The following is a 461,373-nucleotide window of genomic DNA, read 5'->3' on the forward strand; positions in this document are numbered from 1 at the left end:
TTAAAATCAACAATCAAAAAAATCAATACCCTAAACTCTCTTAGAATGACTCTGCTTAAAATTTTTAACCGTTAGATAAAGTCGCCTCTATCTAACTGTGCTGTTAACATTATGTCAATGAACTCTTAGTTTTCTATTCTCTAAACTTCCTCTCGAAAGCGGGTGCAAATATATAAACTCTTTTCTCTTCCCTCAAAATCTTTTTACGCTTTTTTTTGAGTTTTTTTTGAAGCGAAAATTAACCCGCTGATTTATAAAAAAATACTAATTGAATTTTTTTTCAAAAAGGACAACTAATGTAGTTATTTTTGACTTTCTGTGCAACTAATTTTTATCAACAGTTCTGGAAGACCACTTATTTGATAATGTCACATAATCAAAATCTAAAGCAGATACCTGTTTTTCGAGTCGGTCAACAGCAAATGCTCTTTGTAGAATATCTTCAATTAAATAATCTTCTTCCACCGATTCGGGATGGTATTCCCTCTTTAAAGAGATCTTAAAAGCTTTGGCTGTAGTGTTGTACCAGAAGGCACGCCAACCGCTCCTGAGTTCCTTTACCAATTTGAAAGCCGTTTTTCCGGTTTGCCTGTGAATGAGTTTTACAAGGATCTGACCTTCGGTACGTGTGAGTTTTTTAAGTTCGGCAGAAAATTCTTCTTCAATATATTTCTGGATGATCCGGGTATATTTTTTACGCCTGGATTTCTTTTCTATTTTTTCAAGCCTGTTGTTCAGTTCCGTAAGGCGTTCGGCCGCAAGCTTGGCATAAGGATATACCTTTAGTGTCTTCCTCTTTAGAATATAGTACTTGAGCCGCTCTTCCCTGGACTCGAATTTAAGTCGATCAAAAATAATCACCTCGTCCAGATCTATGGAAGTCCGGACAACAGAATCCCCTTTTATAATAATATAGTCGTACTCAAGAGAATCTTTAGATTTCTTGTTCTCCTGTGCACTTAAGGAAAATGCCATCAATATTATTACAAAAAAGCTTAATTTTTTCATCCGGTGTAAAATCTGATTTTACTGATTCAAAAATAACAATTATCATAGTGTTAACTATTAAATCTATGTGAATATTGCTATTTTAGCTGACAAAATTTTGAAAATGGCCAAAAAGAAAATTCTAAACAAAAAATCCATCGATTTCCTGGAGAAATACCTCAACAATGCAGCCCCGACCGGCTATGAATGGGAAGGACAGAAGATCTGGATGGAATACTTAAAACCCTATGTAGACACCTTTATAACCGATACTTACGGTACCGCCGTGGGAGTTATCAATCCCGAAGCAGAATACAAAGTTGTCATAGAAGGCCATTCTGATGAGATTTCCTGGTATGTTAATTATATAACCGACAACGGTCTGCTTTATGTGATACGGAACGGGGGAAGCGACCATCAGATAGCTCCTTCCAAATGGGTGAATATACATACCAAAAACGGAATTGTTAAAGGGGTATTCGGATGGCCCGCCATTCATACCAGGACTGCGGGGAAGGAAGAACCCCCGAAACTGGATAATATCTTTATAGATATAGGTGCCAAGGATAAGGAAGAAGTGGAGAAAATGGGAGTACATGTCGGATGTGTGATCACCTATCCCGATACTTTTCACGTGCTTAACAAAGATAAATTTGTCTGCAGGGCTATTGATAACAGGGCCGGTGGATTTATGATCGCGGAAGTAGCCCGTTTACTTCACGAAAATAAGGTGGAGCTTCCTTTCGGACTTTATGTTACCAATTCGGTACAGGAGGAGATCGGTTTAAGGGGTGCGGAAATGATCACTCAAACCATCAAACCCAATGTAGCTATCGTAACCGATGTATGTCACGATACTACCACTCCAATGATCAATAAGAAAAAGCAGGGAGAAACTAAAATCGGGGATGGTCCGGTTATTTCATATGCGCCTGCCGTACAGAATAAATTACGCGAACTCATTATCGATACTGCAGAAGAGAAGAAGATCCCTTTCCAGAGAATGGCTTCTTCCAGGTTTACCGGTACTGATACCGATGCCTTTGCATACAGTAACGGAGGTGTAGCTTCTGCTCTTATTTCCCTACCGCTGCGTTATATGCATACCACGGTGGAGACCGTTCATAAAGATGATGTTGAAAATGTGATCAGGTTGATCTACGAAACACTGCTCAAAATAAAAGCAGGAGATACTTTTAGTTATTTCGAATAAAACACAAAAAACCCCTGACGCTTGTCAGGGGTTTTTTATTTATTTCATTTCCTGTTCACCAGCCAGATAATCTCCGGCCTGGTTGTTTTAGTTCCGAAAACAATGGCATTTTGCTCCAGGCGTTTCCCGATATCCATTGCTCTTTCCCTGGAAATATTTCCTATAAACAAGCTTTTCTCCGCTTCCCAGTTATCATCGGCGGGAACTCCTTTTGCTTCAAAGACCCTGTATTCTTTCTTATCCAAAGCCGTAATGAAATTCAGATGCCTGTTTTCATTCTCTTTGTTGCTCAGCTCTCTCGAATAAGGATTGAAAGCCGATATAACCGACCAGGAATCAATATTCTCCTCTTCCAGAAACCGTAGAAATTCGGCATGACGCTCCCCTATCTTCAGTTTATAGACCTGTGATAAAGCCTTAACCTCATAGGTTGTCTCTTTATATGCCTTTTCCAGAAAAGCATAGGATTCTGCGGTAAGGTCCCGGCTCATGGATTCAGAATTAACAGGTTCTCTACTTCCGGCGACCAGTTATCCAGGTTTTTACCTTTTACTTCATTTCCATCCACATACAATTCAACCCCACTGATCTCGCTGGGCAGGATCCCTACCTTCTGATCTGCAAACGGCCTGTTCTGCGGTGGTACCCAACCGGGTTCGCTTTGCTTTAAAATGGCCCCGTTCGCTTTTCTCAGGTGCCTTCCGTAATTTACCCAGCAATTCTGCCCCCGGGTCTCTGTGGTAATAGCTGCTACTGCCAGAGGTGAGAACATCTTGGAATGTTCGAACCAGGCTCTGTCTTCTCCCAGCGGCCCGAAACCAAAACCTTTCATGGCATGACCAAAGATATCGTGGATGATCCTGAACATATCATTGATAAGCAGTTCCTCTCCTTTAACTTTTAAACCTGTTCCCTGTAGCATGGGATTGTCTTTATAAACAGTTCCTTCTCCGAAGGCTATTGTTGTCTTAAAAAAGTAAAGGTGGTGCCTGTCGAAGATATCCTTCAACATTTCCTTACTGTTTTTATAGGGTTCATGGTTCCCCTCGTAGGGCTCAATATCTATTTTTATTTCCCTTCGCACGTATTCGTACTGCTGGATCACTTCCTGTACCAGCTGATCATATGCTGCTTTTGTAAAGTAATCGTACGGAGAGTGTTCCATACTTTCGAATGCATCAGCAATAAATTTTCCTCTTTCCTCATTCATCCTCGATCTGTACTGGATAGGGTTTTCATCTATTCCGTAAATGGCTTTATACTTTTTTGATTCTGCATCCAGCAAAGGGCAGTTAATACCAAAAATATACTTCTTATAACAAAAATTAATAAGCTCTTTTAGATCTTTCATTTGTTTTGAATTTTGTTTTGTTAATGTTGAAGAAAGTAAAGTAATACGTTGTCAAAATGGCTTTACTTTCGTATAATAAAAGTTAAAATAATTCGCTCAAAGTCCGAGCGATTACTAACATATACGAACATTCCCAAAACCTGGTTTTGTTAAATCTTTCCTAATTAAATCCCTTTATATATGAGGGTTTTCGCCGAATATGCCGATCCAGTCCTGAACGATCTCTTCCGCCAGGTATGAAGGAAACGGATGTAGCTTTTTAGGAAGCTTATCATTGTAAAGAAGTATGTCTGCAACCGTGTTATGTGCGTAGAAAACAGGGTCCAGATATTTCATCAGGGTAGGTTTGTCGACAAAGAAGTTTATAGGGTATTTTTGACACATTACTTCTTCGGTATCGAAGGCATTTCCGAATTCGTCTTCTCCTCCCATATTAGCCAGATATTTTCCTTTAAAGGCACTGGCATCGTAATTGGCAGAAACCACATCTTTAATTCCGGTTGCGGTTGCTATGGCGAAAGAATTCCTCGCCTCCGATTCTATCGTAGCTTTTTCATCGGCCTGTATGGCTTTAAAACCGGCCTCTTTTGCCTGCTCAATAAAAGCGGGGTTCTTATCCACTACCACAATTTTATCCGTATAGGGTTTAAGCGCGTGGGCCATTCCCCTGCCTACCTTACCGTAGCCGAATATGAGGAATTGTTTGTTTTCGATCTCCTCTTTGCTCAATATCTTAAACGCCCGTACAAAAGCCTCTCCGGTTCCGAGTACACCTTCAAGGTTTTTAACCACACTACTGTCGACAGATATCACTGGATATTCCAGCTCGGATTCCCCGTATTTCAGGGTACCGGTCCTGGTGATCTCCGATACGCCTAACCGGGCTTTAGCCTTGCCGAAAAGCTCTCCGGCACAATCCATCAGGATATCGTATTCTTCGGTAAAATTGTGATCGAGCTGAATGTTCACTCCTGCTTCTTCCAGGATCTGTATCGCTCTCGGATCGGGATCCATAAAAGAAGGTGAAGTTACCGTAAGTTCGGCTCCGCCCAATAGTAAAACCTCTACTTTAAGTAGGGTTTCCATAGTTAGAGGGGTATTGTGAAGAATTTTAACCCCTTTGTAGGGTTTGCTCTTTGTAACCCTTTCTCTCTGTTTGATTAAAAATGGCAATTCAGATCTATCGTAAAATTCATAGACCTTGTCAAATGCTTTTAAGTTCATAGCTGATGATGTGTTAGAATGTTATTCTTAATTATGGTCGAAGAATTTGACCAAAAATTCATTTTTTAACACATATAATTTTCTTATCCTCAAATAAATAATACTTATCATTAGGATATTCGCAAAAAAAAGCCCTCATAAAAGAGAGCTTATCAGTATCATTTAAATGATTCTCAATCTTTTATAACATGGGTCATGATATGCTCCACCACTTCCGGGTTCAGCAGGGTTGAAGTATCTCCCAGATTAGAGGTATCTCCCGAAGCGATCTTTCTCAGAATACGCCTCATGATCTTACCCGAACGGGTCTTTGGCAAGCCCGGAACGAATTGTATCTTATTCAGTTTGGCTATAGGGCCAATCTTATCGGATATTTCCTGATTGATCTCTTTGCGGAGATTATCCCTGTCTCTCCCCTCCCCGGTTTCTTTTAGTATTACATAACCGTAAAGGGCATTTCCTTTAATATCGTGTGGAAAACCAACAATAGCCGATTCCGCCACCGCAGGATGCTCGTTAATGGCATCTTCAATAGGGGCTGTACCCAGGTTATGACCCGAAACGATAATTACATCGTCAACCCTTCCGGTGATCCTGTAGTATCCGACTTCATCCCTGAGCGCACCGTCTCCGGTAAAATAATTCCCCGGGAAAGCCGTAAAATAGGTTTCCTTATATCGCTGGTGATCGCCCCAGATCGTTCTTGCCATAGAAGGCCATGGGAATTTTATACAAAGCCTTCCTTCCGCCTGATTGCCTATGATCTCTTTTCCGGTCTCATCCATCAGTCCTGGCTGTATACCGGGTAATGGCAAAGTAGCATAGGTGGGCTTGGTTGGTGTTACATACGGAATGGGCGAGATCATGATCCCTCCTGTTTCCGTTTGCCACCAGGTATCTACAATAGGATTCTTTTTCTTTCCAACATGATCGTTGTACCAGTGCCAGGCTTCTTCATTAATGGGTTCTCCCACCGTACCAAGTACTTTTAAGGAGGACAGGTCATAGTTTTCAACAAAGTCCAGGTTCTCCTTTGCCAAAGCCCTTATCGCTGTAGGAGCCGTATAAAACTGATGTATTTTGTGTTTTTGTACCACCTCCCAGAAACGCCCGAAATCGGGATAGGAAGGAACTCCTTCAAACATTACTGTTGTTGCCCCATTGGCAAGGGGGCCATAGATTATATAGCTATGTCCGGTAATCCATCCTATGTCTGCAGTACACCAGTAGATGTCTTCCTCCTGGTACTGAAAAATATTTTTAAAGGTAAAAGAAGAATACACCATATAGCCCGCAGTGGTATGCAACATTCCCTTAGGTTTTCCGGTAGAACCGGAAGTATACAGAATGAACAGAGGATCTTCGGCATCCATGGTTTCAGCTTCACAACTGTCTGCTGCTTCATCCAGCAGGGGTTGCAGCCAGTGATCCCTGTTCTCTTTCAGCTCTATATCCGAATTAATTCGTTTTGCTACTAGCACATTCTCCACACAACTGCATTGCTCCAGGGCTTCATCTACGATCCCTTTTAGGTCGATGGTTTTGCCACCTCTGAAAGCTCCGTCTGAGGTAATGACCATTTTACATTCCGAATCGTTTATACGGGTGGCAAGTGCTGTGGCCGAAAAGCCGGCAAATACCACAGAATGTATAGCTCCGATACGAGCACATGCGAGAACGGCATAGGCCAACTCGGGGATCATAGGTAAATAAATGCATACCCTGTCTCCCTTACCAATGCCCTTACTCTTCAGAACATTGGCAAAGCGGTTAACCTGGTGGTAAAGTTCTTTATAAGTGATCTGTTTTGCTGCCTCATTAGGATCGTTAGGCTCCCAGAGGATAGCGGTCTTCTCCCCTCTTTCTGCAAGGTGCCGGTCGATGCAGTTTTCGGTAATATTGAGTTTGGCATTCAGGAACCACTTTACCTGTGCTTCATGAAGATCGTATTCCAGTACTTTATCCCATTTCTTCCTCCAGACAAAATTCTCTTCAGCTATATCTTCCCAGAACTTTTCGGGTTGATCTACAGACTCTCTGTAGGCTTTAAAATACTCTTCCAGACTATCGATCTTATACCAACTCATGAATAGCGATTTTTAATTATTTAGATATTGTCTGACATTTGCATCGATCCTTTCCAAAATATCTGAGGTATCTGCTTTTTTGAAGTCTTCTCCGGTAATATTCTCGTATAATTCAATGTAACGATCCGAAACGGAATTGACATATTCATCACTCATAAAAGGTATTTCCTGGCCTTCCAGTCCCTGAAAACCATTTTCTATAAGCCATCTGCGTACAAATTCTTTGGATAATTGCTTTTGAGGTTCTCCTTTTTCCTGACGCTCCTGATATCCTTCGCTGTAGAAATAACGGGAGGAATCCGGAGTATGGATCTCATCTATCAATACGATCCTTCCGTCCCTGGTCTTTCCGAATTCATATTTGGTATCTACCAGGATCAGGCCTCTTTCTGCAGCCAGTTCGGTACCTCTTTCAAAGAGTGCCCTTGTATATTTTTCGAGCTGGATATAATCTTCTTCGAAGACAATTCCCTTTGCCAGGATATCTTCCCGGGAAATATCTTCATCGTGATCTCCTTTTTCCGCCTTGGTGGCAGGAGTAATTATAGGTTCCGGGAATTTATCGTTTTCCTTCATTCCTTCCGGCATCGGAACCCCGCAGAGTAGCCTTCTACCGGCCTTGTATTCCCTGGCTGCATGACCGGACATATATCCTCTGATCACCATTTCCACCTTAAAAGGTTCACACAGGTGCCCTACCGCCACATTAGGATCGGGAGTAGCTATCAGCCAGTTGGGAACAATATCTTCGGTAGCTTCCATCATTTTGGTAGCTATCTGATTCAGGATCTGCCCCTTGTAGGGAATTCCCTTAGGCATAACTACATCAAAGGCCGAAAGCCTGTCTGTAGCTATCATTATTAAAAGATCGTCATTAATCGTATATACTTCTCTGACCTTTCCCCTGTATACATCTTTTTGTCCCGGGAAATGAAAATCGGTCGACGTGATTGCGTTACTCATTTTTAAAATTCAATAATTATTGAAATCTGATTGGAAAGTTTAGTTATCGTGTTCTATTTTTTTATAGGCATCTATAATAGATTTAACCAGTCTGTGTCTGATCACATCCTTATCATCCAGGTAAACTACACCTATGCCTTTAATATCCTTAAGTACAAGGAGTGCTTCTTTAAGACCGGAAATCACCCTTCTGGGCAGATCTATTTGTCCCGGATCGCCGGTAATGATAAACTTGGCGTTTTTTCCCATCCTGGTGAGGAACATTTTCATCTGGGCATGGGTAGTATTCTGAGCCTCATCTAAGATCACAAAGGCATTGTCCAAAGTCCTTCCCCTCATAAAAGCCATAGGAGCTATCTGGATGGTGCCATTCTCGATATAATTCTGAAGTTTTTCACTCGGGATCATATCCCTCAGTGCATCGTATAAGGGTTGCATATACGGATCCAGTTTTTCCTTGAGATCTCCGGGTAAGAAACCGAGGTTCTCTCCGGCTTCAACCGCCGGACGGGTTAAAATGATCCGTTTTACCTGTTTTTCCTTTAAGGCTTTTACAGCCAGAGCTACTCCCGTATAGGTTTTCCCCGTACCTGCAGGACCTATGGCAAAGACCATATCGTTCTTCTTCATCAACTCCACCAGTTTTCGCTGGTTGACCGTCTGTGCCTTGATATGTTTTCCGTTTACCCCGTGCAGCAGAACCTCTCCGCTCTCTGCTGTGGTGGCATACTCTGCTTCACTATCGCTGGTGAGTATCCGTTCTATGATGTTCTCGTCGAGTTTATTATACTTTCCGAAGTGAGTGATCAGCATGTCGAGGCGGCGATCAAACTCCTCCAGGAGGATCTCTTCTCCAAAAGCGGTAATCTTATTTCCTCTTGCGACAATTTTTAATTTGGGGAAGTATTTTTTAAGAAGTTGGATATTGGTATTTTGCTGTCCGAAAAATTCTCTCGGGCTAATCTCATTAAGTTCAACTATAAGTTCATTCAAAAGCTAATCGATTAAGTTATTTATCTCTTTTTACACTATTTAGGTCATCCTGTTTTTAACGGTTTTGCCTGGCATATTCACCTCACTGCACATCCTTCAGGAGCTAACTTCAAAAAATTTTATTCGCGTTTAAAAACTGCTTCCGTACCCGAATAAATTTTTACGTAAGTTTGCATAACAAACATACACAAAAAACACTCTTTAAATTTAAAAAAATATCAACAGATTTCAATGGCCATAATTACATTAACTACAGACTTTGGTGAAAAAGATCACTTTGTAGGAGCCATTAAAGGAGCTATTTATGGTGAACTGGAAGATGTAAGGATTGTTGATATCTCTCATAACGTTAGTCCTTTTAACATAACCGAGGCGGCATATATCATTCAAAACGCTTATAACAGCTTCCCGAAAGGCAGTATTCATATTATCGGGATCGATGCCGAACTCAACCCTGAGAATCGTCATATTGCATTAAAACTGGACGGGCATTATTTTATTTGTGCCGATAATGGGATCATGTGTATGATCACCTCCGAGTTTATTCCGGAGAAGGTAGTAGAGATCAATATCCACAATAAGATCGAGACCAGTTTTCCGGTACTTGACATCTTTGTAAAAGTAGCCGCTCATATCAGTCGCGGAGGTACGCTGGAAATTGTCGGGAAACCCATCGATGACATAAAACGTCTTACGGGTATTAAACCGGTGATCAACAATGAAGAGAATCAGATTATCGGGAGCGTGCTTTATATAGACAATTACGGAAATGTGGTGACCAATATAACCCGTAAGCTTTTCGAGACCATCGGAAAAGGACGTCCCTATGAGATCGAGGCCCGGAATTACAAATTCAAGAATATTTACGAGCGTTACAGCGATGCCATCAACTTTAACATAGAAAAAAACAAACGGGAGGAAGACGGAAAAAAACTGGCCATTTTTAATTCTGCAGATTACCTGGAACTGGCCATCTATAAGAGTAACCCTTTAACCGTGGGCGGTGCCAACAGCCTTTTCGGTTTGGATTTCAGGGATACGGTTACCGTAAATTTTAAATAAAGAACAGGAATGTTAGTAAGAATTGTAAAACTGACTTTTCAGGAAAATAAAGTTGAGGATTTCCTCGCTAATTTTAACAAAAACAAAGAACGGATACGAAATTTTGATGGGTGTCGTTTTTTAGAATTATACAGGGACAAGGAAAAACCCTCTGTTTTTTTCACATATAGTTATTGGGAAAGTGAGAATGACCTGGAAAATTACAGGCATTCCGAACTCTTTAAAAGTGTATGGAAAACAACAAAAGCCTGGTTTGCCGATAAGCCCGTTGCCTGGAGTGTTGATAAAATAGTAAGTCTGGAATAATATGTTTGCCATCCTTAAAAAAGAAATTAACAGTTTTTTTTCCTCAGCCATAGGATACCTGGTCATTGCCGTTTTCTTAATTTTTAACGGTCTTTTTCTGTGGATCTTTCCCGGCGAATTTAATGTGTTTGATTTTGGTGTTGCCGATCTTTCATCTTTCTTTCTCCTGGCCCCGTGGATACTCATTTTCCTGATCCCGGCCATTACAATGAAAAGTTTTTCAGATGAAAAAAAGATGGGAACCCTGGAACTCTTACTTACCAAACCGCTGGGGCACTGGCAGATCGTAGGAGGGAAATATCTGGGAGCTCTTATTCTTGTTTTCCTGGCACTTATTCCAACCATCCTGTATGTATTTACCGTGTATAAACTGGGCAATCCCGAAGGAAATATGGATATGGGAAGTACCATAGGTTCATATTTCGGTTTGTTTTTCCTGATATCTGCTTATTCTTCCGTAGGGGTATTTGCCTCTACTCTTTCTGAAAACCAGATTGTGGCATTTATTGCCGCCGTGCTTATTTGCTTTCTTCTTTACTACGGTTTTGAAGGGATCTCGGGCCTTTCATTTTTCGGGGACATCGACCTGTGGATCGCCAATCTGGGAATGAAAGCTCATTTCGACAGCATCGGACGAGGGGTGATCGATACACGGGACCTTATATATTTTATTTCGGTCTCCTTATTCTTTTTGTACCTCACGGTCTTTCAACTTAAAAAGAACGCATAAATGAAGAAGGGCACACTCATACAACAGCTGTTCACGATAATCATCGTCCTGATATTGATCAACGTTCTGGGGTCTTATGCATATCACAGGTTCGACCTGACCCAGGACAAAAGATATACCTTATCCGAAACGACCAAAGACATTATTTCCAGAGTAGATTCTCCTGTGATCATTGATGTTCTGCTGGAAGGAGATTTTCCCGCCGAATTTAAAAAGCTTCAGCTGGAGGTCCGGCAATTGCTGGAGGAATTCGCTTCCTACAACAGGAATATAAAATTCAGTTTTGTCAATCCGCTGGAAGACGAGAATCAGGCAGATCAGGTTATTGCACAACTTGGTAATCTGGGTTTAAAGCCGGCAAATATTACGGTTGAAGAAGGCGGAAAGGTTTCTCAGGAGATCGTATTCCCCTGGGCCATGGCTAATCTCGGAGATAACACGGTTAGAGTGCCTTTGTTAAAAAACAAACTCGGAACCAGCAGCGAACAACGAGTAAATAATTCGATCCAGCAACTGGAATACGCATTTGCAGATGCCCTGACCAAACTTACGATCCGGGAGAAAAAATCGGTAGCCGTCATTAAAGGGAACGGAGAGCTCAGCGATATCTATATCACCGATTTTATACGCTCGTTACAGGAGTATTATAATGTAGCACCTTTTACACTTGATTCCGTTGCCGGAAATCCGCAGGGTACACTGGATGCTATTAAAAATTACGACCTCGCTATCGTGGCCAAACCCACCGAAGCCTTTTCCGATGAGGAAAAATATATCATGGACCAGTATGTGATGAACGGGGGGAAATCGATGTGGCTCATAGATCAGGTAGCTATAGAGCTGGACAGCCTGTACAACGAAAGAGGAAGGTCTCTCGCATTTCCGATAGATCTGAACCTGAACGATATGTTCTTTAAATACGGACTAAGGATCAATCCGGTATTGGTAAACGATCTTTATTTTACCCAGATCGTACTGGCACAGGGAGAAGGGAACGAATCTCAATACAATCCGGTACCCTGGGTGTATAATCCTATGGTGTTTTCTGCTAATGATCATCCTATCAACAACAATATTGAAGCTTTGAGGTTTCAGTTCAGTAATGCCATCGATACCCTGTCTGTTAAAGGGGTAAAAAAATCTGTGCTTCTCACCTCCTCTCCTCTTTCCAAAACAGTGGGAACGCCTTCGGAAATAAGCCTTGATATCATAACCAAGGCTCCTGATCAGGAAAGTTATAAAGATGGTTTTAAGCCGTTGGCCGTTTTACTGGAAGGTAATTTTACCTCTGTTTTTAAGAACAGGGTAAAACCGGCAAAACTTTCCGGCGTAAAAGATGATGGAGAAAATTCTAAAATGATCGTAATTGCCGATGGCGATCTTATTAAAAACCAGATAAGACAGGGACAGCCTCTGGAGCTGGGTTATGACAAATGGACCAATAGCTTTTACGGGAATAAGGAGTTCCTGATGAATTCGGTAAACTATCTGCTGGACGATAACGGACTTATAAACATACGCTCCAAGGAAGTTTCCATTCCCTTTCTGGATCAGAAAAAAGTGGTTGCGCAAAAATCGACATGGCAATTGCTGAATACCGGTCTTCCCTTACTAATTTTAGGTCTTTTTGCATGGGGATTCAATTTCATAAGAAAAAAGAAATTCCGTGCATAAATGTTAATAAGTTATTTTCCAAAAGAACTTCAATTAAAATATATTTGTAGTATTCGTAAATAATTCTGTTAAATGAAATTTATAGTATCCAGTTCATACTTATTAAAACAACTGCAAATCCTGGGTGGAGTTATTAATAATAGTAACACTTTACCCATATTAGATAATTTTCTTTTTGAGCTTAGTCCGGGTAAATTAAATGTTTCCGCTTCCGACTTAGAAACCACCATGAGTGCGGTTCTGGATGTGGATACGGATTCTGACGGAAGTATTGCTGTTCCGGCAAGGCTTCTGCTCGATACGCTGAAGACATTTCCGGAGCAACCGCTCACCTTTGTTGTAGAAGATAACAATACCATAGAAATAAGTTCTAATCACGGGAAATACGCACTGGCCTATGCCGATGGAGCCGAATTCCCGAAAGCAGTGGAATTATCAGACCCGAGTTCAACCTCGATGATCGGAGATGTACTCGCTACCGCTATCGGCAAAACCATTTTTGCAACAGGAAATGACGATCTGAGACCTGTGATGAGCGGGGTATTCTTCCAGTTCTCTCAGGAAGGACTCACTTTTGTTTCTACGGATGCACACAAACTGGTAAAATATCAGAGAAATGATCTTGAGGCATCCCAGGTTGCAGAATTTATTATGCCTAAAAAGCCACTTAACCTTTTAAAAGGTATCCTGGCAGGCAGTGAGACCGAAGTTACGATCGAGTATAACGAAAGTAATGCCAAATTCTCTTTTGAGAATACGGAGCTTATATGCCGCCTGATAGACGGGAAGTACCCGAACTACGAAGCGGTGATCCCTAAAGAAAATCCAAATAAGTTAAGTATAGACCGCACACAGTTCCTTAATTCGGTAAGACGTGTGAGCATATTTTCCAACAAGACAACGCACCAGATACGTTTAAAGATTGCAGGTGCCGAGCTGAATATCTCTGCAGAGGATATCGATTACAGCAATAAGGCCGAAGAGCGTCTGAGCTGCGATTATCAGGGAGATGATATGCAGATCGGATTTAATTCCCGTTTCCTTACGGAGATGCTGAACAATCTTAATTCTGATGAAGTTTCCCTGGAAATGAGTTTACCAAACAGAGCAGGTATCCTGATGCCTGTTGACGGACTGGATGAAGGAGAACAGATTACCATGCTGGTAATGCCGGTGATGCTCAATAACTAATATACGATCTATTTTTAAGTGTTAAAGTACATTATATTGTACACCCTGAAAAAAGCCGCTGATCCAAAGCGGTTTTTTTTATGAGCCTAAGAGATAATTCTTTAAACGAAAGAATGGATTGATCAGCCTGAATAAAAGAAGGTACAGCTGTTGCCTGTTAAATACCCAGGTGATGCTTCCGTATACAAAACGATTATAACCTTCGGCCGGAAATGCATCTAAGGGATATGCATTGATCTTTTTCATTCTTTCAAAAGCATTTTTTACCTCTGTTATTGTCATTTCCGATTTTAAAATACGGACCAGCATAAAAAAGACAAAGGCCTGCTTTCTCTCAATAAGTTTTTCCCTGCATTTGTCACTGATCTCCGGATGATCCCTCAGAGCTTCATGTAATTTTAACGCTGTAAATTCAAAATCCTCTATCAGTTTTATATAACGCCGGGGATTTGTATTATTCATGATGGAACCCGGCCGCACAAAATAGCGATGTGCATCCATGGGAATAAAGGCAGTCCTCTCTGCCTTAAGCAATATCTGAGTAGTGAATATGGTATCATCCAGGCTCGTATTCTTAAAGAACTTTATCCCCGTTTCCATTAAAAAATCCTTTCGCACCACATACCACCAGATCTCATTCCTGAAATCTATGGTCTCGATAAACCTCTGTCCGTTCACCACTTCCAGAGAATTTAAGCAGACCTTCCCCGTATCGGAAGAATAATCAGTACCCGAAGAGGTTACTTTTGATTTAAATCCGAGGATATCGAGTTCATACCGGTCCAGGGAGTTAAGGATATACCCGAGAACTCCGGGAAGCAGATAATCATCTCCGTCAATAAAGTAAATATACTCTCCCGAAGCAAATTCCAGGCCTCTGTTACGGGCCTCAGCCACGCCGGCATTGGATTGATTGTGAATTTGAATATGAGAGTGTTTCTGAAGATAATTGTTTACCAGGCAGGGCCCGCTATCGGTAGAGCCGTCATTAATGATAACGATCTCATAATCTTCCTCGGGAATATTCTGGTTCAGTAGGCTATCCAGGCATCTGGAAATATATTCTTCCAGGTTATAAAGGGGGATAACAATACTTAGTTTCTTATGTGCTGTATCAATCAATAAGTTGGTAATGGTTAGGTTGTTTATTAATTTCAATATAAGAGACTTATCCGTTATTACGAAATTTCCCTCCAATTATTGTATTTACGTTTAATTCAGGGCAAATGGTTCTTTTTGATCAAAAGTCAATAAAAAAGCCACCCTTTCGGATGGCCTGAAAACTTACCGTTTTTCTATCTAAGTTTAAAAGATTTTAATGGATAGCGGGTAGTACGGTGATTCGCCATTACTCGCTTTAATTGCATTGATAATAGGGAATATAAAACAGATGATCCCTATCAGAATGAGTCCGAGTATCCCCAAACCGAACAAAAAGATAAGCGGGATACAGACGATCGCATAAATAAACATGCTGATCTGAAAATTAATGATCGATTTTCCATGCTCGTCCATCTGATGTATCCTGTCTTTCTGCGTTAACCAGAGGATAAGCGGTACAATAAACCCACCCAGTACAGTTATTACATCCAGTAACTGAGTTAAATGTGTTATTACTAAAAGTTGTTTATCCTGTCTCATGATTTTTGATTGATTAATTACAGTATATTAGACGCAATTTCGAAAGCTTTGTTACACTGCTTGCAACTTTAATGTATTTTTGCACAAAATTGAGTTTGAATGATCGTTGAAGACAATATAGTAGCATTGGCAACACCGTCGGGAGCAGGTGCTATTGCCGTAGTGAGAATTTCAGGAAATGATGCTATTTCCCTGGCCGCTCCTTTTTTTAAATCGGTTAGGAATAAGGACCTGGAAAAGCAAAAGAGCCATACTATTCACCTGGGGCATATTGTAGAAGGAGAAAGAACCCTGGACGAGGTACTGGTATCTGTCTTTAAAGCTCCCAATTCCTATACAGGTGAAAATGTGGTGGAGATCTCCTGCCATGGTTCCAGTTATATTCAACAGGAGATCATTCAGTTATTCCTCAGGAACGGATGCCGTACAGCTAATCCCGGAGAATTTACACTTCGCGCCTTCCTGAATGGTAAAATAGACCTGAGTCAGGCAGAAGCCGTTGCCGATCTTATTGCTTCAGATAATGAAGCATCCCATCAGCTGGCTATGCAGCAAATGAGAGGCGGTTTTAGTAACGAAATCAAACATCTGAGAGATGAACTGCTGAACTTTGCATCACTGATAGAACTGGAACTGGATTTTTCGGAGGAAGATGTGGAATTTGCAGATCGCAGCCAGTTTAAAGATCTTCTGAATCGTATACAGCATATCCTGAAAAGACTGATCGATTCTTTTGCCGTGGGAAATGTTATCAAGAACGGAATTCCCGTGGCTATTGTCGGGGAGCCTAATGTTGGGAAGTCTACCCTACTCAATGCACTTTTGAATGAGGAACGCGCCATCGTATCGGATATAGCCGGAACCACCAGGGATGCTATAGAAGATGAGATCAATATAGGAGGGATAGGTTTCCGTTTTATAGATACCGCCGGAATACGGGATACCACAGATGTGGTGGAAAGCATAGGGATTAAGAAAACTTTTGAAAAGATAGAACAGGCACAGGTAGTTATTTATCTGTTTGATGCTTCCTCAGTTGCCGGAGATACTGAAAAACAGCAGGCAGCTCTTGTGGAGATCAAAAAGCTTCAGAATAAATTCCCTCAGAAGCCCATCCTGATCATTGCCAATAAAACCGATAAGCTGGATCAGGCCCAATCGGAAGGTATGCAGGAGGTTTTTGGTACGATCGCAAGCGATGGAGAAACTTCCAGGCATCACTTCCTGATGCTGTCGGCCAAACAAAATACGGGAGTGGAAGAACTAAAAGCTCAACTACTGGATTTTGTCAATACCGGAGCACTAAGAAATAACGAAACCATCGTAACCAATGCCAGACATTACGATTCCCTGCTAAAAGCACTTGAGGAGATCGAAAAAGTACAATTCGGACTCGACTCAGGCCTTTCAGGCGATCTGTTAGCCATAGATATCCGGCAGGCACTCTACCATTTTGGAGAGATCACCGGAGAGATCAGTACCGACGATTTGCTGGGGAATATCTTTGCTAATTTTTGTATAGGGAAGTAGATCCCGATAGCTATCGGGATTAGTACTGAGTACAGAGTATTGAGTAGTGAGAGGTTGTTAGTTGTTAGTTGTTAGTTGAAGATACATTTTCAATATCCATCATTCAACGTTTCTACTCCTTCCTGTCTTTGCGAGCATACGCGAAGCAAACTGCTTGTCATGATTGTTGGTCTCGATAGCTATTGGGGTTAGTGTTGAGTAGTGAGAGAGCGGTCACCCTGCCTGCCAACAGGTAGGTTCGAGTATCTCGACTTGCGCTCGATACCGGCTCGTCGAGAAGTAAATTGACGCGATAACGTACATGGCTGCCGTTAGGCAAGTTCAGTGCCAGCTGGTAAAACAAGAATTCATGAAAATATTTAAAAAAGAATTCCTCGAAGGGTAAAGCCTCGAGGAATTCTTTTGATTAAAATACCTTTAATCGTTTTAGGGATTGCGCTTTGCAGTAAAAGCCTTTTGAATTATCTTCCATGACCCTTCATACTTTAATAAAAGAAGAAAATCCGTATATGTTACCTGATTAGGTATCACAATTTCAATTCTTGCCATGGCAGCATTAGTATCGTAATCTATTTGAGTTATACGTGCAGTTGCACCTTCTCTGGGCCTGGCATTTTTTATAAAGTTTTTACCTGTAATTACACGTAGTTTATCACCACCATTTCTGGTATCTGTAAAATGTAAATTAGAGTCGGGGTAAAATGCTTCTTTTAATAGCTCGCTCTTGCCTTTTGTAAACCCTTCAATATAGGTATTAAGAGTTTCTGTAATTTGTTCTTTTTCTGATTGACCCGATACTGTAAAGCCAATTAAAAAAAAGATTGTTAATACTGTAAGTTTCATGTTAATTTTTTAAATATTCATAACCGTTTTTAATAAGGGCCAAATTATATATTAACTTCTTAATCATTCCATAATTCAATGCCTTTAACAATTAATTATAATTAGGTCTTAAAATTATGTTATTTGATGTATTTTGTTCTATTTACACATTAATCGCACTTTTTGTGTCGGAAAATAGGTAATTTAGTATTGAATATAGAGTATTGAGAAGTGAGAGAACTGTCACTTCGAGCATCTCGACTACACTCGATACAGGCTCGTCGAGAAGTACGATATACGATTTTGGATTGACGATTGTTAAGTAGTTTTAGCTTGAGACTTTCTTCAGTTGTTTTAAGAAGAAAGAAGGATATATTCCTGCATATTTATGAAAGGCCTTAGAAAAAGATTCTCCACTGTTAAAGCCAACTTCCTGGGCAATACCTTTAATAGAATACAATCTTAATTGTGAGTTGATCTTTAATTGTTTTATAGCATATTCAATTCTTAGATCATTGATATAATTACTGAAATTTTTTTGCTTATGAAAATTAATGACTTTAGACAAATAATTGGAATTTGTATCGAGTTTTTTAGATAAGCTACCCAGAGTTATTGTGCTATCCAGGAATCCTTTTTTGTTCTCAAATTCCGCTAAACCATCTCTAATCTCAACAATCACCTCCGGAGAAATCCCTTTGATACCCTGTGAAGTTCCTACTCTTTCTTTTGCTCGATCAGAATTATCATTAAAAACTTCTGCAAAGCGTCTTTTATAGGATTTTTGTTTTTGAGCATAGTAATAGAGTACTCCTCCTAATAAAAGGGTAAACCCTCCCAGAATACCCAGGCCCAGTTTGGATTGATTCTTTTCGTCCTTAAGTTTTGATATGATATTTTCTTTCTCGGAAATAAGTTGAGGAATATCGTATTCTTTGATAATATTTTTATTTATGTAAATTTCATTTGAGTGCAGAATGCTATCTAAACCCATTAATTGTTTTATATACTTTAACTGTAACTCCAATTCATTATTTTTTTTGTAGTAATTAATGAGCATTTCGTACGCCTTTCTTATTTTAGGAAGAACATCATTGTTTTCTGTAAATACTTTATCTACATTTTCCAAACTGGCTATCATCTGTTCAGTATCACCTGTTTTCTCGTAAATAAGCGACATGTAAAAATATGCTACCGCCAAATTCGGTTTATCATCAAACTCTATTAATTTTGGAATAACCTGACCAATACTATCCAGGGCTTTAGTGTGTTTTTCTAAATAAAAATCTGTAATACCTTGATTAAGCTTAAAATGATTTATCTTAATTTCATTAAGATATTCTTTTGACTTCGCTGAGCCAAGCCGATTATAATAGGCTGCAGAGTCTAAAATTTTCAATTCATTATATAAAATTGCTATGGAAAAAATGGCTTCAAGTTCATCTGCATTAGGTACTGGATTTTCCTTACTATATTGATAATTTTCTCTAAGAAGCTCTAAAGCTTCCTCATATTCTCCCATTCTTGTTTTTAAAATACCTATGTGGTAGTTTGTTTTAAATAAGAATGACGGATTGTAATAATCTTTAGCATAATTTTGAGCAATAATAATATTATCAAGAGCCTTCTGAAAAGCTCTTATATTATAATAATGTATTCCTTTATTAATATATGATGCGGCGGGATAATATTTGTCCGGGTTATCTTTTGTTAATTGAATCACGCTATCTGAATATTTTAAAACCCTATCATCCTCATAGATATATGATTTTAAATAATAACCTGTTCGTAGATATCTAGTATCACCTTTTCTTCTTGAATTTTCAATTATCGCATCAATATAAATTTCCTTTTTATGGAGTTCATTCGAGTTCTCATATTTTTCAAAGAGATAATCAACGGATTTTGTTTTAAGAGAATCTAATCGGGATTGACCGGAAACTTTTCCTAAATATAGAATCGCCAATAAAATTAATACACTCCTCATTTCAAAGTCCTATTTAGTATGTTCGCTCAAAAGAAGTTCCGTTAAACTTATATACCCCACTTGGGTTTGCTCCACCGAACCACAGTTCTCCTTGTTTGCTTCTGTAAATTGTCCAGATCTGTTTACTTGGGAGTCCGTCCTTTTCGGTAAAATTTGTTAGAGAGTTGCCGTCATATCTCCACACACCGGATTTGACCGTTCCAAACCAAATATTCCCTGAAGCATCCTCTCCTACAGAAAAGACCCTTTCCAGAGAATTGCCGTTGGTGTCTTCTTTTTTCAGTTTTTGCTGTGCTGTAAAATAGATGATCTTTTCTCCATCGTATTTAAAAACGCCAATCCCGTTATTGGCAATCCAAAGATTTCCTTTGCTATCTTCCATTATACCACGGATATGCAGCAAACCCGTTTCTTTATTTAACCCGAGGTATTCATTATCAATGATCGTGAAGTCGGAACCGTCATATCTGATAGCCGCTCCGTAAGTTCCAAACCAAACGGAGCCGTTCTTACTTCTGACGAAAGGTGTTGTAATAGAATAGTAATTCTCCTCTCCTTCTTTTAACGTAATAGGAAATGTACGATATGAGAATTCTTTCCCGTCATATTGAAATACTCCAGGATGCCCTTCAAGCTCATTGTGACCGTTTATTTTATCTCCCTTAAACCAGAGATCTCCATCACCTATTTTCCAATCGTCTTTTGAATTGTAATTTCTTTCTGTGTGAGTAGATATTTTTTGCCCGTCATAACTGCTCAAGCCTCTCCCGGCTTCAAACCAGATCACACCGTCTTTAGCTTCATAGATCGATCGGACCTGTTTGTCACTAAGTCCGTTTTCTTTATCGTAATAAGTGATTGCTCCATCATTGATGGAAGCAGCACCTTCCTGATGACTTCCAAACCAGATATTACCCTTACTATCCTCTAAAATTGAGCGAATTCCACTGGTGAATTTTAATAATTGTGTAGAGTCGACTTGCTTCTTTACCGGTTGAATCTTATCCTCAACCTGTACGGTCAGGGTCTCCTGACTCGTATTACTTTTAGTATTACAGGAACTTATTAGTATAGCCAGAAATGTGAAGAAACGAATTAACCGGTGTTGATTATTTGGTTTTATTGTCATCTTGCGTGCTTGTTTCCAGACGCAATTTACTTATATCCGGAATCATTTCCTTCTTATTTAACCTATTTAAACATTTCAATTAGCAATGAGCAAATTCTAAATTTCACCTCTCGACTGCGCTCGAGATGACAAATCAAATAATCACTTAGGTGCTCCAAAGTGAACGAAGGAGTACCAAATTCCAGGTTTCAAGCTAATAACTAAAAGTTAATGGCTAATGGCTAAAAACCTATTCCTTATCAAGCTCTTCCAATACCTGTTCGTACTTTTCGATCCAGGTATAGATACGTCCGCCTATATTCAGGATAGGAGTATTTACAGAATCCAGCGCAGATTCCGGCTTTGCCAGTATTCTCTCCAGCTGCTTTTGGATCTCAGGGTTTTCCTTAAGTTTATGAGATGTAAAAATGTAGTTGGCAGCTGTAAGTTTGCCCACAATACTGTCGCAGCTGGCGCAATTGTTGGTTACATAAACAACAATTGGTTTCCTGGGCTTTATTTTTTTAGGAGGGACTTTTATCAGGGTAAAAGGCCGCTTCAAAGCCCTTTTTGAAAGACTGTCATTTATTTCAAGCTGATATTTATAGGAAGGTGTTTTCCCTCTCAGCAAAAATATATTCTTTATCAGTACCTTGGAGGTGGCGGGTACCCGTACAAATCTGGGCTTTGCCTGACTCTGCTTGATATTTGATCCGGTAATAACCAGCTTTACGTCATAATCCGTGTAACTTTCATTAAAGGCGTAAAAAGAAACTTTATTCGCTTTTTTTTCTTCAACAATACGGATGGGTTTTTCCTGCGCCTGTATTTTAAAAGCCAGGAAACAAAGAATAAGAAGTAGTTTTTTAAGCATATTTTTCGATTAAGTTTATTTGAGGATGTAAAAATACGTAAAATCCTACTAAGCGCATATAGAAAGCTTGTTTTTATAGGATCGCAATAAATGTCAAATACAAAAGAAAAATTCTGTTTAATATTGTTCCCGGAACTAAAACACAGACCATGAGCGATGTATTTATAGCAGACGAAGAATTTAACGGGATCAATTTTTTGGAAACACCGTTAAAAAAAGGAGATTACGACAATTGTATTTTTGAGAATTGTATTTTTTCACAAACCGATCTGTCCCATATCAACTTTATCAACTGCGAATTCAAGGATTGCGACCTCAGTAATTCGCCTATAAAAGATACCGCTTTCAGAGAGGTTGAATTCTACAATTGCAAGCTGCTGGGGCTTCGCTTTGAAGATTGTAACAAGATGCTTTTAGCTGTTAAGTTTAACGATTGTATCCTTAATATGGCTTCCTTTTATCAAATTAACTTAAAGAATACACCTTTTAAAAACTGTAGTTTACAGGATACCGATTTTACGGAAGCCAATCTTACGGGAGTCTTATTCGACAACTGCAATATGGAAAGAACTCTCTTCGAAAATACCGTTTTGGAAAAAGCTGACCTTCGTACCTCTTATAATTACACTCTGGACCCGGATATCAATCTTTTAAAGAAGACCCGTTTTTCCAAAGAAGGGATCATAGGTTTGTTAGGAAAATATGATATTCTTATTGACTGATCTATCCGATATACATCTTCTGTAAACGCACAGCATTAAGGATTGCCAGCAAGGCCACACCTACATCAGCAAATACCGCTTCCCACATGGTAGCAAGTCCGCCGGCTCCCAGAATCAGAACAATAAGTTTAATACCAAAAGCCAGGCCGATATTCTGCCATACGATATTCCGGGTAGATCTTCCTATGGTCATAGCTTTTGCGATCTTTGCCGGCTGTCCGTTCTGAAGGATCACATCGGCAGTCTCTATTGCCACATCGCTTCCCAGGTCCCCCATTGCAATTCCGATATCACTGACGGCCAAAACCGGTGCATCATTAATTCCATCACCTATAAATGCAACCACCCTGGAGCTGTCTTTTTTAATATCTTCAACATGCCTTAATTTGTCTTCCGGCATTAATCCGCCTATCGCACCTTCCAGGCCTAGCTCTTCTCCTACCCTTGTAGTAATAGCCTGTTTATCTCCCGACAACATAACTACTTCTTTGATCCCGGCTTTCCGGATATCGCGGATCCCTTCTTTTATATTGTCTTTCAATTCATCGGCTACAACAATATAACCGGCAAAATTATTCTCCACAGCAGCAAAAACTACCGTCTCTACAATAGCTTTGGTCGCTTCGGGAAGGGAAATACTATAACTCTCCATCAAAGCCCTGTTTCCCAGAAGTACTTCCTTTCCGTTAACCTGTCCCTTCAAACCTTTCCCTGCAATCTCAGAGACTCCCGTGGCCTCATAAATAGCTTCCTTAGTTTTATATTCAAGCAAAGCTTTGGCTATGGGGTGAGTGGATTGCTCCTCTATAGCCAGGACATATCGCATCAGTTCATCCTCTGTCATAGAAGTTGTTTGTATCTCCTTTATCTTAAAAACACCTTTTGTGATGGTTCCTGTCTTATCCAGCACCAGGGTATTTACTTTGGTGATCTTATCCAGAAAAGATGCTCCTTTAAACAGAAGTCCGTTTGCCGAAGCTGCTCCCAATCCACCGAAATATCCAAGAGGTATGGAAATAACCAGGGCACAGGGACAGGAAATAACCAGGAAGATAAGTGCCCTGTAAAACCACTGCTGAAAATTATAGTCCTCCACAAAGAAATACGGAAGGAATGTCAGGCCAATGGCGAGAAAAGTAACCACCGGGGTATAGATCCTCGCAAATTTCCTGATAAAAAGTTCGGTTTTGGACTTACGGGTTGTGGCGTGCTGTACCATATTAAGTATCCTGGCAATGGAACTGTCTTTGTATTCCCTGACAACCTCTAATTGGATTACCGCATCCAGGTTTATACTCCCCGCATAAACTTTTTCTGCCTGTTTTACCGTGTCGGGTTTACTTTCACCTGTTATAGCTGCCGTGTTCAGTACAGCTTTTTCCGATAAGAGTACACTGTCCAGAGGGATCTTTTCTCCAACCCTTACCTGTATCTTCTCTCCCACCAGAACGGTTTCAGGATGTACAGTTTGGTAATCTCCATCCCTGAGAACAGAAGCCGTCCTCGATTGCAGATCAAGTAGAGCAGTAATATTGCTTTTAGCCTTTTTGACAGCTGCGGATTGAAATAATTCTCCAACTGCATAAAAAAGCATCACCGCCACTCCTTCGGGGTATTCACCAAGGATAAAAGCTCCGATAGTAGCAATACTCATGAGGAAAAACTCTGTAAAGACATCCCCCTTCAGGATAAGTTTTAAACCCTGTTTAACTACCGGGAGACCTACGGGTATATAAGCCAGGCTATACCAGCCTAAACGCAGCCATCCTTCAAACCAGGTGAAGCTACCTGAATAATCTATGACAATTCCGATAAGCAGCATTATAAAACTGATTATCGCCGGGAAATAGGGCTTCAGATTAAAGCTGCTACTTCCTCTTTCTCCCGAATGATCATGCGTAAGTGAACCCATCTAATACTTTTTCTTCGAAATTAGCCGAAAATGAGATGCAACAGAAGTGCATTCTTTTTAGCTGCATTTCTCACAGACTCCTTTCACTACCAGATTGACATTTTCTGCCGAATAACCTGCCGGAAGGCTTATCTGCGGGATCTTATGATCGGTCAGACAAGTGGTTTCATTACAAGTGTTACAGTGAAAATGAAGATGAAGATCATTTTCTATCTCGCAATTACATTCCAGTGCGCAAACAGCGTATTTATTTACACCGGAGCCGTCATCGATCTGATGTACAATTCCCTTGTCTTCAAAAGTTTTTAATGTCCTGAACAAAGTGGTCCTGTCCGATCTGTCAAATTTGTTTTCCAGGTCCTTCAGGCTGAGTGCAACCCGCTTTTCCGACAGGAATTTATAGATCAGTAATCGCATAGTAGTGGGGCGTACCCCTCTTTCTTCCAGTATTTCTTCTATTTCTTCCATAGTATTAATGACTGTGTTCGGCATCTCCCTTTTTCATTTCCGCCATCAGATAGTATGCATTGTTATAAGCAAATTTCATTCCTTGCTTTGGAGGATCTACAAAGTTAACGCTTATCCATTTACCTTCCTGGGCACCTCTAATCACCTCTCTGGGTACAAAACTCCACTTATCTCCTTCCTTCTTTACGCTGAATGCATATAGTTTTCCGTTTTCCTCCACCAGAGCATCTTCAGGTAAGGCAATGTTCTCTTCCCCTGAAGTGGCTATTTTACCCTCAACATACATTCCGGGGATCAAACCTTCCTGTTTATTGGTGATCTCTGCATGAACATGTACTGCTTTGTTGGCCTCTTCAAAGGTTTTCCCTACCGATATTATTTTGGCGTTCAGTTCCATTCCCGGAACTGACTGAACCGAAAAACTCACGCTCTGCCCTTTCATTACCCGATGTACATCTTTTTCATATATCATAAGATCTGCATGGATATGATCGGTGTCAACAATCTCAAAAAGATCGGTTTGAGGCTCTACATATTGCCCTATCCTCACTTTCACTTTTTGTACAAAACCTTCTATAGGGCTGAAGATCGCTGCTCGCTGAAAAATCGTTCCCGCCTGTACTTTTGAAGGGTTTAAATTTATCAGCCTCAATTGTGCTTTTAATCCGTCGATCAATCCCCTGGATGCTTTATACTGCGCTTCTGCCTTCTGATAATTCATTCCGGAGCCCACGCCACCTTCAAACAGCTTTTTCTGCCTCCTGTACTCTTTTTCCAGAAAGATACCATTATTATACGCATTCAGGTAATCGGTTTGCAGTTTAATTATATCGGGATGAGAAATATACCCCAGTAATTGCTCTTTTTTTATTTCATCACCTTCAATTACCTCTATGGCAACCACATTTGCTCCCATGGAAGTTGTTACGGTAGCTTCGTTCTGCGGAGGTACTTCCAGTTGCCCGTTAGCTTCCACATAAAAGGTCATACTGCGTTTGGCCAGGGTATCAGCCTTGATATTCAAAGCCTCGAATTGCTGCGGGCTCAGAAGGGCTTCCTGGTTTGCATGAGCTTTCCCGGTTTTGTTTTCGGTATTTGCGACTACATTGGAACTCTCTTCTTTTTTCTCTGCCTTCGCCTTATCACAGGAATAAAATGTGATAGAGAAAAGAATGAATATAAATGTGCTATATATGGGTTTCATCTGATTTCTTTTAGATTTTAGGATTGTAAAATTGTAATTCGAACAAGGAAGCCGTATAACTGTTTAAAGCATCGATCGCATTTAACTCGGTTTGGACGGCATCCCGTAGTATCTGATTAAAAGTGGTGTAATTCACCGCACCTTCTCTATAAGCCAGTAAGGCGCCTTTTTGTTGTTCTCTCGATAAGGGCAAGGCTTCATTCTCATAGAACTGCCATGCCTTTTGCCACTTTAAATAACGTTGATATAACTGTTGGTATTCAGACCGGAATTGTATTCCGTTATACACTGCATTTTCCTTTGCTATATCTCTTTTCAGTTTGGCGGTTCGAGCTTTTCCTTTAACCGAACCCGAAAATAAAGGTACGGAAACCCCCAGTTGATAGGTGTACAAACTATTATTGCCGCTAACTCTTTGCAGCCCTCCCTGTAAATTAAGTTTTGGAAGAAGATTTGCCCTGGCAAGTTTATAATCGGCTTCTGCTTCGCTTATTTGCAACTGAGAAAGGGCCATGGCCGGATGATCTTCCGGTGCTATCGCATCTGAAGCTACCAAAGCTGCCGGATCAAGATTGTCTTCCACAGTATAAAACTCATCAGAAACCAACCAGGCATTGAGTTTCTGCAGGGCAATGATATAATCGCTGTTAGCCTGATCCAGACGGATCCTGTTCTTTATTACCTGGTTTTTTGCTGAAGAAAATTCCAGCCTTGAAATAGCTTCCGTCTCATAGTTGAGCTCAATAGCTCTTTCCAGTTTGAGATAAGTGGAATCCAGTTTCCGGTAAAGCAGGAGTTTTCGCTTTGCGCTAAATACGGCTATCCAGGCTTTCTTCACTTCTTTCTCCAGCTCCAGTCCGGAGAGTTCCAGGGCTTTTTCTGCCAGTCGTATCCGTTCTGCTTGCAATTTGAGTCTCGGGGAAACACTGAACACGGCAATATTTTGCTGTTGCAGGCCGATGGTCGTATAGACCTCATCGCCTCCTCCTATCTCCTCACCTCCGGTAAATATCCTTGTCTGCCCGAGGTCCCATGCCGATCTTTTTAGCGTCTTCTGCTGCTCAAGTTCCAGTTGCTTTGCTTTTAATAATGGGTAACTCTCTCTGGACAGCTCAACCATTTTTGACAGGCTTAATTTCGGAAGGCTATCCTGTTCCTGAGCCGTTGTTTTTAAAGGGAGTAATAAAAAGCATCCTGCTGCAGCGGTAACCACAGCTTTTTTATTTAGCTTAAAGCTGAAGTTACTTTGCTCTACCCATTTATACAGCATAGGCAAAATAAAAAGGGTTAGTAAAGTAGAAGTAATCAAACCACCTATAACTACTGTAGCCAGCGGACGCTGAACTTCTGCTCCGGCTGAAGCCGAAACGGCCATCGGAAGGAAGCCCAGGATATCGGTAAATGCCGTTAGCATAATAGGACGTATCCTTCTTTTGGTTCCCTGCATGATCCTTTCTTTCAGGTTGAGCTCCCCTTCTTCCTTTAATTCATTCAGGCCGCTGATCATAACCAGGCCATTGAGGACAGCAACCCCAAACAGCACTATAAACCCTACTCCTGCCGAGATGCTAAAGGGCATTCCTCTTAGCCAGAGGGCAAAAACCCCACCTATGGCCGCCAGGGGTATAGCCATATAGATCATCAGGGTTTGAGAAAACGACCGCAACGCAAAGAAGATCAGTATAAAGATCAGCACGAGGGCGATCGGAACTACCGTTTTTAACTTATTACCGGCCCGTTGCAGGTTTTCGAACGCCCCTCCGTACCTGATATAGTAACCGGGAGGAAGTTCTAACTGAGCATCCAGTTTCTCCTCTATTTCTTCCACCACGGATTTTACATCCCTTCCCCGGATATTGATCCCTACATAGGTTCTCCTGTTCGTATTATCCCGGCTTATCTGTATGGGCCCCGATTTATAACTGATATCTGCAAGCTCGCGCATAGGGATCTGTGCCCCGTTCGGAAGGTTAACAAAAAGGCTCCGGAGGTCATCTATATCGCTCCTGTAGTTCTTATCGAGACGAACGACCAGATCATAACGTTTCTCTCCTTCAAAGATCACTCCTGCTTTTCCTCCTGCAAATGCCGACTGGATAAGCATGTTTAAATTACTGATCTCCAAACCGTATTGTGCCAGTTTATTTCTGTCATAAGCCACGGTGATCTGTGGCAAACCCGCTAAGGCTTCCACCTTAAAGTCCGCAACCCCATCGACAGTAGAAATGATCTTTCCCATTTCCTCTGCTTTGGCAGCCAGGGTATCCAGATCTTCCCCAAAAAGCTTGACCGCTACATCTTCCCTCACACCGGTGAGCAATTCGTTAAACCTCATTTCTATAGGTTGGGTAAACTCATAATTTACTCCGGGAATAATACTTATGGTATTCTTCATCTTCTCAACCAATTCCTCTTTACTCCCAGCCGATGTCCATTCGGAAACCGGTTTGAGGATCACAAAAATGTCGGCAATGTCCATAGGCATAGGATCGGTAGGAACATCGGCAACACCAATACGGCTAACGACACTCTCTGCTTCCGGGAATTCGGCTTTTACCAGCTGCTCGATCTTTGTGGTGGTCTCTATGGTCTCGGAAAGTGAACTTCCCGGTTTTAAAATAGCATGGAAAGCCAGATCTCCTTCATCCAACTGAGGGATAAACTCTCCTCCCATCCTGCTAAAAGCAAAAGCTGCAATGGCCAGGATTGCAACGGTAGCACCCACTATCCACTTTGTTCTTTTAAGTGCTTTTTTCAGGGCTGACTCGTATTTGTTCTCTACCCAGCCGACAAAGCGGTCTCCCCAGCTATTCTTTTTATTTCTTGAAACTTTCAGGAATAAAGCCGATACCATCGGTACGTAAGTAAGACAAAGGATCATGGCGCCAAGCATGGCAAAAATAAAGGTGAGAGCCATAGGCTTGAACATCTTACCCTCTACCCCTTCCAAAGCCAGAATGGGCAGGAATACGATCAGGATGATCAACTGACCGAAAAATGCAGAGTTCATCATTTTTTTGGATGCAGTGGATGTAAGTTTGTCCCTTTCTCCGCGGGAGATCTCCGCATTCCTGTTCATTTTTGAATACAGAAGAAAGACCGTGCCTTCCACGATGATCACAGCGCCGTCTACAATGATCCCGAAATCGATAGCTCCGAGCGACATCAGATTGGCCCATACATCAAAGACATTCATCAGGATAAAGGCGAACAAAAGAGAAAGCGGAATGGTAGAAGCTACTATCAGGCCTCCTCTCCAGTTCCCCAACAGGAGTACAAGTACAAAAATAACGATCAGGCCTCCTTCCATTAGGTTTCCTTTTACTGTTCCTGTGGTACTGGCAATTAGCTGACTACGATCTAAAAAAGGTTTGATAACTATTCCTTCCGGCAGGGATTTCTGAATCTGCTCCATGCGCTCACTCACCTTTGCAATAACCGCATCGGAATTGGCGCCTTTAAGCATAAGGATCATACCTCCAACAGCTTCTCCCTTCCCGTCTTTGGTAAGTGCACCGTAGCGAACGGCAGTACCCGTTCCTACTTTGGCTATATCTTTTATTTTTACCGGAAGCCCGTTGATATTTTTAATCACTGTATTCTCAATATCTTCCAGGCTCCTCGCCAGACCTTCACTTCTTATAAAATTGGCCTGATGGTTTTTCTCAATATAGGCTCCACCCGTATTCTGATTGTTGTTCTCCAGGGCGGTAAAAACATCACTGATAGTGAGTCCCATGGTCTTTAACTGACCAGGGTTTACGGCAACCTCGTATTGTTTCATTCCCCCTCCAAAAGCATTTACTTCAACCACTCCGGGAACCATTGCCATTTGGCGGCGTATGATCCAGTCCTGAACAGATCGCAGATCGGTTATAGAGTATTTGCCTTTGTACTCTTCTGAAACTTCCAGGGTATACTGATAGATCTCTCCCAGTCCGGTAGAGATAGGTCCCATGGATGGCTCTCCGAAACCTTCGGGGATATCCGATCGGATCTCCGTAAGTTTTTCAGCTACAAGTTGTCTTGGCAGATAGGTCCCTACATCATCTTTAAAAACAATGGTAACCACAGACAGGCCGAAGCGTGAAATAGAGCGTATTTCCTGTACATCAGGCAGGTTGCTCATAGCGATCTCTACAGGATAGGTAACAAACTGTTCTATATCTTCTGTTCCCAGGTTAGGTGCTTGTGTAATTACCTGTACCTGGTTATTGGTAATATCGGGAACTGCATCTATGGGAACTTTGCCCACACTCCAGATGCCGGCCAGTATAAGTGCCAGTGTAAATAACCCGATAATAAATTTATTATTGATCGAGAAATCAATAAGCTTATTAATCATAGGAATAATTTTAATTCGGTTTAACAAACTGAAATATGACCGGCCAAAGAAAGTGCCGGTTCAGAAAACGTATATGACCGAATTAAAGGCGGGGAGGCTGAAAGAAAGAAGGTAAAAATTCTTTTCCGCCATTATCGAATTTCGAGATAATTACATTGGGAATAAGCGGATTGAAAATATCGTAAGTTTTTAAATCTGAAGTAACATGTGCGTGGCAGCAATGGCATTGACAAAAAGGAGAGCACAATTCTTCTGAATCTCCGTCATGATCATGATCATGATCTGCATCTGTCTGCGACACAAATTCTGTTGCATCCTTTTCGTTTTCCAACGCATCGGAACAGGGCATAAAATTCAGGCCCAGAAAATAAAAAGACAATATAACTGCCAGTATCTTCACCTTACAAAGGTAATTTATTTTTTGATGCAACAAGATTGCAAAACCCGCTTTGAATTGAATGATAAAAAAAAACACCCCCTTACGGAGGTGTCTTAAAAAAAGCATTTAACCCTAGATCCTCTGAATGGATCCGTCATTAAGGTTCAGCAAAAAGGAATCACCATTTTCAAAATCTATTCTGGCTTCATCTTCATTGAGGAAAGTAACTGTACCTCTGAAGGATGTGCTCTCATCCGTTTCGCTATAATCAACATCCAGGCTGAAATCAGATATCCCCGATGTGATGAAGTAGGTATCTTTGCTTACGTTAAGCTCATTAAAGTTTATGTTTAAAAGCACATCCAGGCTATCTTCAAAAACTTTGGAGAACCAATCGCCTTCTCTCTGATAATTCCCGTTAAAGAGTTCGCTGGGTGCACTCTCCTCTAGTCCCGTTACCACAAATCCGCCTTCTACATCCTGCCTGGAGGCAAAATAAAAAGCATCGATATCCTGAAGGGCAGTAAAATCGTAATTTACCTGTTCGGTATCCGTACATGTTCTTGAAAAAGTCTCGTCAAAAGTATATGTGTATTGAACGAAAGAGGACGAAAATGTATTTGTCCCGTTATTTTCTCCCTGCTCTCCACATTCCAGTTCCTGTGAGATCTCATTGCTAACATAATTAACAACCGAAGCAAGTCCGTAAGTGTTATACGCCAGAGAGGAAGCTATGATCTCTGCAGCTCTTTCTTCAGAAATAACCACCACAACCACTTCATCGTCGTTCGTATCACATGAAGTTGTTAATACACTTAAAATTGCTGTAAATAATAATCCTATTCTTTTCATTTGTCTTTAGTTTTAATTTTTTTTCATTTTGTTTAAGCACCCTCCCTGTTAATTTTGTTAAGCGGAAGGGTGCATCTGACTACCAATCAAATTAATTAAGTCTTTGTACTGTTCTATTCTGTTATTTCTGTTTTTTGAGCAGGACACACATGTTTATTTTGACATGAATTACTGCATACAGATCCGCTAATTTTTTCTTTGTTGCATTTGGTTTTTACTTTCATCTTTTTAAATTTTTAATTCTCTTCAAAAGTAGCTTCAATGCCACTGTTAATGGGAGAAAACAGAGTGAAACGTCCTTTTTTAAAAGTGAAACGCCTTCAGCTTTTACCATAAAAAAAGCCCCTCTGTTGAGGGGCCCAAAAACTCCAAGTCATAAACAAACCATCAATAAACACTTTTGTCAATATTTTTCTCTTCTTTCCCGTCTGTCATCCCTGCGTTCTCTCTTATCTTCTCTAAGTTCTCTTCTGTCTTCCTTGAGTTCTTCGCGGGTTTCTTTTACATCGGCTTCCATAGTAGCTATGAATTTTTTAATAAGCTCTTTATTCACATAGCGTATATCTATCTGATCGGCAGAGGCAAACGTTACTTTACTCATCTTTTCATAGAGTACTCTCTGATTCATCAACCTCAGCTCCAGTTCTTCCAGATCTGCAACATCATCTCTTCTGTCTCTCCTGTCATCCCGGGTATTGACCCTGTCGCGAACAATGTCTTTATTGTCATCAGAACTACCTGTATATTGTCTTCTGTTCCTTCTCTTTTCCCTTCTATCGGTCTTTACCTCTCTGGAACTCTGTGCCACTTCGGCTTTTGCCCGTGCAACCTTTACTTCGCCTTGTCCTATCTCCCTTTTCATACTGGCCAGCAGGATGTTTCTGTACTTTACTGCTGCTCCTAGGTCTTTAACCCCGACAGAGGTTTGCAGTGCCAGACTATTGGACTTAAATAATTCCAGTTCTTTTATATCTCTTTCGAGAACGTTTTCATTTATAGCGATCTGTTTTTTATCTGTTGCTATCTCTATATTATTCTGTGCTGCTCCGGAAAATCCGAAAACCAGAAGTATCAGGGTCTTAAAAATCAGTTGTATTTTTTTCATAATGCTTTTTTTGTCTTTTGTTTTGAAAATAATTGTTTGAAATAATCGATCATGGGTTTAAAAATGATCACCAGAGGATTATGTCCGATAAAGCCTGTTGTCACACCGTAATTCACCTTATCAGTTTCCGGTACATAGGTTTTGAAAATGCGATCCCAGAAAATCAGCATCCCCCCGTAATTTTTGTCCAGGTATTGCTTATTGGATGCGTGATGGACCCTGTGCGCTGAAGGCGTATTAAAGAACTTCCCTTCCAGGAATCCCAGCTTTCCGATAGCTTCGGTATGCAGCAGGAACTGATACAGCAAGCTTAAAGCCAGACAAAAAGTGATCAGGCCGGGTGAAAACCCAAGGATTACCATAGGGACATAGAAGAATACACTTGTAAATTTCCCTACCCAGTTCAATCTTCCGGCAGCGGTAAGGTTAAACCACATACTCGAATGATGGGTATGGTGTATGGTCCACAGGAAAGGGATCTCATGACTCAGACGATGGTACCAGTAATAAACCAGCTCTACTACCATAAAGGTGAGGAAAAAGGTAAAAAGGTTGATGGGGATATCAAATAATTTAATGGGTTCCACCAAGTTAAACAGGAATAAACCCCATGCCAGTGATAAAGGTTTGATCAGTTTACCAACCACAATTATTACAACATTGGATATAGAATCCTTAAAGTTGTAACTCCCTCGTTTTGTTAGCAGGGACCAGATGATCTCTACTGCGATAAGGGAAATAAAAATCAGAAAAAATATTTTACCATATGTTGTTTCCATAATAACTACTTATTAAAATTATACTTCAAAAGTAGTCCCGGAAACCCGGCTATAGGCAGAAAAGAAAGTGAAGCGTCTCAATTGCAGAGTGAAACAACCTCCTGCCGGTCTCAATTTTAGATGCTATTGATCCATTCCTTAAGCTGAGGGGCTTTTACCTTACTTATAACGATCTGCTCCTCGCTTTTCGGAATCGTATTTAAAATGAGTTTCCCGTTAAAGTAAAGCTGGACATTCTCTATGGCTTTACGCTGTACGATATACTGCCGGTTGGCACGGAAGAAGTTCCTCGGATCCAGTTCTTCTTCTATGTCCTCCAGTTTTTTATCGATCACATAGGAAGTATTTTGAAAACTGACCGCTTTTACCACCCCGGTATCTATGCAGAAATATGCAATTTCATCTACACTTACAGGAATAAGGGTATCCCGTTGCTGAACCAGGTAAGTGCTTTTATAATTTCTCTGTTGTGTATTTATAAAATTCAGAACGTTCTGCAACTGCTCATTTGCAGGAGTTAAAGACGATTGCCTCGATTTAAATTTATCGATACTTTCCTTTAGTTCTTCCTTGTCTATCGGTTTGAGCAGATAGTCAATACTGTTAACCTTAAATGCTTTAAGAGCGTATTCATCATAGGCCGTGGTAAAAATTATAGGTGTTTCAACCTTAGCTGTTTCAAATATCTCGAAGGAGATACCATCTGCCAGGTGAATATCCATAAACACCAGATCTGCTTCCGTTCCCCGATTAAAATAAGAGATGCTTCCGGCTACGGAATCGATAGTTGCCAGGATCTGGATATTTGGTTCCAGGTCTTTGAGCAGGTATATAAGGTTTTCTGCAGCTGCCTGTTCATCTTCTATAACAAGTACTTTCATATTCAGATCATCGGTAGTTTTACAATAAAATACTCAGAATTATTTTCTATTACGATCCCCCGCTTCAGCAGGAGGTTAAAACGCGCATTCAAATTACTCAATCCCGTTCTTGTGCTTGCTTCCGGATTCGTTCTTTGTTGTCTTTTATTTTTGACAACAATAAATTCGTCTTCTTCAAAAATACTGACTTTTAAAGGTCTTTTTTCAGAGATCTCATTGTGCTTCACCGCATTCTCCACCAGTAATTGAAGTGCCAGCGAAGGAAGTTCCCTGGTGTAATATTCTTCATCGATATCTATCTGAACTTCGAAACGGTTCCTGTATCGCTGTTTGATCAGGTAAATATAACTGTTGAGGAATTTTAATTCTTCCTTTATGCTAACCACATCGGTACTGCGGCTCTGTAGAATATACCGGTACAGAAAAGACAATTTGTTGATGAATTCACCGGCTGCCGCCTGGTCTTCCCTTACCAGTAAACTGAGGGAATTGAGGGAATTAAAAAGAAAATGCGGATTCACCTGGTTTTTTAGGGCTTCAAGCTTGTTTTCAAGACTTTGCTGCTTGAGCCGCTCCTTTTCGATCATGTCGTACTTTCTCTGATTATTTAATTCTATGGTCTTACTCACTATTAAAAGGAGGATCATAATAAAGAAATAGACGAAAAGGTTAAAACGGGGATTCATATCCGTAGAGTCTACCCCATTAATTATAAAATCGAATACCCTGAAAAATGTAAGCCAGAATATCAGCAACAGGATATTTAAAAATACAGCTTTCAGGATCCTGGCCTTTCCCGACCAGAACGTTTTCCAGTCTATATTCAGCTTAAGTACCAGGAAACTAAACCCGAATACGGAGAAAAGCCTGAAAACAGTGTCCTTAAGGGAAATGTCGAAAAGAGATGCAAAACCAATTTCGTCATTCCCGAATAAAAAGGCTATTCTCGGAATATTGACCAATAGGGAAATACTGATCGATACAATGATAATTAAACGTGTGTTTTTCATTGACGGGTATTAATAAAAGGCCTGCAAAAGCAGGCCCTTAAATTTAACTATTATTTGGACTTTCTGTTCTCTCTAACCTTCTTTTCTACTTCCTTTTGTATTTCCTTATAGGTTTTAAACTGATCGGCGGTTAGAAGCCTTTTCATTTCAGCGTCCTTGTTTTTGCGGATGGATTTAAATTCCTTGTATTTTCCGAAACGGGATTTTGAGCTGTTCTGTAAATTCCTCATCTGATCGGCGTATCTTTTGGAGATCTCAATAAACCTGGGTTTCTGAGCTTCCGAAAGGTTCAGTTTGCTGGTAAATTCTGCAAACTCCCCATTGCTGTTATCGATCAGGCTCTGTCTTTGCTTTTCCTGGAATTTTCTGTAAACTTCGTATTGAGTATCCGAAAGTACCGATTTCATTTCACCGTTCTTTGCTTCGCTGATCCTTCTGACCTCCTTGAGTTTTTCCTGGCGGGAAAGCTCTGAATTCCTGATAAATTTAAGCTGATCCGCATACTTCTTCGTGATATTCTCATAAGATATCTTCTGACTTTCCGAAAGCTTCAGATCCTGAAAATATTGCTCCAGTTGTACTTTTGCCTTTTCTTTTTGAGCTTCCGAAAGCTTCCTCTCCTGTGCCAGAGCTGTATTACTGCTCATTAAAACAGCACAGACAATCCCTAAAACTAATCTTATATTTTTCATATTCCTTTAAATTATTAATCTTCTAATTTTCCGGTTACTTTAAATGCTTTTCCCTCAGGGGTTGTCACTACCTTATACAGGATTCCGTTGTATTCGTAGAAGGTCTTACCATCTATCTCTACCTCTTCGGTATCTTCCGGAAGTGTATGGACCACAGCATCGGTAGGTGCTTCTACGGTTTCATACTCATCGGTACCTTGCACCTTAATATAATAACTTCCCTGATAATAATAATAAGCACGGGGGCCTACATAAATAAGCCTGTAACCAACGGGAAGTACCCTAACTCTCAAACCAATAGGAGCCGATACCACCACATATCTCCCGTTGTAATACCTGTAATATACACCCGCGCTGTAATGATATCTCAAGCCTCCGTAATTTACAACGACTGCTGTTCTGGGAACTGTACGAACCACTCTTACTGCAGGAGCAGGATTCCTGTAAACAACTTTGGCCCTTGGTGTTCTTACTACCGTTCTGTGAGGCGTTTTAACCACTACCCTTCTTTGAGCATTCATTTCATTTACAGCAAGGAAAATTGCCATAAAACTCAATAGTGTTGATATTCTTAATGTTTTCATTTTAATATTTTTAATATTCATAGGACAAATGTAGGTTTGAAAGAAAGGGAGAATGTTTTTAAGAAGGTGAAACCGCTAAAAGTGACAGTGAAACGACTTTTTAACAGGATGAAGTTCCGGTTCAACTTTATTTAATTAAATTGGCGGCAAACAAAAGCATTTGGATCCGTTTATAAATTACATAAAACTTTATATAGATCTCAGCCATGAAGCCGAAACGGAAATACAGCAACTGGCGCTTTACGAAGAAGTAGCTAAAGGGCATCAGTTACTGGAGGTTGGCAAAACCGCCAGACGCCTTTATTTTATAGTTAGCGGAACCATACGGACTTTTTTCTATCAGAAAGGAAAAGATGTTACCTATTGGATCTATCCCGAAAATTCAGTGATCACTTCCTGGCACAGTTATCTTTTAAAGAAGCCTTCGGCAGAATATATTGAGGTTATCGAAGATTCAATGCTCATATCGCTGAGCTATGACGAATGGCAGGATCTCTACTCAAAATATCCTGAACTGGAACGCTTCGGGCGCCTGCTTTTCCAGGAGCAGATTGCTTTACTCGACGATTTTTACAAGGGCTATTACTTTATGACGGCCAAAGAAAAATACGAATTACTGCTGCAGTTCTTCCCCGATATTACTTTAAGGGCAAACCTGGGTTATATTGCATCTATGCTTGGGATCTCACAGGAAACTTTAAGCCGGATACGAGGCAAATAACCAATCCGTTTTGCAGCCCGAATACACTTTTTGACCTATGTCAAAATTTGTGGTGTTTCAATTAGATAATTTTGACCAGAAATTAATTGAAGAGGTATGAAAAATTCTAAACTATTATTCATCAGTATTCTGATCATTGCGGTCCTGGCCGGAACTGCACATCTGTTTGCCGGAATAGAATCTACCGGGGATACGGAAACACCCGTTTTTGTTCCTTCTCCTGCCATCCAGGAAGAGGAAGAACAGGTACAACGACAACCGGAAACTCAACAACAGAAAACCAACTGGGAATTGTTGGAAGGTAAGTGGGAAGTAATGTATAAGAGTGATGATTTTACAGGCTCCATCGTTTACCGGATAAGTAAGGATAAGAATTCTATGAACGCTTACACCGTAAAATATATTGACGAGAACGGAGATTCTTTAAATTCCGAAAAGTTGGTTCTTATTGTAAAGTCCTTTTCCGGGAAGAGCGGTAAGGGTACTTACAAACTCGAATACGAGGGAAAGGCCTATGATATTCCATGTAAAGTCAAAATGACAGATCCCAACCATTTTGAGCTTAGCTACAGCTACTACGATTACAGCGATAAAGAAACCTGGACCAGGATAACCGAATAGAAAAGATTGTTATGATAGATTTTCTGATAAAAAAAATAGACTGGATAGATGTAGAATACTGGTTCTACCTGTTAAATGACCTGAGCTTTGTATACATCATCCTTCCGTTTTTCGTTGTGGAGTTGATCCGTTACGGATTTATAAAAAAACTCAATAAGGATGTAATTTTCGATTCCATTGCCAACGTCATAACCTTTGGGGCTTTTGTAATTATCGAATACATCCTGGGGATCCTGGCTATTACCAAAGTGTACTTCTGGATGCATTATAATTTTAGCCTTCCGCATCTTCCCCTGAATATGGTAACCATTATTTGTTGTGTGTTGCTTGCCGACTTTGCATATTACTGGGATCATCGTATGATGCACAGAATAGGACTTGGCTGGGCCACTCATACTGTTCATCACAGTTCGGAGCATTTTAATATGTCTGTGGCCTATCGTTTTGGTCCGATGGATGCCATCTTCCCTATCCTGTTTTCCCTGCCAATTGTTATGCTGGGCTTCGATCCTATCCTGGTCCTGCTTTCGGAAGTATTTGTACAGGTTTTTCAAACCCTTCTACATACCGAAATAATTGGTAAATTTCCAAAACCTATAGAATACATTTTTAATACACCCTCCCACCACCGGGTTCACCACGGGTCGAACAGGCAGTATTGGGATAAGAACTATGCGGGGATCCTGATCATATGGGACCGTATGCTGGGAACTTTTGAACCGGAAGTGGAAAAGGTAAAGTACGGGATCTCGGAGCCACTGAAATCCAATAACCCCATCAAGGTGTTTCTTCATGGAATCAGCAGGTTATTCCGGAAGATCAAAAGTGTAAAAGGGATAAAGAATAAAATGCTGGTTCTTGTCAAACCACCGGACTGGGAGCCAAAAGAATATTAATAAGATAGAATATGAGCGAGAAAAACAAGACCATGATGCATGAGCTCCCTGTAGAGGCCTATACCTCCCAGGAATGGCTGGACATGGAAATGAAGTATATTTTCAGCAAGACCTGGCAATTTGCGGGTTTTGTGGAAGATGTTGCAGAGCCGGGAGATTATATCAGCGTGCAGGCAGGCCTTAATAATATTTTTATTGTCAAGGGCAGGGATCACCGCTTAAGGGCCTTTCACAATATGTGTCGCCACAGAGGAACTCAGTTGTTAAGGGCTGTGGGGAAAGCAAAAAAAGCCATCAGTTGCCCGTATCACGACTGGACCTATGACCTGGAAGGAAAGCTGATCAGCATTCCGAAAAGAGAAGAGGAATTTCCTCAGCTAAAGGGAGAATTGCATAAATGCGGATTAAATCTGCATGAGGCTTCAGTAGATATTTTTAAGGGGATGCTTTTTGTTCATCCGGATAAGGATGCTCCTTCCATCATGGAATTTTTCGGAGAAGTTGAACCTTACCTGGGGCCTCATATTGTAGAAGATCTGGTAGAATATTCCGAAAATGATAATGAACCCTTCTATAGCAGGGAGATCAAGGCAAACTGGAAGATCGTTGTTGAAAATTATATAGATCATTATCACCTGGCACACCTGCATGAAGGAACCCTGAATATGTATGATCATGCCAGGGCCGAATTTGGCTGGGCCGGGCCTCATTACTGGTTTTATGAACCCCTGGTTCCGGATTATGCAAAAGATGTGAAGAATGCAGCTCCTTATCCTCTTATAGATTCTGTTCCCGAAGATAAGATCGGGGCTTATGTTCCCTGGTTGTTCCCCAATATCGGGATCACTGAGGGGGAAAGCAGCTGGAACAGCTTTCATGTAATTCCCCTGGCACCAGACAGGACACTGGTAAATATTCGAACCAAGGTGATGAATGTAAGTGAAAGGGAATTCACCAGGCAATACACAAAGTCGTCCATGCATAAGTTGTGGAGTCATTACGGGAATAAAGGAAAATACGAAGGAGATCCGGAAACAGATCCTATGGCCAGCGGAGATTTTATGGCAGAGGACGTTTACGCTTGTGAACAACAGCAGAAATCTCTTTATTCACCTAAGTTCCAGGTAGGTGCACAGGCACAGCGCGGAGAGTATGCCATCAGCAAATTTCAAAGCGTTATTAAGGAATGGATAGAAAAATATAAAGATCAATGAGCAAGTTCTATAAACTCCAGATAACAGATCTGAGAAAAGAAACGGCAGATTCCGTATCAGTAGCTTTCGATCTGCCTTACGAGCTTTACAATGAGTTTAATTATAAAGCAGGGCAATACCTGACTGTAAAATTCACTATCGGAGGAGAAGAAGTTCGAAGGTCCTATTCTCTTTGTAGCAGTCCGGTCATGGAAGAACCTTTGCGTATCGGAGTAAAAAAAGTAAAAGGAGGTTTGGTCTCCAATCATATCAATGACTCCTTAAAGGTTGGGGATACGGTAGAGGTAATGGTTCCGGAAGGGCGTTTTACAGCCGATATAAAAGAAGGGAATTACAAAACCTATTATCTGTTTTCCGCCGGAAGTGGTATTACTCCCATTCTTTCTATTCTTCGTACGGTATTGTTTAGAGAGCCAAGAAGCTATGTACATATGATCTACGGAAATTCCAATCAGGAATCCATCATGTTCCAAAATGAGCTGGAGCAACTTCAGGAACAATATTTTGATCGTTTTGTCCTGGTACATTCCTTAAGCCGGCCAAAGAGCAAATGGTCCGATCTGTGGAAAAGCAGCAAGGACAAACCTTATCTTAAGGGAAGGATCGATAAGAAAACAGTATCCCGTTTTATCGGTGAATACCCGCCTTATGCCCAGAATGCCGAATATTATATCTGTGGCCCGGGAACAATGATCCAAAATACAAAGGAAGCATTAAAGGATATGGATGTTCCGGGAGAACGCATTTTTACTGAAAGCTTCGGAGGGCAAACCGAAGGGGCAGATCAGGATGCCTGGGAAAATGCAACACTTATTGCGCATCTGGACGGGGAAAAAATTGAAGTAAATGTCCCCAAGGGGAAAACTCTTCTGAGAACACTGATATCCCAGGGAAAGAATCCGCCTTATTCTTGTGAGGGCGGCGTATGCTCTACCTGTATCTGTAAAGTAAAAAATGGAAAGGTACATATGAAAAACAACCTTGCCCTGACTGATGAGGAAGTGGCTGACGGCTATGCTTTAAGCTGCCAGAGCATTCCGTTAACGGAGAGCGTGGAAATCGTATATGAATAATAAAAGCATCCGGTTATGAAACTGTTTTATACACTTATTGCGTCGATAGTTGCCTATCTTTTTTTGAACTACCTCGGTTTGGGCAGTTGGGTCATCTGGGTCATACTCGTTGCCTTCTGGATACTTATCGACTATCTGTTTTATAAAAAGCCCTTTAGCTGGAAGGATTATATCGTTCTCGTTTTGCTGGTATCTGTAGTAGAGATCTCATCCTGGTATGGCTTCTTCGATTTTCTGTATTCCTGAGAGGCCTGAAGGAATTTATAGGTGTTATATCTTTTTCTTATCTGCTCCCGGTATTCAGATATATACCCTTTAAAACTTTTTGTATCCGCTGCGAAAAGCTTATCAAAACGTTTCTCCATCCGAAGGTAGGTCTCTATATCTATTTCGGGTTCTACAGAATCCAGTTGCAGAGGGCTTAAGCCTTTTTTTACTCTACGGGGATCATTTCTGTATAACAACCACTGGCCCGAATCTACAGCTGCTTTGTGATACTGCTGCGGATGTCTCATATCTATTCCGTGTGATGCACTGTGGCAATACGCAATGATCAGGGAAGGGCCGTCATAACTCTCCGCCTCTTTCAGTGCTTTTAAGGTTTGCTCCTGATCCGCTCCGATAGCCACAGAAGCTACATAAACATCTTCATAGGTCATTGCCAGCATTCCCAGGTCCTTTTTCTGTTTTTGCTTGCCGTTAACCGCAAATTTTGCACTGGCTCCGAGAGGTGTAGCCTTCGACATTTGTCCGCCGGTATTATCGTATACTTCATTATCCAGCACCAGGATATTGATGTTCTTTCCGGAAGCAATGGCATGATCCAGTCCGCCATAACCTATATCATAAGCCCATCCGTCTCCTCCAACGATCCATACACTTTGCTTTACCAAACTATCTGCAATAGTTATTAAACGCTGTGCGTCCGGGGAGTCATCATTTTTAAGTTGATCCTTAAGCACACTGATCTTATCTCTTTGTTCTGCGATCTCAGTTTCGTTTAGCTGCTCTGCCTTTAAAATTGCATTCACCAGATCTGAATCCAGTTTATGCTTTATTTTGATCAACAACTGACGTGCCTGTTCTTCCTGCTGATCCAGGGATAACCTGAATCCAAGGCCAAATTCAGCATTGTCTTCAAAAAGGGAATTAGACCAGGCAGGGCCTCTCCCCTTCTCATCCTTGGACCAGGGAGTGGTTGGCAGGGAACCACCAAAAATAGAGCTGGCACCCGTGGCATTTGCCACCAGCATCCTGTCTCCAAACAATTGAGATAAAAGTTTTAAATAGGGAGCTTCTCCGCAGGCATCTATACCGGGAGAGTATTTAAAGAGCGGTTGCTGTAATTGCTGCTGACTTACTTTTCCGGTATCGAGCTTCTTCCTGTCGAATTCGGGAATACGTTCAAAGTACTTCCAGTTTTGCTTCTCTGTTTCGAGAACCGAATCCCTATTGGTCATTTTTAAAGCTCCGGAAGGACAGGCATCTATACAATTGTTACAGGAAGTACACTGATCGGGATTGATCTGGATCGTATAATTCATCGGATCCCATTCAACTGCCTTTATCGATTTTAATGCAGGAGGGGTAGCATTCATTTTATCATCATCATACACCTTAATACGCAGGACTGCCTGCGGACAGGCCATACTGCAGGCTCCGCACTGTGTACAAAGATCAGGCTTCCATTCAGGCAATTCAGCCTTAGCTTCAATACTGTTAAAAACGGAAGTATCGGTGGGATAGGTCCCATCCACCGGAAAAACACTCAGCGGAAGTTCATCTCTCTTCCCGTTAAGCAGTTTTCCCAGAAGAGTTCCGGAGAAAAGTGCATCCTGATCGACAGTTTTTCCAATGATTGAAGTATCTACTCGTTGGAACAATTCTTCAATTCCCGGATCAGTTCCGTTTTTTATTGCTAAAAAGCACTTTTGGAGCCCTGAGATCTTTGCGTCTTCATTAAAATCAGAAATATCGAGAGTGTATAAAACGACTTCTTTTTTCTGTATTTGCTTCTGTTCGCTAACTGAAAGAGCTTCCCAGAATTCTTCAGGCTTAAGAGAAGTATTTATTAAAAGTGTTCCTCCTGTTTTTATTTTGTCGAGTACGTTATCATTTTTCAGGAAAGAAAGCCCGTCACAGGCTATAAAATCGGCTTCCCCGATCAGATAAGGTGCTTTTATGGGTTGTGTATCCAAACGCAAATGGGAAACCCTTCGCGAGCTGGATTTTTTATAATCACATTCAGAATATGCCTGAACATAGTGGCCGGTCTCCTCAGCAATATGCCGGACAAGTTCGTTAAAGCTGTTTATCGCCTTTTCCGATTTTTTTTCATAGAACACCGCCTGATAAGCAGATGTTTTTAAATGTGATCCTTTCTGATAATCCAGGCTCAAATGGGTAATATCGTCATTGATGCCTATGGTAAAATTATTTTTGGGGATGTCTTGTTTTAAATTTTCAAATACGGCCTTTATCATAGGCGGATCCAATTCTTTTGAAGACAGACCATACCGGCCTCCTGTTATTTTGGGAAACTGAATGAATTTCCGGCTGTTTACTTCTTCCATCAAAGAACTAACCACATCGAGATATAAAGGTTCTCCAGCAGATCCGGGCTCCTTGGTCCTATCCAGTACAGCTATAGCCTTACAGCTTTTCGGAATTGCATTTATCAGATGCTTTGTGCTAAACGGGCGAAATAACCTCACTTTTACAAGGCCTGTTTTTTCTCCCTGTGCATTGAGGTAATTAACCGTTTCTTCTATGGTCTCCGTAGAAGAAGCCATAGAAATGATGATCCTTTCCGCTTCCGGATGGCCAACATAATCAAAAAGACGATATTGCCTTCCTGTCAGGCTGGCAAATGCGTCCATTTGTTTTTGTACTATATCAGGGCACGCCTGATAAAAAGGGTTGATCGCTTCCCGGCTTTGAAAAAACACATCCGAAGCCTGGGCAGTTCCACGGATAACCGGGCTATTGGGATTTAAAGCTCTTTGACGATGCTTTTTGATCAGCTCCTCATTCATCATTTCGCGGATGGTTTCATCAGTAACCATTTCTATCGTATTGCATTCATGGGATGTCCTGAATCCGTCAAAAAAATGAACAAAAGGGATACGGGATTCCAAAGTCGCTGCCTGAGCGATCAGTGAAAAATCCATGGCCTCTTGCACGGAAGCAGCTCCGAGAAAAGCATAACCCGTATTTCTTACGGCCATAATATCGCTGTGGTCTCCAAAGACAGATAAAGCGTGTGTAGCCACCGTTCGCGTAGCCACATGAATAACATTGGGCGTCAGTTCGCCGGCAATCTTATACATATTCGGCATCATTAAAAGCAAGCCCTGTGAGGCGGTAAATGTTGCCGACAAGGAACCTTTTTGCAGGGCTCCGTGCATAGCTCCTGCCACTCCTCCTTCCGATTGCATTTCAAATGTCTGAGGGATATCACCGAAAATATTTTTTTGTTCCCCGGCGCTCCATTCTTCCACCAGTTCGGACATTCCTGAGGCGGGAGTAATAGGGTAAATGGCAAATAACTCATTCGTTTTGTACGCAATATGAGCTGCTGCCTGATTTCCGTTTAATACGATATGTTTTTGCGTTTTCATTTTTTAGAAGAAGGTGATGAGGATGAATAAGGAATGAAAAAAGACGCCTGATCATTAAAGTCTATGATGTGAAGTAGTTGTCACATCGAGCGCAGTCGAGATGTATTTAAAAAATTAAGAACCAAAAGTTCTCGACTGCGCTCGAACTGACATTTATCAGGCGTCTTTTTCTTTTTACTTTACGATTTCGATAGAAACCGGGGTCGGGTTTGTAAGCATATCGAATACCGGAGAGAATTTTGCAAGGTTTTCCAATTGCTCAGTAGTGGCATCGGATTTTACTTTTAGTCTCACCTTTATTCCTTCGAAACCTTTTCTGATATCTGCATCCAATCCAAGGAAACCGTGCAAGTCAACACCACCTTCCAAAGAAGATTCTGCGCTTTCAATATCAATTCCGTTTGCCGATGCGTGATAAACCATTGCTCCGGTTAAACAGGAACCTAAGGCGTGAAGTACGATTTCGGCAGGAGTTGGTGCCAGATCTTCTCCTAAAAGAACCTGAGGGTGATCTGCTTCCATAGTAAAGGTTTCTTTTCTTGTGGTATCTTCAGCCCCTACTCCATAAAAGCTTTTGGCACTGGTTACACAATGTCCACCGTCAATCCAGTTATTTTTAGTTCTGAATTCGAACTTTGCAAGAGAAGGATCTTTTTGAACCGCTCCGATAGTTTCTACTAACTGGTCTACGTTTACTCCATTTTTAATGTTTGCTTCTGTAATCATTTTAATTATTTTTTTAGTTAAACATTTGTTTGATGCCTAACTATCTGCATCTGACATGCCAAAAACATTAAAATACTGATTATCAGATATTTAAATCAAAAATAAGAATAGGAACGGTTAACGATATTTCGTGATTTAACGATATTTCGTGAATATTTTAACGGGATTTCGTGAATTATACCGGCCTGCTGATACCCAGAGCCTTGATCCGTGAAGCAAGGGTAGTAGGAGGTAATTTAAGCAGGGCCGCAGCTCCGTTCTTACCGGATACTTTCCAATTGGTCATCTTAAGAGCCTTAAGGATATTTTCCTTTTCCAGTTCTATAAGTTCTTCGGAAGTCAGGATGCGTTCAGGATCCTGTTTTGTGTCATTTGTTTTGCCTGCAGATGCATGCGGAACAATATCTGTCCAGTTTACTTTTCCGTTACGGGATACGATCACGGCCCGTTCTACCAGGTTCTGAAGTTCCCTTACATTTCCGGGCCAGTTATAAGACAAAAAGAGGGCCTTGTCTGCTTCGGAAAGATCTAAGGGTTTTTTATTGAGTTTGGTAGAAAACTGATCTATCATCTCCCGGGCAATCAGGCAAACATCATTTCCCCTCTCCCGGAGAGCTGGGATCTTAACCGGAAAAACATTCAAACGGTAATAAAGATCTTCCCTGAATTTCCCTTCCCTGGAAGATGAAAGTAGGTCCCGATGTGTAGCAGCAATGATCCTGACATCAACCTTTATGGTTTCTGAGCTGCCTACAGGATCGAATTCTCCTTCCTGGATCACCCTGAGTAATTTGGGTTGAAGTTCCAGCGGGAGTTCCCCTATTTCATCCAGAAAGATGGTTCCGCCATCCGCCAGAAGAAACCGCCCCTTCCTGCTGGAAACTGCTCCGGTAAAGGCGCCTTTCTCATGCCCGAACAATTCACTTTCTATAAGATTGGCGGGGATGGCTCCGCAATTGATCCGTATCAATGCTTTGTCATTTCTTTTACTCATCCTGTGAATAGCCCTGGCTACCAGCTCCTTTCCGGTACCTGTCTCTCCATTGATAAGCGTAGTAGCATCTGTTCCTGCTACCTGCTCTACAGCATTCAAAACTGCTTTCATAGCCGGATCTCCGGTAACGATCCCGTAATTACTGGTAAGTTCTTTGATCTCTTCTTCCAGGTAAGCTGCCTGGGTAGTAAGCAGATTTATCTTGTCTTCCGCAATTAAGCGGTCTTCTATATTTCTCAGGATAAGAGTATAAAAATGCTCTTTCTCATTTCCGTACATGCTGATCGTTCCCTCGTTCAGGACTTCCTTTCCTGCAGAGCCTATCACCCTGACCACCTGCGGCAGGTAATTATTTATTTTCTCTTTTTCATCTTCTGCTTCCGAACCTACCAGCTTTTCCAGCATCTCCGCTCCGGCATCATCCAGAAAGAAAAGGATATTCCTCCCGTGCACATCTTCATTCTCCAGGAGCAAATTGGCGGACGGATTAGTGAGTATGATCTTAAAACTGCTATCGAACATGATTATGGCATCCATCGCTCCGTTGATCAGGCCGCTCATTTTAGAATTTGCCAGTTGTAATGCTTCCCTGGAACTGGCAAGGTTTTCCTGAATGCTGTCTAATTCCCTGTGCCGCTTTATCATTACCGCCAGTATTCCCTGGGCAAAACCACTGTCGTTTAACATCAGGTCTACAAAATGCTGACGTTCTATCCTCAGTAATGTGGTTTCTTCGACTGCAGTAACAGATGCAGAACGTTCCTTATTATCGATAAGCGCATACTCTCCGAAACACTCTCCTTCCGACATATGTCCGTAAACGTGGGAATTCTCATGAACCCTGACCTTTCCGCCAAGGATCACGAACATAGCATCTCCCGGATCGCCCTTCTCAAATATTGATTCTTTCTTTCTAAAAACGGTAGTGTCGAGTTTTTCACACAGATGCTCCAAAGATGTTTTGGAAACTTCCGAAAAGAACGGGATCTGAGAGAGAAAAACGGCAGTTTGTTTTATTTCGGTTCCCTGCATAATTTGAACTATTCTTTCGTGTGAAAAGGATAAACTTACTAATAAACACGCATTTCCCTCATAATTAAACAATTAGCAAATGCGTCGATTATTTACAATAATTATCCTAAATTAGTAAAACTTTACCTTAAATTCTCGTTTAATGTCACAAAATAGGCAACTTTCAGCTATTATGTTTACTGATATTGAGGGTTATACAGCCTTGATGCAGCATGACGAGAAAAATGCGATCTCGCTAAGAAATAAGCACCGGGAGATCTTCGAAAATACTACTGAAAAATACAATGGAAAGATCATTCAGTATTTCGGAGACGGGACCCTGAGTGTCTTTAAAAGTTCTGTGGAAGCCGTGAACTGCGCTATTGAAATGCAGCGGGCTTTTCTTCAGGAACCTGAAATACCCGTAAGGATAGGAATGCATGTTGGGGATATTGTTTATTCTGAAGACGATATTATAGGAGATGCGGTGAATATCGCTTCCCGTATAGAGTCCTGCGCAGTCTCCGGCAGTATCCTGATCTCCGATAAGGTTCATGACCAGATCCGGAGCCACAGAGATATAATATCTAAATTCCTCGACGTTTACGAATTGAAGAATGTAGGAGAAGCAATGCCCATTTTTGCTATTGCCAATGAGGGCCTGGTTGTTCCCGATCCAAAGGACATCAAAGGAAAGCTACAGGAGAAGAGCTCACCTGAAGAAGGCCTGGGTAAAAGAAAGAAAATGGTGGCTGTTATTGGGGTTATCCTTTTTTTTATCGGCCTCGCCGTAGTTTATTCCCTCTATTTTTCGAAAGAAAAAGATAAAACGCTTGATTATTCCATAGCGGTACTTCCTTTCGATAATATGAGTACAGACAAGGATTTCAGCATTTTTACCGATGGTATTACCGAGGATATCCTCACTAATCTCTCCAAATTAAAGAATCTTCATGTAATATCGAGAACATCGGTAATGCAATATAAGGGCACGACAAAGACCATTCCCGAAATAGCCAAAGAACTAGGGGTAGCTTATATTCTGGAGGGAAGCATCAGGAAATACGGAGATGAGATAAGGGTAACCGCTCAGTTAATAGAAGCTGAAAGTGACGAACATATCTGGGCTGAAAATTACGATAAGACCCTAACCGATATTTTTGCCATTCAGACAGAGGTTTCCAAGGAGATCGTTCAGGCCCTCCACATAAATATAAGTTCCGATGAGCAGGAAAGCCTTGCCAGTATCCCTACCAATAATCTGGAGGCCTATCAGTTCTTTTTAAGAGGCAGACGGGAAGCCGATAAGAGAAATAAAGAGAGTATTAAAAAAAGTATAGAATTCTATCAGAAAGCAATAGATATCGATCCGAAATATGCGGAAGCCTATGCCGAGATCGCGAATTCTATCTATCTGGAAACTTATTATGCCGGCAGGGACCCAAATGAAGCTTCACGCCTGGCCAATCAGTACCTGGATAAAGCGGAAGCCATCAACAATAAAATATCGAGGATCTATTCGGTGCGGGGGCTTATCTACAATATTGAAGGGAAACATGACCTGGCCAACCTCGCCTTTGAAAAAGCGATAAAGCTATCACCAAACGACCTAACCGCAAGGCATCAATATGCCACTTTTTTCTACTATACGAAGCAGTCGGAAAAACAACTGGAACAAGCGGAGATTGCCTATCGTCTGGATCCATTGTCCTTTGCCACCGCCAACAGTTATTTTACAGCCCTTATTGCCAACTTTAAATACGATGAGGCTGAAAAGCTGATGAAAACCATAGAAGAAAACAGCAGCGACAACAACAAATTTGTCATCAACAGGTCCTACTTCCGTTTATACATGGATCAAAAAGATTATAAAAGTGCTATCGAGCCCTTAAAAAAAATGGTGGGCGAACAATCCGCTTATAATCGATTTTTGGCCTACTGTTACGGCACGATCGGAGATACTGAAAAAGTATATGCCCTTATCGATTCGATCAAAAGTAATTCCGAAGCGGAGGAGCGTAATCATCAGTTAGCAGTTGCCTTTGCCGGGATTAAAGAAACAGACAGTGTTCTTTATTATCTGGACACGATCCGTAACAATCAATCGAGAAGGTTAAGACGGGAACGCAACGATTTTTTTGATTTCCTGAAAGGAGATCCCCGTTTTGAGCAATTACTAAAGGCCCATGGCATTGAATAACAGCAATAAAAAATTGACAGTGAGTATCTTATCGCAAGCTTGATTTTCTTTCCTTCTACTCCCTTTATTTTTTGTAATTTTAATTGATCCGTTTTCTCGGTTGAAGATGATCCTGCGGATATGAATTAACCAGATCTGAAAGATATGAACACAAAAACAGGAAATACGATTGTTATTTGTTTTTTAATGCTCTTTGCGCTGGTATTCAGCCGCCCTTCTACTGGTTATTCCAAAAGGGTCTATGACATTCCCCTGGTAAAGAATGAAGATAAAAAGGAGAAGTCCCTGCGGGCCTTTCAAACGATCCTTGAGGTTTTAAAAGATCCGCGGTGTATCAATTGTCACCCTACCGGCGATCGTCCGAGACAGGGAGATGATCAGCATTTACATCTTTTTAATGTCAGCAGAGGCGAATCAAATAATGGCGGGCCGGTACAAAAGTGCAACACCTGCCATCACAAGGAGAATAATAATTATTCCAATGTCCCGGGAGCACCTCACTGGAGCCTGGCTCCAAAAAGCATGGGATGGTTCGGACTGACGGATGAAGAGATCGCAAAGCGATTGACAGATCCGGAACAGAACGGTGGAAGAAGCCCTGAAGACCTGGTGCATCATATGAAACACGATTCCCTTGTATTATGGGGATGGGATCCCGGTAAGGGACGCACACCTGTAAAAGTTTCCTTTAATGAATTTGAAAAGGCACTGGACGAGTGGCTGGAAAATGGCGCCCATATCCCAACGGAAAAGGCTGATAATTAAACTGAATACATATTGATGAATATTAGTTTTAAAATAAACGGAAAAGCGGTTACGGTAGATACAGACCCGATGACCCCATTATTGTGGGTGGTCAGGGATGAATTATCGCTAAAAGGTACTAAATACGGTTGCGGAAAAGCTTTATGCGGTGCTTGCAGTCTTCATGTAGATGGAGAATTATACCGTTCCTGTTCCCTTCCGGTAAAATATGCCGAGAATAAGAATGTAACTACGATTGAAGGTCTGTCGGAAAACGAAAATGAGTTACACCCTGTGCAGCAAGCCTGGATGGATATCAATGTTCCTCAATGCGGTTATTGTCAACCGGGTTTTATGATGGCTGCTGCCAAGCTTATTGAAGAGATCCCGGAGCCGACCGATCAGGATATTAAAGAAAATATTTCCAATATCTGCAGATGCGGAACCCACCCGAGGATCATAAAGGCAGTTAAAAAAGCCGCCCAATTAAAACAATCTCAAAAAGTACAATCCGATGAGTAAGGAAGAGACACCGGAAAAGAAGAAAAAAGGGTTTTCCAGGAGGAAATTCCTTAAAAATACTGGTATTGTCATAGGGGGCGGGAGTTTACTTCTGTATTTCGGAAGGCATAAACTAAGAACTTTTGCTGCCGGTTTTATAGCCGATATGGATCTTCCTTCAGGGGTATCGAATTTTGATCCGGACTTCTGGTTTGAAATCATGGAAGATAATACCATCCTCTTTAAATCGCCCAAAGTAGAAATGGGTCAGGGTATTTTTACCGGTTTTGCCATGCTGGCAGCCGAGGAGCTGGAAGTAGCCATAGAACAAATAAAAGTCGTTCCCGGGAGTTCCGTAAACAGTGCTAATGATATGGCCGGAACCGGAGGTAGCGGTTCTACACACTCCCTCTATGTTTCTATCAGGGAAGTAGCAGCTACTATGCGGGAAATGCTGAGAATGGCTGCTGCCGATTACTGGAAAGTTCCGTTGGAAGATATAAGAGCAGAGAACGGAATGCTTCTTAAAGGTTCCGAAAGTATGTCGTATGCCGATATCGTAAAAAATACGGAACAATGGAAAACGCCCAAGACCCCTGACCTCAAACTGGCTTCTTCTTTTAAGTATGTAGGTACGGAAAGAAAACGGATCGATCTGAAACCCAAGGTTATGGGGGATGCTATTTTTGCCATAGATACCGAAATCCCCGATATGCTTTATGCAGTGGTTCAGTACCCGGAATATATCGGAGGAAAATTGAAAAGTGTAGATAGCAGTGAAGCCGAAAGCACCAATGGAGTGATCCGTGTTATACGGGAAGATAATTGGGTAGCTGTGGTTGCTAAAAACAGGTATGCGGCCGAAATGGGAAAAAAAGCCCTGAAACTGGAATGGGATGTTGAAAAAACCTGGCAACAGCAGGATATAGATGAATTAGTTAAAGTAGGGAACGGAAGGACCGTTAAGCTTCAGGATAAAGGGAGTGCCTCTTCTGTAATTAAAGATGATGATATTGAAGTGATCCATCAGGAATACAGAACTTCATTAGGAGTGCATGCACAACTGGAACCCAATGGTGTCATTGCCGATGTAAAAGAAGATAAGGCAGTGATCATCATGGGAACTCAGGCCATATCTTTTGTCAAAAGAGCTGTTTCCAAAGCCATAAATATGAGTTCGGGCAAGATCGAGATCAGGAATTCCTTTCTGGGAGGTGGTTTTGGAAGACGATACTTTAAGTTTAACGCTCCCGAAGCAGCGCGGATCTCACAAATATTGGGAAAGCCTGTACAGGTCTTCCGGGACAGAGAAAGCGAGTTTACGGATGGGTATTTCCGTCCTTCGTCTCATCATGAACTCAAAGCGGTGTTGAATGATGACGGTACGGTTAAAGCTATTAGCCACACCCAGGCCACCGGCGATATGGGAATAAAACTGGCAGCCGGAAAGATGGGAATGAATATTATGGGTGCCGATTTTATATCAGCAGGTCACGGAGCCAAATTCCTCTACGACTTCCCAAACAAGAAAGCTTATGTTGAACATATAGATATGCCTATCCCTACCGGAATATGGAGAGGGGTTGGGATGTTTCCAAATGGCTTTGCAGTTGAAACATTTATTGATGAACTGGCCCGAAAAGCAAATACGGATCCGATCGAGTTTCGCCTGAAACACCTTTATTCGGACGATCCTATTGTAAAGCGAATGAAAAATATCATTGAGATCCTTCGAGACAGAAGCGGATGGAATACTCCTGCACCTGAGGGCGTCGGGAGAGGTTTTGCCTGTGGAGAAGATAGAAAAACTGTTGCAGCAGCTGCTGTAGAGGTACAGAAAATAGACGGGCAGATACGGGTTACAAAAGTTACTCATATTGTAGATCCGGGTCTGGTCATAAATCCCGATGGGGTTCGACAGCAGGTTGAAGGCTGCATCATGATGGGGATAAGTGCCTCTATGTATGAAGGAACTTATGTAAAAGACGGGCAAATGACGGCCACTAATTACCATCAGTATCCGATGGCTTCTCTGATGGATACTCCCGAAATTGAAGTGATCATGGTAGAAGGCAGTGCCAAACCCAGCGGGGTTGGAGAACCTCCGATTGCTCCTATGGCACCCGCTATCGGAAATGCCATTTTTGACCTGACCGGAGAGCGGCAAAGGAAGTTACCTTTTCAGTTAACCTAAAAGATGTTTTACTACTTAATAGGGTAAATAATAAATTTATCATGTATTTCCCGTGTAGGCTGGTCCCCCAGCCTTTCAAGGGCTTTATGTAGCTCTTCCAGGTCCTCAGGATAGAGCGGAAGTTTTTGTTCTTCGGGTTGATACAGTGTTCCTATGGGATAATCCTTTCCGGGTTCAAGAGACATTTCTATATGATTACCCAGGATATATGATATTTCGTGTTTTTTAGTGAAATCGTAAAGCTTTCGGATACTCTCTTTAAAAACAGACCAGTCCTCTACATAAAGACGTCCCGGGTAGAAGGTGTCTCCCGTTAGTAATATTCCGGACTGAGGGTCATAAACTGCAATTGAGGATTTCTGATGCCCCGGAATTGGAATGATTTCCAGTGCCCTGTCTCCCAGATCGTAAACCGCATTGTTTTCCGGCCAGTTCTCAATAGCAAAAAAACTTTTTATGTCCTCTACCTGCAAGCCAATTACCGATGTAGCGGGTTTGCCCTGAAATTGTGCATCCGCCGCATGATGGTCTCCATGAGCATGGGTATGGGCCACGACCAATTGCAGATCAGTAGCGTACTCTTTTTGCCTGGCATCGATCAGGCTTTTTACTGTTTGATACAAAGGGAATTTATCTTCCTCCCTGGTAGCTCCGGTATCCATCAGCAGGGCTTTATTCTTTCCGAAAAACAGGAACATAAAAGGAGCTTCATAATTCGTGCATTTGTTCTGTCTCAGGATCCAGGTGTCTTCGTCGTACTTTACCACCTGAATAAGAGGGTCCGAATTCTGTTCACAATCTTCCGAGCCATGTATCCAGGCCTGTTCTTCCAAATTAATGTGCTCTTTCGCAGGATAAGTACATGCCCCCATTAAAACCAGCAATAGTAAAGAGAATGTTATTTTTTTCTTTTGTAACATAGGGAATTATTTATTCGATGCATATAAAATCCAATCACCTAAAAACAAGTGATCCCCGGTATCGATTTTCATACTTATTCCTGAAAAATGCCCGGTAGATCACTCAGAATTCAGCTGTTCAAAAGCTCTCTACTCCACTTCTTTTAGTGGTTCACGCGGAAGTTTTTCATCCCGCTGAGCAGTATTGTAAACAAATGATGCAATAATTACAGACATTTGTTTAAGATCGTCTATAACCAAACGCTCATACGTATCCATATTGGTATGATGGGTTCTGGACCAGTATTCGATCGGATCCTGAATAAATTGAAATCCCGGGATCCCGATAGCATCAAATCCTAAATGATCCGTTCCACCTGTGTTGCGGATGGTAATTGTAGTATTATCAATAAGTTCATCAAAATGGCTGAACCACTTCTTAAAGATAGGTCCTACCTTTTCATTCCCCTGAAGGTAAATACCGCGGATCCTTCCCGTTCCGTTGTCTATATTATAATAGGCCGATACTTTTTCGTGATCCTTTTTTAACTTCATTGTTTCGGAATCGCCAAAATGGTTTTTCACATAATTACGGGAACCGTGCAATCCCTGCTCTTCTCCACCCCATAAGGCTATTCGGATGGTACGCTTTGGCTTTAGTCCGGTAGCCTGAAGAATCCGTACGGCTTCCATCATAACAATACAACCGGCAGCATTGTCTGTAGCTCCGGTAGCTCCATGCCAGGAATCCAAATGTCCGCCAAGCATTACCAGCTCGGGTTTTAATTTCTTATCTGTTCCTTCAATCTCAGCAATAACATTGTAACCCTGCAGGTCCTTTTCATTAAAGGTAGTTTTAACCTCTGCTTCAATTTCTACCTCCACTCCGTTCTCAATTAAACGGGTCATAAGATTTACATGCTCAGGTGCCATTTCAAGTTCACTTACACCCGGAGGAGTATCTTTTATATATCCCCTTGGGCTACTCGTGAAGAGTGTTCCGTGCCTTCCGTTGGTTCCGTTAATAATAAGTGCTGCCCCTTCTTCGGCCAGAAAGGTATTTAATTTTCTGCTGAGTGCCCTGCGCGCTCTGAAAGCGGCAATCTGTTCCGGGGTAAATCGCCTGGTATTAGTACTTGGCTTTTCCAGGTTCTCCAGTTCTTCCTCCGTAAGACGCAAAGCATCCGCTTCGAAAGTCGGGTTTTGCTGACCTCTGGGTTTTACCGCAATGATAGCTCCTTTTAGTTTTCCTTTGTATTTGGCGAAATCTTCTTCTTTTTCAATATCGACAAAGATCACTTTCCCGGAAATAGCACCATCAGTACTCTCTGTCCACGCCTTGGGAACAGCAATAAACGGCATATAGTAAGGTTTGGTCATGGCCACATAGCTCTTATTCATTTCCCAGCCTCTACCGAATTCTCCCCAGGCTTCTTTTTTGGCATTAACCAATCCCCATTCTGTCAATTGTTTTACAGCATAATCGGCAGCTCTTTCATAGCCTTCTGAGTTGGTAAGACGAGGGCCTGATTTATCAATCAGATTAAAAGCTATCTCCTCTACATGAGAGTTATTAAGGCCTTCATTCTTTATCTTTTTAATGGCCTCCGTATCTACATTTTCCTGCCCTATGCAAAATGCAGTAAAAAGCAGTGCAGGAATTAATAAAAATTTGGTTTTCATGGATGTGCAGTTATGATAATTAGTTATATCATCCCAAGATAAAAAATATGAGGCAATGAATAACTCAACCAGCCCTAAGTATATAGAAATCAAAAATATTTAGGGGATATTGTTTCAAATTTATGCTTACACCCAGTTTCTACAGCATATGGATCATTTGATTATTTTTCTCTTGCCGCTTTAAACTCACTTCCGTCATACCATTTCGGAAAGTAATCTTCATTCGAAAGCTTTAAACCTACCTCGAACATCAGCTGGGCATCGAATTGGATCCCGCTTAACTCAAAAGTTTCCGGATCGTATTCATCAAGAGGCTGATGATATTTGTTCTTCAGGTATTCGTCATTCATTTGTTTTACAAAATCAATTCCATGCTCAAAATCTTCATAACCTCCGCTTGCATAAAGAGCAGGGATACCGATCTTGGCAAAATTAAAGTGATCGGACCTGAAGAAATACCCTTTCTCCGCTTCAGGATCGGGAATTATATAACGTCCTTGTTTTTCAGCGATCTCCCTGGCATATTCATCCATTTCGGAATGACCATAACCGGTAATTGTCAGATCTTTCATAGGGCCAGGGTTTGAGATGGCATCCATATTAATGTTAGCTACCGTTTTCTTCGGATCGTAAATGGGGTTTTCTGCATAATAAGCCGACCCCAACAGACCTTGTTCTTCGGCAGTAACCGCTATAAATAAAATCGATCTTTTAGGTTGTTTTTCTTTTTTAAAGGCTTCGGCTATTGCCAGTAAACAAGCTGTTCCCGAAGCGTTGTCTACTGCTCCGTTATAAATAGAGTCGTTACCTACCGGCCTTCCAACACCTAAATGATCCCAGTGTGCAGAGTAAATAATGTATTCGTCTTTCCTTTCCGTACCCGGTAAAAGGGCAACAACATTTTTAGAAGCATCCCTTTTAATCTCATTGGTGATCTTTACCGATGCTTTTAATCCCAATGGAACAGGTTTAAAATCCTTATCCAGTGCCATCGATTTAAAGTCCTTATTTTCGAGGGAAGAAGCTTCAAACAGTTTTTTAGCAGCATCACTGGTAATCCATCCCTGTACATCTGCCACGGGCGCATCGCTTTCCAGGTTTAAACGTGCCCCACTCCAGCTGGATTGTACCACGTTCCATCCGTAAGATGCCGGTTTTGTTTCGTGAATAATGATCACTCCGGCTGCTCCCTGACGGCCTGCTTCCTCATATTTATAGGTCCATCTTCCGTAATAAGTCATATCTTTTCCCTTAAACACGGTCGAGTCTCCGGTTGCAAAGCCCGGGTCGTTTACAAGAACAACTGCTGTCTTTCCGGTCCAATCAATTCCCTCGTAATCATTCCATCCGTATTCGGGAGCCACAACTCCATAACCAGCAAAGACAAGTTCCGAATCTTCCAGACTTACTTCGCTATCCGTTTTTAAGGTCAGCGCAACAAAATCTTCAGAATATGTCAGGTCAAAATCTTCCTTACCTCCTGAAATTTCCATCTTTTCGGAGGGTGTCCCTGTAATTTCCACTAAAGGAACTTCCTGAAAATAACTATCGCCATTCCCCGGTGAAAGCCCGAGTTCTGAAAATTTCTCTTTTAAATAATTTACCGTCTTGGTCTCTCCTTCCGTAAACGGCATCCTTCCCTGGAAATCATCAGAAGCTAATTTTTCAATACCCTCTCCGATGGTAGATGCTTCAACCTGTACGGGTTCCTTAACTCCCTGCTGACAGGAGACTATAAAAAGTAATACTAATATTCCAATATAATTCTTCATACTATTAATTTTCTTATCCCATTATTTTATGCAATATCGCAATTAAAATATTCATTAATTGCATTTTAAAGATCATATTAAACCAAGCGGATCAGCTTTTGAAATGATCTTTATACAGTTCGTCATAATTCTCTTTGGTATCTATATCGGTTATCAGGGAATCTGCCCTGACTGTCAACAGATCCTTCGAATGTTTTCTGATAATGTCTCTGGCACCGTAATCATTCCCCAACGCTGAAAGCTCTTCAAAATACTCCCTGTCAAAAAGTGCCGGTACCCCTGCTTTTTCCCTGTAAGAGGTAGCGATGATCTGCCTTTTGCCTTTGTTAAACTTCCCTATAAGTGTATTCAGGTGGCCCGGGTTTATTAAGGGTTGATCTGCCAGCATGATCAAAAGACCATCCGTATCCGAAGAAGACTGTTTCAGGTAGTCCACGCAACAGGCAATAGAGCTTCCAAGTCCGGTTTCCCATTGTTCGTTTTTAAGGATACGAACCGAATCGGCTCGTATTCCCGCTTCGATAAGATCTGCATTAGCTCCCAAAACAACAAGGACTTCCAAGGCTTGTGAATTAAGTGCTGTTTCTATAGAATGTCCGAGCAAGGTGGTCTTTCCCCAGGCTAATAATTGCTTAGGTGTTCCCATCCTGCTGGAAGCGCCTGCTGCCAGGATGGTAATTGCTATTTTAGGTTTATCAGACACAACTGCCGATCATTATGAATGGATTCCTCCCATTTTTTTATGTAAAGGCATAGGTTCCTGTTCCCGGACTACGGATAGTATCTCGGCAATAATAGAAACCGCTATTTCCTGTGGCGTCTCTGCACCAATATTTATTCCTGCGGGGCCGTGGATCCTGTCCAAAAACTGATCACTTATTTCCGGGCAGTATTCCAGGAACTGATTCAGTAACTTTTCTCTTCTGTGTGCCGGCCCCAGTAACCCGATATATGCCGGATCGGTATCCTTGAAACGAAGCAGATATTTAAGGTCGTTGGCAAAATTATGGGTCATCAGAACAACGGCTGTCTGCCCGTCGATCAGAGATACATCCATCTCTTCTGCCGCCACAGAATATATTTTAGTCGCCCCCGGAAAATTTGCCAGGGTCTTGGGATCGGAAGGTGAGGAAATAACACTCACTTCCCATCCGCTGAAAGAAGCAAACAAACATAACTGAACCGCATCGTGTTCGGCGCCAACGATCACTAATTTAAAACAGGGTGGCATTTCCTGACTGAATACAGAGAGGGACCCTTCTGCTTCAGGCGTAACGGTTGTACCTGAAAAAGGGAAAGATTCCTTTTCGGAAAACCTGATCTCAGAACCCAGGCCGGGTTCAATTCCTTCTTTCTTTTTATATCTGGAGATCACTTCAAAGGACCTCCTTTCTTCAATACATTTATGAAATGCTTCTATCAATGCAGTTTCAGGCTGAAAGGGTTCAATCAAAATATAGAGAATACCTTCGCACCCCAGTCTGTACCGACCATCGTAGGTCATCAGCTTTGAGTGCCCGGTCTTAAAGACTTCCTGAGACTGGCGTAAAACTTCTTTCTCCACACAACCTCCGCTTACAGCCCCGATCATTTTCCCGTTTTCCTGTATAAGCATCCGAACTCCCGGCCTTCTGTAGGACGAACCGTCCAGGTCTACCACCGTAGCCAGAACAGCTTTGAGTTTATTCTTTTCGGCATGGATAAAAGCTTCGATTATTTTTTTCAGTTCGTGCGTCATAAATCAAATTAGAGAATAAAAATAATGAAGCTGTCCGAAAGGATCGCAAAAAGGTGTTTGTGCAGGTAATTTTCAAATCTTGGTAACCAATTCAAAAACCACCATCCTTTAAACGATGTGTTAAGGGCTTTTCAGACAGCCTCACAATTTTAGAATTTCAATATTATCCTATTACCTTTTTGGTAGCATCCATATGTTTAATAAATGGAAACTTGGTCAGCCTGGTACCGGTAGCCGAATGTATGGCATTGGCAATGGCTGCTCCAACCGGAGGTAATGTCGGTTCTCCTAATCCGGTAGGTGCGATATCACTTTCTACAAAATGAACTTCAACCTTCGGGGTTTCATTCATTCTGATAAGACGGTAGTTCTGGAAGTTATTCGCATCCGGTACTCCATCGGTAAACGTGAAATCACCGTACATGGCATGTCCTACTCCATCTATAACTCCACCTTGCGCCTGGTTTTTAGCTCCCATTGGATTTACCACAATTCCGCAGTCAACCACACAGGTTACTTTTTTCACCACAGGCAATCCCTTATCCATTTCAATATCCGCAACTTCCGCTACGTGAGTATTATGACAGTAGTAAGCTGAGAAGCCCTGGTATACACCATCCTGCTTTTTACCCCACCCCGACTTATCGACTGCCATTTTTATAACTCCCTCCATACGTTCGGGAGAATATTGAATGCGATCGTCTGTCGTTCCTTTTACATTCTGAAGCAGATCCAGACGTAATTGAATACGATCTACTCCCATAGTATCTGCCAGTTCGTCAAAGAAGCTTTGTTCTGCAAATGCCAGGAAGTTAGTATAAGGTGCCCTCCAGGCCCCAGTTGAAATGTTACTATCATAATTGGCTACATCAACCTGATAATTCTCCACAGCACCAGCCGGGAAGAAATTCGGGATCAAGCCATACATATTAGAATTAACGGAAGCTTCCTTTAGGTGGTATCCTGTTACTTTTCCGTCTTTAACAGAAGCGGCGATCCTGTATTTTATAGATGGCCTGTAAATTCCGGAAGACATATCATCCTCACGGGAGAAAACCACTTTTACAGGGCTTTTAGCCAAGTGAGAGACCTCAGCAGCTTCAAGAACAAAGTCGCCGTACAATCTTCTACCGAAACCACCTCCCATACGGGTCATTTCCAGGTGGATCTCACTTTCGTTCCTACCCAGCATCTGGGCAACTCTTCTGGCAGTACCTGCCGGAGTTTGTATAGGTCCAACCAATTCTATTTTATCGGTTCTGACATCTGCAAAGAAGTTCATTGGCTCCATACAGTTATGAGGAAGGAAAGGCGATTCATACGTACGCTCCAGCACCTGATCGGCCTGAGCAAAAGCTTTCTTTACATCTCCATCTTTTCTGAGGGTCTCAAATTCCTTTCCGTCCAGAAGTCCGGTTAGGATCTTATCGTGATCAGAAGAACTTTCTGCTTTTGTCCCTTCTTTCCAACTGGCTTTCAATGCCTTTTTCCCCTTCATTGCGGTCCAGGTATTATTGGCCAGAACAGCTATCTTATCTCCAAAACGGATTACATTGCTCACCCCTTCTACCGCACGGGCAGCACTGTCGTCATAAGCATCCAGTACCTGTCCGAATGCAGGGGGTCTGAGAACGGAAGCATAGAGCATACCTTCTCTTTTAAAATCCATTCCGTACAGAGGCTTCCCTGTAACGATCTCATCCAGGTCTACATTAAAAGCATCTTGTCCGACAATAGTAAAATCTTTAGGATCCTTTAATTTAACATCCTCAGGGATCTCCATTTTTGCGGCATCAATTACCACTTCACCATAACCGAGCTTATCTCCGCTGGCATTGGTAATTACGCCTTCGCTGGTGCTACATTCAGATGGGTCTACTCCCCATTTTGCCGCAGCGGCATTTACCAGCATTTGTCTTGCAGTAGCTCCGGTCTGACGCAGAGGGGTCCATCCCTGTCTCAAGGACTGACTTCCTCCTGCTACCTGACGGGTATAATTCTTGGTATCCAGGATCCCCTGAGCTACATGTACATCTTTCCAGGCCACATCCAGCTCTTCCGCTATGATCATTGGCATGGAAGTCTTTACTCCCTGCCCTATTTCAGGGTTGGGAGAAAATATCGTTACTTTTCCGTTATCTGCTATTTTAATAAAAGCATTAAAATCATTAAAGTCCAGTTCTGCAATATCTACCGGTGGTGCAGTATCTGCTTTACATGCTGTAAACAGGTTAAACCCTATAAGCATTCCACCACCCGCGAGAGAGGAGGTCTTTAAAAATGATCTTCTGCTAAAAGCTATTTGATTTGAAGGTGTCATGTTTTGTTTTTTATAGTTGGTTTAACTTATTTCTTAGATGCCGCCAATTCTACGGCTTCTTCTATCCTGTTATAAGATGAGCATCGGCATATATTACCGTGCATCGCTTCTCTGATCTCCTCTTTGGTCGGATTGGGATTAGTACTCAGAAAAGCAGAAGCAGTCATCATTTGCCCCGCCTGGCAATAACCACACTGTGGTACATCTTTCTCCTTCCAGGCTTGTTGAACCGGATGGCTTCCGTCTTCCGAAAGTCCTTCTATGGTGGTAACCGATAGGCCGTCCATCTGAGAAACCGGAAGCAGGCAGCTTCTTGTCGCACTTCCGTCAACATGAACAGTACAGGCACCGCATTGTCCGATCCCGCATCCGAATTTCGTCCCTACCATATCCAGATGATCGCGTAATACCCATAATAAAGGGGTGTCTTCAGCAGCCTCAACAGTATGAGACTTGCCGTTAATCTTTAAGTTGTACGTTGGCATAAAATATGTTTTTAATTAGCAATGGTGTTCTATTGAAAATATTAAGTGCAGAAGGTTTATTTAAACTAAATAAAAATTATATAACTTCCTGCTATTAAAGTTAGTAAAAAAAAGAAGCTCTGACCTTGTTTTAACAGAGTCTGAAATTAATTATAAATCCGTTAAGAGTAATTTTCTTACTTGTGGTTGGTTGTTGCTAGTTGGTGGTTGTTAGTTTTTAGTTGTTGGTTGATGGTTACTCGATTTGAAAATTTGAAGATTAGTTAATTGGTTGCTTGTTGGTGGTTCATGGTTGCTCGATTTTATAATTTGGAGATTAGTTGATTTAAAAATGTCACTTCTCGACTGCGCTCGAAGTGACATTTGGGTATTGATTGTCAGTTCGAGTTTTTTCCGCAGGAAAAAGTATCGAGAACAGTTATAAAGAAAACCACTTCTCGTTTTCGGAAGGCGGTTTTTTGTTGTCAATTATCGAAGATTTATAGTTGTAGATATGTCACGGATTGCAAATCCGCGACAACGAGAGAAAAGATTCCTGCATACGCAGGAATGACATTATACAGAATTGGTCATTGATTATTGCTCATTGTTCATTGCTCATTGTAACTTATTTCCATTCATATATGTAATAAGTTCTTTTATACGATCCGTCGGAGAAGAGGTCGATCATAGAAAACCCGCAATGTGTCTTCCTGAAAACAGAGGATCCCCACCATCTTCCGCAAACGGCACCCCCACCTAAATAATCAACTCCGAAAGAGGTGAGTTTATCCGTCATATGAATATGGCCACTTATACAAAGCCTGACTTTTCCGGCTCCCCATGTTTTAAATATCTCCTGTATTCTATCCGAATCCTGATGAAAATAATAAGGCGTGGGAAACTGTCTTACTTTTGCTGTTGGTGCCCAACTGGAAACTGAAGAAGATAAGATCGGGATATGGGATACTATCATTACCGGGGTATTCTGTGATATACCGGACAATTTATCTATCAGCCAATGTTCCTGTTCCAGATCGATACGGGCATCATATTTTTGTCCGTTTATATTTTGAGTACTGTCTAAAACAATAAAGTGCCAGCCGTCTCTTTGAAAGTCATAATAACGCCCTGGCATCTGCAGTTCATCTATCATCCATTGTTTTCCGAAAGAAGGACTCGACCTGTCTCCGGAGGCATTGCCGTGTATATCGTGATTCCCTATCGCGTACTTTGTCTCGATCGGAACAGCTTCCCATTTTCTGTTCCAAAGGTCCCATTGTCCTTTAATAGTGGCCTTACTTCCGGCAAGTGCTTCCATAATAACATCACCGGTATGGAATATCAGATCCGGCTGCGGGTTTATTTCCAACAACTTTTCTATAAACTGATCCATTTTTCCGGGGCAGTTACGGGCATTATACACATGAGTATCCGTAATATGGGCAATTCGCAACTTCTTTGTTCTTGAGCTGCCAAAAAGCGGAATAGGGTTTAACAAAGCTCCCACCGTTACCGCAGTTCCGGCAAATGTGAGTTTCTTTAAAAATTTTCTTCGTATCATACTATACTATTTACATATTGTTGAGCAGGCTATTTAATGACGATCTTCTTTAAGATTACCGGTATATCAGGTATATGGATCCCTAAAAAGTAGATGCCCGATTGTCTTCCCGACAGGTCAAGTCTATAGGTATTCTCATTAATTTTAAAAGGAAACAGAGTGGATATCCTGCCCGTTATATCGAATAATTGAAAATCTATCTTAGTTCCCGAAAAGCGTGGAGAACGAAGGGTTAGTATTTCTTCTGCAGGATTGGGATAGAATATTACTTCCCTTTCAATATCACCGCTTTCTATTGTTTCCGTATTTCTTATTGTAAGCCCTTCATTGTTTGTCATTCCTACGGTTGCGGTTACAGACAGGGCTCCTCCGTCGCTAATAGTCCAGTTATGATCGTTTATCAGCCTTGTTCTGGCTGTTTCGGCATCTCCGCCTGCCGTATACCTTGAACTACCTCCGTTAAAAATGATATTATTCTGTACATTTTGAGCTTCCCATCCTCTAATCAAAGCCTCGTAATTAGGTGTGGATAAAGTAACACCTTCAAACATAGATCGCATATCCATGACATTACTCACATCCCAATTCCCTATATCCCGGTTAAATGCAAATGCATTGTAGAACATGGCTCTCATATCGGTAACTCTGCTAACATTCCAATTCCCAATATTCTGATCAAAAACTGACGCCTCCGAAAACATACTCTTCATATTGTCTACACTGCTAACATTCCAGTTCCCGATATCACGGTTAAATGCGGATGCACGATTGAACATATATGCCATATCGGTGACATTACTTACGTTCCAGTTTTCTATATTTCCATTAAAGTTCAATGCCTGATGGAACATGCTCCTCATACTCCTGACATTACTTACATCCCAGTTCCTGATATTCTGATTGAAGTTTGTGGCATCTCCGAACATCCCGTTCATATCGGTAACACTACTCATATCCCATTCCTCCATACGAGGAACAATGGTAAGGGAAGAACAAGCCTGAAAACTTTTCCTGAAACTGGTAACTTCGGAAGTGTTTAAAAGATCAGGGGCAGTAATACGCAGGTTATTGCACCCATTAAAATGCATTGAAGTACGCGATCCTAAACGTAACGGTCCCCAGGAATTAATCTCGATTATTTCTGATCTGCTTTCCCCATCCGGAAAACCAAAACTCCATCCGTTTATCTCTCCGCTAATGCTGATGGTATAAGTCCCGGCTTCCGAATAGGTATGTGTTTTTTGGTCTGTCTGCTGAAAATCTGTAAGCCTGCCGGAAGAACCATCACCCCAATCGACAGTAAAGTCATAAACACCGGAACTTACCAGAGGCAAACGGATCTGCTGACCGGCTTCTGTGATTCGCCAGGTTGAAACAAAGGCGTTGGCAAGTACCCGAACGTTAAATTCTATATTCGCAGTTCCTCCATGACCGTCATCGGCACTAATCGTAATATCTGTATCACCGGTACCCATCTCGGTAAGGACAAGCTCATTGCCGGAGAGGCTTACGGATACTATCTCAGGATCAGCAGAAGCTGCAGTCAGGTTAAGATCATGTCCGTCTGCATCGCTGAAAATACCTTCCAGGTTGATCCTCAACGTACCAAAACCACTTCGCATTAACCGATCTTCGATCCTGTTCTCAACCACGGGAGGGTTATTTTCCGCCACTTGTACATTAAACACGTGGTTCGTACTGCCCTCATAGCCATCATCTGCGGTTACAGTAATTGTGGTGTTTCCTCTCCCCTGTTCGGTAAGAATAAGGGTGTTCCTTTCAATATCCGACAGGATCACTTTAGGATCATCCGAAACCGATGTCAGGGTCAGACGGTGTCCGTCCTCGTCACTAAAAACTTCGGTCAGGTCAATCCTGTAAACGCCAAAGCCACTTATCAGTTGTCGATCCTGTATAGGACGTACCACAACAGGTGCCCTGTTGGCCATAACCTCTACCTTAAAGGTATCACTTACAGTACCTCCGTGACCGTCACTGGCAGTTATCGTAATAGTTGTTAAGCCAGCTCCTCTTTCCGTAAGACTGAGGATATCATTTTCAATACTTAGGCTTACTATATTTTCATTTGATGCGATTGCATTTAGTTCAAGTTGATGCTCTTCCTTATCTGCAAAAACACTGCTTATATCAATAGTATGGATATTAAAGCCCCTTGTCAGTTGCTGATCCGGGATACTATCTGCCAGTTCCGGAGCGGTATTGGATATCAGGTCCCTTATTACAATATCATCCAGTCTGAGACTACCCGGTCCCCGGTGATGAAAGCGGAGCTGGAAAGTCCCTCCATATTGCTGTCCTCCTTCTTTCAACACCTGGCTTATATTAGTAAATTTCAGGTTTTCTATGGTATCGGTACTTTCATTATCACCCCAACTATAAAGGGATAACCAGGAAAGATCTGCATTGCCACGGATGTCAATACGGTCTTCCAATGAGCCGGCATGGGCTCTTAGTTCCAGTTCCAACTGATCCCCATTCACATCGTAAGCACTCAGGTCCATAGTAAAGACGAGGTTAGTGCTTTCCTCCGGGTCATTCGTTCTCATCCTGATTTGCCGGGTTTCGAATTCGCTTCCCGGTGAACCTGTAAGTTCCAATTGCCCTCCGGAGCCATTAGTGAGGAAAGTGGCAGCTTGCAGGCCGGGGATCACTGCAATGTTTTTTCCGCTTATGTCAATATTATCCACTGCCTGTTCAAAATCTTCCCGGAAAGGCAATCCTTCCGTATAGACATCGATCTTCCCGCACGAGATGGGTCCAACAAGATCATCTTCCGGATTTACATCATCAAATAAAGTCGTATAGAAGCTAAGCTCATAATTACCCGGGCGGTTGAAGTTGACCTTCTCCTTGAATTCGTGGACCACACGCTGTCCGGGAGCTAATTCAACAGATATTGTGTCCTGTATTTCAGGAAAAACAGGAATGGCTTCTCCCTCTTTTGGCGGTCCGTTAACATAGTTTATCTGAGCAAAGAGGGGAATATTCGATACCGGATGCCTTCCTTTATTTTCAATTTCCACAGACAGGGATTCGCTTTCACCGAGAAAAGGGCTGATCTCAGGTACTATTCCTGAAATTATTGCTACATCGGGCATATAATCGATAAGCACATTTCCCAATAGCAAAGAGCTAATATTGCTACCCGACTGCTCCAGGCCAAAGCGCAACTGGAAGGTTTTGCCATATTGCTGCCCTCCTTCCCGTAATATTCTACTTATGGTGGTGATCTTTAATCTCTGCAGATTGCTATTGCCCGTAGCTGAACCCCAATCGTATAAGGTTAACCAGGGAAGGTCTGCATTACCCCGGATAAATATCTTGTTATTAGGGCTATTATCTGCAAATCTGGCATTCAGGTTTACTTCCAGTTTTAAGCGATCTTTTTGTGCATCATAGGCAGAAAGATCCAGCGTAAAAAGCAAATCGGCGGTTCCTCCTTCGGATCTTGCCATCATCAGAGTTGATCTGTCCTGTATATCATAAGCATAATCGTAAAGATGGATAGATCCATTTTCCGAACCCGTTAAAAAAGTAGCCGATTGCATTCCCGGAACGTTTGCAATCTTCCCATTAAAGGTGGCCTCGGGGGTAGCCTTAACCCTTCCCCTGAAAGGTAATTTGCCGTTGTAGATATTAATATCATTAAAAGAGAGGCTGACCGGAGGGATTGTATCATACTGATGATTATCATCTTCGGGGTGAGAAACGTAAAAAGTGACTTCGTAATCATTCGATTCAATCGAACTAAAATCAGCCGGGATCGTCTTAAAGGTATGTGTGTGTGATTCTCCCGGCTGCTGACCATCGGGTGGTAAATCGACATCTTCCGAAAACTGCCATTGGGTACCATCTGAATATTTTACAATGGCCCCTACCTGATATTCCAGAGCGGACGAACGACCTGTATTTGCAGTTTGAACGGAAAGTTTATCTTTTAAAGGGAAGCCGCTGGAAATTAACAGAGGTCCTGTTTTCTCCACCTTTCCCGATAGTACTTTAAGATCCGGCTTGCTAATTTTGTTGTTGATGTGCCAGGCAATAAGTTTTCCGTCATCGCCAGGATAATCCTGATATCGGGTAGATCTGGTCGCAGCCGAGAGTACATCTATATCTTTATCACCATCCAGGTCGGCTGCATAGACCGAAACTGCTCCATCGGTATTGGTGCTGATGTTTTTCTGTTCTCCGAAATTCCCTCTCCCGTCATTTTCGTACCATGCAATTTTATCGTCATTATAGGAAGCTGAAAGTACATCCATATCGCCATCACCATCCATATCGGCAGCGTGGACCGATAAGGCCTTATCGGCCCCGGTAGTAATCTGATGTTTTGTCCAGGAATATTCCCTTTGCCCCAGGAGTGTCCTTCGTGTTTTGTTCTCGAACCAGTTAACTGCATCATCCCCGGCAGATGCTGCAAGTACATCCAGGTCGCCATCGCCATCTATATCGGTAGCATAAATAGAGCTGGCACCATCTACCTGCCCGTTAATGATATGATGTCCGGAGAAGTTTCCGTTTCCGTCATTTTCGTACCAGCTAAGGGTGTTATCATCAGGCAAAGTGGAAAGTATGTCTATGTCATTATCATTATCCAGATCTGTCGCATAAACGGAAGAGACCCCGTTTGCTTCTGTAGTAATAGTTTGTTCTTCCCATATCAAGAACCTGATCCCAAAGAAATCCATCCATTTCTTTTTGTACCAGACAATCTTATTTTCTGTGTTAAAAGCTGAGATTATATCGGTATGGCCATCATTGTCGAGGTCTGCCGCATAAACAGAAGCAATATTATTCGTACCTGTTTTTATTTCTTTGCGGTTAGTTTCCGGGTTTCCAAAATTCCCCCTCCCCAGGTTCTCATACCATGCCAATCTATCTGAAAAAGCAGAAACCACGTCCAGATCACCATCATTATCCAGGTCTACCAGATGGGTCTGTTGCGGGCATAACTGGCCTGAAGCGCTGATGGCATGCGATTTAAAACGCATATAGCCCAGGTTCTCGTGCCAGATGATCATACTATCATTGACCGAAGTGGAAAGAACATCCATATCTCCATCTCCGTCAATATCGGCTGCCCGGATGGTTGAAGCAGAAGTGCAGTCCTGAGAAAATCCTGTGAATGCAGAAAGCAATATGGTAAGATAAATGAGGGAGTGTAGTATTTTTTTCATGGTCCGTTGTTTTAGGCTGTAAAATTTGCATTGCCCCTTTGTTTAGAAAGCATTTTTGGTTTCTCCGGGGCTATGAAATCAGGAAATTTTAATGTTATTAAACGCAATAAAACCCCAATTTCCCATCGTTAAATTACTACGGAATGAAAGTGATTTTTGTTTTTTTCACCAATTGGGATTATTATTTCATTAAAATCAATTAATCAACTGTTAATCAATTGTTTATAAACAAAATGCATTATTCTTTTTTAATAAAATGGAGAAGGTTTTGTGGGTGGTTGTTAGTTGTTGGTTGGTGGTTATTAGTTGGTTGATGGTTGGTGGTTGTTAGTTGTTGGTTGATGGTTGGTGGTGGTTGCTCGATTTGATAATTTGGAGATTAGTTAATTTGAAAATCGTAATGATTGATATTAATTAATATTTGGAAAATGTCACTTCGAGCGCAGTCGAGAAGTTGAGAGTTGTAGTTTGGTTCTTGGTTGTTACACCTTCACTGAAGTTTCGGTGTATGTTGATGGTTGGTGGTTGGTGGTTGCTCGATTTGATAATTTGGAGATTAGTTAATTTAAAAATGTCACTTCTCGACTGCGCTCGAAGTGACATTTGGGTGTTGATTGTCAGTTCGAGTTTTTTCGGAAGGAAAAAGTATCGAGAACAGTTATGAAGGACAGGCACAAAATTTGATTCTCGATACAATCCCTTTGGGATCACTCGAATTGACAAATTTTGATTTCATTTATTCAATGATCATTGTTAACTGCTAATTGTTCATTGTTAATTGAATCAACCTCCAATGGTGATCATACTCCTGTTTCCGGAATGCAAATCATCACGGTTAAATTTATCCAAAGTATCCATTCCGCTACGAACCTTAAATTTTGCCCTAACTAACTTTTCTATTATCGGTTCTATAGGTTCTCCGTTGCGAAGTGGTGTCAGCAGGTCAGACTCCGAGGAAGAGAAAAGGCAATTTTTCAGTTGCCCGTTGGCGGTAAGCCTGATACGGTTACAGGAATCACAAAACGGATTGGTAACCGAGCTGATGACAGCAAAAGTTCCCTGGTAATTCTTTATCTGATAATTCCTGGAAGTATCATTCGGGCGATCTTCAATTCGCTCTATTTCGGAAGGATCATAAGCTTCCTTTACCGTATTCATGATCTCTTCATAAGAGACCATCTTATCGAGTTGCCATTTATTTCCGTCAAAAGGCATAAATTCAATAAATCGGACATGAAGGGGTAATTTTTCGGTAAGCCTTATAAAACTGACGATCTCATTTTCATTAAAATTCTTTATCAGCACGCAATTCAGTTTCAAATAAAAGCCTTCCTCAGCCAGCAGCTTGATATTGTTATAAACCCTGTCGAAATAATCCCTGCGGGTAATATCCCTGAATTTTTCCCTGTCCAGGGAATCCAGGCTTACATTAATGTTTTTAATATTCAGTCTTTTAAAGGTCTCCACAAAGCGATCTACAGTGATGGCATTGGTCGTAATGGCAAGTTCTACCGGTAGAGAAGCCAGTTTTTCCAGTATAACATCCACATCTTTCCTGATAAGGGGTTCTCCTCCCGTTAGCCTGATCTTTGTTACCCCATGATCCACGAACTTTTTAGCTATGGTATAGACCTCATCATAGGTCATTATATGCGACTTGGGGGAAAGTTGTATCCCCTCCGCAGGCATGCAATAAGTACATCTCAGATTACAGCGTTCCGTTAAAGAAATACGCAGGTAATTGTGATGCCTGCCAAAAGTATCGGTCAATATGTTTTGTTTCTGCTCCATTAATCGTGTCTCGCTCCTTTTAATATTCCAAATACGTGGAGTACGGCCGGAAAGATGGCATCCATCGATTCCCTTGCTCCATTGGTTGATCCCGGTAATGCCAGTACCAGGGAATTATTGATCGTTCCTGCAACGCTTCTGGAAAGCATTGCATAGGGCATTCTTTCCTGCCCGTATTTCCGGATGGCTTCTTCTATTCCCGGAATATTTCTTTCAATAAGGGGTTTTAAAGCTTCCGGGGTTACATCACGCCCCGACAGGCCTGTTCCTCCGGTGATAATAATAAGGTCTGCTCCTATTTTTTCATATGTACTCACCCTTTTCCTGATTTCATCTACTTCATCAGGGATGATCACATAATCACGGATCCCTACTTCACATTCTTTTAGTTTTGCAATAATGGCCTTACCTGCCCTGTCTTCCTTTTGCCCTGCCGAAATACTATCAGAACAAACAATGACAACTGCTTCAAGCTCTTTGTTGAATTTATCTTTAAAATCGGACTTTCCGCCTTTCTTTTTCAGGAGCCTGATCTGTCCTATCTCTATTTCTTTATCTATGGGCTTAAGCATGTCGTACATATTCAGGGCCACTACGCTGGCTCCATGCATGGCCTCAACCTCAACCCCTGTTTTGTAAATGGTCTTAACGGTAACCAAAACCGTTATCTCCAGGCCATTTATCTCATATTCCACACCCGTATATTCTATGGGTAAAGGGTGGCAATCAGGAAGCAGATCCGGGGTTTTCTTTACTCCCAGAAGCCCGGCAGCCTTACTCATAGCAAATACATTGCCTTTGGGCACCGTATCATTTTTTATAGCCTCAATAGTTTCTTCCTTACTGACTTTTACCACTGCCTGTGCCGTAGCAATCCTTAAACTCGTATTCTTATGGGTAATATCTACCATTATTCAATTATTCGTTTTACACCTTCACTAAAGTTTCGGTGTACGTTGGTGGTTGCTCGTTGTTCTATCAGGTGTTGACTTTCCACTGATGACTTTCATCTTCAAAGACTTCTTTTCCGAAAACCGGTACTTCCTTCTTTATAGCTTCTACGATATATTGAAGGGCCTTAAAGACTTCCTTCCTGTGAGGGGAAGATACAAACACAAAAAGGCACAGTTCTCCGGCTTTTACTTCTCCAAGGCTGTGATAAATATGCATACACGTAAGTTCGAATTTTTCGAAGGCTGCTTCTCTTATCTCGTGAAATTTACTTTCCGCCATTTCTTCATAAGCCGTATATTCGATAGCTTTTACCGTTCTTCCGTCAATAACATCTGCCCTTACCTGTCCCAGGAAAATATCATGTGCTCCGATAGAAGTCTTTGTTTGGTGTTTAGCGATAGAATCTCCGATAAATGCAGGAGATATGGGTCCGCTTACAAACACTTTCTTTGGTTTTTTCTTATCCATTTTTATATTGATCTTTTATTGCAAGCCTGCTGAGTTCTCCAGTCAGGGCAATTGCTCCTCCTTTCAGGCTCGCTGTATTTTTAAATCCGTTTTTATTCATAAGCTCTACGGCTTTCTTACTCCTCATCCCGGACTGGCAGAAAACTATCCACTCCTTTTCTTTATCTAGAGAATCCATTCTATTTTCCAACTCTCCCAGTGTGATATACACAGGAGATACATCGTCTATTTTGGGCTGTTCATGCGTTTCTCTCACATCCAGAAAAACTGCTTCCTCCTTTTCCAAAGCCATATGAGTGCTGATCTCTTCTATTTCTTCTGCTGTTTCAATTCCGCAAAAAAGATCGTAATCTATTGTTGTAAAACTTTCCTGCATCTCCACGGTTTTTGCTATTTCGGCTTCCACCCGTTTTACCTTAAGGATATTGGATTCTGCGGTGAGGGAATTATACAATAACAAGCTTCCTGACAAACTATCGCCATTTCCGAGAATGATCTTTAAAGCTTCATTGGCCTGCATACTTCCTATTATTCCCGGTAACACCCCCAGAACTCCTATTTCAGAGCAGGAAGGTACGCTTCCGGCCTTGGGTGGTTTGGGAAAAAGGCATCTATAGCTGGGGCCATTGTTATAGTTAAACACAGATACCTGCCCTTCAAACTTAAAAATAGATCCGTAAACCAGAGGTTTAGCAGTTATTACACAGGCATCGTTTACCAGATAGCGGGTTGAAAAATTATCGGTCCCGTCCACTACAATATCGTATTCACTGAAAAGTTGCAGGGCATTATTTACCGTTAGTTTTTCGGGGTATGCGTTTATGGTAATAAGGGGGTTCAGGTCTTCCAGGCGTTCTTTGGCAGCCAGGGCCTTATTCTTTCCGAGAGCGGAAGTCCCATACAATATCTGTCGCTGCAGGTTTGACTCTTCCACTACATCAAAATCTATAATCCCGATACGTCCTACACCGGCTGCTGCCAGGTATTGAAGTACAGGGCATCCCAATCCGCCTGCCCCAATAACAAGAACGCTGGCCGAAGAGATCTTCTGCTGGCCTTCATGTCCTATTTCCGGAAGCAGGATATGTCTGCTATATCTGTTTAAATTACTCATTTGTCTTTCTTAAAGATCATCCCCCTGCAAAAGGAGGTAAAAGTGCTATTTCCATATGATCGTTTACTCTTGCATCATCTTCCACCAATTCCTTATCCAGGGCCACTTTAAAATCCATGGCTCCCAAAGCACTGTGTTTTTGTTTTAGTAAACTTACCAGCTCACCGGCATTACAGGAAGCAATATCTATTTGTTCCTCTCTGCATTTAGTAGCCTCTGCGAGCATTCCAAAATATTTTATTGTTAACGGCATATAAAGCTTCTTTTAATTCTTCAGGGGCATTTATATTCTTTACCCAAATTTTTTCTTCTTCTTTTAACTGCAATTCCTTAATGTTCAGTTCATTTAACAATTTCCTCATACGTCTCTCTTCCTGATGGAGCAACTGCAGGCAAACTTCACTGCATTTTTTCCTGTACATACCTACCAGGGGCATTGGTCGGTTCCCATCTTTAAAATATACGGCATCATATTTTCCTTCCTTATATTCCATCAGCCTCTGCAATAAAACAGGGCGTATTAGAGGGACATCACAACTCAATACGATATTGCAATCTGTTTTTGAGTGTTCCAGCCCCGTATACAAACCCGCCAAAGGGCCTGCATTTCTGATCATATCTCCAACCCTTCTCTGCTTAAAAGCGTCATAAGCGGGGTGATCACTCACAATAATAATATCATCTACTACTGTTTCCAGAGCATCGATGATATGTTGTACAAAAGTTTTATCATTGAACAATACCAATCCCTTTTCCCTTCCCATTCGGGAACTCTTTCCTCCTGCCAGGATAATTCCGGTACAGTTCTCTTTTTTCATTTATTCCTTATAATTCCAGTTTTTTAAACTCGGAGTCCAGAAATTCCCAGCAGCTCTTATTTATATTTTCAAAAGCTGTTATCATCTTTTCTCCATAGGCTGTAATGGCAGCTCCTCCACCTCCTTTTCCTCCGGTAGATGCTACCACAAGAGGTTCTTTGGCCGACTTATTCATACTGTCCATTAAATTCCATGCCTTTTTATAGGACATACTCAGAGAGGCTGCAGCCTTGCTGAGAGATCCTTCACTCTTAATGGCTTTAAGAAGCTGAATGCGGCCCTCGCCTAAAAACATTCCGTCCTTATGCTCTACCCATATTCTGCTTTTGATCTTATAATCCATTTGACATCTTTTTATCTTAGGGCAGGCGTATTACCTCTACCGTATCGTTCTTTTCTACTTTCATTTGCGCTTCTCCCAAATACACCAGGGCATTTGCCACCGAGAAGGATTGCAGCATGGAAGAAGCCTGGCCATCCAGAATGCTTACCCTGCCATTTTTTATACTCGCCTTTAAAAACTGGGCTCTGTCACCTTTTTTAATATAAACCGTATCTGACGGTAGCTGCACCCGCTCAGGAAAATACTCCTGAAAGCCCGATATTTTCTGTAATGCCGGATAGACATATACATAAAAACAACTCAGGGAAGAAGCCGGATTGCCCGGTAATGCAAAAATGAAGGTCTCCTTCTTTCTTCCGAAAAAAAGTGGCTTTCCCGGTTTTTGTTTCACCTTATAAAAGATCTCCTCTACTCCCAGACTGTAAAGAGCTTTCCCGACAAAATCGTAATCGCCTACCGATATTCCTCCTGAGATCAGCACCACATCAAAAGAATCAATTGCTTCTGCCAGCTTTTCTGCGGTAGCATCAAATTCGTCTTTCACGCGTAAAACAACAGTGTCTCTGTATCCTGCCGATCTTAATGCTGCCAGTAACATACTTCCGTTACTCTCATAGATCTGTCCGAATTCAAGCGGATTCCCGGCCTGGATCAATTCATTTCCGGTAACCACAATTGCAATAGAAGGTCTTTTGTATACTTTAATTTCGGTAAGTCCGAGGGTAGCAATAAATCCAACAGTTGCAGGACGGATAAGCGTTCCTTTATTTACCGAAAGCTCTCCTTTCTGTACCTGCTCTCCAAGCGATCGGATATTTGTATTCTCATCAACTTCCGATTCCAGGAAAATGGTATCTCCATCTACAACCACTTTTTCCTGCATAACCACAGCATTAGCCGAATCGGGTACGGGAGCACCTGTAAAGATCCTGGCTGCCTGTCCCGGGATCATTCGAGGCTGCCTGGAATCTCCGGCTTTCACCTCATCAATAACTTCATAGCTATTGCCGTGGGTCAGGCAAAGTGCATAACCATCCATGGCCGACTGGCGGAAGGGTGGGATTGCAATGGGAGATATAATATCCTCAGCCAGAATATAACCAAGAGAATCTTCCAGGGATACGGTTATTACCTCTCCCCTTTTTGTGATGTTGGTGTCAATTAATTGAATAGCAGATTCGACAGAGATCATAGCACTCGTTATTTCTTTGTAAATATAACGATATTCTGTCTCTTATTTTCATGACTATTGTCATAAAATAATCTAAAAATGTTTATTTTTTTACCGCAATCCCTGCTGTGTAGGGCTGTGGGATCCCTTTCCTGCTATAGGCCTTAGCTATAATCCCTATTCGAAAATCTACATAAGAGTAAAATTGATAGGGATGCTATAAGGTACTTTCACTTCTTTTCCCCTTTGCTTACCCGGTGTCATTTTGGGTAACAAACCAATGATCCTCGCAGCTTCTTTTTCCAGGAGACGATCGGGTCCGCGAGTTTGAATGTTTGTAACCATTCCATTGCTGTTAATGACAAACAGCACATACACTTTTCCCTTGATTCCCATCTCGCGGGCAATATCGGGGTACTTGAAATGTTTTTTAATATGTGCCTGGATCTTAAGCTGAAAACAGGTTTTCAATTCTTCATTAGAATCTCCGGTACATCCGGGAAAAACAGGTACTTTCTCAATGACTGCAAAAGGGACGGAAATATCTTCCTCCTCTTCTGCAACTTCAATATCCTCTACCCGTACAACAGGGTCTTTAATAACTTCATTCTGATCAGTTTCCGTACTCTCTATAATAGTTTCCACTATTTCTTCGGTATCCTCGACAATCTGTATCACCTCGGGAGCTGCCGGAGGCGGAGGTGGTGGAGTATTTAATGTTTGCGTTATGGGAATGTCCTGTAGAACAGGTTTCTCCAGATTAACCAGTTGAACAGTATCACTTTCCCTATCATAAATTTTGATCTCCATAAATCTCCAGATAACGAATAGTACAAAAGCAAGCCCAATGACAAAATACAGGCTGCCATTGCGCTTTACGGCGATATTCGGATTCTTTTTAGGTTTCATGACAAATAAAGCTTATTACCTGAAGTTAGGAACAATAATTCTTAACTCCTATGATATTTGTCATGTTAATCGGTTGATTATTAAGTAAATGAAGTTTTAAATTAAAATGGTGGTTGATGGTTGATGGTTGATGGTTGATGGTTGGTGGTTGATGGTTGATGGTTGGTGGTTGATGGTTGATGGTTGGTGGTTGATGGTTGATGGTTGGTGGTTGATGGTTGATGGTTGGTGGTTGATGGTTGATGGTTGGTGGTTGATGGTTGATGGTTGATGGTTGGTGGTTGATGGTTGGTGGTTGATGGTTGATGGTTGGTGGTTGGTGGTTGGTGGTTGGTGGTTGGTGGTTGGTGGAATATAAATAAACTAATCGCTAATGGCTAATGGCTAATGGCTAAAAAGTATTGAGTATTGAGTATTGAGTATTGAGTATTGAGTATAAAGATAGTTTATTCACCCTTTTTTTCTTCAATCACTATCGAATTGGCAGCAAAGTCGTGAATGGCTTTTTTCTTTTCGTTTCCTGTAACAGTTAGCAGGGATATCCATCCTAAAGCAGCTTTTAAGATAAATCGAATCAGGGCAAAGTGAAATGGAAGATTCCTTTTACTATCTCCTTCTCTCTTTACTAAAATGTTACTGTATGAATGTCCGATGGTTCCACCAAAAGCACTCGTTAAAATCGGATCATACAAAACAAAAATTAAAACAAAAGCAATAATGCGGATAAATTGGGGAACATCATTAAATAAAGCCAGAACTTCCGTAGTTGCATACATTAAAGCTATTAAAACAATACCGTCTATAACTGCAGCTTTGACCCTGTCCGGTAACTGAGCATAATTTTCTTTCATAGTTGGTTAAAGTTATTTTATGAACAAACGATCATTAAATAAAACTAAACATTAATTCTGAAATAATACAAAAAATCTTTGTTTTTTATAAATATTTTCCTGCTAAAATTAAAATTATTCGATTTTGTCCGATTTGTCACTTCATATCAATGCTAATAGCTAGTAGCTAACAACTAACCACTAACAACCAACAACTAAACCATTCATTTTAAGATATTTATAACTATTTAATATTATTAGATTAATTATATTTGTATTATAATAATATACCAAAAAAATACAATTAGTTAATAAAACCACCTTAGAAATGGAAAATTCAAGCATTTATGGATTAACGTTACAGCAAATAAAGATTTTGCATGTCATAGAGACAGAAGAAAAGTACGGGTATCAGATCATGAAGGAGTTAGATAACAAAATACTCCTTGGCAGTTTATACAACAGTCTGAAGGCCATGGAAAAAAAGGGATATGTTGAATCCAAATGGGGAGAAGATGACAATAAGGGGGGAAGGAGGAAATATTACAGGATCACGCCCGGCGGGGTCCGGGTATTGGAGTACGTAAGGGCCGACTTAATCTCACAGTTTAATTTAGCCTGAAGAAGTTATGAAAAAGAGAGAATTCTTAGCATTCAAAAATGAGGTCATTACATGAAATAGAACAAAGGTTACTTGAACACAATTTTAAACTTACCCGAATCATTAACAGCACCACCTACGCAGTGAAAGAGACATCGCACGGGGTAACGGCCTATGCACGTTACGAAGTTATGGAAGATGCTATCTACCTGCATTTCGGAAAGACGAATGAAGGTATTATTAAGATCGATTTCAAGCAGACACCTCCGATCGTGGTATCCAATCTCACCTTAAAGGTACTGACGGAGATACAGGAAGATCTGCGTACCAAGCTGATCCTTCAGATAAAAAGCAGTAAACGCCGCACGGAAGAGCATCAAAAGGCCGAACGCAAAAAGGTTTTCGGGAGGCTTCGTTTTCTAATGAATATCCTTCCCAAGTCCAGCAGAGAAGAAGCCCTTATCGATCTCTATGAAATGATACGGGAAATGAAAAAGGACAACTGTCACAAGGCCTATATTGTCTTTATTGTAGTTATCAATATCGTTTCGGTTATCTACCACACGCTCATGTTTAAACTTAAAGATTATTTCTATCCGGAAAAGGCCAAATCCAGAAGAGAATAAACGTGTTAATATCTATAGGAATAAAGTTATCTTTTTCCATACAATTATTAGGTAGTGTATGCGTTCTTAGGTAAGCGAAATGCAATTCGCAACCTAACAACCACACAAACAAACCAAACCAATGAGAAACACTTTTTATCTCTTACTGGTCATTTTGGTATTGGCATGCTCAACACCAAAAAGTGATCAAGTATTCGTTCATTCTGATATTTCAAATTTCTGGAATGCGTACGACAGTATCCGTCTTACCAAAGACAGTTTAAAACAACTCGATCTTTTAAACCGGCTCTTTATCGACAAGGCTTCTGAAGGACAAAAGGCCATGATAGAAGTCAGGAATTACACGCCCGAAGAGTATCTAGAAGCCATTGAAAGCTATCCTGAGTTCTGGGAATCTATCCGTCCGAACACCCTTAAAGCAGAAACCCACAATAAAGAAATAGAAAAGGGTATTCTTAAACTAAAAGATATCTATCCCGATCTGCAAGCCGCCGATATTTATTATACCATGGGGGTTTTTAGATCGCCGGGTACAGGATTCGACAACTTTGTTCTTATAGGCAGTGAATTTGCCCTTGGGGATCTGCACACTCAGACCAAAGAGTTTACGGGGGCAAGATCACATATTAAGAACTACTATAAAATAGATCCCGAAAAGAACATCCAATTCCTTAGCGTACATGAATATGTGCATACCCAGCAAAAGGATGCAGTAAACAATATCCTGTCTCAATGCCTGAGAGAAGGGGTTGCCGATTTTGTAGCATCACTTGCATCCGGGCAGATCTCTCCTTTTCCCGCATTTGTATTCGGACCGGCACATAATGAAAGAGTAAGAGCAAAATTTGAAGATGAGATGTTTAATTTCAGAGCAGGCCGCAATTGGTTCTGGAATGACGATAACAATGAATTCGGGGCCAGCGATATGGGCTATTATGTCGGTTATGCAATTGCAAAGGGATATTACGAAAAAGCCTCAGATAAGGCCCTCGCCATCAAGGAAATGATAGAACTGGATTATACCGATGAACCACAGGTGGAAAAGATTGTTGATGGTTCAGCCTATTTTACTACCAGTCTGGAAGAATTGTTTCAGAAATACGAAGCAAAACGACCGCAGGTAGTAGGTGTTGAACCCATGGAGAATCACGGGCAGTCCATAGATCCAAAACTTTCCAGGATCACCATTGAATTCTCGGAACCCATGGATCAGCGCTTCCGCAATTTCGATTACGGCCCGCTGGGACAGGAGGCTTCGATCCAGATCAGTAATGTGATTGGTTTTTCCAAAGACCGGAAGTCGCTTACTTTCGAGATCCAGCCCCTGGAATCGGATAAGCAATATCAGCTTACCATCGGAAATGGATTCATGAACGACAAAGGCTTTCCATTAAAGCCGTATCTGATAGACTTTAAAACCGGTACAAAATAGAGGGAGTATTAGATATTTTTTTAATAAAAATCCTCGGCATTAATCGCTAATCGGCCGGAAAACCGAGTAGGACCGTAACTGTATGAGAAGGGTGCTTTTCATGTAGTAGAATACAGTGTGATGCCGAGGATTTCATAGAGTAACCAACATTTAAATAAAGAACCAACCTCCTCTCCTATCCTTCCTGAAACATTGTCTTAGGTTTAAAAGAGAAGCATACGATCGGAAGCCGGCTCCAACTGCACAAAAATTATAATTATAAGATCGTTTTCCATTCCCGATACCTGTTCATATCATATGGATATTTCACATCCGGACATAAAAGGACCGCAACAAATTAATTAACCTGGTTTTTGAAGGTGAAAAGGTTGTAAGTGAAGTATAAAAGTTTAGCAAAGTAAAAGTATAAAGAGATCCCGGAATCCGTTAATCAAATCTCCACATCTTTTGGTATAATATTAACCCGTTTACCCTCTAAAACCTATTTATCTGATTATCAGCAGTTATAATTTAGTTTTTAAATAAAAAAGCGAAGGAAATACCTTCGCTTTTCACCATTAAAATAAATGGGTTTTGAATTATTTGTGATAGACTATTGCTTAACGAATTTTACTGTTATTCTGCCATTTGATGTATTAACAACCATTAAGTAGACACCGCTACCCAAATTGGACACATCTACCCTGTTGGCGATCAGGTTTACATTTACCCGTCTGCCGGATAAAGTATATGCTTCAACAGAGGTTACAGGATCGGGACTTACGATGGTCATTTCATCTATTGCAGGATTAGGATAAACAATAAAATCTATAGGTCCTTCTGTCGTTCCCGGGATCTCCCTAAAAGTTGCGGTTATTTCCCTGTTGATGTCCATGATAACTGTTAACGGATTGGTATTTCCGGTAGCATCGCCACTCCAGCCGGCAAATTCCCAGCCCTCATCCGGAACCGCTGTCAGGGATACTGTTTCCCCGTCATCGAACGTTCTTTCGGCAGGGTCTACCCTTCCGTTTCCTTCTACATTTACAGTTAGTGTTCGTCGGATCCTGCTGAATGTTGCAGTTATTTCCTTATCCGAATCTATAGTGATAGTTAAGGGGTTATTGTTTCCGGAGGCATCGCCACTCCAGCCGGTAAATTCCCATCCTTCGTCCGGAGTTGCTGTTAAGGTTATTTCTTCCCCGTCATTAAAAATTCCTCCGGAAGGATCTACCTGTCCATTACCAATTATTGTTACAGTAAGTGTTCGCCGGATCCTGCTAAAAGTGGCAGTAATCTCTTTATCGGTATCCATAACGATCGTCAGTGGATTACTGTTCCCTGTTGCATCACCGCTCCAGCCGGCAAATTCCCAGCCCTCATCCGGAACCGCTGTCAGGGATACCGTTTCGCCATCATCAAACGTTCTTTCGGCGGGGTCAACCCTTCCGTTCCCTTCAATGTTAACGATAAGTGTGCGTTGTATCCTTCTGAAGGTAGCGGTTATTTCTTTATCAGCATCCATAGTGATGATCAGGGGATTCTCATTTCCAGTAGCATCACCACTCCAACCTTCAAATTCCCATCCCTCATCGGGAGTTGCTGTTAAGCTTACTATTTCCCCATCGCTGAACGTTCCGCCCGGGGGATCCACGCTTCCGTTTCCTTCAATTAACACCGTTAATATTCTGGGTACTATACGTTCATAGGCTCCCACATCAACCGTATTTCCCATAATACGGGATTGCCCTGTAATATCTGTGATCCGGTTTATCCTGTTATTATCACCTGCATCGATCAATACACTGCTAAGGTCAGGAAACAAACCGTCATCTGTTGTTCCGGGAATATTATCTTCCCCGTCGGCATCTGCGCTATTCAGAAAAGGATCTTCCGTAAGTTGGTTAAAGCCGGTTCCCAGCCCAAGGTCGGTAGGATCTCCGCTAATATAGTTATTGGACCCGGCCGGAGAACCATCTATTCCAACACTTATATCCCTGATCGTATTATCTGCCAGACTGGGATCCTGTACCGTATTGCCAAAGGAAACACTATTGTATATAGATAGTTCTGGTGAAACATTTCCAATAGCGCTACCAATGCTTAAAGCAGAATTATTGACAAAGGTTGAGTTCGATATAGTATTACTTCCAGACAATGATACATAATACAATCCGCCACCTACAGCTGCATTATTTCCAATTACAACTGTATTTGTTATTTCTGATGAAGATCTTTCAATATAAGCACCACCACCAAAAATTTCAGTGCGGTTATTTGTCAACACAACATTGTTCAGGCTCAAAAAGGAATTAATCATAAAAATTCCTGCGCCAAAATTCTGACTTACGGATATAATAGGGAAAGCTTCGTCTTCGATATTAAAAATTCCAAAAGAATCCTCGCCATTTCCTCCGCTAATGATAATATTATCTATTTTATTATCTGTATCCTCCGAATTTGTTACCAGCACCACATGGTGGGCATTATCGGATGCGTCATTCTCAATACCAATATCTCCACTCAGTATCGTTGGAGTTCCTCCCGGTACACGATCGTCGATGCTAGTTTCTCCTCCTGAGAATCCTCCGTAAAGAGCTACCCCATCAACCAAATGAAAAGTAACATCCCTATCCGTCAATATAGAATTTGCTAGTGTATTTCTTGGAGTAGCGCTTGGTTTGTAAACACCTCCGGCTACCCATATTTGCTCTACAACAGCACAATTGCTTGCGGCATCCAGGGCACTTTGAAGATCCGTAAAAGCATTATTCCAGTCCAGTCCAGTATTCTGCCCGGTGGCACTGGCATTTACATAAACAATACCATCGGTAAAGTTTGTGCAGATATCATAAGCAGAAACCTGAAAAAAAGTATCATTACTACTACTATCGTATTCAAAGAAACGCACATAGAGCGTTTCGCCCGGAGTCCTGTTCTCTAAGTTCAGGATCGTAACCAGGTCTGCTCCTTCCGAGCATGCAACCGGGCTTAAACCCGTTGCACAATCTCCGCTGTACACTTGTATATCTATAGCATCGGGAGTAGCATTTTCCAATCTGGTCTCTAAAGTTACATTCCCCGATGGAGGTACTGTAATGGTATACCAAAGACTTCCGTCCTCATCAAAATAATTACTGCATTCGGGATCGGGAATATTAGGATCTGCTATGTCCGGATCCCAATCGAAGCTGTGAAGAAGAACGCTCTCATCCTCAAAATTACTTCCTACAGTCAGGGGAAGCGCATCCTCGCACAATTGATTATCGGGTATTTGTATAGGTCGGGCCTCAATGCTAAAATAGCCCGTTTGCTCCGAACTTATTTGCAGGTATACGGTTGTTCCGCTTGCAAGTCCCAGTAATTCTATATTTCCTTCATCGGAACAAACCAGAGGGGTTAACTGATCACAACTTCCCGTATAGGCCGAAACAGTTGGTATAAAAGCATTTCCTCCTTCAATGGCATCGGTTACGGTAATTCTGGTGTCATTATAAAATTCGGGAATAGTTACTGCGTACCACAGATCCCTGGTGGTCTGTGACAGACATTCGGATTGAACGATATTTTCATCTACGGCATTTTCTCCGAAGAATACAGTATTGATATCTCTAAAAACCTCTAATACCTCAGCATTCTCACATATATTATTCGTGGAGGGCGGAACAGGAGTCCTGATAAAATTCGAACTAAAATTTGAGGTAGCACCGGTTAAGTCAAAGTTGCGCAACTCTCCATTGTTGTTATTTCCGGACAGATCCTGTACCTGATTGATTCCCGTATTATCTCCTCCCGGAACTCCTTCATTAAAATTATAATACAATAAAAGATTGGCTTGAGATGTTGGGTTTTCAATAGTTTGGTTTTGATAAAGATCCAATACTTCTGCTGCACTGAGTGCTCTTTGCCACACACTTACTTCATCAATACTTCCTGTATAAACATCATTCCCGAAAGCCCTGGCACTAATATAAAAGGGTCCGGTTACATCTAACTGAGCAATATTTACTCCTTCCTCAAAACGAATAGGAACTCCATTTTTATAGACTACGACCTCTGTTCCATCAAAAGTAATAACCAGGTGTTGCCAAACATTTAGTTCTGCGTTTATACCGGTCCTGACACTTGTATTCGAAACAATAGCCGTTATTTCATTGGTTCTTGTGTTCAGTCGGAAATCAAATCGATCCCCGCAACATTCGTTAAAACCAACAAGATGCTGAGATTGAATAGTACTGATAATGGCAGGATTCACCCAGACACTCATAGACAATTGATTGCCAGTGTTTATCTGATCTCTTATATCAGAATTTATGATCTGGTTTCTCTCAAAACCGCTCCCTCGCTCAAAATTGATTGAAGCTCCGTCTAGCTGTGCAGATAAATTTACGCAATACAGAGCTACTAAAAAGAGTAGTAGTCTTTTCATAGGTTTTTATAGTTAATGGATTGATAGTGTGCTTAGATTTAATCGGAAATAAAAATGAAAGCTTACAGTATTTCATCCATAACAAGCACTCTTTGATCGAAAAGAAAGCAGATGTGGGCATTTATGTTAAAGGAAGAAACAACAGCTACTCCATCTTGGAGCTTTGGATTTCACTCTGTATTTTTATAAAAGAAATTAAGCGATTGAACGATTTGAACTACGCGACAAACAACAGGTCCTTCCTTCAGTATTCCGGAATTTTAGGAGTGCTCCTCTTTATAGCTGCCACCTATATCGGAGGAATGCAAGCGGGCTACCATCAGAATTCACAATATATTAGTGAGTCCTATGCTAAGGGAATGGAATACGGGCCGTTACTTCGCTATCTGGGGTTTATTCCCAGCGGATTACTGATCGCTTTCTTTTATCTGAGGTCAGGCCTGAGAAAAAGTTCATCTTCACTCAACAGTTCGGTTAGATACGGATTGATAGGAGTTGGTGTTTTTTACGGTTTGTTTACTGCCCTGGCCGGAGTTTTTATCTGTGATGAAGATTGTGCCAGATATGCCGATACACAGAGTGTTTCGCAGCTTATACATAATTTTCTGGGTGGGATCACCTACCTTTTAACGCCTTTCTCCATTCTGTTAACCGGAATTGGTTTACTGAAAGAAAAAAGTAATATTCCTTTTGCCAGGTATACGGTAGTTTCCGGTTTATTGAGTATTGCACTGGTGGTTTTCTTCTTTCTTAATCTGGATAGCCCCATGACCGGAATATATCAGCGGCTTGCCGAAGCTTCGTTTTTGATGTGGATAGTCTTGTGTTCTGTAGGTTTTAGAAAAATATTAATTAGTAATTAGCCATTAGCTGTTAGCCATTAGCCATTGGTTATTTTTAAATATTACTTTATGATTCAGTGTTCGATATTCAATAATCGTAAATCTCAAATCGTACATCGTAACTCAAAAGGATTATTCACGAGGCTCATGATCCTTTGCAATTCGTAGTCTAAATGAAAAGCTACAGATCTTCGATCTGATCTTCTTTTTGTTTTCACCTGGATTTCCGAGCAAGCGCGAATCTTGTGAAAACAAAAAACCCTGACTCGTTAGTCAGGGCTTTTCATTCTTAAGTGATTGCGGCAGGATTCGAACCTGCGACCGTCTGCTTAGAAGGCAGATGCTCTATCCAGCTGAGCTACGCAACCATTAGGATATTCCTAAAATTTAAATAAAAGTCTAGCTTTCATTTGTCGGGGTGGCAGGATTCGAACCTGCGACCTCCTGCTCCCAAAGCAGGCGCGATAACCGGGCTACGCTACACCCCGAAGGTGTTAATATCAGAATAAAACCATCTGTTATCAAAGTTTTGATAATGCCCGCCGAAGCTTTAGCGAAGGCGGGCTATGGCGGAGAGACAGGGATTCGAACCCTGGCGACAGTTACCCGTCGACAGATTAGCAATCTGCTCCATTACCACTCTGGCACCTCTCCTTATTCTTAAAAGAACGTTCAGCAATTTTTCAATTGCGGATGCAAATGTAGTAGTTCGTCTCAAAGAACGCAACTATTTTGCTTCTTTTTTACTCTTTTTTTTCAAAAAATTATTCAGGATATTCAATTCTAAGGTGATAGATATTTGTTAATTTTCTTTTTAACACTTTTTTGATCGATTCTATCTCCTTAAATGTGATATCTGCATTTAAAAATTGCCCTTCTTCTACCTGCTTATTGATAATCTTTTCTACAAATCCGTCTATTATTGCATAAGAAGGGTTTTTAAGGCTTTTGGAAGCTGCCTCAACAGCATCAGACATCATCAATATGGCCGTCTCCTTAGAGAACGGAATGGGCCCCGGATATTGAAAATCCTCTATATTACACTCTTCCCCGGAATCCAATTGCATCTTATAAAAATAATACACAAGGCTGGTACCATGGTGCGTTCGTATAAAATCGATAATACGATCGGGAAGCTTTTCCTTTCTCGCCATCTCAATACCATCTATAACATGTCTGATAATGATCTGGGCACTCTCCCTGGCCTCCAGCTCACTATGCGGGTTTACACTGGTAATCTGATTCTCCGTAAAATACATAGGATCTGCCATTTTCCCAATATCGTGATACAAGGCCCCTACTCTTACCAACATGGCATTGGCCCCAATTTCATTGGCAGATGCTTCTGCCAGGTTCGCAACCTGCAGAGAGTGGTGAAAAGTACCGGGCGCTCTATCCGAAAGCTCCTTTAATAACTTGGAATTAGTATTGGAGAGCTCCAGAAGAGATACATCCGAAACAAGGCCGAATACCTTTTCGTAAATATAGATCAGCGGTTGCGCAAAAAGGGTAGCGAGTCCGTTCAGGATAAAAAGCCCGAAAGTTATCCAGCCGATATTCTGAAGATTCCCCTCATGGATGATATAAAATGCAAAATAAGCAATGATATAAATAAGGGTGATCTGACCTACGGAGATAAAAAGATTGGCTCTTTTATACAATTCCGTAATGGTCTGTATGGTTACGATCCCGGCTATGGTTTGCAGGAAAACATATTCAAAACTGTTAGGCACGATAAAGCCCAGGAGCAAAACGGTAAGTACATGGGTAAATAATCCCAGTCTGGCATCGAAAAAAGCCTTTAAAATAAGCGGCAGGATACACAAAGGAACCACATATACATATTCTACATTGTATTTTACCACGATGGTGGTCAGGAAGATCATGATCACCACATTAAAGAAGATGAATGTAACCTTGTTATTGTTGTCGAAGATCCTTCGCCTGTATTTTCTCAGGAACAAAAGAAGCATCAGTAATGCCAGGGCCACAAGAATGGTATATCCGAAAACGATCCAGTTGTAATTCTCATCGTTCCACAATTGCGACTGATATTCTTTTTTAAGTGAATTAAGGACATCGAATTTCTCTCCCTCAACTACTTCATTCTTTGCAATAATAAGTTTCTGTCTGGCAATCGTTCCCCTGGTGGAGGCTATATTATTAAGTTCTTCTTCCAGGGCTTTGGAAGTGAAGTTCTCATCAAAACTAACATTCACTTTTATAATATCGAAGAACAGGTTGTAATAGATATTCGCATACAAACGTTCATCCCTGTCGGAAAGGTTCCTGCGGATAAATGTCTGTAATTGGTTAAGCCTGAAGAAACTCCCGAAAGTATACGTTCTTACCTCATTTCCCTTGATCAGATTTACCAGTTCGTCATTATCGTATTCATCCTGGGAGGAAAGCACTCCCGTTTCATATATCTGGTCCAGAAACCCCTTCCCCATCTCCCGTAATATCCTCAATTGCCTCCTGGAAAGGGTATCTTTAAAGTATTCGCCAAAACTGGTTTCAAAATCTGCGGCTACCTCCTCGGCTATCTCCGAATCGAATGAGAAATACTTAATCTGATTGCGTTCAATAGCCGTGCGTTCTTCTTTTAATTCGGCTTCGGATTTGTAAATAGGGAAGTCGAAGGGTGCATAAAGGTTTTCATACTGCCATGGTTTCCCTTTCTGGAATTCGTATTTGAACTTCCCTCCCTTCGGAAACAGGTAAACTATAAGAATGCTGGCGGCGAGAAAAAGAAAGCCTTTATATATGAGAGATTGATTTTTATAAAGTGTGTTTAACTGGCTTTTCATCAAATGAGGATTGAATCCCAAAAATAGGAAAAAAATAGCTTGTTGGTCGGTATGAAGTTATCCGACTAAGATTTATGAATATCCTATTAAATTAATTATTTTCGCAAAACAAAAAACTAAACACATGGCAAATAAAGTTGTTATAGTATCGGCAGCAAGAACTCCCATCGGAAGTTTTATGGGGTCATTGTCCGGTATACCAGCACCTAAACTTGGCTCTATAGCTATTAAAGGTGCTTTAGAAAAGATAAATTTAGATCCCACCAAAGTAGATGAAGTATTGATGGGAAATGTTGTTCAGGCAGGTGAAGGTCAGGCTCCGGCCAGACAGGCAGCTATTTATGCCGGAATTCCGGATACGGTTCCCTGTACCACTGTAAACAAGGTTTGCGCCAGTGGGATGAAGGCAGTAACACAAGGAGCTCAGGCAATTGCTTTGGGCGATGCTGAGATCGTTGTTGCGGGAGGAATGGAAAATATGAGTTCTATCCCTCACTATGTACATCTTAGAAAAGGTACAAAATTTGGTCCCGGGAGTCTTATAGACGGAATGCAGAAAGACGGATTGGTAGATGCCTACGATCAGAATGCTATGGGTAACTGTGCAGACCTTTGTGCTACAGAGCACGAATTCTCAAGAGAAGATCAGGATGCTTATGCAATTCAGTCTTACCAAAGATCTGCTGAAGCCTGGGCTTCAGGAAAATTTGCAAATGAAGTGGTTCCTGTAGAGGTTCCTCAGCGTAAGGGAGATCCTGTTGTTATTTCGGAAGATGAAGAATACAAAAATGTGATCCTTGAAAAAGTTCCGAACCTTAGACCGGCATTCAACAAAGAAGGAACGGTAACTGCTGCAAATGCGTCTACCATTAATGATGGCGCGGGTGCGGTAGTACTAATGAGCGAAGCTAAGGCCAAAGAACTGGGATTAACTCCTATTGCTTCTATAAAGAGTTATGCTGATGCTGCTCAGGAGCCGAAATGGTTCACCACAGCACCGGCAAAAGCTTTACCGAAAGCACTTGATAAGGCAGGGATTACTATTGATGATGTTGATTATTTTGAGTTAAACGAAGCTTTTTCTGTAGTAGGACTGGCCAATATGAAATTATTAGGGCTGTCTGACGATAAGGTAAATGTAAACGGAGGAGCCGTATCTTTAGGGCACCCTCTGGGATGTTCCGGAGTAAGGATCATCATTACCCTTATTAACGTATTGGAGCAGAATAATGCAAAGATCGGAGCTGCCGGTATCTGTAACGGTGGTGGTGGTGCTTCGGCAATCGTTATTGAAAGAAACTAATTTAGAAACTATCGCAATTATTTAATGCGCTACGGTATTTGTAATCTTGGCATCGTTCCTTTAAGAGCAGAACCTTCGGATGCTTCCGAAATGGTATCTCAGCTCCTCTTTGGAGATCATTTTAAAGTTCTGGAACAACGCAAAAAATGGAGTCGGATCCGAATTGCTTTCGATAAATATGAAGGCTGGATAGACAACAAACAATTCCTTCTTATCTCTGAGGAGGAATATACAGATATTGATAACGCACCTCTTCAGTTATCAGGAGATCTTATAGAGTTCCTGGTGAGCGATGAGGATAAGCTTACTCCCGTTACCCTGGGAGCGAGTGTAGGGAATTGCGAAGCTATGGGCTATAATTTTGACGGGGCCAGGCGTGAAGGTCAGAAAACCCGTGAAGAGCTCATAGAAACAGCGTATTTATACCTCAATACCCCCTATTTATGGGGAGGGAAAACACCTTTTGGTATTGATTGTTCCGGTTTTACACAGATGGTCTACAAACTGAACGGTTATGAATTACTAAGAGATGCCTGTGAGCAGGCCACTCAGGGTGAGCCATTGAGCTTTATTGAAGAAAGTAAACCCGGAGACCTTGCTTTCTTTGACAATGACGAAGGCAAGATCATACACGTGGGAATTATAATGAAGGATAATTACATTATTCACTCCCACGGTAAAGTCAGGATAGACAGAATAGATCATACCGGGATATTCAACACGGATATCAGGAGCTATTCCCACAAACTAAGAGTTATTAAAAGTATACTTCCCGAAAAGTAAAATAAGATAGATCTGTTACAATAAAAAAGCCCCGACCAAATGGCCGGAGCTTTTTCTATATTGTATATATTCTATTGCTCTAAAGCAGCTAGTTTTTCTTTTAACTCTCTGAACTTGGCAGTATTACCAAGAGTACCGTGAATATTCATTAGGGTTTTCAGAGCATCTACATCATTTGCATCGATATCAAGGATCTTTTCAAGATAAGGAACCGCAGAAGTGTAAAGACCTTCTCTCTTCTTCTTTAACTCATCATAGCGAACGTTGTCAGCTCTTGAAGTTCCAAGACTGTTCATCTCATCTACAATAGGTCCTTCCTGAGTTAAGATAAGCGATGCAAGGTTCAGGTAGCTATCCTTGTAGTTAGGATCTATTTCGATAGATTTTTCATAGTATCCCTTTGCCTGATCGTAATTGTTCTGCTCGGCACTGATTACCCCAAGGTTAAAATAAAGAACAGGGTTATCAGGATCTTTCTGAACCGCTTCTTTCATCAGCTCTTCAAACTTCTCCTTATTGTCTAACTTTATGTAAAGGTTAGCTTCTGTCAACAGAAGGTTTACATCGCTAGGATTTGCTTCTCGCGCATCCTTCACCGCTGCTACTGCCTCTTCAATTTTACCTTGTTGAGCGTAAATAAGAGCGATATTCTTTACAATTTCAGGGAATCTTGATTCTGTTTGTTTTTCCGTAGGATTGCTGTGGGTCTTTGCTTTAACAAACAGATCTCTTTGTTGTTTGTTAGGCAGTTTCTCCTCTTCTCCTGTTTCCACATTAACCGCATAGTATTCTGTAATTACTCCCGTATGCTTTAATTCCTTAAGCTTCAGATAGTAGTCCAATGCAGTGTCGTAATCATTATCTGTTACTGCGTAGTTGGCAGCAAAATACAGATAATCCTCATTTGCAGGATCTAATTCGTAAGCCATATACAATTTTCTGGCTGCTTCCTTGTAATTCTTGGTTTGCTGAGCCGATTCTACTGCCGAATTAACCAATTCTGCAGAGATAGTATTCATAAGGGTCTTTGCCTCCTCTGTATACGTCTTTTTGCTTCCATCTTCAATACTTATCACTTCTTTAAAAGCAGCAACTGCTTCGGTGTAAGCATCACCCGTACCCTTTTTAGCCATGTCATGCTTTACCTTTCCTTTTAGTAAATAGAATTTGGCTTTTGTTTTGACATCAGCATTAGCTAGTAATGGTTCTGCTGCAGAAAGAGCAGTTTGAGCTTCTGCAGTATTTCCACCTTTCAGGGCTTTTTCAGCACTTTTTAATTCCTTCTTTTGAGCAAAAGAAATCGTGGATATCGCAAGTGCAGAAAAAATTAAAATCTGTTTTCTCATCGTTTTAATCATTTATTTTTTTCAAAAATAGTCATTTAGCACTACTTTAATCAACAGTTGTGCCATTATTTTCTTGTTCGTCCGTATTTTCCAGTTCGTCTTCCATTCCATCTTCCTCCTCATGCATCACTTTCGCAACAGCTGCAATAGAATCACTTCCTTTGATATTTATAAGTCTTACACCTTGAGTGGCGCGACCCATAACTCTCAGGTTTTCTACCGCAAGGCGGATAACGATTCCGGACTTATTAATGATCATCAGATCATCCTGGTCGGAAACGTGTTTGATAGCAACCAGTTTACCTGTTTTTTCGGTTATGGAAATGGTCTTAACTCCCTTTCCTCCCCTGTTGGTAATACGGTAATCTTCCAGATTGGATCTTTTTCCGTATCCGTTCTCGGAAACCACCATAATATTACTATCCATATCATTCAGGGAGATCATTCCGATTACTTCGTCCTGATCATCAGCCAGGGTAATTCCCCTAACTCCTGATGCATTTCTTCCCATCGGGCGGGTTTTCTCTTCCTCGAAACGAATAGCTTTCCCCGATTTAACCGCCAGCATTACATGGCTGTTCCCTGTGGTCAGTTTTGCTTCCAGCAGTTCATCATCTTCCCGGATAGTAATTGCATTAATACCGTTCTGACGCGGACGTGAATACTGCTCCAGGGATGTTTTCTTAACTACCCCTTTCTTGGTAGCCATGATCACATAATGATTATTGATGTATTCCTCATCCTTAAGATCCTGAGTACAGATAAAGGCTTTTACCTTATCATCAGATTCTATATTAATAAGGTTCTGAATGGCACGCCCTTTAGAGGTCTTGCTTCCTTCCGGGATCTCGTAAACCCTCATCCAGAAACACTTTCCTTTTTGAGTAAAGAAAAGCATGTACTGGTGGTTGGTTCCCACAAAGAGGTGTTCCAGGAAGTCTTCATTTCTGGTGGCAGATCCTTTCTGTCCAACTCCTCCCCTGTTCTGGGTCTTATATTCCGAAAGAGATGTTCTCTTAATATAACCTGCATGAGATATGGTGATCACCACCTGCTCATCCGGGATCATATCTTCAATACTAAGGTCTCCTCCTGCATATTCGATCACGGATCTTCTTTCATCTCCGTATTTTTCTCTTACTACCGCTAATTCATCCTTAATGATCTCCATTCTTCTTTCCTTTCTGGCAAGGATGTCTTTACAGTCTTCAATAAACTTCTTGATCTCCTCATATTCGGATCTCAGTTTATCCTGCTCCAGACCGGTAAGTTGTCTCAACCTCATTTCTACGATAGCCCTTGCCTGGATCTCGGTAAGGGAGAATCGTTCAATCAGTTTTTCTCTTGCTTCTTCGGCATTGCCGGATGATCTGATAAGTGCGATAACCTCATCAATATTATCCGATGCTATGATCAGACCTTCAAGGATATGCGCTCTTTCCTCTGCTTTCCTAAGCTCAAACTCCGTACGGCGAACCACCACTTCGTGACGGTGCTCTACAAAGTGATGTATCATCTCTTTTAGATTGAGCAGCTTTGGTCTTCCGTTTACCAATGCAATATTGTTAACACTGAAAGACGATTGCAGAGCAGTATATTTATATAAGGTATTCAGAACAATATTCGGAATAGCATCGCGCTTAAGCACGTAAACGATCCTCATTCCGTTCCTGTCGGATTCATCTCTTATGGTAGAGATCCCCTCAATTTTCTTGTCATTGATCAGATCTGCGGTCTTTTTGATCATATCGGCTTTATTCACCTGATACGGGATCTCAGTAACCACGATGCATTCTCTTCCCTGAACTTCTTCAAAGGAAGCTTTTGCTCTCATTACAATTCTTCCTTTTCCGGTCTTAAAGGCCTCACGAACTCCGTCATAACCATAAATAATACCTCCGGTAGGGAAATCGGGAGCTTTTATATGTTGAATAAGCTCATCAATTTCTATATCGTTATTATCTATATAAGCTATAGTACCGTCTACTACCTCCGCCAGGTTATGAGGAGGCATATTGGTAGCCATCCCTACTGCAATACCTGAAGCTCCGTTTATAAGTAAGTTCGGAACCCTTGTAGGTAATACGGTAGGTTCTTTAAGTGTATCGTCAAAGTTCAGTTGATGATCTACGGTTTCCTTATCGATATCCGCCAGCATATCCTCAGATATCTTTCGCATTCTCGCTTCCGTATAACGCATTGCCGCCGGACTATCGCCATCTACAGATCCGAAGTTCCCCTGCCCGTCAACGAGCATATACCGGAGACTCCATTCCTGGGCCATACGCACCATGGTATCGTAAACGGAAGTATCACCATGAGGGTGATATTTACCCAAAACCTCACCTACTATCCTAGCCGATTTTTTATAAGCCCGGTTGCTTAATACTCCAAGCTCATACATTCCATAAAGAACACGTCGGTGAACCGGCTTCAGACCATCTCGTACGTCCGGTAAGGCACGTGACACGATGACTGACATTGAGTAATCAATGTAGGCCGATTTCATCTCATCTTCTATATTAATAGGTATCAGTTTTTCTCCTTCTGCCATATATAAAAAATTTAATTTTTCGGTTTGTTTACAATCGGAGCAATATACACAAATTATCTGCTACTGAAAGCCTCTCAGGCTTCATTTTTTAAGGATTTTATCAACAAAAACAAAGGCTTGTAAGTTACTCAAAATCAAGGGGCAGAAAATTCCATTTGTAGAAATCAAAAGTGTTAATAATTGATAGTTTTGTAAGGATACTGTTAAAATAATACTAAATTTACAACGAAGTTCATCCTTTTTAGGGGAATTAAAAATTATTAACCAAAACATTAAAATTATGCAAAACGGAAATTTTTTAATCCGACTAGGATTCGCCCTGTTATTCATTTGGGGGGGTCTTGAAAAATTTATTGAAGGTTTTCTTGGCGGTGTTGGACTTAACAACATGGCAGAATTCCTAAAAGGAAGCGGTCTTGACTTCCTCGGAGACACAGGCGCTCTGGTTGTAGCTGCCATCTTAGCAGCTGTTGAATTATTGGCAGGTATTGCACTTCTGCTAAATAAAGAATTATTCAAGTCATATATTATTCTGGCCTTTATCATGCTCATGGCCCTGGTGCTCGTACATATTCCTTCAGGGAACTGGATGAATATTATGATCCATCTGGCCATATTCCTAGTACTCTTAGGTTTAGGCCTCAATAGCAAGCCCGCAAAGTAAAAAACACTTCCTAATCATTATATTGGAAACGCCCTGAAGCAACTGTCTCAGGGCGTTTTTTATTAACAAGTTCGCCCTGTTAAGTCGTTGATAAAATAACGACTATTACTTTTGAAGTTGAGGTTTTTTTTTGTCTCTTAGCACATGTCAGCTAAATTTGGGTACAATTTTTGACCTATTAAAGTTGTTTTTACTATTTTTAAATGATGAAAGAAGTTATATATGGATGATAATTTTTCCCCAAGAGTAAAAGATGTTATTGCCTATAGTAAGGAAGAGGCTTTACGCCTCGGACACGACTTTATAGGTACAGAGCATCTTATGCTGGGTTTGTTACGGGACGGAAGTGGAAAAGCCATAAATATTTTAAATGCCCTCGATGTAGATCTTGATCATCTAAGAAGGAAGGTTGAAATATTAAGCCCTGCAAACCCAAATATAGGTATAGGCCCTAACGATAAGAAAAACCTACACTTAACAAGGCAGGCAGAGCGTGCTTTAAAAACCACTTTTCTGGAAGCTAAACTCTTCCAGAGCTCTTCAATTAATACAGCACACCTGTTATTGTGCATCCTTAGAAACGAAAACGACCCTACCACCAAGCTTTTAAATAAGCTGAAGGTAGATTATGATAACGTAAAAGACCAATTTAAATACATGATTACAAGTGATGATGATTATGTAGATCCACCATCAGCCGAATCTTACCCGGATGACCAGGGTGGATCGGAAGAATCCAGAGAGAATCCGTTTAACAGCCCGGGATCCGGAAGCAAGTCGAGTAAAAAATCTAAGACTCCTGTTCTGGATAACTTCGGAAGGGATCTTACACAGCTCGCTGAAGAAGGAAAACTCGATCCTGTTGTCGGAAGAGGAAAAGAAATTGAAAGGGTTTCCCAGATATTGAGCAGAAGGAAGAAAAACAATCCGCTGCTTATCGGAGAACCCGGAGTAGGTAAATCTGCTATTGCGGAAGGACTTGCTTTAAGGATCATCAAGAAAAAGGTATCCCGTATTCTTTACAACAAAAGAGTAGTTACCCTTGACCTTGCCAGCCTTGTGGCCGGAACCAAATACCGCGGACAGTTCGAAGAGCGAATGAAAGCAGTAATGAATGAGCTGGAGAAAAACGACGATATTATCCTGTTCATTGATGAGATCCATACTATTGTAGGAGCTGGTGGAGCTACCGGTAGTCTGGATGCATCCAATATGTTCAAACCGGCACTGGCAAGAGGAGAGATCCAATGTATCGGTGCTACTACCCTGGATGAGTACAGGCAGTATATTGAGAAAGACGGAGCTCTGGAAAGACGATTCCAGAAAGTGATCGTTGAACCTACATCTGTAGAGGAAACCATAGAGATCCTTCAGAATATCAAAGAGAAATACGAGGAGCATCATAATGTAGATTATACGGATGATGCGATCGATGCCTGTGTGAAGCTTACCAACAGGTATATGACAGACCGTTTTTTACCGGACAAGGCTATCGATGCCCTGGATGAAGCGGGGTCTCGCGTACATATTACAAATATGCATGTTCCCAAGCAGATCCTGGAACTGGAGAAGCGACTGGAAGAAGTGCGTGAGTTGAAAAATTCGGTTGTTAAAAAGCAAAAATACGAGGAGGCTGCAAAGCTCCGTGACGACGAGAAACGTCTGGAAAAAGAATTAGCCACCGCCCAGGAAAAATGGGAAGAAGACAGCAAACAGCAACGGGAGATCGTTTCTGAAGAGAATGTGGCCGATGTAGTTTCTATGATGAGCGGGATCCCTGTAAACAGGATCGCTCAGACAGAAAGTAACAAACTTGCAGAACTTCCCGATCTTATTAAAGGTAAGGTTATCGGACAGGACGAAGCAGTTAAGAAAGTGGCCAGGGCCATTCAACGTAACCGCGCCGGTCTTAAAGATCCTAATAAGCCTATTGGTTCTTTTATATTCCTCGGACAAACAGGGGTTGGAAAAACTCAGTTAGCCAAGGTACTGGCCAGTGAACTTTTCGATTCGGAAGAAGCTCTTATCAGGATAGATATGAGTGAATATATGGAGAAGTTTGCAGTATCCAGATTAATCGGGGCACCTCCGGGTTATGTAGGTTATGAAGAAGGAGGGCAATTAACCGAAAAAGTAAGGAGAAAGCCTTATGCGGTAGTATTGCTTGACGAGGTTGAAAAAGCGCATCCCGATGTCTTTAATATGTTATTGCAGGTACTGGACGACGGTTATCTTACGGACAGTCTCGGAAGAAAGATCGATTTCAGGAATGCCATCATTATTATGACTTCCAATATCGGGGCACGTCAGCTAAAAGACTTCGGTCAGGGAGTTGGTTTCGGTACTTCTGCCAGAAAGGCACAGGCCGATGAACATCAGAAAAGCGTTATTGAAAGTGCCCTTAAAAAGGCATTTGCTCCTGAGTTCCTTAACAGGATAGATGATGTAGTGGTATTTAACTCTCTGGAAAGAGAAGACATTCACAAGATCATCGATATCGAGCTTGATAAACTATTCCTGCGTATTAAAGACCTGGGGTATGATCTTTCATTAAGTGAAAAAGCCAAAGATTATATAGCCGATAAAGGTTTTGACAAGCAGTACGGAGCACGTCCGTTAAAAAGAGCAATTCAGAAATATATTGAAGATGCATTAGCCGAAGAGATCATTACTTCCAAGATCGGAGATGGCGACAGCATTTTTATGGATCTCGATGAAGAAAAGGACGAGTTGACGATTACGATCAACAAAGCCGAGAAACCGACAGAATCATAACAAGTATATTATCAGTAAGTTATAAATACACTCGCGGGAATTTTAGTTAAAGTTCCCGCGTTTTTTTATTTTCCCTTCAGAAAAGAATAACTCCTTCCGAAAGAAATTCAAAGAATAAATATCATCTTTCATCTATTATTTTTCAAGCTTCTTTCTATTTAGATTAATTTTAATTTAGAAATTAATCCCGTATCTGTTGGAATGTAATAATTGCATAAAAACGTACAAGCTGGAGATCGGAGAAGTATGTGTTTATCAAAATTATATGGTCGCACAATTAAACGAAGGAATAACACTTACGCTGGAGCGTTCTCTTGAGCTTATCGGTATCTCTGAAGTACATTTCAGAAATACGGATTTCGCATATATTACGGTAAGGCGAAATTCATATGCAGTCGATCCAACAATATACACTCATATTAAGGAATTAAAACACCTTAAAGCATTTGCCATAGTATCGCAAAAGAAAATGGACAAACACAATTTTAAGATTGAAAAACATTTCTTCGGCAATAATAAACCTATGGGGATATTCAATGAGTTTGACAATGCGCTGGAATGGATAAATACGATTATGCGATGAGTAAAAGTTGTAAATTTTTGAATTTAAAAATAAATATTATTTTAGTCTCATAAACCCCCCACTAATGAGTAAAAAAGTTGACTTGGAGTTTGGCTCCGTCGAGTTTTACGACAGCTTTGCTGTTGGTGTAATTAACGAAGGTGTCGACCTTAAATCTTGTGAAAACAAATATTTGCTTAACACCTTCGAAAACGAATACAAAAACAAGCCGTTTGGCTTTATTTCCAACCGAATTCACTCCTATTCAGTAGACCCGACCGTTTATAAGGAAACCTCAGAATTAAAAAACCTGGTGGCCATTGCCGTAGTGATGTCCAACCCGGTACAACGCCTTAGTGTTGAGATCGAAAAGCTGTTTTTTGATAAACCTTTTGAGTATTTTATGGATCTTGAAGAAGCAAAAAATTGGATCAAAACAAGGGTTCAATAAAAATTACTTCTCTTTTTCAAAGTTTTTTCTTAAATTAATGGTACAAAATTGTTATATCTGTAAAATAGCGATGTAATACAACGACTTTTATATTCGTTTCATCGAGAATTATCTTTTTATATACTACAAAGGTAGTTTTATCAGTTCTTAACAAGAACTTTACCAAAAATTCGGTCCCTCACAGAATTTAGTAATTAACCACCATTACCAATTAAATAACACCGCATAAAAATGTTATTATGGAAAAGGTTTATTCACTTAATTTCGGGAACCTCATTTTTTATGAGAATTATGTAGTATCCATTGTCAACGAAGGTGTTGAGTTTAAGAAGGAGGAGAATGATGTATTGCTCCAGATCGCGAGAAAACACTTCGGAAATATCCCCTATGGTTTTATCTCCTACAGAATGTATTCGTATTCTGTAGATCCAATGGTATATAAAGAATCATCACAGGAAGAAAATATAAAGGCCATCGCCATAGTAAGTTCTAAAGAGGTCAATAACCTTTCTTTTGAAATAGAAAAGTTATTCTTCTCCAAAGAACTTCAGCACTTCGAACAACTGGATGAAGCCGTTAACTGGATTAAAAACATTCTGGATTCCTACAGACCCAAAAAGGCCATTTAATTAACCTGACATTCCTTCAGGAAACTAATTGCCTTGCTTATATCGTCGTGCAGAACCCTGTCCTGCTCAACGAAGGGCACCTTTTGTGTAAAGCTGTGAAGGAAATCTTCCAGGAATGGCGAACTCTTTAGCGGTCTTCTGAAATTTATTGCCTGAGAAGCATTCATAAGTTCAATAGCCAGGATACGCTCTACATTTTCCAGGACGCGATAACATTTAGTAGCCGCATTGGCTCCCATACTTACATGGTCTTCCTGTCCGTTAGAAGAAACAATAGAATCTATACTGGAAGGAGTAGCCAGCTGTTTATTAAGACTTACAATACTGGCAGCTGTATACTGAGGGATCATCAAACCTGAATTCAATCCCGGATCATTCACAAGGAAGGCCGGTAAATTACGTAGTCCGGATACCAGCTGAAAGATCCTGCGCTCTGAAATGTTCCCAAGCTCTGCCATGGCAATTGCCAGATAATCCAGTGTAAGTGCCAGAGGTTGCCCGTGGAAGTTACCTCCCGACAGGATCTCATCCTCTTCTACAAAAATATTGGGATTATCGGTTACGGCATTTATCTCTACCCTGAAAGTTTCATGAACAAAAGCAATAGTGTCTTTGGTAGCACCGTGAACCTGAGGGATACATCTGAAAGAATACGGATCCTGCACATGCTTTTTCTCCTGCTCAATGATCTCGCTCCCCTTCAGGAACTTTTTAATATTCTCTGCGGTCTGCAACTGCCCTTTATGAGGCCTTACCTGATGGATCTTATGATCAAAAGGCTCTATCCTGCCCATAAAGGCATCCAAAGAAATACTCCCTATCAGATCTGCCAGATAAGAAAGCCTTAAGGATTTATTCAGAAGATAAGTTCCGTATGCACTCATAAACTGGGTTCCGTTAAGAAGCGCCAGTCCTTCCTTGGCCTCAAGTTGGATAGCTTCCCATCCGAAGTGCTCCAGTATTTCATTACTCTGCCTGATCTTTCCTTCAAAATACACCTCTCCTCTTCCCAATAACGGAAGGGCCAGGTGGGCCAATGGAGCCAGGTCGCCCGATGCACCCAGGGATCCTTGTGTATAGACCACCGGCAAAATATCCTTATTAAAGAAATCTACCAGGCGCTGCACCGTTACAAGTTGTACTCCGCTATGTCCGTAGCTAAGCGACTGAATTTTCAGGAGAAGCATCAGTTTTACGATCTCCTGCGGTACTTTATCGCCCGTACCACATGCATGAGACATTACAAGGTTCTCCTGTAGCTGAGTTAAATGCTCTCTTGAGATCTTAACGTTACAAAGCGAACCAAATCCCGTATTGATCCCATAAACAGGTTCCTTCTGGCTTTTTAATTTTTCATCCAGATAGTTACGGCATTTTACAATATTGGAAATTGCTTCCTCAGATAAAGCAATTGTTTTTTTATTGGTGATGATATCGTCGATAAGATCGATATCAATTACTTCTTTATTTATATAATGTGTCTTATTCATTGGCTGTAAAAAACATTCGTCAAAATTCTGTTTTTCCCTTAAGATTTACAAGAAAATTATGAGTTGTTTTCATTCTGATCCTGGCTTTGAGCAGCTTGGGGTTCCTGCTGAAAGAGATCCAGGTATGCATCCCCTATAAAATCTCCGATCTCTGTTGCTGTAAGAGCCTGGTATCCCGTTTTAATAACTGCAAGATCTCCCGCCTTCCCATGAAGGTAAGTTCCAAAGATCGTTGCAACCAGCGGTTCATATCCCTGCGAGATAAGTCCGGTGATAATTCCGGTCAGTACATCTCCGCTTCCCGCCGTGGCCATTCCCGGATTCCCTGTATTATTGATATAAAGTTTATCTGCATCAACAACAATAGAATGAGCGCCTTTTATAAGGAGTATAAGCTTGTATTTCTTACTAAAAGCCTTCGCTTTCTTCAGTTTGTCAAAATCGTCTTTCCACTTTCCTATCAATCTTTCCAATTCTCCGGGATGTGGCGTTAAAACAGTTCTCCCGGGAAGCAGCTTTAAAAGCTCTTTATTTTTTGACAATATATTGAGTGCATCGGCATCTACCACCAAAGGGGTTTTATTCTCTTTGAGGAATTTCTCCAGTGCATCAGCGGTCTTCTCATGTGTTCCTATTCCCGGGCCGATACCAATAACGGTGGGCTCAATATCAAAACTGATATCCCCTATAAACTTTTCCTCTTCATCGGTAATGACCATGATCTCCGGTAAGGCAGTCTGTACGATCTCATATCCGCATTCCGGGATATAGGATGTTACCAGTCCGCCTCCCGATTTAAGACAGGCCTCCGAACTTAGAAGTGCTGCTCCTATCTTTCCATAACTCCCTCCTATCATCAGGCTGTGTCCGTAAGTTCCTTTATGAGAGAATTTATCTCTGGGGATATACATCGGCAATACCTCAAACTTATCGATAAGCTCGGCACCTGCTTCGGCCCTGAACATATATTCAGGATCGAGGCCAATATCCAGAGCTTCCCACTGATTGGCATAAACACCGGTCTCCGGCAAAAAGAAGATCAGTTTGGGAGCCTGAAAACTCAAAACATAATTCGCGCGGATGACCGTTTCCTTGTTTTCCGGCACTCCATCCATATACAATCCGGAAGGAACATCAACAGCCAGTGTAAAGGCTCTGCTGCTGTTAATATAAGTGATCAATTCTGCAGTGCATCCTTCCGGCGGACGGTTAAGGCCTATCCCAAAAATCGCATCCACCACAATATCTTCTTTTGCTATCTGCGGAAAGTCTTCAACACAATTGATGAATTTTGGCCAGTGCTTCACATCCTTGATCCTATCCAGATTTAACAGGAAATCCTTGGATCTGTCTTCGCTAAAATTAGCTATGTAGGCTTCCACATTGTAACCATGGGTAATTAAATGTCTGGCAATGACCAACCCGTCTCCTCCATTATTCCTTACCCCACAGAATACATGAATTTTAACCTGAGCCCCCTGTAAACGGGAATGCAACCAGTTAAAAACAGCCGTTCCTGCCCTTTCCATAAGCTCGTCACTTGAAATATTTTGTTTTTCTATTGTGAATTTATCAGCTGCGTATATCTGTTCTCTGGTAAAAATCTTCATTCTTCAAAAAAATTACATCTAAATTGTTAATTCGGTAAAAATGAGCAAAATGTTTTTTTAACTGGGTAAAAGTACTACTTTTGAACCGATATTCTTATCATAAATGCACGGCATTGTAAACATATCAGATATCCTTAAAAGTACCATTCTTACTATCGGTACAGGCTCTGCTATTTTAGGCGGTGTATTCACCATTACTTCCATTACCCCATCCGGGGTTTAGTTTGCACATATCATCTGTTCGTATAGTCCGTTTTTTCAAACGGCACATCACTCATATTAAATTCTAATTACATACTTATTTGTCATGAAAGTTTTAAAATTTGGAGGAACTTCAGTTGCAAATGCAGAAAATATCAAACTGGTAAAGGAAATTGCCAGAGAAGCATCGGAGAAAGAAAAAATAGTAGTCGTCGTTTCGGCTCTTGGAGGTGTAACCGACCTTCTTCTGCAAACGGCTCAGCTGGCCTCCGTTCAGGATGAAAATTACAGGGAGAAGCTTCAGCATATCGAAGACAGGCATATAGATACCATAAGAGATCTTATTCCTCCCGGAGCTCAGAGCAAAGTGCTTGCTCAGGTAAAAAAATCATTAAACGATCTGGAGACGCTTCTGGACGGAGCCTTTATGATCGGAGAAACTACTGCAAAACTCCTGGATAAGATCGTTAGCTACGGTGAGTTGCTTTCTTCTTTTATTATTAATGAATACTTTGTATCGGAAGCTCTGGATAGCATCCGCAAGGATTCGCGCTTCCTTATCAAAACCAATGAAGATTACGGAAAGGCAAGTGTGGATTTCCGCGCTACGGCCGAATTATGCGAAAATTATTTCGGGACGGTTACTTATCGTATTATCGTAGTTCCGGGCTTTGTAGCTTCTTCCGGAAACAGGAATACCACTACCCTGGGTCGCGGCGGATCCGATTATTCAGCAGCTATTATTGCTGCGGTTATCGAAGCCAGTTCCCTGGAGATATGGACAGATGTCAGCGGAATGTATACGGCCAATCCCAAATGGGTGAAGCAGGCTTTTGCCATTCCTAATATCTCCTATAAAGAAGCCCTGGAACTTTCTCATTTCGGAGCTAAGGTACTTTATCCTCCTACGGTGCAACCTGTACTGGACAAGGAGATCCCTATTCAAATTAAAAACACTTTTAAACCTTCCGAAGAAGGAACCCTCATTACCAAAAGTTCCAATGGGAAGAATAAACCGGTACGGGGGATCAGTCATATTAACAATGTCGGACTTTTATCACTGGAAGGTACCGGGATGATTGGAGTACCCGGAGTTTCCAAAAGGCTTTTCGAAGCTTTATCTCTTGCCGGTATTAGTGTGATCCTGATCACTCAGGCCTCTTCCGAACATTCTATTTGCCTCGGAATAAGCAATGATGAGATAGAGAACGCCAGAGACGTTATTGACGAAGTCTTTGCTTTCGAAATATCCCTGGGAAAGATCAGGCCCTGCACCATCGAGAAGAAGCTTGCCGTTATTGCCCTGGTTGGAGATAATATGAAAAGTCATCAGGGGCTTAGTGGAAAGATGTTCAGCGCCCTTGGGAAGAATAATGTCAATATAAGGGCCATTGCACAGGGTGCTTCCGAAAGGAATATTTCTGCAGTCATCAATGAGAATGATGTAAAGAAAGCATTGAACACCTTACACGAGCGTTTCTTTGAAGACCATGTAAAACAACTTAACCTGTTTGTCATGGGCGTTGGAAATGTGGGAGGTAAATTCCTCGGTCAGATCTCCAAGCAGTGTAAATACCTCAGGGAGCAGCTCCAACTGAACATCAGGGTGGTTGCGCTTTCCAATTCAAGAACCATGGTCTTTAACGAAGAAGGCCTCTCGCTGGAGAACTGGGAACAGGAACTTCAAAAAGGTGACAAGGCCAACAGAGAAGATTTCTTCAGTAAAGTAAAAGAGCTGAACCTCCGCAATAGTATTTTTGTGGATAATACCGCCAGCGATGAAGTTGCTGGGAGTTATTCTTCTTACCTAAAGAACAGCATCGCTGTAGTTACCTGTAATAAGATAGCCTGTTCTTCTGCTTTTGAAAGTTATATCGATCTTAAAAAACTGGCGCGTAAATACAGTGCCCCCTTTCTTTTCGAGACCAACGTGGGTGCAGGGCTGCCGATAATCGATACCCTGAAGAACCTGATCGCCTCCGGGGATCAAGTCAATAAGATCCAGGCCGTTCTGTCGGGTAGTCTGAACTTTATCTTCAATAATTTTAATGATAAAGCCTCCTTCTCCGATATCGTGGAACAGGCCCGGGATGAAGGGTATACGGAACCCGATCCGAAAATCGATCTCAGTGGGATTGATGTAATGAGAAAGATCCTTATCCTTGCCAGGGAAAGCGGTTATGAAATGGAAATAGATGATATAAAAAACGAGTCTTTCCTGCCGGAGGAATGTATTAAAACGGAAGCAGTAGAAGATTTTTTTGCTTCCCTGAATAAGCATTCGGGTCATTTTGAAAAACTCTATTCCAAAGCAGAAAGCAAAGGATGCAGGTTAAAATACGTTGCTCAATTTGAAAAAGGAAAAGCTAAAGTAGGTTTGCAGCATATTCCGGCAGACCACCCTTTTTACAATCTGGAAGGAAAAGACAATATAGTTCTCTTTCATACAGACAGGTATACAGATCAGCCACTGATCATCAAGGGAGCCGGAGCCGGCGCAGAAGTAACTGCATCTGGAATTTTTGCAGATATCATAAGAATCGGTAACTTTTAACGCATGGAACAAATTCGAATTTTCTGCCCGGCTACCGTGGCAAATATTTCCTGTGGATTTGATGTATTGGGGCTTTGCCTGGATACTATAGGAGATGAAATGATTATCAGAAAAACATCCCGGAAAGGAATACACATCAGTAAAATAAGCGGGCAATCCCTCCCGACGGATCCTCATAAAAACGTTGCGGGAGTAGCAGCAATGGCTATGCTGAAAAATTTAAATACCGATAACGGTTTTGAGATAGAAATACAGAAGAACATCAAAGCAGGAAGCGGAATCGGTAGCAGCGCAGCAAGCGCGGCCGGGGCGGTTTACGGGATCAATAAACTTATGGGATCTCCGTTCGGTACTTCCGAGATGGTAGCTTTTGCCATGGAAGGAGAGCAACTGGCCTCGGGAGCTTTACATGCAGATAATGTAGCTCCTGCCCTTTTTGGCGGATTTACTCTGGTGAGGAGTTATGACCCTCTCGATATTGTGAAGATCCACTGTCCGGGTGAGTTGGCAGTAGCTGTTATACACCCTCAGATTGAAGTAAAAACTTCAGATGCGAGAGCGGTACTCAAAAAGAATATCCCCCTTAAAAGTGCTATCCGGCAATGGGGAAATCTGGGCGGACTAATAAGTGGTCTGTATACGGAAGATTACGAATTGATCTCCCGTTCTTTGCACGATGAAATTGTGGAGCCTCACAGGAGTGTTCTTATTCCGGCTTTTAAAGAACTTAAGGAAGCTGCTGCATTGAACGGAGCACTCGGAAGTGGGATCTCCGGTTCGGGTCCTTCTGTCTTTGCCCTTTGTAAAGGAGAAAAAACTGCCCGTAAAGTAGCGGATGCGATGAAAAAAGTATATAGCAAAACCGGAGTGGCGCACGAATTACACATTTCAAAAATAAATCCCGAGGGAATAAAAATATTAGATCGATGAACTATTTCAGTTTAAACCACAACGCACCTGTGGCAAGCTTTAAACAAGCTGTAATACAAGGACTGGCACCAGACAAAGGACTTTATTTCCCTGAGTCCATCCAGCCTTTAGATAAGGAATTCTTTAGAAACATCGATACCTTTTCAGAGGAGGAGATCGCTTTCGAAGCTATAAAGCAATTTGCGCTTTCCGATATTCCGGAAGCAGATCTGAAGCAGATCATTAAGGATACACTTTCTTTTGATTTCCCTTTGGTGAACATAGAAAGTAACATCAGTAGTCTGGAGCTTTTTCACGGACCAACCATGGCATTTAAAGATGTAGGCGCCAGGTTTATGGCCAGATGCCTGGGATACTTTAACAGACATAACTCTTCTTCTACAGTAACCGTTTTGGTTGCTACTTCGGGAGATACAGGCGGAGCCGTAGCCAACGGCTTTCTCAATGTAAAAGGTGTAAATGTCGTTATTCTATATCCTTCGGGTAAGGTAAGTGATATACAGGAGAAACAGCTTACTACCCTGGGGGCCAATATAAGGGCACTGGAAGTAAACGGTACTTTTGACGATTGTCAGGATATGGTGAAGAATGCTTTTCTGGATGAAGACCTGAAGTCTGTTAAACTCACTTCTGCCAATTCCATCAATATTGCCCGTTGGTTACCACAGATGTTTTATTTCTTCTTTGCCTACAGAGCTTTAAAAAAACAGGGCAAAGAAGTGGTGTTTTCGGTTCCTAGCGGAAACTTCGGAAATATTTGTGCAGGGATGATGGCCCATAAACTAGGGCTTCCTATCAGACACTTTGTTGCTGCTACCAATATAAACGACATTGTTCCCAATTATCTGAAAAGCGGGCACTATGAACCCAGGGCATCAAGATCTACGATCTCCAATGCTATGGATGTCGGGAACCCCAGTAATTTCATACGTATACAGCAGCTTAGCGGAAATGATCTGAACAGCTTAAAAAGTATCTTTTCTTCCTATAGTTTTACGGATGAAGAAACCAGAACAGCTATGAAAAAAGTATACGATACCTGCGGTTATATTTGCGATCCGCACGGAGCGGTAGGCTACCTCGGGTTAAAAAGATTCCTGGATGAGCATCCCGGATATTCGGGTGTTTTCCTGGAAACCGCACATCCGGTAAAATTCCTGGATACGGTAGAAACTACCCTGAACACTAAAGTAAATATCCCTGAACAGATACAGAAGATCATGAACAGGGATAAAGTAAGTCTTAAAATTGATACCTATAAGGAACTGAAACAGTTTCTCAGTATTAATCCAGCTTAGGTAACACAAAATCATCCAGCGGACTCTTTTGTGCCATCATTTTTTCGATGTCCTCAACCTTTCTGGGAGCCATTTCGGAAAGGTTGACAGGGCCGTCTTTTGTAATAAGGATATCATCTTCAATCCTCACGGCAATGCCCCACCATTTTTTATCGCAATCACTTCCTTCCGGAATATAGATCCCCGGTTCTACAGTGATAACGGTATTCTCCTTAAAAGCCCCATAAGTTCCTTTATCGTGAACATCCAGCCCCAGGTAGTGCGATGTTCCATGAGGGAAATACTTTCTTACCTCACTCTCAGATTTAATGATCCCGAGTTCCAGAAGCCCTTCGGTAATTACTTTCTGAGCTGCTCTTCCGGGAGCAAAGAAAGGAGCTCCAACCACAGAGGCCTTTATTCCTGCTTCCTGTGCATTGTACACAATCTCGTAAATGGCCTTTTGTTCAGGATTGAACTTTCCATTAGCCGGAATGGTCCGGGTTACATCGGCGGTATAGCCGTGATACTCCGCTCCAAGATCCATAAGAACCAGGTCATCTCCCACTTTGGGCTTATTATTTTCAATATAGTGAAGGATACATCCGTTGTTCCCCCCTCCTACTATCGAAGGATATCCTTCATACTCTGCACCGTATTTCTTGTATACATACTCATGCACTCCCTGGATCTCTGTTTCCGACATATTTGGGTGCATCGCTTTCATTACTTCTATCTGTCCTACTGCAGAGATCTCAACTGCTTTTTTGAGCAATTTTAATTCCTCCTCTGTCTTGGTCTCCCTTAAGGTGTTCATGATCTGTCCCAACAAACCGGAATCCAGGTTATTAGACGTCAGTACCAGGCTGATACGTTCTCTGAGTTCCTTGCGCTTGGTATCGTCTGTGGAATTCATATAATCGGCCAGTAATTTATCAGATCTCAGTTCCGAATTAAAACTGAGGAATCTTCCGAGGTCGCGTCTTACATTCGCTTCGTCTGCAGGTTCAGCTTCGGAAATAAGCTGATACAATCTCTGCTTTGTCGGATTGTAATCTGAAGGGTAATTTGCCTTCTCCTTAAACACTTTGATCAGATCGAAAAGATCGGCACCATCTCTGGTGTTTCTTACATCATTTTGAAAGTTAAAGAACATCACCTTATCCATCGCTCTGAAATCGACATTGGTATCCTTAAAATCCTCTCCGTTAAATACCATGGAAAAATCCAGTTTTTCCTTTACTCCTTCCACACCAAGACGCCTTCCGTTCCACTGCTCTGCCCGTGGATCGCGCTTTTGCACATAGATCATTTCATTATAGCTTTCTCCGGACGCAGAAGACTGGTCATCAGAGAAAATAAGCAATACTGCATTGGGCTCATTATATCCGGTTAAATAGTAAAAATCAGGATCCTGATGATAGATATAATCCACGTCATTCGATCTGTTCCTCACCGGACTGGCAAAAAACACAGCTACACTGTTCTTAGGCATTTTGGCCCTCACTGCTTCCCTTCTCCCCTTGTGAAAATCTGAAGTCAGGTAATCGGTCGGAAGATCCTGGGCATTCAGGCCCGAAAAGATGAACAGGAAAGCAAAAACAAAGTGATATTTTAGTCTCATTAAAATTGGTTTTAAGGCCCAAATTAATAATTCTCTTTCAAAATGTGATCCATTTGTTATTCTATTAACAACTTTTTATTGAAATCATCTTATTTAAAGAAGACAGAAATTGTATTTTTTCAATAAATTAGCCCCGCTTTATAAGAAATCAATAAACAAATGAAAAACACTGCATTAACAGATGTACATATAGCGCTCGGAGCCAAGATGGTTCCTTTTGCAGGCTATAATATGCCCGTTCAGTATGAGGGGGTGAATATCGAACACGAAACAGTCCGTTCCGGGGTTGGGGTTTTCGACGTAAGTCATATGGGCGAGTTTCTTGTAAAAGGGCCAAATGCACTTGCTCTTATTCAGAAAGTTTGCAGTAATGACGCCAGTAAATTAACGGACGGGAAAGCTCAGTATAGCTGTTTTCCTAACGAAGAAGGAGGTATTGTAGACGATCTGATCGTATACAGGATCAAAGAAGAAGAATATCTTTTGGTCGTAAACGCTTCCAATATAGAAAAAGACTGGGAGTGGATCAGTAAACACAACGATGCCGGAGCAGAACTGGTTAATATTTCAGATGATTTTTCTCTTTTGGCTATTCAGGGACCAAAGACTTCTGAGGTGATACAGGAGCTTACATCCGTAGACCTGAATGCCATTAAATTCTACAATTTTGAAGTAGGGGATTTTGCCGGGATCGACAATGTGATCATCTCCGCAACCGGATATACTGGGAGTGGTGGATTTGAGATCTACTGCCACAACGAACATGCAAAGCAGATATGGGATAAATTAATGGAACTCGATATCAAACCTATTGGTCTTGCCGCCAGGGATACACTTCGCCTGGAAATGGGATATTGCCTGTACGGGAATGATATAGATGATACGACTTCCCCGCTTGAAGCCGGACTTGGGTGGATCACAAAATTCACCAAAGACTTCATCAACTCGGAAGCTCTTAAAAAACAGAAGGAACACGGACCTGAGCGAAAGCTTATTGCTTTCGAACTTACCGAAAGAGGTATTCCGCGTCAGGGATATGATATTGTAGACGGGAACGGAAAAAAACTGGGAGAAGTAACCAGTGGTACCATGTCTCCATCTCTCGGAAAAGGTATAGGTCTGGGCTATGTTCCGGTTATTTTTTCTGAAGAAGGAAGTAATATCAATATCCAGATCAGGAAAAATGCTGTTCCTGCAAAAGTGGTAAAACTTCCCTTTTACAAAAATAAATAGGTCATGGATTTTCAGAGTGTTTTAGACGAAATATACGAACAGGTAAAACAATCTGAAAACAGAGGCACAGTAGCATCATATATTCCCGAATTAGGTAAGGTAGATCCTTCCAAATTCGGGATATATCTTTTAGATCACGATAAAAAAGGCTATGAAGCGGGAGATGCGAATGAGCGTTTTTCCATTCAGAGTATCTCCAAGGTTCTGGCCCTAAGCCAGGCATTTGGTTTAGAAGGGCCCGATATCTGGAAGCGCGTGGATGTGGAACCTTCGGGAGATCCTTTTAATTTCCTGTCTCTTTTGGAGCTTGAAAAAGGAATTCCGCGTAACCCTCTGATCAATGCAGGGGCGCTGGTAATCTGCGATATACTGATCTCTCACCTGAAAGATCCCAAACAGGATTTTTTGAACTATGTAAGATCGCTGGCAAATGACGATTCGATCGATTATGATGAAAAGGTAGCTCAGTCGGAGAAAAAGACCGGTTTCCGGAATGTAGCTGCTGCCAATCTTCTGAAATCTTTCGGAAATATACATAACGATGTGTCTGATGTCCTAGACTTTTACTTTTATCAGTGTTCGCTTTCCATGTCCTGTAAACAACTGGCAAATACTTTTTTCTTCTTTGCCAACAGAGGTAAATGTATCAGGGGTCACGAGTTTCTCAATCTCAGTCAGATAAAGCGTATAAATGCCATTATGCTTAGTTGTGGTTTTTATGATGAAGCAGGAGAATTTGCGTTTCGGGTAGGTTTACCCGGAAAGAGTGGTGTTGGAGGTGGTATCGTTGCTGTCCATCCCGAAAAATATTGCATAGTAACCTGGGCTCCCGGCCTGAATGCCAAAGGAAATTCGGCAATGGGAATGCAGGCACTGGAGCAATTTACGAGCAGGACCGGCCTGTCAATCTTTTAAATCTCTCTTTTGGCTAGGATACTTATATTAGGAGGTAGTGGTTTTATAGGAAATGTACTCTACAAAGAGTTGTGTTCCTACTTCGATACCTATGCCACCTATTTTACCAATAAGTCCTTTTCGGAGAATCAGCATTTCTTCAATTTTGATTTTGAGCGGGAAGGACTGGAAAATATCCTTAAAGAGGTAAAACCCACACATATTATTTCCTGTATAAGAGGGAATTTTGAAGGACAGATAGAATTACATCACGAAATTGCTTCCTATATTCACAAAAGAAGGTGCAAAATTATTTTTCTCTCCTCTGCAAACGTCTTTGATGCCTTCAGTAATTATCCATCGTATGAATACGATAAAACATTATCTGAAAGTATTTACGGGAAATTAAAAATAAAGATCGAGAACACTTTTCTCAATCTGAGCACTTCTAATTATGTCATTGCCCGGCTTCCTATGGTCTTTGGCTATAATTCTCCCCGGATCAGAGAATTAAAAGATCATATCAAAAGAAAAGAAGCTTATGAGATCTTCCCTAATCTGGTCATGAATGTCACTACGGCAGATAAGCTTGCTCAGCAACTACACTATATTATCAACAGGAATAAAGGAGGTATTTTTCACCTCGGAAGTCACGATCTTATCCATCACGACGAATTCATAAAGGACATTGCTAAAAGCCTGGGGTATGAGCGACCGCTTTTTAAGAACGTGTACACCTCAAACTTCGATCGTTTCCTGGCGGTTTTACCCAAATACAATATTCTCCCAAAGCATTTACGCATAGAGAGCCATGAGGTAATTGAACACAGTTGTGCCAGGTTGAAAAAATAGGATTTTCTCTCTTATAAATTCATACATTTACAGGAACGCTATTTATATCTAAAACACAAACATTATGAAAAAGCTTAGCGAAAAGGAAATTGAACAACAACTTGCAGGGTTAGACGGATGGGAATTCAACGATGACGGTATTGAGACCTCATTTGAATTTGAGCATTTTAAGGATGCTTTTTCCGTGATGACCCGGATTGCTTTTGAAGCCGAACTGCAACAACATCATCCCGACTGGACCAATGTTTACAATAAACTTTTTATCAGGCTTTCCACCCATGATGCGGGAGGAGTTACCCAAAATGATTTTGACCTTGCAAAAATCATAGAAGGGATCGTAGAAAGTGAATGATTTATTTTTATAATTTTTGATTTTATTTAATTTTACCGCTTAAACACGTTTTATACTATGGGAAGAGCTTTTGAGTTCAGAAAGGCAAGAAAAATGAAGAGATGGTCTGCCATGGCCAAAACTTTTACTCGCATTGGTAAGGATATCGTAATGGCCGTTAAAGAAGGTGGCCCGAATCCGGATACTAACTCAAGGCTGAGAGCTGTGATCCAGAACGCGAAATCAGCTAACATGCCCAAAGACAATATAGAACGGGCAATTAAAAAAGCATCCGATAAAAGCACGGGCGACTTTAAAGAGGTACTCTTTGAAGGCTATGCTCCTCACGGTATCGCTATCCTTGTAGAAACTGCTACCGATAACAACAACAGAACGGTCGCTAATATCAGGAGTTATTTCAACAAATGTAACGGAAGCCTCGGAACCAGTGGTTCTGTAGAATTTATGTTCGATCACAGTTGTAATTTCAGGATCAACCCGGATGGCATAGATCCCGAAGAACTGGAACTGGAGTTCATCGATTTCGGAGTGGAAGAAGTCTTTGTTGATGATGATGGTATTCTATTATATGCGCCGTTTAACAGCTTTGGGGCCATTCAGAAGGAATTGGAAGGAAGGAGTATCGAGATCCTGTCCTCCGGTTTTGAAAGGATCCCTCAGGTTACCAAACCCCTGGGTGAAGATCAGGTTGCAGATGTGGAAAAACTACTCGAAATGATCGAGGAAGATGATGATGTACAGAACGTGTACCACACCATGAAGGAATAAAGCCGGAGATCTTTATTAAAATACACTTTCGCTTTCGGTTTAACATTCATCGACAGCTTGCTGAGGATATATGTTGATATTCCCTATTCCCGGGCTCCTGAAAATAATCCGTACATAGTTCTTTTTTCGTATGTAAAACATATTATCTGTTAAAATCGGTCACACTTCGAAAGTATTTTACGGATAGAAAGAAAAAGACGATATTAGTAACTATGATCCCCCCAATTAACCTATTTAATTAGAAACCTTATAATTATTAGGTAGATGAAAAAACTATTACTCTTTTTATTACTCCCGGTAATTAGCTTTTCGCAACAATATACAGATCTCGATACCCTCAGTTTTAAGCACCGTATTTCTTCGGAGAGCGTTGTTTATGAAAGTTCAACCATCTTATCAAAGCGCCTCGGTACAATAAACAGAAATGCCCTGGTTAGTGTTTTAGGTTACGATGATAAGTTCTGGTTTGTATCTCATCACAGGATCCAGGGGTTTGTTCACCTTTCCGAAATAAAGATCCCGGAGAATCTTATACCTTTCTTTGAACGTGAAGAGGAAAAAAAGAAGTTAGCAGCTCTAAAAAAAGAGAGAGAGCGGGATTCTCTGAGGCAGGTGGAGCGGCTGGAATACAGAAAAAAATGCTTTTACGAGATCAATGAAGTTAACGGCTTTGATAAAGTTAAAAGAATATATACCAAAGAAGCTCTCATATCTGACGGGACCGATTCGGAATATACACGGATATCCTGCCAGTTACGAAATAATAACGGGGCCAAAAGCGTCCTTATCTCCCTTAACCGCGACCTCGGTTGTGCAAGTTCATTAAAGGGTCAGAAGTCCTCCGTCAGGATCACCCTTAAGAACGGAAGTGTTATAAGTTTCTTTCATTACGGGCAGATAGAATGCGGGAATTTTAAGATCATCGGACGCCTTACCGGAGCAGAAATGGCAAAGCTGAAAAGGTCTCCTATAAAACAGATCCGGTTTTCCGGAACCCGCGAAAAGAAGACGGTCAGTTATATTTCCAATCCGACTTTCTTTATGGATAAGATACAGTGTATTCAGTAATCAGACAGCAAAGACTTAAGAAGATATAAGTAAAGAGCCCTGACAAAATTTGTCGGGGCCCTTTCATTCAAATCGATTAAATTATTTGAATCAGCAGAATTTCTTTCTACATATATCTGTCCTATCCCATTAGGGTAACAAAACAGAATACCGGTATTTTTTCCGGCTTGCTCATTTAGGTTGCTGATTAATTTTCCGGTTAAGGAATGGTAATCCTGAGTTTTTGTAGAAATCTATTGATCCACATCTTAAATATAAGAATTTACTTTGAATATTTATACTATTTTAACATTTCTACGGTCTTATTTAATTTACAGCAAAGCGGAATCCCACCGGAGGTCAATTTTAATAAAGCTTTTCACCGATCGTTTATCATAAACAGATGGTCCCTCTAAAGAATTTTAACTATCTTGTTAGGAATCCGGGCAATATCCCGACTACATTTTAAACAATTGCTATGAAAAAATTACTTCTATTACTTGTTCTTTTTATGTCCTTTAATATGCTACAGGCACAGGACATGACCGCTGCCAGGCTCGGTGATATTATCAGCAGGGTTTCCGATAGTATACAAACAAACGGCAATTCATGGCAATTCCTCTATAAAGACCGTTTAATAATTTGTATTACCGATGAGAACGCCAACAGAATGCGTATCATTTCACCGATCATAGAGCGCGAAAAACTGGACGAAGAGCTATTGCTGAATTCGCTGGTAGCAAATTTCCATACCGCCCTGGATGTAAAGTATGCCATTTCTGATGAGATACTCTGGTCTGTATTTGCGCATCCGCTAAAAGAGTTAACGGAGCATCAGGTAGAAGATGCTATTTCTCAGGTGTATTATGCCAATCTTACTTTTGGAGTTACTTTTTCGAGCACCACCCTGACATTTCCCGGGAATACCAGGAAAAAGGAACCTGAGAAACCCGAGATCAAAAAGAAAAAGATCAAGATCTAGATCAGGTGTATTCCGGTACTTTTCCGACCGCTCCTTTATAAAAAAGTTTCATATCCTTAATATCGGTATCGATATCCCCGCTGGGATATACGGGCTGTGAGATCTTTATCTGTTTTTTACCAAAGTCGAAAGCTACCATGATGATAGGGACTTTTGCTTCCTGTGCAATATAGTAGAAACCTGTTTTCCACTCCTCTACCTTTTTACGTGTTCCTTCGGGAGCCAGAGCCAGTCTGAATTCTTCTTTCTGATCAAAAATAGCAGCAATGGCCTGTACCTTGTTCTGCCCGGAAGTCCTGTCAAGGGGAGCTCCTCCCATCCATCGGAAATACCATCCGAACGGAGGTCTGAACAATTCTTTTTTAGCTACAAAATTTATTTTCAGGCCCGCAATACTTCTCACAAAAACCCCGACATAAAAATCGTGCCAGCTGGTATGCGGAACCACAATGATCACACATTTCCTGATATCCTCAAAGTCCCCGTTAAAGGTCCACCCCATCAATCTGAAAAATATGAATTTGGAAAGTCTTCGCATTAGTCGTGTAGTTTAATATCGGTATCGAGTAATTGCTGGAAATACTCCAGAAACCTTCCCAGATCATAAGCATCCATTAGTGCATGGTGTACATGAACCGAGACCGGCATCATTCGTTTTCCGTTTTCTTCAAAAACCTTTCCGAAAGAGATCTTCGGAATAGACTCTTTAAAAGCAAAACTCCTGGCATGAGATAAAGATGTGAATTTTATCCATGGGAGGGCAGAAAAATGAATAGTATTATCCATATCCGCAGAAGGTATTAAAGTATCTTCTCCCCTTACCTTCTCTATTTCCTTCTCCGCCTTTTTCCTGAATTTTTTCAGACTGCTGTTATGATCTATATAGGAAAACCCGAAAGTACCATCCGGTCTGTTTATTGTGGGGGATGCGCTGATACTGTCGTGAACGATCACTTTATCCTCCCTTATCCTGTATCTGAACGGTTCTATTCCGTTTGCCGCTTTGGTTGCGCAAAACAAGTAGTAAACAAAAAAGGAGATCCCGTATTCCTTACATTCCGTATAGGCCTTGCTTACATCTACATTGGCCGTGCATCCGAAAAAAGGTTCTTCGAAATCCTTAAAGAACAGGAAATGCTGCTTCCTGTTCCATTTGTCCATATCGAGTTCTTTATACACTATAAAAAGTTTAATACTTCTTTAATACTGCTAACGGTAGCATATGAATCGTTTTCTTCATGAGGTGCTACCTTTTCATGTGCCCAGGTGGTGTGAAAAGGAACGTGGATTGCCTGTGCTCCGATATTGACCAGGGGAAGTATATCCGATTTTAAGGAATTTCCGATCATCAAAAATTCCGACACCTCAATTTCCAGGTGCTCCAGCAGGTTGGAATAGTTACTTTCCTTTTTATCGCTGAGCACTTCAATATGATGGAAATACCTGGAGAGTCCCGATTTTTCCAGTTTTCTCTCCTGATCCAGCAGATCTCCTTTAGTAAGAAGGATCAGTCTGTATTTTCCATTCAGTGATTTCAAAACAGTTTCCACATGGTCGAGGAGCTCTACCGGCTTATCGATCATTTCCTTACCCAGGTTTATGATCTCCATAATAGCCTTATTTGAGATCTGGTGATTGGAAAGTTCCAGCGCACATTCTACCATAGATAAAACAAAACCTTTAACCCCATAACCGTAGATATCCAGGTTCTGCATTTCCTTTTTAAACAATTCCTGATCTATCTTGTTCTCTGTCTCATAAGCAGATAACAATTGTGCAAACTTATGTTCGGTTTCCCTGAAATAGGTTTCATTGACCCACAGTGTGTCATCGGCATCAAAACCTATAACTTTAATATTGCTGTACATTTTATTTCAGTTCTTTTTTTGCCTTTTCCAGGTCTTCGGGTGTATCGATCCCGATCCCGGATGCATTTGTTTCTACCATTTTAATCTTCTTCCCGTATTCCAGGTAACGGATAGCCTCAATCTTTTCGGTAGCTTCCAGCGGTTGCATAGGTAACCTGTGAAAATCCATCAGAGCCTCTTTTCGGAAAGCGTAGATCCCTTTGTGTTTGTAATATTGAATTGACGCTTCCTTATCTCTTCTGTACGGAATGGGAGAACGGGAAAAATAAAGTGCAAAATTCCTGACATCCACTATCACCTTTACGGCATTCGGATTCTCAATCTCCTCCTGATCATTTATAGGGATCATCAGAGAAGCCAGATCGATCTCCTTTGAAGGATCATCCTTAAAAACGTCAATAACGTTCTGCAGGCTCTTCCTGTCTATAAAGGGTTCATCTCCCTGCACATTAACAACGATATCCACATCCATATCGGCAACAGCTTCTGCTATACGGTCGCTCCCGCATTCGTGTTCCTCAATGCTCATTAGTGCCTTTCCTCCGTTCCTGCTTATCTCCTCATAGATAATATCGCTGTCGGTCACCACATAAACTTCATCAAAAAGACCGGTCTGCACTGCAGCTTCATAAGTCCTTAAAATAACTGTTTTTCCTCCCAGATCCTGCATTAACTTAGCTGGAAAACGGGATGCCGCGTAGCGGGCGGGGATCATTGAAATAATCTTCACGTACTAAAAATTTATTGTTTACCGGGTAAGAATCCATCATCAGAACAGGGAGAAGTAAAAACTGTTGTAACGATAAAATTCACCACAAAAATACTATTAAAAATGAAAATCACTTTTTCCGGGGTCGCAATCTTCTGTAAAATAAAAAGACAAAAGCCAGGATGATAATTACAAAGATCACAGCCAGTACCGGAGCAAAGATCGATGCTGTCGATACGGCTGCTGCAGTTCCGGTTTCCAGAGAAGAAACTACAGGATTAGCCATTCCGGCTGTTGTGGCAGTAGAAGCCAGTCTGGTGGAGGCCGAAGCTCCTTTAATGGCGGTAGCTGTTCCTCCCCCCGCAATAATGGCAAGCGTCCATGTATAGGCAGGATTGAGATCGGCGACGGTAGAAGCCATTACAGCAGTACCCGCAATAGTAGCCAGTGGTAAGGCTATACTATCCAGTAAATTATCTACCCAGGGAATATAGTAGGCAAAGATCTCTACAATTGTGGCAATTCCGAGAATGATCAGAGCCGTAATGCTCCCAATCCATTCCCAGCTGTCATTTAAATGCCAGATATCAAAATAGGCTGCCAGGCTCAATGCGAAGAGCGGGAGAAAGATCCTGAAGCCTGCAGATGCAGCAAGGCCAATTCCCAGGAAAATACTAATTATGGTTTCCGAAGTCATTTTAAATTCTTTGTTTCTAAGATAAGATATTAATTTTCGGCAAAAAAATCATTCTTAAAACCGATCAGATAAAGTTTATTTCTGGCCCGGGTAACCGCTGTATACAACCATCGGAGGTATTCCTTATCAATTCCATTAGGCGCGTAGGGCTGCTCTACAAAAACGTTGGTCCACTGCCCTCCCTGCGATTTATGACAGGTAATGGCATAGGAGAATTTAACCTGCAGGGCATTAAAATATTTATTGTTCTTTACTTTCAGGAACTTCCTGTAATTAGAACTTTCATCCTCATAATCTTTCATCACTTCCTGATAGAGGCGATTGGAATCTTCATAGGCCAGAGCCGGGGTAGTAGCATCTATGGTATCTAACAATAATACCGTTTCAAAAGCCTTCTGATTCGGATAATCCACCATCCTTACTTTTACCTCGGCAAAGCGGAAGCCGTACAATTCCTTAATGGCAAAGATCTCCATTACTTCAATAATATCACCATTGGCAATAAAACCTGCTTCCGATGTAGCTTTCAGCCAGAAATAGTTATTCCGGACTACCATCAGGTAATCCCCCGTGGCCAGTTCGTTATCGTGAAAAAGTATCCTGCTGCGTATCTGTTGATTGTACTGATTTGCCCGCTTATTGGATCTGACAATAATGGCAGTTTCTTCTTTTCCGTCGTTGGAATAAGCTTCATCAATAGCTTCCTGTATTTCGTGCCCGTCAATAAGCCGGACAATATCTGAAAAGCCGGACAGGTGGAATTTAAAATCGTCCGTATAGCTCGAAAACAATTGCTCCCTGAGGTTGGTAGCATTAAAGAGGATACCCGAATCTTCTTCCTGCCGTACCACTTCATCCAGCTCTATCAGACTAACCTTCTTATTGTAATTAAGGGATAAATTATCTTCATTCAGTGCAGGGCTTACATCGAGATTTACCGGTGGTAACTGAGCCGTATCTCCTATCAGCAGTAATTTACAGTTATGCCCCGAGTATACATATAACATAAGGTCGTCCAGAAGGGAGCCGTTCTCAAAAAGTTTGGAATCGCTCTGGGCATCCGAAATCATGGAAGCTTCATCTACAATAAATATGGTGTTCTTATACTTATTGGGTTGAAGGACAAAACGCACCCCTCCGTTCTTTTGCTTTCTGGGTACATAAATACTCTTGTGAATGGTGAGGGCCGTACGCCCCGAATAGTTGGTAATGACCTTGGCGGCCCTTCCCGTCGGGGCCAGTAAAACCGATTTAAGCAGGGTATTCCATAAATTATTTACCAGAGCCCCGATAATAGTGGTCTTTCCGGTACCTGCATATCCTTTCAGCAAAAAAAGGCGATCCCCGTCCTTATCATATAAAAAAGAAGAAAGCTGCTGCAAAACCATATCCTGTTTTAAAGTAGGTTCGTGAGGAAATTTATCGCGTAGTAATTTATGGAAAGTTGCTGCGTCCATGAAGTCTTTTTCTTGCTCAAAGTTAACAATGTTTTTTAAGGCAAAATACTTTCACGATTAAAAAAAAATTGTAGATTTGCTATACATCATTAATTAACCATTAATATAAAATAATGTTAACATTAATCCTTACTATTGTCGCTGTTGCAGTATTGACAATACTTATTGTTTTTGTGGTCGACAAATTCTTACCTCGTAAAGCGAAACCCTTTATCATTTTGCTTTTCTGGGGTCTTTCTGGTTTGTTCGCATACCAGATCTATCAATCGATCAATTTGCCGATAAAATTTGAAAAAGTTAAAAAGGAGCGATTCGCTGAAGCTATTAAAAAATTAAAAGATATCAGAGATGCTCAGGAAGCTTACAGATCTGTTACAGGCGGATTTGCAAATGATTTTGAAAGTCTTGTCAAATTTGTAGACACGGCAGAGTTTGTATTGACGCAACAAAGAGATTCATCGTATATGGAGTTTAGCCAGGTATATAAGATCGACCAGTTAAAAGAGGTGGTTATCATAGATACTTTAGGTTACAGATCGGTAAAAGATTCCTTATTCGGAACTTCTGACAGATACAGAACTATGATGGATGTACCTTTTGCTCAAAACAATGAGAAATTTGAATTAAAATCAGATATTCTTGACAAAAATGGTTATAGAGCAGCGGTTTTCGAAGCTAAAGTGAAGAAAGATATCATTCTTTGGGACCAGCCAAAAGATCTGTTGGCACAGGAAAACGAGCAGGTATCCGTAGATGAAGTAAATGGAACTGAGATCATCTTAGGATCTCTTACTGATGTGAGTACCAACGGAAACTGGCCTCCACTGTATGACACAAAAAAGGATAGATAATATACCTAATTTAAAGAATAAAGAATTGTCCATTCAGGTAAGCTTGAGTGGACTTTCTTTTTGCGTTTTAAACAGATTTGATAACGCTATAGAATCTGTCGGGTATTTCGAATTTGAGAACGTAACCAATCCCGAGCAATTGCTCCCGGAGATCGAAAGTCTGTTCGATAATAGCGACCTGTTCCTCAATCCCAGAAAAGTAACCGTTTTTTACGTGAACGAACTTTCTGCTTTCGTTCCCGGGTCTCTTTTCAGCGAGGAGAATATGTCCGATTATCTGAAGTTCAATGTCAAGATCCTCGAGAACGACTACCTGACACACGATGAGATCAGGAACGGAGATCTTGTAAATGTTTACGTTCCCTATACCAATATCAACAACTTCTTTTTTGATCTGTTCGGTGAGTTTGAGTTCAAGCACTATTCCACCATTCTGATGGAAACCCTGTTGAACAATTCCCCGAAAACGGAAGAGGCTGTTATGTATGTCCATACCGAAAAAGAACATTTCGAAATAGTTGTCCTTAAAAACAGAAAGCTTCTCTTTTACAATAGTTTTCAGTATGAAACCAAAGAGGACTTCCTCTATTATATCCTCTTTACAGCTGAGCAGTTAGATATGAATCCGGAGAACTTTGAGCTTCGCTTTCTCGGGAATATCAAAGAGGGAGATCCCTGCTATGATATTGCATATAATTACGTAAGGAATGTATCTGTAGACAGTTCTTTTGCCTCCTATGATCTGCCGGAGGAAAATACGGTAGGTGATCATTCTCTCTTTTTACTTCAAAATTCATTTTAATGCGAATCATTTCCGGAAAATATAAGGGCAAAAGACTAGTTGCTCCCAAAAAACTACCGGTCAGGCCAACAACCGATTTCTCCAAAGAATCGCTTTTTAATATCCTTAATAATCATTTTCATTTTGATGAAATAAGCGTTCTCGACCTCTTTGCAGGTACCGGAAACATCAGCTATGAATTCGCATCCAGAGGTTGTGAACAGATCTGTTGCGTAGACTCTAACGCTTCCTGTATACAGTTCATCAACAAAACCTCAGACCAGCTGGACCTCTCTATAAATACAGTTAAAAGCGATGTATTTAAGTTCCTGGAAAGAACCCACTTAAAAAGTACGATCGTCTTTGCCGATCCTCCATACGGAATGGAGCAGGAATCCTTCGAATCACTGGTACAGCTCGTAATCCAAAATGAACTTCTGGAAGAAGAAGGCTTTCTGATCGTAGAACACTCCAAGCATACTCTCCTGGAGCATTTGCCCAATTTCAGCTTTTCAAGAAAGTACGGGGGCAATGTCTTTAGTTTTTTTGAGATCTGATCCCTTTTAATTAGTAGCATCTTCTATTTTTCAGGAAGGTATTTTTGTGTTTAATATTTTTTTTGTTTAATTTTTTTACAAAATATTTAAACAAAATGATTAAATTTGAAAAAAGAAACATAATTATGCTCTATCGGATCCATACCAAACAAAAGCTCCCTATAGATGTTGAGGAAGCCTGGAGCTTCCTCTCCAACCCCGCCAACCTCGCCCTCATTACACCCGATTCTATGGGTTTTGATATTATTTCCGGGGCAGATCGCCCGATGTTTCCCGGACAGATCATTCAGTACTACGTCCGCCCCATGGCAGGGCTGAAGATCCGCTGGGTAACGGAGATCACCCATGTGGTAAAGCACCGGTACTTTGTAGATGAGCAACGGTTCGGCCCCTACACTCTCTGGCACCACAAGCATTTTATAAACCCGGTAGATGGCGGTGTTGAAATGGAAGATATTGTTGACTACAAATTACCTTTTGGAATTCTGGGCAGGTTGATGCACAATTTGATGGTGAAGAAAAAACTACAACAGATCTTCAAATACCGGGAAGAAAAACTGACGGAACTTTTCGGTAGATTTCCCAATACTTCCAAAGTTATTCAAATGAACTGAAACCCCGGGCACTATGAGCGATCAGGAAAAAGTAGTTGTTTTTTGGTTCAGACGGGATCTCCGGCTGGATGATAATACCGGGCTACTGCAGGCTTTAAAAAGCGGTTATAAAGTATTACCCGTTTTTATTTTTGATCCAAGCATCCTCGATTCCCTGGAGAAGGATGATTCCAGGGTAAGTTTTATCCATAGATCCCTGGAAAATCTGAACATACAACTAAAAGATCATCATAGCAGTATAGCTGTATATAAGGGTACGCCTCTTTCGGTATTTAAGTCCCTGCTACATGAGTATAACATCCAGGCGGTATATACGAACCGGGATTACGAACCCTATGCCATGAAAAGAGATGCTGAAATAAACGAATTCCTGAACTCAGCATCTGTAGAGTTCCACACCTTTAAAGATCAGGTGATCTTTGAAAAGAATGAAATAGTCAAAGAAGATGGTACTCCTTATATTGTTTACACTCCCTATATGAAAAGGTGGAAGGCGATCTTACATTCAGGGCGATATAATTACAGCCCTGTAGATGGTTCTTCTTTAAGAAGTTATTTTTACAAAGGGAAAGACCTTCCCTGGCTCTCGCTAAAGGAGATCGGATTTCAAACTTCCGATATAAAGGTACTGCCCTTTAATATTAGTCCGTCCCGGATCAACACTTATGAAGCCAGGCGGAATTTTCCCGGGATTGAAGGCACTTCCGGATTGAGTCCGCATCTACGTTTCGGAACGATAGGTATACGCACTGTACTTAAAAAAGCTTTGGAAGAAAAGAATGAAACATTCTTAAATGAATTGATATGGCGGGAGTTTTATATGCAGATCCTCTGGCATTTTCCGCATACGCTTACCCGGAGTTTTAAGGAAAAATACGATCATATCCAGTGGCGGAACGATGAGGATGAGTTCCGTAAATGGTGCAAGGGAGAAACCGGTTATCCCCTGGTAGACGCCGGGATGCGTCAGCTGAACAAAACCGGATATATGCACAATCGGGTGCGGATGCTGGTAGGGAGTTTTCTCTGCAAACATCTTCTGATCGATTGGAGATGGGGTGAAGCCTATTTTGCACAAAAGCTCCTGGATTATGAAATGGCCAGTAATATAGGTAACTGGCAATGGGTTGCCGGTTGCGGGGTAGATGCAGCACCTTATTTCAGGATATTTAACCCTGACACTCAGATAAAAAAATTTGATAAAGATCTGAAATACACCCGTACCTGGGTTGAAGATCTCGAAGAGTTTTCATACCCCTCTCCTATGGTAGATCATAAACTAGCCCGGGAGCGTTGTCTTGCAGCTTACAAGGAAGCTTTATTGTAAATTAACTTTTTCTTAAATACCCTTCCCCTTCCTTTTTTATAACTTGAAATGGTAACATTTAAACAGATTGAATTATGGGAACTCAGGAAGTAGCCAACCGTTTGGTATCCTTATGCCGGGAAGGGCAAAATGCCCAGGCCATTGAAGAACTCTATGCAGACAACGTAGTCAGCAAGGAAATGCCCGGTTTTCCGGGAGAATTAGCTTCCGGGAAAGCCGAAGTCCTCCAGAAAAACATGGACTGGTTTGCCAGTATAGCAGAATTTCACGGGAGTGAGATCTCCGAGCCTGTGGTGGCGGGGAATCATTTTACCTGCCGTATGAGTTTTGATGCCACTTTTAAAGACAGGGGCAGGCAGCAAATGGAAGAAGTATGTGTATTTGAGGTGAACGATGGAAAAATTGTAAACGAGCAGTTTTTCTATCAGTTTCCTTAAAATTCCTCAAAAATCAGGTAAGAAGGAGCATAAATATGCTCCTTTTCTTATTTAAACAGCTTTGCTTTTATAAAAAGTAAAAATGTAATATCTTGTAAACACTATTTATCACAAATAAAGCCAGTCTTATGTCTCAGAATAAAACCAGACCGACCGAATCATCGGTAGAGGCCTTTCTCAATACAGTTGAGGATGAAACCAAGCTCAAAGACAGTTTTGTGATCCTCGAATTAATGAAGAAGATTACCGGAGAAAAGCCGGTGCTTTGGGGAAATAGTCTTATCGGTTTCGGTGAAGTTCATTACAAATATGCCAGCGGACGCGAAGGCGACTGGTTTCATGTGGGGTTTTCGCCCAGGAAACAGAACCTCACCATTTATATCATGCCGGGTTTTAAACGTTATGATGAACTCATGCAGAAACTGGGAAAGTATAAAACCGGAAAATCCTGTCTCTATATCAAGAAACTGGCAGATGTAGATATGGATATACTTACCGAACTGATCACACAAAGTGCAGAACACACTAAATCTTTATACAATTAATCATGGACGCAACCATTGTTTCGGCCCTCTCCGCCCTGCTGGGTGCCCTGATCGGAGGGTTGATCTCTTTCCTGCTTCAATATCAGAGATTCAGGCATGAACTCCGGGTCATGCAGGAAGAATATAAGACCGAGTTTATGGCAGAAACCACTGCAAAACACTTCCTTAGCCATAAGAGTTATACCGACCGCTCTTTTGAGACCCTGAAAAAACACCTTGGCGGATTTGATGACGACGAACTGAGAAAAATACTGGTACGTGCAGGAGCAATACGGGATTTCAGGGATGACGGATCGGAATGGTGGAGATTACTAAGCAGAATGGATGAATATATAGAAAGCAAAAAGAAATAACTAATTGTCAAACATTTATCATTATGAGAATACCATTTAAGTTGATATGCCTCCTGCTTTGTTTCAGTATTGGAGTGCAGGCTCAAAAAATATCAAAAAACAAAAAAGCGGTCATTGCCTCTATTGAAAAGCATAAGGCAGAACTGATCGAGGTTAGTGATAAGGTATGGGCTGCCGCGGAAACCGCCTTCAATGAAGAGGTTTCTTCCAAAGTACTTGCAGACTATGCGGAGAAGAACGGCTTTAAAGTAGAACGCGGGGTTGCAGGAATGCCTACGGCTTTCGTGGCTACCTACGGTTCCGGGAGCCCTGTAATAGGGATCCTGGGCGAGTTTGATGCCCTTCCCGGACTATCGCAGAATACCACACCCACCAAAAATCCTGTAAATGAAGGAGCTCCGGGTCACGGTTGCGGGCATAACCTCTTCGGAACGGCCAGTCTTGGGGCTGCCATAGCCGTAAAGGAACTGATCGCTGCCGGAAAGTTAAAAGGTACGGTTAAGTTTTACGGAACACCTGCCGAAGAAAAATTCTTTGGAAAACTGTGGATGGTACGCGAAGGGCTTTTCGATGACCTGGACGTATGCCTGGACTGGCACCCGTCTGCGGAAACTAAGGCAGATGTACAGAGTTCACTGGCCCTGGTGGATTTTATTGTGGAGTTTAACGGGCAGGCAGCACACGCTTCGGGAGATCCTTGGAACGGAAGAAGTGCTTCCGATGCACTGGAATTATACACAACAGGGATCAACTATTACAGAGAGCATATTAAACCTACCGTAAGGATCCATTACCATATTCAGGACGGCGGACAAGTGGTAAATGTAGTTCCCGATTACTCCAAGCTTTGGGTAAGGGTAAGAGATACCAAAAGAGAAGGAATGTTACCGGTTTATGAGCAGGTACAGAGAATGGCAGAAGGTGCAGCCATTATGGCCAATGTAGATTATAAAATATCCCTGGTGTCCGGGATCTACGAATTACTGGTTAACAGAGCGGGTGGAAAAGCTATGCAGAAAAACCTGGAATATCTGGGTCCGATCACCTATACGGATGATGAAGTTGCTTTCGGAAAAAAGATACAGGAAGCAACAGGAAAACCTCAGGTGGGTATGGACAGTGAGATTCGTCCTCTTGAAGAGACCCTGGAACATCCGGGAGGAGGATCTACAGATGTAGGTGATGTCAGCTGGGTAGTTCCTACCATTCGTCTCGGAGTTACCACAGCTCCTAAAGATACTCCCTGGCACTCCTGGGCGGTGGTTGCCTGCGGAGGAATGTCTATCGGGCATAAAGGAATGGAACAGGCAGCAAAAGCCTTAAGTATGACCATGACCGATCTTTTTGAAGATCCAAAGCTGGTAGAAGCTGTAAAAAAGGAATTCAAAGAGCGTAAGGGCAATACGGTTTACAAAGGAATGGTGCCAGACGGACCACCACCGATCAACAGCAACAAATAAGCTATTGATATATAAAAACTTACCGGTATTTATCTAACAAAATAGATCAAATACCGGTTTTTTATTCCCCTAAAAACAAGAAAGTTCAAAAGAAAATTCCCTACTTTTAGTATTCTAAAATCCAAAGGAGATCCAAATTCTGATTTTGATGAATACTTCACATTTTAAATACATTTTCTTTAGTTTAATTATCGGTCTTTCTTCCTGTAAAAAAACAGAAGAAGCAGTTATTATCGATTTAAATGAACTTACTGTAAACAGTATTCACCGTGCTTTTGAAAACGGAGATTACAACAGCGAACAACTTGTAAATGCCTATCTGAAAAGGGTAGAAAGCTATAATCCGCAATTAAATGCGCTTACGGTTATAAATCCTGAAGCTCTGGAAACAGCCAGGCTTCTGGACAAAGAATACAAAGAAACTGGAGTGCTGCGCCCTTTACACGGTATTCCGCTTATTGTAAAAGACAATTTCAATACTAAAGGGCTTCCTACCACAGCAGGAGCTCTGGCATTAAAGGATTTTATTCCCGAAGAGGATGCCTTTATGGTAGCCCGGTTGTTGGAGGCGGGAGCTATAATCCTCGCTAAATCCAATATGGCCGAATGGGCCTTCAGTCCGATGCATTCCGAAAGTTCTACTGCAGGAACAACAAGAAACCCTTATAATCTGGCTCACGTACCTGCAGGCTCCAGCGGAGGCACCGGAGCTGCGGTGGCAGCCAACCTGGGAACCATAGGTTTGGGAACGGATACGGGTAACTCTATCCGGGGCCCTTCCTCTCATAACGCTCTGGTAGGTTTTCGTTCTACCCTCGGGCTTACAAGTCGCAGTGGCGTCGTACCCCTTTATCTAAGGAATGATGTGGCCGGCCCTATGTGCAGAACGGTTGAAGATGCCGTAAAGATGCTGGAGCTTATTGCAACTTATGACCCTAAGGATCCTGTTACCGCTAACTCGAAAGGTAAGATCCCTGAAAATTACAGTCAGTTTCTCCAAAAGGACGGACTCAAAGGTGCCAGAATAGGTGTCCTCAGAACCCTGAGCGAAAATGATCCTGATCCTGAGATCAGTAAGTTGTTTGAAAACGCTATTTCCGATATGAGAGAACTGGGTGCACAGCTGATCGATTCCGTAGAGATCCCCGATTTCGATAATTTAAGACAGAATCAGTGGTGCAACGATTTTCGAAAAGATATTGAAGCCTATCTGGCAGAATACGTTAAGAACGACACTATACGTACTCTTGAAGATATTGTCCGCATAGGAAGTACTTCGGAATATGCGGTAGACGGACTTAACTTCTTTCTGGAAAACTCGGGAAGGTCCCAAAACCCGGAGATCGAATGCCTGGATCCCTATTCTGATGAAAGGCGTATTGCCTTCAGGGAAGCCATAGAAAAGAAAATGGATGAACTGGAACTCGATGCCATCATTTATCCTTCATGGAACCATAAACCCGCTAAGATAGAAACCTTTGCCGAAGGCTATAAAGGAGATAACAGCCAGATCATCTCCCCTCATACAGGGCAGCCGGCTTTTACCGTTCCTATGGGTTTCACCTCAGGAAATTTACCTGCCGGATTGCAGTTCCTCGGAAGAATGTATGACGAGCCTACGTTAATTAAGCTCACCTATTCTTATGAACAGGGAACCAGACACAGGCACCCTCCTTTTACCGAAGAACTAACACAAGGCAAATGATCACGATAATCGGTGGTGGAATTGGCGGATTGACAACGGCCCTTGCTTTTGAAAAACTTCAAATAGAATATCAGCTTTTTGAACAGGCTCCTCAATTAAATGAGATCGGAGCAGGGATATGGCTGGCTCCTAACGCCCTGCAGGTAATGGAATGGCTGGGTTTGCTTGGAGAAGTACAAAAGAGAGGGAACGCAATAGATCGCATCATGATCACCGACCGGCATTTGCATCCTATTATCGATAACGATCAGAAAGTATTCAGGGAAACCTTCGGTTATACCAATACAGCCATACACAGGGCCAGTCTTCAGGCTTTATTGTTTGAACAGCTTCCGAAAGATATGGTGCATCTCGGAAAAGCATTTGAGCATTATGAATATTCAGAGAACAATAAGCTAAAATTATATTTCAAAAACTCAGATCCGGTAGAAACGGATTATCTGATCGGAGCCGACGGGATCCGTTCCGCAGTACGAAAACAGCTTTTCCCTAACAGCAGACTTCGGTATTCGGGACAGACCTGCTGGAGAGGGATATCACATTATGATGCAGGTCCGGAAATTCAAAAGAGCGGGATAGAAATGTGGGGAGATCAGATACGTTTCGGGATCTCTCAGGTAGCACCCGACAGAATATACTGGTTTGCTGTGAGCCTCAGCCCTCCGGGAATGGAAGATGATAAACAAACGCTTAAATCCGGGCTTTTAAAGATGTTCAGCGGTTTTACTTCCCTGGTCAAGGAGTTAATACAAAATACGCCTGAAGACAGTATTATTCGCAGCGATATCAACGACTTGAAACCCATGAAAAAATGGTATGAAGGGAATATTTGCCTGATCGGAGATGCAGGGCATAGTACCACCCCGAATATGGGACAGGGAGGAGCACAGGCCATAGAAGATGCTTATTATCTGGCTAGATGCATCAGCGAAGCCAGCAATCCTGAAACTGCTTTCTCCGGATTTCAGCAGAAACGCTTTAAAAAGGTAAATGACATTGTAAAACAGTCCTGGAGCACAGGAAAAATGGCTCACTGGAAATACGGTAAGGGAATACGGAATTTTATGCTAAAAAGTATTCCCGGGGCTTTAATGAAAAAGAAAATGTTAGAACTTTATAGTATAGAAAAAGAAAAGCAGGAGCAATATTAACTTATACAGTTATTTTCAAGTAAATATTCTACCGCTCTCTAAAAACTTAAAAAATGAAAAACCACTACAGAAGATCCTTTGTCAAATCGCTTTTTACCGGAGTGGCCGGTACCGTTTTACTTCCCTCCTACACCACGATGGACAATGATGCTCCGGTATATCCGGCAGATCTCAAAACCGATGAGGACACCGAAGCCTTCTGGGAAGCAATAAAAAAGCAATTTGTCTTTGCTCCCGGGCTTCATTATTTTAACAATGCTTCACTTGGTCCCTCACCCAAAATGGTACAGGAAGAATCCGAAAAATTCAGAAAAACCCTGGATGGCTTTCCGTCAAAATATATGTGGGGCGGATGGAATGAGGAAAAGGAGGAAGTACGGCAGAAAGTAGCTGATATGTTCTCGGTGTCTGCCGAAGAGATCGCGCTGATACACAACACTACAGAAGGGATGAACCTTATTGCCCGGAGTTTTGATCTTCAGCCGGGAGATGAAGTTATCCTGGCAGATCATGAACACGCAAGTGGTACTATTCCGTGGGAAGCATGGCAGGAAAGCAGAGGCATTAAACTGGTCAGGCCGGTACTTCCCGTTGTTCCTAAAACCGTTGAGGAAGTGGTTGCTGTTTATGAGAAAGCCATCACCCCTAAAACCAGGGTTATTTCTATGTGTCATATCGTAAATACCAACGGAATGATCCTTCCCGTAAAAGAGGTTTCGGAAATGGCACACCAAAAAGGGATATTCGTTGCTGTGGATGGAGCTCAATCGGCTGGAATGTTCACTATAGATCTTCACGACCTCAAATGCGATTTTTATACGGCAAGCGCCCATAAGTGGTTGTTTTCGCCCAAAGGAATAGGAGTGTTTTACGCCAAAAAAGAAAGTCAGGCCTACCTGAAGCCTTTAATGGTAGCCAGAGGTCATAAAGACACGAGTATCCGAAGGCTTGAAAATTACAATACACGAAATTTGCCTGAGGTTCTCGGATTGGGATCAGCCGTAGATTTTCATCAGAATATCGGAGCAGATAAGATACACAAAAGGTCTTATGAGCTGAAGGCGTACTTCAGATCGAAAGTAGAGAACAATCCAAAATTCAGGTTAAAAACACCGGCAGACGACAGACTTTCAGGTGCTATTCAGACACTGGAAGTCGTAGATAAGAATGTTTCTGACGTTAAGAGGCAACTCTCCGAAGTATACGGGATCGATACCCGGCCTATGTCTAATTTCGGACTCAATGGGGTTAGGATATCTTTTGCTATTTATATCACTAAAAAAGACATCGATCGGTTGGTTAACGCATTGGAAAAGATAGCTGGTTAAACCCTGACTATCTTAGCTCCTATTGCCTGTAACCTGGTATCGATATTTTCATATCCCCTGTCTATCTGTTCAATATTGTGAATGGTAGAAGTACCCTTGGCAGATAAAGCAGCAATTAAAAGTGATATTCCCGCCCTGATATCCGGGGAGGTCATCGTAGTAGCTTTTAACTGCGATTCAAAGTCATGTCCTATTACGGTTGCACGGTGAGGATCGCAAAGAATGATCTTCGCTCCCATATCGATAAGCTTATCCGTAAAGAACAACCTGCTTTCAAACATCTTCTGATGTATAAGTACGCTTCCTCTGGCCTGTGTAGCCACGGTAAGTACAATACTCAAAAGGTCCGGTGTAAATCCCGGCCATGGAGCATCCGCTACCGTCAGGATAGAACCGTCTATATAACTCTGTATCTCATACCCGTCTTTGTGTGATGGGATATAGATATCATCATTTCTTTTTTCGAGGGTGATCCCCAGTTTCTCAAAAACACTCGGGATCAGGCCTAAATTCTCCCAGCTTACGTTTTTAATAGTAAGTTCACTCTTTGTCATAGCCGCCAAACCGATCCAGCTACCTATTTCGATCATATCGGGCAGGATCCTGTGTTCGCATCCTCCAAGGCTTTCCACTCCGTCAATGATCAGCATATTAGAACCGACACCTTTTATTTTGGCTCCCATACTGTTGAGCATCTTACATAATTGCTGAAGATATGGCTCGCAGGCAGCGTTGTAAATAGTGGTCTTTCCTTTGGCAAGTACCGCAGCCATTAAAATATTGGCTGTCCCGGTTACCGAGGCCTCATCCAGAAGCATATAGGTACCTTTGAGTTCCTCTGCTTCCACCCCGTAGAAATATTCTTCTCTGTTATATCTGAAGTTTGCTCCTAATCTTATAAAACCGTCAAAATGGGTGTCCAGGCGTCTTCTCCCTATCTTATCTCCCCCCGGCTTAGGTATATACCCCTTACCAAAACGGGCAAGCAGTGGCCCGACTATCATAATGGACCCTCTCAGGCCTTTTCCGTCTTCTTTGAATTGTTCGGATTGAAGGTAATCCAGGTTCACTTCATCAGCCTGGAAGGAATAAGTTCCATTTCCGTTTTTCTGGATCTTCACTCCCAGATTTTCCAGTAAACCAATAAGTTTATTTACATCAACTATATCCGGAATATTTTGAATAGTTACCTTCTCAGGTGTCAGTAAAACTGCGCATAATACCTGTAATGCTTCGTTTTTGGCACCCTGCGGTGTAATCTCTCCTTTGAGTTGGTGTCCGCCCTCAATCTTAAAAGTTCCCATAATCAGTTAAAGCAGAAAATTTAATAACGTTTTTTATTGCGGTTGTTTCTGTAGTTCTTTTTCCCGTTGTTTCGATTGTTTGTTTTACTCTTAGCGCGCATAAGGTCGCTGCTGTTCGTAAGGTCTTCATCCAACTGGGCAAGGTTAATTCTACCGCCGCTAAGTTCATTCAGGTGTTGGAAAATAACATCATCTTCAACTGTATCCTTGTTCCAGTTGAGATAACTCTTTTTCATGTGATTGGCTATAGTGTATTTCAGCGCCTGTTTCAGATCGCCTTCTTCCCAGCTATTGGCCACATCGATCATTTTCTTGATATTATTTCCGTAAAAACGGTACTTGGGATGATTCTGAGGATAGTTCAGTCTGTCAGGGCGTTGTTCCAGCACTTCTCTGACAGGTCTGGGATAAGGAGAATCTACGTCCAGTTTAAAATCGGACATGATAAAGATCTGATCCCATAACTTATGCTGAAAATCAGGTACATCGCGCAGATGGGGATTCAGATTTCCCATCACACCAATGATGGCCTGTGCCACTTTATTTCTTTCTTCCTTGTTTTCAATGGAAACCGCATAATCTACCATTTTCTGAATATGACGACCATATTCGGGAATAATGAGCTTGGTACGTGCGGTATTGTATTCTATATTTTCTATCAAAATAATAAGAAATTATGTTTTGCTTATGAGGTTTAAATCGTGAAGCTAATTAATCGCAAAATACTAAAAAAAACGATTAACACTACAGTTATAACGAAATAACTCCTTCTATCTTGCTTACCTCCTTGTATTTCTCAATAACGGCATCGGGATCTTTAAGGTTTACCGTAATGGACAAACTGGTATACTTCCCGTTAGAGGATTGCTTGGTTTGAATAACGGCCCCGGTATTGTCGAAAATCTTCTCAATTTGTTTTGTTCCGTCGGTCTTTGTGGGGACTATAAATTTAAACAGATAGTCCGAAGGCCATAGGGTGCTGTTTGCAAGTTCTTCTTTAAGTCTGACGTAAAAAGCTTCCGCTTTTTCCGAATTCTCCATAGCATGCTGTTTAGTGATAACAAAGATACATATTTCCGTGATTTTCTTAAGGGCAAAATCGATAAGAATTCCACAAAGAAGGCTTTCCCTTAATATTTAGGCCAAGTCTTTTTAAGTTCCCCAAGTATTTTATTAATTTGTTTTTTTAATTAATGTAGTTTGAGTACGAAGAAAATAGTTATTACCGGAGGGCCGGGTACGGGAAAAACATCCCTGATCGATTCACTTGAAGAGTTGGGATATACATGTTTACCGGAAATTTCCAGGCAGGTAACCCTGCAGGCCCGCAATGAAGGAGTAGAACAGCTTTTCCTGACCGATCCGCTTTTATTTAGCAAAAAATTACTGGAAGGTCGTAAAGATCAGTTTTTTGAATCCCAGACATTCGACAGAGATATCATTTTTATAGATCGCGGTCTGCCCGATGTTCTTGCATACATGGATTTTATCGGGGATGAATACCCTCAGTATTTTATAGATATCTGCGAAGAACACAAATACGATCAGGTTTTTATCCTTCCTCCCTGGGAAGCCATATACACCTCCGATTCGGAGCGTTATGAAAACTTTGAACAGGCCGTCAGGATACACGATTATCTGGAAGCTTCCTACCGAAAATACGGATATGACCTGATTAGCGTACCTTTAGCAAGTATAAAAGACAGAGTAGAGTTTATATTGAGCCACTCAAAATAACAATGATGAGCACGCCTCTTGATATCTTAAAAAAGGTTTGGGGTTTCAGTTCCTTCCGGGATCCTCAGGAGGAAATTGTAAATACCCTTATGGAAGGCAGGGATACCCTAGCCCTTCTGCCTACAGGAGGTGGTAAATCTATTTGTTTTCAGGTTCCTGCTCTGGCTAAGGAAGGTATCTGTATTGTGGTCTCTCCCCTGATCGCACTGATGCGGGACCAGGTAGAGAACCTTAAAAAGAAAGGAATTAAAGCCATCGCCTTAAGCAGTGGTCTGAAATTCGAGGAAATAGATGCGCTCCTGGATAATTGTATTTACGGAAACTATAAATTCCTTTATTTATCGCCGGAACGGCTCCAGCAGGAGCTTGTGCTGGACAGGATCAGGCAGATGCCGCTGAATCTTATTGCGGTTGATGAAGCTCACTGTATTTCTCAATGGGGTAATGATTTCAGGCCGGCATACCGCAATTGTAATATTTTGAGGGAACTCTTTCCCCATGTACCCATAGCAGCATTGACCGCCTCTGCAACTCCCCGCGTGGCCGAAGATATCATGCTCAACCTGAAACTGGAATCCCCCTCCCTGATAAAAAAATCTTTTGCCAGGCCCAATATATCGTACAGAGTATGGGAAGTAGAAGATAAATTTTACCGCATTAAACAGATCCTTTCCAAATATAAGGGCAGTTCTATCGTATATGTCCGCAACAGAAGAGCAGCAGCCGATGTGGCGGCTTATCTGAATGCCAACTCGGTTTCGGCAAGTTATTACCACGGAGGTATCTCCACCGAAGAAAAGAACAAACGCCTGGAGCTCTGGCTGCAGAATAAGGTACAGGTTATGGTAGCTACGAACGCTTTTGGTATGGGGATAGACAAGGCTGATGTGCGTACGGTAATTCATATCCAGCTCCCGGAAAATCTGGAAAACTACTATCAGGAAGCAGGGAGAGCGGGAAGGGACGGAGAAATAGCTTATGCCGTTATCCTTAAGAACAAAGGAGATGAGGACAGGCTTAAAAAGCAGTTCTTAAGTGTCCTTCCGGATACACCCTTTATTAAATTACTCTACAATAAACTCAACAACTTTTTCCAGATCTCTTACGGAGAAGGGGCTTTCGAAAAACATATGCTCAGGTTTAACGAGTTTTGCGGGATTTATAAAATGAACCCTGTTCTGGCCTATAACGGCCTTAAATTACTCGACCGGCACAGTATCATACAACTATCTCAGAACTTTGAGAAAAAGACCACTGTAAAATTTATTGTCACCAATCATCAGTTGTTTGCCTATCTCGACAGGAATGCCGATCTGCAAAATATTACACAGGCTATTCTAAGGACCTACGGAGGCATCTTTGATAATGAGACCAAAATAAATACTCACCTGATCGCAACTAAGACCGGTAGTAAACAAGCCGATGTTGAAGCTGTACTGGAGCGACTGTTTACAGATGAGATCATTGATTACCAGGCTTCGGATACCGATACGGAGATCAGTTTCCTGGTACCCAGAGAGGATGACAAGACCATTAATATCATTGCTGCCGACATTGAACAGCAACGCAGGCTTAAAGAAGATCATATTGCAGCTGTCCTCAAATATGCCGAAAACAACACCAAATGCAGAAGCGTACAGTTGCTGGAATATTTCGGGGAAAGCAATACGGTAGCCTGTGGTATTTGTTCGGTCTGTACCGAGACCAAAGAAAAATTAACCCCTGAGATCATTGAAGTGGTACGCGCCGATATTTTAAAGCTTCTGAAAAAAGGAGCCTGTACCTCCAGGGAAATTGTTGAAAAACTTTCTTTTAAAGAACATATAATTATTTATGTATTGCGCTTACTTTTGGAGTTTAATTCCATTGAAGTGAATAGCAGGAATGAATATCTAATTGTAAAAAGCCAGAAAGACGCATGAGAGATTTACGGATCGTATTTATGGGAACCCCCGATTTTGCAGTAGAAACGCTTAAAGCGCTTATCGAGAACGGGTACAATATTGTTGGAGTGATCACCGCTCCCGACAAACCTGCCGGAAGAGGAAGGAAGCTTTCGCAATCGGCGGTAAAGGAATATGCCCTTTCTCAGGGACTTCATATCATGCAGCCTACCAATCTTAAAAACGAAAGCTTTACGGAAGAACTAAAAGCCCTGAATGCCAATTTACAGATAGTGGTTGCCTTTAGGATGCTTCCAAAAGTGGTATGGCAGATGCCCGAATACGGTACTTTTAACCTTCACGCTTCCCTCCTTCCCGATTACAGGGGTGCAGCTCCCATCAACTGGGCTATTATCCAGGGGGAGGAAAAAACAGGCGTTACTACTTTTTTTATTGATGAAAAGATCGACACCGGAGAGGTGATCCTTCAGGAGGAAGTGAGTATAGGAAAGGACGAATCGGCGGGAGAATTGCATGATAAGTTAATGGAAACGGGAAGTAAACTGGTGCTCCGTACCGTGGAGGATATTAAAACGGACAGGGTAACTACCCGGAAACAGCCCGAAAGCGGGGAGCTGAAAACGGCGTATAAAATTTACAAAGAGACCTGTAAAATAGATTGGACCAAGGATATCAATTCCATCTACAATCTGATCCGGGGTTTAAGCCCCTACCCTTCTGCCTGGAGTTATCTGGAGAACGGAGAAGAAGAATTAAGCGTTAAAATATATAAAACCTCAAAAGAAGAAGCTGAACATTCTCATAAAACAGGTGCGATTTTCACAGACAAAAAGAATATAAAAGTGGCCGTTAAGGAAGGTTATCTTTTTATTGAAGAAATGCAATTGCCCGGAAAGCGAAAAATGAAAGCGAAGGATATTTTGAACGGTTATAATTTTCTAAAAGAGGCAAAAATGCGTTAAGCCCTTACTACCATTGACATTGGGAAATATCTAACAATTTTTGTGATGTTATTAACAAACCTTCAAAGTTATCAACAAAAAACCCGATTTCCCTTGATTTTACTTGCATGGTACGTAAATCCATATAAATTTGTCAAACAAATTAAAATCAATGTTTAACCAACAATTTTTATTTTAAACTTTAGATTATGAATAAAACAGAATTAATTGATGCTATGGCAGCAGATGCTGGCATCACCAAAGCAGCAGCAAAAAAAGCCTTAGAATCTTTTTTAGGGAATGTTGAAGGATCACTAAAAAAAGGTGGAAGAGTATCTTTAGTAGGATTCGGATCATGGTCAGTTTCTAAAAGAGCTGCAAGAGAAGGAAGAAACCCTCAGACAGGAAAAACTATAAAAATCGCTGCTAAAAATGTTGTTAAATTTAAAGCAGGTGCAGATTTAAGTAACTCTGTAAACTAAAATTTACAATACATACGAATTTTCAAAAAAACGCCTGTTTTCGGGCGTTTTTCTATTGCTATATATCGAAAATAGGGGGTTTTTAATTTGATTTTTTTAATTTTTTAGTTAGATTTAGTAAAAAAAGTATGTTATGGTAGCCTTAAAACCAAAAAAAGGGCATTTACTCATCGCCGAACCATCGATCATTGGAGATGTATCTTTCAATAGGTCGGTAGTGCTTTTGGCTGAGCATAATGACGAGGGCTCCATAGGATTCATTTTAAACAAACCTCTTTCCTTCCGTTTAAACGAACTGGTACCTGAGATCAAGAAATCCATCAAAGTGTATAACGGAGGTCCTGTAGAGCAGGACAACCTCTATTTTATCCACAAGGTACCTCATCTTATTACCAACAGTATTGAAATATCCAATGGTGTATATTGGGGAGGGGATTTTGAAACCATTATAGACCTTATAAACGATAATACCATTAAAGCCGGGGATATTCGTTTCTTTCTGGGGTATTCGGGATGGGAATTGCTTCAATTGGATAAGGAGTTGCAATCGAGTTCCTGGGTAGTACTGGAAAATATCTACAAGAGCAATATCATTAAAAAATCGGCCAGCTCCTTCTGGAAGGAGAAAATGCTCGAATTGGGCGGGGATTACCTCTTATGGTCCAATGCACCCGAAAACCCGGGTCTTAACTAAGACAAACGGGCCATGGCATTTAATTTGCCGAGCAGGTCGTTTGCCACCTCACTTTTATATTCTTTTTTCCTGTATTTGCTGATAGGCTGAATTCCGCTAATAGCATTGGTGATAAACAATTCATCAGCTTTCTGTAGCTCAAAAGGAGATATAGAGGTTTCCTCCAGCACATAAGCTTCGGTCTTTTCGATGATCTTCAGCAATTGCTTTCTCAGGATCCCGTTAAGGCATCCGTCTTCCAGAGGCGGGGTCTTAATAGTATTTCCCGAAACCAGGAAAATATTACCGTTTATGGCTTCTACCACACTTTTATTCTGATTGAGGAGCAGGCAGTTGGCATAGTCGTTTTCCTTGGCAAAGATGCCCGAGATCACATTAATGATCTTATTACTTGTTTTTAAAGTGGAAAGCAATCCGGCATTTACCCAGTGATCTTTATATAGTTCTACCTCATAGGCCGAAGTATCCAGGGTGTAGAAAACACTTTCGAGTTCTTTAGCTTCCATGATATAGGCAACTGTGTTCCGGTCCGGGGTGTAAAGACCATCGGTATCCCTGAAAACAGTAAATCGTATCCTGGCAGGCGATTTGGACAGGCCGTTCCTCTCGATCGTTTTCAGGATCTCCTCCTGAAGGAATTCCATGGTAAAATTCATCGGGATCTCCATTCTTAGAATACGCATTGAAGCCATTAATCTGAGGTAGTGATCTTCCCAGAAAAAGATCTTGGAATTTACTACCCTGATGGTTTCGAAAAGAGCGTCTCCATACTTTAGTCCCCTGTTGGTTTCATTGAGGAATAAAGTCTCGTTATTTAAAATGTTTCCGTTAAAATTTACCATAAAAAAATGCCTTGAAAAAAATCAAGGCAAATATACTTTATTTAATACGATTTTTTAAACGGAACCCAATACGTGTTTCAGGCTTGAGATCTGGTTCTCCCACAGCATTTTAGCCTCTTCCATTTCATCATCCTCTGCAAAATCGGTTACCATCACAGAAACATCTTTTGTAATTTCGTCTACCACAATGCGGATCTCGAAATAAGAATCATCGCCATCACTTTCCTCCCATTTAAACTTCACTAATTCACCACTTTTTTTCTTGAGGAGCTTAGCTTTTTCCTCGCTGTCATCCCAGATAAAAGTGAACATTTCTCCTCTGGAATTTACATTGTCTGCAAACCATTCGGAAAGTCCTGAAGGAGTCGATATATACTGGTAAAGTAACTGTGGTGAAGAATGTATTTCGAATTCTATTTCGTATTTTATTTTGTCCTGCATCTGTGATTATGTTTAAGATTGACAATATAATTATTTCTCTTAAATACATGAAAGGATTTAATAAAAATATTTTAGCTGATTGATTTGACGAAGCCAAATTTGTTTCTATATTTGCACCCGCGTTTGAGGGTAGAGCCTCATAAAATGATGGCGAGGTAGCTCAGTTGGTTAGAGCGTCGGATTCATAACCCGGAGGTCTCGGGTTCAATTCCCGATCTCGCTACAAAGAAAACCGGTTACGAAAGTAGCCGGTTTTTTTATGACTGAAGATCGGATGCCTGCATCAAAGATCGCAAGTCATAAAACAAACGAATGCAAAGCATTCCGGTTTTCTTTGTAAAGCCTCTCCCTAAAAGAATCACCGGAGCCTTAGGCGGAGGTAATTCCTTTACCTGCATCAAAGATCGCAAGTCATAAAATAAACGAATGCAAAGCATTCCGGTTTTCTTTGTAAAGCTTCCCCCTAAAGAATCACCGGAGCAGTAGCGAAGGTAATTCCAAAAATCATAAGTCTCTATTGACAAAAGACTCTAAAAGCCAATAAAAATGAAGTTTTACAGGCTTTTTTCTTGTAATGCTTCCCTCCCTGAAGAATCACCTAATATTTGGTTTTATATTTTTTATCTTTAAAAAAAGTACTGGGGTGAAACAAAATGGAAATATTTTTATTCTATGAAATTAGCAGTCAATAATCAACAGGGACCTGATACCTTCTTTAAAGAATTATCCAAGCAACTGAGCGCTACGATAGAAGATGGTCTTTTTAAAGTCCCGAGACAATATGGAGATGGTTATGCAAGTTTTCAACAGCTTGAAAAAGGGCTATTTTTTTCTATTTATAATCTAAAGCTTCATCAGGATTTTGAGCATGACCGTGAAGCTGCAGATTCAATTAAATACTATACACTAAGCTGTTCTTATTCAGATCAAAATATTCAGAAATGGAGTGATAACAAATGGATCAACATTAACAAACATTCTCCTAATGGATTATTTTTAATCTCCCCTAGAATTGAAACAAAATTTAAAGTTCATGCAAATACCCCAATCTTTAGTTTGGTAATTACTTTTTCAAAAGACTGGTTGGCTTCTCTTTCCTGTGATAAGGAAAACCCAACAACGGTCCTCAAATATATCCAATCTAAAAAGCCGTTTTGTTTTTATGAGAGCATTTCTTTTGAGCTTGAGAGCATATTGGAACATATTATTGCCGAAAATAATAAAGCTACCCCTTCTCTTATATTATTGAAAGGTTTTATTCTTCAGTTTTTAGGGAATTTTATTGAAAGGATTGAATCAAGGGATCAGAATATAGTGTTTAAAAATATTAATCAACAAGATATAACGCTTATCTTCAAAGCAAAGCAGCAAATTCAGGATAATTATAGAGATATTCCAAAAATAGAATCTCTGGCTACGGAAATAGGGATGAGTGTAAGCAAATTACAAAAGCTTTTCAAACACATTGTTGGAATGAGTATTTACAAGTATGCCTTGAAAGTCAGGTTAAAAGAGGCAAAAAAACTCTTGGATACAGGAAAATATTCAATAAGTGAAGTGGGGTACAAAATAGGCTATTCCAATCTAAGTCATTTTACAGATAAGTTTAGAAAACATTTTGGAATGAACCCGAAAGCTTATCTCAATAAGAAATAATCAGTAATCTATATCTCGCATTGCCCTTCTTAGGTTTTCAGCCTTTTTTCTAATAATCATTTCCTTCTGCCAATAAGAATTATGTTTATTCTTTTCTTTGTTAATTCATTTGCAATGGCTTCTCTCATAGTATTATTTTCCTTTTAACAATTTTACATGGCTGTTCCTGTTTTCTTTTTTTATAAATCCTCCAAAAAATAACCAGGTCCAATATAACACTTTAAACCCCGTGTAAATGAAAAATGGGTCTTTTGCATCAAAATAGGTAAACACTATTGAGATAGCAAAAATGCCAAGTACGATAACAGCTGCCCAAAATAAATTTTGTATTAACGCATATACTCTCCTCACTTGAAGAGCGAGGAAAAATACACTAGCTATGAGTGAAAAAATCCTGAAAAAAGTACTTTCATTGAACTCATCGGTTTTGATAACCTCTAAAAAAGCTTGTTCATAAAAAATGGAAATCGAGATGATCCCTATAACCAATGAAACAATCAATAAACCTAAAGCCTGTAGGAGTAACTGTAATCCGGTGAATGGCTTTTTAAAGTATTTATAAATATACATGGGATGCTTTTTATTTCCGAATAATAAAATCCGGGATGTTATTGAGCAAAACTACACTCTCCGTTTATTAGAAAATAACCCTAAAAAACTTGCTTTTACCCCAAAACAGTTTTAATCAATTAAAAATACTCCTTGGGCTTAAATGTAGTTTATATGGGAAGAGTGCTCGCCATCCTCCTACTCACAGGGTTTTTGGTTACCGGTAAGGAAGAATAAGATATAAGTCAGTAATATAAATCATGCTCAGCTTTTAGGCCGGGCAGGAAGCGTGTACTCCGAATGCTCCTTAAGCGGTTATCATTCTTCCTTTCCCAGTTCTGTTTCCAATTGCTTTACAAGATCCTTTGCCTGGGCACTTAAACGCTGCCAGGCCCGTATCTGTGAGTTCAGAAGTTTTACCCGGTTGATCAATGCTCCCGTAAGTTTCCGGTCCTGTATGATCTCCTGCATATTCAGAGGCGGAAGCTGACTGGGAACGCCAATAACTTCGAAATATTCTTTAGATGCCAGTATCTTTTCATCTATCTGAGGGGTAACAAATTCGTGATTGTATTTAAAAGAACTACTTTCGTTAAGAAAGATATTCCTTTCTACCGCCAGGTAATAACGGAATGTCCTGTTACGGAGAGGTCCGTTTTTTATCAGTCCCATAGAGCCAATGGATTTAGCCTCTTCAAAAGTCCCGTTCTGGGGCTGGAACATATAATCATAACGGGCAGACTGGACTACATCCAGCACCTCGGTTGGGGTTTTGGCAAAGGCAACACTGGCCAGGCGCCTGGATACACCATCTACATGCACGGCAAGACTATCCAATGTGCGAACATCATGTCGGATATCTATAAGAAGGTTATCCAGCAGTACCTGCTCCTGTTCTGATTTTTTAATATTCTCTGCCAGCTTTCCTATTTGAAGGGCTATTAATATCCCCACAGTAACCAGGATTACTTCCCCGAATGCATATGAAAAGTAATTCTTAATTTTTTTATTAGTCATCTTACTTGTACGGTTTCAAATGTTTAGGCCTTAGACAAATGTAATTTTTTTATTGAATCTTTCTAAATTCCGATGAACAATGAACAATGAGCAATGAGCAATTAGCAATTAGCAATTAGCAATTAGCAATTAGCAATTAGCAATTAGCAATTAGCAATTAGCAATTAGCAATTAGCAATTAGCAATTAGCAAAAATCAACTTCCAACAACTAAAAACCAACAACCACCAACGTGCTCTGAAGCTTTAGCGTAGGAGCAACAACCAAATTCACTTACTATTTCATCTCTTCAATAGGGATACTCGCTTTGGAGTCGGAGATCAGGATCGCATAATCTATAAAGTCTGTAGTTGACTTACCTTTTACCAGTTCTCCATTGGATTCGCTATCCTGCATTACCACCTCTATCAGATCCGGATTTCCGTCATTATAGGGTGTACTTTGCTGATTTAAACGAAAGAGTGTAATATCTGACATCCTGGTTTTCTTCAGGTTCTCTATCCCCAGAAAATATTCCTTCTCATAATCTCCAATCCCATAACCGCCTTCTGTTTTATATGATTTATACTCTCCGTCTTCATAGACCCGCTCCCAAAGTACCCTGCTTTTGGTCAGGTAACCGATGGTAGAAAGTACTTCCTCTTTGCTGTAAACATTATTCTCCAGCAGCATGGTAAAAAAGGACGGGTTCCCTCCTTCCCTTTCTTTTTCAATATGAAAAAAGCCATAACGAAAGAACTGAGGGTTATTCTCAAAATCATACAGATCGCTTAAAGCCGTATAATTTTTATAGATCCTTTTTTCTCTTTCCGCAGAAAAGACCATAAAAGTTTGCTTCAGATTATCTACAATATGTTTAAATGAAAAGGGATCGCTGATATATTGATCGAAATCCTCTGGTTTTTTCTCATAGTCGGTTACAAAATCCTTAAGTACTTTTTTAGAATAACTATCGTAATAAGGAGAAAAGTCTGTTGTATCAGATTCTACCATATTCACGACCTGACGGAAAGAATCATCTTCAATCTGTGTAAAATCGACTATCTCCATCAGATGCTTACAGCTATACTTATAGCTCACCATTAGGTCCACCCCTACCACTGTTAACTTATTTTTTTCCGGTAACTGATCATTTAACCCTTTGATCTCTTTCCATTTGTTATAAGTTTCAATAGTCCTGTCTTGCGGCACTCTGATCCCATAATGATAAACCAGATCCTTAAGCAGGAGGGTATCGCCCGTTTCCAGGTATTTATTAAAATAATGACCTATGCTGAAATCCGTTTCCGGCAAATAGTACTTTACTGTTCCGCTCCCGGCTAAAGACCTGATAAGATGGTGTTCGGCTTGTTCTGTTTTAGCGCTGCCGTGATAAGCTCCGAAACCGATTATTTTAAAATCCTTTTCGGGGAAATTAAAATCTGAAGAAGTAAGATCAAAACGGTTGTTTTCAAGATATTTCTCTTTGGATGGCGAACAGGCCTGTAAAAAGATCAGTATCCCAAAAAGCATAAGTGTGTTTTTCATATTGTATTGCGTTAGGTTTTTAACAAAGATCATCCCACATTAAAAATGTTACATTTTAAGTGTGATTTTATTTAAGGCTCCAAATTTAGATTTAAGATATTAGATATGAAAAATGTTGAATGTTGAATTTTAAATGTATAATCCTTTTAAATAATTCCATTTTCAAATTGACTAATCTCCAATCCCGATAGCTATCGGGACCAAAGTCACAGGCTAATAGCCAAAAAACTAACAACCAAACGCTAACAACTAACAACCAGCAACTAAAAACCCAACCTAAACTTATTATTTGATATATTTATATAGAAATCACCCCGGGTCTTTTTAAATCATTATACAGATCATGAAAAAGAAGTTAGTCATATTCTTTTTGCTTCCGCTTCTAATCTGGGCTCAGGATAAACCTCAGAGGTTTAAGCATCTCAGCCTGGAGAATGGTCTGTCGCAATCTTCCGTTACCTGTATTTTGAAAGACAGCAGAGGGTTTATGTGGTTCGGAACCGAAGATGGCCTGAATAAATACGACGGGCATGAATTTACCATATACCGCCATCAACCGGATAACCCTAAAAGCCTCAGCAGCAGCTACATCAATGCTATTCTGGAAGGAAATGACGGCTCATTATGGATAGGCACCAAGGACGGATTGAATTATTTTGATGCTCCCACCGAAACTTTTATACGATACAAACACGATCCTTCCGATGTCCATAGTCTGAGTCATAACAAGGTAAATTCTCTTTTTATCACCGATAAGAGGAAATTGCTGATCGGAACCTCACAGGGTTTGAATATCTATGATCCGGAATCAGGCTTTAGCAGACATGAAACTTCGCGTCATATAATTTCCATGGCACAGGATGCAAATGGAGATCTATGGATATTGGGTCCTGAAATGCTTGAAAAGTTTCGTTTAGATAAAGATTTGCTTGTTTCAACAGGGATTCGGAAAGCTCTCCCTGGTTCTTTTAAGAGCACTCTTTTTTCCGATTCCTTAACTCTTTGGGTCGGTAGCAGCAAGGGGCTCATAAAATTTGATCCCGGTTCTCAAAACATGGAATTATTCAGCTTTTACGATACAGATCTTCCTTTTGATAATAAAAACAATGTCCTCTCTATAATTAAAGGGAAGGAAGATACGCTACTGGTCGGTACTGCCAGCGGAGGCCTGGTACGTTTTAACAAAACAATAGAGGCATTTGATCTTATCATCCAGGACCCTTACCGCAGAACAGGGCTTAATTCAAATTCTATCAGATCCTTGTATATGGACGAATGCGAGATATTGTGGTTGGGTACGTTTTCGGGCGGGGTTAATAAGTACGATCCGGCTCAGTTTAGTTTTGAGCATCTTAAGCATCTTCCCGGTAATAATAAAGGTTTAAGTGAGAAAACGGTACGCTCCGTACTGCAGGACAGTGATGGGGAACTGTGGATAGGCACCCACGGAGGCTTAAATCGGTTAGGGCCTTCCTCTCCGGAATTAAAAGTGTATACCTACAGCTCCAAGGATCCACAAAGTATTTCATCTAATACGGTCCGGGCTTTATGTGAAGATCAGAACGGTACTATCTGGGCAGGGACCTGGGAAAACGGTTTTTGCAGTTTTGATAAAAGAACGGAAAGTTTCAGGCGCTATATCAGTTTTCCGGGACAAACCGATTCTATCGGACAGGTCAGGACTTTGATAAGTGATAAGCACAACAATATCTGGGTAGGTGGTAACGGTTTATGGAAATTTAATCCGCAGACAAATGTGTACAGCAGCTATCATCACGATAAGAATGATCCGAACAGCCTGAGCAACAATTCGGTAAATCGCCTGTATTTCGATAAAAAAGGACGATTGTGGATAGGCACCATAAACGGGCTTAACTGCCTGGACACAAGCTCTAATAAGCTGAAAAGGTATGAGTTTGATCCGGAAGACAAATTTTCCTTAAGTCATGGAAATATTACGAGTATAGCCGAGGATAAAAACGGAGCCATCTGGGTAGGTACCTATGGAGGCGGGCTTAATAAACTGGATATTTCGAAAGCCAACTTTAAGCATTACGACACCTCTAACGGTCTTCTAAATGATGTGATATACGGTATTTTAACAGACAGACAGGGCTTTATCTGGTTCAGCAGTAATGCGGGCCTGGGGCGTTTGGATCCTGTAAGGGATGAATTAAGGTATTTCGGAACAGATTACGGGGTGCAAAGTTATGAGTTCAATGCAGGGGCTTATTTTAAAGCAGAGGACGGGAAACTCTTTTTCGGAGGAATAAACGGATTGAATTCCTTTTACCCGGCCACCATTAATAATAGCAGAAATACGGCAAAGATCGTATTTACAGGTTTTCAGATCCTGGATGACAAAAATATAGGTACAGACAAACTTCTTGAAGAACATATCTCAAGGACCGATAATATAGAGCTTAGCCACTACCAAAACAATTTTTCTTTCAAATTCGCCGAACTCAATTATTCGGACAATGCAGACAACACCTATGAATACAAACTGGAAGGTCTCAGCAAAAAATGGCAGGATCTAGGAAAAGAACGTCAAATAACGCTTGCCAGCCTGGATCCCGGATCCTATACCCTCCACCTGAGGGTAACCGATGATCTTACCAAAAAAACATCTGTCGATATTTTTATTTCCCCTCCCCTCTGGAGGTCGCACTGGGCGTATTTGATATATGCCGTTCTTGTTGTTTTAATGGTTTTTTTTACATTCAGACATATTCACAGGGTTAAGGACACGCAAAGAGGGTTTGAAGCCAAGATAAAGTCCTTGGAAAACGATCTGAATACATCAGTACAATTTCAAAACAGGAATCATATAAATTCAATGCCTCTAAGAAAGATCAAGATGATGCCGATAAATGAGAAATTCTTCAAGAAGGCCATTGAGGTTGTGGAAAACCATATGGAAGATTCACGTTTTGATGTAGAACAATTTGCCAATGAAATGTTTTTAAGCCGTTCTCAGTTGCATCGCAGAATAAAATCGCTTACAGGCTATTCCACTACCAAATTCATCAGGCTTATCCGTTTAAAACGAGCCGCTCAGTTACTCGCTGCAAATACGGGTTCTGTTTCCGAGATCGCTTATAAAGTAGGTTTCGACAATATTGGTTATTTCTCTAAATGCTTTAGTGAAACCTTTGGGAAACCACCCTCTCAGTACCTTCCCTGAGCAAAATCCTTTATTTTTTTGAAACATATCTATAAGAGATTGCAACATTTGTAACCCCTCTTTCTGTTGCTGCTTTATAATTTTATTTCAGCCAATTACCCCTCTCTGTCCGGAGCAATTCCTCCTTGGTTTAATCCTGATCAATCCTTTAAAAAACCAACCGATGAAGCGTATTTTTTTATTTACCCTTACCCTCATATTACCTATAGTTTGTTACTCTCAATCTTCGGGTGAGCAACAGTATCAAAGAGCAAAGATCTATCTGGAAGACCACCGTATTCTGAAAGTAAAGGATCTGCGTCTGAACAGTATCGAAGCTATTTTTACGGATCCTGAAAAGAGAACACAAAAAATACCATTAAACAGTATTGCTTCCATCCGGGTTCCCAAAGGAAGTCACTGGTGGCAGGGAACATTGATCGGCCTGGGATCCGGGGCAATAACCGCACTTCTCATCGACCTTCAACCCGATCCGCTGGGCATAGAAAGAGAGCGCGGGGCTGAATTCTATATCGGTTTTACTGCCGGAGGAGCACTATTGGGTGCCCTTATCGGAACGCTGTTCCCAAAATGGAAGCATGTGTATTACGATGGAAAGTTTATCGGGCACAAGCTTCCCTTTAAACTGGACTTTCATACTCAAAAGGACAATATCAACTTTAAAATCACCATACCGTTATGAACAGATTAAAGATCACCTTCTTACTTTGTTTTAGCCTGGTTTCCTTTATCTGCCCGGCTCAAAACTGCAAGAGTAACAAAAAAATGGAACGAAAAGCCAAGAAACACCTGGTAGAAGACGAGATAATTAAAGCAACAAAGCTACGGCAATTGTTCTCCAAATTCAGTCAGGCGGCCAGTACCAATCTCGTAAAAACCGACAAGGGTTATTACCTTAGGCTACAATTGGTAAGGGAATTGGGAAGACGAATAGATATCATGAAAGACAATCCTCTGGTCCTTCAGTTTAAGAACGGAGAGATCATCACCCTCTATCCTGACAGGGATCTTCCGGGAAAATTCACCCTTCCAGCCACGACAGAATTTAACCGGCCCTTTTATATTGTAAGTACGGAGCAACTGGAACAGTTTGCGAAGCATCCCATCAGTCAAGTAAAAATATATTTCACTTCGGAGAAAGTACCGGAAGATAAACGGGGAGTTGACGATCTGGGTACTTTTTTCGATTACGAGATCCTCAGTGAGCGTTATCAGAACAATCTTGTGGAGGCTGCCAATTGCATGCTTCAGTCAAATTAGAAAATGACTTAATCAAATTTGTTACTATAGCTTTCTTTTCGTCCACAACTTTCTCATAACAGGCCTTAAGATCCAGAACCTCGGATTTTAAGGCCTTTTATCAAAGACAACAGAAAAGAACAACGATTAAATCACTGTATTTCACTCCAAAATCATTCTTATTATCAACTATATACACAGAATTTACTAACTTTAATACATCGGTAATGCCTTCCATTTCCGCCATTACAATTAAAATTATTAACTGATAAATTTTAAACTATGAAGGTGTTCTACAGTTTTATACTGGCCGTGATGTGTTTTAATCTTCACGCTCAGGACCTGTCAAAATCTCCCTGGCATATTCAGGCCAACAACATCGATCCGAATAACTATTACGGAATAACAGTCGCCAACGGCATGGTTGGTATGGTATCTTCTCCCGATCCTTTAAAAGTGGAAGAAGTGATCCTTAACGGAGTTTACGATTATTACCAACGTGGACGCGTGAGTAACATTCTGAAATCCTTTAGCCATATGAATATGCATCTGGAAGTAGATAAACGGCAAATAGACCGCAATAGCATTTCCAATTATGCACAGACCCTCGATATGCAAAAGGCCAAACTGGTTACTACTTTCGACGTGGGGAATAAGGTATCGGTCCGGCATGAATTAATGTCCTTGAGAAATCTGCCCTATACGGCCATGAGCATTATTGAGATTACCGCCAGAGCAGATGTAGAAGTAGTTCCCATCAATTATATTTTTACTCCAAACCATCTTTCGGATGTACGCAACCTCTATTCCGAGATCGACAGGCCTCATGTTCTTATCCCGCTTATGAGTTCCGTAGCCTTTAGTCCCGGAAAGAAAAAGCTGGCCACATCTACCTCTTTTATTTTCCCTGAGAAACATGGAGAAGAGCCCAAGATCATTCACGAGGACTGGGATTACAATATGCACCTGATGAAATTTAAAAAGCAATTAAAAAAAGGAGAAACCTATCGTTTTGCACTGGTAGGCTCTACCATTTCCTCCGTGCATAATGCAGATCCGCATAACGAGGCAGAACGGCTTACTATCTATGCCAAACTGGAAGGGATCAAGCGCCTGGAATCTGCTCATATCAATGCCTGGAAAAAACTATGGGAAAGTGATGTCAGGATTGAAGGCGACCTGGAATCTCAGAGAGCGGTACGTTCTGCTATCTATCACTTGTATTCCTTTGCCAGAAAAGGTACTGCTTATTCGCTGTCGCCTATGGGATTATCAGGCCTGGGTTATAACGGTCACGTATTCTGGGATACCGAGTTATGGATGTATCCTCCACTACTTGTCCTTCAACCCGAGATCGCTAAATCGCTGCTCGAATACCGCTTTGAACGTTTGGGTGCGGCTAAAGAAAATGCTTTTGCCCACGGATATGACGGAGCGATGTATCCCTGGGAATCGGCAGAGGACGGTTCTGAGGATACTCCGGTATGGGCACTTACGGGCCCGTTTCAGCAACATATTTCCGCTACGGTGGGCTGGGCTTTCTGGAAGTACTTTGAAGTTACCGGTGACGTAGAATGGTTAAGGACCCGGGGCTATCCCGTATTAAAGGAAGTAGCCGATTTCTGGTCAAGCCGGGTAGAGAGAAAAGGAAACGGGCGGTATGAGATCAATAATGTGATCGGTGCCAACGAATGGGAAGAAAATATAGATAACAATGCCTTTACCAACGGAATGGTTAAGACCGTTCTGGAATACGCTTCAAAAGCTGCAGAGAAATTAGATCTTGATCCCGATCCCGACTGGAGGCATGTGGCAGCCAATATCCCCATTCTGAAGTTTCCGGATGGTACCACCAAAGAAAATGAAACCTATAACGGGGTCACCATAAAACAAGCCGATGTAAACCTGCTCTCCTATCCTTTAAAAATAGTTAGTGAGCCGGATGCCATTAAAAGAGATCTCAACTATTACGAACCCAGGTTGTCTCCTGACGGACCGGCCATGGGTGGAGCTATTCTGGCTGTTCTCTACGCCCGCCTCGGAGAAGAGGAAAAGTCATATCAGATGTTCCGGAAGAGTTATATTCCCAATGAATTACCACCTTTTAAGGTAATTGCAGAAACCGCCGGAGGTACCAATCCGTATTTTGCAACCGGCGCCGGAGGAATGCTGCAATCGGTTATTTTCGGGATCGGCGGACTAGATATTACCGAAAATGGGATCATACAGCTAAATACGAAGCTTCCGAAGAAATGGAAATCCCTTAAAATGACAGGGATCGGGGTGAAAAAGCAGGAATTCGAAAGGAAATGATCAGCGGTATCTGGCTAACCGAGCGCTAATTCCTCCTATCTACCTGGGATACAAATCCTTAAAAAGAAATGGAAGGTCGTAAGATTATTTGCATTATTTTTAAATGAAAATATGTTGTTATAATCTATGCTGGCAAAAAACTGGAACCTTATTTTTGAAGGGATCTCCCTCTGCATCGGGATACAACTTATCGCTTTATCTTTTTTAAAATTAGCCCAAAAGGAGAAAAGAGAATATGTCCTTGGAATAATTACTCTTCTTTTTGCGCTGGCCTATACCAGGGCCTTTGTTTTCGACTATATCATGGAGGTAAATCTCCTTAAAATACTGTTTCGACATTCCATAGAGATCTTTATTCCCCCTTTTCTATTTATTTACCTCTGCCTCTTTAAAAAAGACGATATCAAGATCAGGTCGCATCTGATCTTCCCGGCATTTTATGTTCTTGCACACCTGGTATTCAGCTTTTTCGAGCCTATCAGTAATCCGGATATCCGGGCTTTAAAATCCACATTAAGTGCCTCTATCCTGACTCTGAGTTTCCTGGTCTATTTTAGTTGGGGGCTCTATATACTCAGAAAAGACCTCTCTCATAATTTAAAGGACAGAGCCCTGATCAAATTGCGTATTTTCTATTATTCGATCAATATCTATGAGATCCTTAATGTTCTGATTCACGCAGCTTCTGTAATTACCGTATTCTATTTTCCGGACAGGCATTTTACCTTACCTCTGTGGGCTATACAGTTTTTTACCTTATTCGGTATCCTTCAGGCTTTATTCCTTATTCTTTATTCCATTACCGAATCCAAATATTTTAAAGCTTTTTATTTGGGGAAGAAAATACAGAAGGATAAAAGTCTGATCGTAAACAGCGATTCGATCTCTCAGCTTCTGGATCAGGAAATAAGAGGGCATGAGTTGTTTAAGAATACTTCCATCAACATTAAAACACTTTCTCAAAGACTGGGAATAAATACGGCTGTTTTGACTGAGTATTTCAGGGAAGAGTTAAAGATCTCTTTTAATGATTATATCAATGATTTCAGGGTTGAAGAATTCAAAAAACTTATTTTACAGGCCGAATACCAGAAATACGACATCATTGGAGTTGCCAGGTTAGCCGGATTTAATTCCAAGGCTACATTTTACAGGAATTTCAGAAGAAAGGAAGGTATTTCCCCAAAATCGTTTATTGAAGGCACTTCCTGAACAGGAGTTTCCGATCGGTATTTGGTGTCAAAGTTCATTTTGAGACTATTCTATATTATTTGGATATATATTTCCGCTTAATTTTGAAAAAACAGTTAAACTATTATTCCAACGGATGAACAGAAAAAATCTCCTGCTACTGGTCTTTGGCCTGACAGTACTCACCACCTATTCCCAGCAGATCCTTTTAAAAGCGGATCACTTTTTTGACAGTGAAAAAGGCAAATTCCTTAACGATATAGAGGTCCTAGTTAAAAACAACAGGATCGTTAAAGTCGGTAAGAATCTCAGCTATGACAAAGAGACTACACAGGTAAAAGATCTGGGAAATGCCACCATACTTCCCGGTTTAATAGACGCCCATACCCATTTGTTGATAGAGGAAGAACTGCATCCCTCCTATGCAGGTTTCGGAGAGACTGTAATTAAGGCTTTAATTACCAAAAGTGATGCAAAAAGAGCCCTCGAAGGTAGTAGCAGGGCCATAAGTTACCTGCACGAAGGTTTTACCAGTATCAGAGACCTGGGGAATTCGGGTTTATATGCCGATGTGGATCTTCGCAATGCCATTAATGACGGCTTGCTACAAGGTCCCAGGATGTTTGTTTCCGGTCCCGGTATTGCGGCAATCGGAGGGCAATTAAACGGTTTAAGCGCGCGGAATATTCACCTTGCAGAAAAGGAATATCAAACGGTAAGCAACGTAAACGATGCGGTTAAGGCGATTCGGCAACATGTGCTCATGCGTGTTGATGTGATTAAGCTTTATGCAGATAATATTCCGAATCAAACCACATTGAGCCTGGATGAGTTGAAAACGCTCAGTGAGGAATCAAAAGCCAGCAGAAAGCCGGTTGCTGCCCATGCCATTACCGATCAGGCAGTTTGGAATGCAGCTATGGCTGATGTAAACAGCATTGAGCACGCCTATAATGTTTCCGACAGTACTCTGGCCCGGGTTATTGAAAGAAAGATCACTCTGGTCCCTACTTATTCCGATCGTGAAGTAATGAGCGAATTATTTAAGAACTACGGAATTACCGATTCGCTGCGCAGAAGCAGGATCCTGGACAGGAGTGCCAAACGCCAGCAGCAGAGTTTGTCCAAATTGTATAAAAGCGGAGTAAAACTGGCTTATGGGTCCGATTTTTATTCGAAAACATCCCTCGGAAGAGGAAAAGCAGCCAAACACGGAATATTTGCATATCTGGAAGCAGGTATTCCCCTGGAAAAGGTGCTCCAATATGCTACGATCAACGCATCCGAGCTGCTCGGTAAGAATGTAAAACTGGGGATCGTAAAAGAGAGTTATCTGGCCGATATCATTGCTGTTAAAGGGAACCTCAAAAACAATCCGGAAGCATTACACGAATGCATCCTGATCATGAAAAACGGAAAGCTTATAAAATAAGCCGAAAACACTATTTTATTTCCCTGCTTTCTTTGACTTTTTCCCCTTTAATTTATCCAGGTCTGTAGGCAGCATCTCTTCCGGGAAAGGGAAAAGAATGGTTGAATTCTTTTCGGCTGCAATATTCGATAAAGTCTGATAGAGCCTTAGTTTAATGGCAGAAGGCGACTGGTCTATCAGCTTACCCGCTTCCAGTAATTTCCCCGCGGCCTGCTCCTCTGCCAGTGCCAGGATGATCCTCGCACGTCTGGAACGTTCTGCCTCCGCCTGGTTGGCCATCATACGTTTCATATTGGCCGGTAATTGTATATCCTTGATCTTTACATCTATGATCTCTATCCCCCACTCTTTTGTTTCCTCTTCAACAATGCCTTTAATATTCTTCCCCATTTCTTCCCGTTTGGAAAGGATGGTATCGAGTTCTACTTTTCCGCAGACATCTCGTAAAGCAGCTTGCGACAGCTGTACAATGGCAAATTTGTACTCTTCCACTTCCAGGACAGCTCTCTCAGGGTCATTGATCTTAAAAAACACTACCCCATCTATACTACAGGGCACATTGTCTTCTGTCATTACTTCCTGGGAAACAACATTAATGGTAATAACCCTGATATCCACGATCTGAATGGTCTCTACTATAGGAATGATCCATTTTATACCGGGCTGAAGGGTGGTGATAAACTTTCCGAACCTGAATTTGATAGCTCTTTTATATTCGAAAATAATGCGTATTCCGGCCAGTATGAACAGGCCTAAAAAAATACTGAATAACATTACCGGATTCATTTTATATAATTTTACGGTTAAACAGCCTTTTAAGGCTATACGGGGCATTAAGTAGCAGAATTAAAAGTGTAGGTCAGTTTTTATCTTAACACAAAAAGCGAAGAAGAAGATCTGCTTTTCGGTTATCCACATCCTCTTAAAGTTACGAAATTTGAGGGTGGAAACAAAATGAGTGTTAAACAGATAAAACCCTCAGCTGACGCTAGTTTGCAACTAGCATCTTATTTTAAAAGCTCAGCTAGCGCTAGTTTATAACTAGTGCACTTTATTCTAAAGACACATATTCCAGGATTACTATCCAACAAAAAACCACCTCCCAAAAATGAGAAGTGGTTTCCAGTCTGTTTTGTATAAAGATTACTTTTTAAAAGCTTTGCTTAATTCATCCATATTAAGTGTTTCCTGTGTACCTTCTGTCATATTCTTTAATACGGCAGTATTGTTAGCCAGTTCCTCTCCTCCTATCATCACTACAAAAGGAACATTCCTTTTATTGGCATAGCCCATTTGCTTTTTCATCTTGGCAGCATCCGGATATAACTCTGCTTTAACTCCCGCAGCTCTCAAAGATCCGATAGCTTTTAAGGAAGCAAGAGCTTCCTGTTCTCCGAAGTTTATAAAGAGTACATCTATGGTATCTTCCAGGACATCCGGGAAAAGTCCGAGTTCTTCCAGTACCAGGTATATCCTGTCCAGGCCAAAAGAGATCCCTACACCGCTAATTCCTTTTAAACCGAATATCCCGGTCAGGTCGTCATATCTTCCGCCTCCGCCGATAGATCCGATCTTTACGTTCTCGGGTGCAGTTACTTCAAAAATAGCTCCTGTATAATAATTGAGTCCCCTTGCCAGGGTAACATCCAGCTCCAGTTTTGAACTTTTCAGCCCCAGGGTATTGATCGCATCTATAATAAAGCCAAGTTCCTCTACTCCCTTCGTTCCTTCTTCCGAATTACTTAAAAGCGATGCCAGTTGATCCAGTTTGTTTTCATTAGATCCGGAGAAACTGAAAAGAGGTTGTACTTTATCAATAGCTTCTTCCGAAATTCCCTTAGCCAGCATCTCCTTTTTTACACCTTCTTCTCCTATTTTATCAAGCTTATCAAGGGCTACTGTAAAATCGATCAGTTTATCTTTTGCTCCGATCACTTCGGCAATCCCAGATAATATCTTTCTGTTGTTTATTTTGATGGTAACCCCATCAACTTTTAATTCATTAAAAACGGCATCGTACAATTGTACAAATTCCACTTCCTGCCATAACGAATTGGAACCAACCACATCGGCATCGCACTGATAAAATTCTCTGAAACGCCCTTTCTGAGGCCTGTCTGCCCTCCATACCGGTTGTATCTGATATCGTTTAAAAGGAAGATCTATCTCATTCTGATGCATGACCACATAACGTGCAAAGGGCACGGTAAGATCGTATTTCAATGCCTTTTCCGAGATAAATTTTGTCATACGGGTTGAATTCCTGTCGTCGTAAACGGTATCGTCTACTTTAGAAAGGTAATCCCCGGAATTCAGGATCTTAAAGATCAACCGATCTCCTTCCTCTCCGTATTTCCCCATCAGGGTTTCCGAATTCTCAAAGGAGGGAGTTTCTATAGGCTGAAAACCGAAAGTCTCAAAATGCTTTTTAATAGCACTCATGATATACTGACGCTTTGCTACTTCTACCGGTGAAAAATCACGTGTTCCTTTCGGGATCCCTGGTTTTTTTGACATGATGGGTTAACTAAATTTATTAATGCTGCAAATATCTTAATTTATAGAGATAAAACATACTCAGTTAACTACTTTATCCAAAGCGTTAAAAAGAGTACCATCTGCAATTTGTGCTCCCTGCTGTATCAGTTTAAAGATATCCAGGCGTTTATCTTCCGAATAGACCTTGGAAGCGGTAAAAAGCTCCACATCCTCATGCATGATATTTTCTTGGAACCAGTGGAAACCTTCATCAGTCAGGAGGTTGATGTCTTTGTTGTTTATTTTTACCGCGATCAGGTTGAACTGATGGGCATCACATTTAAAAAGCAGCATGGAGTTCTCCGAGCTGTTCTCCAGAAAATCTACCTTGCTCAATACTCCTTCCCAGATAAGATCGCTAAAAACATCCAGCTCCTGCTCTGCTACTTCGGGCTTTTCCTTTTTGATCGTATCCCATTCGGCAGCAGTTATCGACTGGGTTGCCAGGAAATTGATAAATTCTTTGTGAAGGGCTTTAAACTGTTCTTTACTAAGGCGTGTATACTTCATAGTTCTGCATAAAAAAACCGCCCCCTGAGGGACGGTTCAAAATTATCTATTTTCTTCTTAATTGAAAATATATCTTAGTCCGAATTGTGCCTGCCATCTGGAAGCCAGGCTAAAGTCGTTGGTAAAAGTACTGGTTTGAGCGGTATCGAAGCTGTAAATAGGCGTTCCGGCATCTACCCTCACTCCTATAGGCTGGGTATTGGTCGGTAACTCTATCACTCCCCATTTGGAATTCAGCAGGTTTCCGAAATTAAGGATATCTATACTGAACTGCAGGGTGTTCCTCTTCCCGTCGAAAGCAGTGAAATTAAAGTCCTGAAGGATCTTAATATCCCATCTCCCCCTCCAGGGGCTCAGGATCTCATTTCTTCCTGCAAAAGTACCTCTTCTGGCATTCAGGTACTCATCCTGTGAAATAAAGGCATCCAAAGCAGCTCTTTGTGCATTCTGCTCGGCTGCATTCCCTTCAAACTGCTGCAGGGAGATCTCTGCGGTGGTTGGAATATAAATAAGGTCGTTCGTAAAGGAACCGTCGTTATTGATATCTCCCGAATACGTATAGGAAAAGCGTCCTCCCTGTGCATATTCGAAGAAGGCTCCGATGGTTGTTCCGAATTTATCCCCTCCATAGGTGAACGACTTGTTTAACTGCCCTACGATCCTGTGCCTGTCTCCAAACAATGCAGGCCCGCTGATGGCCCTGTTTACGTTTCCAAGCGCCGGATTCCTGTCGAAGGCATCACTGGAGATCTCCGCATCTATAGAACTGGCATCTCTTGCTTCCAGGAAGTTGTAGGCAATACTCGCATACAAACCATTATCGAATTGTCTGGATACTTTGGTCGACCAGTTAAAAGAACGCCCTATATCGGTATTGGTAAATACATAGGCATTGGTAGCGCCTCCAAAACCGTTTACTGCGCGATCGCTATCCAGATATATCGGTCTGGTATCTATTCCTCCATTTAATGTTCCTGTGGGTGTTCCCGCTCCAAAATTCCTCACGATCTGAGCATTTACATCTCTGGTGTAAATAATATCGGTAGAAACCGTTATTCCGTTCTCAAAGCGGTAGTCAGCTCCAAGGCTGTTTCTCCATACCTGAGGGAACTCAAAATCGGGAGAGGTTGTTGTATAGAAAAAGAAATCGGGGTTTGCTACCTGGTTTCCGATCCATACAAAAGGAAGTCGGCCGGAAAATAGACCGGAACCACCTCTTATCTGGAAGGTCTTATCGTTGTGTACATCCCAGTTAAAACCAACTCTCGGAGACCACAAGGGTTTCTGAGCCGGAAGGTTCAGGCTGTTCAGGAATACCGGGCTTCCGTTTTCATCGAAATACTGAATAGTAGGGTCATAAGTCCCTCCGTCGGAGAACAATCCGCCTTTTCTGTCTATATTTTCCTGGATCTTATCCTGTGTATCAAAATACAGCGGCAGGTCCATTCTCAAACCATAGGTAAGCTTAAAATTATCGGTAAGGTTCCACTCGTCCTGTGCGTAGAAGGCCCATTGCCCTACATTGGTCTCTGCCAGTGCAAAATTACCGGCAGCAGCTACGGTCTGAGCATTGGCAAAAGCTGCTCCTACATCACCACCTCCGGCAGAATTGATATCTGCAAGGAAAGAGGCAACACTGTCATAACCGGGTCCGAATGTTCCTCCCACAAAACCGAAAGGATCGTAAACTCCAAGGTTAAAGGAGTTATCAAAATTAAAGCGCTCAAAGGAAGAACCGATCGTAATAGTGTGGTTCCCTATAAAAGCGTTGAAGTTATTAGTGATCTGGATTACCTGTTGTTCCAATTTATTGTTAATGGAAAATGGTTCATGCCCGGCAACAATAGCTCGTACCCCATCCTGATTAATATTAATTACAGGTGCAGGTGAAGAAAACGGACTTCTGAAGTCGTTAAAACGGGTATAACCCACCTGGAGTTTATTGGCATATTTACCACTAAAACTCGAATTCAGTTCCAGGAGGATAGAATTGATCTCGTTGTTGATCTCATATCCGGAATTCTCAAACTGAAGGGTGATCAGGTCAGGACCTCTTCTCCCGATTGCAAAAGGGTTTGCCGGAAGGTCCCTGGAAGCATCCAGGAAATTATAGGTTGCCGTTAATCGGTGATTATCATTAATATTCCAGTCCAGTTTAAAAATACCTTTTACAGAACGGGTCTGGTGCGTATAGCCTTCAAATCTTCCCGTATCGTACCCAAGGATCGTTTGCAATGCATTGGAAACCGAATTGAGGTCTGCAGCGGTAACACGCGATACGTTGGAAGCAGAACCGAACGGGTTTTCCGGAGTTGCTGCTACGAAATTCGATCCGAGATCTTCCCTGTCGTCCTTTTCGAAATTGGCAAAAAAGAACAGTTTGTTTTTAATGATCGGCCCTCCGATACTGAACCCTACCTGGGTTTGTTCCAGATCGGGAACAATAATATCATCTCCGTCTACTTTATCTCCTGTAAAATCCTGATTCCTGAAAAAGAAATAAGCCGTTCCCTTAAAATCGTTGGTTCCACTTTTGGTTACGGCATTTACGGAAGCTCCGGTAAACCCGGCCTGCTTTACATCATAAGGTGCCAGAGATACCTGAATCTGGTCTATAGCGTCCAGGGATATAGGCTGAGCATTGGTCTGCCCTCCCGGTGTAGCTGCATCCAGTCCGAATGGGTTATTAAAGATAGATCCGTCAAGAGAAAAGTTGTTGAACTGATCGTTCCTTCCTCCAAAGGAATTTCCGGTAGCCGTGGGTTCAAGCCTGGTAAAATCCTGAGCCGATCTTGAGATAGTAGGAAGCCTAGTAAGTTCCCGTCTTCCCACATTGGTTTCGGCTCCTGTTCTGTCTCTTCCGAATACGCCGCCCTGATTGGCGGAAACAATAACTTCTTCCAGTTGCTGACTATCCGAGATCAGAGTAACATCTACATTATAGGTCTGCCCCAGCGACAAAAAGACATCGTTAAAGACCCTGTCTTTAAATCCAACATAACTAACAGTAATGGTATAAGGTCCTCCGATCCTCATATTAAGGATATTGAACCGGCCGTCTTCATTTGTAGCGGCTCCGTATTTGGTTCCGGTTGGTGTATGAACCGCTACAATATTTGCCCCGAGTAAGGGTTCATTTTGGTCATCCAGGATCAACCCCCTGACATTGGAGGTGGTAACCTGGGAAAATGCTACAACACTAAAAAGGGACAGTAGCCATCCCAGAAATAGTTTTCTTCTCATATCGGTCTGATTATTTAATGTAATTTTAATTATTCACATCAAAAATATAATAAAAAAAAGGCTATCAAGATGATAGCCTTTTCTGTTTATTAACAAAAAGTTGATGTTACTTTTATGCGATCTTAGCTGTTTTCGGCAACAACCTCAAAAGGAAAATCAACGACAACTTCTCTGTGAAGTCTGATTACCGCATTGTATTTTCCGGTTCTTTTGATTGTTCCTCCGATTACATTGATAAACTTTTTCTCGATGTTGTGACCTTCCTTCTCGAATACTTCGGCAAGGTTAGCGTTGTTTACAGAACCGAAAAGTTTATCTCCACCTCCTGTTTTTGCAGAGATCTTCACTTCTAATGCTTTAATAGCATCAGCTACTTTCTGAGCATCCTCTACTATTTTCTTTTCTTTAAAAGCTCTTTGTCTTAAATTCTCTGCTAAAACCTTTTTAGCGGAAGGGGTAGCAAGAATAGCGAATCCCTGAGGGATAAGGTAATTACGACCGAAACCGTTCTTCACGCTTACTATATCGTCCTTAAAACCTAAGTTTTCTACGTCTTTCTTTAATATTAATTCCATCTCGCGCTCTTTTTTACTTTAATAAATCAGCTACGTATGGCATTAAAGCCAAGTGACGTGCCCTCTTAACTGCTACAGATACCTTACGCTGGTACTTTAAAGAAGTTCCTGTTAATCTTCTTGGTAAGATCTTTCCCTGCTCGTTTACGAACTTTAAAAGGAAATCAGGATCTTTATAATCGATGTATTTTATTCCTGACTTCTTAAAACGACAGTATTTCTTCGTTTTATTGGTCTCTATATTAAGTGGAGTCAGATATCTGATCTCTCCGTCTTTTTTACCTTTTGCTTGTTGTTCTATTGATGACATAATTAAGCTTTTTGTTTCATTTTAGTTCTTCTTTTCTCAGCCCATGCTACAGCATACTTGTCCATTTTTACAGTTAAGTAACGCATAACACGCTCGTCACGTCTGAACTCAACCTCAAAAGGATCTATAGCCGGACCAGCTACTTTGAATTCGAAAAGGTGATAGAATCCACTTTTCTTGTTTTGAATAGGGTATGCCATTTTTTTAAGCCCCCAGTCTTCCTTAGATACAAATTCTGCACCCTTCGAAGTTAAGAAATCTTCGAACTTCTTAACTGTTTCCTTTATCTGAGTTTCAGATAAAACGGGATTAAGAATGAAAACAGTTTCATAATGATTCATAAATACTTATTTTAAATTTTAAGGGTGCAAAGATACCAATTATCAAATAAACAACAAATAAAATCTGCTATATTACATGTAGAATCGGGAAAAAAGCTCCTATTTATCAACAATAATTGTGTGATTCTAAATTTTTCACTAAAATTGTCATGAAGTAAACCCCACTTAATAGGTATAACAAATATAAAATGAGGTTGAATTGCATTATAGTTGACGACTCTAACCTACAACGAATGGCCGTTGCTCGTTTAATCAAGAATCATCCTTCTTTGAACCTGGTTGCTGAGTACAGCAATGGGATCGAAGCAAAAAACGGGCTCAAAAACGAAAAAATAGACCTCATCTTCCTTGATGTTGAAATGCCTGTCGTTAGCGGGTTCGACCTGATCGAGTCTTTAGATTCTCCACCACAGATCATTCTTGTAACCGGAAAAGCAGATTACGCTTTAAAAGCTTTTGATTACGATGTAACCGACTATCTGCACAAGCCGATTACCAACGATCGTTTTGAAGCTTCCGTAAAAAGAGCTATTCAGAACTATCAGTTAAAGAATGCTACCAAGGAGGACGAAGAGCATATCTTTGTGAAGAGTAATCTTAAAAAGAGAAAAGTATTCCTTAGCGAGATCAATTGGGTGGAAGCTTTGGGAGACTACATCAAACTGGTTACAGAAGAAGCTAATATTGTTATTCTTTCCACCATGAAGGCCTTTGAAAAAGAATTGCCTTCAGATCGTTTTCTGAGAATTCACAAATCTTATATCGTTAACCTGGATAAGATCCAGAAATTTAACAGTAAGAATGTGGAGGTAAACGGAAAACAGATCCCTCTAAGCAGGAATAAGAAAGCAGAGCTTACCGAAGCCCTGAACAATAATTAGTAATTATCCACATTATAGATGATCCTGATACTGCGATAGTTGGCTATGGCCTTAAAACTATTGTCTATTCTTTTTATGACCTGCTTGGTACTTTTTAAAGGTTGATTTGGCGGGATCTTAAGGAGTATGGATTTTATATACTCATTCCGGATACGGGCCACAGGCGGGAACTCAGGCCCCAATACAAAGGACCCGAAACTATTTCTCAGCGATTTTGCCAGCCATTCGGCCCCTTCATTTACTTTATTGTAATCTTTGTGTTTTAAGGTGATCTTGATCAGTCTGTAAAAAGGCGGGTATTTATACTGTCTTCGTTCATTCAGTTCATCTTTGAACATTTCATCAAAGTTATTCATAGATGCCTGTTGCAGGATCTGGTGATACGGGTTATAGGTCTGGATAATTACTTTCCCCCTTTTTTCGGTACGTCCGGCCCTTCCGGCTACCTGTTGTATCAGTTGAAAGCTACGTTCATAAGCCCTGAAATCGGGGTAATTCAATAAATTATCGGCATTCATGATCCCGACCAGGGTAACATTCCTGAAATCCAGTCCTTTGGTAAGCATTTGAGTACCTACCAAAATATCGATCTCCCTTTGTTCAAAAGCGGTAATGATCTTTTCATAACCGTATTTACCTCTTGTGGTATCGGAATCCATCCGTCCGGTCTTAGCCTCAGGAAAAAGTTCCTTCAGTTCCGATTCTATCTGTTCCGTTCCGAAGCCTTTGGTGTTCAGTTCACTGCTTCCGCAGGCAAGACAATTTAACTGCTGTGCCATATGGTATCCACAGTAATGACACCGCAACTGGTTTTTATACTGATGATAGGTCAGGCTTACATCGCAGTTTGGGCATTGCGGCGAATGCCCGCAGGTATTACATTCAACAATAGGCGCATAACCTCTTCTGTTCTGAAACAGGATCACCTGCTCTTCATTTTCCAGAGCTTCTGTGATCTCCTCCATCAACCGATCGGAAAAATGCCCCTTCATTCTCTTCTTTCTGTGCTTTTCCTTAATATCTACCAATTCCATATCGGGCAGAAGAACATTTCCATACCTCCTGTTTATCTGTACCAGTCCGTATTTGGACTGGGAAGCATTATAAAAAGTCTCTATAGCCGGAGTGGCTGAACCCAGCAATGCCTTAGCCTTATGAAAGCCGGAAAGAACGATAGCCGCATCTCTCGCGTGATAACGGGGTGCGGGGTCGAATTGCTTAAAAGAAGTTTCGTGCTCTTCATCTACGATGATCAGCCCCAGCTTTGAGAATGGCAGGAATACGGAAGAACGCGCTCCCAGAACGATCTGGGCCTTGGGTTCGTTATTCAGGATATTGTTCCATACCTCTACCCTTTCGTTCAATGAATATTTGGAGTGATATATACTGATCTTTTCTCCGAAATAGGATTGAAGCCGGTGAATAAGCTGAGTGGTCAGGGCAATCTCCGGCAGCAGATAAAGCACCTGTTTTCCTTCTGCTATGGTCTTTTCTATCAGTTTTACATACACCTCCGTTTTCCCGGAAGATGTTACGCCGTGAAGCAGTACCGTAGCATGTTCGTTAAACTGCTCTTCTATCTCTTCCAGCGCTTTTTGCTGATATTCATTCAGTTCTTTGGATGCTCCCGACTTCCCCTCAAAACTTACCCTGTCGGTCTGGATATAGTATTCGTTCAGGATCTTCTTTTCTATCAGAGCCTTGATCACGGCTGCCGAAACACCGCTTTTAACTTCCAGTTCCTTTACCTTGATCGGTTTTTTGGTGGTAGCCGAAAGCGAAAATAGGCTCAGGATCACCTGCTTTTGTTTGGGAGCTCTGCTGAGAGTATCCAGTAAATTTTGCAATCCTTCTTCCGAACTGTGTGACGGATCCAGTTTAACATACCGTACCAGTTTTGGCTTGTATTGTTCATAGACCTCTTCCTTCAGGCGGATGACATTCTTGTCGAGCAAGCCCTTTAAAACGGGAAGTACATTCTTCCTGTCTACAATATCGCTTATTTCATGGATCCTTAAAACTGTCTGATGCTGCAAAGCTTCGTAGATAAGCCATTCCTCATCTTTCAATTCGGATTCATCGGCCTGGAAATCTGAATTCCCCGACACAATGGTCTCACTTTCCAGTAAAAAACTTCCGGGGACCGCTGCCCGGAACACTTCTCCCAGACTACACATATAATAATTGGCTAACCAGCTCCAGTGTTTTAGCTGATATTCGTTTACCAGGGGATGCTCATCGAGGATCTGATGTATCTCCTTGGCCTCATAAGTGGCCGGTGGGTTGTTGTGTACCTGATACACCAGAGCAGTATATATCCTGGATTTCCCGAAAGGAACCGCTACCCGTATACCTGGCTTTAAAAAAGAAGCTTCTGCTTCATTTATCCGGTAGGTAAACAGCTTTTCCAGCGGAATAGGGAGAATAACATCGATAAAATACTGCATAAAGTAAAATTAAACTTCGCGGGACAGAGGATCATTCCACCCTGTACCAGTTTTGTGTTCGGTAAAGAAAAGCAATATATCCCCTGACATTTAACTTGTCGGAATCTGATTCATCGATCCACAATTTACATTTATATTCCTTCCCCTTATGCGGATCCAGGATCTTTCCTCCCTTATATTCTTTCCCGGACTTCTTCAGCCCGTTGATGATCACCATTCCCAGAACCGGCTTGTCCTTTCTGTAATCGTCTTCCGGGCATTTACCGCATACGGCATTCTGCCTGTTCTTATTGAGGATCTCTACAATTTTACCGTAGACCTTTCCGTCTTTTTCATAGATCTCGACCACCGATTTGGTCTCTCCGGTCTCATCATCAACTGTTTTCCATTTTCCTGTGATCTCCTGGGCATTCAAATGAAAAGCTCCCAGGAAGAGTACACTTATAATTGCGGTAGTTATTTTTAAAGTATTCATGCTTTGTTTTTCAATTTATTGAGAGAGGCATTCAGTTCAAAGCCCAGTAACAGGATATTGGAGTTCAGCCAGATATAGATCATCAGGATCAGTAAACCTCCAATAGTTCCGTACAATTCATTATAGCGGGCAAAATTATCAACATAAATACCAAACAAATATGTTGTTATCAATATTAAAATAGTGGTCAGTAAGGCTCCGGACGAAAAAAACCGGGCTTTCTTCCCCTCCACTACCCCAAAATAGTAAAGGATAGCTGTAAACAAATAGGTGATCATGGCCAGGAAGAGCACTTTTCCTATTCGCACGCCCAACTCATCTCCCGAAGACACATCCATACCGGTTGTTTTTTCGGCAAGCTCACTCATATACTGAACCACATAGATCTCGAAGTAAATAAAGCCAACACAGGCAAGGATAAGCAGCAGTGCCAGGATAAGGCCAATAAAAATAGCATAGAGATACTGACGAAAGAAATTACGGGTAAGCTCTACATGATAAGAGTTCTCAAAACTGCTGAAAATAGCATTGATCCCGTTGGCAATAAAAAAAATAGACAACAGAAAGGAAGATGATAAAAGACCTCCCTGCTTGTTGATATCTCCATAAATAGTCTCAAAATAATCGCTGGTGGCAGAAGGCAGGAAAGCTTCCAAAAATGCCAAAAACTCCCGGTCAAAACCTTCTACCGGAACAAAGGGGATTAAATTCAGTAAAAAAAGAAGTAAAGGAAACAAGGCCATAAAAAGACTAAAAGCAATAGCACTGGCCCTGAAAGAAACAGCGCCTTTGGCAATACCTATCACGTACATTTCTATCAGATCATAGAGTGACAGGCTCACAAATGCCTTAAGCTTTATCTTCTTTAAAAGCTTAACCAGGATGTTGATTCCCGGTACTTTTTCCAATCTCGCTTCAATTTCTGCTGACATTCTACACTGCCTTTAAACTTAGGTCCATATTGTAAACGGAATGGGTCAATGCTCCAGACGAAATATAATCCACACCGCATTCTGCATATTCCCGTATTGTTTTTTCATTGATCCCTCCCGAAGATTCGGTAAGGCATTTATCTCCTATTAATTCTACAGCTTTTCTGGTGTCCTCATAGCTAAAATTATCGAGGAGTATTCTGTACACTCCCTCCGATTCCAGGATCTTCTCTACTTCGCCAAGATCTCTCGCCTCCACAATGATCTTTAACTCCTTCCCCACAGATTTGAGGTATTCCCGGGTTTTATCGATCGCCGTAGTGATCCCTCCGGCAAAATCGATATGATTGTCCTTAAGCATGATCATATCGTAAAGGGCAAACCTGTGGTTCTCTCCCCCTCCTATTTTTACTGCCCATTTTTCTATAGCCCTGATACCCGGTGTGGTTTTACGAGTGTCAAGGATCTTTGTTCCCGTTCCTTCCAGGAGTTTTACAAAACCGTTCGTTTTGGTAGCAATGGCACTCATTCGTTGCATGGCGTTCAATACGAGGCGTTCGGCCTTCAATATGGATTGAGAGCTTCCTTCAACATAAAAAACAATATCCCCGTATTTTACTTCCTCCCCATCCCGGATAAGAGTTTCAACTTTCAGATCTGCATCTACATAGGCAAATACCTGTTTGGCAAATTCAACACCGGCAATGATCCCTTCATCCTTTACCAGAAGTTTGGCTTTTCCCGTAGCATCGGCTGGAATACAGGCCAGGGAGCTATGATCTCCGTCTCCTACATCTTCCCGGATTGCATTGGTAATAATATTTTCGATCTCGAAATCAAACTGTTCCTGTGATATCATTTATTCGTCAATTTTCAGCTAAAATAAAGAAAGGAAACTCCAAATCACAATATCAAAATCCAAAATTTAAAACCGGGCTGTTTCTACCGTTGAAGTTCGTATTTTTGAGGCATGAATATTAAATTATTAGCCATTGGTAAAACAGATGACAGGAATCTGCAGTTACTGATAGACGAGTATATAAAAAGGTTAGGGTTCTATTGCAAATTTGAGCTCGATATCATTCCCGATATAAAAAACGCCAAAAACCTCAGCGAAACCCAGCAAAAGGAAAAGGAAGGAGAACTTATTCTAAAAAAACTTCAACCTACCGATATGCTTGTGCTTTTAGATGAAAGAGGAAAGAGTTTTAGTTCTGTACAGTTTTCGGACTACCTGCAAAAGAAGATGAATTCGGGGCTTAAACAACTGGTCTTTGTAATTGGCGGCCCTTATGGTTTTTCAGATAGTGTGTATGGCAAAGCCCAGGGAAAGATATCTTTATCTCCAATGACCTTTTCGCATCAGATGATCCGTCTCTTTTTTACAGAACAATTATACCGGGCGTTTACTATTTTAAGGAATGAACCCTACCATCATAAATGATCAATTAACAATGAGCAATGAGCAATAAACAAAATCCAATTTCCACCTCTCGACGAGCCTGTATCGAGCGTAGTCGAGATGCTCGAGGTGACAAATCCAACAACCAGCAACCAACAACCAACAACCAACAACCAGCAACCAACAACTAACAACTAACAACTAACAACTAAATTAATGAAACTCGTCTTCGCAACTAACAATGCTAATAAATTACAGGAAATACAGGCCATGCTTCCGTCTGTTGATCTTTTAAAACTCTCGGATATCAATTGTTTTGAGGATATTCCGGAAACATCAGATACCATAGAAGGCAACGCCGTTCAAAAAGCCGATTACATTCGGGAACACTATGAGCTATCCTGTTTTGCAGATGATACCGGCCTGGAAGTAGAAGCCCTTAACGGGGCACCGGGGGTCTATTCGGCCCGGTATGCAGGTCCGCAGAAATCGGCAGAAGACAACATGAACAAACTTCTGGAGGAATTAAAAACTTCATCCAACAGAAAGGCACAATTCAAAACGGTGATCGCCCTGAATATAGATGGGGAACAGCATTTGTTTGAAGGCATCTGCCCCGGAGAGATCATCGATGAAAAACGGGGGGAAAAAGGTTTTGGTTACGATCCTGTATTTGTTCCCAAAGGCTATACAAAGACCTTTGCAGAAATGAGCCTGGAAGAAAAGGCAAAGATCAGTCACCGGGGAATAGCAGTAAGAAAACTGATTGAATTCTTAAACAACTCATAGTCAAAAAATAAGCTCATAAAAATATAATACACCAAAGATGGTGTGAAATCCACAATTAAGAGTACCTTTGCGCCTTTAAAATCCGGCCGTGTATTGAAGAGGAGCCGGAAGTGTTGCGCTGGGGCTTTTAATTTTTGTACGGTGACCGCTCTTATGCAACATGAATAATTGCGAATCGTATAAAATAAACTATGAGTAAATTTCAAGAGTTAGGACTTAATGAAGTCCTTTTGAGTGCTGTAACCGATATGGGCTTTGAAACTCCATCCGAAGTACAGGAAAAAGCCATTCCCGTTTTACTTGAAGAAGACACAGATCTTGTAGCCCTTGCACAAACGGGTACAGGAAAAACAGCAGCATTTGGTTTTCCGCTTATCCAGCGAATAGAAGCTGATAGCAGAACCACCCAGGCATTAATACTTTCCCCTACCAGGGAACTATGCCTGCAGATCACCAATGAATTAAAGAATTATTCCAAATACGTAAAGGGACTTAATGTAGTGGCTATTTACGGAGGAGCCAGTATTTCTGAACAGGCCAAGCAGGTAAAACGCGGAGCTCAGATCGTTGTGGCTACTCCCGGAAGGATGCAGGATATGATCAACAGAAGTATGGTCAATATCAACAAGATTGAATACTGTGTTCTTGATGAAGCCGATGAGATGCTGAATATGGGTTTTTATGAAGATATCACTTCCATCCTTTCCCATACTCCCGATGAAAAGAATACCTGGCTGTTCTCGGCTACCATGCCTAAGGAGGTAGCAACCATCGCGAAAAAATTCATGCACGCGCCTACCGAGATTACCGTTGGTACCAAAAACTCGGGGTCGGCCAATGTACGACACGAATACTACCTGGTAAACGGAAGAGATCGTTATCTGGCTCTGAAACGCCTGGCGGATGCAAATCCCGATATCTTTTCGGTAGTTTTTTGCCGTACCAAGCGAGATACACAGAATGTAGCGGAGAAACTCATTGAAGACGGTTATAATGCAGCAGCCCTGCACGGCGATCTTAGCCAGAACCAGCGTGACATGGTAATGAAAGCCTTCAGGACACGTCAGATCCAGATGCTGGTAGCTACCGATGTAGCTGCAAGAGGGATAGATGTTGATGACATTACCCACGTGATCAATTATCAGCTTCCGGATGAGATAGAAACCTATAATCACCGAAGCGGAAGAACTGGTAGAGCGGGGAAATCCGGAATATCTATCGTTATCCTTCCCAAAAGTGAATTGCGCAGGATAAAGTCTATCGAACGTATTATCAAAAAGGAATTTGTAGCCAAGTCCGTTCCTACGGGGATAGAGATCTGTGAGATCCAGCTATATCATCTTGCCAGTAAGATCAAAAATACAGAGATAAACGAAGAGATCGATCATTACCTGCCGGCCATCAACGATGTGCTACGCGATCTTGACAGGGAAGAACTTATCAAAAAAATGGTTTCTGTAGAATTCAGCAGGTTCTTCAACTACTATAAGAAAGCCAAGGACCTTAATGTTGCCAGCGGAAGAGACAGAGAAGACAGAAGCGGAAATATTCCCGATAACGGAGATGTACGTTACTTCATTAATGTAGGAGAGCGTGACGGTTATGACTGGAAAACCCTGAAAGACTTCCTCAAGGAGGTGATGGAACTCGGAAGAGACGATGTTTACAGAGTAGATGTTAAGGAAAGTTTCTCCTTCTTTAATACGGATGCTGCTCATACAGAAGCTATTCTCGAAATGTTCAAGAACTTTAAACTGGACGGAAGGTACATCAATGTAGAGATCTCGAGCAACCCCGGAGGTGGCGGAAGACGAAGGAACAGAGGAGACAGGAACAACAGAAGAGGAGATCGCGGTTTTTCATTTGAAGGAAAAAGAAAAGGAAACAAGTCTAAAAAAGAACACAGAAAAGGGAATTCTTTTGGAGGTTCGAGGAAAAAAAGTAAAAGAAGATCTTAATTTTTTCTTGTTAATTTTACGATAAAAAATATGCTCTTATACGTTTTTTTCGTTTAGTTTAGTACTTTTAGGCTGTAAACTTGACTATGAAAAAAGTTGTATTCTTAATAACGCTCCTTTTTATATCCCTCGGTTATTCCCAGGAAAATCAGCAGCAGGAAACAGAAGTTAACGGAATAGTGGTTAATGCGGAAAATGATTTCCCTTTATCCAATGTTCACATCGTTAACCTGAATAAGGTGATAGGAACCATTTCTGACGCAAACGGAGAATTTCAGATCAGGGCATCCGTAAACGATACCCTCTACTTTTCTTTCATAGGATTTAAATCGATCAAAGTTCGTGTTACCAACGATATCATTAAATTCCAGGGTACCCGTATCGGGCTTACCGAACTGGCTTATGCGCTGGAAGAAGTAGTGGTACGCCCGTACAGGCTTACGGGCTATCTGGAGATCGATGCTAAAAATATCCCGGTAAACAACGCATACCGATACAGTATATCAGGTTTACAGAGAGGATACGAGGCCGGAAGGCCAGACAAAGTATCCAAAGTACTGAATGCCATATTCGATCCGGCCACTACCCTTAATAATATATTCGGGAAAAAGCCCAAACAGCTTCGGAAACTGCGGAAAATGAAGGAAGATGATGAGATCCGGAACCTTCTGGCTTCTAAATTCGACAGGGAAACTCTTTCTGCCCTCATACAGGTAGATAAGGCCGATATAGAAGATATTCTCAGGAATTGCAATTACTCCAAAGATTTTATCCGTACGGCCAATGACCTTCAGATCCTGGATGCCATCAGCGGCTGCTATGAAGAATACAGGGTTCTGAACAGGGAAAACTAAATTTTTCTTTCCAAATACTGCTTTTTTTAATAGTTTTAGGGAAATATTCCGCCATGAAAAAAATAGTATTTCTATCCCTTCTGGGGCTGCTTTACTTTTCCTGTAAAGAAAAAGATCAAACTCCTCAAATTGCTGAAACCGAAACTCCTTTTGTCTGGGAAGGAGCTAATATTTACTTTCTCCTTACCGATCGCTTTAACAACGGAGATCCTTCTAACGATGTAAATTTCGGGCGTACCAAAGAAACAGGGGTGCTCCGTAATTTTATGGGAGGAGATATCAAGGGAATTACCAAAAAGATAGAAGAAGGTTATTTTACGGATTTAGGGGTCAATGCCATCTGGTTTACCCCGGTTGTGGAGCAGATACATGGTTCTGTGGATGAAGGTACCGGAAATACATACGGCTTTCACGGATACTGGGCTAAAGACTGGACAAAACTAGACCCTAATTTCGGAACGGAAGAGGATCTTGCAGAATTAATAGCTACTGCTCATAAAAACGGGATCCGTATCCTGATGGATGCCGTTATCAATCATACGGGACCTGCAACGGAGCAGGATCCTGCATGGGGAAATTCCTGGGTAAGGACTTCTCCCAAATGTGAATTTACCACTTACGAGAATACCACCCAATGTACCCTGGTAGCCAATCTTCCCGATATCCTGACCGAAAGTAATGAAGATGTGGCCCTGCCTGAAGAGCTTGTCGAGAAATGGAAAGCCGAAGGCCGTCTTGAACAGGAAATGGCCGAGTTAGATGCTTTTTTCGAACGTACGGGTTATCCGAGAGCTCCGCGCTACTATATCATAAAATGGCTCACCGATTATATCAGGGCTTATGGAGTGGACGGTTACAGGGTCGATACGGTTAAACATACCGAGGAATTCGTGTGGAAAGATCTGTATACCGAAGCGGCACTGGCTCTGCAGGATTGGAAAGATGCACATCCGGAGCAGGTACTGGATGAGAATGATTTTTATATGGTTGGTGAGGTTTACAATTACGGGATCTCATCCGGAAGGAATTTTGATTTCGGGGATCAGAAAGTGGACTTTTACGACAATGGTTTTACAAGCCTCATCAATTTCGAATTAAAATACGATGCCCTTAAGGGTTATGATTCTATTTTCAGGAAATACGACAGTATTCTTCACTCAAGCCTGAAAGGTAAGAGTACATTGAATTACCTCACTTCTCATGACGACGGGAATCCTTATGACAAACAGCGTACTAAAACCAAAGAAGCCGCTACCAAATTATTGCTTACGCAAGGAGCATCACAGATATATTACGGTGATGAAATAGCCAGGCCTTTGGATATTGAAGGCACTCAGGGAGATGCCACTTTGCGTTCCTTTATGAACTGGGAAGACATTGATTCTCTTCCTGAGACCCGTCAATTACTGGAGCACTATCAAAAACTTGGAAAATTCAGAAGGGATCATCCGGCAGTTGGTGCCGGACGCCATCATACCATTAGTCAACAGCCCTATGTTTTTTCGCGGACATATTCCGATGCGGATTTTACGGATAAGGTAGTCATTGCTTTGGATGCTTCACCCGGTAAAAAAGTGATTGAAGTAGGTGATACTTTTGAAGAAGGAAGTCAGCTTAAAGATGCTTATTCCCAGCAGGAAACGGTAGTAAAAGACGGAAAAGCTATTGTGGATAGCGAATTTGATATCGTACTGTTAGAAAAGAAAAACTAAGATAAGTTAGGGTTGACAGAGAAAGATCATTCTGTCAACCCTTTATTTTTTTACAATCCTCTGATATAACTCCCGAAGAGATCCTTAAAATGATATCCTTCGGAAAACCTGTATTTACTGAGTTTTTTAAATTCTACCAGTCCCCAGAGTACAAATTCCTTTAAAAAATAACTATCCGCACCATTTATTTCCGGTTGATACTTCTCTATCAAACTATTTAAAGGAACCAATTTATCAAGTCGGTTTTTGTATTCCTCATCATTTAATTCATCCAGAAGTTCCAGTTCGTTCCCTTCAAAGAACCAATCTACAATTTCCTTATACGGGCTCTCATCATCGGGGCGTTCCAGCTTTTCTATTTTCGGGAAATAAGACGGGAAAAGTTCCATAGCAGCCTCCCCTATAAGAGTTTCGGCAACTACGGCTGCTCCTTCCTGCTCTCCCTCATACACCAGCTCTATCTTCCCTGTTACGGAAGGGATCACTCCCATAAAATCACTGAACCTTACCGAAGTGGTATCATCTCCCGATTTTAGAGCTCTTCGCTCTGCAGTACTGATAAGGTTTTCCAAAGCAGTAATACTCATCCTGGCACTCACCCCGCTTTTAACATCTACGTACTCACTCTTCCTGGCCTGGAAACCTATCTGTTCAAGCACATCTCTCGCTAGTTCCGGAATATGTACCATCTGGCTCTGATCTGTATCCAACTGTGCCTCCTGTTCTGTAATGGCTTTGGCCGTTTCTATATTTTCAGGATAGTGCGTCAGTATCTGAGAACCTATACGGTCTTTCAACGGAGTAACAATATTTCCTCTGTTGGTATAATCTTCCGGGTTTGCAGTAAAGACGAATTGCATATCCAACGGCATACGTACCTTAAACCCTCTGATCTGGATATCTCCTTCCTGGAGGATATTAAAAAGTGCTACCTGAATACGTGCCTGAAGATCGGGCAATTCATTAATAACAAAAATACATCTGTTAGCCCTGGGGATCATTCCGAAATGTATAACACGGTCATCCGCATAAGACAATTTGAGGTTGGCCGCTTTAATGGGGTCAACGTCCCCTATCAGATCTGCCACCGTAACATCGGGGGTTGCCAGTTTTTCAAAAAAGCGTTCATCCCGGTGTATCCAATCTATCGGACAGTCATCTCCCTTTTCCCTGATCAGTTCCGTTGCAAAACGGGAGATCGGGGCCAAAGGATCATCATTGATCTCCGAACCCTTAACAACGGGGATCCACTCATCCAACAGGCTTACCATCAACCTGGCCAGCCTGGTTTTGGCCTGCCCTCTTAATCCGAGTAAATTAATGTTATGCCTGGAGAGAATGGCTCTTTCCAGTTCGGGGATCACCGTATTTTCGTATCCCCACACCCCTTCAAAGACGGTTTCTCCATTCTTTATCTTCCTGCGCAGGTTTGTTCGCAGTTCATCTTTTATATTTACGGATTTGTAACCCGATTTTTTAAGTTCTCCTAAAGTTTTAATTTTTTTACTATTCATAACTGTTAAAACACAGCCGATCGTCCGCATCAGCTTTTATTATCTAATTCTCTTTTTTCTATTTTGTTCGTAATCTTCAAAGATCATTTCTCCCAATCCTTTAATTCCCGTATAAAAAGCCTTTCCCTGATTGGCTTCGGTAAAATGCCTGACGAATTGTTGTAAATAAGAATCCTGGGCAATCATAAAGGTGGTGATCGGAATATGAAGTTTACGCGCCTGCTGTGCCATCGTATAGCACTTGTCTACGATATAGGAATCCAGGCCTACACTATTCTTATAGTAGGTGCCGTCGTTCAGGCGCAGACAACTCGGTTTCCCGTCTGTGATCATAAAGATCTGTTTATTGGTATTTCGTTTTCGCCTCAGTATATCCATAGCCAGTTGCAGTCCGGCTACCGTATTGGTATGATAGGGCCCGACTCTCAGATATGGCAGGTCTTTTACCTTGATGGGCCAGGCGTCGTTCCCAAATACAAGAATATCCAGTGTATCTTTAGGATATCTCGTTGTGATGAGTTCTGCCAGGGCCATAGCCACTTTTTTGGCCGGGGTGATCCTGTCTTCACCGTATAAGATCATACTGTGACTTATATCTATCATAAGCACCGTACTCATCTGAGCCTTGAATTGCGTTTCTTCCACCACCAGGTCGTCCTCGGTAAGGTTAAAATCGTCCATTCCGTGATTGATCTGGGCATTGCGCAGGCTTTCGGTCATGGATATACGCTCCAGAGAATCGCCGTATCTGTATTCCCGGAATTCTCCCGTATGCTCATCTCCCCTTCCCTGATATTTGGATTTGTGGTTTCCGCTACTTCCTTTTTTTAAATTGCCGAAGATCTGCTCCAGGGCACGCTGGCGGATAGAGCGCTCGGTCTTGGCGGTAATTACCATACCTCCGTTTCCATCCGGTTCTATCTCCTCCCTGATATAACCTTTTTTCTTAAGATCCTCGATAAAATCATCTATGGTATAATCTTCATCTGTGAGTTTGTATTCCTTATCCAGTTCACGCAACCAATCCAACGCTTCATCCAGATCGCCGGAGGTATGAGTGATCAATTCCCGAAAAATATCAAAGAGTTTATCAAAGGGCGATTGATAAGGAGCTTTGTAATTCTTGAAGAGAAATCCTTTCCTTTTGCCGTACTTTTCATTATCGTATTTCATAGCACTTAAAAATACCACTTTTTACACAAAGACCCTCCATCTGAAGCTTCAATCGGTATGAAAATTTTGTTAATTCGGGCCCGATAAAATTAAAAATGATATTTTTAAGCCGGAAAACAAATTAAAAATGCCCCTTATGAAGTTAACCGGATTGCTTAAATCGCTTGTCATATTTGCGTTCATAGCTATGAATATCGGCTGTGATCAGGCATCAAAGAACATGGTGAGAAACAAGATAGATGCCCATGAAAAAATTGCGGTTATCGGAAAACACCTCACCCTTACCAAAGTAGAGAACAACGGGGCTGCCCTCGGTTTTGGGGCTTCGTTTCACCCAACTGTTAAGTTTATTACCATTATCGTACTTCCTTCGGTAATTCTGCTGGCCATCTTCGTTATACTAATGCTAAAAAACAATATCGACAAACGTCTTATTTTAGGCCTGGCCTTTATTACAGGAGGTGGTATCGGGAACTTAATAGACAGGATCGTTCACGGTTCCGTAACCGATTTTCTTATTATTGACCTGGGTTTTTTCAGAACAGGAATATTTAATATGGCCGATATGTCAGTAACGATCGGAGTTCTAATTATTTTTATATACGGTTTTAGGAAGGACAAGGAAATAACTCCCCTTGCCTGAAATATTCAGGAGATCCTTTAGTTAGATCTTGAGTTTTAATTCCTCTCTGAGTCTTTCGCGGGTCTCCAGTTCTTCTTTTTCCAGTCTTTTCTGTTCCTTGCGGATCTTTCGTTCTCCCCTTCTGTTTTTTTTGCCATCGAGCACAAAACGAAAAGTAAAAGTACCTACTGCACCTCCCAGAGTTGTAGTCAGTACATCTCCTACATCGGCACAATCTCCGCAAATAGAACTATCTCTTACTTCCTTGGCAATCCCGGCAGCAGCAGAAAGTGACAATCCCCAGATAACAGCTTTCTTCTTATTACCTGTTACTTTATCGACCAGAAGATAGGTCAGAGATCCAATAACCACCCCGGCACCTATATGTAACTGAGTCTCTTCTGAGATGGCCTGGGCATTAATTTTAGAACAAAAAAGGGCAAGCGTTAGGAATAGTAATATTTTCTTCATTCAGCAGTGCAATTTTTTAGCAATGAACAAATTAACGCAAAATCATCCGGAATAGCTAATAAATTTACTCCCTGGAATGCAAGGCAATTCGGTTGCCTTCAGAATCAATAAATAAGCCCATATAGCCTATATCTTCCGAGATCTGGGTCTTTTCCTGTATAACACGCCCTCCTGCTTTCACAACCCTTTCCAATTCTACAGCCAGATCTGTCGAAGCGAAGTAGACCAAAACCCCTTTTGTGTCGCTGGGCTGATAGGATTCTTCGTGTTTTACCAGGGATCCAGATGCTCCGGGCTTATCCTCTGCAAAGGGGAACCATCCCATTAACAAACCTCCAAAATCCTGTACATTTACCTCGATATTGAATACTTCTTCATAAAACTTTTTTGCCCTGTCCATATCGGTTACGGGAATCTCAAACCATCCCACCAGATTGTGTTCCATACTATCGGTTTTTAATTGGTTATCATTTTAGAATGTTTAAAAAGGATATTTACGAGCTATGCCCCGTTTCTTTTATTTTTCCAGAATGGATTTAAGATCGGCCAGGCCTTGTTCAAAGTCCTTCCCTACCGCTTTATCCATATTCATAAACAACATAAAGATACTCATGGGGAATTTATTGGTTCCGGTGAAGCCCCAAATAACCTTGGTTTTATCGTCTGCCAGTTTTTCCACATTCAGATAGGCATCAGATTGCGACTTAAAAGGTTTATAGAAACGCAGTTCTGTTTCTATGCTCTTATTCTTTGTGATTTTCTTGATCTCCTGTTCTCCTACTCCAACATCTTTATTTCCTTCCCATTTCACAGTAAAACCGGCTTTGCCATCGGTACCTGAATGGGTTTGTTTCATATTGGGGTCTTTTTTCTTCCAGGGAGACCACTCATCCTGATTTTTAACAAATTTCAGATAATCGAATACCTCTCCAACGGGTTTGTTGATTTCAATACTCCTGTTTACGTCGTATTTGGACGGTGCCAGAAGTGCCAGAACTACAATGAGCAAAACGATTGCTCCCAGAATATATAATACAGTTGCCATAGTTAATTAATTAGTTAGAATTTATACGGGGAAACGTTTGTCAAAACACGATTTCCCGTTAGCCTGTTTTAAGGCCAACCCTATAAAGTTAAATAATATAATATTAATCTTCAGGCTTATATCTCGATAAAATATCTTCCACACTCCTGACCGTTTTTTTCGACCAGTCTATTCGCTTTTCCAGTTTTTCGGTCTCACTCAACTGCCAGTTCACATCGGAGGCCCGTAGTTTGGTGGTAAGCGACTGCAAAATAATGGCTGCTGAGACTGAAATATTAAGACTTTCGGTAAATCCTACCATCGGGATCTTTAAAAATCCGTCTGCCTGTTCCATAACAGCAGGAGAAAGCCCTTCTTTTTCCGTTCCGAAAAACAGGGCACATTTTTGGGTGATATCGAAATCTTCCAGCATACAGGAGTCCAGGTGAGGAGTAGTGGCAATAATCTTATAGCCGTCATTCTTTAGTCTGTTCAGGCAGTCTTCCGTACTCTGATACCGGTGAATATCCACCCATTTCTGAGCTCCCATAGCAATCTTGCTATCCAAACGCTGCCCGAAACGTTCTTCAATGACATGAGCATCCTGCAAACCGAAAATATCACAGCTTCGTATCACAGCACTGGTATTGTGAACCTGATATACATCTTCTATAGCTACTGTAATATGCCGGGTGCGTAAAGAAAGTATTTCTTTGAATTTCTCCTTTCTTTCTTCGGTCATAAAGCCTTCCAGATAGGCCAGTAAATTTTCATCGATCATGAATGCGCATTTCCCCAAAGATAATTGTTCTCTCAGATTATCAAAAAACTGCTTTCCGAACCGTTGTTTTTATTTTTTCTAAATTTAGAAGTTGGTAATATAAAAATCAGAGTTTGTGAAAAAAATAGCAATACTTACAGGAGCGGGGATCAGTGCCGAAAGCGGGATCAACACTTTCAGGGGCTCCGGCGGATTATGGGAAGGGCACGATATTAAAGAAGTAGCCTCTCCTGAAGGCTGGAAAAATGACCCGGAGCTGGTGCTTGATTTTTACAATCAACGCAGGCGGCAGTTACACGAAGTATCTCCTAATGTAGCCCATCAGGCCCTGGCCAATCTTCAGGAAAAACACCTGATTGATATTATTACCCAAAATGTAGATGACCTGCACGAACGAGCGGGAAGTAAAAATGTACTTCACCTCCACGGAGAGCTATTAAAAGCACGCAGTACTTTTGATGAAAAACTGGTATACGACTGGCAGGGAGATATCTATTTAGGCGATCACTGCGAGCACAACCATCAGTTACGGCCTCATATTGTCTGGTTCGGAGAAGCAGTACCTATGCTGGAAAGAGCCGTTAATATCGTTTCGAAGGCAGACATTCTTTTCGTGATAGGTACTTCCATGCAGGTATACCCTGCCGCAAGCCTGGTACACTATATCAAGGCCAATACACCGATTTTCTTTATAGATCCTAACCCCAGTATTTCAGAAGACGAGTTACCTCATCTTACCATCATAGCAGAAAAAGCTTCCACCGGGGTCCCTAAGGCTATTTCGCTTTTAGCTGATATACAAAACGCAGGTCCTGGGCCCAGCTGGTAAGCGCTTCTATTTGTGCATCATCCAGCTTGGCATCTTTATGCATCCAGAGATAGGAATTAAGCGGCATTTTATGCTCTTTTACCTCTTCTACCAGTTCCTCAAGTTTATGTGCCTTTCTTTTCTGATCGTAATTTCCCCAATCGGAAAAATTAAGATGCTTTTTTCCGTCTTTAACATGATCTGCCAGCCAGTAAGAAACCGGAGCAATATTGTTGTACCACGGGTATACCGTATTGTTGGAATGACAGTCATAACATGCCGTCTTTAAAATCCCTTTAATTTCTTCGGAAGGATTCGTCATCGTAATAAAATCCGTAGCGGGAACCGTATCTGAAGTGTTCTTCTCCGGACGGATGAATTGCATAATAACGAGAACGATCAATAGTAATACCAGTATCTTTTTTACAATCTTCATTTGTTTGAGTTTTATCTTTATAGTTTTTCCAGTTCTTTAAGTTCTTTGTCTGTGATCAATAACAGGTTCACTTTTTTCAGCCTGCTTAACAACTGCTGCCATTTGCGGTCTTTTTCAAAAACTCCTTTAAAAACAGGTTTCGAAGCTTCAAATTCCTTGTTATTGGCAAGGGTTACCGCATACCAGTATTTCATTTCTACATTTTCCGGGTTCAACTGTTGTGCCTTCTGATACATTTTCTTGGCTTCTTTAATATTGCCTTTCTCTACGGCCACATCTCCCGCATTCATATATTGATAAGCCTGTTGTATATTGAGTAGTCTCCTCAGTTCCTTTAATGGAGTGGCATGATCGTCCACTCTAAGGTCTACAAGTTTATCATCCCATTCATTCCCTGTATTTTCTGCGCCTACTACCAGCAGGGCCGCCGATTGTTTTCCTCGTATATCTCCGCCTTCGGCCTGTGCAGCCTCCAGCGCAGCCAGCATACGTTCTGCCAGGGAGCCTTTGGTTTCTTCAAAAGCCTTTGCCATGGCCGGCCAAACACTTGCTTTTTCCATCAGATTGGCCTGTACCGAGAAATTATTCCCTACATAATGTCCTGCCGCTTCTATACAATCCTTACCCGTATGAGCTGCAACATTACCACTGGCGTCCAAAATAGCAAGTTGTCTTACTCCTCTTCCTTCATCAACTTCCAGCAATGCATCCATAGCCAGTTTGGCAGTCAAACCGTTCTTCATCAGAGTAAGTCCGCGGGGACCGAAAGACTTATTGGTAAAAGACTGTGTGGCCACCACTCCTACTCCCGATTTTCCCCAGGCAACCGAAGTTCCCACGGAAAACCAATGCGATTGCACCGCAACTCCCATTTCACCGGTAACCGTATCCCTGGCTACGATGGAATAGGTATGTGCAAAAGGTGCATCTTTGCTGTAAAATTGTGCCGATGCCTGTAATGAGAGCATCAAAACACCAAGAGATAGTAATAACTTTTTCATTTTTCATATATTTAAATCTAAAGTACAATTTTAAAGCGTGAATCAAAATCATTTTATAAAAGAGATTGAAGAATTAAAGGCATATCGAAAGACCCGCCTTGATGCCGCAGAGAAAGTTGTAATGAACCCCTCACTTCTGCACCCGCTTCTCAAGATGTGTTACAGATTTAATGACCCCTTATCCAGTAAAGCCTGCTGGGTTCTGGAGTTTGTTTGCGACAGTGATCTGAGTCTCATACAACCTCATCTCAGCCTTTTTATTGATAATCTGCAGCGATTTAAACTGGATTCTTCTATCCGGCCGGTAGCAAAGATCTGCCTGATGATGGTAAAGGATCATTTTTCAAAGAAACCTTCTGTTTTTAGGAAAGAGTTGGACGGGGAACAACTCGAAAAGATTACCGAAGCCTGTTTTGACTGGCTCATTAACGATGAAAAAGTAGCCGCCAAAGCTTATGCCATCTATTGCCTCTATGAGCTTGGTAAAAAATACGACTGGGTATATCCCGAGCTGAAAATGATACTTGTACAACGTATTCCGGATCATTCGGCTGCATATAAGGCCGCTGCAGGGAAAATTTTAAAAAAACTTAATAAATAATAAGCCCTCTGTTTTTCGTATTCCGTTCTTAACAAGTATCTTTGACGCTCTAAAAAAACAACACAATGCAACTCACAGAACTCAACGCTATTTCACCGATTGATGGTAGATATAGGGGGAAAACCAATTCACTGGCAGATTTTTTTTCGGAAGAAGCCCTGATAAAATACAGAGTATTGGTAGAGATAGAATATTTTATAGCACTTTGCAATATTCCGCTTCCCCAGCTCAAGTCTTTTGATCCTTCCCTATTTGATGACCTCAGAGCTATTTACAGCGATTTTTCTACTGAGGATGCACTGGAAATAAAAGAGATTGAAAAAACCACCAATCACGACGTTAAGGCGGTTGAGTACTTTATCAAGAATAAATTCGATCAGCTTAATATAGCCGATTACAAGGAGTTTATCCACTTCGGACTTACTTCTCAGGATATCAATAACACTGCTATTCCCTTATCTATTAAAGAAGCTTTACAACAATCGTATATGCCATCGCTGGTATCGGTACTGGACAAGCTTAAAGAACTGGCAACCGAGTGGGCAGGAATACCCATGCTGGCACGTACACACGGACAGCCGGCTTCTCCAACCCGTTTAGGAAAAGAGATTCAGGTTTTTGTTACGAGGATAGAGGAGCAGATAAAATTATTACAGCAAGTGCCTTATGCTGCTAAATTTGGTGGAGCTACCGGAAACTTCAATGCGCATAAGATCGCTTATCCTGCTATCGATTGGAAAGCTTTCGGAACACAATTCGTAGAAGAGAAACTGGGATTGCATCACTCCTTCCCTACTACTCAGATCGAGCATTACGATCATGTAGCAGGAGTATTTGACGGCTTGAAGAGAATAAATACTATTCTGATCGACCTGGACAGAGATATATGGACCTATATCTCTATGGATTACTTTAAGCAAAAGATCAAGGCAGGTGAAATTGGTTCTTCAGCTATGCCGCATAAAGTAAATCCGATAGATTTTGAAAATTCTGAAGGGAACCTGGGGATCGCAAATGCTATTTTTGAGCATTTGTCTTCCAAACTTCCGGTATCCAGGCTTCAGAGAGACCTTACCGACAGTACGGTATTGAGAAATGTAGGTGTTCCATTCGGTCATACCCTTATCGGTTTTCAGTCCAGCCTGAAAGGTCTGAACAAGTTATTGCTCAATGAATCCAAGTTTGAGCAGGATCTTGAAGATAACTGGGCCGTTGTAGCCGAAGCTATACAGACCATTCTGAGAAGAGAAGCATATCCGAATCCGTATGAAGCTTTAAAAGGCCTTACCCGAACCAATGAAAAGGTTACCCGGGAATCGATCTCTCAGTTTATAGATACTCTGGATGTTTCCAACGAAATAAAGGACGAATTAAAGTTAATATCTCCGGCTAACTATACCGGGATCTGAAGATGAGAAGAAAAGTCCTTATCATACTTGCTGTTATTGCGGTTATCGGTTTCCTGTTAGGCATCACCTTCAGGCTATTCGATATTTCGGATAACTGGAATACCGTTGTGCTGATCATAGCCGGGATCATTTTTGTAGCAGGTATTTTTTTCAGAAAGGATCTTTCTAAATAAAAAACAAAATCCCGCTCAATGAGCGGGATTTTTCTATTACTAACATTAACACCAATAATTATCTTCCGAAGAAGTTGTTCATTAATTGATTAATTCCTTCCCCATCAACATCGGCATTATTTATATTATTGTTAATGACTCTCATAAATTCTCCGATGTTCTCCGGGTTCATATTTTCTCCTAAAACCCTTACCAATGCAAATCCGAATTGTTTATCTGTCCCGAACAGGATCACCTCATCTATAGCATCTTCCTCTCCCAGGTATTTTACCACGGTTTTGGTTGAACCGCTTCCTGCTCTCATCAGCTCGTGATATTTTTCATCCTTAAGGATATCGAATATCTTTTGTTTTTCAAGCTCGTATTCTTCCTTATTGTCATCTTTGACTAAAAAGGCCAGAATATTCAGTTTTTTAACCGATTCATAAGCTTTGCGCTGTTCCGGGCTCAGATCCTCAATCTGCGAGAAATCTACAAAGCTCATCGGTAGGTCTACGGCATTAAACCCCTGCTTTTCCATGCTGTCTACATAGTATTTCTGGAGACTTGTTCCGTTGCTACAGCTCAGGAAGAGCATGGCAACCAGCAGGCCTATAAAAAACTTGAGACTTCTCATTATCACGTATTGGATCATTGGTATAGTGTTATATTAATTTCTATCTGTTTTTGCTTGCTTTTTTTAGCTGCTTTCCCCCGGGAATATCCATTTTATCAGTTAATTCCCCGATCTTTCTAAGATCTATATTTCCGGTAAGAGAAAGAAGTACCGTTTCAAAATTCTTTCCGTTTACATTAACGTCCTTCATTCCGGTAACGATCATCAGTAATTCTTTTACATGATGCTCATCTTTTCCTTCCTGTACATAGATCCTTACGTTAGAATCTCCTTCTCTCACTCTCATTAACTCATCCAGGGAAGCGCTTCTTAAATGTGAGCTTACCCATCCCTGAATATCCTTGGCAATAGGTCCGTCTTCTGTGGTGATTACCTTAAAGCTGGTAATACTGTTCACAAGATCGAAGAATGCCTGGGCTTCCGGGTCATCAGATTCTGCACTGATCCCTGAAAGCAATTTAAACATTTTAGGGCTGATACTTACAAAAGCTACTTCATCGTGGTTTTCGTATTTATCAAAGATAGATTGACTAAATCCAACTAACGGCATTACCGCTATTAATATGATTAAAATTACTTTTTTCATTTTTCTCGTTTTTACTGTTTTTTGTTCAAAAATCTGTTAGTATTCGTTTTAAATTCATCGAGGTGGTTCACTTTTACAGCTCCTTTGTTGAAATTGTCGAGGTGCTCCACTTTTTCTACCCCCCTGTTAAGGTTGATAGATAACATAGCCAATGCCTTTTCGGCTGTTTTTAATTCAGCCTCAGTATATGAAGGTTGGTCTGGTTGTACTCCAATAGGCGATTGACTAAAATAAACTCCCAAAATAAGAACTGCTGCCGCTGCCACCGAAATCCACTTATAAATACTTTTTCTCTCAGGTTTTAATGGAACGTGTCTGGTAAACTGTTCTTCCTTGGCAACTGAAAAGTAATCGAACATCGGCTTATAGTCTTCAAGGTGAGGAGCTACCTCATCTTGTGAGAAGTACGTTTGCAGTGCTTTCTCTTCGGCTATAGTCGTCTTAGCTTCGAAATATTTTTCCAGTAATTTTTCTATGTTAGCTAACTCCATAGTTATGTTTTTTAATTAATTCTTCTCTAATTGCTTTTCGTGCTCTGGAAAGTGCCACTCTTATCGCCGTCGGCTTCATATTCAGCATCTTTCCTATTTCTTCAAATTCGTATTGTTCAATATCTCTTAATTGTAATACCATTTTTTGTTGCTCGGGCAGTTTTTCCATGATCCTTGCCATCCAGCTCATACTGTCCTTTGCTTCTACCTGCTTTTGCAGAGATACACTTTCATCTTTATAATTGCTGTGTACCAGTTTAAGGTTATTGGCCTGTTTGGATTTTAACCTGTCCAGACAGAAATTCTTGGTCATTGTCATTGTAAAAGCCTCCACATTTGCATAATTTTCTATCTGCTCTTTCTTAGACCATAATTTTAAAAGTATCTCCTGAGTTGCATCTTCTGCTTCTTCGTTAGATACGAGTAATCTTTTTGCCAATCTAAACACCTTATCTTTAAAAGGCATCACAATATGTAAAAAATCAGCCTGATTCATTTATGGTTAGTTTTAAATAATGCTTTCATATCGCATTACAAAAGGAAGACGAGCGATATTGAATTTTGTTACAAAAAATTTTAATTTAACAATAACATACGTATTTTAGAGTTCTATTTTAATGCAATGATGATAATTTTTAGTGACTTTAACCCAAACAAAATTAACTATTTACAAGCTGATTTCCAGATAGATATCTTTGTTTGTTGATGTGCTAAAATTTTTGTCACCCCTAAAAACAAAAATTTTATATGATGATGAAAAAAACTTTTCTCTTATTAATTGGAATTTTAGTCCTCTCGTACAGTTGTTCGGATGAAGATGATGATCTTACCCTGCTCCCGGCCGGAGTGGAAATTAACGACTTTGTATGGAGAGGAATGAATTTCTTCTATTTGTATAAGGACAATGTAGCCAATCTGGCTAATGACAGATTTGCCACAGATGAAGAGTATACTGCCTTCTTGGAAGGTTTTGACAGTCCGGAAGAGCTCTTTAACAGCCTTTTATTTCAACCCGGTGTTGAAGATGAGTTCAGTTTTATTACGGATAACCGTTTTGAACTGGAGCAAGTCCTGGACGGGACTACTCTTAACAGCGGGGTAGAATTCGGGCTGGTAAGATATCCGAATGATCCGAACAATGTTTTCGGGATCGTACGCTATATCCTTCCCAATTCTGATGCTGCCAGCAGTACTTTACGAAGAGGAGATATTTTTAATACGGTAGACGGTACCCAACTGACCGATTCTAATTTCGGAGGCCTTCTTTTTAACAGTAATTCAAGTATTACATACGGCCTGGCTAATTTTGACGGAAATGATGTTACTCCTACCGGAGAAGAAGTAACCGTTGCCAAAGCTGTAATTACGGAGGATCCTATTTTTATTTCCACTACGCTGGATGTAGGCGGGCAAAATGTGGGATACCTTATGTACAATGGTTTCAGAGCCGATTTTGACGAGCAGTTAAATAACGCTTTCGGAGATTTAAGGAACAATAATGTTACCGATCTGATCCTCGATCTGCGCTATAACGGAGGAGGTTCCGTACTATCTGCAGTTACTCTTGGAAGTCTGATTGCAGGTCAGTTCAGTGGAGAAGTTTTCTCTACGGAGCGTTGGAACAGTGATCTTCAGGCCTTCTTTGAAGATAATTTCCCGGCAAACCTTGTAAATAACTTCAGGACTACTACCAGGAACGGAACTCCGCTTAACAGTCTAAGCTTAAACAGGCTCTATGTACTTACCACGGGAAGTTCTGCTTCTGCTAGTGAATTAGTGATCAATTCTTTAAGACCTTATATAGATATCGTTCAAATAGGGACCCCCACAAGAGGGAAATTCCAGGCTTCCGTAACTGTTCTGGATTCTGAAAATCCGGATGGAAGAAGCGATTTTGATGATTTTGACGATAATGGCGTTACCGCAACGCACAACTATGCAATGCAGCCTCTGGTACTGATAGAAGTGAATGTTAACGGCGAATCTGAGTTTGCAGACGGACTCGATCCTGACCTGGAATTGAGGGAAGACTTCACCAATTTCGGTATCCTGGGTGATGTAAACGAGCCACTACTGGCCAGAGCTATACAGGAAATCACTGGAACCGGACGCAGTTCAATTCAGGCTGCAGATGGTAGTATTCTTCGTCTTGAAGAGATACAATACAAAAAAGGAGAAATGCATAAAGATGATATGATCCTGAATTTAAAAGACTTTCGTTAATAAATCCAGATTAACACCAATAAAAAAGCCCTGACTAAGTATGTCAGGGCTTTTTTTGAGGATAAAATTCAACTAACTCTAAAAAATTGACCCTCCCTCAATATTCTTATAAATTGAGTAACATTCCGATTCTCACGTTTCTTCCACGTGTTGTGAAACCAATGATCTCAGTATATTCTTCATCAAAAAGGTTGCCCACGTTAGCAAATACCTTTAGCTTGTTTTCAAGCACTTGATGGCTGAAATAAAGGTCCAGAATAGAAAAAGATTCTAATTCGACATTCTCAAAGGTTGAAAAATCGGTATCTATACGGTTTCCGGTATACTGATAATTTACAGAAGCAAAAGTCCTTTCGGTAAAGTTGTAACCAAAAGAAGCATTGGCCTTGTGTTTCGGGATACGAACAGCTACCCTGTCTTTTTGTTCCGTAAAGGTGTAGTTTGCACTAAATGTAGCCTTGTCAAAAGGTTTAGCCGATAACTCAACCTCAGCTCCCTGTACTGTAAATTCGGTAGCTACATTCTGATATTCTCCCTGGAAAGTATTGAAATCGATGATCACGAAATCAATGAAGTTCTCCTCATTTCTGTTAAAATAAAGAGCACTGATACGTACTTTATCTCCAAAACTGTACTCCGCTCCTCCTTCTATAGTCCTGTCTTCTTCCGGTTCAAGATTCGGATTAGGTCCGAAATTCCCGAACAACTGGGTTAAAGAAGGTGAAATATAGGAAGTACTGAAAGATCCGAAAAGCTTCAGATAATCTCCGTTAAATTTAAAAAGATAAGACGGGTTCAGGTTATACGTAAGATTTGTGCCATACTCACTGTGGTTGTTCAATCTGGCTCCGGCATTCAGCGTCAGCCCGAAATCCGATACCCAGACAAAATTGGCGTAGGGATCTACAATAGAGAAATCTGTTTCTTCACTAAAAGTAGCAGAGTTCCTTATATAATTCAGTCCCACGATGGTATAGAACTTATCGTTAAAATTGTATTTATTGAATACATCAATAACATAACTGTCTCCTTCAAGTTCCGATGGGAAATTCGATTCAAATATCCTTTCAATAGTGTTATATGCTGCGTTTAAGGTAACACTCCCCTTTCCGTAATTGAATTCGGAAGACAATCCCGTTCTGAACTGTCTGCTTTCAAAATTAAAATCGGCGTCCTCAATCGGAAAGGCATTATCGAAAGCAGCATCAAATCTGTCGTAATTTCCATAGACATTCAGGGAGAAACGCTCGCTGAAGCGGTATCCGAATCTAAGATTTGTATTCACCCTGGAAAAAGGATCGCGCTCATTGTTAGGATCGGTCACTGCAGACAGTCCGTCCGTGTATTGAGTGCTAACTCCACCCAAATAATTAAATTTTCCGGCTGTACCGCTGATCGTTGCTGCATGGGAAAAATCAGCAATATTATAATCGCTGTCTTCCTGAGATCTGTTTGTTCCTATGCTCGTTCTTAGGGTGGCAGCAATTTTTTTACCGGATGCTTTCTTGGTCGTGATATTGATCACCGCGGTTGCCGCAGAATTCCCGTAAAGCGTACTGGCCGCTCCTTTAATGATCTCTATAGATTCTATCTGATCCAGAGAGATAAGGCGGAGGTCATATTCCGCTCCAATATTCGACGGATCCGAAACCTGGATCCCGTCTATAAGTACCAAAACCTGACGGTTGTTTCCACCCCTTACAAAAGAATTGAGGTTCTGACCCGCATTGCTGCGGCTTCCGTTGATCTCAAATCCACTCTTGGCATTGATGATCTCGGAAATAGACTTCCCCTGGTTCTTTTCTAATTCTTCTGCGGTGATCTTAATGACCGTTTTTCCTGAGTTTTCCCTCTTTAGTTCAAAACGGGAATCGGTAACGACCACTTCGTCAAGTTGTTCCACTTTTTTCTTTTCCTGCTCCTTTTCCTGAGCAAAAATACCGGCGCTTAGCAAAGCCAGGACACCAAAAGAAATACTTCTTTTATTCATTTTTTTAGCGTTAAAAGGGAAAAAAAGTATGCAGTTTACCCATACCCAAACTTTTATCCCGAAAGTTTGACAATTCTTATGAATCGAGGCAGGTCTCCTGGCTTGCGTTTTGCTGAAACCTTCCCATCCGTATGGACAGTGGTCTTAGATATTCAGCAAACATCCCAAAGGGACTGAGCTTACAGTTGCGGGAACAGCTCCGGTTTTTAACCGGATTCCCTTTTAATCCGATATTTTAAGTGATAAAAATATCAGAACCTAAATTCGCAGCAAATATACTATCAATTTCATAATTAAAAATTCTTTCTTGCACTTTGGCCCGAAAAAATATAATCTTTGCAGTAAAATCAACAAAAAAGGAAAGAATGATCCATTATATAACAGGAGGGGAACGTTCGGGCAAAAGCAGCTATGCCCAAAACCTGGCCCTCTCGCTTTCTTCCTCCCCTAAATATATTGCCACTTCCCGTATCTGGGATGAAGATCACCAAAAAAGGATCGATCGTCATAAGGATGACCGTGATAAACGGTGGACCTCTGTAGAGGAAGAAAAATTCCTCTCCGGTGTGATAGAGGAAAATGAAGTGGTGGTCATCGATTGTGTCACCCTCTGGCTCACTAACTTTTTTGTGGATTGTAAAAACGATACGGAGCTTTCCCTTCAACAGGCAAAAGAAGAATTAAATAAACTTTTCTCTGTCAAAGCCGAGATTATTATCATTTCCAACGAAATAGGTATGGGAGTACATGCCCAAACAGAGGTAGGCAGAAAATTCACAGAATTACAGGGTTGGGTCAATCAGTATATTGCTCAGCACGCAGATACCGCAGTACTCATGGTTTCCGGTCTTCCATTAAAACTAAAATAAATAATGATCCAATACGATATACAACCCACGCAAAACACCAAATTAGAGGCAGAGCTTCAGCAAAAAATAGATATGAAGACCAAACCGGTAGGTGCCCTGGGTTTCCTGGAGAATATAGCTCATCAGACAGGGCTTATTCAGCAAACACTCTCTCCCGAGATAAAAAAACCTGTAATTGTAGTTTTTGCAGGAGATCACGGAATAGCCAAAAAAGGCGAAGTAAATCCTTTTCCACAGGAAGTCACCTCCCAGATGGTGTATAATTTTATCAACGGAGGGGCTGCCATTAATGTCTTCAGTCGTACGAATAATGCGGATTTAAAGATCGTAGATGCCGGAGTGAATCACAATTTCGATACTCCCCATCTTATCGATTGTAAAATAGATTACGGGACGAAGAATTATCAGGAAGAATCTGCCATGAGTGCAGAGCAATGCGAAAAGGCTTTGAGAAAGGGAGGTGAGATCGTAGAACAGGCATTTAAGAACGGAAGCAATACTATTGGTTTTGGTGAAATGGGAATAGCCAATACATCTTCCGCATCCTTGTTAATGAGCTATTTTACCGGAATTCCCATAGAGGAATGTGTGGGCGCAGGAACGGGTTTAAACTCTGAAGGGATCTCAAAAAAGAGAGAGATTCTTACCTCCGTTTTTAATAAACATCAACCTTCTTCTCCTCTGGAAGCTTTAGCAATGTTCGGAGGGTTTGAAATAGCCATGTTATGTGGAGCAATTTTAAAAGCTGCCGAGTTAAAAATGATCGTTCTGATAGATGGATTTATTGTTAGTTCCGCTCTCCTGGCAGCCAGGGCCATGCATCCGAATTGTATGGACTATTGTATGTTTGCGCACACCTCCAGCGAAAAAGGGCATGAAAGTATCCTTTCATTTTTAGGGGTCAGACCTGTTTTAAATTTAGGCCTTCGTTTGGGAGAAGGAACAGGAGCCGCCTTATGCCTGCCATTACTGCGATCTGCCGTTAATTTTTTAAATGAAATGGCCAGTTTTGACAGTGCCGGAGTAAGTACAAAATCATAGATTCAGAACCAATGAAAAAAGAGATCCATATTTTCCTGACCGCTATAATGTTCTTTACCCGTATCCCCTGCCCTAAATGGGTGGATCACTCTCCGGAATACCTGTCAAAAAGTTCCAGGTATTTTTCGTTGGTTGGGCTTATTGTGGGAGGTCTCGGAGCTCTTGTTTTTTACGGTTCTTCCTTTGTTTTTCCGGTCTCTGTTTCGGTATTGCTAAGTATGGTAGCCACCATCTATCTTACCGGAGCTTTTCACGAAGACGGGTTTGCAGATGTATGCGATGGTTTCGGAGGCGGATGGACCAAAGAAAAGATCCTGCTTATCATGAAAGATTCCCGTTTGGGAACTTACGGGGTAATGGGGCTCAGTCTGCTGTTACTTATCAAGTTTACAGCTTTGCAGGAGATAGATCCTTCTTATATTCCTTTAAGTATCATTGCAGGTCACAGCCTGAGCAGGTTTATAGCTACTACCCTGATCTTTACACATCCCTATGTAAGGGACACGGATGACAGCAAGGCAAAACCCGCCGCTAAAAGCATGACGGTTTCCATGTTACTGGTAAGCGCTTTATTCGGTATTCTTCCACTCTTCTTTTTTAAAAGCCCGTTTATTTTTGTGGTTCTTATTCCGGTTTACCTCTCCAAAATGTACCTGGGTGGTAAGTTTAAAAAATGGCTTGGAGGCCAGACCGGCGATTGTGCGGGGGCAGTACAGCAATTAAGCGAAGTAGTTTTTTACCTCAGTCTCATAGCATTATGGAAATTTATCTGATAAGACACACTACTCCCCGGATAGAAAAAGGGACCTGTTACGGACAAGCCGACCTGGAACTGGAGGAAACCTTTAAGCAGGAAGCAGGTGATGTTCTTTCCCGAATAACGATGTCTCCCGATAATCTGATCTATTCAAGTCCGTTGAAACGTTGCTACAAACTGGCTGAAAAGATCGGGAGTACTATTATTACCGATAAGCGTTTAATGGAACTCAATTTCGGCGAATGGGAGCTTAAGAACTGGGATGCGATCAATAAAAAGGAGCTCGATAAATGGATGACTGATTTTGTTGATGAAATCGTCCCCGGAGGAGAATCTTATACGCAACTGGCTTCCAGAAGTATTTCTTTTCTGAATGAAGTGATGCAAAAACAGGATACAAATGTCATTATAGTAACTCATGCCGGGGTGATAAGGGCATTGCTCTCTCACATTCTCAGAATAGAGTTAAAAGATTCCTTTCAAATAAAACTCACTTATGGCGATGTCATAAAACTCAAAAAGGAAGAAGGAAATTTAACTGTAGTATCCAAATTATCTATTAGAGAATAAATTTATGTAGTTTTGATAACACTAAAATCCAACGCTATGAAATTAAAAACAAATATTCTGTCTATAGCATTTTCCCTGATCGGGATCCTTGCTTTAAATGCCCAGAACGGCAGTACCGCAACCGTAAAAGGTCCTGAAAAGGGAAGTCTTGTAATTGTTGGAGGCGGAAGGCTTTCAAGTAATATTATTGAGCGCTTTATTGAGCTGGCCGGAGGGAAAGATGCTCCTATAGTGGTGATTCCCACAGCTGCCGGAAGAGATAGTTACGACGAACGTTCGGCGGCATTTTTAAAGAGGCACGGAGCTACCAATGTAACGGTACTTCACACTGCGGATCCGAAAGTTGCCAATACAGATGCTTTTGTTGCTCCTTTAAAAAATGCAAAGGGAGTCTGGTTCGGAGGCGGGCGCCAGTGGAGACTGGTTGATTCCTATGCAGGGACAAAGGCAGAGAAATTATTCTGGGAAGTCCTGGAACGCGGTGGAGTGATCGGAGGTTCATCTGCCGGGGCAACTATTCAGGGGTCTTACCTGGCAAGAGGTGACACCAGAAATAATCAGATCATGATGGGAGATCACGAAGCAGGCTTCGGTTTCCTGCAAAACGTAGCCATAGATCAGCATGTGCTGGCAAGAAACCGCCAGTTCGATCTTTTTACGATCTTAAAGAAAAAACCTGAGTTATTGGGGATAGGGATCGATGAAAATACGGCGATAATTGTTCAGAACGACCAGTTTGAAGTTCTGGGTGCCAGTTATGTTCTGATGTACGACAGCTCCTTCTGGTCGCGCGAAGGCAGCAATCTTAAGAATTTGCCAGAAAAAAACGCACAGTTCTATTTCCTGAGATCCGGAGACAAATACGATCTTAAAAACAGAAAAGTAATAACCAATTAAATAAAGCATTCGCAGTATATCAATGAGAGCATTCCTGACCATTATTCCTGTCTTCTTTCTTCTTTTTTCATGTAAGACCGAAAAAAAAGAAGATACGGAAAGCCTGTTACCTTCTACTGAAACAGAAGTTATTGCAGTAGAATACGCCAAAGGGTTTACTATAGAGAAATACGCTCATATGACGGTAATCGAAGTAAAGTCTCCCTGGCCGAACAGTAACAGAAGTTTTAAATATGCACTTGTGGAGCGGGATAAACTTGCAGCTATGACACTTCCAAAGGATGCTTATGATGCTATTGTTCCCATTCCGGTTGAGAAACTGGTAGTTACTTCAACCACTCATATCCCTTCTCTGGAAGCCCTGGGTATTGAAGATAAACTTGTAGGTTTTCCATCAACCAAATACATCTCATCCGAAAAAACGCGTCAGAATGTGTATAGTGGAAAAGTAAAGGAGATCGGAAGCAATGAATCTATCAATACGGAGGTTCTGATCGATCTTCAACCGGATCTGGTCGTTGGTTTTTCCATCAACGATCAGAACAAAACCTATGAAACTATCCAGAAATCAGGCATTCCGGTGCTTTACAACGGCGATTGGGTTGAGGAGACCCCTTTAGGTAAAGCCGAATGGATCAAGTTCTTTGCTCCTTTCTTTAAGCTGGAGGATAAAGCAGACAGTATTTTTAATAATATAGAATCCGAATACCAGAAGGCCAGGGAGCTGGCCAAAATGGCAACCAGCAAACCAACAGTAATCAGCGGGGCCATGTATAGGGATATCTGGTATATTCCTGCCGGGGATAGCTGGGCTGCCTCCTTTCTTGCAGATGCCAATTGTGATTATCTCTGGAAGGATACCAGCGGAACGGGAAGCCTGTCATTAAGTATAGAAAGTGTATTGGAAAAAGGAGAAGGTGCCGAATACTGGATTGCACCGAACAGCTTTAATTCCTACGATCAGCTTAGAGAAACCAATGAGCACTATACGCGTTTTGAAGCATTTAAAAATAAAAAGGTATACACTTTCAGTCTTACTACAGGAGATACGGGAGGCATTCTGTATTATGAATTAGGTCCCAACAGACCTGATATTATCCTGAAAGACCTGATCAGTATCCTGCATCCGGGCATTCTTCCGGATTACCAGCCATATTTCTTTAAGCCGCTTAATCCTTGAGATCGACATTAACATACAGGTATTGGTTTTTGTTCCTGACAATTATACTGGTTGTGGTTGCTTTTATCAATATCAGCCTGGGTTCGGTATCCATTCCCGTAAAAGCCGTTTTTAACGCACTTACCGGAGGAGAAGTCGAAAAAGAGACCTGGCGATATATTATTACCGACTACCGTGTTCCCAAAGCTATAACAGCCATTCTGGTTGGAGGAGGCCTGTCTTTGAGTGGTTTGCTTATGCAGACACTTTTCAGGAACCCGCTGGCCGGGCCTTTTGTACTGGGGATCAGCTCCGGTGCCGGTCTGGGAGTAGCTTTACTTATTTTGGGATCCTCGCTTTTCGGAACCTGGTTTTCATTTACCCTCACCGGGAGTTTCTCTCTGGCGGCCGCAGCCAGTATCGGGAGTTTTGTAGTTCTGATGGCAGCTATGCTGGTGGCAGGCCGGGTACGGGATACCATGGCTATCCTGATCATCGGGCTTATGTTCGGAAGTATTACCACTGCTGTGGTAAACGTCCTTTCGCATTTTAGTGATTCGGAACGCCTTCAACAATATATTTTCTGGTCGCTGGGAAGCCTGGGGAACCTCAGCTGGGTACAATTGGGAGTATTTTCAATTATCATCATCGCAGGCCTTCTTTTAAGTATTTTTTCCCTGAAAGCCTTAAATACTTTGCTATTGGGAGAGAACTATGCCAAAAGCCTTGGGTTGAATATCAGAAGGTCACGTTATATGATCATTATTGCTACCAGTCTGCTGGCCGGAAGTGTTACAGCTTTTGCCGGCCCTATAGCGTTTATCGGGCTTGCGGTTCCGCATCTTACCAGGCAGATATTCAATACGCCGAATCATAAGGTATTGGTTCCCGCTGTTCTGTTGTATGGAGCTATTCTGATGCTGGTATGTGATACTATTGCACAGTTACCTAACAGCCAATTTACCCTGCCTATAAATGCTATTACCTCCCTGGTAGGAGCTCCGGTAGTTATCTGGTTGCTGATAAGGAAAAGAAAAATGATATTTTAGATATATAAATCGTTCAGTTTTTAATTTTATACCGATCGAAAAAGAAAAGGGACATAGCGTTTTAAAAGTAGAAGGACTTTCTATAGGGTACAAAAGCCGGAAAAGCAGCTCGGAAATAGCAGCTGATATTCACTTTTCCCTGGAAGAAGGAGAACTGGTTTCTGTTGTGGGAGCTAACGGAGTGGGAAAATCTACGCTTTTACGAACCCTGGCCAGGGTGCAGCCAAAACTAGGCGGTAGTATAGATCTGAAAGGAAGAGGCCTGGAAAATTACAAGCCCACAGAGCTGGCTTCGCAATTAAGCCTGGTACTTACCGAACAGATCCCTTCCAAAAATTTAACGGTCACCGAAGTGGTTGCCCTTGGAAGGCAGCCTTATACCAACTGGATAGGTTCTCTGACCGGGAATGATAAAGAAAAAATTAAAAATGCCCTGAGTCTGGTCAATATCGAAGCGATCAAAAATAAAAAGTGCTTTGAGCTCAGTGACGGTCAGTTGCAAAAGACCATGATCGCAAGAGCCCTGGCCCAGGATACGGCTCTTATTATCCTGGATGAACCCACAACCCACCTCGATATCTATCACAAAGCTTATATCCTTAAGCTCCTAAAAGAAATTGCACATAAAACTCAAAAGACCATTCTCTATTCTTCTCACGAAATAGACCTGGCCATACAGTTATGTGATAAAATGCTGGTCATGACCGAAGACAAGATCAGCTTTGGAAAACCTGCAACTCTTATTGAAAGCGGGAGTTTCTCAGAGTTATTCCCCACAGATCTGATCAACTTCGATAAAGCTTCCGGAACTTTTAAAGTTAATAAGTAAGCACTTTTTGGGTAGAAAAAATAATTACAATCTTCTATCTTTACATCAAATCAAAATATCTAATGTCCGAATCTGTTTTACTAATTATTGTCGCTTTTATTTCCATAGGCCTGGGAGTTTTACTGGGGATTTATATTCAGCGTTTAAAAACCGGATCCAGTCAGAGCATGTTACAGGAAAGGGAATCTCAACTGAGGTCTTCTGTAAATAACCTGGAGACTAAAGTGAATGAGGAGTTACGGGAGAAGGAAGAGATCAGAAAGGAGAAGGATTTTTTAAACCTGGAGCTCGCCAGAAGGAATACCGAATTCGAGAACCTGATGGCCAAGAACAGGGAGCAAAAGGAAGAAGTAGAGCAACTCCAGGAAAAATTTACCAAGGATTTTCAGATCCTGGCCAATAAGATCCTGGAAGAGAAATCGGCTAAGTTCACGGAACAGAATAAGGAAAATATCAAGACGATCCTGAATCCCCTTCAGGAAAAAATACAATTGTTTGAAAAGAAGGTCGAGGAAACTCACAAGGAGAGTATAGATTATCATGCAGCTCTGAGGCAGCAGATCCTGGGTTTAAAGGACCTTAATGAACAAATGAGCAAAGAGGCCATCAACCTTACCAAAGCCCTGAAAGGCGACAGCAAGATGCAGGGTAACTGGGGAGAATTGGTGCTGGAGCGGGTATTGGAGAAGAGTGGACTTGAAAGGGACAGGGAGTACACTGTACAACAGAGTTTTACAAGAGACGATGGCAGCAGGGTCCTTCCCGATGTGATTATTAATCTGCCTGACGGGAAGAAAATGATCGTCGATTCTAAGGTATCCCTTACCGCCTATGAGCGATACGCCAATACCGAAGGTAATGAGAAACAGGAATATCTCAAGGAACATATTTCCTCCATTAAACGCCATATAGAGCAGCTTTCCGAAAAGAAATACGAAGACCTCTACGAAATGGAAAGTCCGGATTTTGTATTGATGTTCATTCCGATAGAGCCTGCATTTGCCGTGGCACTGGACCAGGAAAATGCACTCTATTCCAGGGCTTTTGAGAAAAATATCGTGATCGTTACCCCCACTACCCTTTTAGCCACATTAAGGACGATAGATTCTATGTGGAATAACGAGAAACAACAGCGAAATGCTATAGAAATTGCCCGACAAGCAGGAGCGCTTTATGATAAATTCCATAATCTTATGGTCGATCTTACGGCTGTAGGGAAAGATATGGACAGAGCAAAAGGCAATTACGCCGCAGCGATGAACAAATTGTTCGAAGGAAGAGGAAACCTGATCACTTCGGTGGAAAAACTTAAAAAAATGGGAGCTAAAGCCAAGAAAGCGCTTCCGGAACAGTATTTAAAGAAGGCCAACGAAAACGACGATTAAAGGTTCCCTGTCTTTTTACGACTAGTTTAGCAAATACCTCAAAAAGATGAAACCTAATTTCAGTCATAAGACGGTTGAAGCATCTCAGGTTACTATTTCCGAGCTGATGCTTCCTTCACATTCCAATTTTAGCGGGAAGATCCATGGGGGTTATATCCTCTCCCTTCTGGATCAGATTGCTTTTGCCTGTGCTTCCAAACATTCGGGAGCCTATTGCGTTACTGCTTCGGTAGATACGGTAGATTTCCTTAATCCTATAGAGATCGGGGAACTGGTCACTATGAAAGCCTCCGTTAATTACGTGGGTAGAAGTTCTATGGTGGTAGGAATTCGCGTAGAATCAGAAAATATACAGAGCGGATACGTTAAGCATTGTAATTCCTCCTATTTTACCATGGTCGCTAAAAATGAAGATGGCAAGACCACTCAGGTACCCGGACTTATCCTCAAAAATGAAAAAGAAGTTCACCGCTTCCTGAAAGCCATAAAACGGATGGAATCTAAAAAAGAGCGCAAGCAAAGTAACACCAGGCTTGATCTAAGCTCGGAAGAATCCCTTAACAAATTATCTGATTATAATATTAAGATTGATTTTTAAAACGATAAAAAATCAATTTGAAGTGTTTTAGGTGTCAGTTCGAGCGCAGTCGAGAACTTTACAGGCCTTTTTTTAAGGCATCTCGACTGCGCTCGATGTGACTTTTTATTTACTCAAATACATCTTCCTTCTGGAGTAAAGATTGTAAAAATCGTCATCTTTAAGGCTGTCAATAAAGAGGATACTCTCTCCGGTACTCTTCATTTCAGGTCCGAGCTTTTTGTTTACTCTCGGGAATTTATTAAAAGAGAATACCGGTTGTTTGATGGCATAACCTTCCAGTTCAGGCTTAAAGTCAAAATCGGTAACTTTTTTATCGCCCAGCATCACCTTGGTAGCGTAATTCACATAAGGCTCTTTATATGCTTTGGCAATAAAAGGTACCGTTCTCGAAGCCCTCGGATTTGCTTCAATGATATAAACAACATCATCTTTTATAGCAAACTGTATATTAATAAGTCCCACCGTATTCAATGCCAGGGCAATCTTTTTGGTGTGATCTTTTATCTGTTGCATTACAAACTCTCCGATGTTGAACGGTGGTAGGGTTGCATTTGAATCTCCGGAATGTATTCCACAGGGCTCTATATGCTCCATGATCCCGATAATATAAACGTTCTCCCCGTCGCAGATCGCATCAGCTTCCGCTTCGATCGCTCCGTCAAGGTAGTGATCCAGCAGGAGTTTGTTATTCGGTATCTTACGAAGCAGGTCTACCACATGCTCTTCCAGTTCGTTTTTATTGATCACGATCTTCATTCCCTGTCCTCCCAATACATATGAAGGTCTTACCAGGATCGGGAAATCAAGTTCATCTGCAAGTGCCAGGGCTTCGTCTGCCGTTTCAGCCACTCCGAATTCCGGATAAGGAATATCATTTGCTTTCAGCAGGGTTGAGAAATTCCCCCTGTCTTCTGCCAGGTCCAGAGAATCAAAGCTGGTACCGATAATGTTGATCCCGTATTTATTAAGTTTCTCCGCCAGCTTAAGAGCTGTTTGCCCTCCTAGCTGTACAATAACCCCTTCGGGTTTTTCATGGCGGATGATATCGTAAATATGCTCCCAGAAAACAGGTTCGAAATACAGCTTGTCTGCAGTATCAAAATCGGTGGAAACCGTTTCAGGGTTACAATTGATCATGATGGTTTCATATCCGCATTCGGCAGCCGCCAGAACTCCGTGAACACAGCAGTAATCGAATTCTATCCCCTGTCCTATCCTGTTAGGTCCGGAACCGAGAACTACAATTTTCTTTTTATCGCTTACCTCACTTTCGTTATGTACATATCTTTTTCCGTCTGTGGTTTCGATATCAGCTTCGAAAGTCGAATAGTAGTAAGGTGTCATCGCTTTAAACTCAGCGGCACAGGTATCTACCAGTTTGTACACCCTGTTTACCCCGACTTCTTCTCTTTTCTTATACACTTCGCTTTCCCAGCATCCCAGCATATGGGCGATCTGTCTGTCGGCAAAACCTTTTTGCTTGGCTTCCAGTAAAAGATCTTTCGGAAGGGATTCTATGGTGTAAGTATTTATTTCTTTTTCCAGATAGTGCAGTTCTTCGTATTGTTTCAGGAACCACATATCTATTTTGGTGATCTCGTGTATCCTGCTAAGCGGGATCCCCATTTGAATGGCATCGTAGATCACAAACACCCTGTCCCAACTGGCATAGGTTAATTTATCAATGATCTGATCGTAGTCCTTATATCCTTTTCCGTCTGCTCCGAGTCCGTTTCTCTTTATTTCAAGTGATTGGGTGGCTTTATGCAGGGCTTCCTGGAAAGAACGCCCTATCCCCATTACTTCTCCAACAGATTTCATCTGAAGTCCAAGTACCCTTTCAGATCCTTCAAACTTATCGAAATTCCATCTCGGGATCTTAACGATCACATAATCCAGGGTAGGCTCAAATAAAGCTGAAGTAGATTTGGTGATCTGGTTATCCAACTCATCCAGGGTATAACCGATAGCTAGTTTGGTTGCTATCTTGGCGATCGGATATCCGGTTGCTTTAGATGCCAGTGCGGAAGATCTGGAAACCCTCGGGTTGATCTCGATCGCAATAATATCTTCTTTTTCGTCCGGGCTCACTGCAAACTGTACGTTACATCCTCCGGCAAAATCCCCGATACTTCTCATCATTTTAATGGCCATATCCCTCATTCTCTGATAGGTCGTATCAGAAAGTGTCATTGCAGGTGCCACAGTGATGGAATCACCGGTATGTATCCCCATGGGATCCATATTTTCTATACTACAGATAATAACAACATTATCGTTATTATCCCTTAATAATTCCAATTCGTATTCCTTCCATCCTAACAGGGCTTTATCGATAAGCACCTCGTGAATGGGTGAAGCTTCCAGGCCGCGGGTCAGTAATTCATCAAACTGATCCTCCGTGTGAACAAAAGAAGCTCCTGTTCCTCCCAGGGTAAAGGAAGGTCGAATAACTAGGGGAAATCCGAATTCCTGCGCAACTTCTTTTCCTTTAAGGAAGGAAGTAGCAATTCTTGCAGGTGCCACAGGAATATCGATAGTCTTTAATAGTTCCTTAAACTTTTCCCTGTCTTCTGTTATTTCGATCGCGTCTATATCTACTCCTATGATCTCTACTCCGAAATCTTCCCAGATCCCTTTCTCTCCTGCCTCAATACAGAGGTTAAGAGCCGTTTGCCCTCCCATGGTTGGCAAAACTGCATCTATTTCGGGGTGTTCCTTTAAGATCTCAATAATAGATTTAGTGGTAAGCGGTTTGAGGTAAACATGATCGGCCATAGATGGGTCGGTCATGATCGTTGCCGGATTACTGTTAATAAGAATCGTTTTTATTCCATCTTCTCTCAGGGAACGTAAAGATTGAGAACCGGAATAATCAAATTCACATGCCTGACCAATGATGATAGGGCCAGAACCAATAATTAAAACGGAATTGAGATCTTTTCTTTTTGGCATTTTTCTGTGTGTCTGTAAATTATAAAAATTAGGAACTTAAAAAGTATAAAAAAAAGGTGTTACTAAAAAAAGTAACACCTTTATATTATAAAAATCTATTGATCATTATTTCTTATGTCTTGGCTCAGAGGAAACACTTAATTTCTTTCTTCCTTTTGCTCTCCTGCGAGCAAGCACTTTTCTTCCGTTTGCAGAAGCCATTCTTTCTCTGAAACCGTGTTTATTTCTTCTCTTTCTCTTTGAGGGCTGAAATGTTCTTTTCATTTTAAAATATCTTAAATCTTCTTAAAAATTTCTTATCCGAATTATGTGTCGAGATTCCTTCACTAAAAGTGCGGCGCAAATATACAAAGAGTTTTTACTTTGACAAACCTAATTTAAAAAATATTTACATTAGTTTTTCTTACCTTTGCACTCCGAAATACATCCCTATTTTTATGAACATTCAGAAAATATACTTTTTTCTGTTGGCAGGTCTTCTTTTTTTACAAGGAAATGCCCAGGTTTCTCTTTGCTATAAGCTAAAGAAGAACGATGTTTTTAAAGTACAGCAACACTCCATGCAAGTAATTACCCAGGAGATCCTCGGCAATAAGCAAGAGGTTACCAATAATATAGTAGGGACCATGAATTTTACCGTAAAGGAAGTCCTGGATGATAGTTATGAAATAGAGATGGTTTTTCTGGATCTTAAACTCTCTATGCGATCGAGTGAATTAGGTGAAATGGTTAAAATAGATGCCACCGCCTCTAATGAAGATCCGCAGGCAAAAGTATTTAACGGGTTGATCAATTATCCCATTACCATAAAAATGAAAACGAACGGGGACATCCTTTCTGTAGAGAACAGTGATTCCCTGATCGAAAATATGCTGACATCTGCAGATATCAAGGACGAATTTATCCGGGAGCTTATGAAAACTTCCCTGGAAAAAGAATACGGTTCCAAAGCCTTGTCTGAAAGTTATAAGCAAATGACGTTTTTCTACCCGGACAAGGAAGTCAAGGTAAACGACCGGTGGGAGAACACCTATACAGGTCAGCTTTCAGCCAATAGTACATGGAAACTGCATTCGGTAGATTCTATCGAAGCCGTGATCACCGGAAAAGCCAAAGTAAAAATGAACCTGGAGGAACCGGATGTAAGTATGGTGCTTGAAGGGACACAGGAGACCAAACTCATTACAAATCTTAAAAACGGATTCCTGAAGGAAATGGTGGTAGAAGCCTTTGCTAAAGGGAGTTCAAAAATATCACAGATCGGGGATAAAGATATTCCCACTACAATTAAATCGAAAATCACGTACAATTTGATCAAATAATTTTTATGTTCAACAAGAATTTTAAATTAATCATTGCTGCTATTATTATAGGGCTTGCCGTATGGCAATTTATTGAGGGAAGTATTGGCAATGGTATCTTTCTTATCTTAATTTCTTTGGTATTCGTATTCCTTTACTTTAGAAATGAATTTATTTTACTCGCTTTCCTGAGAATGAGAAAGCAGGACTTTGAAGGGGTACAAAAATGGCTCAATAAGATCAAGAATCCCGAAACGGCTTTAATTACCAAGCAGCAGGGATACTACAACTATATGCACGGGATCATCTATTCCCAAACCAATCTGACCCAGGCTGAAAAATATTTCAGAAAAGCGCTTAAACTCGGCCTCACCATGGATTACGACGTTGCAATGGCAAAGCTTAGTCTTGCCGGGATTGCGATGCAGAAAAGACGCAAAAGAGAGGCCACTACTCTTCTTAACGAAGCAAAAAAACTGGATAAACAGAATATGCTGACCGATCAGATAAAAATGATGCAGCAGCAAATGAAGCGTATCTAAGACTCAACCTCATGAGTTCGGGCAGCTATAATTTTGATGCGGAAAAAATTGCCGGGTATCTCCGGCGATTTGTTGAAAACCTGCCCAAAGTTTATAGCTGGACAGCAGACCTTCAGGGATTAAATCGCCTTGAAGTACTTTCCTATGAGGAGATCTACGAGCTCAATCAATTAAGTCTTTATGAAAAAGAGGTGAAGCTTAAATTTATCCTGCGCGATAAGCTACAGGAGAATTTTGAGTATAATCCTTCTCTTTTCAATGCACTCTGCATGTGGATCATCAGGGATTGGGGAGGAATAAAAGGTGCTAAAGAAGAAAGCACGATCCCATCGCTTATAAAGTTTATCAACAGTGAAAAGCCTGCTTATGACCGCCTGCCCAGTTTATCTAAAGCAGGAATGTTCATGTTTCCCGAGAAGAATATTATTTACGACAGCAGGGTGATCTATTCTTTAAATTGGGTATTGCTCTCACAGGAGGCAGGTTCTCATTTTTTCCCCATCCCCGGTGGAAGGAATTCCAAAATGAATGCCTTTGATATGAATGTACTGATCCGGCTTTTTAATGCGGAAAAGTACAAGCCTGAAAAACGATCCCAGCTCAAAAACCGGAATTATATTTCCGAAATAGATAAGTCGCTTTACGTCGATGAGAAGGATGCTTACTTTGAAGCGATCTCTCTGATCAAAAAAGTTAACCAGTTGTTATGGGATGACGAAAGAAGTGAGTTTCCGTTCTACACAGAAATGATCCTGTTTTCTGCCGCAGATGTCGAGATCTTTCACGATATCACCAGCAAACTAAAAGTCCGTATTTCCTGAAAACCGGTAAGCGGTCTTATTGCCCCAGCTGATAATATCCCTTTTCCGGGATCTCAATCTTGTATTTCTTACGGGACTTATTGTTAAGGAAAGCTTCCCTTAACCAGGGGTTATGGATCTTTAATATTTTATAATTGATCTCGAACTTCTGTGCAAAATCCGCAAAATTCGTCACTGCCGTATCTACTTCCACCTCGAAGGTAGGAATAGCCGAATAGTAGTGATCTTTTTCCAGGTAAAAACCGTATTTCTCCGGATTGGAAAGGATCTCTTTCATAGCCAGGATCCTGAACACATATCGTCCGGTTTCCTCTCCCAGTAAAAGATCGTAATAATTGGTTGCTTGTTGTCTTTGCTGCTGATTGATCACTCCTCCCCTTCCGGCATTATAGGCTGCTGCGGCTAATGTCCAGCTTCCGAATTTTTCTTTTGCCTTCTTGAGATATCTGCAGGCAACCTCAGTAGATTTTTTTATGTGATAGCGCTCATCAACATTGGTATTGACCTCCAGGCCGTATTCACGGGCTGTTGTTTTCAGTATCTGCCAGTAACCGGTTGCTCTTGCCGGAGAAACTACATTCTGAAGTCCGCTTTCCGCCACAGCCAGATATTTAAAATCGTCCGGTATTCCGTGTTCTTTAAGGATAGGCTCAATAATCGGGAAGTATTTTTTTGATCTCTTCATGAGAAGCAACGCATTGGACTGCCAATAGGTATTTACCAAAAGCTCTTTATCGATACGTTCTCTTATGTCCGGGTTATCAATAGGCACCTCTTCTCCCGCAAAGTTCATTTGTTCCGGAATATCCAGTGCATACACACTGTATTTACCTTCTGCATCCTGCTTTTCTTCTACTACTTTCTTTTCCTGAAGCTCATCGGTCTGTACAGCATTTATGAGTATTGAGGCAATAAACAAAACGCCTAACAGCATCAAACCATTTTTAACAAATCTCATACTTCTTTTCGTTTTAAGGTTAATTAAGATAACGACTCCTCTAAGATAAAATTATTTTTGGAAGATTTTCGTTAAACCACTTGTATTTATTGATGATCATGATATGCGTCCCTTCTTTCAGGCCAACGTAGTCATCAATATACACACTTGGAAACACGGCATCTTTCTCTCCGTGGATATGGACAATGTTCTCCGGAGGGCTGCTTTGTTTCCAGTTCACGATCTGATCTATCGACCAATCTATATAATATTTATTCCTCACCGACAGGTATTTCTCGTAAAGGGATAATCTTTTTGTTACCGTCTCTCCAAACGCGTATTTTGCAAGGAGCTCTACGTTGTTCACCAGGCCGGTAGGTAATAATTTATGCACTTTGGTGTATTTGGCGAATATCATTCTCTTGGGGAGTTCCTTATTGGATTTCACACTGGAGATAATGATAAGTTTTCGCACTTCAATATGCTTTGCCATCTCCTGTACCAGTATTCCCCCAAAGGAAACACCAATTAGTACCGGCGACGGATGTTTTATACGTGCGGTCATCCTTTTTGCATAATTCTGAATAGATTCTGCCTTTTCCGGGATGATCCATTCCAGGAGGTGTATTTCATAGCTTTCTTCGGGGAGACTGATATTCTCAAAAATGGAAGGATTTGCGGCCATTCCGGGCATAAAATACACATGAATTTTCTCTTTACCCATAGATAGTTTATTACTTGTAAAAGAGGATGTTATCAATATTTTTTGTACCTTTGCGCAGACAAAAATAAGGATTTCTTCCCCAATTCATTAAAACTTCAGAGCAACTGTAGGCAATCAGGGACCATCGGTAGGTTTCCAGCCCGAGTTGTGCCGAAGAAGCAAAAAGAGCAAAACAAACAGTTATCAATTGTTTAATTGTGAGCGAAATAAATAATAGAGTAATGAACGACTTAAAAATTCAGAACAACAGTTTCTTAAGACAATTTGAAACTCAAGTGGATGGACAACTAGCTAAAGTGGAGTATTCATCTCAGGAAAGGAAAATTTTCTTAACAAAATTAGTTATTCCGGAAGGAGTTACCGACGCAAATTTCACGGAAGATTTTATCAAAGCTGTCTTAAAGGATATTGAAGAGCAAAACCTAAGGGTAGTGCCTACAAGTCCGCAGATAGCAGGTTTCCTCAGAAAACACAAAGAGTACAAAGAATTACTTCCTGTTGGAATCAGAATCTAAAAAAAAAGCCCTGGCAATGATGTCAGGGCTTTTTTATTTTATTTATGCTATTTAGGCTATTGCTTTCTCTTCTATAAAATCAAAACGCACCAGTCCGTCTTCATCTATCTTCGTCAGCTCTACCTGATGTAAAGTATTGACCAATTCCGGATTCCATGGAGCCTTTACCTTTACGTAGTTTTCGGTAAAGCCGTGAATATAACCTTCCTTGTTCTCTCCTTCAAAAAGTACGGTCCTTCTGGTACCGATCTGGCTTTCGTAAAAAGCTCTTCTCTTTTTTGCAGAAAGACCTCTGAGCATTTTACTTCTCTTGGCCCTGACATTTTTAGGTACTACCTCCTCCATTTCTGCAGCCAGCGTATTATCGCGCTCCGAATAAGTAAATACATGAAGGTATGAGATATCCAGTTCGTTCAGGAAATTATAGGTATCCAGGAAATACTCATCGGTTTCACCCGGGAAACCAACGATAACATCCACTCCAATGCAGGCATGAGGCATTACTTCCTTAATTCTGTTCACCCTGTCTGTATAAAGTTCACGCAAATACCTTCTGCGCATTAATTTCAATATCGTATTGTTTCCACTCTGAAGCGGAATATGAAAGTGAGGAACAAAGGTCCTGCTATCGGCAACAAAATCAATTGTTTCATTCTTCAACAGGTTGGGTTCGATAGAGGAGATCCTCAAACGTTCGATCCCTTCAACCTTATCGAGAGCCTGAACCAGTTCAAAAAAGGTGTGTTCGTGTTTCTTATTTCCGAACTCCCCTTTTCCGTAATCGCCAATATTCACACCCGTAAGAACAATCTCCCTGATCCCCTTCTCACTGATCTCTTTGGCATTCTTTAAAACATTTTCCAGGGTATCACTTCTGGAAATTCCCCTTGCCAGTGGGATTGTACAATAGGTACACTTATAATCACATCCGTCCTGCACCTTAAGGAACGCCCGTGTTCTGTCGCCGATCGAATAACTACCCACATAAAAATCTGCTTCGGAGATCTCGCAGGAATGCACTTCTCCAAAGTCATTTTTGGAAAGGTCATTCAGGTAATCGGTGATCTTGAATTTTTCGGTTGCTCCCAGAACCAGGTCAACTCCGTCAACGGCAGCCAGTTCTTCGGGTTTTAGCTGAGCGTAACACCCTACCGCAGCAACAAAGGCTTTTTCATTGGCCTTCTGTGCCTGTTTCACTATAGTTTTAAAACGCTTATCTGCATTATCGGTTACCGAGCAGGTATTAATTACATAGATATCTGCCTCCTCGCTAAAATCCACTCTGTCAAAGCCTTCATCCTTAAAACTTCTGGCAATGGTAGAAGTTTCTGAGAAATTCAGCTTGCATCCCAATGTATAAAAAGCAACTTTTTTCCTGTCTGCCATAATTATTGTTAAAGCGTTCTTCTATTGGTGAAACATTTTTAACTTTAAGGCTGCAAATATACTTACTTATTTTCGCATGGTAAAATATCGGGGGAGCACATTAAAAGGAATAGCAGCTTGTATTTCAGCGAGTTGCATTCTTCTCTTATTCCTAAGTTGCGACAGCAGCGAATCGAAGGAACGGGATCATCTGGTTTTCAGGTATAACGAACACAGTAATATTACTTCCCTGGATCCGGCTTTTGCCAGAAATCCTCCGAATATCTGGCCCATAAATCAAATTTTTAACGGCCTGGTGCAGCTCGATGATTCTTTGCTTATCAAACCGGAGATAGCCAAAAAGTGGACCGTCTCCGAAGATGCGCTGACCTATACTTTTGAACTCAGGAAAGATGTGTATTTCCACAAATCTCCCCTATTCGGAAAAGACAGTACCCGCACCGTAAAAGCCAGCGATTTTGTGTATAGTTTTAACCGGCTAAAAGACGAAAATGTAGCCTCTCCCGGAAGCTGGGTGCTTTCGAATGTTGCAGGCTATGAAGCTTTGAACGATTCTGTTTTACAGATCCGGCTAAAACAACCTTTCCCGGCTTTTCTGGGGTTAATGAGTATGCGCTATTGTGCAGTGGTCCCCAAAGAGGTAGCCGATCATTACGGAAGTGATTTCAGGTCGCATCCTATCGGTACTGGGCCCTTCAAATTTAAAAGATGGGATGAAAATATTAAACTGGTACTCAGAAAGAACGAACTCTATTTTGAAAAGGACAGGAACGGAAAACAACTTCCCTACCTGGAAGCGGTAGCCGTAACCTTTCTACCGGATAAACAGAGTGAATTTCTCCAGTTTGTTCAGGGTAACCTGGATTTTTTAAACAGCCTCGATAACTCTTATAAGGATGAGATCCTTACCTCCAGCGGAAGTCTAAGTGATAAATATTCCGGAGAAGTTAACCTTATCAGCGGACCCTATCTCAATACCGAATATCTCGGTTTTTTCCTCGGAAGTGAAAATTCCGAAGTGAATTCGGAATTACTCCGTAAAGCCGTAAACTATGGTTTTGACAGAGACAAAATGATGAAGTTCCTGCGTAACGGGATCGGTTTTCCTGCCGTTAACGGTTTTATTCCCAAGGGAATGCCAGGTTTTGACAATATCGAAGGATATACCTATCAACCTCAAAAAGCCAAAGAACTGATTGAGGAATACAAAAAGCTAAGTGGTAATCCTAAACCCGCTATTTCCATAGGCACGAACAGTAATTACCTGGATTTTTGTGAATATATTCAGAGAGAGCTTCAGAAAATAGGTCTGGAAGTCAAGATAGACGTCATGCCGCCATCTACCCTCCGGCAGTTGAAATCGACAGGAAAACTGGATGCTTTCAGGGCAAGCTGGATCGCCGATTATCCGGATGCTGAGAACTATCTGTCATTGTACTACAGTGGAAATTTTACTCCCAACGGCCCTAATTACACACATTTCAGCAATTCACTTTACGATAACTGGTATAAGACCGCCATGCAGGAAGTAGATCTTGAGAAGCGTCTTAACCTCTACAGAAAAATGGATTCCCTTATCATCGACAAGGCCCCCATTGTCCCTCTTTATTACGATGAGATCACCCGTTTTACAAGGAAAAATGTAAAAGGACTGGGAATTAACCCTATCAATCTGCTCGTCCTAAAACATGTAAGTAAGGAAGAATAAGTTTAGACCCATCCCTATTCTACTCACAGGTTTTTTGCGTTCAATTTTATTTGCGTAACATTTACACAATTTTGTATACTAATATTATAAGTAGATGTTTAACTAAAACCAAAATTATGAGCGCAGGAATTTCAGGAATGATCATTAGCCTCCGGGCTAACAGGATCATCACAAGAAAACATGAGCCTTTCCGTAAGGATCTTTACAGCCGAAACGGAAAAGGACGGACGAATGAATTTGATTTTCCTTCTGCTTCAGAAAAGGAGTTGAAGAAGATCAGGAAAGAAATGATCAGAGAGAACAGGAAACTTGTATTAAAAAGAACCATAAGCTTCATCCTGATCATGGGGGTATTATTATTTACAATCTATAAAATCGTTTAAAATGGCAGGATTTGCATCATGGGCGAATAGTATTATCCGCCTTAACCGAAGAGAGAGAACAGATAAATTAGGGAGACTTGAGAATTACATTCATAATTCCAGTCTGCAAAAACCTGAGTATAAGGCTGCTTCCGAAATGTTGTTAAAGAGGATCCGGAAAAGGATACGGCGGGAACAGTCTTTATACAGGAAAAGAGAATTAATTGTTTTTATTTTTCTCTGCCTGTTGTTGTTTATCAGTTTATCTGTAATTCTATTTACCGTAAAAATTTAACCCGCCTTGTCTTCAGGGTCGGGTTCTATTCCTATTTGTGCTATCTCATTCTCCGGCTTCACTATATTCTTTTTCCACTGTTTTTTCAGAATTGTATACAATCCCCAGCAGGAAAGTAATCCGAAAGGTAATGCCATCAAACTCAAAACGATGTCCGGAGTATTTTCCAGACCTGAAAGGTCGTTAGCGATCAAAACATAAAGTATTCCGATAAGAATTCCGGCAATAAAGGTACCGACATAATAAGACACAACTCCGATAATAGCATATAGCCATTTGTTCTGTTGATATTCCTCGGCTAGCTGATAAAAGTATTTCCCGATAAAGAAAATGAGTATAAGTCCAAGCATATTTACGTCTTTGTTTTGTTTCGTTAATCTAAGGTTTTCGGATTATTCCTTACGCCATCGTTTTGTCTGTTCGAAGATCTCTTCCAGGATCGCAGCATCCTGAGCTGTAAACTCCATATTTCTTCTGGACATAACCACTTTGGCTACTTCAAAGGCTTTTTTGGTAAGATAGGTTGTAAAACCTCCTGAACCTCCCCAGCTAAAACTGGGTACGAAATTACGAGGAAAACCACTGCCAAAAACATTAGCACTTACACCTATCACGGTACCGGTATTGAACATGGTATTGATACCGCATTTGCTGTGGTCTCCCATCATCAGGCCGCAGAATTGCAGTCCGGTGCGAGCAAAGCTTTCGGTTTCATAACTCCAAAGGCGAACTTCTGCATAATTGTTTTTAAGATTGGATGTATTGGTATCCGCTCCAATATTGCACCACTCTCCCAAAACGGAATTCCCCAGGAATCCGTCATGGCCTTTATTTGAATATCCGAATAAGACGGAATTATTTACTTCCCCTCCTATTTTACTGTACGGTCCTACCGTAGTAGGTCCATAGATCTTTGATGCCATTTTTATGACCCCTCCTTCACAAAGTGCCAGTCCTCCGCGGATAACACTTCCTTCCATGATTTCGGAGTCCTTCCCCAAATAGATAGGTCCTGAAGATGCATTTAATGTACAGAAGGCCAGTTTAGCACCTTCTTCTATAAAAATATTCTCTCCTCCTATTACATTTACCCCGGCAGGAATAGGCATACTTTTTCTTCCGTTGGTGATCAGTTCGAAATCTGCTTCCATGGCTTCTCCATTCTTCGAAAAGATATCCCAGGTATTTTCTATTCTGAGAACATCGGCTTCATACTCAATAGCTTCATAAGCATCGAAATCTACTTCCTCCTGAGCATCGGTCGTATAAAATGCAATCACCTCATCTTTGTAAAAAATGGCCTGATTCTCTTCCAGGTTCTTTACAAGAGCTGCTAATTCCGGATTGGGTAAGAAGGAAGCATTGATCAATACATTGCGCTCCATCTCCACCATTGGAAATTTATCAGAAAGGTATTCTTCTGTAATTGTAGTGGTTGTAAATCCCAGGAATTTTTCCCATTTCTCCCTTATGGTCAGGATACCTACACGGATATCCGCAACAGGCCGGGTATAGGTAAAAGGCAACAGTGCATTTCTCACCGTACCGTCAAAAAGGATATAGTTCATTAAGCAGTCAGTTTTTGTAAAAATAAAAAAAGCCTTCTGAAATCAGAAGGCTTAATGTATATCTTTTAATAAAATTATTTCTTGAACTTAGCGTATTTGTTCTTGAATTTATCAATACGCCCGGCAGTATCAACCAATTTGGATTTACCGGTATAGTAAGGATGCGATGTCCTTGAAATTTCCATCTTTACAAGTGGATACTCAACACCGTCAACTTCAATAGTCTCTTTTGTTTCAGCAGTTGATTTTGTAATGAAGACATCGTCGTTTGACATATCTTTAAAAGCAACTAATCTATAATTTTCTGGATGTATATCTTTTCTCATCGCTAATAACTTTTATACGCTCGTAAATTTCGAGCTGCAAAGTTAATCATATTTTGTAATTTACCAATAAGATTTATAAAAAATCCTCGGCTTTTTAAAAAAGCTCTCAAATATATGTAACAAAAACAAATCACAGGATACTAAATATGTATTACTAACTAAATTAATCAGACAATGGAAGATCAAGAAATCCAAGCACCAAAAACCAGAAAGTTCAGTATTAATTACGGATTACTCCTAGGAGGAATTAATATTGTTTTTGCCATTATGCTTGCGGTAATGGAGTTACATTACCAAAGAGATATCTCACAACAAATAATCGGAGTTGTTATCCTTGCAGCTGTAATAGGGATTGCTATTTATCAGTTTAAAAAAGCAAATGCCAGCTTCTTATCACTGGGGCAGGCAATCAAGATCGGATTAGGAGTAGCACTGATCGCTTCGTTAATGATCATCGTTTACTCTATCATTTATACTTCTTTTATCGAGCCGGAGTTCTACGATAAATTTTTCGAGCAACTTCGTCCGCAGATCGCAGAACAGAATCCAAGTTTAACAACAGAACAAATAGATAATGTCATTCAAACGCAAAGGCAATTTGCATGGATCGGTTATCCTGTTATCCTCATCATTAATTTAATTATTGCATTAATTATTTCATTGATCGTAGGTTTAATAATGAAAAAAGACAAAAGTGATTACTAATTTGTATTTTTGGCATTATTTCAGATACAAACCGAATGAACATATCAGTAGTCATACCACTACTTAACGAACAAGAATCATTATTAGAATTACACGATTGGATTGCAGAAGTTATGCAGTCCAATCGTTTTTCGTATGAAATACTTTTTATCGATGACGGTAGTACCGATGACTCCTGGAAGACTATTCAATCGATGGCTTCGGCCAACGGCCATATAAAAGGGATCCGCTTTCCGAAGAATTTCGGAAAATCCCAGGCTTTGCATGCAGGCTTTGAAATTGCCCAGGGAGATGTTATTATCACCATGGATGCAGATCTGCAGGACAATCCCGAAGAGATCCCGGAATTATACAATCTTGTTAAAAATGGAGGCTTCGACCTTATTTCCGGCTGGAAAAAGAAGAGGTACGACTCCTTTTTTATGAAAAACCTTCCTTCAAAACTGTTTAACTGGGCGGCACGAAGGACTTCGGGCGTTAGATTGCACGATTTTAATTGTGGCCTGAAGGCTTATAAGAACCAGGTAATCAAAAATATTGATGTATACGGTGAAATGCACCGCTATATTCCTGTATTGGCTAAGAATGCCGGTTTTTCCAAAATTGATGAAAAAATCGTCAAGCATCAGGCCAGAAAATACGGGAAGACCAAATTCGGGATGGAGCGCTTTATCAATGGCTTTCTCGATCTTATTACCATCTGGTTTATCTCTAAGTTCGGAAAACGCCCTATGCACCTTTTCGGTGCCCTCGGAGTACTGATGTTCTTTATCGGACTGGTTTTTGCCGTTTACCTGGGAGTCGATAAGTTATTTATCAATCCTGCAGGGCGACTTATCACTCAAAGACCTCAGTTCTTTATCTCACTCACCACAATGATCCTGGGGACCCAGCTCTTTATTGCAGGTTTTCTGGGAGAAATGCTCCTTCGTTCCCGAAGAAAAGATCAGCGTTACAAAATATCTGAAAAAATAAATCTTTAATCCCCTCAATTACTCATATTAGAACTTAAAGCTTGTAAATTTGTCAAACAATTAAAGTACCAATGGAAAACACTCTAGACGTAGTTCAGCAAAACGCTCATGCATGGTTAAATGATTTTTTTGATAGCGATACTCAAAAAGAGGTAAGGGAGCTGATTGAAAAAGATCCGGAAGAGCTCAAGGAACGCTTTTATAAGAACCTTGAATTCGGAACCGGAGGAATGAGGGGTGTAATGGGGGTTGGAACCAACAGAATTAATAAATATACCCTTGGTAAAAATACTCAGGGAATCAGTAATTATCTCAAAAAAATATATCCGACCGAAGAGCTGAAAGTAGCTATTGCCTATGATTGCAGGCACAATAGCGATACCCTGGCACAGACGGTTGCCAATGTCTTTTCTGCCAACGGAATAAAAGTCTTTCTGTTTTCCAGTCTCAGACCCACTCCCGAACTCTCATTTACATTGAAGCATCTCGGTTGTCATTGCGGGGTGGTGCTCACCGCTTCTCATAATCCGCCGGAATACAATGGTTATAAGGTGTACTGGACAGATGGAGGGCAGATCGTTCCTCCTCAGGACGGAGAGATCATAGAGGAGATCAATAATCTGGATATTACAACAGTAAAGTTTGAGGCGAACCCGCAGCTTATTCAGCTTATCGATAAAGAAGTAGATGAAGTTTTTATTGAGGCTTCCGTACAAAACGGGAATTTTAATGTTGAAGGGAAGGATGATTTCAGCATTGTTTTCACTTCCCTGCATGGAACTTCCATCACTATTCTGCCGGAAGTACTGAAAAGAGCAGGTTATAAAAATATACATATAGTAGAGGAGCAGGCAGAACCCAACGGGGATTTCCCAACAGTTGCCTCTCCCAATCCGGAAGAACCGGAGGCCCTGGCTATGGCTTTAAAAAAAGCAGAAGAGATCGGTGCAGATATGGTCATAGGAACCGATCCCGACAGTGATCGCCTGGGTATAGCTGTTCGTAACAGGGAACATAAAATGCAATTGCTTAACGGGAACCAGACCATGGTAATGATGACCCGTTTCCTTCTGGATCAATGGAAAAACAGAGGAAAGATCAAAGGAAATGAATTTATCGGATCGACCATCGTTTCTACTCCCATGATGAATGATCTTGCAAACGGATATGGGGTGGAATGCAAGGTAGGCCTTACCGGCTTTAAGTGGATCGCCAAAATGATCATGGACCATCCTTCTCAGCCATTTATCGGTGGAGGTGAAGAAAGTTTCGGTTTTATGGTCGGCGATTTCGTAAGAGATAAAGATGCGGTTACTTCTTCCCTGCTCGCCTGTGAAATTGCTGCAAAAGCAAAGGCGGAAGGAAGCTCTTTCTTTGAAGAACTCATACAGTGTTACCTGGATTTCGGTTTTTATAAAGAACGTTTGATCTCGCTTACCAAAAAAGGGATCAGCGGTTCGGAGGAGATCAGGCAGATGATGATAGACCTCAGGGAGAATCCACTAAAAGCCATAGACGGTCAGAAAGTAGTTATGATCGAGGATTACCAGGCTTCTGTTGCCAGGAATATGATCACCGGAAATGAGGAAAGCATCAGCATCCCCAAATCCAATGTGCTTATTTACTATACCGAAGACGGTACCAAAATAGCAGCCAGACCCAGTGGGACTGAGCCCAAAATAAAATTCTATTTTAGTGTGAACACAACTCTTGAAAATGCAGATGATTTTGAAAGAGTAAATAGGACTTTAGAAGAGAAAATAGATAGAATTATCAGTGAACTGAAATTGAATTAATGAATTATTTCAAGAAAATACTCCATTTTGCCAGGCCTTATAAGAGGTTTGCCATTTTAAATATTTTTTTTAATATCCTTTACGCGCTTTTTAGCGCACTGTCTTTTGTGGCATTAATACCTATGCTGGATGTACTCTTTAAGGAAAGTCAGCGGGTTTATACAAAACCTGAATATCAGGGAGTAGGACAACTGGACAGCTATTTAAAGGAATACCTGAACTACAAGGTAACACAGATTGCCGGAGAAGATGAGATGACTGCACTGGTGCTGGTTATCGGCCTGGTTATCTTTCTCTTTTTCTTTAAGAACGTCTTTAATTACCTGGCCATGTATTTCATCACCTTCTTAAGGAACGGGGTATTAAGAGATCTTAGAAATAAGCTCTATCATAAAATTGTTGAGCTTCCTATTTCCTATTTTTCGGAAAAACGCAAGGGAGATATTATTGCAAGGATCACTTCAGATGTACTGGAGATCCAGCATTCCTTTTTATCGATCCTCGAACTGATCGTCAGGGAACCGTTAACTATTGTGTTTACTATCCTTGTGATGTTCGGAATAAGTACCAAACTCACTTTATTCGTGTTTATTTTTATTCCGATCTCGGGGGTTATCATTTCCAGAATTGGAAAATCCCTGAAACGAAAATCCGACAGGGTACAGAAAGAACAGGGAAGCTTTCTTTCTATTGTTGAAGAAACCCTCGGAGGCCTTAGGGTGATAAAAGCGTTTAATGCAGAAAAGATATTCAATAATCGTTTCAGCAACTCCACCAACCGGTTCTTCAGGTTTTCGAACAGCCTGTTAAACAGGCAGAACCTTGCATCTCCAACCAGTGAATTCCTCGGGATCCTGGTTATCGGGATCCTTCTGTGGTTCGGAGGGAAAATGGTTCTGATCGATAAGACCCTCGACGCTTCTTCCTTTATTGCGTATATGGGACTCGCTTACAATATCCTTACTCCTGCCAAAGCTATTTCCAAAGCATCATATAATGTTAAGAAAGGAAACGCTGCAGCAGAACGTGTGATGGATATCCTCGAAACAGAAAACACCATTACAGAGATAGAAAACCCTGTAGAAAAAGAAAGTTTTGAGCAGGCTATCTCCTTAAAGAATATTTCTTTTAAATACGAAAACAATTATATCCTGAACAATTTCTCCCTGGAGATCCCCAAAGGAAAAATGATAGCTTTAGTAGGGCCTTCCGGAAGTGGAAAAAGTACTATTGCCAACCTTTTAATGCGTTTTTATGATGTAAATGAAGGTAATATCGAAATAGACGGGGTAAATATTAAGGACCTGTCTAAAAAATCTCTTAGAGGTCTGATGGGTATTGTTACTCAGGATTCTATCCTCTTTAACGATTCGGTAAGGAACAACCTTACGCTGGGTAAAGAAGATGCGAATGAACAGGAGATCCTTGATGCTTCTAAGATCGCCAATGCCTACGAATTCATTAAAGACCTGGACGATCAGTTCGATACCAATATCGGTGATTCGGGAGGAAAGATAAGCGGCGGACAAAAACAGCGATTGTCTATTGCCCGTGCAGTTATTAAAAACCCTCCGATCATGATCCTCGACGAGGCAACCTCTGCCCTGGATACCGAAAGCGAAAAACTGGTTCAGGAAGCCCTGGAGAATATGATGCAAAACAGGACTTCTGTAGTTATTGCTCACCGTCTCTCCACTATTCAGAAAGCAGATCTTATTGTGGTAATGCAAAAGGGTGAGATAGTAGAACAGGGGACCCATTCGGAACTTCTGGCAAAAGAGGGGGTTTACAAGAAATTAGTGGGGATGCAGTCTTTTGAATGATCAGGCTCTTGCCCGTATCAATCCGTACCTGAGCAGAACAGTACCGATAAAGATCAGTCCTATTAAGGAAGCAATAAGATCGTAGGGGTCGTACACGTTTCTGCCTCCCAGGTTGTGTATCTTTAACTCCTGGGTAATAACGAATACGGCGGCAAGCATTACTGCTATTAAAAATAGTGTGTTCTCCTTAAACTTATTCATGCTATTCGGAAAACGCTGTCTGGTAAAAAGCAGCAGGCCCGATATGACCGTAGTTCCTATCACCGCTTCCAGAAAGTTGGGGACCGAATTCACGAAAAGGACCAAAAACCGTGGGGAATTGTTCTCCAACATCCACGGCCTTATCACAAATTTGTTTAATGAATGGAATACCAGGGTTCCCCAGTAAACATATCGTATATATGTTTTAAATACCAATCCGTTCATTTATCTCCTTTTTCTGAAAAAACGAGGCATTACCAGCACGTAAAATAAGATCAGAAACACTTTTACCGCAATTATTTTCTTAAAACTAATTGCTTCGTATCCTCCACCAAATAAAATGGTAATTACAGAAGCCGCTAAACCCGCAAGGAACAGAACGAACAGCGAGGGTCCGGTACCTGGTCTCTTCAATTTATCATCAATATTCTTTTCCATATTCTTATTTTGAATACACCTTATTTAAAAATCCTGTCAGGGCAGTCCAGTATTCCTCTGCTCCCTTCTGTCCTTCCCAAAGTGCTCTGGAACCATGAAACCCATCAGAAGAAGGTATGAATTGCTGCTGGTTTTCTTTTAGTTTGATGTCACCTATCAAAGCTCCTAACTGCTTAGCTTCTTCTTTGGAAGAAGTTATAAAGAAAGGAACTTTCAGGTCTTTAATAGCCTTAGCAATGGAAGGTTTCTGATCTCCGAAATAGTTACCCGGGCTAAAAGAAATTACGGCGTTTACCGATTTATTTCCTTCTGCTGCAAAAAGTGCCAGGCTGGAAGAGTACGAACTTCCCCAAACCGTAACTTTCTTATTGTATTTCTTATGAAGGTAATTTATTGCAGCACGGATATCCTGTTCGGCATCTGTCATGTCTATGTTCTTAATTCCTTTTTGTATAGCGGCTTCATTGGTTTCATTCTTATGTCCTGCAAAAGGTCCTCCCGATCTCTGGTCTATGGCCAGGCAGTTAAAACCCATTTCATTCAGCTTAGGAGCAATATCTGCATACTCATACTTATTATATCCGGCCTGATGGCAAAGCAGGATAAACGGTTTATCCGGATCTACCTCGTAAAGGTTAGCTGTTACGGAAAGGCCGTCTTCCGAAGGGAATGTTACTTTTTTAAAGCTGTGTTTTTTAGCTAATTCTCCCGGAACCGGTTGTTGCACGCTATTTCTCAATGCCTGTTGCGCTTTAAGTTCCTGGAGAATAATGTTCTCTATAAATTCTATTTTAGTAATCTTGCCCGAACTATCGAAGAACACCGAAGATTCTCCCGCTCCCAGGCCTTCAAATTCATGCTTGATCCGGGCCTCTCCTTTTTTATTCTCCACGATTTCCATCACTTTTAATTTGGGAAACCTGGCAAATACATTCGCCAGAACTGCAGGGGTGTTCTGCACAGGAATGGGGCCAAATTTAAGCTCAGTGCTGATATATTCTTTTAAATGCTCTGCACTTTTCTTCTCAAAACTCTGCTTAAATGCTGTGATCTGCTTGCTGTAATCTGCCTGCTGGGCATTCAGTCCGGTTGAAAATGACAAAAACATAAAAACCCCCAGGCCAACTGCGGCAAGTCCGTTTTTACGCTCTCTTCTTTTATTTCTTATTATGGATATTCCATACATGGCAAAACCTATAGCCTGAAGTATGATTGCTGTCTCCTTCATCATTTCGTTACCTAATGGCAGCCACCTTATAAGCCCTATAATAATAAGAACCGTAGCTATTGATCTTAGCATGCCTGAATCTTTCATTTTTTTCATTTGTCTAAACTTTTTGATTATCGTTAATGTATTCAGTAGGTTAAAATGAAGAGATCAGAATTACACTTTTCTTCATTTTTTTTATTCCGAATCATTATTGACAACCTCAAGTTCGTCTCTGCACTCTTTAAGGATCTTAACGTATTTCCCGTATTTTCTCTCCTGCACCCAGGTTTCAAGAAGGGATAGTAATTTATAGCTTACAGCAGCTATAGCTATTAGATACAGGATCCTCAGGTCAAATGCAAAAGGATCATTTTTGTAAAGAACGGCATAGGCGATCCAGATAATAATTGCCGTGCTCATCCTGGCTCCGATCTTAACAGCCAGTTTCATTATTCTATGCATCAGTTGAATGATCTCTTCAATTGCAGTTTTAAGATCTGATGAAGAATTCTGATAGTTGCTTATTTTATCGTGTGTATCTTTTATCAGCCTGGAAAAGGTGAAGATAATTGCAGACATCAGGAAATAGAGAATACTGATCTCAACCCGCGAGAGAATTCCATCCAACGGAAGGTCTTCCACATCGAGGATCAGCATTAAAGGCGACATAACCATACCAACAACTCCAATGATTCCCATAAACCATATCTTAAACCTCATTTCCCTTTTAATTCTGGAAATAGCAGTATTAGACCGCTTTTTGATCAGCCTGTGCACTTCTTCCGCGCTCACCTCATGGTCTGCGGTCTGCAGCATATTTGCCTTTTTCCAAATGGATTTTAATTCTACAAGCTCCATCCTCTCAAGGGTTTAATATTTTTTTCAGTTTCGTCTTGACCCGGTTCATTTTCACCCGCACATAATTTTGAGTGATCCCCGTAATTTCGGCTATCTCTTCATTGGTCTTCTCTTCGAGATACAGCATGACTATGGCCTTTTCAATATCGTTCAACGTATTGATCGCCTTGTATAACAAGCGTATTTCTTCTTCTAAACTGTCGTCTTTTTTTAACTCGGGAAGATTCTGAAGTTTTGCTGAAAGTTCTGTTTCCTCAGGTCTTTTTTTTCCCTTCCGAAAATACTGAATGGCCACGTTAAGTCCCACTCTGTACATCCAGGTAGAGAATTTTGCCTCACCTCTGAAAGAGGTATAGGATTTCCATAGTTGAATAAGAATCTCCTGGAACAAATCCTTTCGATGCTCTTCATCTTTACAATATATATTACATATTTTGTGAACGATCCCTTGTGATTCGGTTACCCGGGCCACAAACTCCTGTTCCAGATTATCTTTCTTCAACAGGTTTACCTATTTGCTTTAAAATAGTAAGTTACAATATTGACTACAGAATTACAGTTTCCATAAATTATTTTTTGTTTCCTTTATCTGCGGGCAGTAATTATTACTTAATTTTATTTACTAACTATTAAAAAGCATTATGGCAGGTGAAACAAACCTCAGCGAGCTTATCCGAAATATGAAACCGTTATTGCAGGACGGAGAGTACATTTTTTCTACTCTATCGCAGAGAGATCATATTCCGGAAGAACATATCCTTGCCATGTTTAAAGAAAAAGAAGGTATTACTATTGTCCTGGAGCGTTCGCAAGCCGACTTGTTTAAAATTAAATACGAATCGGTTTTCTCATGGATCACTTTGGAAGTACATTCCTCGCTTGATGCTGTCGGGCTTACGGCTGCGTTTTCATCCGCACTTGCAAAAAAAGGTATCAGTTGTAATGTTATGGCTGCTTATTATCACGATCATATCTTTGTAAACACAAAAGATAAAGACAAGGCAATAGAGGTATTGATCTCGCTTTCAGAAGAGTATAAAAACAGAATGGAAAAGCAGGGATAAAAAAAAAGACACCCGCATAGAGTGTCTGTTTGATAGATAAGATTTGAGAATTGTAAGTTCTGTTAAGTTGGGGCAAAAAAAGAACGTCGTTTGTCTTATCGTGATGAGTCAAATGTATAATAAAAATCATATTCATCGATTAAAAGCACGAAATAATCGATGAAATGCACTAAATTTTAACATTTCGAATATAATAAGGTATATTTTAAACCTTTTAATAATTTATAAGTCTAAGAGAAAAACGCCATTTTTTGATATCAGAAGCCTCACTTATCCAGCAATTAAAGAATAAGGAAACGCAATCTAAAGCGTTCAGACTCCTTGTGGGTACCTATAAGGAGAAACTTTATTGGCATATACGGCGTATGGTACTCAATCATGACGATACAGATGACGTACTTCAGAATACCTTTATCAAGGTTTTCAGGAATATTCAGAATTTTAAAGGAGAAAGTGCTCTGTATAGCTGGATATACAGGATAGCAACCAATGAGTCTATTAGTTTTTTAAACTCGAGAGCCAAAAAATACGGTATCAGTAATGAAGAACTTCAATCCAAAATGTTAGATCGGCTGGAAGCCGATGTATATTTTGAAGGAAATGATATAGAGTTGAAACTCCAGCGGGCCATTGCCTCTTTACCTGAAAAACAGCGTATCGTTTTTAATATGAAGTATTTTGAAGAAATGAAGTATGAAGATATTTCCGAAGTTCTGGACACTTCGGTCGGAGCGCTGAAGGCGTCCTATCATCATGCAACTAAGAAAATTGAAGAATATTTATTGAGTAATTAAACCTTTTGACATGTTTAATGTCTTATAAATGTGATGGATAAAAAGAAGAAATATACGGAGCAGGAAGGATTTAAAGTCCCGGAAGATTATTTTACATCTTTTGAGGATAAGCTATTTGCCGGATTGGAGGATGCCTCTACCGATGCGAAGGACGGGTTTAAAGTACCCAAAGCTTATTTTGAAAGCCTTGAAGATCGTATACTCGATTCCATAGATAAAGAAAATAACGAGGAAGAAGTTAAGGTCATTAAACTTTCCTCCTATAAAAAATATTTTTACGCAAGCATTGCGGTAGCGGCCGGATTATTTTTATTTTTCGGAACCGATTTATTCACCATCGAAGCAACTGTTCCCCAAACAACGGTAGCAGAAGTAGAAAATGAAGATATCGATAGTTTTATTGATGAAGGATTACTCACATTAAGCACCTATGATATCTCAATGTTGTTTGAGGATGTAAACCTGGAAGATATTACGGTTGCTCCGGAAGAAATTGAAGACAATGCACTCATTGAGTATTTATCCGATAAGCTTGAGGATTACGATGAGTTAATTATTGATAATTAAAAGACACTGTTTATGAAAAAGTACAAAAGCGTAATCTTTTTAGTCTTTGCCATGATACTATGGGTGAATTCCTATGGGCAAAGAGGTGGGAATTACGAGAAGATCAAAAGCCTGAAAGTGGCCTATATAACGGAAAAGTTGTCCCTTACTGCAGATGAAGCTGAAAAATTCTGGCCCATTTATAACAGTTTTGAAAAGAATATGCATCGCCTGAAAAGAGAAGATCTCGGAAAGGTGAGAAACAGGTTTAAAGAACAGAATTTTGCAGATATATCCGATAAGGAAGCAAAAGAAGTGCTGGACGAGATAAATAATATTGAAAGACAAATGTTCGAGTTGAAACAATCCCTGAACAACGATCTGTTAAGGGTTATTTCTCCCAAGAAGGTCATTCTTTTGAAAAAAGTGGAGGAGGATTTTAACCGGGATCTGCTGAGGAAATTCCGCGAAAGACGGAAACAACAATTCAAAGAAAGAAGAAATTAAGAAGAGGCGAAAGCCTCTTTTTTTTGGCAAAAAAATTTCAATTATCAATGAACAGTGAGCAATTACCAATAAGCAATTATACTTAATCTTAATACTTTGTACTCAATACTCACTTCTCCGTACTCCGAAGTAAAACGAAGGAGTATCGAGAATCAAATTTTGTGTTTGCCTTTATAACTGTTCTCGATACTTTTTCCTGCGGAAAAAACTCGAACTGACATTTCCTAAATACTCCATGATCCAACTCCACCTCTTGATGAGCCTGTATCGAGCGTAGTCGAGATGCTCGAAGTGACATTCATCTCAGTACTTAATACTAATCACTAAAAGCCACCCTCCTACATAAAGCGTTAGCGTAGATGAACAACAAACAACCATCAACCATCAACCAACAACCAACAACAACTTCTCAATACTCAATACTTTGTACTAAATACCATTTAAACCATTCGGTTTTTTATCAGTCTAATAATTGAGAACATATTAAAACCATAGATTATGAAACTATTAAAAAACTTAGGCCTGGTGATGTTGGTTTCTTTTGCCCTGAGTTCGTGTTCGGCAAAGGCGACAGTAAGAGTAGCTCCTGCACAGGGAGTGGTTATCACCAAATTACACAAGCCCCGCGTGGTAGTACATAAAAGAGTTACTTATTACTGCTCCAAAGGAGTTTGGTACAAGAAAAAAGCAAATAGATATGTTGTGGTAAGGCCACCTGCCGGTATTAAGGTAACTGTATTACCCAGAGGCTATAAAGTGGTTAGCATACGCAAAAAGAGATATTATACCTACAATGGGATTTACTACCAAAAAAGAGGTAGATCCTACGTAGTAGTTCATGTATAGTTAGTTTAGTTGGTTTGATTTAGTCAGGAAAGATTCAGGATTTAATACAGTTCTGAATCTTTTTTTATTTAAATCTCAACCGGGCAATGCGGTTCCTACCGGCCGCGTATGCCGTACTGTCGTTCAAAAACTTAATTGTATAGAACCCTTCATCCGAAAGTTTCTTCCAGCTATTACCCGAATCATTTGAAAATGATATCCCCGTAAAACCAACGGCAACCATTTCGTTGGCCTGACTTCCCGGGATGTATTGTACACAACTCTTATAAACAGCACCTCCTCCATCACTTACAAGGGTCCATGTTTTTCCCCCGTCTGTAGTGACAGCCTTATTTTTTTCATTTCCTTCAGGCTTGGTATAATCTCCTCCGATAACCACCCCATTATTCTCATCGTAAAAATCGACCGAATAGATCCCCTGAGTTGCTACTCCCTGGATAATCGGGGTTTCATAAACTTCCCAGCTCTCCCCCCTATCGAGCGAATAAAATACCCTGCTTCGCATTCCTCCGGAAACGATCCAGGTATGATCTCCATAGATCGCAATATTGGTATCACTGGCAGCAAAAGCAGCTTCCCCTTCCCCACTCTGAGGTAGTTTATCGCAACTCAGCTTGGTCCATGTATCTCCGCCATCTCTTGTAATTATTATCGACAGGCAATTATCTGTAGGATCTCCCATGGCAATTCCCTCCTTTTCATTCCAGAAGGTCATGGAATCGTAAAACACATTTTCATGTACCTCTTTATACACCATTTTTAGTTCGGGAGTAAGCTTAAAGAGCAGTGCCGGATTAGCAATACTAAGGGCAAAAGCATCTTTCCCGTTGTATGCCACCGATCTGAAAGCCGGATAGATCGTATCGACGGAAATCCTCTCGGTGATCATTGCACCTTCTTTGGTATATCTTCCGTAGATCCCTTTATTGGCAGCAAACCACAACTCTCCTTCATCTGTCAGTTCTATGGCCCGGATGCTGATAGAATCGCTGTAGATCTCCTCAACATCTACCGTATTAAATTCTCTGGGTATATATTCTTTTTTAGTGTTACAGGAAAAAAGGAACAAACCCGCCAGCAGATAAAGAAAGTTTTTCATCTATTTAAAATTTTTATTTCGCTGCAACCAAACAAATAAAAATTATTTGCACGGATGCAACCGTTTTACTTTCGCATAAAAAATTTAATTCTTCGGGTTGGTATACAAACAATTAATTTTATTTATGCTTATTTCATCTATTTAAAATTTTATCAAAAATAAAAGTATTCCTTTCTAAAACAATACCTTTGCATCCCAATTTTGTGAAATGAGGTTACACAGGAATTTAGTTTTTGCAGTTATTGACGGTTTACACCAGATCTTTAACGAAAATAAATACGCCGATAAGGTCGTAGAGCAGTTATTAAAAAGAGATAAGCGATGGGGAGCCAGAGATCGGGCTTTTATTGCCGAAACCACCTACGATATAGTTCGGTGGCGGCGTCTCTATGCGGAAATTGCCGGAGCCGGATCGCATTTCAGCAGAGAAAACCTTTGGAAGATCTTTGCAGTATGGGCTGTTATGAGAGGAATTCAGTTACCCGACTGGAAACAATTTTACGGAACCCCCGTACGGAGGATCAAGGGGAAATTCGATGAACTTTCCAGGCAACGTATATATCGTGAATCTGTTCCCGATTGGATGGATCAGTTGGGTGAAAAAGAATTGGGTCAGGAGACCTGGGATAAGGAAATTGCAGCTCTTAACCGTCAGGCCGATGTGATCCTGAGAGTAAATACGCTTAAAACCAATAAAAAAAACCTTCAGTTCAGTCTCAGGGATCAGGATATAGAAACCACAGAAATAAAAGGATATCCTCATGCTCTTAAACTAAAGGAAAGAGCCAATATCTTTAAAACAGAAGCTTTTCAGAACGGCTGGTTTGAAGTTCAGGATGCATCTTCTCAACTGGTAGCTTCCCTTTTGGATGTCAAATCCGGAATGAGAGTAGTTGATGCCTGTGCCGGAGCCGGAGGAAAAAGTTTGCACCTGGCCTCCCTCATGGAGAACAAGGGGCAGATAATTGCCATGGATATTTATGAAAATAAATTAAAGGAATTAAAACGAAGGGCAAAACGCAATGGTGCCCACAATATAGAAACCCGGGTAATAGACGGTTCCAAAACTGTCAAAAAATTAATTAATTCGGCAGACCGATTGCTGATAGATGCTCCCTGTAGCGGTCTTGGGGTCCTGAGAAGAAATCCGGATGCCAAGTGGAAACTAAAGCCGGAATTTATTGAGGAGATCAAAAAAACACAGGCCGATATTCTTCAGTCCTATTCCAGAATGGTAAAAGAAGGTGGGAAAATGATCTATGCCACCTGTTCTGTTCTTCCATCTGAGAATCAGCAGCAGGTAAAGGATTTCCTTGCTTCGGAAGCCGGGAAAGACTTTAAATTTAAAAAGGAAAATATCATTCTGGCCTCCGATTCGGGCTTCGATGGTTTTTATATGGCGTTGCTGGAAAAAAGCAAATAATAAGACTGTCGAAAAGCCTGTTAAAAACTAATCGATTTTCGTCCTATTTTAGAAGCGATTTGTGTAAATTTGCATTTTCTATAATCATCTGTTTATTGTATTGATAAACAAAAACGAATTTCGATTTATGATTCTTTTCTTCGGAGACCTAACGTCTAAGATCTACGCGCTCCAGACGAGCGAGGAACTTTCAGCAGAAGACCTAAAAAAATTAAACTGGCTTTTCGGAAATCAACCACAGATAAAACAACCTTCACTCGAAGGTTTTTTTGTTGGTCCACGTGCCACTATGATCACTCCCTGGAGTACAAATGCTACAGAGATCACTCAGAATATGGGGATCAGGGGGATTGTGAGAATAGAAGAGTACATCAATATTGATAAAGATTCCACCGATTTCGATCCGATGCTATCACAGAAATACGAAGGGCTGGATCAGGAGATCTTTACCATCAACATAGAGCCGGAAGCTGTAATAGATATTAAAGATATTGCCGCTTATAATGAAAAAGAAGGGCTGGCACTTAGTGAGGAAGAGATAGAATACCTGGAAAAACTTGCGGAAAGGCTGGGAAGAAAACTAACCGATTCTGAAGTTTTCGGTTTTTCTCAGGTAAACAGTGAACACTGCAGACATAAAATATTTAACGGAACATTTGTCATTGATGGGGAAGAACAACCGAGTTCTCTGTTTAAAATGATAAAAAAGACCTCGGAAACCCATCCTAATGGTATTGTTTCCGCTTATAAAGACAATGTAGCCTTTGTTAAGGGGCCCAAAGTAGAGCAATTTGCTCCGGATAGAGCTGATGAACCCGATTTCTATCAGATAAAAGAGTTTGACAGCGTGATCTCCCTTAAAGCGGAGACCCATAACTTCCCAACTACGGTAGAACCTTTTAACGGGGCTGCTACGGGATCGGGAGGAGAGATCAGAGACCGGCTTGCAGGTGGAAAAGGTTCCTTACCCCTGGCAGGTACAGCCGTATATATGACTTCTTATTCCAGGCTGGAAGAAAATCGCCCCTGGGAAAAAGGAATGAAAGAGCGCAAATGGCTTTACCAGACTCCGATGGATATTCTGATCAAAGCTTCTAACGGAGCATCTGATTTCGGAAACAAATTCGGACAACCCCTTATTGCGGGATCCGTATTGACATTCGAACATGAAGAGGATGCCCGTAAACTTGGTTTCGACAAGGTAATTATGCTTGCCGGCGGAGTGGGTTACGGAAAAGAAGATGAGAGTCTGAAGGACAGCCCGCAGGAAAGCGATCAGATCGTGATCCTCGGAGGAGAAAATTACCGTATCGGAATGGGAGGAGCAGCAGTTTCTTCTGCAGATACCGGAGAATTCAGCTCGGGGATAGAATTAAATGCCATCCAGCGTTCCAATCCTGAAATGCAGAAGCGTGCAGCAAATGCTATCAGAGGGATGATAGAGAGCGAGAACACTATCGTTTCCATTCACGATCACGGAGCAGGAGGTCACCTCAACTGTTTATCCGAACTGGTTGAAGAGACCGGAGGAAAGATAGATCTGGATAAATTACCGGTTGGAGATCCTACGCTTTCGGCCAAAGAGATCATCGGTAACGAATCTCAGGAAAGAATGGGCTTGGTGATCTCTAAGGAACATACAGCACAGTTACGCAAAATTGCAGACAGGGAGCGATCTCCTATGTATGAAGTTGGAGAAGTTACCAACGATCATCAGTTTACCTTCAAATCGAAAAAGACAGGAGAAAAACCAATGGATCTTTCTCTGAACGATATGTTCGGTAGTTCTCCCAAGACTATTATGTCCGATAAAAAAATATCCAGGGCATATCAGGATAGTACCTATAAAACAGAGAATATCAATCAGTATCTTGAGCAGTTGCTTCAGCTGGAAGCTGTTGCCTGTAAAGACTGGCTGACCAACAAAGTAGACCGTTGCGTTGGAGGAAAAGTGGCTAAGCAGCAATGTGCCGGCCCTCTTCAACTTCCTCTTAATAATGTGGGGGTAATGGCCATGGACTACAACGGAAAAGAAGGGGTTGCCACTTCTATAGGGCATTCTCCGGTAAGTGCACTTATCGATCCGGTGGCCGGGAGTAGAAATTCAATTGCCGAAGCACTGACAAACCTCGTTTGGGCACCTTTAAATAGCGACCTGAAAGGAGTAAGTCTTTCTGCTAACTGGATGTGGCCCTGTAAAAATGAAGGAGAAGATGCAAGATTATATGATGCGGTTAAAGGATGTTCTGATTTTGCGATCGAGCTGGGGATCAATATCCCAACCGGGAAAGATTCGCTTTCCATGAAGCAAAAATATCCGAATGAGGAAGTTATAGCACCCGGTACCGTTATTATCTCTTCTGTTGCGCATTGTAATGATATTAATGCCATTGTAGAACCGGTTCTTAAGAAAAACGGAGGAAATATCTATTATATCAATATTTCCAAAGATGATTTTAAACTGGGAGGTTCTTCTTTTGCTCAGATCCTGAACAATATCGGAAGCCAGGCACCTACGATTAAGGATGCTGCTTATTTTAAATTGGTTTTTAATACGATACAGCAGGCAATTAAAGAAGGAAAGATACAGGCGGGGCATGATATTGCTTCCGGAGGATTTATTACCAGTCTGCTGGAGATGTGTTTTGCAGACAACGATCTGGGAGCAGAAATCGACCTTAGCACACTTGGAGAAAAAGATTCTGCAAAAGTTCTCTTCCATGAGAATGCAGGTCTGATCTTCCAGGCTGATGCTTCTGTGGAAGCTTTACTGAAAGAAAATAATATTGATTTTGCGAACATAGGAAAGGTCAATGAATCAGGTGTACTAATTGTAAAGAATCAGGAAGATACTTTTGATTTCGACATTGAAAAATGGAGAGATACCTGGTATAAGACCTCTTATTTACTGGATAAGAAGCAAACGGCAAACGAGCTGGCCGAAGCCAGATTCAGCAATTATAAATCTCAGCCGTTAAACTATAACTTCCCTTCTCAGTTTACAGGTAAAAGACCGGAGATCGATGGTAGCAAACAAAGACCAAAAGCTGCGATACTAAGGGAAAAAGGAAGTAATTCGGAAAGGGAGATGGCCAATGCGATGTACCTGGCCGGTTTTGATGTGAAAGATGTACATATGACCGATCTGATCTCCGGAAGAGAAACCCTTGAGGATATCCAGTTTATCGGTGCAGTTGGAGGTTTTTCAAACTCAGATGTACTGGGCTCTGCCAAAGGATGGGCCGGAGCATTCCTTTATAATGAAAAGGCCAATACCGCTTTAAAGAATTTCTTTGCAAGAGAAGATACGCTTTCTGTTGGGATCTGTAACGGATGTCAGCTCTTTGTGGAGCTCGACCTTATTAATCCGGAGCATGAATTAAAATCGAAAATGCTTCACAACGATTCCCATAAACACGAGAGTGCGTTTACTTCCGTTAAAGTAGAAGAGAATAATTCTGTTATGTTATCCAGCCTGGCCGGAACAACTTTGGGAGTATGGATCTCTCATGGTGAGGGTAAGTTCTCCCTGCCTATGTCTGAAGACCAATATGACATAGTAGCCAAATATGGGTATGACGCCTATCCCTCCAACCCTAACGGAAGTGATTACAATACGGCAATGATGTGCGATAAAACAGGAAGGCACCTGGTAACCATGCCACATATAGAGCGTTCTATTTTTCAATGGAACTGGGCCAATTATCCTGAGGGTAGAAAAGATGAAGTTTCTCCATGGATAGAAGCTTTTGTCAATGCAAGAAAGTGGATTGAAGAACACAAATAAATTTACCAATGATCGATAACCTGGAACAAGGCTTTTTCGGTATCGGGATCCAGAATGGAAAGACTCCCGAAAATCTTGGTGTTTTATGGCGTTCTGCCCAGAATATGGGTGCCAGCTTTATTTTTACCATCGGTAATCGCTACGCCAAACAGGCTTGTGATACACATAAAGCGGTTGGGGCCATGCCCTATTTTCATTACGATACCTTTAAAGATTTTTATCATCATCTCCCTAAGGGAGCCATGTTAGTAGGTGTTGAGCTGACAGACGAAGCGGAAGCTCTTGAAACTTTCAAACATCCCAGAAGGTGCGTATATCTTTTGGGAGCTGAAGATCATGGCTTGTCTAAAGAAGCGATCGAAAAATCTCATTTCCTGGTAAAATTTAAATCCACATTAAGCATTAATGTAGCGGTGGCCGGAAGTATTATCATGTATGACAGAGGTTTAAAAAAATAATTCCCCTTATATGACAAAACCCTGTGACCAGAAACACACAGGGTTTTGCAATTAAAAAACATCTCAAACTATCTAACAACCAGTTTTGTAGTATAAACATAGTTTATCCTGCAGCTAAAAAGTGCTGTATTTCGATTAAGCCAGGGTAATGCTCTTTAAGCGGTAGATATCCTTCGACGAATGGAAAGCAGTAAATTTTTAATCCCGGAGGAAGTTGTATTTTTGGAAGAAAATAAAAAATGCATCCTGAAGTAAAGAAATTAGTTGAGAGTCTTGAATTACTCCCTCACCCGGAAGGAGGTTTTTACAAGGAAGTTTACAGAAGTAACGATAGTATATCTAGGGTAGCTCTCCCAAATAAATTTAATGGAAAACGCAGTTATGCCACCAGTATCTATTTTCTCATTACTTCCGGGAATTTTTCAGCTTTTCACAGGATAAAACAGGATGAGATCTGGCATTTTTATGGAGGCTCTCCCCTCTATGTTCATTGCATTGATGAAAACGGTAATTATATCAGAAATGAGGTTGGAATGGACATCGAAAACGGGCAGGCTCCTCAGTTGGTTGTTCCTGCCGGAGTTTGGTTTGGGTCCAGTGTAAAAGACGACAATTCTTATTCATTAGTAGGTTGCACTGTTGCTCCCGGCTTTGATTTTGACGATTTCGAACTTGCAGAAAGAGAAGCTTTAAGTACTGAGTTCCCGCAACATTCTAATATAATTTCAGATCTTACCCGGATCTGAACTGTCTGCCTAACAACCAATAATTTAAATCGGATTTCCCGCTTTTTTTACAGGGAGATACTCTCCTCTTTTTATTTCATCATTTGATTAATCCCTTCAATTTTTATACTTTGCAATACTATCACAGAATAATGAACGGAGCATGACAAACATAACTCGCCTTTTTGATTTTCCATATCACCAGTTAAAAGAATTCGACTTAGAAAAGTCATTAGTAACCAAATATAAGGGTGAGTGGATAGCTACTTCCACTAAGGAATATATTGAGAAAGCAAACCAGATAAGTCGGGGCCTGCTAAGGCTTGGTGTAGGACCAAACGATAAGGTTGCAGTCATTTCCATGACCAACAGAACGGAGTGGAATATTGTAGATATAGGGATACTTCAGATAGGGGCACAGAACGTTCCTGTTTACCCAACGATCTCTGAGGAAGATTACGAATACGTCCTCAATCATTCTGAATCTGTTTACTGTTTTGTTTCCTGTACGGAGGTCCTGGGAAAAGTAGACGCGGTCAAAGCAAATATCCCTTCGCTTAAAGGTGTTTATTCCTTTGATGAGATCGGCAGTTGTCAGAACTGGGAGGAAGTACTTAAACTGGGAGAGGATGACAGCAATCAGGATGAAGTTGAAAAATTAAAAGATGCGGTAAAGACAGACGATCTGGCTACCATTATTTATACTTCCGGAACAACCGGACGCCCCAAAGGGGTTATGCTTACTCACAGAAATATTGTCAGTAATGCTATAAACAGCTCTGTTCGCTTCCCTATTCATGACGGAGAGGCAAAAGCCCTGAGTTTTTTACCGGTATGCCATATTTACGAGCGTATGCTTATTTATCTGTATCAGTACAGGGGAGTAAGTATTTATTTTGCAGAATCTATAGAAGCGATCAGTGATAACCTTAAAGAAGTTAAACCCGATGTAATGACAGCGGTTCCGCGATTGCTCGAAAAAGTATATGACAAGATCTACGCCAAGGGTGCAGAACTTACCGGAATTAAAAAGAAGCTCTTTTTCTGGGCTCTTGATCTCGGGCTAAAGTATGAACCTTACGGTAAGAACGGATGGTGGTATGAATTTAAATTGAAGATCGCCCGAAAGCTGATCTTTGTAAAATGGCAGGAAGCTCTTGGGGGGAATATAAAAGTAGTAGCCTCGGGAAGTGCTGCACTTCAACCAAGATTGGCAAGGGTTTTTAACGCAGCCGGTATTCCTATCATGGAAGGTTACGGACTTACCGAAACCTCTCCGGTGATCTCGGTTAACGATGTTAGGAATAATGGAATGAAGATAGGTACCGTAGGGAAACTGATCCCCGAATGCGAAGTAAAGATCGCCGAAGACGGAGAGATCCTCGCAAAGGGCCCTAACGTTATGGTAGGTTATTACAAGGACCCGGAAAAGACCGCTGAAGTTTTGCAGGACGGATATTTTCACACGGGAGATATCGGAGAACTTGATAACGAAGGCTTTCTGAAAATTACCGACAGGAAAAAAGAAATGTTCAAGACATCCGGAGGAAAATATGTGGCTCCGCAGCTTATAGAAAATGAGATGAAGCAATCCCGTTTTATCGAACAGATCATGGTTATAGGCGATGGAGAAAAAATGCCTGCGGCACTTGTACAACCTAACTTTGAGTTTGTAGAAGACTGGGCGGAACGTCACGATCTTAATCTCGGGAATAATGCTGAAGAAATTGTTTCCAATCCTAAATTAGTGGAACGTATACAGGAAGAGATAGATACCTATAACGAGCGCTTCGGAAAATGGGAAAAAATCAAACGTTTTGAACTTACTCCGGATGTATGGAGTATAGACGGAGGGCACCTCACTCCTACTATGAAACTTAAAAGAAGAGTGATCAAACAGAAATATATAGATCTCTATAATAAGATCTATGAGCACAACATATAAATAAGATACTTCTTAAATTAATGAAAACTCCCTAATCTCCAGGGAGTTTTTTTATGGATATAAGCGAGATTCACGCCGGGTATTATCTTTTCCTTAAATTTTTATTAATTTATTATGCATGCATAATAAATTTTCATATATTTGAAAGCAATTAATTTAAAGAATGAAAGAAAAAACCATCGATTATGCTTTAAGAGCCACCTGGCAAGCTGTTGCCAGGATGTATAATGAAGAAGCCGGAAAGTTCGAAACTACGATGGCTACAGGTTTTACACTATTAAGTATTGATCCCGAAAAAGGAACCCCTTCAACGGCCCTTGGTCCCAAGATGGGAATGGAAGCTACCAGTCTTTCCAGAATACTGAAGACTATGGAAGAAAAGGGATTAATTGAGCGTAAACCAAATCCTGACGACGGCAGGAGTGTACTTATACATCTTACGGAATTTGGCAGGGAAAAACGCGAAGTATCGAAAGGAGTTGTTCTCCAGTTTAACGATGCCGTAAAGCAGCATATTTCTGCAGAAAAGCTCAAGCATTTCTTTGAAGTAACCGAAATTATAAATGAGCTTATCATTGAAAAGAAAATTTACAATCAGGAAATCACTACTAATACTAATATCAGCTAAATAAAATGATCAGAAGAATTAATAAAGTTGCTGTCATTGGTTCCGGAATTATGGGTAGTGGTATTGCATGTCATTTTGCAAATATTGGCGTTGAAGTACTACTGCTTGATATAGTCCCCAGAGAATTAAACGACAAGGAAAAAGCCAAAGGGCTTACTTTAGAAGATAAAGTCGTAAGAAACAGAATGGTGAACGACCATTTAACAGCTTCATTAAAATCGAAACCCTCTCCTATTTATCACAAGGATTTTGCAAAGAGGATCACAACGGGAAACCTGGAAGATGATCTTCACAAGGTTAAAGAGGTAAATTGGATCATTGAGGTAGTTGTGGAGCGTCTCGACATAAAGCAAAAAGTATTTGAACAGATCGAAAAGCACCGTAGTCCGGGAACACTGATCACATCAAATACTTCGGGTATTCCGATAAAATTCATGAATGAAGGCAGAAGCGAGGATTTCAGAAAACATTTTGCGGTTACTCACTTTTTCAACCCTCCGCGATATCTCAAGTTATTTGAGGTGATCCCCGGGCCGGATTGTCTTCCGGAGATCACAGATTTCCTAATGGGATACGGTGAAAAATTCCTGGGTAAAACTTCTGTTCTTGCAAAAGATACTCCTGCCTTTATCGGTAACAGGATCGGGATATTCGGTATCCAAAGCCTGTTTCACCAGGTAAAGGAATTAGGGCTTACTATTGAAGAAGTGGACAAGCTTACGGGACCGGTTATCGGAAGACCGAAATCGGCTACTTTCCGTACCGTTGATGTAGTTGGATTGGATACCCTGGTACATGTTGCCAACGGAATTCATGAAAATTGCCCGGATGATGAAGCTCATGAATTATTCAGGCTTCCCGATTTTATTGAAAAGATGGTGCAGAACAAATGGCTGGGAAGTAAAACCGGACAAGGATTCTATAAAAAAACAGTGAACGGAGACGGGAAGAAAGAGATCCTTTCACTGGATCTGGATACTATGGAATACAGAGCTAAGAAGAGTGCAAAATTTGCTACTCTCGAGTTAACAAAGACCATAGACCGCCCGATAGATCGTTTTAAGGTACTGGTAGGCGGAAAAGATAAGGCCGGAGAATTCTACAGAAAGAATTTTGCCGCCATGTTCGCCTATGTTCAAAACAGGATCCCTGAGATCTCTGATGAACTCTATCGTATAGATGATGCCATGAAAGCCGGCTTCGGATGGGAAAACGGTCCGTTTGAGATCTGGGATTCCATCGGAGTGGAGAAAGGGATAGAATTGATGAAAGCCGAAGGCCTGGAAGTTGCGGATTGGGTGAATGAAATGCTTGCCGGAGGAAATAACAGTTTCTATACCGTTAAGGACGGAGCTACCTATTATTATGATATTCCGGCCAAGGTTCAGACTAAAAAACCTGGGCAGGATGCCTTTATTATTCTTGATAATATCAGAAAGACCAATGAGGTCTTTAAGAACAGCGGAGTTGTCATCGAAGATCTTGGAGATGGTATCCTTAACGTAGAATTCCGTTCTAAAATGAATACCATTGGCGGGGACGTTCTCGCCGGTCTGAATAAAGGGATCGATCTGGCTGAAAAAGATTTCCAGGGATTGGTGATCGGAAACCAGGGTGCTAATTTCTCTGTAGGAGCCAATATCGGAATGATATTTATGATGGCAGTAGAGCAGGAATATGACGAATTGAATATGGCCATCAAATATTTCCAGGATACCATGATGCGTATGCGATACTCCTCAATCCCGACCATCTCTGCGCCTCATGGAATGTCCCTGGGAGGTGCCTGTGAGCTATCTATGCATGCCGATAAGGTTGTTGCAGCGGCAGAATCATATATAGGATTGGTGGAATTCGGAGTTGGAGTTATCCCCGGAGGGGGTGGATCCAAAGAGATGGCACTCAGAGCATCGGATACTTTCAGAAAGAATGATGTTGAGTTGAATGTTTTACAGGAATACTTCCTGACCATCGGAATGGCAAAAGTATCTACTTCTGCTTATGAAGCTTTCGATCTCGGTATTCTTCAGAAAGGAAAAGATATTGTAGTTGTCAATAAGGACCGTCAGATAGCGCAGGCAAAAAAGCATGCGGTACTTATGGCAGAAGCAGGATATACCAAACCTGTAAAAAGAAAAGATGTAAAAGTACTCGGGAAGCAGGCATTGGGAATGTTCCTTGTGGGAACAGACTCGATGGAAGCCGGGCATTTTATTTCAGAGCACGATAAGAAGATCGCCAATAAACTGGCCTATGTCATGGCCGGAGGAGATCTTTCAGAACCGAATTATGTGAGCGAACAATATCTGCTCGATATAGAACGCGAAGCCTTTCTTTCACTTTGTACGGAAAGAAAAACACTGGAGCGTATTCAGCATATGTTAAAAACGGGGAAACCATTACGTAATTAATGGTAGGATTTAAGTATTGAGATTTGAGATATTAGATTTAGGAAATGCATAAAGTAGAAGATTTAAAAATTTGGCAAAAAGCAATTGAACTGGTTAAATTGGTTTATTTGCTAATTGCTGAATTACCTTCCGATGAAAAATACGGTCTGATATCACAGATTAAAAGAAGCGCTATTTCTATACCATCTAATATTGCCGAAGGTGCAGGGAGGAATTCTAACAAGGAGTTTATTCACTTTTTAAGTATTGCCAATGGTTCAACTTATGAGCTTCAGACTCAACTAATTTTAGTTTTAGAATTAAATCTCTCAACCAAGCAAAAAGTATCTACGCTTATAGATGCGTGTATAGAAATACAAAAAATGAATTATTCGTTTCAAAAAACATTAAAAGAAAATGATCTCAATACTCAATACTGAGATCTAAAATCTAAAGTAAAAATGAAAACAGCATATATAGTTAAAGGATATAGAACAGCAGTGGGAAAGGCTCCCAAAGGTCTGTTCAGATTTAAAAGGCCGGATGAGCTGGCCGCAGAGACTATTGAGCACATGCTCAAGGATCTTCCGCAATTAGACAAAACACGTATCGATGACGTGATCGTTGGGAATGCAATGCCGGAAGCAGAACAGGGGTTAAACATGGCACGTCTTATTTCTCTTATGGGTCTTAAAATTGAAGATGTGCCAGGGGTAACCGTAAACCGTTATTGCGCATCCGGATTGGAAACTATCGGGATTGCAACTGCAAAGATCCAGGCGGGAATGGCCGATTGTATTATTGCAGGTGGTGCGGAAAGTATGAGTTATATCCCAATGGGAGGATATAAACCTACGCCGGATTACGGTGTTGCCAAGGAAGGAAATGAAGATTATTACTGGGGAATGGGCTTAACAGCTGAAGCTGTAGCCAATCAGTTTAAGGTTTCCAGAGAAGACCAGGACGAGTTTGCTTATAATTCTCATATGAAAGCCATTAAGGCTATCAAAGAAGGGAAATTTAATGATCAGATCGTACCCATAGATGTGGAACAGGTATATGTTGATGAGAATGGGAAAAAGGCGAGCAAAAAATATACGGTAGATACGGATGAAGGACCAAGACCGGATACCAATACGGCTGTACTGAATAAGCTTCGCCCTGTATTTGCGGCCGGAGGAAGCGTAACCGCAGGAAATTCATCACAGATGAGTGATGGGGCTGCTTTTGTACTGGTTATGAGTGAGGAAATGGTAAAAGAATTAAACCTGGAACCTATTGCCCGTCTGGTAAACTATGCTGCTGCAGGAGTAGAACCCAGAATTATGGGGATAGGACCTGTAAAAGCTATTCCGAAAGCCTTAAAACAGGCCGGAATGAAGCTCGAAGATATAGAACTTATAGAACTGAATGAAGCATTCGCTTCCCAATCGCTGGCAGTGATCAGGGAACTGGGGCTCAATCAGGAGATCGTAAATGTAAACGGTGGGGCTATTGCTTTGGGGCATCCCCTCGGATGTACGGGAGCTAAACTCTCTGTGCAATTGTTCGATGAAATGCGAAAGCGGAAAAATAAATACGGAATGGTAACCATGTGTGTGGGTACCGGACAGGGAGCCGCCGGGATATTTGAATTTTTAAATTAAACAGATATGAGAAATGAGGCCTCAGATGTGAGACATTTATCTGAAATCTCAATACTCCATACTCAATACTAAAATCTACAGAAATGGAAACAACAGATAAAGAAATATTGCGTGGAGGGCAATTCCTGGTAAAGGAAACCCAATGTGAGGATGTATTTACTCCGGAAGATTTTTCGGAGGAGCAGCAAATGATGAAAGAATCGGTAAAAGAATTTATCGACCGGGAGGTATGGCCTCATAAACCTCGTTTCGAAAAGAAAGATTACGCCTTTACGGAAGAGATCATGACCAAAGCTGCCGAACTTGGCTTCCTGGGAATATCGGTTCCTGAAGCTTATGGCGGACTGGGAATGGGGTTTGTATCGACTATGCTTACCTGTGATTATATCTCCGGAGCCACAGGGTCTCTGGCAACAGCCTTTGGAGCACATACCGGAATTGGTACTATGCCCATCACCCTCTACGGAACCGAAGAACAAAAGCAAAAATACGTACCTAAACTGGCTTCGGGTGAATGGTTCGGATCTTATTGTCTGACAGAGCCCGGTGCAGGTTCTGATGCCAATTCGGGTAAGACAAAAGCTGTATTGAGTGAAGACGGGAAACACTATCTGATCTCCGGTCAGAAAATGTGGATCTCCAATGCCGGTTTCTGCCGTTTAATGATCGTTTTTGCACGTATTGAAGACGATAAGAACATCACAGGATTTATTGTAGAATACGATCCTGAAAATCCAAATGGGATCACTCTCGGGGATGAAGAACACAAATTAGGGATCCACTCCTCCTCTACCCGTCAGGTTTTCTTTAGCGAGACCAAAGTCCCGGTAGAAAATATGCTTTCCGAAAGAGGTAACGGATTTAAAATAGCGATGAATGCTTTGAATGTCGGGCGTATCAAACTGGCTGCGGCTTGTCTGGACGCACAGCGACGTGTTATTACCGAAGCTGTAAAATATGCCAACGAAAGAAAGCAGTTTAAAACACCTATCGCACAATTCGGGGCGATTAAGGGAAAAATAGCTCAAATGGCTACTGCCGCTTATGTGGGAGAATCTGCCTGCTACAGAGCTGCAAAAAATATTGAAGATCGCATATCTATTCGTGAAGCACAGGGGAATTCACATCAGGAAGCGGAGCTTAAAGGTGTGGAGGAATACGCTATTGAATGTTCAATCCTGAAAGTGAAGATCTCTGAAGATATACAGGATTGTACAGATGAAGGTATTCAGATCTTCGGGGGGATGGGCTTTTCGGCAGATACCCCTATGGAAGCTGCCTGGAGAGACGCCCGTATATCCCGTATATATGAAGGGACTAACGAGATTAACAGAATGCTTGCTGTTGGAATGCTGATCAAAAAGGCAATGAAGGGACATGTAGATCTTTTAGGACCTGCAATGAAAGTAGCCGATGAGTTAATGGGGATCCCTTCTTTTGATACTCCCGATTATTCGGAATTATTCTCAGAGGAAAAGGAAATGATCGCCAAGCTGAAAAAGGCCTTCCTGATGGTAGCCGGTTCTGCAGTACAGAAATTCGGACCTCAGCTGGAAGAGCATCAGCAATTATTAATGGCGGCTGCCGATATCCTTATTGAGATCTATATGGCCGAATCTGCAATTCTGCGCACTGAAAAGAATGCAAAACGCTTCGGAGAAGAATCTCAGGAGATCCAGATAGCCATGGCTAAATTAAACTTGTTTAACGCTGTAGAAAAGATCAACACCAAAGGAAAAGAAGGAATCGCTTCCTTTGCCGAAGGTGATGAGCAGCGAATGATGCTTATGGGATTAAAACGATTTACCAAATACGCCAATCTTCCTAATGTGGTTGGCCTGCGAAATAAAATAGCTGAAAAAGTAACTGCAGAAAATAGTTATTGCTTTTAATAAAGCTTAAGATAGAAGTTTAGTGTAACACCTTTACTTAATTTAGTTGATTGAGACCCTGGTATTTATTATCAGGGTTTTCTTTTGAGTTGGTATTGAGTATTGAGTACTGAAAAAAATGTCACTTCGAGCATCTCGACTACGCTCGATACAGGCTCGTCGAGAAGTTGTAATTTGAAAATTGGCTAATAACTAATCTACGATTGTTGAATACTGAATAACGAATATTGAATGATGAAGTATTCATTTACAGATAAACATTGGCTTCTGCCTAAATATTATTGGCTATTTAGAACTTACCGGTTACTTAATACTTTGTACTTAATACTTAATACTAACTAATGACTAATCGCTAACCACTAAAAGCTAAAAACTAACATCTACCCCTTAAAATGCTTTTTCATTTCTTCCGCTATTTTGGCGGAATGATCATCTCCCCTGTCATTTAGTTTTTCCCTTACCACCGAATGGTTCTTTGCATCCCGGTTCTGGGATAATTTAAAGGCCGCATCCACCGATTCTATCTCTATTTCAATTCCCTTAATTCCCCTCATTTCCGTTTTAACCATTTTGGACGATAACTCTTCCATCTTTATTGGTTTCTCTGAAGTCTTTTCATATTTATCGATCAGACGCTTAAGGGCTTGCCACAGTTCCTCATTATCCAGTAATCTCATCTTCCCGTAAACATGTACGGCTATATAATTCCATGTTGGCACATTCTCATGGTCATACCAGGAAGAGGAAACATAGGTATGAGGGCCGTGAAATATAACAAGTACCTCATTGTCATTTTCCAGGTTTTTCCATTGCAGGTTCCCTCTTGATACATGACCAATAAGTACATCCTTTCCCGCTTCATTTTTGGTAAGTTCCAATGGGATATGCGTTGCCCAGAGTTTTTCTCCTGTATGGTTAACAATTATTCCGAATCCGTTTTCGTGGATAAAATCAGCAATATCCTCCAGATTAGTGTTCCTGTAAATTTCCGGTATATACATAAGTCTTGATTATGGATATAAAGGTATTGATTTAGTTTTTAGAATCGAGTACTGAGTATTAAGTATTGAGTACTGAGATGAATGTCAGTTCGAGTTTTTTCCACAGGAAAAAGTATCGAGAACAGTTATAAAGGATAAACACAAAATTTGATTCTCGATACTCCTTCGCTTTACTTCGGAGTACGGAGATGTGAGTATTGAGTATGAAGTATTAAGATTAAGCATAATTGCTCATTGATCATCGATCTAGTAAGGTTCAATCGTAAAGCTCTCCCGTGAGCGTTCTATCAGGGCAGTTTCTATAGATTCAGCTTCTTCTTCCGGAATGGAATTCTCGAATTCTTCTAATGAATAACCTGTGCTCTTCTGAAGCATTTCCAGATAATAAATAATGATCTCATTTTTCCGGTCTTCACTGGCAAGCCCGACAAATCTCGACATCATATATTCATCCTCCAGCTTAAACCCCTTTTCCTCCAGGAAAACCCTGGTTCTGGCGCCTTCATTTTGCGGATTTTCCTTTGCCAGCAGGGCACTGTCATAAAACCAGGTGTTATGTCTGTATCTGTTATTCCCTATAAATTCGGCGTTGCTGAAATCGTATTTGTAGGTAAATGTATTATTTGATAAAAAACCTTCAAACTGAACAATAAAAAGTTTCTCCACTTCTTTGGTTTCATCCGCTTTTGCAAAGACAAAGCGCTCTCCGGCAGCAATAGGTTTCCCCAATACTTCTTCCGCCCACTCGTCTGATGAAGCCACTATCTCAAAATCAAAATTACCGATGTAATCAAACTCCTCATCAACGCGAATATTAACTTTAGGTAATTCTTCAGACTTCAGCAGATTATTTTCTACTGATCTCTCCGTTTTATACAGGTTTTTAGCCTGTTCTTCCGTTTTTTCCTTTCCGGAGGACTGGCATCCTAAAATACTTATCAGGATCCCAAATACGAGGATCTGTTTTTTCATGAGAATTTGGTTGTTGGTTGTCAAAATGTTTAAGCAGTCCGGCCAAACGGGGGAGACGGACCACCTTTATTTTTAACATAACGTAAATACACACAAACTTAGTACACAGGGTAGTGTCAATTCGTCGATTTAATGTTTTTGACTGGAATTTGGTTGGTGGTTGATGGTTGTTAGTTGTTGGTTTTTAGTATTGTCCCCTTGAGGGGACTTTAGGGGTGTTACTCCTTCACCAAGGCCTTGGAGTACATGGGTTATTAGTTGCTAGCTTTTAGTAATTGCTAATTGTTTATTGTTTATTGGTAATTGCTCATTGTTATTGCTTCTTCAAAATTCAATCCCACTCTTCAGATCGGAACAATCTACATTTTCATCAGCTTCCTTATCATTTTCTCCACTCGTTTCCGTGCGCTTTCTTTTTCCAGGTCTTTAATTCTCGTTTCAAGTATAGATATAAACTTGTCCTTATTGTCGTTATTCACAAGATGAGCAGTCCGCTCCATATACATAGGAAATTGGTTGGGAGGACTTTTTAATAATTGCTCTGTCAGAAGGCTGAACATTTGTGAAGCGTATTCAGGAACAGATCCGAGTTCGATCATGATATTCATTGCATAATCACGGGTAATGACAGAGCCGGCATCTGCGGCATCTATGATTTGCGGGAGCTTTTCATAGATCTCCCCGGGTTTGACCCTGCTTATGCAACAAAGTGCTGTCATTGCTCCCCATTGAAGGCGGTTATTCTTATGATTTAACAGATGAAGGAAATCTTCATGGTAAGCAGAGATCAGGGTTGGTTGAAGTTCACCGATTTCATACAATACTTTTATACAATCGTTTTGTACTGCCTTTTCTTTGCCGTTCAGGTTTTTAACCAGTATTGCAATGGCTTCCGTATTATTGGTTTCCACGATCTCTGCTGCCAGTTCCTGATTGGGAATTTCATCCCTCCTCCCCTGGGCAGAGGCTAGTTTGTTTAATATATCTTCTGATCTTTCCATCGTTCCAGATTAGCAATTCTTTTGGTAAAGAATCCTGCCATAAATCCCGGGAAGCCCATCTCCCTGAGTTTTCCCTTTACAAATTCCTGCATCTGAGGGAGTGTCCAGTCGGCTTGTTTAAACGCTCCTTCCTCAAAACAGTAGCTGCAGTATTTTTCATTAAGGGTCCCGTCGCTGTTATAGGCACCTCCTTTAGGGTCTTTTTTTAATGGCATTCCACAACTCTGACAATTCTTATAAGTTTTCATTTTGTATTGTTTTTTGTTCTTCAACACAAAATTAAATAGCGATACTGACAGCCCTATGTCAGTCTTGTTCTGCTTCTTCCAATTTTTTAATGTATTCCGATAAACTCAGGCGTTTCTCGGTTATATATTCATTGCTCAAGCTAATAGCGGTAATCCGGGAAAGTGCAAAATCGCGATAATCCTCTCTTAGCCTGCAATAGGCGATCAAATGCCAGGTCTGACTATAAAAAGTCATCCCTATGGGCTCTACAGTTCTTTCTGTTCGATTTCCTCTGATATCTTTATAACTAATATTCAGCACTTTTTTATTGCTGATAGCCTGCTCAGTCAGATGTATATATTTAGGGGTGTAATTAGAATCTATATAAGTTCCGATGTTGGATTCCAGCAATTCTATATCTTCCAGCTGATAGTGTTTCAGTTTGTTTTTGATCTTCTCCAGGGCAGAAGAAAAGTGACCAAAAACTTCCTTATCGGTGTATTTCTCCGCCAGACGCTCCATAAAAATAAACGATTTGGCCTCATCCAACGTAAAAGCCAGCGGAGGAAGGAAATATTTATCGACAATAAAATATCCTTTGTCCTTTTCGAAAGAAATAGGAACACCTGATTCATCCAGAGATCTGAGATCGCGGTAAATCGTACGTTCACTCACCCCGAATTTTTCTTCCAGTTCCCGCACACCTGCATACCTTCTGGATTGCAGAAAAGACAACAAAGCCGTAAGTCGCTCTAATCGTTTCACCTCTCCGGGAATTTAAAATTTATTTGTCTTCAACAAAGCGGCTAATTTTTCTGCTTACGAGGAACCATTTCATCTCTGTTAGCCAGAGAATAAAGGGTCCAGGCAAGAATTACCGCATTTTTTTTCATATCGTCTTCGGGCACATATTCCAACACATCCAGATTGGTATGATGAGTTACCGTATTGTACGTTAAAGGATCCTGGATAAACTGAAAAGCCGGGATATTATAATGATCAAAAGTCTCATGATCTGTAGACAGGGTATTTTCTATGGTCATAGCTCCCGTACCCAGGGAAGAAAGCGGATCCAGGATAGTTTTAAAGACAGGGCGTGCAAATTCATTTCCCTGTAAATATATCCCTCTGATAGCCCCAGCTCCATTATCCAGGTTCAGGTAAACAGATACTTTTTTAGAACTTGCATTCGGTTTTTTATCCAGTTCTCCGTAATGCTCTCTGGCATAGGCAGCAGATCCGAGAAAGGCTTGTTCCTCCCCTCCCCAAAGTCCGATCCTGACCGTTCTTTTTAGTTTGAGTCCGTTTTCTTTTAATATTCTTAAAGCCTCCATTAATACAATAGCGCTGGCAGCATTATCGGTAGCTCCCGTTCCCGAATGCCAGGAATCGAAATGCCCTCCTATCAGTATAACCTCCGATTTGAGCTTAGGGTCCGTACCGGTAATCTCACTAATGATATTTACATTATTCTGAGGTTCAAAATAGAATTCCGTATCCAGGTTCAGTCTTACTTTTGGTTTTGCATCCCGTTCCAGCATTCGAAACAATCTTCCAAAGTGTTCGGGCATGATCGTAAAATAAGGCAATGGTTTATAATCGTTTTCCCTGTAATAGTAAGTTCCTCCCGGATGAAGAATCCCAGGTAAGGTAAGGCGGGTCTTTAACACTGCCAAAGCTCCTTCATTCTCTACAAACTGAAGAAACTCCTGATCATATTTATCTGAGGTTTCCCAGGATTTAAATAATTCCGGAAGCGGGGTTTGCTTTACTTCCGGTATCAGCTTGTTCTTTAGCTTTTGAAGCTCCTCTTTCTCATATCTCTGAGAGACCGGTTTAGTCAGATCTCTTTGCCTGGGTTCTCCTCCCAGGATTATTACCCTTCCTCTTAATTTTCCTCCAAAATCCTTTTTTACCGACTCCATATCCCTTAAACTCGGAATATGAATCACCTCTCCTTCTACAACACCGTTAGTACTTTTGGCCATTGCCAAAGGATAAGCAGAGATATGCATATAGTTAGGAGCCGTCATTTCTACATTAAAGGCTTTTATGCCCCATCCGCGGCAGTCATCACAATAGTTTTCGAAATGAACTTTGTTAAATCCAAGTTCTTTCATCTTATCTGAAGCCCATTTTGCCGCTTCCAGATATTCCCTGGAGCCCGTAAGCCGCTGACCGTACACATCGGTAAGCTCACTGAGCATTTCCATTGCCTGCGATCGCTGGAATCCTTCATTTCTAATAGACGCCAGCACAGAAGCGGGAGTAGATTGCGCATAACTCAGCGTGCCCGTTAAAAGAAGAAGTAATGTAAAAATTGTTTTAACCGTTTTCATATTTTCAATTTGAGTTTTGTATTTATTTTGGTTAGGGCGTATAAAGAAACAAAAAAGATTGGTAGTAAGTGGTATTGGTTGTTGGTTGTTGGTTGGTGGTTGGTGGTTGGTGGTTGTTAGCCCTTCGCTGAAGCTTTGGACTATGACGATTATTTGTCATCTCGAGCGCAGTCGAGAGGTGGAATTTGGGTATTGATTGTTACTCCTTCACCTCATGGTTTCGGAGCACGTAGGTAGTTTTAGTAATTGCTCATTGTTAATTGTTTATTGATCATTGTTCCTCTAATTTCCTAAACCTGATCCTAACCGCAGATATTTTATCCAATTCCAGGCGGTTATCTGGCAGGATCTCAAAACCATTCTTCAAATAGAAAGCTATGGGCGATCTGTAGGGCTTTCCGTTTTGTTTTAGATCTTTCTCGTGATCAATGACCCAACCATTCAGCTCTGTTTCTCTATCCATTGCCATTTTCAACAATTTACTCCCCAGGCCTTTCCCCTGAAGTTCCGAATTCAGGATCATGGCAAACCACCGTTCATCCTCTCTGGAAAAATCAACATACCATCCCTTTAACTCTTTATCGGCATCAATAAGCAAAATATGGTGGGGATCCTCGAGTTCACTCAGGTAATTTTCAAGATCATTAAAAGTTTCCAGTCTTAATTTTACCGGATACTCTTTATTCCAAAGTTCACGTATGGCTATTTTTTGCGGGAAATTTAATTCCCTGGTGTTTACGAACCTCATCTTTCCGGCCTTTGTGGTTTAGTTTGAAAATACATTGTTAAAATCTCTTACTTCCATCACCTCTCCTATTTTTAATTTTAATTGATCGAGGCGCATGTTACCTATGCGTACCCGCACCAATCGGAGGGTAGGAAATCCAACAGCTGCCGTCATTTTCCGTACCTGCCTGAACTTCCCTTCCGTCAGGGTAACGGATGCCCAACTACAGGGTCCGTGTCGTTCATCGCGTATTCTGGCAGCCGGAGGAAGGAAAGCGGGAGTTTCCTCCAAACGAAATACCTGGCAGGGTTTGGTTGTATATTTTTTTCCGTTAAAACCGATCTCCACGCCTGTTTTCAGGCTTTCTATGGCTTCTTCCGTAATGATACCATCCAGCTGGACATAGTATTCTTTTTCTATTTTTCCGCTTCTGATCAATTCGCTCTGCATTCCATCCGTAGTAAGAAACAAAAGGCCTTCCGAATTTGCATCCAGGCGTCCAATTGCCATGGTATCCTGAGGGAAATCATAGAGTTCTCCAAGCAACTTTTTCTTCCGTTTTCTGTTATTGACAAACTGGGTAAGAACCCCAAAAGGTTTATGGAGAATAAAATGGCGGTGTTGGATCATGCCAATTAAATCGGTTAAAGTTGAAGTAAAAGTACAAAAGATGACGTAAAGCCTGTTATCTGATCAGGCTAAAGTGTCCTTTCATAATATTGTTGTCTTTAAGATGGATCGCAAACCAGTAATCTGATGACGGCATCTGCCTTCCGTTATACAATCCGTCCCAGCTTTTATCTGTCTCCGTAAGTTGTTTCAGCATTTTACCATAGCGATCGTAAATATAGATATGGCTAAAAGGGATCTGGCTTTGGTCTACCTCCCATACATCATTATGTCCGTCTCCATTAGGAGTAAAGAAAGGAGGAATACTTATGGTACCGGCACAGGAAGTAATATTCATTTCATGAGTTTCCCGAATGGTACTATTACATCCATCAACAGTAACCGTTAGAATGTAAACTCCTTCCATAGCATGGGTAAAACCGGTGATATTCAGTATCCGATCTGATAAGGTGAAACCGTTTGGTCCCTGCCATTCGTACACCGCATTCTCATAGTCCGGAGCCTCCACATTAAAATTATCTCCCGAACACAAAACAACTGTATCGGGTATATTGTCAAATCCAATGGCCGGATCAGATTCGACCCTAATATTTACCGAACTTGTTTCCTGAACGGGAGACCCATCACAATTAACAACCGAAGCAGTAACCGTGTACACTCCTTGTTGCTGGCTTGTGATATTTTCTATGTTCACTTCCCTGGAATCTGCACTAAAGCCATCAGGGCCCGTCCAGCGATATGTTGCATTCTCTATTTCATTTACGGTAAGTAATACCGTTTCTCCTTCGCAGGTATCTACATCCGAAGTCACCAATACCAGCTCGATATCGGAATTAACAGTTACCTGAGTGGTGCTGCTTTTGGTGACTGAAGTTCCGTTACAATCCGGGGCAGTAACACTTACCGTATATTCACCTCCCTGTGCAGGGCTTATATTATCAATAGTTATTTGCCTGCTATCGGCTGTAAACCCTCCCGGCCCGGTCCAGGTATACGTGGCACCATTCACTTCATTTACTTCCAATTCAAGTGTTTCTTCTTCGCATAAAGTAAGTTCATCCGGTGTAGTGACAGTAAAACCATCATCACCTATAATTACTTCTATTTCCCTGGTGATCAGGCATCCGAAAAACAGTATTTCCAGGATGTAGGTTCCTTCGTGTAAAGCTTTGGTCGGGTTAGGGATGGTATGAGCAGCAGTGGTTGCGATCTCCGTACCTGAAGGATCCAGCCACTTATAAGTTACCCTGCTGTCCCCATCCAGGATATCGGGAAAATTATTCTCTACCAGGAGCTCAAGGTCTTCTCCATTACAAACAGATACATCCTGGGTGGTAAAAATGATATCTTCAAAATCCTCAACGGTAAATAAAAATAACTGAGAGCCTGCAAGACCATCTCCATAACGGATGTTCCTGAAGTCTATTTTAAATTCTTTGCAATCCTCACTTACGTATATTACATGCACCTTTCCCGGTACCGAATAGCGTCTGTCGTTCCTTCCCCCCTGCCTGTGAGCTTGAGTTTCCAATACGGATGCCCAGTTTCGCTGCCCGATAAATGCACCATTATTGATAAGAATATCGGCTTCTTCCCCAAAATCCTCATGCTCCACAATAAGTTTCCCACTGATCTGTTTTGTGTTATCTTCCGATCGAATTCCGCCTATGATCCCATCTTTTTGTACCAGTTCCTGTCCGTGTAACCGATAGTAAGTCCCGCTATAATTAGATCCTTCAAAAGCAATTTCGTATCTGTAAAGTCCCAACGCACTGAGATCGGAAACTATCTGCGTGGTACGGTCAACCAGGTTATTGGGCAGGTCGCTATGCCCCCGGTCTGCCGAGGAGGTAGCCCAAAAGTTATGCGTATCTATTCCAACCGGACGTTTCCCGCATCCCGGCTGAGTACAGTCGTTCCTCCCGTCATTTCCTGTAAAAATACCATTATACCTGAGGAAATTAGGTCCCTGATAGGGTCCAAGGTATTCCGGTCCTCCATCCCGAAGGCTGGATTTGTTATTCCTGATATTTACCGATTGATGCAGGCTGTTATTGTAATTAAAGATCTGTAACTGCCCGTTAATATTATTGGTTTGTATGTACCACCGTTTGGAATTATCATCATTTACCGGGTCTATCTCATCCCAGGACCATTCGTTTCCATCCGGCAGGTTTTGGGTCTGTACAATATGTATCCTGTTGTCCAGGGTATGAATACGCGGTGGATCTACGCTGTGAAAAGTGAGCATATGAACTTTGTTTCCGGGGACTACCCTGCAATCAAAGATTCGCTGATCGTTGATCCATTCGGTTATCGGGGTTCTTTCTACCTCCGGAAGAATTGCATTAAATATCTGTAGTATCAGATCTCTGGAAGGGATCAGATTATGATCCTGATTCATTCTCCTGTAATATTCTGCATTGAACTTTTTAAAGATCTCGGGATCTTCCACATACATCTTCTGCATGGCTGCCTGGCTGGTTCCATAACGTTCCCAATGCGCTCCCGTACCTATATCACTCGAGAAAAAATCGGTGGTTGTCAACTGCTCGTGATTCTGAAAATCATAGTCCCAGTCGAAGGGCATCCCTCTGGCATGTGACCAATGCACTTTAAATTCATCGCCGTTAAAGAAATTTGGATAACGCTCAATAAAGATATCCATGACGATCACCCCAACAGCTTCTGCCATTCCCTCTTCAAATCCGCTTAAGGTAGTATCGTAATGCCATTCGTCATTACTACTCAGGGTTACATTATCCCGGTAGGCATGCACCAGTTCGTGTATCATTAACCTCGGCTGGTCCAGATCGCCGTCACTATTCAGATCGTAGGTAGTACTTATCTGATTAGGGCCGTTATAAAAAGTATTGGTCCCGACAGCATTCTCATCGTTTACAACATAAACACTGTGATCTCTTGAAGGCGGACCATATACTTCCTTTATGATTGGATTGACCAGCCTGTAAAATTCCATCATCTTATCGCGTTGAAAATCGGCAAAAGGCCCCAATCCGTTCACTCCGTAATTGGTCTCTACCTCTATGGTAAGGTCGTTGGCAGTATTCCCCAGGTCTTCCCATTCAAAGCGAAGCGGTTGGGACACCCATGAGTGCGGTGCAGAAGAGCCGTTATTATCGTACAGGGAAATATAAAAGGTATCTCCAATATTAAATGTAGTTCCCTGCTCCAGGGCACTTCTTCTCAACTCTTCATAACTATGCCCTCCTGTATGCTTATCTGTGGTTCTTAATAAATGACCTCTGTTTATATCTCCAAGGCCGGGGCTGGTGCCTATTTCAAAACGGTAAAAGGAACCTCCGTCCCACTTTGCAATTACGTTGTGGATACTTTGAGTATAGGCTCTTGTATTAATTCCGGGACGCCCCTGTAGTGCTCTTTCCAGTAAAGCCCTGTTCTTTTTAAAATAAACTTCATTTTCATAAATAGCTCTGGAAGGTGACTGACAAGTGGTAGGCGGAGTTTGCTGTGCATAAATAAAACAGCTGATCGCAAGTAAAGTGATGGTTAGGGCAATGCGTTTCATTGGTTGTTTCTATTAATTGTGTCTAAATACAGTATTAACCGAATAAATATATCTTCTTTATCCTGTTAGTTAAGTATTCAAAATTTCCTTAATAGCAATAACGCAACTAAGAATAACCGAAATGGGACTCTAAAACGGGGGCAATCCTAAGTTTATATACGTTAAGTATGTTATAAAACGATTAAAAGCAGGTCTTATTTTTTTAAGATTCTTTTAAGAAAATATAGTATCAGGTTTTGAGAATATCGTATTATTCTCAGAATTTTCGGGAAATGTAGAGGCTTTTTCTGAGATTTGGAACTTAAAAAATCAGATTCGTATCTTGTTCTCTGAAATCAGATCGCACTAAACCCTGTTATGCTCATATGACAAGTAAGCAATTAAAAAAAATCGGCCTGGTAGCCGGTCCGGTATTATTTTTTTATATCCTGTTTTTCTTTCATCCTGAAGGTCTATCCAAAGAAGCCAACGCAGTCCTGGCGTCTACAGCCTGGGTGGCCATTTGGTGGATCCTCGAGGTAGTACCCATTGCGGTAACAGCTATGCTGCCGATTATTTTGTTTCCTTTGAGCGGGGCTTTGGGATTATCAGATACTACAACCGCTTACGGGCATAAATATATCTTTCTGTACATAGGTGGGTTTATACTGGCTATTGCCATCGAAAAATGGAATCTTCACCGTCGGATCGCATTGCATATCATCAACCTGATAGGAACCAGTGTTAGCAGGATCATTTTAGGCTTTATGTGTGCAACTGCATTCCTTTCTATGTGGATCTCCAATACGGCTACTTCAGTTATGATGTTACCCATTGGAATGGCTATTGTTTCACAGCTGAAAGATAATCCCGATACGGAAGAAAACGAGACGATGATATTCGGGAAGGCCCTGATGCTGGCAATTGCCTATTCGGCTTCCATAGGTGGAGTGGCAACCCTGATAGGGACTCCACCCAATATTATCCTGGCAGGGATACTTCAGGAAACCTATGGAATTGAGCTCACTTTTGTACAATGGCTGAGTTTCGGGCTTCCTATTTCCATTATCCTGCTATTTATTTGCTGGAAATACCTCACCCGTTTTGCTTTTAGTTTTAAACAGAAGGGATTCCCCGGCGGGCAGGCAGAAATAAAACGCCTGATCTCAGAACTTGGAAAAATATCTTTTGAAGAAAAACTGGTATTAGCTGTTTTTATTCTTACCGCCTTGTGCTGGATCCTGAGAAGTTATGTATTACAAAAGATCTTTCCGGCGATAGATGATACTATTATTGTGATGATAGCAGCAGTGGTTCTTTTTATATTACCTTCCAGATCCAAAACGGAAAAACGTCTTGTAGACTGGGAATCGGCAGTAAAGCTTCCCTGGGGCGTATTGCTGCTTTTTGGTGGTGGTCTGGCCCTGGCTCAGGGTTTTACCAGCAGCGGACTTGCACGATGGATAGGTGATCAGCTTATTTCGGTAAACGGGATCTCTTTATTGATCCTGGTAGCATTCCTTATAGCTGCGGTAAATTTCTTAACCGAGATCACTTCCAATCTGGCTACTACTTCCATGCTATTACCTATTATAGTTCCGGTGGCTTTTATTTTTGATGTACATCCTTTTGTACTGATGGTAGGGGTTACTGTTGCCGCTTCCTGTGCCTTTATGTTACCGGTTGCCACACCGCCCAATGCGGTGGTTTTCGGTTCGGGTTACCTGCGGATCCCGGACATGTTACGTACAGGTATCTGGATGAATATTATATCTATTATTCTGCTTACTTTATTCACTTACTATGTTTTACCTCTGGTTTGGGATTTTGTCCCGGATGTCTTTCCGGAAGAATTGAAAAAATAAAGTCAATTTTAGAATCAAAAATTAAGGATAATACAGGAACTTTTATATTTTTGCAGTCCTTCGGGATGTGGCTCCTCGGCTACGCTCGGAACAAGCTCCGTCTGATTCCAGACTGCTTTCTTTACCGAAAGTACGGGATTTGGAGCTTATTTATTGGAATTTGAACAGTGTAAACTGTTTATCGGGATGTGGCTCCTCGGCTACGCTCGGAACAAGCTCCGTCTGATTCCAGACTGCTTTCTTTATCGAAAGTATGGGATTTGGAGTTTATTTATTGGAATTTGAACAGTGTAAACTGTTTATCGGGATGTGGCGCAGTCTGGTAGCGTACACGCATGGGGTGCGTGGGGTCGCTGGTTCGAATCCAGTCATCCCGACCAAGTAAAAGCTGAACAATTGTTCAGCTTTTTTTGTTTGAGCGAGGCTAAAGCTTGCTTTCGGGCCGAAGTGAAAACAAAAAAGGAAAGCGCAGCTTTCAGCTTTTACTTGAGCAACATTCCCCTACTCTGGATCACTTTAGTAATCCGGAAATGATGAAGAAGTTGTTGGCTGTTAGTCAGTATTAAGTACAAAGTATTGAGTATTGAGATCTGATGATTTAAGCATTAAACATTTAAAATTTTAATTTACGATCTACGATTTTAGATATACAATTAAGGAATGTTAAATGATAAATGTTGAGTGGTGAAGGGGTTGTTAGTTGTTGGCCTTTAGTTGTTAGCTGTTAGTCAGTATTAAGTACAAAGTATTGAGTATTGAGATCTGATGATTTAAGCATTAAACATTTAAAATTCAACATTTTAATTTACAATCTACCATTTCGGATTGACGATTGTTGAAAAGGGTTGCGAAAGTGAAAACAAAAAAAGGAAAGCGCAGCTTTCAGCTTTTGCTTGAGCAACATTCCCTCTACGCTGGATCACGTTAGTAATCCGGAAATGATGAAGAAGTTGTTAGTTGTTGGCTGTTAGTCAGTATTAAGTACAAAGTATTGAGTATTGAGATATGATGATTTAAACATTAAACATTTAAAACTTAACATTCAACATTTTAGTTTACTGAATATCTTTAAAATTATCTTCAAAATATTTTACCCACTTCCCGTCAACTAATCTCTCTCCGTATTCACGGAAACCATTTTCTGATGTTCTGCCGAAAATAAATCTATTGGTATCACTGCTGTTCACAATAAACTGGCCGTCCTTATATTCTGCAGGTAGTTTCCTTACTCCCCTTTCTGAAAACGGATTGTAGTAATATGTTTTATCCTTTTCATCATAGTATATTATCGTATGGAGTTGCAATAATTCCGAATGCAATTCGATCACCACGATACTTTTATTCAGATCATAACTGATCTTTTGATAGGCCGGAACCTGTTTGGAAACTTCTCCCTTATCATAAACTGTTGATGTCCCCACCCAGTTGCCAATCATAAAGTTTAATTTTTCCATTTTTTCCTGCTTTACAGTTTGGCCTGAAACAGCATTAAATAGGAAAAGAAAAACTATGAAATAATAGATTTTATGGTAACTGCGGTTTTCTTTTTTACGCTTCATATTGTACACAATTTGGTTGGATATGTATTATTTAAATACCCTCTATTAAGCTATAAAATTCGAACAGCAATTTAGAAAATTCTTTTTTAGGATTGAATCGAAAAAGGAAAGAATGGTATTCAGCCTTTAGTTGTTAGGCTTTAGCATTTTATTTCCTCCGTTTGTAATGGGTTTGGTTTGTTTATTATTCTATATAATTTGATTCAAAAATATTTTAATCTCAGCTAATTCTGCTCTTCATCTGTTTATATCTCAGAGTTGCTATATCACTTGTTTCTCCTTTTTTGCAAAATTGCAATCCCGCAAGTTTTCGATTTGGATTTTCGACTACTAATTTTCCATTTTGCGTTTTCCGATCCAACTCTTTAACGGCAGCTAAAAAACGATCGTCATTCTTGGCATAATCGTAGAAAGACAAGGTATAACAATAGTAAAACAAATTGTATCTTAAGAAGGGAAATTCCGTTTGCATAAATAGTGTTCCAATTCCAAAATGACATGGTCCCAATGGTCTTTTCACCTCCCAATGATAAAGTAATGTCTCAACGGCAAGATCCAAATTTTTATCAGAATTCAAAAGATCCGTAAACCTAAACGCATCCAAAGCCTCCAGAGTAACACCCGGATTCGATAAATCCATAGTTATACTTTTACCCATTTTAGTTTTATTGCATCTCCATCCTCCATCTTTATGCTGTATTTCCAGTAAATGATTAAAAGTCATTTTTAACCTTTCATCTTCAGCATACCCCAGGTAACATAAAACCCTCAGAGCTGTAATTGTATGGCATGGATATATGGTTCCCGAAGGTGAAATTTTAAATCTTCCATCAGGTCTCTGTACAGAGAAAAATTTATTCGCCAGCTCCTTAATTCCTTCATCTTCTCTGGTAAATCCAAGCTCCGATAATATTATTGACACATCTCTGGCCGAAAAAGGTGATCCCTTACCAAGTCTGTTATCCTCTGTTGTCCAAAAGTCACCCCCAAGATGATCCCGTTTTGATTTGATTAACTCAATATCCGAAGCATATTGCTTTCTAAAGTCCATATTCAACCTGCTTTATCTGATAATGTTTATTCCCTATGTGTCTATAGGCGAAAGTGAATCAGTCAGGTTTAAAGTTAAGTCATTGTTTTGACATAGTCATTTGGTTGTTCGTTGATAGTTGTTGGTTACTTGCAACAGTATTTTTAACTCCCAACAGAGACTAATCATAGTAATTGACAACTACGCCATGCCGGTCACGATCGATAGCAAAATAACCTATGGCAACACGGCGGCTTCTTTTTTCCATCATAGCTCTGTAATGCCCTCCTTCCGGGCCTTCTTCATAAAAGAGTTTAATAACCCACCAGATGGATTTTTCTACGGTCCCCGGGGAGTCGTCTCCTCCTCTGCCACCTCCGGCAGCACCCTGGGATTGCCATCCGCAACCATCACTCCAGTGAAAGGTGTCATTTTGCGCAGCCAGCCTGGCCTCCCTGGCGGCACATAATTCATACTCCGTACCTCTTACATATGGTGGTAACCCATGATCGGCCCTGTATTTATTGATCTGATTAACGGCATATTCACCTACATCCACATATCCGCAATACGGATCTTCAGACATAAGTTGCATTTCACCATTTGCACAAAGGTTCTCCGGGTTTCCTTCTCCATCAGGGGATTCTCCGACAAGGGAAGTAGTTAGCCTGGCCTGTACCTCAGCATCATTCATGCCCAGGTCTATCAGGGGGCTATGTTCTTCTTCATCAGATTTTGAACAAGCGGTCAGGAAAAGGAGAAAACAAATAGAAATGACCGGAATTAAAGCCCCGATCCGGCTGTGTCGATTTTTCATGGTAATATATTGAGTAGGTTCCTATAATTAAAACGCTTTTTTTCATTTTTTAGTGCCGTATGTTGATGGGTTTTGGTTGTTGGTTGGTGGTTGTTAGTTGGTGGTTGGTAGTTGTTGGTTGTTGATATTGTCTCCTTGAGGATTTTGTTCTCCCCTGGAGGGGAGAAAACAAGAGGGGTGTTACAAGGGGTGTTACTCTTTCACAAATGTTTCGGAGTAGGGAGATGTGAGTATTGAGTATAAAGTATTAAGCATAATTGCTCATTGGTAATTATTCATTGTTTATTGTTCATTGGAATTTGTTGTTAGTTGTTCGTTTTGTCATCTCGAGCGCAGTCGAGAGGTGGAGTTTGGAATTTTATATGTAGAGTTCAAAAGCAAACTAAAATCAGTAAGTCATTCGAAATCCCAGGAGAATATTATGAGTCCGGAATTTTATATGAGCCTGCCCTAAATCAGGGGCTTCGGTAGTGAAAACCGGGTTCCGGCCAGCCAGGTATTTATAGGTAGTAGAAAGATTGATTACTGAATTAAGATCCAAACTAATTCCACTACTTAGCTGATACGTTAATACAATGTCGGAATCAGTTAATACGGACATAGAATCCAACTCAGCTTTTATATCTGTATCCATCAAACCCAGGCCACTGCCCATAATAAATGCAAATCGATCCGTGTTTTTGGAAAGCCGGAGTTTATAATAAATACCTGCCATACCGTATAAACCGCCAAGGGCTCCGTTTACTTCCGGCCGAACCGTTCTTCCTCCTACTGAAAAGCTATAATCTTTCAGGTTCGCTTTAAGACGCCCCATACTAATTTCCATTGTGAATTGGGGGTTATAAATATAAGTCATAGCAATTTCCAGGAGAAGGCCGGGGCTGGTATCGAAAGCGCTTCGGGTTCCGTTACCATATACTTCTTCCAGCCCATCAACACTAAGTCGGGTATCTGCAAAGAATGAAACTCCGGTACGAACCTCAATACCAAACTTCTCATTTACTTCTGAAAAATCCGATATCTCCTGCTCTGATTGAGCATTTGCATCCCCCGAAAAAAACAAATAGCTTATACAGATCAGTATTCTACATAACAAAATGAATACTCTCATTGTTTTAAGATCCTTAGTAAAGGATCAAAACTAGCTACTCTTAAATTCCGGGGGTATATTTTTTCACCTATGGATAGTTTTTTTCATCAAATAAAAAATAACTCCCTCACAATGAATCGGCTAGAATTTACATGCAAACAATTTGTATCATGAAAAAGAGCTTTATGATACATTCTTAGCTTGTCTGGATCAGGTTTTGGATAGTAAAAGAACCTTCTTTTGATATGCATCATTGCACCATAAGTGCTTTTCTGCTATTTCTTTTGGTGCTTTCAGGCCTTTGTTCTCTGCAAATCCAAAACTCGAATAGAATTCTTTCAGATGTTCAAAAGGCAGGCACCAGACAACCTGATCTGCAAAAGGATTATTATCGCACAGGAAGGTCACAATACTCTCGGCAACTCCCATTTTCCTGAATTCCTCTAAAACATAGATCCCACCTAATTCAACATTAGCTTTATCAATCACCACTACCCTTCCCAGGCCGGCCTTATGTCCGTCAACTTCCGAGATCACAATGAATTCCTTATCAAAATCCGATTTGACAAATCCGATTTCCCGGTAGCAGGAATTTATCCAATCCATCTCACTCCTATCTGCTTTTCTCGTAATTATGTTGTTCGACATAGCTTTGATCTGATGTTTTATATTCATTCCGGGGAAACCACAGATGTTCTTCCCAAAGGTTTATGCTAATCTATAAAAACCAGCTATAACGGTTAAAAATATTTTATTTAACAGCAGTTTTATTATTGATCTTTTTTACTGATACGGTTATAAACCAATATTCCAAACTCCAGGAATGCTCCATTTCTTAACTAAAGTCAATGAATAAAAAAACGCTGGCCCCTAATTTTGGTTATCAACTAAACTATATCTGATGACCGAAAAAACCAATTCCTTAAAAAAAACAGCCCGGTGGGCAGGCTTTTTATATCTTCTTGTTGCTTTCTTTGGAGGTTATGCCCATTTTTTTGTTCGCCTGAAACTCATAGCTCCCGGAGATGCTGCTACAACAGTTAGCAACATAATGGCTCAATTGCCCCAATTCCGTTGGAGTTTTGTAGCCGATCTTGTCCAGCTAAGCATCTTTTCCGTTATGATCCCTCTTTTGTATTCTATACTTCGTTCAGTTAATAAAAAGATAGCTTTGATAATGCTGATCCTGGCATTAACCGGGGTGCCTATTGCCTGTATAAATATGTTGAATCAATATGCCGTACTACATCTTTTGGAAGGAGGTGAATACTTAAGTGCTTTTCAAACAGAACAATTATACGCTTTATCCATGTTATTCCTGGATTTTCACGATACAGGATACAGTATTGCTCATATATTTTTTGGTTTATGGTTGTTACCCCTCGGATACCTGATATGGAAGTCACCTGCATTTCCCATGATTTTGGGGATATTACTAATGATGGCAGCCTTCGGCTATCTCATTCATATGTTTACGGGGTTTCTTTCTCCTCAATATAGCAACTTAACCTCTACGGGAGCCCTTTTTTCGGGCTTTGCAGAGATGTCCTTTATTCTATGGCTATTGATAAAGGGAGTACGGTTACAAAAGGATCCCGGTCAATAAATGCAAATACTATTTCTTTTGAAAGATCCTTTTCCTGATCCTGCTCAGGGATTCGGGGCTTACTCCAATATAACTGGCTAACTGATACTGAGGTACTCTTTTAATCAGTTCGGGCCTGTTCTTTAGAAGATCCAGGTAACGTTCTTCAGGGGAAGAGGTTTTGAAAGAAGCGAACAATTCCTGGTATTCCCCGAAATTCTCACCCGAGAGAATTCTGGATAATTGCTCAAATTTGGGAAAACGCTTATAGAATTCATTCTCTGTTTCATAGGTCCCAATGGTAAGAGTGGTATTCTCTTCGCAAACCAGATAGTGCTTACTGGGTATCTTTTTCGTAGCGCTTTCCAGAGAAGCTATTACCTGTTCTTCCGTATAAAAAAAAGTGGTTTTCTCTTCTCCGTCTACCAGGTAATATTGCCTGACCAGGCCTTTTAAATTAAAATAGCATTCGGTAGAGATCTCCCCTTCCCGGAGCAGAACGGTTCCCTTTTTAAAGGTCCGTACAGGAATATTCTCGATCACCGCCTGGCGTTCTTCCTCGCTAAGCGTTATATATCTTGAAATATACTCAAGTAATTGATTCTTCATGTTTGGAGAAATAGGTTCTCCAAGATAGCAAAATATTACGGTTGCTCTCCTGTTTCTATTTCTTTTATCAGGTATTTTAACCTGCTTTTCTTCAATAGCTTTAAATTCTCTCCTGCCTTCTTATCATCTCCCATTTCCGTATAACACAAATATCTTAAATAAAACAGGTTTGGTTCGTCGGGTTTGATCTTTTCCAGAGCATCCACAGATTTAAGTACTCCATCGTAATCTTTGCTTAACCATTTTCTGGCCAGCAGATTAAATTCCCTTAGGTATTCAGGCGGGTACTTCCTTGAAGCGTTCGGGGAAAGGCTATTAAAATCTATTTTGGAGACCTCATTGGACCTGCGTTTAAAATACCTGTCTTCAATCAGCTTTACTATGCTCACTTTTTCTCCTTTCAGCTTTGGTAGTGTCCACATCCCTTCAGATCCCTTTATAGCTGCTATGGCTTTTTTATCTGATTTTTTACTTACGTGATGCAGGATCTTTATATTATCTATTTCACCCTGCGGATGTATGGTAAACACAGCAAAAAAATAATTTTCACCTGGGTAATAATCCTTATTTATCCGGTCGCTGAGATAAGCGTGAAAGTCCGGGCTGATGGTCCTGAACTTCAGATACAATTTGGCAGATTCTATATAAGTGGTATCTTCTCCTGTAACCACCTTATCTCCCGGGTCTAAAGGAAGCCTGTCCAGATAACTTTCTTCGGTTATAAATATATGTCTCACAGAATCGGAGTCTAATTTTCCCTGCTCCATTTCTATCAATACCAGTTCCGCATCATTAACCTTCTCGATCAGGAATTGTCTGTCAAAACCGAATTTTATAATATTATTTTCAATCTTGTAGTCTACCGGAACACTGTTAGAAGCATTAAAAGCATAGTGCGATGATATTAACAGCTTCCTTCCCTGAGAAAACTCATATCTTAAATAGGCCTTGTGTACCCGGTTTAAAGGTAAATCCGAATCCTTATCATAGCGTTCTGCCTTTATTTTTACCCAGGCACCGGTTAAAGTTTGCCCTCTCAGAAGACAGACAGAGCCTAAAAGCAACAGAAAACAAAGGATACTGAATTTTAATTTTTTCATAAAGCCGATTTTTACTAGTTTTACAAACATACTAATAAATTAGTAATTCTACTATAATTTTAGTAGATTGGTATTATCACACTAAAATCGATATGGATCTAGAACTTACAAAAGCAGAAGAGAAGGCAATGAAAATTCTCTGGTCTATAAAAAAGGGACTTATCAGAGACATCGTTGCAAAATATGAGGAGCCCAAACCGGCCTATACAACGGTTGCCACCATTATGAAGATCCTTGAAAAGAAGGGCTTTGTGGGAAGGCAACCGATTGCGAATTCTCATGAATACTACCCTCTTATCGAAAGAACGGAATACACTAATGGTTTTATAAGATCTTTTATGAACAGATATTTCTCCAATTCATTTAAAAGTATGGTATCCGAATTCAGTAGTGAAAGCAATCTATCTACAGAAGAAATGGAGGAACTTATCGAGCATTTTAAAAAGAAAATCGAGAGTAAAAACAAAAAGTAATGGAAGTTTACCTGCTAAAGTCCAGTATTTCTTTAGTCGTTTTATATTTTTTGTATAAGCTGGTTCTAAGCTATGAACCCAATCATCAGTTAAACAGGTTCACCGGTTTTGTCTGTATCCTTTTTTCCTGTGTTTTTACCCTAATCCCTGTGGAAGGTCTGTTCGGTTCTGATAAATATCCCCGGGTGGTAAATTACATTTTTGAGAACTCTTTGACGCCGGTAGTGGATAAAAACTCTTTTAGTATCTATCTAAGCATCTATTTTGCGGGGCTCATACTTTTTTCATTTCGTTCTCTCTACGGTCTGTTTAGCCTTGTGCTACTCTATTTCAAATCTCCTAGGTACAAACGTTGGGGATTTACCGTGGTTCAGCTAAACAGAAAAATACCTCCTTTTACTTTTTTTAATATTTTATTTATCGGTCGGCATGACCTCGAACAGGAGGATATGGAAGTGCTAATAGCACATGAACAATATCATCGGGAGCAATTCCATTCAGTCGATACGTTACTTCTGGAGATCCTGACCGTAGTTTACTGGTTTAATCCTGCCATCTGGCTCTTCCGCAGATCTATAAAAGCTGAACATGAATATATGGTAGACCGGCAGGTCCTGGAACGCGGATTTGACCCGTTAGACTATCAGCATCTTCTTTTTCGCACGCGAACCGGAGTTTCTCTCCAACTCGGAAATCACTTTAGTAATGGCGGAGATCTTAAAAAACGCTTTAAAATGATGGAACGGGAAAGAAATAAGAATTCCTTTGCTTATCTCCGGCTTACTCTTTTTCTGCCGGTAATGTTTGTCATATTGGCTTTCGGTTCCTCTTTCAAAACTTCTGATACCAACAGCAATGGTCAAAAAATAATACTACGCGATCATTCCAAATCTGCTGATGGCAGATCGGCAATGGAAAATATACAAAGTGATCTTTTTACAAATGAAGAGCCTCTCTATATTTTAAAAAATGACGGGGATGATAAATTGGTCAAACCCTCTTTTCTTCAGGAGCGTTCCCTGTCGGAAATTGAAAGCATAAATATTGTAAAAGGTGATAAAGCCAAAGAAAAATATGGTTCCAATGCAAAGAATGGCGTAGTGGAGTTTAGGCTTAAAAACTAATATAACCTAAACAAAAAGCCGAACTTACGTTCAGCTTTTTTAATCCATTATTTCAACTTTTTTATTGCTTTGGGAAATTCTCATTCGCCATAATTTCCTTGATCTGATCTACATGTCTATGTGTATGTCCGGACATAAACAAAAGTACCTGAAGTCCGTCAATTGTTCCGAAAGGTAACTCTGCGTAGTGGTTTCTCAGGTCATCATCGGTCTTTTTCAGGTATTTTATGTGTTCAGATCTCTTCTTCTTAAACTCTTTTAGAGTAGCCTTATAAGAACCGAACTTCCCTGTAGGCTCAAAAGGCTCCCGGGTCTTAACCTTATTGCTTCGATCGGTAATGATTTTAAGGAGTTGTGAATCCGGTATTTTTACTTCAGATCGCCTGTCAGGGCTAGCCGGGGTTTTAAGTGCGTTATCGAGCATTCCGAAGATCATACTCTCTGATATAGCTATATGTTCAACACATTCGGCAATCGACCAGGATTCCGGGCTGCTTTTAAAATTTAACCGTGCATCACTCAACCCTTTAACGGTTTTCATAAGATAATCTTTGGTTTTCGCCATTTCGGTAACGGCCATCTGACGCTCAGAATCGGTTAAGTTTACATCAGAAACAGTAAAACTTACCAATAATAACATCACAATAGGGAGAATAAATTTTTTCATGAGTATTTAATTTTAAGTTGTTTAAATCTTTTATCTATGACGTTTGGGTTCACAAAATTTGGACAACAAGCGGGGAATATTTTTTAAAAAGTGTCAATATTTAATTTCCCAAACCAATCCTATAAATTACAAAATTTCTCCCTTTTCTCTTAATAATTCGGCCATTCAGGCTTTCTTTTTTGAAATTATATATCTGATTATCTGCTTCTTACAGGAAAAACCCCTTAGCAAAAGGGGGAATACCCTAAGCGTTTTTACAGATGATTGATGTAACTTTAAAAACCTTATTCTAACAACCGTGCCAATAATTAAAAATGAAAAATGCTTATCAAATTGCCTATGGCAAAAGCAATGCAGATGTACTCGCAAGAGAGGAACTGTTATGGCCGGAAATCAAGAAAAAAATCTTTAAGCTTTGCGAATGTTCCAAAAATATTATGATCAGCATTTTCGATATCAGGAAAAAGACTTTTCTGAGCTGCAGCTGTTCCTACGAGGATCTTTTAGGGTATCGCCCTGCCGAGATCATAGACGGAGGCTGGAAATTCTGGTATAATCTTATCGATCCGCGGGAAGCCCGGATCATTCAGAAACAAATATCCAATTTTATCTTCTCCAGGCAGAGAGAGATCAATTCCATTTACCTGAACTATCATATCAAAACCCCGAGTGGAAAATGGTGTTTTATCAAGCATGAACTGGAATTATATCATATAAATAATGAGATCCTTCTGCTGAATTACCTCTATGACTTCTCCGATAGGGAAAGCATAGAAAAATGCCTCGGTAAAAAGATCAACTCTGTTTATTACAACAACTTGCTGGATGTGGATATCTCTTCCAGGGAACTGGAAGTTCTTAAACTGATAGCTAATGGTTTCTCCTCCAAACAGATCGCAGATAAACTCTACATAAGCGGTCATACTGCCACTTCGCATCGTAAGCACCTCATTGAAAAATTTAAAGTAAACAACACTGCGCAACTCATCAAGAGAGCTTCCGAACTCATGCAGCTATAGAGTAAATTCCGGAATTTTAGACAATTACGCTCAAAATCCCTAAAAATGGGGATTGATCCGAAACCTTTTATTTTAAAACTTGCATAGGACAATAATTACCCCCTCTAAGTAGCATTATTTCCCCCCTGCGATCAGCATTTAAGCAGTATTTAAAGTTTAATCAGGTTATGATTGGATCGGCTCTAAAATTATTAAGGGATGAATTGAGTAATTATGTCTTTCAAAACAAAAGGCCTACAGACGCTATTACCGAAGATGATATCATCCTGCACAATATTGCGCTTATGGATGGGGAAACGCATGGCGACCTCAACAATAAGATCATAATTACCCTGGTTAATACGGAAGAGGAAAGCACCCTCAAAAACAACAGCAATACCATCAGAACCCTGAACGGGACCCGATATGTAGAGCCTCCGGTGTTCCTGAATCTTTACATTCTTATTTCTACGACCCTCGGACAAGATCTGCAGGATGCTTATGAGTTTGCCCTCCACCGCCTGTCGCTGGTTATCCAGTTTTTTCAGGCCAAGAAGAGTTTTACTGTTAAGAACTCCCCTTTTACAACCGTTTCCGGAGATATTACTATTTCTCAGGAAGAAAAGGACGAGCTCAGGTTAAATGTAGAATTATACACCCTCACCTTTGAGCAGATCAACCACCTCTGGGGCTCTCTGGGAGGAAAACAGGTTCCCTTTGCCATGTATAAAGTACGCCTTGTGAAGATCCAGGAGAATACCGAAGAGGATGCTCCGGTAATAGAGACCATTGAGAGAATTGAGAACATGATAAATGCCGATTGTGATGAGTAGTACCGTTTTTAAAAGGCTTTTCGAGATCCGTTTCCTGCATGATTATTTCCTGACGACAGCAGACGGAACTTCCTTTTTTGACAGGAACCTGGCAGAGAAAAAAGATCTGATCAACAAAAAACTTTCGCATAACATCTACGATATAAAAGACCTCTTCGATATAAATCCGCTGGAAGACACCAAAAGAAAAATGAGTGAATACAGATTGCTGATGGCAAGAACGGCACTGGGTTTTATTGTGGGAACAGAAGTAGATACGGAAAACGTGGCCGGAGAGATCCGTTATAAAGCCGTACAGGAATTTATTCCGGAGCTGAGCCTCGGTTTTTCAGTTCGCCCAAAGCTTCCCTTTTTTAACAGTATGACCAACATTAATTTAAGGCATTCCCTCCCTTCCATATACTATCTGACCAATAAAAATAAGACAGAATTGGACGAAGCAGGGCCTCCACCTTATAAATCCCTGCCACTCTCCAATAATGTTGAAGAGCATCAGCCAGGGAAAACCTATGAAATGGGTTCATATGTCAATTTCGGTGGAACGATCAGAGAAGCACTTCAGCAAACAGACGGTAGTGATCCAACTTATTGGGAAGATACTACGGATAAACGTTTTTTAAATGCTTCCGACAGGATACTTCTTCCATCCAATTTTATCTATCGCTTAAAAAAAGAACAGAACATCACCCAGATAAAATTTGTTCTGGAGGATGTGAGCAATACCGAAATAAAGACCATTGATAAAGGAGGGCTTGTAGCCTTAGGGGACATTCCTCTGAACTTTGAAAAGGTTGACGAGACCGATGAGAACTCTCCTCCTATTCCTTCAGATTTCTATACGTTGAAGATCACAGCTAATGCAGGGCCGGAAGTTTCCTATCCGGTTTACCTGAACAGTGAAATCTACCACAAGGATCATTTTGCACTTATAGATATCAGATTCGATGAAACAGGGTCTCCTTACAGTCTTTTGGACGCCGGAGGTTTTTTGATCACCAAAATAGACGGGGCAAACCAAAAGGTGTCTCATCCGGTTTTTGAGATCAGGTTAAGTAACAGAAGAACCTATTGGAGGTACAGAAAAGAAGGTGGATTCAGTGCACCGGAAATAGCAGCAACCGCTGCGCATTTGTCCCTTCAATCCGAGAAGCTGATATCCATAAAACCCAAGGCTATAACCGAAGCGCTGGTTCCTTTTAAGAACGGGACCGCTCTTTTGTTGCCCCATCCCAGGATCCCGGCAATCCGGGTGGAGGAAGAGAAGATATTTTCTGAGATCTATATCAATCAGTCAAACAGATTATTAAAAAATTAAACATTGAACCTTTTATAAAAATGGCATTATGAACTATAAAACACCTGGAGTTTATATTGAAGAGATCCCTAAACTCCCACCGTCAATCGCTCAGGTTGAAACCGCAATTCCCGCTTTTATCGGATATACCGAAAAAGCCGAGGATCAAAGAGGAAATTCATTATTGAATGAGCCTAAGAGAATTAGTTCTTTACTGGAGTACGAACGTTTTTTCGGGAAACCCGCTGTAGAAACTCAACTTTCCGTATTGATCAGTGAACAGCCCAGTGCACCAACTATAGTACAGGCGTCCATCGGAGACAGGTCTAAGTACATCATGCATTATGCTTTACAGATGTTTTTCGCTAACGGAGGCGGTCCCTGCTGGGTGGTTTCCGTAGGTGATTATTCTACCGGTATTGTGAGCTTTGCCGATCTTAAAACGGGGCTCGACGCTACCGAAAAGATCGATGAGATAACACTCTATGTATATCCCGATTCCCAGGGACTGGACAACTTCCCGGATTTTTATAATCTGTTCGGAGAGTCGATGGATATGTGTGAAAAACTGAAAGACCGGTTTACGGTCATGGATATATGGCAGGATCCGGCAGAGCCCGATCTTCTTGCCAATATAGATGTGATGCGTAATAACACCCCGCCGGAAGAAAACACTATTAAGTACGGTGCTACCTACTTCCCTAATGTAGAGACCATTCTCGATTATTATTACGGAGGTGAAGGTGATGGAGATGCCAATGTAACCATTGTTCATCAGGGTGGTGACGGTTCTTTAAACGGGCCGATGTCTGACCTGAAATCCAAAAACAATGCACTTTATTTCCAGGCACAGAATTCCATTCGGAACCTTCCGCTGGAAATGCCTCCTTCATCCGGGGTCGTTGGTGTATACGCCAGTGTCGATTCGTCAAGAGGAGTGTGGAAAGCACCTGCCAATGTAAATATGGATTATGTGATCAGGCCCATGATGAAGGTTACAGATCAGCAACAGGAAAGCCTGAATGTAGATGTCAATGCCGGAAAATCTGTAAATGTGATCCGTTCGTTTGTCGGCCGGGGGAACGCCATCATCTGGGGTGCCCGTACGTTGGCCGGTAACAGTAACGAATGGCGCTATGTTCCGGTAAGGCGGTTTTTCAACATGGTAGAGGAATCGGTTAAAAAAGCAACGCTTCAATTCGTATTCGAACCTAACGACCTCAACACCTGGTCAAGGGTAAAATCGATGATAGATAATTTCCTGGTTCAGCAATGGAGAGCAGGAGCCCTGATGGGTACTACTCCTGAGCAGGCTTTCTACGTAAAGGTAGGACTGAATGAAACCATGGATGAAGTAGATATCTGGGAAGGAAGGATGATAGTGGAAATCGGAATGGCAGTCGTGAGACCGGCAGAATTCATCATTCTAAGGTTTAGCCATAAAATGCTATCAGAGTAAACCATAAAGCAAATCAATGAACACTAAAATAGTAAAACATGGCTAGCAAGAACGGCAATGATAACGGTAATAATCCGGAAGCAATAATATGTGAAACCCTTACCGTCATTAAAAATGAAAAGAATGCGGCAGATAGTTCGGAAGCTGCCGGCAGGACTCTTCAGGAGTCAAAGGAAAAGGCCCAGGGCTATAAAATTTGTTGTCTGGACAGCGCAGAGAAATCACATAAGGTCTATCAGGACATCATGAGTTGTGTAACTCTCGGGAATTATAAGAAGACAGAGATCATTCAGGGAAACACGGAGGAATACATTAAAAAAGATGAAGACATAGAAAAGCTCATCAAGGAATCCTCCAAGTTGTTGAACGAAATGCGGGTTAAAATGGAAGAAGCCCATAATGCAGCCTGCGCAATGTCTAACTGTGTTAAGAACAAACTCTTTCCAAAATCCGGGAAGCCTTCAAAAGACGGGAAGATCGGAGAAATAGAACACGATCTTAAGGAGATCATGGATAAAACCAAGACGCTGGATGAAAAAGGGCAGAATGCGTTTGAATCCGCAGTAACAATTGCAGGGATCCAAACCTTTACCAACACTCACAGTCTTAAAGAGTTTGTAAAACTTCTTGTAGATGCCGTAAAGATCTTTAAGGATTGTGTGGATGCCAATATAAAATCTACTGCGGAAGATGTGAGTAAGGCAAGGGAAGAACTGAATGCTGTTGTAGAAGAACTGGCGCAGATCATGTGCGATACAGCATCAGAATCTACCACATCCCAGGGTCTGGAATGCATCATAAAGTTCATTTGCGAAAGTGAATGCGATGGTGAATGCCTCGATCTCTGCGAGGAGTACGGAAGCTGTTATGATAAAGGGAAAGAAAATGAAGGCAGAAAGAAGACTCCCCGAAGAAAAGGAAAACAGTCTGCAGATCAATATTAATATCCGGTATAACAATTTAAATAAGAAATCATGGGAAAATTTATGATAAACAACGCCTGCTGTAAAGATGATCCGGGTAATGGGGATCCGGAAAACGATTGTCTGGACAAATGGAAAAAAGAACATGAAAAAGCATGTAACGATTATAAAAAGGCGGCTGCCCAGACCGAAAAATTCAGGGAAGAATATATAAACTCCCTCAATTGGGAAACAAAACTGGAAAACTGGGACAGGCTCATCACCGAAGCCGATAAGAAATCAAAGGATATTGTTACGCAACTTGACTTTCTTCTGGAGCAGGTAAAAATAGTATGTGAAAAATCCAAGTGCACTACCGAAGCCCTGGAAAAGCTTACCTGCCTGGTTAAGACCATTTTCGATTGTTTCTTCACTTTCGATGAGAACAAGGAGGGGCTTAAAGATAAGATCACTGCATTTAAAAAGGCGGTCGAATGCCTTCAGAATGTAAGCGACGAAGACAAGGCAGAAGTTATCAAATGTATAGAAGCTTACGAGGAGAAGATCGTCCTGGTTTGTGAAATGCAGGATGCCATTCTGGAAAAGCTTCTGGAAACGCTCAAATGCGCTCATCTTCTATATGCAGCTATCTGTAAGGAAGACGGTTTGGAAGATAAGCTTAAAGGTATTCGTGAAGACTTTAACGGAGATGGTTCTGAAGATGATGAACATTGCGATGATGACGAGGATCAGGGTGAAAATGAAGAGGAACAAAATGAAAACGATCCCGACAAGTACAAATATCCGTGCGATGACAAGAAAGCCAAGCCAATTCCAACCTTCCCTATAAGTAGCAGTTGGTATTACAAAAAGGTCCGTAAAGATTATGAGACCGCCACAGAAAAAACAGAGAGTCTGAAAGAAGATTGGATCAATTCCAAAAAGGAAAGCGACACCATCCTCTCTAAGAAAACGAGCCTTGCAGAAGCTATCAAAGCAGCAGAAGCAGCGGAGAGTGGAAAATAAGCATATCAAACACTAAAAATTAAAATCTAAGAATATGGCAGCAATAGGAGATTATCCACTACCAAAGTTTCATTTCCTCGTAGAATGGGGAAGCGATTTTCGAATTGGATTTACGGAGGTAAGTGGACTGGACTTTGAAACAGAGGTCATTGAATACAGGGAAGGGAGCAATAAAAAATACAATAAAACAAAGCAACCCGGACTCACCAAATACAGCAATATTACCCTGAAAAGAGGAACGTTTGAAGGCGATTTCGATTTCTTCACAGAATGGCAAAAAACCTACTTCTTCCAGGAGGGTAATGATACAGGTTCCCTGTACAGACGCTCTGTTACAGTTAAGTTGTTAAATGAGAACCACGAGCCTATTATTACCTGGATCCTGGAAAATGCATGGCCGAGCAAGGTACAATCTACCGATCTCAAGGCCGATGCCAATGAAGTAGCAATAGAGACCATGGAACTGGTACATGAGGGACTCACCATCCTGGAGGCTAAATAAGAAGCGTATTAATGACTGTGGAATCAAATAGCACATATCAGATTGTCGGCTTTCATTTTAAGGTGTCTTTTCTGAATCTGCCCACCGTTAAGGAGGTTGATGTTCGATTTCAATCGGTTGGCGGAATGAATGTAGAAGTAGAAAAAGAAACCGTAAAAGAAGGCGGTGAAAACCGGTTTGAACACAGTATTCCGGGAAGGAGAAAGTATACAAGCCTCACCTTAAAGAGAGGAATACTTACTCCGGAGCACTCGGGTCTTACCCAATGGTGTCAGGATGCATTTCAGAACATGGTGATCACGCCCGTCGGGAAGGTCAATATCGAACTGTTAAATGAGAATCACGATGTGCTCATGCAATGGGAACTCTCCCATGTATGGCCGGTTAGCTGGAAAGTGGGAGAACTGAACGCAGAACAGGGAAGTGTTCTTATCGAGACTTTAGAGCTCAATTACAATTACTTTAAACTGGTTACAGTAAACCCATAAAAGAAAAGATCATGCCTTTGGAGATCAGAGAATTAGTAATAAAAGCAACCGTAAACAACAGCAGTTCAGGCCAGTCCGGTGCTCAGCAATCAAAAGGAAGTGCCGATGTAGACATTAATGAAATTGTTGAAAAAGTGTTTAAGATCATTAAAGATAAATCAGAACGCTAATGGATGATAACGGACAATTGGTAAAGGTTTTAATTCACGCCTATGAGGATGAGGAATTCCGAAACAAATCGGGTATAAGCCCTAATCCCATTTCACTGCCCGTCAACCCCGAGAGTTTTACACAAAATTTTAAAGTAGAGCTCAATCAGCAACAGGGACAGGGAAATCAGGGGACAAATCCCGATTATAAAGGAACAAAACCCGAGGAGTTAAAGCTCGATTTTATTTTCGACGGAACCAGGACCATAGAGGGTTATAAGTACAACGGAGATGACCATTCGGTAAAATCTGAACTGGAAATTTTTATGAATACCGTTTACAATATGAATGGTGAGATACACCGCCCTCATTTTTTACAGGTACAGTGGGGGAATTTTATGTTTCCCTGTATCCTTTCCAATCTCGATCTGAATTATACCCTTTTTAAACCCAATGGCGATCCTTTACGGGTAAAAGCCAGTACCACTTTTTTAAACTATGTGGCTCAACGTGAGCGCGTAGCCAGGGAAAGAAGACGTTCTCCGGACCTTACTCATGTAAGGCAGGTAAAATCGGGAGATCGTCTGGATCTGATGACACATAAGATCTATAAAGATTCCAATTATGTTACCCGTGTGGCCAAGGCAAATGGCCTGACCACCTTTAGAAAGATAAAACCCGGAAGGGAATTGGTTTTCCCTCCTATCGATAAAAGATCACAGGAATGAAAGACAGAGAAATACCGGTAGAAGCTTCGCATCATGTAGCTACCTTCGATATTCTGATCGACGGGCAGTTGGTCGATCCCGGCTATCAGATACTTTCCATATCTGTTATAAAGGAGATCAACAGGGTACCCTCTGCAAAGATCATTCTGAAGGACGGCGATTCTGCGGATGAAAGTTTCAGGATCAGTGAAGAGGAAGAATTCCTTCCAGGAAAATCCATCAATATAAAAATTGGCCGCGATGGTGAAAACGAACAGGTATTCAAAGGAGTTATCATCAAACACGGTATCAGGGTAAAGGAAAGCGGAGAAACAGAGTTGATCCTCGACTGCAGGGATGAAGCCGTAAAAATGACTATTGGACGCCATAACCGCTATTACGAAAACAGTAAGGACAGTGAGATCATGGAGGAAGTTATCGGAAGGTACTCCGGATTAAGTCACGAAGTTGATGTTACTTCCATTACCCATCTCGAGATGGTTCAGCATCACTGTACCGATTGGGATTTTCTGCTGATGCGCGCAGATGCCAATGCAAAATTTGTTACTGCCGACGATGGAAAGATCAATATAAAATCGCCGGAAACCAATACAGATCCTGCACTGGCTGTATTATTCGGCTCTACGTTGATAGATTTTGAAGCCGAAATGGATGCCAGGCATCAATGGACATCGGTAGAAGCCAAATCATGGAACTACTCCGGGCAGGATCTGTTCGAACACACGCTAAATAGTGTTCCTCTTAATGAACCCGGAAATATAAGCGGAGAGAACCTTTCGGGCACTATAAGCCCGGAAACATTTGAACTCAGGCATACGGGGCAGGCTATTGAAGAAGAATTACAGGAATGGACAAAAGCCATTATGCAGCGAAGCCGCCTGTCCAAAATACAGGGGAGAGCCAAGTTTATCGGATTCAGGGAAATTAAACCCGGACAACTCATCGAATTACAGGGAATCGGGGATCGATTTACCGGAAATGCATTTGTCTCTGCGGTAAGACAGGACGTATACAATGGTTCCTGGTATACTCAGGCTCAATTCGGCTTAACTCCCGATTGCTTTTCTCAAACCTATAAGGATGTAACCGATGTACAGGCGTCCGGCCTGGTGCCCGCCATTAACGGATTGCAGATAGGCAAGGTAGTTCAGTTGCAGGATGATCCCGAAGGAGAAAACCGCATCCTTGTCAGATTGCCCATTATCGATAATTCGGCCCGCGGTGTCTGGGCCAGGGTAGCCACCCTTGACGCAGGGAATGAAAGAGGTTCTTTTTTCCTTCCCGAGATCGAAGATGAAGTAATTGTAGGTTTTCTGAACGACGACCCCAGGGATGCCATTGTTCTTGGAATGGTAAACAGCAGTGCTAAACCCGCGCCTATAACTGCACAGGATGTCAACCATGAAAAAGGATTTGTAACAAGGTCGAAAATGAGGGTGCATTTTAATGATGATACCAAAACCATAACCATAGATACCCCGGCGGGAAATAGTATTAAACTGGACGAAGACAGCACCTCTATTACCGTAGAAGATCAGAACGGCAACCTGATGAAAATGAATACTTCCGGAATAGAGATCAACAGTCCTAAAGACATCAAGATAGAAGCCACCGGAAAAATAGACATTAAAGCAGGAATGGCAATGAGCCTGGAAGCTGCACAAATGTCCGCATCTGCTAAAGCGAGCATGGAAGTAAAAGGAGCCACTACCAAGCTCTCGGCAGATGGAATAACTGAAGTTAAAGGCTCCCTGGTAAATATTAATTAACAGACAATCATGCCACCAGCAGCAAGAATAGCCGACATGCATACCTGCCCTTTATTTAACGGGCCCGTACCTCATGTGGGAGGCCCGATAACCGGTCCTTCCGTTCCCACCGTGCTTATCGGTGGACAACCGGCAGCAGTAGTAGGAGATATGTGTGTATGTGTAGGTCCACCCGACACTATCGTTAAAGGCTCGCTCTCTGTTTTTATCGGAGGTAAGCCGGCAGCAAGGTTAGGCGATCTGACAGCTCATGGCGGAGTGATCGTTCAGGGTTTCCCAACCGTAATGGTCGGAGGATAAAAACTAAGAAAATGAACACGAATAAAGCATACCTCGGAACGGGATGGTCCTTCCCTCCCACTTTCGATAAAGATATAGAGACCGTAAGCATGGTAAGTGCCGAAACCGATATTGAACAAAGCCTGGAGATCCTGCTTTCGACAAGCCTCGGAGAACGTGTCATGCAACCGGATTACGGATGTAACCTGAAGGATTATCAGTTTGAAAGCACAGATAATTCCCTGATCGGGTTTTTAAGAGACCTGGTAGAAAGAGCCATCCTGTACTATGAGCCCCGTATTAAACTGGAAAGAGTAGATATTACAGAAGCCGAATCTTTCGAACTTATCGAAGGAATACTTCGGATCACAGTACACTATATGATGGAAGGTTCCAATTCCAGATACAATTATGTATATGATTTCTATTTGAGGGAAGCAGATCAGGGAATATAAATAAAGGAAAAAACGGATGAAAAAGCCATCACACATATCACATCCCCTGAAAAACCGTAAGGGAACCAGTCAGAAAACCCGTATCATTTCTGCTCTGTCCCCGGATTCGGCGCCTATTGATGGTAAAACCCTCGCCGATCGCTTGTTCCTGATCAGCTCATACGCAAGGCAAATCAATTTTTACGAGTACCGCAAGAATGATAGAGATGGAGAATACCAGGAATTAAGCCACTGGTTACCTTTCTTCAGGAATAGTCTTCCTTTTCAGTTGGCAGAGTTAAGCAAGACATCGGCAGACGCTTTGGAAGAGCAATTCCTCCTGCTGATCAGCGAGCTGAACGCAAACCCGTCTAAACAATCCCTGGAATCGGTTATGATCTTTATTCTCAATAAGATCATAAGTCCGACAGCCCTCCTCTCCAGAACGATTGAAGAAGCTGAAAACAGTTTCAGTATCCCGCTTAACGCCATTGTCAAATCTGCTTTTATAGAAGCTTTAAAATCTTATATCTCTCTATACAATGCCAGTGCTACTTTTCTGTGCCTGGAAAAAAAGAATTTCTCAGATTATATGAAAGCTCCCTGGCAATTAAAGGTTCAGGAAGTTTTTGCCCTGGATCCCTGTATAAAACATTCAAAAAAAGGTAAAAAGGAAGCCTTTCTTAAAGCGGCAGATGTATTGAACACCCTTTTTGCACAGATGCTTAAAGGTTTTAGAGAAATTATTACTGCTTCACCCCAATATATTGAAGAGAGTTTATTACCTCTTAAGGAATCCCTCCAAAAAAGACATCAGCCTCATCTCGCTCTTTTATTCAGTTTCCTGGAATTATTTAATCACCTCCAGGGAAATATCAATGATCTCGGAAAAAAACATTTGGATTTCTTCTATGAGCGGGTCTTAAAAATGATCCCTAAAGATGCTGTACCCGATAAAGCCCATCTTATATTCGAAATGGCCAAACACCTGGATGAATACCCACTACCGGAAGGCCTGCTTTTAAAGAACGGAAAGGACGTAAACAAAGAGGATATCCAGTTTGCACTGGATCATGAAATTGTTCTGGACAAAGCACAGGTCAAAGAGTTGAAAACGCTTTCTCTTTACGACGTGAGGGATAATGGAAACAGTTACATTGAAGGAGTTTATACCGCACCTGTGGCAAATTCTGCAGACGGATTGGGGAAGGCTTTTAAAAAAGATCAATCCCAGAACTGGTCCAGCCTTGGGTCTAAATACAGTAAATACATAGAGGAAGGTAAAACAATTGCCAATGAACATCCTAAAGCCCGGCTCGGTTTTGTGATCTCTTCTCCAGTCTTGTTACTGGAAGAAGGAAAACGTACTATTACCATCCGCTTAAATTGTCAGCTCCCCCAAAACAGTAGTCATACTACCCTGGAAATAAAAAATGAACTGGAAAGCCTTGTTACTCAGCCCATCTATCACCTGACAGATGACCTCATCGATAATTGTGCTGCTTCCCTGTCTCCGGAGGCTAAGCAATTTTTGAGGGATTTTCTCAGTAAAGAAAGTCCATATCTTATTGAAGACCTGAAGAAATTCCTCAGCGTTGAAGATCCTGTTAGTTGTGAACCTGTTTTTTCGGAGGTTGAAAAAAGAACATTATGCAATTGTCTTCAGCTTTCTTCCACGACCCTGAGTGAGCCGATATTTAATATTTCCTTTAGTGGTGAAAAAGATTGGGTTATTCCAAAACCAGGAAATATCACGGATATTAAGATCAACCTTCCCGCATTTCCGGAACTGGCTACGGATGGCGATCTGCAGTTCGAGATCAAGGTAGTTCTTGAGGAAGATGATCCTATGGTGGTATTTTACGATGAAAAGCAGTTAAAAGAAAAAATTCCGCTAAAAAAACCCTTCCCCCTGGTAAAAATTGAGGCTAATACCGGTATTAATATCAAAAAAAACATATTTGGTTGCGACGATCTTAGTGCGCCGCCCCCTCCCGGAGATCCCAACCGATGCTGCCTGAAAAAAGAAAAAAGATCTGAGGAAGAGATCAACGTTTCCCTTTATCATTTTCTGAAAGGTCTGACCCTGGTCGATTCAAGAATAGATGTTGAAGTATGTGAGGTAAAAAATCTTATCGTTCAGAATGATGAGAATTTACAGGATGTGAATAAACCTGTCTTTCCTTTCGGCCCCCGGCCTAAGGTCGATTCTGCTTTCTACATCGGTTCCAGGGAGGTATTCTGCAAGAACTGGGAATCCTTCCGCCTTAATGTAAAGTGGAAAGACAGACCTGCCGATTTCAGCACTTACTATGAAGCATATAACCAGAATCCGCCACCAACCATAGATGACTCCAGCTTTAGTGTTAAAGGAAGCGTCCTGGAGAGCGGAAACTGGGAGGAAGACGGTACCAAAGAGATGTTTACCCCCCAGGAAACCTTTCCGGGTTGTCCTGATATAGATGGGGTTACCTACGACAATGGTTATACCTGGCAAAGAGCCGATTTTGGAGCCAGCGCAGCAAATTACGTGGTTAAGTCCATGCCTGTAGATCCTCTGGTGCCGCTCAATGTAAATTCCAGGAAAGCCTTTTTCCGGTTACAGCTAAAAGGAGAGGATTTTCAGCACGACCGCTATGCTTTTGTACTTGCCCAGCAGATGTTCAAACTTGCCGATGTAGCCGATCTTATCAAATCGGCGGGGTTTATTACTCAGGTCGATCAGAGTTGTACACTTGCAACCCTCAATGAAGATCAGATAACGGACCTAATAAACGAAGTAGACGCCCAGGGAGGGTCAGGAGGAACCATTAACAACCTGATTATGGCATTCCTTAAAGGAAGGATTTTCCCTCCGCCCATTATTAGAGGTTTGAACAATATCTCTGATGAATTACAGTCTAAAGTATGTGCTTTAAAAACACTCATTGAAAATATCACGGGAGGCGTGGATGTAGTCCTGCCCAATGAACCCTACACTCCTTTAATTAAATCCTTATCGGTAGATTATAAAGCTCATGCCACCAGGGAAGATATGGATATCGTTCATCTGTATCCGTTTGAAAACACCTCCAAATTCGAAGACATCGAAAAATCACCTACCCTATTCCCTTTTCTTAATGATGAGGGTACCCTGTTTATCGGAATGGAAGATATACAGCCTGGAGGAAATCTATCTCTCCTGTTCCAGCTTGCAGAGGCCACGGCTGATTCCGAAAGGGACAGAGCAAAAATAAACTGGCACTATCTGAAGAATAATGAATGGATACTCCTGAAGCCACATCTGGATGTAATTTCAGATCATACCGATGGTTTAACCGTTTCGGGGATCGTTACAATTGCCCTGCCTGATACTTTTTCAAAAACAGGCAGTACCCTGATGCCGGACAATCTATACTGGATCAAGGCATCCGCCGAAGAAAATGTTCAGGCGGTTGCAGAGATCATCGGGGTTCACAGTCAGGCCGCTAGAGCATCGGCCCATATGAGTGAGTTAAACGATAAGAACAGGCTGGATACAGCCCTGGAAGCGGGGAGTATTTCCAAATTGGTAGAAGGTGATTTCAGTGTTAAAAAAGTAGAGCAGTTATACGATTCATTCGAAGGGAGAAAACCGGAAGCTGAAGGTCATTTTTATATCCGGGTAAGTGAACACCTGAAGCATAAAGGAAGAGGGATCATGATAGGCGATCACGAAAAGATCACCCTGGAAGGCTTCCCTCAGATCTACAAGGTCAAATGCATCAGTCACACAATGGGGCTTTCCGCTAATGAATACCGCCGTGACCTGGAGGTTGCGCCCGGTTATATGGTTATTTGTGTTATTCCCGATCTGAGCAAATTAAAGTCGGGAGATCAGTTAAAACCCAAAGTTCCCCTGAGCATTCTGGAAAAAATAGGAGATCACATCCGAAGTAAAACCTCTCCCTTTGCGCGGATCAAAGTGATGAACCCCAGGTATGAAGAAGTAAATGTATCGGTTTCGGTTCGGCTGCATCGCGGGAAGCCCGATGCTTTTTATGCCAAGAAACTCAAGGAGGATATTACTCTTTTCCTTGCCCCGTGGGCAACAGGAAGTTCCGAAGACATCAATTTCGGGCAGGAAGTCCTCTTCTCCGATCTGGTAGGTTTTATTGAGCAACTGGACTATGTAGACTTTATCGTCAACCTCGAACTAGAAGGAGAATGCGATCAGAAAGGAGCAGTTATAAAACCCCTTACTGCAAGGTCTGTCCTCACAGGGGGTAAGATCTGTGTAAATATCAATAAAGAAAAATGTCCTGAACCCACAAATGAACAAGTAGAATTGATCTGACATGGAAGAATTAACAGGAAATAATACAACGGTCATAACCCGGATAGATCCGGACATCCCGGAGTATCTCGATTTTAAGAAGCTTCGTAGAGAAGGTCTGGAACATATCGGGAAACTGGCGGGTAAAATATGGACCGATCACAACGTTCACGATCCGGGAATTACCATTCTGGAAGTGCTGATATATGCATTAATGGACCTGGGATATAAAACCAATCTTCCCTTTGAAGACCTTATTGCACAGGAGAAAGATCCCGGGGCAGACGATAATTTTCTCACTCCTCTGGATATCCTTACTATCAATCCAGTAACCATAATGGATTACAGGAAACTCCTTTTGGAGATCCCCGAAGTAAAGAACGCCTGGTTGGAAATAGCAGAGCAGGAAATAGATATGTATGTCGATCCCACAGATAATACTTTGACCTGTGTTCGAAATCCTAATTCGGTTATCCGGAAATGCGGAGGGCTGGTAGAGAACGAATACGGAGAACTGCATCTAAACGGCCTCTTTAAAGTGTGTATTGAAAAGGATATCGATCTGGTTAAAAATGAAAAGCAGGAAGAGGAGCTCATCGAAAAAGCAAGGCAGCTACTTAATAAGCACCGGAATTTATGCGAAGATTTTGTAGAGATAAAGATCCTTAAGCCCCTTGATTTCGGAATATGTCTGGAAGTAGAGTTGCTTCCTGGTTTTGAAGGAGAAGGAATTTACGGTGAGATCATAAAAAGAGTAAAGAATTTTATCCAGCCCGAAATAAAGTATTATACGCTGAATGAATTACTGGACAAAGGAAAAAATATAGACGAGATATTTGCCGGGCGGTCTTACAGACTGGAAAGTTTCGGTTTTGTAGATACGGTAGAACTCGAAAAACTGGAAAGGCGAAAAGAGATCTATCTTTCAGACCTCTATCATGTAATTTTAAGCATAGAAGGCGTTCGGAAAATTAAAAAGATCAACCTTAACGGAGGGCAGATCATCAATGAGCCCGCGCTAGACTGGGTTGAAGCAAATCGGATTCCGGAAGATTGTGTTCCGGTCTTCTCACTTGAAAATACATGTGTAGACCTGTACAGCCGGGAAGGCCTGTTAAAGGTAGATAAGGCCAAAGTGCACCGCAGCCTTTCTTTCCCCGGAAAATTCGAACTCCCTATGGCCAATCTCAATACCGAAGTGCCTAAAGGACTTTACAGAGAGGATCTGGACGAGTATTATTCGATCCAGAATGATTTTCCGGTAGTTTACGGAATAGGAGAAGACGGTTTACCGGAAGAAGCAACATTAAAGAGAAAAACGCAGGCACTTCAATTAAAAGGATACCTGATGTTTTACGATCAGATCCTGGCCAATTATACCGCTCAGTTAACTCATATTCGTTCTCTTTTTTCTCTTAAACCGGAAGCCGAAAAGCAGGAAAATGAAAAACGTACTTATTTTACTCAATTACCGGATACCATTCCGGGATTGGAAGAACTCTTAAAATTCTACAAGGGAGATACAATCGAAGGTTCTGTTCTTGCCCTGCCGGTGCTGAACAATGACGAATGGAGGGCAGCATTGAATCGTCTTCAGGCCAATCCCAGGGCTGAACTGATCATAGATAATTTTTGCGGGGATAAAAAAAAATCGATAGACCCTTTTATTTTTCCTTCAGCGGGTATACGCTCTATCTACATAAATCAGCTGATCGACTCTTTCTTTAATGAAAACTACAGCATTGAAATACTGTCGGATCGTTATGGTTATTTCTTTACGCTCTGCCCTCAATTACCGGATGATATTGTAGTGGTTGGTACCAAAAGGTATGCTTCGGTAAACGAGGCCAGGAATGAAGCCAAAAACACGGCATTCCTTGCTTCCCTGCAGAAGAATTATATGCTTATCAGTGATAAATCTGAAACCTCAGCGGCAGATAAACACTATTTTAATATTTCCTTTCATCCTATTTCCTATATCGATCTTATCAGGGAGCTAACCGAAAAGAAAGAGGAATATCTGGACAGGAGAAAGAAGTTCCTGGATCATTTACTTGCCAGGTTCGGAGAAGATTTTACAGATTATACCCTTTTACAATATCAGAGCAGGATAAATCACACTCATTTTGATGAAGAAAGGATCAATGATCAGTCTGCCTATATCAATGAATTTGCAACAATAAGCCGTAATCGTGGAAAGGCCTTTAACTACCTTCAAACTTCCTGGAATTCCGACAATGTCTCCGGTTTTGAAAAACGCGTATCCCTGCTTTCGGGTCTTGATAATTATGAGAGACGTAACCTGTGTAATTTTGAAGTAATTCAATGTTTCAGGTTGTTACTGAAGGACAGGGCCGGGAATGTTTTTTTCAGAAGTAACAGGAGCTACGAAAGCCGGGAAGAGTTGCAGGAAATGGCAAAAAGGGTGCTGACTCAATTACGGAGCCCCAGATTTTACAGAAGGCTGGAAAAAAGCATGAACGGATTTGATGCCCGTGTAATGAAAAGATTGTTTTCTAACCAGGCGTCCGAAGAAAATATAATTGTTTCTAAGTATCATTATCAACAGCAACTTGTACATCCTTCCGGCGAAGTTTCCATAATCAGTAGGAACAGAAAAATAAGCTCTGCCAAACTGGCTAATGACAAAAAGGAAGAATTTATCAGTTCTATTAACAGGTCTTCCGAAGGAAAGCAAAAGGATTATCGTTTACTCCCTTTAAAGAGAAAAGATCATTTCCTCAATGCAAATGCCTTTGATTGCAGAATAAAAACCCTTATCAGCTGGAAGTGGCATATCAGAGAAGCGGCTACCGGAAAGGTATTTTCAAGCGAAAGCACTTTTAAAGATAAGGATTATACCTGGGAAAATATGATAGACCAGGCCACACTGAAAGACTATCTTACCGAACACGATACAGCAGTCAGATGGAAACTGAATGTATACGATAATGTTTCCTTTAAGGGGACAGGGCTTTATCCGGATGCCTATAAAGCGGTTACTGCCTGGAGGCAGGCAAAAACACTGGGGGCTTCTGCCAGGAATTATGAGTTCAAAAGAGATGGGAATTCTGTTTTGATCATTCTTAAAAATGAAAAGGGTAATCCAATTGCCACTACGGAGCGCCTTCGGCTTGAAGAACAGGAAACCGCCGCCGTCATAGAAAATTGTAGCAGGGTATTTGGTAACAGGAATACCAAGCCTGAATACGAGAAAGAAGCGGAGAAATTCGGTTTTAAGATCCCTTCCCGAAGTGAAGACCAAATGCTGGTGAGTTATTGTGTTTACAACAGTAAAACGGAAGCTCTTCAGCAGATCAAGGATGTATTTGTGCAGAGTATCAGTAAGAAGAACTACCTGCAATCGGGAGATCCCGGAAATCCGGAGTACAATTTTATACTAAAGGATAAATACAATTCATTTTTAGCCCTTCCTTCAGGGCATTTCGAAACAGCTTCAGACAGGGACAGGGCCCTTAATGCTGCTATCCGGTTTTTCAAAAAGGCAGAATTACCTGTTCAGGTTAAAGAAGAGCCCAGAAGATATGTATGGTCTTTACATGAAGATGAAAGCATCCTTCTTGATGCTTCTTCCGAATTCAGTTCAAAAGCCAGAGCCCAAAGCGATTTTGATAAAACCATCTGCAGGATGGCCGAGGAAAAAGATCCATCTCTTTGCAATCCGCATATCTATCAATTCAAAATTCACTCTACACCGGCCAGGTATCATTTTGTATACGGGGACAGTAATGCACAAAACGAATTGGAGCCTCTGTTTATAAGCCTTGATTCCTTTGAAAAATACGAAATGGCGGAGAAGGCTTACACCTCCTTTGTCAAGAAACTTCCGGGACTGACCTTTAAGAAGATATCTGAAAAGAAGAAAACATATGAATTTGCACTTTTTGAACCTAAAAGCGAACTGCCGCTTGTAGTTCAATACAGAAAGGGACGCAAAAAAGCTTCTGCAGAAAGTGCCAGGGCGGTTACGAGCTATATTCAGCGTATCTACACTGCAGATCTCAAACCTAGAGAAGATTTTATAGCAGAAGAAATGGCCGAAAACCAGGACGGGCTCTATGAATGGAGGTTTTACAAAAAAAACGCCCCGTTAGCCAAAAGTCCCTATCTATGCCCTAACCGGGCGTATACAACACGGGTAAGGTCTGCCATTTGCGATATTATTCCCCCGGTTAATCTGAAAGAATGCCCACCGAAAGACAGAGTGGTCTGCCCTGAGAAAAATCCGAAAAAATATCACTATCAGGTGTGCTTCAAGGATGATCAGGATAATGAGTTTATCCTTATCAGTTATATTGGTTTTGACAGCTATGAAGAAGCTGAAAAGGCCTGGGAAAAAGATTGGTTAAAAATTATTGAATTAGCACGGGATCCCGAGCAATACGGGGTTGACGGGAAGATCAACCTCCGTGAATCCTATAAAGCACCGGATGACAAAAGCTGTGATGATTCCTCATTCATAGCGGTTATTCCGGAAGAAATGCAAAGAAAATTACGGAGCGAAGGAAAAGATGTGATTCAGTATTATGTACTTCTGGCCAATATGTTCCCCATCTTTAAGGTAGATGATGAAGAAGACAAAGAATGTCATCAAAAATATAAATTCAGGGTAGTGATCCCGCAGGACAGCTTCAGCTTTAAAAGTTGTCTGTACGCTTATCCCGGCCTGAATTCGGGCAGTGTTATCTGGGAAAGTACAGATTGTTACGAAAATGCCTTGCAGGCAATAGAAGCTTACCTTCATTTTTACAATCTGGCCGGGACCTCCAATAATTGCAGGATCCTTTGCGACAAGGGTAGATTCTATGTCGGTTTGATGGAAGTACTGGCAGAGAGTTCCTGCGATTTCCAATCTGAGGAAGAAGCCTGGGACGATCTGTTTCCTGAGAAACGGAATACCTGTAACGACTGTCCTCCCGGCGGGGTCAGGGAATTTGTATATGCCGCGGAAGACTGCAAAAACTATATCCCCTACTGCGATCAGAAATACTGGAAATTCAAGGTTGTTTCACCCTCCTATTATATCGTAGATCACAATTGCTATTACAATTCGGAATGTGAACGGGATGAGCAGATCAAGAACTGGATCGCCCTTTTGGAAAAGACCCAATGGTCCCGATATATAACCGGTTTTGGCAGAGCTGCTATCAGCGGAGTTTCTTCTTCTCAGTTGCTCAGCTATATTTCCTCTGTGAACATTCAGCAGGACAACCTGAGTGAGTTCTGTGAATTGGTTCATATAATACGGGAATGCCTGAAAATATGCACGGGAGACGAAAAAGACCTGGAAGAAGTAAAGGATTGCCTAAAAGATAAGCTCAGGGCCAAAAGCAGGCTGTTGAGTTTTATCGACCATCCGGCATTTACACTTGAGAACCTGATAAATATTGCTAATTACTTCCCTATCTACAAAACAGAAAAAGGATATTGCTTCAGGCTTTACTGGCCGGAGAACGATAAGATCATTTCCGAGGATGGGCTTCAACCCTGTGGTTGTGAAGAGGAAAAACCCGGTAATCAGGAACAAGCCTGTAATGAAAAATATCCCTTTATCAGCAGTAATTGTTATTCCTGCTGTTCCGAAGCATTAAAGGCGTTTATTGAATTCTGTCGCCTCGCAACAAATAAGTCTTTAGGGATAGAATGTATAGCCAGGACAGAGTATGGTCCTTATTCTTTTCAGATTATCGACAAGAGTAAAGAACTGGCTTATCATCCACAGCAATACAGCTGTTTCCAGGATGTTATGGATGCAATTGAAATTACAAAAGCCTGTGTTTGCGATACGGGAATGCATCTTCTGGAACATATTTTACTGAGGCCGAAAACGGCGGAAGCCTGCAGGGAGATCATTCATGTTGATGAGGAAGGGAATCAGAAAGCCATAAATTGTTTGTTACCGATCTGTCCCGATTACTGCTGCCCTATTGAATGGCAGCCGGACATGGATAAGGATGATCCCTGCTCAGAGTCAGATATATTCAATATACACTATCTCCCCGGAAGCGATCCGTATTCCTTCTGGGCTACTCTTGTTCTTCCCTCCTGGTCCAAACGTTTCAGAACACAGGAAGCAAGACAAGCCTTTGAAAAATTATTATACCGGGAAGTCCCGGCATTGGTCGGACTTAATATTTTATGGCTAAGTCCAAGAGATCTTTGCAAATTCGAAGATGCTTATAAAATATGGCTGGAATGGTTGGAAAATCCTGAAATACCAGGGTGTGATCCTGATGGCCCTCCTCCCTATTGCATAATTGCAGATTGTATAAAAGAACTCGAATCAGAGCCTCCCTGCCCTTCCATTCCGGGAGAAGGAGGTGAATGCGATTGCGGAAGCCATGATCGCCCTGCACCCGATCCGTGTTGTTTACCACCGGATACGGAAGGAACCTTGTTTTGGGGGCATTGCCCACCGGAGCCTGATAGTGACATTCCTTTTGATGAAGGGCAGTTATTTATCACCTCAGCTTCTGATACTCAAACTGCACAGCTGGAACAGCTCAGCAAAAAAAGCCGGGTAAGTAAAAAAGTTACAAGATCAAAAGCTCCGGTAAGAAAGAAAAAAACAAGAGAGAAACCGGTTGAAAAAAGATCGGATAAAGAACTTCTGGCTTCTATCAGAAAAAGAAAAGCAGCTTATCTAAAAAAATTAAAAGCCGTAGAAGACGAAAAAGTGCTGAAGAGCAAAAGCTATGAACGGGCATTGTTCTTTGTTCAGAACGCTCCTGCTATCCCCGCTTATGCTCAGTTGATAAACTATTTTAAACGATACAGCTTAAATAAGGCAACAAATCCGGAACAGTTACTCGAGCTTCTGAAAAACGCCTCTTATCACCTGTTTGACAAATTAGCACTGGACAGAAAGGAAAAGCTCAAAAAAGAAGAATTGGAAAGCCTTAAAACCAGCATTGAAATCCTTAAAGAAAAGGGAGTATCAATGACTGGGCTTAAGAAGGAATGGAAAAGTGAAGAACTGAGATCCCTTGCAAATACGGGTATACTTAATCAGTTAAAAAGAATTGTCAAATAAAGATCATGGCTGGAAATCACCTCATAGGGAAACAATTGATATTACTGGAGTTCAGTACTTCGGACAATACCTATGTGATCCAGCAAAAAATAAGCAGCCTGTTCTGGCAAAAGCTGGTTCCCGAACTGAATAGGTTATTTGATAAGGTAGCCGGTAAAAATGAAGTGATCCGATTTGACAGGATAGAACTTGATATCGGTAGCATAGACCCGGGTAACAGGCTTGAAAACAATGAAGAACTGGTGGCCAGAATAAGCAGGCTTCTTATGGAAGCTATTCACGATAAATTAAAAAGCTTAAGTAAAGAACAAGATCCCGGAGTCCGTGAACAGCAGGACTGGAAAACATTCTCCCGGGAATCCGAAGCCGAAATCCCGGAGAATTACAGAAACAAGATAAGTAGTAGCGGGGCCTCGCAGGAAACACCCGATCCCGGAGATGACCCTGTAGACAGCCCATCGCAGGGCACTGATACCGGTTTGCCTTTAAGAAGACATTATTTTGATTTGTGGCTTTATTGGCTGGAAACAGGTACTCTTCCCTCCTATTCTCTTGAACCCAACGATAACTGGATATTAGCGGTACTGGAAACGCTGGGGCTGGAACACAGGGCGGTGAGTCTTCTGGAAGAAAAAATAAAAAAACATCCCCTGGCCCTGGAACGCCTTATACTTCAACACCATTCCGCAGATCTCAGATCGATCACAGAACTGTTCACCGGATATTCCCAGGCATCCTTACCGGAGTTAATCGAAGAGATCAGTGATCTGATAGGATCAACTCCTTCCCTTGCACAGGATCTGGTTCCCAGAGAGCTGGAAATTGAGATCTGGAGGCAGGTTTTTACAAAAGTTATCGTAAAAGGAGAAAAAGCAAACAGCAGATCCCTTTTTAAACATATTGCCGGGCTTACTGTTCTTTCTGCTTTAAAAGATGAGTTTATCCAGGCCGAAGAAAACATTAAAGCTCTTTATCCCCGCGTATCTGAAGTATTGGAGCATATCCCGGAAAACCCAATAGCGGAGGCCCCTCCCAAAGAAAGGTTCAATTCAGAGCAACGGATCAGAACAGAGGAAGAGCAAAGAATAACAGATCAGGAAAAAAAGGAAATGGAATCTCCTCAATTCTTTAAGAATGCCGGAATGATCTTACTTCATCCTTTCCTGAACCATTTTTTCCAAAAAACAAAGCTTGTTGTTGACGAAAAATTTCAGGATCATTATTGTCAAAGCAAGGCGGTACTTCTGCTTCATTTCCTGGCTACGGGAGAAGAAACCGTCAGGGAATACGAAATGGTCCTGCCTAAATTTCTCTGTGCGATGCCTGCCAATATACCTATCGATCATAACCTGAAGATAACCGAAGAAGAAAAAGAGGAAGCCGTAAACATGCTGAGAGCTGTTATAAACCACTGGCAGGTTCTGGGTAATGTTTCTCCTGAAGGGCTCAGAGAAGGTTTTTTAATTCGTGAAGGGAAGCTCACCAAAGAACAGACCGGCTGGAAATTATATGTTGAACAGAAAACCCTGGACGTATTACTGGATAGGCTGCCCTGGGGGTTGAGTGTAATCAAATTACCGTGGATGAAAGATATCCTGAAAGTTGACTGGAGATAAAATTATTTAAAACAGAAACCTATGAAAGCATTTTTCGAAGACCTGTACCCGTTTGAACTTGTTTTACTCTTTTTAGGAGTATTTCTCTTTTTAATACTGTGTGCCGGCCTGATTTATTACATAGTAAAAAAGAGTGAGATAAAGAGGTTGCTTATGTTTTTCCCCATTCCCATCATTATGATCGCTTACCCGAGTATAAAGGAGATCCAGATCGGTGATTATAAGATTGCCATGAAAGAATACAAGCAGAGGCTCCTGGAAAATCCCGAAGATAAGGAGGCGGAAGAAAAATTGAGGGAAGTAACCGAAAAACTGGAAAAAAGAGCTTCTACATCAGAAGATATTAAGGCCGTTAGTGTTGCCAATCTATTGCTCGGAAATTCGGAAAAAGTAATCGATCTGACCAATAAAGCTATCGAAAAAGATGCTGCAAAATCAAATACATTAAGTGTAGACGGCTCGGATACGGCAGCTAATACAAAAGACAACCAGGCAGTTCACACCCTGATGGAGATCAATAAACTGGCGAGTATACAGGAAGAATTAAACAGGGACTCAACAGCATTAAGAGATACGGTACTCCTGAAAAGGCAGATACAAAAAATAGAATGGGAAAACCCGGAGATCAGGAATTATCTGAACAGGAAAATTACAACCAAATACAGATCAAATCAATAATGAGGAAATAGTTGAAAACCGCAGAGGCAGAAAAAAGTACACATGCTCAGAAACAAACATTAAAGGAGCAGCAACCCTTTTTTAACAAGGAAGGAGGGGATGGAGATTTCTTTTCCAAAACCAACGGAGCAACACAAAACTTTTTTGCCGCAGCCGGAATACAACCCAAACTTACGGTAGGCAGGCCCAATGACAAGTATGAGATAGAAGCAGATATGATGGCCGATAAGGTTGTTCAGCATTTATCAAATGATAATGATCGTAATATCCCGTCAGGATCCGCAACAAATCTCTCCGTTCAGCAAAAATGCAGTTCCTGTGAAAAAGAAGAAAAGCTTCAGGAAAAAAAGGAAGATGATCTCGAAGGGCAATTACCGGATATTAACCGGAAACCAATTTTCGAAAGCAATGCGGAACAACCGGAAACCGAACTACAGACCAAATCCTTAAACGTTCCTCCCTTGCAGACCAAATGTGCTGCATGTGAAGAGAAAGAAAGAATACAGGAAAAGAAGGAGGAGTTAGCCGAAAATGAACTCGATATCCAAACCAAAGAGGAAGGATCCGGAGCAGAGCAACCCTCCAACCTGGAAAACCGTTTGAATTCCAGCAAAGGAAAAGGAAGCCCGATGTCTAAAGACACCCAGGACTCTATGGGTTCTGCTTTCAGTGCAGATTTCAGTAATGTGCGGATACATACCGGAACCGAAGCCGTAAAAATGAACAGGGAATTGGGGGCACAGGCCTTTACCCATGGTAATGACATCTATTTTAACCAGGGAAAATACGATACCAATTCCAGTTCGGGTAAACACTTACTGGCTCATGAATTAACGCACACTATCCAACAAGGCAAAAGTGTTCAGACCAAAAAACAAACCGATACCGACAAGGAAAACTATTCTACAGACGCTCCGCCCAATGTACAGGCGGCCTGGTATAATTTTGATATTCCTTTTACCGATTATCAGTTCGACCCAAGCCTGAGAGGCATTAAAAATGCAGCCAATATCACGGTGGGTGCCGCCAAGGATGCTGCAGGATGGGTTGGTGATCAGGCCAAGGCCATCTTTAATAAGATCAAAAAACTCATCAACAAGGGAAAAGATTGGATCAAGAAGAAGTGGAACGCTTTAAAGAATATGGCTACGGGTGGTTTTAACGCTGCCAAGATCCTCTTTGATATGATCATTCATTTTGTAAAAAGCCCCCTGGGTTTTATCAGCAGTGCCATTATAAACATGGATCCGGAAACTATCAGGACTTCCTGGGGATCATTTACCACTTTTGTTCTCAGTATATGGGATAATTTCCATAAAATGGGAACCGGCCTTATGAAGAGCATACAAAAGGTTTGGGGTACCATAAGCGGATATGCCGATAGCCTTTTCGATAAGATCTCTTCGCTTACCAATAGCAGGCTCTTTAAGCTACTTCCGGGGCCGCTTAAAAGTGTGATCACCGGACTGATCGATTCTGTCCGTTCTCTGTGGAACGGTATAAAAAGTGCCTGGAACATTATCTTTAATAAGGTTAAAACCTTTGTGGATAATGCATTTAAGAAGATCAAAACCTTTATTAAACGTATTCTTTCCTTCGCTATAGATACGGTTATTTCCGGGATTATCCATTTTGGGAAGGCCCTGTTATTTATCCGGGATTTCCTCAAAAGCCCTATGAAGTATCTGAGGCCGCTTGCCGGTAAGATTGCAGGCTTTTTAAAGGGAGTAGATGCTCATTTTAAGGGTCAGATAGATAAATATTTTGGAAACGGAAGCGAAAACGCTACCCCTGCCACAGGGCAAAAAGCAGCACCTGCAGGTACAGCTGAAGGAGTAATTCAGAAAAAGCCCCTTCCGGGAAGCAAAAAAGATTCAGCCACCTGGTCGGAGATCGGTAGCGGGGTATGGGATATTATGAAGAAGAAATGGGAAGAGGTTAAAAAAGACCCGCTTTCGATTGTCCTGAATCTCCTTCTGGACATGGTATTACCTATTATCGGTAATGTAAAAGATGTGATCAAGTTGTTTAAGGACATCAAAAAAATTGTTACTAAACCGCTTGGAGCCGGCTCCCTGGAGGAATTCTGGACAAGCCTTCTCCACATTCTGGATATCCCAATATTAATTTACAATACTTTCTGGAGCATTATAGGGCGTTCTTTAATGTTACCGCTCCTTATCGCCTCCTTTATTCCACATCCTGTTGTTAAAGGTATAGCAGTGGCGGCGGGTTATGCCCTTCTCGGAGCGATGATAACAGGTGAAACCGCCAATATCGGTCATAAGTTACTCCTGTTAAAAACCGGAGCAACCGATGATGAAGAGAAAAAAGACGCCTTTAACAGTCTGTCGGATAGTCTGATCGCCTTTGCAATGGAAATAGCTCTTGCTATCCTTATTCTGGTAGTTTCTGCGATTGCGAATGTAATTAAAGGCATCTTCGGATTTGTAAAAGGGAAAGTATTCAGGCCTAAAACCAAACCTCCTGCAAAAAGCAAACCCGATGTTGATGGTGGCAAAAAGGGAGATGGGCCGGATTCTGATAAGAAAAAATCCGTTCCGGATGAAAAGAAAAAGATCGAGTTACCCGAGGATATTGCCGGAGTTTGCAGGATAGGAAGTATAAACTGTACCAAATTACCGGATAAAATTGTAGCCGAAGTACCTGCATATCCTACTCCTCCTGGTCATAGTGTTCCGTTCCCGGGCGGTCCCTATAAAATCAGGAAATCGGCTTTATCCGGGGTAAGTCGAAATACAAAAACGTTGCAAAAAATTGTTCTGGAAAATCCAGGCTCCTGGAGTACAGCATTCCGAAAAGCTCTCAACAAGGCCAACGGAGGTAAAGCCAAGGTAGATGCTGCTATAAATAATAATAAAACAACCGATCTGAAATGGCCTGTTGAAAACGGAGAAGCATGGCAGGTACATCACAATAAGCCGGTAAGTTACGGAGGAGGTAACGGAATCGGGAACCTCATTCCGCTCCCGGCTACAGTTCACAGACTATTTACATCCTGGTGGACCAAAGTCCAAAACAGGTTTAAAGCGCGATTTACAGATGCCGAATGGGCTGACCTGATGAAAGATGTAACCAGCATCCCGGGAAGTAAAGCAGCAGCCAAGGCCCCTAAATAATAGCAATATGGAAAGGATAGAAAGCTTATTAAATACAATTAAAAATGGCGAGCCAAGAGAAAAACTCTCTGCAGTTTTTGAGCTGGCCAAAGAAGGAATATTCGATAAAATGAACGTCCTGATCAGTGCGCTGGAAAACAAAGATTGGGAAGTGAGAGGAGATGCCATGTATTATCTGGGGAGAATAGGTTGGCTTCCCGCCCTGGAAAGAATAGGAAAAATGATCATCGAAGAGCGTATGTATGACAATAAGAACAACGCTATTTATTCTCTTCAGATCATGGGGTTCCCTGAAGGAGTTCCGCATATCATCCAGCAGTTAACAGATGATAATTTCAATATTCGTGATGATGCCAGAACAGCCCTATACCGCCTCTTCGGAGATCGCATTGCCCATCTGATAGATCGCGGAGAAGAACAGTTTGAGGAAGATGAAGCAAAGAGAAAGGAAATATATACTCAGGATGCCATAGATATCAGTGTTTGGTGGTCCAATAATGAAGACCGGTATCAGGTCGGGAAATCATACTTCTTCGGAGAACTGATAAACCCAAAGGTCATTTTTGATAAGATCCTGGAAGAACCTGATTTAAGTGATGCATACTTATATCAACTGGAAGATCTGACGGGACAAAAGTTTGAAGGTTCAATCAAGGATATCCTGAATCAATGGAGCACCTGGTTAAGTAAAAATCAGGACAGCTTTATCGATGGAGAGAAATATTTTAACGGGAACAGAGTAGTTTATTTTTAAAGATTGCAAAATCGATGAAAACAGCCGAATTAAAGATCGCTTCAACCGCTAATCATCATGTACAGATGAAGCAACAACCCTTTTTTGGTAAAGGGGGAGAAGGGAGTTTTTTTTCGGAAAATAAGGAACCTGCCTCATCTTTTTTCAATAATAATCATGTACAAACCAAACTAAATATCGGTCAACCTGATGATAAGTATGAAGTAGAAGCGGATGCAATGGCTGATAAGGTTGTACAGCGATTATCTACGGAGAACGAAGTATCCAATACACCAATTCTAAATACGGTTAATGCGATACAGGCAAAATGCAGTACATGCGAAGAGGAGGAAAAACTACAGCGGAAGGAAGAGGAGCTTATGGAAAATGACCTCGATATAGAACGAAAATTAAGTTCGGATTCATCTCCCGAGCCCCCGGATGATGATGAAAATATACAGGCAAAATCTAATGGTGTTGGGAATGCAAATACTTCTTCTTTAGAAAGCAGATTACAGGCAAGTAAAGGAAAAGGAAGTCCGATGTCTCAAGATACTCAGGACTCTATGGGTTCTGCCTTCGGAACTGATTTTTCCAATGTTCGTATACACACGGGCAGCAATGCTGTACAGATGAGCAGAGAATTAAATGCACAAGCTTTTACTTATGGGAACGATATTTACTTTAATCAGGGAAAATACGATACAAAGAGTATCAGGGGGAAACATCTGCTTGCACATGAATTAACGCATACGATACAACAGAACCATAATATGGTCAATAAGCAAGAGCTTACTAACCAAACTATGGAAACCAGTCCACTAAATCCGGAATACGACGAAGTTATAATCCCAGATGGTACGGAAATCGGCGATACTCCTTGTCCTGATCTAATTCCTGATTACCCAACAGAACCAGATATTGGGCGAACAAGAAATAGCGATGAAAATCTTTATGAGCGAATATTAAATTTCGGTGGGGATTTCATTGATAATTTTGCCATTCTTAGGGAGATATTCCCAAATTATACGGATTTATGGCAAAGCCTTCCATTATCAGTTAAGGTGTCAATAATTGATAGATCTATTGATAATTTCATCAATGATGTAATCTCACGAAACAGACTTCCGGAAAATCTACAACTCATTGAAAATATTGTTAGGCCAGGTATTATATCATTCGCTAATAGAATGAGAGAAATGCCGGCAGAACTAAAAGTAAGAGTATTTGAAAGAGCAATTACATTAATAGTTAATCCTAACTATTACTTAGGAGTTTTAAAAGGTTTAATTGTTGGTTTCTTTATAGACGGATTGGTAGGGATCATTCAAATGATTATTGATTTAATTTGTTTAATTCCTAAAATTAAAAACTTCTTTCAGGCAATTGGTAGATTTCTTGGCTTAATTCCTGAAGAGATGCAAACTTTACTTCGCTCAATTTCCGAATTGGAAACTGAGTTACAGGAGGCTGCCGAAAACGCCGGGCAGGAATTCAATGAAATTATTAATGATCCAAGAAGAATGTCGGGTATTATGCTTGCATTGTCATTAGCTAGCGTACGCATATCTTCTCAAATAGGTGAAAGAGTAGCCGATTTTTATATAAGATCTTATAGATTGCCTGCTTTCTCTTTAGGAGAAATAGTTGGGCGAGTTATAGGGCAATTAATTTTTGAAGTAATAACTCTGGTATTTTCATTAGGAGGAGGGGCTGCAATTACAACCGTTAAAAGCATACTTCGAATTGCTGGAAAACTTCTCAAAAAAATAGGTCAGTTCATATTTCCCTTATTTAGAGTTTTAAGAGTCATTTTCAGACACGCTATGGGGATCATTTCAGGAATTATGCGATTCCTGACCTCCGGGTTTAGGCGAGTTGCCGTGAAATTAAGGCTAGTTCTAGGTGATCTGGACGAGATTTTTAGGTTATTCAATGTATTATGTAGAGTTGGAAGCATTAGATGTTTAAGACGGAGGCTTCACAGATCATTCGTTTTAAGAGGAGTAACATTAAGAGGTTTTAGAAATGCAGGAGAAGTAATGGAACGAGTAGGTAATCTACGAAATCGTCTATTGAGAATGGGAATCACTGATATGCAGATAGGAATTAGAGGAAGTTCAATAACAGGAGTTTCTCATTCAAGGGGGACTCCTTTCAGGTGGTTGCCCGGAGGAGGTTTAGGTCCAAGTGATGTAGACATATTTATCACAAGTCCAACATTAGAAAGAAGAATTAGATTTTTGCATGGTCCAGGAGGAGATCCGTTCCCGGGAGGACGAATATCAAGAAGACGATTAAGAGCTCTATTACCGGATATAGCAGAAGAACTGGAGAGATTTTCGGAGCAAACCGCTTCGCAACTAGGGAGAAATTCCAGTGTAATTATATTAGAAGAAGCTTTTGCTGATTCATTACCCACAAGTTCACGTATAATTTTTTAAAACAATGAAAGGAAAACATTTAAATCCAATACCAAAACTAGAAAAAGTTTCACTCAACATTAGTTCAATTACAGTTGAGTGTTATGTATGGAAGCCTCGTAAAACTTCTTATTTCGCAGGATATATTGAGTTTAAAGGTCAGTATCGAATCGGTTCTGCGGGAATTAACGATGCTAAATATATACACTGGAAAATAAATGAATTCTGTGACCTTACTTTTCCAGAACCGATTCTGGGTTTAATAGTGGATTTAACCCAATTAGATTACTCTTATGGAGATGATCTAGAAATTTTTCCCGAAAGGCTTATTAGTAGAAATTTACCCATAAAGGTCCTGGTTCAAACAGATTCTCTGGGAATTTTTGATAAAATACTCGATAAAAATATTTTGACGGATTCCCGTGAAGTAGCATTTGATCAAATAGAAAATTTTTTACAAAAATATAATTTATGATCTCTTGAAAAGAAACCGATCGATCTGCTTAGATAAAAACCGGAATTAAAAGTGTACAACAGATGAAAACAGCCGAATTAAAAACCACCTCAACTGCTAATCATTCTATACGGATGAAGCAGCAATCCTTTTTTGGCAAAGAGGGAGAAGGGAATTTTTTTTCAGCGAATAAAGAGTCAGCTTCATCTTTTTTTGATAATAACATTATACAAACCAAATTAAGCATCGGCCAACCTGATGATAAGTATGAGTTAGAAGCTGATGCTATGGCTGATAAGGTCGTTCAGCGATTGTCTACGGAGAACGAAATATCCAACACACCAATTCCAAGCGCAGTTAATGTAGTTCAGGCTAAATGCAATGCATGTGAAGAGGAGGAGAAATTACAACGGAAGGAAGAAGAACTTCTGGAGAATGATCAGGATATAGATCGAAAATTAAGTTCGGATTCTCTACCTGAACCTCCCGGTGATGATGAAGATATACAGGCAAAATCTGATGGCATTCCGAATGCAGATACTTCTTCTTTAGAAAGCAGGTTACAGGCCAGTAAAGGAAAAGGCAGCCCAATGTCCAGAGAACTACAAAGCTCAATGGGAAATGCTTTTGGTACTGACTTTTCCGGTGTTAGAATTCATACAGGAAGTGATGCTGTGCAGATGAGCAGGGAGTTAAATGCGCAGGCATTTACATATGGAAACGATATTTACTTTAATCAGGGAAAATACGATACAAATAGTTCCAGCGGGAAACATCTCCTTGCACATGAATTAACACATACGATACAACAAAACTCTGGCCTCAACAAAAGTATTCAAAGGGTCATCATTGGAGACACAATTCAAATGAATACCCTTTCCGGAATTCCATATAGAGTCGAGCTGCACGGGCCCTATTCAGATTCAGCCATAGCCGAAGAGCTTTATGGTGATCCACAAGCACCGGTACGGCATTCAAACGAGAATTATTCTATCATCCTGGTCGATTATCCCCGGTTACTGGACAGGTGGAAGCCAAGTTTCAGAAGTGGAGGCCTTACAACGGCACAGGAAGAAAGTGAAGAAGAAATTCAGGAACAGGAAATTCCAAATACTGATATTGAAGACCTGATTAGCTCCGAGCGGATTGTTCCTCCATCCGGGGTTGATTCGTTAATGTTCAGGAATGTCCCATTAACCTCTGATACCAATAGATGTAAGGCACAACTTCTTCATTTGTATCACACCCATGGAGAAGCCTATACAGCTCTTTATATTGATTCCTTTGCACGTGTTCTGGGATCCAGATACGATGCTCAATCAGGGCGACGTTTATCCGATGACGAAGTTAATCTTGGGAATCAAATACTTCCACTACTTCGTTCCGAATTTGAATCACTTATTAGCTTACGAGATAGATTTGCAACCGTAGTAAAAAATGCCGCTGTTGTTCAGCTCAACAGGAATATTACATCCCTTGACGAATGGAAAACATATATAACAAGTCAAATGCCAGCTCAGATATATGGGCAAGCCTATGCTGTTACTACCCGGGATCTGTATGGGGAAGTAGAACGTAATCCTATCAATCCAACTGCTCCGTTTTCAAACAGAGATTTATTTGAAATCTGGGCGATTACCGAATCTCCTCACCTAAGAGGGGTGAACGAACGAGTTATACGACAAGAAATTGGAGGAGGATGCCAATATTGTCACGAGACTAATTTAGCATTACAGCGAACGTACAGAGATCAAGATCTAGGTCGAAACAGAGGGCTTAATTGGCAGGCTCCCGAAAATATTGCTCCCGACCTTGCTCGTTTTGCTGAACAAAACCCTTCATCAGCACCGGCAATTCAAAATCGAAGCAATAGGAATGTATCCGCTCAAGGCGTTAGCAATACTTTTGATACCAGTGGAATAGATCAAAATCGGTACCCTGGCACACATTCTGTAGTTGATGCTATTAATCGAATAAGGACATATATACAACCTTTAGGGCCGGACGGCTACGGAGTTCTAACGAGTGAACAAATTCTTTCTGCACAGACCGCTCCGGAGCTAGTTTCATCTGTAATTCAAAAAATCGAGGAAAGGCAAGCAAAGTATCGATTGTTAATAGAAAAAATTCAGGATGGGGATATCGAATATACAAAGCTCGGAGAAATCCTTAATCGCCTGTTTCCTTTGGCAATACCTGAAGTTAAATTAATGATCACTGCCGATAGGATACATGAGACCAGATTCCAGGAGAATCTGTCAATTGGTCTCTTAATAGCCAGTATAGCTTCCTTATTGCTTTCAATTTTCCCTCCTACCGCTCCTCTTGGAGTTGCAATGGGAATGGGGCTTGCAGCCTACGGAGTGTATGAAGGGTATAATACAATGATGGAAGGGTATAATTATTCTTTAGGACAGTATTCCGGTACATTTACTACCGAACAGGAGGAAGCGGCCAGTAGACTTATGGTTATGGGGGTGGTTTCGATGGTTATAAGTGCCTTTGACTTCGGATCATCCGCGGTTTCAATTGGAAGAATTGGTCTAGCTACGCTTACACGTGCAGGTAGAACGGCAACGCTGGTCAGCAGAGTAGCAGGCGCCTCAGATAATATTGCCTTTGAAATTTCAGGTTTGACCTCTCAACGAGCAAGAGTAATAATAAGAGATTTGGCCGGAGATATTATAGCTGACACTACTCTGGATTTTATACTGGAAGAAGCAGTAAACTCTCTAACTGCACCCAATTCAAATAATGAAGAAGATCCATTATTTTCTGAAGAACATCCCGATGTCATATATATTTCCGGGCGCGCAGATATCCCATTGAATGATATGTCTGAATTCACTTTTGGTGAAGAAGCCTTCATTCAACGAACTCCTGAATCAGATGCTTATGAAGAAGCAGTAAGGCAGGCAATGAGGCGGGGTTCATTTCATGAAAGATTCGGCTGGCCTCCGGAAGGGATTACTCATGTTATTCAAGGAAAATATCATGGTAGATCAGGTTGGGGGTTTGATGCTATAGGAATATATCATCATCCAAATGGTAACATTTCCATCTATATTGTTGAAGTAAAAGGCGGTCTTGATCCAAGTTTGGGTCGAACTAATGCGGGTACTCAAGTGGGAAGAGGTTGGATTATGGCAAAAATAGAAGGGATATTATCCAGTTTGGAAGAAGGAAGTACCGATGCCGTTGGGCGAAGAACATATAGACAGTTAGTACGTTCCATGGGTATTGAGCATCTCTCCGAAGCAGATGCAAAGGCTTTTATACGAAGAAAATTCAGAGAAATTCCAGATTCACATATCGGGGTAGTCGTCAGGCAGCATGCGGATCTTGGCCCCAGAAGAACCAGAGCCGATGGATCCGTTAGAGGGAGAGGTATGGGATCTCAGGTAGGTGGGCTATCTAGTTCTGGAACCAGAGTACGAGTAAGAAGACATTAAAACTAATAATTATGGAAACTTTTTCTAAAGCAGAGGTCATGTTCCTAAAAGCAGATTCTAAATTGCAAAATGGTCATTACAAAGAAGGGATACAAATTTTAGAAGAATTGTTAAAAGAGAGCCCTGATTTTGCACCAGCTTATAACCATATGGGGTGGTTGTATTTTGTTCATCTAAGTGATCTCACAAAAGCCGAGGGCTTTTTTAAAAAAACAATAAAACTCGATCCGGCTTACCCTCCGGTATACCCTAATTATGCTGCACTGTTAAATGCAATGGATCGACATGAGGAACTTGAAAATCTTATAAACACTGCATTGGATATTGAAAATGTTGATGTTGCCGCCTTACATTATGAGCGGGCAACCATGAATGAAGTTAAACAGGATTATGTAAAAGCCGAGGAATCTTTAAGGAAAGCCATTCAATATTCTTTATCTAATTCAGATGTCAGGTTTTATTCAGAAGCTCTGGAAAGAGTGGTAATGAAAAAGAGTTTATTAAGCTAGGTAGAACTATTAATATTATGCATAAAATATCGAATTGAATTTAAAATAATACTAAAATCACAAACTATGGCAACAAAAGAATATACACTCAGTAAGGCCCACAAATGGAACCGATTGATCTGTGATGCCATACATTATGTAAACTTTCCCCCGACCATTGCCGCCAGAGCACTGGCAATGGTACATACTGCAATGTATGACGCATGGACCAATTATAACGACGGAGGTTGCGAAGTAAGCACCACCACAGGAAGTCGTTTTAAACAACCGGACAACGAATGTACCTCCGAAAACCGGGAGAAAACCTATAGCCATGCGGCTTATACAACTGCCCAGGCTCTTTTCTGGTGCCTTCTTCCGCCGGAACATAAAAATATGTTCCGCGATTTTATGTGTGAGTGCGGATTTGATCCGGATGATAAAAATATGGAACCCGATAATGCCGTCGGGATAGGGAATCTTTCGGCCAAACTCATTCTGGAATGCAGAATGGGAGATGGTTCCAATCCGCATGCTACATTACATGAAGGGAAATATTCGGATTTTAGTATGTACCGTCCACTCAATCCGCCCGTACCTCAGCCTCTGAAATACATAGATCACTGGCAACCACAATTGAGGAACCATAAACCGCAAGAATTTATGACTGCGCACTGGGGACTGGTAAAACCTTTTGCCCTGACCTGGGGCGGGCAATTCAGACCTCCCTACCCTGCTCCATGCGACAGTAAGGCTTTTAAAGAACAAGCCGATCTTGTCCTGAAGTACAGCAGGGATCTGACCGACGAGCAAAAGATGATAGCGGAGTTCTGGGCCGGAATGCACGAGGATAAATTTGCAGATACGGTCAAGGATAACAGCGGGCGTTCAGCAACTCCACCCGAGCAATGTTGCAGGCAGGCAAGATATCTGTCGAAGAAATATGGACATAAAAATGCCTTCGACATTAAAATGTTCTTTCTTCTGAGCAATGCGCTGCTGGATGCAGGGATTGCAGCCTGGGACTGTAAAGCTTTTTACGATTATGTACGTCCAATTTCTGCGATCCGCTATTTATACAGAGGTAAAAGTATAGAAGCCTGGGGAGGACAATGTGAAGGAACAAAGGAGATTGAAGGAGAGAACTGGCTTCCGTATATTCCTACTCCACCCTTTGCCGAATACGTTTCAGGGCATAGCACTTTCAGCGCAGCTGCACAGGAAGTACTCTCCTGTTTTTGCGAAAGCGATAAATATGGCGAATGTGCAACTATTCCCAAAGGAGGGTCGAAGATAGAACCCGAATGCAGTCCGAAGGAAGATATTGTCCTTGAATGGAAAATGTTAAAAGATGCAGCAAACGAAGCCGGTATATCCAGGCTTTACGGAGGGATCCATTTTACAGATGGCGATCAGGAAGGTAGGAAACTGGGAAACCGGGTAGGTTGCCAGGTATGGGAAAGAACACTTCAGTATTTTAACGGAGAACTGGGATAAATTTAAAATGGCACAGGTAATTTCCATAGCTAATTTTAAGGGAGGTGTAGGTAAGACCACTACAGCCATCAATCTTGCTGCAGGATTAAAAGCCAAAGGGAAAAAGACACTTTTGATAGATGTTGATCCGCAGGCCAATCTGACGCAATCTCTCGGAATACATGATCAGATCGAAGCATCTGTATACCACGTATTGCACAAGGAAGCCTTCGGAGAGGAAACTAAACTGGAGGATGTCCTGGTCAGTGCATCCGGCCTGGACCTTATCCCGTCGTCTCTGGAGCTTGCCGGAGCCGAACTGGAACTGGCCAGTGTATACGGGCGGGAACAGATCCTGGATCAGTTGATAAGCTCCCTGAAAACATACGATTTTGTATTTATAGATTGCCCTCCGTCTATGGGAATGTTAACCATTAACGCTCTCGTTAGCAGTGATTTTGTGATGATCCCGCTGCAGGCTGAATTTCTTCCTCTGAAGGGAGTACGCAGTTTTTTAAAACATCTCGAACTGATACGAAAACTCAATAAACGGATCGAATTACTCGGTTTTCTTCTTACCAGGTATGACCATCGGAAAAAAATGAACCGGCAGGTCAGAGAGGAACTGGAAACAGAATTCAATTCTGATAAGGTTTTTAAAACGGTTATTCGTACCAACATAGCCCTGGCTAATGCCCAGGAAAAGGGTATAGATATTTTTAGTTATGATAAAAACACCAATGGAGCTATTGATTATGCCAGCCTTACGGAAGAGTTTTTATCAAAATTCAATCATTAAATTCTATTAAGATGAAAAATATATTCTCAGGCAGACGGAATAAGAGTCCGCATAACAATGAAGAAGCAGAAAAGAGTGAAGCGCCTTTTTTTTCAAAAGAAGACAAAAGTCCTTTCTTTAATAAAGGAAATGACAGTGCCGTACAGAAGAAACAGGACTCATCATCCGGTGGGCTAAGTATTGGGAAACCGGGAGATAAGTATGAAAAGGAAGCAGATAATATGGCGGAAGCAGTAGTCAATAAATCTACCAAGCCGGATATTCAGAATAAAGAGATCAGCAGTATTCAAAGAGAATCCCTGGCTACACCTCAGGAGGACGAAAAATTAGGCACTGCGGAACAGCGAATGGAGGAAGACAAACTGGTTCAGGAAAAGAAAGAGATACAGAAGACGGAGGATCCGGAAGAAGAAATGGTGAATAAAATGGATGAAGAGAAAGAAGAGGATAAAAAGGTACAGGCCAAGGGAAATCCGGGTAATCAAACTGCAGGGAAAGCCCTCTCACAAAAAATAAAAAGCAAATCCGGAAAAGGAAGGAAACTCTCTTCCAAAACCAAAGCAGAAATGGAATCTTCGTTTGGGCGTAATTTTAGTGAAGTAAATATACACACCGATGATGATGCCGTAAAAATGAATAAAGAATTGGGAGCTCAGGCTTTTACACACGATAAGGATATTTATTTTAATTCCGGGAAATTCAACCCCGATTCGGAAAGCGGAAAGCGATTACTGGCACATGAGCTGACCCATGTAGTACAGCAAAACGATGGTATTCAGAAAAAAGAAAGCGGAGAATCCTTTCAATCAGCATCATCTGTACATACAAACCCGCTTACCGGACTCAAAAAAGGCGACGGCCTTATTTTCGGCACATTTCATTTAAGGCCCAGGGTGCAACTGCTGCAGCAAAAGCTCAATGAAAAGACACTATCGGGCCTTGCAATAGATGGGATGTTCGGTCCGAAGACGATGACCGCACTGAGATATTTTCGGGCCATGCATTTTATTCCCCCTCAAAAACAAAATGAAGATTCTCCCTTCGATCTGGTCAGTTTTGGCCCGGAGGCAGAAGAGAAAAAATCGGATGCTGCCTTTTCAGATGAAGTGGTAGACCCTCTTACGGCGGATGCTTTAATGACGCCTCTGGGAGATGTTTGTAACGAAAACAATAAACCACCTCAGCCTTTTGAATTAAAAAGACTCAAAGATTCTACTCCTATGAATAATCCGGTTTGTTCAACAACCGGGATCCTCAGGGTAAAGGGTATTTTTAAATGGATAGAATCTGCCACAGATTTCAGGTTAAAGATCGAAGTATTCAGGGCAAAAGGGCAATCCTTCAAAGAACCGATCGCCTTTGGGATTGTTCATATAAATGATGAAGACACCCTTGTCAATAAAGTCATTGATGTTCCGGAAAATGATGTTTATCATCTCAATTTTAAAGTGCTTAAGCCTGAAAAAGGTAAGGCTTTAAAAGGTAAAGGACATGTATTTCAAACCAAATAAAACGGGAATAAAATGAAAGAGATACCTGAATACCTTTCTTATCTTAAAATGCTTATCAATAAGCGTTTCGACATCTATTTCAATTCGGATCTGGATGAGAGTTCCTTTGAAGAAACTTTACAGACCGATCTGAGCTTTGAGGAAGATGAAAGACTATCAAAATACTACAATACACGGGAAGAACTGGTGGTTTTGCTCCTGGGCCTGATCCCTCATATCAATACTATTTTTATGGATCAGGTAATTCAGGAAAAGATAAACGCTTCCGGCGATTTTCCGCAGATCGGTGGAGTAAGGGGGAAAAATTTCAGAGGTTTTATCCCCACGGGAGAAACAGCGCTTTTTATTTTGGGAGGGAATCTGCTTGAAAAACGAAAAAGGATCATGGAGATCTTTAATCCGGATCATTTCTACATCAGGAAAGGGATCCTTCGCCTGGAAGATTCTCCGGACGGGGAGCCTCGTATGAGCGGAAAGATCATTCTTTCTCCCGAACATGTGGAGTTATTGCTGTTAGGGAAAATGAACAAACCGGAGTTCAGTCTAAAATTTCCGGCAAAGATCATTGAAACCGAAATGGAATGGAGCGATCTTGTTCTCAATCAGGAAACCCATTCGCAGATCCAAGAACTACAGGCATGGATCGCTCACGGAAATACACTCTTACAGGACTGGGGAATGTATAAAAAATTAAAGCCCGGGTACAGAGTGCTTTTTCACGGTCCTCCGGGTACGGGTAAAACATTAACTGCTACCCTTCTCGGAAAATATACAGGGAAAGATGTTTATAAAATAGACCTTTCCATGGTCGTATCTAAATTTATAGGAGAAACGGAAAAGAACCTGGCTAACCTCCTGGCCCGTGCAGAAAAAACCGAAGACATTCTGTTTTTTGACGAAGCGGATGCCCTCTTCGGAAAGCGTACCAACGTCAGGGATGCCCATGACAAATACGCCAATCAGGAAGTTTCTTATTTATTACAGCGTATAGAAAGTTACAACGGGCTTGTAATCCTGGCCTCCAATCTTAAAAGTAATATAGACGAAGCTTTTGTACGGCGTTTTCAATCCATCATTCATTTCCCGCTTCCCAAGGTATCGGAGCGCCATATATTGTGGAAAAAGGCATTTCCATCTAAGGTTAAACTTCATAAAGATGTGGACCTCCTTCAACTGGCGCAAAAATACGAACTGTCGGGAGCAGAGATCATGAACATTGTTCAGTACGCCTGTCTCTGTGCTTTGGATGCAGGTAAGAAAACCATAACCTCTTCTTTTGTAGTAAATGGTATTCAAAGAGAATATCAAAAAGGTGGTAGGATTATGAGGTGATCTTTGAGATCAGGGAGCTAAATTCTGCCATAGCTATTCTCAAACAAAAAATTATTCAGTTCGGTCAGGTCGAGTCTTAGGTCTTCATTACTTAATTCGAAGTCTTTTGATGTGAAAAGCAGATTTTCCAATCTCTTTCCAATGGTGATTTTAGATAACATCTTTGTAATTTTTAAGGTTATAATGCAAAGATCCTATCCAAATTCGGCTTAGGGTTTACTTAAAAGTCCATAGAATGTGCTTAGAAGTCCAATGCCTGTTTTCAGGCATTTATATGAGTATTTTTAAACTGTCTGGGAGTCGATTGGTATTTCTGTTTAAAGGCCCTGGTAAAATGAGAAGTATTCTTAAACCCGCTTTCATAGCACACTTCACTTATACTCAGATCGGAACCGATCAGCAGGGTTTTGGCATATTCGAGTCGCTTATCGTTCAGCCATCTGGAGGGAGTATTATTAAAACAGTTCTTAAAATCTCTTTTGAATGCTGAAAGGCTTCTTCCGCATAATTTCGCAAAATCCTCTATTTTCAGATCGTACTGAAAATTTTTCAGCATAATGCTTTCAATATTTGCCTTTGTTCCCGTATAGATCTCATTAAAAAAATGAAGCAACTCCCTGTTCCTCGGGTTTAAAACGATATTGAACAGTAACTCCCTGAACTTGATGTTTACCAGGGATTCCGGGATGTTTTCTCCGTCTTTCAGGTAGTGAAAAATACTGTGTACGAGGGAAAGGAAAAAATCGTCCGTATCGATATCAAAAACGGAAATATCTTTATCCGGGCCTGCCAGATCTTTAAGGAAGCGCCTGTTTTCTATCATAAAATCCTGAATAAACTGGTCGTTGATAAAAAACATCATCACGCAATACTCATCCTCCATATATTGCTTGGTCACATAAACTCCCTTCTTTACGAGCAGAGCATCTCCGGCCGCAAGACTATAGGTTTTTGAAGGGGTAACCCAGTCTTTTCTTCCGTTTATGACATAGATGATCATATGAGATTCCGTCCACAGGCGAAATTCTTCCACATTAAGCGGGCATTTGTATTCTACGAACAAATAATCGCTTCCCACTAACTTATTAAAGCGGGGATGCTTCTTAAAATATTCGTAGATATCTATGATCATAGAACAACTTTTAAAACTCTGTAACAGAGATAAATAAAGTGTTAAATTAATAAATCTTACATATTTCGGAAAACTTTTGGTTTTTTACGAATATTAAAAACCGCCTTCCCATTAAGATCGGGAAGACGGCTTAACTAGTTGGTTGATCGGATATTAAAATTTAAAAGCGAGTGCAATCTCGTGAGTTCCATCTTCAAACGTATTGATATCTGAAGTATTCGATTCGTAGGCATATCCTATTTCCAGCCAGTTCTGGATACTAACATAGGCCAAGCCTCCCAATGCCCTGTCAAGTCTGTAATTAGCCCCTACTTCAAAACGATCCAGGAACTTAAAGGTGGCAGTGACATCTAAAACAGTTTCATCCGATGAAAACCTAAGCAAAGAGGAAGGTGTAAAAACCACCGCATCGCTCAATTTAAAATGGTAACCTCCGCTTAAATAGAGCTGCAATTCATTATTGGCAGTGGTTACAACCCCACTTTCATCATCTATACGATCTGTCGATAAGATCCTCGGAGATGACAGGGAAGCAAAATAGTTCTCATTTTTCAGGTAAAGCCCCGCTCCTACATTCGGATTAAAGGTATTTGCATTCTGTGCAAATAAAGGATCCGTAGGAAGGTCCAGGCTATTAAAATCGATATTTACAAAAGTCCCTCCTGCCTGTATCCCGAAATAAAGATCGGTGGCAAAACCTATTTGCAGTTTATAGGAGAAACTGGCAAAGAGCGATGTAGCCTGCTCAATAAAAACATTATCTACAATAGTGGTTACTCCCACTCCTATTTTCTCATTAACAGGAATACTCAAATAAAAACTCTGGGTTTCCGGAGCATTTTCAATATTGACAAACTGACTCCTGAAATCTGAACGCAAGCTTACATTTTCATCCAGGCCAAAAGCTGCAGGATTAAAGAAAGCCGTATTATATCTGTATAGTGTATAGGTCGGTTCCTGTTGTGCAAAAGTATTGAATGCACATCCGATAAGCAGGAATCCGAGAACAACTGATTTATATAGTTTCATCTTAATATTTTTTTCTTTGATTGATTAATAATTGATATAGATCCATCCGTTTAGAACTATCGAACCATCACCAAAAACATTAATGCTGTAATAGTAGGCTCCTACCGGAAGGCGGCTTCCTCTGCCTCCTTCATTACCTCTCCAGTCATTCTGATAGTTACGTGCTTTAAATACTTCCCGTCCGTTCCTGTCGAAAACCTGAACAATAGACTGAGGGAAATCGGTTATGTTCTCTATGGTCCAGCTATCATTATTCCCGTCATCATTCGGAGAAAACCCTTTATTCGGAGTTACGGAAGGATTTACTTCATCATCACACGTATCAGCAATATTATCTCTGTCTCTATCGGGCGCTGAAAAAGTTACGATCGCTGTTCCGGTAGATGAATTACCAGATGAATCGGTAGCCGTTAGGGTAACTGTTACTTCTCCCAGTTCGGGACAACTAAATGAAGTCTGATCTAAAGACAGGCTTAGCGTACCGCTACATGCATCGTTCGTTCCGTTATCGACATCCTGAGGGGTTATGGATGCATTTCCATTGGCATCCAGTTCTACGGTTATATCCCGGGTAATTACGGTTGGAGCTGTGGTATCTTCTATAGTTATCACTGCCGTATCCGTTGCGGTAACATTTCCTTCCGTTGCCGTCAGGGTAACAGTTACATCACCTATATCATTACAATTAAAGTTTGTTCTGTCCAGGCTCAGCGTGAATGCATTACATCCGCTGTTTGTACCGTTATCTATAGCCGCCGGATCTATAGTTATCTGTCCGTCAGCATCCAGCTGTACGGTAATGTCCTGCGCTATGGCTACCAAAGGTTGTGAAGGATCGGGATCTACCGTTACTACTGCTGTCATAGCAGATGAATTCCCGTTAACATCAGTAACCGTAAGTGTTACGATATTATCCCCTAAATTACTGCAATCAAAAGTTGTGATATCGGCTTCTATCGTATCGATCGCACAATTTTCCGATATCCCGTTCTTAGGCGCAAAAGCCACATAATCGTTGGTAGTGGTCCATACGGCAGCATTTCGTCCTGGAACAAAAACTGCTGCTGTTCCGTCAATATTTTCAATTCCCTGGGTTTTATCATTTCCGGAGTCCAAAGTAGTACTGTGGATCTCAATACGGTTGCTTCCTTCAAAGAGTTTTACCTGTGTATTTGTGGGATCAGGAGAGGTGTCATAGTATGCAACCTCATCAAAATCAACAATAAGGATCCTGTTCGGTGCGGTACCAATGGTCGTATAACGAATCGTACCTCCATCCTCAGGGTTTATATCCGTCCAGTCGAATGCGATCATATTATTCGGCTCATTTGTATCGGGTAATTCATCCCCACTACAACATCCGTCTTCTCCTTCATCGGAAAAAGTAATGAATCCGTTAGATGAGATATAGAACTCCGTATATCTGTTCCCGTAAAAGGCAAAGTCGAAACCTATAGGTAAAGCGGCAGATACCTCATCATCCTCCAGAGGAACAACGGTACCGTTTGCACTGATATCCACACGGTTAAAAGTACCGGATGTATCGAGTTCATAATCCGAAGCCAGTGGGTTTGGCCCCAGCAGATCCTGAGTTGTAATACTGGCAGTTCCGCTGGCATCCAGGGTCAGGTTTAGATCACGGGTAGAAAAAGAAGGAGCTTCCGTATCATTAACGGTTACCGAGAAGCTACATCTCACAGTATTTCCGCCGGAATCGGTAATTTCAAAAACATTATTGGTAGTACCTATGGGGAATAAACTTCCGCTGGGCAAACCTTCGATAAGAGTACTGCATCCGATATAATTAACTACGGCACCACATTGTCCCGGGTCGTTATCTATTACGATATCCGAAGGGCAGTTAAAATTTACCGTTACCGTTGTTGAACAGGTAGAAACATTACCGGCCATATCCGCAACAGTCAGGGTAACTATATTATCTCCCAGATCATTGCAATCAAACTGCGTTCTATTTATTGAAGCATTAAAATCGCAGTTATCGGTAGATCCGTTATCAATATCATCTACGGTAATACTTGCTTTTCCTTCGGCATCCAGCGTAACCGTAAAAGGAGCAACACATTGGGCAACCGGGACCATTTGGTCTTCTACAATAACTCTTACACTGACTTCCCTGCTGTTTCCGGCATCATCCGTGGCAATCAGTTGTACGGTATTCTCACCCAGGTTTGTACAGTCGAAACTGGTCTGGCTAAGGCTTAATGTTACATTCCCACAATTATCTGAAGCAGTAATCCCGAAATCGGACGGGCTAATTGTTCCAATTCCGTTGGCATCCAGCTGTACTGTAGGTGTTACAGCTCCAAGAGGAGAGAGATCCCCTCGTACCCATACTCTGTGAATAGTACTTTCTGCATTTATGGAAAAATCATCTACTTCCCAACGGTTTCCCAAACCACGGATACCCCAATGATAGCGGCCTCCTCTCCAGAATGGAAACTCTGTCAGCGCAAGATCTCCCTGGTTGGTAAACGTATTAAAAGCAACCGCCGGAATATTTGCATTGTGACCGGCAAGAGCAGTAAAGTTTCCATTGATGCTTATACCGGTAAAAGAACCGTTTCCTGTTTTTACATATTCCAGAACATTTGTAAAACTGGTTTTAAAATCAATAACCCTGCTATGGCCGGTAGTTGCACCATAAAATCGCATTTCTGCAAAATCGATAGCCGCTGCCAGTTGATTTCCGAAATGCCCCCAGGTAGCCGATCCGGCTTCATTATGTCCCAGGGTTGAAGACCCCAATAAAGGCAGGTCGGTATTTCTAACGGTCAGGGCCGAATTATCACCCGCCTGATGGACATAGTTTAATATCATCAGCCAGCCTCCGCCATCGGTATCATTGTCTAATACCCCCTGGAAGGTGTTTCCGTTAAAATTAAAATAATAAGTACCACTGGGTACACTCCCCACTACTTCAGGTAAAAGCGTAGTAAAAGGGTTTGCAAGGGTTCCGTTTCCGGCACCGTCAAATACCGGAGCTTCGGTATCCTGTCCCGGGCCACATTGTGCCTTCAGCTCAAAACCGAACAGGAAAAGTACACATAAAAATAAGATTTGCTTTTTCATCATAAATGTTAGTTAAGTTCATACTATTTCAAAATGAGAATATCAAAAGGTGAATCAGTACCTGAGGAGGTGAAATATCCAAAAGCTGATCCCGGTTTGATTGATATACCGTTGATTATTTATTGTGTTGAGATAAAATCTGATAAAAGTCTTTTGTGAAGTAATCATTATCAGAGTTGCAATATCCTTTCGGGACACACATGTTAGATCTGGTTTTTTCCATAGGTTACGTAGTTTGTAGGTTTTCGGCAAGAGTACGTAATTCTCCAGCTTTTATTGAGCAAATCACCTCTACAAAAACATATACAAAAAACATATTTAACTGATTAACAGATAATTAATCCAATAACTAGTATTGATCATTTTAATAAAAAAAGTACCAGAAGATTCGAAAATCAGACTTTGGAAACTCCTTCGAGAAAGTCTACAATAGGAATATCCTTCGGGGCATTTAGTTTTTTGCGAAGCCTGTAACGGCTCATAACCACACTGTCAAATGAGATACCTAACATATTGGCAATTTCATTGGAATTCAATCCGATTTTCTCCAAAGACACCAGGCGCTCTTCTGATTTTGTCAGCTGATAACCCTGAGATTTTATCCTACTAAAGAATAAGGGATATACCATGGTGAACTTCTGTTTGAATTTATACCAGTCGTCGGTAGTCAGGATCTTGGAGGAAGCGAGGTCCATTAGTTTATTGATCGACTCCTTTTCTCCAGCTTCCTGCTTTAGATGCAGGAGTTCATTGTTCAGCGCCTCATGTTCCTTACTTTTTTGAAGTAACTGCTGAGCAAAGGTTTTCAGGTCCTTTATATTCTGATTTAATTGAGACCTGAGTTCTTTTCTTTTGTTATTTACCCGCCACCATAGACCAAAACCGACCAGAATGACCAAAAACAGTACTACCAGCAATGCATTTCTACGTGCCTTAACGACCTTTTGATCCTTCTTTAATTGGGAGATCTCTCCGTTTTGCTCCAGGATAGTTTCCTCTTTCCGGGCTGTTTCAAAACGCGACTGATGGAAAGCGTATGCATTTTGAGTGGTAACACGGTTTAGAGAATCCTTTAATCTGGTATAGATCTGTAAATGTTCATCCGCCTTCTTAAACTCTCCTTCTTCTCTATACAGATCTGCAAACAACTTCTCGGCTATTAACCTGTGGTGGTTATTACTGGCTTTGGTTTGCTCCTTAAAGGTTTCAAGAGTTTTCAAAGCTTCTGTAATATTCCCTGTTTCCTTATAGTAAAGCGCCTTTATATTGATAACTTCAATAACAATATTCTTTATTCCGATCTTTTTTTCATTCTCCAGCATTGTTTCAAAATGACGTCCTGCCGCATCCAGATCGCCTTTTTTCAGATAGTAGGAAACATAAAATGCTTCTATCTGGTACTCGTATCGGGTTTTAATATGGGGGTTCTTGATCTTGGGGATATCCACTTTTGCAGAATCCAATCTTATCTTTACGCCTTCCAGCCTGTTGTTATAGAGGTCGTCCGAAGCCATATTCAGATGAATGTTGACGATACTACTGAAAAATTTCTTCTCCTTGCTCTCTTTAAGTACTTCTTCCAGTTTCTTATCTGCCTCCTTATCCAGGCCATTCCTTCTGTATATCAGATGTAACTCATTCCCCACATGAAGCATATAATCAGTATCGTTTAACAGACCGTATAGAAGGTAAGCTTTTTCGAAATTGGTGATAGCATCGACAAATTCTCCAAGATTTGAATGCGTTTGTCCGGAGAAAAAATGAGCATCCGCTGCAAAAATCGAATCTTTCGACTTCATAAACAGAGAAGCTGCCTCTGCATAATCTGTTGCGGCTTTTCTATAATCAACCAAGCTAAAATAAACCCCTCCCCTTTTTAGCAATAAATGGGCCTTGGAACTTTCCTTTTTATACCTCTTCCGGTATCCCAGCATCTCTTCAATAATACTTAAGGCCCTATCCGTATCGCCCCTGTAGATATATTGTTGAATGATAAATCGGGATTTAGAAGCAGCCAGATCGTATTCATCCAGCTCTTTTGCCAGTTCTACATATTCATTCAGGTACTCCAGTTGCTTTGAATCATTTGCCCTGATCATCTGTTTGGTCAGGGTATCGAGAACTGATAAACGATCGGCCTTGGAAGAAGTCTGCTCCAGTCTTACTATTAAAGAATCTATTTTAGTCTGTGCATAGACCGAACCGTATTGAATAAATAGTATAAATATCAGACTATAACTTAACCGCAGGGTATTGATTTGCCACTTTTTTGAATCGTAGAACCTCACAAAGATGAACATAAGGGTTTATGATGGCAATTTCATATTTTTCCAAAATATAGCAAATAAGTAGACTGTAAAGTAATTAACAAATTATTAAGAAGCTGGCCCGGGCAAGTATTTAAAACAAACTATTCACTATTATTTCGGCAACTTTCTCACTTACTTTTATAAATATTCTTTTCTTTTTAGTTTAAATAATCGGCTATTTCAATGTAATTCACATCAAGCCTGTCTTCGTAAAAATCCTTTAGAACTGCCCTGTGCGCTCCCCCGATAATTAGCAGGATACGATCGTCCTTTTCGGTTTGCAGATCAATATTAGCCATGATATGGAAATTCCGTTCCCACCATTTAGATACAAACTCCACTCCTATATAGATGGAATCGGAAACAAACTGAGCTGTTTCATCCAGGTAACGGTTCTTATTTAAAATATCTTCTTTATCTGTATTCTTATAGGCAAAATAGCTGGTAAGTGTAGATCGTTTAAGGCGTTCCGAATCTTCTTTATCGCTGTCTTTTATTCCTTTTAAAAAAGCTTCAAAGTTCTCCTTCTCATATTTTTCGGCATAATCGGACAAAGGGCCAAAAGGGAGCGACATGCGCATATCCACACAATATATCTCTGAATGCCCCAGTTCCTTTGTAAGGCGGAACCCCAGCTGATCAATCTCATTAATGCTCAGGTCATAATTTCCCTCCAGATAATTCTGATAATCGGCATTTAGTTTATCTCTTTTCCGATACGGATATTCTACCATGATCTTAGTAGGTTTATAGGCTTTAAGCAGGTTAACCAACTGACGGATCTCCTTCTGACGCTTATCGGAATTAAAATTGTCCAGGTCCATAGAGGAATAATCGGAAGTACTGGCAAAATGAAAAGTACCTAAAATGGCTATTGAAGGTCCATCCACCTGTTTCACATCCTGATTCTTCCCGGTATCCGAACAGGAAAGAAAAACTACAAACAGTAATAAAAACCCAAAAAATCTTTTTATAAACATCTTTATCCTCTTTGTATTAAAGATGTCAACTTAGCTCAAGTTGTTACACTACGGATGCTTTTTGATATTTTCAGGTTAAAAGATGTTATAAAGCAATGTTTTAGAGCTATTTAAGAAGTATGATAGGTTATTACAAGAGGTAATTACCTCTTCCTTTATTGTTCCAGATATTTTTTAAAGCTTTCCATCACAACCGGCCAGGCGTCCTTAACAGCCTGATAATACCAATTCCAATGTTCTCCTTCCTGATATCCTGATTGGCAGAGATAAACATCACTTTCTCCGTTTTTTTCAACGGCTCTTAGGCTGAGGGTCATCGGCCCCAGAAAAGGTCGTTCCGGGTTCATATAGACCAAATTGCCGATTACCAATTCTTTTTGAGGGTCATATTTTTCGATAAGCCCGGAAGAAACATAACCAAAACCGGTCTCAGAAATATTCCAGGCAAGGGTGTAGATCCCTCCCTCTCTCTTTTGAACGAGCGCTCTTTCTACGACCCACCAATCCTTGAGCATATCCAGGTCGGTAAATGCGCTGATCACCCGTTCCGGACTGGTTTTTATGCTGATATTGACCTCAACCTTTTTCATAAGTTTAAACAGAGTTGTTTTATTCTAACTAAAATACGGAAAATCTAACTCTCCCTCGTTTTATAGGGGCTTAGTAAAAGGATCAGGATGCCGAGAGCCATAGCAGCACTGAAGATCAGAAGAGAAGTATATAACTGAAATACTCCTATTCCGCTAAGCGCCAGAATTGCTTCGCTTACAACAAACCCAAGAAACAAAAAGATACTTCCAACAACGGTAAACATATTTGTTTTTATCCATTTAAATTGGATGAGTAAGGCCATCAACATAAATGAAATAACGCCGATAAGACTCAGATGTAAATAAGCCAGGATCACATTTTTACTACCGAATGCATAGGCTTCAAAAACAGGGAAAACCGACATGAATTGCAGAGCTACTTTGATAAAAAAGGAAGCAAGGGCAGTGAACATGAACAATTTATACAAAGGAGGTTTCTTTAAAAACCATACTCCTGCCCCTCTGAGTATCTGCCAGAAAAACACCAATCCCAAAAGCTGTATCCCTGCCGAGAGTACCGCCGGGATCATTATAAGTCCTTTAAAACTCATCCCCAATAAGGAAAGTGAATATGCCGGAATAACGGCCCAGGTGAACATCAAATAAAAATACCTTGCCTTTTTCCGGTCGAATGGAACCTGTTCCATTTCCAGTTGTTTAAAGAACAGTCCCAGTACCGCAAACAAAAACCAGCCGTTGTATTGAAAGTGAAGAAAAAAGTAAACAAAAGAATGGTACGCTTCTGTCCCCGCAAGTCCTTTTGCTGCCAGGATCCCAATACCCCATGGGGCCAGGGTTGACAGAAGACCCAGCCAAAAACCTGTCCTGATAAAACGAAGGGAAATAGAGTACGGAGTAGCTCTCTCCTTCTTTTTACTGTCTTTAAAAAACCTGAAAATAAACCAGTAATTCAAAAGCTGGAAGAGGGATGAAAAAATAATCGAATACAAAGCGTATCCCTGTAGTGCAAAGGAAACCAATACCCCAACAATAATAAGGACGGTTATCTTAAACTGTAGAGAATACTTCCCTTTCCTGATCTGCTCTTTGGTAAGGAACAAGCGTGTGGTGAACAACATCAGGAGGGTGTATATCCATCCCTGAAAAGCAACATGAGAATGTGAATGGACCAGGTGATCGTATTGAAACGGAAGCCGGACATATGAAATAGCTCTCATCAAAGTGCCCACGAGCGCTACATAAAACAGAAAAAATAAACTGATCTTACTCCACTTGCTGTTCATATTGGCTTTTTTTTGATCCGGCCCAAACTAAAGCCGAAAGTACTGATTAATTTAAAAACCGGAGTCAGGAATCAGATATTTATCGGGAAGGTTCTGCAAATAAAAAAAGAACCATTTATCAATGTAAACGGTTCCTGTATGAAATTATATCTGATTGCAACTTTAGTCCGTCGTGAGAAATTCGTTCAATCTGTCGAAAACAGATCCCCAACCATTCATAAAGCCCATTTTCTCCTGCTGTCTGCAGTATTCTTCTGTGGGATGGACCACCTTGAACGTAAAATTGGTCTTATCTCCATCTGCCTCGAAAAAGGCCTGTATCTCCACCCCTTCCGTCATGGGTTTGAAGTCGGCTGATGAGATAATCTTTTCAAATTCTACAATTTCCAGATAACGTCCGTTGGTAATAAATTCTTTACCATCCGGCATGATCATTACGTATTCCCATTTGCCTCCGGGCCTGAAGTCGTGTTCAACAACCCTGGTTTCCATTCCCTTGGGGCCCCACCACTGTGCAATATGATCAGGCCGGGTCCATGCTTCCCAGACCAGTTCCACGGGGGCATTAAAGGTTCTTTTTAATGATAAGGTTCGATTGTCCAATTGGTTTGTTTCATTCATTTTCTTTGTTTTTTTCCTGTTGTAGTTTAGTTAAATAGTTTTCGAAGGAATCCAGTCTGTCCTCCCACAAGCCTTTATACTGATCTATCCACATAAACGCGGGGATCAGGCTCCTGGGCTGTATGGTACAATATCGTTCTCTCCCCTGCTTACTGATAGTGATTATTCCGCATTCTTCCAGTATTTTCAGGTGCTTTGAAATTGCCGGCCGGCTAACATCAAATTTTTCGGCCACAGAATTAATGCTAAGGGTATCTTCTGCCAAAAGCCTGATTATATCTCTTCTGACAGGGTCTGCAATAGCCTGGAACACATCTCTTCTCATCATATTACGTAACTGATTGGTTACAAATATATGCGTAATCATTCGGTTACACAAATATTTTTATAAAAATAACTTGCAGCCGTAAAAAAACCCGGCTTTAAACCGGGCCTTGATTTTCTATCTGTTTACTGGGCTGCACACCAGTCAAACATGGCTTCGTACAGCTTATGGATATCCCTGTCCGGGTCCTCTTTGTACAATTCGACAAGTTTTTGGTTGAAATCCTTAAACCTGATAAAGCCCCTTCCCTTTTCCATTTGCTCTTCCATCAAAGGAATAAAAGCATCCTGGTCTGCCTGTGAAAATTTATCAAGACAATAGGCAGAAAAGATGGCAAAGGTCATATACTCGTTAAAAACAGAATACGAGTTGGAATAAGCTTCCGTACCGGCCGCTTTTGGGTTTACCCATTCTTCACGCTCTCCCATCACTTCTTCTATGCGCTCCAGGTATTTATCGGAAATAGGATTTACGAAATTATGGTCTATTTCGGTAAAGACCACCCTGGACTGGATCATCTCATTCACCGCTTCGTTGTATTCCTCAAACATCTGTGCTCTGCAGATAAACATTACGGTCTGTTCAAAGCCATTATCCTTAAATTTATTGGTAGAATGTGCTCCTCCTACCAAAGGAGAAAAGGTAACCCTGTAGTTTCCATACTTAATAGGGAATTTTGCTTCGAGCCATTCCTGCATCTTATCAATAGGATTCAGGGATTTATAGATACTGATAAGTTCTTCATAATAAGGTTTATGATCCTTATAAAACTGCCTGAAACCGGATACTTTTGCGAAATCCTCCAGCAGAGGTTTATGTTCTTTAACCAGGTCGCCCGGATTATCAAAACCCATTTTGTGAATGATGCCATCATCCAGGATCGCCCCCTCATCGTTAAAGAGGTAGCCACAAGCGTTCATTTTCAGGGAATAATAGTTCCAGTAACTATCTATAGGTGCAAAACCGGTTTCCTCAAGCGGGCCCGCGATCAGAGCATTAATGGTATCCATCGCAGCGTGATCTTTATAAGGCAGAAAATGGTCCAGCACTTCCTGGTGATATTCTGTTGACAGATCGGTCATATTAGCATCTACCTGCCCTATTTCCGAGATCGCCACCATAATATTTACCAATTCGTGAACTTCGGGTACTTCCACTTTAAATTTTCCCTGATTCTCCTCAATATAAGCATCTGAAAAGTTAGCATTTTTCGGAATACCGACGATCTCCGTAAGGGCACTGTCCTTTTCCTTTAGCAACACGTAGAATTGCACCGTGTCTTTCACTTTAATCTTAAAACTGATAGAATCTATATCGGTAACAAAAGCAACTTCTGTCTCTTCTTCAATACACTCGACATGCAGGCGGTCCGGTTTTGCTTCCGGTACAATACCCCAGGTAGGGTGTGCTTCTTCATTTATGTAGTAGGTAATCGTTTCGGCATTAGAGCGGATAAGTTCGATCTCCTTTTTCTTTTCTCCGGAACAGGAAACCGTCATCCATAATAAAAACAGTAAAAACAGTTTTTCAAATCGCAGTTCTCTCATAAAATTACTTTGGGTTTTAATCATTGTTACTATTTACTTTTTAAAATTGTATTACAAAGTAATTATTCCCGCAAGCATTATAATTGTAAAAATCGGACAGAATTTATCAGCTTACCGTAATCAGGACATTTCCATCAATATCCCTGATCTGATCTCTAAGGATCTTCGGGTTGGTATCTGAAAATCGCTTAAATTCCTTGATAAAGTGACTCTGGTCGTAGTAACCACACTTATAGGAGATGTCGGTCAGGCTGTGATTTCTGAGATCGTTAATTTCCATCAGACTCCTCCGAAAACGCAAAAGCTGCAGATATTCCTTGGGGCTCAGTTCGTAGTATTCCTTAAAAGCCCGGTATAGTTTCTTTTCGGAACAGTTGAAATAAGTTTTGACTTCCTCAAGTTTTGTAAAACCGTAATGATCAATACTGTTGATCACATTTTCAATAAAAGAAGTTTTATGATCCCTTAAATTACGGGCTAAAAAGCTTTCGATCAGATCAGCTCTCCGATCAAAATCGGGTTCTTCAAAAACATTTTCAAAGAAAAAAACACTTTCTTTTCCGAAAGCCTCGGTCAGGATATCATCGGTAAGCATAAATTTCCTGGACGGGAAGGGAAAGAACCGGTAATAACCCGCTACGGTAAATTCTATACAGATCTCATCTAATTCACCTTCTACATGAAAGGAATTAGGTTTCATATACAAGCCGGTCAGATAAGAAGTAATTGCTTTTTTTTCCTGATAGGAATTGCTGCTCACATCCCTGATCACCTGCTTCCCCTGTACGATACAAAGGGTTATATTGTTGTTCGGAAAACTCGTAAAAGAGCTTTTGTTGGCTGCATCCGTAGATTTATTAAAGAGGATATACTGAATGTACTTCTTTAATTCTTTATGATTCGGGCAAGTAGATCTGAACAGCATTAAATACTTCTTCTGGTTTTGCTTCCAAGTTAATATTAGATTTCCTGAAAAAGAAATTTTAATCGCATAAGGTAAAATAAAAATACTCCAGCGCTCACATCTCTTTTCAATGACACCTGTTATTAATCATATGATGACCAATAGTCATAAGGTCAATTTTACCGGGAATTGTTCAAAGTTTATCAAGATCAGATCGGTCTTTGTAATGAACAATTTGAAAGCTTGAATCAGGCATTTTATTCCTACAAATAACCCTCATAATTATCATTACTTAACAACCGATTTTATGTGGTAATTTTTAACACTTAAGTGAATTTAACATAAAAAAAGCTTTTTTTAACAGTTTCATGATAATATAATATCAAATAAAGTAGATATTCAACTAAAATATTTGAGAATTTATTTATATTTTAGATAAGCTAAAATTCACAACCTTCACATTACACATTTTTTACTTCTCAAAATGTCAGGATTAGACGAGCGTTTTAATCTATCTGATAGTTTGTTCTATTAATTGGAATCAGGAATTTTGATTTACATGAAATAGTCTATAGGTAATTAATCCGATCACACTCTTCTAATCCCGCCCATTAATCTTAAAATAAACATGCTTTTATAAACAACAAAGACTTGTATTATGAAAACTAAAACGAACTTAGGCATTCTATTCTGTGTTATTCTGGCTATCTCGGGTACTGTTATATTAATCCACAGAACAAATGAAGTAGGATGGTTCAGGGAAGGAACCGAAATACAGGAAGAAAAAAACGGAAATAAAATTAATATAGAGGCTACGAAGTCTTCATCGGAAATAACTCCGGAACCACGTCGTATAAAGACCAAAAATCAGGATCAACTAAAACCGGCCAAAAACAAACAGGAAAAAGAAGGAGTTACTATTTAATCAGGATCAGCTTATAAGGTAAGAGCTATGGCCCCCCTCTTTTTGTATAGCTGATGCATCAATCAGGGATCCTCAGGATATTGGTTGCCGATAATCCGGTGTGGGTCTTTACCAATTCAAATTTCACCTTTTCACCTGCTTTTATGGTGCGATAACCCTCTCCGGGGATAGCTGTGAAATTGAAAAAGATCAACTCATCAAACTGAGGTGCTTTTATATAGCCGTTTCCGGTACGTATATTAAAAGAATCCACTATTCCTTTTTCTGTGGGTTCTGCCCGTTCGGAATAGCCTTCCGTCCAGGTTTGCTGGGGTATCCTTATTTTTTTGACATGAGGAGAATTAAAAGCTTCATAGGAATAATAGTCCATCTCCTGCATTATACTTCTCAGGTCTATCCTCAGTTCTTCTATTGTAGGTCTCCCTACAAAATACCAACCATTGTATATTTTAAAGACCTCCAGGTCAGGCTTCAGTACAAAAGTATAAGGCAACGCTCTATAGGCGTACTCCCCTTCGGTCTCATCAAGGATATCCAGCTCTCTGATAAGCTTGCGATCTGTATCACATAAAAAAGGCCATCCGGCTCCAAGGCCGGCTTTAAAAGCTGAAGAAACTATGGGTTCATCTGCACTTATGGCTACCATTTTGCAGAAATTAACGTTCAGTTCTTTCTGAAATGCCAACAGCGACCTGAATTGCTGCTGGTCTCTAGGACAGAAAAAACCCCTGTAAAAAATGACGATCAGCGGATAACCATCTTTAAATCCGTATCGTTTATCGGCTTCTCCCTGTCTGGTGAAATCCGATAGGTTAACGGATCTACCATTCTGATCGGGTAAGCTGAAATCAGGGAATTTATCTCCGGGTTTTAATTTCTTTTTCATATCGGTTATTCCAAAGGTTTGAGATCTGCCAGGGTGGTCGGGATCAGTTCTGATACCGTGGGATGAATATGCACCGCCCTTTGAATAACCGTATAAGGTTTATCGGCGTACATTATATCCAGGAGCGAATGAATGATCTCATCTCCTTCAATACCCAGGATGGTAGCTCCCAGGATCCTTTTGGTCTCCGCATCGACAAGGATTTTCATAAAACCGTAGGTCTCTCCTTTTTCCCTTGCTCTGGAGATCCGCACCATGGTACGTGTGCCCATGAGTGCTTTCCTGCCGGAACGGCGTACCTGGTCTTCTGTCATTCCTATTCTTCCAAGGGCAGGATCTATAAACAATCCGTAGCACATGATCCGATCACTTACCCTTCTCGGATCGTTGTCAAAAAGATTAGCCGCCACGATCTCAAAATCGTTATAGGCCGTATGTGTAAAAGCCCCGGTTCCATTTACATCTCCCATTGCCCAAACTCCGGAAACATTGGTTTTTAACTCATCATCCACTTCTATAAATCCGCGGGCATTAACTTTAATATCTGTATTCTCAAGGCCCAGGTCATCTGTATTGGGCACCCTTCCAACTGCCAGCAGAAGATGGCTTCCTCTTACTTCCCGGTCTCCTTTTTCACAATCTACATTAACCACTACCCTGTCTCCTTCCATTTTGGCTCCAAGGCAGGTAGCCCCGAACCTGAAGCTGATACCTTCGTCCTCCAGGATCTTCTGTACTTCTGCCGATACATCTTCATCCTCCCTTCGGATCAGGCGGTCATTACGTTCAATGATCGTTACCTTACTTCCAAACCGGTTATACATCTGTCCGAATTCCAATCCGATATAACTTCCTCCCACAACAATTAAATGTTCCGGTACAAAATCTATATCCATCATTTCGGTATTCGTAAGAACATCCACACCTTCGAAACCTTCAGGAATATAGGCTCTTCCTCCCACATTCAGGAAGATCTTATCTGCGGTCAATACCTTATCATTTACAGCTATGGTATTGTTGGAGGTAAATCTTGCATGTCCTTCAAACACGGTTAGGTTCTTTGTGTTCTTCATCCAGTTCTCCACACCTGTATTCGATTTGCTTACGATAGCATCTTTTCTGGCTTTTACCATTTTCATATCTACGGAGATATCGCCATTAATGACCACTCCGTAATCCTCAGCCCTCCTGGCCATATGTGCCATCTTTGCACTGGCCACCAAAGTTTTGGTCGGAGTACAACCATCATTAACGCAGGTACCTCCGAATTTAGCTTTTTCAATAACTGCTGTCTTTAAACCTTCTGCAGCACATCTGGCAGCTAATGAAGGCCCGGCCTGCCCCGTTCCGATGATAATCGCATCAAACTTTTCCATATATTTTGTATTAAATAGTGTGTATTGTCTGCTTCAGCAGAGACATAAGTTTCTCATAATATCTCTTTTCGATACTTTCTCAAATGTTAGCAATATGCTGAAGAATTAATAAGATAGTCAGGCAGGGATCACATATCGGTCAACCTCCGGTAAACTCATTCAGATCCTGTGCTATATCTTCCTGTACCGAATATACATAAAAATACAACAGGGTTATTGGACTTTTGGGACGATTGTTATTCCAGGGCTATAGCTGCCAGTTTCCTGGACAGTCTGAAGGCATTCCTTCCCGATCCGAAGCTATTCGACATAACCACCGATACCACTCTGTGGTCTAAATATATAGCCAGAAAAGAACTGGTACCCGGTTGTGATCCGCTGTGCTGAATGATCTTACCGTATTCGGGATGATCGTAGACAGCCCATCCGAAGCCATAAGGATCATCCCCTATTGCCGGCGCCAGTTCATCCGTAGCGTTTATCATCATATCAAGGCTGGTACTGTCTATAAGTTTATTGTTAAGTACAGCTTCTCCGAATTTGAGCAGATCTCCCACAGTAGACTGGACACCCCCGGCAGAGTAGATAACACTCAGGTCTGTTTTCGGGCTTTTGATAAAGGTTGACTTGACCTTCAGGTAGAGGCGGGATTTTTTCTCATACTTTTTATCTTCCTCAAGGCTGGTATGGGACATATTTGCCTTATCCCAAATATTCTTCTGCATATACTCCCCATAACTCATTTGCGAAACCTTTTCAATAATTGCTCCCAGCAACGTGTATCCGTAGGAGGAATACAAAAACTGAGTACCCGGTTCGAATTCCAGTTCATTGTCCTTAAAGGCATCCAACGCCTTGATCAAGGTCGGGTAATGGGTAAAAGAAAGCGCATCCCAATTTGATGAATAGTGATTAACTCCCGAAGTGTGCTTAAGCAACTGCCGTATGCTAATATCTCCTTTGGGTTTTTTCGGGTATTCCGGTAGATAAGTTTGAATGGGCTCATCCAGATCAAGCATCCCTTTTTCATACAATTGCATGATGGCAACAGCAGTCATTGGTTTGGTAATAGACGCTATCCTTCCCAGCATATCGCTATCTGCTCTCTTTTGACCTCGTTTGCTTGTAAAACCGGCTCCACCGGTATAGGTCAGGCAATTTTCGACATACAGGCCGGCAGTAACTCCCAAAAAGCTGTTGGAGTTTATATATTTATTGATCGTATCGTTGGCCCGTTCTTCCAGATCCCCATCAAGAGTAAATGCAGATCCTTCACAATTTATATCGGTTATACTTTCTGTCCTGGGGATTTCCACCTTACTGAACGGGTTTAAAGACACTGGCTCAACGATCCAGATAATTCCGATTACCAGTAAGAGGATTATAATAAGGAGTATTCTTCTTTTCTTCATTTGTATTCTACGGCTAATTGATACCGAAGATACAAAAAGCTAAGATCACATTTCGGCTATTTCAATAATAGTATGTATATCAAAAACATCTCTTCCGTTATTGGGCTCGAAGTAACCTATACCGATATAGAAAATACTATTGCAATGCGAGCATTTGATCAGTTTGTGCATCGGTCCCGCACCTCCCAACTTAACAACCTCATCAAGATCGAGAATAAAGCCTTCTTTATTAAAATAGCGTGTATTCAGGTGATCTATGTTTATGCTGTGCTTTTTACAGTTGGGGCACAGAAAGTAAAACGGAGTTTTTCTACCCGCGTCATAAATTTTGGTAGCGTCGGTAAACGTAGGTCCGGCCAGGAAATGCTGCTTAACTATTTTATATTTTAGCTTTGGTTCTTCTACTAATTCAAATCCCATTTAGAATAAATTTTCAGTGTTGTATTTGCTAATATTATATGGTCATTTATTCGAAATCGGAACGTGAATTTGATCATTTCTCCGGTCCTGTTGCTATGTTGATTGGACAAGAGCCTGGAATCCGCCATAAACCATCCTTTGGGCATCAAAGATAACCCTTGACGGATTTGTCAATGGAGCAATTAAGTCTACCATTCTTGGGTCTGATGCAACCCGTTTATTTGCAAGATCCCGTGTCTCGCGTGAATCGAATACAACCCATCCGAATATGATGGCCTCATCTTCTTTTGCTGCTACGGCTTCCGGAAAAGAACGTGTACCTTCTAATTTCAGGTCCTCGCCCACATACTCAAAGTAAGCGAGTGCACCGTGTTCCTTCCAGATCTTTGCAACTACGCCGGCAACATCCCGATATTGATTTAAATGTTCCTGTGGAATGGGAAGCACAAATGCGTCTATATAATTTGCCATGTTTTCCTCGATTTTATTCTGTTTCTTACTATGTCTAAGATAGTAAATCTATAACATTCATACATGACGTATTTGCTGCAGACTTTACTACTTCCTTTTTGCTTCCTCAAAGAGTTTTCCCTTTTCGTAAATATTCAGCTTTTCTACCTTATTTTCGTTTTTGATAAACTCATACCGGACATTTTCATAGTTTAAATAAAAAGTATTCTCTGATTCAGGAAATAATTCCTTTGTCCAGCCAGGTTTACCGTCATTAATATCGGTTACTCTCAACAGTTTCCCTTCTTTTTTAATGTTTACTATTCTGTCTGGGAGAATATAATCCCCAACATATTGATCGAGGGTTTCGCTGGTCAACTCTACTTCGGCTAGTGGCTGGTGATCATAACTTATGACCCGGGTGAGTTTCCACTCATCGTTTTCCAGTTTCCATAAAGCCGTCATTTTTGCAGACCCCACCAGTTTTTCCGTTCCGTCATCGATCTGCAGATAAAAAACATGTTCACAATGCTCAAGGGCTCCGTAATTATCCATTGGAAAAACTTTAAGGCTACCTTTGGTCAATTCTCTTCTCAAGGGCTGTCTTGTTCTTTGTTCTTCCCCGCAAAAAATAGCCATCTCCGCCATTTCACTTTCCTTTGAATCGATAAACCCGCCTTTGTCATGGAAGAATTCGAAATCTTCAGATAAATAATAGGCGTACTTTTCTAAATCGCATTCATTTTGAGCTGAAAAATACAAGCTGTCCATTACCGCAATTGTTTTGAAAAGTTCAGATGACTGTTCAACTTCCGGGTGTTCGCTTTTTTCTAATGCTTCTGCTGTTTCTTCTGTTGGTTGCTTACAGGATGTCAATAGTATTAGAATGGTGATAAAGTATATCAATTTTTTCATAATCGAATTTGTTAGTTCAATTTAAAGACAAAATCCCTTATTGATTGTTACAGTTATAATTACGATTACAAATTTGTTGTTATGGTCTTTTTATTTCGGTCATAACTCTATCCACTTTATCCCTCAATTCTATTTCGCCATCTATTCTCAATACTTTACAGTCCAGTTTTTCAATCCAGTCATTGTGCATTTTTAATGACCTTCCTTTAAAATCCGGATTTTCGTATTGATTGGCCCAATCTAAAAATGCCTGGTAGTTCTTTTTCCTCACCGGGTCGGTGTATAATTTTTCTCCGTAGTGCTCAAATTCTCTTTTTTTAAGCCTTTCCATTCTGACCTTATTGTTCAGATAGATAAATATTGCCAAATCAAATGAAGTCTCCCATTCCCTTCCCCAGCTGATCATTGACCCGCTGATTACAACATTTTCATTTTTATTGAAATCAGATTTTATTTTTTCATTCCGTTCAGCAAGAGGTATTTTTTCTGTAAAAGGAGGGTCTGTCTTTTTCCAGTAATAATCATCGGCATCCAGGTGGACAAAGTCGGTCGCTTTTTCAATTTCTTTTCCTAAAGTTGTTGTTCCCGAACCTGATGCTCCAAATATCAATATCTTCATTTCTTTAATACAAAATAGGTTGTTAGTTCAAATTGCCTGTGACTATTTTTTAGTTCTTACTCCCTGTTTTATTTATTCTTTTGAGCGGTTTTCAATCCTTTTTTCATTGCTTCGTCAAATTCAGTATTCGGGTATTTTTTAATACCTGCTTCAAAATACCTGATAGCATTTTTATAGTCTTTATGTTTTAAATAAAACTGTCCGAATCTGTTCTGCCAATATGCTGAAGCATATCTTTGTGTTGACAGAACATCTTTAAACTCCTCCATAAAAAAGCTAAAGTATTCGAAATTATCCCTGTTCCAGGCCAGCCATATCAATCTGTTTTTAGTACTATTATCAATCTTGCCTTCTCCTCCAAAACGCTTTGCTCTTTCTTTGAAATACGATTTTAAATACGGTATTCCACCGGCATCTACATAGGCCCGAATAGTTTCAAAGATCAACGAAGGATAATTATGGTAATAGTATTTAATCCCTTTATACATGGCTAAATAAGGTAGTGATTGATGAACTTCATCATCAAGCAGTTCATATTTCCAGATTAAGTTTTTGGGACTGTTCTTTTTTAAGGCATCATTAAAAGTATCTGAAGAAGAGATATTATAAATATCCTTTCTGGAGTTTGCCATATATAAATAGATCTCTTTATCGCAGTTGAATCCTTTTACAGTTTCTTCGGAAGCATAACCTCCATTTGACGCTATAGCTCCGGAGAACAAGTCTTTTTCCTTTAATATCATTTCACTGACGTAGTATGCTCCTGCTTCCCATCCAAAAATTATACGTTCCCCGGTGGTCCTGTAATTGGAATCTATAAATGGTATTACTTCATTTTTAATAAAAGAGGTAAATTTTGTGCTTTCATCACCAAATAAAGTATATCGTAATTCACGGCTGCTGTTAATCCCAACCACGATCATTTCCGGAATTTCGGCCGGAGCTATGGTAGATCTTTGAATAGCAACTCCGTTGGTAAAAAACCTTTGTCCGTCTAAGATATACAGTACCGGATAATTTTCTTTCGAACTCTCATAACTGTCAGGAAGGTATATTTGTATATCTCTGTCCTGGTTTAAGATCTTGGAATTGATTGAAAAATTGGTTCCGATACTAACTTCAGAACCTTTAGTTTGGGAAAATAATCCTGATACAGAAAATACTAATAAAATCAGTGAGAAGGTTGTTTTCATATTTGTTAGGTTTAAAGAGAAACTAAAATATAAAAACAAGCCTCTACTTATTAAAATTCTGCTTTTTTACCATTTCTTTAACTACCGGAGTCTATAGATCTTAATTTATTCATCAAACAGGTCCCTGACAACCAGATCCTGTGCAATGTGGATAATGATCACGGGGAAAACAGAATCAAAAATTATATAAAATATCCCGAAAAACAGTCCAAGTATGGTTGGCCTTATGACCTCTTTCCCAAGATATATATGTCCGAGTCCGAACATTATAGTTGTTATCAATAAAATATGAATTAAAGACAGGCCTGGGAAAATTACCCCTAATGCATAAAAGAAGTATCCTCTATACAATATCTCCTCGGTTATACCGGCTGTAACCGAGACATAGTCCCACAAACGTTTTTCTTCCCGGGTTATCGGTAAAAACGATTTAAAATGGGCAGGGATACTTTTTGTGGCTCTTGCCCTGCTGTTCTTATTGTATTTAAAAATTATAATTGAGTAGATATTGTATATCAGGTAAAGACAATAAAATGCTATTGTAGGAAATACGATCCATTTGCCGGCTGAAGCTGCCTCAATATCAATCCATTTAATCCCGATACTTTCCAGTGGTATATCAGAGATAGCCATCAGTATAAATATCAGGAATATCGGTATCCAGGACCAAAATACGGTTGCCCGGTAAAATTCAATTTTTCTGCGGCTATTTCCATCAGCAATACTCTTTTTGAGCTTTTTTACTTCAAAATAGCCGGAAACAGGAAGGTAAACAGCTACTATAAGTACCAGTATGATAAAAAATATAAGGAAAATAGTATGTTCCATTTTTTTAAGATTAAGTTATAAAGATATCTGTTAATTTATAGTTTTACCGTGATTCTCTTTTCTTTTGACCGGGACTTTATGGTTTCCATAAACTGGCGAGGCAATTCCGTTTTGCCGGGCTTGTGTTTCTCAATTCGTGATGATCCTTAAAAAGGGTCGTTGTTCATCAAAAGATTGCACTACATAAACCATGAACAAACCAAAAACTTCAATGCGAATTGCCGTAACGATATGTGTTATAGGAGCGGTACGACTCTAGTTGGTGATTTCAAAGGGTATGATAGCGTTGCCTATCTTATAACCGTCATCGATTTATTTTTATTGAGTATAAGTAGGATTATACTTTAATATAAATAAGAATTAATTTTATACATATTGTATTATTATTTCTATTTTTTTGTATATTGTTTCTCTAATCCTTAATTCTAAATAATTATGTTAAAAAACATTTTAAATCAAGAAGGTGTCAAAAAATTGAACCAAAAACAACTACAAAGTATAAATGGAGGGGTGGGATTTACGGTTACATGTACTTTTTCTGATGGAACATCTTGGTCAGGGCACACCCATGATTTTTTTGCGGCACAAGACATGGTTAACCATTGCTCAACTTCCGGTGGAGATTCATCGTATCATGCGCATCTTTTCGATTTTATAGATGATATTCACGATCATTAAACTATTATGGACTAAAAAAGCGGGACATCCCTCTTTTTTAAATTTTAACAACGGAGGCTAATGCCTGGCATTTTTTATGAAGTTACATTCTGGATGAATCAAAATGGTGTATTGCTGTTGGTAGGTTCTGATATGGGCCCGATAAATGATACGACCATTGATGAATTACACAAAGAATTGGAAATGATGGTAAAATCAGGGCTTTCCACATTAGATGCTCTAAAAACAGCCACTTTTAATCCGTCAAAGTTTTTAAATATAGATAAGGAATACGGTTCGATAGAAGTTAATAAAAAAGCTAATCTCGTTATCCTGAACAGCAATCCGCTGGAAGATATATCCAACACAAGAGACATCAGTTTTGTATTAAAGGATGGTGAGTTATTTAAAGCATCGTAATGTTTGCAGAATGGAATAGAGAAAATATTCATTATTATCTATGAAAAACACCGGACTATCTATATAGTCATGAAAATTAATGTTATTTAGCTTACTTTCGTTTTTTATAGACATCACATGCAAAGAAGTTATTTAGCAATATTATTACATGGCTTTTTATGGCTACTTGCATTTCTATATCCCCTATTTTCATTAGATGATATTTCTAATGTACAATATATCATTAATAGGAACTGGCTGTCTGTTACAAGTGTTTTTCTTGTTTTTTACATCAATTATTTTGTTTTAGTAAATGCGTATTTTTTCAAAAGAAAAAAGCTTCAGTTTTATATTATAAATGTTTTATTGATTGCTGTACTTTTTTTTCTGATACAATATTTCCTGACATGGAATGCCTTTAATCCTTCAATAAACGGAATAAGAACAAGAGAAGTAAGAAGTGGTCAAATGTCTTCCATTCAACTCATTTTGCCAATGATCTTAAGTGTTGGGATGTGTGTCGGATTAAAGATCAACAAAAAGTTGAATAAAAATCAATTGGCACTGCAGCAGGTGAAACAAGCGCAGTTGAGTGCAGAAATTAAATATTTAAAATATCAGGTCCAACCTCATTTCCTTTTCAATACACTAAACAATATTTACGCTTTGGTTGATAGCTCTCCTGAAATTGCCAAAGAATCGATTCACGATTTAAGCAAAATGATGCGTTATTTACTGCATGATTCTTCAACAAATAAAGTTCCTTTAGCTAAAGAAATTGAATTCTTAGAACGTTACATCGACTTAATGCAACTAAGAATATCCTCCAGCCTTACATTAGAAAAAAGCTTTCCCGTTATTAATCGACCTATCAAAATAGCGCCATTAACATTAATATCCTTTATTGAAAATGCCTTTAAGCATGGTATTGATGCCGTGCAGGACAGTTTTATAAAAATTGAACTGAAGATAGACAATGATGAGATACAATATTCGGTTATTAACTCATCATTTCCTGAAAAAGAAAAAGTAACCAATTCCGGAATTGGATTAAAAAACCTGAAAAAACGATTAGAACTATTATACCCAAACAAATTTGAGTTGTTTACTAAAGAAGAAAACAACATATTTAAGGCTACATTAATACTAAACTTTAAAGAATGACGCTATCGTGTATTTTGATTGATGATGAACCTTTGGCTCTTGATTTAATGGAAGGTTATGTAAAATCTACTCCTTTTTTAAAATTAGTAGCAAAATGTAACAATGCAATTACCGCTATTGAGATTTTAGAAAAAGAAACTGTTGATTTAGTTTTTACGGATATTCAAATGCCTAATTTATCGGGAATTGAATTCTCAAAGATCATTTTGGATAAAGGGATCAAAATAATTTTTACAACAGCATTTGAAGAATTTGCATTAGAAGGTTATAAAGTAAATGCTATTGATTATTTGGTTAAACCAATTAACTATCCCGAGTTTTTTTCGGCAGCGAATAAAGCCAGACAACAAATCACAACTAGCTCTTCACACACAGACACTACAAACTATACAGATGACTATATCTTTGTGAAATCGGAATATAAGTTAATAAAAGTAGAGCTAAAAGATCTGATCTATGTAGAAGGTCTAAAAGACTATTTAAAACTTTATACAGTCAATTCAGAAAAACCAATCCTCACTTTAAAGACTATGAAATCTTTGGACGAGGAGTTATCCGGTAAAAATTTTATGCGGGTGCATCAATCATATATGGTCAACTTAAAAAAAATAACAACCATAGAACGCAACAGAATTGTCTTTGGAGATAAGTACATTCCTATATCTGAAAAATATAAAGAGAGCTTTCAGAAATTTATCGATGCAAGTTTTTTAAAATAGATAAAATCTTCCGGAACGTCTATAACACAGATGAGAGTGTCTATTTCATTTGAACCGGACACCCCTTTTATTCAAATTTGATGTATTAATAATTTATAGTAAACACTTTAATAAACAAATACATTAAGATGAATACATTTCAAAAATCCAAAATCATTCTTATCGGTCTTTTCTTTCTGACTACTGTTGCTAAATCTCAAACCATTAATGAAAAGATTGACGAAGTGATGCAAAGATATACCAAGCTCGATCAATTTTCAGGAACAGTTTTATTAGCTAAAGATGGCGAAATACTTTACTCAAAGGCCTTTGGAGATGCCAACAAAAGCTTTGGTATTAAAAACAAGGTAGACACCAAATTTAACATTGCTTCTATGGGTAAGATGTTTACCGGCGTTGCTATTTTTCAATTGCAGGAAAGAGGGAAACTGGATATTAATGCTCCTGTGATTAAGTATTTAAAGAATTTCCCTTTGGGTGATAAAATCACGATTTATCATTTACTTTCTCATACTTCCGGTTTGGGGAGTTATATGCGGCATCCCGATTACAGAGCCGATAGAAATGCATTCAAAAAAATAGATGATCTGTTACCTCTTATTTATGAAGAAGAATTACAGTTTGACACCCCGGGAGAGCGATTCTCATACTCAAATTCCGGAATGATCATTCTAGGAGCGATTATCGAAAAATTAACTGGCCAATCTTACTCAGATTATATCACAAAAAATATATTCGAACCCGCTAAAATGTATGATACCGAAATGAGATGTGGAGATGAAGTAGTTCAAAATCGCGCCACAGGCTATATGAGATCTATCTCAGGTAAATTCCATAATAATTATTCTAAAAGCAGTCCTCCTTCCTCAGATGGAGGAATCCTGTCAACTATCGGGGATATTTTAAAATTTGACCAGGCACTATATAGCTCTATCTTAATAAATAATACCTCAAAAGAAAAAATGTTCACTGCATTAAAAGTAACCTATGGGTTGGCTTTTCAGGTAGAAGAAAGGCAGGGAAATAAAGTAGTTGGCCATAGTGGAGGTGCCCCCGGAATATCAACTTATTTTTCAAGGTATTTAAAAGATAAATACACTATCATAGTGCTTTCAAATTATGATAGAATAGCAAGGAATGTTGCACATTATATAGAATATATCGTGTATGGTAAAAAGTATAAGTTACCAAGACCAACGTTCAATCAGTTTGTTTATGCTAATATGGATAATATAGATACTTTAGGTACATTAGAGGATATTAACGATTTTATAAAGAAGGATTATTCAATCAATCACCCACAGTATTTAAACATTGCAGCATATGAATTTATGAATGAAGGGGAAGTGCATTTTGCCATTAAGCTATTCAAATTGAATGTACAATTATTTTCTAAAGAGGCCAATGTATATGATAGTTTGGGAGAGGCATACGAGAAAAATGAACAATATGATTTAGCTCTTAAAAACTATGAAAAAGCCGTAGAAGTAGCTACAGAGCATTCACATAGATCACTAAACTCTTTTAAAGCTACATTAGAAAGGTTTAAGGAAAAGGTTAATGTAATTAAAACCATAAAATGAAAAACAAATTAATTTATTTATCTATAATTGGATTAGCTTTTATTCTACAAAGCTGTAAAACTCGTAATTCTTATTTTGGGCAGGATCCACCAGGTACCTTACCGGAGTTATTTGCCCCATCCCTGGTTAATACAGATGCCATAGAAATTAATGCGGTATACAATGCTTCTTTTACGGAACTGTTTTTCACAAGGATTATAGATGACAGATTTGTAATACATCATTCTGAATTAATTGATGGCAACTGGACTAAACCACAACCAATTCAAATGTATGAAGATCAAAAAAATGCTTCGGTAGCAATAGATCCGTCAATTACTCAAGATGGTAATACAATGTATTTTTTAGGAATTAACCCGGTAGATCGTTCTAAGGGTTCAAAACCGGATATATACAGAAGTCAGAAAATAGATGGCAAATGGCAAATAGCTGAGAAGGTTGGATATCCGATTTCAACTGAAGAATATGCAGAATCCTATCCTGTTGTTGTTGCAGATGGTAGTATTTATTTCACCTCCGATCGTCCTGAGAGCATCGGTAAACGAGATATTTTCAGAGCTCAGTATTTAGGAGAAGGAAAGTTTGATACGCCGGTGAATATCGGAACGGAAATAAATTCAAAAGAAAATCAACGAAGTACTTATGTTTCACCTGATGAGAGTTTTTTGATTACGGGGAATACCTATACTAAAGAAGGTGGATTTGCAATATCATTTAAAAAAGATAACAAATGGCAAACACCGGTTTATTTTGATCTGGGGGAACCATTGGAAAAAAACTGGATCTATTTCTGTCCTTATATGTCGCCGGATAATAAGTATTTTTTCTTTTCAAAAAGATATAGTGATCCTGTAGGTAGTGGATGGAAAGGTGCTGTTAAAGGAGAAGTTTATTGGGTTGATATTCATGACATTTTGAAGAGCAAAAGAAACTAATGGAATTTTATTTCTTTTTTTATCGATATAGTATTTTTCAGCAAGTCCATTGCATATAGATCCTATTTCTTTTTGCACGTCCCCGCATTTAAAAACAAACTCTTTTTTATCGTATTCTTTAACGGTTAAACCGGAATCTGATAGCGCATTTTTTAATAAAAGCACCGGAACACGTTACAATTTCACTTTAAAGAATGGTTTGGTAACCGGTGTTAGTTTTCGAGAATAGAAGGCAAAAAATTGAGGAATAAAAACAATAGTAGTTAATTCATAATTCAAAAGATTGCATTAAAAATTCAACACTCAACATTCCAGGATTATCTATATGATCCTGGAAAAGGGTCGTTTAAATGATGCTAAACCAGGTTGGTTTTCTTTTCCAGATCTATAGTGTCATGCTCTATTGCTATTTCCCGAATCACATCCAACAGATCCTGTACCTGCCTGGAAGCAGATAGATCAACCATATCGTTTCTAACATGATAAGTTCCTAAATAATGAACTGTTTTTAGAGCATCATAATAATCCTTTATTTCTCTATTGTTTAATAACTCGAACAACTCTTTTTGAGCAGCTGTAAGTTGTATATGATCATTATTCACACTCATTTGTTCATGTAGTTCTGATTCAAAACTTGTCATATATGACATTAATTACTACAAATATAAAGCTTTTCTTGACTTGTCAAATATGACAAGTATGAATAAGTCAGAAGTTTTAAAAATTATAGGGTTAAATATTAAGAGAATCAGGCAGGAAAAAGGGTTAACTCAGGTTGATCTGGTAGGTAAAATTGAAGCTCAAATCGATACCACCAATATTTCCAGGATTGAAAAAGGAAGAACCAATGCCACCATCCATACTTTGTTTAGAATTAGTCAGGCTTTAGAAGTCCCTTTGTCTGAGATTTGTAAAGTGGATTAGTAAATGTAATGATGTTGAGAGCATTAATTTTAATACCCATTTTTCTAATTTTTGGATGTAAAAGCCAATGGATACATCATAATGAAAAATTCACTAAAAGATTAGATAAGTCTGCAAGATTAGTCCAGCAAAAGGATAGTATTATCAGAGAGAATTATTTTTTAAAACTTAAGCTATACCAAGATAAAACTAACAGTATCTTAACTGTGCAATATCGATTTGATTCTATTATGGATATACAAAGTAAATTTTACTTTAAAGATTCTATTTTGATTAAATATGAATCAAAAGGTGTAGAAGCTCTTTTGTATAAAAGTAGTAGAAAAAAAGAACAGCCTTATGCTAAGTTAATAGATCAAGTAGCGTATGTAAATCAAAAAAATAAAGGAGTCTTAAAAGAAAGGGAAATTGGGCTTTTTAATTACTCCAAATTAGATGAAACATATCGTAAATTAGAAAAAGTCAACTACGCTACTAAAGATCTTGATTCATTATATTATCATAAATTAATACGAGAATATACAGACATCATCGAAGAACATTTTAAAAAATAAGTAGATTATCTCACTTCACTCGGTAATCGTGTAATAACACTGTTACTCATATCATTATGATTATTAAAGATTTGTTATCTTAGAGCTATAACAGATATATAGTTAATATTAACCATATACAATTGTTAGCCACAATTTGGTGCTAAATAATATTGGCAAAAATGACCTTTTACGAAACCGAAATAAATCGAATTAAAAAGATTTGCTTTTCAAATGATAAACAGTTGGAAACTGTGATATCTTTAAGAAATTTTATTGATAATAATTTCGAGAAAGAGATCAATTTAAAGTTTCTGTCCCACACTCTCCTTACATCAAAATATCATTTACTACGGCTTTTTAAAAGATACTACGGGATAACGCCTAAACAATATTTAACCATCAGGCGACTTGAAAAATCAAAAGAATACTTAAAAAAAGGCATGAGTGTATCAGAAGTCTGTTATAATGTAGGATTTAATACACATAGCTCATTTAGTACATTGTTTAAAAATAAAATCGGACTCACCCCAACTGAATTTCAAAAAAAGCAACTTTCACAAAACCACTCTCGTTAATATTCAATTACTTGCACAAATAAATCAAGTAAATTAAAAAAAATGAAAGTTCAAGGTATAGGTATCCCTGTTTTAGATCAGGACAGAGCGCTGAAATTTTATACGGAAAAACTGGGTTTTGTGAAAAAACACGATGTGCCAGTAAGTGAAGGTAACAGATGGCTAACAGTGGTAGCCAAAGAAGACCAGGAAGGGCCGGAGGTACTGCTCGAGCCAGCGCCAAACAATTTTGAACCTGCCAAAATATATCAAAAAGCGCTCAAGGATGCAGGCATACCTTACACACAATTCAACGTCAACAACGTCCAGGAGGAATACGAAAGGCTTGTGGATCTCAATGTGACATTTAGTGTAAAACCAACTGTAATGGGAACTGTAAAAATTGCAGTGTTTGACGACACCTGCGGAAATTATATTCAAATTATAGAAACACTTTAAAATCCAGGCAAGAAAATGAAAAGAAATATTCCAATACTAATATTATTGCTATTCGCATTGAGTTGTTCACAACATAAAGAAAACCATGAAACCAACGAAGAAATAAATGCATTACGAGCTGAATTGGATAGCATAAAAAAATTAAGATCGTCAAATGATATGGAAGGACAGATCACAACATTTTTGACATTTCAAAAAGAAGATGCTGAACAGGCAATGAATTTTTATGTAGAGCTGTTTAGTAATTCCAAAATTATTGACCTGCAACGATGGGGAAAGGAAGGACCGGCAAAAGAAGGAACGATAATGCTCGCCACATTTAGCCTCAACGGGAAACTATTTAAGTGCTCTGACAGTCCACCAGTTCATGATTGGGACTTTACCCCGGCTGTTTCAAATTATGTGGAATGTACAGACGAAAATGAACTACAACGGTTATTCGCAAATCTATCAGAAAACGGGGCAGTTATGCTGCCGCCTGATAATTATGGTTGGAGTCAGAAATTTGCTTTTGTTCAAGACCGGTTTGGCGTGTCCTGGCAGTTGAATTTACAATAAAAAAGCCGGCAGCTAACAATAGCAATAATTCATTGTACACAAGCTAAAAATCATACTATAATTGAAATGCAGGATGAAATAAATATCAGAAACGCAACCAAAGCGGACTTTAATGCGATTTATCAATTTGTGAATGAATTAGAAGAAACTGTTTTCGGAATAGAAACCCAAAAAAAAGCGTTCGAACGGAATATTATAAATACAGATTTTATTTACCTGATTGCAGAACTGAACAGCAACCCGGTTGGATTTGTAAGCTGCCATTCTCAAAATCTTTTACACCATGGCGGACAAAAAATTGCGGAAATTCAGGAATTGTATGTGGATCCTAAAAATAGAAAAGCCGGAGTTGGGAAAAAATTGATTGACGAGCTAAAACGCATAGCTAAAAAGATGGATATCGAACAACTGGAAGTAACCTCAAACAAGAAAAGAACTGAAACCCATCGATTTTACCAAAGGGAAAACTTCATCAATTCTCACGAAAAATTTACATTTAAACTGAGATAAAATAACAAAACCGGCGAAAAAAGCCAGCGTACAACATAATGTTACATAAAGTTTTAAGGGTCTAATTTGCATTCTTAGAGATCAAAAAGGAAGTTTTTCAAGTAATCAAACGATTTTAGACTACTAATCATAATAACTGTTATTTCCTAAAATAAATGAAGATGGTACTTTAACTTATTTACCGAGAGGTACGACCAAGCTCCTTTAACCGAATAAGAAAACCCCATTCAAAAGATGAGCATTTTGCCTATAATTCTCGGTTAAAAAATTTGATCTCTTTCTCAGCACGAATTACAGCATTATATTATAAGTTTATAGATAATGTTCTATTATTCTCTTATAAATTATTGCATTTTAATGTCAGCAAGAATACATTGAAATATTGAGTTAATTAATGCAATTCAGATAGGCTATTTGACATTACATGATAAAAAAAGAGGTTACATTTTGTAGCCTCTAATCATCAACCAACCTTTTTCAATTAATGGAAGGTAGTATTAAATTAAAATGACCTATCAATAGTTATGTAAAGAAATACGGTCAATAATGTTATTAAGATCGAATGAAATTATTATGTACATATCTGCATCCTCTAAATCTAACGTCATGCCTCCTAAGGATCTGTTATCATAACTTGAAGGATAAATAGATGCTAAAGTGTTAATATTATTCCCTATTGCTATATTGTGGTTAGTAAAAGAATAGTTTGTTCCTGAAATTTGAAACGTTTCAACTTTATCATCTATAACGTACAATATCAAGCCATCATAATAATATTTTTGCGCCATTACATCTTGTATTTCAAAAAAATAGTCTTCAACAGTATCAGGTTGTCCTATATTTTGTGTTAATACCGAAATTTCATTACTAAAAACATTAACATTGTTAATTGTAATTTCATTTGAATTTATGGTATTATCTTGATTATCACCATTAGTTGATATTAAGTCTTGTTGAGCTATACCGATATGAGCATAGAACACTATACTTATTGTTAAAATTATATGTTTCATTTGTGATGTTTTTTAATTACAGTTATTATTAATGGAGTTAAAATTTGAATCAAACTGAGTTGTTATAAAATTTTCGGGGTCAAATTTTTGAGAGAAATTTGAATTAAATACTTGAATATGAATATGAGGCGTTACTTTTCTACCTTTAGGTGGGTTTGCATTTCCAGTATTTCCAGCCAAACCAATCACATCACCCATATTTACAGTATCACCAACTTCAACTAAAACTCTGTTTAAATGATTAAATTTTATATGCCGTGTTTCTCCGTTTTCAACAAATGTTATGACAACAAAATTGCCAAAAGAACCTTCTTCATACTTACCAGGTTCAAATGTATCTCTTATACTTGTTACCGTCCCTGTATGTGTTGCATAGGCATCATCATTTAAGCCTGCTTTTATATCTAATCCATCGTGCCTTTTTGAACGTTCTACACCATCACAAATACTATTTGCATTTGTTCTTGTACATCCAAATGTACCTCCTCTTTTCCCTGATGAGCCAGATGATACAATTTCTGGATTAGATACAGGATCTCCCATACATGGTAAATCTATACAATTACCATTCCCATCTGGTGTTGTCCCATCCGGGCATCCACAAAGCCCTGTTGCCGGGTCTTCGACTTGAGTAGGTGGACATTCACACTCATTTTGCTCATTTAATATCTTACCTCCCGTACAGTTTTGATTGTTATCTCCGGTATTACCTCCTGCACCTCCAGCACCATCAAATGGATCAGTCCATCCATCTATATCGCTACCTCCTCCATCGTCACAACCGGGATCTATACCTTCCGTACTGGATCCACCATGACAGGTATAACCAGTTATGACCTGAGTACACTCTAACGGCACATCACCATCATCTTGACTATCTGTACTGGTTCCGCCAAAACCATTCATATGTCCCCCATCTGTACCAATACATACACTTTCATAATTAGCAAAGCAAACAATATCGCCTCCACCACAATTACTACTAAAAGCAATTGTTTGATCATTAAAAGAAGGTGTGATTTGTGAAGTGTCTTCATTGGAAGTATCTTCATTTTCATGATCATCTAAATAGACTAATTGCTCTCCTTCTTCTAAAACAATATCACTTTCAACAGGTTTCACCCAGTATTGTATATCACCATCTTCTTTATGATAGCCTGCTAGCCATCCAATTAAACGGTTATCATCATTGAATAACGGAAATACAGTAGAAGTATTCGAGCTATCAATTACGTGTAAATTTTCAAAATTTATTTCCCCATATTCTTCTTCAAAGGTTTGCCAGACATCTTCTTCATTAGAATCTGAACTTTCTGTTGCTGAAGAGGTAATTTCATCTATCCCCCCTTCCTTATTAAATGGGTAAGGTGGTACTTGCTTAGCGGCTAAGCTTCGCCTTTGAAACTCTAAGGCAATAGGGTTGTTAATTACGGCCTCTTGGGCTGAGGTTTCGTTTAGATCGTTTTGTTCAGAATCATCATCAGTCTGACAGCTGAATGCAATAAGCAGTATCATTAATGCCAACGCACTCAAAAATGAAGCTCTTTCCATAATGCTTAAAAGTTTACGGTTTACAAAATTGAGTTATCAACCAGAAATTATTCAATGGAAATGTTTTTTAAAGACATCTATAGAGATTGGTTAGTTAACCCGAAAAACTAAAGTGAATATAAGTAATTATTTTCTAAAATAATAATAAAATACAATATAATATTGCAGAAAAACCTTAAATTTTATTTTAGAACAAATCTAAAACATGTAAGCTTTTTTAACTTTAACATTTTGGCAGATTTATTAGGATAGCTTGTAAAATTGTCTATTTTTTGTAGACACTTCCATAACCATCACTTCTCCCTTTTTATCTCCGCTCTGCTTTTACAAACTCCCTCATTCAAAATTTAACATTCAACATTCCAGTATTACTTGCATAACCCTGGAAAAGGGTCGCTGATAGATCATTTATGAATATTAAAGATTTGTTATCTGCAGGTATAACCAAAATTAACATCACATTAAACCTTTATATACTTTCATTGTCTAAATGAGAGCAAATAAACCTGAAATAACAATATCATAAAGTGATGGTGAATTTTAAATATTTCATAATTCCAATGGCACTGCTCCAATTCACATTAGGTTTTGGACAAACTGATGCCCAAAATAAGGCGACTTCTTCAAGTCCACTTGCTGAACAAAAGCAGTCACTGCTGGAAGCTCACAGCAATCTTATCAGAAAGAACAATTCCTTTTTGACAGCTAACCGCGAAAAGATATTCAGTACAGAATTAGAGCGCTTTAACTCAATTATTGATTCTTTGGAGCAAACCGTACAGAAATTGGTCAACAAATACGAAAGAAATTTTGAAGAAATAGGTTCTCCGATAATTGATAGCCTATCGACTGAAACAAAATTCAAACACAAACGATATCGGTTGTTGTATCCACAAAACTATTATCGTTTCTCAGGCTTTAATAAAAAAGCAGTCGTTTCCGGTGACTATTTTGAAAATGTAATGAAGGGCAGTTTTAACAGCCCATCCTTATTGCAGTTTAAAGAATATCGAAGATGTGTGAATTTTTATCTTGACATTCTTTCTGCTGGAGAATACAAGTTTTCACACCTTGAATATGTTCCTGTAAAGCGTTTGGACAACCGTTATGATGCCATAGTCGATTTGGACGCTCATCAGAGCGTTAAAGATTTTTTTATCAAGGAGCATTTTACTTCCAATATTTGGACCTATCGTGTCGAGGCTTTTGATTACGCTTTTGCGAAAGTTTTGGAAGATGTCAAAAATCAAGATTATATAAAGGAAATTAAGGATACCTACAAAATGGGTAAAGACAGAAGGAATGATGCCAGCGAAATAAAAGTTTACAAAACTGTAGATGGTATCACTCTTAATGCTCATATTTTTTATCCGAAAAATCACGATAAAAGTCAGGCAAAACCTGCGCATCTGTTTTTTCACGGTGGTGGTTGGGCGATTGGACTACCTGAATGGAGTTATGGCGCTTGTAAGGCTTCCACGGAAGAAGGAAGAGTAGCAATAACTTTTGATTATCGTCTTAGGAATATCCACGGTACAGATGTAAAAGCTTCGGTAAGTGATGCGCTAACTGCGATAGCTTGGGTAAGGGAAAATGCGAAGGAATTAGGCATTGACCCAAACAAGATTTTGGCGGACGGTTTTTCTGCAGGTGCGCATTTAGCTTTGGTTTCAGCTATGATTGAAAACCCTGAAGATTTTGGTGTGACGTCAAAATATAGTTCAAAACCTGATGCCATAATTTTGGGGTCCTGCCCATACAACATTGCAGGCAGAGATGTATACAACATCAATTACGACACAAGAACAATCTCACCACTTTATCTTATTGAGGAAAACCTTCCACCCATACTCGCCTTCCACGGTGAGGACGATGATATGGTCGAATTTTCTGAATTTGAAAAATTCAGGGATGCCATTCAAAAAACCAGGAATAGTTTCACTTCACGTTCATATGCCGGTGCAGGACATTTTTATTTTAGAGGAAGCTCTCAAAAGGATTCGGATGAAAGAAGAAGGCTTACTGAAGAATTTTTGCTGAAAAATGGTTTTAAAATGGAATAAAGCCTGCAGAGAACAATATGTATAAGTAATAGCGATTTAGGCGATAGAACGAAAGTATGAAAAGCCAGGGAAAGCTCCGCTTTCCCTGGCTTTTGTTAGGAGCCTTTGTTATCTGCTGGCTTTATCTTTCATCTAGTATAGCTGGCAATATATAATCAACTATCATCTTATCTGAATTGGCTTGAGATCCAGGATTGCCATATGCTGAAGTTGTAATGACAATAACAAAAGGAATATCTTTAAAAACTAAAATCCTATTACCTCCAGTACCGGTACAAAAAGATACTTCATAATCTTTATTATCTACTGTAAATATTCTATTCCAGAATAAATAACCATAATGCCAACCTTCTATTCCTCCATAGTCTTGCGATACTTGTTTGGCTAAGCTTTTTTCTACCCAGTTTTCAGTGAGAATTTGTTTGCCTTTCCATTTGCCTTTGTTTTTATATAGCTGTCCGTATTTAGCAAAATCTATAGCTCGTAGTTCCAGGCCTCCACCCATATATGCAATATTTTGAGGGGTATAAAGCCACTTATAATTGGTGATATCTAATGGAGTGAATAATTTTTTATCGGCATAAGAGACAAGTCCACCCGGAATCGATTTGTGCAAGATATCCCCTAGCAAATTAACTCCAGCCGTAAAATAATTATAATCTTTGCCTATTACTTTAGTTTTATGCATAGGTAAATCTAAAGTGAATTTCACCCAATTATTAGTAGCTTGCATTTTGTCTTCAGTCCCTGGGTTGTCGTCATTAGAATTATCATCACCCAAAAATCCGGAACTCATAGTTAAAAGCGATTTTAGCGTTACAGAATCTTTTTTAGCGCTATAATTTTCATATGCTTTTAAATCATAGAAATCTTTTAATAAAGCATTTTCGTTTTTTATAATTTCTTCTTCAATGGCAATCCCCATGATGGTAGAGGCAAATGATTTCCCTACCGACCTGGTATCGTGTAAGCTCTCTCTTGTTGAATCATTAAAATATTCTTCTATTAAGAGTTTACCATCTTTTATTACAACGATACCATTAATATCTTCAAATCTGCCTTCTGCAATTTTTCTATTGAGAGCTTCAATTTTATTTTTGTCAAAATTATCTTTAGAAACTTCAAAGCCGCTATTGGGTTGTATTTTCTGAACAGGAACTAAGTTCTCATCTATATTTATTTTAGGAACTTCTACAGCAATATTTCCTTTTGCCAAAAGAGGGCCCACTTTTAATACATCTTCGTTTAAATAGGATCTTACTTCGATACCTAACGTATGATTTCCTTCAGTAAATGCATCTAGCCCGCCATTAAATTTCATAAACCGTTGCCACATAAACCAGCCCCAAAAGCCTATTCGCTCTGGTGTTACTAATGGTATTACTTGTCTAAGCTGTTCTGTTTTTCGGGTTTTTGGTCCTGCTCCGGTGTTTAAGTTCTCTACATAAATTATTTTTCCATCTACCAAATATGAAAATTGAAAATTTCCTTTGCTTAATAATTCATCTTCAGATAGGCTTGGTGCTAATTCTTGAAGACTTTGTATCAGTGGTTTCTCCAAAGTAAAGACAATACTAAGGTAGTTGTCGTTATGTAAATTGAAGTTTTTCGAATAAGGTTCTGAGGAAATTTTAGCTTTTGTAAAATCTACTTCCGAAAAATATAAATTCTCTTTTTCGTTGGAGCCTGTGTTCTGTGATTGACTATTGTTCTTACAAGATATCAATAGACAGATAATAAGGGTAAATAAATAATTTGATTTCATAATTGTAATTTGATTTGATGAAAAATGTTATTTTAAGACACTGTTATTTTGATTAGTCTTTTTGGCAAAGAAACCTTTTTTTCGTCATCAGATGCGCCAATTTTCGCTGTTAGATGTCCTAAACTATAGTATCAGACTATTTTTTAGTCCATCTAATAAAAATGAAATGATAAAAACATTAAACTTATTTTAATCTTAGATGAAGAGATGACAATATTAAAATTTTGAATCGATGAGTATATCGTTATATGAGCTATTTCTGGTATCGATTATTGGCCAGTGTATTTTTTTGATTTTTGCGATTCAGTATATCCCTAAAAAACACACAGGGGCAAACAGAATTATACAGTATTTATTAGTTATTTATTGCGTTTTTTTATTCGAAAGAGCCTTAGGTCATGAATTTGATATAGACTTTTTACGACGGTATAGCAATTTTATTAATACTTTATATCTTTTAATTGGACCTTTCGTCTATACATATATTAGACGGTTATTTTTTTATAAAAACGGAAACTATCAGTTAGCATATTATCATTATTTGCCGGCACTATTTTATGTAGGATACTGTTTTTTACATATTTATTATTACGATTCAATAAAAGATTACAAAAGCTATTTTAACACTTTACTGTTTTGGAATGATATCATATTTTTCATTTCTATTTCAGCTTATTTATTCATATCGAATAGGCTATTAAATTACTACAAGAAAAATGAAGAGCAAGAACTGTCTTTTAATCAGACCATTATAAAATATGTCGAGATCATGCTCATTTGTTTATGGGTTTATATGATTTTTTGGTTGTTAGGCATTATTGAACGCTTTGTGATTAAATTACCGATTGATATTAGAATGATTTGGGATATATCATGTTTAATCTTTGGAATACAGATTTACATAGTAGGTTTCTATAATTTAAAACATCCGGAAGTATTTAAAATTCGTTTTCCTTCTAAGAATGGAGACATGTCTAAAAGAAAGAATAAACTTGACGAAAATGAAATAAGCAAGATTCAAAACCTGGTTGATGTATTCTTTAAAGAAGAAAAGGGGTATCGACGACCAGAATTAAGTTTGGCAATTTTAGCGAATGAAATTAATACGACAACCAATAAATTATCATGGGTTCTCAATAATATCTATAAAAAAACATTTTACGAACTGGTCAATGAATATCGTGTTGAGGATTTTTCACAAAGGATCAACGAAAATGCTCATAAAGAATTTACATTAATTTCTATTGCATATGAGGTAGGGTTTAATTCTAAATCCACATTTTACAAGGCGTTTAAAGAAGTTAAAAAGATTACTCCCTCGGAGTATATCAAACAAGTTGAAAACTTATGAAACGCCATTTTATCATGGCAAAAAAGTTTACGGTCAAGTTCTGGTGTAGCATCAAGCAACCACTTGTAAACATGCATTATACATGATGTTGGGCATAGTTATATTGTATTTAACCAGAACATTATTCCTACACAAATTACAAAAAGAATAAAGTCAATGATCGTTATTTTTCTGTTGGCAGTAATTATTTGTAACAATACGATTGTAAGATCGTCTTCAGGATAAATCACGAAAAAACATGAAATTACATTTAGTCATTTACTCCCTTTTACTGCTAACTTTAACCTCTTGCGGAACTCAATTTACAATTGATAATAACTTACCACTTGAAGATAAAGTGGATAAATACTTTACCTACCTGACAGAGGAGAAAAACTTTCACGGCGTTGTTTTAATTTCTAAGGAAGGAAAAGTTTTAATTAATAAGGGCTACGGAAGTGCCTCGGATAAAAAACAATTATCAATGAAACCCGGGACCATTTTGGACATTGGGTCTATAACCAAGCCATTTACCTCAACAGCGATAATGAAATTAGTAGAGGAAGAAGTGTTAGATACAGAACAAAAAATTATCAATTTTTTTCAAAATGTTCCCGTGGATAAACAAGCCATTACTGTTCATCAATTACTGACACATACATCAGGACTTCCCTCTGACTTTGCTGATGACTTAGATACCCTAACCAAAGAACAAGCATTACAAAAAATATTAAGCAGTGAACTCGTGGCTCAACCAGGGGAAAAATATGAATATTCAAATACAGGTTATGCTGCCTTAGCACTCATAATTGAGAAAGTTACCAATCAAAGTTATCATTCCTATGTGAGAGACAGTATCTTTTCAAAGCTAAATATGAATTCATCAGGTTTTTATGGCGACAATTATTTGTCAAAGAACTTATATTACACTGGATATATGAATAATACTAAAACTGATTATACCACTATTAATGCTTCTTATTTATATGGAAATACCTTGGGTAATGGAGGTGTATTATCTACAGCGGACGACATGCTAAAATGGATAAATGCTGTTACTGACAATTTTTTCAGTTCAGCGATTAAAGAAAGAATATTCAGTAACTCCAACGGTGGTTATGGCTATGGATGGGTGGTAAATTCTACGGATTACGGCAAAAAATTATGGCATGATGGTGGAGGGCTTGGCGGCAATTCTTATGTAGCAATGTATCCCGAAAAACAAATCACAATAATCATTCTATCTAACCGTATCACTTACCGAACTGTGTTTGGTATTCCAGTGAAAGTGTTGTTACCTGCTGACGAGGCAGGAAAACAAATAATGGAAAATATGATGAGTAATGACTTTACAAAAATGCCTAAGAAATCTATCCCAGGCGGTAGGTGGTAAACTCAATAAATATTTTTTTGTCTTATGTATTTTGAAAGTGAGAAGGAAAACGCCCAATAACAAAATGTTTATGCAATGCGGGGGTTTAGCGTAAGTATTAAAAGCAATTTCTTTTATTTCCGCTCTGCTTTTGCAAACTCCCCCATTCAACATTTAGCATTCAACACTTCAGGATTACTTACGTGATCCTGAAAAAGGGTCGTTGCTCATCAAAAGCCGGAGGAAGCTCCGCTTCCTTACTTTTTTATTTCCGCCCTGCTTTTATAAACTCCCTCATTCAAAACTTAACATTCAACACTTCAGGATTACTTGCGTGATCCTGAAAAAGGGTCGTTGCTCATCAAAAGCCGGAGGAAGCTCCGCTTCTCTTACTTTTTTATTTCCGCCCTGCTTTTACAAACTCCCCCATTCAAAACTTTTATGAAATATGGATAAATAGCTCTTTAGTTTTAAGCAGTGTATAGTAAATCATTTTACATTAAGCTAGAATGAGAAAGAATTTTTCAACCTAAATGGTTCATGATTTCATTTGAAATTTATTCAATATGTAATAGTTAAAATAACATTTCTTAGAATATTTAAAATCAAGATAATTTAATACTTTTATTCTTAGTGATACTACTAAATTATGTGGTATATTGGGTAACATAAAAACAGTACTGAAATAAATGACAAGCATAAATCAAAGAGCCGAATTGCAAAGCAAAATATGGAAGATAGCCAATGATGTTCGTGGCTCTGTGGATGGATGGGATTTTAAACAATTTGTACTCGGTACTCTATTCTACCGTTTTATTAGCGAGAATTTCACAGATTACATTGAAGGTGGTGATGAAAGTGTTGATTATGCTAGTTATGAAGATGATAATATACCTTCAGAAGTAAAAGTTGATGCCATTAAAACAAAAGGCTACTTCATCTACCCTAGTCAACTATTTGTAAATGTTGCGAAAACGGCAAACACCAATACGAATCTTAATACGGATTTGGCAGCTATTTTTTCAGCCATTGAAAACTCTGCTAATGGCTATCCATCAGAACCAGATATCAAAGGATTATTTGCGGACTTTGATACCACTAGTACGAGACTTGGTAATACAGTTGAGAACAAAAATAGTCGTTTAGCCGGTGTACTTAAAGCTGTTGAAGAATTAGATTTTGGAGATTTTGATAAAAATGAAATTGATTTTTTTGGTGATGCTTATGAGTTTCTGATTCATAAATATGCAGCCAATGCAGGAAAATCAGGAGGAGAGTTTTTTACTCCTACACATGTTTCTAAACTGATTGCAAAATTGGCATTGCACGGACAATCAAAGGTTAATAAAATCTATGATCCTGCAGCAGGTTCTGGTTCACTTCTTTTGCAGGCTAAAGACCAATTTGATAATCATTTGATCGAAGAAGGATTTTTTGGTCAAGAGATAAACCACACAACTTACAACTTGGCTCGTATGAATATGTTTTTACACAACATCAATTACGACAAGTTCAATATTGTATTAGGCAACACACTTACTAACCCTCAATTGGGTGATGATAAACCTTTTGATGCTATCGTCTCTAATCCACCATATTCTGTAAAATGGATTGGAAGTGATGACCCTACACTGATTAATGATGATCGTTTTGCGCCTGCAGGTGTTCTTCCTCCAAAATCAAAAGCAGATTTTGCATTTGTTCTCCATGCTTTAAGTTATCTATCAAGCAAAGGTAGAGCAGCTATAGTTTGTTTCCCTGGCATCTTTTATCGTGGTGGAGCAGAACAGAAGATTAGAAAGTATTTGGTGGATAATAACTTCGTAGAAACCGTTATTTCATTGGCTCCTAATCTATTCTACGGAACAACTATTGCTGTTGATATCTTAGTTCTATCAAAGCATAAAACAGAGAATAAAACTCAGTTTATCGATGTAAGTGGTGAAGACTTTTTTAAGAAAGTAACGAACAACAATATGATGACAGATACACATATTGACGAGGTCATTAAAATGTTTGACAACAAGAAAGAGGTTGCCCATGTTGCTACAACTGTAAATAATAGCACTATTGCCGAAAACGACTATAATCTTTCCGTAAGGTCCTATGTTGATCCTATAGATACTATGGAGAAGATTGATATAGTTAAACTAAATGCGGAAATCTCAGAAACAACTGGAAAGATAGATGAACTTCGTGCATATGTTGAGGAGTTATTAAAAGAAATTGAATAATGAATTACTTGGACAAGTTACTTAAAGACGTTGAAGTCGAATGGAAGGATTTATCGGAAGTAGCTACCATTGGCACTGGTAGTCACGACACCAAGGATTCAACAGAAGATGGAGAATACACTTTTTATGCAAGAGGTAGAGTTCCGTTGAAACTTGACTCATATGATTTTGAAGAAACTGCAATTATTACAGCAGGCGATGGTGTGGGTGTAGGTAAAGTTTTTCATTGGGTTGAGGGTAAATACGCACTACATCAAAGAGCGTATAGAATTGTACCTAAAAGTAATGTAAATGCAAGATACATTTATCATTATTTCCTATCTAATTTTCATGCTCATGTTAAGAAAATTTCAGTTCATTCTTCTGTGACGTCTTTAAGAAAACCAATGTTTCTGAAGTTTCAAGTCCCAATACCTTGTCCAGAATACCAAGAAAAATCACTTGAAATTCAGGGAGAAATTGTTCGAATACTTGATTCATTTGCTGAACTTACCACAAATCTGACGGACAAACTTGCTGCTGAACTTACAGCACGTAAGAAGCAGTTTATATATTACAGAGAGGAGTTATTCAAATTTGAAAAAGATAAAGTTGGATTCGAATTACTCGATGAAATAGGTGAATTCCAAAGAGGAAAACGTTTTGTAAAAACTGACTTAATCTCGGAAGGAGTACCGACAATTCATTATGGTGAAATGTATACTCATTATGGACCTTGGGCAGATAAAACCATATCCTTTGTAAGTCAAAAACTGGTTGACGATAAAAACCTAAGATTAGCAGAAAAAGGTGATGTTGTTATAGTCGCTGCTGGTGAAACAATTGAAGATATAGGGCAAGGAACTGCTTGGTTAGGTGATGAAGGTGCAGTTATACATGATGCATGCTTTGGATTTAGAAGTCATTTAAACCCAAAATTCGTGGCATATTTCACTCGCACGAGACAATTCCATAATCAAATAAGGAAACATATTCGTACAGGTAAAATTTCTGCCATTAACTCGAAAGGTTTAAGCAAAGTAATTATTCCTGTGCCTTCCCCTGAAGAGCAAGAACGTATAGTTTCAATCTTGGACAGGTTTGACACTCTTACTAAATCTATAAGTGAAGTTTTACCAAAAGAAATAGAGTTGAGAGATAAGCAATACGAGTATTACCGTGATATGCTATTGACCTTTCCTAAAGAAAAAATAGAAGCATAAAGTATGAGTCAATCATTAAAACAAATAGCTAAATCACTAAGAGATGCCCAAAATATCACAAGAGCTAAAGAAGCTCAAAGTTCTGATGTAAAAGTCCAGTTGGTCTATGCATTTAATGGTAATGGTAAAACACGTTTATCACGTGAGTTTAAAGAGTTGATTGCTCCAAAAGAAGAAGAAACAGAAATAAAAGCGCTTTACTATAATGCTTTTACCGAAGACCTCTTCTACTGGGACAATGATTTAGATGGTGATACTGATAGAAAGCTAATTATCCGTCCAAACAACTTTACAAGTCTGGTTCTAAAGGATTTGGGACAAGAACCCAACATTGTTGAAACGTTTCAGCATTATACAAGTGATAATTTAACACCAACATTTAATGAAGAGTATACTACTAAGAATGAAAAAGACGAAGATGTAACAATTCCCGCATACTCGGAAGTTACTTTTTCTATAGACCGTGGAGATGATGATAATATTCCGAATGCAAAAATCTCGAAAGGTGAAGAAAGTAATTTTATATGGTGTGTGTTTTACAGCCTTTTGGATCAAGTAATAGAAGCGTTAAATACAGTAGAATTAGATGATCGTGCTACGGATAAATTTAATAATCTAGAATATATTTTTATTGACGACCCCGTAAGTTCACTAGATGATAGCCATTTAATTGAATTAGCAGTAAACATAGCAGAACTAATTAAATCAAGTCAATCTGAATTGAAGTTTATAATTACAACGCATAATCCATTGTTTTTTAATGTTTTGTATAATGAGTTCAAAAAACCAAAATTCAAAAAATATATTCTAAGTAGTTTGGAAGATGGGAATTTCGAATTAGTTAATCATAATAACGACTCTCCTTTCTCTTATCATTTACATGTTTTTTCTACCCTTATGGATACAGCAATATCAGAGAATATTGAAAAATATCATTTCCACCTTCTACGCAATGTATTAGAAAAAACGGCTACGTTTTTAAACTATGACGACTGGGGAGAATTGATTAGAAAAACACCTCTTGAAGATGAAACTCCTTATGTAAAACGAATATTAAATATAACCAGTCATTCAAAGCATTCAGGGGAAGAATCGAGAATAATAGAAGAAGGTGACAAACGTATTTTCAAACGTATTCTAAAGGATATTATCGAAACGTTCAATTTCAATATTGACACAACGAGCATAAATATATGAGTACATACAAAACCATAGCAGAATCTAATAACTTTATAGTATTAGATGAATACGCGAAGTACTCAGAGCTACATGATGCACCTGCTGTTTATCAAACTGAATCGGCACTTGAACGTGAATTCATTGAAGACCTAGTTAATCAAGGATATGACAATCCAATTAACCTGTCCTCACCAGAGGAAATGCTTACCAATGTTAGAATACAGCTTCAGTTACTAAATAACATGGAGTTTACTGATAGTGAATGGTCTCGTTTCGTAGAGGAATATCTTGACAAACCAAGTGACAACTTAATAGATAAAACAAGGAAGATACATGATGATTACGTCTATGACTTTGTTTTTGATAGTGGTAGAATTCAAAACATTTACTTAGTTGATAAAGAAAATATAGTTCGCAATAAGGTTCAAGTAATTTCACAATTTGAGCAAACGGGAACCCACGCAAATCGATATGATGTCACAATTCTGGTAAATGGTCTACCCTTAGTTCAGGTAGAATTAAAAAAACGTGGTGTAGCGATACGTGAAGCGTTTAATCAAGTACACAGATATACCAAAGAAAGTTTCAACACTAACAACTCGTTGTTTAAGTATCTACAGATATTCATTATCTCAAATGGTACTGACAGTCGTTATTTTGCCAATACTGTTCAGAGAAATAAAAACAGTTATGATTTTACCATAAACTGGGCGAAAGCTGATAATTCTTTGATCAAAGACTTAAAGGATTTTACAGCGACATTTTTCCAAAAGCACACACTTTTAAACGTATTGCTTAAATACTCTGTTTTTGATGTTAGCAATACGCTACTTATTATGCGTCCTTATCAGATTGCTGCTACTGAAAGAATTCTATGGAAAATAAAAAGCTCTTTTGAAGCTAAGAAATGGTCATCTCCCGAAAGCGGTGGTTTTATATGGCATACTACAGGATCAGGTAAAACCTTAACCAGTTTTAAAGCCGCAAGATTAGCCACCAAGCTCGAGTTTATAGATAAAGTATTCTTTGTAGTTGACCGTAAGGATTTGGATTTTCAAACCTTGAAGGAGTACCAAAGGTTCTCACCCGACAGTGTGAATGGTTCGGAAAGTACAGCTGGATTAAAACGAAACATTGAGAAGGACGACAATAAAATCATTGTTACCACTATTCAGAAGCTGAATAACTTGATGAAAAGCGAAAGTGATTTGCCTGTTTTTCAAAAACAAGTTGTTTTCATTTTTGATGAAGCCCACCGTTCGCAGTTTGGTGAAACACAAAAGAATCTTAAAAAGAAATTCAAAAAGTATTACCAATTTGGATTTACAGGAACTCCCATTTTCCCCGAGAATGCTTTAGATTCAGAAACAACTGCAAGTGTATTTGGTCGTGAATTGCATTCATACGTTATTACGGATGCTATCAGAGATGAAAAAGTACTCAAGTTTAAAGTAGACTATAATGATGTACGTCCTCAATTTAAAGGTATTGAAACTGAAATTGATGAGAAAAAGCTAAGTGCGGCTGAAAATAAAAAAGCTTTACTGCATCCAACGAGAATAAAAGAAATATCTCAATACGTACTTCAAAATTTTAGGCAAAAAACACACAGAACAAGAGGTGTGAATACTGGATTTAATGCCATGTTTGCTGTTAGTAGTGTTGATGCAGCAAAATGCTATTATGATGAATTAAACAAACTGCAATCAGAAAGCGAAAAGCCACTTAAGATTGCGACCATATTCTCGTTTGCAGCAAATGAAGAGCAAAATGCTATTGGTGAAATAGTTGATGAAACTTTTGAGCCTTCTGCAATGGACAGTAGTGCTAAAGAGTTTTTGACAAAAGCTATCAATGATTACAATGTCTTTTTTAAAACAAGCTATGGCGTTGACAGCAAAGAATTTCAAAACTATTACCGTGATCTTGCAAAACGAGTAAAAAGCAAAGAAGTTGATTTACTTATCGTTGTAGGTATGTTCCTTACTGGTTTTGATGCTCCTACCCTAAATACTCTATTTGTTGACAAGAACCTGCGTTACCACGGGTTAATGCAAGCTTTTTCGAGAACCAATCGTATTTATGATGCAACTAAAACTTTTGGAAACATAATCACTTTTAGAGATTTAGAAAAAGTAACAGTTGATGCTATTACACTTTTCGGTGACAGCAATACAAAGAATATAGTTCTTGAAAAAAGTTACAGCGAATATTTAGAAGGGTTTACAGATATTGCAACAGGTCAAGCACGCAGAGGTTACGTAGAAGTAGTTAAAGAACTTAATGAAAAGTTTCCCAATCCTGATGAAATTATTACTGAGAAAGATAAAAAAGAGTTCTCTAAGTTATTTGGAGAATATTTACGTGTGGAGAACATTCTTCAGAACTATGATGAGTTTACCAATTTAAAGGCACTTCAGTCTATTGATTTAGGTGACCCTGAAGCAATGGAAGAGTTTAAAGAAACTCATTTTGTTACAGATGAAGATATTGCAGTAATGCAAGATATAAAAATGCCTACTGAACGCACTATTCAAGATTATCGTTCTACCTACAACGATATAAGAGATTGGTTAAGACGTGAGAAAAAAGGTAAAGAAGCCGAAGACTCAACCATTGATTGGGATGATGTTGTTTTCGAAGTTGACCTACTGAAATCCCAAGAAATAAATCTTGATTATATCCTTGAGCTAATATTTGAGCACAACAAAAAGAACAAAGACAAAGCTTCGCTGATTGAAGAGATTAGAAGAATAATTCGTGCAAGTATTGGAAACAGAGCAAAAGAGAGTTTGGTGGTTGATTTCATAAATGAAACTGAACTTGATTCCATTCAAGATAAGGCAAGCATAATTGATTCATTCTTCTCATACGCCCAAGGCAAACAAAAAAAAGAAGCATCGGAATTAATTAAAGATGAAAATCTGAATGAAGAAGAAGCAAAAAGATACATTTCAGTTTCACTAAGACGAGAATATGCTAGTGAAAACGGAACAGAGCTAAATGCAATTCTTCCGAAAATGAGTCCTTTGAATCCTCAGTATTTGACTAAAAAACAAAGTGTATTTCAAAAGATTTCCTCTTTTGTAGATAAATTTAAAGGTGTTGGAGGGGAAATATAAATATTGTTCTATAATTAATCTACATAGCTTTATGCCCTATCAGGATCGATTTTAGTATTTGTTGACTAGTTCATATTTATTTTCCTTTCTTGAATAGTTCAATTTGTTTATATCTAATCAAAATATTCATTTTTATTATGTATATATAATTCCCGCAAAGTATTTAGAGTTGAACGAAAAATAAATTATTCTATATATAAAAAATAGTTTTCTGTGTAAATCAAACAAAAACACTCATCACTTTCATTCATTTAGGGTATTTCCCTAAACAAAAAAAATCGTAAATCATTTATTTACAGTCTTTTAATCTAGTCAGGGTGGCAGGATTATCTACATGATCCTGAAAAAGGGCCGTTGCTCATCAAAAGCCGGGGAAAGCTTCGCTTCCCTTACTTTTTTATTTCCACTCTGCTTTTGCAAACTCTCTCATTCAACATTCAAAATTCAACATTCCAGGATTACTTGCGTGATCCTGAAAAAGGGGTCGTTGCTCATCAAAAGCCGGAGGAAGCTCCGCTTCCCTTACTTTTTTATTTCCGCCCTGCTTTTACAAACTCCGTTTGCCCGCTGGCGGAAATAAAAAAGCCATGACAAAATTGTCATGGCTTTTGATGGTCGGGGTGGCAGGATTCGAACCTGCGACCTCCTGCTCCCAAAGCAGGCGCGATAACCGGGCTACGCTACACCCCGATGGTGTATTAATTTCAAACCGGCTGCAAATATAGTTCTTTTCTCCAAATAGAAACAGATATGCTTCTTTAATTTTACGGCCGCAAATTAACTTCTTAAGCCTATATTGTTATAATTGTAATCTTCTCTTAAAAATTAACATATCCTTTAGAATATTCGGGGTCGAAAAACAAAAATTGCCACTAAATTAGCGCCACTTTTTTAATCATAATATGATAAAAATAAAGACCTTAACCATCGCAAAAAGTATCTTCTTCCTGGCGGGCCTTCTTCTAGGAAGCTTTAACATCTACGCTCAGCAAACGATCAAAGGAAAAGTAGTCGATAGTCAGAACAGGGCAGCCCTGGCCGGGGTGCATATCCAAAACCTGTCAGACAACAGTATAGTGATCAGCAATAACTCCGGAGAGTTTGAACTTAACAGCACAGGTACATACCGCTTTAGCAGCCTGGGTTATGAAGAAAAAGAAGTAGCCATAAACGAGAATGGATATCAGGTGGTTCAGTTGCAGCTAAAGGCTGCCGAGTTAAACGAGGTGATCGTCAGTACCAATCACCTTCCCAAGAAATTAAAAAAAGCCGTTGCCACCATCAATATCCTTTCACAAAAGGAAATAGAAAGGGGTAACAATTTTAATATCACTCCGGTTCTGAACCGGGTTCCCGGAATATTTATGCATAACGGGGCACTAAATACCAACAGGATTACTATCAGAGGAATCGGTGCGAGGAATCTTTTCGGAACGGCCAATATAAGGGCCTACTTCCAGGATATTCCGTTAACCACCGGAAGCGGAGAAACCACTATCGAGGATTTCGAGCTTACTTCCATTGCCCGTTTTGAGGTCATTAAAGGTGCTGCTTCCAGTATTTACGGAGCCGGATTAGGTGGAACCATCCATCTTATCCCTCAGAATGCCTATCTGAATCAGACCAGTGTTGGAAGTGAACTTTCCATAGGCTCCTTCGGGCTTATCAAAGGAATTGTAAATGTAAACCACGGAACCACAAAAAACAGTTTCCGCGCCATTTACAGCAATACACATAGCGATGGCTACCGCGATAATAACGAATATGACCGTCAGACCATTACCCTGACCTCCAATCATTATCTGGGGGAAAAGGACGAGCTGGCTTTTGTTGGGAGTTATGTAGATCTCAAAGCATTTATTCCCAGTTCCCTGAATGAGGACACTTTCAGGAACAATCCTACCGCCGCCGCTTTTACATGGGGGCAGGCACAGGGTTTTGAAGATTCCCAGAGGGGTATTTTCGGCCTCTCGTGGAACCATAAATACAGTCAGAAATTAAAGCAGACCACCAGTGTGTTTACCTCTTTCCGGGATGCATACGAACCCAGGCCCTTTAATATCCTGGCAGAAAACACCTTTGCCCTCGGGATCAGAAGTCGCCTGTTGGGAAATACCAGTCTCTTTAACAAACCGCTTAACTGGACAGTGGGTGGTGAATTGTTCAGGGACTGGCATGAATCCGAAACTTTTGAGAACCTCTACCTCGATTTCCCGATCGGGACCGGAAGTGTAGAAGGTGATCAGCTATCCGATTTCAGGGAAAAACGCACCTATTACAATATCTTTTTTGAGACCAACTACGATTTAAGTGAGAAGACTACCCTATCTGTCGGGCTCAATCTCAACAAAACTTCCTATGATCTGGACGATCGCTTTACGGTAACAGCAGATAACCCGGACCAGTCCGGCACCTACGATTTCGATGCGATCCTTTCGCCTAAATTCGGGATCTCACATTTATTTACGGAAGACATCAGTGTTTATTCGAGTGTAAGCCATGGCTTCTCCCCTCCCACTCTGGGTGAGACCCTGCTTCCGGACGGGCAGATCAATACGGATATTCAACCGGAAACCGGATGGAACTTTGAGATCGGTACACGGGGTACGCTTATTAACAAACGTTTACAGTATAACCTGGCCCTTTATCGCCTGGATGTACGCAACTTACTGGTGGCCCGAAGAGCGGCCGAAGACCAGTTTATCGGGATCAATGCGGGAAGGACACAGCACGATGGCCTTGAGCTGGCCCTGGAATACCTTTGGGTGAATAAGAAAGCTTTAAACCTCAGCAGTTATCTCTCCTATACGCTGAACGATTTTGTATTCAAGGAATTTGTGGATGGTGATGATGATTTCTCAGGAAACAACCTTACCGGGGTTCCTTCGGATGTATTTAATGCGGGGATAGATTTCAGTACCGCCTTCGGATTGTATGGAAATATAAATTTCCAATATGTGGGCAGCATTCCTATTACAGACAGCAATAGCCTGTTCTCAGATAGCTATTCCCTTACCAATATAAAAGTTGGTTACCGACTGGACCTCAGCGAAAAATTAAAATTGAACGCTTTCTTTGGCCTGGATAATGTTTTTGATGAGGAATACGCTTCCCAGATACTGATCAATGCCAGAGGATTCGGTGGAAATGCGCCGAGGTTCTTTTATCCGGGTAATCCCGTTAACTATTATACAGGTATTAATGCAAACTATACGTTTTAAACAAAATATACATAACTTTAAACACTCTATGGCTTTAGGTCATGATAACCAGTAAAATGAAATTAGAAAAGATGAAACACTTTGTTTATCCACTAGCCGCACTCCTGTTGTCTATAACAGCATGTGCACAGCAGGTTGAATCTTCGGTAAAAGCCGAAGCGCCTAAAAATGTAAATTATACTACAGAGGTTGTTGTTCCCGAGCTTAATATTCCGTGGGGAATGGTTTTTTTACCTGACGGGAGTATGCTGATCACCGAAAAATTCGGAGAGCTTATTCATTATAAGGACGGAACCAAAACCACCGTAGAAGGACTTCCCGATATCTATGTTCGCGGTCAGGGCGGACTTCTCGATCTTGAATTACATCCCGATTACGAAAAGAACGGATGGATCTATATCTCTTTTGCTTCTGCAGAAGGTGAAGGTGATGGAGGAAATACAGCCATCATGAGAGCTAAACTAAAAGATAATAAACTGGTAGAAAGTCAGCTGTTATATAAGGCAGGGCCAAATTCCAGAAGAGGGCAACACTTCGGATGCAGACTGGAATTCGACAACGAAGGTTACCTTTATTTTTCTATCGGAGACAGAGGAAACAGGGATGTAAATCCGCAGGATATCACCCGCGATTGCGGAAAGATCTACAGGATCCACGATGACGGAAGCATTCCGAAAGACAATCCTTTTGTAAATACTCCTAATGCTAAAAAAGCTATCTACAGCTACGGGCACAGAAACCCACAGGGAATGGTAAAACATCCTGAGACCGGGAAAATATGGGTACATGAACACGGCCCAAGAGGTGGTGATGAGATCAATGTTATTCAGAAAGGAAAGAATTTCGGATGGCCAACTATCACCTACGGAATTAACTATAGCGGTACACCTATTACCGATAAAACAGCACAGGCCGGAATGGAACAACCCTTATTTTTCTGGGTTCCTTCTATTGCCCCCAGCGGAATGGATTTTGTCACTTCGGATAAATATCCGGAATGGAAAGGTAATCTTTTGGCCGGTTCCCTTAAGTTCCAATACGTAGAGCGTCTGGTATTGAAAAAAGGAAAAGTGGTAAAACGCGAAAAACTACTCGAAGGTATGGGAAGAGTAAGGAACATCAGGCAAGGTCCTGACGGTTACCTTTATGTAGCCATGGAAGGAGTGGGAATCGTTAAAATTAATCCAGGAAAATAAATATGAAGACATTTATAGCCGTTTATCTGGCAGTAGTATCCCTTGTTTTTTTTAGTATAAAACAAGACAATAAATTAAAAGAAAGTATCGAAAGAGGAAGTGCGGTATATGAAGATTTCTGCGTTACCTGTCACTTACCCACGGGAAAAGGAGTTACCGGTTCCTTCCCTCCCCTTGCCGAATCGGATTATCTGATAAAAAACCGGGAAGAGAGCATCAGGGGAATAAAGTACGGACAGAAAGGAGAAATTACCGTAAATGGTAAAAAATACAACGGTTTTATGGCTCCATTGGGTCTTGCAGACGATGAAGTAGCCGATGTAATGAACTATATCCTTAATTCCTGGGGAAACAAATCGGATAAAATAGTGACCGAAGAAGAAGTTGCCAAGATCAAAAAGAACTAATCTTTTTGCCGGGATAAAATTGCTTTTTTAACAGATCCATGTTTCAGAAGGAGCTGCTCTGCCTCTTCTTTTGAAACATGGATCTCTTCCATTATAAACCGTATTCCGCGATCTACCAGCTTATTGTTATTAAGCTGCATATTCACCATTTTATTTCCTTTTACACGGCCTATTTTTATCATCAGGGCCGTAGAGATCATATTCAGTGCCAGTTTCTGAGAGGTTCCGCTTTTCATTCGGGTGCTGCCCGTAACAAACTCTGGGCCCACCACTATTTCTATCGGAAAATCGGTTTCAAGGGCTAAAGGCGATCCCGGATTATTCGTTATTCCCGCCGTTAGTAACCCTCTTTCTCTGGCTGCCTTTACGCCCCCCAAAACATAAGGTGTGGTCCCGGATGCAGCAATCCCGATAACCACATCATTTTCAGTCAGCTTATATACATCCATATCCTTCCAGGCCTGTTCGGTATCGTCTTCTGCAAATTCAACGGCCTTTCTGATGGCGCTGTCTCCCCCGGCAATCAATCCGATCACCCTGTCATGTGGCATTCCATAGGTAGGTGGTATTTCAGAAGCGTCCAGTATTCCCAAACGTCCGCTGGTACCGGCACCGATATAAAATAATCTCCCGCCCTTTTCAAAGCGATGGGCAATCTCATCTACCAGTTTGCTGATCTGCGGGATCAGGGCTTCGACAGCTTCCGCCACTTTCTGATCTTCCTTGTTCATAGCCTCCAGAATAGACAGAGTATCCATCTTTTCCAGATGGTCGTAATGAGAAGTCGTTTCCGTTATTTTTTTGTAATCGCTCATGAAAATGGGTAATTATTGAAGCAAAGTTATAAATTTGACAGAGCTTGTTTAAATTTATTTCCTTGGAGCGTACAAAAAATTCATTTAAAGTGATCGGTTTGATGTCGGGGACATCCCTGGACGGCCTCGATATAGTGTATTCACATATTTATCGGCAAAATAACAAGTGGCAGTTCGAGATCCTTCAGACAGAAAGTATCGATTACGATAAAGCCTTTCAGGCAAAGCTGAAAAGTACGGTAGAAATGAGCGCCGAAGACCTGTGGTCTTTTCACAACGAATTCGGGAATTGGCTGGGAGAACAGGTTGCTGCTTTTGTTAGGCATAATACCCTGGAAGTAGATTTTGTTTCCAGTCACGGGCATACCGTTTTCCATCAACCTGAAAGAGGGTTCACCTGCCAGATCGGATCGGGACAACACCTGGCAAATGTCTCCGGGCTAAAGGTGATCTGTGATTTCCGCACCAATGATGTTGCTCTTGGCGGGCAAGGTGCTCCCCTGGTACCTATCGGGGATCGCTTGTTTTTTTCCGGCTATGATTTTTGTCTTAATCTCGGAGGTATCAGTAATATCTCTTTCGAAAAAGATTCAGAAAGGATCGCCTACGATATCTCCCCTGCCAATATGCTGTTAAATTACCTTATCAAACCCTTGGGCAAGGCATATGACGAAGGCGGAATGACAGCCCGAAAAGGTAGCTTGAATAAAGAACTCCTTCAGGCTTTAAATTCACTACTCTATTATCAGTTACCCTATCCCAAATCGCTGGGGTATGAATGGTTCAGGGAGCAGCTTATCCCTTTGTTGGATAATTTTGAAGATACTCTAGAAAATAGGCTTCACACTGCTGTATATCATATCTGCGAGCAAATAAGTAATGACATAAAAAAAGAAGTTTCGTCAAAACAAGCCCGTTTACTGGTAACCGGTGGCGGGGCAAAAAACGATTTCCTTATCGAACTGCTCCGTAACAATTTAAAAGGTAAATGTGAGGTAATCGTACCGGAAACCACATTGATCGATTTTAAGGAAGCCCTGGTCTTCGCATTTATGGGTGTGCTCAGAGAGTGCGGAGAGGTCAATTGCCTGAAGTCGGTTACAGGCGCTTCCCGCGATTCTTCATCCGGTGTTATCTATTATCCATCCTGATCGGATTGCGATTTGACAAATTCACCATTCAACATTTGAAACTTAGCCTTCAAAATTTAAAATAGCATAGCTAACATTCGTTTGCAATCCGTAAATTTGTCAAAAATCATTTAGAATGCTCATAATTGGAATCGGAGGAGGTACAGGCTGTGGAAAAACAACTGTGGTCAATCAAATAGTTAATGAACTTCCGGAAGATGAAGTTGGTGTAATTTCCCAGGACTCTTATTACAAAGATACCTCCCACCTATCCTATGAAGAACGTACAAAAATTAATTTCGATCACCCGAGGGCTATCGATTTCGATCTGCTGAAGGAACACCTGAAACAACTTAAGGATGGAGAACCGGTGCATCAGCCCGTTTATTCCTTTGTGAAGCACAACAGGACAAAAGATACTATAATTACGCATCCGCGGAAAGTAATGATCGTAGAGGGTATCCTTATCATGTCTCATCCGGAGATCCGGGAAATGTTCGATATTAAAATATTCGTACACGCCGATTCGGACGAACGTCTCATACGCAGGATCAAGAGAGATATCACCGAAAGGGGAAGAGATATAGAGGAAGTCCTGAGTCGTTATCAGACAACCCTGAAACCCATGCACGAGCAGTTCATCGAACCGATGAAAGAATATGCAGATATTATCATTCCGAACAATAAATACAATACGGTTGCCGTAGATATTGTAAGGACCATTATAAACGAACGAATTTCATAAAATGAGTTTTAAAAACATCCGGCAAAACAGATGGTATAAGTTCTTCAGCAATATTTATGTGCTGGTGCTTACCGTTTTTGCCATTTGGATGTTATTCTTCGATACCAATTCCTTTTTCACACATCAGGAACTCAATAAAGAGATCAAAAAACTGAAAAAACAAAAAGAGCACCTCGAGACCGAAATTGCAAGGGACAAGGAAGTGATCAAAAAACTTAAAAGTGAAGAAGGCCTGGAAAAGTTCGGGAGAGAAGAATATTACTTAAAGAAAGACAAAGAGGAAATCTATATTATAGAGGACGAAGACAGCTTAAAAAAGAAAAAAAATGAGTGAATTTCTGTTTGACGATTTTCAGGAAGTTTCTGAAAAGCAATGGAAACAAAAAATACAGGTCGATCTGAAAGGGGCCGATTACAATGAGACCCTGATCTGGAAAACTCCGGAAGGGATAGATGTAAAGCCTTTTTATCATGCAGAAAACCTGACCGATCCCCTGGCACCTAGTGCTCCGGGAAATTGGTATGTTTCGCAGAAAATATATGCAGGGAATGCGCAAATGGCCAATGAAAAAGCCCTGGATACACTGAGCAGAGGAGCCGAAAGCCTGTTTATTGTTATTCCTTCGGAAGACATCGATCTGGAAAGACTTTTTAAAGGTATCGCACTGGAAAGTGTACCGGTATACCTTAACACGGAATTCCTGTCGCTGGAATTTGTAAAAAAGTTATCGGAATTCCTAAAGGGTAAAAACGCTCAGTTCCACCTCAACACAGATCTGATCGGTAATCTTGCACGAACCGGAAACTGGTATAAAAACCTTGAAAAAGATCACGAGATCCTCGAAGGGATCCTGAAACTTTCATCCGGATTTACAAGTGTACTTTCTGTAGATGTTTCCCTCTATCAGAATGCAGGAGCCACTGTGATTCAGCAACTGGCATATGCACTGGCGCAGGCAAACGAGTATCTCAATCACCTGGACAACAACGGAATAAAAGATCCTTTCACTATTAATTTTAATGTAAGCATAGGCTCGAACTACTTTTTTGAGATTGCAAAGCTAAGGGCCCTGAGAGTCCTGTGGAACAGCTTGACAGCCGAGTACGGGATCAAGGCCGATTGCCATATTTTTGCGCAGCCTACCAAACGAAACAAGACTTTATACGATTACAATGTAAATATGCTTCGTACCACTACCGAAACCATGAGTGCGGTATTGGGAGGAGCCAATGCAGTTTGCAACTTAGCTTATGATGCCATTTATCATAAAGACAATGAATTTGCAGATCGGATTTCCAGGAATCAATTACTGATCCTCAAAAACGAAAGTTACCTGGACAAGGTAACCAATCCGGCAGACGGGTCGTATTATCTGGAAAGCCTCACCGGGCAACTGGCAGAAAAGGCTTTGGATATCTTTAAGCAGATCGAGGCCGGAGGTGGTTTTTTAAAGCAATTAAAAGACCAGACCATTCAGCGTAAGATAAAGGAAAGTGCAAAAGCAGAACAGCAGCATTTTGACGAAGGGAAAGAAGTGCTTTTGGGTACGAACAAACATCCGAATCCGAACGACCGGATGAAAAATGACCTGGAGTTATATCCCTTTGTAAAAACGGATAGCAGAAAAACACTTATTGAGCCGGTTATCGAAAAAAGACTGGCCGAAAAAATGGAGAAAGAACGATTGGATGCAGAGTGATGCAGTAAAAGAAAGGCTGGAATATAAACAGCCGGTTTTCTTTTAACCAAAGATCAAATTGAAATGAGCAGAAAAAATATTCAGAATATCAGTTTAAAAAGATCGGAGAACTCAAACGGACAGGAAACTGCAAATGAGTGGAAGACAGCCGAGGGTATTGATGTAAAAAAGCAGTACAGTGCCGGGGATATTGAAGATCTTAAACACCTTAATTTTGTGGCCGGGATCGCTCCCAATCTTCGTGGTCCCTATTCTACCATGTATGTTCGCAGGCCCTGGACCATCAGGCAATATGCCGGTTTTTCAACGGCCGAAGAAAGTAATGCCTTTTACAGGCGTAACCTGGCAGCAGGGCAAAAAGGACTTTCGGTAGCATTCGACCTGGCTACACACAGAGGTTATGACAGCGATCATGAGCGTGTGGTGGGAGATGTCGGAAAAGCAGGAGTGGCCATAGACTCGGTAGAAGATATGAAGGTCCTCTTCGATCAGATACCCCTGGATAAAATGTCGGTTTCCATGACCATGAACGGGGCAGTTCTTCCTATCATGGCTTTTTATATTGTTGCTGCCGAAGAACAGGGTGTTAGTCCTGATCTGCTTGCAGGGACCATTCAGAATGATATCCTGAAGGAGTTTATGGTACGTAATACCTATATCTATCCTCCTACTCCTTCTATGAAGATCATTGCCGATATTTTTGAATTTACCAGCAGAAACATGCCTAAATTCAACAGTATCAGTATCTCCGGATACCATATGCAGGAAGCCGGGGCTACCGCAGATATTGAGCTGGCCTATACCCTGGCAGACGGACTGGAATATATTAAAACCGGACTGGCAGCCGGAATGGACATAGATTCCTTTGCTCCCAGACTTTCGTTTTTCTGGGCCATCGGAATGAATCACTTTATGGAAATTGCCAAAATGCGGGCCGGAAGGATGTTATGGGCAAAACTGCTAAAACAGTTTAATCCCCAGAACCAGAAATCCCTCGCCCTGAGAACGCATTGCCAGACCAGCGGATGGAGTTTAACGGAGCAGGATCCGTTCAACAATGTAGCCAGAACCTGTATCGAGGCTGCAGCTGCAGCTTTTGGAGGTACTCAGAGTTTACATACCAATGCCCTGGATGAAGCCATTGCGCTTCCAACCGATTTCTCGGCAAGGATAGCCAGGAATACTCAGATCTACCTTCAGGAAGAGACCAAGATTACCAAAACGGTAGATCCCTGGGCAGGTAGCTATTATGTAGAGAACCTCACTCATGAAATTGCCGAAAAGGCCTGGAAACTCATAGAGGAAGTTGAAGAGCTTGGAGGGATGACCAAAGCAATTGAAGCCGGGATCCCGAAAATGAGGATCGAAGAGGCAGCAGCCAGAAAACAGGCAAGAATAGACAGCGGACAGGATGTGATCGTTGGGGTAAATAAATACAGGCTGGAGCAGGAAGATCCGCTACAGATCCTGGAGGTCGATAATCAGACCGTAAGAAGGCAGCAGATCGAGCGCCTTAATGAGCTCAAGGTAAACAGAGATGAGCAAAAAGTACAGGAGTGCCTTCAAAAATTAACCGACTGCGCTCGTACGGGTCAGGGAAATTTACTAGCTTTAGCAGTAGATGCAGCCAGAGAAAGAGCTACCCTGGGAGAGATCAGTGATGCCATGGAAGCTGTTTTCGGAAGATATAAAGCAAAAATTCAATCTTTTTCAGGAGTGTACTCAAGAGAGATAAAAGACGATAAGAGCTTTGAAAAAGCAAAGCAACTGGCCGACCGTTTTGCGGAGACAGAAGGAAGAAGGCCCAGGATCATGATTGCCAAAATGGGTCAGGATGGTCACGACCGTGGAGCTAAAGTAGTAGCTACCGGTTATGCCGATGTAGGTTTTGATGTAGATATCGGGCCTCTGTTCCAGACACCTTCCGAAGCTGCCAAACAGGCCGTTGAGAATGACGTTCATGTTTTAGGGGTATCTTCCCTGGCAGCAGGACACAAAACCCTGGTTCCACAGGTACTGGAAGAACTTAAGAAATACGGAAGGGAAGATATTATGGTTATCGTTGGAGGGGTGATCCCTCAGCAGGATTACCAATATCTCTTTGATGCCGGAGCCGTAGCTGTTTTCGGCCCGGGAACAAAGATCAGCAATGCTGCTATCCAGATACTTGAGATCCTTATAGACGAAGACGAATAACACAACAAAATGAAGATCCTTATCATAGGAGGTAAAGGCACTATCGGAAAAAAGGTAGCTGCCCGTTTAGCCGAAAAGCACGAAGTTATCCTGGCCGGAAGAAAAGAAGCCGATATTCAGGTGGATATAACCGACAGCAATTCCATTACTAAAATGTATGAAGCTGTTTCCGGTATCGATGCTGTTGTCTGCATCGCCGGAGAGGCAAAATGGGATTATTTTGATAAGCTTACCGAAGAGGATTTTTATATCGGCATCAAAAGCAAACTGATGGGACAGGTCAATCTGGTTAGAATAGGCCAGCATTATATCAATCCCAACGGTTCTTTTACGCTTACCACAGGGATACTGGCAGACGATCCGGTAGTTATGACCACAAGTGCTGCCCTTGTAAACGGTGGAATTCACAGTTTTGTCAAGGCTACTGCCCTGGAACTGCAGAATGGCGTAAGGATCAATGCAGTATCTTCAGGCCTTGTGGAGGACGCGGTAGATAAATATCAGGATTATTTCCCGGGGCATAATGCGGTTCCCATGCATAAAGTCATCAACGGCTATATAAAAAGTATTGAAGGTAAAATAAACGGCGAGGTCGTTCGTATTTTAGAATAAATCCGGAAGTAATTGTTTTAGTATATTTAGAACTTCATTCTAAATAGTAACGCTAACATGGATTATCAGCTTCAACTGCTCATTGTAATGATCTCCTACATGAGCCTCCTTATCCTATGGGGATTATACCAGGGAAGAAAAGTAAAATCAAGTGAAGACTATGCTATTGCCGGAAGGAATCTTCCAGGATGGGTAGCGGCCTTATCGGAAAGGGCTACCGGAGAATCCTCCTGGGCTTTACTGGGGCTTCCGGGTGCAGCTTATGCCACCGGTCTGCTGGAAATATGGACCGCCATCGGTTGTGTTGCAGGTATTATTTTTGCCTGGATCGTATTGGCATGGAGATTAAGGGATGAAGCCGAAAAATACAAGATTAGCACTTTTACGGAATACCTGGCCAAACGCCATGGGGAGGTTGGGAAATGGATCCGCATTGTCGGGAGCTTTACCATTGTCTTTTTCTTTTTCTTCTATGTAGGAGCACAATTCCTGGGTGGAGGAAAGACACTCCACACCATGTTTGATATAGATCCTAAAATGGGAATGCTTATCACCGCTGCAATGATTGTTCCCTATACCATCTACGGGGGATTCAGAAGTGTAGTATATACCGATGTGATCCAGGCGATCGTAATGATCATTACCCTAATTGTAGGTCCTATTATGGGGTATATTTATATTAGTGATCATCCCGAACTCTTTGCTCAAACCATATCAGGAGCCTTGCAAAAGGCAGGTCCGGAGTATAATTCCCTTATCGGCGGACTTAAAGGTTTTGGTGCGGGGATCGTGATCATGAGTGGTTTTTCATGGTTCTTCGGATATCTGGGAGGTCAGCCGCAATTGAGTATGCGTTTTATGGCAATAAAAAATACAAGGCAGGCCAAACAGGCACGTAATATCGGGATCCTGTGGACAGTAATCGCCTATATCGGGGCATTATGTCTCGGGTGGATAGGAATTGCCATCTTCGGTCCTACCGGTCTGGAAGATCGTGAGTTTGTGATGCCGGCAGTTATCCTGGAGATATTTCCTCCCTTTATAGCTGCTATCCTTATCACCGGAGCAATTGCAGCAATGATCTCGACTGCAGATTCTTTACTGATCCTGTCGGCAACGGAGCTTTCCGAAAATCTTATAAAACCCATTTCCAAAAAAGAGATAAGTCCAAAAACCAAATTGATCCGTTCCAGGGTAGTTACCGCACTTTTGGCGGTTATAGCACTATTCCTGGCCTATATCTCCCCTTCCGACCTTATTTTTACTTTGGTTTCCTATGTATGGGCAGGGATCGGAGGTACTTTTTCGGTGGTTATTTTAATGACTCTTTTCTGGAAGCGTTTTCACGGAAAAGCTGCATTGATAACCATTATCAGTGGAATGTTATTTACTATCATATGGATAAGTTCGGGAATGGAAGAACATATTACTTCCCGTATCCTGACTTTCTTTGTAGCCCTTACCATTGCATTGATAAGCACGCTGGCCATTCCGCCTGCAAAAACCATTTCACAACACAATAATTAGTAATTTTAGAAAAACATCAAGATATCACTATGGATTATAAAGCCAAAATGCTAAAAGAAGATGCCTTAAAAGGAAAAGCCATCGTAGTAACCGGAGGCGGAAGCGGCCTGGGAAAAGCAATGACAAAATACTTCCTGGAACTGGGAGCTCAGGTAGCTATTACTTCCCGAAACCTGGAAAAGCTTAAGACCACGGCCGAAGAACTGGAAAAAGAAACCGGAGGTGAGTGCCTCGCGCTTCAATGCGATGTGCGTCATTACGATCAGGTGGAGGCGATGCTTCTGGCTACATTGGATGCTTTCGGGAAGGTAGATGTCTTACTGAACAATGCTGCCGGGAACTTTATTTCTCCTACCGAGCGTCTTTCTGCAAATGCTTTTGATACCATCATAGATATTGTGCTTAAGGGAACCAAGAACTGTACGCTGGCATTCGGAAAACACTGGATAGAAGCAAAACAGGAACATTCAACCGTACTCAATATCGTAACTACCTATGCGTGGACTGGTTCGGCTTATGTGGTTCCTTCGGCTACAGCAAAGGCCGGAGTTCTTGCCATGACCCGAAGTCTGGCGGTGGAATGGGCCAAATACGGAATACGCTCCAATGCCATAGCACCGGGGCCATTTCCGACTAAAGGAGCCTGGGACCGTCTGTTACCCGGAGAACTTAAAGAAAAATTTGACCTGGCTAAAAAAGTCCCTCTCAAACGCGTGGGTGATCACCAGGAACTGGCCAATCTTGCTGCTTACCTGGTTTCCGATTTTTCGGCCTATGTGAACGGGGAAGTAATTACCCTGGACGGTGGTGAATGGTTAAAAGGCGCAGGACAGTTCAATCTGCTCGAAGCTGTACCGGAACAAATGTGGGATATGCTGGAAGCCATGATAAGGGCTAAAAAAACCAAATAAATTTCCCTGTCGGAAAAATTCTTTGTTAATAATTTATAAATAATAGTGCCAAATTGAAATACATTTGGCATTTTTATTGTAGTAATATTACTAATAAATAATTAAGGTAACTAAAGCAAAACACTAATTAAATCATGAAAAACAACAAATGGTTGAGCCTGTTGTTGTCTGCATTGGTATTCGGATCAATGTACGGCCAGGTCACCAAAACACCAGACAAACAATTTAATGGTTCTATAGGAACTGAAAAATTACCGGTAGATCCCAATGTCAAGATCGGGAAATTATCAAACGGCCTTACCTATTACATCAGAAATAACGGAAAACCTGAAGACAAAGTAGAATTGCGACTTGCCGTAAATGTAGGTTCTATTCTTGAAGACGACGATCAGAGAGGATTGGCTCACTTTATGGAGCATATGAATTTTAACGGGACAAAGAATTTTAAGAAGAATGAACTGGTAGATTACCTTCAGAGTATCGGAGTTGAATTCGGGGCCGACCTGAATGCATATACAAGTTTTGACCAGACCGTTTATATCCTCCCTATCCCCAGTGACGATCCTGAAAAACTGGAAAAAGGATTCCAGATCCTGGAAGACTGGGCAAGCGGCGCCCTTTTAACCGAAAAAGATATCGATGAGGAAAGAGGTGTTGTTCTGGAGGAATACAGGTTAAGCCTGGGAGCCGATACCAGAATGCTTCAAAAGTACCTTCCTATTATCGCAAATAACTCCAAATACGCAGAGCGTTTACCGATCGGGACCAAGGAAAGCCTGGAGAATTTCAGCTACGAGAGCTTAAGAAGGTTCTATAAAGACTGGTACCGTCCGGACCTGATGGCCGTAGTAGCTGTAGGAGACCTGGATGTGGAAACGCTTGAAAAGAAAATAAAGGATCATTTCGGAGGGATAAAAGCCTCTAAAAATCCAAGAAAGAGAGAAAGCTTCACCATTCCTAATCACGAAGAGACCTATATAGCTATAGAAAGCGATAAGGAAGCTCCTTTTACCAGGGTGCAGGTACAATACACGGACAAAGGAAAAAAGGGAAAGACAGAAACTGTTCAGGATTTCCGCGCCAACCTTGTTGAGAATCTGTTTACTCAGATGATCAACAATCGTTTAAGCGAATTGAGAAATAAACCTAACCCGCCTTTTGTATTTGGTTTTTCCTTTCACGGAGGAACACTGGCTCGTGATAAGGAAGCTTATCAGTCCAGCGCTACTACAAGCGAAACGGGACAGCTAGCAGGACTTAGGGCATTACTGGAAGAGAACGAAAGGGTAAAGCGCTATGGTTTTCAGGAATCTGAATTTAAAAGAGCCAAAAAGAATTACCTGGCGAGCCTGGAAAGAGCTTATAAGGACAGGGACAAGCAGGAATCTAACCGTATTGTCGGTTCTTACATAAACAATTACCTTAACGGAAGTCCTATAACCGGCATCGAATGGACATATAATTTTGCTCAGGCCGAGCTTCCGAATATCAAGCTGGAAGAAGTGAATGCCCTTATCAAGGACTTTTTACATGATGATAACAGAACAGTAATACTTACGGGCCCGGAGAAAGACGGACTTAAAAAAGTTACCAAAGACGAAGTAAGTGCGCTTTTAAAGGAAGTTCAGACAGCCGACATCAAACCCTATGAAGACGGGAATACAAGAACTCAGTTAATGACCTCATTGCCCTCTAAAGGAAATATTACTTCCAGAGAGACCAATGATAAACTGGGAATCACAACCCTTACTCTGAGCAACGGTGCAAAAGTGGTTTACAAGAAAACCGATTTTAAAAACGATCAGATCTTGTTTGAAGCTTATAGTTTAGGGGGAACTTCCCTCTATTCCGATCAGGTATTAAAAGAAGCGGCACTGGCTAATGGCGGACTGGCTGAAGCAGGTGTAGATGGGCTTTCCGTAAATGATCTGAGGAAAGTATTATCAGGGAAGATCGTTAACGTAAGACCCTTTATAACTTCATTGACCGAAGGATTCAGAGGATCTTCAACTCCAAAGGACCTGGAATCTTTGTTCCAGCTGGTGCATTTGTATTTCACAAAACTCAATAAAGACAAGGATGCTTATACTTCCTATGTAAGTAAACAAAAAGGGTTCCTGGCCAATCTTAAATCCAATCCTCAGTTTTATTTTTCCATAGAGCGTGGTAAATTCCTGAATGAGGGGAATCCGAGATTTTTAGGTTTTCCAACCGATGAAGCCTATGATAAAGCCAATTACGATCTGGCTTATGAAAAATACAAGGAGCGCTTTGCCAATGCGGGCGATTTTAATTTCTACTTTGTCGGGAACATAGATGAAGCAAAGATTGCCGAACTGGCGGAAACTTATCTGGCTTCCCTCCCATCAAATGGTACGAAGGAGAATTTTAAGGTATACGACTTCAGGCCTAAATCCGGTTCGCACGAGTTTACAGTAAAAAAAGGAAAAGATCCTAAAAGTCAGGTAAGTATCGCATATAGTGGGGAAACCACATATGACAGAAAAGAAGCCCGTTTATTGAGTGCCCTTGGAAAGATCCTGACCATTAAGCTGGTTGAAAAGCTCAGGGAAGAAGAAAGTGGTGTTTACGGAGTTGGTGCCCGTGGTTCTATCGGTAAGCTCCCATATTCATCCTTTAATTTTACGATCTCATTCCCTTGCGGACCTGAAAATGTTGAAAAGCTAACAGCTGCGGCACTGGCGGAAGTTCAGAAGATCGTAGATAACGGACCTGAGGAAGCAGATGTAACCAAAGTAAAGGAAAGCCTTTTACTGGAACGCAAAGAGCAGATGAAACAGAACCGTTTCTGGCTGGCTACCCTTAAGAATGCAGACTACCTCGGGAACAACTTGAATGATCTGTCTAAGTTTGAAAGCAATGTAGAAGCATTGAATGCCAAAGACATTCAGGCAGTAGCAAAGAAATACCTTACCAAAGGTTATATAAAATCTGTCTTATTTCCTGAGACAGAATAGATTGTATTTTAAAATTTTAAAGAGCGGCCCAAAAGCCGCTCTTTTTCATTTGTAAAACTGTTAACAAAATTGATTTTTTAAACCCATAAATAATTGTATTTTTATCGCACTAAATCTATAAATGCTTATGGGCAAGATTATTGCTATCGCAAACCAAAAAGGTGGAGTAGGTAAAACTACTACTTCTGTCAATTTAGCAGCTTCCCTCGGAGTACTGGAGAAGAAGGTATTGCTTATTGACGCTGATCCCCAGGCCAACGCCACTTCCGGTTTAGGTATTGATGTTGAAACGGTTGAGACTGGAAGTTACCAATTACTTGAACACACTGTTTCTGCCAGAGATACTGTAGTAGGAACCGAATCCCCGAATGTTTCCCTTATCCCGGCTCATATTGACCTTGTGGCCATAGAAATTGAATTGGTAGACAAGGATTCAAGAGAGTATATGTTGAAGAATGCTATTAATGACCTGAGGGATGAATACGATTACATTCTGGTGGATTGTGCGCCCTCACTGGGATTATTAACGTTAAATGCACTTACTGCAGCAGATTCTGTGATTATTCCTATCCAATGCGAGTACTTTGCACTGGAGGGGCTGGGAAAACTGCTTAATACCATTAAGAGTGTACAAAAGATACATAACCCGGATCTTGATATTGAAGGCCTGCTGCTAACTATGTATGATGCCAGGTTACGCTTGTCTAACCAGGTAGTGGAGGAAGTTCAGAAACACTTCAGTGAAATGGTATTCAAGACCATTATCCAGAGAAATGTACGTCTGAGCGAAGCTCCGAGTTTCGGTGAAACCATCATCGATTACGATGCGACAAGCAAGGGTGCGACAAATTACTTAAATTTGGCCCACGAAATAATTAAAAAAAACAAGGAAACGGTATAAATGGCAAAGGCAACTAAGAAGCAAGCTTTAGGAAGAGGATTATCAGCATTACTTAAAGACCCGGAAAACGATATCCAGTCTGTAAACGATAAAAATGCCGATAAAGTTGTTGGAAATATAGTGGAACTCGATATTACCTCCATTGAGGTGAATCCGTTTCAGCCCAGAACCAATTTTAATGAAGAGACCTTAAAAGAACTGGCCTCTTCCATTAAGGAGTTAGGGGTTATTCAGCCGATTACCGTTAGAAAATTAGACTTCGATAAGTACCAGCTCGTATCGGGAGAAAGGCGTTTTCGGGCATCCAAACTGGTAGGCCTTGAAAAGATCCCAGCCTACATCAGGATCGCAAACGATCAGGAATCCCTGGAAATGGCACTGGTAGAAAATATTCAGCGTCAGGACCTCGACCCTATCGAGATCTCCCTGTCCTATCAGCGTTTAATAGATGAAATTCAGCTTACGCAGGAACAGTTAAGTGACCGTGTAGGGAAAAAACGCTCTACCATAGCCAACTACCTCAGACTTCTTAAACTCGATCCTATCATTCAAACAGGAATGAGAGACGGTTTTGTAAGTATGGGACACGGAAGGGCACTTATCAACATTGAAGACAAAAAGGTACAATTAGAAATTTACGAAAAGATCATTACCGAATCTTTATCGGTTAGGGATACGGAAACCCTGGTTAGAAATTACCAGGAAAAGAACAAAGATCCTGAAAGCCCTGCCGGAAAAACTGCCTCTCCTCAACTTCCTACATATATTTCTGATAGTATAGATGAGATAACCGAATACTTTTCTTCTAAAGTAGACGTTAAAGTAGCAAAGAACGGGAAGGGTAAACTGATCATTCCTTTCCATTCCAAGGAAGATTTTATTCGCCTAAAAAAACTTTTTAAATAGTGGCAGGCAAACCATTCATTTTATTGATCTTTTTTTTCTTTTCTCTTTCCGTTAGCGCTCAAAAAAAAGAAAGGGATACTATTCTGGTTACAGATAGTCTACTGTTAAAAAGCAGATACAATCCCCTATCTCCCAGTAAAGCGGCTTTTTATTCGGCAGTTTTACCCGGTCTCGGGCAAGCTTATAACAAGAGTTACTGGAAGATCCCTATTGTTTACGGAGCCCTGGGAACAGGAATCTTTTTTTATATAGATAATTCCAACGAATATAATCGGTTCAGGGATGCTTTTAAAAGGCGTCTTGCAGGTTTTCAGGATGATGAATTCTTCGATATTAACGGAGATATGTCCGGGCCCGATGTGTCAGATCAGGCCTTACAGGATGCTCAGGAGACCTTTCAGAGAAACCGGGAACTGGCATTGATAATTACCGTGGGACTCTATGTACTCAATATTATAGACGCCAATGTAGACGCCCACCTCAAGCAGTTCAATATTGACGATGATCTTACTTTTCAGCCTGTGATTTTCCGGAATCCCATAGATTACAGATTAAGTACAGGCTTCTCCATAAAATATAAATTTTGAAATGAAAATAGCACTTTTAGGGTACGGTAAAATGGGTAAAGCAATAGAAAAAATTGCTTTGGATCGCGGACACGAGATCGTACTTAAAATAGATAAAGACTCTTCAGATTACAATATTTCCGATGCAGATGTGGCCATAGATTTTAGCTTACCTTCCGCTGCCTTTAGCAATATATCCACCTGCCTTGAGAATAAGGTTCCGGTTATCTCGGGAACTACGGGCTGGCTGGAGAATTACGACAAAGCGGTAGATCTCTGCAACGAGCATAAAGGGGCCTTTATCTATGCCTCCAATTTCAGTCTGGGGGTTAATATCTTTTTCCAGCTAAATGAATATCTGGCCAAAATGATGAGTAATCTATCTCAATACGATATCAGTATGGAGGAGATCCATCATACCCAGAAACTGGATGCTCCCAGTGGAACAGCTATAAGCCTGGCCGAAGGGATTTTAAAGCATACCGATAAGACTGCCTGGAAACTGGATGAAGCCGGAACCAACGAGATCCCTATCGTAGCAAAAAGGATAGAGAATGTTCCCGGTACTCATACCATCAATTACAACAGCGAGGTAGATAGTATAGAAATTACACATACAGCCCATAGCAGACAGGGTTTTGCTCTTGGAGCCGTTATCGCGGCCGAATGGATCATCGGAAAAACCGGGGTTTTTAATATGAAAGATGTGTTAAATCTCAGTTAAAAAGAGTAACAATTTAAAAGAACAGGGCACAAAACATAAAGACGTAAATTATGACAATGACACAATGGCTCATATTTTTTATAGTTATCCAGATAGTACATTTTCTGGGAACCTGGAAACTATACGTTAAAGCAGGAAGAAAAGCCTGGGAAGCGATCGTCCCTATCTACAATGCTATTGTTTTAATGCAGATCATCAACAGGCCTAAATGGTGGGTTATCCTCTTGTTTATCCCTATCATCAACCTTATCATGTTTCCGGTGATCTGGGTAGAGACCATAAGAAGCTTCGGCAGGAATTCCAGAAACGATACTATCCTGGTAATACTCACTCTCGGTTTCTATATTTTTTATGTAAACTACGCTTTAGACGTTAATTATATTGAGGACAGAAGTTTAAAACCTCGTACCAATACAGGCGAGTGGGTAAGTTCTATTCTCTTTGCAATAGTAGCTGCCACTATGGTTCATACCTATTTTATGCAGCCCTATGTAATTCCGACCTCTTCGTTGGAAAAGACCCTTCTGGTTGGAGATTTTCTCTTTGTGAGCAAGTTTCATTATGGCGCCCGTACTCCAATGACTACGGTAGCGGCACCAATGGTTCACGATACCATTCCGGTGGCAAAAATAAAATCTTATACAAACAAGCCTCAGTTACCTTATTTCAGGTTACCAGGCTTTCAGAATATAAAACGCAACGAGATAGTGGTGTTTAGCTGGCCAACGGATACAGTACGTTTCTTCAGGGATCGTTCTAATATCCATATCCAGAAACCTATCGATAAGAAGTCCAATTACGTTAAAAGATGTGTGGGTATTGCGGGAGATTCCCTGGAATTGAGGGATGGTTATGTTTATATAAACGGAAAGAGATCCGATCTTCCCGACCGTGCAAAGCTACAGTTCTCTTATTCGGCAACTACGAACGGGCAAACGAATTATTCCTCTCAATATCTTTATGACAGATATGATGTAAATCCGGGTGAAGGAGGAATGGTGAGTAACAATCAACTGGAGTTTATTTCGCTATCGGAAGCTGCAGCCGACAGGTTACAAAACAACCCGAGTATTATAGATGTTCAAAGGAATATATCACCAAAAGGAAGTTATGATCCGCGTATCTTTCCTCACAGCAATAATTTTAACTGGAACCAGGATAATTTCGGTCCTATCTATATTCCTCAGGCCGGAAAGTCGGTAGCTTTAGACCTTGAAGTACTTCCGCTTTACAGCCGTATCATCGAAGAATATGAGGGAAATACTCTCAGAGTTGAAGGTAATCAGATCTTTATTAACGATCAGTTGGCAGACAGTTATACCTTTAAGCAGGACTATTACTGGATGATGGGAGACAACAGGCATAATTCCGAAGACAGCAGATACTGGGGTTATGTTCCTTACGATCATGTTGTAGGAAAGCCGGTATTTATCTGGATGAGCTGGGATAGTAATGCCAATGGTATTATGAACAAGATCAGATGGGAAAGGCTGTTTACCACTGTTGGTGGTGAAGGAAAGCCTGTTTCCTACTTCAAATATTTTGTAATATTACTGGGTGGATGGTTCCTCTTCAGTTATATCCGCAAAAAGAGGAAAAAAGCCTGATCACATAAATTGTTTAAGAATAATATAGGTAACCGTTGAAAACTTTAATTCATCCCGCCTATTTTCCATCCGTGGCGCACTTTGTTAGCCTGGTAAATTCGGAGGTTCTCATCTTTGAAGCAGAAGACAATTATCAGAAGCAAACCTACAGGAACCGGATGTATATTTACGGAGCGAACGGAAAACAATCGCTTACCGTTCCTATTAAACACACAGGAGAGAACAGGCAAAAATATAAGGATGTCAGGCTTGAACACAGCTTTAACTGGCAGAAACAACATTGGAAAAGTATACAAACTGCCTATAGGACTTCTCCCTTTTTTGAATTCTATGAGGATGAGCTGGCACCGGTTTTTGAGAAAAAGCACGAGTTTTTAATGGACCTCAATTTTAAGACCATTGAACTCATATCGGATATTCTTCAAACAGACCTGCAATTCGAAAAAACAACACTGTTTGAAAAGCAACCGGAAAATATTAATGATCTTAGGTGGCTGATTGAAGCCAAACGGGAACCCGTACACGGTTTTGAAACCTATACCCAGGTTTTTGGTGACAAACACGGCTTTCTGGAAAATCTGAGTATTCTGGATCTTATCTTTAATGAAGGTCCTAACAGTAGCAGCTACCTGGAGAATCAGAAAATAAAGGCTAGATAATGCTTCGTTTTTTTATTCATTACGGCTTTCACTTTATTTTCCCTTTTCTGATTGCCTATGTTTTCTACAGAAAAAAGTACTTTAGAACCTATCTCATTCTAATATCAGGGATCCTTATCGATATAGATCATTTATGGGCTTCCCCTGTTTTCGATCCGGATCGTTGCAGTGTGGGTTTTCACTTTTTACACAGCTATCCTCTTATTTTACTTTATGTTGTTTTATTTGCTGTAAAGAGAACACGGATTGTTGGTCTGGCACTACTGCTGCACATCCTGGCAGATGCTATCGATTGCCTCTTAATGCCTTAGAAGATAAGGGAGCTGCTTACCGGGTAGTGATCGGAATACCGCTCCTTAAAGTTCTTATGAGAGATTACTTCCATCTCTCCGTCTACCATAATAAAATCTATTCTGACCGGGAAATATTTAAAATCGAAGGTCTTTCCGAAACCCTTTCCGGCCTCTTCAAAAGTATCTTTCATATCCCCTCTTATCTTTTTGTAGATATTGGAGTATTGGGTATTGTTAAAATCGCCGCAAACTATCTTTTTATACATGCAGGTCTCCTGGTGCTTATTAAAGATATTTGCCTGTGCTTGCTGAATGGCAAACGAGGTTCCTATCCGTTTTAAGAGCCGTCCGGAATTCTTCTGGCTCAGATCTTCCTTTTCCGGATTTATTCTCAGGGATTCCAGATGCAGGTTATAGATACGGACCGTATCATCGTTTTTTACGATATCCGCATAAATTGCGTTATTCCCCGTATCCGGGAATTCCAGGGAGCCCCTGTCAACAATAGGGAATCTGGAAAAAATGGCCTGTCCCGTCTTCTGGTTCTCTGTTTTGTATTTAATATAACGATACGGATAATGATCGAACATAGCCTCTTTCTCAAAGTAGAATTCCTGAAGGCAAAGGATGTCCGGGTCCTGGTCTTTCAGGAAAGTGCTTATTTTATCTGCTATCCCCTCATCATCTATCCATTCATAGACATTGAACAGTCTTACATTATAGCTCATAAGTGAAACAGCTTCTGCCCTCTCCTTCGTCTTACCAAACGGGAGTTTATAAAAAGAAAAAACATGTTGATATCCCAGTAAAAGGATCAGGAAAGACAGCAGGAACTGTTTTTTTAAGCGGAGGATCCAGTAGAGCATAAACATGAGGTTAATAACGATAAGTATAGGAACCGTAAGGCTTAATACCGAAAGCGAAGGGAAACTTCTGGAAAAAATATAGGGCAAGGCATAGGAGAGCAGCAAAAAAGCTGCAAATACCGAGTTTAAAAGAAAAATACCCTTATTTACTAAACGAAGTTTACTCATATCCTACTCCTTACCTGCCTTGAACAGATAATCCTTTTCCTCTTTGGATAGGCTTTCATATCCACTTTTACTGATCTTATCTAAAATATCATCTATTTTTTGCTGATGTTCATTCTTATCTGCGTTCTTTCCTTTGGACTGAGTAGCTCTGCCCTGTTTTTTATGAACGGTTTTCAGGGGCGATCTCTTTCTTGCTGTAAAAAGGTTTAAAAAGCCGGATACGAGTCTTTCAAACCATACGCCTATATCTTTTCCGTCATGAAGTTTTTTGGCATACATAAAGCCCAGAAGCGCACCTCCCAGGTGTGCAATATGTCCTCCGGCATTACTTACCGGAATTTGTACCAGGTCAAGTAAAACAAAAAATACTGCGAGGTACCAGAGCTTTATATTAAAAAAGATAAGTCTTATTTCCTGGTTAGGTATATAGGTACACACAAATACAAGAATGGCCATAACTCCTGCGGATGCCCCGATAAGCACCGAATTCTTGGTAAAGAAAACCGGGAAGATATTATAACTCAACAGAAAGAAGAGTCCTCCGGTGATAAGGCCCAGGAAATACACATTTAAAAAACGGCGTCCCCCGAACAAATTGGTAAACATGCGTCCGAAAAAGAACAGCAGATACATATTCCAGAAAATATGCCATATCCCGCCATGAAAAAAGGCGTATGTGATAAGCGACCAGGGTTGAGTGATAAAATCCGAAAAACGTTCAGGTAATTGAAATTTGTTGACAATAAAATTCCTGTCCAGCCCAAAAAGAAAAGGGAGCAGTGCATTGATCACATATACAATGATATTAATGACAATTAACTTCTCAACTACCGAAAGTCGTGCGTATTTATATTTCAGATCATTAGATATACTCATTAATCCCAGCGATTTTTATTAAACTGATTTCTCTTCCAGTACCACATCATCACAAATCCGAAGAAAGCACCTCCAAGGTGGGCAATATAAGCCGTATTACTCGGACTGAAAATAGAATACCCGGTCAATGCAGAGAACAGGTCCAGTCCTATAATAGCCGGAATAAAATATTTGGCCTTAATAGGAACAGGGAAAAAGATCAACATTAAACGGGATTCGGGGTACAACATTCCAAACGCTACCAGCACCCCCATTATTGCTCCGGAAGCACCTACCATCGTAGTTCTGTATGAATTAGCAACCTTCGCCATATTTCCGTCTGTAAATCCATAGCCGGGTTTCAGCTCTCTGACTGCCTGCTCTATATTTTCAACACTTATCCCGGAAGCCGTCAGTTCGCTCATTCCGATCTGATATTGTGCATAATCCACTCCCAGAGCGATCAGAGCGGCACCCAGACCGGCTGAAATATAAAAGAAAATAAATTTCCTCTTTCCGAAAGCCTGTTCCACCGGGCCTCCGAACATCCATAAAGCAAACATATTAAAAAGAATATGCTGAAAATACACTGTCGATCCGCCTCCGGGTGTAGGTACATAAGAGGCGTGCATAAACATATGCGTAAGGATCTGCCATGGTTGAAAAAGGTCATTTTTCGGAAAATGAAGGGCAAATAGGTTATTAAAAAGGTTTTCGCTAGCTCCTATGGTCAATGTGGCGATCCACATTAATATATTGATAATAATCAGGTGCTTTACCGTTTCAGTGATTCTCATCATCTCTTACAAAAATTTTTTATCCAGTTCTTCTCCGGTTATAGTAATATATGTTGGTTTGTTTAAAGGAGACAGTGTGGGTTCCTTGCATGCAAACAAATCGTTTACCAGGGCCTCCTGCGATTCCTTCTGTAATAATTCTCCTGTTTTAACTGCCAGGGCCTTGCTCAGTGTCTTGGCCAGCAGATCTGCCTGTGAAAAGCTACTGTCGGGTATCTCCTCCTGAAAATCAGCCAGTAACTGATCGAGAATGATACTGACCTCGCTTTCACTTACATTCATCGGAATTCCGGTAATTTCTATGCTTTCATCTTCAATCTTTGAAAAAGCAAAACCTGTATGCTGCAGGCTTTCCTTTAACTCCTTTATTAAAACCGTCTCCGTTTTTGAGTAATTCAGAACCAGCGGAAAAAGTAATTGCTGGCTCAATGCCTCTTTTACCGTGATATTTCTCAGGAACTGCTCGTATAATATACGTTGATGCGCTCTGTACTGATCTATGATCACCATTCCCGATTTAATACTGGTAACAATATATTTTCGATGCATCTGATAGGTAGATGCCGTTGTTTGTCCTTTTTCTTCTTCCTCCGGGAATAAATTCCCCGAAAGGTGTTCCGACTCGACTTCCAGCTGGGTAAATTGCTCTTCTTTTGTATCCCCGGTTTCCAGGCCTACATACAGGCTTTCCCAGCCCGCGGTATTTTCCTTTTTATAAACAGGTTTTGTCTGGGTTTTTACCTTGCCTTCCTTTTCTTCAAAAGGATTAAAATTCGAATCGACTTCAATCGTTGGAAAGTTTGCTCCCTTATCCTTAAAATCATAAGGGGTATCCAGGTTGGAATCCCTTTCAAAATCGAGCACCGGCGCAATATTGAACTGCCCCAGACTGTGTTTGACTGCGGACCTGAGAATTGCGTACAAAGTGTGCTCGTCATCAAACTTTATCTCTGTTTTTGTGGGATGTATATTAATATCTATGGTAGTCGGATCTACTTCCAGGTACAGGAAATAACTCGGATACGTCTGTTCTTTGATCAGGCCTTCAAACGCGCTTAAGATCGCATGATGCAGGTACGGGCTTTTAATAAACCTGTTGTTTACAAAAAAAAACTGCTCCCCCCTGCTCTTCTTTGCAAACTGGGGTTTTCCAATAAAACCGGAGATCTTAACCACTTCGGTATTCTCCTCTACAGGAACCAGTTTTTCATTGGTCTTGGTCCCGAAAATATGAACAATTCGCGGCCTGAGGTTAGAGACCGGAAGGGCAAATAATTCATTTCCGTTGTGATACATTTCGAAGTGAACACCCGGATGTGCCAGGGCAACTCTCTGGAATTCATCAATGATATGGCGTAACTCCACCTGATTGGATTTCAGGAAATTCCTTCTGGCAGGGATATTAAAAAATAGGTTCTTTACAGAGATGGAGGTGCCTTCGGGGGTGGTAGTCACTTCCTGAGAAACAAGCTTTCCCCCTTCAATCCTGATCTGTGTACCCAGTTCTTCCGTTTCCTGGCGGGTATTCATCTCTACATGAGCAATAGCCGCAATAGAAGCCAGAGCTTCTCCTCTAAAACCTTTTGTGTTTAACTGGAAGAGATCTTCTGCAGAACGGATCTTGGAAGTTGCATGCCGTTCAAAACTCAAACGGGCATCGGTATGGCTCATTCCCACACCGTTATCTATTACCTGGATAAGGGTTTTTCCTCCGTCTTTGACCACAAGTTTAATGGAAGAGGATCCTGCATCAATTGCATTTTCCACTAATTCCTTTACCACAGATGCGGGGCGTTGTACCACCTCACCTGCAGCTATTTGGTTTGCTACATGGTCTGGTAAAAGCTGAATAATATCGGCCATTAAAAAAACTTGTCTAAGTTAACATACCTCAAAGCTACCAGGGTGAACATCAACAGGAGAATAACAATAACATAGAGGCGTAGACGAGCGTCTTTATCTGCCCCTTTTTTGCGAATAGTCTTCCAGTCTTCTCTGTAACTCTTTCTTCGGTATCCTTTAAAATAATCTTCATCATCCTTGACTTCCTTACGCTGCATCAGGTTTTCCAGACGTTCCTTACGCTCATCATAATAACGCGGAGTGTAATTATAAGTTTTGTTTTTTTGCTGCTTAAAAAGTGTCGGAAGTCTCATAACATTAAAAATGTATTAATCAAAAATACTTAAAATAGCAGATATAGCCTTGGTTGAGTTCCTAAAAAATGTTAACAAAGTACTAGGCTCCGGCCTCACTGAAACTATAATTGCAGGAAATAAAATGATTAAAATATATTGCCTGTACAGATTAATCAGCAATATCTATGCCACGGAAAGAAGCTTTATTTTCCCAATACTGCCATCTTAATTGCAGCAATGGCGGCTTCGGTACCCTTGTTCCCATGCTTTCCGCCACTTCTCTCAATGGCCTGTTGCATGTTGTTATCTGTGAGTACGCAAAAAATAACAGGAGTATCGAATTGTATATTCAGTTCCTTGATCCCCTGGGCAGTTGCACTACATACGAAATCAAAGTGCTTGGTCTCTCCCTGAATAACACTTCCGATAGCAATTACCGCATCAACTTTGCGGGTTTGAAGCATTTTTTTACAGCCAAAGGTCAGTTCATAGCTTCCCGGTACATTCCAGCGTTCAATATTTTCCGCTTGCGCACCACAGTCTATCAGAGCCTCATAGGCCCCGCTAAATAAACCTTCGGTAATATTTTCGTTCCATTCAGAAACAACAATCCCAAACCGAAGATCTTTCGCGTTTGGGACTGAATTTTTATCGTAATGTGATAGATTTTTATTTTCGGTAGCCATTACTTAAGCGTTTCAGCTTTTCCAATAAAAGTATCTATATCTCTTCCTTCCACTGTATTAGGGAACTCTTCTTTAATACGGTTAAAAAACTTTGCTGCTTTGTCATACTGATTAAGGCTCAAGGCAGTTTTTCCCGCTTTTAATAAAAATCTCGGAGTAGTAAAATCGTTTGTACTGTGTGAGATGGCTTTCTCATAATAATTAAGTGCGTCATCCAGCTGGTTCAATTGTGCAAAAGCATCTCCCAGGCCACCTTTGGCAAGTGCTCCAAGGATCTCATCATCTGATGAAAAACCTTCCAGGTGAGATACTGCTTCCTGATACTTATTCATATTCAGGTAAGCCATTCCTGCACTGTACTTAGCAAGGTTAGCCGCTTTAGTACCACTGTACTTATCGATAATATCTAATAATCCGTATTTCCCTTCACCTCCGTTAAGGGCCAGGTTGTATAATGAATCGTTATCTGCTGTGTTTACAGCCTGATCAAAATATTGCTGTGCGAAGAATAATTCGTTAGAAGCTTCTCTTTCTTTCGGCTTCTGAACAAACTGATTATAGGCCAGATATCCAAGGATCCCGACAACTATAACTCCGATGATCCCCAATATATATTTCTGGTTTCTGGCAACCCATTCCTCCGTTCTCGAAGCACCTTCATCCAGGGTACTAAAAACCTCTGCAGTTGTGCTCTGTTCCTCTAACTGATTTTCAACCTTTTGTTTAGCAGATTTGTTTCCTCTTTTCTTATATGTTGCCATAATTCGTGATTTGTGCGGCAAAAATAAAATTTTATTTGAAAAAGGAAAGCCTATTTATTTGATAATTTTCAATAATTTACCATTATTTTGCAGAAATTCGGCTCATCATCCGCCTATTAGAATTCAACAATGTTTTTAAAGAAACTCTCACTCATCAATTATAAAAATTTTTCCTCTCAGAATTTTGAGTTTGACAGCAAGATCAATTGCCTGGTAGGAAACAACGGGATTGGAAAAACCAATGTGCTCGATGCCATTTACACTCTGTCCTTCGGAAAAAGTTACTTTAATCCCATTGCCTCCCAGAATATAAAGCACGGAGAGGACTTCTATGTGATAGATGGCGAGTTTGAAAAGGATGAGCGCGAAGAAAAACTGATCTGCAGCCTGAAAAAGGGGCAAAAAAAGGTAATTAAGAGAAATTCCAAAGCCTATGACAAACTATCAGATCATATAGGTTTTATTCCCCTGGTCATAATTTCGCCCGCAGACAGGAACCTTATTACCGAAGGAAGTGAAACCCGGAGGAAATTTATAGACAGTGTAATATCGCAGTCTAACAAGGCTTATTTAACCCATTTGATCGGGTATAATAAGATACTCAGCCAACGTAATTCCCTTTTAAAATATTTCTTCCTGAATAATACTTTTGACCCCGACACCCTGGCCGTTTACAATGCACAGCTAAGTGAGCTCGGGGGCCTGATCTTTAAAGAGCGTAAAGCATTTCTGGAAGAATTCATTCCTATTTTTAAAAAGAGGTATACCGATATTTCGGGAGCTAAAGAGGTGGTAGACCTCAGTTATGAAAGTCAGCTTCTGGAAGGGGAAATGGATACACTTTTAGAAAATTCCCTTTCCAAAGACAGGGTGGTCCAATATACCACCGTAGGGATCCACAAAGATGATATCAGCCTGAAGATAGAGAATTATCCGGTAAAAAAATTCGGCAGTCAGGGACAGCAGAAATCTTTTCTTATTGCCTTAAAGCTGGCTCAATTCGATTTTATGAAATCGCTGAGCAAAGTAAACCCCATCCTGTTGCTGGATGATATTTTCGACAAGCTTGACGAGAACAGGGTAGCCCATATCATCAAGATGGTGGACAATGAAGATTTCGGGCAATTATTTATCAGTGACACCCATGCCGACCGAACAGAAGCCGTTGTAAAAGAAATACACCAATCGTATCGGATGTTCGAGCTCTGAGTTGTAATTTTGCAGAACATAAGCTATCCGACAAATGAAAAAAACGATCCTCTACAGTATTTTGTGTTTCTTCCTTTTAGCCTGTTCCGACAATAAGGTTCAGGAAATCGGTTTTCTGGAAGGCTATTGGGAAATTGAAAAGGTAGAAATGCCCGATGGGAACAGCAAAGAATACACCATTAACCAGACTATTGATCATTTTAAGTTTGAAAGTGATAGCAGCGGATATCGAAAAAAGCTTCAACCTCAGCTGAATGGTAATTTCCTGACATCTGATGATGCAGAAGCCTTTACCATAAGTGAAAATAACGGGGTGTATACCATTAACTACAAAAATGCACTGTCCAGCTGGACGGAGACCATCCGCAGCTTAAATAAAGAGCAACTGATCATTACCAATGAAGCGAATTTGAAGTATATTTACAAAAGGTTTGAAAAACTTGAAATAAAAACGGATTAATGGCCAGGCGTAACGACGAAAATATTTCCATAAGCGAAGTCCTGAAGGATTTTATAAAAGCAAACAAGCTTCAAAGCGGTATCGACAAAATTGAAGTAAGGGATGCCTGGAAAAACCTTATGGGGAACGGTGTTAATAACTACACGGCCGATATTCAGTTAAAACAATCTACACTCTACGTTAATCTTACTTCTGCCGTTTTACGGGAAGAACTGAGCTATGGAAAGGAAAAGATCATAAAAATGATCAACGAAGAACTCGGTAAGGAAATAGTTAAAGACCTGATCCTGCGTTAAACTCAAAAGCTAAGCTTTCCGGCTAACCAGGAGCAGCTAATAAAAAAATGACCTTATCCGTGCATTATACACCCGATAAGGTCATCTGTATTTTTTGAAGCTTTGTTCGCTTAGAATATCTCTCTTCCTGAGAAGTGGAATGCTCCTTCGATAGCTGCATTCTCATCACTGTCAGAACCGTGAACTGCATTTTCTCCGATAGAAGTAGCAAATAACTTTCTGATAGTTCCTTCTGCCGCTTCAGCAGGGTTAGTAGCACCGATCAAAGCTCTGAAATCCTCAACTGCATTGTCTTTTTCAAGGATTGCCGCTACAATAGGACCTCTTGTCATAAACTCAACCAGCTCTCCGAAAAACGGACGCTCCTTGTGGATCGCGTAAAACTCCTGAGCATCTCTTTTGCTAAGTTGTGTATACTTCATTGCCACGATCTTAAATCCTGCAGCAGTAATTTTTTCCAATATCGCTCCGATATGTCCATTCTCAACAGCATCGGGCTTGATCATTGTAAAAGTTCTGTTTGTTGCCATCTTTTCTTAAAAATTTTGGGCAAAAGTAAGGCTTTTAATTATAAATGCAAGCGCTAATAGCTTTGCTTTAACTTTTGATAAACTTTCTCGTCATCTCCCCGCATTTCCATAACCACAGATTTAGTTTCAAAATCAAATCGTATAAGTCCGAAACTTATCTGATTTACAAGCTTTCCGACCCGATACGGGTTTTCTTCTCCTTTGTTCTGTGTTGCCGAATGTGTGAGTCCGCTGGAAGTAAAATCGATGATCGGATACGGAATGCCTTTCTCCTGTTTCATCGAAAAATCGGAAATATGCCGATCTCCAGATAATACCATAACTCCCCGGGCCTTGCTCTCTTTTACGATCTTAAAAAAGCGATCTGCCTCATGTGGAAAATTCCCCCAGCCTTCCCAGCCGTGTTTATCAGATATAAGCTGTACACTGCTCACGATCACATTAAAATCGGCGGTAGAATTTCGTAATTCTCTTTCCAGCCACTGCCATTGGACTTCCCCAAGGAGGCTTCCCTTACCATAGGCATTCGGCTTATATCTTTTTTTGGTTTCCTTATCTACTGTCAGGGAGGTACGATGATAACGGGTATCCAGTACAATTACCTTAATGCTTCCTTTATCTGTTTCAAATACCTGAGCGGTATAAACCCCTTCCCTGTTTCTTCTGGGGTCATTTTCGGCAGTTCCCAGGAAATCTAGGAATAACTGCTGACTCTCCTTTTTCTTTTCAAATTCCACGCCTCCGTCATTCACGCCGTAATCGTGATCATCCCAGGTACCCATTACCATAGCCTTTTTTAACAGCTCCTGATATGCCGCAATATTCAGCTGGGCCTTATAGTCCCTTTCCATTTTTTGCATATCCTCGGTATCCGCATAGATATTATCTCCTCCCCAGATCCATAAATTGGGTTGCTGGGCTAGAATATCATCCCACAGTTTATTTTCTACATCGGCTTTATTGCAGGAGCCAAAAGCAATAACAAAATCAGATTTTCCTTCTTCCTCCCCGGATTGACCGTAAACTATGGGAGAAAACACAAAAAGAATTAAAGCAAAAGAAATAAAAACCCTTTTCTTCATTGTTATGATAATTTTAGGGTAAATGTAAGAGTTCTAAAATTAATACTATGTTATAAAATTGTATCTTAGCGGCCAATGAAAATGAACGAAATACATAAATTAAAGGAAGAATTATCCGCCCCAAAGCAAATTGTTATCGTGCCTCATAAGAATCCTGACGGAGATGCTATAGGTAGTACATTAGGGCTTTTTCATTACCTGAGATCCAAAGGACAGGATGCAGTGGTTATAGCGCCTAATGATTATCCTGATTTTTTAAAATGGATGCCGGGAAATGAAACCGTTCTCAGGTTTGATTCGGAAACCGAAAAGTCAAGCGAACTTATTAAAAAGGCCGATCTGATCTTTACCCTCGATTTTAATTCCTTCGGAAGGGTAGAAAATATGAGAGAAGCTCTTGAGGCTTCGGATGCTACCTTTGTTATGATCGATCATCATCAGCAACCTGATGATTATGCCCGTTTTATGTATTCGGATATAGGAATGAGTTCTACCTGCGAAATGGTTTATCATTTCATTCAGCAGATGGGAGAGCCTGAAAAAATAGACAAAAATGTAGCTACCTGCCTCTATACAGGTATAATGACCGACTCGGGAGGTTCTTTTCGTTTTCCCACAACAACAAGTACCACACACAGGGTAGTTGCCGATCTCATAGATCAGGGAGCCGAAAACGCCAGTATTCACGAAGCGGTTTACGACAATAATTCTCTGAGCCGTTTACAGCTTCTGGGATGTGCATTGAGAAACATGGTAGTCCTAAAAGAGTTTAACACCGTATATATTACTCTTTCCAAAGCAGAACTGGAAGCGCATAATTTTAAAAAAGGAGATACGGAAGGCCTTGTTAATTACGGCTTATCCCTAAGAGGAACCAAACTGGCAGTGATTTTTATTGAAGATACGACAGAGAGTTATATAAAAATATCCTTCCGTTCGAAGGGGAGTTTCTCCGTAAATGAATTTGCACGAGCACATTTCGGTGGCGGCGGACATGACAATGCAGCCGGCGGGAGAAGCAATCTATCCATGGAAGAAACCACTTCTTATTTTAAAGAAGTATTAAAGAATTATAAATCCCAACTCGAATAACATGAAAAAAGTACTTTTTATCATTCTTTCCTTACTCATGCTTAGTGCGTGCGGGGAGCCTCAGGCCAGAAGGCCGGTTACAGTTAAATCGGGGGAATTTTTTAAGGAATCCGTAGACCGGAACAGGCAACTGCTGGCTCACGAAGAACAACTGATCCAATCGATCATCGAAAAAGACAGCTTACAGACCTATTTTAGTTCTCCAAACGGATATTGGTACTATTACAACAAAAAGAACGATACGGTTTCTTATTATCCGAAAAGCGATGATGTAATTAAGCTAACATACGATATCAGAACACTCGACAACCAGACCATCTACTCTAAAGAAGAGATAGGAGAACCGGTTATTAAGGTAGATAAGGAAGAACTTTTCCCCGGATTACGTACAGCCTTAAAGCTACTGAACAAAGGAGAGACCATGACTTTCCTGTTTCCATCGGCAATGGCCCATGGTTATCATGGAGACGATGATAAAATAGGAACCAATATTCCTCTTATCAGTACCGTTACACTTATAGATATTATAGAAATTTCAAAAGATAGCATTTCAAAATAAATAACTTAAAATGATGAAAAATTTAAAAATCCTTATTCTTTTATTCATAATTGTTTTAACCGGATGTAAAACCGGAAATCATGCAGATCTGGGAGATGGTGTTTTTGCCGACATGCAAACCAGCAAAGGAGAAATAATTGTAAAATTAGAACATGAAGCTACACCGGTTACCGTAGCCAATTTTGTAAGCCTTGCAGAAGGTACCAGTCCTTTTGTAGCTGATGAGTACAAAGGAAAAAAGTATTATGACGGAATTATTTTTCACAGGGTGATGGAGAATTTCATGATCCAGTGTGGAGACCCTACCGGTACCGGAGGAGGAAGCCCGGGATATAAATTCGATAATGAAATTGTAGATAGCCTTGTTCACAACAGAGGTGTTATATCTATGGCCAATGCCGGTGGGACCAATACCAACGGAAGCCAGTTTTTTATAACTCACGTAGATTACCCCAACCTGAACGGAGGGTATTCTGTTTTCGGAAAAGTGGTTAAAGGAATGGATGTAGTAGATTCTATTGCCACTACGGAAACCAAAGTAGAAGGACGTTTAAAAAACAAACCTGTTAAGGATATCATACTGAAAAGTGTTGAAATTATTCGCAATGGTCGTGATGCCAAAAAATTTGATGCAGTACAGGTAATGACCGACTATTTTGACGGAGTAGCTAAAAGAGAAGAAGAGGCAAAAAAGATCAGGGAAGAGAAAATTGCCGCCGCCAGCGAGGCTGCAATGAAGCTGGTAAAAGAATTTGAGAGCCAGAAAGGGCAGGCAAAAGAGCTTCCTTCCGGTTTAAAAGTATTTTACATCAATCAGGCTAACGGGCAAAAGCCTGCTACAGGGCAAAACGTACTGGTTAACTATGCCGGTTACTTTACTGATGGCCGTTTATTCGACAGTAATATCAAGGAAATTGAAGAGCTTCACAATAAATACAATGCTGTTAAGGAGCAAAGAGGAGGTTACTTTCCTGTACCTATGACCTATAGTCCGGAAGCTAATCTTATCCCCGGTTTCAGAGAAGGACTGCAACAACTCAAAGTAGGCGATAAAGCAAGGGTATTCGTTCCGTCGCACTTAGGATATGGATCTGCCGGTGCCGGAGGTGTTATTCCGCCTAACGCAGATTTGGTTTTCGATCTGGAAATAACCGAGATAAAGAAATAATAACGAGATACGGAAATAATAAAAAGAAACCCTGACGATAATGTCAGGGTTTTTTCTTTCTCCTCATTTGGCAGGAGTATATTTTCCTAGTTTGTTCTGTGTTTAGTTTAAGTGCAGGTGGTTTTTAATTGGCTACTTCACTGATAAATTTTATTCGGTAAAGGCGTATTTCTTCATCTTCATAATCCCCTTCAAATTCTTCAACAGCCAGAGAGATCTTATCATTCTCCGCTTCCAGGAAATAATCGTGTAATTCTTCCTGCTGATCTTCATCGAGGATCTCCTCAATCCAATAGTTTATATTCAGTTTGGTACCACTATAAACGATCTGTTCCATCTCTTTGATAAAATCCTCCATGCTAAGGCCCTTAGAAGAAGCAATATCATCCAGCGGAAGCTTTCTGTCAACATTTTGAATAATGTAAAGTTTCAGTGCCGAATTGGTCCCGGTACTTTTAACTACCAGATCGTCCGGCCTAACAATATCATTTTCCTCAACATATCTGGCAATCAATTCTACGAAAGGTCTCCCGTATTTTTTAGCTTTTCCCTCACCTACCCCATGTACATTGGTAAGTTCGGACATATGGATCGGATATTTTAAGGCCATATCTTCCAGAGAAGGGTCCTGGAAAACTACAAAAGGGGGAACTCCCATCTTTTTGGCTTCCGACTTCCGGAGGTCCTTAAGCGTTCTGAGTAATTTTTCATCCGCTGCCGCTCCTCCCGACTTTCCGGCTGTAATAATACTGTCGTCATCGGTTTCGTCAAAGACATGATCTTCTGTCATCATAAATGAGTCCGGCGACTCGATAAATTTTTCACCATCCCCGGTGAGGAACAGAACACCGTAGGTCTCGATCTCCTTTTTGAGCAACCTGGCAACCAGGCACTGCCTGATAAGAGCCATCCAATGTCTTGCTTCCTTATCTTTTCCGCAACCGAAAAAGGGACGTTCATCTGTTTTATGCGATTTTATCAACGCATTTACATTTCCGGTCAGGGTATTGACAATTTCCTTGGATTTGAATTTCTGTTTGGTGTCGCGTACAACAGACAGAAGTGTTACCACATCGTCTTTAGCTTCCACCTGTTTTTTGGGATTACGGACGTTATCGTCCATATCGGCTCCCTCTCCTGTTACTTCATCAAACTCCTCCCCGAAATAATGAAGGATGAATTTACGTCTCGAGATCGAGGTTTCCGCATAGGCCACCATCTCCTGCAGGAGTGCGTGTCCTATTTCCTGTTCGGCAACCGGCTTGCCCGACATAAACTTTTCCAGTTTTTCTATATCCTTATAAGAATAAAAGGCGAGGCAATGTCCTTCACCTCCATCACGGCCCGCACGTCCGGTTTCCTGATAATAACTTTCAATACTCTTGGGGATATCGTGGTGGATCACAAAACGCACATCCGGTTTATCTATTCCCATCCCGAATGCAATGGTTGCCACTACCACATCTACATCTTCCATCAGGAACATATCCTGGTGTTTGGACCTGCTTTTTGCATCCAGACCTGCATGATAAGGCACGGCACTGATACCGTTTACCTGAAGTGTCTGTGCCAGTTCCTCTACCCTCTTTCTGCTCAGGCAGTAAACAATCCCGGATTTTCCCTGATTTTGCTTGATAAAGCGTATAATATCGGCATCTACATTCTTGGTCTTGGGACGTACTTCATAATAGAGGTTCGGCCTGTTAAAAGATGCCTTAAAAGTATTTGCATTAGTGATCCCCAGGTTTTTCAGAATATCATCCTGAACTTTCGGGGTTGCAGTAGCGGTAAGCGCTATAACCGGGATATTATCTCCCAGGCGCTTGATTATGTTTCTAAGGTTCCTGTATTCGGGCCTGAAATCATGTCCCCATTCAGAAATACAATGGGCTTCATCTATGGCAACAAAAGACACCTTTACAGTCCTTAAAAAGTCTACATAATCATTTTTGGTAAGTGACTCAGGAGCCACATAGAGTAATTTGGTAACACCGGAACGCATATCGTCCATCACCCGTTTTACTTCGGTTTTATTAAGAGAAGAATTAAGAACGTGTGCTATTCCGTTATTTGCCGAAATTCCCCTGATGGCATCTACCTGATTCTTCATAAGAGCTATCAGAGGTGAAACAACTATGGCGGTTCCGTCTTTTACTAATGCCGGAAGCTGATAACAAAGAGATTTTCCTCCTCCGGTGGGCATGATCACAAAGGTATTGTGGTCATTAATTATGCTTTTTATAACTCCTTCCTGTAATCCTTTAAATTGGCTGAATCCAAAATATTGCTTTAATGCTGCTTGTAAGTCAATTTCAGCTAAACCCATCCTTTCGTTTTACTATTTTACATACATTTGCACTACTAAAGATAAGACATTCTTTAAATTTACAAAAAAAATAAAAAGTAAAAATTTTGAGCAATCAAAGTACGATCATTGCCGTTGCGAAGAAGGTAATTGAAACCGAGGGTGATGCTATCAAAAATCTAGTCTCGTTAATAGATTCAGAATTTTCAGAAGCCGTAAATTTCATCTATAATTCCAAGGGAAGAGTGGTCATAACCGGAATAGGAAAAAGTGCTGTTATAGCCACTAAAATAGTAGCCACTTTAAACTCTACAGGAACCCCTGCTATTTTTATGCATGCTGCGGATGCAATTCACGGAGATCTGGGTACGATTCAGTCCAATGATGTAGTTATCTGTATCTCTAAAAGCGGAAATACTCCTGAAATAAAAGTATTGGTCCCTCTGATCAAGAACGGAGGCAATAAACTGATCGCCATTACAGCTAATAAATCCTCTTTTCTGGGGCAACAAGCCGATTTTGTGTTGAACTCCTATGTCGAAAAAGAGGCTTGTCCTAATAACCTGGCACCGACAACCAGTACGACTGCTCAATTGGTTATAGGCGATGCGCTTTCTGTTTGCCTTCTGGAAATGAAGGGCTTCAGCAGTAAGGACTTTGCCAAGTATCATCCGGGAGGAGCTCTGGGTAAAAAACTCTACCTCAGAGTTCACGATATTTCTTCCGTAAACAATAAACCCAGTGTAAAACCGGATACTCCGGTAAAAGAGGTTATCGTAGAGATCTCGGAAAAAATGCTGGGAGTAGCTGCCGTTGTGGAAAACAACAGGATCCTCGGAGTCGTGACCGATGGAGATATCAGGAGGATGCTGAACAAATATGACAATATTAGCGGTCTGACCGCCAAAGATATTATGACCCCAGGCCCTAAAAGTATTGAAGCCGAAGCAATGGCTGTTGATGCTCTTGAGCTTATGGAAGCTAACAGTATCTCTCAGTTGCTCGTAGAAGAGAACGGAGAATATGCCGGGGTGATCCATTTACATAATCTAATAAAAGAAGGTATAATTTAATGGCTACAAAGAGTCCTCAGGAAATGTCCTTTCTCGATCACCTGGAAGAACTCAGGTGGCACTTAATACGATGTACGGCAGCGATTGTTATTGTGGCATTTGCTGCGTTTTTTGCAAAGAGTTTTATTTTTGATGTCATTCTCCTGGGGCCTAAAAACCCGGACTTTATTACCTATGATATCTTCTGTAGAATATCCAAGTTTCTGGGGCTTGACGATACATTCTGCAGCAAAGAGTTAACGTTTGAAATTCAGAGTAGAACCATGGCCGGGCAATTCTCGGCTCATATATGGACCTCCATCTGGGCAGGTTTTATTATCGGCTTTCCATACATTTTATATGAGATGTGGAAATTCATCAGCCCGGGATTATACGATAACGAACGCAAAAATGCACGAGGTTTTATTTTTATAGCTTCCCTGCTGTTCTTTACCGGAGTATTATTCGGTTATTATGTAGTGGCTCCCCTATCTATCAATTTCCTGGGGAATTACAGCATCAGTAAGGAAGTCCATAACGATATAGATATAAGCTCCTATATTTCCACCATCCGGGCATCGGTAATTGCTGCCGGACTGATATTCGAGCTTCCAATCCTGATATACTTCTTAACCAAAGTAGGGCTGGTTACGCCTCAGTTCCTGAGAAAGTACAGGAAATTTGCACTGGTTATAGTATTGGTGTTATCGGCTATCATAACACCTCCCGATATTGCCAGCCAGGTAGTGGTATCTATCCCTATTCTTATTCTTTATGAGATAAGTATCAGGATCTCAAAAATTGTAATAAAACGACAGGAAAAAAATCAAAGAAAAAATGGCTGATATTGTAAAAGAATTTGACGACTACCGCTCCAGGATGAATGAACGTATCCTGGAAGACAACAATAAGATCATAAAACGCATCTTTAACCTCGATACCAATGCCTATATGGCCGGGGCTCTCGATGTAAAAACCAAGGAGTTATTAGGTTTAGTGGCTTCGGCAGTACTTCGCTGTGACGATTGTATCAGGTATCACCTGGAAACCTGCCATAAGATCGGGCTGAGCAGAGAGGAAGTTATGGAAGCAATGGGAATTGCTACCCTGGTTGGAGGAACGATTGTTATTCCGCATTTAAGAAGAGCGTATGAGTTTTGGGATGCTCTTGAAAGTGCCTGATACTTTGCAGGAATCCTAATATTTATATAAAATGATCCCGTAAGCCGGTTAAATCTTTATTTTTGAACATTACAAACCGATTGGCATGAAGTTAAGAGCAGACAATATAATGAAGTCCTATAAGGGGCGAAAAGTGGTTAAAGGCATTTCGCTGGAGGTAAATCGCGGGGAAATTGTCGGGTTACTGGGGCCGAACGGAGCAGGTAAAACCACTTCTTTCTATATGATCGTGGGCTTGATAAAGCCAAACGGAGGAAGCATCTACCTGGATGATATGGAGATCACCAAATTCCCGATGTACAAGCGTGCACAGAACGGTATCGGTTACCTGGCGCAGGAAGCATCGGTTTTTAGAAAGTTGAGTATTGAGGATAATATTCTGAGTGTTCTGCAGCTTACCAATCTCTCCAAGAAAGAGCAGCATATGAAAATGGAGTCCCTGATAGAAGAATTCAGTCTTGGACATATCAGGAAGAACAGAGGAGACCTTTTATCAGGAGGTGAACGTAGAAGAACAGAGATAGCCCGTGCGCTGGCCACAGATCCTAAGTTTATCCTGCTGGATGAGCCTTTTGCAGGAGTTGACCCTGTAGCGGTAGAAGATATACAACGTATTGTTGCCCAACTAAAGAACAAAAATATCGGGATCCTTATTACCGATCACAATGTTCAGGAAACACTGGCCATAACGGAGAGATCCTATCTGATGTTTGAAGGAAGTATCCTTAAAGCCGGAGAACCTGAAGAGCTTGCGGCTGATGAGATGGTAAGAAAAGTGTATCTGGGTCAGAACTTTGAGCTCAGAAAAAAGAAGATCTCCTTCTAATAATTTCATTAAGTTTTATCCGGATTCCTTACAAGGGATAGTACAATATACAATACGATAATCAGAGGGATTGCTATGAATTTCAACAATGCAAGACCTATAATACACAGCAGGAGGAAAAGGTATCTTGTTTCATTTCCTTTGAGTTTCCAGTTTTTAAATTTCAGTGCAAACAAGCGTATTCTCGCATTCATCAAAAAAGCACTCAAGACAGTCATTCCCAGCAAAAACCATTGGTTCAGGATAATACTTTCGGCAAGATCAGAAGGTTGATAGATCAGGATGAGCGGTAGCGAAAAAATAAGAAGCGTATTAGCCGGTGTCGGGATCCCTATAAAGGAAGATGTCTGTTCTTCATCTATATTAAACTTAGCCAGGCGATATGCCGATCCCAGGGTAATAATGAATCCCAGAAAGGGAAGAAAAGAATGGATTTCCAGAGAGTGAGTAAAATCTATCGAAGTATTCGAATCCAGGTTCCAGGCATTTACCTTATTCAACAACTGAAACATTACAAAACCCGGAGCCACTCCCGAAGTAACCATATCTGCCAGGGAATCCAGTTGTAACCCCAATTCACTTCTAACATCCAGGGCACGAGCAGCAAGGCCGTCGAAAAAATCGAAAATGATCCCAAGAAAAACAAATGCTGCAGCAAGCTCCAAATGATCTATCGCAATAAAAACAATCGCAATACAACCGCAAAAAAGATTAAGTAAGGTGATCAGGTTAGGTATATGTCTTTTCATTTTGGCTTTTATGCTTAGGTTCTGTCGTAAAAATAGAAAATAATTAAAAGCTTCCTGAGAAAGGGGCACTAAAGTTTTTTAAACAAAATATTAGCAAACTTTTCTCGTTTTTAATCTGTATTTTTATTTCCCAAAGAAAACAGGGTTCGAATTATTCAAGGAGGGCCGTCATTATCAGAATATGTTAAAAAACAAATTGGTTCTTGCAACTATTACAGGTTTACTATTAGCTGCAGGCTGGCCTACATACGGGCTTCCTATTTTCCTTTTTTTTGCTTTTATTCCTCTCCTTTTTGCAGAAAAGGAAATACGTTTAAGTGATAAAAAAAGAAAAGGGCTTAAAAGCTTTCTTCTGGCTTATCTGGCATTTCTGGTATGGAATTCCATTACCACCTGGTGGATCTGGTATTCGAGTGCTTTCGGGATGTTTTTTGCTATTCTGGTAAACACCTTGTTAATGGCATTGGTTTTTCTTGTTTTTCATCATGTGGCACGTCGACTTCCGCAAAGACTGCATTTGATCTTTCTTCCCGTTATTTGGATCGCTTTTGAGAAATTTCACCTCAACTGGGATTTTTCCTGGCCATGGCTAAATTTAGGTAATGCATTTTCGAATCATACAGCCTGGATACAATGGTACGAATACACCGGTGTTTTTGGCGGAAGTTTATGGGTATGGATAATCAATATCCTCCTCTTTAAAATAATCGAGAAATACAGAGAAAATAAGGATCGGAAAGCACTTTCCCGAGGGATCGCTATAAATGTTCTGCTTTTTGCCGTACCGGTAATAATTTCGATGATCATTCTCAAAACGTATAAGGAATCTTCCGAAAAGGTGAATATTGTGGTGGTACAGCCAAATGTAGATCCTTATACCGAAAAATTCGATCAGGACAATGTAACCACCACTAACGAACTGGTGGCCATTGCTGCGGAGAAAATAGGCCCGGAAACAGATTTTGTAATTGCTCCGGAGACCACTCTGGCCATGCTTACACCCATAGATAAGTTTCAGTTTACACGGGAAAAGTTTGTATTGCAATCCCTGGCCAGAAAATACCCTGATATTAACGTGCTTACAGGAGCGGATATGTACAGGCTGTACCTGAACAGTAAGGAACGACCTTCCAAAACAGCCAATAAAACAAGGCGCGGAGATTGGGTAGATTACTATAACGCTGCCGTACTGATCAACAGGGATGACAGCTTACAGTTCTATATAAAATCTAAATTAGTGGTTGGGGTTGAAAATTTCCCGTTTAAAAGTGTACTGGAGCCTCTTTTAGGGGATATTATGCTCGACCTGGGAGGAACAGTTGCAACAAAAGGAATTCAGGAAGAACGGGATATTCTGATCTCGCAGAATAAAAAGTTTAAAGCAGCTCCTATTATCTGCTATGAATCCGTTTATGGCGAATATGTTACCGATTACGTAAAAAAAGATGCCAATTTTCTCGCTATAATTACCAATGACGCCTGGTGGAACAATACTCAGGGGCATAAGCAACATCTTAGTTATGCCAGATTAAGGGCCATAGAAACACGGCGTAGTATTGCAAGGAGTGCCAATACTGGTATTTCGGCCTTTATAGATCAGAAGGGAAATGTGCTGAAAACCCTTGGTTATGAGCTTAAAGGCAGTCTGCAAGCCAGTATAAGTCTTAATTCCGAAAAAACATTTTACGTTAAATACGGCGATTATATTGCTCGTTTATGTGTACTCCTGGCTGGTCTTATCTTTTTATATGCTATAGCCATCAAAAGAAAACCCAAGGCATCATTGCCCCCTGTAAAATAGAATAGTACTCAAGGTTTTTATAATGATACGCGCATCCAGGAAAAAACTCCTGTGTTTAATATAGTAGAGATCGTATTGCAATTTCTTTAAACTGTCTTTTTTGGAAGAGCCGTAGGCATAACTTACCTGCGCCCACCCCGTAAGTCCGGGCTTGATTACGTGCCTCGTTTCGTAAAAAGGAAGTTCCTTCGAAAGTTCGGCCACGAACTCAGGACGCTCAGGCCTTGGTCCTATAACGCTCATATTTCCTTTGAGTATATTAAAGAACTGTGGCATCTCGTCCAATCTTGACTTTCTGAGAAAAGAACCGAATCTGGTAATCCTGTAATCGTTTTTACTGGCCCATTTGGCGCCATCTTTCTCCGCATTCACCACCATAGTCCGGAACTTATATATCGTAAAGGGAAAGCCGTTCTTTCCTACTCTTTGCTGTACATAAAACAATGGTCCTTTATTCGCAATGCGATTTCCGATAAGAATGAAAGGAATGGTTAAAAGGCAAAATGAAATCCCAAGAATTGCAACCAGAATATCGATCAGTCGATGTACAAACAAATACAGTTTGTTCTGATTACTCCTGCTGAAAGGGATGTATTTATAAAACTCGTTTTCAATATATTGAATCGGTACCCTACAGGTAAATTCTTCATAAACCTGGGCATATTCCCTAATAGGGATGCCGCTTTCGAGTAATTGAATGAGGTCGGCAAACATTTTTCTGGAAAAATCTTCTTTCCCTTTGTTTGCAATGATTATTTCGGAAACACCATTACCCCGCACTGTTTCGATCAGGTCCGGGTTCTTTATCGGTTTGATCCCAGGAAAATTCCCGGGTAATTTCTTTCCAGGATCCAAATTATAATAACCGATGATCTTAAAACCATTGGAACTTTCGGTTATAACATCATACATCAAAGATATTTCGTCGGGAGTCCCGATTATAATATAGTTTTTATGGAATAAGGGAGAGGAAACAAAGAATATATAACTCCATCGCCAGATAAGAAGTGAAAAAGTGATCGCAAAAAAGAAATAAACGATCTGTAAACGATTATCCGGTAAAACCGGGGTAAGGAAAGGGGTCAGTAAATACATGATGACCGTAACCGCCGATACTATGAGGACATTCGGGAAGATCAGTTCAAACTTGCTGGATTTCTGAAGATTGTACAATTCAAAAATATTAGCAAAAAGGACCAGATACACGACTAAAATAACTGTCCATAACCAATTACTTCCGTTTATCTTAAAATAATCAAAGGTAAACACAGTGGAAACAATATATAAGCCGACAAGAACGCTAACAATATCGAATACCCTGAGAAGGGTACGTCTTTCCGAAAGCTCGAAGTGTATATAGGCTTTAGAGGGCATATTTCAAATATAGGATATAAAACTTTTGGTTTTCTCCCTTAGCCTATCTTTTTTATAGTTTGATCTAATTTCATAAGAAATATCCTCTTCAAAATATTTGTTTATTTCATTTCTTAAATACTTTTCTTCAATAGCATTAAGACTTTCTTCAATATTGAATTCCAATTGCCCCTTTTCTCTTTGAACCACCAGGTAGGTAAGCGGTAAATTATGGTGTTTGAAAAGGTTTTTAAAGATATAATAAAAGTAAAAGCTCGGGTATATATTCTTTTTCCCGTAAACATTCTCTCCTATTCTCCCTGTTACTTCTTCCAGAATAAGGTGCTCCCGCCCGCATGGGCATTTTTTTTCTCTTGGAGCTAATTTGATATAATCTCCCAGTTTATACCGTATAAAAGGAAATGATCTCAATTGTAAATTGGTAACCAGAATCTCATTATCCAGTTCTTCGATCACCACTCCTTCCATAGTAATATGCATATTTCCTTCGGGGCACTCAAACGCCATTATACCCGATTCCGTAGCTCCGTATTCACTTATAATGGGAACATTAAATGCTTTTTTTATCTCTTCCTTATAGCTTTCCATTATCTTTTCGGAAGTTCCTTTAACCAGCTTTATTTTTTTAGGCTTTCTGAGTTTTTTCTGATTAATGATCTTAGCGGATTCATAAATCATGGAAGAATAACCATGAACAAAACTTGCAGATTCTAATTTGCGTGCAAATTTCCGGAATGCCCTTTCTTCATAACTGAAAATCCTGAACCTGTTTTGAAGAAGATCTAAAAACCATATTTTAAAACGTTCCAGGCCTGAAAAGTTAAATCCCCAGAAATATCCGTTTTTATCCCAGGGGTTTACATTATACCAGGAATACCCCCTGAAAATAGTAGCTCTGTTAAACGAGTCGGCTTTCTCTTCTCTCCAGAACGCCAGGGAATTCCCTGAAGATCCTGAAGTTGTTGCACGGAATCTTTTTTTAAAATCATATCGGGTGTGTATTTCTTCATTATGCGTCAATACATCTTCTTTGGTAAGTACCGGAAATTTTGAAAGGTCGTTTATTGTTTTAAGATCGTCCGGGTTAAGCTTTGCTGCTTCAAATTTACGCCTGTAATAAGGTGAGTATTCATAGGCAAAACTCAGGATCTCCTTTAGTTTTTGGAACTGATATGTTTCCAGTTTCTCCAGGGGCCATTCCTCTGTTTTTTTCAGGAAATCATACCAGCCATCTATCGATGGATTTCTCCGGTTCTGTCCTATTTTAAAGATCGTTTTATACAACATTAAGATAAGGTTTCCATCCATTTATGCTTTATCTCGTCCCAATTAAAGGCTTCGGCTTTCTTTCTGGCATTACAGCTCAATTTCTGCGTTAATGCGGGCGAACCCAATAATTCTCTGATCCTTGCCGCCATTTGAAGCGAATTTCCTTTTTCTACCAGCAGGGAGTTCTCTCCGTCTTTAAGTAAATACGGGATCCCTCCTACCTCGGTAGAAACCACAGGAAGTCCCAGTGCCATAGCTTCAATAATACTCACAGGCATATTGTCGAAATTCGTCGTATTAATAAAGATATCATATTCTTCGGAAAGCTCGTGCCATTCTTCTTTTTCAAGTTTTCCGGTCAGTTTTATTTCCACTCCTTTTGCATTTGCCAGGTTTTTAGTGGTGATCATACTGCCATCCTTATCCGGCCCCACCATACACAACAAACTCTCTATTCCCTGTTTATTGAGTTCCGAGCTAACTTCTACCGCCATTTCCGGGTTGTAGATCCCGGCAAAAGACCTCACCCAAAGCAACCTGGCTTTTAAATCAGTTCTTTGTTTCCATCGGTATTTCTCAATTTCAACACTGTTAGGAATGTACTCTACATTATCAAATCCGTATTTCTCGAATGTGACCTTTAGAAATTCTGAAGGAGATATGTTGATACGGGCATGGTTAAATATCTTTTTGCACAACCTGGGATTATTTTTCAGCCTGTTTTCCAGGTTTCCTCCGTGAAGAATAGGAATATAAGGTAGTTTCAACCATCTGCTTAACTGACTGACCAGGAAAGCAAAATAAAAGTTTTGGGTGCTATAGGTATCTATCAATACTACATCTGCTTTCTTCCTGTGATTGATACAGCTCAGAAGCATATCTATAAGACGAAGTACTTTATTCTCTTTGGATGAGGAATAATAGAGTTTATAGCCTTCATTTTCCAGCAGGACTCCCAGGGTATCAATGGAAGTTGCCGTTCTGTTCTTATCGGCTAATTTGTTTCCTATATAGAGTATTCTTTTCACTGGTTATAGTAAGTAATGATAGTCCGTATATAAAAGCCGGAGCTGCAATCCTCATGGCACTGTGGTTTATGGTCAGAAACCAGAACAGAAAAAAGGACATAAAGAAAATGTTCCGATGTCGTCCCATAAAACGGAAAGTCGGGATCATAAGCAGTATCAACAATGCCATAATTCCAAATGCTCCGTGCTCAGCAAGTATGCGGCTTATTTCGTTATGAGATGCCGATTCTATTCCTGTAGTTTGCATCCTGTAATATTTATTATTCCCCACTCCTATTCCGAAAAAGGGGCTTCTGGAGAATGCTTCCAATTCTGTTTCTATCAGATCTGCCCTACCTGTGGTCAGGTCTTCTTTTTCCCTTCCCAGGGCATCCTGATTATTATAACGCTTTTCCAGGAGTCCATTTGACACATAATTGGAATAGGTCCAGGTTAGGGATAATACAATTCCCAAAATAAACAAAGTATTGGCAATTCGTCGTTTTGTAACCCGCTTTGCATAATAGAGGATAAAAAGTACGAATACAACACAAATGAGGATAGCCGTAAATACCCCTCCTCTGGAAAAAGTTATCAGGGCGCGGTAAGTAAGCAGCATAAACAAGCCGCCATTGATCAGTTTCCACATCAGATTATCCGAATACAAAAAATACCTGGTAATAAGGATAAACATTCCAAACCCTAATACTGTGCTTACCTGATTAGGGCCAAACCCCCCTGATGCCTCAAAATTAGATTGTGTTCCCGTAATGACATCCTGCAGACTTGGTGTGTATAAGAACAAGTAAACAGTCATAGCCAAAATAGGTAGTAATATCCAAAGCATAATACTGCGGAGTCGCTCAAAACTTACTTTTCTCCCCAAACAGTAGATAGCGCTAATTCCCAGGCAAACCGGCCCACTAAGGTTAAATGCTATTGCCTTTCGAATATTGATATCATAAGTAAGGGTATATGTAGTTATATAGATACCCGGAACCAACAAAAGGAGGTAGAAAATATAAACAAGACTCTTGGGAGAACTGGATCTGTAGGCAATTCCCATCAGCAGAAAAAGTATTACGGCATATTTTGTCTGCTCATAGAAAAACACACCTCCTGTCATCCTCAAAAAAACATCACTACCCACCAGGTATCCGCATACCATTAATACCTCATTGTTCCTGTTTTTTTTGCTGTATACCAGGATAGCCCCAAAAACAAGAATGAGAATTCCGTACAATTTGGAAAAAGCAGGTAATAAAAAGATAAAACCTCCAATGACCAGGTGGATCCATATCAGGTTAAATTCAAACCCATAACTCTTTATTTTCCTTCTAAAGTGATTCATAAACCTGGGTCAATTTATTGAAAAATTGCTCTTTCCCGTATTTATTCAGGATATGATTGTTAAAATTATCAGCTTTTTTAGATATCAAAAGCGGATTGCCTGCCAATTCCTCTAATTTAACTCTTAATTCATTATCATTTCCCGGATCTATTACAAAACCGTTTTTTTCATCCTTAATCACAGCTTTACATTCTCCTACATCTGTAACAATAACGGCTAATTTATTCAATCCGTATTCTAAAAGAGCCAGTGGGAGCCCTTCAAAATTTGAAGAAAGTACTCCTATTTCACATTGACTTAATGTATGGGAGACATCATTTACGCTTCCGTAGAAAAATACGTCCTCATTTAGTTTATTCTGTTTTACGTAATGCCTTATTTCCTCTGAATAGCGATCTCCAAAATCTTTTCCAATCAAATGTAAGGTCCACAAAGGAAAATCCTTGTGAAAGGCTTTAAATGCTTTTAAAAGGGTAATATGATCCTTCTCCCGGCGCAGATTGGCCAGGCATACAATTCTCTTTCCTTCCGTTCCTTTCAAAAATGTTATTTCTCTTTCCGGAGAAGTCTTTACGAAATTGGGGAGATAAACAACATACTTATGCTTTAGTTTTTTTTCAGCCCAGGTTGCCAGTTTTCTGTTTACGGCAATAATGGCGTTAAACTTTGAAGAAATATACTTCAATAACCGATACTTTCCACCGGATAAATGCTCACTATTGCCATAATGATTATGCCATACGACCCTGACCTTCGGATAGATCATTTTCACCATTCCTGCAATAAAAAAAGAGGAAGAATGTGCATGTATAATACCAATGTTATTTGACTTGATATAATGTTTCAATCTGAATATTGCCGACAGATCCAGGGTTCTCTTTTTATCCAAAAACAGATAAGCCGTCTTATCGGAAATAAGGTTTTTAAGGCTTCCTTCTTTCCGGGTTGCGCACAAATAAGAGTCAATACCGTTCTCGGCCAGAAGATTGGCGGTATTCAGAGCCATTCTTTCAGCACCTCCTGCTTCCAGGGAATCTATGATCTGTATGACTTTCAATGCGCTAACAATTTTTGTATTTCCTTATCAAATTTTTCCAGGGTGAATTGCCGTGACCAGGTCGACGCCTCAACAGCCATTTGCCTTAGTTTCTCTTTATCTTTTAATGCATCGCTAATTCTTTTTACATCGCTCTCCAGATCGGTGTTTATTAAAAGCCCTCTCCTGCCTTCATCTAACATATAAGAAACACAGGAAACCGGTGTGGCTATCGGGATACATCCCCAGAACATAGCCTCTGCAACTGCTTTTGGCCAGCCTTCCGACTTTGATGGAAGTATTAGAAAATGTGTCTGCCGTAAAACGGATTGTATTTCAGATTTATCTACATTTCCGTGCAAACACACCGATTCTTCCAAATTGTTCTCTTCAATATATTTTTCCAGTTCACTCCTCTTAACTCCTTCTCCGTAAATATCCAACTCAATATCGACACCATTCCTGATCAATTCACGAATGAGAGTCACTGCATATAATGGTCTTTTTCCTTCACTCAGGGTACCTACAAAAACCATCTTTAATCCTGAAGAATAATCTCTTTCAACTACCTCTCGCTTATCTGCTTCACTATATGAGGCAGTAAAAAAAGGAAAGACATTTTTGGACTGATCAGGCCAGGTCCCGTAAACTAAAACTTTGCAATTTCTGGTTAAAAAACTATTGCTCAGAATCTTTTTTTGCAATTTATAGGACAAGGGTTGTTTTGCTTTGGGGTCCCAGTTACCCGCATATTTTACAGTTTTCTTTTTGGAAGGAAAAAAGACCTGTACTACGGAAGCCAGTAAACCTATATTGCCAGGACACCGCAAGTGGATGTGATCTGCCTTTGAGATCTCCCGTATCAATTTAAAAATGATCAAGGGGATCTGCCAGAATAAGCCTAGAATATTTTTTGCATTTTGCGCATGAATAAAGGGAATGTTAACGACATTAAGTTCCTGCTTCTCAAATTCTATGGTAAATACCTCTTCAGGGTAAAAAGAAGGGCTCAGAAGAGTGATCTCTTTCAGATGACGGAACCATATATCCATTTCATAAACATAAGGAGCATAAGCAGCAAAACCCTTTGGTGTTTTTAATGTTGGTGCATTTGTGATAACCAGTAACCGCATCAAATATATGCTTCAGAATTATTATTGTTAATCTTAACTGCCGGGACTCCGAGGTAAGTACAACCCGGATCTACATCACTGACCACTAAAGAATTGGCTGCTATAACAGAATTATCCCCTACCTTGATCTTTCCTGCTATTACCGCATTTGCGCCCATATATACATGATCTCCGATAGAAGGTACTCCTCTTTTTTCTCCTCTTCCGCTAACGCCTATAGTTACTCCCTGAGAGATATTGCAATTCCTGCCAATTTCAACATCAGAATTAATAATTATATTCCCGAAATGCCCTATATAAAAGCCCTCTCCTATTCTGGCACTATAGGGGATTGATATTCCACATATAATCTCTATCCATTTCTGCCATAACAAGCCGAAGAAAAGAAGGATCTTTTTAAATATCCCCGGTAGGGAAGATGAATATATCGAATTATTTATCCGGTATACGCACAAAGCCCACAAGCCCTGTTGTGTAAATAAAAGGACAAGGGAGTTTTTTCCGCTGTAAGCCTTATATCTTTCTATGTCCTTTCTAAACTTGTTCAGCATTTGCTGTTTTAGGTTTTTTAAAAATTAACTTAAACCATCCGCTGGTTCTACCCAAAGCTTCCATAAACGCTTCCTTAGGCTTGGCTGTGGTAACAATGTTCAGGAACCTAATGGCTGTTAACAACCACGATATGAAGTTCCATTTAAACCTTGCTTTAAAAGAAGGGTTCGGATGCCTCACCCTCCATACATACCATCCGTTCAGTACCACCATTTTTCCATATTTAAATTTATCGGGTCTCCCTGAAGGATGATGGTGATGTTCGCACCTGGCTGCTGTATTAACGTATTGTTTCCCTAATTTATGCAATCTGAAGCAAAAATCGGCATCTTCGTAAAGGCCGTATCCTTCAAAATAATGAGAAAAACCAATTTTATCAAAAACTTCTTTTCTATACGATGACACCCCACCCATAAATTGTTCAACTTCATAAACCTTATTACTTGGAGGTAAAAAGCTTACACTTCTTCCATGTCCGAATTCAGGAAAACAGGCGGGTGGAACATCCGTATCCAGGCCCAAACGCTTTCTCAGAACAAATCTGCTTCCATCTTTCCTTTTAAATCCATCGTAAAAATATTCGCCTCGAGATGCTTTATAACTATCTGCTTCAACCTTATGCCATTTTATTTCATTGATTATATATCCTCCCACTCCAAGGGCATCTTTATGAAGGTCGTAGGTCTTTATCAATTCTTCAAAATAGGTCTTCTCTAAAATAATATCATCATCCAGAAAACAAACAACATCTATATCATCTGCCGTTTTTCCAATTCCGTAATTCCGCTGCCTGGTAAGCCCCCTGTCTTTATCATCTACCATATGATAATAAAGGTTGCGGAAATTATTCTGCCCTAATACCTGCTTAGTTCTATTATCTCTAGAGCCGTCCACAATGATTATTTCATCGGGGTAGACCGTCTGATCTTCCACAGAATTCAACAACTCGATCAGGGATTGAGGTCTCATATAGGTGCATATGACAAGGCTGAATTTCATTCTGTTTCCATAAGTTTTGAAGCCCAGTGTTTACTGTGCTTCCATTTCTTATTCATTACCGCAATATATTTAAAAGGATTCTTAATCGACTGCCTTGAGTAATATTTAAAAAACAGCACGGTTTTATATCCTCTTAATTGCTGGGGTGATGCGTATTTCATTTTATAAAGCATAATAGTAGGAGACGGTTTTGGGGATATTTTGTCTGTGTCCCAGGGGAATTCATGCTTCGACCTGAAACCTCCGATCGGTGCCTTTAAGTGTAACATTGAGGGAGAAGGAAGGTACAGAACATCGCAACCCGAATTTCTCAATTGCATTCCATAATCGGTATCTTCTCCGAAGCCGTGTTCAAACGCCATGGAAAAAAAAGTGTTTTTTGCGATTTCCGTTTTAAGAATACTGCAACCCGATCCGAAGCTTATCCATTGTCTTGCAGTTTTTGCAGTTTCCGTCTGTCCTTTCCTCAAACAGCTTATCGTAACTGCTTCTGCCTTTAAACTGTATATATTTTCAAAAGCTTTATGAAAAAAGTCGGAGGGGAAGCGAATATCGTCATCTGCCAAAAACACCCATTCATTTTCGATCTCTTTTAGAGCTATATTCCTCGCGTTACAGGCACCTGTCTGATGTATAAAATGATGCTTTATCTCAAAAGGCCATTCCCGGTTGTAGAGGTATTCAAGTGCTGACTCGGCATTTGCATCCGGGTTTTGCTCTATAATGATCACACGTTTAGGCTTCAGGCTCTGATCTGCAAGATCTTTAAGCACATCCAGTAAATATTCTTTCCTCCCAATGGTTGGAATGACCACATCTATGGATGCGGTAAGTTGTTTGTTTTTATTTCTTTCAATCTCTTCCAACTGAAAAGATCTCTTTTTAGATCTGAAGAATAGAGAATATAGCAGAGGGGCCAGAGCAATTCTCTTTTGATAGATCAGCAGATTAAAAAATAAAATCAAAACCCAGGAAGTTTTATAGTGTTCCCTGACAAACCTGAATAGTTTAAATCCGGAAGTTTTTATTTTCTGCCTGATAGGCGAAAAGTCTTTCTTTAACAGATGTGGGTGAGAATAGCAGAACAGGCCCTCAGGCATAACTGTTTTAGCCAACGAATTCAAAAAATAATCGAAATTGCTGTCTTTTTTTCCATTCTTTATATAAGCGTTCACTACAGATGCATGGATCCCACCTACATCGGAGCTCATCTGCCATGTCGGGTATGGAACCTCATAATTAACTTTTATAAAAAGCGTATCTTCTACATAACCTATTTCCGGCCCCATATACTGTGATCTATTCGAAGAATAGGAAGCCATTATCCTGGGATGATGAAAAATACGCTCCCAGTTTTCTCTGTCAATACTGCCCTTAAGATCTGCATGGTACCAGCAGATAAAGGAAGACGGATTACATTCTGCGAGTTCCAAAAGAGCTGGTACTACAGGTTTACCTACATAACCATGCGATTCTTCAGAAGATATTCCTTCAATATCCACAACACCGGTGCCATTATGTGAGATAAAAATCAAGTCAATAATGAATTATAGAAATTTATATTTTCTTCAAGGACCCGGGAACTGCTAAATCTGTTTATGATCCTTTTCCTCGCATTTTTTCCATAGGCAGCAGCTTCTTCTCTGTCATTTAACAACCTCAGTATCCCATTGGCTAAGTCATCAGTATTCGAAGGGTCAACAGTTATTCCCGTTTCTCCGTTGATCATAAGCTCATTGGCCCAACCAATATTTGAAGTAAGCATGGGTTTTTCCATAGCCATTGCCTCCAACCATGTCATCGGGAAAGCCTCTGCAAAACTTGGTAATGCCACCACCGTTGCTTTTGCCAGTTCTTCCCTGACCGACTCATAAGGGATCTCACGGATAAATTCAACTTGCTTCCTTTCTTCTTCCTCAAACATTTCTTCTATAAGTCCGGATGTAGACCTGCCTTCAAAAACATCGGTACTATCCTTTCCTACCATTTTTAATCTTACTTCCGGATCTTTTTCAAGTACCTTTTTAAAAGCCTTTGCCAGTTCTAGCACCCCTTTCTTTCTGATAACCGTTCCAAAATACAAAATAGTTTTCTCCTCCCGATCTATCGATAGGGGCGTAAACACTTCACTATCTATCCCATTATAAATAGTTATAATTTCTTTTTTTAAATCAAAAAGATCTCTGGTTTCTTTCCCCACAAAGTTGCTTACAGCTATAATTGCGTCTGCTCCTTCGAGCGCTCTTTTTTCCAGGAAGAAGTTTTTCTTTTTCTGTTTCCTTTTCTCCAAATGGCAGAAAAAACAGTCTGTTCCATGCAATCGTATGATCAAAGGACGTGTGAATTTCATAAATGCAGTGATCCCGGACCAGTCCGGAGCCTCCAGGACATCTATCTTATTTTTTAAACAGATACTATTGATGTAATTCTGATATTTCTTTCTGGAAACCCACCAGGTTAAAAAAGGGAGTTTTTTAGGTTTGAGCAAATGAAATTCTATTCCGTCTTCCCTTATCACCTCATCTTCTTCCGCTCCTACAATAAAGATTGTTACTCCGATTCCTTTTGCTATGAGTTGAATAGATAAGTTTTTAATACTCGTTCCCAAGCCTCCCGAGCGGCTACTGTTTTTTAGAGGATATTCCGGTGTAATAAAACCTATGTTCATGGTAACATTTTTATATGGTTATCCACCATCAGGTCCAGATGATATTGATCCCTGATAAGATCGGAAACATTTTCTTTAATGACTAATTCTCTTTTTATAATTCCTTCCAGGATACTCACCAGCCCCTTAATATCTCCCGGATTTGCGATATATCCGTTTTTTCCATGGGTAACCACTTCCAGGTTCCCTCCCACTGTAGTAGTAATTACAGGTACATTAGCCGCCAAACTTTCCAGGATCGACAGGCTGAAACATTCCATATAAGTAGGCTGGAGTAAATATGAATAAGACGCAAATAAAGATGGGAGTTCCGGTGAGCTTCCTTTAAAATTAAAAATATGCTCCAGTTTTCCGTCTTCAATCATTTTTTTCAAAGCTGATTCTTCCGGGCCTTCACCATAGATATCTATGATCATTTTATCTCTGAGTTCAGGAGAAAGGCATTCCACAGCAGCAATAAGATCGTGTATCCCCTTGGATTTCCTTAAATGCGATGCCACTATAAATCTCATCTCTTCCCGGCTTTTATTTTTGATGTAAAGACCGGTATCTATGCCATTGTACACAACATAGGTCTTGGAAGTAATCCAAAAACCGTAATCTTTTATGATATGCTTACGGGTATAGGCGGAAACCCCAATAAAAGCATCAATATATTTTGAATACAAAATACTTTTGAGTGTATTCTTCAATCTCTTTTTAATCGGGAATCCATGCAGGGGTCTGGGATTATGATCTACCGCAATGATATGGGAGTTCGTTCTCTTTTTAACCTCTTTAAAAAAAGGAGTACAAAGCTCCACAAAATGAGTGATCACCACATCGTATTTAATCCGTGAATCCGATTGCGATTCTAAAAAAGCGTTTTCTACCTGTCCTGACCCTGAGGTTATATCCAGCTCTTTATAAAATTCGAATTGCTTATATCGGGAAAAAAACCAATGTACCGTGTAGCCTTGTTCTTTTAATTTACGGTCAAAAGCTATATAAAATCTATCCATTCCTCCAATCCTGTCCGGCTTGAGGTCATATTTACATATTACGGCTATATGTTTGTTAGGCTTCAACTAAATTCAATAATGTATTTACCATTCGCTGACTGGTTCCCTTGAGCGGTTTTCCTATTTCCAGTTCGATCAATTCCTTTTGTGCTTCCATTCTGCTTTCCGGGCTCATCAGGTCATTGTTAATGGTATTAATTAATTCTTCTTCTGTTTTTACTATGGCCGTTCCTTTACTGTCGACCACGTATTTATAATGAAGATAGTTTAAATACTTCTGATCATTAAATAATTGATTCTCCCCGTTCCCGAGGACCGGATTGATCACAGGTTTATCAAACAAAATAAAATCGAGGCTCATCGTAGAGCACATATTGATATTGAGATCGCAGAACTGCAGGATAGATCTCAGATCTGTGAGGTCTGATACGTTCGGTACCCTTTGTGACCAGATCTCAGCATGATCTGTTCTTTTCAGTTCCCAGTCCGGATAATTCCATATGATAAACGGATATTTTTCTTTTATTTCTCTGAAACGCTCTTTTCCTTCGGCAGGAGATGTTCTTACCAGGAGGTTCACTTTCTCTTTTATCTTTCCTTTTTCAATCGCATCTGCAATGATCGAAATATAGTGTTCGTCATTAGGGCTGGTAGAGATATCACCACAGCTAAAACAAACGGTTTTAACCATGGGATCCATTTCAAATTTCTTAAAGAAATCCTCTCTTGAACGTTCATAGTGCTCCATCACATAAGGTTCGAACTGAGGAGTACCGACCACTTCAATATCCGGTTCCTGCGTATCCGGATAATAGTGTAGCAATTCATCTTTCATCAGGTCACTCCAAACAAAATAAGAATCGAAAGTTGCTGCCATTCTACCTTTGGAAGCCAGGTTATCCCAGCTAAAAATAAAAGAAGTTGTCGGTATTTTTAAGTTTTGAGCTGCTACCACAAAAGGAGCAATATAAGGAGGCCGCTGATGTGTAAAGAACAGAATATCTATTTCATCATCCTTCAGGTGTTTCTCAAAGTATTCCGTATTGGTAAAGGTCTTGAATTGTTTTCGTTCAAAAAAGTTTATGTCTTTTTCGGAATGAAACATATTGGTTAAGGTATAGGCGATCTTTACCAGTAATTTTCTTTTTGAAAAGCCTTTGGGATACCCTCTTCTATGATTATCCCTGATCCCGAAAACATTATCGTGTTTCTTTAGGTGAGCTACTTCCTTTAGTTTTCGATAGAACCAGCTATTTCTTTTTTCCGGGAAATTATCCATCTCCCTTAAAAGTACGGAATCAGGTATCAGCCCGGCATAGGCGTCTAATGGAATATTCGAATAAATTACCACCCTGTCAAAACTCTTATCAGCTTCGGAGAGAAATTCACTCAAAATAAAATTTCTGAACCCGACACCATCTACAATAACTAAACCCAGTGATTTCAAATAATATTCTTTTTAGATCATCAACTTTCAAAATTAAATCATTTCGATGGATTACCTCCTATAATTAGCTCTTCAAATGCTGAGCTATTATTTTTTCAGTAAAGGCCTCTGCACCCTCTTTATTCAGGTGGCCGCAATTCCAAAACAGGGATTGCTCATCTTCAAACAATTTAGCATAATTATAGAAACCTTCCATATGCCCGGACAAATAATCCAGATAAGCTTCATTCACGGTCATATTGCAAAACGGAGCACAGAAGAAGATCAATTCCCGGTCTTCTGTCTTTACTATACTCTCAATTTCTTCTATAATCTCATTTTTTTGAGGGACATCTTCAGGAAACCGGAATTCTTCCAATGTGGCCTCTCCCTTTTTTGCATCAAAACCATCTGACAGATCTATTCTTGCATTTTTTTTAAAAAAGGATGCGGCAACTTCCCTGAAACCGATCAGGTGATCATGGGTAGCATACCTGTAAAAAGGAATGTATTTATAGTATAGAAAGCGCTTATCATTCTGTTCAAGATCTGCAGCTATTACAGGGTTGGAAATATAGGGTAAGGCATAGGACTTGGATATTCCCGATTTGCTCTTTACACTGTAATTGTAATCAACCTGCACAAAAATTTTATCATAGGTAATCTTCTGTTCATCCAGTAATTTAATCATCAGCAAAATATCGGCCAGTTGGGCTCCCTGTATTCCAAGGTTTATCGCTTTTTTTCCAGTCTTTTCCTCTATCTGTCTGCTGATAATATGATTTTCAACTCTTGAAGATCCCAAAAAAATATAATCTATATGCTGGGGTTCCATCTGCAGTACGTATTGTACTTTATTCCTGGGAACACTATGTGTAAATGCATAGGTATAGATCCAATCTAAAAGCTGCATGAGTACCAGAGTTAACAATAGTAATATCCCGATCTTTTTTAGAAACTTCTTCATCAGAACTGAAAATAAATAAAATCGTTTGTATTCGAGAACACACCTAACATCAATATCAGTATTAGTGTGAGTCCTATTTTGGTCATATAATATCTTCCCTTTAAAGGGTGCTCCTTATTCCTGGACCACCATTCAATAAGTACCAACAGTCCAATAATCGGTACGGCTTCAACGCTATATCTTTCACTGGACAGATAATCCAGGTTTCCGTTAAAGTTAAAGCTGAACATTCTAATAAAATAATTCCAGGCGTCTGCCACCGTCTCTGCCCGGAAGACCACCCATGCAATACAGCTCAGTATAAAAGTAAGTAACATCTGAGCAATTTCCTTTAAACTTGGAAATACTCCGTTCTCTCCCACTGTATCCAGATACTTTCGGTTTCTCCCCATCAATAATAGTGGAATGAAATACAGGGCATGCAGAGCTCCCCAGACTATAAAGGTCCAATTGGCCCCATGCCAAAAGCCGCTGACCAGAAAAATGATAAGCACATTTCTCAGCTGAAACCATTTATTACCTCTGGATCCGCCCAGGGGGATATACAGATAATCCCTGAACCAGGTTGAGAGGGAGATATGCCATCTTCTCCAGAACTCTGCTATATCTCTTGAAAAATACGGATAGGCAAAATTCCGCATAAGTTTAAAGCCCAATAACCTGGCTATCCCAATTGCCATATCACTATAGCCACTGAAATCGCCATATATCTGAAAGGCAAAATAAATTGCCCCCAGTATCAATGTCAGAGAATTAAGATTCTCATAATTATCAAAAATGGCGTTGACGTATACCGCGCAGCTGTCTGCTATAACTATTTTTTTGAATAAACCCCAGATAATCAGCCCGAGGCCATCGATCATATTGTCTTCTTCTATTTTCCTTTTTTTCCCGAATTGAGGAAGTAAACTGCTGGCCCGCTCTATGGGTCCTGCTACCAATTGAGGAAAAAAGGCCACATAAGCGGCAAAATTGATAAAACTATCAGTAGCCTTGATCTTCTTTTTATAGACATCCAGAGTATAACTCAGAGTTTGAAAAGTATAGAAAGAAATACCCACCGGTAAGATGATCTGCAAGGTGTAACTCTGCATTTCAATTCCCATATTGCTCCACATTTCCATCCAGCTTTCAATAAAGAAATTGTAATATTTAAAGAAGCCCAGAAGCCCCAGATTAAAGGATAGGCTAATAATTAAAAGCAGCTTTCTCCACTTTTTGCTCTCTGCTTTTTCCATCGCTCTCGCCACAAAAAAATCGACCAATGTACTTGCCATTATCAGTGTCAGAAAACGATAATCCCACCATGCATAAAACACATAGCTAATTATAAGAATAAATGCATTCTGCAAGCCGATCTTCTTGTTAAATACATACCAGTACAGGAAAAACACCGTAGGCAGGAAAATCAGGAACTCAATGGAGTTAAACAGCATATTTTTTCTTGTTTATTGAGTTGAGGATAAGTGCTGTATTCATCCATTGCCAAATATGAAAACTGGAAGAATTATCTCCACTGAGATAAGATCTCCATTCTCTTTCTATCTGAGCAAAATCAAACCAGTGATTGTAATCTAATTTTTTCAGTGTATTTATAGCATTATCCACATATGATCTTAGTTCATTTCCCAGCCACTCTCTTTGCGGAGTTTGCAGGGGGCGTTTGGGAGCATAAACTACATTTTTATTGACATAGGCAGAAAGAATAGTTCTGAGCATATATTTCTGGGTTCCGTTGTATATCTTAAATTCTTGAGGTTGGGCAAAAGCAAACTCCACCAGGCGATAATCCAGAAAAGGTTCTCTGAGTTCCGTAGAAAAAGCCATGGATACTCTGTCATTAAAACGGAGTGCTCTCGGTATTTTGGTATAGAAAAGGTCCCGGTACTGCATATTCAGCAGCGGACTATCAAAAGGTTTCGGATAAAGTGGTTTTTCTGTTTTGTGCAGAAGTGCTTCGGAAATGCAGTGCGACTTAAAAGGGCTTTTACCCTTTTGCCCCTGTATAGTATTCTCTCCTTTACTTAAATAATAATCATAACCGGCCCACTGCTCATCCATTCCCTGCCCATCCAGTAGTACGATAATCCCGTCCTTCCTGGCCTGCTCAAATATTTTAGCATACGCAATAGTTGGTAAACCTCCATAGGGCTCATCCTGAAACTCTCCTATTCTTTCTGCAAGATCGGGAACCTTACCGACATCCAGTTTTATTTTGTTCAGAGGATTTTGTGTATACCCTATCATCTGTTCTACCCAGGTTAATTCGTCATAATTTTCATCTCCGGTATAAAAAGTATAGGCACTGATCTTCTTTTTATCTTCAAACAGATTGACAAGCATTAATAAGGTAGAGCTGTCTACTCCACCGCTAATGTTGAATCCAAGTTTCACATCAGCCCTGAACCTCAGAGAGATGCTATCCCTCAACAATTCAAAATAAGTGTTCTTTGCCTCTTCAAAAGTATCGGGAACATCTATTTTTTTAACTCTCTCCTCAAAATCATACCACTTCTCTATATTCAACACACCTTCTTTGTATTCCAGAAAATGTCCGCCAGGCAATTGACTTATCCCTTTAAAAAAAGTTTCATCAGGCATCCCATAAGATCCGTAGCAGAAATAATTTGCCCATAGTTTCTCATCGGGCTTATATTGGGAGCTTACTTTTTGAATAGATTTTATCTCACTGGCAAAATAAAGATCGGACTCATAGAGACTGTAATAAAAGGGCTTTACCCCAAATCGGTCTCTTGCTGCAAACAACTTTTTGTCTTCGCTGTCCCAAATGGCAAAAGAGAACATTCCGTTCAAATAGTCCAGGCATTCCTTTCCGTATTTTTTAAAAAGCGCCAGCAAGACCTCAGTGTCTGAAGTGGTCTTAAAAGCATACCCCTTAAGGTGATCTTTTTTTAACTCCACATAATTATAGATCTCCCCGTTAAATACGAGGATATATCTTCCGCTTTCATCTATAAACGGCTGATTGGCAGCAGCAGAAAGATCAATAATAGATAATCTGTTATGCCCCAGGCTGGCGAAACCTTCATCAATATAGGTTCCTGTAAAGTCAGGGCCTCTGTGCCTTTGCGATTCCAGCATAAGTTTCAGGGCATGTTCCTTTGGCTTGGCAGATAATATTCCGGCAATTCCACACATAATTACAATCTGTATTTGCTGATCAGGGCTTCAGCTCGTTTCCAATCGTTCATGGTATCCAGGTTTATATATTTTTCAGGAGAGGATTCAATATATCCCAGTTTACTGCCGTATAAGGAGTTCTGTTCCAAAACGATCTCAGACCGGGTAATATAGATAGCTCCATCTCTGTGATATGCAGCAGGTAATTCCTGTCTTCTGGAAATGATATCTTTTTCTCCCGTAGCAATGACTAATCTGTCCGAATCATCTGTTTTAAAGGTCCAGTGAGGGTTATATTCATGCGGCACTTTTAATACGGAAACCAAAGCATCCAGGTCCTGATCCCGGAATTTCTGTACTGCCTTGTCGATTAATCCATCTTCTCTAAAAGGAGTCGTTAGTTGTAACAAACACACGGCATCAAAATAAATATCTCTTTCTCTAAAATATTCCAGAGCGTGCTTTACCACACCTATGGTAGGTGATGCATCTTCCGACAATTCGGACGGGCGTACAAAAGGAACTTCAATCCCCAGTTTTTCGGCAACTGCAATTATCTCAGGATCTTCAGTACTTAAAACGGTTTGGGTAAGAAGTTTAGATTTCTTTACGGAATTACAGGTGTATTCCAGAAGGGGCTTCCCTCTCAGCAATTTGATGTTTTTACCCGGAATGCCTTTGCTTCCCCCTCTGGCCGGTATAAGCCCTAAAATCCTCATTAATACGCTATTGTTTTAAAGTAACTCAGTTCTAATTCGGCAAGGATATCGGCTATTTTCCGGCCGGAATTCCCATCTCCGTAAATATGTTCCGGCTCCAGTCCGCTACGCTCCATACTGCTTACAATTGCATTGTAAATTACGTTTTCATCATAATCTACATCTATAACATTTACTCCTCTTTTTCTTCTGTTCTGTCTTGTTCCAATATTCACCACAGGGATCCCCAAAAAAGAGCATTCCCTTATTCCTACGCTGGAGTTTCCTATAAGGCATTTACTGTTCTTCAGAAGGCGTAAAAAGTCTGAAGGTTCCATGTTCTTGAAAAAGTGAATATTTTCTGGTTGATGCTGTTCCCTGAAAGAACGTATTCCGTTGGAGGTTCCGTCAGATCCGGCATCTACATTAGGCCAGAACCAAAAAGTGGGGTAATTTAATTTGTGTACAGCTCTCAGGGTTTTAAGAACATCTTCCTTTGCCTGATTGTATTCGTTAGTAACCGGATGCTGCATGACAACAATATATCCGTTTTCCCAATTTACCGAAGCTCCAACCCCTCCGTATTTCTCTACGGGATTAAAGTCCAGGTTCGGAGATTCGGCTATCTCCCGGGCTATATCTATAGACGGGCATCCAGTAGTGATCACCTTATCCGTATCTTCTCCCATTTTTATCACTCTTTCCCGGGCATCTTCGCTGGCCACCAAATGTATATCGGCCAGCTTTGTATTTGCGTGCCGTACTTTTTCATCAATATTTCCGGTAACTTCCCCTCCCTGTATATGAACCAGGGGAATATTCTGATAAGCCGCCGCAATAGAGGTAGCGATCGTCTCAAATCTGTCGGCAATGGTGATTACCGCATCCGGTTGAAGGTTATAGAACACATTAGAGAGCTCCATAACGCCTAATCCGGTCGTTTTAGCCATGGCTGTGGGGTTTTCTCCTTCCAGTACCATAAATACCTTTTCGGTTGCCTTAAATCCGTCTTTTTCGATAAAATCGATAGCTTTTCCATAGCGGTCCAGCAATGCCGATCCTGCAATTACGAGTTGTAATTCCAGTTTTGGATGTTCCTGAATTGCCTTAAGTGCCGTTTTGACCCGGCTGTATGAAGGTCTTGCAGTAACAACCACACAAATCTTTCGTTTACTCATTTGTTAAATCATTTTCCGTTAGAAAGTCCCATTGTTTTTTGTCATTCTTCAGGGTTTTTCCAATAACGTTTTCAAATTGAGATGCATCTATTCCAAATCCCTTAGGTTTTTTTGCTTCCAGATCATTAAATGTGATCTGATGACCTTTGGGTAAATCTTTATTTAGTGCCAGGGATTTTTCAAAAATATTCTTCAATTCCCTGTAATTACTGTTATCGCCTTTATCAACAGGGTTCTCCAACGCTTTTGAAACATTCTTAACTGCTGTTACCAGCTCCTTTATTTCCTTCATCTCCAAAGATGAAGAAGCGTCGGGGCCAAACATTTCTCTGTTAAAAACAGCGTGAAACTCGAGGATCTCCGCTCCCAAAGCCGTTGCAGCCACACAAGTCTCGATTCGAGCCGAATGATCTGAAAAACCAACGGTTACTCCGTAACGTTCCCGCAGGTCTTTAATTACATTTAAACCATAGTTTTCCGGTTTTGTAGGATAAGAAGTGGTGCATTGCAAAATAGAGAAATCTGCATTTCTTCTTTTCAGAAAAGCAACAGTCTCATCCAGTTCTTCCAAAGAGCTCATTCCCGATGAGATAATGATCGGCTTTCCGGTTTGACATATTCTCTCAAGCAAAAGGAAGTTATTTACTTCACCCGAGCCAATTTTATATCTTTTTACTCCAACTTCTTCAAGCAGGTCTACAGCAGCATTACTGAAAGGAGAAGACATAAATTCCAGTCCGACCTCATCGCAATGATCTTTGATCTCCTTCCACTGTGGCAAGGAAAACCCCATCCGTTTCCAATAATCGAATCTGGTCTTATCCTGTTTGGAAAACTTGATCCTGAACGGTTCATGAATACTGCTTTCTGCTTCCGCAATATGGGTCTGAAACTTAATGATATTTACTCCGGTTTTTGATATTGCATCTATATATGCATGTACCATTCCCAGGCTTCCGTCGTGTGCTTGTCCTATTTCGGCTATAAATTGCATCTGTTAAAAATACATTAATCATTTTATTTTTTGGGCAAAAAATACCTGACTATGCCCTATTGCCCTGTTATCGAAGAGAGTAAAAATTTTCTCCACTCCGAATTTTATCAGATCTTTTATATAATTAAAGCTCCACCTTAATTTTGGAATGGCAGCCTGTCCTAAAGTACCATATTCCAAAAGCCTAAAACCATTTCTCTCCAGGAAATACTGAACCACATGAGGCAGTGGTACAAAAACATGGTGTTCTTCCAGATGCTTCGGTTGAAAGGCATACAGCTGACTCTTGATAATAAGGTTCAATTTGCTTTTGGCATAAAGGGGATTGGGTGTAGACAGAACCATATATCCGTCTTTCAGGATATGATCTGAAATATTCCTGATTCCCAATTCCGGATTGGAAAGATGCTCTAAAACCTCCAGGAAAATTACAAAACCGGGGCGCGGAGAACCTTCAGGAGGCGGATCGTTTAAGTCCCATATAGTGACTTTTTCTATTTTTCTAACATAATCATAAGGATTCCATTCCAGGCCCATTCCCGCAACCATAGGCTCGAAATAACCATGTCCGGAGCCTATATCGCTTACCACATTATTCGGTAGTTTATCCTTTACCTCCTCAAGCTTTGCCTTTGTCCATTGATCCCTATTGTACTTTTTGTAGATTTTTGGTGGTTTGGCTGTCATTAGGTTTGGTTTTATAGCTAGTTTAAGTTTGTTCTTTTTCCGGGCTCCAGTACAATACCGCATCTTGCAAATCCGTATACTTCTTGTACTGTTCGGCGGTTAGTCTGTTTCTGTTCCTCACCAGCTTTGGAAAATTAACTATTATATCTAAAAGCGCCAACAAAATAGCTCTCAACGCTTTGATATCGCCTTTAAAAACCTTGAGTTTTAACTGCATCCACAGCGTATACATCAGTTTTCTCGGTATCACTTTAAGCGGATAAAAAATAAAGTATAAATACCAACCGGCCCTGAAAGATCTTCGCAGTCTCTTCAAATAATCTTTTTCCTGTTTTCTCTCCTTTAAATTTACCCTGTGCTGCACCAGAACCTTTGGAAAATAGTATATATCCCAATTCTTTTTAAAAAGCTGTAAAGAGGCAAAATCTTCTTCACCGTAAAATACAAACCAGGAAGGGTAATCCGGGATCTCTTTCCAGGCACTCATCCGGAAGGCATGTGCTCCGGCTCCAAAGCTTTTCATTTTTTTCGGCACCTGATTTGTCTGAAGCGTTGACGGTGCTTCCTTACTCCAGTAAATTCTGAAGCCCAGCAGACCACAATTGATATTTTCCTTAAAAAAGTGTTCAATTTCCTCTAAAGGATCTTCGCTCAGGAAATGGATATCGTCATCTATAGTTACGGCATATTCCGTTCTTACGCTATTCATCAGGAGATTCCTGGCATTAAGAACTCCTTTGCTTTTTTTATTATTAATGACCTTTATCTGCGGGTATTCTTCCTGAAGGAATTGCTGTGTTCCATCTGTGGATGCATCATTGCAAATAATACACTCCACATCTTCCCTGTTTATAAGGTGTTCAGTCCTGGACAGCGTATATTTCAGGTCTGAAAGTCTGTTTCTTGTAGTAATTAAAATGGTAAAACGCTTAATTGTTTTCGACATAAACAGTAAAAAGCTATTCTAATATATTCAGGATTGTTTCTCTAAGATACGTTATTGAAAAATAATCATCCAGGTCTTGTCTGCCTAATTTAAGGTTTCCTGAATTGTTCTTCCAGTTTTTATATAATTCCGTAATACAAAATGCAATTTTATCAACATCTTCTACATCTGCCCAAAAAGGATATTCTTTTCCCAAAAGCCTTTTGGATTCGCTGTCTTCAGGCCCTAACAATAAAATAGGTTTATTTGCCTTAACACAGTGAGGAAATTTACCCGGTAGAAAAGGGCTTATACCTCCGGTTGATTCCAGCACAATGTTTACGCTGGTGTGCAGTTGTACACTGTATACTTCTTTAAAAGGAACATAGCCATTGCTTAAATACAGCTGTGGCAGTCTGGAACTATACTCATCAAGCATTTCCTTATGGGCATGTAAAGCTCCCAACAACAAAAGGCTTGAATGATCTTTTGCCTGAGGATTTAACTCCAAAAAACGATCAAACCCTTTAACCAACCCGCCCGGATCTCTCTGGGTTAACAGGTTTCCTGCATGTAATAAAGTGAAGTTCTCCTTGTTAAAATAAACTGGTAATTTTTCATCTGCCAAGGGTTGGTCTATGATCTGATGTGGTATTATGATACTTTTCTGCAGGGTTAGCGGATAGAATTTACCCATCCATTCCGATAGCAGTTTACTCGGATATGCGTTCCATGAGGAAGCATTGATAACCTTATTAAAGAAGATCTCGTGTTTTTTATATCCGGGTGCATTCCATTTATATGGAGGAGGATAAAAATGATAAGGATAAGGATCATGTACATAAGCTATCCACTTCCCGTGCAATTCGGGTATTTTTAAAAGAGCATGATGAGGCCTGAAGCTCGTTCCCTTTCCTCTTGTAATAATAAGATCCGGGTTCCAGTCCGATTGTTTGATTACAACATCTTTTATACTTGAGGAATCATTAAAAAAGGTAAAAGAGAAACCAAAAGTTCTTTCCAAATACTTTGCAAGGTTAATTTTTAACTTGCGTTGCAGTACTCTTTGCGTCCTACTGAGTATATATTTGTAATTCCACTTCTTTTCAGGAATAAGTATGCATTCAATACCAGGAAGGTCAACCTCTTTATGTGAATAATGTAAAACTTTCAACTTAAAACCCGCCTTATGCAAATTGGTAATGAGCGACACGCACGCTTTTGCTGCGCTACTGTTTTCCACATCAATGGATTCTGCAATAAAAAGTATTTTGTGTTCCTGTGTAAAAGTGTTCATCAAAATTATCTATTTATCTCCTAAATATTTTTTAGCTTTCAAATAACTCCTGATAAACGGATATCCGTAAAATAACAGCATGTATTTACCTCTTCTGAACAGACTTATTTCAGATCTGTTTAATACATACTTTACAATTCCTATATCCTTTAGCTGAATCCCCATCTGAACAAAAAAGCGAACCAAATTATTTGTCAGAATGTCCTTCTTCCTGAAATTATCAATAATCAATTTTGCGGCTCTCTTTTTAGACTCCACCCTTATGGGATCATTATTCCAAAACTCTGCGGTGTTAGAATCGGGGTGTTTTCTGTTAAAGTATAGAATCTTATCCATGGAGACCCCTTTTTTACCATCCGATAAGATCCTGGAATAGCACTCCCATTCTTCGGCATACATGAGTGTTTCATTAAAGCGATGACCTTCAAAACACTGTTTTTTCCAAAGGACGGTACAGGAAGCCATCGGATTTTGCCCGTTAACCACCCTTTCTGCATTTTCCACACCGAGGTCTGAAGTAGAAAAATCTGTTGAAAGGTCAAATTCCTGTACTGTACTCACCAGTTCAAAAGATTGTTTTTTATAAGTGCAATAATCATAATTTCCAGCCTGGATCTCACTTAAACACAGTTCCAGGTTAAGAGGGTGTACAATATCATCATCATCAAAAAAAATAACATAATCTCCCCTGGCGCTATCAAGGCCGCAATTTCTGCTTCCCGGAAGTCCTTTCTTATAATTTTCTGTTCTCAGTAAATACCTGAATCGTTTATCAGTATTTGTAAATTCATTCAGGAGTGCAGCTGTATTATCCGTACTCCCATCGTCTACAACTATACATTCCCAATCTTCATAACTCTGGGCTATTATGGACAACAGACTCTCTTTTATGAGATGTTCCCTGTTATATGTAGCTAATATGATACTTACCAAGGGTTGTTGTTTAAAAGATTCGCTTTAAAAACCTTAAAGGCCTCAGTATAGATGCTCCCAGCTTAAAATCGATAGTGCTCCTTAATCTCTGTTTTTCCCGTTCTTTCAGTTCCAATGCGCGGTTAAAGTATTCCAGGAGATCGGAATATCTTCCAACATACAGGTCTTTGTGTTTCTTAAAAATATAAGCTTTTATTTCCAGGTCCTGCTTTGCCGCTTTTTTATTTCTCGATCCGGGTTTATTGAAATAATCGTATAAATATTCTTCAATTATACGTACTTCCCATCCCTTTTTGGTGACCGATATCCAAAACTCCCAATCTTCATATCCTGCCAGCATGGACTCATCAAACCTGCCTGCATCTTCCCAGCATTTTTTGCGCAGGAGAGAACTTACCATCGAACTGTTGGTAAACATGAAATCTTCTATTTTTCCTCCCTTCGGTTTTGCCTGCTTTATTACTTTTTCATTTTCTACAATATTATACCAGCAGGAAACAGCTCCAGCATCCGCATTATTTTCCAGGATCTGTATTGCTTTTCCCAGGAAGGAAGGAGCAAACTTATCATCAGCATCCAAAAGCAGGATATATTCGCCTTCCGCTTCGGCAATTCCCTTATTTCGTGCTGCAGACACTCCCTTATTTTCCTGATGGATAATTTTAACCTTTTCGGTTTGAATTTTGTTGAGATGGCTTTTGGTAAGTTGATCGGAGCCATCGTCTACCACGATAAGCTCAAAAATATCGACATCAGAACCCAATACAGATGCTACTGCTTTTTCAATATAAGCGCCATCATTATAGCATGGGATAATTGCAGATACTTTCGGCTTCATATTCCTGTTTTTACGATTACCGTTCTCTTTTTATTGCATAGATCATTCCTGCATTCAATGCAAGTTTTCTGGAAAAAAATTCAAAATTATTAGCCAGTAACACTTTTTCTATCTCTTCTGGTCCCCGATCATGCCATTCGATCATAAAATAGTCAATCTGATTTATGGCTCCACTTTCATTTAAGTGATCAAAAATTTCATATTCCGCACCTTCACAATCCATTTTAACAGCAATCCGGTTTTCACTATTCTCCTGCCTGATCTTTTTTATTTCTTCATCGAAAGGTTTAATCAGTACTTCCCTTTCCACTGTATTTTCTACAGCAGCATAACTACCACTCATTTTTCCTCTTATTCCGGTATTTCCTTTAATTTCCTTATTAAAGCTAAAAACTTCTTTTCTGGTGTCTTTTCCAATTCCAAAGTTGTTAAAGCTAACTACTTTAGAGATCTCCTTATTCAGGGAAAAATTAAGTTCTGCCTGCTCAAAGGTATCCTTTACCGGTTCGTAAGCATAAATACGCTTTACATTTTCCTGTAGCGAAAAGAACAGGGAAGAGATTCCAATATTTGCGCCTATATCTATTAAAACCAACTCTTCTGGGGAGCTAAATTGATAGTCCTGCTCTGTAAAAACTTCATTGAGAATAAAAAATTCTTCAACATTCTCCACAAAAACATTAACCCCCGAAAGTCCGATAATACACCCGTTCTTGTGATCTTCGATCCTCAGCTCCGGAAAATATTTCTTTAGTTTTTTAATATGACCCTGAGCTCTAACCAATAAAGCCTTGTTATTATGATTTCTATATTCCGGAAGATCACGGTCAAAAATATGCTCGGGATTTGTTTTTCTTTTAATAACATATCCCAGGCCTCCCATAATCTTATTCACCGTTTTCTTCATCATTCCTTACATAAATTTTATTTCAAAATCCACTAATACTTTGCTCTGAGCAACGGGAACCTTCTTTCCTGATGAAAAATAATCCCCTTCTTCCACATCGAATGAAAAAGCATTTTCAATTAAATCGGATTGTGCATTATCTACTCCCATATAAAGGGTAGCCGAATAAATTCCCTGATTTAACGGGTTCTTCGGATATGTTATCCTTATACGATTAGTATCCTCAATAGTACCTGCAGATTTTAGATCAGAACTCACCCAGGACAGCCGTTGTCCGAAATCGTCATCTATTCTCATATCAAAACGAAGTCTGTGACTTGGAATACGCTGAGGGTTATCTATTGTCAGTTCAATGGTAAACGGGCTTCCTGTAGCAGGTTTGACTTTTTCGTCTGCACCATAAACTTTAACTTCCCGGAACTTTACAATACCATTTCCCTTACGCTCTTCAATGTCGCTAAGTTTAATATTTGTATTTCCCTGAAGGTATTTTGAAATCGTTTCATTAATGTTCCCCTGAAAAACAGCCCTACCGTTTTCTAGCAACATTCCCCTGTTACAAAGATTCTGAACAGCTGCCATATTATGGCTTACAAACAAAACGGTTCTTCCCTGTCCTCTGGAAATGTCCTGCATTTTACCAATGGCTTTTTTCTGAAATTCGGCATCGCCTACAGCTAAAACCTCATCAACAACCAGGATCTCCGGTTCCAAATGTGCCGCTACTGCAAAAGCCAGGCGAACTTTCATTCCTGAAGAATAACGTTTTACAGGAGTGTCTATATAACGCTCACAACCGCTAAAAGAAATGATCTCGTCGAGTTTGGATTTTATTTCCGGTTTGGTCATCCCCAGGATAGCTCCGTTAAGAAAAATATTTTCTCTTCCCGTAAGCTCCGGATGAAAGCCTGTACCTACTTCCAGCAGGGAAGCTATACGACCTCTGGATTTTATTTTCCCAGTTGTCGGCCCTGTAACTTTAGATAATATTTTGAGCAATGTAGACTTCCCTGCTCCATTTTTTCCTATGATCCCAAGCACTTCTCCTTTTCTTACCTCGAAATTAATATCCTGAAGTGCCCAAACGTAGTTACTACTGCCTTTACTGCTTCTATCGTTTGCTTCTCCTATTTTAAGATAGGGATCTTCTTTTCCCCTTACCCTGGACCACCATCTGTTCAGGTCATGAGATACCGTTCCTGTACCTACTAACCCAAGGCGATATTGCTTTGAAATATTTTCAGCTTTGAGAATAATATCTTCCTCCATCATATGGTATCAATAAAACTTTTTTCCGTTCTGTTAAAAATAACCAATCCAATCAAAAATACCACTACAGAAACTATAAGGGTCATGGATATACTGAATGCCGATATAGTACCTTCTCCAAGGGTCATATACCTGAACGCCTCAATTACCGTTGTCATTGGGTTATATTCAACAACCCATGCATATTTCGCCGCTTTCTCCTTTACTACTTCAAGAGGGTAACCTACTGCCGAAATATACATCAGCAATTGTACACCGAAAGAAACCAAAAAAGTTAAATCTCGGTATTTAGTGGTCATTGAAGAAGTGATCATTCCAAAGCCCAAACCAAGCATAGCCATGATGAGGATCAATACGGGAAAGAACAACAGGCTTTTATCGGGCATAATTTCATAGCCTCCGTAAAAAATAAAATAAAGATAGAAGAACACAAAAATTCCTATCTGTATCCCAAACTTCAAAAGGTTCGATATAATTACCGACAGCGGCATGATGACACGTGGAAAGTATACTTTACTAAAGATATTTTCATTCTTTTTAAAGGTATCGGAAGTATTGATAAAACAGTCCCTGAAATAATTCCAGGCTGTTATCCCTGCCAGGTTGAATAAATAAGGCGGAACTCTTCCGGTATCTATTCCTGCTATAGTATTAAAAACAAGGGTGAAAATTACTGAGGTAAACAAGGGTTGGATAAGGTACCATAAGGGCCCCAGGACCGTCTGTTTATACAGTGTAACTACATCGCGTTTTACAAATAGGATCAATAGATCCCGATACCTCCATATCTCCTTAAAATTCAGAGCAATCAAACGCTTTGCAGGAGAAATCTCAAATAACCATGTCTCTTTAGTTTGTTTCACTTTAATAGCTTTGGGGGCGTTATTCTTATACTTTAATGATTTTTTGTTTTTTTATTGTCTAAGGCGATTCAAATGGTATATAAACCTGGGTTATATCGTTTTAAGTTTTCCGGTTGAGAAAACCACTCTATAGTTTTATCGAGTCCCTCTTCAAAGCTTATAGCCGGTTTCCAACCTGTTTTTTCCTTTAGTTTCGTCGCATCTCCCACCAGTCTGAATACTTCACTTGAGTCCGGTCGTACTCTCTTTTCATCCTCCATTACCTGTGCATCAGGGTTGATCTTTTTTATCAATGTGTCGGCCAGTTGCCAGATAGATATCTCTCTTCCGCTACTTAAATTAAAAACCTCACCCTTTACTGAATTATCACCGATCATAGAAACAAAGCCCCTTACCGTATCCTTTACATACAGGAAATCTCTTGTCGGGGATAGGTTTCCAAGAAATATTTCCTTCTTCCCGTTAAGTAATTGGGTTATAATGGTTGGAATAATTGCTCTTGTGGATTGCCGGGGGCCAAAAGTATTAAAAGGCCTGGCAATAGAAACATTCAACCCGTAACTTTTATAAAATGATAACGCCATAGCATCTGCCCCCACTTTGGAAGCTGCATAGGGCGATTGAGGTTGTAAAGGATGTTCTTCTGTTATCGGGATAGACCTGGCGGTCCCGTAAACTTCGGAGGTTGAAGTTATTATCAGGTTCTCCACTTCTTCTTCCCGCGCTAGCTGAAGAATATTAAGTGTTCCGTTTATATTGGTCTTTAAAAAAGATTCCGGTGCCACATAGCTGTAAGGTATACTTATCAAAGCCGCCAGATGAATGACACGGTCACAGTCTTTCAGGGCTTTGCGAAGGTGGTGAACATCTTCTATATTTCCCATAAAAACATTGACATTCTTCTTAATATTATCCGGTAAATGATCCAGCCATCCGTTAGAATTAAAGGAATTGTACAGGCAAAAGGCATTCACCTCATATCCGTTGTTTACAAGTTCTTCCACTAGATGTGAACCTATAAAACCTTCCGCACCCGTAACTAATACTTTTTTCATTTTTACCAGCTAGTCCTTTTAAAAGTAGTCAATAAATAATAAATATCCCTTCCAAAAGACCAGTTCCTTATATATTCTTTGTTAATTTTTACTTTATCCGGCCATATGACCTCCCTGTTATACCTTTCCGGATCTTCTTCATTTATCAGCAGAACTTCCTCATTTCTGTATTTTATGGTAGCGGGGCCTGTTAAACCCGGGCGAATACTTAAGATAATCCTGTCTTCTCCCACCAATTCATCTGCATAACCCGGAACATCCGGCCTCGGGCCTACAAAACTCATATCGCCTGTTAAAATATTGATCAGTTGCGGCAATTCGTTCAGCTTCGTTTTCTGTAAAAATTTGCCTGTTTTGGATGTCCCGGAAAAGCTTTCTCCGATTTTCGGTATTTTATCTCCTTTAATCGTCCTGATCTTTAACACATTAAAAGCCTCCCCTTTATACCCTATTCTTTTTTGTTTATACAAACCGAATTCTCCGGTATCAACAACAGCAATCAGCACTAAAAGAATTATGGGGAGTATAAGCAACATCAACAAAAAAACACTTAAAAGCACATCAAATCCTCTTTTTGCTATTTTTTGCCTTGCGGAGATCAATATTTACGTTTTTTCCTGAAAATTGTACTTAGCCTTTTGAATAAAGACCTGGGTTTGTCATCCTCATGGTAGCCATTGCTATACCCGCCATAGCCATAACCATAACCATAGCCGTAGCTATTTCCATATGCGTATTGTGACTTATGCCTGTAATCATTAAGAACAAAACTCAGGTTTTTGATCTCTCCTTTTTTGTATTTATCGTTTATAAAATTGAGCATTCCTTTTTTGGTCTTTCCCTGTCTTATAATATAAAGGGAGGCATCCGCATATTCTACCAATTCAACTGCGTCTGCCACCAAACCAAGTGGAGGAGTATCTAAAATTATATAATCGTATTTCTTTTTTAGCTCTGCGATAAATTCCTTCATCCTTTCACTGATGATCAGTTCAGAAGGGTTCGGTGGGATAGGTCCTGATGTAATAATATCAAGATATTCAAATCTGGTTTTCTGAATAATATCGTCCAGTTTGTTTTGTCCGATCAGGTAATTAACCGTCCCGAAATCATTGGTAATATCAAAATCTTCAAAGATCTTGGGCTTTCTAAGATCCAGTCCGACCAAAACGGTCTTCTTAGAACTCAATGCAAAAACAGAAGCTATATTAATAGAACAGAATGTCTTTCCTTCCCCGCTTATGGAAGAAGTAACCATTACTGTCTTACTTCCTTTTATAGACTGGCTTCGGTAAATAAACTGCAAGCTACTTCTCAGAGCCCGAAAAGCTTCGGATACAGCAGATCTTGGTTTTTCATAAACAGCCAGATTATTAAGTCCTCTGTTTCTACCTACCACACCCAGAAGAGGGATAGAAGAAAGCTGTTCTATATCTTTTGGAGCATTTACATTATGATCCAGGAAAGAGATTATTAAAATAACAGACAAGGGAATCAGAAGTCCTGCAAACAGCGCCATCAGATAATTTTGCTTTGTATTCGGGAAAATAGGCGATTGTCCAAGGTCCTTTGCAGGGTCTATCACTCTTATATCCGATACATTTGCAGCTTGTACTATTCCCGCTTCGCTTCTTTTTTCCAGCAGAGTACTATAAGCCGCTTCACTTAATTTATAACTCCGTTCAATATTAAACAACTGTTGTTCCTCAGCCGGGAGTTTTGCAAATTCATAGTTAAGGCGTTGGATTCTGCCATTAAGATTATCCAACTCTACGCTATTCTTTGCACGGGCACTGTTAATACTCTCAAAAAGGACATTCTTAATTGCATCGATCTGTTTATCTATCTGCTCATAAAAAAGCGGATTCTTTACCTTGGTCTTCAGGTTTGAACGCTGAATAGATAAATTAACGATCTCAGTGATATTCTTAACAAGGCTTGGATCATCCAGGCCGGAAGCAGCGGGTGCAGGAAGATCAGAGTACTCCGTACTGTTCTTTAAATAATTATCCAGCTGATTCAGATAAGCCTGCTTTATTTCTACCGCGCTTTTGGCTGCATCTAATTCGGACATTCTATCAAACAGAGAGGCTCCCTGCGTTGAAAGGTCGAATATCTGATTCTCCTGACGAAAATCTTTTAAACGATCTTCATCAACCTTAAGTGAATCTGAAACTCCTTTGATCCTTTCGTCAATAAACTTGATGGTATTCGTAGCAAAAAGATTCTTTTGTTCCAGTTGTTTTATACTGAGCAAATCGACGGTGGCATTTAAATAATCAGCTAAAATAGCTCTGTTTGTTCCAACAATATTCAAAGCAAGCATTGAAGCTCCCTTGGTTCTTAGGGTAACCGATACCCTCTGAAACTTAACCAGTTCTTCATCAATACTGGTAAACTTTATATAAAATACATCTCCGGGATTTGGCTCCATATCTTCTCGCGGGCCTATTTTAAAATTTATAAAAGAGCTTTCAATAAGCTCATTCATTTTAAAACTCTCCTTATAAGAAGTATTTATTCTCGATCGCTCTATCTCATTTTTGGTATAATTGATCAGCCGTACATCTTCGTTCTCAAGTTCATATGACAATTCAAATTCGTTGTTCTCCTTGAATTCTATTCGGATGGGTACATTAATCAGCTGAGGAAGTGCTTCATTCAGATCTACAACAAAAGGTGCATTAGTATGCAGATCTTCCAGTCTGAACGCCCCTTCTTCCATATAATGAATATACAATTGCAGTAACTTAACTACATCTTCATTATGTGTTCTGGATGACAAGATGGTACGAATGGTCTCTACTTTATCACTGGCTCCACCCCAATTAAAAGTGAGATTCAGTGTGCTCGTAAAAAAAGGATTTTGTTCTTCTTTTACGGTAATAAGTGTATCCAGCCTGTATTGTTTTTCCGCTCTTAGGTTTATATAATACGCGATTACAAGGGCTGTTGCCACAAAAAATAAGATAATGTACCAATATCTAAGTGCGCGGAATAAAAAGTTTTTGATATTAAAAGAACCTTGCTGTATATCCTTTATGTCCAGTTCGTTTTCCAGCATCTGCTATAGGTTTTGAATGAGTAAGACAGTACTAGTTATAATAGAAACTATAGAAAAAACCGTCGTAAACGTCTGGAAACCTGTTGTTCCTGTCCCCCAGCTCTTTTGCTTTAACGGTTTTATATAGATCATATCATTTGGTAAAATATAGAAATAGGGCGATTGTAATAAATTCTTATCTGTTAGATCTACATGATGTATTTTTTTTCCATCAGGGTATTGACGTATGATCAACACATCTTCCCTGTTACCCGTAATAGGAATATCGCCGGCATTGGCAATAGCTTCAAGGATGTTTACTCTTTCCTGATAAAGTACATTACTGCCCGGGTTTGCAACTTCTCCAATAACACTGTAATTCAAGCCTGCCAGTTTAACAGTAACAAAAAGATTCGTAGACTCCGTCAAATAATTTTCCAGCAATTTCTTTTCTATCATCTTCCTGATCTCTTCTGCAGTATAACCGAGAACATTTAACTCTCCCAGGATCGGGATCCTGATATTCCCATGAATATCTACGGTATATCCTTCAAAATAAAGTGTTCCCGGATCATTTCCCACCCCGGCTGCTCCTTCTCTTTCGGAAGTTTTAAAGATTGCAACCAATTCAGGGTCGGATGCTTTTATATCAATATACAGGATGTCGTTAACCTGGATCTTATACGGTTTGGACAAGGCGTTTATTGAAGCCTGGTTTTCTTTGTTTATTTCTTCGGATTCTTGTAAGTAGACAAGTCTTTTATTCGACACGCAGGATTGTAAAAAAATAAGAAGAAAGGGAAGGACAAAGAAGGATCGAAACTTCATAATTATTGACTTTATTAGCAAATATAGTTTTTCAGCACCAATAATAAAACTTCAAATCGTTTATCTATCCATTTTATGTTACTTTGCAAAAAAATGAGCTCGTGAATTTATTATCGGTTGAAAATATTTCAAAATCCTATGGAGAACGCGTTTTATTCTCTGATATTTCCTTTGGCGTCAATAAAGATCAAAAAATTGCCTTTGTAGCCAAGAACGGAACGGGAAAAACCTCTCTGCTCAACATCATTACCGGGAAAGATATACCGGATGAAGGGCAGGTGGTTTCCAGGAACGGTTTGCATATAGCCTTCCTTGCTCAGGAGCCTGACCTATCTGCCGATCTGACAGTGGAGGAAACGATTTTTGCTACCGATAATAAGATCCTGAAGATCATCCGGGAATACGAAACCGCTCTGGAAAATCCGGATGATACCGAAAAGTACCAGAAGGCATTTGAACAGATGGAGATCCACAATGCCTGGGATTTTGAAACACAGTACAAACAGATCCTGTTTAAACTAAAGCTGGATCAACTTTCTCAAAAGGTATCTTCACTATCGGGAGGGCAAAAGAAACGCCTGGCACTTGCCAATATCCTGATAAGCAAACCCGATCTGCTAATTCTGGATGAGCCGACCAACCATCTCGATCTGGAAATGATAGAATGGCTGGAAAACTATTTTGCCAAAGAGAATATTACCCTTTTTATGGTTACTCACGACCGTTTTTTCCTGGAAAGGGTTTGCAATGAGATCATTGAGTTGGAGAACGGGAAGCTATACAGCTATAAAGGCAATTATTCCTATTATCTAGAAAAAAAGGAAGCCAGGATAGCAGCGGAAAAAGCTTCCGTAGAAAAAGCAAAAAACCTTTATGTTAAGGAACTTGACTGGATGCGCAGGCAGCCTAAGGCCAGGACCACCAAGTCCAAAAGCCGGATAGATGATTTTTATATCATCAAGGAAAAAGCGCATCAAAGAAGGAAAGAACACAAGGTACAATTGGAGATCAATATGGAAAGGTTGGGCAGCAAGATCCTGGAGCTTCATCAGGTTTCCAAATCTTTTCAGTCTAAAAAGATCCTCCATAAGTTTAATTACACCTTTAAGAAAGGAGAACGTATCGGTATTATCGGTAAGAACGGAACGGGAAAATCTACTTTTCTGAATATGATCACCCAATCCGTAAAGTCGGATGAGGGAAAGATAATAGTGGGAGATACGGTTAAATTTGGTTATTACACCCAAAGCGGGATCAAAATAAAACCGGAACAAAAGGTCATTGAGGTCATTAAAGAATTCGGCGATTATATTCCCCTGGCCAAAGGGAGGCAAATTTCGGCCTCTCAACTCCTGGAACGCTTCCTTTTCGATAGGAAGAAACAATACGATTTTGTAGAGAAGCTAAGTGGTGGAGAACTAAAGAGGCTCTATCTCTGTACCGTCCTAATACAAAATCCCAATTTTCTTATTCTGGATGAGCCTACTAACGATCTGGATATCGTTACCCTTAACGTTCTGGAGAATTTCCTTTTGGATTTTCCGGGTTGCCTTATTGTAGTTTCTCACGACCGCTACTTTATGGATAAGATCGTAGATCATTTGTTTGTTTTTCGCGGGCAAGCGGAAATAGAAGATTTTCCCGGGAATTATTCCGATTTCAGGGTTTATGAGGACAGTAGTCCGGCTCCTGAGAAAGAAAAACAACAAAATACCGATAAAGCTTCGAAAAAAAGCTGGAAAACAGGGAACAGCCAGTCAAAACTGTCCTTTAATGAACAAAAAGAGTACGGAAAACTGGAAAAAGAGATCCAGAAACTGGAAGAAGAAAAGCTGGCTATAGAAAGTTTGTTCTCTACCAGCGAACTGGATAATGAGCAAATAGGTGAGCAATCTGAAAAACTTCAGCAATTACTGGAGAAAATCGATGAAAAAACAGAGCGCTGGTTTGAACTTTCTGCCAAAATGGAAGGATAATGTGGCATCTGTTTAAGGCATATATCGCTTTTTTGTTCAGATCTACCAATCAGCATGGAGTGCACTCCCCTTTTGTTTATGATCTGATTACCAAATGCTTTTACAATAAAGAAAATAAGAACGCCTATCGTATAATTTCAGGCTATCGAAAGCATATGCTTTCCGATGACAGTAAAATATCAGTTACCGATTTCGGAGCAGGTTCCCGTGTTTTTAAATCGAATAAAAGAAAAGTTTCTGCTATTGCCAGAAATGCAGGCACTGGTCCCAAAAGAGCCCGGCTTTTAAATCGCCTTGTAGGATATTTGGGAATTTCGGATATGCTGGAACTGGGAACCTCATTAGGGCTTGGTACTGTTGCTTTAGCAGCAAATAACACATATAAGCGTATCATTACGATCGAAGCCTGCCCTGAAACAGCAAAAATAGCGGAAACCGGCTTTAAAAAACTCGGTCTTTCGGGTATTGAACTTAAAAACAACACATTTGAAGAGGTAATTCCGTCTCTTTCCGGTAAATTTGATCTGATCTATGTTGACGGGAATCATCAAAAAGAAGCTACCTTAAATTATTTTGAGCAGCTTCTGCAGAACGTACATAACGACACCGTGATGATCTTCGATGATATTCACTGGTCTCCGGGCATGGAAGAAGCCTGGAATTCAATTAAAGAACATCCGGAAACTACTGTAAGTATAGATACTTTTTTCTGGGGTTTTGTTTTCTTCAGAAGGGAACAACCCAAAGAACATTTTGTTATCCGGATATAATTTAATATGTTAAGGTGACGAGTTTTTAAAACAGAAATTATGATGTTTCTTTGGATTATATTGATCGCTGTTCTTTTCTATCTTGTTCTTTACAACAACAAAAGAAATATGAACAAACTGAGAAACAGAAAAAGACGGAGTTTCCGGGATAAATATTACGAGAAAAAAGAGAAAAAATAGTTCAAGACATTCACATGAAAATATATACTAAAACAGGAGATAAAGGCACCACTGCCCTATTTGGAGGAACCCGGGTACCTAAACATCATTTGCGAATTGACAGCTATGGTACAGTAGACGAATTGAATTCGTGGATAGGTCTTATCAGAGACCAGAAAACCGGGCCTGAGATCGGGGAAGTCCTTATTCGCATACAGGACAGATTATTTACTCTGGGGGCCATTCTGGCAACGGATCCTGAAAAAGCCGTTCTGAAAAGCGGAAAAGAACGTCTCAATATCCCCAAAATAACTACTGCGGATATTGAACTTCTGGAAAAGGAGATGGATCAAATGAATGACAATCTTCCGCCAATGACCCATTTTGTCCTTCCCGGAGGGCATCAATCCGTGTCATTCTGTCATATTGCCCGCTGCGTATGCCGCAGAGCCGAGCGATTAGCCTCTGAGCTCAATGAAAATGAACCTTTCGACGAACATGTACTTAAATATTTGAACCGTCTTTCGGACTATCTTTTTGTGTTGGCACGGAAGTTGTCCCATGACCTCAAAGCAGAAGAAATTAAATGGATCCCCGATAAGCAAAATTAAGCGATCCTTGAAAAGTTGATTATTTTTGGATCTTTTTATAAAAAAATCGGCATTTTTTTTCTTAAAAAAGTACGTTCTTAGAAATAATGTGCAAATAATATATTTTTTACTTGACTTTTTCGTATAAAAAATTATTTTTGCAGAAAATTAAAATCGAATAGCACATGTATTGGACTTTAGAATTAGCATCGTATTTGAGTGATGCGCCCTGGCCGGCAACAAAGGACGAATTAATAGACTATGCTATTAGAACGGGAGCCCCTCTTGAAGTCGTGGAGAACTTGCAATCTATGGAAGATGAAGGAGAAGTATATGAATCGATTGAAGAGATTTGGCCAGATTATCCCACAGAGGAAGATTACCTCTGGAATGAAGATGAATATTAACAACCCTTAACATTTTTAAACGCAAAAAGTCTCAACCGAGGCTTTTTTTTTGTTTAATTTTGAAAATTAAATTATAAAACCACTATGAGTTTACTAAATTCAATCCTCAAGACGTTTGTAGGTGATAAAGCGAAGAAGGATATCAAGGAAATACAACCTCTTGTTGATAAAATCAAATCATTTGAAAGCTCAGTTTCTCAACTGTCTCATGATGAACTCAGATCAAAAACAGAAGCCTTTAAAAGCAAAATAAAAGAAGGCCGGGCTGCTTTTGATGAAAAAATAGCACAATTACAGGAAGAAGCGAATACTACAGAAGATATAGATAAAAAGGAAGATATTTACACGGAAATAGATAAGCTCAAAGATGAAGCTTATGAAGCTTCCGAAAAAGTACTCCTCGAAATCCTTCCCGAAGCATTTGCAGTCGTAAAAGAAACATCAAAGCGTTTTGCAGAAAACGAAACTATTACGGTAACAGCAACGGCTTTCGACCGGGAATTATCCGGAAGTAAAGATTTTGTCAGTCTTGACGGCGAAAAAGCTGTTTGGAAAAATTCCTGGGATGCCGCCGGAAAGGAAGTTACCTGGGATATGATACATTATGACGTGCAGCTTATAGGTGGTATTGCACTTCATCAGGGTAAAATTGCGGAGATGCAAACAGGTGAAGGTAAAACCCTGGTGGCTACACTTCCCGTTTACTTAAATGCACTTACCGGTAACGGGGTACACCTGGTTACCGTTAACGACTATTTGGCAAAAAGGGATAGCGCATGGATGGGACCTCTCTTTCAGTTTCACGGATTGAGTGTAGACTGTATTGATTATCACCAGCCTAATTCGGATGCCAGGAGAAAGGCCTATGAAGCCGATATTACTTACGGAACAAATAACGAATTCGGTTTTGACTATCTGCGTGATAATATGGCGCACTCACCAAAGGACCTGGTTCAACCACAACACAATTATGCAATTATTGATGAGGTCGATTCTGTATTGGTAGATGACGCCAGAACCCCTCTTATTATTTCAGGGCCGGTTCCGCAGGGAGATCGTCATGAATTCCTGGAATTAAAGCCCAAAGTGTCCGATATTGTTGCCAAACAACGTCAGTACCTGACCGGAGTTCTTGCAGAGGCTAAAAAACTTATCGCAGAAGGAGATACCAAAGAAGGAGGATTCCTTTTATTAAGAGTTCACAGAGGACTTCCCAAAAATAAAGCTCTTATCAAGTTTTTGAGTGAAGAAGGGATCAAACAACTTCTTCAGAAAACAGAAAATTTCTATATGCAGGATAACAATCGTGAAATGCATCAGGTAGATGCGGAATTGTTATTCGTAATTGAAGAAAAGAACAATCAGATAGAACTTACCGATAAGGGAGTTGAATATCTTTCCGGAGACAGTGATCCTAACTTTTTCGTAATGCCCGATATCGGGATGGAGATCTCTCAAATTGAGAATCAGAACCTCCCTATCGAGAAGGAAGCAGAGTTAAAAGAAGTACTGTTCAAGGAATTCAGTGTTAAGAGTGAGCGTATCCATACGATGAATCAGCTACTAAAGGCCTACACCCTCTTTGAAAAGGATGTGGAATATGTGGTGATGGAAAATAAAGTAATGATCGTTGATGAGCAAACCGGACGTATTATGGACGGACGTCGTTATTCTGACGGATTGCACCAGGCGATTGAAGCAAAGGAGAATGTAAAGATCGAGGATGCTACCCAGACTTTTGCTACGATTACACTTCAGAATTACTTTAGAATGTATCGTAAGCTATCGGGTATGACCGGTACGGCAATTACGGAAGCAGGAGAATTCTGGGAGATCTACAAAATGGATGTGATGGAGATCCCGACCAACCGTCCGATTGCCAGACATGACAGACAGGATCTTATTTATAAAACCAAAAGAGAAAAATACAACGCTGTGATCGATGAAGTTACCGAGCTTTCCAAAGCAGGAAGGCCTGTGCTTATCGGTACTACTTCTGTTGAGATCTCAGAATTATTGGGTAGAATGCTTACCCTGAGAAAGATCCCTCATAATGTCCTGAATGCGAAACTCCACAAAAAAGAGGCCGATATCGTTGCGGAAGCAGGAAATGCAGGAGTGGTAACCATAGCGACCAACATGGCCGGTAGGGGAACCGATATTAAATTGACCGATGAAGTAAAAACGGCAGGTGGATTAGCCATTATAGGTACGGAACGTCACGATTCCCGACGTGTGGACAGACAGTTAAGAGGTAGATCGGGAAGACAGGGAGATCCGGGAAGTTCACAGTTCTATGTATCTCTGGAAGATAACCTGATGCGTCTTTTCGGATCGGACAGAGTGGCAAAAATGATGGACCGAATGGGATTAAAGGAAGGTGAAGTTATTCAGCATTCCATGATGACCAAATCTATCGAAAGAGCTCAGAAAAAAGTAGAGGAAAACAACTTTGGGGTCAGAAAGCGTTTGCTTGAATATGATGACGTGATGAATGCGCAAAGAGAGGTAGTTTACAAACGTAGAAGGCACGCACTTCAGGGAGAACGTCTTAAAGTAGATATTGCCAATATGCTCTTTGATACCTGTGAGGTAATTGCAGATACCAATAAGGCAGCAAATGATTTCAAGAATTTTGAGTTCGAGCTGATAAAATATTTCTCTCTTACTTCTACCGTTTCCGAAGACGACTTTAAGAGAATGGCGCCACAGGAGATCGCCTCCCAGATATATAAAGCAGCTTACGAGCAATACAACAACAAAATAGAGCGCAACGCTGCAAATGCATATCCGGTAATCAAAAATGTTTACGAAACTCAGGGAGATCGTTTTGAAAGGATCGTGGTTCCGTTTACCGACGGAGTTAAGACCCTGAATGTTGTTACCAATCTTCAGGGAGCCTATGAAAGTGAAGGGAAATCGCTGGTAACCGACTTTGAAAAGAATATATCCCTGGCTATTATAGATGAATCCTGGAAGACTCACCTGAGGAAAATGGATGAGTTAAAGCAGTCCGTGCAATTAGCGGTACACGAGCAAAAAGATCCTCTGTTGATCTATAAATTTGAAGCTTTTGAGTTGTTCAAATCAATGATCGACAAAGTAAATAAGGAAATTATCTCCTTCCTTTTCAAAGGAGAATTACCTACTCAGAATGCTGATAACATACAGGAAGCCAGAACAGTAAGCAGACCAAAAGAAAATCTTCAGACTTCCAAAGAAGAAGTTCTTAACAGCGATGAGCTGGCGGCAAGAAACAGGGCAGCAGGACAACAGACCCAGCAAAGACCCCAGGTAACCGAGACTATCGTGAGGGACAGGCCCAAGATCGGTAGGAATGACAGGGTTACCATTAAAAATGTGATGAGTGGTGAAAACAAAGTTTTGAAATACAAACAGGCAGAACCGCTTATCAACAAGGGGGAATGGGTACTTGTTGAAGACTAAAAAATAAGCTAATAATAAAAAGTCCCCTTAAGGATTTCGTATTCTTAAGGGGACTTTATCGATTAAAATTGCCCTTTTAAACAAAAATTACCTTTTTCATCGAAAATTTTTTAATTAAATCATAAATCCTTATATATTTGTCCGAGAAATTTTCACCCACTTCTTTTTACCGACCTATTGACAGCGATATTCTCAACACACACAATATCGCAAACCGTCACCTCCTTATGTTTTAAGAATTGATTCAATTTTTTTGATTAATAGACCCGTAAGAGGTGATCCAACCGAAAGGAAGATTGCCTCTTCTTTTTTTTGGTATATTCTTAAAAGCTTTTGCTCTGCTTCCCGAAACTCAGTATATTTAACAACTATACCATTAATTGTTATTTATGGAAACATATGCCAAGGCTTTATTGATCGCAATTCCTTTTTTTATCGGGCTGGTTTTACTGGAGATCCTATACGGATATTTCATTAAAAATCAGATGCATAAGCCTATGGATACCATTTCCAGTCTGAGTTCGGGCCTTACCAATATTATCAAGGATTCTCTCGGCCTGGCTGTTATCATTATCTCCTACCCTTTCCTGCTTAAACATCTGGCGCTTTTTAATATCGAATCGACTTTAACGGTTTATATAATTGGTTTTATTGCCATAGACTTTGCAGGTTACTGGAATCATCGCCTGAGCCATAAAGTGAATTTCTTCTGGAACCAGCATGTAATACATCACAGCAGTGAAGAGTTTAACCTGGCTTGCGCCCTCAGACAATCTGTTTCCAATATTCTGGGGTACTTCCCTCTGCTTCTGATCCCTGCTGCCATTATGGGAGTTCCGGAGAATGTCATCAATATCATAGCTCCTATCCATCTTTTTGCACAGTTCTGGTATCATACCAAACACATCGGTAAAATGGGATGGCTGGAATATATTATTGTTACCCCGTCTCAACACAGGGTACATCATGCCATTAATCCGGAATATATTGACAAAAACCTGGGGCAGATATTCTGTATCTGGGACAGGATGTTCGGGACTTTTCAGGAAGAACTTAAAGAAGTACCTCCCGTATACGGTATTTTAAAACCTGCTAAAACCTGGAATCCCATTCTGATCAACTTTCAGCATATCTGGCGATTGATGCAGGATGCCTGGAGAACCAGTAGCTGGAAGGCCAAATTCCTTATCTGGTTTATGCCCACAGGATGGCGACCTGAAGACGTAAAAGAAAAGTATCCTGTCCAGGTGATCAATGACGTTTATAATTTTGACAAATACGAAACAGAAGCCACAAAAGCTTTTATCTGGTATTCAATATTCCAGCTTCTCAGTTGTACAGGGCTGATGCTCTTTATGTTTTACAGTTTCGGAAACCTGAGTTTTAACGAATTGCTTATTTATGGAGCGATGGTGTTTATCGGTATTTATGGATATTCTACCCTGATGGACCGTAAAAACTATGCCGTATGGTTAGAACTGATCCGAAGTTTTGCCGCTTTGGGCTTTATCTATTACACAGGAGATTGGTTTGGATTGAAATCGGTGTCCTATATTGGCTTTATCCTGGTAATTATCTACTTTTTCATTACCGTACTGGGAGCCATTTATTTTTCTTATTTCGAGAAAAAACAGCTTTCACAAATTGCCGTCTGAATGTTTTTTAAATGACATTTATCGGAGGGGATGCTGATTTTTTATTTACTATCTTTAGAATCAAAAATCAGCCATCATGTTCAAGAATTACACTGTCATTTTTCTGGCATTTTTCACCATTTCACTATCCGCTCAGGATTATTTCTTAAAAAAATACCAACCTTTTAATTCTGCCATTCCTTCTCCGGAAGCCTTTTTAGGATATCCGATCGGTTCTCAGCATACCCGGCATGATCAGATCGTTGCGTATTTAAAAGAACTGGCACGTATTTCAGATATGGCCAGCATTTATGAATACGGAAAGACCCATGAAGGGCGTAAGCTTGTTATCCTTACCATCAGTTCTTCTCAGAATCTACAAAATCTGGAACAGATAAAACAACAACATCTCGCTTTTGTAGATACCAATTCGGGTGCTTCCAATTACGATCAGGTACCTATTTTCATCAACCTGGGATACAATGTTCACGGAAACGAACCTTCAAGTTCAGAAGCAGCTATGCTAAGTGCTTATACTCTCCTGGCATCTAATCATCCGGAAATAAGAAAGTATCGCTCCGACGCGGTGATCTTTATAGATCCCACGATCAATCCGGACGGAAGGGACCGGCATACGCAATGGGCTAACAGTTATAAAGGGAATCCCCTTGTCAGCGATCCTCAGGATGCTGAACACAGCGAATACTGGCCCCAGGGAAGGACCAATCATTATTGGTTCGACCTTAACCGCGACTGGTTATTGGGAATAAACCCCGAAAGCCGTGGAAAACTGAACTGGTATCATGAATGGTACCCCAATGTGGTGACCGATTTTCACGAAATGGGAACCAATAGCACCTATTTCTTCGAACCGATGAAACCCATAGGCTCCAAAGACCCCATTATGCCCAAAGAAAACTATACGGATCTGAATGATATTTTCGGGGCTTATTTTTCAAAAGCTTTAGACAGTATAGGATCTCTGTATTTTACCAAGGAAGCATTTGACGGTACCTATCCCGGCTACGGATCTTCCTATCCCGATCTACAGGGAGGCCTGGCACTGCTTTTTGAGCAAGCCAGTTCGAGAGGACATGTACAGAAAACACCATACGGAAAAATAACTTTCCCCTTTACTATCCGGAATCAGTATACTTCCAGTATGACCACGGTTAAAGCTGCAGTGGAGAATAAAGCTCTTTTAAGAAAATACCAGCAGGATTTCTTTAAAAGCGCCCTGAGCAATGCCTCAAAAAAGAGGATAAGAGCTTATACTTTTGAAGATAAATTCGATAAAAACAGGCTTAAAGCTTTTATCGATAAGCTCTTGTTGCATCGCATTAAAGTATACAAGACCAATGATGAAAATAAGTATGTAGTTCCTACCAATCAGCCGCAGTACAGAATGGTCCAAACCGTTTTTGAGACCTATAAGGAATATAGAGACAGTGTTTTTTATGATGCCTCGGCCTGGTCGGTTGCTAATTTTTACAATGTTAAGTACAGAGCCGTAAGCAGTAATGTACCCACCACCGGAGAAGTTACTTCTACGGAAGATCTGGTTAAGGTAAGTCCGGTATCAAGGTCGTCTTATGCCTATATTATCGATTATGACGATTACAATGCTTCTGCGGTATTGTATTACCTTCAGCATAAAGGCGTAAATGTAGCTGCGGCTTATAAGCCTTTTTCCATACAGACATCAACCATATCGAAAAAATTTAATTACGGAACCCTGGTTGTTCCTGTGAGCAAACAAAAACTCAGTCCGGAAAAAGTATATCAGGCACTTACCGAGGCTCAAAAGAGATACAAGGTTCCCATGTATTCGGTAGCTTCCGGTTTCAGCTTAAGCGGAATAGATCTGGGAAGCCGTTATGTGCAGTTCGTACAAAAGCCCAAAGCGGCTATGGTTATCGGAAACGGGGTCAGATCCTATGAAGCAGGAGAAGTATGGCATTTACTGGATACCCGGGTACATATGCCGATCACCAAGATCCCAATGCGCAATTTCTCCCGTTCCGATCTGGACAGGTATAATACCCTGGTACTGGTTTCCGGAAACTACAATCAGTTAGATTCCAATCAGCAAAAGCGAATTAAAGATTGGATAGCCAAGGGCAATACCCTTATCACTATCGGGTCTGCCTCCAGGTGGGCCATCAACACGAAAATTGTGAACGAAAAACTAACAAAGGCCAAAAAGAAAGATTCCTTAAAGGCAGTAAGTAGAAAACCTTATGTGGATGCTCCCGAAAATCTCGGAAAGGAGAGCGTAGGAGGAGCTATCTTTAAGGTAGACCTCGATGTTACGCATCCGTTAGGTTTTGGCTATCACGATACTTCCATCCCTGTGTATAAGAACAATACGATCTGGCTTGCTCCAAGTAAAAATGAGTATGCTACGGTTGCCAAATATTCTGCTGATCCGCATATAGATGGATTTATTACCGACAGGAACCTCAACGAATTTATGAAGCCCTCCGCCTCTCTTATCGTAAGTCCGGTAGGTCGTGGTCGTGCTGTTTTGTTTGCAGATAATCCGAATTTCCGGGGCTCCTGGTACGGAACCAACCGTTTATTCCTGAATGCTTTGTTTTTTGGAAATGAGATAAGAGTTCCAAGATAAAAACCCGATCAAAATAAAAACCCTGACATATGAGTTGTCAGGGTTCTTTTTTTATTTTAATTATTCATTAAAGTTCAAAACTTCTGGCCAGCCTGTTCTTAAGTGCTACCATTTGTACCAGCAATAAAACAACTCCCAGGAGAATACCTATAGATACGCTTTTAGAGACGGTAATACCGCTCGAAAGATCTATAGAAGGCATTTGCATTTGAGGTACTTTTTCTGTGGGGATCCATTGCGATAACCAGGCGCCTCCATCCATAAAGAATGAAAGTGATATCAGGCCAAGTACGGCAGCAGCTATCCCGACCCACCATTTGCGGGAAATAACAGGTTCGTATATTTTTTGGTCCTCTTTCTCCTGAATTTCCGTCATGATCTGATGAAGAAAAGCAGTGGAAGGTCGGTTCAAACCTATTTCCTTAAAGCTGTCTTTAAGATCCCGGTCTATGTTTTTTTTCTTCTCCTCCATAATTCAATTATTTAAAAAGAGTTGCAGAATCTTTTAATAAAGATAAGAGTTTATTGCGACTCCGGTATAATTTTATTTTTATGTTATTGGCCTTAATGCCTGTAATTTCACTTATTTCCTTTAAAGATAATTCCTCATAATAATACAAGGTCATAAGCAACTGATCATCTTCAGAGAGCTTTTTAAGGGCTTTTTCAATATACTCTTTCCGTTCCTTCTGTTCGAGGGCGTAAAAAGCATCGGTCTCTGCATCTATCTGGCTCTCATTCACCTCATCTATATGATCTGAGCGTACATATCTCTTTTTTTCCTTTAGCTTATCCAGGCAATGATTATAACTTATCCTGTACAGCCAGGTCGAGAATTTGGACTGCCCTTTAAACTTTTTAAGCGACTGGAAACACTTTATAAAAGCTTCCTGCGCTACATCTTCGGCCTCTTCCCTCTCCTTCATTAATTTCAGGGCAATGGTAAACACCATATTCTGGTATTTTTCTACCAGAAATGAAAAGGCGTTCACCTCGCCTTCCAGAACACGGTTTATATAATAATGGTCAGGTTGATCAGTCATTCAAACAATATGACTATTAAAAGACGGTTTTGGTTACATCTATAAGTTAAAAAAAATAAATTCAATTTTTTTGTAACCGATCCAGGTTTTTGAAAGTCATACGGATGAAACAAAATTTAACTTTTAAAAATCTAAACATTATGGAAGCAGAAATATTGATATTTATTACGATGTTTATCGTTATTTTCGGGATTGCCTACCTAAGATACTCTACCCGTAACAAAGAACGACTGGCATTAATAGAAAAGGGAGCGGATGCTTCTATATTTTTCAGTAATAAAAAGCTGAGTCCTTCCCTAACCTGGAAAATAATCATCCTCAATCTTGCTGTACTATTTATGGGAATCGGAATAGGAGTTTTTATTGGGTCTATATTACATCACAATCTGGGTGTTGAGGAAGGAGTAGCTTTTGCAGGAACCATTTTCCTTATGGCAGGTATAGGTCTATTCACAGGCTTTACCCTAACCAAAAAACTGGCCAGGGAATAGAACAGGAACAACCACCTTATTCATATACGGTAGCTTTTATATTATCCGGGCTGCCGTTGTCATACCGCCAAGCAGAACCCTGACACACAAAGTAGTCGGGGTTTTTTATGTTAAATCTTAACACACTTTAAACACGATTTAAGTAAGGAATCCGTTATAATTCGACTGACCAATCACAAAAAATATTGTCATGAAGTACGTAAAATTCGGTGCATTGCTAGCTATTACAGCACTGTTTATCGTAAGCTGTGAAGCCAAAACCTCCGATAAAGTCGCTAAAATAACCAAGGTAAAGACATTTGAGAAGGAAGCTATTCAGGATCTGTCCAAATATGAGACTGCATATTTTGCCAGTGGATGTTTCTGGTGCGTTGAAGCTGTTTTTGAAAGCGTAAAAGGAGTTAAGGAAGTTATATCTGGTTATTCCGGAGGAACAGAAAAGAACCCGACCTATGAAAAGGTAGGACGCGGACTTACCAGTCACGCTGAAGCAGTTGAAGTATACTACGATCCTAAAGTAGTTAGTTTTAATACCCTTGTACGTGTATTTTTCGGCTCTCATGACCCGACAACCCTGAACAGACAGGGGCCGGATCGCGGACCCCAATACAGGTCGATAGCTTTTTATAAGAACGAAAAAGAAAGAGAGTCTATCATTCACTATGTGGAAAAGCTGGAGCAGGAAAGAATTTTCAGCAGGCCCATAGTTACTGAAATTGTGCCTTTTAAAGTTTTTTATAAAGCGGAAGAATATCATCAGGATTTTGAAAGAAAGCATCCGAACAATCCCTATATAAGAAATGTATCCGTTCCAAGACTGAGATCTTTTCAAAGAAAATATCCCGAATTACTAAAAGATTCGCATTAATTTAGCAGCTCATTAAATACATCTTATTTTATGAGTTGGATAAAAACCATCGGTTATTCCGAGGCTAAAGGGAAATTAAAAACTATTTACGACCGCATAAAGGGGCCGGATAACTATATAGACAATATCTTAAGTGTTCATAGTTTAAGGCCACATACACTTACGGGCCATATGAACCTTTATAAAAACGTACTGCATCACAGCGGTAACAGTTTTCCTAATTGGTTCCTGGAAGCTTTGGGCACTTATGTAAGTTATATCAATAAATGTACTTATTGTTATCTGCATCATTTTGAAGGGATGAAACGTTTCCTGAATGACGATGCCACTTCAGATAAGATCCGTGCAGCTGTGGAAGCCGATGAACTCGCTATGGTATTCGATCCTAAACAACTTGCTGCTTTTCATTATGCCAAAGAGCTGACTTTTAATGCTGCCGGCCTGAATGAGGACACAATAAATGAGTTGAAAGAATTCGGATATGACGATGGTGAGATCCTGGAGATCAACCAGGTAGTGAGTTATTTTAACTATGCGAACAGAACTGTTCTGGGATTAGGTGTAAGTACAGCCGGAGATATCCTGGGGCTTTCTCCTAAAAACAAGGATGACGAAAACAGCTGGGGACATCAGTAAAATTGAAGTGTAGTTTTACTGCATAACTATATCGCTGTACTTGGCATTAATGTAAATGGACTTATCTGCATTCTTGCTTTTACTATATCCTTTGATCAGTTTATTGGAATAGTCATCCGTTACCTTTACCACCAGGAATTCAGGGTAAACAATATCGGAATTAGCTCCGTTACAGTAAAAACTATAAGCCGTTTTAGGTAATACCAGTCTGGCATCGGTATTCTCCAGGCTCACATCCAGAGATGAGAACCCCTCTCCTATTTTACTCACTTCCAGTTTTCCGAAAGAACCGTTAATAATGCTGTTATCAATAATGGTTCCTATGTAAACATCCGAAGAATTAGAAGTGAGCTTCAGGCTTTTTACATTTTTAAGCTCTACTTCCTTCACGAAATTTACTTTTAACCTTCCGTAATTCCAGTTCTGAACGATTACAGGAGAATACGAGGCTTCTATATCCGTATATTCACCATCTATATTATCGGCAAGCAACCTTGTATGAGACAAGGTTGCTTTGATATTTTTAAGGTTCTGAGCCAATTTTACTTCTCCATGCCTCACGTCCATTTTAAGTTTGGCGCTTTTCGGCATTTTGATCTTGATCGTTTTCTTGATCTTGATATTTTTATCTTCATCTCCGGAAAAGTAATAAACATTCGCTTTTTTGAGTTGTTCTTTTACTTTCTCTCTTGCTTCGGCAGCTTTTTTCCTGGCCTCTTCTATATGTCTTTTCCTGTCTTTTTTTACTTTGGCCAGTTCTGTTTTTCTCTCCTCAAGTCTCTTCTTGAGTTCCACTTTGCGTTTCTCACGCTCTCCTTTATACTTCTCTATCTCCTTCTTCCATTCTTCCAGCTCCTTTTTAAATTCGCCGTCAAATTCCTTGTTGAACTCTTTTCTCCATTTTTTAAGATAAGCATCTCCGTCTTTTTTATAAGCTTCGTAATCAAAATTAAACGACTTAAAGCTGTGAAAAGGGATAGGTGGCAGAGGTGGGATCTCAGATAATTCCAGTACCATCGGAGCGAATTCGATATCATTGATCTCCGGGAATTCAAAATCGATATCCGGGATCTCTATTTTAAAATTCTGTGGGAACACAAAATCAGTATCGATATTCAAGCCTCTGAAATTAAATCCCGATTTAGTACTGATACTAACCTTCGAGCTGTTCCCTACCGCTTCAAAGTCCCAGTTCTCAAAGTATTTCTGGGCTTCTTCCTTACTCACTCCTTCAATTTCAATAATAGCTTCCACCGCTACTTCATTGCGGTCCCAGGTTTCGAATTCAATATCAGTATGACTGGTATTGATCTCGATAACGGCATCACCGTTAATCTTAAAATTCTCCGTGTACCTTTTGGTTTGGGTTTGCCCAATTGCTGCAAATACTACACTTAATACGGCAATCCAAAAACAACTAAACTGTTTCGTTTTTAAATGTTTCATTTTGATCTTCTTTTAATTCTTGTAACTTTTTCTGTAATCGATTTAGCAATTGTAACCGTATTTGTAAATTATTGATTAAAGCAGTAATGGTTTGTTCATTTGGCCCTACTTCGTTCAATTCCTTATTCAGTAATTTATAATCATCATCCAGTTCCGTAAGCTTCTTCATATAGCCATCAAAAAGCTGTTTATTCTCCTCATTTACTTCAATACTGGAAAGCTGAAGATTAATATTGGTAACGTAATAATCCTCTACTTTTTTCAGGTCGGGGGAAATGTTCCCCAGGGTGATCTGGTTTACCGGAGTCGTATTCGTAGTATTCGTTTCAACCACTTCCTCTCCTCCTTTCAGATCATCTTTAGAATTTATTAGATTATAAGAAATAACTCCCGCTGCAAGCAGAACTGCAATAGAAGCCGCTATCTTCATAAAATAGAAATTTGATCTTTTCCTGGAAACCGGTAATTCCTCCTCCAGCTTCTGTAAAAATCGCTCTTCATGTCCATCCTTCATTTTATGAGCGGACAACTGTTGTTCTTCTTTAAAAAGCTTTCTAAGATCTTGTCCCATTACGCCTGATTTTTAATGATTCTCTTAATTTATTCTTACCTCTCATCAGTTGTGTTCTGGAGGCGGTTTCGGAAATCTTGAGTATTTCGGAGATCTCCTTGTGGTCATATCCTTCTATCAGATAAAGCATAACTACATATTTATACTTCTCAGGAAGGGATTCGATAGCTTGTTTTACTTCTTCAACAGAGATCCCTTCTTCAATCTCCCAGTCATTCTCATCCGCCAGTTGCATATAACCTTCATCCAGTGAAAGATAATATTCGTGTTTCACTTTTAAAAAATCAATACATCTGTTTACCACTATCCGTTTCAACCAGGCTCCGAAACTTACTTCGGCCCTGTATTGATGGATTTTTTGAAAAGCACGGATAAAGGATTCCTGCAGCACATCTTCGGCATCTTCCGTATTTTTAAGAAAACGCATCGCTACACAGAACATACCATCACAATACTGCCTGTACAATGTCAGTTGCGCTTTCCTGTCGTTTAATTTGCATTTTTCAATCAGTTCTATTTGAAACATGCCGGCTAGTTTCTAAGTTGGTTACAATTGCTAATCACTCTTAAAGACGAGTAAAAAAATGCTGTGTTGCATAATTTATAAAATTTAGAAATATTTAACTTTTCAGCGGATTTTTACTGCTTAATATAATTTTAACATTATAAATTTGCAAATACTAGACGACTGGTCATATTTTTGTATCTGTAAAATTACAATATGCATAAAACACTAAAACATGAAGCCAAAGCGGACTACCTTCTTGAGAAAGGTTCGGAGATCCTGTGGAGCAGAGGCTACAATGGTACCAGTGTAAACGATATTGTAAAAGCCGCAGGCGTTCCTAAAGGCTCTTTCTATTTTTATTTTGACAGCAAAGAAGATTTTGCAGTAAAGTCTCTGGAACGTTATTTCGCTATTATGTTCAAACCTGCAGCCGAAGTTTTACACAATACGGATGCATCTCCCAAGCAGCGTCTTTTGACCTTCTATCGTTTCCGCCTGGAAAAGATGAAAGGAGAACACGAATGTACCATGGGATGTATGGCCTGTAATCTCGGAAACGAAATGGCAGAGCATAGCGAACAGATCAGGAACACCATAGTAAGTATTGAGAGCCGTATTAAAGGTGAGATCATAAAGGTAGTTGAGGAAGCTCAACAGGCAGGAGAGATAAGATCTCAGCTATCCCCTAATCAAATTGTATCTTTTATAGAAGATGCCGGGAAAGGAGCATTGACCACAATGAAAGAAACTCAAAGCCCTTTTCCATTAGACAATTATTATCATTTTATTGAAAATGTAATACTAAAATAAAATTTTTTACCCGGTTACTAGATGACTGGTCATATATATTTAATAAAAAACCTTAATTCACAAAATCATGGGAAAACTTCAAAATAAAGTAGCCGTAGTTACGGGAGGTAACAGCGGTATCGGGCTTGCAACCGTAAAACAATTCCTTAACGAAGGAGCTAAAGTTGTTTTTTCGGGAAGAAGACAGGAAGCTTTGGATGCAGTATCTAAAGAGCTTAATGGCGATTTCACCGCAGTGCTGGCAGATCAATCCAAAACAGGAGACAATCAGAAACTGATCGATGCAGCGGTAGAAAAATACGGGAAGATAGATATTTTGTTTGCCAATGCGGGAGTTGCGTATTTCACTCCGGCAGAACAGATAGATGAAGATCATTTCGATTCTCAGTTCAATACCAATATTAAAGGGCCGGCCTTTTTATCCAAGGCAGCCATTCCACAGCTGAATGACGGAGGAACTATTATTTTCAACACCTCTATCGTACATCAGAAAGGTTTTGAAGGAGCCGCTATCTACAGTGCTACCAAGGGTGCTTTACGCGCCTATGCCAGGGTACTGACCAACGAACTTAAAGACAGAAAGATCCGCGTAAATGCTATTGCTCCGGGCCCTATTGAAACTCCTATTTACAGTAAGATAGGTATGCCTGAGGAAGCGGTAAATGAAATGGGAGCCAGTTTTGCCTCTCAAAATCCGCTGAAGCGCTTCGGAAGTTCTGAAGAAATAGCCAATGCAGTAACTTTTCTGGCTTCGGACGAAGCCTCATATGTAAACGGAATTGAATTGGAAGTTGACGGAGGTATGAGCCAAATTTAATCCCCTTGCCCTGGAGGTAAGACTTCAGGGCAATTTTTTAAACTTTTTATAGACGACTGGTCAATTATAAATTAACAAAATGAACGCAATTAAAAGATTTGGAAATAAGGCGAATCGTTTCGCCATTAAATGGGCAGAATTTGTAATAAAATACAAGTGGCCCGTATTGATCGCTACCATTGTTTTAGCCTTTGGACTCGCTTCCAAGGGGAAAATGGAATTCGACGGAGATTATCACGTATTTTTCAGTAAATCCAATCCCGAGCTGGAAGCTTTTGATGCCCTCCAGGAGAAGTATACCAAAGACGACAACGTTCTTATCGTGCTTTCTCCAAAAAACAAGAACATATTTACCAAAGAGAATCTCATCGCCATAGAAGAATTAACGGCAGAATCCTGGAATACCCCCTATTCCTCCAGAGTTGATGCTATTACCAATTTCCAACATACAAGTGCAGAAGGTGATGATCTTTACGTAGATGATCTCTCTTATGAATCGCATTTAAAGACCGACGAGGAAATTCAGGAAATAAAGAGAAAGGCCCTGAAAGAACCGCTGCTGGTAGATCGTCTTCTCAGTAAGGACGGAAGTGTTACGGCTATTAATATTACCGTAAGACTGCCCGGAGAAGACAGTGCGGTTGAAATTCCCGAGGTAACAGCTTTTACACGTAATATGATCAGTCAGTTCCGGGAAAAGCACCCCGACTTTGATATACATACATCAGGGTTGGTGCCTCTTAATACGGCCTTTTTCGAGTACTCGCAAAAAGACTTTATGCTCACAGGTATTATGATCATTATTGTGATCCTGACAACCCTGATCCTTACCCGCAGCATTTTCAGTACGATCTCTACCCTTCTGGTGGTTCTGTTTTCGCTGATCAGTGCCGTAGGCTTCCTCGGAATAACCGGGATCAAGTTAACCCCGCCTTCTGCCGTATTCCCGACTATGATCCTTACCCTCGCCGTCGCCGATAGTATTCATATCCTGATTACCATGCTTCAGAAAATGAGGAAAGAAGGTTTGAGCAAAAAAGAAGCATTGGTAGAGTCTATGCGGCTTAATTTTATGCCGGTCCTCATTACCAGTCTGACTACAGTTATCGGTTTTCTGACGATGAATTTCGGAGATGTTCCCCCTTTCTGGGATCTCGGTAATATTACCGCTTTCGGAATGGCCATGGCCTTCCTTTACTCTACGACAACCCTTCCTGCGTTGATGGCTATTTTCCCTGTAAGAACTAAACAGAGAGTAGTCAAAGCCGGAAGTGAGAACAGAGGGCTATACACCCGTCTTGGAGCCTACGTAGCGGAAAATCCGGTAAAGCTGAGTATCATTTCCCTGCTTATCATCGGATTGATGGCCTTTACAGCGACAAAAAACAGGTTTAACGACGAATTTGTCAACTACTTTGATGAGACCGTAAAATTCAGAACAGACACCGATTATATCAGCGAGAATCTAACCGGGATCTACAATGTGGAATTCTCTGTGGGTGCCGGAGAAAGCGGAGGGATCAACAACCCGGAATATCTCCGTAAACTGAATGAATTCGAGGACTGGCTCAATGAGCAACCCGAAGTGATACACGTAAATGCCTTTAGTGAGGTAGCCAGGCGTGTTAACAGATCGATGCACGGAGATGACGAAGCTTATTATCAGGTGCCCGGAAACAGGGAGGAAGCCGCTCAATACCTGCTTCTTTATGAATTATCCCTTCCCTTTGGCCTGGATCTCAATAACCAGATCAATGTAGACAAATCGGAGACCCGTTTAACCGTTACCATCGAAAATGTAGACAGTGCAAGTATGATCGCTTTTTCAAAAAGGGCGGAGAACTGGTTAAAGCAGAATACTCCCGAATATATGCATGCCATCGGGGTAAGTCCTACTCTTATGTTTTCCAAACTGGGCTTCCGACAGGCGGATAGCATGTTTAAAGGAAATATCATTGCCCTGATCCTTATTTCACTGGTCCTGATGCTGGCCCTTCGCAATTTTAAACTGGGACTCTTAAGTATCATTCCCAATGTTACCCCTGTGCTGGTCGGTTTCGGGCTGTGGGCTCTGTATAAAGCGCAGATCAACACCGGAATGGTGATCGTATTCGGGATGACACTCGGGATCATTGTAGACGATACGGTGCATTTTATGAGTAAGTTCCTCAGGGCACAGAGAGAATACGGCTATGACGCCAGGCAGGCAGTTGTCTATGCGTTCGAAACCGTTGGAAAGGCCCTGGTAACCACCACAATTGTGCTTATTGTTGGTTTTGCAGTTCTTGCTCAGTCGCATTTTGCCTTAAACAGTTATATGGCGCAGATCACGCTGATCATTATTTCATCGGCTCTGATCATCGATTTTATCCTGCTGCCTTCACTGCTGATCCTGACTGCCAGCAAACCCAAGGCCGTAGCAACCCCGGAAAAAGTTCAACCACAAGTCATTAAATCATAAAAAAAGAAATCATGAAGAACATTAAAATTTTATTCGCATTAACAGCACTTATATTTTCTGATAACCTTCTGGCGCAGGATGCTGCCAGTAAAGGTCTTGAAGTTGCCAAAGCCGCAGAAAAAGCGGACCTGGGCTTTGGAAGCTCGGTAGTAGATCTGCAAATGGTCCTGAAAAACAAGAACGGGCAGACCAGTGAAAGAACACTAACCACCAGGACCCTGGAGCTTACGGAGGACGGAGACAAATCCCTGATCACTTTTAACAGCCCGAAAGACGTTAAGGGGACGGCCACTTTAACTTTTACTCATAAAGTAGGAAGTGATGATCAGTGGTTATACCTGCCTTCCATAAAAAGGGTAAAAAGAATATCCTCTAACAATAAATCGGGGCCCTTCGTAGGAAGTGAGTTTGCCTATGAAGATCTATCGTCTCAGGAAGTGGAAAAATACACCTATAAATTCCTCAAAGAGGAAAACGGGATCATTACGGTAGAGCAGGATCCTGTAGATCCCAAGTCGGGTTATACCAAACGCCTGGTACAATACAATAAGAGCAAGGGTTACCGCATAGAGAAAGTTGAGTTCTACGACAGGAAAGGAGCCCTGCTAAAGACACTTAATTACGGGAACTACAAATTGTATAAAAACAAGTTCTGGAGAGCTTTGGAATTGCATATGGTGAATCACCAGAGCAGAAAGGAAACCAAACTTATTTTCGGGGAATACGATTTTGATATACAACTCACCGATGAAAGCTTTACAGAGAATGCCCTTAAACGAGCAGGGCGCTAAGATATATTAAGTAGGGGTTAATAGTTGTTTGCCCGGATCCGGTCGGGAAGGATTCCGGCCGGGTCGGGTAAACTAAAATCAGATAAAGAAACAACCATGAGATCAGCAATTATTGTTTTTCTTTCTTTTTTTCTGCCTTCCGTTCTTTTCGGACAGGAGAAAAAAGCTAAAAAATTTGAACAGGAGTTTGAACTGGAAGTCCAGGCAGAATATCGTTACTTTTTTGACAATGCACAATTTACAGGGCAGAATGATCATTTCCCTTCCCTGGCTTTAAGACCGGAATACTCCATCGATTGGAACAAAGGGGATGATCAGATAAATTTTAAGGGGTTTCTGAGAATAGATACGGATGATGAGCGGACCCATTATGATATACGCGAGCTTTACTACCAGAAGGTACATAACAAATGGGAGCTTAGCGTGGGGCTAAAAAAGATATTCTGGGGAGTGACCGAAAGCAATCACCTGGTAGATATTATCAATCAGACCGATCAAGTGGAGAGCTTTGACGGAGAAGAAAAACTGGGGCAACCCATGGTGCAGTTCTCCTATAATACCAGCTTCGGTACCTTCGATTTTTTCTATCTCCCCTATTTCAGAAAACGAACTTTTCCCGGAGAAAAAGGTCGCCTTCGCTTTGGTATTCCCATCAATCAGGACGATATAGGTTTTGAGAGCGCTGCAGAGGAATGGCATCAGGATTTTGCCGTGAGGTACAAGCATTATTTCAGCATTTTCGATATCGGCCTTTCACACTTCTACGGAACCGGAAGAGAACCTTTGTTCAGTTCAAATGAAGATGGTAGTATCAATGCCTTTTACCCGGTGATCAATCAGACCGGGCTCGATCTGCAGATAACACATGATGCCTTTTTATGGAAGATCGAATCCATTTACCGCAGCAGTGATTTTCAGGATTTCTTTGCCTTTACCGGAGGCCTGGAATACACATTCAGCAATATCAAAAACAGTGGCCTCGATATTGGGATCCTTGGGGAATATCTTTATGATGAAAGGGATGAACTGGCTCTGAACGCTTTGCAAAATGATGTTTTCTTCGGAAGCAGACTGGCTCTTAATGATACACAGGATACCCAGCTTCTTATGGGCGGTATCTTCGATCTGGAAAACAGCAGCAGGATATACAGTCTGGAGGCTTCCCGAAGGATCGGGAATTCCCTGAAACTGGAATTGGAGGCAAGAATATTCAGTAAAATTGATGATGGGGAATTCATACTATCTAATTTTAAAAACGACAGCTTCTTTAAAATAAGCCTTTCAAAATTCTTTTAATCAGCAGATTAAACTCTGTATATAGGCTGATTTTTAGTAATTTTGATCTATGATCCTAGAAGATTTCCGCCAAATTACCATCCAGAATAAACAGGGGCTACAGCTTACTGTACTCAACTATGGCGCTATCATTAAGGAATTAATGGTCCCCGATAAAAACGGAAAGCCGGTAAATGTGGTAATAGGATATAAAAATCCCAGCGATTATTTACAGAATTACAGCTACATGGGAGCCTGTATAGGTCGCTATGCAGGCAGGATCTCCAATGGTAGTTTTAGCCTGAACGGAATGGTTTATCAACTGCATAAGGAAGAAGGAATACATCTTCACGGAGGGCAGAATGGTTTTGACAAGAAGTTCTGGTTTATTGATGATGTTTCCGAGGGAGAAGATCCTTATGTTAAACTCTCCTGTATCAGCAAGGACAAAGAGGAAGGTTATCCCGGAAATCTCAAAGCAGAACTTACTTATCAGCTTACGGAAAAGAACGAATTAAAGATCACCCACAGTGCCATATGCGACAGGGATACGATCGTGAATCTGACCAATCATTCTTATTTTAACCTGAGCGAATATCTCGATATAGGAGGGCATGAACTAAGTATCAATGCTTCCAAATACCTTGAGATCAAAGAAAACCTCCTTCCCACCGGAAAATTGAAATCGGTTGGAAAAACAGATTTGGATTTCCGTAAGATCAAAGAGATCGGCGATCTGAAAATGGACAATACTTTTGTGCTGGACGATCCTGAGAAAGTTGCTGTTTCCTTGTATTCACCGGGTACAGGCATTGAAATGTCGCTTAAAACCAATCAGCCTTCCGTAGTGGTCTATACTCCTAAAACTTTCGGAGGCATTTGCTTTGAGGCCCAGAATTATCCGGATGCCCCCAATCACGATCACTTTCCTTCTGCACTTCTCAGGCCGGGAGAATTCTATACCAACGAAGCGGTATTTTCCTTTAATATCCGTTAAATAAAACTCTTTTAAAGCTTATCCTTCCCAAAGTATGGGGAATGCCGATTTTGAACTATCTTTACCTTAATAAAATTAATCGATCAAAAAACTTTAAAATCTTATTCAAATGAAAAAATCAATAAAATGGATCCTCATACTTCTGGCGGTCCTCGTTCTGGGGTTATTCGGTGCCATGAGGTATATGAAATCGCAAACCAAAAAACACAGTCCGGAGACTACTGTAGAGTTTAAGAATGACGGTCTGGAATTATCTGTATTTTACAATCGCCCATCTAAAAAAGGAAGAAATATCTTCGGGGGTCTTGTACCATACGGACAGATCTGGCGTACCGGAGCCAATGAAGCGACCACTTTTGAGACCAATAAGGATATCAATATTAACGGACAGAAACTGGCTGCAGGGAAATACTCGGTATTTACAATCCCGAATGAAGATTCGTGGGATATTATTTTTAACACTAAAATGTATTCCTGGGGAGTTAAGATCGGGAATAAACCTATAGTTGAAAGAGAGCACGATGCGCTGGTGGTTAATGTCCAGACCGGTTCTACGGATTCGGTAGTGGAGCAATTTACCATTTCCTTTGCGGATGCTCCCGAAACGGCAATGGTCCTGGAATGGGATCGCACAAAAATAGTTGTCCCAATTAGTCAATAAAATTTGAGTTCAAAGAAAAAAACATCGGCTTTAGAAGAAAAAGACGGGGTCCCTTTCCAGGAGGCCACCAATAAAAACCGTATTTCGGAGATAAGGTCCAAGCGAAAAAAAGAGCTGACTGCAGACGATCTGGTCGCAGGAATTATCAAGCAGGATAAAGTAGCTCTGAGCAGGGCTATCACTATCGTAGAAAGTACCAATCCCAGGCATACCGAAAAGGCAGCCGCTATTATTAAAAAGTGTCTTCCTTATGCCAATAAATCGGTACGTGTTGGAATTACCGGAGTTCCTGGCGTAGGTAAAAGTACTTTTATCGAGGCCCTGGGTAAATATCTGACCTCCACAGGAAAAAAAGTAGCTGTTCTGGCAGTAGATCCCAGCAGTAGTGTTACCAGGGGGAGTATTCTGGGCGATAAGACCCGGATGGAAGAACTGGTAAAGGATAGGAATGCTTTTATCCGTCCTTCTGCTTCAGGAGATTCTTTGGGAGGAGTAGCCAGGAAAACACGCGAGTCTATTATCCTTTGCGAAGCCGGAGGTTATGATACCATTATCATCGAAACCGTGGGTGTAGGTCAAAGTGAAACAGCCGTACACAGTATGGTCGATTTCTTTCTGTTGCTGAAACTGGCCGGAGCGGGAGATGAACTTCAGGGTATTAAAAGAGGGATCATGGAAATGGCCGATGCCATTATCATAAACAAGGCAGATGGCGAAAACACCAAAGCCGCCAAACGGGCAAAAACCGAATTTACCAGGGCTCTTCAGTTATATCCGCCCAAGGAGAACAGCTGGGTCCCGAAGGTAACCGTTGCTTCTGCCATTGAGAATACCGGGATCCGGGAAAGCTGGGAACTGGTGATGACCTATATGGCCCAGAGTAAAAAAAGCAATTATTTTGAACATCACAGGATTGAGCAAAACAAATACTGGTTGTTACAGACAATAGACGAACAATTACGTTCCGGATTTTACAATCATAAAGCTGTAAAAAAACAGCTTCAGGAGCAGTTGGAAGCAGTGGCCAATAATGAAATAACGCCTTTTGAAGCTGCCCGATACCTGCTCGATCTTATTAAAGAGCAATCCTAGTTCTTTTTTTCTTAATAAAAGAATACATTTGCATTATCATTCTAACCTAAAATGAATTACGAATTCACGATTATAATTCCGGTTTACAACGAAGAAGATAACCTGGAACGAGTTGAAAAGGAACTCGCTCACTATCTGACCCTTTCCACTAAAAAGACAAAAGTTCTTTTCGTAAATGATGGCTCCAAAGACAAAAGTCAGGAGCTCATTGAAACAATTTGCGAACGCAACGAGGCATTTCATTATGTACAATTTGCGCAGAACAGAGGGCTCAGTGCTGCAATTAAAGCCGGATTCGATCATTCGGATACCGAACTGACCGGATATATAGATGCCGATCTGCAAACTGCTCCCGAAGATTTTAATCTTCTGCTCGAGCATATTGGCGAACACGCCCTGGTTACAGGGGTAAGAGCGGACAGAAAGGATTCCTTTGTAAAGAATATGTCCTCAAAAATAGCCAACGGTATCAGAAGAGCCTTCACCAAAGACGGAATGGATGATACCGGATGCCCTCTTAAGGTGATCCGTACCGATTACGCCAAACGCATTCCTATGTTTAAAGGCCTTCATCGATTTTTACCGGCCATGATCCTTTTGCAAAACGGAAAGATCCTTCAGGTTCCGGTACGTCATTTTCCGCGTATTGCGGGGCAGGCCAAATTCGGTTTGTGGAACAGGCTTCTCGGCCCTCTGATGGATTGTTTCGCCTATCTTTGGATGAAAAGGAAATACATTAATTACGAAGTAGCTAAAAAAGGATAAATGGCAGATTGGCTGATTTACGCTATCGGATTCTTTGCCCAGTTGCTGTTTTCTGGAAGAATGATCGTTCAGTGGGTAGTATCCGAAAAAAACAAAAAGGTGCTGACCCCAAGGCTGTTCTGGCAGTTTAGTTTACTGGCATCTTTTCTGCTTTTTATCTACGGATGGCTTCGCGACGATTTTGCCATTATGCTGGGGCAGACCCTCACCTACTTTATTTACATCAGGAATCTGCAACTACAGGGCGAATGGGTAAAACTACCCAGGGCGTTCAGGATATTTCTTTGGATCTTCCCTGTATTGATAGTTATATACGGTTATAATAATAATGCCTATGACCTGAACGATTTCTTTAAAAACGAGAATATTCCTTTGTGGCTGGTTGTTCTGGGAAGTGTGGCTCAGGTGATCTTTACTTTTCGTTTTGTGTATCAGTGGATCTATTCCGAAAAGAAAAAAGAATCTACACTCCCTATGGGGTTCTGGCTCCTGAGTATTCTGGGGTCTTCCTTAATACTCACCTATGCGATTATCAGAAAGGACCCTGTACTCTTTGTCGGGCATATCCTCGGATTGACCGTTTATGTGAGAAACCTTTTTATCCTTAAAAATCAAAAGGCATGAAGTGGATAGAAGAAAATCCGGTAAAAGTGATCCTTCTGGCGGGGGCAGCTATTTTTCTCTTTCATTTAAATGTACTTCCGGTTACTATTATGGAAGCTCGGAATTTTATAACGGCAAGGGAAATGATAGTAGACGGGAATTGGTTGCTGACAACCATGAATGATCTTCCGAGATATCAGAAACCTCCTTTACCAAGTTGGTTAACCGCTATTCCAGGGTTGATCTTTGGGGCTGATAATCCGGCAGTATTGCGTATACCAACCATGATCATGGCTATTTTCCTGGGATATATCGGGTATATTTTCTCTTTAAAACTTGTAGAGAATAAAAGGCACGCGCTTATCAATGCTCTTATCCTCCTGAGCTCTTTTTATATTATAACTATTACGAATGAAGCTCCCTGGGATATTTATACTCACGGATTTATGCTGGCGGGTATCTATTTTTTATATCGCTTTTTCAGGGAAGAAAGCAAAAAATGGAAATACAGTCTCCTGGCAGCCATTCTTATTGGTCTGTCATTTATGAGTAAGGGGCCGGTATCTGTATATGCGGTACTTCTGCCCTTTCTGATCGCCTACGGGATAGTTTTCCGCTATAAAGGACTTAAGCAAAAAGGAGGTCAGCTTGTGGTATTACTGCTTCTGGCTGCGATCATCAGTATCTGGTGGTTCTTGTATGTACGTTGGGCGGATCCCGCTGCTTTCCTGGCCATTACCAAAAAGGAAACCGGTAACTGGAGCAGCTATAACGTACGTCCTTTTTATTATTACTGGAGTTTCTTTACACAGAGTGGTCTGTGGACCATTCCTGCTTTTGCAAGTTTGTTTTACCCTTATCTGAAGAATAGAGTATCCCATCCGGCTATCTATCGCTTTACTTTTCTGTGGACGGTTCTTTCGGTTGTCCTGCTCTCGATCATTCCTGAGAAAAAGACACGTTATCTGGTACCTGTGCTTATTCCGCTTGCGCTTAATACGGGATTTTATATAGAATACGCTATCAGGGCATTTAAGGATAAAATGAACGCAAAGGAAAGATTCCCCGTTTATTTTCACTTCGGGCTGATCGGGCTTATCGGAATTGCATTTCCCATTGCAGGATATTTTCTGCTGAAGGATAACATAGAAGGTTTATGGGTATATTTTATCCTCACCTCAATCATTCTTTTTAGCCTTGGGATACTGATCTTTAAACAACTCAGACAAAAAAATATCTACTACGCTTTTCTCCTGACCATCGGATTTGTAGCCTGCATTAAACTGACTGCTTTTCCTCTGGCAAAAGCCTTTCAGAAAAATGAGGCATTCAACAATATCTCAAGCCTGAAAGCATCTGCCGAAAAAGAAGAGATGAACGTATATAGTTTCGGGGAAATAGCTCCCGAGATGATATGGCATTACGGGGCTTCCATCCCCCTGATCAAAGAAGATGATACAGTAGATCTCCCGGAAGAAAACAGCTTTGCTGTTCTGGTGACTCCGGTGGAAGAGAATGAATTTAAGCGTATATTTGATGCGTCTTTTAATATCGAACTAAAAGAAGTTTTCGATATTAATTACGGGGCGAATCCCGAAAAACGAGGGCATAAAAAACGCCTGGTAAGTAAACTTTATCTTGTAAAAAGATCTTTATGAATACATTGACAAAAACCGATAAAATAGCATATTTCGTTTTAGGGGTTATCTTTCTGATAGGCCTTTATTTTGGTTTTACGGACCTGAATTATTTTGACACCGGATTTACCGTTGAGGACGGCCCGGTAGAATGGGGAACCGCTATTATGCTGTTCTGTGTTTTTGTCCTCTCTGTCTATCATCTTTTCAGCCTCTGGAAGTACAAAAAAGCCCTGTGGAGATTAGGAACCCTGGCTTTTATTGTTCTTTTCTTTTTTGCTGCAGGCGAAGAGATTTCCTGGGGACAGCGTATTTTCGGAATAGAATCGGGAGAGTTTTTCCAGCAGAACAATGCACAGGGAGAAACCAATCTGCACAACCTGGTGGTTGGCGACACCAAGATCAACAAACTGATCTTCAGTCAGCTGTTAATGCTGGTAATGGTCATTTATCTTTTGGTTACCCCGTTCTTGTATCGTAAAAAAGAATGGGTACGATCGCTCTTCGATCGCTTTGCGGTTCCTGTGGTAAAATGGCATCATACCATTGCTTTTATTATCGGAACTGTTCTTGTGGCTATTAACCCATCGAGCAGAAAATGGGAAGTGTACGAATTGGCTTTTGGCCTTATTTTCTTCCTGATCTTCCTGAATCCCTTCAACAAAAGGATATTCGAAAAAGAATAAACTATTTTATTATTTTTTTCTGGGCGTAGTTCCTCAATACGTAGAACAACCATCCTATCAGTAATCCGAAGCTTATTCCGGTGATGATATCCAAAGGAAAATGCACTCCGATATAGATACGGCTATATGATACTATTAGTCCCCAAACCAGTAACAATATCGGGAACCATTTTATATAGGGTCTCAACACCAGGGAGAAGAAAGTAACCACGGTAAAAGAATTTGCCGCATGTGCAGAAAAATATCCGTATTTACCTCCGCAATAGGATTTAACCAATCGCATTTTATCAAAAATAGTATCGTCATGGCAGGGGCGAAGCCGGGCCACTCCGTATTTAAATGCATTGGCCAGCTGATCTGTTGCTGTGATCATTAATGCCACGGCAACGACAATTATTAAAGTGGCTTTCCATCCCGTTTTTTTCAGACAAATCAGCAGTAAAACAAAATAAAGAGGAATAGAAGCCCATTTATTAGTCATAAACATCCAGAAGCCATCCCAATTCTCCGTTCCGAGGTTATTTAAAAAAAGGAAAAGCTCTTTATCGTACCTGATCAGTTCTTCCAGCATCGGTTTGTGGTTTTAATAAGATTATTGGTCTTCGTATCTACTCACTTCCCTGTCGTAAAAGTCGGTTGCTTCCTGAACGAGGTTCTCCGTTTCCGAAGCCAGTTCTTTTTCATCTTCCGGAGCAAACTCTTCCAGCCATTCCACCTCATCATTTACCAGGTTGATAATAAAACGGGGATAATCGGTATGGATAACAAAAATAGCATCCTGGTAATCTGTATTATCTCCTATCAAAAACTTTGGTAATTCCATATAGATAAGGTTTTAAAAGGTTATTGGTTTATTTCCTTGGTTCTGATCAGTTCTTTAGTGATCAGGTTAAAACGAATATACAACATTATAGCCGATGCGGTTAATCCGGCCAGCAATCCGATCCATATTCCGGTACTTCCGAAATCGGTTTTCAATCCCAGATAATAGGAGATCGGGAAACCGATGATCCAATAGGCTATAAAAGTAATAAGGGTGGGTATCTTTACATCCTGTAATCCCCGTAAAGCTCCCAGGACAACCACCTGGATCCCGTCGGATACCTGAAAAATAGCAGCTACGATAAGCAGATTGGAAGCAATTTTGGCTACTTCCAGCACATTCTCATAGTCTATAAGATTATCTTCATTCATATAGATCCACGGCAGGCTCTCGTGAAAAACGGTAAATAAAAGCCCGAAGAAAGATTGAATAATAAAAGCCATTAGAAAGAAAGAGAAAGCTATTCTTCTCAATTCCCTGAATCGTTTTAATCCCTTTTGATTCCCTACCCTGATCATGGTGGCAGCACCTAATCCCATGACAAACATAAAAGTAAAAGAAGAAAGGTTCAACGCAATATTATTTGCAGCCTGTGCATTCTTTCCTATGATCCCGTTCAACCAGATAGCCGCTGTAAAAATGGCCACTTCAAAAAACATCTGCATAGCCGAGGGAAAGCCAAGGCTCATGATCTTCCTCAGAATATGGGTATGGATGATCCTGAAGTTAAGTTTTGAAACATAGGGAAGGAATTTCTTTTTTCTGCCAAACATAAACCAAAGGAAACCCAGCATGACAAAACGTGATACCAGGGTACCCACTGCTGCTCCTACGATCCCCATTTTCGGGAAACCGAACTTTCCGAATATCAACAGGTAGTTGAGTGCAATATTCACCACATTGGCAAGGATAGTGGCGTACATGGGGTATTTGGTCTCGGACAAACCATCTGAAAACTGCTTGAGTGCCTGAAACATGATGAGAGGTACCAGTGAAAAAGCTACCAGGTCAAGATATGGAATGGCCAGGGCCACTACCTCTTCGGGTTGGTCCATAAAATACATCAGTGGCTTGCTTAACAATACCAGTCCGAAAAGCGTAATCCCGAGTATGGTACAAAGAAATAATCCGTGTTTAAAGGCTTGTTTTCCTTTATCGGTATCCTGTTCTCCGTCTGCCTCAGCCACCAAAGGGGTTATAGCCGTAGAAAATCCAATCCCAATACTCATGGCGATAAAGATAAAACTGTTACCCAGGGAGACTGCGGCCAGTTCTGCCGTTCCCAGTTGCCCTACCATGATATTGTCAAAAAGCTGTACCAGGGTATGCCCTACCATTCCCGCAATCACGGGCACAGCAAGCTTAAGGTTGTATCTGAATTCTTTTGTGTATTTATTTAATGCCATGAAGTATTTTCAGCCAGGCAAAGATACATAGTTTCCGGAGCTTTTTAGTCTCTTTATAATTTTTTAGCTTCCTCCCAGAAAACATCCATTTGCTCCAGCGACATATCCTTCAGATTGAGGTTATTTTCCTTTGCTTTCCGCTCGAGGTACTGAAAGCGTTTTATAAACTTTTTATTGGTGCGTTCCAATGCATTCTCCGGGTTAATATCGAGAAAGCGGGCATAATTGATCATACTGAACATCACATCCCCGAATTCAGCTTCCATCCGGTCTTTATCGCCGGTTTTAACTTCTTCCTGGAATTCACTCAATTCTTCTTCCAGTTTCTGCCATACCTGATGCGGTTCTTCCCAGTCGAATCCCACACCCGAAACTTTGTCCTGAACCCTGTTGGCCTTAACCAGGGCAGGAAGGCTTTTAGGAACTCCTTCCAGCACGCTCTTTTTCCCTTCTTTTAATTTAAGATTCTCCCAGTTGCGCTTTACATCCTCTTCATCATTTACCTCTATATCACCATAAATATGAGGGTGTCTGTCTACCAGTTTATCACAAATGCTGTTGGCCACATCGGCTATATCAAAATCCTGTGTTTCACTTCCGATCTTTGCATAAAAGACAATATGAAGAAGGATATCTCCCAGCTCTTTTTTAACTTCATTCAGGTCTCCATCCAGGATAGCATCTCCCAATTCGTAAGTTTCTTCAATGGTTAGGTGTCGAAGGCTTTCCATCGTCTGCTTTTTATCCCACGGGCATTGCTCACGAAGTTCATCCATGATGGTCAGGAGGCGGTCAAAAGCCTTTAATTGCTGTTCTCTGGAATTCATAAAAAAATTTTTGGTAAAAGTACGGAATATAAGTTTGGATCGATTTGATTCAGAGATAAGAAAATTATTCGTAATTTTTGAAAGTTCAAATCAAAATCAAGACCTGAAAATACAATTATATGATCCGCAAACTAAGCTTCGCACTCTTATTTATTATTTCATTTCATTTAACGGTATCTGCCCAGACAGAAAAGCAAAAAGTCCTGAAGGTGGTCGATACCTTTTTTAAGGCTTTGGAAGATCAGGACACCCTGGCTTTTAAAGGAGTATTCCTGGATGATTCCTATAATTTCTATGTGAGTGAGCGAAATGGTAAAATTAATGTAGGTGGTCGTTCCCCTCATAAGGTGTCCTTTAACAAAAACAGAGTGATCAAGGAACGTCTTATTGAGGAAAAAACAGAAGTAATGATCCACAAGCGTATAGCAATGGTATGGGCTCCCTATAATTTATGGATCAATAAAGATTTTTCTCATTGCGGGGTAGATGTCTTTACCCTGATCAAAAAAGAAGAAGGGTGGAAAATATCCTCTCTCTCCTATACGGTGGAACCTGAAGGTTGTGATCAGGAATAGTATTAACAGCAGCATAATCCCCTATTAATTAACAAATTAAAGTTTAAAATTCCTTATTTTTATGCTATTCCTCCATTACGGGCAAGATCGCCCGATCAATTATTAGAATATGGATAATACCAAAACCAATAAGGAACTTACCCTTGCCTATTTTTATTCATGGCAGAAAGGAGATTTTGAAGCGCTGCGGAATTCCCTGCATGACAAAGTGGAATTTAATTTGAACGGGAGTAAAATAGTAGGTGCCGAGCCTTTTGTTGAGATGTGCAGAAACGGGATAAAGTGGGTTAAGGTAGACTTACTGGATGCCATTTTTACCACAGACAAATCGGCGTTGATCTATGACGGCCTGACCGAAAAGGGAGAAAAAGTAAGGGTTGGTGAGATCATTTCTATCTCAGATGGTAAAATTACAAAGGCCGTTGCTGCCATTGTGGGGGATGCTTAAAGTATAAAAGATGATTGATAAATTTACAGACGGACGTACGGATCTGGTTTTCGATTTACTCGAACAGGGCTATGATGCCCGATCAACGGACAAGTACGGAACTCCCCTTATAAAATGGTGTGCTTATTATGGCGATGTGAGCGGAATAAAATACCTCATCTCCAAAGGAGCTTCTCTCGACGATCTGGGGAAGAATTACGATCTGAACGGAGCAGCTTTTCACGGTCACTGGCAACTATGTCAGTATCTGCTGGAGGAAGGGGCCGATCCTAATTACGCTCATCCGGAGACGGGCGAATCTATATTACATAACAGTTTGTGTTCCTCCAATCGTCCGGTTTCCAATTTAATATTAAAATTATTGCTCTTCTACGGGGCCGATCCCAATGTAAAGACCATTGCCGGAAAAGAGTCAGGCGGATTTATGAGAGATGCATACACCAAAGGAGAAACCCCACTGCACCGGGCAGCTGCATTCGGAAACGAAGATACGATCACGCTTCTGCTGGAGGCAGGAGCAGATAAAAGCCTGAAGGATATAAACGGAGAATCCCCTCTTTCCTGGGCCAGCTGGCATAACAGACCCGGAAAAATACTCTCCCTCCTGTGTTATGGTGAACATAATATACATCCTCTCCATATTAAGAATATGCAGAGCGATCACGGATCAGGCTGGGGAAGTGGAGTATCTATCATGAGGATGGGAGAAATACATATGGATAATAAAAAGTCGAAAAAGTAAAATTCTTAATAATAAAATGACAA

At 40.5% G+C, this 461,373-nt stretch carries 417 protein-coding genes, 6 tRNA genes and 1 riboswitch (1 of these 424 only partly in view); of the genes, 220 read left to right on the forward strand and 203 right to left on the reverse strand.

All coding sequences use genetic code 11. The features are described from left to right. Positions 1-324: 324 nt before the first annotated feature. Positions 325-1,008, reverse strand: coding sequence for a DUF4294 domain-containing protein (locus GWK08_RS00005; protein ID WP_163604847.1), 684 nt, complete (start codon positions 1,006-1,008; stop codon positions 325-327). A 103-nt stretch (positions 1,009-1,111) separates the two neighbouring features. On the opposite strand from GWK08_RS00005, the gene GWK08_RS00010 reads away from it, so the two are divergent. After that, a complete protein-coding gene (locus GWK08_RS00010; protein ID WP_163604848.1) occupies positions 1,112-2,200 on the forward strand; it encodes a M42 family metallopeptidase in 1,089 nt (362 codons plus the stop codon). A 44-nt stretch (positions 2,201-2,244) separates the two neighbouring features. On the opposite strand, the gene GWK08_RS00015 is transcribed toward GWK08_RS00010, so the two are convergent. The 6 genes from GWK08_RS00015 to GWK08_RS00040 form a co-directional block, all read right to left on the reverse strand. Continuing rightward, positions 2,245-2,691, reverse strand: coding sequence for a DUF3293 domain-containing protein (locus GWK08_RS00015; RefSeq protein ID WP_163604849.1), 447 nt, complete (start codon positions 2,689-2,691; stop codon positions 2,245-2,247). Beyond that, on the reverse strand, positions 2,688-3,551 hold the full coding sequence (locus GWK08_RS00020; protein WP_163604850.1) for a hypothetical protein: 864 nt from the start codon (positions 3,549-3,551) through the stop codon (positions 2,688-2,690). The genes GWK08_RS00015 and GWK08_RS00020 overlap by 4 nt, the downstream gene beginning before the upstream one ends. Before the next feature lie 174 nt (positions 3,552-3,725). Beyond that, positions 3,726-4,637, reverse strand: coding sequence for an NAD-binding protein (locus GWK08_RS00025; protein ID WP_163604851.1), 912 nt, complete (start codon positions 4,635-4,637; stop codon positions 3,726-3,728). A gap of 311 nt (positions 4,638-4,948) precedes the next feature. Beyond that, entirely contained in the window at positions 4,949-6,862 is a 1,914-nt protein-coding gene (gene acs, locus GWK08_RS00030) for an acetate--CoA ligase (RefSeq protein ID WP_163604852.1), read from the reverse strand. A gap of 12 nt (positions 6,863-6,874) precedes the next feature. Beyond that, a complete protein-coding gene (locus GWK08_RS00035; protein WP_163604853.1) occupies positions 6,875-7,825 on the reverse strand; it encodes a phosphoribosylaminoimidazolesuccinocarboxamide synthase in 951 nt (316 codons plus the stop codon). 39 nt (positions 7,826-7,864) lie between these two features. Next, positions 7,865-8,818 carry a PhoH family protein gene (locus GWK08_RS00040; RefSeq protein WP_163604854.1) on the reverse strand — a complete coding sequence of 318 codons (954 nt, stop codon included), beginning with the start codon at positions 8,816-8,818 and terminating at the stop codon, positions 7,865-7,867. 231 nt (positions 8,819-9,049) lie between these two features. On the opposite strand from GWK08_RS00040, the gene GWK08_RS00045 reads away from it, so the two are divergent. From GWK08_RS00045 to dnaN, 5 genes are all read left to right on the forward strand, one after another. Next, entirely contained in the window at positions 9,050-9,880 is an 831-nt protein-coding gene (locus GWK08_RS00045) for an SAM hydrolase/SAM-dependent halogenase family protein (RefSeq protein ID WP_163604855.1), read from the forward strand. 9 nt (positions 9,881-9,889) lie between these two features. Next, entirely contained in the window at positions 9,890-10,186 is a 297-nt protein-coding gene (locus GWK08_RS00050) for a putative quinol monooxygenase (RefSeq protein ID WP_163604856.1), read from the forward strand. Position 10,187: 1 nt separating this feature from the next. Then, positions 10,188-10,916: a gliding motility-associated ABC transporter permease subunit GldF gene (gene gldF, locus GWK08_RS00055; RefSeq protein WP_163604857.1), complete on the forward strand. Its 729-nt coding sequence runs from the start codon at positions 10,188-10,190 to the stop codon at positions 10,914-10,916. Further along, complete coding sequence (gene gldG / locus GWK08_RS00060; protein WP_163604858.1) at positions 10,917-12,590, forward strand: gliding motility-associated ABC transporter substrate-binding protein GldG; 1,674 nt, start codon at positions 10,917-10,919, stop codon at positions 12,588-12,590. It abuts the gene before it with no gap. A gap of 72 nt (positions 12,591-12,662) precedes the next feature. Next, complete coding sequence (gene dnaN, locus GWK08_RS00065; protein ID WP_163604859.1) at positions 12,663-13,781, forward strand: DNA polymerase III subunit beta; 1,119 nt, start codon at positions 12,663-12,665, stop codon at positions 13,779-13,781. A 78-nt stretch (positions 13,782-13,859) separates the two neighbouring features. On the opposite strand, the gene GWK08_RS00070 is transcribed toward dnaN, so the two are convergent. Together GWK08_RS00070 and GWK08_RS00075 are read right to left on the reverse strand one after the other, a co-directional pair. Further along, complete coding sequence (locus GWK08_RS00070; protein ID WP_163604860.1) at positions 13,860-14,939, reverse strand: glycosyltransferase; 1,080 nt, start codon at positions 14,937-14,939, stop codon at positions 13,860-13,862. 147 nt (positions 14,940-15,086) lie between these two features. Next, positions 15,087-15,422, reverse strand: coding sequence for a DUF4870 domain-containing protein (locus GWK08_RS00075; RefSeq protein ID WP_163604861.1), 336 nt, complete (start codon positions 15,420-15,422; stop codon positions 15,087-15,089). A 99-nt stretch (positions 15,423-15,521) separates the two neighbouring features. On the opposite strand from GWK08_RS00075, the gene mnmE reads away from it, so the two are divergent. Next, entirely contained in the window at positions 15,522-16,952 is a 1,431-nt protein-coding gene (gene mnmE, locus GWK08_RS00080) for a tRNA uridine-5-carboxymethylaminomethyl(34) synthesis GTPase MnmE (RefSeq protein WP_163604862.1), read from the forward strand. Between the two features lie 426 nt (positions 16,953-17,378). On the opposite strand, the gene GWK08_RS00085 is transcribed toward mnmE, so the two are convergent. From GWK08_RS00085 to GWK08_RS00100, 4 genes are all read right to left on the reverse strand, one after another. Continuing rightward, positions 17,379-17,795 carry a nuclear transport factor 2 family protein gene (locus GWK08_RS00085; protein ID WP_163604863.1) on the reverse strand — a complete coding sequence of 139 codons (417 nt, stop codon included), beginning with the start codon at positions 17,793-17,795 and terminating at the stop codon, positions 17,379-17,381. A gap of 307 nt (positions 17,796-18,102) precedes the next feature. Continuing rightward, positions 18,103-19,761: a helix-turn-helix domain-containing protein gene (locus GWK08_RS00090; RefSeq protein WP_163604864.1), complete on the reverse strand. Its 1,659-nt coding sequence runs from the start codon at positions 19,759-19,761 to the stop codon at positions 18,103-18,105. A 13-nt stretch (positions 19,762-19,774) separates the two neighbouring features. Next, positions 19,775-20,890: a ligand-binding sensor domain-containing protein gene (locus GWK08_RS00095; RefSeq protein WP_163604865.1), complete on the reverse strand. Its 1,116-nt coding sequence runs from the start codon at positions 20,888-20,890 to the stop codon at positions 19,775-19,777. 229 nt (positions 20,891-21,119) lie between these two features. After that, entirely contained in the window at positions 21,120-21,743 is a 624-nt protein-coding gene (locus GWK08_RS00100) for a hypothetical protein (RefSeq protein WP_163604866.1), read from the reverse strand. Positions 21,744-21,892: 149 nt separating this feature from the next. Between GWK08_RS00100 and GWK08_RS00105 the strand changes: the two genes are divergently transcribed. Continuing rightward, positions 21,893-22,465: a pentapeptide repeat-containing protein gene (locus GWK08_RS00105; RefSeq protein WP_163604867.1), complete on the forward strand. Its 573-nt coding sequence runs from the start codon at positions 21,893-21,895 to the stop codon at positions 22,463-22,465. Between the two features lies 1 nt (position 22,466). Here GWK08_RS00105 and GWK08_RS00110 read toward each other — a convergent pair whose 3' ends face one another. From GWK08_RS00110 to GWK08_RS00165, 12 genes are all read right to left on the reverse strand, one after another. Next, positions 22,467-24,377, reverse strand: a complete 1,911-nt coding sequence (locus GWK08_RS00110; RefSeq protein ID WP_163604868.1) for a heavy metal translocating P-type ATPase — start codon at positions 24,375-24,377, stop codon at positions 22,467-22,469. A 57-nt stretch (positions 24,378-24,434) separates the two neighbouring features. Beyond that, positions 24,435-24,845: a Fur family transcriptional regulator gene (locus GWK08_RS00115; protein ID WP_163604869.1), complete on the reverse strand. Its 411-nt coding sequence runs from the start codon at positions 24,843-24,845 to the stop codon at positions 24,435-24,437. 4 nt (positions 24,846-24,849) lie between these two features. Beyond that, positions 24,850-26,049: an efflux RND transporter periplasmic adaptor subunit gene (locus GWK08_RS00120; RefSeq protein WP_163604870.1), complete on the reverse strand. Its 1,200-nt coding sequence runs from the start codon at positions 26,047-26,049 to the stop codon at positions 24,850-24,852. A 10-nt stretch (positions 26,050-26,059) separates the two neighbouring features. Continuing rightward, complete coding sequence (locus tag GWK08_RS00125; protein ID WP_163604871.1) at positions 26,060-30,394, reverse strand: CusA/CzcA family heavy metal efflux RND transporter; 4,335 nt, start codon at positions 30,392-30,394, stop codon at positions 26,060-26,062. 82 nt (positions 30,395-30,476) lie between these two features. After that, entirely contained in the window at positions 30,477-30,794 is a 318-nt protein-coding gene (locus GWK08_RS00130; RefSeq protein ID WP_163604872.1) for a DUF6660 family protein, read from the reverse strand. A 111-nt stretch (positions 30,795-30,905) separates the two neighbouring features. Continuing rightward, positions 30,906-31,625, reverse strand: coding sequence for a hypothetical protein (locus GWK08_RS00135; protein WP_163604873.1), 720 nt, complete (start codon positions 31,623-31,625; stop codon positions 30,906-30,908). 403 nt (positions 31,626-32,028) lie between these two features. Beyond that, positions 32,029-32,730, reverse strand: coding sequence for a hypothetical protein (locus GWK08_RS00140; RefSeq protein ID WP_163604874.1), 702 nt, complete (start codon positions 32,728-32,730; stop codon positions 32,029-32,031). After that, positions 32,727-33,509 (reverse strand): sterol desaturase family protein, encoded by a 783-nt coding sequence (locus GWK08_RS00145; RefSeq protein ID WP_163604875.1) that lies wholly within the window; start codon positions 33,507-33,509, stop codon positions 32,727-32,729. Before GWK08_RS00145 ends, GWK08_RS00140 begins: the two co-directional genes overlap by 4 nt. Positions 33,510-33,625: 116 nt before the next feature. Further along, positions 33,626-34,390, reverse strand: a complete 765-nt coding sequence (locus GWK08_RS00150) for a LytR/AlgR family response regulator transcription factor (protein ID WP_163604876.1) — start codon at positions 34,388-34,390, stop codon at positions 33,626-33,628. A 2-nt stretch (positions 34,391-34,392) separates the two neighbouring features. Continuing rightward, positions 34,393-35,400 carry a sensor histidine kinase gene (locus tag GWK08_RS00155; protein WP_163604877.1) on the reverse strand — a complete coding sequence of 336 codons (1,008 nt, stop codon included), beginning with the start codon at positions 35,398-35,400 and terminating at the stop codon, positions 34,393-34,395. A gap of 50 nt (positions 35,401-35,450) precedes the next feature. Further along, positions 35,451-36,092 (reverse strand): hypothetical protein, encoded by a 642-nt coding sequence (locus GWK08_RS00160; protein ID WP_163604878.1) that lies wholly within the window; start codon positions 36,090-36,092, stop codon positions 35,451-35,453. 14 nt (positions 36,093-36,106) lie between these two features. Beyond that, the gene (locus GWK08_RS00165; RefSeq protein WP_163604879.1) at positions 36,107-36,676 is read right to left on the reverse strand and encodes a DUF6515 family protein; all 570 of its coding nucleotides are present in this window, start codon (positions 36,674-36,676) and stop codon (positions 36,107-36,109) included. A 160-nt stretch (positions 36,677-36,836) separates the two neighbouring features. Between GWK08_RS00165 and GWK08_RS00170 the strand changes: the two genes are divergently transcribed. The 6 genes from GWK08_RS00170 (at position 36,837) to GWK08_RS00195 (ending at position 41,447) form a co-directional block, all read left to right on the forward strand. Next, complete coding sequence (locus GWK08_RS00170; RefSeq protein ID WP_163604880.1) at positions 36,837-37,397, forward strand: Crp/Fnr family transcriptional regulator; 561 nt, start codon at positions 36,837-36,839, stop codon at positions 37,395-37,397. 96 nt (positions 37,398-37,493) lie between these two features. Beyond that, a complete protein-coding gene (locus tag GWK08_RS00175; protein ID WP_163604881.1) occupies positions 37,494-38,018 on the forward strand; it encodes a hypothetical protein in 525 nt (174 codons plus the stop codon). An 11-nt stretch (positions 38,019-38,029) separates the two neighbouring features. Next, positions 38,030-38,914 (forward strand): sterol desaturase family protein, encoded by an 885-nt coding sequence (locus GWK08_RS00180; protein WP_163604882.1) that lies wholly within the window; start codon positions 38,030-38,032, stop codon positions 38,912-38,914. Positions 38,915-38,925: 11 nt separating this feature from the next. Continuing rightward, positions 38,926-40,128: an aromatic ring-hydroxylating oxygenase subunit alpha gene (locus GWK08_RS00185; protein WP_204335976.1), complete on the forward strand. Its 1,203-nt coding sequence runs from the start codon at positions 38,926-38,928 to the stop codon at positions 40,126-40,128. Then, the gene (locus GWK08_RS00190) at positions 40,125-41,201 is read left to right on the forward strand and encodes a ferredoxin--NADP reductase (RefSeq protein WP_163604883.1); all 1,077 of its coding nucleotides are present in this window, start codon (positions 40,125-40,127) and stop codon (positions 41,199-41,201) included. Before GWK08_RS00185 ends, GWK08_RS00190 begins: the two co-directional genes overlap by 4 nt. Before the next feature lie 15 nt (positions 41,202-41,216). After that, the gene (locus GWK08_RS00195; protein WP_163604884.1) at positions 41,217-41,447 is read left to right on the forward strand and encodes a hypothetical protein; all 231 of its coding nucleotides are present in this window, start codon (positions 41,217-41,219) and stop codon (positions 41,445-41,447) included. Here the strand turns inward: GWK08_RS00195 and GWK08_RS00200 are convergent. The 3 genes from GWK08_RS00200 to GWK08_RS00210 form a co-directional block, all read right to left on the reverse strand. Then, positions 41,369-44,821 carry a thiamine pyrophosphate-dependent enzyme gene (locus tag GWK08_RS00200; protein WP_163604885.1) on the reverse strand — a complete coding sequence of 1,151 codons (3,453 nt, stop codon included), beginning with the start codon at positions 44,819-44,821 and terminating at the stop codon, positions 41,369-41,371. The genes GWK08_RS00195 and GWK08_RS00200 overlap by 79 nt on opposite strands. Positions 44,822-44,995: 174 nt before the next feature. After that, on the reverse strand, positions 44,996-45,547 hold the full coding sequence (locus tag GWK08_RS00205) for an OsmC family protein (RefSeq protein WP_163604886.1): 552 nt from the start codon (positions 45,545-45,547) through the stop codon (positions 44,996-44,998). A 175-nt stretch (positions 45,548-45,722) separates the two neighbouring features. Continuing rightward, the gene (locus GWK08_RS00210) at positions 45,723-47,573 is read right to left on the reverse strand and encodes a sigma 54-interacting transcriptional regulator (RefSeq protein WP_163604887.1); all 1,851 of its coding nucleotides are present in this window, start codon (positions 47,571-47,573) and stop codon (positions 45,723-45,725) included. Positions 47,574-47,715: 142 nt separating this feature from the next. Here GWK08_RS00210 and GWK08_RS00215 point away from each other — a divergent pair, with 142 nt between their 5' ends. The 4 genes from GWK08_RS00215 to GWK08_RS00230 all read left to right on the forward strand — a co-directional run bounded on the left by GWK08_RS00215 (position 47,716) and on the right by GWK08_RS00230 (position 53,191). After that, positions 47,716-49,752: an adenylate/guanylate cyclase domain-containing protein gene (locus GWK08_RS00215; protein ID WP_163604888.1), complete on the forward strand. Its 2,037-nt coding sequence runs from the start codon at positions 47,716-47,718 to the stop codon at positions 49,750-49,752. A 144-nt stretch (positions 49,753-49,896) separates the two neighbouring features. After that, positions 49,897-50,517 (forward strand): hypothetical protein, encoded by a 621-nt coding sequence (locus GWK08_RS00220; RefSeq protein WP_204335977.1) that lies wholly within the window; start codon positions 49,897-49,899, stop codon positions 50,515-50,517. A 15-nt stretch (positions 50,518-50,532) separates the two neighbouring features. Further along, positions 50,533-51,018 carry a (2Fe-2S)-binding protein gene (locus tag GWK08_RS00225; protein ID WP_163604889.1) on the forward strand — a complete coding sequence of 162 codons (486 nt, stop codon included), beginning with the start codon at positions 50,533-50,535 and terminating at the stop codon, positions 51,016-51,018. After that, entirely contained in the window at positions 51,011-53,191 is a 2,181-nt protein-coding gene (locus GWK08_RS00230; protein ID WP_163604890.1) for a xanthine dehydrogenase family protein molybdopterin-binding subunit, read from the forward strand. Before GWK08_RS00225 ends, GWK08_RS00230 begins: the two co-directional genes overlap by 8 nt. Before the next feature lie 11 nt (positions 53,192-53,202). Here the strand turns inward: GWK08_RS00230 and GWK08_RS00235 are convergent, their stop codons facing one another. The 19 genes from GWK08_RS00235 to GWK08_RS00325 form a co-directional block, all read right to left on the reverse strand. Then, on the reverse strand, positions 53,203-54,111 hold the full coding sequence (locus GWK08_RS00235; protein WP_163604891.1) for an MBL fold metallo-hydrolase: 909 nt from the start codon (positions 54,109-54,111) through the stop codon (positions 53,203-53,205). Positions 54,112-54,240: 129 nt separating this feature from the next. Beyond that, on the reverse strand, positions 54,241-55,773 hold the full coding sequence (locus GWK08_RS00240) for a M28 family metallopeptidase (RefSeq protein WP_163604892.1): 1,533 nt from the start codon (positions 55,771-55,773) through the stop codon (positions 54,241-54,243). 161 nt (positions 55,774-55,934) lie between these two features. Then, positions 55,935-57,545, reverse strand: a complete 1,611-nt coding sequence (locus tag GWK08_RS00245) for a M28 family metallopeptidase (RefSeq protein WP_163604893.1) — start codon at positions 57,543-57,545, stop codon at positions 55,935-55,937. Positions 57,546-57,636: 91 nt separating this feature from the next. Then, the gene (locus GWK08_RS00250) at positions 57,637-58,248 is read right to left on the reverse strand and encodes a nucleotidyltransferase family protein (protein WP_163604894.1); all 612 of its coding nucleotides are present in this window, start codon (positions 58,246-58,248) and stop codon (positions 57,637-57,639) included. Between the two features lie 12 nt (positions 58,249-58,260). Then, positions 58,261-59,283, reverse strand: a complete 1,023-nt coding sequence (locus GWK08_RS00255) for an XdhC family protein (protein ID WP_163604895.1) — start codon at positions 59,281-59,283, stop codon at positions 58,261-58,263. A gap of 163 nt (positions 59,284-59,446) precedes the next feature. Continuing rightward, entirely contained in the window at positions 59,447-61,603 is a 2,157-nt protein-coding gene (locus tag GWK08_RS00260) for a xanthine dehydrogenase family protein molybdopterin-binding subunit (protein WP_163604896.1), read from the reverse strand. A gap of 26 nt (positions 61,604-61,629) precedes the next feature. Next, positions 61,630-62,088 (reverse strand): (2Fe-2S)-binding protein, encoded by a 459-nt coding sequence (locus GWK08_RS00265; protein ID WP_163604897.1) that lies wholly within the window; start codon positions 62,086-62,088, stop codon positions 61,630-61,632. Between the two features lie 607 nt (positions 62,089-62,695). Beyond that, complete coding sequence (locus GWK08_RS00270) at positions 62,696-63,631, reverse strand: metallophosphoesterase family protein (protein ID WP_163604898.1); 936 nt, start codon at positions 63,629-63,631, stop codon at positions 62,696-62,698. 29 nt (positions 63,632-63,660) lie between these two features. Then, positions 63,661-68,832, reverse strand: coding sequence for a BspA family leucine-rich repeat surface protein (locus GWK08_RS00275; protein WP_163604899.1), 5,172 nt, complete (start codon positions 68,830-68,832; stop codon positions 63,661-63,663). 783 nt (positions 68,833-69,615) lie between these two features. Further along, positions 69,616-70,623 carry a GTP 3',8-cyclase MoaA gene (moaA, locus tag GWK08_RS00280; RefSeq protein WP_163604900.1) on the reverse strand — a complete coding sequence of 336 codons (1,008 nt, stop codon included), beginning with the start codon at positions 70,621-70,623 and terminating at the stop codon, positions 69,616-69,618. Then, positions 70,623-71,534: a bifunctional molybdenum cofactor biosynthesis protein MoaC/MoaB gene (moaCB, locus tag GWK08_RS00285; RefSeq protein ID WP_163604901.1), complete on the reverse strand. Its 912-nt coding sequence runs from the start codon at positions 71,532-71,534 to the stop codon at positions 70,623-70,625. Before moaCB ends, moaA begins: the two co-directional genes overlap by 1 nt. A 67-nt stretch (positions 71,535-71,601) precedes the next feature. Continuing rightward, complete coding sequence (locus GWK08_RS00290; protein ID WP_163604902.1) at positions 71,602-72,045, reverse strand: molybdenum cofactor biosynthesis protein MoaE; 444 nt, start codon at positions 72,043-72,045, stop codon at positions 71,602-71,604. Beyond that, positions 72,038-73,159 carry a molybdopterin-synthase adenylyltransferase MoeB gene (moeB, locus tag GWK08_RS00295; protein ID WP_163604903.1) on the reverse strand — a complete coding sequence of 374 codons (1,122 nt, stop codon included), beginning with the start codon at positions 73,157-73,159 and terminating at the stop codon, positions 72,038-72,040. The genes GWK08_RS00290 and moeB overlap by 8 nt, the downstream gene beginning before the upstream one ends. Before the next feature lie 16 nt (positions 73,160-73,175). After that, complete coding sequence (locus tag GWK08_RS00300) at positions 73,176-73,385, reverse strand: MoaD/ThiS family protein (protein ID WP_163604904.1); 210 nt, start codon at positions 73,383-73,385, stop codon at positions 73,176-73,178. Then, positions 73,366-73,977: a molybdenum cofactor guanylyltransferase gene (gene mobA, locus GWK08_RS00305; RefSeq protein ID WP_163604905.1), complete on the reverse strand. Its 612-nt coding sequence runs from the start codon at positions 73,975-73,977 to the stop codon at positions 73,366-73,368. The genes GWK08_RS00300 and mobA overlap by 20 nt, the downstream gene beginning before the upstream one ends. A 7-nt stretch (positions 73,978-73,984) precedes the next feature. Next, on the reverse strand, positions 73,985-74,320 hold the full coding sequence (locus tag GWK08_RS00310) for a winged helix-turn-helix domain-containing protein (RefSeq protein WP_163604906.1): 336 nt from the start codon (positions 74,318-74,320) through the stop codon (positions 73,985-73,987). Between the two features lie 16 nt (positions 74,321-74,336). Beyond that, positions 74,337-75,512, reverse strand: coding sequence for a molybdopterin molybdotransferase MoeA (locus GWK08_RS00315; protein WP_163604907.1), 1,176 nt, complete (start codon positions 75,510-75,512; stop codon positions 74,337-74,339). A 168-nt stretch (positions 75,513-75,680) separates the two neighbouring features. Next, positions 75,681-76,400 carry an energy transducer TonB gene (locus tag GWK08_RS00320; protein ID WP_163604908.1) on the reverse strand — a complete coding sequence of 240 codons (720 nt, stop codon included), beginning with the start codon at positions 76,398-76,400 and terminating at the stop codon, positions 75,681-75,683. Positions 76,401-76,846: 446 nt separating this feature from the next. Further along, positions 76,847-77,251 carry an RDD family protein gene (locus GWK08_RS00325; RefSeq protein WP_163604909.1) on the reverse strand — a complete coding sequence of 135 codons (405 nt, stop codon included), beginning with the start codon at positions 77,249-77,251 and terminating at the stop codon, positions 76,847-76,849. Positions 77,252-77,558: 307 nt separating this feature from the next. Here GWK08_RS00325 and GWK08_RS00330 point away from each other — a divergent pair, with 307 nt between their 5' ends. The 3 genes from GWK08_RS00330 to GWK08_RS00340 all read left to right on the forward strand — a co-directional run bounded on the left by GWK08_RS00330 (position 77,559) and on the right by GWK08_RS00340 (position 79,889). Further along, on the forward strand, positions 77,559-77,852 hold the full coding sequence (locus tag GWK08_RS00330; protein WP_163604910.1) for a PadR family transcriptional regulator: 294 nt from the start codon (positions 77,559-77,561) through the stop codon (positions 77,850-77,852). 38 nt (positions 77,853-77,890) lie between these two features. Continuing rightward, positions 77,891-78,457 (forward strand): hypothetical protein, encoded by a 567-nt coding sequence (locus GWK08_RS00335; RefSeq protein WP_163604911.1) that lies wholly within the window; start codon positions 77,891-77,893, stop codon positions 78,455-78,457. A 121-nt stretch (positions 78,458-78,578) separates the two neighbouring features. After that, complete coding sequence (locus tag GWK08_RS00340) at positions 78,579-79,889, forward strand: Ig-like domain-containing protein (protein ID WP_163604912.1); 1,311 nt, start codon at positions 78,579-78,581, stop codon at positions 79,887-79,889. A 592-nt stretch (positions 79,890-80,481) separates the two neighbouring features. Here GWK08_RS00340 and GWK08_RS00345 read toward each other — a convergent pair. Further along, positions 80,482-84,297, reverse strand: coding sequence for an InlB B-repeat-containing protein (locus GWK08_RS00345; protein ID WP_163604913.1), 3,816 nt, complete (start codon positions 84,295-84,297; stop codon positions 80,482-80,484). A gap of 212 nt (positions 84,298-84,509) precedes the next feature. Between GWK08_RS00345 and GWK08_RS00350 the strand changes: the two genes are divergently transcribed. Further along, positions 84,510-85,160, forward strand: a complete 651-nt coding sequence (locus GWK08_RS00350; protein ID WP_163604914.1) for a DUF998 domain-containing protein — start codon at positions 84,510-84,512, stop codon at positions 85,158-85,160. Positions 85,161-85,433: 273 nt separating this feature from the next. On the opposite strand, the gene GWK08_RS00355 is transcribed toward GWK08_RS00350, so the two are convergent. The 4 genes from GWK08_RS00355 to GWK08_RS00370 form a co-directional block, all read right to left on the reverse strand. Further along, positions 85,434-85,507: transfer RNA gene (locus GWK08_RS00355), tRNA-Arg, on the reverse strand. Between the two features lie 45 nt (positions 85,508-85,552). Beyond that, positions 85,553-85,627 (reverse strand) — tRNA-Pro (locus GWK08_RS00360). Positions 85,628-85,706: 79 nt separating this feature from the next. Then, positions 85,707-85,793: transfer RNA gene (locus GWK08_RS00365), tRNA-Ser, on the reverse strand. Between the two features lie 110 nt (positions 85,794-85,903). Then, a complete protein-coding gene (locus tag GWK08_RS00370) occupies positions 85,904-87,949 on the reverse strand; it encodes an HD family phosphohydrolase (RefSeq protein ID WP_163604915.1) in 2,046 nt (681 codons plus the stop codon). 124 nt (positions 87,950-88,073) lie between these two features. Here GWK08_RS00370 and GWK08_RS00375 point away from each other — a divergent pair, with 124 nt between their 5' ends. Both GWK08_RS00375 and GWK08_RS00380 read left to right on the forward strand, forming a co-directional pair. After that, entirely contained in the window at positions 88,074-89,252 is a 1,179-nt protein-coding gene (locus GWK08_RS00375; protein ID WP_163604916.1) for an acetyl-CoA C-acyltransferase, read from the forward strand. Positions 89,253-89,276: 24 nt separating this feature from the next. After that, the gene (locus GWK08_RS00380) at positions 89,277-90,035 is read left to right on the forward strand and encodes a C40 family peptidase (protein WP_163604917.1); all 759 of its coding nucleotides are present in this window, start codon (positions 89,277-89,279) and stop codon (positions 90,033-90,035) included. 71 nt (positions 90,036-90,106) lie between these two features. Here the strand turns inward: GWK08_RS00380 and GWK08_RS00385 are convergent, their stop codons facing one another. Beyond that, positions 90,107-91,381: a tetratricopeptide repeat protein gene (locus GWK08_RS00385; protein ID WP_163604918.1), complete on the reverse strand. Its 1,275-nt coding sequence runs from the start codon at positions 91,379-91,381 to the stop codon at positions 90,107-90,109. Between the two features lie 46 nt (positions 91,382-91,427). After that, complete coding sequence (gene gyrA, locus GWK08_RS00390; RefSeq protein WP_163604919.1) at positions 91,428-93,935, reverse strand: DNA gyrase subunit A; 2,508 nt, start codon at positions 93,933-93,935, stop codon at positions 91,428-91,430. Positions 93,936-94,215: 280 nt separating this feature from the next. Between gyrA and GWK08_RS00395 the strand changes: the two genes are divergently transcribed. The 5 genes from GWK08_RS00395 (at position 94,216) to GWK08_RS00415 (ending at position 99,016) form a co-directional block, all read left to right on the forward strand. Continuing rightward, a complete protein-coding gene (locus tag GWK08_RS00395; RefSeq protein ID WP_163604920.1) occupies positions 94,216-94,599 on the forward strand; it encodes a DoxX family membrane protein in 384 nt (127 codons plus the stop codon). Between the two features lie 222 nt (positions 94,600-94,821). Continuing rightward, on the forward strand, positions 94,822-97,374 hold the full coding sequence (locus tag GWK08_RS00400) for an ATP-dependent Clp protease ATP-binding subunit (protein WP_163604921.1): 2,553 nt from the start codon (positions 94,822-94,824) through the stop codon (positions 97,372-97,374). A gap of 265 nt (positions 97,375-97,639) precedes the next feature. Then, a complete protein-coding gene (locus tag GWK08_RS00405) occupies positions 97,640-97,957 on the forward strand; it encodes an STAS/SEC14 domain-containing protein (RefSeq protein ID WP_163604922.1) in 318 nt (105 codons plus the stop codon). Between the two features lie 64 nt (positions 97,958-98,021). Continuing rightward, complete coding sequence (locus GWK08_RS00410) at positions 98,022-98,387, forward strand: STAS/SEC14 domain-containing protein (protein WP_163604923.1); 366 nt, start codon at positions 98,022-98,024, stop codon at positions 98,385-98,387. A gap of 239 nt (positions 98,388-98,626) precedes the next feature. After that, positions 98,627-99,016 (forward strand): SpoIIAA family protein, encoded by a 390-nt coding sequence (locus tag GWK08_RS00415; protein WP_163604924.1) that lies wholly within the window; start codon positions 98,627-98,629, stop codon positions 99,014-99,016. Here the strand turns inward: GWK08_RS00415 and hutH are convergent. Both hutH and GWK08_RS00425 read right to left on the reverse strand, forming a co-directional pair. Then, positions 99,013-100,506 (reverse strand): histidine ammonia-lyase, encoded by a 1,494-nt coding sequence (gene hutH, locus GWK08_RS00420; RefSeq protein WP_163604925.1) that lies wholly within the window; start codon positions 100,504-100,506, stop codon positions 99,013-99,015. The genes GWK08_RS00415 and hutH overlap by 4 nt on opposite strands. Before the next feature lie 56 nt (positions 100,507-100,562). Then, positions 100,563-102,116 carry an NAD(P)H-hydrate dehydratase gene (locus GWK08_RS00425; RefSeq protein ID WP_163604926.1) on the reverse strand — a complete coding sequence of 518 codons (1,554 nt, stop codon included), beginning with the start codon at positions 102,114-102,116 and terminating at the stop codon, positions 100,563-100,565. A gap of 307 nt (positions 102,117-102,423) precedes the next feature. Here GWK08_RS00425 and thrA point away from each other — a divergent pair, with 307 nt between their 5' ends. Genes thrA through thrC form a run of 3 tightly spaced genes read left to right on the forward strand, consistent with a single transcriptional unit; the run spans position 102,424 to position 107,099 of the window. Further along, positions 102,424-104,871, forward strand: coding sequence for a bifunctional aspartate kinase/homoserine dehydrogenase I (gene thrA, locus GWK08_RS00430; RefSeq protein WP_163604927.1), 2,448 nt, complete (start codon positions 102,424-102,426; stop codon positions 104,869-104,871). A gap of 3 nt (positions 104,872-104,874) precedes the next feature. After that, on the forward strand, positions 104,875-105,801 hold the full coding sequence (locus GWK08_RS00435; protein ID WP_163604929.1) for a homoserine kinase: 927 nt from the start codon (positions 104,875-104,877) through the stop codon (positions 105,799-105,801). Next, on the forward strand, positions 105,798-107,099 hold the full coding sequence (thrC, locus tag GWK08_RS00440) for a threonine synthase (RefSeq protein ID WP_163604930.1): 1,302 nt from the start codon (positions 105,798-105,800) through the stop codon (positions 107,097-107,099). The genes GWK08_RS00435 and thrC overlap by 4 nt, the downstream gene beginning before the upstream one ends. Here the strand turns inward: thrC and GWK08_RS00445 are convergent. Beyond that, positions 107,086-108,702: an aminopeptidase P N-terminal domain-containing protein gene (locus tag GWK08_RS00445; protein ID WP_163604931.1), complete on the reverse strand. Its 1,617-nt coding sequence runs from the start codon at positions 108,700-108,702 to the stop codon at positions 107,086-107,088. The two genes, thrC and GWK08_RS00445, sit on opposite strands and share 14 nt — an antisense overlap. 159 nt (positions 108,703-108,861) lie before the next feature. On the opposite strand from GWK08_RS00445, the gene gcvT reads away from it, so the two are divergent. The 7 genes from gcvT (at position 108,862) to GWK08_RS00480 (ending at position 114,830) form a co-directional block, all read left to right on the forward strand. After that, complete coding sequence (gcvT, locus tag GWK08_RS00450) at positions 108,862-109,935, forward strand: glycine cleavage system aminomethyltransferase GcvT (RefSeq protein WP_163604932.1); 1,074 nt, start codon at positions 108,862-108,864, stop codon at positions 109,933-109,935. A gap of 3 nt (positions 109,936-109,938) precedes the next feature. Then, the gene (locus GWK08_RS00455) at positions 109,939-110,850 is read left to right on the forward strand and encodes a glutaminase (RefSeq protein WP_163604933.1); all 912 of its coding nucleotides are present in this window, start codon (positions 109,939-109,941) and stop codon (positions 110,848-110,850) included. A gap of 9 nt (positions 110,851-110,859) precedes the next feature. After that, on the forward strand, positions 110,860-111,681 hold the full coding sequence (locus GWK08_RS00460; protein WP_163604935.1) for a sugar nucleotide-binding protein: 822 nt from the start codon (positions 110,860-110,862) through the stop codon (positions 111,679-111,681). A 64-nt stretch (positions 111,682-111,745) separates the two neighbouring features. After that, a complete protein-coding gene (locus tag GWK08_RS00465; protein ID WP_163604936.1) occupies positions 111,746-112,033 on the forward strand; it encodes a 4a-hydroxytetrahydrobiopterin dehydratase in 288 nt (95 codons plus the stop codon). Positions 112,034-112,090: 57 nt separating this feature from the next. After that, a complete protein-coding gene (locus GWK08_RS00470) occupies positions 112,091-112,801 on the forward strand; it encodes a YebC/PmpR family DNA-binding transcriptional regulator (protein WP_163604938.1) in 711 nt (236 codons plus the stop codon). A 264-nt stretch (positions 112,802-113,065) separates the two neighbouring features. After that, positions 113,066-113,869: a hypothetical protein gene (locus GWK08_RS00475; protein WP_163604939.1), complete on the forward strand. Its 804-nt coding sequence runs from the start codon at positions 113,066-113,068 to the stop codon at positions 113,867-113,869. 457 nt (positions 113,870-114,326) lie between these two features. Next, entirely contained in the window at positions 114,327-114,830 is a 504-nt protein-coding gene (locus tag GWK08_RS00480) for a YbjN domain-containing protein (protein ID WP_239524841.1), read from the forward strand. A 1-nt stretch (position 114,831) separates the two neighbouring features. Here the strand turns inward: GWK08_RS00480 and GWK08_RS00485 are convergent, their stop codons facing one another. The 6 genes from GWK08_RS00485 to GWK08_RS00510 form a co-directional block, all read right to left on the reverse strand. Then, complete coding sequence (locus GWK08_RS00485) at positions 114,832-115,368, reverse strand: 1-acyl-sn-glycerol-3-phosphate acyltransferase (RefSeq protein ID WP_163604940.1); 537 nt, start codon at positions 115,366-115,368, stop codon at positions 114,832-114,834. Next, on the reverse strand, positions 115,368-116,009 hold the full coding sequence (locus tag GWK08_RS00490; RefSeq protein ID WP_163604941.1) for a CatA-like O-acetyltransferase: 642 nt from the start codon (positions 116,007-116,009) through the stop codon (positions 115,368-115,370). The genes GWK08_RS00485 and GWK08_RS00490 overlap by 1 nt, the downstream gene beginning before the upstream one ends. Then, positions 116,009-116,698, reverse strand: coding sequence for an HAD family hydrolase (locus tag GWK08_RS00495; protein ID WP_163604943.1), 690 nt, complete (start codon positions 116,696-116,698; stop codon positions 116,009-116,011). The genes GWK08_RS00490 and GWK08_RS00495 overlap by 1 nt, the downstream gene beginning before the upstream one ends. Before the next feature lies 1 nt (position 116,699). Further along, on the reverse strand, positions 116,700-117,413 hold the full coding sequence (kdsB, locus tag GWK08_RS00500; RefSeq protein ID WP_204336007.1) for a 3-deoxy-manno-octulosonate cytidylyltransferase: 714 nt from the start codon (positions 117,411-117,413) through the stop codon (positions 116,700-116,702). Between the two features lie 124 nt (positions 117,414-117,537). Beyond that, on the reverse strand, positions 117,538-118,104 hold the full coding sequence (locus GWK08_RS00505; RefSeq protein ID WP_163604946.1) for a DUF4126 domain-containing protein: 567 nt from the start codon (positions 118,102-118,104) through the stop codon (positions 117,538-117,540). Between the two features lie 29 nt (positions 118,105-118,133). Continuing rightward, complete coding sequence (locus tag GWK08_RS00510; protein WP_163604947.1) at positions 118,134-119,561, reverse strand: ATP-dependent DNA helicase; 1,428 nt, start codon at positions 119,559-119,561, stop codon at positions 118,134-118,136. Positions 119,562-119,674: 113 nt separating this feature from the next. Here GWK08_RS00510 and GWK08_RS00515 point away from each other — a divergent pair, with 113 nt between their 5' ends. The 12 genes from GWK08_RS00515 (at position 119,675) to GWK08_RS00570 (ending at position 130,670) form a co-directional block, all read left to right on the forward strand. Continuing rightward, positions 119,675-120,412 (forward strand): hypothetical protein, encoded by a 738-nt coding sequence (locus tag GWK08_RS00515; protein WP_239524842.1) that lies wholly within the window; start codon positions 119,675-119,677, stop codon positions 120,410-120,412. Continuing rightward, positions 120,390-121,214 carry a DUF3822 family protein gene (locus tag GWK08_RS00520; protein WP_163604949.1) on the forward strand — a complete coding sequence of 275 codons (825 nt, stop codon included), beginning with the start codon at positions 120,390-120,392 and terminating at the stop codon, positions 121,212-121,214. Before GWK08_RS00515 ends, GWK08_RS00520 begins: the two co-directional genes overlap by 23 nt. Further along, positions 121,214-121,750, forward strand: a complete 537-nt coding sequence (gene rsmD, locus GWK08_RS00525) for a 16S rRNA (guanine(966)-N(2))-methyltransferase RsmD (protein ID WP_163604950.1) — start codon at positions 121,214-121,216, stop codon at positions 121,748-121,750. Before GWK08_RS00520 ends, rsmD begins: the two co-directional genes overlap by 1 nt. Positions 121,751-121,845: 95 nt before the next feature. Further along, positions 121,846-122,364: an SRPBCC family protein gene (locus tag GWK08_RS00530; RefSeq protein ID WP_204335978.1), complete on the forward strand. Its 519-nt coding sequence runs from the start codon at positions 121,846-121,848 to the stop codon at positions 122,362-122,364. Positions 122,365-122,377: 13 nt separating this feature from the next. Further along, a complete protein-coding gene (locus GWK08_RS00535; RefSeq protein WP_163604952.1) occupies positions 122,378-123,691 on the forward strand; it encodes a cryptochrome/photolyase family protein in 1,314 nt (437 codons plus the stop codon). A 74-nt stretch (positions 123,692-123,765) separates the two neighbouring features. Beyond that, positions 123,766-124,128 carry a nuclear transport factor 2 family protein gene (locus GWK08_RS00540; RefSeq protein ID WP_163604953.1) on the forward strand — a complete coding sequence of 121 codons (363 nt, stop codon included), beginning with the start codon at positions 123,766-123,768 and terminating at the stop codon, positions 124,126-124,128. A 128-nt stretch (positions 124,129-124,256) separates the two neighbouring features. Further along, positions 124,257-124,673 (forward strand): DUF1801 domain-containing protein, encoded by a 417-nt coding sequence (locus GWK08_RS00545; RefSeq protein ID WP_163604955.1) that lies wholly within the window; start codon positions 124,257-124,259, stop codon positions 124,671-124,673. Positions 124,674-124,675: 2 nt separating this feature from the next. Beyond that, positions 124,676-125,026: a hypothetical protein gene (locus tag GWK08_RS00550; RefSeq protein WP_163604957.1), complete on the forward strand. Its 351-nt coding sequence runs from the start codon at positions 124,676-124,678 to the stop codon at positions 125,024-125,026. Between the two features lie 23 nt (positions 125,027-125,049). Then, positions 125,050-126,486, forward strand: coding sequence for an amidohydrolase (locus tag GWK08_RS00555; protein ID WP_163604959.1), 1,437 nt, complete (start codon positions 125,050-125,052; stop codon positions 126,484-126,486). A 148-nt stretch (positions 126,487-126,634) separates the two neighbouring features. Next, positions 126,635-128,191, forward strand: a complete 1,557-nt coding sequence (locus tag GWK08_RS00560; RefSeq protein WP_163604960.1) for an amidase — start codon at positions 126,635-126,637, stop codon at positions 128,189-128,191. Beyond that, the gene (locus tag GWK08_RS00565; protein ID WP_163604962.1) at positions 128,188-129,342 is read left to right on the forward strand and encodes an FAD-dependent monooxygenase; all 1,155 of its coding nucleotides are present in this window, start codon (positions 128,188-128,190) and stop codon (positions 129,340-129,342) included. Before GWK08_RS00560 ends, GWK08_RS00565 begins: the two co-directional genes overlap by 4 nt. 53 nt (positions 129,343-129,395) lie before the next feature. Continuing rightward, entirely contained in the window at positions 129,396-130,670 is a 1,275-nt protein-coding gene (locus GWK08_RS00570; RefSeq protein WP_163604963.1) for an aminotransferase class V-fold PLP-dependent enzyme, read from the forward strand. Here GWK08_RS00570 and murA read toward each other — a convergent pair. The 3 genes from murA to GWK08_RS00585 all read right to left on the reverse strand — a co-directional run bounded on the left by murA (position 130,667) and on the right by GWK08_RS00585 (position 133,015). Then, entirely contained in the window at positions 130,667-131,974 is a 1,308-nt protein-coding gene (gene murA / locus GWK08_RS00575) for a UDP-N-acetylglucosamine 1-carboxyvinyltransferase (RefSeq protein ID WP_163604964.1), read from the reverse strand. The two genes, GWK08_RS00570 and murA, sit on opposite strands and share 4 nt — an antisense overlap. A gap of 20 nt (positions 131,975-131,994) precedes the next feature. After that, positions 131,995-132,636: a DUF4290 domain-containing protein gene (locus GWK08_RS00580; RefSeq protein WP_163604965.1), complete on the reverse strand. Its 642-nt coding sequence runs from the start codon at positions 132,634-132,636 to the stop codon at positions 131,995-131,997. Positions 132,637-132,724: 88 nt separating this feature from the next. Beyond that, the gene (locus tag GWK08_RS00585) at positions 132,725-133,015 is read right to left on the reverse strand and encodes a DUF493 family protein (protein ID WP_163604966.1); all 291 of its coding nucleotides are present in this window, start codon (positions 133,013-133,015) and stop codon (positions 132,725-132,727) included. Positions 133,016-133,174: 159 nt separating this feature from the next. Here GWK08_RS00585 and GWK08_RS00590 point away from each other — a divergent pair, with 159 nt between their 5' ends. From GWK08_RS00590 to GWK08_RS00610, 5 genes are all read left to right on the forward strand, one after another. Continuing rightward, positions 133,175-133,711: an AAA family ATPase gene (locus GWK08_RS00590; RefSeq protein ID WP_163604967.1), complete on the forward strand. Its 537-nt coding sequence runs from the start codon at positions 133,175-133,177 to the stop codon at positions 133,709-133,711. Between the two features lie 5 nt (positions 133,712-133,716). After that, positions 133,717-135,633: a RecQ family ATP-dependent DNA helicase gene (locus tag GWK08_RS00595; protein ID WP_163604968.1), complete on the forward strand. Its 1,917-nt coding sequence runs from the start codon at positions 133,717-133,719 to the stop codon at positions 135,631-135,633. Next, positions 135,630-136,577, forward strand: a complete 948-nt coding sequence (gene fmt / locus GWK08_RS00600) for a methionyl-tRNA formyltransferase (protein WP_163604969.1) — start codon at positions 135,630-135,632, stop codon at positions 136,575-136,577. Before GWK08_RS00595 ends, fmt begins: the two co-directional genes overlap by 4 nt. 188 nt (positions 136,578-136,765) lie before the next feature. Next, a complete protein-coding gene (locus GWK08_RS00605; protein WP_163604970.1) occupies positions 136,766-137,038 on the forward strand; it encodes an HU family DNA-binding protein in 273 nt (90 codons plus the stop codon). A 133-nt stretch (positions 137,039-137,171) separates the two neighbouring features. Beyond that, positions 137,172-137,732, forward strand: a complete 561-nt coding sequence (locus GWK08_RS00610) for a YqgE/AlgH family protein (protein WP_163604971.1) — start codon at positions 137,172-137,174, stop codon at positions 137,730-137,732. Here the strand turns inward: GWK08_RS00610 and GWK08_RS00615 are convergent. Further along, a complete protein-coding gene (locus GWK08_RS00615) occupies positions 137,729-138,574 on the reverse strand; it encodes an aminotransferase class IV (RefSeq protein ID WP_163604972.1) in 846 nt (281 codons plus the stop codon). The genes GWK08_RS00610 and GWK08_RS00615 overlap by 4 nt on opposite strands. A gap of 54 nt (positions 138,575-138,628) precedes the next feature. Next, a complete protein-coding gene (locus GWK08_RS00620; RefSeq protein ID WP_163604973.1) occupies positions 138,629-139,015 on the reverse strand; it encodes an START-like domain-containing protein in 387 nt (128 codons plus the stop codon). A 149-nt stretch (positions 139,016-139,164) separates the two neighbouring features. Here GWK08_RS00620 and GWK08_RS00625 point away from each other — a divergent pair. Beyond that, a tRNA-Met gene (locus GWK08_RS00625) sits at positions 139,165-139,238 on the forward strand. 449 nt (positions 139,239-139,687) lie between these two features. Further along, positions 139,688-140,671 (forward strand): helix-turn-helix transcriptional regulator, encoded by a 984-nt coding sequence (locus tag GWK08_RS00630; RefSeq protein WP_163604974.1) that lies wholly within the window; start codon positions 139,688-139,690, stop codon positions 140,669-140,671. Positions 140,672-140,803: 132 nt separating this feature from the next. Here the strand turns inward: GWK08_RS00630 and GWK08_RS00635 are convergent, their stop codons facing one another. From GWK08_RS00635 to GWK08_RS00645, 3 genes are all read right to left on the reverse strand, one after another. Next, the gene (locus GWK08_RS00635) at positions 140,804-141,241 is read right to left on the reverse strand and encodes a hypothetical protein (protein ID WP_163604975.1); all 438 of its coding nucleotides are present in this window, start codon (positions 141,239-141,241) and stop codon (positions 140,804-140,806) included. Between the two features lie 297 nt (positions 141,242-141,538). Next, positions 141,539-142,237 carry a DUF6090 family protein gene (locus GWK08_RS00640; RefSeq protein ID WP_163604976.1) on the reverse strand — a complete coding sequence of 233 codons (699 nt, stop codon included), beginning with the start codon at positions 142,235-142,237 and terminating at the stop codon, positions 141,539-141,541. Positions 142,238-142,512: 275 nt separating this feature from the next. Beyond that, positions 142,513-143,763, reverse strand: a complete 1,251-nt coding sequence (locus tag GWK08_RS00645; protein WP_163604977.1) for a hypothetical protein — start codon at positions 143,761-143,763, stop codon at positions 142,513-142,515. A gap of 343 nt (positions 143,764-144,106) precedes the next feature. Between GWK08_RS00645 and GWK08_RS00650 the strand changes: the two genes are divergently transcribed. From GWK08_RS00650 to GWK08_RS00675, 6 genes are all read left to right on the forward strand, one after another. Beyond that, on the forward strand, positions 144,107-146,950 hold the full coding sequence (locus GWK08_RS00650; RefSeq protein ID WP_163604978.1) for a two-component regulator propeller domain-containing protein: 2,844 nt from the start codon (positions 144,107-144,109) through the stop codon (positions 146,948-146,950). A gap of 163 nt (positions 146,951-147,113) precedes the next feature. Next, a complete protein-coding gene (locus GWK08_RS00655) occupies positions 147,114-147,632 on the forward strand; it encodes a hypothetical protein (protein ID WP_163604979.1) in 519 nt (172 codons plus the stop codon). After that, positions 147,629-148,210 (forward strand): hypothetical protein, encoded by a 582-nt coding sequence (locus GWK08_RS00660; protein WP_163604980.1) that lies wholly within the window; start codon positions 147,629-147,631, stop codon positions 148,208-148,210. Before GWK08_RS00655 ends, GWK08_RS00660 begins: the two co-directional genes overlap by 4 nt. A gap of 261 nt (positions 148,211-148,471) precedes the next feature. Then, on the forward strand, positions 148,472-150,502 hold the full coding sequence (locus tag GWK08_RS00665; protein WP_163604981.1) for a glycoside hydrolase family 65 protein: 2,031 nt from the start codon (positions 148,472-148,474) through the stop codon (positions 150,500-150,502). 126 nt (positions 150,503-150,628) lie between these two features. Then, the gene (locus GWK08_RS00670; RefSeq protein WP_163604982.1) at positions 150,629-151,714 is read left to right on the forward strand and encodes a helix-turn-helix transcriptional regulator; all 1,086 of its coding nucleotides are present in this window, start codon (positions 150,629-150,631) and stop codon (positions 151,712-151,714) included. A 115-nt stretch (positions 151,715-151,829) separates the two neighbouring features. Further along, positions 151,830-153,125, forward strand: coding sequence for an amidohydrolase family protein (locus GWK08_RS00675; protein ID WP_163604983.1), 1,296 nt, complete (start codon positions 151,830-151,832; stop codon positions 153,123-153,125). Between the two features lie 15 nt (positions 153,126-153,140). Here the strand turns inward: GWK08_RS00675 and GWK08_RS00680 are convergent, their stop codons facing one another. The 7 genes from GWK08_RS00680 to rpsF all read right to left on the reverse strand — a co-directional run bounded on the left by GWK08_RS00680 (position 153,141) and on the right by rpsF (position 160,642). After that, positions 153,141-153,899: a slipin family protein gene (locus GWK08_RS00680; protein WP_239524843.1), complete on the reverse strand. Its 759-nt coding sequence runs from the start codon at positions 153,897-153,899 to the stop codon at positions 153,141-153,143. A 369-nt stretch (positions 153,900-154,268) separates the two neighbouring features. Next, positions 154,269-155,642: a histidine--tRNA ligase gene (gene hisS, locus GWK08_RS00685; RefSeq protein ID WP_163604985.1), complete on the reverse strand. Its 1,374-nt coding sequence runs from the start codon at positions 155,640-155,642 to the stop codon at positions 154,269-154,271. Positions 155,643-155,702: 60 nt separating this feature from the next. Then, positions 155,703-156,173, reverse strand: a complete 471-nt coding sequence (locus tag GWK08_RS00690) for a DUF6495 family protein (protein ID WP_163604986.1) — start codon at positions 156,171-156,173, stop codon at positions 155,703-155,705. Positions 156,174-156,230: 57 nt separating this feature from the next. Continuing rightward, positions 156,231-159,416, reverse strand: a complete 3,186-nt coding sequence (locus GWK08_RS00695; protein ID WP_163604987.1) for a TonB-dependent receptor — start codon at positions 159,414-159,416, stop codon at positions 156,231-156,233. A 122-nt stretch (positions 159,417-159,538) separates the two neighbouring features. Next, on the reverse strand, positions 159,539-159,991 hold the full coding sequence (rplI, locus tag GWK08_RS00700) for a 50S ribosomal protein L9 (protein WP_163604988.1): 453 nt from the start codon (positions 159,989-159,991) through the stop codon (positions 159,539-159,541). Positions 159,992-160,004: 13 nt separating this feature from the next. After that, the gene (gene rpsR, locus GWK08_RS00705) at positions 160,005-160,301 is read right to left on the reverse strand and encodes a 30S ribosomal protein S18 (protein WP_161413741.1); all 297 of its coding nucleotides are present in this window, start codon (positions 160,299-160,301) and stop codon (positions 160,005-160,007) included. 2 nt (positions 160,302-160,303) lie between these two features. Further along, the gene (rpsF, locus tag GWK08_RS00710; RefSeq protein ID WP_163604989.1) at positions 160,304-160,642 is read right to left on the reverse strand and encodes a 30S ribosomal protein S6; all 339 of its coding nucleotides are present in this window, start codon (positions 160,640-160,642) and stop codon (positions 160,304-160,306) included. 188 nt (positions 160,643-160,830) lie between these two features. Between rpsF and GWK08_RS00715 the strand changes: the two genes are divergently transcribed. Beyond that, positions 160,831-161,523 carry a LytR/AlgR family response regulator transcription factor gene (locus GWK08_RS00715; RefSeq protein ID WP_163604990.1) on the forward strand — a complete coding sequence of 231 codons (693 nt, stop codon included), beginning with the start codon at positions 160,831-160,833 and terminating at the stop codon, positions 161,521-161,523. Here the strand turns inward: GWK08_RS00715 and priA are convergent. From priA to nadC, 4 genes are read right to left on the reverse strand one after another with little or no spacing between them, the layout of a single operon-like run. After that, complete coding sequence (gene priA, locus GWK08_RS00720; protein ID WP_163604991.1) at positions 161,520-163,970, reverse strand: replication restart helicase PriA; 2,451 nt, start codon at positions 163,968-163,970, stop codon at positions 161,520-161,522. The two genes, GWK08_RS00715 and priA, sit on opposite strands and share 4 nt — an antisense overlap. 31 nt (positions 163,971-164,001) lie before the next feature. Further along, positions 164,002-164,445, reverse strand: a complete 444-nt coding sequence (locus GWK08_RS00725) for a DUF2147 domain-containing protein (protein ID WP_163604992.1) — start codon at positions 164,443-164,445, stop codon at positions 164,002-164,004. Next, positions 164,442-165,377 (reverse strand): YihY/virulence factor BrkB family protein, encoded by a 936-nt coding sequence (locus tag GWK08_RS00730; protein WP_163604993.1) that lies wholly within the window; start codon positions 165,375-165,377, stop codon positions 164,442-164,444. The genes GWK08_RS00725 and GWK08_RS00730 overlap by 4 nt, the downstream gene beginning before the upstream one ends. A gap of 1 nt (position 165,378) precedes the next feature. After that, positions 165,379-166,236 (reverse strand): carboxylating nicotinate-nucleotide diphosphorylase, encoded by an 858-nt coding sequence (gene nadC, locus GWK08_RS00735; protein ID WP_163604994.1) that lies wholly within the window; start codon positions 166,234-166,236, stop codon positions 165,379-165,381. Between the two features lie 111 nt (positions 166,237-166,347). On the opposite strand from nadC, the gene rlmH reads away from it, so the two are divergent. From rlmH to GWK08_RS00760, 5 genes are all read left to right on the forward strand, one after another. Continuing rightward, a complete protein-coding gene (rlmH, locus tag GWK08_RS00740; protein WP_163604995.1) occupies positions 166,348-166,821 on the forward strand; it encodes a 23S rRNA (pseudouridine(1915)-N(3))-methyltransferase RlmH in 474 nt (157 codons plus the stop codon). Between the two features lie 174 nt (positions 166,822-166,995). After that, positions 166,996-167,568 (forward strand): non-canonical purine NTP diphosphatase, encoded by a 573-nt coding sequence (locus GWK08_RS00745; RefSeq protein WP_163604996.1) that lies wholly within the window; start codon positions 166,996-166,998, stop codon positions 167,566-167,568. 191 nt (positions 167,569-167,759) lie between these two features. Continuing rightward, entirely contained in the window at positions 167,760-169,526 is a 1,767-nt protein-coding gene (locus GWK08_RS00750) for a DEAD/DEAH box helicase (protein ID WP_163604997.1), read from the forward strand. Positions 169,527-169,612: 86 nt separating this feature from the next. Next, positions 169,613-170,380, forward strand: a complete 768-nt coding sequence (locus GWK08_RS00755) for a carboxypeptidase-like regulatory domain-containing protein (RefSeq protein ID WP_163604998.1) — start codon at positions 169,613-169,615, stop codon at positions 170,378-170,380. A 53-nt stretch (positions 170,381-170,433) separates the two neighbouring features. Then, positions 170,434-172,092 carry an alpha-amylase family glycosyl hydrolase gene (locus GWK08_RS00760; protein WP_163604999.1) on the forward strand — a complete coding sequence of 553 codons (1,659 nt, stop codon included), beginning with the start codon at positions 170,434-170,436 and terminating at the stop codon, positions 172,090-172,092. A gap of 50 nt (positions 172,093-172,142) precedes the next feature. Here the strand turns inward: GWK08_RS00760 and GWK08_RS00765 are convergent, their stop codons facing one another. Beyond that, positions 172,143-173,606: an AAA family ATPase gene (locus GWK08_RS00765; RefSeq protein ID WP_163605000.1), complete on the reverse strand. Its 1,464-nt coding sequence runs from the start codon at positions 173,604-173,606 to the stop codon at positions 172,143-172,145. A gap of 39 nt (positions 173,607-173,645) precedes the next feature. Then, a complete protein-coding gene (locus GWK08_RS00770) occupies positions 173,646-174,779 on the reverse strand; it encodes a vWA domain-containing protein (protein WP_163606273.1) in 1,134 nt (377 codons plus the stop codon). Between the two features lie 136 nt (positions 174,780-174,915). On the opposite strand from GWK08_RS00770, the gene lspA reads away from it, so the two are divergent. Continuing rightward, entirely contained in the window at positions 174,916-175,422 is a 507-nt protein-coding gene (gene lspA / locus GWK08_RS00775; protein WP_163605001.1) for a signal peptidase II, read from the forward strand. A gap of 21 nt (positions 175,423-175,443) precedes the next feature. Here lspA and GWK08_RS00780 read toward each other — a convergent pair whose 3' ends face one another. The 4 genes from GWK08_RS00780 to GWK08_RS00795 form a co-directional block, all read right to left on the reverse strand. Continuing rightward, positions 175,444-175,872: a VanZ family protein gene (locus GWK08_RS00780; protein WP_163605002.1), complete on the reverse strand. Its 429-nt coding sequence runs from the start codon at positions 175,870-175,872 to the stop codon at positions 175,444-175,446. A 64-nt stretch (positions 175,873-175,936) separates the two neighbouring features. Beyond that, positions 175,937-176,317 carry a VOC family protein gene (locus GWK08_RS00785; RefSeq protein WP_163605003.1) on the reverse strand — a complete coding sequence of 127 codons (381 nt, stop codon included), beginning with the start codon at positions 176,315-176,317 and terminating at the stop codon, positions 175,937-175,939. 72 nt (positions 176,318-176,389) lie between these two features. After that, on the reverse strand, positions 176,390-176,917 hold the full coding sequence (locus GWK08_RS00790) for an SRPBCC family protein (RefSeq protein WP_163605004.1): 528 nt from the start codon (positions 176,915-176,917) through the stop codon (positions 176,390-176,392). Positions 176,918-177,020: 103 nt separating this feature from the next. Next, positions 177,021-177,677 (reverse strand): TrmH family RNA methyltransferase, encoded by a 657-nt coding sequence (locus GWK08_RS00795; protein WP_163605005.1) that lies wholly within the window; start codon positions 177,675-177,677, stop codon positions 177,021-177,023. 115 nt (positions 177,678-177,792) lie between these two features. On the opposite strand from GWK08_RS00795, the gene GWK08_RS00800 reads away from it, so the two are divergent. After that, positions 177,793-178,506 carry an SIR2 family NAD-dependent protein deacylase gene (locus tag GWK08_RS00800; protein WP_163605006.1) on the forward strand — a complete coding sequence of 238 codons (714 nt, stop codon included), beginning with the start codon at positions 177,793-177,795 and terminating at the stop codon, positions 178,504-178,506. On the opposite strand, the gene GWK08_RS00805 is transcribed toward GWK08_RS00800, so the two are convergent. Next, positions 178,454-178,921 carry a heme-binding domain-containing protein gene (locus GWK08_RS00805; protein ID WP_163605007.1) on the reverse strand — a complete coding sequence of 156 codons (468 nt, stop codon included), beginning with the start codon at positions 178,919-178,921 and terminating at the stop codon, positions 178,454-178,456. The genes GWK08_RS00800 and GWK08_RS00805 overlap by 53 nt on opposite strands. Before the next feature lie 17 nt (positions 178,922-178,938). Further along, entirely contained in the window at positions 178,939-179,922 is a 984-nt protein-coding gene (locus GWK08_RS00810) for a DUF1028 domain-containing protein (RefSeq protein ID WP_163605008.1), read from the reverse strand. A gap of 37 nt (positions 179,923-179,959) precedes the next feature. Between GWK08_RS00810 and GWK08_RS00815 the strand changes: the two genes are divergently transcribed. The 3 genes from GWK08_RS00815 (at position 179,960) to GWK08_RS00825 (ending at position 182,105) form a co-directional block, all read left to right on the forward strand. Further along, positions 179,960-180,523, forward strand: coding sequence for a hypothetical protein (locus tag GWK08_RS00815; RefSeq protein WP_163605009.1), 564 nt, complete (start codon positions 179,960-179,962; stop codon positions 180,521-180,523). Between the two features lie 65 nt (positions 180,524-180,588). Then, complete coding sequence (purB, locus tag GWK08_RS00820) at positions 180,589-181,932, forward strand: adenylosuccinate lyase (protein WP_163605010.1); 1,344 nt, start codon at positions 180,589-180,591, stop codon at positions 181,930-181,932. A gap of 2 nt (positions 181,933-181,934) precedes the next feature. Beyond that, positions 181,935-182,105, forward strand: a complete 171-nt coding sequence (locus GWK08_RS00825) for a hypothetical protein (protein WP_163605011.1) — start codon at positions 181,935-181,937, stop codon at positions 182,103-182,105. 58 nt (positions 182,106-182,163) lie between these two features. Here the strand turns inward: GWK08_RS00825 and GWK08_RS00830 are convergent, their stop codons facing one another. Genes GWK08_RS00830 through GWK08_RS00845 form a run of 4 tightly spaced genes read right to left on the reverse strand, consistent with a single transcriptional unit; the run spans position 182,164 to position 184,294 of the window. Then, a complete protein-coding gene (locus tag GWK08_RS00830) occupies positions 182,164-182,721 on the reverse strand; it encodes a DUF4252 domain-containing protein (RefSeq protein ID WP_163605012.1) in 558 nt (185 codons plus the stop codon). 40 nt (positions 182,722-182,761) lie between these two features. Then, positions 182,762-183,307, reverse strand: a complete 546-nt coding sequence (locus GWK08_RS00835) for a DUF4252 domain-containing protein (RefSeq protein WP_163605013.1) — start codon at positions 183,305-183,307, stop codon at positions 182,762-182,764. 11 nt (positions 183,308-183,318) lie between these two features. Continuing rightward, positions 183,319-183,798 (reverse strand): hypothetical protein, encoded by a 480-nt coding sequence (locus GWK08_RS00840; protein ID WP_163605014.1) that lies wholly within the window; start codon positions 183,796-183,798, stop codon positions 183,319-183,321. Next, a complete protein-coding gene (locus GWK08_RS00845; protein WP_163605015.1) occupies positions 183,785-184,294 on the reverse strand; it encodes an RNA polymerase sigma factor in 510 nt (169 codons plus the stop codon). Before GWK08_RS00845 ends, GWK08_RS00840 begins: the two co-directional genes overlap by 14 nt. A 254-nt stretch (positions 184,295-184,548) precedes the next feature. Here GWK08_RS00845 and GWK08_RS00850 point away from each other — a divergent pair, with 254 nt between their 5' ends. Continuing rightward, positions 184,549-186,021: a S41 family peptidase gene (locus GWK08_RS00850; RefSeq protein WP_204335979.1), complete on the forward strand. Its 1,473-nt coding sequence runs from the start codon at positions 184,549-184,551 to the stop codon at positions 186,019-186,021. 106 nt (positions 186,022-186,127) lie between these two features. Here the strand turns inward: GWK08_RS00850 and GWK08_RS00855 are convergent, their stop codons facing one another. Further along, the gene (locus GWK08_RS00855) at positions 186,128-188,011 is read right to left on the reverse strand and encodes a TonB-dependent receptor plug domain-containing protein (RefSeq protein ID WP_163605017.1); all 1,884 of its coding nucleotides are present in this window, start codon (positions 188,009-188,011) and stop codon (positions 186,128-186,130) included. Positions 188,012-188,081: 70 nt separating this feature from the next. Further along, positions 188,082-188,288: riboswitch (cobalamin riboswitch) on the reverse strand. A gap of 88 nt (positions 188,289-188,376) precedes the next feature. On the opposite strand from GWK08_RS00855, the gene GWK08_RS00860 reads away from it, so the two are divergent. From GWK08_RS00860 to GWK08_RS00905, 10 genes are all read left to right on the forward strand, one after another. Further along, on the forward strand, positions 188,377-188,880 hold the full coding sequence (locus GWK08_RS00860) for a bifunctional adenosylcobinamide kinase/adenosylcobinamide-phosphate guanylyltransferase (RefSeq protein WP_163605018.1): 504 nt from the start codon (positions 188,377-188,379) through the stop codon (positions 188,878-188,880). Between the two features lie 3 nt (positions 188,881-188,883). Next, a complete protein-coding gene (gene cobT, locus GWK08_RS00865; RefSeq protein WP_163605019.1) occupies positions 188,884-189,921 on the forward strand; it encodes a nicotinate-nucleotide--dimethylbenzimidazole phosphoribosyltransferase in 1,038 nt (345 codons plus the stop codon). 11 nt (positions 189,922-189,932) lie between these two features. Continuing rightward, positions 189,933-190,694, forward strand: a complete 762-nt coding sequence (locus GWK08_RS00870; protein WP_163605020.1) for an adenosylcobinamide-GDP ribazoletransferase — start codon at positions 189,933-189,935, stop codon at positions 190,692-190,694. Next, positions 190,679-191,248, forward strand: coding sequence for an alpha-ribazole phosphatase (gene cobC, locus GWK08_RS00875; protein WP_163605021.1), 570 nt, complete (start codon positions 190,679-190,681; stop codon positions 191,246-191,248). The genes GWK08_RS00870 and cobC overlap by 16 nt, the downstream gene beginning before the upstream one ends. Positions 191,249-191,284: 36 nt before the next feature. Beyond that, positions 191,285-192,145 (forward strand): cyanophycinase, encoded by an 861-nt coding sequence (locus GWK08_RS00880; RefSeq protein ID WP_163605022.1) that lies wholly within the window; start codon positions 191,285-191,287, stop codon positions 192,143-192,145. 22 nt (positions 192,146-192,167) lie between these two features. Next, positions 192,168-193,325, forward strand: a complete 1,158-nt coding sequence (locus tag GWK08_RS00885) for an ABC transporter substrate-binding protein (RefSeq protein WP_163605023.1) — start codon at positions 192,168-192,170, stop codon at positions 193,323-193,325. Beyond that, the gene (locus tag GWK08_RS00890; RefSeq protein ID WP_163605024.1) at positions 193,322-194,353 is read left to right on the forward strand and encodes a FecCD family ABC transporter permease; all 1,032 of its coding nucleotides are present in this window, start codon (positions 193,322-193,324) and stop codon (positions 194,351-194,353) included. The genes GWK08_RS00885 and GWK08_RS00890 overlap by 4 nt, the downstream gene beginning before the upstream one ends. A gap of 34 nt (positions 194,354-194,387) precedes the next feature. Further along, positions 194,388-195,182: an ABC transporter ATP-binding protein gene (locus GWK08_RS00895; protein WP_163606274.1), complete on the forward strand. Its 795-nt coding sequence runs from the start codon at positions 194,388-194,390 to the stop codon at positions 195,180-195,182. Between the two features lie 62 nt (positions 195,183-195,244). After that, positions 195,245-196,567, forward strand: coding sequence for a DNA recombination protein RmuC (locus tag GWK08_RS00900; protein WP_163605025.1), 1,323 nt, complete (start codon positions 195,245-195,247; stop codon positions 196,565-196,567). Between the two features lie 46 nt (positions 196,568-196,613). Continuing rightward, positions 196,614-197,165, forward strand: coding sequence for an acyl-CoA thioesterase (locus GWK08_RS00905; protein ID WP_163605026.1), 552 nt, complete (start codon positions 196,614-196,616; stop codon positions 197,163-197,165). Positions 197,166-197,270: 105 nt separating this feature from the next. On the opposite strand, the gene carB is transcribed toward GWK08_RS00905, so the two are convergent. Both carB and rpmH read right to left on the reverse strand, forming a co-directional pair. Beyond that, positions 197,271-200,123 (reverse strand): carbamoyl-phosphate synthase large subunit, encoded by a 2,853-nt coding sequence (carB, locus tag GWK08_RS00910; protein ID WP_163605027.1) that lies wholly within the window; start codon positions 200,121-200,123, stop codon positions 197,271-197,273. Between the two features lie 105 nt (positions 200,124-200,228). After that, positions 200,229-200,387 carry a 50S ribosomal protein L34 gene (gene rpmH, locus GWK08_RS00915; protein WP_088342410.1) on the reverse strand — a complete coding sequence of 53 codons (159 nt, stop codon included), beginning with the start codon at positions 200,385-200,387 and terminating at the stop codon, positions 200,229-200,231. Between the two features lie 173 nt (positions 200,388-200,560). Between rpmH and GWK08_RS00920 the strand changes: the two genes are divergently transcribed. The 3 genes from GWK08_RS00920 to GWK08_RS00930 are packed head-to-tail and all read left to right on the forward strand — an operon-like array spanning position 200,561 to position 202,787. Further along, positions 200,561-201,445: a DUF6263 family protein gene (locus GWK08_RS00920; RefSeq protein WP_163605028.1), complete on the forward strand. Its 885-nt coding sequence runs from the start codon at positions 200,561-200,563 to the stop codon at positions 201,443-201,445. A gap of 5 nt (positions 201,446-201,450) precedes the next feature. Continuing rightward, on the forward strand, positions 201,451-201,966 hold the full coding sequence (locus GWK08_RS00925; protein ID WP_163605029.1) for a DUF2892 domain-containing protein: 516 nt from the start codon (positions 201,451-201,453) through the stop codon (positions 201,964-201,966). An 11-nt stretch (positions 201,967-201,977) separates the two neighbouring features. After that, a complete protein-coding gene (locus GWK08_RS00930; protein WP_163605030.1) occupies positions 201,978-202,787 on the forward strand; it encodes a hypothetical protein in 810 nt (269 codons plus the stop codon). A gap of 16 nt (positions 202,788-202,803) precedes the next feature. On the opposite strand, the gene GWK08_RS00935 is transcribed toward GWK08_RS00930, so the two are convergent. Next, positions 202,804-203,745 (reverse strand): lytic transglycosylase domain-containing protein, encoded by a 942-nt coding sequence (locus tag GWK08_RS00935; RefSeq protein WP_163605031.1) that lies wholly within the window; start codon positions 203,743-203,745, stop codon positions 202,804-202,806. A 40-nt stretch (positions 203,746-203,785) separates the two neighbouring features. After that, positions 203,786-204,448, reverse strand: a complete 663-nt coding sequence (locus tag GWK08_RS00940; RefSeq protein WP_163605032.1) for an alpha/beta hydrolase — start codon at positions 204,446-204,448, stop codon at positions 203,786-203,788. Between the two features lie 221 nt (positions 204,449-204,669). Between GWK08_RS00940 and GWK08_RS00945 the strand changes: the two genes are divergently transcribed. Beyond that, positions 204,670-204,963, forward strand: a complete 294-nt coding sequence (locus GWK08_RS00945) for a GNAT family N-acetyltransferase (protein WP_163605033.1) — start codon at positions 204,670-204,672, stop codon at positions 204,961-204,963. Positions 204,964-205,014: 51 nt separating this feature from the next. On the opposite strand, the gene mtaB is transcribed toward GWK08_RS00945, so the two are convergent. Further along, on the reverse strand, positions 205,015-206,349 hold the full coding sequence (gene mtaB, locus GWK08_RS00950) for a tRNA (N(6)-L-threonylcarbamoyladenosine(37)-C(2))-methylthiotransferase MtaB (protein ID WP_163605034.1): 1,335 nt from the start codon (positions 206,347-206,349) through the stop codon (positions 205,015-205,017). A gap of 76 nt (positions 206,350-206,425) precedes the next feature. Between mtaB and GWK08_RS00955 the strand changes: the two genes are divergently transcribed. From GWK08_RS00955 to GWK08_RS00965, 3 genes are all read left to right on the forward strand, one after another. Next, entirely contained in the window at positions 206,426-208,057 is a 1,632-nt protein-coding gene (locus tag GWK08_RS00955) for an ABC transporter substrate-binding protein (protein WP_163605035.1), read from the forward strand. Positions 208,058-208,173: 116 nt separating this feature from the next. Further along, the gene (locus tag GWK08_RS00960; protein WP_163605036.1) at positions 208,174-208,440 is read left to right on the forward strand and encodes a hypothetical protein; all 267 of its coding nucleotides are present in this window, start codon (positions 208,174-208,176) and stop codon (positions 208,438-208,440) included. 1 nt (position 208,441) lies between these two features. Then, positions 208,442-208,714, forward strand: coding sequence for a hypothetical protein (locus tag GWK08_RS00965; RefSeq protein ID WP_163605037.1), 273 nt, complete (start codon positions 208,442-208,444; stop codon positions 208,712-208,714). On the opposite strand, the gene GWK08_RS00970 is transcribed toward GWK08_RS00965, so the two are convergent. From GWK08_RS00970 to GWK08_RS00980, 3 genes are all read right to left on the reverse strand, one after another. After that, positions 208,711-209,064 carry a hypothetical protein gene (locus tag GWK08_RS00970; protein WP_163605038.1) on the reverse strand — a complete coding sequence of 118 codons (354 nt, stop codon included), beginning with the start codon at positions 209,062-209,064 and terminating at the stop codon, positions 208,711-208,713. The genes GWK08_RS00965 and GWK08_RS00970 overlap by 4 nt on opposite strands. 42 nt (positions 209,065-209,106) lie before the next feature. After that, entirely contained in the window at positions 209,107-210,282 is a 1,176-nt protein-coding gene (locus GWK08_RS00975; RefSeq protein ID WP_163605039.1) for a GlmU family protein, read from the reverse strand. Positions 210,283-210,356: 74 nt separating this feature from the next. Beyond that, positions 210,357-210,608 carry a type B 50S ribosomal protein L31 gene (locus GWK08_RS00980; RefSeq protein WP_163605040.1) on the reverse strand — a complete coding sequence of 84 codons (252 nt, stop codon included), beginning with the start codon at positions 210,606-210,608 and terminating at the stop codon, positions 210,357-210,359. Positions 210,609-210,782: 174 nt separating this feature from the next. Between GWK08_RS00980 and GWK08_RS00985 the strand changes: the two genes are divergently transcribed. The 4 genes from GWK08_RS00985 (at position 210,783) to GWK08_RS01000 (ending at position 215,906) form a co-directional block, all read left to right on the forward strand. Then, on the forward strand, positions 210,783-211,313 hold the full coding sequence (locus tag GWK08_RS00985; RefSeq protein ID WP_163605041.1) for a DUF4199 domain-containing protein: 531 nt from the start codon (positions 210,783-210,785) through the stop codon (positions 211,311-211,313). Positions 211,314-211,348: 35 nt separating this feature from the next. Further along, on the forward strand, positions 211,349-212,296 hold the full coding sequence (locus tag GWK08_RS00990; RefSeq protein ID WP_163605042.1) for a glycosyltransferase family 2 protein: 948 nt from the start codon (positions 211,349-211,351) through the stop codon (positions 212,294-212,296). A 62-nt stretch (positions 212,297-212,358) separates the two neighbouring features. After that, a complete protein-coding gene (locus tag GWK08_RS00995; protein ID WP_163605043.1) occupies positions 212,359-214,083 on the forward strand; it encodes a phospho-sugar mutase in 1,725 nt (574 codons plus the stop codon). Next, positions 214,083-215,906, forward strand: coding sequence for an ABC transporter ATP-binding protein (locus GWK08_RS01000; protein WP_163605044.1), 1,824 nt, complete (start codon positions 214,083-214,085; stop codon positions 215,904-215,906). The genes GWK08_RS00995 and GWK08_RS01000 overlap by 1 nt, the downstream gene beginning before the upstream one ends. Here GWK08_RS01000 and GWK08_RS01005 read toward each other — a convergent pair whose 3' ends face one another. The 5 genes from GWK08_RS01005 to GWK08_RS01025 all read right to left on the reverse strand — a co-directional run bounded on the left by GWK08_RS01005 (position 215,907) and on the right by GWK08_RS01025 (position 219,115). Continuing rightward, a complete protein-coding gene (locus tag GWK08_RS01005) occupies positions 215,907-216,332 on the reverse strand; it encodes a hypothetical protein (RefSeq protein ID WP_163605045.1) in 426 nt (141 codons plus the stop codon). Further along, entirely contained in the window at positions 216,333-216,545 is a 213-nt protein-coding gene (locus GWK08_RS01010; protein ID WP_163605046.1) for a hypothetical protein, read from the reverse strand. A gap of 4 nt (positions 216,546-216,549) precedes the next feature. Further along, positions 216,550-217,869, reverse strand: a complete 1,320-nt coding sequence (locus tag GWK08_RS01015; protein ID WP_163605047.1) for an alpha/beta hydrolase — start codon at positions 217,867-217,869, stop codon at positions 216,550-216,552. 81 nt (positions 217,870-217,950) lie between these two features. Continuing rightward, the gene (locus GWK08_RS01020; protein WP_163605048.1) at positions 217,951-218,613 is read right to left on the reverse strand and encodes a hypothetical protein; all 663 of its coding nucleotides are present in this window, start codon (positions 218,611-218,613) and stop codon (positions 217,951-217,953) included. 4 nt (positions 218,614-218,617) lie between these two features. Beyond that, positions 218,618-219,115 (reverse strand): RNA polymerase sigma factor, encoded by a 498-nt coding sequence (locus GWK08_RS01025; protein ID WP_163605049.1) that lies wholly within the window; start codon positions 219,113-219,115, stop codon positions 218,618-218,620. Positions 219,116-219,254: 139 nt separating this feature from the next. On the opposite strand from GWK08_RS01025, the gene GWK08_RS01030 reads away from it, so the two are divergent. The 5 genes from GWK08_RS01030 to GWK08_RS01050 all read left to right on the forward strand — a co-directional run bounded on the left by GWK08_RS01030 (position 219,255) and on the right by GWK08_RS01050 (position 222,370). Then, a complete protein-coding gene (locus tag GWK08_RS01030; protein WP_163605050.1) occupies positions 219,255-219,677 on the forward strand; it encodes an ACT domain-containing protein in 423 nt (140 codons plus the stop codon). Between the two features lie 251 nt (positions 219,678-219,928). Next, positions 219,929-220,471 (forward strand): RNA polymerase sigma factor, encoded by a 543-nt coding sequence (locus GWK08_RS01035; protein WP_163605051.1) that lies wholly within the window; start codon positions 219,929-219,931, stop codon positions 220,469-220,471. A 33-nt stretch (positions 220,472-220,504) separates the two neighbouring features. Beyond that, the gene (locus tag GWK08_RS01040; RefSeq protein ID WP_163605052.1) at positions 220,505-221,038 is read left to right on the forward strand and encodes a hypothetical protein; all 534 of its coding nucleotides are present in this window, start codon (positions 220,505-220,507) and stop codon (positions 221,036-221,038) included. Between the two features lie 12 nt (positions 221,039-221,050). Beyond that, positions 221,051-221,524, forward strand: coding sequence for a hypothetical protein (locus tag GWK08_RS01045; protein WP_163605053.1), 474 nt, complete (start codon positions 221,051-221,053; stop codon positions 221,522-221,524). 498 nt (positions 221,525-222,022) lie between these two features. Then, positions 222,023-222,370, forward strand: coding sequence for a DUF6515 family protein (locus GWK08_RS01050; protein ID WP_163605054.1), 348 nt, complete (start codon positions 222,023-222,025; stop codon positions 222,368-222,370). A gap of 64 nt (positions 222,371-222,434) precedes the next feature. Here GWK08_RS01050 and GWK08_RS01055 read toward each other — a convergent pair whose 3' ends face one another. Then, a complete protein-coding gene (locus GWK08_RS01055; RefSeq protein ID WP_163605055.1) occupies positions 222,435-223,469 on the reverse strand; it encodes a WD40/YVTN/BNR-like repeat-containing protein in 1,035 nt (344 codons plus the stop codon). 208 nt (positions 223,470-223,677) lie between these two features. On the opposite strand from GWK08_RS01055, the gene GWK08_RS01060 reads away from it, so the two are divergent. From GWK08_RS01060 to GWK08_RS01105, 10 genes are all read left to right on the forward strand, one after another. After that, positions 223,678-224,892 (forward strand): RsmB/NOP family class I SAM-dependent RNA methyltransferase, encoded by a 1,215-nt coding sequence (locus GWK08_RS01060; RefSeq protein ID WP_163605056.1) that lies wholly within the window; start codon positions 223,678-223,680, stop codon positions 224,890-224,892. Between the two features lie 127 nt (positions 224,893-225,019). Continuing rightward, positions 225,020-228,679 (forward strand): phosphoribosylformylglycinamidine synthase, encoded by a 3,660-nt coding sequence (gene purL / locus GWK08_RS01065; protein ID WP_163605057.1) that lies wholly within the window; start codon positions 225,020-225,022, stop codon positions 228,677-228,679. Positions 228,680-228,687: 8 nt separating this feature from the next. Continuing rightward, the gene (locus GWK08_RS01070) at positions 228,688-229,137 is read left to right on the forward strand and encodes an RNA methyltransferase (protein ID WP_163605058.1); all 450 of its coding nucleotides are present in this window, start codon (positions 228,688-228,690) and stop codon (positions 229,135-229,137) included. 239 nt (positions 229,138-229,376) lie between these two features. Then, on the forward strand, positions 229,377-229,883 hold the full coding sequence (locus GWK08_RS01075) for a cupin domain-containing protein (protein WP_163605059.1): 507 nt from the start codon (positions 229,377-229,379) through the stop codon (positions 229,881-229,883). Positions 229,884-230,025: 142 nt separating this feature from the next. Then, entirely contained in the window at positions 230,026-231,807 is a 1,782-nt protein-coding gene (locus GWK08_RS01080) for an AMP-dependent synthetase/ligase (protein WP_163605060.1), read from the forward strand. A 163-nt stretch (positions 231,808-231,970) separates the two neighbouring features. Continuing rightward, positions 231,971-232,435, forward strand: coding sequence for a MarR family winged helix-turn-helix transcriptional regulator (locus GWK08_RS01085; protein ID WP_163605061.1), 465 nt, complete (start codon positions 231,971-231,973; stop codon positions 232,433-232,435). Between the two features lie 5 nt (positions 232,436-232,440). Continuing rightward, entirely contained in the window at positions 232,441-234,846 is a 2,406-nt protein-coding gene (locus GWK08_RS01090) for a 3-hydroxyacyl-CoA dehydrogenase/enoyl-CoA hydratase family protein (RefSeq protein ID WP_163605062.1), read from the forward strand. A gap of 44 nt (positions 234,847-234,890) precedes the next feature. Further along, positions 234,891-235,265 (forward strand): four helix bundle protein, encoded by a 375-nt coding sequence (locus GWK08_RS01095; RefSeq protein ID WP_163605063.1) that lies wholly within the window; start codon positions 234,891-234,893, stop codon positions 235,263-235,265. 21 nt (positions 235,266-235,286) lie between these two features. Continuing rightward, a complete protein-coding gene (locus GWK08_RS01100) occupies positions 235,287-236,471 on the forward strand; it encodes an acetyl-CoA C-acyltransferase (protein WP_163605064.1) in 1,185 nt (394 codons plus the stop codon). A gap of 83 nt (positions 236,472-236,554) precedes the next feature. Continuing rightward, a complete protein-coding gene (locus tag GWK08_RS01105; protein WP_163605065.1) occupies positions 236,555-238,363 on the forward strand; it encodes an acyl-CoA dehydrogenase family protein in 1,809 nt (602 codons plus the stop codon). A 380-nt stretch (positions 238,364-238,743) separates the two neighbouring features. On the opposite strand, the gene GWK08_RS01110 is transcribed toward GWK08_RS01105, so the two are convergent. The 9 genes from GWK08_RS01110 to GWK08_RS01150 all read right to left on the reverse strand — a co-directional run bounded on the left by GWK08_RS01110 (position 238,744) and on the right by GWK08_RS01150 (position 248,811). After that, a complete protein-coding gene (locus GWK08_RS01110) occupies positions 238,744-239,364 on the reverse strand; it encodes an FMN-binding negative transcriptional regulator (RefSeq protein WP_163605066.1) in 621 nt (206 codons plus the stop codon). Positions 239,365-239,610: 246 nt separating this feature from the next. Then, positions 239,611-240,336, reverse strand: coding sequence for a hypothetical protein (locus tag GWK08_RS01115; protein WP_163605067.1), 726 nt, complete (start codon positions 240,334-240,336; stop codon positions 239,611-239,613). Between the two features lie 359 nt (positions 240,337-240,695). Then, positions 240,696-241,337 carry a hypothetical protein gene (locus tag GWK08_RS01120; RefSeq protein WP_163605068.1) on the reverse strand — a complete coding sequence of 214 codons (642 nt, stop codon included), beginning with the start codon at positions 241,335-241,337 and terminating at the stop codon, positions 240,696-240,698. Then, positions 241,313-241,585, reverse strand: coding sequence for a zinc ribbon domain-containing protein (locus GWK08_RS01125; RefSeq protein WP_163605069.1), 273 nt, complete (start codon positions 241,583-241,585; stop codon positions 241,313-241,315). Before GWK08_RS01125 ends, GWK08_RS01120 begins: the two co-directional genes overlap by 25 nt. Before the next feature lie 58 nt (positions 241,586-241,643). Further along, the gene (locus tag GWK08_RS01130; protein ID WP_163605070.1) at positions 241,644-242,330 is read right to left on the reverse strand and encodes a helix-turn-helix transcriptional regulator; all 687 of its coding nucleotides are present in this window, start codon (positions 242,328-242,330) and stop codon (positions 241,644-241,646) included. A 41-nt stretch (positions 242,331-242,371) separates the two neighbouring features. Continuing rightward, positions 242,372-243,904 carry a M20/M25/M40 family metallo-hydrolase gene (locus GWK08_RS01135; RefSeq protein WP_163605071.1) on the reverse strand — a complete coding sequence of 511 codons (1,533 nt, stop codon included), beginning with the start codon at positions 243,902-243,904 and terminating at the stop codon, positions 242,372-242,374. Between the two features lie 271 nt (positions 243,905-244,175). Further along, positions 244,176-244,652, reverse strand: a complete 477-nt coding sequence (locus GWK08_RS01140) for a GNAT family N-acetyltransferase (RefSeq protein WP_163605072.1) — start codon at positions 244,650-244,652, stop codon at positions 244,176-244,178. Positions 244,653-244,670: 18 nt separating this feature from the next. After that, the gene (locus GWK08_RS01145) at positions 244,671-245,261 is read right to left on the reverse strand and encodes a pseudouridine synthase (protein ID WP_163605073.1); all 591 of its coding nucleotides are present in this window, start codon (positions 245,259-245,261) and stop codon (positions 244,671-244,673) included. A 55-nt stretch (positions 245,262-245,316) separates the two neighbouring features. After that, positions 245,317-248,811, reverse strand: a complete 3,495-nt coding sequence (locus tag GWK08_RS01150; RefSeq protein ID WP_163605074.1) for a T9SS type B sorting domain-containing protein — start codon at positions 248,809-248,811, stop codon at positions 245,317-245,319. Positions 248,812-249,176: 365 nt separating this feature from the next. Between GWK08_RS01150 and GWK08_RS01155 the strand changes: the two genes are divergently transcribed. Both GWK08_RS01155 and GWK08_RS01160 read left to right on the forward strand, forming a co-directional pair. Next, positions 249,177-250,655 carry an SLC13 family permease gene (locus GWK08_RS01155; RefSeq protein ID WP_163605075.1) on the forward strand — a complete coding sequence of 493 codons (1,479 nt, stop codon included), beginning with the start codon at positions 249,177-249,179 and terminating at the stop codon, positions 250,653-250,655. A 303-nt stretch (positions 250,656-250,958) separates the two neighbouring features. Next, a tRNA-Pro gene (locus GWK08_RS01160) sits at positions 250,959-251,035 on the forward strand. A 675-nt stretch (positions 251,036-251,710) separates the two neighbouring features. Here the strand turns inward: GWK08_RS01160 and GWK08_RS01165 are convergent. The 5 genes from GWK08_RS01165 to GWK08_RS01185 form a co-directional block, all read right to left on the reverse strand. Next, positions 251,711-252,109: a hypothetical protein gene (locus tag GWK08_RS01165; protein WP_163605076.1), complete on the reverse strand. Its 399-nt coding sequence runs from the start codon at positions 252,107-252,109 to the stop codon at positions 251,711-251,713. A 325-nt stretch (positions 252,110-252,434) separates the two neighbouring features. Next, a complete protein-coding gene (locus GWK08_RS01170) occupies positions 252,435-253,265 on the reverse strand; it encodes a prenyltransferase (RefSeq protein WP_163605077.1) in 831 nt (276 codons plus the stop codon). Positions 253,266-253,425: 160 nt separating this feature from the next. Further along, positions 253,426-254,061, reverse strand: a complete 636-nt coding sequence (locus GWK08_RS01175) for a CAP domain-containing protein (protein ID WP_163605078.1) — start codon at positions 254,059-254,061, stop codon at positions 253,426-253,428. Between the two features lie 388 nt (positions 254,062-254,449). After that, positions 254,450-255,172 carry a hypothetical protein gene (locus GWK08_RS01180; protein WP_163605079.1) on the reverse strand — a complete coding sequence of 241 codons (723 nt, stop codon included), beginning with the start codon at positions 255,170-255,172 and terminating at the stop codon, positions 254,450-254,452. Positions 255,173-255,361: 189 nt separating this feature from the next. Further along, positions 255,362-255,799 (reverse strand): GNAT family N-acetyltransferase, encoded by a 438-nt coding sequence (locus tag GWK08_RS01185; protein ID WP_163605080.1) that lies wholly within the window; start codon positions 255,797-255,799, stop codon positions 255,362-255,364. A gap of 253 nt (positions 255,800-256,052) precedes the next feature. On the opposite strand from GWK08_RS01185, the gene GWK08_RS01190 reads away from it, so the two are divergent. Next, on the forward strand, positions 256,053-256,757 hold the full coding sequence (locus tag GWK08_RS01190; RefSeq protein ID WP_163605081.1) for a DUF4386 domain-containing protein: 705 nt from the start codon (positions 256,053-256,055) through the stop codon (positions 256,755-256,757). 9 nt (positions 256,758-256,766) lie between these two features. Here the strand turns inward: GWK08_RS01190 and GWK08_RS01195 are convergent, their stop codons facing one another. Next, positions 256,767-257,345 carry a Crp/Fnr family transcriptional regulator gene (locus tag GWK08_RS01195; protein WP_163605082.1) on the reverse strand — a complete coding sequence of 193 codons (579 nt, stop codon included), beginning with the start codon at positions 257,343-257,345 and terminating at the stop codon, positions 256,767-256,769. Between the two features lie 35 nt (positions 257,346-257,380). Further along, entirely contained in the window at positions 257,381-258,445 is a 1,065-nt protein-coding gene (locus tag GWK08_RS01200; protein ID WP_163605083.1) for a hypothetical protein, read from the reverse strand. Positions 258,446-258,537: 92 nt separating this feature from the next. On the opposite strand from GWK08_RS01200, the gene GWK08_RS01205 reads away from it, so the two are divergent. Together GWK08_RS01205 and GWK08_RS19315 are read left to right on the forward strand one after the other, a co-directional pair. Next, positions 258,538-258,918, forward strand: a complete 381-nt coding sequence (locus tag GWK08_RS01205; RefSeq protein WP_163605084.1) for a BlaI/MecI/CopY family transcriptional regulator — start codon at positions 258,538-258,540, stop codon at positions 258,916-258,918. After that, positions 258,918-260,042, forward strand: coding sequence for a M56 family metallopeptidase (locus GWK08_RS19315; protein WP_262887790.1), 1,125 nt, complete (start codon positions 258,918-258,920; stop codon positions 260,040-260,042). Before GWK08_RS01205 ends, GWK08_RS19315 begins: the two co-directional genes overlap by 1 nt. 61 nt (positions 260,043-260,103) lie before the next feature. Here the strand turns inward: GWK08_RS19315 and GWK08_RS01215 are convergent, their stop codons facing one another. After that, entirely contained in the window at positions 260,104-260,709 is a 606-nt protein-coding gene (locus GWK08_RS01215; RefSeq protein ID WP_163605086.1) for a DinB family protein, read from the reverse strand. A 314-nt stretch (positions 260,710-261,023) separates the two neighbouring features. Between GWK08_RS01215 and GWK08_RS01220 the strand changes: the two genes are divergently transcribed. The 27 genes from GWK08_RS01220 (at position 261,024) to GWK08_RS01345 (ending at position 301,020) form a co-directional block, all read left to right on the forward strand. Continuing rightward, positions 261,024-261,728 (forward strand): LuxR C-terminal-related transcriptional regulator, encoded by a 705-nt coding sequence (locus GWK08_RS01220; protein WP_163605087.1) that lies wholly within the window; start codon positions 261,024-261,026, stop codon positions 261,726-261,728. 167 nt (positions 261,729-261,895) lie between these two features. Continuing rightward, positions 261,896-262,540 carry a DUF4255 domain-containing protein gene (locus tag GWK08_RS01225; RefSeq protein WP_163605088.1) on the forward strand — a complete coding sequence of 215 codons (645 nt, stop codon included), beginning with the start codon at positions 261,896-261,898 and terminating at the stop codon, positions 262,538-262,540. Then, positions 262,533-263,855, forward strand: coding sequence for a hypothetical protein (locus GWK08_RS01230; RefSeq protein WP_163605089.1), 1,323 nt, complete (start codon positions 262,533-262,535; stop codon positions 263,853-263,855). Before GWK08_RS01225 ends, GWK08_RS01230 begins: the two co-directional genes overlap by 8 nt. A 28-nt stretch (positions 263,856-263,883) precedes the next feature. Then, complete coding sequence (locus GWK08_RS01235; RefSeq protein WP_163605090.1) at positions 263,884-265,293, forward strand: phage tail sheath family protein; 1,410 nt, start codon at positions 263,884-263,886, stop codon at positions 265,291-265,293. A 38-nt stretch (positions 265,294-265,331) separates the two neighbouring features. Continuing rightward, entirely contained in the window at positions 265,332-266,237 is a 906-nt protein-coding gene (locus GWK08_RS01240) for a hypothetical protein (protein WP_163605091.1), read from the forward strand. Positions 266,238-266,267: 30 nt separating this feature from the next. Continuing rightward, the gene (locus tag GWK08_RS01245) at positions 266,268-267,221 is read left to right on the forward strand and encodes a hypothetical protein (protein ID WP_163605092.1); all 954 of its coding nucleotides are present in this window, start codon (positions 266,268-266,270) and stop codon (positions 267,219-267,221) included. Between the two features lie 34 nt (positions 267,222-267,255). Then, positions 267,256-267,723 carry a phage tail protein gene (locus GWK08_RS01250; protein WP_163605093.1) on the forward strand — a complete coding sequence of 156 codons (468 nt, stop codon included), beginning with the start codon at positions 267,256-267,258 and terminating at the stop codon, positions 267,721-267,723. A gap of 11 nt (positions 267,724-267,734) precedes the next feature. Beyond that, positions 267,735-268,211 (forward strand): phage tail protein, encoded by a 477-nt coding sequence (locus GWK08_RS01255; protein ID WP_163605094.1) that lies wholly within the window; start codon positions 267,735-267,737, stop codon positions 268,209-268,211. A gap of 11 nt (positions 268,212-268,222) precedes the next feature. Next, positions 268,223-268,381: a DUF5908 family protein gene (locus tag GWK08_RS19175; RefSeq protein ID WP_204335980.1), complete on the forward strand. Its 159-nt coding sequence runs from the start codon at positions 268,223-268,225 to the stop codon at positions 268,379-268,381. Beyond that, positions 268,381-269,088, forward strand: coding sequence for a CIS tube protein (locus tag GWK08_RS01260; protein ID WP_163605095.1), 708 nt, complete (start codon positions 268,381-268,383; stop codon positions 269,086-269,088). Before GWK08_RS19175 ends, GWK08_RS01260 begins: the two co-directional genes overlap by 1 nt. Then, a complete protein-coding gene (vgrG, locus tag GWK08_RS01265) occupies positions 269,085-270,857 on the forward strand; it encodes a type VI secretion system tip protein VgrG (RefSeq protein WP_163605096.1) in 1,773 nt (590 codons plus the stop codon). The genes GWK08_RS01260 and vgrG overlap by 4 nt, the downstream gene beginning before the upstream one ends. A 9-nt stretch (positions 270,858-270,866) precedes the next feature. Continuing rightward, on the forward strand, positions 270,867-271,157 hold the full coding sequence (locus GWK08_RS01270; RefSeq protein ID WP_163605097.1) for a PAAR domain-containing protein: 291 nt from the start codon (positions 270,867-270,869) through the stop codon (positions 271,155-271,157). An 11-nt stretch (positions 271,158-271,168) separates the two neighbouring features. Next, positions 271,169-271,591, forward strand: a complete 423-nt coding sequence (locus tag GWK08_RS01275) for a GPW/gp25 family protein (RefSeq protein WP_163605098.1) — start codon at positions 271,169-271,171, stop codon at positions 271,589-271,591. A 16-nt stretch (positions 271,592-271,607) separates the two neighbouring features. Continuing rightward, the gene (locus GWK08_RS01280) at positions 271,608-275,885 is read left to right on the forward strand and encodes a hypothetical protein (RefSeq protein ID WP_163605099.1); all 4,278 of its coding nucleotides are present in this window, start codon (positions 271,608-271,610) and stop codon (positions 275,883-275,885) included. Position 275,886: 1 nt separating this feature from the next. Continuing rightward, positions 275,887-282,918 (forward strand): hypothetical protein, encoded by a 7,032-nt coding sequence (locus GWK08_RS01285; RefSeq protein WP_163605100.1) that lies wholly within the window; start codon positions 275,887-275,889, stop codon positions 282,916-282,918. Between the two features lie 5 nt (positions 282,919-282,923). Continuing rightward, a complete protein-coding gene (locus GWK08_RS01290) occupies positions 282,924-284,534 on the forward strand; it encodes a contractile injection system tape measure protein (RefSeq protein ID WP_163605101.1) in 1,611 nt (536 codons plus the stop codon). A gap of 21 nt (positions 284,535-284,555) precedes the next feature. After that, positions 284,556-285,212 (forward strand): hypothetical protein, encoded by a 657-nt coding sequence (locus GWK08_RS01295; RefSeq protein WP_163605102.1) that lies wholly within the window; start codon positions 284,556-284,558, stop codon positions 285,210-285,212. 11 nt (positions 285,213-285,223) lie between these two features. Then, on the forward strand, positions 285,224-288,352 hold the full coding sequence (locus GWK08_RS01300) for an eCIS core domain-containing protein (protein ID WP_163605103.1): 3,129 nt from the start codon (positions 285,224-285,226) through the stop codon (positions 288,350-288,352). Between the two features lie 7 nt (positions 288,353-288,359). Further along, positions 288,360-289,106, forward strand: coding sequence for a HEAT repeat domain-containing protein (locus tag GWK08_RS01305; RefSeq protein WP_163605104.1), 747 nt, complete (start codon positions 288,360-288,362; stop codon positions 289,104-289,106). Positions 289,107-289,120: 14 nt separating this feature from the next. Continuing rightward, the gene (locus tag GWK08_RS01310; RefSeq protein WP_163605105.1) at positions 289,121-291,529 is read left to right on the forward strand and encodes an eCIS core domain-containing protein; all 2,409 of its coding nucleotides are present in this window, start codon (positions 289,121-289,123) and stop codon (positions 291,527-291,529) included. Positions 291,530-291,533: 4 nt separating this feature from the next. Beyond that, complete coding sequence (locus GWK08_RS01315) at positions 291,534-291,983, forward strand: hypothetical protein (RefSeq protein ID WP_163605106.1); 450 nt, start codon at positions 291,534-291,536, stop codon at positions 291,981-291,983. Between the two features lie 62 nt (positions 291,984-292,045). After that, positions 292,046-295,414 carry an eCIS core domain-containing protein gene (locus GWK08_RS01320; protein WP_163605107.1) on the forward strand — a complete coding sequence of 1,123 codons (3,369 nt, stop codon included), beginning with the start codon at positions 292,046-292,048 and terminating at the stop codon, positions 295,412-295,414. Between the two features lie 11 nt (positions 295,415-295,425). Beyond that, positions 295,426-295,923: a tetratricopeptide repeat protein gene (locus GWK08_RS01325; protein ID WP_163605108.1), complete on the forward strand. Its 498-nt coding sequence runs from the start codon at positions 295,426-295,428 to the stop codon at positions 295,921-295,923. A gap of 66 nt (positions 295,924-295,989) precedes the next feature. Then, positions 295,990-297,399, forward strand: a complete 1,410-nt coding sequence (locus tag GWK08_RS01330) for a vanadium-dependent haloperoxidase (protein WP_163605109.1) — start codon at positions 295,990-295,992, stop codon at positions 297,397-297,399. A 7-nt stretch (positions 297,400-297,406) separates the two neighbouring features. Continuing rightward, a complete protein-coding gene (locus GWK08_RS01335; protein WP_163605110.1) occupies positions 297,407-298,177 on the forward strand; it encodes a ParA family protein in 771 nt (256 codons plus the stop codon). An 11-nt stretch (positions 298,178-298,188) separates the two neighbouring features. Continuing rightward, positions 298,189-299,688 carry an eCIS core domain-containing protein gene (locus GWK08_RS01340; protein WP_163605111.1) on the forward strand — a complete coding sequence of 500 codons (1,500 nt, stop codon included), beginning with the start codon at positions 298,189-298,191 and terminating at the stop codon, positions 299,686-299,688. Positions 299,689-299,700: 12 nt separating this feature from the next. After that, entirely contained in the window at positions 299,701-301,020 is a 1,320-nt protein-coding gene (locus tag GWK08_RS01345) for an ATP-binding protein (protein ID WP_163605112.1), read from the forward strand. 17 nt (positions 301,021-301,037) lie between these two features. On the opposite strand, the gene GWK08_RS01350 is transcribed toward GWK08_RS01345, so the two are convergent. The 12 genes from GWK08_RS01350 to GWK08_RS01405 form a co-directional block, all read right to left on the reverse strand. Beyond that, on the reverse strand, positions 301,038-301,181 hold the full coding sequence (locus GWK08_RS01350) for a hypothetical protein (protein WP_163605113.1): 144 nt from the start codon (positions 301,179-301,181) through the stop codon (positions 301,038-301,040). 101 nt (positions 301,182-301,282) lie between these two features. After that, entirely contained in the window at positions 301,283-302,152 is an 870-nt protein-coding gene (locus GWK08_RS01355; RefSeq protein ID WP_204335981.1) for a helix-turn-helix domain-containing protein, read from the reverse strand. A gap of 153 nt (positions 302,153-302,305) precedes the next feature. Then, the gene (locus GWK08_RS01360) at positions 302,306-303,181 is read right to left on the reverse strand and encodes a PorP/SprF family type IX secretion system membrane protein (protein WP_163605114.1); all 876 of its coding nucleotides are present in this window, start codon (positions 303,179-303,181) and stop codon (positions 302,306-302,308) included. A gap of 24 nt (positions 303,182-303,205) precedes the next feature. Next, positions 303,206-306,274, reverse strand: a complete 3,069-nt coding sequence (locus GWK08_RS01365; protein ID WP_163605115.1) for a T9SS type B sorting domain-containing protein — start codon at positions 306,272-306,274, stop codon at positions 303,206-303,208. A 392-nt stretch (positions 306,275-306,666) separates the two neighbouring features. Beyond that, positions 306,667-308,571 carry a tol-pal system YbgF family protein gene (locus GWK08_RS01370; protein WP_163605116.1) on the reverse strand — a complete coding sequence of 635 codons (1,905 nt, stop codon included), beginning with the start codon at positions 308,569-308,571 and terminating at the stop codon, positions 306,667-306,669. A 167-nt stretch (positions 308,572-308,738) separates the two neighbouring features. Then, positions 308,739-309,560: a DUF5694 domain-containing protein gene (locus GWK08_RS01375; protein ID WP_163605117.1), complete on the reverse strand. Its 822-nt coding sequence runs from the start codon at positions 309,558-309,560 to the stop codon at positions 308,739-308,741. Between the two features lie 155 nt (positions 309,561-309,715). After that, the gene (locus GWK08_RS01380) at positions 309,716-310,150 is read right to left on the reverse strand and encodes an SRPBCC family protein (protein WP_163605118.1); all 435 of its coding nucleotides are present in this window, start codon (positions 310,148-310,150) and stop codon (positions 309,716-309,718) included. Positions 310,151-310,194: 44 nt separating this feature from the next. After that, complete coding sequence (locus GWK08_RS01385; RefSeq protein ID WP_163605119.1) at positions 310,195-311,394, reverse strand: hypothetical protein; 1,200 nt, start codon at positions 311,392-311,394, stop codon at positions 310,195-310,197. Positions 311,395-311,556: 162 nt separating this feature from the next. Continuing rightward, positions 311,557-312,015: an SRPBCC domain-containing protein gene (locus tag GWK08_RS01390; protein WP_163605120.1), complete on the reverse strand. Its 459-nt coding sequence runs from the start codon at positions 312,013-312,015 to the stop codon at positions 311,557-311,559. Continuing rightward, positions 312,008-312,382 carry an ArsR/SmtB family transcription factor gene (locus GWK08_RS01395; RefSeq protein WP_239524844.1) on the reverse strand — a complete coding sequence of 125 codons (375 nt, stop codon included), beginning with the start codon at positions 312,380-312,382 and terminating at the stop codon, positions 312,008-312,010. Before GWK08_RS01395 ends, GWK08_RS01390 begins: the two co-directional genes overlap by 8 nt. A gap of 83 nt (positions 312,383-312,465) precedes the next feature. Next, positions 312,466-313,887 carry a DUF4932 domain-containing protein gene (locus GWK08_RS01400; protein ID WP_163605121.1) on the reverse strand — a complete coding sequence of 474 codons (1,422 nt, stop codon included), beginning with the start codon at positions 313,885-313,887 and terminating at the stop codon, positions 312,466-312,468. Between the two features lie 106 nt (positions 313,888-313,993). After that, positions 313,994-314,812 carry a helix-turn-helix domain-containing protein gene (locus GWK08_RS01405; RefSeq protein ID WP_163605122.1) on the reverse strand — a complete coding sequence of 273 codons (819 nt, stop codon included), beginning with the start codon at positions 314,810-314,812 and terminating at the stop codon, positions 313,994-313,996. A gap of 637 nt (positions 314,813-315,449) precedes the next feature. On the opposite strand from GWK08_RS01405, the gene GWK08_RS01410 reads away from it, so the two are divergent. After that, a complete protein-coding gene (locus GWK08_RS01410) occupies positions 315,450-315,716 on the forward strand; it encodes a hypothetical protein (protein ID WP_163605123.1) in 267 nt (88 codons plus the stop codon). A 58-nt stretch (positions 315,717-315,774) separates the two neighbouring features. Here the strand turns inward: GWK08_RS01410 and GWK08_RS01415 are convergent, their stop codons facing one another. The 9 genes from GWK08_RS01415 to GWK08_RS01455 all read right to left on the reverse strand — a co-directional run bounded on the left by GWK08_RS01415 (position 315,775) and on the right by GWK08_RS01455 (position 323,815). Further along, entirely contained in the window at positions 315,775-316,602 is an 828-nt protein-coding gene (locus GWK08_RS01415) for a redoxin domain-containing protein (protein ID WP_163605124.1), read from the reverse strand. 5 nt (positions 316,603-316,607) lie between these two features. Then, the gene (locus tag GWK08_RS01420) at positions 316,608-317,978 is read right to left on the reverse strand and encodes an FAD-containing oxidoreductase (RefSeq protein WP_163605125.1); all 1,371 of its coding nucleotides are present in this window, start codon (positions 317,976-317,978) and stop codon (positions 316,608-316,610) included. 236 nt (positions 317,979-318,214) lie between these two features. After that, complete coding sequence (locus tag GWK08_RS01425) at positions 318,215-319,390, reverse strand: serine hydrolase domain-containing protein (RefSeq protein ID WP_163605126.1); 1,176 nt, start codon at positions 319,388-319,390, stop codon at positions 318,215-318,217. A gap of 45 nt (positions 319,391-319,435) precedes the next feature. Further along, positions 319,436-319,810 carry a hypothetical protein gene (locus tag GWK08_RS01430; RefSeq protein WP_163605127.1) on the reverse strand — a complete coding sequence of 125 codons (375 nt, stop codon included), beginning with the start codon at positions 319,808-319,810 and terminating at the stop codon, positions 319,436-319,438. Between the two features lie 93 nt (positions 319,811-319,903). Further along, on the reverse strand, positions 319,904-320,281 hold the full coding sequence (locus GWK08_RS01435; protein ID WP_163605128.1) for a DUF1428 domain-containing protein: 378 nt from the start codon (positions 320,279-320,281) through the stop codon (positions 319,904-319,906). 87 nt (positions 320,282-320,368) lie between these two features. Further along, complete coding sequence (locus tag GWK08_RS01440) at positions 320,369-321,175, reverse strand: nuclear transport factor 2 family protein (protein ID WP_163605129.1); 807 nt, start codon at positions 321,173-321,175, stop codon at positions 320,369-320,371. 79 nt (positions 321,176-321,254) lie between these two features. Continuing rightward, complete coding sequence (locus GWK08_RS01445; protein WP_163605130.1) at positions 321,255-321,794, reverse strand: AAA family ATPase; 540 nt, start codon at positions 321,792-321,794, stop codon at positions 321,255-321,257. A 68-nt stretch (positions 321,795-321,862) separates the two neighbouring features. Continuing rightward, complete coding sequence (locus GWK08_RS01450) at positions 321,863-322,987, reverse strand: alpha/beta hydrolase-fold protein (RefSeq protein WP_163605131.1); 1,125 nt, start codon at positions 322,985-322,987, stop codon at positions 321,863-321,865. Between the two features lie 105 nt (positions 322,988-323,092). Beyond that, the gene (locus GWK08_RS01455; protein WP_163605132.1) at positions 323,093-323,815 is read right to left on the reverse strand and encodes a CPBP family intramembrane glutamic endopeptidase; all 723 of its coding nucleotides are present in this window, start codon (positions 323,813-323,815) and stop codon (positions 323,093-323,095) included. A gap of 435 nt (positions 323,816-324,250) precedes the next feature. Here GWK08_RS01455 and GWK08_RS01460 point away from each other — a divergent pair, with 435 nt between their 5' ends. The 6 genes from GWK08_RS01460 to GWK08_RS01485 all read left to right on the forward strand — a co-directional run bounded on the left by GWK08_RS01460 (position 324,251) and on the right by GWK08_RS01485 (position 329,272). Then, entirely contained in the window at positions 324,251-324,493 is a 243-nt protein-coding gene (locus GWK08_RS01460; RefSeq protein WP_163605133.1) for a hypothetical protein, read from the forward strand. 60 nt (positions 324,494-324,553) lie between these two features. Next, complete coding sequence (locus tag GWK08_RS01465) at positions 324,554-324,892, forward strand: amidohydrolase family protein (protein WP_163605134.1); 339 nt, start codon at positions 324,554-324,556, stop codon at positions 324,890-324,892. 117 nt (positions 324,893-325,009) lie between these two features. Beyond that, positions 325,010-326,035 carry a sensor histidine kinase gene (locus tag GWK08_RS01470; protein ID WP_163605135.1) on the forward strand — a complete coding sequence of 342 codons (1,026 nt, stop codon included), beginning with the start codon at positions 325,010-325,012 and terminating at the stop codon, positions 326,033-326,035. Further along, the gene (locus GWK08_RS01475; RefSeq protein ID WP_163605136.1) at positions 326,032-326,754 is read left to right on the forward strand and encodes a LytR/AlgR family response regulator transcription factor; all 723 of its coding nucleotides are present in this window, start codon (positions 326,032-326,034) and stop codon (positions 326,752-326,754) included. Before GWK08_RS01470 ends, GWK08_RS01475 begins: the two co-directional genes overlap by 4 nt. A 128-nt stretch (positions 326,755-326,882) precedes the next feature. Then, positions 326,883-328,337 (forward strand): serine hydrolase, encoded by a 1,455-nt coding sequence (locus tag GWK08_RS01480; RefSeq protein WP_163605137.1) that lies wholly within the window; start codon positions 326,883-326,885, stop codon positions 328,335-328,337. Next, complete coding sequence (locus GWK08_RS01485; RefSeq protein ID WP_163605138.1) at positions 328,334-329,272, forward strand: TolB-like translocation protein; 939 nt, start codon at positions 328,334-328,336, stop codon at positions 329,270-329,272. Before GWK08_RS01480 ends, GWK08_RS01485 begins: the two co-directional genes overlap by 4 nt. Positions 329,273-329,628: 356 nt before the next feature. On the opposite strand, the gene GWK08_RS01490 is transcribed toward GWK08_RS01485, so the two are convergent. Then, the gene (locus GWK08_RS01490; protein ID WP_163605139.1) at positions 329,629-329,880 is read right to left on the reverse strand and encodes a hypothetical protein; all 252 of its coding nucleotides are present in this window, start codon (positions 329,878-329,880) and stop codon (positions 329,629-329,631) included. A 91-nt stretch (positions 329,881-329,971) separates the two neighbouring features. Between GWK08_RS01490 and GWK08_RS01495 the strand changes: the two genes are divergently transcribed. The 6 genes from GWK08_RS01495 (at position 329,972) to GWK08_RS01520 (ending at position 332,813) form a co-directional block, all read left to right on the forward strand. Then, positions 329,972-330,196: a helix-turn-helix domain-containing protein gene (locus GWK08_RS01495; protein WP_163605140.1), complete on the forward strand. Its 225-nt coding sequence runs from the start codon at positions 329,972-329,974 to the stop codon at positions 330,194-330,196. A gap of 14 nt (positions 330,197-330,210) precedes the next feature. After that, on the forward strand, positions 330,211-330,750 hold the full coding sequence (locus GWK08_RS01500) for a hypothetical protein (RefSeq protein WP_163605141.1): 540 nt from the start codon (positions 330,211-330,213) through the stop codon (positions 330,748-330,750). Between the two features lie 161 nt (positions 330,751-330,911). Further along, positions 330,912-331,307 carry a helix-turn-helix domain-containing protein gene (locus GWK08_RS19420; protein ID WP_163605142.1) on the forward strand — a complete coding sequence of 132 codons (396 nt, stop codon included), beginning with the start codon at positions 330,912-330,914 and terminating at the stop codon, positions 331,305-331,307. Positions 331,308-331,349: 42 nt separating this feature from the next. Then, positions 331,350-331,745, forward strand: coding sequence for a VOC family protein (locus tag GWK08_RS01510; protein ID WP_163605143.1), 396 nt, complete (start codon positions 331,350-331,352; stop codon positions 331,743-331,745). 15 nt (positions 331,746-331,760) lie between these two features. Then, complete coding sequence (locus GWK08_RS01515; protein WP_239524845.1) at positions 331,761-332,303, forward strand: VOC family protein; 543 nt, start codon at positions 331,761-331,763, stop codon at positions 332,301-332,303. Positions 332,304-332,369: 66 nt separating this feature from the next. Continuing rightward, positions 332,370-332,813, forward strand: coding sequence for a GNAT family N-acetyltransferase (locus GWK08_RS01520; protein ID WP_163605144.1), 444 nt, complete (start codon positions 332,370-332,372; stop codon positions 332,811-332,813). 515 nt (positions 332,814-333,328) lie between these two features. Here GWK08_RS01520 and GWK08_RS01525 read toward each other — a convergent pair. Beyond that, entirely contained in the window at positions 333,329-333,826 is a 498-nt protein-coding gene (locus GWK08_RS01525; RefSeq protein ID WP_163605145.1) for a hypothetical protein, read from the reverse strand. 12 nt (positions 333,827-333,838) lie between these two features. Further along, positions 333,839-335,377: a M23 family metallopeptidase gene (locus GWK08_RS01530; protein ID WP_163605146.1), complete on the reverse strand. Its 1,539-nt coding sequence runs from the start codon at positions 335,375-335,377 to the stop codon at positions 333,839-333,841. Between the two features lie 560 nt (positions 335,378-335,937). Here GWK08_RS01530 and GWK08_RS01535 point away from each other — a divergent pair. After that, positions 335,938-337,440 carry an alpha/beta hydrolase gene (locus GWK08_RS01535; protein WP_163605147.1) on the forward strand — a complete coding sequence of 501 codons (1,503 nt, stop codon included), beginning with the start codon at positions 335,938-335,940 and terminating at the stop codon, positions 337,438-337,440. Between the two features lie 121 nt (positions 337,441-337,561). Here GWK08_RS01535 and GWK08_RS01540 read toward each other — a convergent pair whose 3' ends face one another. Further along, positions 337,562-339,205 carry a serine hydrolase domain-containing protein gene (locus GWK08_RS01540; protein ID WP_163605148.1) on the reverse strand — a complete coding sequence of 548 codons (1,644 nt, stop codon included), beginning with the start codon at positions 339,203-339,205 and terminating at the stop codon, positions 337,562-337,564. A gap of 232 nt (positions 339,206-339,437) precedes the next feature. Here GWK08_RS01540 and GWK08_RS01545 point away from each other — a divergent pair, with 232 nt between their 5' ends. The 6 genes from GWK08_RS01545 (at position 339,438) to GWK08_RS01570 (ending at position 349,644) form a co-directional block, all read left to right on the forward strand. Continuing rightward, a complete protein-coding gene (locus GWK08_RS01545; RefSeq protein WP_163605149.1) occupies positions 339,438-340,556 on the forward strand; it encodes a helix-turn-helix domain-containing protein in 1,119 nt (372 codons plus the stop codon). Positions 340,557-340,794: 238 nt separating this feature from the next. After that, positions 340,795-341,928: a serine hydrolase domain-containing protein gene (locus GWK08_RS01550; RefSeq protein WP_163605150.1), complete on the forward strand. Its 1,134-nt coding sequence runs from the start codon at positions 340,795-340,797 to the stop codon at positions 341,926-341,928. Between the two features lie 668 nt (positions 341,929-342,596). Further along, positions 342,597-344,141: a type I restriction-modification system subunit M gene (locus GWK08_RS01555; RefSeq protein ID WP_163605151.1), complete on the forward strand. Its 1,545-nt coding sequence runs from the start codon at positions 342,597-342,599 to the stop codon at positions 344,139-344,141. Continuing rightward, entirely contained in the window at positions 344,141-345,343 is a 1,203-nt protein-coding gene (locus GWK08_RS01560; RefSeq protein ID WP_163605152.1) for a restriction endonuclease subunit S, read from the forward strand. The genes GWK08_RS01555 and GWK08_RS01560 overlap by 1 nt, the downstream gene beginning before the upstream one ends. A gap of 3 nt (positions 345,344-345,346) precedes the next feature. Beyond that, complete coding sequence (locus GWK08_RS01565; protein ID WP_163605153.1) at positions 345,347-346,540, forward strand: AAA family ATPase; 1,194 nt, start codon at positions 345,347-345,349, stop codon at positions 346,538-346,540. Beyond that, positions 346,537-349,644 (forward strand): type I restriction endonuclease subunit R, encoded by a 3,108-nt coding sequence (locus tag GWK08_RS01570; protein WP_163605154.1) that lies wholly within the window; start codon positions 346,537-346,539, stop codon positions 349,642-349,644. The genes GWK08_RS01565 and GWK08_RS01570 overlap by 4 nt, the downstream gene beginning before the upstream one ends. 612 nt (positions 349,645-350,256) lie before the next feature. Here the strand turns inward: GWK08_RS01570 and GWK08_RS01575 are convergent. Beyond that, positions 350,257-350,334 (reverse strand) — tRNA-Pro (locus GWK08_RS01575). Between the two features lie 212 nt (positions 350,335-350,546). Between GWK08_RS01575 and GWK08_RS01580 the strand changes: the two genes are divergently transcribed. The 3 genes from GWK08_RS01580 (at position 350,547) to GWK08_RS01590 (ending at position 354,468) form a co-directional block, all read left to right on the forward strand. Continuing rightward, on the forward strand, positions 350,547-352,865 hold the full coding sequence (locus tag GWK08_RS01580) for a TonB-dependent receptor domain-containing protein (protein WP_163605155.1): 2,319 nt from the start codon (positions 350,547-350,549) through the stop codon (positions 352,863-352,865). A 71-nt stretch (positions 352,866-352,936) separates the two neighbouring features. Then, positions 352,937-354,061 carry a PQQ-dependent sugar dehydrogenase gene (locus GWK08_RS01585; RefSeq protein WP_163605156.1) on the forward strand — a complete coding sequence of 375 codons (1,125 nt, stop codon included), beginning with the start codon at positions 352,937-352,939 and terminating at the stop codon, positions 354,059-354,061. Positions 354,062-354,063: 2 nt separating this feature from the next. Then, positions 354,064-354,468, forward strand: coding sequence for a c-type cytochrome (locus GWK08_RS01590; protein WP_163605157.1), 405 nt, complete (start codon positions 354,064-354,066; stop codon positions 354,466-354,468). On the opposite strand, the gene murQ is transcribed toward GWK08_RS01590, so the two are convergent. After that, the gene (murQ, locus tag GWK08_RS01595) at positions 354,465-355,283 is read right to left on the reverse strand and encodes an N-acetylmuramic acid 6-phosphate etherase (RefSeq protein WP_163605158.1); all 819 of its coding nucleotides are present in this window, start codon (positions 355,281-355,283) and stop codon (positions 354,465-354,467) included. The genes GWK08_RS01590 and murQ overlap by 4 nt on opposite strands. Before the next feature lie 62 nt (positions 355,284-355,345). Between murQ and GWK08_RS01600 the strand changes: the two genes are divergently transcribed. From GWK08_RS01600 to GWK08_RS01675, 16 genes are all read left to right on the forward strand, one after another. After that, the gene (locus GWK08_RS01600) at positions 355,346-356,434 is read left to right on the forward strand and encodes an anhydro-N-acetylmuramic acid kinase (RefSeq protein ID WP_239524846.1); all 1,089 of its coding nucleotides are present in this window, start codon (positions 355,346-355,348) and stop codon (positions 356,432-356,434) included. A 115-nt stretch (positions 356,435-356,549) separates the two neighbouring features. After that, positions 356,550-357,158, forward strand: a complete 609-nt coding sequence (gene udk, locus GWK08_RS01605) for a uridine kinase (protein WP_163605159.1) — start codon at positions 356,550-356,552, stop codon at positions 357,156-357,158. Position 357,159: 1 nt separating this feature from the next. Beyond that, on the forward strand, positions 357,160-357,492 hold the full coding sequence (locus tag GWK08_RS01610; protein ID WP_163605160.1) for an FtsB family cell division protein: 333 nt from the start codon (positions 357,160-357,162) through the stop codon (positions 357,490-357,492). Beyond that, entirely contained in the window at positions 357,485-358,858 is a 1,374-nt protein-coding gene (locus tag GWK08_RS01615; protein WP_163605161.1) for a methylmalonyl-CoA mutase subunit beta, read from the forward strand. Before GWK08_RS01610 ends, GWK08_RS01615 begins: the two co-directional genes overlap by 8 nt. Before the next feature lie 63 nt (positions 358,859-358,921). Then, the gene (scpA, locus tag GWK08_RS01620) at positions 358,922-361,054 is read left to right on the forward strand and encodes a methylmalonyl-CoA mutase (protein WP_163605162.1); all 2,133 of its coding nucleotides are present in this window, start codon (positions 358,922-358,924) and stop codon (positions 361,052-361,054) included. 9 nt (positions 361,055-361,063) lie between these two features. Beyond that, the gene (locus tag GWK08_RS01625) at positions 361,064-361,666 is read left to right on the forward strand and encodes a short chain dehydrogenase (protein ID WP_163605163.1); all 603 of its coding nucleotides are present in this window, start codon (positions 361,064-361,066) and stop codon (positions 361,664-361,666) included. A 57-nt stretch (positions 361,667-361,723) separates the two neighbouring features. Then, a complete protein-coding gene (locus GWK08_RS01630) occupies positions 361,724-363,193 on the forward strand; it encodes a sodium/proline symporter (protein WP_163605164.1) in 1,470 nt (489 codons plus the stop codon). Between the two features lie 29 nt (positions 363,194-363,222). Further along, complete coding sequence (locus GWK08_RS01635) at positions 363,223-364,104, forward strand: SDR family oxidoreductase (protein WP_163605165.1); 882 nt, start codon at positions 363,223-363,225, stop codon at positions 364,102-364,104. A gap of 134 nt (positions 364,105-364,238) precedes the next feature. Beyond that, entirely contained in the window at positions 364,239-367,082 is a 2,844-nt protein-coding gene (locus GWK08_RS01640; protein ID WP_163605166.1) for a M16 family metallopeptidase, read from the forward strand. Between the two features lie 127 nt (positions 367,083-367,209). Then, positions 367,210-367,983: a ParA family protein gene (locus GWK08_RS01645; protein WP_163605167.1), complete on the forward strand. Its 774-nt coding sequence runs from the start codon at positions 367,210-367,212 to the stop codon at positions 367,981-367,983. Then, complete coding sequence (locus GWK08_RS01650; RefSeq protein ID WP_163605168.1) at positions 367,984-368,889, forward strand: ParB/RepB/Spo0J family partition protein; 906 nt, start codon at positions 367,984-367,986, stop codon at positions 368,887-368,889. A 23-nt stretch (positions 368,890-368,912) separates the two neighbouring features. Further along, positions 368,913-369,476: a DUF5683 domain-containing protein gene (locus GWK08_RS01655; RefSeq protein WP_204335982.1), complete on the forward strand. Its 564-nt coding sequence runs from the start codon at positions 368,913-368,915 to the stop codon at positions 369,474-369,476. A 1-nt stretch (position 369,477) separates the two neighbouring features. Beyond that, positions 369,478-370,179 (forward strand): 4-hydroxy-tetrahydrodipicolinate reductase, encoded by a 702-nt coding sequence (dapB, locus tag GWK08_RS01660; RefSeq protein ID WP_163605169.1) that lies wholly within the window; start codon positions 369,478-369,480, stop codon positions 370,177-370,179. Positions 370,180-370,229: 50 nt separating this feature from the next. Further along, positions 370,230-371,786 (forward strand): signal peptidase I, encoded by a 1,557-nt coding sequence (gene lepB / locus GWK08_RS01665; protein WP_163605170.1) that lies wholly within the window; start codon positions 370,230-370,232, stop codon positions 371,784-371,786. A 35-nt stretch (positions 371,787-371,821) separates the two neighbouring features. Further along, on the forward strand, positions 371,822-372,445 hold the full coding sequence (locus tag GWK08_RS01670; protein ID WP_163605171.1) for a WbqC family protein: 624 nt from the start codon (positions 371,822-371,824) through the stop codon (positions 372,443-372,445). Next, entirely contained in the window at positions 372,445-372,756 is a 312-nt protein-coding gene (locus GWK08_RS01675) for a DUF6122 family protein (RefSeq protein ID WP_163605172.1), read from the forward strand. The genes GWK08_RS01670 and GWK08_RS01675 overlap by 1 nt, the downstream gene beginning before the upstream one ends. Here GWK08_RS01675 and GWK08_RS01680 read toward each other — a convergent pair. The 7 genes from GWK08_RS01680 to GWK08_RS01710 all read right to left on the reverse strand — a co-directional run bounded on the left by GWK08_RS01680 (position 372,753) and on the right by GWK08_RS01710 (position 379,009). Then, positions 372,753-373,772, reverse strand: coding sequence for an endonuclease/exonuclease/phosphatase family protein (locus tag GWK08_RS01680; protein WP_163605173.1), 1,020 nt, complete (start codon positions 373,770-373,772; stop codon positions 372,753-372,755). The two genes, GWK08_RS01675 and GWK08_RS01680, sit on opposite strands and share 4 nt — an antisense overlap. Before the next feature lie 3 nt (positions 373,773-373,775). Beyond that, a complete protein-coding gene (locus tag GWK08_RS01685; RefSeq protein WP_163605174.1) occupies positions 373,776-374,648 on the reverse strand; it encodes a rhomboid family protein in 873 nt (290 codons plus the stop codon). Next, positions 374,648-375,427 (reverse strand): rhomboid family intramembrane serine protease, encoded by a 780-nt coding sequence (locus GWK08_RS01690; protein ID WP_163605175.1) that lies wholly within the window; start codon positions 375,425-375,427, stop codon positions 374,648-374,650. Before GWK08_RS01690 ends, GWK08_RS01685 begins: the two co-directional genes overlap by 1 nt. 3 nt (positions 375,428-375,430) lie before the next feature. Continuing rightward, a complete protein-coding gene (gene mutL / locus GWK08_RS01695; protein ID WP_163605176.1) occupies positions 375,431-377,287 on the reverse strand; it encodes a DNA mismatch repair endonuclease MutL in 1,857 nt (618 codons plus the stop codon). Continuing rightward, the gene (locus GWK08_RS01700; protein ID WP_163605177.1) at positions 377,287-377,580 is read right to left on the reverse strand and encodes a hypothetical protein; all 294 of its coding nucleotides are present in this window, start codon (positions 377,578-377,580) and stop codon (positions 377,287-377,289) included. Before GWK08_RS01700 ends, mutL begins: the two co-directional genes overlap by 1 nt. Positions 377,581-377,765: 185 nt before the next feature. Continuing rightward, on the reverse strand, positions 377,766-378,248 hold the full coding sequence (ribH, locus tag GWK08_RS01705; protein WP_163605178.1) for a 6,7-dimethyl-8-ribityllumazine synthase: 483 nt from the start codon (positions 378,246-378,248) through the stop codon (positions 377,766-377,768). Next, positions 378,248-379,009, reverse strand: a complete 762-nt coding sequence (locus tag GWK08_RS01710; protein WP_163605179.1) for a tetratricopeptide repeat protein — start codon at positions 379,007-379,009, stop codon at positions 378,248-378,250. Before GWK08_RS01710 ends, ribH begins: the two co-directional genes overlap by 1 nt. Positions 379,010-379,138: 129 nt before the next feature. On the opposite strand from GWK08_RS01710, the gene recF reads away from it, so the two are divergent. Genes recF through GWK08_RS01725 form a run of 3 tightly spaced genes read left to right on the forward strand, consistent with a single transcriptional unit; the run spans position 379,139 to position 380,974 of the window. Beyond that, positions 379,139-380,218 (forward strand): DNA replication/repair protein RecF, encoded by a 1,080-nt coding sequence (gene recF / locus GWK08_RS01715; protein WP_163605180.1) that lies wholly within the window; start codon positions 379,139-379,141, stop codon positions 380,216-380,218. A gap of 34 nt (positions 380,219-380,252) precedes the next feature. Continuing rightward, entirely contained in the window at positions 380,253-380,678 is a 426-nt protein-coding gene (locus GWK08_RS01720; protein ID WP_163605181.1) for a lipocalin family protein, read from the forward strand. Beyond that, positions 380,678-380,974 (forward strand): DUF721 domain-containing protein, encoded by a 297-nt coding sequence (locus GWK08_RS01725; protein WP_163605182.1) that lies wholly within the window; start codon positions 380,678-380,680, stop codon positions 380,972-380,974. Before GWK08_RS01720 ends, GWK08_RS01725 begins: the two co-directional genes overlap by 1 nt. 110 nt (positions 380,975-381,084) lie before the next feature. Here the strand turns inward: GWK08_RS01725 and GWK08_RS01730 are convergent, their stop codons facing one another. Further along, positions 381,085-381,504, reverse strand: a complete 420-nt coding sequence (locus tag GWK08_RS01730) for a nucleoside-diphosphate kinase (protein WP_163605183.1) — start codon at positions 381,502-381,504, stop codon at positions 381,085-381,087. Positions 381,505-381,557: 53 nt separating this feature from the next. Then, positions 381,558-382,586: an alkaline phosphatase D family protein gene (locus GWK08_RS01735; RefSeq protein ID WP_163605184.1), complete on the reverse strand. Its 1,029-nt coding sequence runs from the start codon at positions 382,584-382,586 to the stop codon at positions 381,558-381,560. A gap of 75 nt (positions 382,587-382,661) precedes the next feature. Here GWK08_RS01735 and GWK08_RS01740 point away from each other — a divergent pair, with 75 nt between their 5' ends. Genes GWK08_RS01740 through GWK08_RS01750 form a run of 3 tightly spaced genes read left to right on the forward strand, consistent with a single transcriptional unit; the run spans position 382,662 to position 385,405 of the window. Beyond that, positions 382,662-383,678 (forward strand): DHH family phosphoesterase, encoded by a 1,017-nt coding sequence (locus tag GWK08_RS01740; RefSeq protein WP_163605185.1) that lies wholly within the window; start codon positions 382,662-382,664, stop codon positions 383,676-383,678. Between the two features lies 1 nt (position 383,679). Continuing rightward, a complete protein-coding gene (gldI, locus tag GWK08_RS01745; protein ID WP_163605186.1) occupies positions 383,680-384,237 on the forward strand; it encodes a gliding motility-associated peptidyl-prolyl isomerase GldI in 558 nt (185 codons plus the stop codon). A 13-nt stretch (positions 384,238-384,250) separates the two neighbouring features. Beyond that, positions 384,251-385,405 carry a peptidylprolyl isomerase gene (locus GWK08_RS01750; RefSeq protein WP_163605187.1) on the forward strand — a complete coding sequence of 385 codons (1,155 nt, stop codon included), beginning with the start codon at positions 384,251-384,253 and terminating at the stop codon, positions 385,403-385,405. A gap of 124 nt (positions 385,406-385,529) precedes the next feature. On the opposite strand, the gene recQ is transcribed toward GWK08_RS01750, so the two are convergent. Beyond that, positions 385,530-387,731 (reverse strand): DNA helicase RecQ, encoded by a 2,202-nt coding sequence (recQ, locus tag GWK08_RS01755; protein ID WP_163605188.1) that lies wholly within the window; start codon positions 387,729-387,731, stop codon positions 385,530-385,532. 86 nt (positions 387,732-387,817) lie between these two features. On the opposite strand from recQ, the gene GWK08_RS01760 reads away from it, so the two are divergent. The 4 genes from GWK08_RS01760 to lptB all read left to right on the forward strand — a co-directional run bounded on the left by GWK08_RS01760 (position 387,818) and on the right by lptB (position 390,770). After that, the gene (locus tag GWK08_RS01760; RefSeq protein ID WP_163605189.1) at positions 387,818-388,783 is read left to right on the forward strand and encodes a KpsF/GutQ family sugar-phosphate isomerase; all 966 of its coding nucleotides are present in this window, start codon (positions 387,818-387,820) and stop codon (positions 388,781-388,783) included. After that, complete coding sequence (gene tatC / locus GWK08_RS01765; RefSeq protein ID WP_163605190.1) at positions 388,783-389,607, forward strand: twin-arginine translocase subunit TatC; 825 nt, start codon at positions 388,783-388,785, stop codon at positions 389,605-389,607. Before GWK08_RS01760 ends, tatC begins: the two co-directional genes overlap by 1 nt. Further along, on the forward strand, positions 389,600-389,944 hold the full coding sequence (locus tag GWK08_RS01770; protein ID WP_163605191.1) for a carboxymuconolactone decarboxylase family protein: 345 nt from the start codon (positions 389,600-389,602) through the stop codon (positions 389,942-389,944). The genes tatC and GWK08_RS01770 overlap by 8 nt, the downstream gene beginning before the upstream one ends. 85 nt (positions 389,945-390,029) lie before the next feature. Beyond that, positions 390,030-390,770 (forward strand): LPS export ABC transporter ATP-binding protein, encoded by a 741-nt coding sequence (gene lptB, locus GWK08_RS01775; RefSeq protein WP_163605192.1) that lies wholly within the window; start codon positions 390,030-390,032, stop codon positions 390,768-390,770. Positions 390,771-390,778: 8 nt separating this feature from the next. Here the strand turns inward: lptB and GWK08_RS01780 are convergent, their stop codons facing one another. Beyond that, complete coding sequence (locus GWK08_RS01780; RefSeq protein WP_163605193.1) at positions 390,779-391,519, reverse strand: CDP-alcohol phosphatidyltransferase family protein; 741 nt, start codon at positions 391,517-391,519, stop codon at positions 390,779-390,781. A 181-nt stretch (positions 391,520-391,700) separates the two neighbouring features. On the opposite strand from GWK08_RS01780, the gene lnt reads away from it, so the two are divergent. Beyond that, entirely contained in the window at positions 391,701-393,320 is a 1,620-nt protein-coding gene (gene lnt / locus GWK08_RS01785; RefSeq protein WP_163605194.1) for an apolipoprotein N-acyltransferase, read from the forward strand. Here the strand turns inward: lnt and GWK08_RS01790 are convergent. The 30 genes from GWK08_RS01790 to GWK08_RS01935 all read right to left on the reverse strand — a co-directional run bounded on the left by GWK08_RS01790 (position 393,300) and on the right by GWK08_RS01935 (position 426,759). Next, positions 393,300-394,694 carry a sugar transferase gene (locus GWK08_RS01790; RefSeq protein ID WP_163605195.1) on the reverse strand — a complete coding sequence of 465 codons (1,395 nt, stop codon included), beginning with the start codon at positions 394,692-394,694 and terminating at the stop codon, positions 393,300-393,302. The two genes, lnt and GWK08_RS01790, sit on opposite strands and share 21 nt — an antisense overlap. 3 nt (positions 394,695-394,697) lie before the next feature. Then, positions 394,698-395,981 carry a phenylacetate--CoA ligase family protein gene (locus GWK08_RS01795; RefSeq protein WP_163606280.1) on the reverse strand — a complete coding sequence of 428 codons (1,284 nt, stop codon included), beginning with the start codon at positions 395,979-395,981 and terminating at the stop codon, positions 394,698-394,700. Beyond that, positions 395,981-396,991, reverse strand: coding sequence for a glycosyltransferase family 4 protein (locus tag GWK08_RS01800; RefSeq protein WP_163605196.1), 1,011 nt, complete (start codon positions 396,989-396,991; stop codon positions 395,981-395,983). Before GWK08_RS01800 ends, GWK08_RS01795 begins: the two co-directional genes overlap by 1 nt. Further along, positions 396,951-398,321, reverse strand: coding sequence for an O-antigen ligase family protein (locus GWK08_RS01805; RefSeq protein WP_163605197.1), 1,371 nt, complete (start codon positions 398,319-398,321; stop codon positions 396,951-396,953). The genes GWK08_RS01800 and GWK08_RS01805 overlap by 41 nt, the downstream gene beginning before the upstream one ends. After that, positions 398,308-399,378 carry a glycosyltransferase gene (locus GWK08_RS01810; RefSeq protein ID WP_163605198.1) on the reverse strand — a complete coding sequence of 357 codons (1,071 nt, stop codon included), beginning with the start codon at positions 399,376-399,378 and terminating at the stop codon, positions 398,308-398,310. Before GWK08_RS01810 ends, GWK08_RS01805 begins: the two co-directional genes overlap by 14 nt. After that, on the reverse strand, positions 399,375-400,490 hold the full coding sequence (locus GWK08_RS01815) for a glycosyltransferase family 4 protein (protein WP_163605199.1): 1,116 nt from the start codon (positions 400,488-400,490) through the stop codon (positions 399,375-399,377). The genes GWK08_RS01810 and GWK08_RS01815 overlap by 4 nt, the downstream gene beginning before the upstream one ends. Then, the gene (locus GWK08_RS01820; RefSeq protein WP_163605200.1) at positions 400,490-401,041 is read right to left on the reverse strand and encodes a serine O-acetyltransferase; all 552 of its coding nucleotides are present in this window, start codon (positions 401,039-401,041) and stop codon (positions 400,490-400,492) included. Before GWK08_RS01820 ends, GWK08_RS01815 begins: the two co-directional genes overlap by 1 nt. Then, positions 401,025-402,041: a glycosyltransferase family 2 protein gene (locus GWK08_RS01825; protein WP_163605201.1), complete on the reverse strand. Its 1,017-nt coding sequence runs from the start codon at positions 402,039-402,041 to the stop codon at positions 401,025-401,027. Before GWK08_RS01825 ends, GWK08_RS01820 begins: the two co-directional genes overlap by 17 nt. Then, on the reverse strand, positions 402,038-403,576 hold the full coding sequence (locus GWK08_RS01830; protein WP_163605202.1) for a glycosyltransferase family 2 protein: 1,539 nt from the start codon (positions 403,574-403,576) through the stop codon (positions 402,038-402,040). Before GWK08_RS01830 ends, GWK08_RS01825 begins: the two co-directional genes overlap by 4 nt. Then, positions 403,573-404,709, reverse strand: a complete 1,137-nt coding sequence (locus GWK08_RS01835; RefSeq protein ID WP_163605203.1) for a glycosyltransferase family 4 protein — start codon at positions 404,707-404,709, stop codon at positions 403,573-403,575. The genes GWK08_RS01830 and GWK08_RS01835 overlap by 4 nt, the downstream gene beginning before the upstream one ends. Beyond that, a complete protein-coding gene (locus tag GWK08_RS01840; RefSeq protein WP_239524847.1) occupies positions 404,706-405,776 on the reverse strand; it encodes a glycosyltransferase family 4 protein in 1,071 nt (356 codons plus the stop codon). Before GWK08_RS01840 ends, GWK08_RS01835 begins: the two co-directional genes overlap by 4 nt. After that, positions 405,766-407,157 (reverse strand): hypothetical protein, encoded by a 1,392-nt coding sequence (locus GWK08_RS01845; RefSeq protein ID WP_163605204.1) that lies wholly within the window; start codon positions 407,155-407,157, stop codon positions 405,766-405,768. Before GWK08_RS01845 ends, GWK08_RS01840 begins: the two co-directional genes overlap by 11 nt. A gap of 64 nt (positions 407,158-407,221) precedes the next feature. After that, a complete protein-coding gene (locus tag GWK08_RS01850; RefSeq protein WP_163605205.1) occupies positions 407,222-408,103 on the reverse strand; it encodes a hypothetical protein in 882 nt (293 codons plus the stop codon). Continuing rightward, positions 408,103-409,539, reverse strand: coding sequence for an MBOAT family O-acyltransferase (locus tag GWK08_RS01855; RefSeq protein WP_163605206.1), 1,437 nt, complete (start codon positions 409,537-409,539; stop codon positions 408,103-408,105). The genes GWK08_RS01850 and GWK08_RS01855 overlap by 1 nt, the downstream gene beginning before the upstream one ends. Further along, on the reverse strand, positions 409,529-411,262 hold the full coding sequence (gene asnB, locus GWK08_RS01860) for an asparagine synthase (glutamine-hydrolyzing) (RefSeq protein ID WP_163605207.1): 1,734 nt from the start codon (positions 411,260-411,262) through the stop codon (positions 409,529-409,531). The genes GWK08_RS01855 and asnB overlap by 11 nt, the downstream gene beginning before the upstream one ends. A 2-nt stretch (positions 411,263-411,264) precedes the next feature. After that, on the reverse strand, positions 411,265-411,963 hold the full coding sequence (locus tag GWK08_RS01865; protein WP_163605208.1) for an acylneuraminate cytidylyltransferase family protein: 699 nt from the start codon (positions 411,961-411,963) through the stop codon (positions 411,265-411,267). Continuing rightward, positions 411,963-413,120 carry a UDP-N-acetylglucosamine 2-epimerase gene (gene neuC / locus GWK08_RS01870; RefSeq protein ID WP_163605209.1) on the reverse strand — a complete coding sequence of 386 codons (1,158 nt, stop codon included), beginning with the start codon at positions 413,118-413,120 and terminating at the stop codon, positions 411,963-411,965. Before neuC ends, GWK08_RS01865 begins: the two co-directional genes overlap by 1 nt. Further along, the gene (locus GWK08_RS01875) at positions 413,113-414,114 is read right to left on the reverse strand and encodes an N-acetylneuraminate synthase family protein (protein ID WP_163605210.1); all 1,002 of its coding nucleotides are present in this window, start codon (positions 414,112-414,114) and stop codon (positions 413,113-413,115) included. Before GWK08_RS01875 ends, neuC begins: the two co-directional genes overlap by 8 nt. An 18-nt stretch (positions 414,115-414,132) precedes the next feature. Continuing rightward, positions 414,133-414,801: a methyltransferase domain-containing protein gene (locus GWK08_RS01880; protein WP_163605211.1), complete on the reverse strand. Its 669-nt coding sequence runs from the start codon at positions 414,799-414,801 to the stop codon at positions 414,133-414,135. A gap of 22 nt (positions 414,802-414,823) precedes the next feature. After that, positions 414,824-415,747, reverse strand: a complete 924-nt coding sequence (locus tag GWK08_RS01885; protein ID WP_163605212.1) for a glycosyltransferase family 2 protein — start codon at positions 415,745-415,747, stop codon at positions 414,824-414,826. 13 nt (positions 415,748-415,760) lie between these two features. After that, positions 415,761-417,023 (reverse strand): glycosyltransferase family protein, encoded by a 1,263-nt coding sequence (locus GWK08_RS01890; protein ID WP_163605213.1) that lies wholly within the window; start codon positions 417,021-417,023, stop codon positions 415,761-415,763. A gap of 9 nt (positions 417,024-417,032) precedes the next feature. Continuing rightward, positions 417,033-417,956 carry a glycosyltransferase family 2 protein gene (locus GWK08_RS01895; RefSeq protein WP_163605214.1) on the reverse strand — a complete coding sequence of 308 codons (924 nt, stop codon included), beginning with the start codon at positions 417,954-417,956 and terminating at the stop codon, positions 417,033-417,035. Between the two features lie 10 nt (positions 417,957-417,966). Further along, the gene (locus GWK08_RS01900; protein WP_163605215.1) at positions 417,967-418,794 is read right to left on the reverse strand and encodes a glycosyltransferase family 2 protein; all 828 of its coding nucleotides are present in this window, start codon (positions 418,792-418,794) and stop codon (positions 417,967-417,969) included. A 16-nt stretch (positions 418,795-418,810) separates the two neighbouring features. Further along, a complete protein-coding gene (locus GWK08_RS01905) occupies positions 418,811-419,704 on the reverse strand; it encodes an FkbM family methyltransferase (protein WP_163605216.1) in 894 nt (297 codons plus the stop codon). 3 nt (positions 419,705-419,707) lie between these two features. Continuing rightward, a complete protein-coding gene (locus tag GWK08_RS01910) occupies positions 419,708-420,973 on the reverse strand; it encodes an ABC transporter ATP-binding protein (RefSeq protein ID WP_163605217.1) in 1,266 nt (421 codons plus the stop codon). Next, positions 420,970-421,833 carry an ABC transporter permease gene (locus GWK08_RS01915; protein WP_163605218.1) on the reverse strand — a complete coding sequence of 288 codons (864 nt, stop codon included), beginning with the start codon at positions 421,831-421,833 and terminating at the stop codon, positions 420,970-420,972. Before GWK08_RS01915 ends, GWK08_RS01910 begins: the two co-directional genes overlap by 4 nt. 68 nt (positions 421,834-421,901) lie before the next feature. Next, positions 421,902-422,888 carry an SDR family NAD(P)-dependent oxidoreductase gene (locus tag GWK08_RS01920; protein ID WP_163605219.1) on the reverse strand — a complete coding sequence of 329 codons (987 nt, stop codon included), beginning with the start codon at positions 422,886-422,888 and terminating at the stop codon, positions 421,902-421,904. Positions 422,889-422,890: 2 nt separating this feature from the next. Then, a complete protein-coding gene (locus tag GWK08_RS01925) occupies positions 422,891-423,490 on the reverse strand; it encodes a sugar transferase (protein ID WP_239524849.1) in 600 nt (199 codons plus the stop codon). Then, entirely contained in the window at positions 423,487-425,952 is a 2,466-nt protein-coding gene (locus GWK08_RS01930) for a GumC family protein (protein ID WP_163605220.1), read from the reverse strand. Before GWK08_RS01930 ends, GWK08_RS01925 begins: the two co-directional genes overlap by 4 nt. Before the next feature lie 3 nt (positions 425,953-425,955). Then, positions 425,956-426,759 carry a polysaccharide biosynthesis/export family protein gene (locus GWK08_RS01935; protein WP_163605221.1) on the reverse strand — a complete coding sequence of 268 codons (804 nt, stop codon included), beginning with the start codon at positions 426,757-426,759 and terminating at the stop codon, positions 425,956-425,958. A 101-nt stretch (positions 426,760-426,860) separates the two neighbouring features. On the opposite strand from GWK08_RS01935, the gene GWK08_RS01940 reads away from it, so the two are divergent. The 7 genes from GWK08_RS01940 to GWK08_RS01970 all read left to right on the forward strand — a co-directional run bounded on the left by GWK08_RS01940 (position 426,861) and on the right by GWK08_RS01970 (position 438,371). Next, positions 426,861-428,735 (forward strand): ABC-F family ATP-binding cassette domain-containing protein, encoded by a 1,875-nt coding sequence (locus tag GWK08_RS01940; protein ID WP_163605222.1) that lies wholly within the window; start codon positions 426,861-426,863, stop codon positions 428,733-428,735. After that, the gene (locus GWK08_RS01945; RefSeq protein WP_163605223.1) at positions 428,735-429,505 is read left to right on the forward strand and encodes an O-methyltransferase; all 771 of its coding nucleotides are present in this window, start codon (positions 428,735-428,737) and stop codon (positions 429,503-429,505) included. Before GWK08_RS01940 ends, GWK08_RS01945 begins: the two co-directional genes overlap by 1 nt. 194 nt (positions 429,506-429,699) lie before the next feature. Further along, on the forward strand, positions 429,700-430,275 hold the full coding sequence (locus GWK08_RS01950) for a cob(I)yrinic acid a,c-diamide adenosyltransferase (protein ID WP_163605224.1): 576 nt from the start codon (positions 429,700-429,702) through the stop codon (positions 430,273-430,275). A gap of 164 nt (positions 430,276-430,439) precedes the next feature. Continuing rightward, positions 430,440-430,661, forward strand: a complete 222-nt coding sequence (locus GWK08_RS01955) for a DUF2795 domain-containing protein (protein ID WP_163605225.1) — start codon at positions 430,440-430,442, stop codon at positions 430,659-430,661. Positions 430,662-430,745: 84 nt separating this feature from the next. Further along, positions 430,746-434,108, forward strand: a complete 3,363-nt coding sequence (secA, locus tag GWK08_RS01960; protein ID WP_163605226.1) for a preprotein translocase subunit SecA — start codon at positions 430,746-430,748, stop codon at positions 434,106-434,108. 389 nt (positions 434,109-434,497) lie between these two features. Continuing rightward, on the forward strand, positions 434,498-435,763 hold the full coding sequence (locus GWK08_RS01965) for a sterol desaturase family protein (protein ID WP_163605227.1): 1,266 nt from the start codon (positions 434,498-434,500) through the stop codon (positions 435,761-435,763). 76 nt (positions 435,764-435,839) lie between these two features. Further along, on the forward strand, positions 435,840-438,371 hold the full coding sequence (locus tag GWK08_RS01970; RefSeq protein WP_163605228.1) for a M14 metallopeptidase family protein: 2,532 nt from the start codon (positions 435,840-435,842) through the stop codon (positions 438,369-438,371). Positions 438,372-438,438: 67 nt separating this feature from the next. On the opposite strand, the gene GWK08_RS01975 is transcribed toward GWK08_RS01970, so the two are convergent. Both GWK08_RS01975 and GWK08_RS01980 read right to left on the reverse strand, forming a co-directional pair. After that, a complete protein-coding gene (locus GWK08_RS01975; protein ID WP_163605229.1) occupies positions 438,439-438,843 on the reverse strand; it encodes a hypothetical protein in 405 nt (134 codons plus the stop codon). A 7-nt stretch (positions 438,844-438,850) separates the two neighbouring features. Further along, positions 438,851-439,414: an RNA polymerase sigma factor gene (locus GWK08_RS01980; RefSeq protein WP_163605230.1), complete on the reverse strand. Its 564-nt coding sequence runs from the start codon at positions 439,412-439,414 to the stop codon at positions 438,851-438,853. A gap of 140 nt (positions 439,415-439,554) precedes the next feature. On the opposite strand from GWK08_RS01980, the gene GWK08_RS01985 reads away from it, so the two are divergent. The 3 genes from GWK08_RS01985 (at position 439,555) to GWK08_RS01995 (ending at position 441,409) form a co-directional block, all read left to right on the forward strand. Continuing rightward, positions 439,555-439,905 carry a DUF6249 domain-containing protein gene (locus tag GWK08_RS01985; protein WP_163605231.1) on the forward strand — a complete coding sequence of 117 codons (351 nt, stop codon included), beginning with the start codon at positions 439,555-439,557 and terminating at the stop codon, positions 439,903-439,905. A gap of 190 nt (positions 439,906-440,095) precedes the next feature. Then, positions 440,096-440,773, forward strand: a complete 678-nt coding sequence (gene msrA, locus GWK08_RS01990; protein WP_163605232.1) for a peptide-methionine (S)-S-oxide reductase MsrA — start codon at positions 440,096-440,098, stop codon at positions 440,771-440,773. A gap of 30 nt (positions 440,774-440,803) precedes the next feature. Beyond that, positions 440,804-441,409, forward strand: a complete 606-nt coding sequence (locus tag GWK08_RS01995) for a carboxymuconolactone decarboxylase family protein (RefSeq protein WP_163605233.1) — start codon at positions 440,804-440,806, stop codon at positions 441,407-441,409. A 15-nt stretch (positions 441,410-441,424) separates the two neighbouring features. On the opposite strand, the gene GWK08_RS02000 is transcribed toward GWK08_RS01995, so the two are convergent. From GWK08_RS02000 to GWK08_RS02010, 3 genes are read right to left on the reverse strand one after another with little or no spacing between them, the layout of a single operon-like run. Next, a complete protein-coding gene (locus tag GWK08_RS02000) occupies positions 441,425-442,855 on the reverse strand; it encodes an ATP synthase subunit B family protein (RefSeq protein WP_163605234.1) in 1,431 nt (476 codons plus the stop codon). After that, positions 442,827-443,426: a hypothetical protein gene (locus GWK08_RS02005; protein ID WP_163605235.1), complete on the reverse strand. Its 600-nt coding sequence runs from the start codon at positions 443,424-443,426 to the stop codon at positions 442,827-442,829. Before GWK08_RS02005 ends, GWK08_RS02000 begins: the two co-directional genes overlap by 29 nt. Then, positions 443,410-443,952, reverse strand: coding sequence for an RNA polymerase sigma factor (locus tag GWK08_RS02010; protein ID WP_163605236.1), 543 nt, complete (start codon positions 443,950-443,952; stop codon positions 443,410-443,412). The genes GWK08_RS02005 and GWK08_RS02010 overlap by 17 nt, the downstream gene beginning before the upstream one ends. Positions 443,953-444,147: 195 nt before the next feature. Between GWK08_RS02010 and GWK08_RS02015 the strand changes: the two genes are divergently transcribed. The 12 genes from GWK08_RS02015 to GWK08_RS02070 all read left to right on the forward strand — a co-directional run bounded on the left by GWK08_RS02015 (position 444,148) and on the right by GWK08_RS02070 (position 456,529). Next, entirely contained in the window at positions 444,148-444,744 is a 597-nt protein-coding gene (locus GWK08_RS02015) for a TetR/AcrR family transcriptional regulator (RefSeq protein WP_163605237.1), read from the forward strand. Positions 444,745-444,811: 67 nt separating this feature from the next. After that, on the forward strand, positions 444,812-445,561 hold the full coding sequence (locus tag GWK08_RS02020) for an SDR family NAD(P)-dependent oxidoreductase (protein ID WP_163605238.1): 750 nt from the start codon (positions 444,812-444,814) through the stop codon (positions 445,559-445,561). A 79-nt stretch (positions 445,562-445,640) separates the two neighbouring features. Further along, a complete protein-coding gene (locus tag GWK08_RS02025) occupies positions 445,641-448,022 on the forward strand; it encodes an efflux RND transporter permease subunit (RefSeq protein ID WP_163605239.1) in 2,382 nt (793 codons plus the stop codon). A gap of 11 nt (positions 448,023-448,033) precedes the next feature. Continuing rightward, the gene (locus GWK08_RS02030; protein WP_163605240.1) at positions 448,034-448,813 is read left to right on the forward strand and encodes an outer membrane lipoprotein-sorting protein; all 780 of its coding nucleotides are present in this window, start codon (positions 448,034-448,036) and stop codon (positions 448,811-448,813) included. 96 nt (positions 448,814-448,909) lie between these two features. Next, complete coding sequence (locus GWK08_RS02035; RefSeq protein ID WP_163605241.1) at positions 448,910-450,109, forward strand: hypothetical protein; 1,200 nt, start codon at positions 448,910-448,912, stop codon at positions 450,107-450,109. Between the two features lie 49 nt (positions 450,110-450,158). After that, complete coding sequence (locus tag GWK08_RS02040) at positions 450,159-451,085, forward strand: aldose epimerase family protein (protein WP_163605242.1); 927 nt, start codon at positions 450,159-450,161, stop codon at positions 451,083-451,085. A 109-nt stretch (positions 451,086-451,194) separates the two neighbouring features. Then, positions 451,195-451,746: a DUF2911 domain-containing protein gene (locus GWK08_RS02045; RefSeq protein WP_163605243.1), complete on the forward strand. Its 552-nt coding sequence runs from the start codon at positions 451,195-451,197 to the stop codon at positions 451,744-451,746. A 3-nt stretch (positions 451,747-451,749) separates the two neighbouring features. Further along, positions 451,750-452,838: a methylmalonyl Co-A mutase-associated GTPase MeaB gene (gene meaB / locus GWK08_RS02050; protein WP_163605244.1), complete on the forward strand. Its 1,089-nt coding sequence runs from the start codon at positions 451,750-451,752 to the stop codon at positions 452,836-452,838. A gap of 51 nt (positions 452,839-452,889) precedes the next feature. Then, entirely contained in the window at positions 452,890-453,603 is a 714-nt protein-coding gene (locus GWK08_RS02055; RefSeq protein ID WP_163605245.1) for a glycosyltransferase family 2 protein, read from the forward strand. Continuing rightward, entirely contained in the window at positions 453,604-454,227 is a 624-nt protein-coding gene (locus GWK08_RS02060) for a lipid-A-disaccharide synthase N-terminal domain-containing protein (protein WP_163605246.1), read from the forward strand. After that, positions 454,224-455,864 (forward strand): ArnT family glycosyltransferase, encoded by a 1,641-nt coding sequence (locus tag GWK08_RS02065; protein ID WP_163605247.1) that lies wholly within the window; start codon positions 454,224-454,226, stop codon positions 455,862-455,864. Before GWK08_RS02060 ends, GWK08_RS02065 begins: the two co-directional genes overlap by 4 nt. Continuing rightward, positions 455,861-456,529: a hypothetical protein gene (locus GWK08_RS02070; protein WP_163605248.1), complete on the forward strand. Its 669-nt coding sequence runs from the start codon at positions 455,861-455,863 to the stop codon at positions 456,527-456,529. The genes GWK08_RS02065 and GWK08_RS02070 overlap by 4 nt, the downstream gene beginning before the upstream one ends. A gap of 1 nt (position 456,530) precedes the next feature. Here GWK08_RS02070 and GWK08_RS02075 read toward each other — a convergent pair whose 3' ends face one another. Genes GWK08_RS02075 through mazG form a run of 4 tightly spaced genes read right to left on the reverse strand, consistent with a single transcriptional unit; the run spans position 456,531 to position 459,585 of the window. Continuing rightward, a complete protein-coding gene (locus GWK08_RS02075; protein ID WP_163605249.1) occupies positions 456,531-457,100 on the reverse strand; it encodes a phosphatase PAP2 family protein in 570 nt (189 codons plus the stop codon). A 21-nt stretch (positions 457,101-457,121) separates the two neighbouring features. Then, the gene (locus GWK08_RS02080) at positions 457,122-457,352 is read right to left on the reverse strand and encodes a hypothetical protein (protein WP_163605250.1); all 231 of its coding nucleotides are present in this window, start codon (positions 457,350-457,352) and stop codon (positions 457,122-457,124) included. 20 nt (positions 457,353-457,372) lie between these two features. Continuing rightward, a complete protein-coding gene (locus GWK08_RS02085) occupies positions 457,373-458,758 on the reverse strand; it encodes an MATE family efflux transporter (RefSeq protein WP_163605251.1) in 1,386 nt (461 codons plus the stop codon). A 53-nt stretch (positions 458,759-458,811) separates the two neighbouring features. Further along, positions 458,812-459,585 carry a nucleoside triphosphate pyrophosphohydrolase gene (gene mazG / locus GWK08_RS02090; protein WP_163605252.1) on the reverse strand — a complete coding sequence of 258 codons (774 nt, stop codon included), beginning with the start codon at positions 459,583-459,585 and terminating at the stop codon, positions 458,812-458,814. A 119-nt stretch (positions 459,586-459,704) separates the two neighbouring features. Between mazG and GWK08_RS02095 the strand changes: the two genes are divergently transcribed. The 4 genes from GWK08_RS02095 to GWK08_RS02110 form a co-directional block, all read left to right on the forward strand. Then, positions 459,705-460,160 carry a nuclear transport factor 2 family protein gene (locus tag GWK08_RS02095; protein ID WP_163605253.1) on the forward strand — a complete coding sequence of 152 codons (456 nt, stop codon included), beginning with the start codon at positions 459,705-459,707 and terminating at the stop codon, positions 460,158-460,160. Positions 460,161-460,269: 109 nt separating this feature from the next. Beyond that, entirely contained in the window at positions 460,270-460,608 is a 339-nt protein-coding gene (locus GWK08_RS02100; protein WP_163605254.1) for a nuclear transport factor 2 family protein, read from the forward strand. 10 nt (positions 460,609-460,618) lie between these two features. Next, entirely contained in the window at positions 460,619-461,350 is a 732-nt protein-coding gene (locus tag GWK08_RS02105) for an ankyrin repeat domain-containing protein (protein WP_163605255.1), read from the forward strand. Positions 461,351-461,366: 16 nt separating this feature from the next. Further along, positions 461,367-461,373, forward strand: the 5' end (the start) of a protein-coding gene (locus tag GWK08_RS02110; protein WP_163605256.1) for a PD40 domain-containing protein. Its footprint extends 899 nt past the window's final position; 7 of the gene's 906 nt are visible here — the first part of the coding sequence; the start codon lies at positions 461,367-461,369; the stop codon falls past the right edge of the window.

The organism is Leptobacterium flavescens (assembly GCF_010671605.1).
GTDB classification, from domain to species: Bacteria; Bacteroidota; Bacteroidia; order Flavobacteriales; family Flavobacteriaceae; genus Leptobacterium; species Leptobacterium flavescens.

What these genes read in the sequence shown, in the direction of transcription:
- GWK08_RS00005 (WP_163604847.1), bottom strand. Translation starts at nt 1,008, where the DNA reads ATGAAAAAATTAAGCTTTTTTGTAATAATATTGATGGCATTTTCCTTA.
- GWK08_RS00010 (WP_163604848.1), top strand. Translation starts at nt 1,112, where the DNA reads ATGGCCAAAAAGAAAATTCTAAACAAAAAATCCATCGATTTCCTGGAG.
- GWK08_RS00015 (WP_163604849.1), bottom strand. Translation starts at nt 2,691, where the DNA reads ATGAGCCGGGACCTTACCGCAGAATCCTATGCTTTTCTGGAAAAGGCA.
- GWK08_RS00020 (WP_163604850.1), bottom strand. Translation starts at nt 3,551, where the DNA reads ATGAAAGATCTAAAAGAGCTTATTAATTTTTGTTATAAGAAGTATATT.
- GWK08_RS00025 (WP_163604851.1), bottom strand. Translation starts at nt 4,637, where the DNA reads ATGGAAACCCTACTTAAAGTAGAGGTTTTACTATTGGGCGGAGCCGAA.
- acs (WP_163604852.1), bottom strand. Translation starts at nt 6,862, where the DNA reads ATGAGTTGGTATAAGATCGATAGTCTGGAAGAGTATTTTAAAGCCTAC.
- GWK08_RS00035 (WP_163604853.1), bottom strand. Translation starts at nt 7,825, where the DNA reads ATGAGTAACGCAATCACGTCGACCGATTTTCATTTCCCGGGACAAAAA.
- GWK08_RS00045 (WP_163604855.1), top strand. Translation starts at nt 9,050, where the DNA reads ATGGCCATAATTACATTAACTACAGACTTTGGTGAAAAAGATCACTTT.
- GWK08_RS00050 (WP_163604856.1), top strand. Translation starts at nt 9,890, where the DNA reads ATGTTAGTAAGAATTGTAAAACTGACTTTTCAGGAAAATAAAGTTGAG.
- gldF (WP_163604857.1), top strand. Translation starts at nt 10,188, where the DNA reads ATGTTTGCCATCCTTAAAAAAGAAATTAACAGTTTTTTTTCCTCAGCC.
- gldG (WP_163604858.1), top strand. Translation starts at nt 10,917, where the DNA reads ATGAAGAAGGGCACACTCATACAACAGCTGTTCACGATAATCATCGTC.
- dnaN (WP_163604859.1), top strand. Translation starts at nt 12,663, where the DNA reads ATGAAATTTATAGTATCCAGTTCATACTTATTAAAACAACTGCAAATC.
- GWK08_RS00075 (WP_163604861.1), bottom strand. Translation starts at nt 15,422, where the DNA reads ATGAGACAGGATAAACAACTTTTAGTAATAACACATTTAACTCAGTTA.
- mnmE (WP_163604862.1), top strand. Translation starts at nt 15,522, where the DNA reads ATGATCGTTGAAGACAATATAGTAGCATTGGCAACACCGTCGGGAGCA.
- GWK08_RS00085 (WP_163604863.1), bottom strand. Translation starts at nt 17,795, where the DNA reads ATGAAACTTACAGTATTAACAATCTTTTTTTTAATTGGCTTTACAGTA.
- GWK08_RS00090 (WP_163604864.1), bottom strand. Translation starts at nt 19,761, where the DNA reads ATGAGGAGTGTATTAATTTTATTGGCGATTCTATATTTAGGAAAAGTT.
- GWK08_RS00095 (WP_163604865.1), bottom strand. Translation starts at nt 20,890, where the DNA reads ATGACAATAAAACCAAATAATCAACACCGGTTAATTCGTTTCTTCACA.
- GWK08_RS00100 (WP_163604866.1), bottom strand. Translation starts at nt 21,743, where the DNA reads ATGCTTAAAAAACTACTTCTTATTCTTTGTTTCCTGGCTTTTAAAATA.
- GWK08_RS00105 (WP_163604867.1), top strand. Translation starts at nt 21,893, where the DNA reads ATGAGCGATGTATTTATAGCAGACGAAGAATTTAACGGGATCAATTTT.
- GWK08_RS00110 (WP_163604868.1), bottom strand. Translation starts at nt 24,377, where the DNA reads ATGGGTTCACTTACGCATGATCATTCGGGAGAAAGAGGAAGTAGCAGC.
- GWK08_RS00115 (WP_163604869.1), bottom strand. Translation starts at nt 24,845, where the DNA reads ATGGAAGAAATAGAAGAAATACTGGAAGAAAGAGGGGTACGCCCCACT.
- GWK08_RS00120 (WP_163604870.1), bottom strand. Translation starts at nt 26,049, where the DNA reads ATGAAACCCATATATAGCACATTTATATTCATTCTTTTCTCTATCACA.
- GWK08_RS00125 (WP_163604871.1), bottom strand. Translation starts at nt 30,394, where the DNA reads ATGATTAATAAGCTTATTGATTTCTCGATCAATAATAAATTTATTATC.
- GWK08_RS00135 (WP_163604873.1), bottom strand. Translation starts at nt 31,625, where the DNA reads ATGAAAAGAATAGGATTATTATTTACAGCAATTTTAAGTGTATTAACA.
- GWK08_RS00140 (WP_163604874.1), bottom strand. Translation starts at nt 32,730, where the DNA reads ATGAAAAAAATACAACTGATTTTTAAGACCCTGATACTTCTGGTTTTC.
- GWK08_RS00145 (WP_163604875.1), bottom strand. Translation starts at nt 33,509, where the DNA reads ATGGAAACAACATATGGTAAAATATTTTTTCTGATTTTTATTTCCCTT.
- GWK08_RS00150 (WP_163604876.1), bottom strand. Translation starts at nt 34,390, where the DNA reads ATGAAAGTACTTGTTATAGAAGATGAACAGGCAGCTGCAGAAAACCTT.
- GWK08_RS00155 (WP_163604877.1), bottom strand. Translation starts at nt 35,400, where the DNA reads ATGAAAAACACACGTTTAATTATCATTGTATCGATCAGTATTTCCCTA.
- GWK08_RS00160 (WP_163604878.1), bottom strand. Translation starts at nt 36,092, where the DNA reads ATGAAAAATATAAGATTAGTTTTAGGGATTGTCTGTGCTGTTTTAATG.
- GWK08_RS00165 (WP_163604879.1), bottom strand. Translation starts at nt 36,676, where the DNA reads ATGAAAACATTAAGAATATCAACACTATTGAGTTTTATGGCAATTTTC.
- GWK08_RS00175 (WP_163604881.1), top strand. Translation starts at nt 37,494, where the DNA reads ATGAAAAATTCTAAACTATTATTCATCAGTATTCTGATCATTGCGGTC.
- GWK08_RS00180 (WP_163604882.1), top strand. Translation starts at nt 38,030, where the DNA reads ATGATAGATTTTCTGATAAAAAAAATAGACTGGATAGATGTAGAATAC.
- GWK08_RS00185 (WP_204335976.1), top strand. Translation starts at nt 38,926, where the DNA reads ATGAGCGAGAAAAACAAGACCATGATGCATGAGCTCCCTGTAGAGGCC.
- GWK08_RS00190 (WP_163604883.1), top strand. Translation starts at nt 40,125, where the DNA reads ATGAGCAAGTTCTATAAACTCCAGATAACAGATCTGAGAAAAGAAACG.
- GWK08_RS00195 (WP_163604884.1), top strand. Translation starts at nt 41,217, where the DNA reads ATGAAACTGTTTTATACACTTATTGCGTCGATAGTTGCCTATCTTTTT.
- GWK08_RS00200 (WP_163604885.1), bottom strand. Translation starts at nt 44,821, where the DNA reads ATGAAAACGCAAAAACATATCGTATTAAACGGAAATCAGGCAGCAGCT.
- GWK08_RS00205 (WP_163604886.1), bottom strand. Translation starts at nt 45,547, where the DNA reads ATGATTACAGAAGCAAACATTAAAAATGGAGTAAACGTAGACCAGTTA.
- GWK08_RS00210 (WP_163604887.1), bottom strand. Translation starts at nt 47,573, where the DNA reads ATGCAGGGAACCGAAATAAAACAAACTGCCGTTTTTCTCTCTCAGATC.
- GWK08_RS00215 (WP_163604888.1), top strand. Translation starts at nt 47,716, where the DNA reads ATGTCACAAAATAGGCAACTTTCAGCTATTATGTTTACTGATATTGAG.
- GWK08_RS00220 (WP_204335977.1), top strand. Translation starts at nt 49,897, where the DNA reads ATGAACACAAAAACAGGAAATACGATTGTTATTTGTTTTTTAATGCTC.
- GWK08_RS00225 (WP_163604889.1), top strand. Translation starts at nt 50,533, where the DNA reads ATGAATATTAGTTTTAAAATAAACGGAAAAGCGGTTACGGTAGATACA.
- GWK08_RS00230 (WP_163604890.1), top strand. Translation starts at nt 51,011, where the DNA reads ATGAGTAAGGAAGAGACACCGGAAAAGAAGAAAAAAGGGTTTTCCAGG.
- GWK08_RS00235 (WP_163604891.1), bottom strand. Translation starts at nt 54,111, where the DNA reads ATGTTACAAAAGAAAAAAATAACATTCTCTTTACTATTGCTGGTTTTA.
- GWK08_RS00240 (WP_163604892.1), bottom strand. Translation starts at nt 55,773, where the DNA reads ATGAAAACCAAATTTTTATTAATTCCTGCACTGCTTTTTACTGCATTT.
- GWK08_RS00245 (WP_163604893.1), bottom strand. Translation starts at nt 57,545, where the DNA reads ATGAAGAATTATATTGGAATATTAGTATTACTTTTTATAGTCTCCTGT.
- GWK08_RS00255 (WP_163604895.1), bottom strand. Translation starts at nt 59,283, where the DNA reads ATGACGCACGAACTGAAAAAAATAATCGAAGCTTTTATCCATGCCGAA.
- GWK08_RS00260 (WP_163604896.1), bottom strand. Translation starts at nt 61,603, where the DNA reads ATGACACCTTCAAATCAAATAGCTTTTAGCAGAAGATCATTTTTAAAG.
- GWK08_RS00265 (WP_163604897.1), bottom strand. Translation starts at nt 62,088, where the DNA reads ATGCCAACGTACAACTTAAAGATTAACGGCAAGTCTCATACTGTTGAG.
- GWK08_RS00270 (WP_163604898.1), bottom strand. Translation starts at nt 63,631, where the DNA reads ATGATACGAAGAAAATTTTTAAAGAAACTCACATTTGCCGGAACTGCG.
- GWK08_RS00275 (WP_163604899.1), bottom strand. Translation starts at nt 68,832, where the DNA reads ATGAAAAAAATACTACACTCCCTCATTTATCTTACCATATTGCTTTCT.
- moaA (WP_163604900.1), bottom strand. Translation starts at nt 70,623, where the DNA reads ATGGAGCAGAAACAAAACATATTGACCGATACTTTTGGCAGGCATCAC.
- moaCB (WP_163604901.1), bottom strand. Translation starts at nt 71,534, where the DNA reads ATGGTAGATATTACCCATAAGAATACGAGTTTAAGGATTGCTACGGCA.
- GWK08_RS00290 (WP_163604902.1), bottom strand. Translation starts at nt 72,045, where the DNA reads ATGGATAAGAAAAAACCAAAGAAAGTGTTTGTAAGCGGACCCATATCT.
- moeB (WP_163604903.1), bottom strand. Translation starts at nt 73,159, where the DNA reads ATGAGTAATTTAAACAGATATAGCAGACATATCCTGCTTCCGGAAATA.
- GWK08_RS00300 (WP_163604904.1), bottom strand. Translation starts at nt 73,385, where the DNA reads ATGCTCGCAGAGGCTACTAAATGCAGAGAGGAACAAATAGATATTGCT.
- mobA (WP_163604905.1), bottom strand. Translation starts at nt 73,977, where the DNA reads ATGAAAAAAGAGAACTGTACCGGAATTATCCTGGCAGGAGGAAAGAGT.
- GWK08_RS00310 (WP_163604906.1), bottom strand. Translation starts at nt 74,320, where the DNA reads ATGGATTATAAGATCAAAAGCAGAATATGGGTAGAGCATAAGGACGGA.
- GWK08_RS00315 (WP_163604907.1), bottom strand. Translation starts at nt 75,512, where the DNA reads ATGATCTCTGTCGAATCTGCTATTCAATTAATTGACACCAACATCACA.
- GWK08_RS00320 (WP_163604908.1), bottom strand. Translation starts at nt 76,400, where the DNA reads ATGAAACCTAAAAAGAATCCGAATATCGCCGTAAAGCGCAATGGCAGC.
- GWK08_RS00325 (WP_163604909.1), bottom strand. Translation starts at nt 77,251, where the DNA reads ATGAAAGAAAATTATGCTCAGTTACCGGACAGGGTCAAAGCTGCAGTT.
- GWK08_RS00330 (WP_163604910.1), top strand. Translation starts at nt 77,559, where the DNA reads ATGGAAAATTCAAGCATTTATGGATTAACGTTACAGCAAATAAAGATT.
- GWK08_RS00335 (WP_163604911.1), top strand. Translation starts at nt 77,891, where the DNA reads ATGAGGTCATTACATGAAATAGAACAAAGGTTACTTGAACACAATTTT.
- GWK08_RS00340 (WP_163604912.1), top strand. Translation starts at nt 78,579, where the DNA reads ATGAGAAACACTTTTTATCTCTTACTGGTCATTTTGGTATTGGCATGC.
- GWK08_RS00345 (WP_163604913.1), bottom strand. Translation starts at nt 84,297, where the DNA reads ATGAAAAGACTACTACTCTTTTTAGTAGCTCTGTATTGCGTAAATTTA.
- GWK08_RS00370 (WP_163604915.1), bottom strand. Translation starts at nt 87,949, where the DNA reads ATGAAAAGCCAGTTAAACACACTTTATAAAAATCAATCTCTCATATAT.
- GWK08_RS00375 (WP_163604916.1), top strand. Translation starts at nt 88,074, where the DNA reads ATGGCAAATAAAGTTGTTATAGTATCGGCAGCAAGAACTCCCATCGGA.
- GWK08_RS00380 (WP_163604917.1), top strand. Translation starts at nt 89,277, where the DNA reads ATGCGCTACGGTATTTGTAATCTTGGCATCGTTCCTTTAAGAGCAGAA.
- GWK08_RS00385 (WP_163604918.1), bottom strand. Translation starts at nt 91,381, where the DNA reads ATGAGAAAACAGATTTTAATTTTTTCTGCACTTGCGATATCCACGATT.
- gyrA (WP_163604919.1), bottom strand. Translation starts at nt 93,935, where the DNA reads ATGGCAGAAGGAGAAAAACTGATACCTATTAATATAGAAGATGAGATG.
- GWK08_RS00395 (WP_163604920.1), top strand. Translation starts at nt 94,216, where the DNA reads ATGCAAAACGGAAATTTTTTAATCCGACTAGGATTCGCCCTGTTATTC.
- GWK08_RS00400 (WP_163604921.1), top strand. Translation starts at nt 94,822, where the DNA reads ATGGATGATAATTTTTCCCCAAGAGTAAAAGATGTTATTGCCTATAGT.
- GWK08_RS00405 (WP_163604922.1), top strand. Translation starts at nt 97,640, where the DNA reads ATGGTCGCACAATTAAACGAAGGAATAACACTTACGCTGGAGCGTTCT.
- GWK08_RS00410 (WP_163604923.1), top strand. Translation starts at nt 98,022, where the DNA reads ATGAGTAAAAAAGTTGACTTGGAGTTTGGCTCCGTCGAGTTTTACGAC.
- GWK08_RS00415 (WP_163604924.1), top strand. Translation starts at nt 98,627, where the DNA reads ATGGAAAAGGTTTATTCACTTAATTTCGGGAACCTCATTTTTTATGAG.
- hutH (WP_163604925.1), bottom strand. Translation starts at nt 100,506, where the DNA reads ATGAATAAGACACATTATATAAATAAAGAAGTAATTGATATCGATCTT.
- GWK08_RS00425 (WP_163604926.1), bottom strand. Translation starts at nt 102,116, where the DNA reads ATGAAGATTTTTACCAGAGAACAGATATACGCAGCTGATAAATTCACA.
- thrA (WP_163604927.1), top strand. Translation starts at nt 102,424, where the DNA reads ATGAAAGTTTTAAAATTTGGAGGAACTTCAGTTGCAAATGCAGAAAAT.
- GWK08_RS00435 (WP_163604929.1), top strand. Translation starts at nt 104,875, where the DNA reads ATGGAACAAATTCGAATTTTCTGCCCGGCTACCGTGGCAAATATTTCC.
- thrC (WP_163604930.1), top strand. Translation starts at nt 105,798, where the DNA reads ATGAACTATTTCAGTTTAAACCACAACGCACCTGTGGCAAGCTTTAAA.
- GWK08_RS00445 (WP_163604931.1), bottom strand. Translation starts at nt 108,702, where the DNA reads ATGAGACTAAAATATCACTTTGTTTTTGCTTTCCTGTTCATCTTTTCG.
- gcvT (WP_163604932.1), top strand. Translation starts at nt 108,862, where the DNA reads ATGAAAAACACTGCATTAACAGATGTACATATAGCGCTCGGAGCCAAG.
- GWK08_RS00455 (WP_163604933.1), top strand. Translation starts at nt 109,939, where the DNA reads ATGGATTTTCAGAGTGTTTTAGACGAAATATACGAACAGGTAAAACAA.
- GWK08_RS00465 (WP_163604936.1), top strand. Translation starts at nt 111,746, where the DNA reads ATGAAAAAGCTTAGCGAAAAGGAAATTGAACAACAACTTGCAGGGTTA.
- GWK08_RS00470 (WP_163604938.1), top strand. Translation starts at nt 112,091, where the DNA reads ATGGGAAGAGCTTTTGAGTTCAGAAAGGCAAGAAAAATGAAGAGATGG.
- GWK08_RS00475 (WP_163604939.1), top strand. Translation starts at nt 113,066, where the DNA reads ATGAAAAAACTATTACTCTTTTTATTACTCCCGGTAATTAGCTTTTCG.
- GWK08_RS00480 (WP_239524841.1), top strand. Translation starts at nt 114,327, where the DNA reads ATGAAAAAATTACTTCTATTACTTGTTCTTTTTATGTCCTTTAATATG.
- GWK08_RS00485 (WP_163604940.1), bottom strand. Translation starts at nt 115,368, where the DNA reads ATGCGAAGACTTTCCAAATTCATATTTTTCAGATTGATGGGGTGGACC.
- GWK08_RS00495 (WP_163604943.1), bottom strand. Translation starts at nt 116,698, where the DNA reads ATGTACAGCAATATTAAAGTTATAGGTTTTGATGCCGATGACACACTG.
- kdsB (WP_204336007.1), bottom strand. Translation starts at nt 117,413, where the DNA reads ATGATCCCCGCCCGCTACGCGGCATCCCGTTTTCCAGCTAAGTTAATG.
- GWK08_RS00505 (WP_163604946.1), bottom strand. Translation starts at nt 118,104, where the DNA reads ATGACTTCGGAAACCATAATTAGTATTTTCCTGGGAATTGGCCTTGCT.
- GWK08_RS00510 (WP_163604947.1), bottom strand. Translation starts at nt 119,561, where the DNA reads ATGGACGCAGCAACTTTCCATAAATTACTACGCGATAAATTTCCTCAC.
- GWK08_RS00515 (WP_239524842.1), top strand. Translation starts at nt 119,675, where the DNA reads ATGTTAACATTAATCCTTACTATTGTCGCTGTTGCAGTATTGACAATA.
- GWK08_RS00520 (WP_163604949.1), top strand. Translation starts at nt 120,390, where the DNA reads ATGACACAAAAAAGGATAGATAATATACCTAATTTAAAGAATAAAGAA.
- rsmD (WP_163604950.1), top strand. Translation starts at nt 121,214, where the DNA reads ATGCGAATCATTTCCGGAAAATATAAGGGCAAAAGACTAGTTGCTCCC.
- GWK08_RS00530 (WP_204335978.1), top strand. Translation starts at nt 121,846, where the DNA reads ATGATTAAATTTGAAAAAAGAAACATAATTATGCTCTATCGGATCCAT.
- GWK08_RS00535 (WP_163604952.1), top strand. Translation starts at nt 122,378, where the DNA reads ATGAGCGATCAGGAAAAAGTAGTTGTTTTTTGGTTCAGACGGGATCTC.
- GWK08_RS00540 (WP_163604953.1), top strand. Translation starts at nt 123,766, where the DNA reads ATGGGAACTCAGGAAGTAGCCAACCGTTTGGTATCCTTATGCCGGGAA.
- GWK08_RS00545 (WP_163604955.1), top strand. Translation starts at nt 124,257, where the DNA reads ATGTCTCAGAATAAAACCAGACCGACCGAATCATCGGTAGAGGCCTTT.
- GWK08_RS00550 (WP_163604957.1), top strand. Translation starts at nt 124,676, where the DNA reads ATGGACGCAACCATTGTTTCGGCCCTCTCCGCCCTGCTGGGTGCCCTG.
- GWK08_RS00555 (WP_163604959.1), top strand. Translation starts at nt 125,050, where the DNA reads ATGAGAATACCATTTAAGTTGATATGCCTCCTGCTTTGTTTCAGTATT.
- GWK08_RS00560 (WP_163604960.1), top strand. Translation starts at nt 126,635, where the DNA reads ATGAATACTTCACATTTTAAATACATTTTCTTTAGTTTAATTATCGGT.
- GWK08_RS00565 (WP_163604962.1), top strand. Translation starts at nt 128,188, where the DNA reads ATGATCACGATAATCGGTGGTGGAATTGGCGGATTGACAACGGCCCTT.
- GWK08_RS00570 (WP_163604963.1), top strand. Translation starts at nt 129,396, where the DNA reads ATGAAAAACCACTACAGAAGATCCTTTGTCAAATCGCTTTTTACCGGA.
- murA (WP_163604964.1), bottom strand. Translation starts at nt 131,974, where the DNA reads ATGGGAACTTTTAAGATTGAGGGCGGACACCAACTCAAAGGAGAGATT.
- GWK08_RS00585 (WP_163604966.1), bottom strand. Translation starts at nt 133,015, where the DNA reads ATGGAGAATTCGGAAAAAGCGGAAGCTTTTTACGTCAGACTTAAAGAA.
- GWK08_RS00595 (WP_163604968.1), top strand. Translation starts at nt 133,717, where the DNA reads ATGAGCACGCCTCTTGATATCTTAAAAAAGGTTTGGGGTTTCAGTTCC.
- fmt (WP_163604969.1), top strand. Translation starts at nt 135,630, where the DNA reads ATGAGAGATTTACGGATCGTATTTATGGGAACCCCCGATTTTGCAGTA.
- GWK08_RS00605 (WP_163604970.1), top strand. Translation starts at nt 136,766, where the DNA reads ATGAATAAAACAGAATTAATTGATGCTATGGCAGCAGATGCTGGCATC.
- GWK08_RS00610 (WP_163604971.1), top strand. Translation starts at nt 137,172, where the DNA reads ATGGTAGCCTTAAAACCAAAAAAAGGGCATTTACTCATCGCCGAACCA.
- GWK08_RS00615 (WP_163604972.1), bottom strand. Translation starts at nt 138,574, where the DNA reads ATGGTAAATTTTAACGGAAACATTTTAAATAACGAGACTTTATTCCTC.
- GWK08_RS00620 (WP_163604973.1), bottom strand. Translation starts at nt 139,015, where the DNA reads ATGCAGGACAAAATAAAATACGAAATAGAATTCGAAATACATTCTTCA.
- GWK08_RS00630 (WP_163604974.1), top strand. Translation starts at nt 139,688, where the DNA reads ATGAAATTAGCAGTCAATAATCAACAGGGACCTGATACCTTCTTTAAA.
- GWK08_RS00635 (WP_163604975.1), bottom strand. Translation starts at nt 141,241, where the DNA reads ATGTATATTTATAAATACTTTAAAAAGCCATTCACCGGATTACAGTTA.
- GWK08_RS00640 (WP_163604976.1), bottom strand. Translation starts at nt 142,237, where the DNA reads ATGACTAATAAAAAAATTAAGAATTACTTTTCATATGCATTCGGGGAA.
- GWK08_RS00645 (WP_163604977.1), bottom strand. Translation starts at nt 143,763, where the DNA reads ATGAAAAACACACTTATGCTTTTTGGGATACTGATCTTTTTACAGGCC.
- GWK08_RS00650 (WP_163604978.1), top strand. Translation starts at nt 144,107, where the DNA reads ATGAAAAAGAAGTTAGTCATATTCTTTTTGCTTCCGCTTCTAATCTGG.
- GWK08_RS00655 (WP_163604979.1), top strand. Translation starts at nt 147,114, where the DNA reads ATGAAGCGTATTTTTTTATTTACCCTTACCCTCATATTACCTATAGTT.
- GWK08_RS00660 (WP_163604980.1), top strand. Translation starts at nt 147,629, where the DNA reads ATGAACAGATTAAAGATCACCTTCTTACTTTGTTTTAGCCTGGTTTCC.
- GWK08_RS00665 (WP_163604981.1), top strand. Translation starts at nt 148,472, where the DNA reads ATGAAGGTGTTCTACAGTTTTATACTGGCCGTGATGTGTTTTAATCTT.
- GWK08_RS00670 (WP_163604982.1), top strand. Translation starts at nt 150,629, where the DNA reads ATGCTGGCAAAAAACTGGAACCTTATTTTTGAAGGGATCTCCCTCTGC.
- GWK08_RS00675 (WP_163604983.1), top strand. Translation starts at nt 151,830, where the DNA reads ATGAACAGAAAAAATCTCCTGCTACTGGTCTTTGGCCTGACAGTACTC.
- GWK08_RS00680 (WP_239524843.1), bottom strand. Translation starts at nt 153,899, where the DNA reads ATGTTATTCAGTATTTTTTTAGGCCTGTTCATACTGGCCGGAATACGC.
- hisS (WP_163604985.1), bottom strand. Translation starts at nt 155,642, where the DNA reads ATGTCAAAAAAACCAGGGATCCCGAAAGGAACACGTGATTTTTCACCG.
- GWK08_RS00690 (WP_163604986.1), bottom strand. Translation starts at nt 156,173, where the DNA reads ATGAAGTATACACGCCTTAGTAAAGAACAGTTTAAAGCCCTTCACAAA.
- GWK08_RS00695 (WP_163604987.1), bottom strand. Translation starts at nt 159,416, where the DNA reads ATGAGAAGAAAACTATTTCTGGGATGGCTACTGTCCCTTTTTAGTGTT.
- rplI (WP_163604988.1), bottom strand. Translation starts at nt 159,991, where the DNA reads ATGGAATTAATATTAAAGAAAGACGTAGAAAACTTAGGTTTTAAGGAC.
- rpsR (WP_161413741.1), bottom strand. Translation starts at nt 160,301, where the DNA reads ATGTCATCAATAGAACAACAAGCAAAAGGTAAAAAAGACGGAGAGATC.
- rpsF (WP_163604989.1), bottom strand. Translation starts at nt 160,642, where the DNA reads ATGAATCATTATGAAACTGTTTTCATTCTTAATCCCGTTTTATCTGAA.
- GWK08_RS00715 (WP_163604990.1), top strand. Translation starts at nt 160,831, where the DNA reads ATGAGGTTGAATTGCATTATAGTTGACGACTCTAACCTACAACGAATG.
- priA (WP_163604991.1), bottom strand. Translation starts at nt 163,970, where the DNA reads ATGCAGTATTTTATCGATGTTATTCTCCCTATTCCGCTGGAAAAGCTG.
- GWK08_RS00725 (WP_163604992.1), bottom strand. Translation starts at nt 164,445, where the DNA reads ATGAATACTTTAAAAATAACTACCGCAATTATAAGTGTACTCTTCCTG.
- GWK08_RS00730 (WP_163604993.1), bottom strand. Translation starts at nt 165,377, where the DNA reads ATGTCAGCAGAAATTGAAGCGAGATTGGAAAAAGTACCGGGAATCAAC.
- nadC (WP_163604994.1), bottom strand. Translation starts at nt 166,236, where the DNA reads ATGATATCACAGGAACAGTTTGATTTCGAGATCGAAAATATTATTACC.
- rlmH (WP_163604995.1), top strand. Translation starts at nt 166,348, where the DNA reads ATGAATATTAAATTATTAGCCATTGGTAAAACAGATGACAGGAATCTG.
- GWK08_RS00745 (WP_163604996.1), top strand. Translation starts at nt 166,996, where the DNA reads ATGAAACTCGTCTTCGCAACTAACAATGCTAATAAATTACAGGAAATA.
- GWK08_RS00750 (WP_163604997.1), top strand. Translation starts at nt 167,760, where the DNA reads ATGAGTAAATTTCAAGAGTTAGGACTTAATGAAGTCCTTTTGAGTGCT.
- GWK08_RS00755 (WP_163604998.1), top strand. Translation starts at nt 169,613, where the DNA reads ATGAAAAAAGTTGTATTCTTAATAACGCTCCTTTTTATATCCCTCGGT.
- GWK08_RS00760 (WP_163604999.1), top strand. Translation starts at nt 170,434, where the DNA reads ATGAAAAAAATAGTATTTCTATCCCTTCTGGGGCTGCTTTACTTTTCC.
- GWK08_RS00765 (WP_163605000.1), bottom strand. Translation starts at nt 173,606, where the DNA reads ATGAATAGTAAAAAAATTAAAACTTTAGGAGAACTTAAAAAATCGGGT.
- GWK08_RS00770 (WP_163606273.1), bottom strand. Translation starts at nt 174,779, where the DNA reads ATGAAATACGATAATGAAAAGTACGGCAAAAGGAAAGGATTTCTCTTC.
- lspA (WP_163605001.1), top strand. Translation starts at nt 174,916, where the DNA reads ATGAAGTTAACCGGATTGCTTAAATCGCTTGTCATATTTGCGTTCATA.
- GWK08_RS00780 (WP_163605002.1), bottom strand. Translation starts at nt 175,872, where the DNA reads ATGAAGAAAATATTACTATTCCTAACGCTTGCCCTTTTTTGTTCTAAA.
- GWK08_RS00785 (WP_163605003.1), bottom strand. Translation starts at nt 176,317, where the DNA reads ATGGAACACAATCTGGTGGGATGGTTTGAGATTCCCGTAACCGATATG.
- GWK08_RS00790 (WP_163605004.1), bottom strand. Translation starts at nt 176,917, where the DNA reads ATGGCAACTGTATTATATATTCTGGGAGCAATCGTTTTGCTCATTGTA.
- GWK08_RS00795 (WP_163605005.1), bottom strand. Translation starts at nt 177,677, where the DNA reads ATGATCGATGAAAATTTACTGGCCTATCTGGAAGGCTTTATGACCGAA.
- GWK08_RS00805 (WP_163605007.1), bottom strand. Translation starts at nt 178,921, where the DNA reads ATGAAGATTGTAAAAAAGATACTGGTATTACTATTGATCGTTCTCGTT.
- GWK08_RS00810 (WP_163605008.1), bottom strand. Translation starts at nt 179,922, where the DNA reads ATGAAAAAGTTATTACTATCTCTTGGTGTTTTGATGCTCTCATTACAG.
- purB (WP_163605010.1), top strand. Translation starts at nt 180,589, where the DNA reads ATGCAACTCACAGAACTCAACGCTATTTCACCGATTGATGGTAGATAT.
- GWK08_RS00825 (WP_163605011.1), top strand. Translation starts at nt 181,935, where the DNA reads ATGAGAAGAAAAGTCCTTATCATACTTGCTGTTATTGCGGTTATCGGT.
- GWK08_RS00830 (WP_163605012.1), bottom strand. Translation starts at nt 182,721, where the DNA reads ATGAGAAGTCTCAAGTTTTTTATAGGCCTGCTGGTTGCCATGCTCTTC.
- GWK08_RS00835 (WP_163605013.1), bottom strand. Translation starts at nt 183,307, where the DNA reads ATGAAAAAAGTAATTTTAATCATATTAATAGCGGTAATGCCGTTAGTT.
- GWK08_RS00840 (WP_163605014.1), bottom strand. Translation starts at nt 183,798, where the DNA reads ATGGAGTTAGCTAACATAGAAAAATTACTGGAAAAATATTTCGAAGCT.
- GWK08_RS00845 (WP_163605015.1), bottom strand. Translation starts at nt 184,294, where the DNA reads ATGAATCAGGCTGATTTTTTACATATTGTGATGCCTTTTAAAGATAAG.
- GWK08_RS00850 (WP_204335979.1), top strand. Translation starts at nt 184,549, where the DNA reads ATGATGAAAAAAACTTTTCTCTTATTAATTGGAATTTTAGTCCTCTCG.
- GWK08_RS00855 (WP_163605017.1), bottom strand. Translation starts at nt 188,011, where the DNA reads ATGAATAAAAGAAGTATTTCTTTTGGTGTCCTGGCTTTGCTAAGCGCC.
- GWK08_RS00860 (WP_163605018.1), top strand. Translation starts at nt 188,377, where the DNA reads ATGATCCATTATATAACAGGAGGGGAACGTTCGGGCAAAAGCAGCTAT.
- cobT (WP_163605019.1), top strand. Translation starts at nt 188,884, where the DNA reads ATGATCCAATACGATATACAACCCACGCAAAACACCAAATTAGAGGCA.
- GWK08_RS00870 (WP_163605020.1), top strand. Translation starts at nt 189,933, where the DNA reads ATGAAAAAAGAGATCCATATTTTCCTGACCGCTATAATGTTCTTTACC.
- cobC (WP_163605021.1), top strand. Translation starts at nt 190,679, where the DNA reads ATGGAAATTTATCTGATAAGACACACTACTCCCCGGATAGAAAAAGGG.
- GWK08_RS00880 (WP_163605022.1), top strand. Translation starts at nt 191,285, where the DNA reads ATGAAATTAAAAACAAATATTCTGTCTATAGCATTTTCCCTGATCGGG.
- GWK08_RS00885 (WP_163605023.1), top strand. Translation starts at nt 192,168, where the DNA reads ATGAGAGCATTCCTGACCATTATTCCTGTCTTCTTTCTTCTTTTTTCA.
- GWK08_RS00900 (WP_163605025.1), top strand. Translation starts at nt 195,245, where the DNA reads ATGTCCGAATCTGTTTTACTAATTATTGTCGCTTTTATTTCCATAGGC.
- GWK08_RS00905 (WP_163605026.1), top strand. Translation starts at nt 196,614, where the DNA reads ATGAAACCTAATTTCAGTCATAAGACGGTTGAAGCATCTCAGGTTACT.
- carB (WP_163605027.1), bottom strand. Translation starts at nt 200,123, where the DNA reads ATGCCAAAAAGAAAAGATCTCAATTCCGTTTTAATTATTGGTTCTGGC.
- rpmH (WP_088342410.1), bottom strand. Translation starts at nt 200,387, where the DNA reads ATGAAAAGAACATTTCAGCCCTCAAAGAGAAAGAGAAGAAATAAACAC.
- GWK08_RS00920 (WP_163605028.1), top strand. Translation starts at nt 200,561, where the DNA reads ATGAACATTCAGAAAATATACTTTTTTCTGTTGGCAGGTCTTCTTTTT.
- GWK08_RS00925 (WP_163605029.1), top strand. Translation starts at nt 201,451, where the DNA reads ATGTTCAACAAGAATTTTAAATTAATCATTGCTGCTATTATTATAGGG.
- GWK08_RS00930 (WP_163605030.1), top strand. Translation starts at nt 201,978, where the DNA reads ATGAGTTCGGGCAGCTATAATTTTGATGCGGAAAAAATTGCCGGGTAT.
- GWK08_RS00935 (WP_163605031.1), bottom strand. Translation starts at nt 203,745, where the DNA reads ATGAGATTTGTTAAAAATGGTTTGATGCTGTTAGGCGTTTTGTTTATT.
- GWK08_RS00940 (WP_163605032.1), bottom strand. Translation starts at nt 204,448, where the DNA reads ATGGGTAAAGAGAAAATTCATGTGTATTTTATGCCCGGAATGGCCGCA.
- GWK08_RS00945 (WP_163605033.1), top strand. Translation starts at nt 204,670, where the DNA reads ATGAACGACTTAAAAATTCAGAACAACAGTTTCTTAAGACAATTTGAA.
- mtaB (WP_163605034.1), bottom strand. Translation starts at nt 206,349, where the DNA reads ATGGCAGACAGGAAAAAAGTTGCTTTTTATACATTGGGATGCAAGCTG.
- GWK08_RS00955 (WP_163605035.1), top strand. Translation starts at nt 206,426, where the DNA reads ATGGTAAAATATCGGGGGAGCACATTAAAAGGAATAGCAGCTTGTATT.
- GWK08_RS00960 (WP_163605036.1), top strand. Translation starts at nt 208,174, where the DNA reads ATGAGCGCAGGAATTTCAGGAATGATCATTAGCCTCCGGGCTAACAGG.
- GWK08_RS00965 (WP_163605037.1), top strand. Translation starts at nt 208,442, where the DNA reads ATGGCAGGATTTGCATCATGGGCGAATAGTATTATCCGCCTTAACCGA.
- GWK08_RS00970 (WP_163605038.1), bottom strand. Translation starts at nt 209,064, where the DNA reads ATGCTTGGACTTATACTCATTTTCTTTATCGGGAAATACTTTTATCAG.
- GWK08_RS00975 (WP_163605039.1), bottom strand. Translation starts at nt 210,282, where the DNA reads ATGAACTATATCCTTTTTGACGGTACGGTGAGAAATGCACTGTTGCCT.
- GWK08_RS00980 (WP_163605040.1), bottom strand. Translation starts at nt 210,608, where the DNA reads ATGAGAAAAGATATACATCCAGAAAATTATAGATTAGTTGCTTTTAAA.
- GWK08_RS00985 (WP_163605041.1), top strand. Translation starts at nt 210,783, where the DNA reads ATGGAAGATCAAGAAATCCAAGCACCAAAAACCAGAAAGTTCAGTATT.
- GWK08_RS00990 (WP_163605042.1), top strand. Translation starts at nt 211,349, where the DNA reads ATGAACATATCAGTAGTCATACCACTACTTAACGAACAAGAATCATTA.
- GWK08_RS00995 (WP_163605043.1), top strand. Translation starts at nt 212,359, where the DNA reads ATGGAAAACACTCTAGACGTAGTTCAGCAAAACGCTCATGCATGGTTA.
- GWK08_RS01000 (WP_163605044.1), top strand. Translation starts at nt 214,083, where the DNA reads ATGAATTATTTCAAGAAAATACTCCATTTTGCCAGGCCTTATAAGAGG.
- GWK08_RS01005 (WP_163605045.1), bottom strand. Translation starts at nt 216,332, where the DNA reads ATGAACGGATTGGTATTTAAAACATATATACGATATGTTTACTGGGGA.
- GWK08_RS01010 (WP_163605046.1), bottom strand. Translation starts at nt 216,545, where the DNA reads ATGGAAAAGAATATTGATGATAAATTGAAGAGACCAGGTACCGGACCC.
- GWK08_RS01015 (WP_163605047.1), bottom strand. Translation starts at nt 217,869, where the DNA reads ATGAAAAAAATGAAAGATTCAGGCATGCTAAGATCAATAGCTACGGTT.
- GWK08_RS01020 (WP_163605048.1), bottom strand. Translation starts at nt 218,613, where the DNA reads ATGGAGCTTGTAGAATTAAAATCCATTTGGAAAAAGGCAAATATGCTG.
- GWK08_RS01030 (WP_163605050.1), top strand. Translation starts at nt 219,255, where the DNA reads ATGGCAGGTGAAACAAACCTCAGCGAGCTTATCCGAAATATGAAACCG.
- GWK08_RS01040 (WP_163605052.1), top strand. Translation starts at nt 220,505, where the DNA reads ATGGATAAAAAGAAGAAATATACGGAGCAGGAAGGATTTAAAGTCCCG.
- GWK08_RS01045 (WP_163605053.1), top strand. Translation starts at nt 221,051, where the DNA reads ATGAAAAAGTACAAAAGCGTAATCTTTTTAGTCTTTGCCATGATACTA.
- GWK08_RS01050 (WP_163605054.1), top strand. Translation starts at nt 222,023, where the DNA reads ATGAAACTATTAAAAAACTTAGGCCTGGTGATGTTGGTTTCTTTTGCC.
- GWK08_RS01055 (WP_163605055.1), bottom strand. Translation starts at nt 223,469, where the DNA reads ATGAAAAACTTTCTTTATCTGCTGGCGGGTTTGTTCCTTTTTTCCTGT.
- GWK08_RS01060 (WP_163605056.1), top strand. Translation starts at nt 223,678, where the DNA reads ATGAGGTTACACAGGAATTTAGTTTTTGCAGTTATTGACGGTTTACAC.
- purL (WP_163605057.1), top strand. Translation starts at nt 225,020, where the DNA reads ATGATTCTTTTCTTCGGAGACCTAACGTCTAAGATCTACGCGCTCCAG.
- GWK08_RS01070 (WP_163605058.1), top strand. Translation starts at nt 228,688, where the DNA reads ATGATCGATAACCTGGAACAAGGCTTTTTCGGTATCGGGATCCAGAAT.
- GWK08_RS01075 (WP_163605059.1), top strand. Translation starts at nt 229,377, where the DNA reads ATGCATCCTGAAGTAAAGAAATTAGTTGAGAGTCTTGAATTACTCCCT.
- GWK08_RS01080 (WP_163605060.1), top strand. Translation starts at nt 230,026, where the DNA reads ATGACAAACATAACTCGCCTTTTTGATTTTCCATATCACCAGTTAAAA.
- GWK08_RS01085 (WP_163605061.1), top strand. Translation starts at nt 231,971, where the DNA reads ATGAAAGAAAAAACCATCGATTATGCTTTAAGAGCCACCTGGCAAGCT.
- GWK08_RS01090 (WP_163605062.1), top strand. Translation starts at nt 232,441, where the DNA reads ATGATCAGAAGAATTAATAAAGTTGCTGTCATTGGTTCCGGAATTATG.
- GWK08_RS01095 (WP_163605063.1), top strand. Translation starts at nt 234,891, where the DNA reads ATGCATAAAGTAGAAGATTTAAAAATTTGGCAAAAAGCAATTGAACTG.
- GWK08_RS01100 (WP_163605064.1), top strand. Translation starts at nt 235,287, where the DNA reads ATGAAAACAGCATATATAGTTAAAGGATATAGAACAGCAGTGGGAAAG.
- GWK08_RS01105 (WP_163605065.1), top strand. Translation starts at nt 236,555, where the DNA reads ATGGAAACAACAGATAAAGAAATATTGCGTGGAGGGCAATTCCTGGTA.
- GWK08_RS01110 (WP_163605066.1), bottom strand. Translation starts at nt 239,364, where the DNA reads ATGTATATACCGGAAATTTACAGGAACACTAATCTGGAGGATATTGCT.
- GWK08_RS01115 (WP_163605067.1), bottom strand. Translation starts at nt 240,336, where the DNA reads ATGAAAAAACAGATCCTCGTATTTGGGATCCTGATAAGTATTTTAGGA.
- GWK08_RS01120 (WP_163605068.1), bottom strand. Translation starts at nt 241,337, where the DNA reads ATGGAAAGATCAGAAGATATATTAAACAAACTAGCCTCTGCCCAGGGG.
- GWK08_RS01125 (WP_163605069.1), bottom strand. Translation starts at nt 241,585, where the DNA reads ATGAAAACTTATAAGAATTGTCAGAGTTGTGGAATGCCATTAAAAAAA.
- GWK08_RS01135 (WP_163605071.1), bottom strand. Translation starts at nt 243,904, where the DNA reads ATGAAAACGGTTAAAACAATTTTTACATTACTTCTTCTTTTAACGGGC.
- GWK08_RS01140 (WP_163605072.1), bottom strand. Translation starts at nt 244,652, where the DNA reads ATGAGGTTCGTAAACACCAGGGAATTAAATTTCCCGCAAAAAATAGCC.
- GWK08_RS01145 (WP_163605073.1), bottom strand. Translation starts at nt 245,261, where the DNA reads ATGATCCAACACCGCCATTTTATTCTCCATAAACCTTTTGGGGTTCTT.
- GWK08_RS01150 (WP_163605074.1), bottom strand. Translation starts at nt 248,811, where the DNA reads ATGAAACGCATTGCCCTAACCATCACTTTACTTGCGATCAGCTGTTTT.
- GWK08_RS01155 (WP_163605075.1), top strand. Translation starts at nt 249,177, where the DNA reads ATGACAAGTAAGCAATTAAAAAAAATCGGCCTGGTAGCCGGTCCGGTA.
- GWK08_RS01165 (WP_163605076.1), bottom strand. Translation starts at nt 252,109, where the DNA reads ATGGAAAAATTAAACTTTATGATTGGCAACTGGGTGGGGACATCAACA.
- GWK08_RS01170 (WP_163605077.1), bottom strand. Translation starts at nt 253,265, where the DNA reads ATGGACTTTAGAAAGCAATATGCTTCGGATATTGAGTTAATCAAATCA.
- GWK08_RS01175 (WP_163605078.1), bottom strand. Translation starts at nt 254,061, where the DNA reads ATGAAAAATCGACACAGCCGGATCGGGGCTTTAATTCCGGTCATTTCT.
- GWK08_RS01180 (WP_163605079.1), bottom strand. Translation starts at nt 255,172, where the DNA reads ATGAGAGTATTCATTTTGTTATGTAGAATACTGATCTGTATAAGCTAT.
- GWK08_RS01185 (WP_163605080.1), bottom strand. Translation starts at nt 255,799, where the DNA reads ATGTCGAACAACATAATTACGAGAAAAGCAGATAGGAGTGAGATGGAT.
- GWK08_RS01190 (WP_163605081.1), top strand. Translation starts at nt 256,053, where the DNA reads ATGACCGAAAAAACCAATTCCTTAAAAAAAACAGCCCGGTGGGCAGGC.
- GWK08_RS01195 (WP_163605082.1), bottom strand. Translation starts at nt 257,345, where the DNA reads ATGAAGAATCAATTACTTGAGTATATTTCAAGATATATAACGCTTAGC.
- GWK08_RS01200 (WP_163605083.1), bottom strand. Translation starts at nt 258,445, where the DNA reads ATGAAAAAATTAAAATTCAGTATCCTTTGTTTTCTGTTGCTTTTAGGC.
- GWK08_RS01205 (WP_163605084.1), top strand. Translation starts at nt 258,538, where the DNA reads ATGGATCTAGAACTTACAAAAGCAGAAGAGAAGGCAATGAAAATTCTC.
- GWK08_RS19315 (WP_262887790.1), top strand. Translation starts at nt 258,918, where the DNA reads ATGGAAGTTTACCTGCTAAAGTCCAGTATTTCTTTAGTCGTTTTATAT.
- GWK08_RS01215 (WP_163605086.1), bottom strand. Translation starts at nt 260,709, where the DNA reads ATGAAAAAATTTATTCTCCCTATTGTGATGTTATTATTGGTAAGTTTT.
- GWK08_RS01220 (WP_163605087.1), top strand. Translation starts at nt 261,024, where the DNA reads ATGAAAAATGCTTATCAAATTGCCTATGGCAAAAGCAATGCAGATGTA.
- GWK08_RS01225 (WP_163605088.1), top strand. Translation starts at nt 261,896, where the DNA reads ATGATTGGATCGGCTCTAAAATTATTAAGGGATGAATTGAGTAATTAT.
- GWK08_RS01230 (WP_163605089.1), top strand. Translation starts at nt 262,533, where the DNA reads ATGAGTAGTACCGTTTTTAAAAGGCTTTTCGAGATCCGTTTCCTGCAT.
- GWK08_RS01235 (WP_163605090.1), top strand. Translation starts at nt 263,884, where the DNA reads ATGAACTATAAAACACCTGGAGTTTATATTGAAGAGATCCCTAAACTC.
- GWK08_RS01240 (WP_163605091.1), top strand. Translation starts at nt 265,332, where the DNA reads ATGGCTAGCAAGAACGGCAATGATAACGGTAATAATCCGGAAGCAATA.
- GWK08_RS01245 (WP_163605092.1), top strand. Translation starts at nt 266,268, where the DNA reads ATGGGAAAATTTATGATAAACAACGCCTGCTGTAAAGATGATCCGGGT.
- GWK08_RS01250 (WP_163605093.1), top strand. Translation starts at nt 267,256, where the DNA reads ATGGCAGCAATAGGAGATTATCCACTACCAAAGTTTCATTTCCTCGTA.
- GWK08_RS01255 (WP_163605094.1), top strand. Translation starts at nt 267,735, where the DNA reads ATGACTGTGGAATCAAATAGCACATATCAGATTGTCGGCTTTCATTTT.
- GWK08_RS19175 (WP_204335980.1), top strand. Translation starts at nt 268,223, where the DNA reads ATGCCTTTGGAGATCAGAGAATTAGTAATAAAAGCAACCGTAAACAAC.
- GWK08_RS01260 (WP_163605095.1), top strand. Translation starts at nt 268,381, where the DNA reads ATGGATGATAACGGACAATTGGTAAAGGTTTTAATTCACGCCTATGAG.
- vgrG (WP_163605096.1), top strand. Translation starts at nt 269,085, where the DNA reads ATGAAAGACAGAGAAATACCGGTAGAAGCTTCGCATCATGTAGCTACC.
- GWK08_RS01270 (WP_163605097.1), top strand. Translation starts at nt 270,867, where the DNA reads ATGCCACCAGCAGCAAGAATAGCCGACATGCATACCTGCCCTTTATTT.
- GWK08_RS01275 (WP_163605098.1), top strand. Translation starts at nt 271,169, where the DNA reads ATGAACACGAATAAAGCATACCTCGGAACGGGATGGTCCTTCCCTCCC.
- GWK08_RS01280 (WP_163605099.1), top strand. Translation starts at nt 271,608, where the DNA reads ATGAAAAAGCCATCACACATATCACATCCCCTGAAAAACCGTAAGGGA.
- GWK08_RS01285 (WP_163605100.1), top strand. Translation starts at nt 275,887, where the DNA reads ATGGAAGAATTAACAGGAAATAATACAACGGTCATAACCCGGATAGAT.
- GWK08_RS01290 (WP_163605101.1), top strand. Translation starts at nt 282,924, where the DNA reads ATGGCTGGAAATCACCTCATAGGGAAACAATTGATATTACTGGAGTTC.
- GWK08_RS01295 (WP_163605102.1), top strand. Translation starts at nt 284,556, where the DNA reads ATGAAAGCATTTTTCGAAGACCTGTACCCGTTTGAACTTGTTTTACTC.
- GWK08_RS01305 (WP_163605104.1), top strand. Translation starts at nt 288,360, where the DNA reads ATGGAAAGGATAGAAAGCTTATTAAATACAATTAAAAATGGCGAGCCA.
- GWK08_RS01310 (WP_163605105.1), top strand. Translation starts at nt 289,121, where the DNA reads ATGAAAACAGCCGAATTAAAGATCGCTTCAACCGCTAATCATCATGTA.
- GWK08_RS01315 (WP_163605106.1), top strand. Translation starts at nt 291,534, where the DNA reads ATGAAAGGAAAACATTTAAATCCAATACCAAAACTAGAAAAAGTTTCA.
- GWK08_RS01320 (WP_163605107.1), top strand. Translation starts at nt 292,046, where the DNA reads ATGAAAACAGCCGAATTAAAAACCACCTCAACTGCTAATCATTCTATA.
- GWK08_RS01325 (WP_163605108.1), top strand. Translation starts at nt 295,426, where the DNA reads ATGGAAACTTTTTCTAAAGCAGAGGTCATGTTCCTAAAAGCAGATTCT.
- GWK08_RS01330 (WP_163605109.1), top strand. Translation starts at nt 295,990, where the DNA reads ATGGCAACAAAAGAATATACACTCAGTAAGGCCCACAAATGGAACCGA.
- GWK08_RS01335 (WP_163605110.1), top strand. Translation starts at nt 297,407, where the DNA reads ATGGCACAGGTAATTTCCATAGCTAATTTTAAGGGAGGTGTAGGTAAG.
- GWK08_RS01340 (WP_163605111.1), top strand. Translation starts at nt 298,189, where the DNA reads ATGAAAAATATATTCTCAGGCAGACGGAATAAGAGTCCGCATAACAAT.
- GWK08_RS01345 (WP_163605112.1), top strand. Translation starts at nt 299,701, where the DNA reads ATGAAAGAGATACCTGAATACCTTTCTTATCTTAAAATGCTTATCAAT.
- GWK08_RS01350 (WP_163605113.1), bottom strand. Translation starts at nt 301,181, where the DNA reads ATGTTATCTAAAATCACCATTGGAAAGAGATTGGAAAATCTGCTTTTC.
- GWK08_RS01355 (WP_204335981.1), bottom strand. Translation starts at nt 302,152, where the DNA reads ATGATCATAGATATCTACGAATATTTTAAGAAGCATCCCCGCTTTAAT.
- GWK08_RS01360 (WP_163605114.1), bottom strand. Translation starts at nt 303,181, where the DNA reads ATGAAACTATATAAATCAGTTGTTCTCGGATTCCTGCTTATCGGATGT.
- GWK08_RS01365 (WP_163605115.1), bottom strand. Translation starts at nt 306,274, where the DNA reads ATGATGAAAAAGCAAATCTTATTTTTATGTGTACTTTTCCTGTTCGGT.
- GWK08_RS01370 (WP_163605116.1), bottom strand. Translation starts at nt 308,571, where the DNA reads ATGTTCATCTTTGTGAGGTTCTACGATTCAAAAAAGTGGCAAATCAAT.
- GWK08_RS01375 (WP_163605117.1), bottom strand. Translation starts at nt 309,560, where the DNA reads ATGTTTATAAAAAGATTTTTTGGGTTTTTATTACTGTTTGTAGTTTTT.
- GWK08_RS01380 (WP_163605118.1), bottom strand. Translation starts at nt 310,150, where the DNA reads ATGAAAAAGGTTGAGGTCAATATCAGCATAAAAACCAGTCCGGAACGG.
- GWK08_RS01385 (WP_163605119.1), bottom strand. Translation starts at nt 311,394, where the DNA reads ATGAACAGCAAGTGGAGTAAGATCAGTTTATTTTTTCTGTTTTATGTA.
- GWK08_RS01390 (WP_163605120.1), bottom strand. Translation starts at nt 312,015, where the DNA reads ATGAATGAAACAAACCAATTGGACAATCGAACCTTATCATTAAAAAGA.
- GWK08_RS01395 (WP_239524844.1), bottom strand. Translation starts at nt 312,382, where the DNA reads ATGATTACGCATATATTTGTAACCAATCAGTTACGTAATATGATGAGA.
- GWK08_RS01400 (WP_163605121.1), bottom strand. Translation starts at nt 313,887, where the DNA reads ATGAGAGAACTGCGATTTGAAAAACTGTTTTTACTGTTTTTATTATGG.
- GWK08_RS01405 (WP_163605122.1), bottom strand. Translation starts at nt 314,812, where the DNA reads ATGCTGTTCAGATCTACTTGCCCGAATCATAAAGAATTAAAGAAGTAC.
- GWK08_RS01410 (WP_163605123.1), top strand. Translation starts at nt 315,450, where the DNA reads ATGAAAACTAAAACGAACTTAGGCATTCTATTCTGTGTTATTCTGGCT.
- GWK08_RS01415 (WP_163605124.1), bottom strand. Translation starts at nt 316,602, where the DNA reads ATGAAAAAGAAATTAAAACCCGGAGATAAATTCCCTGATTTCAGCTTA.
- GWK08_RS01420 (WP_163605125.1), bottom strand. Translation starts at nt 317,978, where the DNA reads ATGGAAAAGTTTGATGCGATTATCATCGGAACGGGGCAGGCCGGGCCT.
- GWK08_RS01425 (WP_163605126.1), bottom strand. Translation starts at nt 319,390, where the DNA reads ATGAAGAAAAGAAGAATACTCCTTATTATAATCCTCTTACTGGTAATC.
- GWK08_RS01430 (WP_163605127.1), bottom strand. Translation starts at nt 319,810, where the DNA reads ATGGGATTTGAATTAGTAGAAGAACCAAAGCTAAAATATAAAATAGTT.
- GWK08_RS01435 (WP_163605128.1), bottom strand. Translation starts at nt 320,281, where the DNA reads ATGGCAAATTATATAGACGCATTTGTGCTTCCCATTCCACAGGAACAT.
- GWK08_RS01440 (WP_163605129.1), bottom strand. Translation starts at nt 321,175, where the DNA reads ATGAAAAAATTGATATACTTTATCACCATTCTAATACTATTGACATCC.
- GWK08_RS01445 (WP_163605130.1), bottom strand. Translation starts at nt 321,794, where the DNA reads ATGAAGATATTGATATTTGGAGCATCAGGTTCGGGAACAACAACTTTA.
- GWK08_RS01450 (WP_163605131.1), bottom strand. Translation starts at nt 322,987, where the DNA reads ATGAAAACAACCTTCTCACTGATTTTATTAGTATTTTCTGTATCAGGA.
- GWK08_RS01455 (WP_163605132.1), bottom strand. Translation starts at nt 323,815, where the DNA reads ATGGAACATACTATTTTCCTTATATTTTTTATCATACTGGTACTTATA.
- GWK08_RS01460 (WP_163605133.1), top strand. Translation starts at nt 324,251, where the DNA reads ATGTTAAAAAACATTTTAAATCAAGAAGGTGTCAAAAAATTGAACCAA.
- GWK08_RS01465 (WP_163605134.1), top strand. Translation starts at nt 324,554, where the DNA reads ATGCCTGGCATTTTTTATGAAGTTACATTCTGGATGAATCAAAATGGT.
- GWK08_RS01470 (WP_163605135.1), top strand. Translation starts at nt 325,010, where the DNA reads ATGCAAAGAAGTTATTTAGCAATATTATTACATGGCTTTTTATGGCTA.
- GWK08_RS01475 (WP_163605136.1), top strand. Translation starts at nt 326,032, where the DNA reads ATGACGCTATCGTGTATTTTGATTGATGATGAACCTTTGGCTCTTGAT.
- GWK08_RS01480 (WP_163605137.1), top strand. Translation starts at nt 326,883, where the DNA reads ATGAATACATTTCAAAAATCCAAAATCATTCTTATCGGTCTTTTCTTT.
- GWK08_RS01485 (WP_163605138.1), top strand. Translation starts at nt 328,334, where the DNA reads ATGAAAAACAAATTAATTTATTTATCTATAATTGGATTAGCTTTTATT.
- GWK08_RS01490 (WP_163605139.1), bottom strand. Translation starts at nt 329,880, where the DNA reads ATGAGTGTGAATAATGATCATATACAACTTACAGCTGCTCAAAAAGAG.
- GWK08_RS01495 (WP_163605140.1), top strand. Translation starts at nt 329,972, where the DNA reads ATGAATAAGTCAGAAGTTTTAAAAATTATAGGGTTAAATATTAAGAGA.
- GWK08_RS19420 (WP_163605142.1), top strand. Translation starts at nt 330,912, where the DNA reads ATGACCTTTTACGAAACCGAAATAAATCGAATTAAAAAGATTTGCTTT.
- GWK08_RS01510 (WP_163605143.1), top strand. Translation starts at nt 331,350, where the DNA reads ATGAAAGTTCAAGGTATAGGTATCCCTGTTTTAGATCAGGACAGAGCG.
- GWK08_RS01515 (WP_239524845.1), top strand. Translation starts at nt 331,761, where the DNA reads ATGAAAAGAAATATTCCAATACTAATATTATTGCTATTCGCATTGAGT.
- GWK08_RS01520 (WP_163605144.1), top strand. Translation starts at nt 332,370, where the DNA reads ATGCAGGATGAAATAAATATCAGAAACGCAACCAAAGCGGACTTTAAT.
- GWK08_RS01525 (WP_163605145.1), bottom strand. Translation starts at nt 333,826, where the DNA reads ATGAAACATATAATTTTAACAATAAGTATAGTGTTCTATGCTCATATC.
- GWK08_RS01530 (WP_163605146.1), bottom strand. Translation starts at nt 335,377, where the DNA reads ATGGAAAGAGCTTCATTTTTGAGTGCGTTGGCATTAATGATACTGCTT.
- GWK08_RS01535 (WP_163605147.1), top strand. Translation starts at nt 335,938, where the DNA reads ATGGCACTGCTCCAATTCACATTAGGTTTTGGACAAACTGATGCCCAA.
- GWK08_RS01540 (WP_163605148.1), bottom strand. Translation starts at nt 339,205, where the DNA reads ATGAAATCAAATTATTTATTTACCCTTATTATCTGTCTATTGATATCT.
- GWK08_RS01545 (WP_163605149.1), top strand. Translation starts at nt 339,438, where the DNA reads ATGAGTATATCGTTATATGAGCTATTTCTGGTATCGATTATTGGCCAG.
- GWK08_RS01550 (WP_163605150.1), top strand. Translation starts at nt 340,795, where the DNA reads ATGAAATTACATTTAGTCATTTACTCCCTTTTACTGCTAACTTTAACC.
- GWK08_RS01555 (WP_163605151.1), top strand. Translation starts at nt 342,597, where the DNA reads ATGACAAGCATAAATCAAAGAGCCGAATTGCAAAGCAAAATATGGAAG.
- GWK08_RS01560 (WP_163605152.1), top strand. Translation starts at nt 344,141, where the DNA reads ATGAATTACTTGGACAAGTTACTTAAAGACGTTGAAGTCGAATGGAAG.
- GWK08_RS01565 (WP_163605153.1), top strand. Translation starts at nt 345,347, where the DNA reads ATGAGTCAATCATTAAAACAAATAGCTAAATCACTAAGAGATGCCCAA.
- GWK08_RS01570 (WP_163605154.1), top strand. Translation starts at nt 346,537, where the DNA reads ATGAGTACATACAAAACCATAGCAGAATCTAATAACTTTATAGTATTA.
- GWK08_RS01580 (WP_163605155.1), top strand. Translation starts at nt 350,547, where the DNA reads ATGATAAAAATAAAGACCTTAACCATCGCAAAAAGTATCTTCTTCCTG.
- GWK08_RS01585 (WP_163605156.1), top strand. Translation starts at nt 352,937, where the DNA reads ATGAAACACTTTGTTTATCCACTAGCCGCACTCCTGTTGTCTATAACA.
- GWK08_RS01590 (WP_163605157.1), top strand. Translation starts at nt 354,064, where the DNA reads ATGAAGACATTTATAGCCGTTTATCTGGCAGTAGTATCCCTTGTTTTT.
- murQ (WP_163605158.1), bottom strand. Translation starts at nt 355,283, where the DNA reads ATGAGCGATTACAAAAAAATAACGGAAACGACTTCTCATTACGACCAT.
- udk (WP_163605159.1), top strand. Translation starts at nt 356,550, where the DNA reads ATGCTCATAATTGGAATCGGAGGAGGTACAGGCTGTGGAAAAACAACT.
- GWK08_RS01610 (WP_163605160.1), top strand. Translation starts at nt 357,160, where the DNA reads ATGAGTTTTAAAAACATCCGGCAAAACAGATGGTATAAGTTCTTCAGC.
- GWK08_RS01615 (WP_163605161.1), top strand. Translation starts at nt 357,485, where the DNA reads ATGAGTGAATTTCTGTTTGACGATTTTCAGGAAGTTTCTGAAAAGCAA.
- scpA (WP_163605162.1), top strand. Translation starts at nt 358,922, where the DNA reads ATGAGCAGAAAAAATATTCAGAATATCAGTTTAAAAAGATCGGAGAAC.
- GWK08_RS01625 (WP_163605163.1), top strand. Translation starts at nt 361,064, where the DNA reads ATGAAGATCCTTATCATAGGAGGTAAAGGCACTATCGGAAAAAAGGTA.
- GWK08_RS01630 (WP_163605164.1), top strand. Translation starts at nt 361,724, where the DNA reads ATGGATTATCAGCTTCAACTGCTCATTGTAATGATCTCCTACATGAGC.
- GWK08_RS01635 (WP_163605165.1), top strand. Translation starts at nt 363,223, where the DNA reads ATGGATTATAAAGCCAAAATGCTAAAAGAAGATGCCTTAAAAGGAAAA.
- GWK08_RS01640 (WP_163605166.1), top strand. Translation starts at nt 364,239, where the DNA reads ATGAAAAACAACAAATGGTTGAGCCTGTTGTTGTCTGCATTGGTATTC.
- GWK08_RS01645 (WP_163605167.1), top strand. Translation starts at nt 367,210, where the DNA reads ATGGGCAAGATTATTGCTATCGCAAACCAAAAAGGTGGAGTAGGTAAA.
- GWK08_RS01650 (WP_163605168.1), top strand. Translation starts at nt 367,984, where the DNA reads ATGGCAAAGGCAACTAAGAAGCAAGCTTTAGGAAGAGGATTATCAGCA.
- dapB (WP_163605169.1), top strand. Translation starts at nt 369,478, where the DNA reads ATGAAAATAGCACTTTTAGGGTACGGTAAAATGGGTAAAGCAATAGAA.
- lepB (WP_163605170.1), top strand. Translation starts at nt 370,230, where the DNA reads ATGACAATGACACAATGGCTCATATTTTTTATAGTTATCCAGATAGTA.
- GWK08_RS01675 (WP_163605172.1), top strand. Translation starts at nt 372,445, where the DNA reads ATGCTTCGTTTTTTTATTCATTACGGCTTTCACTTTATTTTCCCTTTT.
- GWK08_RS01680 (WP_163605173.1), bottom strand. Translation starts at nt 373,772, where the DNA reads ATGAGTAAACTTCGTTTAGTAAATAAGGGTATTTTTCTTTTAAACTCG.
- GWK08_RS01685 (WP_163605174.1), bottom strand. Translation starts at nt 374,648, where the DNA reads ATGAGTATATCTAATGATCTGAAATATAAATACGCACGACTTTCGGTA.
- GWK08_RS01690 (WP_163605175.1), bottom strand. Translation starts at nt 375,427, where the DNA reads ATGATGAGAATCACTGAAACGGTAAAGCACCTGATTATTATCAATATA.
- mutL (WP_163605176.1), bottom strand. Translation starts at nt 377,287, where the DNA reads ATGGCCGATATTATTCAGCTTTTACCAGACCATGTAGCAAACCAAATA.
- GWK08_RS01700 (WP_163605177.1), bottom strand. Translation starts at nt 377,580, where the DNA reads ATGAGACTTCCGACACTTTTTAAGCAGCAAAAAAACAAAACTTATAAT.
- ribH (WP_163605178.1), bottom strand. Translation starts at nt 378,248, where the DNA reads ATGGCTACCGAAAATAAAAATCTATCACATTACGATAAAAATTCAGTC.
- GWK08_RS01710 (WP_163605179.1), bottom strand. Translation starts at nt 379,009, where the DNA reads ATGGCAACATATAAGAAAAGAGGAAACAAATCTGCTAAACAAAAGGTT.
- recF (WP_163605180.1), top strand. Translation starts at nt 379,139, where the DNA reads ATGTTTTTAAAGAAACTCTCACTCATCAATTATAAAAATTTTTCCTCT.
- GWK08_RS01720 (WP_163605181.1), top strand. Translation starts at nt 380,253, where the DNA reads ATGAAAAAAACGATCCTCTACAGTATTTTGTGTTTCTTCCTTTTAGCC.
- GWK08_RS01725 (WP_163605182.1), top strand. Translation starts at nt 380,678, where the DNA reads ATGGCCAGGCGTAACGACGAAAATATTTCCATAAGCGAAGTCCTGAAG.
- GWK08_RS01730 (WP_163605183.1), bottom strand. Translation starts at nt 381,504, where the DNA reads ATGGCAACAAACAGAACTTTTACAATGATCAAGCCCGATGCTGTTGAG.
- GWK08_RS01735 (WP_163605184.1), bottom strand. Translation starts at nt 382,586, where the DNA reads ATGAAGAAAAGGGTTTTTATTTCTTTTGCTTTAATTCTTTTTGTGTTT.
- GWK08_RS01740 (WP_163605185.1), top strand. Translation starts at nt 382,662, where the DNA reads ATGAAAATGAACGAAATACATAAATTAAAGGAAGAATTATCCGCCCCA.
- gldI (WP_163605186.1), top strand. Translation starts at nt 383,680, where the DNA reads ATGAAAAAAGTACTTTTTATCATTCTTTCCTTACTCATGCTTAGTGCG.
- GWK08_RS01750 (WP_163605187.1), top strand. Translation starts at nt 384,251, where the DNA reads ATGAAAAATTTAAAAATCCTTATTCTTTTATTCATAATTGTTTTAACC.
- recQ (WP_163605188.1), bottom strand. Translation starts at nt 387,731, where the DNA reads ATGGGTTTAGCTGAAATTGACTTACAAGCAGCATTAAAGCAATATTTT.
- tatC (WP_163605190.1), top strand. Translation starts at nt 388,783, where the DNA reads ATGGCTACAAAGAGTCCTCAGGAAATGTCCTTTCTCGATCACCTGGAA.
- GWK08_RS01770 (WP_163605191.1), top strand. Translation starts at nt 389,600, where the DNA reads ATGGCTGATATTGTAAAAGAATTTGACGACTACCGCTCCAGGATGAAT.
- lptB (WP_163605192.1), top strand. Translation starts at nt 390,030, where the DNA reads ATGAAGTTAAGAGCAGACAATATAATGAAGTCCTATAAGGGGCGAAAA.
- GWK08_RS01780 (WP_163605193.1), bottom strand. Translation starts at nt 391,519, where the DNA reads ATGAAAAGACATATACCTAACCTGATCACCTTACTTAATCTTTTTTGC.
- lnt (WP_163605194.1), top strand. Translation starts at nt 391,701, where the DNA reads ATGTTAAAAAACAAATTGGTTCTTGCAACTATTACAGGTTTACTATTA.
- GWK08_RS01790 (WP_163605195.1), bottom strand. Translation starts at nt 394,694, where the DNA reads ATGCCCTCTAAAGCCTATATACACTTCGAGCTTTCGGAAAGACGTACC.
- GWK08_RS01795 (WP_163606280.1), bottom strand. Translation starts at nt 395,981, where the DNA reads ATGTTGTATAAAACGATCTTTAAAATAGGACAGAACCGGAGAAATCCA.
- GWK08_RS01805 (WP_163605197.1), bottom strand. Translation starts at nt 398,321, where the DNA reads ATGAATCACTTTAGAAGGAAAATAAAGAGTTATGGGTTTGAATTTAAC.
- GWK08_RS01815 (WP_163605199.1), bottom strand. Translation starts at nt 400,490, where the DNA reads ATGCGGTTACTGGTTATCACAAATGCACCAACATTAAAAACACCAAAG.
- GWK08_RS01820 (WP_163605200.1), bottom strand. Translation starts at nt 401,041, where the DNA reads ATGCTGAACAAGTTTAGAAAGGACATAGAAAGATATAAGGCTTACAGC.
- GWK08_RS01825 (WP_163605201.1), bottom strand. Translation starts at nt 402,041, where the DNA reads ATGAAATTCAGCCTTGTCATATGCACCTATATGAGACCTCAATCCCTG.
- GWK08_RS01835 (WP_163605203.1), bottom strand. Translation starts at nt 404,709, where the DNA reads ATGAACATAGGTTTTATTACACCGGAATATCCTCTAAAAAACAGTAGC.
- GWK08_RS01850 (WP_163605205.1), bottom strand. Translation starts at nt 408,103, where the DNA reads ATGAAGAAGTTTCTAAAAAAGATCGGGATATTACTATTGTTAACTCTG.
- GWK08_RS01855 (WP_163605206.1), bottom strand. Translation starts at nt 409,539, where the DNA reads ATGCTGTTTAACTCCATTGAGTTCCTGATTTTCCTGCCTACGGTGTTT.
- asnB (WP_163605207.1), bottom strand. Translation starts at nt 411,262, where the DNA reads ATGTGTGGAATTGCCGGAATATTATCTGCCAAGCCAAAGGAACATGCC.
- GWK08_RS01865 (WP_163605208.1), bottom strand. Translation starts at nt 411,963, where the DNA reads ATGAGGATTTTAGGGCTTATACCGGCCAGAGGGGGAAGCAAAGGCATT.
- neuC (WP_163605209.1), bottom strand. Translation starts at nt 413,120, where the DNA reads ATGAGTAAACGAAAGATTTGTGTGGTTGTTACTGCAAGACCTTCATAC.
- GWK08_RS01875 (WP_163605210.1), bottom strand. Translation starts at nt 414,114, where the DNA reads ATGCAATTTATAGCCGAAATAGGACAAGCACACGACGGAAGCCTGGGA.
- GWK08_RS01880 (WP_163605211.1), bottom strand. Translation starts at nt 414,801, where the DNA reads ATGACAGCCAAACCACCAAAAATCTACAAAAAGTACAATAGGGATCAA.
- GWK08_RS01885 (WP_163605212.1), bottom strand. Translation starts at nt 415,747, where the DNA reads ATGTCGAAAACAATTAAGCGTTTTACCATTTTAATTACTACAAGAAAC.
- GWK08_RS01890 (WP_163605213.1), bottom strand. Translation starts at nt 417,023, where the DNA reads ATGAACACTTTTACACAGGAACACAAAATACTTTTTATTGCAGAATCC.
- GWK08_RS01900 (WP_163605215.1), bottom strand. Translation starts at nt 418,794, where the DNA reads ATGAAGCCGAAAGTATCTGCAATTATCCCATGCTATAATGATGGCGCT.
- GWK08_RS01905 (WP_163605216.1), bottom strand. Translation starts at nt 419,704, where the DNA reads ATGATGAAGAAAACGGTGAATAAGATTATGGGAGGCCTGGGATATGTT.
- GWK08_RS01910 (WP_163605217.1), bottom strand. Translation starts at nt 420,973, where the DNA reads ATGATGGAGGAAGATATTATTCTCAAAGCTGAAAATATTTCAAAGCAA.
- GWK08_RS01920 (WP_163605219.1), bottom strand. Translation starts at nt 422,888, where the DNA reads ATGAAAAAAGTATTAGTTACGGGTGCGGAAGGTTTTATAGGTTCACAT.
- GWK08_RS01930 (WP_163605220.1), bottom strand. Translation starts at nt 425,952, where the DNA reads ATGCTGGAAAACGAACTGGACATAAAGGATATACAGCAAGGTTCTTTT.
- GWK08_RS01935 (WP_163605221.1), bottom strand. Translation starts at nt 426,759, where the DNA reads ATGAAGTTTCGATCCTTCTTTGTCCTTCCCTTTCTTCTTATTTTTTTA.
- GWK08_RS01945 (WP_163605223.1), top strand. Translation starts at nt 428,735, where the DNA reads ATGTGGCATCTGTTTAAGGCATATATCGCTTTTTTGTTCAGATCTACC.
- GWK08_RS01950 (WP_163605224.1), top strand. Translation starts at nt 429,700, where the DNA reads ATGAAAATATATACTAAAACAGGAGATAAAGGCACCACTGCCCTATTT.
- GWK08_RS01955 (WP_163605225.1), top strand. Translation starts at nt 430,440, where the DNA reads ATGTATTGGACTTTAGAATTAGCATCGTATTTGAGTGATGCGCCCTGG.
- secA (WP_163605226.1), top strand. Translation starts at nt 430,746, where the DNA reads ATGAGTTTACTAAATTCAATCCTCAAGACGTTTGTAGGTGATAAAGCG.
- GWK08_RS01965 (WP_163605227.1), top strand. Translation starts at nt 434,498, where the DNA reads ATGGAAACATATGCCAAGGCTTTATTGATCGCAATTCCTTTTTTTATC.
- GWK08_RS01970 (WP_163605228.1), top strand. Translation starts at nt 435,840, where the DNA reads ATGTTCAAGAATTACACTGTCATTTTTCTGGCATTTTTCACCATTTCA.
- GWK08_RS01975 (WP_163605229.1), bottom strand. Translation starts at nt 438,843, where the DNA reads ATGGAGGAGAAGAAAAAAAACATAGACCGGGATCTTAAAGACAGCTTT.
- GWK08_RS01980 (WP_163605230.1), bottom strand. Translation starts at nt 439,414, where the DNA reads ATGACTGATCAACCTGACCATTATTATATAAACCGTGTTCTGGAAGGC.
- GWK08_RS01985 (WP_163605231.1), top strand. Translation starts at nt 439,555, where the DNA reads ATGGAAGCAGAAATATTGATATTTATTACGATGTTTATCGTTATTTTC.
- msrA (WP_163605232.1), top strand. Translation starts at nt 440,096, where the DNA reads ATGAAGTACGTAAAATTCGGTGCATTGCTAGCTATTACAGCACTGTTT.
- GWK08_RS01995 (WP_163605233.1), top strand. Translation starts at nt 440,804, where the DNA reads ATGAGTTGGATAAAAACCATCGGTTATTCCGAGGCTAAAGGGAAATTA.
- GWK08_RS02000 (WP_163605234.1), bottom strand. Translation starts at nt 442,855, where the DNA reads ATGAAACATTTAAAAACGAAACAGTTTAGTTGTTTTTGGATTGCCGTA.
- GWK08_RS02005 (WP_163605235.1), bottom strand. Translation starts at nt 443,426, where the DNA reads ATGGGACAAGATCTTAGAAAGCTTTTTAAAGAAGAACAACAGTTGTCC.
- GWK08_RS02010 (WP_163605236.1), bottom strand. Translation starts at nt 443,952, where the DNA reads ATGTTTCAAATAGAACTGATTGAAAAATGCAAATTAAACGACAGGAAA.
- GWK08_RS02015 (WP_163605237.1), top strand. Translation starts at nt 444,148, where the DNA reads ATGCATAAAACACTAAAACATGAAGCCAAAGCGGACTACCTTCTTGAG.
- GWK08_RS02020 (WP_163605238.1), top strand. Translation starts at nt 444,812, where the DNA reads ATGGGAAAACTTCAAAATAAAGTAGCCGTAGTTACGGGAGGTAACAGC.
- GWK08_RS02025 (WP_163605239.1), top strand. Translation starts at nt 445,641, where the DNA reads ATGAACGCAATTAAAAGATTTGGAAATAAGGCGAATCGTTTCGCCATT.
- GWK08_RS02030 (WP_163605240.1), top strand. Translation starts at nt 448,034, where the DNA reads ATGAAGAACATTAAAATTTTATTCGCATTAACAGCACTTATATTTTCT.
- GWK08_RS02035 (WP_163605241.1), top strand. Translation starts at nt 448,910, where the DNA reads ATGAGATCAGCAATTATTGTTTTTCTTTCTTTTTTTCTGCCTTCCGTT.
- GWK08_RS02040 (WP_163605242.1), top strand. Translation starts at nt 450,159, where the DNA reads ATGATCCTAGAAGATTTCCGCCAAATTACCATCCAGAATAAACAGGGG.
- GWK08_RS02045 (WP_163605243.1), top strand. Translation starts at nt 451,195, where the DNA reads ATGAAAAAATCAATAAAATGGATCCTCATACTTCTGGCGGTCCTCGTT.
- GWK08_RS02055 (WP_163605245.1), top strand. Translation starts at nt 452,890, where the DNA reads ATGAATTACGAATTCACGATTATAATTCCGGTTTACAACGAAGAAGAT.
- GWK08_RS02060 (WP_163605246.1), top strand. Translation starts at nt 453,604, where the DNA reads ATGGCAGATTGGCTGATTTACGCTATCGGATTCTTTGCCCAGTTGCTG.
- GWK08_RS02065 (WP_163605247.1), top strand. Translation starts at nt 454,224, where the DNA reads ATGAAGTGGATAGAAGAAAATCCGGTAAAAGTGATCCTTCTGGCGGGG.
- GWK08_RS02070 (WP_163605248.1), top strand. Translation starts at nt 455,861, where the DNA reads ATGAATACATTGACAAAAACCGATAAAATAGCATATTTCGTTTTAGGG.
- GWK08_RS02075 (WP_163605249.1), bottom strand. Translation starts at nt 457,100, where the DNA reads ATGCTGGAAGAACTGATCAGGTACGATAAAGAGCTTTTCCTTTTTTTA.
- GWK08_RS02080 (WP_163605250.1), bottom strand. Translation starts at nt 457,352, where the DNA reads ATGGAATTACCAAAGTTTTTGATAGGAGATAATACAGATTACCAGGAT.
- GWK08_RS02085 (WP_163605251.1), bottom strand. Translation starts at nt 458,758, where the DNA reads ATGGCATTAAATAAATACACAAAAGAATTCAGATACAACCTTAAGCTT.
- mazG (WP_163605252.1), bottom strand. Translation starts at nt 459,585, where the DNA reads ATGAATTCCAGAGAACAGCAATTAAAGGCTTTTGACCGCCTCCTGACC.
- GWK08_RS02095 (WP_163605253.1), top strand. Translation starts at nt 459,705, where the DNA reads ATGATCCGCAAACTAAGCTTCGCACTCTTATTTATTATTTCATTTCAT.
- GWK08_RS02100 (WP_163605254.1), top strand. Translation starts at nt 460,270, where the DNA reads ATGGATAATACCAAAACCAATAAGGAACTTACCCTTGCCTATTTTTAT.
- GWK08_RS02105 (WP_163605255.1), top strand. Translation starts at nt 460,619, where the DNA reads ATGATTGATAAATTTACAGACGGACGTACGGATCTGGTTTTCGATTTA.